Source organism: Virgibacillus ihumii (genome assembly GCF_902726655.1).
In the GTDB taxonomy this organism is placed as follows: domain Bacteria; phylum Bacillota; class Bacilli; order Bacillales; family Amphibacillaceae; genus Lentibacillus; species Lentibacillus ihumii.
Genome location: NZ_CACVAN010000001.1, coordinates 1845486 through 2306858, shown reverse-complemented (window position 1 = coordinate 2306858; position 461373 = coordinate 1845486). Strand labels below are relative to the sequence as shown.

404 protein-coding genes, 6 pseudogenes and 2 riboswitches (2 of these 412 running past the window's edge) are annotated in these 461373 nt (G+C 40.3%); of the genes and pseudogenes, 329 read left to right on the top strand and 81 right to left on the bottom strand.

The features are described from left to right. The 3 genes from HUX68_RS11105 to HUX68_RS11095 all read right to left on the bottom strand — a co-directional run. Positions 1 to 278, bottom strand: the beginning of a protein-coding gene (locus HUX68_RS11105) for a CDP-glycerol glycerophosphotransferase family protein (protein WP_174614888.1). It extends 907 nt beyond the left edge of the window; only the first 278 of its 1185 coding nucleotides appear in the window; the start codon lies at positions 276 to 278; its stop codon lies beyond the left edge, outside the window. Further along, positions 271 to 669, bottom strand: a complete 399-nt coding sequence (gene tagD / locus HUX68_RS11100) for a glycerol-3-phosphate cytidylyltransferase (RefSeq protein WP_174614887.1) — start codon at positions 667 to 669, stop codon at positions 271 to 273. Before tagD ends, HUX68_RS11105 begins: the two co-directional genes overlap by 8 nt. A gap of 222 nt (positions 670 to 891) precedes the next feature. Further along, positions 892 to 1755, bottom strand: a complete 864-nt coding sequence (locus tag HUX68_RS11095) for a sulfotransferase family protein (protein WP_174614886.1) — start codon at positions 1753 to 1755, stop codon at positions 892 to 894. Between the two features lie 274 nt (positions 1756 to 2029). Here HUX68_RS11095 and HUX68_RS11090 point away from each other — a divergent pair, with 274 nt between their 5' ends. The 6 genes and pseudogenes from HUX68_RS11090 to HUX68_RS11065 all read left to right on the top strand — a co-directional run bounded on the left by HUX68_RS11090 (position 2030) and on the right by HUX68_RS11065 (position 12872). Then, positions 2030 to 4561 (top strand): glycosyltransferase, encoded by a 2532-nt coding sequence (locus tag HUX68_RS11090; RefSeq protein ID WP_174614885.1) that lies wholly within the window; start codon positions 2030 to 2032, stop codon positions 4559 to 4561. Positions 4562 to 4603: 42 nt separating this feature from the next. After that, positions 4604 to 5770 (top strand): annotated as a pseudogene (locus tag HUX68_RS11085) (CDP-glycerol glycerophosphotransferase family protein); the annotation flags it as partial. Positions 5771 to 5876: 106 nt separating this feature from the next. Next, on the top strand, positions 5877 to 6704 hold the full coding sequence (locus tag HUX68_RS11080; protein WP_174614883.1) for an ABC transporter permease: 828 nt from the start codon (positions 5877 to 5879) through the stop codon (positions 6702 to 6704). 15 nt (positions 6705 to 6719) lie between these two features. Beyond that, complete coding sequence (tagH, locus tag HUX68_RS11075) at positions 6720 to 7523, top strand: teichoic acids export ABC transporter ATP-binding subunit TagH (protein ID WP_174614882.1); 804 nt, start codon at positions 6720 to 6722, stop codon at positions 7521 to 7523. A gap of 113 nt (positions 7524 to 7636) precedes the next feature. Next, positions 7637 to 11365 carry an N-acetylglucosaminidase gene (locus tag HUX68_RS11070; protein WP_174614881.1) on the top strand — a complete coding sequence of 1243 codons (3729 nt, stop codon included), beginning with the start codon at positions 7637 to 7639 and terminating at the stop codon, positions 11363 to 11365. 130 nt (positions 11366 to 11495) lie between these two features. Beyond that, positions 11496 to 12872: a hypothetical protein gene (locus HUX68_RS11065; protein WP_174614880.1), complete on the top strand. Its 1377-nt coding sequence runs from the start codon at positions 11496 to 11498 to the stop codon at positions 12870 to 12872. 205 nt (positions 12873 to 13077) lie between these two features. On the opposite strand, the gene HUX68_RS11060 is transcribed toward HUX68_RS11065, so the two are convergent. Beyond that, on the bottom strand, positions 13078 to 14520 hold the full coding sequence (locus HUX68_RS11060) for a hypothetical protein (RefSeq protein ID WP_174614879.1): 1443 nt from the start codon (positions 14518 to 14520) through the stop codon (positions 13078 to 13080). A gap of 346 nt (positions 14521 to 14866) precedes the next feature. Between HUX68_RS11060 and galE the strand changes: the two genes are divergently transcribed. Further along, positions 14867 to 15877, top strand: a complete 1011-nt coding sequence (galE, locus tag HUX68_RS11055) for a UDP-glucose 4-epimerase GalE (protein WP_174614878.1) — start codon at positions 14867 to 14869, stop codon at positions 15875 to 15877. A gap of 67 nt (positions 15878 to 15944) precedes the next feature. Beyond that, positions 15945 to 18185, top strand: coding sequence for a C39 family peptidase (locus HUX68_RS11050; RefSeq protein ID WP_174614877.1), 2241 nt, complete (start codon positions 15945 to 15947; stop codon positions 18183 to 18185). Positions 18186 to 18235: 50 nt separating this feature from the next. Here the strand turns inward: HUX68_RS11050 and HUX68_RS11045 are convergent, their stop codons facing one another. The 3 genes from HUX68_RS11045 to HUX68_RS11035 all read right to left on the bottom strand — a co-directional run bounded on the left by HUX68_RS11045 (position 18236) and on the right by HUX68_RS11035 (position 21774). Next, a complete protein-coding gene (locus HUX68_RS11045) occupies positions 18236 to 18952 on the bottom strand; it encodes a glycerophosphodiester phosphodiesterase (RefSeq protein ID WP_174614876.1) in 717 nt (238 codons plus the stop codon). A 79-nt stretch (positions 18953 to 19031) separates the two neighbouring features. After that, on the bottom strand, positions 19032 to 20522 hold the full coding sequence (murJ, locus tag HUX68_RS11040; protein WP_174614875.1) for a murein biosynthesis integral membrane protein MurJ: 1491 nt from the start codon (positions 20520 to 20522) through the stop codon (positions 19032 to 19034). Next, a complete protein-coding gene (locus HUX68_RS11035) occupies positions 20515 to 21774 on the bottom strand; it encodes an O-antigen ligase family protein (protein ID WP_174614874.1) in 1260 nt (419 codons plus the stop codon). The genes murJ and HUX68_RS11035 overlap by 8 nt, the downstream gene beginning before the upstream one ends. A gap of 212 nt (positions 21775 to 21986) precedes the next feature. On the opposite strand from HUX68_RS11035, the gene HUX68_RS11030 reads away from it, so the two are divergent. Continuing rightward, on the top strand, positions 21987 to 23165 hold the full coding sequence (locus tag HUX68_RS11030) for a glycosyltransferase family 4 protein (RefSeq protein ID WP_174614873.1): 1179 nt from the start codon (positions 21987 to 21989) through the stop codon (positions 23163 to 23165). Positions 23166 to 23226: 61 nt separating this feature from the next. Then, positions 23227 to 24282 (top strand): glycosyltransferase family 4 protein, encoded by a 1056-nt coding sequence (locus tag HUX68_RS11025; RefSeq protein WP_343033640.1) that lies wholly within the window; start codon positions 23227 to 23229, stop codon positions 24280 to 24282. Between the two features lie 37 nt (positions 24283 to 24319). Here the strand turns inward: HUX68_RS11025 and lepB are convergent, their stop codons facing one another. The 5 genes from lepB to HUX68_RS11000 all read right to left on the bottom strand — a co-directional run bounded on the left by lepB (position 24320) and on the right by HUX68_RS11000 (position 28297). Further along, on the bottom strand, positions 24320 to 24880 hold the full coding sequence (gene lepB / locus HUX68_RS11020) for a signal peptidase I (protein ID WP_174614872.1): 561 nt from the start codon (positions 24878 to 24880) through the stop codon (positions 24320 to 24322). After that, positions 24877 to 25551 carry a hypothetical protein gene (locus tag HUX68_RS11015; protein ID WP_174614871.1) on the bottom strand — a complete coding sequence of 225 codons (675 nt, stop codon included), beginning with the start codon at positions 25549 to 25551 and terminating at the stop codon, positions 24877 to 24879. The genes lepB and HUX68_RS11015 overlap by 4 nt, the downstream gene beginning before the upstream one ends. A 70-nt stretch (positions 25552 to 25621) precedes the next feature. After that, complete coding sequence (locus HUX68_RS11010) at positions 25622 to 26416, bottom strand: hypothetical protein (protein WP_174614870.1); 795 nt, start codon at positions 26414 to 26416, stop codon at positions 25622 to 25624. Between the two features lie 60 nt (positions 26417 to 26476). Further along, on the bottom strand, positions 26477 to 26899 hold the full coding sequence (locus HUX68_RS11005; RefSeq protein WP_174614869.1) for a hypothetical protein: 423 nt from the start codon (positions 26897 to 26899) through the stop codon (positions 26477 to 26479). Between the two features lie 357 nt (positions 26900 to 27256). Beyond that, positions 27257 to 28297 carry an LCP family protein gene (locus HUX68_RS11000; RefSeq protein ID WP_174614868.1) on the bottom strand — a complete coding sequence of 347 codons (1041 nt, stop codon included), beginning with the start codon at positions 28295 to 28297 and terminating at the stop codon, positions 27257 to 27259. A gap of 212 nt (positions 28298 to 28509) precedes the next feature. Here HUX68_RS11000 and HUX68_RS10995 point away from each other — a divergent pair, with 212 nt between their 5' ends. From HUX68_RS10995 to HUX68_RS10960, 8 genes are all read left to right on the top strand, one after another. Next, positions 28510 to 29244, top strand: coding sequence for a WecB/TagA/CpsF family glycosyltransferase (locus HUX68_RS10995; protein WP_174614867.1), 735 nt, complete (start codon positions 28510 to 28512; stop codon positions 29242 to 29244). Between the two features lie 365 nt (positions 29245 to 29609). After that, entirely contained in the window at positions 29610 to 30809 is a 1200-nt protein-coding gene (locus HUX68_RS10990; protein WP_174614866.1) for a glycerate kinase family protein, read from the top strand. Continuing rightward, a complete protein-coding gene (locus HUX68_RS10985; RefSeq protein WP_174614865.1) occupies positions 30784 to 32241 on the top strand; it encodes an SLC13 family permease in 1458 nt (485 codons plus the stop codon). Before HUX68_RS10990 ends, HUX68_RS10985 begins: the two co-directional genes overlap by 26 nt. A gap of 17 nt (positions 32242 to 32258) precedes the next feature. Beyond that, complete coding sequence (locus HUX68_RS10980) at positions 32259 to 32933, top strand: response regulator transcription factor (protein WP_174614864.1); 675 nt, start codon at positions 32259 to 32261, stop codon at positions 32931 to 32933. Between the two features lie 6 nt (positions 32934 to 32939). Then, on the top strand, positions 32940 to 34292 hold the full coding sequence (locus HUX68_RS10975) for an ATP-binding protein (RefSeq protein ID WP_174614863.1): 1353 nt from the start codon (positions 32940 to 32942) through the stop codon (positions 34290 to 34292). Beyond that, a complete protein-coding gene (locus HUX68_RS10970) occupies positions 34293 to 35090 on the top strand; it encodes a hypothetical protein (protein WP_174614862.1) in 798 nt (265 codons plus the stop codon). A 205-nt stretch (positions 35091 to 35295) separates the two neighbouring features. Then, a complete protein-coding gene (locus HUX68_RS10965) occupies positions 35296 to 35520 on the top strand; it encodes a DUF1659 domain-containing protein (protein WP_174614861.1) in 225 nt (74 codons plus the stop codon). A gap of 44 nt (positions 35521 to 35564) precedes the next feature. Next, the gene (locus HUX68_RS10960) at positions 35565 to 35780 is read left to right on the top strand and encodes a DUF2922 domain-containing protein (protein ID WP_174614860.1); all 216 of its coding nucleotides are present in this window, start codon (positions 35565 to 35567) and stop codon (positions 35778 to 35780) included. Between the two features lie 101 nt (positions 35781 to 35881). Here HUX68_RS10960 and HUX68_RS10955 read toward each other — a convergent pair whose 3' ends face one another. Then, positions 35882 to 36076 carry a twin-arginine translocase TatA/TatE family subunit gene (locus tag HUX68_RS10955; RefSeq protein ID WP_246206667.1) on the bottom strand — a complete coding sequence of 65 codons (195 nt, stop codon included), beginning with the start codon at positions 36074 to 36076 and terminating at the stop codon, positions 35882 to 35884. Positions 36077 to 36272: 196 nt separating this feature from the next. Between HUX68_RS10955 and HUX68_RS10950 the strand changes: the two genes are divergently transcribed. The 5 genes from HUX68_RS10950 (at position 36273) to sipW (ending at position 40002) form a co-directional block, all read left to right on the top strand. Then, positions 36273 to 37709 (top strand): alkaline phosphatase PhoX, encoded by a 1437-nt coding sequence (locus HUX68_RS10950; protein WP_174614858.1) that lies wholly within the window; start codon positions 36273 to 36275, stop codon positions 37707 to 37709. Between the two features lie 108 nt (positions 37710 to 37817). Next, positions 37818 to 38399: a TasA family protein gene (locus tag HUX68_RS10945; protein ID WP_174614857.1), complete on the top strand. Its 582-nt coding sequence runs from the start codon at positions 37818 to 37820 to the stop codon at positions 38397 to 38399. Between the two features lie 61 nt (positions 38400 to 38460). Continuing rightward, complete coding sequence (locus tag HUX68_RS10940; protein ID WP_174614856.1) at positions 38461 to 38994, top strand: TasA family protein; 534 nt, start codon at positions 38461 to 38463, stop codon at positions 38992 to 38994. 127 nt (positions 38995 to 39121) lie between these two features. Continuing rightward, positions 39122 to 39427, top strand: a complete 306-nt coding sequence (locus HUX68_RS10935) for a hypothetical protein (protein WP_174614855.1) — start codon at positions 39122 to 39124, stop codon at positions 39425 to 39427. Continuing rightward, the gene (gene sipW / locus HUX68_RS10930) at positions 39424 to 40002 is read left to right on the top strand and encodes a signal peptidase I SipW (protein WP_246206666.1); all 579 of its coding nucleotides are present in this window, start codon (positions 39424 to 39426) and stop codon (positions 40000 to 40002) included. The genes HUX68_RS10935 and sipW overlap by 4 nt, the downstream gene beginning before the upstream one ends. A 619-nt stretch (positions 40003 to 40621) precedes the next feature. On the opposite strand, the gene HUX68_RS10925 is transcribed toward sipW, so the two are convergent. Then, positions 40622 to 42199, bottom strand: coding sequence for an alkaline phosphatase D family protein (locus HUX68_RS10925; RefSeq protein WP_174614854.1), 1578 nt, complete (start codon positions 42197 to 42199; stop codon positions 40622 to 40624). A gap of 285 nt (positions 42200 to 42484) precedes the next feature. Between HUX68_RS10925 and HUX68_RS10920 the strand changes: the two genes are divergently transcribed. The 9 genes from HUX68_RS10920 (at position 42485) to HUX68_RS10880 (ending at position 49899) form a co-directional block, all read left to right on the top strand. Then, entirely contained in the window at positions 42485 to 43111 is a 627-nt protein-coding gene (locus tag HUX68_RS10920; protein WP_174614853.1) for a sigma-70 family RNA polymerase sigma factor, read from the top strand. Positions 43112 to 43114: 3 nt separating this feature from the next. Continuing rightward, the gene (locus HUX68_RS10915) at positions 43115 to 43291 is read left to right on the top strand and encodes a YvrJ family protein (protein ID WP_246206665.1); all 177 of its coding nucleotides are present in this window, start codon (positions 43115 to 43117) and stop codon (positions 43289 to 43291) included. After that, the gene (locus HUX68_RS10910; RefSeq protein WP_174614852.1) at positions 43284 to 43538 is read left to right on the top strand and encodes a helix-turn-helix domain-containing protein; all 255 of its coding nucleotides are present in this window, start codon (positions 43284 to 43286) and stop codon (positions 43536 to 43538) included. Before HUX68_RS10915 ends, HUX68_RS10910 begins: the two co-directional genes overlap by 8 nt. A 62-nt stretch (positions 43539 to 43600) precedes the next feature. Further along, entirely contained in the window at positions 43601 to 43840 is a 240-nt protein-coding gene (locus HUX68_RS10905) for a phage holin (RefSeq protein ID WP_174616433.1), read from the top strand. 506 nt (positions 43841 to 44346) lie between these two features. Continuing rightward, on the top strand, positions 44347 to 45933 hold the full coding sequence (locus tag HUX68_RS10900; RefSeq protein ID WP_174614851.1) for an L-lactate permease: 1587 nt from the start codon (positions 44347 to 44349) through the stop codon (positions 45931 to 45933). A 90-nt stretch (positions 45934 to 46023) separates the two neighbouring features. Continuing rightward, positions 46024 to 46731, top strand: a complete 708-nt coding sequence (locus HUX68_RS10895) for a FadR/GntR family transcriptional regulator (RefSeq protein WP_174614850.1) — start codon at positions 46024 to 46026, stop codon at positions 46729 to 46731. Positions 46732 to 47005: 274 nt separating this feature from the next. Next, entirely contained in the window at positions 47006 to 47719 is a 714-nt protein-coding gene (locus tag HUX68_RS10890; protein WP_174614849.1) for a (Fe-S)-binding protein, read from the top strand. A 48-nt stretch (positions 47720 to 47767) separates the two neighbouring features. Further along, positions 47768 to 49195, top strand: a complete 1428-nt coding sequence (locus tag HUX68_RS10885; RefSeq protein WP_174614848.1) for a LutB/LldF family L-lactate oxidation iron-sulfur protein — start codon at positions 47768 to 47770, stop codon at positions 49193 to 49195. After that, positions 49192 to 49899 carry a LutC/YkgG family protein gene (locus HUX68_RS10880; RefSeq protein ID WP_174614847.1) on the top strand — a complete coding sequence of 236 codons (708 nt, stop codon included), beginning with the start codon at positions 49192 to 49194 and terminating at the stop codon, positions 49897 to 49899. Before HUX68_RS10885 ends, HUX68_RS10880 begins: the two co-directional genes overlap by 4 nt. A gap of 175 nt (positions 49900 to 50074) precedes the next feature. Here the strand turns inward: HUX68_RS10880 and HUX68_RS10875 are convergent, their stop codons facing one another. Further along, positions 50075 to 51247 (bottom strand): IS256 family transposase, encoded by a 1173-nt coding sequence (locus HUX68_RS10875; protein WP_174616299.1) that lies wholly within the window; start codon positions 51245 to 51247, stop codon positions 50075 to 50077. 839 nt (positions 51248 to 52086) lie between these two features. On the opposite strand from HUX68_RS10875, the gene HUX68_RS10870 reads away from it, so the two are divergent. Continuing rightward, complete coding sequence (locus HUX68_RS10870) at positions 52087 to 52488, top strand: nucleotidyltransferase substrate binding protein (RefSeq protein WP_174614846.1); 402 nt, start codon at positions 52087 to 52089, stop codon at positions 52486 to 52488. A gap of 2 nt (positions 52489 to 52490) precedes the next feature. Next, positions 52491 to 52814, top strand: a complete 324-nt coding sequence (locus HUX68_RS10865) for a nucleotidyltransferase domain-containing protein (protein WP_174614845.1) — start codon at positions 52491 to 52493, stop codon at positions 52812 to 52814. Positions 52815 to 53031: 217 nt separating this feature from the next. Here HUX68_RS10865 and HUX68_RS10860 read toward each other — a convergent pair whose 3' ends face one another. Continuing rightward, positions 53032 to 54318, bottom strand: coding sequence for an MFS transporter (locus tag HUX68_RS10860; RefSeq protein ID WP_174614844.1), 1287 nt, complete (start codon positions 54316 to 54318; stop codon positions 53032 to 53034). Between the two features lie 42 nt (positions 54319 to 54360). Further along, positions 54361 to 55338: an ornithine cyclodeaminase family protein gene (locus HUX68_RS10855; RefSeq protein ID WP_174614843.1), complete on the bottom strand. Its 978-nt coding sequence runs from the start codon at positions 55336 to 55338 to the stop codon at positions 54361 to 54363. Positions 55339 to 55554: 216 nt separating this feature from the next. On the opposite strand from HUX68_RS10855, the gene HUX68_RS10850 reads away from it, so the two are divergent. The 6 genes from HUX68_RS10850 to HUX68_RS10825 all read left to right on the top strand — a co-directional run bounded on the left by HUX68_RS10850 (position 55555) and on the right by HUX68_RS10825 (position 61140). After that, positions 55555 to 56097, top strand: coding sequence for a helix-turn-helix domain-containing protein (locus tag HUX68_RS10850; protein ID WP_174614842.1), 543 nt, complete (start codon positions 55555 to 55557; stop codon positions 56095 to 56097). Positions 56098 to 56602: 505 nt separating this feature from the next. Further along, positions 56603 to 57409 (top strand): C40 family peptidase, encoded by an 807-nt coding sequence (locus HUX68_RS19445; RefSeq protein WP_281355730.1) that lies wholly within the window; start codon positions 56603 to 56605, stop codon positions 57407 to 57409. A 421-nt stretch (positions 57410 to 57830) separates the two neighbouring features. Continuing rightward, positions 57831 to 58508, top strand: coding sequence for a YrrS family protein (locus HUX68_RS10840; protein WP_174614841.1), 678 nt, complete (start codon positions 57831 to 57833; stop codon positions 58506 to 58508). Between the two features lie 252 nt (positions 58509 to 58760). Next, complete coding sequence (locus tag HUX68_RS10835; protein ID WP_174614840.1) at positions 58761 to 59672, top strand: DMT family transporter; 912 nt, start codon at positions 58761 to 58763, stop codon at positions 59670 to 59672. A 22-nt stretch (positions 59673 to 59694) separates the two neighbouring features. Further along, positions 59695 to 60051 carry a hypothetical protein gene (locus HUX68_RS10830; protein ID WP_174614839.1) on the top strand — a complete coding sequence of 119 codons (357 nt, stop codon included), beginning with the start codon at positions 59695 to 59697 and terminating at the stop codon, positions 60049 to 60051. A gap of 30 nt (positions 60052 to 60081) precedes the next feature. Further along, positions 60082 to 61140 carry an LLM class flavin-dependent oxidoreductase gene (locus tag HUX68_RS10825; RefSeq protein WP_174614838.1) on the top strand — a complete coding sequence of 353 codons (1059 nt, stop codon included), beginning with the start codon at positions 60082 to 60084 and terminating at the stop codon, positions 61138 to 61140. A gap of 185 nt (positions 61141 to 61325) precedes the next feature. On the opposite strand, the gene HUX68_RS19605 is transcribed toward HUX68_RS10825, so the two are convergent. Further along, entirely contained in the window at positions 61326 to 61400 is a 75-nt protein-coding gene (locus tag HUX68_RS19605) for a putative holin-like toxin (RefSeq protein ID WP_425509540.1), read from the bottom strand. A gap of 280 nt (positions 61401 to 61680) precedes the next feature. Between HUX68_RS19605 and HUX68_RS10820 the strand changes: the two genes are divergently transcribed. Genes HUX68_RS10820 through HUX68_RS10810 form a run of 3 tightly spaced genes read left to right on the top strand, consistent with a single transcriptional unit; the run spans position 61681 to position 63552 of the window. Continuing rightward, a complete protein-coding gene (locus tag HUX68_RS10820; RefSeq protein WP_174614837.1) occupies positions 61681 to 62061 on the top strand; it encodes a GntR family transcriptional regulator in 381 nt (126 codons plus the stop codon). Continuing rightward, complete coding sequence (gene pmtA, locus HUX68_RS10815; protein WP_174614836.1) at positions 62061 to 62939, top strand: phenol-soluble modulin export ABC transporter ATP-binding protein PmtA; 879 nt, start codon at positions 62061 to 62063, stop codon at positions 62937 to 62939. Before HUX68_RS10820 ends, pmtA begins: the two co-directional genes overlap by 1 nt. Further along, entirely contained in the window at positions 62920 to 63552 is a 633-nt protein-coding gene (locus HUX68_RS10810) for an ABC-2 transporter permease (protein WP_174614835.1), read from the top strand. Before pmtA ends, HUX68_RS10810 begins: the two co-directional genes overlap by 20 nt. Positions 63553 to 63667: 115 nt before the next feature. Here the strand turns inward: HUX68_RS10810 and HUX68_RS10805 are convergent, their stop codons facing one another. Then, positions 63668 to 65749 carry a DUF6270 domain-containing protein gene (locus HUX68_RS10805; protein ID WP_174614834.1) on the bottom strand — a complete coding sequence of 694 codons (2082 nt, stop codon included), beginning with the start codon at positions 65747 to 65749 and terminating at the stop codon, positions 63668 to 63670. A gap of 553 nt (positions 65750 to 66302) precedes the next feature. Between HUX68_RS10805 and HUX68_RS10800 the strand changes: the two genes are divergently transcribed. The 8 genes from HUX68_RS10800 to HUX68_RS10765 all read left to right on the top strand — a co-directional run bounded on the left by HUX68_RS10800 (position 66303) and on the right by HUX68_RS10765 (position 73244). Further along, positions 66303 to 68354 carry a BglG family transcription antiterminator gene (locus HUX68_RS10800; protein ID WP_174614833.1) on the top strand — a complete coding sequence of 684 codons (2052 nt, stop codon included), beginning with the start codon at positions 66303 to 66305 and terminating at the stop codon, positions 68352 to 68354. 18 nt (positions 68355 to 68372) lie between these two features. After that, positions 68373 to 68855, top strand: coding sequence for a PTS sugar transporter subunit IIA (locus HUX68_RS10795; protein WP_174614832.1), 483 nt, complete (start codon positions 68373 to 68375; stop codon positions 68853 to 68855). 1 nt (position 68856) lies between these two features. Beyond that, complete coding sequence (locus HUX68_RS10790; protein WP_174614831.1) at positions 68857 to 69141, top strand: PTS sugar transporter subunit IIB; 285 nt, start codon at positions 68857 to 68859, stop codon at positions 69139 to 69141. A gap of 69 nt (positions 69142 to 69210) precedes the next feature. Beyond that, positions 69211 to 70470, top strand: a complete 1260-nt coding sequence (locus HUX68_RS10785) for a galactitol-specific PTS transporter subunit IIC (RefSeq protein WP_174614830.1) — start codon at positions 69211 to 69213, stop codon at positions 70468 to 70470. A 30-nt stretch (positions 70471 to 70500) separates the two neighbouring features. Then, entirely contained in the window at positions 70501 to 71532 is a 1032-nt protein-coding gene (locus tag HUX68_RS10780; RefSeq protein ID WP_174614829.1) for a zinc-binding dehydrogenase, read from the top strand. Positions 71533 to 71552: 20 nt separating this feature from the next. Beyond that, positions 71553 to 71714 carry a hypothetical protein gene (locus HUX68_RS10775; RefSeq protein ID WP_174614828.1) on the top strand — a complete coding sequence of 54 codons (162 nt, stop codon included), beginning with the start codon at positions 71553 to 71555 and terminating at the stop codon, positions 71712 to 71714. Positions 71715 to 71727: 13 nt separating this feature from the next. Further along, on the top strand, positions 71728 to 72786 hold the full coding sequence (locus HUX68_RS10770; protein ID WP_174614827.1) for a galactitol-1-phosphate 5-dehydrogenase: 1059 nt from the start codon (positions 71728 to 71730) through the stop codon (positions 72784 to 72786). A 185-nt stretch (positions 72787 to 72971) separates the two neighbouring features. Next, on the top strand, positions 72972 to 73244 hold the full coding sequence (locus HUX68_RS10765) for a hypothetical protein (RefSeq protein WP_174614826.1): 273 nt from the start codon (positions 72972 to 72974) through the stop codon (positions 73242 to 73244). 29 nt (positions 73245 to 73273) lie between these two features. Here the strand turns inward: HUX68_RS10765 and HUX68_RS10760 are convergent, their stop codons facing one another. Together HUX68_RS10760 and HUX68_RS10755 are read right to left on the bottom strand one after the other, a co-directional pair. Continuing rightward, positions 73274 to 73639, bottom strand: a complete 366-nt coding sequence (locus HUX68_RS10760) for a hypothetical protein (RefSeq protein ID WP_174614825.1) — start codon at positions 73637 to 73639, stop codon at positions 73274 to 73276. Between the two features lie 105 nt (positions 73640 to 73744). Beyond that, on the bottom strand, positions 73745 to 74221 hold the full coding sequence (locus tag HUX68_RS10755) for an NUDIX hydrolase (protein WP_174614824.1): 477 nt from the start codon (positions 74219 to 74221) through the stop codon (positions 73745 to 73747). A gap of 311 nt (positions 74222 to 74532) precedes the next feature. Between HUX68_RS10755 and HUX68_RS10750 the strand changes: the two genes are divergently transcribed. Further along, on the top strand, positions 74533 to 76149 hold the full coding sequence (locus HUX68_RS10750) for a M14 family metallopeptidase (protein ID WP_174614823.1): 1617 nt from the start codon (positions 74533 to 74535) through the stop codon (positions 76147 to 76149). A 45-nt stretch (positions 76150 to 76194) separates the two neighbouring features. Here the strand turns inward: HUX68_RS10750 and HUX68_RS10745 are convergent, their stop codons facing one another. Then, positions 76195 to 76617, bottom strand: a complete 423-nt coding sequence (locus HUX68_RS10745) for a GNAT family N-acetyltransferase (RefSeq protein ID WP_174614822.1) — start codon at positions 76615 to 76617, stop codon at positions 76195 to 76197. A gap of 172 nt (positions 76618 to 76789) precedes the next feature. Between HUX68_RS10745 and HUX68_RS10740 the strand changes: the two genes are divergently transcribed. The 14 genes from HUX68_RS10740 to HUX68_RS10680 all read left to right on the top strand — a co-directional run bounded on the left by HUX68_RS10740 (position 76790) and on the right by HUX68_RS10680 (position 92642). Then, on the top strand, positions 76790 to 78199 hold the full coding sequence (locus HUX68_RS10740; RefSeq protein ID WP_174614821.1) for a PTS mannitol transporter subunit IIBC: 1410 nt from the start codon (positions 76790 to 76792) through the stop codon (positions 78197 to 78199). 24 nt (positions 78200 to 78223) lie between these two features. After that, a complete protein-coding gene (locus HUX68_RS10735) occupies positions 78224 to 80311 on the top strand; it encodes a BglG family transcription antiterminator (protein ID WP_174614820.1) in 2088 nt (695 codons plus the stop codon). A 14-nt stretch (positions 80312 to 80325) separates the two neighbouring features. Then, the gene (locus tag HUX68_RS10730) at positions 80326 to 80760 is read left to right on the top strand and encodes a PTS mannitol transporter subunit IIA (RefSeq protein WP_174614819.1); all 435 of its coding nucleotides are present in this window, start codon (positions 80326 to 80328) and stop codon (positions 80758 to 80760) included. Then, complete coding sequence (locus tag HUX68_RS10725; protein WP_174614818.1) at positions 80761 to 81918, top strand: mannitol-1-phosphate 5-dehydrogenase; 1158 nt, start codon at positions 80761 to 80763, stop codon at positions 81916 to 81918. Between the two features lie 134 nt (positions 81919 to 82052). Then, positions 82053 to 82316 (top strand): AbrB/MazE/SpoVT family DNA-binding domain-containing protein, encoded by a 264-nt coding sequence (locus HUX68_RS10720; protein WP_174614817.1) that lies wholly within the window; start codon positions 82053 to 82055, stop codon positions 82314 to 82316. Continuing rightward, positions 82317 to 82718: a type II toxin-antitoxin system death-on-curing family toxin gene (locus HUX68_RS10715; protein ID WP_174614816.1), complete on the top strand. Its 402-nt coding sequence runs from the start codon at positions 82317 to 82319 to the stop codon at positions 82716 to 82718. It abuts the gene before it with no gap. A 330-nt stretch (positions 82719 to 83048) separates the two neighbouring features. Beyond that, the gene (locus HUX68_RS19440; protein WP_281355728.1) at positions 83049 to 83174 is read left to right on the top strand and encodes a hypothetical protein; all 126 of its coding nucleotides are present in this window, start codon (positions 83049 to 83051) and stop codon (positions 83172 to 83174) included. A 539-nt stretch (positions 83175 to 83713) separates the two neighbouring features. Beyond that, complete coding sequence (locus HUX68_RS10710; RefSeq protein WP_174614815.1) at positions 83714 to 84256, top strand: helix-turn-helix domain-containing protein; 543 nt, start codon at positions 83714 to 83716, stop codon at positions 84254 to 84256. A 31-nt stretch (positions 84257 to 84287) separates the two neighbouring features. Continuing rightward, positions 84288 to 86333: a hydantoinase/oxoprolinase family protein gene (locus HUX68_RS10705; RefSeq protein ID WP_174614814.1), complete on the top strand. Its 2046-nt coding sequence runs from the start codon at positions 84288 to 84290 to the stop codon at positions 86331 to 86333. Continuing rightward, the gene (locus HUX68_RS10700; protein WP_174614813.1) at positions 86334 to 88061 is read left to right on the top strand and encodes a hydantoinase B/oxoprolinase family protein; all 1728 of its coding nucleotides are present in this window, start codon (positions 86334 to 86336) and stop codon (positions 88059 to 88061) included. It begins immediately after the preceding gene. A gap of 13 nt (positions 88062 to 88074) precedes the next feature. Further along, positions 88075 to 88389, top strand: a complete 315-nt coding sequence (locus tag HUX68_RS10695; protein WP_174614812.1) for a cupin domain-containing protein — start codon at positions 88075 to 88077, stop codon at positions 88387 to 88389. A gap of 110 nt (positions 88390 to 88499) precedes the next feature. After that, positions 88500 to 89840, top strand: a complete 1341-nt coding sequence (locus tag HUX68_RS10690; RefSeq protein ID WP_174614811.1) for a purine-cytosine permease family protein — start codon at positions 88500 to 88502, stop codon at positions 89838 to 89840. A gap of 348 nt (positions 89841 to 90188) precedes the next feature. Then, a complete protein-coding gene (gene tnpA / locus HUX68_RS10685) occupies positions 90189 to 90659 on the top strand; it encodes an IS200/IS605 family transposase (RefSeq protein WP_174613099.1) in 471 nt (156 codons plus the stop codon). Between the two features lie 255 nt (positions 90660 to 90914). Further along, positions 90915 to 92642, top strand: coding sequence for an IS1182 family transposase (locus HUX68_RS10680; protein WP_246206663.1), 1728 nt, complete (start codon positions 90915 to 90917; stop codon positions 92640 to 92642). Between the two features lie 23 nt (positions 92643 to 92665). Here HUX68_RS10680 and HUX68_RS10675 read toward each other — a convergent pair whose 3' ends face one another. The 5 genes from HUX68_RS10675 to HUX68_RS10655 all read right to left on the bottom strand — a co-directional run bounded on the left by HUX68_RS10675 (position 92666) and on the right by HUX68_RS10655 (position 98453). Further along, positions 92666 to 94153, bottom strand: coding sequence for an aldehyde dehydrogenase family protein (locus HUX68_RS10675; RefSeq protein WP_174614810.1), 1488 nt, complete (start codon positions 94151 to 94153; stop codon positions 92666 to 92668). 32 nt (positions 94154 to 94185) lie between these two features. Continuing rightward, entirely contained in the window at positions 94186 to 95079 is an 894-nt protein-coding gene (gene dapA / locus HUX68_RS10670) for a 4-hydroxy-tetrahydrodipicolinate synthase (RefSeq protein ID WP_174614809.1), read from the bottom strand. A 234-nt stretch (positions 95080 to 95313) separates the two neighbouring features. Continuing rightward, the gene (locus HUX68_RS10665) at positions 95314 to 96234 is read right to left on the bottom strand and encodes a proline racemase family protein (protein WP_174614808.1); all 921 of its coding nucleotides are present in this window, start codon (positions 96232 to 96234) and stop codon (positions 95314 to 95316) included. Between the two features lie 15 nt (positions 96235 to 96249). Continuing rightward, the gene (locus HUX68_RS10660; RefSeq protein ID WP_174614807.1) at positions 96250 to 97272 is read right to left on the bottom strand and encodes a proline racemase family protein; all 1023 of its coding nucleotides are present in this window, start codon (positions 97270 to 97272) and stop codon (positions 96250 to 96252) included. Further along, positions 97272 to 98453, bottom strand: a complete 1182-nt coding sequence (locus HUX68_RS10655) for an NAD(P)/FAD-dependent oxidoreductase (protein ID WP_174614806.1) — start codon at positions 98451 to 98453, stop codon at positions 97272 to 97274. The genes HUX68_RS10660 and HUX68_RS10655 overlap by 1 nt, the downstream gene beginning before the upstream one ends. Before the next feature lie 418 nt (positions 98454 to 98871). Between HUX68_RS10655 and nhaC the strand changes: the two genes are divergently transcribed. Further along, the gene (gene nhaC / locus HUX68_RS10650) at positions 98872 to 100263 is read left to right on the top strand and encodes a Na+/H+ antiporter NhaC (protein ID WP_174616431.1); all 1392 of its coding nucleotides are present in this window, start codon (positions 98872 to 98874) and stop codon (positions 100261 to 100263) included. A gap of 215 nt (positions 100264 to 100478) precedes the next feature. On the opposite strand, the gene HUX68_RS10645 is transcribed toward nhaC, so the two are convergent. Further along, positions 100479 to 101540 carry a M24 family metallopeptidase gene (locus tag HUX68_RS10645; protein WP_174614805.1) on the bottom strand — a complete coding sequence of 354 codons (1062 nt, stop codon included), beginning with the start codon at positions 101538 to 101540 and terminating at the stop codon, positions 100479 to 100481. A gap of 46 nt (positions 101541 to 101586) precedes the next feature. Then, on the bottom strand, positions 101587 to 103296 hold the full coding sequence (locus tag HUX68_RS10640; RefSeq protein ID WP_174614804.1) for a peptide ABC transporter substrate-binding protein: 1710 nt from the start codon (positions 103294 to 103296) through the stop codon (positions 101587 to 101589). Positions 103297 to 103567: 271 nt separating this feature from the next. On the opposite strand from HUX68_RS10640, the gene HUX68_RS10635 reads away from it, so the two are divergent. From HUX68_RS10635 to HUX68_RS10590, 10 genes are all read left to right on the top strand, one after another. Further along, positions 103568 to 105286 carry a sigma-54 interaction domain-containing protein gene (locus HUX68_RS10635; protein ID WP_246206662.1) on the top strand — a complete coding sequence of 573 codons (1719 nt, stop codon included), beginning with the start codon at positions 103568 to 103570 and terminating at the stop codon, positions 105284 to 105286. Between the two features lie 95 nt (positions 105287 to 105381). Further along, positions 105382 to 105651 (top strand): (2Fe-2S)-binding protein, encoded by a 270-nt coding sequence (locus HUX68_RS10630; protein ID WP_174614803.1) that lies wholly within the window; start codon positions 105382 to 105384, stop codon positions 105649 to 105651. Beyond that, a complete protein-coding gene (locus HUX68_RS10625; protein ID WP_174614802.1) occupies positions 105648 to 105986 on the top strand; it encodes a (2Fe-2S)-binding protein in 339 nt (112 codons plus the stop codon). Before HUX68_RS10630 ends, HUX68_RS10625 begins: the two co-directional genes overlap by 4 nt. Further along, a complete protein-coding gene (locus HUX68_RS10620) occupies positions 105979 to 107196 on the top strand; it encodes an NAD(P)/FAD-dependent oxidoreductase (protein WP_174614801.1) in 1218 nt (405 codons plus the stop codon). Before HUX68_RS10625 ends, HUX68_RS10620 begins: the two co-directional genes overlap by 8 nt. Positions 107197 to 107563: 367 nt before the next feature. Next, positions 107564 to 108565 carry a proline racemase family protein gene (locus tag HUX68_RS10615; RefSeq protein ID WP_174614800.1) on the top strand — a complete coding sequence of 334 codons (1002 nt, stop codon included), beginning with the start codon at positions 107564 to 107566 and terminating at the stop codon, positions 108563 to 108565. A gap of 476 nt (positions 108566 to 109041) precedes the next feature. Beyond that, on the top strand, positions 109042 to 111084 hold the full coding sequence (locus HUX68_RS10610) for a hydantoinase/oxoprolinase family protein (RefSeq protein ID WP_174614799.1): 2043 nt from the start codon (positions 109042 to 109044) through the stop codon (positions 111082 to 111084). Further along, a complete protein-coding gene (locus HUX68_RS10605) occupies positions 111077 to 112792 on the top strand; it encodes a hydantoinase B/oxoprolinase family protein (protein WP_174614798.1) in 1716 nt (571 codons plus the stop codon). The genes HUX68_RS10610 and HUX68_RS10605 overlap by 8 nt, the downstream gene beginning before the upstream one ends. A gap of 18 nt (positions 112793 to 112810) precedes the next feature. Then, a complete protein-coding gene (locus HUX68_RS10600) occupies positions 112811 to 113245 on the top strand; it encodes a DUF3830 family protein (RefSeq protein WP_174614797.1) in 435 nt (144 codons plus the stop codon). Positions 113246 to 113270: 25 nt separating this feature from the next. Further along, positions 113271 to 114599, top strand: a complete 1329-nt coding sequence (locus HUX68_RS10595; RefSeq protein ID WP_174614796.1) for a purine-cytosine permease family protein — start codon at positions 113271 to 113273, stop codon at positions 114597 to 114599. 970 nt (positions 114600 to 115569) lie between these two features. Then, a complete protein-coding gene (locus HUX68_RS10590) occupies positions 115570 to 116349 on the top strand; it encodes a Cof-type HAD-IIB family hydrolase (protein ID WP_174614795.1) in 780 nt (259 codons plus the stop codon). 584 nt (positions 116350 to 116933) lie between these two features. Here the strand turns inward: HUX68_RS10590 and HUX68_RS10585 are convergent. Beyond that, on the bottom strand, positions 116934 to 118214 hold the full coding sequence (locus HUX68_RS10585; RefSeq protein ID WP_174614794.1) for an acetyl-CoA hydrolase/transferase family protein: 1281 nt from the start codon (positions 118212 to 118214) through the stop codon (positions 116934 to 116936). A gap of 379 nt (positions 118215 to 118593) precedes the next feature. Between HUX68_RS10585 and HUX68_RS10580 the strand changes: the two genes are divergently transcribed. Next, a complete protein-coding gene (locus HUX68_RS10580; protein WP_217424802.1) occupies positions 118594 to 119568 on the top strand; it encodes an ABC transporter substrate-binding protein in 975 nt (324 codons plus the stop codon). Between the two features lie 57 nt (positions 119569 to 119625). On the opposite strand, the gene HUX68_RS10575 is transcribed toward HUX68_RS10580, so the two are convergent. Beyond that, complete coding sequence (locus HUX68_RS10575) at positions 119626 to 120918, bottom strand: glycosyltransferase family 2 protein (RefSeq protein ID WP_217424801.1); 1293 nt, start codon at positions 120916 to 120918, stop codon at positions 119626 to 119628. Between the two features lie 270 nt (positions 120919 to 121188). Between HUX68_RS10575 and HUX68_RS10570 the strand changes: the two genes are divergently transcribed. The 5 genes from HUX68_RS10570 (at position 121189) to HUX68_RS10550 (ending at position 127104) form a co-directional block, all read left to right on the top strand. Further along, the gene (locus HUX68_RS10570) at positions 121189 to 121986 is read left to right on the top strand and encodes an HAD family hydrolase (RefSeq protein WP_174614793.1); all 798 of its coding nucleotides are present in this window, start codon (positions 121189 to 121191) and stop codon (positions 121984 to 121986) included. Between the two features lie 240 nt (positions 121987 to 122226). Beyond that, positions 122227 to 123867 (top strand): M14 family metallopeptidase, encoded by a 1641-nt coding sequence (locus tag HUX68_RS10565; protein WP_174614792.1) that lies wholly within the window; start codon positions 122227 to 122229, stop codon positions 123865 to 123867. 160 nt (positions 123868 to 124027) lie between these two features. Continuing rightward, entirely contained in the window at positions 124028 to 125866 is a 1839-nt protein-coding gene (locus HUX68_RS10560; RefSeq protein WP_246206661.1) for an IS1182 family transposase, read from the top strand. A 28-nt stretch (positions 125867 to 125894) separates the two neighbouring features. Next, positions 125895 to 126842 carry a nuclease-related domain-containing protein gene (locus HUX68_RS10555; RefSeq protein ID WP_174614791.1) on the top strand — a complete coding sequence of 316 codons (948 nt, stop codon included), beginning with the start codon at positions 125895 to 125897 and terminating at the stop codon, positions 126840 to 126842. After that, on the top strand, positions 126811 to 127104 hold the full coding sequence (locus tag HUX68_RS10550; RefSeq protein ID WP_174614790.1) for a hypothetical protein: 294 nt from the start codon (positions 126811 to 126813) through the stop codon (positions 127102 to 127104). The genes HUX68_RS10555 and HUX68_RS10550 overlap by 32 nt, the downstream gene beginning before the upstream one ends. A 186-nt stretch (positions 127105 to 127290) precedes the next feature. Here HUX68_RS10550 and HUX68_RS10545 read toward each other — a convergent pair whose 3' ends face one another. Continuing rightward, on the bottom strand, positions 127291 to 128376 hold the full coding sequence (locus HUX68_RS10545) for a C40 family peptidase (protein WP_174614789.1): 1086 nt from the start codon (positions 128374 to 128376) through the stop codon (positions 127291 to 127293). Positions 128377 to 128685: 309 nt separating this feature from the next. On the opposite strand from HUX68_RS10545, the gene rfbA reads away from it, so the two are divergent. From rfbA to HUX68_RS10340, 41 genes are all read left to right on the top strand, one after another. After that, positions 128686 to 129555: a glucose-1-phosphate thymidylyltransferase RfbA gene (gene rfbA / locus HUX68_RS10540; protein WP_174614788.1), complete on the top strand. Its 870-nt coding sequence runs from the start codon at positions 128686 to 128688 to the stop codon at positions 129553 to 129555. 128 nt (positions 129556 to 129683) lie between these two features. Beyond that, positions 129684 to 130229, top strand: coding sequence for a dTDP-4-dehydrorhamnose 3,5-epimerase (gene rfbC, locus HUX68_RS10535; protein WP_174614787.1), 546 nt, complete (start codon positions 129684 to 129686; stop codon positions 130227 to 130229). 12 nt (positions 130230 to 130241) lie between these two features. Next, positions 130242 to 131249: a dTDP-glucose 4,6-dehydratase gene (gene rfbB, locus HUX68_RS10530; protein WP_174614786.1), complete on the top strand. Its 1008-nt coding sequence runs from the start codon at positions 130242 to 130244 to the stop codon at positions 131247 to 131249. 12 nt (positions 131250 to 131261) lie between these two features. Then, positions 131262 to 132098: a dTDP-4-dehydrorhamnose reductase gene (rfbD, locus tag HUX68_RS10525; protein WP_174614785.1), complete on the top strand. Its 837-nt coding sequence runs from the start codon at positions 131262 to 131264 to the stop codon at positions 132096 to 132098. Positions 132099 to 132465: 367 nt separating this feature from the next. Continuing rightward, entirely contained in the window at positions 132466 to 133260 is a 795-nt protein-coding gene (locus tag HUX68_RS10520; RefSeq protein WP_174614784.1) for an ABC transporter permease, read from the top strand. Positions 133261 to 133271: 11 nt separating this feature from the next. Next, positions 133272 to 134012: an ABC transporter ATP-binding protein gene (locus tag HUX68_RS10515; protein WP_174614783.1), complete on the top strand. Its 741-nt coding sequence runs from the start codon at positions 133272 to 133274 to the stop codon at positions 134010 to 134012. Positions 134013 to 134037: 25 nt separating this feature from the next. Beyond that, on the top strand, positions 134038 to 135882 hold the full coding sequence (locus tag HUX68_RS10510) for a DUF4422 domain-containing protein (RefSeq protein WP_174614782.1): 1845 nt from the start codon (positions 134038 to 134040) through the stop codon (positions 135880 to 135882). A gap of 15 nt (positions 135883 to 135897) precedes the next feature. After that, complete coding sequence (locus HUX68_RS10505; protein ID WP_174614781.1) at positions 135898 to 136905, top strand: hypothetical protein; 1008 nt, start codon at positions 135898 to 135900, stop codon at positions 136903 to 136905. Between the two features lie 24 nt (positions 136906 to 136929). After that, positions 136930 to 137940: a hypothetical protein gene (locus tag HUX68_RS10500; protein ID WP_174614780.1), complete on the top strand. Its 1011-nt coding sequence runs from the start codon at positions 136930 to 136932 to the stop codon at positions 137938 to 137940. A 260-nt stretch (positions 137941 to 138200) separates the two neighbouring features. Next, on the top strand, positions 138201 to 139166 hold the full coding sequence (locus HUX68_RS10495; RefSeq protein ID WP_174614779.1) for a glycosyltransferase family 2 protein: 966 nt from the start codon (positions 138201 to 138203) through the stop codon (positions 139164 to 139166). A gap of 3 nt (positions 139167 to 139169) precedes the next feature. Beyond that, the gene (locus tag HUX68_RS10490; protein WP_174614778.1) at positions 139170 to 140051 is read left to right on the top strand and encodes a glycosyltransferase family 2 protein; all 882 of its coding nucleotides are present in this window, start codon (positions 139170 to 139172) and stop codon (positions 140049 to 140051) included. A gap of 2 nt (positions 140052 to 140053) precedes the next feature. Continuing rightward, a complete protein-coding gene (gene glf / locus HUX68_RS10485; protein ID WP_174614777.1) occupies positions 140054 to 141154 on the top strand; it encodes a UDP-galactopyranose mutase in 1101 nt (366 codons plus the stop codon). A 35-nt stretch (positions 141155 to 141189) separates the two neighbouring features. Continuing rightward, on the top strand, positions 141190 to 142575 hold the full coding sequence (locus HUX68_RS10480; protein ID WP_174614776.1) for an undecaprenyl-phosphate glucose phosphotransferase: 1386 nt from the start codon (positions 141190 to 141192) through the stop codon (positions 142573 to 142575). A 533-nt stretch (positions 142576 to 143108) separates the two neighbouring features. After that, positions 143109 to 143990, top strand: coding sequence for a UTP--glucose-1-phosphate uridylyltransferase GalU (gene galU / locus HUX68_RS10475; RefSeq protein WP_174614775.1), 882 nt, complete (start codon positions 143109 to 143111; stop codon positions 143988 to 143990). A 305-nt stretch (positions 143991 to 144295) separates the two neighbouring features. Further along, positions 144296 to 145255, top strand: coding sequence for an LCP family glycopolymer transferase (locus HUX68_RS10470; RefSeq protein WP_246206660.1), 960 nt, complete (start codon positions 144296 to 144298; stop codon positions 145253 to 145255). Between the two features lie 154 nt (positions 145256 to 145409). Next, positions 145410 to 146177 (top strand): YveK family protein, encoded by a 768-nt coding sequence (locus HUX68_RS10465; protein ID WP_174614774.1) that lies wholly within the window; start codon positions 145410 to 145412, stop codon positions 146175 to 146177. Next, positions 146152 to 146850 (top strand): CpsD/CapB family tyrosine-protein kinase, encoded by a 699-nt coding sequence (locus tag HUX68_RS10460; RefSeq protein ID WP_174614773.1) that lies wholly within the window; start codon positions 146152 to 146154, stop codon positions 146848 to 146850. The genes HUX68_RS10465 and HUX68_RS10460 overlap by 26 nt, the downstream gene beginning before the upstream one ends. 148 nt (positions 146851 to 146998) lie before the next feature. Then, on the top strand, positions 146999 to 147517 hold the full coding sequence (locus tag HUX68_RS10455; RefSeq protein WP_174614772.1) for a CpsB/CapC family capsule biosynthesis tyrosine phosphatase: 519 nt from the start codon (positions 146999 to 147001) through the stop codon (positions 147515 to 147517). A gap of 403 nt (positions 147518 to 147920) precedes the next feature. Continuing rightward, positions 147921 to 148685 carry a tyrosine-protein phosphatase gene (locus HUX68_RS10450; protein WP_174614771.1) on the top strand — a complete coding sequence of 255 codons (765 nt, stop codon included), beginning with the start codon at positions 147921 to 147923 and terminating at the stop codon, positions 148683 to 148685. 224 nt (positions 148686 to 148909) lie between these two features. After that, positions 148910 to 150739, top strand: coding sequence for a polysaccharide biosynthesis protein (locus HUX68_RS10445; RefSeq protein ID WP_174614770.1), 1830 nt, complete (start codon positions 148910 to 148912; stop codon positions 150737 to 150739). 300 nt (positions 150740 to 151039) lie between these two features. Continuing rightward, on the top strand, positions 151040 to 151675 hold the full coding sequence (locus HUX68_RS10440; protein WP_174614769.1) for a sugar transferase: 636 nt from the start codon (positions 151040 to 151042) through the stop codon (positions 151673 to 151675). Beyond that, complete coding sequence (locus HUX68_RS10435) at positions 151672 to 152535, top strand: NAD-dependent epimerase/dehydratase family protein (RefSeq protein WP_174614768.1); 864 nt, start codon at positions 151672 to 151674, stop codon at positions 152533 to 152535. Before HUX68_RS10440 ends, HUX68_RS10435 begins: the two co-directional genes overlap by 4 nt. A gap of 12 nt (positions 152536 to 152547) precedes the next feature. After that, positions 152548 to 153759: a glycosyltransferase family 4 protein gene (locus HUX68_RS10430; RefSeq protein WP_174614767.1), complete on the top strand. Its 1212-nt coding sequence runs from the start codon at positions 152548 to 152550 to the stop codon at positions 153757 to 153759. A 13-nt stretch (positions 153760 to 153772) separates the two neighbouring features. Then, on the top strand, positions 153773 to 154789 hold the full coding sequence (locus HUX68_RS10425; protein ID WP_174614766.1) for a polysaccharide biosynthesis protein: 1017 nt from the start codon (positions 153773 to 153775) through the stop codon (positions 154787 to 154789). A 2-nt stretch (positions 154790 to 154791) separates the two neighbouring features. Next, entirely contained in the window at positions 154792 to 155901 is a 1110-nt protein-coding gene (locus tag HUX68_RS10420) for a capsular polysaccharide biosynthesis protein CapF (RefSeq protein WP_174614765.1), read from the top strand. Between the two features lie 3 nt (positions 155902 to 155904). Then, positions 155905 to 157035, top strand: a complete 1131-nt coding sequence (wecB, locus tag HUX68_RS10415) for a non-hydrolyzing UDP-N-acetylglucosamine 2-epimerase (protein ID WP_174614764.1) — start codon at positions 155905 to 155907, stop codon at positions 157033 to 157035. Further along, positions 157032 to 158231, top strand: a complete 1200-nt coding sequence (locus HUX68_RS10410) for a glycosyltransferase (RefSeq protein WP_174614763.1) — start codon at positions 157032 to 157034, stop codon at positions 158229 to 158231. The genes wecB and HUX68_RS10410 overlap by 4 nt, the downstream gene beginning before the upstream one ends. Before the next feature lie 233 nt (positions 158232 to 158464). Continuing rightward, the gene (gene wzy, locus HUX68_RS10405; RefSeq protein ID WP_425509516.1) at positions 158465 to 159655 is read left to right on the top strand and encodes an O-antigen polysaccharide polymerase Wzy; all 1191 of its coding nucleotides are present in this window, start codon (positions 158465 to 158467) and stop codon (positions 159653 to 159655) included. A 16-nt stretch (positions 159656 to 159671) separates the two neighbouring features. Continuing rightward, complete coding sequence (locus HUX68_RS10400; RefSeq protein WP_174614761.1) at positions 159672 to 160409, top strand: sulfotransferase domain-containing protein; 738 nt, start codon at positions 159672 to 159674, stop codon at positions 160407 to 160409. Position 160410: 1 nt separating this feature from the next. Beyond that, on the top strand, positions 160411 to 161307 hold the full coding sequence (locus HUX68_RS10395) for a sulfotransferase family protein (RefSeq protein WP_174614760.1): 897 nt from the start codon (positions 160411 to 160413) through the stop codon (positions 161305 to 161307). A gap of 65 nt (positions 161308 to 161372) precedes the next feature. Further along, a complete protein-coding gene (locus HUX68_RS10390) occupies positions 161373 to 162137 on the top strand; it encodes a polysaccharide deacetylase family protein (RefSeq protein ID WP_174614759.1) in 765 nt (254 codons plus the stop codon). Positions 162138 to 162192: 55 nt separating this feature from the next. Further along, the gene (locus tag HUX68_RS10385) at positions 162193 to 163095 is read left to right on the top strand and encodes a sulfotransferase family protein (protein ID WP_174614758.1); all 903 of its coding nucleotides are present in this window, start codon (positions 162193 to 162195) and stop codon (positions 163093 to 163095) included. A 56-nt stretch (positions 163096 to 163151) separates the two neighbouring features. Then, a complete protein-coding gene (locus tag HUX68_RS10380) occupies positions 163152 to 164381 on the top strand; it encodes a flippase (RefSeq protein WP_174614757.1) in 1230 nt (409 codons plus the stop codon). 638 nt (positions 164382 to 165019) lie between these two features. Then, complete coding sequence (locus HUX68_RS10375) at positions 165020 to 165949, top strand: LCP family glycopolymer transferase (protein ID WP_174614756.1); 930 nt, start codon at positions 165020 to 165022, stop codon at positions 165947 to 165949. Positions 165950 to 166321: 372 nt separating this feature from the next. After that, positions 166322 to 167296 (top strand): LacI family DNA-binding transcriptional regulator, encoded by a 975-nt coding sequence (locus HUX68_RS10370; RefSeq protein WP_174614755.1) that lies wholly within the window; start codon positions 166322 to 166324, stop codon positions 167294 to 167296. Between the two features lie 134 nt (positions 167297 to 167430). Continuing rightward, entirely contained in the window at positions 167431 to 168714 is a 1284-nt protein-coding gene (locus tag HUX68_RS10365) for an ABC transporter substrate-binding protein (protein ID WP_174614754.1), read from the top strand. Between the two features lie 63 nt (positions 168715 to 168777). Continuing rightward, entirely contained in the window at positions 168778 to 169656 is an 879-nt protein-coding gene (locus HUX68_RS10360; protein WP_174614753.1) for a carbohydrate ABC transporter permease, read from the top strand. Then, complete coding sequence (locus tag HUX68_RS10355; RefSeq protein WP_174614752.1) at positions 169656 to 170504, top strand: carbohydrate ABC transporter permease; 849 nt, start codon at positions 169656 to 169658, stop codon at positions 170502 to 170504. The genes HUX68_RS10360 and HUX68_RS10355 overlap by 1 nt, the downstream gene beginning before the upstream one ends. Positions 170505 to 170561: 57 nt before the next feature. After that, the gene (locus tag HUX68_RS10350; protein ID WP_174614751.1) at positions 170562 to 172025 is read left to right on the top strand and encodes a glycoside hydrolase family 32 protein; all 1464 of its coding nucleotides are present in this window, start codon (positions 170562 to 170564) and stop codon (positions 172023 to 172025) included. Positions 172026 to 172038: 13 nt separating this feature from the next. Beyond that, positions 172039 to 173046, top strand: a complete 1008-nt coding sequence (locus tag HUX68_RS10345) for a carbohydrate kinase family protein (RefSeq protein WP_174616426.1) — start codon at positions 172039 to 172041, stop codon at positions 173044 to 173046. A 582-nt stretch (positions 173047 to 173628) separates the two neighbouring features. Further along, the gene (locus HUX68_RS10340; protein WP_174614750.1) at positions 173629 to 175365 is read left to right on the top strand and encodes a DUF6119 family protein; all 1737 of its coding nucleotides are present in this window, start codon (positions 173629 to 173631) and stop codon (positions 175363 to 175365) included. 680 nt (positions 175366 to 176045) lie between these two features. Here the strand turns inward: HUX68_RS10340 and HUX68_RS10335 are convergent. Both HUX68_RS10335 and HUX68_RS19600 read right to left on the bottom strand, forming a co-directional pair. Beyond that, entirely contained in the window at positions 176046 to 176519 is a 474-nt protein-coding gene (locus tag HUX68_RS10335; protein ID WP_174614749.1) for a MurR/RpiR family transcriptional regulator, read from the bottom strand. A gap of 332 nt (positions 176520 to 176851) precedes the next feature. After that, positions 176852 to 177121, bottom strand: a complete 270-nt coding sequence (locus HUX68_RS19600; protein WP_425509515.1) for a phosphoribosyltransferase-like protein — start codon at positions 177119 to 177121, stop codon at positions 176852 to 176854. 553 nt (positions 177122 to 177674) lie between these two features. Here HUX68_RS19600 and HUX68_RS19305 point away from each other — a divergent pair. The 5 genes from HUX68_RS19305 to HUX68_RS10310 all read left to right on the top strand — a co-directional run bounded on the left by HUX68_RS19305 (position 177675) and on the right by HUX68_RS10310 (position 180810). Beyond that, the gene (locus HUX68_RS19305) at positions 177675 to 178136 is read left to right on the top strand and encodes a hypothetical protein (protein ID WP_246206659.1); all 462 of its coding nucleotides are present in this window, start codon (positions 177675 to 177677) and stop codon (positions 178134 to 178136) included. A gap of 663 nt (positions 178137 to 178799) precedes the next feature. Beyond that, positions 178800 to 179258, top strand: coding sequence for a transposase (locus HUX68_RS10325; RefSeq protein ID WP_174614748.1), 459 nt, complete (start codon positions 178800 to 178802; stop codon positions 179256 to 179258). A gap of 66 nt (positions 179259 to 179324) precedes the next feature. Next, the gene (locus HUX68_RS10320; RefSeq protein WP_174614747.1) at positions 179325 to 179618 is read left to right on the top strand and encodes a hypothetical protein; all 294 of its coding nucleotides are present in this window, start codon (positions 179325 to 179327) and stop codon (positions 179616 to 179618) included. Between the two features lie 55 nt (positions 179619 to 179673). After that, positions 179674 to 179856, top strand: a complete 183-nt coding sequence (locus HUX68_RS10315) for a hypothetical protein (protein WP_174614746.1) — start codon at positions 179674 to 179676, stop codon at positions 179854 to 179856. A 456-nt stretch (positions 179857 to 180312) separates the two neighbouring features. Beyond that, the gene (locus tag HUX68_RS10310; RefSeq protein WP_174614745.1) at positions 180313 to 180810 is read left to right on the top strand and encodes a hypothetical protein; all 498 of its coding nucleotides are present in this window, start codon (positions 180313 to 180315) and stop codon (positions 180808 to 180810) included. A gap of 413 nt (positions 180811 to 181223) precedes the next feature. Here HUX68_RS10310 and HUX68_RS10305 read toward each other — a convergent pair whose 3' ends face one another. Then, a complete protein-coding gene (locus HUX68_RS10305) occupies positions 181224 to 182504 on the bottom strand; it encodes a serine hydrolase (protein WP_217424800.1) in 1281 nt (426 codons plus the stop codon). Between the two features lie 421 nt (positions 182505 to 182925). Between HUX68_RS10305 and yhfZ the strand changes: the two genes are divergently transcribed. Genes yhfZ through HUX68_RS10265 form a run of 8 tightly spaced genes read left to right on the top strand, consistent with a single transcriptional unit; the run spans position 182926 to position 190374 of the window. Next, entirely contained in the window at positions 182926 to 183858 is a 933-nt protein-coding gene (yhfZ, locus tag HUX68_RS10300; protein ID WP_174614744.1) for a GntR family transcriptional regulator YhfZ, read from the top strand. A 19-nt stretch (positions 183859 to 183877) separates the two neighbouring features. Further along, positions 183878 to 184318, top strand: a complete 441-nt coding sequence (locus tag HUX68_RS10295) for a PRD domain-containing protein (protein WP_174614743.1) — start codon at positions 183878 to 183880, stop codon at positions 184316 to 184318. After that, complete coding sequence (locus HUX68_RS10290) at positions 184254 to 184616, top strand: DUF2620 domain-containing protein (protein ID WP_174614742.1); 363 nt, start codon at positions 184254 to 184256, stop codon at positions 184614 to 184616. The genes HUX68_RS10295 and HUX68_RS10290 overlap by 65 nt, the downstream gene beginning before the upstream one ends. 19 nt (positions 184617 to 184635) lie before the next feature. After that, a complete protein-coding gene (locus HUX68_RS10285; RefSeq protein WP_174614741.1) occupies positions 184636 to 185928 on the top strand; it encodes a YhfT family protein in 1293 nt (430 codons plus the stop codon). Positions 185929 to 185943: 15 nt separating this feature from the next. After that, positions 185944 to 186855 (top strand): phosphotriesterase family protein, encoded by a 912-nt coding sequence (locus HUX68_RS10280; RefSeq protein ID WP_174614740.1) that lies wholly within the window; start codon positions 185944 to 185946, stop codon positions 186853 to 186855. Between the two features lie 5 nt (positions 186856 to 186860). After that, a complete protein-coding gene (locus tag HUX68_RS10275) occupies positions 186861 to 187991 on the top strand; it encodes an aminotransferase class V-fold PLP-dependent enzyme (RefSeq protein WP_174614739.1) in 1131 nt (376 codons plus the stop codon). 27 nt (positions 187992 to 188018) lie between these two features. Then, positions 188019 to 189179 (top strand): alanine racemase, encoded by a 1161-nt coding sequence (locus tag HUX68_RS10270; protein WP_174614738.1) that lies wholly within the window; start codon positions 188019 to 188021, stop codon positions 189177 to 189179. A 4-nt stretch (positions 189180 to 189183) separates the two neighbouring features. Then, positions 189184 to 190374, top strand: a complete 1191-nt coding sequence (locus tag HUX68_RS10265) for a phosphopentomutase (protein ID WP_174614737.1) — start codon at positions 189184 to 189186, stop codon at positions 190372 to 190374. A 212-nt stretch (positions 190375 to 190586) separates the two neighbouring features. On the opposite strand, the gene HUX68_RS10260 is transcribed toward HUX68_RS10265, so the two are convergent. Then, positions 190587 to 191213, bottom strand: coding sequence for a class D sortase (locus HUX68_RS10260; RefSeq protein ID WP_246206658.1), 627 nt, complete (start codon positions 191211 to 191213; stop codon positions 190587 to 190589). A gap of 56 nt (positions 191214 to 191269) precedes the next feature. Beyond that, positions 191270 to 191722, bottom strand: a complete 453-nt coding sequence (locus HUX68_RS10255; protein WP_174614736.1) for an excalibur calcium-binding domain-containing protein — start codon at positions 191720 to 191722, stop codon at positions 191270 to 191272. A gap of 356 nt (positions 191723 to 192078) precedes the next feature. Between HUX68_RS10255 and HUX68_RS10250 the strand changes: the two genes are divergently transcribed. The 22 genes and pseudogenes from HUX68_RS10250 to HUX68_RS10145 all read left to right on the top strand — a co-directional run bounded on the left by HUX68_RS10250 (position 192079) and on the right by HUX68_RS10145 (position 216067). After that, positions 192079 to 193998, top strand: a complete 1920-nt coding sequence (locus tag HUX68_RS10250; RefSeq protein WP_174614735.1) for a BglG family transcription antiterminator — start codon at positions 192079 to 192081, stop codon at positions 193996 to 193998. Between the two features lie 143 nt (positions 193999 to 194141). Beyond that, positions 194142 to 195440, top strand: coding sequence for a 6-phospho-beta-glucosidase (locus HUX68_RS10245; protein WP_217424799.1), 1299 nt, complete (start codon positions 194142 to 194144; stop codon positions 195438 to 195440). Positions 195441 to 195482: 42 nt separating this feature from the next. Then, entirely contained in the window at positions 195483 to 195785 is a 303-nt protein-coding gene (locus HUX68_RS10240; protein ID WP_174614734.1) for a PTS sugar transporter subunit IIB, read from the top strand. Positions 195786 to 195811: 26 nt separating this feature from the next. After that, positions 195812 to 197089: a PTS cellobiose transporter subunit IIC gene (gene celB / locus HUX68_RS10235; protein WP_174614733.1), complete on the top strand. Its 1278-nt coding sequence runs from the start codon at positions 195812 to 195814 to the stop codon at positions 197087 to 197089. 11 nt (positions 197090 to 197100) lie between these two features. After that, positions 197101 to 197853, top strand: coding sequence for a carbohydrate deacetylase (locus HUX68_RS10230; RefSeq protein ID WP_174614732.1), 753 nt, complete (start codon positions 197101 to 197103; stop codon positions 197851 to 197853). Next, positions 197843 to 198205: a PTS lactose/cellobiose transporter subunit IIA gene (locus HUX68_RS10225; RefSeq protein WP_174614731.1), complete on the top strand. Its 363-nt coding sequence runs from the start codon at positions 197843 to 197845 to the stop codon at positions 198203 to 198205. Before HUX68_RS10230 ends, HUX68_RS10225 begins: the two co-directional genes overlap by 11 nt. A 33-nt stretch (positions 198206 to 198238) precedes the next feature. Further along, positions 198239 to 199492, top strand: a pseudogene (locus tag HUX68_RS10220) (exo-beta-N-acetylmuramidase NamZ family protein); the annotation flags it as partial. 1456 nt (positions 199493 to 200948) lie between these two features. After that, positions 200949 to 201833 carry a hypothetical protein gene (locus HUX68_RS10215; RefSeq protein WP_174614730.1) on the top strand — a complete coding sequence of 295 codons (885 nt, stop codon included), beginning with the start codon at positions 200949 to 200951 and terminating at the stop codon, positions 201831 to 201833. A gap of 112 nt (positions 201834 to 201945) precedes the next feature. Beyond that, positions 201946 to 204024, top strand: coding sequence for a sigma 54-interacting transcriptional regulator (locus tag HUX68_RS10210; RefSeq protein WP_174614729.1), 2079 nt, complete (start codon positions 201946 to 201948; stop codon positions 204022 to 204024). A gap of 229 nt (positions 204025 to 204253) precedes the next feature. Further along, positions 204254 to 205846, top strand: coding sequence for a glutathione ABC transporter substrate-binding protein (locus HUX68_RS10205; protein WP_174614728.1), 1593 nt, complete (start codon positions 204254 to 204256; stop codon positions 205844 to 205846). 53 nt (positions 205847 to 205899) lie between these two features. Next, positions 205900 to 206823 carry a glutathione ABC transporter permease GsiC gene (gsiC, locus tag HUX68_RS10200; RefSeq protein WP_174614727.1) on the top strand — a complete coding sequence of 308 codons (924 nt, stop codon included), beginning with the start codon at positions 205900 to 205902 and terminating at the stop codon, positions 206821 to 206823. A 31-nt stretch (positions 206824 to 206854) separates the two neighbouring features. Next, on the top strand, positions 206855 to 207742 hold the full coding sequence (locus tag HUX68_RS10195; protein ID WP_174616421.1) for an ABC transporter permease subunit: 888 nt from the start codon (positions 206855 to 206857) through the stop codon (positions 207740 to 207742). 18 nt (positions 207743 to 207760) lie between these two features. Then, positions 207761 to 208774: an ABC transporter ATP-binding protein gene (locus tag HUX68_RS10190; protein ID WP_174614726.1), complete on the top strand. Its 1014-nt coding sequence runs from the start codon at positions 207761 to 207763 to the stop codon at positions 208772 to 208774. Continuing rightward, positions 208755 to 209720 carry an ABC transporter ATP-binding protein gene (locus HUX68_RS10185; RefSeq protein WP_174614725.1) on the top strand — a complete coding sequence of 322 codons (966 nt, stop codon included), beginning with the start codon at positions 208755 to 208757 and terminating at the stop codon, positions 209718 to 209720. The genes HUX68_RS10190 and HUX68_RS10185 overlap by 20 nt, the downstream gene beginning before the upstream one ends. Positions 209721 to 209746: 26 nt before the next feature. Next, complete coding sequence (locus tag HUX68_RS10180; RefSeq protein WP_174614724.1) at positions 209747 to 210775, top strand: asparaginase; 1029 nt, start codon at positions 209747 to 209749, stop codon at positions 210773 to 210775. Between the two features lie 72 nt (positions 210776 to 210847). Continuing rightward, positions 210848 to 211669, top strand: a complete 822-nt coding sequence (locus HUX68_RS10175) for a M55 family metallopeptidase (RefSeq protein WP_174614723.1) — start codon at positions 210848 to 210850, stop codon at positions 211667 to 211669. A 492-nt stretch (positions 211670 to 212161) separates the two neighbouring features. After that, entirely contained in the window at positions 212162 to 212404 is a 243-nt protein-coding gene (locus HUX68_RS10170; protein WP_174614722.1) for a helix-turn-helix domain-containing protein, read from the top strand. A gap of 128 nt (positions 212405 to 212532) precedes the next feature. Further along, positions 212533 to 212784: a sigma-70 family RNA polymerase sigma factor gene (locus HUX68_RS10165; RefSeq protein WP_174614721.1), complete on the top strand. Its 252-nt coding sequence runs from the start codon at positions 212533 to 212535 to the stop codon at positions 212782 to 212784. A gap of 225 nt (positions 212785 to 213009) precedes the next feature. Further along, on the top strand, positions 213010 to 213576 hold the full coding sequence (locus HUX68_RS10160; protein ID WP_174614720.1) for a sigma-70 family RNA polymerase sigma factor: 567 nt from the start codon (positions 213010 to 213012) through the stop codon (positions 213574 to 213576). A 116-nt stretch (positions 213577 to 213692) separates the two neighbouring features. Further along, positions 213693 to 214724 (top strand): DnaD domain-containing protein, encoded by a 1032-nt coding sequence (locus tag HUX68_RS10155; protein ID WP_174614719.1) that lies wholly within the window; start codon positions 213693 to 213695, stop codon positions 214722 to 214724. A gap of 166 nt (positions 214725 to 214890) precedes the next feature. Continuing rightward, the gene (locus HUX68_RS10150; protein WP_174614718.1) at positions 214891 to 215904 is read left to right on the top strand and encodes a TIR domain-containing protein; all 1014 of its coding nucleotides are present in this window, start codon (positions 214891 to 214893) and stop codon (positions 215902 to 215904) included. Next, positions 215897 to 216067 carry a hypothetical protein gene (locus tag HUX68_RS10145; protein WP_174614717.1) on the top strand — a complete coding sequence of 57 codons (171 nt, stop codon included), beginning with the start codon at positions 215897 to 215899 and terminating at the stop codon, positions 216065 to 216067. Before HUX68_RS10150 ends, HUX68_RS10145 begins: the two co-directional genes overlap by 8 nt. Before the next feature lie 1026 nt (positions 216068 to 217093). On the opposite strand, the gene HUX68_RS10140 is transcribed toward HUX68_RS10145, so the two are convergent. Continuing rightward, the gene (locus HUX68_RS10140) at positions 217094 to 217882 is read right to left on the bottom strand and encodes a hypothetical protein (protein ID WP_174614716.1); all 789 of its coding nucleotides are present in this window, start codon (positions 217880 to 217882) and stop codon (positions 217094 to 217096) included. A 225-nt stretch (positions 217883 to 218107) separates the two neighbouring features. Between HUX68_RS10140 and HUX68_RS10135 the strand changes: the two genes are divergently transcribed. From HUX68_RS10135 to HUX68_RS10100, 8 genes are all read left to right on the top strand, one after another. Continuing rightward, positions 218108 to 218245: a hypothetical protein gene (locus HUX68_RS10135; RefSeq protein ID WP_174614715.1), complete on the top strand. Its 138-nt coding sequence runs from the start codon at positions 218108 to 218110 to the stop codon at positions 218243 to 218245. Between the two features lie 181 nt (positions 218246 to 218426). Continuing rightward, entirely contained in the window at positions 218427 to 218876 is a 450-nt protein-coding gene (locus HUX68_RS10130; RefSeq protein WP_174614714.1) for a hypothetical protein, read from the top strand. Continuing rightward, entirely contained in the window at positions 218876 to 219061 is a 186-nt protein-coding gene (locus tag HUX68_RS10125) for a hypothetical protein (protein ID WP_174614713.1), read from the top strand. The genes HUX68_RS10130 and HUX68_RS10125 overlap by 1 nt, the downstream gene beginning before the upstream one ends. Before the next feature lie 53 nt (positions 219062 to 219114). Then, on the top strand, positions 219115 to 219285 hold the full coding sequence (locus HUX68_RS10120) for a hypothetical protein (protein ID WP_174614712.1): 171 nt from the start codon (positions 219115 to 219117) through the stop codon (positions 219283 to 219285). A gap of 428 nt (positions 219286 to 219713) precedes the next feature. Further along, positions 219714 to 221537, top strand: a complete 1824-nt coding sequence (locus HUX68_RS10115) for a sigma-54-dependent Fis family transcriptional regulator (RefSeq protein WP_246206655.1) — start codon at positions 219714 to 219716, stop codon at positions 221535 to 221537. 144 nt (positions 221538 to 221681) lie between these two features. Then, entirely contained in the window at positions 221682 to 222878 is a 1197-nt protein-coding gene (locus HUX68_RS10110; RefSeq protein ID WP_174614711.1) for an iron-containing alcohol dehydrogenase, read from the top strand. A 27-nt stretch (positions 222879 to 222905) separates the two neighbouring features. Further along, complete coding sequence (locus HUX68_RS10105; RefSeq protein WP_174614710.1) at positions 222906 to 224258, top strand: GntP family permease; 1353 nt, start codon at positions 222906 to 222908, stop codon at positions 224256 to 224258. 88 nt (positions 224259 to 224346) lie between these two features. Next, positions 224347 to 225807 carry a CoA-acylating methylmalonate-semialdehyde dehydrogenase gene (locus HUX68_RS10100; protein ID WP_174614709.1) on the top strand — a complete coding sequence of 487 codons (1461 nt, stop codon included), beginning with the start codon at positions 224347 to 224349 and terminating at the stop codon, positions 225805 to 225807. A 253-nt stretch (positions 225808 to 226060) separates the two neighbouring features. On the opposite strand, the gene HUX68_RS10095 is transcribed toward HUX68_RS10100, so the two are convergent. Next, the gene (locus HUX68_RS10095; RefSeq protein ID WP_174614708.1) at positions 226061 to 226504 is read right to left on the bottom strand and encodes a DUF2663 family protein; all 444 of its coding nucleotides are present in this window, start codon (positions 226502 to 226504) and stop codon (positions 226061 to 226063) included. A gap of 338 nt (positions 226505 to 226842) precedes the next feature. On the opposite strand from HUX68_RS10095, the gene HUX68_RS10090 reads away from it, so the two are divergent. Next, positions 226843 to 228282 carry a sodium:solute symporter family protein gene (locus HUX68_RS10090; protein ID WP_174614707.1) on the top strand — a complete coding sequence of 480 codons (1440 nt, stop codon included), beginning with the start codon at positions 226843 to 226845 and terminating at the stop codon, positions 228280 to 228282. Positions 228283 to 228418: 136 nt separating this feature from the next. Here the strand turns inward: HUX68_RS10090 and HUX68_RS10085 are convergent. Further along, positions 228419 to 230079: pseudogene (locus HUX68_RS10085) on the bottom strand (amidohydrolase). Between the two features lie 400 nt (positions 230080 to 230479). On the opposite strand from HUX68_RS10085, the gene HUX68_RS10080 reads away from it, so the two are divergent. From HUX68_RS10080 to HUX68_RS10055, 6 genes are all read left to right on the top strand, one after another. Then, a complete protein-coding gene (locus HUX68_RS10080; protein ID WP_174614706.1) occupies positions 230480 to 231145 on the top strand; it encodes a GntR family transcriptional regulator in 666 nt (221 codons plus the stop codon). 53 nt (positions 231146 to 231198) lie between these two features. After that, positions 231199 to 231870 (top strand): DUF2848 family protein, encoded by a 672-nt coding sequence (locus HUX68_RS10075; RefSeq protein ID WP_174614705.1) that lies wholly within the window; start codon positions 231199 to 231201, stop codon positions 231868 to 231870. A 19-nt stretch (positions 231871 to 231889) separates the two neighbouring features. Continuing rightward, positions 231890 to 232678 (top strand): carbon-nitrogen family hydrolase, encoded by a 789-nt coding sequence (locus tag HUX68_RS10070; protein WP_174614704.1) that lies wholly within the window; start codon positions 231890 to 231892, stop codon positions 232676 to 232678. Positions 232679 to 232692: 14 nt separating this feature from the next. Beyond that, positions 232693 to 233682 (top strand): TRAP transporter substrate-binding protein, encoded by a 990-nt coding sequence (locus HUX68_RS10065; RefSeq protein WP_174614703.1) that lies wholly within the window; start codon positions 232693 to 232695, stop codon positions 233680 to 233682. A 76-nt stretch (positions 233683 to 233758) separates the two neighbouring features. Then, entirely contained in the window at positions 233759 to 234220 is a 462-nt protein-coding gene (locus HUX68_RS10060; RefSeq protein ID WP_174614702.1) for a TRAP transporter small permease, read from the top strand. After that, positions 234208 to 235485 (top strand): TRAP transporter large permease, encoded by a 1278-nt coding sequence (locus tag HUX68_RS10055; protein WP_174614701.1) that lies wholly within the window; start codon positions 234208 to 234210, stop codon positions 235483 to 235485. Before HUX68_RS10060 ends, HUX68_RS10055 begins: the two co-directional genes overlap by 13 nt. 214 nt (positions 235486 to 235699) lie before the next feature. Here HUX68_RS10055 and HUX68_RS10050 read toward each other — a convergent pair whose 3' ends face one another. The 3 genes from HUX68_RS10050 to HUX68_RS10040 all read right to left on the bottom strand — a co-directional run bounded on the left by HUX68_RS10050 (position 235700) and on the right by HUX68_RS10040 (position 238322). Next, entirely contained in the window at positions 235700 to 236020 is a 321-nt protein-coding gene (locus tag HUX68_RS10050) for a DUF4387 domain-containing protein (protein WP_174614700.1), read from the bottom strand. A gap of 21 nt (positions 236021 to 236041) precedes the next feature. Next, positions 236042 to 237421: an acyclic terpene utilization AtuA family protein gene (locus HUX68_RS10045; RefSeq protein ID WP_174614699.1), complete on the bottom strand. Its 1380-nt coding sequence runs from the start codon at positions 237419 to 237421 to the stop codon at positions 236042 to 236044. A 151-nt stretch (positions 237422 to 237572) separates the two neighbouring features. Then, positions 237573 to 238322, bottom strand: a complete 750-nt coding sequence (locus HUX68_RS10040; protein WP_174614698.1) for a GntR family transcriptional regulator — start codon at positions 238320 to 238322, stop codon at positions 237573 to 237575. Positions 238323 to 238535: 213 nt separating this feature from the next. Here HUX68_RS10040 and HUX68_RS10035 point away from each other — a divergent pair, with 213 nt between their 5' ends. The 4 genes from HUX68_RS10035 (at position 238536) to HUX68_RS10020 (ending at position 241935) form a co-directional block, all read left to right on the top strand. Further along, positions 238536 to 239903, top strand: a complete 1368-nt coding sequence (locus HUX68_RS10035) for a TRAP transporter large permease subunit (protein ID WP_174614697.1) — start codon at positions 238536 to 238538, stop codon at positions 239901 to 239903. A gap of 13 nt (positions 239904 to 239916) precedes the next feature. Then, the gene (locus HUX68_RS10030; protein WP_174614696.1) at positions 239917 to 240216 is read left to right on the top strand and encodes a hypothetical protein; all 300 of its coding nucleotides are present in this window, start codon (positions 239917 to 239919) and stop codon (positions 240214 to 240216) included. A gap of 15 nt (positions 240217 to 240231) precedes the next feature. Beyond that, on the top strand, positions 240232 to 240999 hold the full coding sequence (locus tag HUX68_RS10025) for a gamma-glutamyl-gamma-aminobutyrate hydrolase family protein (RefSeq protein WP_174614695.1): 768 nt from the start codon (positions 240232 to 240234) through the stop codon (positions 240997 to 240999). 348 nt (positions 241000 to 241347) lie between these two features. Beyond that, positions 241348 to 241935 (top strand): hypothetical protein, encoded by a 588-nt coding sequence (locus HUX68_RS10020; RefSeq protein ID WP_174614694.1) that lies wholly within the window; start codon positions 241348 to 241350, stop codon positions 241933 to 241935. 133 nt (positions 241936 to 242068) lie between these two features. Here the strand turns inward: HUX68_RS10020 and HUX68_RS10015 are convergent, their stop codons facing one another. Beyond that, entirely contained in the window at positions 242069 to 242656 is a 588-nt protein-coding gene (locus tag HUX68_RS10015) for a helix-turn-helix domain-containing protein (protein WP_174614693.1), read from the bottom strand. A gap of 206 nt (positions 242657 to 242862) precedes the next feature. Between HUX68_RS10015 and HUX68_RS10010 the strand changes: the two genes are divergently transcribed. From HUX68_RS10010 to HUX68_RS10005, 3 genes are all read left to right on the top strand, one after another. Further along, positions 242863 to 244854 carry an oxidoreductase gene (locus tag HUX68_RS10010; RefSeq protein WP_174614692.1) on the top strand — a complete coding sequence of 664 codons (1992 nt, stop codon included), beginning with the start codon at positions 242863 to 242865 and terminating at the stop codon, positions 244852 to 244854. Continuing rightward, positions 244847 to 244978 (top strand): hypothetical protein, encoded by a 132-nt coding sequence (locus HUX68_RS19435; protein WP_281355723.1) that lies wholly within the window; start codon positions 244847 to 244849, stop codon positions 244976 to 244978. The genes HUX68_RS10010 and HUX68_RS19435 overlap by 8 nt, the downstream gene beginning before the upstream one ends. A gap of 77 nt (positions 244979 to 245055) precedes the next feature. After that, on the top strand, positions 245056 to 246648 hold the full coding sequence (locus HUX68_RS10005; protein ID WP_174614691.1) for a sodium:solute symporter family protein: 1593 nt from the start codon (positions 245056 to 245058) through the stop codon (positions 246646 to 246648). 141 nt (positions 246649 to 246789) lie between these two features. On the opposite strand, the gene HUX68_RS10000 is transcribed toward HUX68_RS10005, so the two are convergent. From HUX68_RS10000 to HUX68_RS09990, 3 genes are all read right to left on the bottom strand, one after another. After that, positions 246790 to 248184, bottom strand: coding sequence for a YfcC family protein (locus HUX68_RS10000; protein ID WP_174614690.1), 1395 nt, complete (start codon positions 248182 to 248184; stop codon positions 246790 to 246792). Between the two features lie 92 nt (positions 248185 to 248276). Beyond that, complete coding sequence (locus HUX68_RS09995) at positions 248277 to 249515, bottom strand: Zn-dependent hydrolase (protein ID WP_174614689.1); 1239 nt, start codon at positions 249513 to 249515, stop codon at positions 248277 to 248279. Between the two features lie 30 nt (positions 249516 to 249545). After that, positions 249546 to 250856, bottom strand: a complete 1311-nt coding sequence (locus HUX68_RS09990; protein ID WP_174614688.1) for a helix-turn-helix domain-containing protein — start codon at positions 250854 to 250856, stop codon at positions 249546 to 249548. 218 nt (positions 250857 to 251074) lie between these two features. On the opposite strand from HUX68_RS09990, the gene HUX68_RS09985 reads away from it, so the two are divergent. Continuing rightward, complete coding sequence (locus HUX68_RS09985) at positions 251075 to 252367, top strand: acetamidase/formamidase family protein (protein WP_174614687.1); 1293 nt, start codon at positions 251075 to 251077, stop codon at positions 252365 to 252367. Between the two features lie 180 nt (positions 252368 to 252547). Here HUX68_RS09985 and HUX68_RS09980 read toward each other — a convergent pair whose 3' ends face one another. After that, positions 252548 to 252724, bottom strand: coding sequence for a hypothetical protein (locus HUX68_RS09980; RefSeq protein WP_174614686.1), 177 nt, complete (start codon positions 252722 to 252724; stop codon positions 252548 to 252550). A 275-nt stretch (positions 252725 to 252999) separates the two neighbouring features. Here HUX68_RS09980 and HUX68_RS19430 point away from each other — a divergent pair, with 275 nt between their 5' ends. Further along, positions 253000 to 253131, top strand: a complete 132-nt coding sequence (locus HUX68_RS19430; RefSeq protein ID WP_281355722.1) for a hypothetical protein — start codon at positions 253000 to 253002, stop codon at positions 253129 to 253131. Positions 253132 to 253346: 215 nt separating this feature from the next. On the opposite strand, the gene HUX68_RS09975 is transcribed toward HUX68_RS19430, so the two are convergent. Next, a complete protein-coding gene (locus tag HUX68_RS09975; RefSeq protein ID WP_174614685.1) occupies positions 253347 to 254051 on the bottom strand; it encodes a FadR/GntR family transcriptional regulator in 705 nt (234 codons plus the stop codon). Between the two features lie 378 nt (positions 254052 to 254429). Here HUX68_RS09975 and HUX68_RS09970 point away from each other — a divergent pair, with 378 nt between their 5' ends. From HUX68_RS09970 to HUX68_RS09935, 8 genes and pseudogenes are all read left to right on the top strand, one after another. Next, positions 254430 to 254720 carry a YhdT family protein gene (locus HUX68_RS09970; protein ID WP_174614684.1) on the top strand — a complete coding sequence of 97 codons (291 nt, stop codon included), beginning with the start codon at positions 254430 to 254432 and terminating at the stop codon, positions 254718 to 254720. Continuing rightward, a complete protein-coding gene (gene panF, locus HUX68_RS09965) occupies positions 254717 to 256186 on the top strand; it encodes a sodium/pantothenate symporter (RefSeq protein ID WP_174614683.1) in 1470 nt (489 codons plus the stop codon). The genes HUX68_RS09970 and panF overlap by 4 nt, the downstream gene beginning before the upstream one ends. A 17-nt stretch (positions 256187 to 256203) precedes the next feature. After that, complete coding sequence (locus tag HUX68_RS09960) at positions 256204 to 257442, top strand: M20 family metallopeptidase (protein ID WP_174614682.1); 1239 nt, start codon at positions 256204 to 256206, stop codon at positions 257440 to 257442. After that, complete coding sequence (locus HUX68_RS09955; protein ID WP_174614681.1) at positions 257432 to 258487, top strand: tartrate dehydrogenase; 1056 nt, start codon at positions 257432 to 257434, stop codon at positions 258485 to 258487. The genes HUX68_RS09960 and HUX68_RS09955 overlap by 11 nt, the downstream gene beginning before the upstream one ends. 18 nt (positions 258488 to 258505) lie before the next feature. Further along, entirely contained in the window at positions 258506 to 259255 is a 750-nt protein-coding gene (locus HUX68_RS09950; RefSeq protein ID WP_174614680.1) for an SDR family NAD(P)-dependent oxidoreductase, read from the top strand. Between the two features lie 84 nt (positions 259256 to 259339). Next, on the top strand, positions 259340 to 260782 hold the full coding sequence (locus HUX68_RS09945; RefSeq protein ID WP_174614679.1) for an aldehyde dehydrogenase family protein: 1443 nt from the start codon (positions 259340 to 259342) through the stop codon (positions 260780 to 260782). 328 nt (positions 260783 to 261110) lie between these two features. After that, positions 261111 to 262711: pseudogene (locus HUX68_RS09940) on the top strand (APC family permease). 394 nt (positions 262712 to 263105) lie between these two features. After that, positions 263106 to 264569: a xylulokinase gene (locus tag HUX68_RS09935; RefSeq protein ID WP_174614678.1), complete on the top strand. Its 1464-nt coding sequence runs from the start codon at positions 263106 to 263108 to the stop codon at positions 264567 to 264569. A gap of 69 nt (positions 264570 to 264638) precedes the next feature. On the opposite strand, the gene HUX68_RS09930 is transcribed toward HUX68_RS09935, so the two are convergent. Next, a complete protein-coding gene (locus HUX68_RS09930) occupies positions 264639 to 265424 on the bottom strand; it encodes a DeoR/GlpR family DNA-binding transcription regulator (protein ID WP_174614677.1) in 786 nt (261 codons plus the stop codon). Between the two features lie 248 nt (positions 265425 to 265672). Here HUX68_RS09930 and HUX68_RS09925 point away from each other — a divergent pair, with 248 nt between their 5' ends. The 25 genes from HUX68_RS09925 to HUX68_RS09805 all read left to right on the top strand — a co-directional run bounded on the left by HUX68_RS09925 (position 265673) and on the right by HUX68_RS09805 (position 293592). Further along, positions 265673 to 266782 (top strand): MDR/zinc-dependent alcohol dehydrogenase-like family protein, encoded by a 1110-nt coding sequence (locus tag HUX68_RS09925; RefSeq protein WP_174614676.1) that lies wholly within the window; start codon positions 265673 to 265675, stop codon positions 266780 to 266782. Between the two features lie 31 nt (positions 266783 to 266813). Next, positions 266814 to 268103 (top strand): MFS transporter, encoded by a 1290-nt coding sequence (locus HUX68_RS09920; RefSeq protein ID WP_174614675.1) that lies wholly within the window; start codon positions 266814 to 266816, stop codon positions 268101 to 268103. A gap of 152 nt (positions 268104 to 268255) precedes the next feature. After that, positions 268256 to 269260: a dihydroxyacetone kinase subunit DhaK gene (locus HUX68_RS09915; protein ID WP_174614674.1), complete on the top strand. Its 1005-nt coding sequence runs from the start codon at positions 268256 to 268258 to the stop codon at positions 269258 to 269260. 13 nt (positions 269261 to 269273) lie between these two features. After that, a complete protein-coding gene (gene dhaL, locus HUX68_RS09910; RefSeq protein WP_174614673.1) occupies positions 269274 to 269930 on the top strand; it encodes a dihydroxyacetone kinase subunit DhaL in 657 nt (218 codons plus the stop codon). Positions 269931 to 270113: 183 nt separating this feature from the next. Next, on the top strand, positions 270114 to 270569 hold the full coding sequence (rpiB, locus tag HUX68_RS09905) for a ribose 5-phosphate isomerase B (RefSeq protein WP_174614672.1): 456 nt from the start codon (positions 270114 to 270116) through the stop codon (positions 270567 to 270569). 47 nt (positions 270570 to 270616) lie between these two features. Then, positions 270617 to 271564, top strand: coding sequence for a class II fructose-bisphosphatase (glpX, locus tag HUX68_RS09900; RefSeq protein ID WP_174614671.1), 948 nt, complete (start codon positions 270617 to 270619; stop codon positions 271562 to 271564). 369 nt (positions 271565 to 271933) lie between these two features. Beyond that, complete coding sequence (locus tag HUX68_RS09895) at positions 271934 to 273682, top strand: PrpR N-terminal domain-containing protein (RefSeq protein ID WP_174614670.1); 1749 nt, start codon at positions 271934 to 271936, stop codon at positions 273680 to 273682. A 207-nt stretch (positions 273683 to 273889) separates the two neighbouring features. After that, positions 273890 to 274873, top strand: coding sequence for a 2-keto-3-deoxygluconate permease (locus tag HUX68_RS09890; protein WP_174614669.1), 984 nt, complete (start codon positions 273890 to 273892; stop codon positions 274871 to 274873). A gap of 45 nt (positions 274874 to 274918) precedes the next feature. Further along, positions 274919 to 276211 carry a four-carbon acid sugar kinase family protein gene (locus HUX68_RS09885; protein ID WP_174614668.1) on the top strand — a complete coding sequence of 431 codons (1293 nt, stop codon included), beginning with the start codon at positions 274919 to 274921 and terminating at the stop codon, positions 276209 to 276211. Then, complete coding sequence (gene pdxA / locus HUX68_RS09880) at positions 276204 to 277199, top strand: 4-hydroxythreonine-4-phosphate dehydrogenase PdxA (RefSeq protein WP_174614667.1); 996 nt, start codon at positions 276204 to 276206, stop codon at positions 277197 to 277199. The genes HUX68_RS09885 and pdxA overlap by 8 nt, the downstream gene beginning before the upstream one ends. A gap of 292 nt (positions 277200 to 277491) precedes the next feature. Further along, on the top strand, positions 277492 to 278361 hold the full coding sequence (locus HUX68_RS09875; protein ID WP_174614666.1) for an MBL fold metallo-hydrolase: 870 nt from the start codon (positions 277492 to 277494) through the stop codon (positions 278359 to 278361). 90 nt (positions 278362 to 278451) lie between these two features. Next, positions 278452 to 279678, top strand: a complete 1227-nt coding sequence (locus HUX68_RS09870; protein ID WP_174614665.1) for an ABC transporter substrate-binding protein — start codon at positions 278452 to 278454, stop codon at positions 279676 to 279678. A gap of 90 nt (positions 279679 to 279768) precedes the next feature. After that, on the top strand, positions 279769 to 280716 hold the full coding sequence (locus tag HUX68_RS09865; protein ID WP_246206654.1) for a carbohydrate ABC transporter permease: 948 nt from the start codon (positions 279769 to 279771) through the stop codon (positions 280714 to 280716). Beyond that, positions 280716 to 281537: a carbohydrate ABC transporter permease gene (locus tag HUX68_RS09860; RefSeq protein WP_174614664.1), complete on the top strand. Its 822-nt coding sequence runs from the start codon at positions 280716 to 280718 to the stop codon at positions 281535 to 281537. Before HUX68_RS09865 ends, HUX68_RS09860 begins: the two co-directional genes overlap by 1 nt. 43 nt (positions 281538 to 281580) lie before the next feature. Continuing rightward, a complete protein-coding gene (locus tag HUX68_RS09855; RefSeq protein WP_174614663.1) occupies positions 281581 to 282354 on the top strand; it encodes an IclR family transcriptional regulator in 774 nt (257 codons plus the stop codon). 16 nt (positions 282355 to 282370) lie between these two features. Continuing rightward, positions 282371 to 283660 (top strand): aspartate aminotransferase family protein, encoded by a 1290-nt coding sequence (locus HUX68_RS09850; RefSeq protein ID WP_174614662.1) that lies wholly within the window; start codon positions 282371 to 282373, stop codon positions 283658 to 283660. Between the two features lie 24 nt (positions 283661 to 283684). Further along, complete coding sequence (locus HUX68_RS09845) at positions 283685 to 284836, top strand: mandelate racemase/muconate lactonizing enzyme family protein (protein WP_174614661.1); 1152 nt, start codon at positions 283685 to 283687, stop codon at positions 284834 to 284836. Between the two features lie 28 nt (positions 284837 to 284864). Continuing rightward, complete coding sequence (locus HUX68_RS09840; RefSeq protein WP_174614660.1) at positions 284865 to 285962, top strand: Gfo/Idh/MocA family protein; 1098 nt, start codon at positions 284865 to 284867, stop codon at positions 285960 to 285962. A 23-nt stretch (positions 285963 to 285985) separates the two neighbouring features. Continuing rightward, positions 285986 to 287167 (top strand): M20 family metallopeptidase, encoded by a 1182-nt coding sequence (locus HUX68_RS09835; RefSeq protein ID WP_174614659.1) that lies wholly within the window; start codon positions 285986 to 285988, stop codon positions 287165 to 287167. Between the two features lie 19 nt (positions 287168 to 287186). Next, on the top strand, positions 287187 to 287942 hold the full coding sequence (locus tag HUX68_RS09830; RefSeq protein WP_174614658.1) for an SDR family NAD(P)-dependent oxidoreductase: 756 nt from the start codon (positions 287187 to 287189) through the stop codon (positions 287940 to 287942). 25 nt (positions 287943 to 287967) lie between these two features. Beyond that, positions 287968 to 288831, top strand: a complete 864-nt coding sequence (locus HUX68_RS09825) for a fumarylacetoacetate hydrolase family protein (protein WP_174614657.1) — start codon at positions 287968 to 287970, stop codon at positions 288829 to 288831. Positions 288832 to 288930: 99 nt separating this feature from the next. Next, positions 288931 to 290394 carry a sodium:solute symporter family protein gene (locus HUX68_RS09820; protein WP_174614656.1) on the top strand — a complete coding sequence of 488 codons (1464 nt, stop codon included), beginning with the start codon at positions 288931 to 288933 and terminating at the stop codon, positions 290392 to 290394. 75 nt (positions 290395 to 290469) lie between these two features. Then, positions 290470 to 291381, top strand: coding sequence for a carbohydrate ABC transporter permease (locus HUX68_RS09815; protein WP_343033638.1), 912 nt, complete (start codon positions 290470 to 290472; stop codon positions 291379 to 291381). Further along, entirely contained in the window at positions 291378 to 292187 is an 810-nt protein-coding gene (locus tag HUX68_RS09810) for a carbohydrate ABC transporter permease (protein WP_174614655.1), read from the top strand. The genes HUX68_RS09815 and HUX68_RS09810 overlap by 4 nt, the downstream gene beginning before the upstream one ends. Positions 292188 to 292284: 97 nt before the next feature. Next, positions 292285 to 293592, top strand: a complete 1308-nt coding sequence (locus HUX68_RS09805; RefSeq protein ID WP_246206760.1) for an ABC transporter substrate-binding protein — start codon at positions 292285 to 292287, stop codon at positions 293590 to 293592. 267 nt (positions 293593 to 293859) lie between these two features. Here HUX68_RS09805 and HUX68_RS09800 read toward each other — a convergent pair whose 3' ends face one another. Beyond that, a complete protein-coding gene (locus HUX68_RS09800; RefSeq protein ID WP_174614653.1) occupies positions 293860 to 295215 on the bottom strand; it encodes an FAD-binding oxidoreductase in 1356 nt (451 codons plus the stop codon). Positions 295216 to 295465: 250 nt separating this feature from the next. On the opposite strand from HUX68_RS09800, the gene HUX68_RS09795 reads away from it, so the two are divergent. From HUX68_RS09795 to HUX68_RS09750, 10 genes are all read left to right on the top strand, one after another. Next, on the top strand, positions 295466 to 296833 hold the full coding sequence (locus HUX68_RS09795) for a YjiH family protein (protein ID WP_174614652.1): 1368 nt from the start codon (positions 295466 to 295468) through the stop codon (positions 296831 to 296833). 187 nt (positions 296834 to 297020) lie between these two features. After that, on the top strand, positions 297021 to 297941 hold the full coding sequence (locus HUX68_RS09790) for an ArsR/SmtB family transcription factor (RefSeq protein ID WP_174614651.1): 921 nt from the start codon (positions 297021 to 297023) through the stop codon (positions 297939 to 297941). A 308-nt stretch (positions 297942 to 298249) separates the two neighbouring features. Then, entirely contained in the window at positions 298250 to 299545 is a 1296-nt protein-coding gene (locus tag HUX68_RS09785) for an ABC transporter substrate-binding protein (protein WP_174614650.1), read from the top strand. Positions 299546 to 299569: 24 nt separating this feature from the next. Continuing rightward, positions 299570 to 300451, top strand: coding sequence for a carbohydrate ABC transporter permease (locus HUX68_RS09780; protein ID WP_174614649.1), 882 nt, complete (start codon positions 299570 to 299572; stop codon positions 300449 to 300451). A gap of 2 nt (positions 300452 to 300453) precedes the next feature. Next, positions 300454 to 301374: a carbohydrate ABC transporter permease gene (locus tag HUX68_RS09775; protein ID WP_246206652.1), complete on the top strand. Its 921-nt coding sequence runs from the start codon at positions 300454 to 300456 to the stop codon at positions 301372 to 301374. A 41-nt stretch (positions 301375 to 301415) separates the two neighbouring features. Beyond that, positions 301416 to 303179 carry a glycoside hydrolase family 2 protein gene (locus HUX68_RS09770; RefSeq protein WP_174614648.1) on the top strand — a complete coding sequence of 588 codons (1764 nt, stop codon included), beginning with the start codon at positions 301416 to 301418 and terminating at the stop codon, positions 303177 to 303179. Between the two features lie 273 nt (positions 303180 to 303452). Further along, positions 303453 to 304097, top strand: coding sequence for a YesL family protein (locus HUX68_RS09765; protein WP_174614647.1), 645 nt, complete (start codon positions 303453 to 303455; stop codon positions 304095 to 304097). A 17-nt stretch (positions 304098 to 304114) separates the two neighbouring features. Then, positions 304115 to 306592 (top strand): family 43 glycosylhydrolase, encoded by a 2478-nt coding sequence (locus tag HUX68_RS09760; RefSeq protein WP_174614646.1) that lies wholly within the window; start codon positions 304115 to 304117, stop codon positions 306590 to 306592. A gap of 22 nt (positions 306593 to 306614) precedes the next feature. Further along, a complete protein-coding gene (locus HUX68_RS09755) occupies positions 306615 to 308153 on the top strand; it encodes an arylsulfatase (protein ID WP_174614645.1) in 1539 nt (512 codons plus the stop codon). Between the two features lie 99 nt (positions 308154 to 308252). Next, complete coding sequence (locus HUX68_RS09750) at positions 308253 to 309203, top strand: formylglycine-generating enzyme family protein (RefSeq protein WP_174614644.1); 951 nt, start codon at positions 308253 to 308255, stop codon at positions 309201 to 309203. 643 nt (positions 309204 to 309846) lie between these two features. Here HUX68_RS09750 and HUX68_RS09745 read toward each other — a convergent pair. Together HUX68_RS09745 and putP (HUX68_RS09740) are read right to left on the bottom strand one after the other, a co-directional pair. Then, a complete protein-coding gene (locus tag HUX68_RS09745) occupies positions 309847 to 311301 on the bottom strand; it encodes an NADP-dependent glyceraldehyde-3-phosphate dehydrogenase (protein ID WP_174614643.1) in 1455 nt (484 codons plus the stop codon). Positions 311302 to 311720: 419 nt separating this feature from the next. Continuing rightward, positions 311721 to 313190, bottom strand: a complete 1470-nt coding sequence (gene putP / locus HUX68_RS09740) for a sodium/proline symporter PutP (RefSeq protein ID WP_174614642.1) — start codon at positions 313188 to 313190, stop codon at positions 311721 to 311723. A gap of 451 nt (positions 313191 to 313641) precedes the next feature. Here putP (HUX68_RS09740) and HUX68_RS09735 point away from each other — a divergent pair, with 451 nt between their 5' ends. Beyond that, entirely contained in the window at positions 313642 to 313815 is a 174-nt protein-coding gene (locus HUX68_RS09735; RefSeq protein WP_174614641.1) for a hypothetical protein, read from the top strand. Between the two features lie 297 nt (positions 313816 to 314112). Here the strand turns inward: HUX68_RS09735 and HUX68_RS09730 are convergent, their stop codons facing one another. Beyond that, positions 314113 to 314784 (bottom strand): Crp/Fnr family transcriptional regulator, encoded by a 672-nt coding sequence (locus HUX68_RS09730; protein ID WP_174614640.1) that lies wholly within the window; start codon positions 314782 to 314784, stop codon positions 314113 to 314115. Positions 314785 to 314831: 47 nt separating this feature from the next. Between HUX68_RS09730 and HUX68_RS09725 the strand changes: the two genes are divergently transcribed. From HUX68_RS09725 to HUX68_RS09575, 31 genes and pseudogenes are all read left to right on the top strand, one after another. After that, the gene (locus HUX68_RS09725; protein ID WP_174614639.1) at positions 314832 to 315959 is read left to right on the top strand and encodes an aminotransferase class V-fold PLP-dependent enzyme; all 1128 of its coding nucleotides are present in this window, start codon (positions 314832 to 314834) and stop codon (positions 315957 to 315959) included. A gap of 25 nt (positions 315960 to 315984) precedes the next feature. Beyond that, entirely contained in the window at positions 315985 to 317436 is a 1452-nt protein-coding gene (locus HUX68_RS09720; protein ID WP_174614638.1) for a Na+/H+ antiporter NhaC family protein, read from the top strand. Between the two features lie 13 nt (positions 317437 to 317449). Next, positions 317450 to 318613, top strand: coding sequence for an aminotransferase class V-fold PLP-dependent enzyme (locus tag HUX68_RS09715; protein ID WP_174614637.1), 1164 nt, complete (start codon positions 317450 to 317452; stop codon positions 318611 to 318613). Between the two features lie 558 nt (positions 318614 to 319171). After that, positions 319172 to 319798 (top strand): Crp/Fnr family transcriptional regulator, encoded by a 627-nt coding sequence (locus tag HUX68_RS09710; protein ID WP_174614636.1) that lies wholly within the window; start codon positions 319172 to 319174, stop codon positions 319796 to 319798. A 48-nt stretch (positions 319799 to 319846) separates the two neighbouring features. Further along, complete coding sequence (locus HUX68_RS09705) at positions 319847 to 320449, top strand: Crp/Fnr family transcriptional regulator (protein WP_174614635.1); 603 nt, start codon at positions 319847 to 319849, stop codon at positions 320447 to 320449. 170 nt (positions 320450 to 320619) lie between these two features. Further along, positions 320620 to 322329 carry a thiamine pyrophosphate-requiring protein gene (locus tag HUX68_RS09700; RefSeq protein ID WP_174614634.1) on the top strand — a complete coding sequence of 570 codons (1710 nt, stop codon included), beginning with the start codon at positions 320620 to 320622 and terminating at the stop codon, positions 322327 to 322329. Positions 322330 to 322431: 102 nt separating this feature from the next. Further along, positions 322432 to 323928, top strand: coding sequence for an aldehyde dehydrogenase family protein (locus HUX68_RS09695; protein WP_174614633.1), 1497 nt, complete (start codon positions 322432 to 322434; stop codon positions 323926 to 323928). A 136-nt stretch (positions 323929 to 324064) separates the two neighbouring features. After that, positions 324065 to 324853, top strand: coding sequence for a cyclase family protein (locus tag HUX68_RS09690; protein ID WP_174614632.1), 789 nt, complete (start codon positions 324065 to 324067; stop codon positions 324851 to 324853). A 369-nt stretch (positions 324854 to 325222) separates the two neighbouring features. Continuing rightward, a complete protein-coding gene (locus HUX68_RS09685; RefSeq protein WP_246206757.1) occupies positions 325223 to 326515 on the top strand; it encodes an MFS transporter in 1293 nt (430 codons plus the stop codon). A gap of 205 nt (positions 326516 to 326720) precedes the next feature. After that, positions 326721 to 327070 (top strand): annotated as a pseudogene (locus HUX68_RS09680) (Fur family transcriptional regulator). A 318-nt stretch (positions 327071 to 327388) separates the two neighbouring features. Further along, positions 327389 to 327862, top strand: a complete 474-nt coding sequence (locus tag HUX68_RS09675; RefSeq protein WP_174614630.1) for a flavin reductase family protein — start codon at positions 327389 to 327391, stop codon at positions 327860 to 327862. Between the two features lie 27 nt (positions 327863 to 327889). After that, positions 327890 to 329374, top strand: coding sequence for a 4-hydroxyphenylacetate 3-hydroxylase family protein (locus HUX68_RS09670; protein ID WP_174614629.1), 1485 nt, complete (start codon positions 327890 to 327892; stop codon positions 329372 to 329374). A gap of 102 nt (positions 329375 to 329476) precedes the next feature. Next, entirely contained in the window at positions 329477 to 330025 is a 549-nt protein-coding gene (nbaC, locus tag HUX68_RS09665) for a 3-hydroxyanthranilate 3,4-dioxygenase (protein ID WP_174614628.1), read from the top strand. A 117-nt stretch (positions 330026 to 330142) separates the two neighbouring features. Continuing rightward, positions 330143 to 330904: an arylamine N-acetyltransferase family protein gene (locus tag HUX68_RS09660; RefSeq protein WP_174614627.1), complete on the top strand. Its 762-nt coding sequence runs from the start codon at positions 330143 to 330145 to the stop codon at positions 330902 to 330904. Between the two features lie 105 nt (positions 330905 to 331009). Beyond that, the gene (locus HUX68_RS09655; protein WP_174614626.1) at positions 331010 to 332017 is read left to right on the top strand and encodes an amidohydrolase family protein; all 1008 of its coding nucleotides are present in this window, start codon (positions 331010 to 331012) and stop codon (positions 332015 to 332017) included. Further along, positions 332017 to 332466, top strand: coding sequence for a RidA family protein (locus HUX68_RS09650; RefSeq protein ID WP_425509539.1), 450 nt, complete (start codon positions 332017 to 332019; stop codon positions 332464 to 332466). Before HUX68_RS09655 ends, HUX68_RS09650 begins: the two co-directional genes overlap by 1 nt. A gap of 12 nt (positions 332467 to 332478) precedes the next feature. Continuing rightward, the gene (locus HUX68_RS09645; RefSeq protein ID WP_174614624.1) at positions 332479 to 333948 is read left to right on the top strand and encodes an aldehyde dehydrogenase; all 1470 of its coding nucleotides are present in this window, start codon (positions 332479 to 332481) and stop codon (positions 333946 to 333948) included. A 159-nt stretch (positions 333949 to 334107) separates the two neighbouring features. Beyond that, complete coding sequence (locus HUX68_RS09640; RefSeq protein WP_174616416.1) at positions 334108 to 334821, top strand: 2-keto-4-pentenoate hydratase; 714 nt, start codon at positions 334108 to 334110, stop codon at positions 334819 to 334821. Positions 334822 to 334864: 43 nt separating this feature from the next. Beyond that, positions 334865 to 335656 carry a 2-keto-4-pentenoate hydratase gene (locus HUX68_RS09635; protein WP_174614623.1) on the top strand — a complete coding sequence of 264 codons (792 nt, stop codon included), beginning with the start codon at positions 334865 to 334867 and terminating at the stop codon, positions 335654 to 335656. Between the two features lie 281 nt (positions 335657 to 335937). Continuing rightward, the gene (locus tag HUX68_RS09630) at positions 335938 to 336492 is read left to right on the top strand and encodes an NADPH-dependent FMN reductase (RefSeq protein ID WP_174614622.1); all 555 of its coding nucleotides are present in this window, start codon (positions 335938 to 335940) and stop codon (positions 336490 to 336492) included. Positions 336493 to 336743: 251 nt separating this feature from the next. Then, a complete protein-coding gene (locus HUX68_RS09625) occupies positions 336744 to 337490 on the top strand; it encodes an IclR family transcriptional regulator (protein WP_174614621.1) in 747 nt (248 codons plus the stop codon). Between the two features lie 442 nt (positions 337491 to 337932). Further along, the gene (locus HUX68_RS09620) at positions 337933 to 338946 is read left to right on the top strand and encodes a TRAP transporter substrate-binding protein (RefSeq protein WP_174614620.1); all 1014 of its coding nucleotides are present in this window, start codon (positions 337933 to 337935) and stop codon (positions 338944 to 338946) included. A gap of 14 nt (positions 338947 to 338960) precedes the next feature. Then, positions 338961 to 339440, top strand: coding sequence for a TRAP transporter small permease (locus HUX68_RS09615; RefSeq protein WP_174614619.1), 480 nt, complete (start codon positions 338961 to 338963; stop codon positions 339438 to 339440). Next, positions 339437 to 340717, top strand: coding sequence for a TRAP transporter large permease (locus HUX68_RS09610; RefSeq protein WP_174614618.1), 1281 nt, complete (start codon positions 339437 to 339439; stop codon positions 340715 to 340717). The genes HUX68_RS09615 and HUX68_RS09610 overlap by 4 nt, the downstream gene beginning before the upstream one ends. A gap of 531 nt (positions 340718 to 341248) precedes the next feature. Next, the gene (locus HUX68_RS09605; protein WP_174614617.1) at positions 341249 to 342730 is read left to right on the top strand and encodes a 4-hydroxyphenylacetate 3-hydroxylase family protein; all 1482 of its coding nucleotides are present in this window, start codon (positions 341249 to 341251) and stop codon (positions 342728 to 342730) included. A 108-nt stretch (positions 342731 to 342838) separates the two neighbouring features. Then, positions 342839 to 343384: an FAD synthetase gene (locus HUX68_RS09600; protein WP_425509513.1), complete on the top strand. Its 546-nt coding sequence runs from the start codon at positions 342839 to 342841 to the stop codon at positions 343382 to 343384. A gap of 190 nt (positions 343385 to 343574) precedes the next feature. Beyond that, positions 343575 to 345389, top strand: a complete 1815-nt coding sequence (locus tag HUX68_RS09595; protein ID WP_174614615.1) for a sigma-54-dependent Fis family transcriptional regulator — start codon at positions 343575 to 343577, stop codon at positions 345387 to 345389. A gap of 242 nt (positions 345390 to 345631) precedes the next feature. Then, positions 345632 to 346984, top strand: a complete 1353-nt coding sequence (gene lpdA / locus HUX68_RS09590) for a dihydrolipoyl dehydrogenase (RefSeq protein ID WP_174614614.1) — start codon at positions 345632 to 345634, stop codon at positions 346982 to 346984. 25 nt (positions 346985 to 347009) lie between these two features. Further along, entirely contained in the window at positions 347010 to 347957 is a 948-nt protein-coding gene (locus HUX68_RS09585) for a thiamine pyrophosphate-dependent dehydrogenase E1 component subunit alpha (protein WP_174614613.1), read from the top strand. Between the two features lie 21 nt (positions 347958 to 347978). Beyond that, a complete protein-coding gene (locus HUX68_RS09580) occupies positions 347979 to 349019 on the top strand; it encodes an alpha-ketoacid dehydrogenase subunit beta (RefSeq protein ID WP_174614612.1) in 1041 nt (346 codons plus the stop codon). Positions 349020 to 349032: 13 nt separating this feature from the next. Continuing rightward, on the top strand, positions 349033 to 350304 hold the full coding sequence (locus HUX68_RS09575; RefSeq protein ID WP_174614611.1) for a dihydrolipoamide acetyltransferase family protein: 1272 nt from the start codon (positions 349033 to 349035) through the stop codon (positions 350302 to 350304). Positions 350305 to 350376: 72 nt separating this feature from the next. Here HUX68_RS09575 and HUX68_RS09570 read toward each other — a convergent pair whose 3' ends face one another. After that, positions 350377 to 351540 (bottom strand): M20 metallopeptidase family protein, encoded by a 1164-nt coding sequence (locus HUX68_RS09570; RefSeq protein WP_246206651.1) that lies wholly within the window; start codon positions 351538 to 351540, stop codon positions 350377 to 350379. Between the two features lie 146 nt (positions 351541 to 351686). Here HUX68_RS09570 and HUX68_RS09565 point away from each other — a divergent pair, with 146 nt between their 5' ends. The 12 genes from HUX68_RS09565 to HUX68_RS09510 all read left to right on the top strand — a co-directional run bounded on the left by HUX68_RS09565 (position 351687) and on the right by HUX68_RS09510 (position 364113). Next, positions 351687 to 353039 (top strand): sensor histidine kinase, encoded by a 1353-nt coding sequence (locus HUX68_RS09565; RefSeq protein WP_246206650.1) that lies wholly within the window; start codon positions 351687 to 351689, stop codon positions 353037 to 353039. After that, positions 353020 to 353640 (top strand): response regulator, encoded by a 621-nt coding sequence (locus HUX68_RS09560; protein WP_174614610.1) that lies wholly within the window; start codon positions 353020 to 353022, stop codon positions 353638 to 353640. Before HUX68_RS09565 ends, HUX68_RS09560 begins: the two co-directional genes overlap by 20 nt. A 96-nt stretch (positions 353641 to 353736) precedes the next feature. Continuing rightward, on the top strand, positions 353737 to 355269 hold the full coding sequence (locus tag HUX68_RS09555; protein ID WP_343033701.1) for a Na+/H+ antiporter NhaC family protein: 1533 nt from the start codon (positions 353737 to 353739) through the stop codon (positions 355267 to 355269). A 280-nt stretch (positions 355270 to 355549) separates the two neighbouring features. Beyond that, positions 355550 to 356314 carry a transposase gene (locus HUX68_RS09550; RefSeq protein WP_174614608.1) on the top strand — a complete coding sequence of 255 codons (765 nt, stop codon included), beginning with the start codon at positions 355550 to 355552 and terminating at the stop codon, positions 356312 to 356314. 122 nt (positions 356315 to 356436) lie between these two features. Continuing rightward, entirely contained in the window at positions 356437 to 357381 is a 945-nt protein-coding gene (locus HUX68_RS09545; protein ID WP_174614607.1) for an LCP family glycopolymer transferase, read from the top strand. Between the two features lie 226 nt (positions 357382 to 357607). Beyond that, entirely contained in the window at positions 357608 to 358609 is a 1002-nt protein-coding gene (locus HUX68_RS09540) for a LacI family DNA-binding transcriptional regulator (protein ID WP_174614606.1), read from the top strand. Then, positions 358599 to 359516: a ribokinase gene (rbsK, locus tag HUX68_RS09535; protein WP_174614605.1), complete on the top strand. Its 918-nt coding sequence runs from the start codon at positions 358599 to 358601 to the stop codon at positions 359514 to 359516. The genes HUX68_RS09540 and rbsK overlap by 11 nt, the downstream gene beginning before the upstream one ends. Next, positions 359488 to 359883 (top strand): D-ribose pyranase, encoded by a 396-nt coding sequence (gene rbsD / locus HUX68_RS09530; protein WP_174614604.1) that lies wholly within the window; start codon positions 359488 to 359490, stop codon positions 359881 to 359883. The genes rbsK and rbsD overlap by 29 nt, the downstream gene beginning before the upstream one ends. 18 nt (positions 359884 to 359901) lie before the next feature. Further along, positions 359902 to 361401: a sugar ABC transporter ATP-binding protein gene (locus HUX68_RS09525; protein ID WP_425509512.1), complete on the top strand. Its 1500-nt coding sequence runs from the start codon at positions 359902 to 359904 to the stop codon at positions 361399 to 361401. A 61-nt stretch (positions 361402 to 361462) separates the two neighbouring features. Further along, complete coding sequence (locus HUX68_RS09520) at positions 361463 to 362338, top strand: ABC transporter permease subunit (protein WP_174616413.1); 876 nt, start codon at positions 361463 to 361465, stop codon at positions 362336 to 362338. A 17-nt stretch (positions 362339 to 362355) separates the two neighbouring features. Beyond that, positions 362356 to 363294, top strand: coding sequence for a ribose ABC transporter substrate-binding protein RbsB (gene rbsB / locus HUX68_RS09515; protein ID WP_174614603.1), 939 nt, complete (start codon positions 362356 to 362358; stop codon positions 363292 to 363294). Positions 363295 to 363468: 174 nt separating this feature from the next. Continuing rightward, positions 363469 to 364113: an SDR family oxidoreductase gene (locus HUX68_RS09510; protein ID WP_174614602.1), complete on the top strand. Its 645-nt coding sequence runs from the start codon at positions 363469 to 363471 to the stop codon at positions 364111 to 364113. A 65-nt stretch (positions 364114 to 364178) separates the two neighbouring features. On the opposite strand, the gene HUX68_RS09505 is transcribed toward HUX68_RS09510, so the two are convergent. Then, entirely contained in the window at positions 364179 to 364541 is a 363-nt protein-coding gene (locus HUX68_RS09505) for a SpoIIAA family protein (protein WP_174614601.1), read from the bottom strand. 225 nt (positions 364542 to 364766) lie between these two features. Between HUX68_RS09505 and HUX68_RS09500 the strand changes: the two genes are divergently transcribed. From HUX68_RS09500 to HUX68_RS09470, 7 genes are all read left to right on the top strand, one after another. Then, on the top strand, positions 364767 to 365474 hold the full coding sequence (locus tag HUX68_RS09500; RefSeq protein WP_174614600.1) for an N-acetylmannosamine-6-phosphate 2-epimerase: 708 nt from the start codon (positions 364767 to 364769) through the stop codon (positions 365472 to 365474). A gap of 11 nt (positions 365475 to 365485) precedes the next feature. Further along, positions 365486 to 366355 carry an N-acetylneuraminate lyase gene (locus tag HUX68_RS09495; protein ID WP_174614599.1) on the top strand — a complete coding sequence of 290 codons (870 nt, stop codon included), beginning with the start codon at positions 365486 to 365488 and terminating at the stop codon, positions 366353 to 366355. Positions 366356 to 366396: 41 nt separating this feature from the next. Continuing rightward, positions 366397 to 367701, top strand: a complete 1305-nt coding sequence (locus HUX68_RS09490) for an ABC transporter substrate-binding protein (RefSeq protein WP_174614598.1) — start codon at positions 366397 to 366399, stop codon at positions 367699 to 367701. 171 nt (positions 367702 to 367872) lie between these two features. After that, the gene (locus tag HUX68_RS09485) at positions 367873 to 368640 is read left to right on the top strand and encodes a carbohydrate ABC transporter permease (RefSeq protein ID WP_174614597.1); all 768 of its coding nucleotides are present in this window, start codon (positions 367873 to 367875) and stop codon (positions 368638 to 368640) included. Positions 368641 to 368663: 23 nt separating this feature from the next. Beyond that, positions 368664 to 369491, top strand: a complete 828-nt coding sequence (locus HUX68_RS09480) for a carbohydrate ABC transporter permease (RefSeq protein ID WP_174614596.1) — start codon at positions 368664 to 368666, stop codon at positions 369489 to 369491. Between the two features lie 26 nt (positions 369492 to 369517). Further along, on the top strand, positions 369518 to 370438 hold the full coding sequence (locus HUX68_RS09475) for an ROK family protein (protein ID WP_174614595.1): 921 nt from the start codon (positions 369518 to 369520) through the stop codon (positions 370436 to 370438). After that, a complete protein-coding gene (locus tag HUX68_RS09470) occupies positions 370422 to 371255 on the top strand; it encodes a MurR/RpiR family transcriptional regulator (RefSeq protein ID WP_174614594.1) in 834 nt (277 codons plus the stop codon). Before HUX68_RS09475 ends, HUX68_RS09470 begins: the two co-directional genes overlap by 17 nt. A 303-nt stretch (positions 371256 to 371558) precedes the next feature. On the opposite strand, the gene HUX68_RS09465 is transcribed toward HUX68_RS09470, so the two are convergent. Beyond that, the gene (locus HUX68_RS09465; protein ID WP_174614593.1) at positions 371559 to 372008 is read right to left on the bottom strand and encodes an Lrp/AsnC family transcriptional regulator; all 450 of its coding nucleotides are present in this window, start codon (positions 372006 to 372008) and stop codon (positions 371559 to 371561) included. Positions 372009 to 372302: 294 nt separating this feature from the next. Between HUX68_RS09465 and HUX68_RS09460 the strand changes: the two genes are divergently transcribed. From HUX68_RS09460 to HUX68_RS09415, 10 genes are all read left to right on the top strand, one after another. Further along, on the top strand, positions 372303 to 373859 hold the full coding sequence (locus HUX68_RS09460) for an ABC transporter substrate-binding protein (RefSeq protein WP_174614592.1): 1557 nt from the start codon (positions 372303 to 372305) through the stop codon (positions 373857 to 373859). Positions 373860 to 373933: 74 nt separating this feature from the next. Next, on the top strand, positions 373934 to 374890 hold the full coding sequence (nikB, locus tag HUX68_RS09455) for a nickel ABC transporter permease (RefSeq protein WP_174614591.1): 957 nt from the start codon (positions 373934 to 373936) through the stop codon (positions 374888 to 374890). Beyond that, the gene (locus HUX68_RS09450; RefSeq protein WP_246206648.1) at positions 374890 to 375783 is read left to right on the top strand and encodes an ABC transporter permease; all 894 of its coding nucleotides are present in this window, start codon (positions 374890 to 374892) and stop codon (positions 375781 to 375783) included. Before nikB ends, HUX68_RS09450 begins: the two co-directional genes overlap by 1 nt. Positions 375784 to 375838: 55 nt before the next feature. After that, positions 375839 to 376870 carry an ABC transporter ATP-binding protein gene (locus HUX68_RS09445; protein ID WP_174614589.1) on the top strand — a complete coding sequence of 344 codons (1032 nt, stop codon included), beginning with the start codon at positions 375839 to 375841 and terminating at the stop codon, positions 376868 to 376870. After that, a complete protein-coding gene (locus tag HUX68_RS09440) occupies positions 376830 to 377810 on the top strand; it encodes an ABC transporter ATP-binding protein (RefSeq protein ID WP_281355719.1) in 981 nt (326 codons plus the stop codon). Before HUX68_RS09445 ends, HUX68_RS09440 begins: the two co-directional genes overlap by 41 nt. Before the next feature lie 52 nt (positions 377811 to 377862). Continuing rightward, positions 377863 to 379476, top strand: a complete 1614-nt coding sequence (locus tag HUX68_RS09435; protein WP_174614588.1) for a gamma-glutamyltransferase family protein — start codon at positions 377863 to 377865, stop codon at positions 379474 to 379476. Positions 379477 to 379492: 16 nt separating this feature from the next. Beyond that, complete coding sequence (locus tag HUX68_RS09430; protein WP_174614587.1) at positions 379493 to 380074, top strand: chromate transporter; 582 nt, start codon at positions 379493 to 379495, stop codon at positions 380072 to 380074. Next, entirely contained in the window at positions 380074 to 380601 is a 528-nt protein-coding gene (locus HUX68_RS09425; protein WP_174616410.1) for a chromate transporter, read from the top strand. Before HUX68_RS09430 ends, HUX68_RS09425 begins: the two co-directional genes overlap by 1 nt. Before the next feature lie 316 nt (positions 380602 to 380917). Then, a complete protein-coding gene (locus HUX68_RS09420; RefSeq protein WP_246206646.1) occupies positions 380918 to 382219 on the top strand; it encodes an Nramp family divalent metal transporter in 1302 nt (433 codons plus the stop codon). Positions 382220 to 382257: 38 nt separating this feature from the next. Next, positions 382258 to 383214 (top strand): acetamidase/formamidase family protein, encoded by a 957-nt coding sequence (locus tag HUX68_RS09415; protein ID WP_174614586.1) that lies wholly within the window; start codon positions 382258 to 382260, stop codon positions 383212 to 383214. A 107-nt stretch (positions 383215 to 383321) separates the two neighbouring features. On the opposite strand, the gene HUX68_RS09410 is transcribed toward HUX68_RS09415, so the two are convergent. The 4 genes and pseudogenes from HUX68_RS09410 to putP (HUX68_RS09395) form a co-directional block, all read right to left on the bottom strand. Next, a complete protein-coding gene (locus HUX68_RS09410; protein ID WP_174614585.1) occupies positions 383322 to 384797 on the bottom strand; it encodes a sodium:solute symporter family protein in 1476 nt (491 codons plus the stop codon). Between the two features lie 3 nt (positions 384798 to 384800). Then, complete coding sequence (locus HUX68_RS09405) at positions 384801 to 385019, bottom strand: DUF3311 domain-containing protein (protein WP_174614584.1); 219 nt, start codon at positions 385017 to 385019, stop codon at positions 384801 to 384803. Further along, positions 385016 to 386618: pseudogene (locus tag HUX68_RS09400) on the bottom strand (amidohydrolase). The gene HUX68_RS09405 and the pseudogene HUX68_RS09400 overlap by 4 nt, the downstream one beginning before the upstream one ends. A gap of 470 nt (positions 386619 to 387088) precedes the next feature. Further along, positions 387089 to 388588 carry a sodium/proline symporter PutP gene (gene putP, locus HUX68_RS09395; protein WP_174614583.1) on the bottom strand — a complete coding sequence of 500 codons (1500 nt, stop codon included), beginning with the start codon at positions 388586 to 388588 and terminating at the stop codon, positions 387089 to 387091. A 489-nt stretch (positions 388589 to 389077) separates the two neighbouring features. Here putP (HUX68_RS09395) and HUX68_RS09390 point away from each other — a divergent pair, with 489 nt between their 5' ends. The 3 genes from HUX68_RS09390 (at position 389078) to HUX68_RS09380 (ending at position 390990) form a co-directional block, all read left to right on the top strand. Further along, positions 389078 to 389575 (top strand): SEC-C metal-binding domain-containing protein, encoded by a 498-nt coding sequence (locus HUX68_RS09390; protein WP_217424797.1) that lies wholly within the window; start codon positions 389078 to 389080, stop codon positions 389573 to 389575. A gap of 357 nt (positions 389576 to 389932) precedes the next feature. Next, the gene (locus HUX68_RS09385) at positions 389933 to 390220 is read left to right on the top strand and encodes a hypothetical protein (RefSeq protein ID WP_246206645.1); all 288 of its coding nucleotides are present in this window, start codon (positions 389933 to 389935) and stop codon (positions 390218 to 390220) included. Next, on the top strand, positions 390220 to 390990 hold the full coding sequence (locus HUX68_RS09380; protein ID WP_174614582.1) for an RQC-minor-1 family DNA-binding protein: 771 nt from the start codon (positions 390220 to 390222) through the stop codon (positions 390988 to 390990). Before HUX68_RS09385 ends, HUX68_RS09380 begins: the two co-directional genes overlap by 1 nt. A 230-nt stretch (positions 390991 to 391220) precedes the next feature. On the opposite strand, the gene HUX68_RS09375 is transcribed toward HUX68_RS09380, so the two are convergent. Next, positions 391221 to 392105 carry a LysR family transcriptional regulator gene (locus HUX68_RS09375; RefSeq protein ID WP_174614581.1) on the bottom strand — a complete coding sequence of 295 codons (885 nt, stop codon included), beginning with the start codon at positions 392103 to 392105 and terminating at the stop codon, positions 391221 to 391223. A gap of 172 nt (positions 392106 to 392277) precedes the next feature. On the opposite strand from HUX68_RS09375, the gene hutG reads away from it, so the two are divergent. The 7 genes from hutG (at position 392278) to HUX68_RS09340 (ending at position 400716) form a co-directional block, all read left to right on the top strand. Beyond that, positions 392278 to 393219, top strand: coding sequence for a formimidoylglutamase (gene hutG, locus HUX68_RS09370; RefSeq protein WP_246206644.1), 942 nt, complete (start codon positions 392278 to 392280; stop codon positions 393217 to 393219). Beyond that, the gene (gene hutU, locus HUX68_RS09365) at positions 393213 to 394886 is read left to right on the top strand and encodes a urocanate hydratase (RefSeq protein WP_174614580.1); all 1674 of its coding nucleotides are present in this window, start codon (positions 393213 to 393215) and stop codon (positions 394884 to 394886) included. Before hutG ends, hutU begins: the two co-directional genes overlap by 7 nt. A gap of 3 nt (positions 394887 to 394889) precedes the next feature. Then, positions 394890 to 396149, top strand: coding sequence for an imidazolonepropionase (hutI, locus tag HUX68_RS09360; RefSeq protein ID WP_174614579.1), 1260 nt, complete (start codon positions 394890 to 394892; stop codon positions 396147 to 396149). A 63-nt stretch (positions 396150 to 396212) separates the two neighbouring features. Further along, positions 396213 to 396875, top strand: a complete 663-nt coding sequence (locus HUX68_RS09355) for a flavin reductase family protein (RefSeq protein ID WP_174614578.1) — start codon at positions 396213 to 396215, stop codon at positions 396873 to 396875. Between the two features lie 171 nt (positions 396876 to 397046). Further along, positions 397047 to 398393 carry a YjiH family protein gene (locus tag HUX68_RS09350; RefSeq protein WP_174614577.1) on the top strand — a complete coding sequence of 449 codons (1347 nt, stop codon included), beginning with the start codon at positions 397047 to 397049 and terminating at the stop codon, positions 398391 to 398393. Between the two features lie 195 nt (positions 398394 to 398588). Then, the gene (locus HUX68_RS09345; protein ID WP_174614576.1) at positions 398589 to 399923 is read left to right on the top strand and encodes a YjiH family protein; all 1335 of its coding nucleotides are present in this window, start codon (positions 398589 to 398591) and stop codon (positions 399921 to 399923) included. Between the two features lie 235 nt (positions 399924 to 400158). Then, positions 400159 to 400716 carry a Maf family protein gene (locus tag HUX68_RS09340; protein WP_174614575.1) on the top strand — a complete coding sequence of 186 codons (558 nt, stop codon included), beginning with the start codon at positions 400159 to 400161 and terminating at the stop codon, positions 400714 to 400716. 105 nt (positions 400717 to 400821) lie between these two features. On the opposite strand, the gene HUX68_RS09335 is transcribed toward HUX68_RS09340, so the two are convergent. From HUX68_RS09335 to HUX68_RS09325, 3 genes are read right to left on the bottom strand one after another with little or no spacing between them, the layout of a single operon-like run. Next, entirely contained in the window at positions 400822 to 401862 is a 1041-nt protein-coding gene (locus tag HUX68_RS09335; RefSeq protein ID WP_246206643.1) for a C45 family autoproteolytic acyltransferase/hydrolase, read from the bottom strand. Between the two features lie 27 nt (positions 401863 to 401889). Then, the gene (locus tag HUX68_RS09330; RefSeq protein ID WP_174614574.1) at positions 401890 to 403011 is read right to left on the bottom strand and encodes a M20 peptidase aminoacylase family protein; all 1122 of its coding nucleotides are present in this window, start codon (positions 403009 to 403011) and stop codon (positions 401890 to 401892) included. 18 nt (positions 403012 to 403029) lie between these two features. Beyond that, on the bottom strand, positions 403030 to 403866 hold the full coding sequence (locus HUX68_RS09325; RefSeq protein WP_174614573.1) for a MurR/RpiR family transcriptional regulator: 837 nt from the start codon (positions 403864 to 403866) through the stop codon (positions 403030 to 403032). A 124-nt stretch (positions 403867 to 403990) separates the two neighbouring features. On the opposite strand from HUX68_RS09325, the gene HUX68_RS09320 reads away from it, so the two are divergent. Together HUX68_RS09320 and HUX68_RS09315 are read left to right on the top strand one after the other, a co-directional pair. Beyond that, positions 403991 to 405427, top strand: coding sequence for a YfcC family protein (locus HUX68_RS09320; RefSeq protein WP_174614572.1), 1437 nt, complete (start codon positions 403991 to 403993; stop codon positions 405425 to 405427). 279 nt (positions 405428 to 405706) lie between these two features. Next, complete coding sequence (locus HUX68_RS09315) at positions 405707 to 406651, top strand: sugar-binding transcriptional regulator (RefSeq protein WP_174614571.1); 945 nt, start codon at positions 405707 to 405709, stop codon at positions 406649 to 406651. A 117-nt stretch (positions 406652 to 406768) separates the two neighbouring features. Here the strand turns inward: HUX68_RS09315 and HUX68_RS09310 are convergent, their stop codons facing one another. Further along, positions 406769 to 407809, bottom strand: coding sequence for a zinc-dependent alcohol dehydrogenase (locus HUX68_RS09310; protein WP_174614570.1), 1041 nt, complete (start codon positions 407807 to 407809; stop codon positions 406769 to 406771). Between the two features lie 24 nt (positions 407810 to 407833). Next, a complete protein-coding gene (locus HUX68_RS09305) occupies positions 407834 to 409486 on the bottom strand; it encodes a glycerol-3-phosphate dehydrogenase/oxidase (protein WP_174614569.1) in 1653 nt (550 codons plus the stop codon). 188 nt (positions 409487 to 409674) lie between these two features. Here HUX68_RS09305 and HUX68_RS09300 point away from each other — a divergent pair, with 188 nt between their 5' ends. From HUX68_RS09300 to HUX68_RS09250, 11 genes are all read left to right on the top strand, one after another. After that, positions 409675 to 410649, top strand: coding sequence for a sugar-binding transcriptional regulator (locus tag HUX68_RS09300; RefSeq protein ID WP_174614568.1), 975 nt, complete (start codon positions 409675 to 409677; stop codon positions 410647 to 410649). Positions 410650 to 410742: 93 nt separating this feature from the next. Then, positions 410743 to 411147, top strand: a complete 405-nt coding sequence (locus HUX68_RS09295; protein WP_174614567.1) for a transcriptional regulator GutM — start codon at positions 410743 to 410745, stop codon at positions 411145 to 411147. Continuing rightward, positions 411135 to 411674 carry a PTS glucitol/sorbitol transporter subunit IIC gene (srlA, locus tag HUX68_RS09290; protein WP_174614566.1) on the top strand — a complete coding sequence of 180 codons (540 nt, stop codon included), beginning with the start codon at positions 411135 to 411137 and terminating at the stop codon, positions 411672 to 411674. Before HUX68_RS09295 ends, srlA begins: the two co-directional genes overlap by 13 nt. Before the next feature lie 25 nt (positions 411675 to 411699). Further along, complete coding sequence (srlE, locus tag HUX68_RS09285) at positions 411700 to 412761, top strand: PTS glucitol/sorbitol transporter subunit IIB (protein WP_174614565.1); 1062 nt, start codon at positions 411700 to 411702, stop codon at positions 412759 to 412761. Between the two features lie 109 nt (positions 412762 to 412870). After that, on the top strand, positions 412871 to 413236 hold the full coding sequence (locus tag HUX68_RS09280; protein ID WP_174614564.1) for a PTS glucitol/sorbitol transporter subunit IIA: 366 nt from the start codon (positions 412871 to 412873) through the stop codon (positions 413234 to 413236). 22 nt (positions 413237 to 413258) lie between these two features. Beyond that, on the top strand, positions 413259 to 414545 hold the full coding sequence (locus HUX68_RS09275; protein ID WP_174614563.1) for an NAD(P)H-dependent oxidoreductase: 1287 nt from the start codon (positions 413259 to 413261) through the stop codon (positions 414543 to 414545). A 144-nt stretch (positions 414546 to 414689) separates the two neighbouring features. After that, the gene (locus tag HUX68_RS09270; protein ID WP_425509538.1) at positions 414690 to 415673 is read left to right on the top strand and encodes a thiamine pyrophosphate-dependent dehydrogenase E1 component subunit alpha; all 984 of its coding nucleotides are present in this window, start codon (positions 414690 to 414692) and stop codon (positions 415671 to 415673) included. 12 nt (positions 415674 to 415685) lie between these two features. Beyond that, positions 415686 to 416669, top strand: coding sequence for an alpha-ketoacid dehydrogenase subunit beta (locus tag HUX68_RS09265; protein ID WP_174614561.1), 984 nt, complete (start codon positions 415686 to 415688; stop codon positions 416667 to 416669). A 10-nt stretch (positions 416670 to 416679) separates the two neighbouring features. Beyond that, on the top strand, positions 416680 to 418032 hold the full coding sequence (locus HUX68_RS09260) for a dihydrolipoamide acetyltransferase family protein (RefSeq protein ID WP_174614560.1): 1353 nt from the start codon (positions 416680 to 416682) through the stop codon (positions 418030 to 418032). Positions 418033 to 418045: 13 nt separating this feature from the next. Next, positions 418046 to 419431 carry a dihydrolipoyl dehydrogenase gene (lpdA, locus tag HUX68_RS09255; RefSeq protein ID WP_174614559.1) on the top strand — a complete coding sequence of 462 codons (1386 nt, stop codon included), beginning with the start codon at positions 418046 to 418048 and terminating at the stop codon, positions 419429 to 419431. A 673-nt stretch (positions 419432 to 420104) separates the two neighbouring features. Further along, complete coding sequence (locus tag HUX68_RS09250; RefSeq protein ID WP_174614558.1) at positions 420105 to 422543, top strand: M14 family zinc carboxypeptidase; 2439 nt, start codon at positions 420105 to 420107, stop codon at positions 422541 to 422543. 121 nt (positions 422544 to 422664) lie between these two features. On the opposite strand, the gene HUX68_RS09245 is transcribed toward HUX68_RS09250, so the two are convergent. The 4 genes from HUX68_RS09245 to HUX68_RS09230 all read right to left on the bottom strand — a co-directional run bounded on the left by HUX68_RS09245 (position 422665) and on the right by HUX68_RS09230 (position 427186). Further along, a complete protein-coding gene (locus HUX68_RS09245) occupies positions 422665 to 423960 on the bottom strand; it encodes a pyroglutamyl peptidase (protein ID WP_174614557.1) in 1296 nt (431 codons plus the stop codon). A 419-nt stretch (positions 423961 to 424379) separates the two neighbouring features. Next, a complete protein-coding gene (tatC, locus tag HUX68_RS09240; RefSeq protein ID WP_174614556.1) occupies positions 424380 to 425117 on the bottom strand; it encodes a twin-arginine translocase subunit TatC in 738 nt (245 codons plus the stop codon). Between the two features lie 65 nt (positions 425118 to 425182). Beyond that, positions 425183 to 425413 (bottom strand): twin-arginine translocase TatA/TatE family subunit, encoded by a 231-nt coding sequence (tatA, locus tag HUX68_RS09235; protein WP_174614555.1) that lies wholly within the window; start codon positions 425411 to 425413, stop codon positions 425183 to 425185. Positions 425414 to 425449: 36 nt separating this feature from the next. Continuing rightward, positions 425450 to 427186 carry an alkaline phosphatase D family protein gene (locus HUX68_RS09230; RefSeq protein ID WP_174614554.1) on the bottom strand — a complete coding sequence of 579 codons (1737 nt, stop codon included), beginning with the start codon at positions 427184 to 427186 and terminating at the stop codon, positions 425450 to 425452. Positions 427187 to 427648: 462 nt separating this feature from the next. Here HUX68_RS09230 and HUX68_RS09225 point away from each other — a divergent pair, with 462 nt between their 5' ends. Further along, positions 427649 to 428578 (top strand): 3-hydroxyacyl-CoA dehydrogenase family protein, encoded by a 930-nt coding sequence (locus HUX68_RS09225; RefSeq protein WP_174614553.1) that lies wholly within the window; start codon positions 427649 to 427651, stop codon positions 428576 to 428578. A 67-nt stretch (positions 428579 to 428645) separates the two neighbouring features. On the opposite strand, the gene HUX68_RS09220 is transcribed toward HUX68_RS09225, so the two are convergent. Next, positions 428646 to 429551: a glycine betaine ABC transporter substrate-binding protein gene (locus HUX68_RS09220; RefSeq protein WP_246206642.1), complete on the bottom strand. Its 906-nt coding sequence runs from the start codon at positions 429549 to 429551 to the stop codon at positions 428646 to 428648. A 562-nt stretch (positions 429552 to 430113) separates the two neighbouring features. Between HUX68_RS09220 and HUX68_RS09215 the strand changes: the two genes are divergently transcribed. The 7 genes from HUX68_RS09215 (at position 430114) to HUX68_RS09185 (ending at position 438934) form a co-directional block, all read left to right on the top strand. Then, a complete protein-coding gene (locus HUX68_RS09215; RefSeq protein ID WP_174614551.1) occupies positions 430114 to 431376 on the top strand; it encodes a Zn-dependent hydrolase in 1263 nt (420 codons plus the stop codon). A gap of 30 nt (positions 431377 to 431406) precedes the next feature. After that, positions 431407 to 432834: a dihydropyrimidinase gene (gene hydA, locus HUX68_RS09210; protein ID WP_174614550.1), complete on the top strand. Its 1428-nt coding sequence runs from the start codon at positions 431407 to 431409 to the stop codon at positions 432832 to 432834. A gap of 349 nt (positions 432835 to 433183) precedes the next feature. Continuing rightward, positions 433184 to 434533, top strand: a complete 1350-nt coding sequence (locus HUX68_RS09205; RefSeq protein ID WP_174616405.1) for an NAD(P)-dependent oxidoreductase — start codon at positions 433184 to 433186, stop codon at positions 434531 to 434533. A 23-nt stretch (positions 434534 to 434556) separates the two neighbouring features. Beyond that, positions 434557 to 435825: an NAD-dependent dihydropyrimidine dehydrogenase subunit PreA gene (preA, locus tag HUX68_RS09200; RefSeq protein ID WP_174614549.1), complete on the top strand. Its 1269-nt coding sequence runs from the start codon at positions 434557 to 434559 to the stop codon at positions 435823 to 435825. A 128-nt stretch (positions 435826 to 435953) separates the two neighbouring features. After that, complete coding sequence (locus HUX68_RS09195; protein WP_174614548.1) at positions 435954 to 437423, top strand: NCS1 family transporter; 1470 nt, start codon at positions 435954 to 435956, stop codon at positions 437421 to 437423. Positions 437424 to 437444: 21 nt separating this feature from the next. After that, a complete protein-coding gene (locus tag HUX68_RS09190; RefSeq protein WP_174614547.1) occupies positions 437445 to 437666 on the top strand; it encodes a hypothetical protein in 222 nt (73 codons plus the stop codon). 32 nt (positions 437667 to 437698) lie between these two features. Continuing rightward, entirely contained in the window at positions 437699 to 438934 is a 1236-nt protein-coding gene (locus HUX68_RS09185) for a Zn-dependent hydrolase (RefSeq protein WP_174614546.1), read from the top strand. A gap of 70 nt (positions 438935 to 439004) precedes the next feature. On the opposite strand, the gene HUX68_RS09180 is transcribed toward HUX68_RS09185, so the two are convergent. Next, positions 439005 to 440624, bottom strand: a complete 1620-nt coding sequence (locus HUX68_RS09180) for a PucR family transcriptional regulator (protein ID WP_246206641.1) — start codon at positions 440622 to 440624, stop codon at positions 439005 to 439007. A gap of 211 nt (positions 440625 to 440835) precedes the next feature. On the opposite strand from HUX68_RS09180, the gene HUX68_RS09175 reads away from it, so the two are divergent. From HUX68_RS09175 to HUX68_RS09160, 4 genes are all read left to right on the top strand, one after another. Further along, positions 440836 to 442197 (top strand): aspartate aminotransferase family protein, encoded by a 1362-nt coding sequence (locus HUX68_RS09175; RefSeq protein WP_174614544.1) that lies wholly within the window; start codon positions 440836 to 440838, stop codon positions 442195 to 442197. 42 nt (positions 442198 to 442239) lie between these two features. Beyond that, positions 442240 to 443700: a CoA-acylating methylmalonate-semialdehyde dehydrogenase gene (locus tag HUX68_RS09170; protein WP_174614543.1), complete on the top strand. Its 1461-nt coding sequence runs from the start codon at positions 442240 to 442242 to the stop codon at positions 443698 to 443700. Positions 443701 to 443920: 220 nt separating this feature from the next. Then, positions 443921 to 444721, top strand: a complete 801-nt coding sequence (locus HUX68_RS09165) for an alpha/beta fold hydrolase (RefSeq protein ID WP_174614542.1) — start codon at positions 443921 to 443923, stop codon at positions 444719 to 444721. Positions 444722 to 444855: 134 nt separating this feature from the next. Further along, a complete protein-coding gene (locus tag HUX68_RS09160; protein WP_174614541.1) occupies positions 444856 to 445962 on the top strand; it encodes a M24 family metallopeptidase in 1107 nt (368 codons plus the stop codon). Positions 445963 to 446146: 184 nt separating this feature from the next. On the opposite strand, the gene HUX68_RS09155 is transcribed toward HUX68_RS09160, so the two are convergent. From HUX68_RS09155 to HUX68_RS09135, 5 genes are all read right to left on the bottom strand, one after another. Next, the gene (locus HUX68_RS09155; RefSeq protein WP_174614540.1) at positions 446147 to 447898 is read right to left on the bottom strand and encodes a CocE/NonD family hydrolase; all 1752 of its coding nucleotides are present in this window, start codon (positions 447896 to 447898) and stop codon (positions 446147 to 446149) included. 67 nt (positions 447899 to 447965) lie between these two features. Beyond that, positions 447966 to 448640 (bottom strand): ABC transporter permease, encoded by a 675-nt coding sequence (locus tag HUX68_RS09150; protein WP_174614539.1) that lies wholly within the window; start codon positions 448638 to 448640, stop codon positions 447966 to 447968. A gap of 15 nt (positions 448641 to 448655) precedes the next feature. Next, positions 448656 to 449576 (bottom strand): osmoprotectant ABC transporter substrate-binding protein, encoded by a 921-nt coding sequence (locus tag HUX68_RS09145; protein WP_217424796.1) that lies wholly within the window; start codon positions 449574 to 449576, stop codon positions 448656 to 448658. A 21-nt stretch (positions 449577 to 449597) separates the two neighbouring features. After that, a complete protein-coding gene (locus tag HUX68_RS09140) occupies positions 449598 to 450251 on the bottom strand; it encodes an ABC transporter permease (protein WP_174614538.1) in 654 nt (217 codons plus the stop codon). Between the two features lie 9 nt (positions 450252 to 450260). Next, positions 450261 to 451403 carry a betaine/proline/choline family ABC transporter ATP-binding protein gene (locus HUX68_RS09135; protein ID WP_217424795.1) on the bottom strand — a complete coding sequence of 381 codons (1143 nt, stop codon included), beginning with the start codon at positions 451401 to 451403 and terminating at the stop codon, positions 450261 to 450263. A gap of 308 nt (positions 451404 to 451711) precedes the next feature. Here HUX68_RS09135 and HUX68_RS09130 point away from each other — a divergent pair, with 308 nt between their 5' ends. The 6 genes from HUX68_RS09130 to HUX68_RS09105 all read left to right on the top strand — a co-directional run bounded on the left by HUX68_RS09130 (position 451712) and on the right by HUX68_RS09105 (position 458314). After that, positions 451712 to 452254: a GbsR/MarR family transcriptional regulator gene (locus tag HUX68_RS09130; RefSeq protein ID WP_174614536.1), complete on the top strand. Its 543-nt coding sequence runs from the start codon at positions 451712 to 451714 to the stop codon at positions 452252 to 452254. After that, entirely contained in the window at positions 452251 to 453144 is an 894-nt protein-coding gene (locus HUX68_RS09125; protein WP_174614535.1) for a beta-keto acid cleavage family enzyme, read from the top strand. Before HUX68_RS09130 ends, HUX68_RS09125 begins: the two co-directional genes overlap by 4 nt. A 1-nt stretch (position 453145) precedes the next feature. After that, positions 453146 to 454111, top strand: a complete 966-nt coding sequence (locus tag HUX68_RS09120; RefSeq protein ID WP_246206640.1) for a 3-hydroxyacyl-CoA dehydrogenase NAD-binding domain-containing protein — start codon at positions 453146 to 453148, stop codon at positions 454109 to 454111. A gap of 21 nt (positions 454112 to 454132) precedes the next feature. Further along, a complete protein-coding gene (locus tag HUX68_RS09115; protein ID WP_174614533.1) occupies positions 454133 to 454603 on the top strand; it encodes a thioesterase family protein in 471 nt (156 codons plus the stop codon). Between the two features lie 466 nt (positions 454604 to 455069). Further along, positions 455070 to 455177: riboswitch (SAM riboswitch) on the top strand. 246 nt (positions 455178 to 455423) lie between these two features. Continuing rightward, positions 455424 to 456794, top strand: a complete 1371-nt coding sequence (locus HUX68_RS09110) for an LLM class flavin-dependent oxidoreductase (RefSeq protein ID WP_174614532.1) — start codon at positions 455424 to 455426, stop codon at positions 456792 to 456794. Positions 456795 to 456817: 23 nt separating this feature from the next. After that, entirely contained in the window at positions 456818 to 458314 is a 1497-nt protein-coding gene (locus tag HUX68_RS09105) for a sodium:solute symporter family transporter (RefSeq protein WP_174614531.1), read from the top strand. Positions 458315 to 458524: 210 nt separating this feature from the next. On the opposite strand, the gene HUX68_RS09100 is transcribed toward HUX68_RS09105, so the two are convergent. Both HUX68_RS09100 and HUX68_RS09095 read right to left on the bottom strand, forming a co-directional pair. Next, entirely contained in the window at positions 458525 to 460000 is a 1476-nt protein-coding gene (locus HUX68_RS09100) for a CoA-acylating methylmalonate-semialdehyde dehydrogenase (RefSeq protein ID WP_174614530.1), read from the bottom strand. Positions 460001 to 460064: 64 nt separating this feature from the next. Then, a riboswitch (SAM riboswitch) is annotated at positions 460065 to 460163 on the bottom strand. Positions 460164 to 460246: 83 nt separating this feature from the next. Continuing rightward, positions 460247 to 460450 (bottom strand): hypothetical protein, encoded by a 204-nt coding sequence (locus HUX68_RS09095; protein WP_174614529.1) that lies wholly within the window; start codon positions 460448 to 460450, stop codon positions 460247 to 460249. A gap of 159 nt (positions 460451 to 460609) precedes the next feature. Here HUX68_RS09095 and HUX68_RS09090 point away from each other — a divergent pair, with 159 nt between their 5' ends. Beyond that, positions 460610 to 461050, top strand: a complete 441-nt coding sequence (locus HUX68_RS09090) for a hypothetical protein (protein ID WP_174614528.1) — start codon at positions 460610 to 460612, stop codon at positions 461048 to 461050. A 74-nt stretch (positions 461051 to 461124) separates the two neighbouring features. On the opposite strand, the gene HUX68_RS09085 is transcribed toward HUX68_RS09090, so the two are convergent. Further along, positions 461125 to 461373 carry the 3' portion of a YndM family protein gene (locus HUX68_RS09085; protein WP_174614527.1) on the bottom strand. Its footprint extends 228 nt past the window's final position, so only the last 249 of its 477 coding nucleotides appear in the window; the start codon falls outside the window, past its right edge; it ends in the stop codon at positions 461125 to 461127.

Sequence of the window (461373 nt, the reverse complement as noted above, 5' to 3'; positions counted from 1 at the left end):
GTCGCTATATGATAAACAGACCGAATCCAGTCAAAAATATTGATCGTTTCGAAATCCAGTGTCATTTGTTCCGGACCAAAATCCGTTTTGCATTGGGATGTCTTGAGGACTACAACCTGATCATCCGTCTGTCTTTCCAGTTCCTTCAGTGTAAATAAAATATTATCCCCAAATGAAGCAATAAGAATTGTTTTCTTTTTCTGAGGAAAGGCTTTAAAGATACTAAAGAAAATGTAAAAGACAGAAAGGTACAATGAAATAAAAAATTCCTTAGCCATTGTTCGTCATATTCAAATCTTTTTTGATTTTGGTTGTTGAAATCCCAACGGTCCGCGGTAAATATACAACCTCGCAATAATCTTTCAGGAAGTCAAATTTACCGGTCCAGTCATCCCCCATTACAAATACATCAATATCATGTTTTTGGACGTCTTCCACTTTTTGTGCCCAGTTGCGCTCCGGAATTACCTCGTCAACATAGCGGATAGCTTCCAGAATTGCTTTACGCTGTTCAAAGCTGTAGTATGCTTCTTTTCCTTTGATTGCATTGAATTCGTCGGCAGAAATGGCAACAATGAGATAATCACCAAGTTCTTTTGCACGACGCAGAATATTGATATGGCCCGTATGGAGCAAGTCGAATGTTCCGTACGTTATTACCTTTTTCATGAAATATAACCTCCGTGTATGAGTGCGTATATAACTAATTATACTATATTCCCTTTACAAAAACTTAACAAACATTTATCAATTCTATAATACCATTATTTATTATACAATGAAGTGTCAAAAATAAAAACTTGTATTTTCTGTTAATCTTTTTAACGCAAACAAAAAGCACTATCCCGTCAGCAACAGGGCTGTCCGGGATAGTGCCGATTTCATAAAGCGTTACGAATTTTTTTTCATATACGAGTTGTAAAGTTTGTTTATTTGTTTGGAGAACTTGGCTGATTTAAGAAAGTCCTGATCTTGTGATGCTTTCAAAGCTAGTTTATACAGTTTTTTCTTGTCCTTGTCTATTTCTGTATTATTATCAAGTTCCTTCAGTGTAGTTCTGCTATGTCTGAGTGTTGGATCTATAAAGGAATCCAATTCCTCTTGCAGTTTGTTTTCATCAAATGTCCATGGCAGGCTGAAGGTATCACTAATCCGTTTTAATGTGGCAAAGCTGTCTTCTATAAAGTCATCATAGTCAATAATGATACGGTTTTCCTCAGCAGTATACTTTAAGGAAAGAAGGGTACGAATTTGCCATTGATCTAATGCAGCATCTTCTTTACGATTATATGCTCGTTTAAATGATGCGGCAACATCCACCGGGTTACGGATCATAATCAGAAAGTTGCCTTCTACATTCAACTCTGACATAATTTCCTTCCACATATCCAGACTTTCGGTGGTACGCGGGTCTTTCCAGCCCCATAACGCTGTTCCGGAAAATTCATCGATTAGCAGATTTATCATTTTTTGTTTATGCGGTAGAACTTCTTCGTAATTCGTCCATCCCTTTGGGAAAGGGTAAGCACCCAGTTCTTTTTTGATGTCTTTATGGATATTTACGATTTTTCTGTGTTCCCAAAACCCTTTAGGATTCGTCTTGTTTGGTTTTACAAAACCTTCACCAAGGTCAACGCCAATAAGATTGATGGAGCGGGATGCCATTGATGTCCCGCATCTGCCTGACCCCAGGATTGTTACTGCTTTGCTATACGGAGCTGTTCGCTTATTGTCGCTTTTTTTTAATAATGCCATTAAATATATCCTCCTAAAAATCGTACAGATTATTTTAGTGTTATTACTAAAAATATACGTGGTTCAGTGATAATGTCAACTTTACCACATAAACATTCGATTTCTTTCCACAATTTGTGAGGTTGGAGATCGAATCTTAAAGTATTTGTCCAGTTATAAAAAAGTAATCAAATTTATTTTGACAAAAAAGTTTAAAATACTTACTATCAATATTATAATGAAAGGATGTACTTATCAGCCGGAAATGTAAACATCCGTGTAAGGAGAGACAAAAATGGATTCCAAAACAATGAAAAAAATTGCTAAAAGACGAACCAAAGTTTTATTGAGTCCAATTAAAAATTATTTAATAAACAGAGATTATAACCAACGTGCAAAATATTCCAAGTGGTTTAAAAAGATGCCAATTAAGAATAATTATGTATTTTATGAAACAAGGGACGGAAAATCAATGACAGACAGTCCCTATGCAATTTTTAAGTATCTTAGCCAGCAGCTTAAGTGGAAAGATCTAATACATGTCTGGGCAATTTCGGATAAAGATTATTTGAAAGCCTTAGAAAAAAAGTACCAAAACTGGCCCAACATCAAGTTTGTTCTTAAAAATAGTGATCCATATTTTAAGTATCTTGCAACATGTAAGTATTTATTCAATAACTCAACATTCACAAACATTTATACTGTTAAAGAAGGACAAGTGTATACAAATACATGGCACGGAACCCCGCTGAAACATATGGGATTTGATATTGAAGGTTCGCCTATGGGAACGAGCAATGTTCTCAGGAACTTTTTAGGTGCTGCGTTTATCTTAAGCCCGAACAAATTTACGACAGACATCCTTAAAAACGGATTCAGGCTGAACCATTTATATAATGGAACAATAGTTGAAGAAGGCTATCCAAGAATTGATTTGACGGTTAATGCTGACAAAGATGAACTTGCACAGTTATTGGCGGAAGAACAAATCGATCTGGGTAATAAAAAAACAATTCTATATGCACCAACATGGAAAGGTGATGCAGGCTCAAAACCGAGAAATGATATTGAACAAATATCCAACGACGTTAATAAGCTGGAAGAAAAGTTTGGAAATGAGTACAAAATTTTGATGAAGGTGCATCCATTTTTATATAAGTTCGCTATTGAAGAGCCGCAGCTTAAAGGGAAATTGGTTCCGGATACGTTTGAAACCAATGAACTTTTATCTGTTGTTGATATACTAATCACCGATTATTCCAGTATCTTTTTTGATTACTTGGTCACCGGAAAACCAATTTTATTCTATATGTGGGATTACGATGATTATAATAAAAATCGCGGCATGTATATCGATACGGACAATTTGCCGGGACCAATTTGTACTGATATTGAAGACCTGATTGAAAGCATTGGTGACATTAATAATGTACAGAAAAATTACGAGGAAGTATATCAGTCATTTACAGATCAGTTCTGCTACCATGATTATGGTAATGTGACGGAAAAAGTTGTGCAGCACATTTTTGGATTGGCTAAAAAGAAACAGAGTAAACATGCGATAACACCAGTTTCGGATAAAGAAAAAATACTGATTTATCCGGGTGGACTGCAAAACAACGGAATCACCGGCTCAGTGTTAAACCTGTTGGATAATATCGATTATAATAAATATGATGTAACGGTACTTGTTAATTACAGTAATAAGCAGTATGTGCAGGATAATCTGTTACGAATCAATTCCAATGCCAGAATTGCCTTTAAATCGGGACGAATCAGTCAGACTGTTATGGAGGATTATCGAAATTATATTACAAAAAACAGGGGACTGACTACGGATTATCTGAAAAGGTTATACCCGGAGAATATGTATGAACGGGAATATAAACGGATTGTTGGTATATCTGAATTTGATTATGCAATTGATTTCAGTGGGTATGCTATGTTCTGGCCGAGCGTGCTTCTCGCCGGAAACGCATCAAAGAAAATGGTTATTTTGCATAGTGATATGTTTTCCGATATGTACCGCCATGTTAATGGAAGGAACCCTCATTTCATTAATTTGAGAGGTGTCTTCTCGCTTTATAAATATTTCGATGAACTGGTCAGTGTTTCAGAAGCAACCATGGAAGTAAACAAAGAGAACCTTGAAGATTACATTGGTGATACAAAAATCAGTTATTTGATTAACTCCATCAATACGAAAAAAATAAGAAGCTTGTCAAATGATGATAGTGAAGTATATATGAAACAGAACAAACCAGTACTTGTTAATGTGAAAAGCAATAAAGAAATTTTTGATGTACCTGTTCCGGATCAGGGTGAAGGATATACCAACTTTGTTAATATGGGTCGATTGTCTCCTGAAAAAGGACAGGATCAGCTTATTGAAGCATTTGCCGAAGTGCATAAAAAAAACGATAGAACAAGACTGTATATTATTGGTGAAGGACCTTCCAGAAAAACGCTGGAAGAATTGATTAAACTATATGAACTGGAGGATGCTGTTTATCTGGTTGGTCATAAGTCAAATCCGTTTTATCTGATGGGGCAATGTGATGCATTTGTATTGTCTTCACACTATGAAGGTCATCCACTGGTTCTGCTTGAATCTTTGACACTCGGACTCCAAACGGTTTCAACTGATATCACTGCAAGCAGATATGTACTGGAAGACGGCAAATATGGTAAATTGGTTGAGAATTCCATTGCGGGACTGGCAGGTGGAATGGAGTCGGTCATTGAAGCAGATGAAAAACCAATCAGTTTTGATGTCGAAGCGTTTAACGAACAAGCAATGGAGTCTTTTTACCGCACATTAGACTGAAGAAACTAACTGAGCAGGGATAATATGAAAGAGTTGGCAATACGAATACTATTTAAGTTGTATAAAATCACGTTCGCATTTTTCGGATCAATTTTGCCGAAAAATAATAAATTAATCATTTTTGAAAGCTTTCTTGGCAAACAATACAGTGATAATCCACGAGCAATTTATGAATATATGCAAGAGCATTGTGATGGATTTAAAATGTATTGGAGTGCCGACAGAAGGTACGTGGATGTGTTTGCTGACAGGGATATCAAACAAGTTAAGCGGCTGTCCTTGAAATGGCTTTTCCTGATGACAACTGCAAAATATTGGGTGTATAATAGCCGATTGCCTATTTGGGTTCCAAAGCCGAAACAAACTGTTTATTTGCAGACATGGCATGGCACACCGCTGAAGCGGCTTGCCGCAGATATGGATAAGGTTCACATGGCTGGTTCGGAAACGGCAATATACAAGCAGGCTTTTATAAAATCAGCTGGTAAGTGGGATTACCTTGTTTCGCCGAATAATTATTCGACGGAAATTTTCAAACGTGCATTTCATTTCAACAAGGCAATCATCGAATCCGGATATCCGCGAAATGACTTTCTGCTAAATGCCAACAACCAGCAAACCATTTCTGATATTAAGGAAAGATGCAGCCTGCCAAATGATAAAAAGATTGTCCTTTACTCACCAACATGGCGTGATAATCAGTATTATGCGAAGGGTAAGTATAAATTTGATATTGAGATGGACTTGTTCAAAATGAAGGAAGAATTGGGAGATGATTACATCATCCTCCTGCGTCTGCATTATTTGGTGGCGGAAAACCTGGACATATCGGCGTATGAAGGCTTTGTATATGATATGACCTTCCATGACGATATAAGGGAATTGTACGTAATATCTGATACACTGATAACCGATTATTCCTCCGTATTTTTTGATTATGCTATTTTAAAACGACCAATTATCTTTTATGTTTACGATTTGGAAGAATATCGGGATAAACTGCGTGGTTTTTATTTTGATTTTGAACAGAAAGCACCCGGTCCGTTGGTGAAAACTACCGAGGGTATACTGGATGAAATAAAAGACATCGAGCGGAATGGGTACAATCCGACTGAAGCAGTAAATGCCTTTTATAAAAAATTTTGTTACCTGGAAGACGGGAATGCCAGTGAACGTGTTGTAAATGAGGTTTTTAGTAAACGGGCTTAATCAGATATGGTTAAGCCTTATTCTTTTATTGTCATTTATAGTTGATGGCTGTATAATTTATACGCGTCAAAATTATTAATGCTTGGATCTGAAGGGAAAACTATTTATGAAATCTGCAATTAAAGTATTAAACGAACAAATTGAACATTTTTATCTGATACGAAGATTATCCTTATATGAACTGAAAAGCAAAAACAAAAGTAATTACCTTGGCATGGCCTGGGAATTACTTAATCCAATGGTGCAAATATTGATTTACTGGTTTGTGTTTGGCAGCATCAGACAGCGGAGTGATATTGAAATTGGTCCTGCAGGAGAAGATGTTCCATTCCTTCTTTGGCTGATAGCCGCATTTATACTGTGGACCTTTTTCTTCCAGTCAACCATTCAAGGATCAAAATCGATTTTTTCCAGACTGCGAATGTTGTCTAAAATGAATTTTCCAATGAGTGTAATCCCGAACTTTGTTATTTTTTCACAGTTCTATATTCACCTTTGTCTGATAATAATCACGATGATTATTTTTAATTTCGCAGGGTATTATGTAAATATTTATTACTTGCAGCTTATTTATTTAATTGTTGGTTCATTTTCACTAATATTTTCCATCTCTTTGATTATGTCGACTTTATCGACAATCATCCGGGATGTTCATATGTTTTTAAGCTCAACATTACGAATGCTGTTATACTTGTCCGGAGTTTTATGGCCAATCACCATTCTGAATGACCACCCGATTATCATGTTTATCATGAAGCTTAACCCGCTATATTATTTGATAGAAGGATACAGGGCAGCATTCTTTGGAACAGAATGGTATTTTATTACAAATTGGGAGTATACCCTTTATTTCTGGGGACTCGTAATTGTATTGTTTTTGTTCGGTTCCAAAATCCATGTCAAATTCAGACGGCATTTTATTGATTTCTTGTAAAGGCAAGTGATGAAAATGGAAAAAGCAATTATTGCGGAAAATATTACAAAAAAATATAAATTGTACAGCGGTTCAAAAGAACGGATGCTTGATCTAATCTCGCCGAAAAGCTATGGCGAACCTTTTTATGCGCTGACTGGTGTAAGTTTTGAAGCGTATAAGGGGGATGTTGTTGGATTTGTTGGAGTAAATGGTTCCGGTAAATCGACATTGTCCAACATCATCGCAGGTATTGTTCCGGAAACATCCGGTACCGTTCAGGTAAATGGAAACACATCTCTGATTGCAGTCTCATCGGGACTTAAAGGTGATTTGACCGGACGGGATAATATTGAACTGAAATGTTTAATGCTCGGGTTCAGTAAACACGAAATTGAAGTGATGGAGGATGACATCATCGAGTTTTCGGAACTGGGTAATTTTATTGATCAGCCAGTTAAGTCATACTCCAGCGGGATGAAGTCAAGACTCGGGTTTGCTATTTCAGTCACTGTTGACCCCGATGTACTGATCATTGATGAAGCATTATCGGTTGGGGATAAAGCATTTTCTGAAAAAAGTCTGGAGAAGATGAGTGAATTTAAAGAAAAAGGGAAGACGATGATTTTTGTCAGTCACTCGATTGGCCAGATGAAAAAGTTTTGCCAGAAAATTCTTTGGCTGGAGTATGGTATGGTAAAAGAATTTGGGTCAGTTGAAGAAGTGCTGCCTAAGTATGAGGATTTTCTCAATGACTTTAAGAAAATGTCCAAGAAGGAACGCAGGGCATATAAAGCTGAAGCTTACAAACGACGGGAAAAAATATTAGCAAATAAATAAATAAAACATAAATGCAACCTTTTGAAATAAAATGTAAAAATCCTGTAAAAATATGAGGAAAAATGTGTTATATTAGGATGGTATTACATTCCAATTTCAAAAGGAGGCATGAAATGAAAAAGTCGTTATTCATCATGATGTTTTTGCTGATTTTCAGTGTGTCCATTCCGTTACAGGCAGCAGCTGATTCTAATAAGGATGCCAGTTCTGATGAGGGTACAGTTGTAACAGATGAAACTGTGGAAACTAATAAAAGCACGGAATCCGGCATACCAGAAGCTTCGGCTACTGATGAATCACAAAAAAATTCAGGCGACACAGCAAATGATTCGGAACAAGATAAAGCCGAAAGAACAGACGACAAAGAACAACAAGACAACACAAATAAAGAGCAAAAACAACAGAACGAAACAGATAACACACTAAGCGAAGATGACAAAGTAACTAGTGAAGAAAAACAGTCATCCAAAAAAGCTGAACAAAAGACTGATGAAAGCAATAAAACAATGCAATCCTTCTCAGTTACGACATCTTTTACAAAAACTGCAGTTAGTAAAATGGGGCGCATTCAAGGTTCTGACGCCAGAATCTATGAAACTATTGATGGGGAAAGTTTTAAAGCGGGATCAAAATATACAGAAAGAACTTTTTACATCAGAAAACAGGCCAAAGGTAACGGGGAAACCTATTATCTGATCAGCACGCAAAAAAGTTCGACAGATGGTGTAGTTGGATGGGTGAATGCAGAAAGGATGCGCGTGCAGACGCACTCATCAGTAGACAGCAAGGCCAAAACCCTATATTTGGACGGAACCGGATGGGCATACAAAAAACCATGGGGTGCAACGAAAGACGTACTTATTCATGATTTATCCCCCTATATGTATAATGTATTTAAAGTAAACCTTACTGAGAAAGTCGGGAAATACATATGGTATCGGGGTACCCTAAATGGAAAAACCGTATGGATTCAGGGCTTTAACGCGGAAGCAGCCAAAGAAAGCCCAGTAAGCAAAGCTGGACGTATCCAAAGTGAAAACGCAGTTGTATACAGGACGTTTGGCAATGCAACTTCCAAGATCAAGGCAGGAGAAAAGTACGCTGAAAAACTGTATTATATCCGAAAGCAGATAAAAGTTTTCGGCGAAGTTTTTTATCAGCTGCGTGAGAATCCAGGCAGTGGAGTTGTAGGCTGGGTTAATGCAAAGGATATACGTACTCAGCAGTATACTGTTATAAATCAGGATTCACAAACGCTATATCTTGATGGAACAGGCTGGACTTACTCGGATCCATGGGGCGGTGCACAGGATGTTATTCATACGGATTTAAGTCCCTATAAATATTTGGCGTTCAATGTGACCCGCGAAGTTAAAGTGGGAGATTACACCTGGTATCGCGGCACATTTGATGGAAACACAGTCTGGATACAAGGTAATAACTTTCTGGATAAGCCCGGTTACAGCGAAACCGATACGAGTAAAATTGGTCGAATCAGTAAACCGGACACCATCATCTACAGCAAGCTTAATGCTGCAGCATCGATGAAGAAAGCCGGTTCAAGTAATACGGATTCGATTGTTTATATTAAAAAACAAGCCAAAATCAGCGATCGTCTTTATTATTTGATTAGTGATAAAAGGAGCAGTTCCGCTGGTGTGATTGGCTGGGTTAAAGCAGATGACATCCGAACACAGTCACATCAAGTGGTGGATACTGGAAACAAAACCCTTTATTTGGATGGAACAGGCTGGGCCTATTCAGATCCGTGGGGCGGCTCCAAAGATGTTATGAATACAGACCTTACTTCGTACAAGTATCTGAAGTTCAATGTTAACCGTACTGAAAAGGTTGGCAGATACATTTGGTATCACGGTGATTTGAACGGCGAGAACGTATGGATTCAAGGCTATAATTTTATGAAAGTTGACATTAATGAAAGTTCTGCAAGTAAAATCGGACGCATACAAAACCCTGGCACGAATGTGTATGGTAATATTATGCAAGGAACTGCAATGTCCACGGTGGGAACTGATCTGACAGATAAAATCTTTTACATTAAAAAACAAGCTACTTTTAACGACCAGCTTTTTTATAAGATCAGTAACCAGCGCAGCAGTTCAAAAGGTGTAGTTGGCTGGGTGAAGTCGCAGGATATAAGCGTGCAGTCACACAGCGTTGCCAACTCAAAAAACTTCAATTATTACCTTGATGGTTCAGGCTGGTCTTACTCCGATCCTTGGGGCGGTGCAAAGGATGTTATTTCCACAGAACTCCCTAAAGGTGAATTATTTAAGGTAACCCGTACCGAAAAGGTAGGAAATTACTTCTGGTACAAGGGTACGCTTAACGGAGAAACTGTTTGGATTATGTCATTTAATGTCAAGGCTCCGGAAATTAGTTCTGTCAGCAATGTGTCTCGAATTGACAGTCCAAAAGCGGTAATCTATAAAACTATTGGTGACAACTCAACAAGCTTTACTGCAGATCAAAAATACGTTGACAGACTTTATTATGTAAAAAAACAGGCGAAAATATTTGGTGAAGTATATTATCAATTAAGTATTGATAGAAATGCTTCAGAGGTAGTTGGCTGGATTAAAGGGAATACAGAATATGCAAGAGTTCAATCCCACGAACGTGTGAATTCCAAAAACAAGTCATTCTACCTTGACGGCTCAGGTTGGGCTTATTCTGATCCCTGGGGTGGAAGTAAAGATGTCATTTATGATGATCTTTCCAAATACGAAGAGAATAAAGCGCTATTTGAAGTCAACCTGACAGAGGAAGTCGGGGGTTATATCTGGTATCGCGGCACATTGGATGGAAGGACAGTTTGGATTATGTCCTTTAACGTCCTGGCCAGTGTACAGGAAAAAACAAAATATGACCTGACACTGGAAAGAATGCAGGAAATTCAAACTGCATTGCGTTACCCAGGTCCGCAAACTGATCAAGGAAACTATGCTTGGGTTTATGGAAAATATGTCAGTGGTGGAGAAGTAGATTTAGACGGAGGCGTTCTAAATATCAGAACAGGTCCCGGCACTAAATATACTGATATAGGTGACCTTAATGACAATCAATCGGTTAAGGTCGTTGATAAAGTCGACGGTTGGTATGCAATTGACGTATCAAATTTTGAGATTAACAACCCGCAGTGGGGTGTATTTGCAACACCGGAAAATGTCCATTACTACTTGAATCCAAACAATTTCACCAGCAGCTTCAGAGGCAAATTGCAATTCCTGAATTTGTCATACAGCGCAAATCTAAAAGCTGCTGAAGTAAATAACAAAATTTTAGAGGATAAAGGAATTCTATCCGGACGTGCACAAGCCTTTATTACTGCCGGCAGGGAACAGGGGCTTAATGAAATATATCTGATTTCTCATGCCTTGCTTGAAACAGGTAATGGCACCTCAACGTTGGCAACAGGTGTGCCAGTTGATAAAAATGGTAATATCACCAGAGATTCAGAGGGTGAAATTGCTAAGACCGGCAAGACAGTTGCGACTGTGTACAATATGTATGGGGTTGGTGCGATTGATGGAGATGCACTTGTAAATGGCGCTGAATATGCATTTGAAAGTGGCTGGACTACTCCAAAAAAAGCAATCATTGGCGGTGCCGCATTTGTTTCAAATAACTATGTTGAAGATGGACAGGACACATTGTACAAGATGCGCTGGAATCCACTCTTTGCCGCTAATAACGGATATGCGTCACATCAGTATGCTACTGATATAGCATGGGCTTATAAACAAACAGCAAGAATGTATGATCTCTATAATTTAATAAGTTCATATAGTCTTGTGTTTGACATTCCAATGTACAGATAAACAGGGACACTCTGATTTCCAATTGATGAAATCAGAGTGTTTCTCTGTTTTCTGCTGTTTCTTGTCAGAAATAAGGGGCTTTGGTAATATGAAAATATAGTTTTAATTTCCATAGGAAGGCTGAAATGTAATGTTAACCAATAATAAAATTAAAGAAGTTATTCTGCATGTTGGCTGGAGTAAAACAGGGACATCAAGTATACAGAGTACCCTGTATGATGAAAGTAATAACAGATTATTGTTAAACGAAGGAATATTATATCCAACCTGCTGGCTGTCAAATCACGGGGTTGCCTTATGCAGTGCATTTTCTCCCGATCCAGGGAAGTATGCCATAAATAAATTTCCAAAAGTTCTTTCCAAAGCGGAAATAGAAAAGAAAGATAAATTGAACTTGAAGAAGTTTGAAGAAACTTTAAACAACTGTTCTGCCAAAAAATTGGTCATTTCGGCTGAAGGGATTCTTCCTCTCCCCAGTGAAAGCATCAAAAACTTAAAAAAGTACTTGATGGATATTGGACTCAAAAAAGCAAAATTTAAAGTTCTGATATATACAAGAAATCCTGTGACATGGACAGGGAGTACGCTGCAACAAAGGTTTAAGGATGGTTTTCAATATGCACCGGCTATGGATAAACTAAAAAACCGGACATTGCCAACAATGTTTCAGGATAAAATTGGCAAATTCGTTAATATCTTCGGTAAGAAGGCTGTACATGTTTATTCATTTGAGAAATCCAGAACTCATGATATGGGAATGGTTGGACACTTTCTTGAGCAATTAGATGTTGACAAAAAAACCACCAGAAATATGAACCAGATTCGTAAAAACGACAGCATGTCAATGTTTACTGGAGAGTTTTTGAAATATATTAATAACAGAACACCATTATTCAGAAAGGGGAAACAGAATAAAACTAGACACAGAAGAGATCACCAGGCGCTGCTTACATTACCAGGTGATAAATTTGATCTCTCCCTAAATGAGAAAAAAGAGATTGCGTCTATTATGAAAAATGATCTTAAATGGTTAAAGAAGAAATATCGTATTGATTATTTGCATGAGAATATAAAGGAAAAGGCGAACTATAAGAATGTGGATAAATCATTAGATGCATTAGAAAAAATGTATCCCACCCTTACGAAAACAATCCGTAATGCTCTTGTGGAATTTATGGAAAGCAGGCTGATATCCGACATTCCATCCGGACACAGGAATCAATGTCTCGAATTAATCCGTAGATTTAAAGAACAGGAAAAGGATTTAGAGCAAAGTGACCATATAGAAAATAGATTCCTGAGTACATTGAAAATTAACGATATTGATCGAGGTGTTCTATACAGGGAACTCGCATTGCTCATGGAGGCATACAATCAAATCGAACTTGCAGAATTATTTATGCAAAAAGCAGGTTTATATAAAGCAACAGTTGGACCACTTATAAAGAAAAAGCATGAGCAATATAAAGAAAAATTAGGCAAGAACGGACCGGAATTGGAAATCTAATGAAATGCAACCCCCACTACAGGGGGTTATTTAATTGGATTTTGCTCTTGAGAAGTTGAAGAAACATAGAAATTGAATTTCGCATGTGATGTAATAATAAAGTTATATAATTTTTATATAGAAACGATTATTACAATCCACAAATCAGGTTTGAATTATAAACTTTCAGACAAACAAACAGACTAGCATATGCTAGCCCATTCGGTCATGATTCCTTCTTGAATATTCGCTTCCAAATTGATTTTTTCTTTCCCGCAGCCGCTATCTCATTTCTAGTTTTTATGCTCTCATTTATGGTCTGTTGTTGTAGCAGTTTTTGTTTATATTCTTCGTGCTTTTTTTTGATAAAAGGTCCATTTGGTAAATATAAACCGGCTTTTCCCATGAATAATTTTGCAATTTTAATTTGATCGTATCCTTCCATAAGTAAAGCTAGTTCTCTGTATATAACTCCCTTATTAACACCTTTAGTATTTAATTTACTTTGAAATCTATCTTCTACATGGTCAATCCGTATTAAATCTTGTTCCTGTTCTTTAAATTGCATTATTAATTCAAAACAGTGATCCTTAAGGGGGAATGGTATTTCAGATATCAACTTGTTCTCCATAAATTCTACAAGAGAATCACGAATAGTCTTGGTTAGGTTTGGGTAGATTTTTTCTATATCCTTAAATGATGTATCGATATTTTCATATATTTTCGTTTCCTTTAAATTCTCATATGTATAATCAATTCCATAAGATTCCTTAAGCCATCCTATATCGTGTTGGGTAACTTTAGCAATCTTCTTTTTCTCTTCTAAAGAGATGTCGAATTTATTTCCTCCGATTTTAAGTAAAGGTTGGTGATCACTTATATGCCTGTTTCCATTCTGTTTACCGTCTATAATTAATGGGATCCTGTAATTGATATATGTCAAAAATTCTCCGGTAAACATTGACATGCTTTCGTTTGTGCGAATTTGTTTTATATTATTGATGACTTTTTTATCAATATTTAATTCTTCCAAAAGGTGCCCCACCATTCCCATCTCGTGTGTTCTCGCCTCTTCAAATGGGTAAACATATACGGAATCCTTGCCAAAGATATCAATAAATTTACCAATTTTATCTTGAAATAGAGTGGGTAAATCACGGTTTTTCCGTATCTTTAATACCGTGTCATACTGGTCACCATACTTGAACTGTTGCTGTATCGTACTGACCGCCCATGTTACAGGATTTCTAGTATAAATCATAATTTTGAATTTTACTTTGTTAAAACCTATATCCATCAAATATTTTTTTAGTTTTCCGATGTTTTCCCTGGAAATTGATGAAATTACTTCACCTGATATAATCAACTTATTGGCAGTACATTTACTTAGTGCTGTTTCAAACTTATTAAGGTTTAGCTTATCTTTCTCTTCTATTTCCTCTTTGGAAAGTATTTTTGGGAATTTATTTGGACCAACCGTCTCTGGATTTGTAGAGAATGGGCTCAATAAAATATTACCATGATTTGATTGCTCCCAACATCTTGGATATAAAATTCCTTCTTTTAATAGTAACTTATTATTACCCTCATTATACAGAGTGCTTTGTATACTCGATGTACCCGTTTTACTCAACCCTACATGCAAAATTACTTCTTTAATATGATTCAAAACTACTCTCCTCCTTAACCTATTTATTACAATTTTGTAACATAATTTTACAAAAAGCAAGACTTTCGGCATTGTTTTGTAAAAAAGACAGGTTAGATGGGGAAATAGAAAGAGTCGTCCGTGATTAAAGGATTTTTATAAATGGAATTTTTACATCTATTTTTTTAAAACAACCGCATTTTGTGACGAGGAAATACGGTTTAAGTTCGATAATTTGGCCATGCTTATTTTAATTGAACACTTCGAATTCTGTGTTGTGTTGTGTTTTTAATGGGCAAATTGTATAATTTAATGTGGAATAACTCTGCAATACAAAATATGAATTTAATTATAAAGGGGATGCTGTATGAACATTCTTGTAACAGGCGGCACAGGATATATCGGCAGTCATACAACGATTGAACTGCTTAATGAGGGACACGATGTGATTATTGCCGATAATTTGGCCAACAGCAATAAACTGGTGCTGGAGCGGATTAAAGAAATATCTGGTAGAGGTGTTGCGCCATATTACATCGACCTTTTGAACAAAGAGGAATTGAATCAAATTTTTAAAGAAAACACTATTGATGCTGTTATTCATTTTGCCGGATACAAAGCCGTTGGTGAATCAGTAAAAGAGCCACTAAAGTACTATAAAAATAACTTAATGAGTACGATCAACCTCTGTGAAGTGATGGAGGAAAACAGTGTCTATAATTTGATTTTCAGTTCTTCCGCAACAGTGTACGGGAATCCTGACAAAAATCCGATTCAAGAGTCTTTCCCGACAGCAGCTCATAACCCATACGGACAAACAAAACTGATGATCGAGAAAATACTGATGGATGTTGCGGCTGTTAATGACAATTGGAATATCTCACTGCTCCGATATTTTAACCCTGTCGGTGCCCATTCCAGTGGTAAAATTGGGGAGGATCCAAACGGTACTCCGAACAATCTGATGCCGTTCATCACACAGGTAGCGGTTGGCAAACTGGATGAATTAAAGGTATTTGGCAATGACTATGATACAACGGATGGCACGGGTGTGAGGGATTATATTCATGTCGTTGATCTGGCAAATGGTCATTTGAAAGCTTTGGAACAAATCGAAAAAAATGACGGACTTGAAATTTTTAACCTTGGAACCGGACGCGGTTACAGTGTATTGGAGGTTGTGGATGCATTTGAAAAAGCATCCGGAAAAGACATTCCATATAAAATTGTGGAACGAAGACCCGGGGATATCGCAACATGTTATGCGGATCCATCCAAGGCACTTAAGGAACTTGATTGGAAGGCAGAGAAAGGTATTTATGACATGTGCAAGGATGCATGGAACTGGCAGGAGAATAATCCGAACGGTTACAAGTAGTAACATGACAAGGCTATTCTTTACGTGGAATAGCCTTTTTATAAAATCAAATGGAAGGGAATTTAGAATGGGACAAAAGTGTTTTAATTTAATAATAGTTGGCTTATTTTTTTTATTCATTTTTCCGGTAACTGCCGTGTATGCAGAAGACCAGGATGAGCCGCCGCAGGAGAAAACAGGAGAAGAGAAAAAACAGAACGAAACGACAACTAGCGGACAGGATTCTACGGAAGATGAAGCAGCAAATAAAGAAAAGGACTCATCCGATGGAAATGACGAAAAGAAAAAACCGGAAAATGGTGATGGAGAACATACTGATAAGGAAAAAGACTCTACAAAAACAGAGGAAAAAGAACGGGGTGAAATCCCCGATAAGAATGAACCAAAAGATGAAGACGGTAAAGAGACTTCAGATAATGCTGCATCAACTCCTGACAACGAGAAGGATACTTCCGAAAAAAATGATAAAAACAAGAAAAAATCTGAAAAAGATGGTACAAATAAATCCAAAACAGATCAAACGCCGGAAACTGATACAAAAAGGGCAGATAAGGATGCCGAACCGAAATCAAAAGATCAGAAAAAGAATACATTCCAAAAGAAGTTTAAAAAAGGAATTATTAAAAAAGGAAATATTAAGTACTACATAGATGATAAAGGTATTATTAAATATGCTAAGGTTCTGGAAAATAAGCAAGTGGTTCAAATAAGGGAATATTATCCTGGAACGTCTGTGCAGGATAAAGAAAAAGCGATAAAATTAAAGTTTAATGTGAATACACAGGGATACTTGATAAATGCGTTGAATTTGGATAAATCGACACAAGCCTTAACTGAAGCTTATACATTTTATCCGGAGACCGCTTACCAGCAAAGGAATGGAAATAAAAAGTATGAATTCATTATAGATAATAACGGAAATATTCAGGTTGCAATGAAGTATAAACAGGGAACTAACAGGGAGATAGTTTACTATAAATATTATCCGGGGACAAAATACGGTCAGCAGGGAGATAATATTAAGTATCGCTTTGATATGACTGAGAGTGGCTATATCGATGATGCAGCCAAATACAGGGAAGGCACACAGCGTTCAATAGTTCACTATAAATACTATCCGCAAACACGCTATGGTCAGCAGGGAGACAATATCAAATACCGCTTTGATATGACTGAGAGTGGCTATATTGATGATGCAGCCAAATACAAGGAAAGCACACAGCGTTCAATAGTTTACTATAAATACTATCCGCAAACACGCTATGGTCAGCAGGGGAACAATATCAAATACCGCTTTGATATGACTGAGAGTGGCTATATCTATGATGCGGCTAAATACAAAGAAGGCACGCAGCGTTCAATAGTTTACTATAAATACTATCCGCGCACACAATATGGTCAGCAGGGAGATAATATTAAGTACCGCTTCGATATGACTATCAATGGTTATGTTGATGATGCAGCAAAATACAAGGAAGGTACGCAGCGTTCGATTGTTTATTATAAATACTATCCGCGCACACAATATGGTCAGCAGGGAGATAATATTAAGTACCGCTTCGATATGACTACCAATGGTTATATTGATGATGCAGCAAAATACAAGGAAGGTACGCAGCGTTCAATAGTTTACTATAAATATTATCCGCGCACACAATATGGTGACCAGGGAGACAATATTAAATTTCGTTTTAGTATAAATAGGAATGGTTATATTAAGTATGCTTCTAAAAAAGAAAAAGGCAGTTCACATACACTGGTCTGGTATGAGTACGAGCCGCGAACTGTCTACGGACAAAATCATGGCTCAAGAATTATCGGAAAAACATTAAATGTTACTGTAATTGAACAGCTTCCCGAATTACCAACTGGTTGTGAAATCACAGCAGTTACTATGATGCTGCGCTATTCCGGTTCAGATGCGGGCAAGCTGGAACTCGCCGACCAAATGCCAAGACATCGATGGAATCCGGACAAAGGCTATGTAGGAAATCCTTACACGGTGAATGGATGGACGATCCATCCCCCCGCATTAATGCGGTTAATCGAAATACATGCAGGAAACGCAGTAAATTTAACCGGCACTACAAATCATGGACTTGAAACAAGGCTATCCTACAATAAGCCTGTAGTAGCCTGGGTATCCCCGATGCATGGATTTACTGTTCATGCAATTACGTTGATTGGTTATGATAAAAATAATTTTTATTATAATGACCCGTGGACTGGCCAGCGAAATGTTAAAATCAGTAAAAATGAGTTTTTCAGGCTTTGGAATGACCAGAACAGACGGGCAATTTCCTATTAAATTGAAAAACTGTCCCAAAAGTTCATAGCTTTTGGGACAGTTTTTATGCTTTAAGTTCCAAAGATATCCGGCCAATTTGAAAAGACACCATCCACACCGTAATCCAATAATTTTTCATATTGTTTCTGACCATTCACTGTGTACGGATATACTTTATACCCCAGTTTTTTGCATTCCTCAACAAACGTTTGATCAGTGTAGATTTGATTCGGATGGATACTGTTGATGTTAAGTCCACTATTTTTAGCGTAATCCCAAGGGTTAAGGATGCGATAATAGAATAGCATGCCTAGTGGGATTTCCGGATTGATCTCCTGGACTTTTTTCAATGCAACATGGTCGAAAGAAGAAATAATTACATTGTCCAGCCGATGGTGACGGTCGAGTGTATGGATCAGTATATCTTCAATTCCTTCATAGATGACCGGAATATTTTTGATTTCCACATTTAACATGATTTCGGAAGGACAGAGATTCAGCACTTCCTCAAGAGTGGGCAGTGATATTCCTGCAAACTCTTCACCTTTTTTGGATCCTACATCAATTTGTTTAATTTCCTCAAGGGTGAAACTTCTTATTTTTCCTTTAACGTTCTTATTGTACCGCCTAAAATGATGATCATGGCAAACAACCAGCTCATCATCCTTGGTAAGCTGAACATCCAATTCAATCGCCTGTGCGCCGTGTTCCAGTGCTTTTTGAAAAGCGGGAATCGTATTTTCCGGTGCTTCCGTCATTGACCCGCGGTGGGCAAAATTCAGTGTCATGATTTACCACTCCAATTCTCTACTAGAAAGCATAACATACATTTGGAAAGAAATAGAATCGATGTGCTGTTCGTACCGGTTACTTACCCTTCCTGAATTCCGTAATGTCATCTCTTTTAATAACATCACCCAGCCACAGCAGCAGACCATATATCAGAAATACTATGATACTGGTTGCTATAATTCCTGCAAGCTCCTTCTCAATTGAAAAGTCACATACGTAACCTGCAAACCATGCGACAACGGAAATCAGCACTACTTTAAAAATCCGTAACATAAATCCATCCACTGAAAAGTCGTATAATTTTTTCAAAGTCAAAAATAAAAATATTACGGTCATAACCATGGAGACACTGGTTGCAAGAGCCACACCCCCTATGCCAATTACAGATGCCAGAAGGAAACTTAGTCCAGCGTTAATGATAAGTCCAATCATGCATGCATACATTGCTGCTTGGAATTGACGTACGGCATACAGGGCATTCATTAAAAAGTCCCTTATTGCAAAAAATGGCAGGGCGACTGCGAAAAAGAAGAAGGCACTCCAAGTCAGCTCCAATGCTTCATCCCCAAATACGCCCCGCTGGAAAGCGAATTCCACCACCTGTTTTCCTTCCAGAAGCATGATGATTTCAAATGGGATGGCAATCACAAGAATTAAAAACATTCCACGCTTGACCATCTGAATAAATCCTTCCCCGGACATGGATGTTTTTTCGACCAATGCTGGATAAAAGACTGTAATTAATGGGGTCATAATCAGACTGACAGGAATCCAGACGAGCCTGCTTGCGTAATTTATGGCGGCGACACTTCCTGATGCCAAGGTGGATGTAATGATGCGGTCAACGACGTCATTTAACTGCAGAAAAAGCGCAGCGGCAATGATTGGGATAAACAGCATCAGCCGTCTTCTTAGTTCAGGTGTAAAATGTACCTTCAGACGAAAGCCGGATTTCCGCAGTGACGGGAATTGAATGACAAACTGCACGAACACCCCCGAAAGCACTCCTATCGTCAACCCGATGACACCATAGCGGACTGATAAGAAGACGATCGCCAGGATGACGAAAATGTTCTGTACAGCAGGGGAAAGAGCAGGCAAGAGAAAATGTTTACGCGAGTGCAGCACCCCTGTCGAAATTGCCATGAACGTTAAGAGAATAATGGTTGGGGCGAGTATTTTAGTTAAGACAGCGCCCAGTTCCAGTTGTTCATGTGAAAATCCGGGCGCCATCAACTGTATGATAGAATCTGCAAATATAAACGTAAATAGGCTAAATCCGACAGCTGCCCATATAAAAACGGACCCAATCATATTCAGATTGCTGCTGGCCAATTTTAAATTGCTCTCCCTATCCTTCATATAAAGGGGAATAATTCCGGCCTGGATTGCGGTTCCGATTGCTGTAAACATAATAAGCGGAATAATGTTTGCCATGAAAAAAACATCTGCAACTTTTGATGTTCCAAAATATGCGGCAATCAACGCTTCACGGCCGAACCCGAGTAATTTTCCGATGATGGACAGTATGGTAATGATGCCAAACGAACGCAACATATTACTCATCCCAGCGCCTCAATCCTAAACCAAGAAACACAAACAGATAAAGCACAAACGTCTTGTCCTCCAAAATGTTATAAACGAGACCTGCAACTGTTCCAGCAATAAGAAAAAAGAAATAAACCCCGCCTCCAACGCCAATCGACCGCCAGAAAAACAACAGCACTAACACCACACCGACCACTCCGGTTTCAACCAATATTTGCATGTATTGATTGTCGGTGTACAACTCGTCCCTGACGTTGTATTCATCATATATCGGGGATGCATAAAATAGGGAAGCAGTGTCGCCGTATGTTCCGAATCCGGTTCCGACTAACGGGTGATCTAGGAAAATCTCCATCCCTTTTAAGAAGATATAAATTCGCCCGCTGCCGGCACTTTTTTCAATGGTTTCGCCGGAAAACATCTCCAGAAACCGCTCAACAAACAGGCTGGCATCCATGGTATCCGCATCAGGAAGCTCTGCGGCCGGTCCTGTCATTCCCCCGGAAGTCAGCGTAGACATAGCATTTGCCGGCAGATAGATGAGCATGACCGCTACTGCGAAGGCAAATACTGTCCGTCCGATCATCCGCCAGTTTTTTCGTAACAGACTTATGACGATAAGTCCAATCGCAAATGCCAGTAATGCCCCGCGCGAATAGGTGAGTACCACCGTTCCGGCAATTAAAATCAGACCGGCGTATGTATGCCACGTAAACTGCTTCCGGAAAAAAATCACCAGAAAGAACACGATGCACAGGTACGTTGCCAAAATGTTCGGGTTGCCGAGCGCTCCGTAGATTCTGCCGCTGTTGATGGCAGCCAGATCCCATGCCTCCCAGCTGTCCGGCATCAGCAACGTCCGGTGCGAGATTTTGGCAATCAGGCCGTGCAGGGAAACGATTACGCCCATTACAAATGAAATCGAAACGATCTGGTGCAAAAACTTGGTCTGCGATCCTAACCGCATTTCCCCGACAATATAAATCAGTAAAAAAGGCACGACAAACGTCCGCAACTGAATTGCCACCGCCATTGGTGTGACTCCATTCAACAGGGCTACAATCGCACCAACTGCTGTAAATGCCAAAAAGTATCCGGTAAACCGGTATTTTTTCAGCAAAGCAATCGGATCCCGCAGAAATATATGTAAAAACATCCCGATAATGACGACATCACCAAAGAATCGAAGCAGCGGAATAAGTTCGATCAATAATGTACGTACCGGAAAGTAAATCAGCAGCAAAAAAATACCGTACTTTTGATAAGACATGGGAAACACTCCGATGTAAGAACTAAATTCTTAATGATTACATAACAATTATAGACAACTTCGATGCATATATTCATAGTAGCGGGCCCCGGGACAGAGGGACAGGCTCCTCGTCCCAGTTAAGCTATATTCATGGTGCATATGCTTATAATTCCTGCCTGCTTTGGACATATTGATGATGGAATCATAATGGTGAAAAGGCGGCTGATCGGATGAAAATACTCCATTTAAATGCCGGAAATGAGACAGGCGGCGGCATGCATCATATTCTTGGATTACTTAACGAATTTAATGTCATGTCCAAGCCGGAAACAGGCAATCCCGATGCCTTGAGTTCATTTCAGTCCGGCGAATTCACGCTTGGTGTGCTTGAAAAAGGCGAGCTGCTGGAGCGGGCGCAAAAGGCTGGCATAAACACGGTGCATTTTGCCAACCGGATGAAAATGAGCATTCCGCTGATGCAGAAAATGAAAAATTACATTAAAAGGGAGCAAATTGACATCATCCATACACATGGCCCCCGCGCTAATGTGTATGCGAATCTGTTGAAAAAAATGATGCCATTCACTTGGGTCGCCACGGTGCATAGTGATCCATTCCACGATTTCATGGGAAAAGGGAAATATGGTAATTTTTTGAGCCGGGTGAATGTGCATTCGCTCAAAACTTCCGACCGGATTATCGCTATATCTGAAGCATTCCGGACCAATCTGATTGAGGCTGGGTGTAATGATAAGCGGATTGTCACAGCATTAAACGGAATTGATTTTAAAAAAGATCTGCCACGTCCCGCCAGCAGACAGGACTATGGATTTTCCGGCGATGATTTTATCATTGTTATGGTGGCGCGCCTGGAACTGGTGAAGGGACATGACATCGCATTGGAGGCTTTTTCTGAACTTGCCGCAAAACATCCCGAATGCCAGCTGGTTTTAGTTGGGGAAGGAAGCCAGCTTACCCGGCTGAAGCTGCTTGCAGGTGACTTGAATATCAGCAGCAATGTTCATTTCATTGGTCATCAGCAGCAGGTCGATCCCTTTTACCAAATTGCTGATGTTACAATGCTCACTTCGCACAGTGAAAGTTTTCCGCTTGTTTTGCTGGAATCAGCAAGGGCGAATACACCGGTCATTGCAACGGATGTCGGAGGTGTCGGCCAGCTGATTCAGGGCCGGAATCACGGCTGGAGAGTGGCACCTGGGAACCCTCACGAATTGCACCAGGCGATGAACGACGCTTTGCTTTTGAAGAAAAAGGGTATGTTACAACTGATAGGGGAAGAACTTTTTACACATGCTTCCGGAAAATTTTCCGTGCAGTCTTTCGCTGAAGAGATTTATAATGTATATTTAAATATGGACAGTTATCGATTCAGAGCGAGCGGAAAATAATTGTAACGAATCCTTATACAAAGCGTCTAATACGTCAGGAAAGTAAATTGAGGTGGGCTAAGTGCTAAAAATCGGGATTTTAGCCTTTTTACTGATGCTTGTTTCGTTAATCATCACACCGATGTTTATAAAATTTGCATTAAAGATTAATGCCACAGATAAACCAGATCACCGAAAAGTACATACAGACCCAATTCCAACACTTGGCGGCCTCGTCATTTTTACCAGTTTTCTGGTCGGCCTGGTTCTGCTGCAGCCGTATAATGAATATCATGTATCGATTGTTGTGGCGTCGTTCATTATTATTGGCCACAGTATAGTGGATGACGTGTATAACCTTAAGCCAAAATACAAGTTTGTTTTTCAGCTTGCGGCAGCTCTGCTGGTTATTTTCTGGGGCGGCCTGCAGGTTGATTTTGTAAATGTGCCGTTTGGCGGACAGATTGAGCTTGGCTTTCTCAGCGCTGTTGTTACCCTGGTCTGGATTATCGGGCTCACCAATGCGATGAATTTGATTGATGGTCTGGATGGGCTTGCTGCGGGTGTTTCGGCGATTGCATTGTTTACGATCGCCATGATGGCGATTGCGATGAACCAGGTATATGTTGCAACGATGGCATTGATTCTTTTTTTCAGTACAGTCGGCTTCCTGCGGTACAATTTTTTCCCCGCCAAAATATTTATGGGAGACACCGGCTCACAGTTTCTCGGATTCATGATTGCCGTTCTTGCGCTGCTCGGATTTAAAAATGTAACGATTATTTCATTTATCATACCGATTTTCATTGCAGGGGTCCCGCTCTCGGACATTATCCTGGCAATTGTCAGGCGGAAAATAAACAAACAGCCGTTGACCAAACCGGACAGTTCACATCTGCATCACAGTCTCGTCCGGACAGGCTTCACTCATCGGCAAACTGTTCTGCTGCTGTACGGGCTCAGCATCATGTTTAATCTGGCCGCGGTTCTGTTTTCCATGACGACGCTCTGGGGCGCGGTGCTTATCTTTCTGATTTCGGTCATTGCCATCCAATTTTTAATTGAAAATCTTAATCTTATTAATAGTAATTTCAAGCCATTGACAAAAATGATGAATCTTTTCCGGCGAAAATCATAAGAATATTGAAGTAAAAAAGACTCCGATTGAGTCTTTTTTATTTTGGGATAATCGTCATTAATCCGAAGGGAAGTAATGACAATATCGCTTGACCTTTTATCTTTTCTTTGGAGATGGATCCTATATCGCTATTTCTGCTATCCAGACTTTCTCCAGGTGTCCGATTATCGCCTATTAAAAAATAAGAACCGCTATCGACTGTTCTTTCAGGCATATCATTTGGGATTCCAGTCGTAAATTCACTTTTTATTGGTTCTCCGTCCACAAAAACGACCCCATTTTGTATCGCAATTGTCTCATTTGGCAGACCAATTATCCGCTTGATTACATCATAACCATCTTCATCGCGAAAAATCACAATATCATTTCGTTCTGGCGTATAAAACATGTCACTGGTTAGAAAGACATCCCCGTCACTTATCGTAGGGCTCATTGAATCACCATTGATGATGGTGATGCCGATCACAAAACGGAAAATAAAAAACACAGCAGCAATTGATATAATAAAAAATAACCAGCTGACCCAACCGGATTTTTCTTTCATGTTGTCATTTGTTTGCTTCTTATCCAACTTTAATTCGTGCACATTTTCGGTCATTTTGTACCAGCTTTCTCTTCGTTTTTGTTGTCAGTTGTCTTTTTTGTTTTAGTGGATTCTTCCTTATCTTTTGCATGATCCGATGATTTTTCGTCTGATGAATCGGCAGGTTTTTTTGTATCTGTTTGCTGCATTTTTTCATTGGTCGAAGTGGAATCATCTTGCGTTTCTTTTGGCCTCTCTTTCGATTCATCAGGCTGTTCGGTTTGCTGCAGATTGGTTTTACGATGGACATTATTCATTTTATCAATTGCATTCTGTTGAATAGCGTTTAATTGATTGATTGCTTGTTCTCTCTCTTGAGTGTTATTAATGTCAAAGTTTTTAATCAGCTTATCCGTGTGTTCCTGTATAGCCTTTATTCTTTTTTTCTTTTCCCTTTTTATTTGTTTATGTAATTCCTCTTCGGCATTTTTAATTTCGTTTTTCAGCGTGTGCTTTAATCGTTTTGTCTGTGTTGCTTGTTCAGATGCCACGGCCTCTCTTATTTCATTTATCGCGGCAGCTTCTTTTTGATCAAACCAGTTTGTGATAATGGCTCCGATATCTTTATCTGCAAAAGTGACGTTTAAACTGCTGCCAACGATTACAAAGAATAAGACAGAGCCGATTAGAAGTTTTAATGCTATGGGCTTCTTTTTTCTTTTGTGTGTTTCCGTTAGTTTTCTCATCATAAGACCTCCATATTAAAAAGCAGAGGTCCCCCTTCGTTGAGAGAGGGGGCCCTCCAATAGCTTTTAATTACTTGCCATCTGTTCCATCAATGCCAGCTACTACTTCGTCTAAAGCGTCTATTGCACCATTTTCCAGTTCTTGGGCTTTCGACGCGATGATGGATTGTTGTTCTGCGACAAGATCTTCTAATAAAGATTCAACTTGTTTGCGCAAGTCATTAATTTCAAAATCAATTTGGTTCTTAAGATTATATGTTAGATTTGCTTCTCGATCGTCCAAATCTGCTTGCAACTCACCTTTCGCATTTTCGATTGCTTCTTCAAGTTCCGACACTGCATTTTCTTTTGCAGCATCTAAATCAGTTTTCACCTGTGATACTGCTTTACTTCCTGCGTCACCAGTGTATTTGGTTAGGTCATTTTCCGCATACGCATATCCTTGATCGCCAAGATCCTGTATTTGAAGCCAAGCATCCATATACACATCATAAAACGCTTTTTCCGCCTCAGATAATAGTTCTACTTTTTTAGCTGTTACAGCTTCAATATGATCCTCTTTTGCGGAGTTAATCGCGTTTTCAGCATCCGTTGTTTCACTGTCGGCTGTTTCGTTGATATCCGTTTTTGCATCGGATTTAAGCCCATTGTATTCCTGTGCAAGTCCTGGTAAAAGGGATGCACCATACGCAGCTGCGTCTTCTTTACCATCTTGAACAGCAGAATCAAATTGGCCATTGTACCAATCTTGTAGCGCTTGCCCCGCATCTGTGTTTGCAAAAGCAAATCCCCCGCCAAGAACCAAGCTTCCTGCTGCTGTTCCTGCAATAATTTTCCCTTTTACCGTTTTTAAACCTAATTTCATCTGTAAATCTTCCTCTCAACATTTTTTTATTTTAATGAACTATGTAGTTCCATTAAAACCTTATTCATCCAGCAAATCTTTTAAAAATACTTCGATGTCTTCCTCGATTTCAGTTTGCACTTCCTGTTTTTGTTTTTGATAAATTTCTTTCAGGTCGCTTTTATCCAGGTTTTCTTTCGACTCTGCCAATTGTGAAAGGTAATGTTCTCGATGATTTTTGATTTCTTCTTTGGAGTTTGAAATGGTTAGCAGTTGAAACAGCGTAATCTTTTCTTTGCTTTTATTAAAAAAAGATTCTTTCTCCTCCTTGGATAATCCGACTGAAAATGTTTCCAGTAAATTTGTCTGCATTTCCTTTTTCATTTGTTGCGAAGCTTTGTCAAACCAGTTGGGAGCACCTTCTCCAGTTTTCGCATAGATAAACACACTTGATGATCCGATGAGCAGCAAAGCCATTAAAACGATAAAAAGTACTTTTCTCACTATCACTGATCCTTTCATCTTGAGTCTTATTATTCAGGATTTTTAAATCTTATAACCTCGCAACGTTTGATTTCGTTCTTTTGAAAGGACGAAATTAGCTTAATTCTTTCTTTAAAATGAACACAACTCCATTGTTATGTTCGTTTTAGGTTATTTATTCATTCAGTCTGATACTTAAGTTGCGTAGTGTTAAAAATTCCTTGTTTCATATAAACGTTCAATCGCATTTTGGTAAGTATTTTTTAGAAGAAGGAAAAACGTGAGGAATCCGGTCTATGCAGCTTTTATTTTTATTAAACAAAAAGCCTGAACCTTATGTATTAAAAGGTTCAGGCTGGCATCATACTGCATAGTTTTCTAATAGTTAACTGACTCACCATCACCGGCTGTCGATGCTTCTTCACTAGATCTGTTGGCGGTTGCAGTCGTATTAAGATCAAGGTGCTGTTTCAGCATCTGTTTGGTTTCATTCAATGCAACCTGATCTAGCTGCCAGTAATACGTGTCGCCGGGCTGATAATTGTGTCCTTCCAGCGTATACGTGTCAAAACCAAGGCTGCCTTTACCAGTGCCATAGGAGATCAGGCTTTTCATCTCATCAAACGTCATATTTGTCGTCATATTCGAACCGACTGCTTCAATGATATCGTCAAATTTAAGAACGGAATTAATGGATATAGCTTTCTTGATGACAGTCTTCATGATTTCCTGCTGCCGTTTTCCGCGCTCAATATCACTGTCATATTTTCTGGTCCTTGCCAGGGCGAGAGCTTCTTCACCGTTCAGCTTTTGTTTACCAGGCATTAAGTGAATGGCACGTTCTTTGTCCTTGGAATTTTGTTCATATAATTCGTATGGTACGTCAACGGTAATACCGCCAACTGCATTGACCACTTCGATAAACGCCTCAAAGTTCAGCTTTACATAATAGTCAACCGGAATATCCATGAGCCGTTCGACCGTTTCAATTGTTGCCGGAATCCCGCCGTACGCATGGGCATGGTTGATTTTTGTTTTATAGCCGACTTCCGGAATATACACGTATGAGTCACGTGGAATGCTTACCATCTTGACACTTTTCTTATCCTTGTTCAACGTCGCAAGCATCAGCGTGTCGGTCCTGGAGTTATTTTTATTGTTGCGGACATCACTCGCATCAACGCCGACGATCAGGATGGAAATATTGTCTTCCAATGGATCGACCGCTGATTCACGCAAGTCGGATTTTTCCCGGCCGTGACTTTCATAGGAATCGGACAGTGTCGATTCCGCCTTGGCGTACAAATACCCCGCATAACTTAGTCCGATAAATATGAAAACTAACGGAATCAAAATAATAATAGCTCGTTTCCGCAACTTTCGCTTTTTCGTTCGTTTTACTCGTGTATTTTCATTCATGAAAAAATTTCCCCTCTTTTTGTTCACATTATATTTATTAGGAAAAAATACCGTTTAATGATATTATAAGTCAAAAGTCATTCATTTTTTTACATTATCTTAATAAAAGGCTAACGTTTATTTTACTATGAATCTGCTTTATAGTAAATTTATTTTTTATTAAATTACTATTTCAGTAGTTAGACGAATCGTGAACGGAAAGGTTGCAAAAAATGAACAATCATCTTGATACGGTGCAGATTATGCATCTGGATTTTATAAATACAACAAAGGAAAATTTCCTGAATAATGTGCTGCATACACATCTTCACAACGAGGAAAAATGTTTTATTGTAACGGGCAACCCGGAAATTGCCATGCGTGCGCGGGAAGATAAACAATATCGGGCGGCTGTGGATACCGCTGATTATGTCATCCCGGACGGAGCGGGTATCCTGATTGCGGCAAAATATATGAAGCAGCCGATGCAAGAGCGCGTTGCCGGGTACGACGTCATGCGCGATTTGCTGGCATATGCGAATGACCGGAAATTGAGCTGTTATTTTCTCGGCGCCACCGAAGAAGTGAACCGGAAAGCTGTAATCGAAGTGGAACGGGAATATCTTGATTTGCATGTTGCCGGCCGCCATCATGGTTTTTTTGACCTGGATGATACATCCGTGGTGGAAGAAGTTCGCGCATCCGGTGCTGACATTGTGCTGGTCGCACTAGGGTTGCCCCGCCAGGAATTATGGATTGCCCGCCATTTTGATGCGTTTGACAAAGGGGTGTTCATGGGAGTCGGCGGTTCGATTGATGTTCTTGCCGGTGAGGTCAAACGCGCCCCCGACTTCTGGATCCGACTCAATCTTGAGTGGCTCTACCGCCTGCTAAAACAGCCATTTCGCTACAAACGTATAGTAAAAGTAGCCGAATTCATGCTGCGGGTGTTTTTGAAAAAAAGCTAGCTTAGATGCTGGCTTTTTTTATATGGAAAAAAGGAAGATTTTCAGCCGTTGCCAAAAATCGATCGAACCCGCATCCAAATGGGAGAAAGCCGCATCAAACGGGAGAAATCAGCATCCAAATGGGAGAGAGAAGCTCAAACTCGGGAGAGAACAGCCCAAACTCGGGAGAGAACAGCCTAAACTCGGGAGAGAACAGCACCCAAACGGGAGAGAGCAGCCGATTAGGGGGGCCCCCATTCCATCGACCGCCACACCAACTCAACTCTTTCTCATTTTTAATCATTCTTTAATGATTCACTAACGACACCTTAACTTCCAAACGATATTCTTCCAATATACAACGGCATTTTGAGGAGGAAATATAAATGAAAGTTGCAATCATACCATCAGGTTTTAAAGAGTGTTTGGGAGCGGAGGAAGTTGCTGTGGCAATGAAAAATGGGGCAAGGCGTTTTGACCCTTTCATCAAAACGGATATAGTTCCAATGGTTGATGGCGGGGAGGGATTCGCTAAAGCAATCACTAAGATAAAGCAAGGTCAGCTGTTCCACAAAAAGGTAACGGGACCGGTTGGAGAACAAGTAAAAAGTCATTATGGAATGTTCAGCGAAAACAATAAATGGACGGCAGTGATTGAGATGGCGGCAGTCGCTGGTTTGAAAATGGTTCCGTCCAATCAGCGGAATCCGTTGAAAACGACTACTTATGGAGTGGGAGAATTAATTATAGATGCATTGGATAACGGTGCTGATCAAATAATTATTGGCTGTGGCGATTCGGGAACTTCGGATGGGGGCTCAGGTATGGCACAGGCATTTGGAGTCCGTTTCCTGGATGATAATAATCATGCTGTTCACATCAATGGCGGAGAGGACCTGCATCGTGTGGCTGCGATTGATACGTCGAATCTGGATATTCGGCTTCAGCAAACAAAAATAGAAGTCGCGTGTAATTGGACGAACGTGCTTTGCGGAAATAAAGGCGTTGCAAACGTGTTTGGGCCGCAAAAGGGGGCGACACCGGAACAGGTCAGAACACTCTCGCAGGCATTGGAACATTTTGCTGATTTAATTGAACAACACACGACAATCAATGTACGCCAGATGCCGGGGAGTGGTGCTTCAGGCGGTCTGGGAGCGGGACTGCATGCATTTGCAGGTGCTCAACTGCGCCCGCGGTTTGAATTAATTATGGACTTTATTCAAATTGAAGAAAAGATCGCTCAAGCAGACCTTGTTATTACGGCAGAAGGCAGTCTAGATTTCCAGACGGTCAACGGTAAAATTCCGAGTGAGGTTGCTAGGATTGCTCAAAAATATAATACGCCAGTTGTCGCAATTACAGGTACAGTAGGCCGTGATGCACAACTTAATTACGGTTCAGGCATTCATGCGTATTCAAGTATCATTCAAAAGCCGGTTACTTTGGAGCAAGCCATGTTTCAGGCACCCAAGTGGATTGAAGAAAGTGTAGAAGGTATTTTAAGGCATATCACAATCGGGCTTAAAATGTCCCGGCGAAAAGAAAGGGTTTTCACAGATGGAAACAAGGTTGGCCAGGCGTAACAAAGAAAATAAGCTGATTGGCGCAGTTGAGAAGCTTTCTGTAAAAATGTTGATTATCGTAACCATTCATGTTCTTTTCGCCAGTTTAATAGTGTTGGCAGACGGCCTTGATTATGCGGCAAAAATATCGCTGTTTGCCTTCCTGTCTGCCATGACACTATGGGTTGGAACCAAAATTCCGGCTGGTTATGTGGCTATATCCCTTATTTTAATTATTATATTTTTAAAGGCAGGAGCGCCGGAACTTCTGTATCATTCGTTTGGTGAAGAAGTGGTATGGCTCATGCTGGGGGCTTTTATTATCGGGGAGGCGATTAAGGAGTCGGGGCTCGCCGATCGCATCAGCCAAACATTGATGAATCGGTCAAAAAATAAAAACGTTATGCTCCGGTCACTGACGTATGTTTTATGTATTTCAGCATTTTTTATTCCGTCAACTTCAGGAAGAGCTGCATTGTCGATGCCGATTGTCAGACAGCTTAACGGTTATTTTTCCGAAAAAGAAAGGGAAGTGCTGGCGGTCATTGCTCCGGTGATTATCCTGATGAGTACATCGGCAACAATCATTGCAGCCGGTTCCCATCTGATTGGAGTTGGTTTTCTCGAAACATCCACGGGCGAATCAATTTCCTTTGTGCAGTGGCTGGTATGGGGTGTTCCTTTTGCCTTGACGATTTCATTACTGTCACTTTTCATTATAAAAATGATGCTGTGGCCGAAAAAGGCACTTAATGCAACGAATCAATCAGAAAAAAACACATTCGCAAGAACACACCCGCATCAGCAGCCAATGACAGATAAGGAAAAACGAACTGCTGCCCTAACGATTCTATTAATCATCAGCTGGGTGACTGAACCAATCCACGGATATGATATAGCATTTCTAACCATGCTTGGCGCAGTCTTATTCATGATGCCTGCATATGGAGTGATAAGCTGGAAACAAGGGATCGGTGCCGTTTCCTGGAATTTAATTCTGTTTGTGGCAGCGGCAACTGCGCTGGGCAGAGTCTTGGTCGACACGGGTGTCGTAGATTGGATGGAAACAGAGATGATTGGGGTATTGCAGTTGTTTGCAGATGCATCCGAATGGGTTGTAGTACTGCTTATTATAATCGTGGCGGTTACAAGCCATTTGTATATTACATCGCATACAACCCGGGCAATTGTCTTTATCCCGGCGCTGATCCTGTTTGGTCAAACGATTGGTGCGGATCCTGTTGCTGTTGTATTTATCAGTTTAATCGGGATGAACTATTGTATAACATTTCCGGTCAGTTCCAAAGCGCTGCTGCTTTTTTATGAAGAGGGTGACATTTCGTATGACGTAAAAGCTTTATTAAAACTCAGTTTAGTACTTATGCCTCTTTATATTTTTGTGATGATGATGTATTACTTTACTTACTGGCAGTGGACCGGTTTGTCCTTATAGAAAAAGGGGTGGAAACGATGAGCAATCATATTGTAATTATTGAAGACGACGAAAATATCGCGCGCATCATTCAGCTTGAGCTGGAACATGAAGGGTTCGCAGTGGATGTTGCCCATAGCGGGCGGAAGGGGCTCGAGCTGCTGCAATCAAACCAGACTGATCTGGTCATTCTTGATGTAATGATTCCTGAATTAAACGGAATGGAAGTACTAAGGCGTATTCGTACTGTTGATGAACGAATTATCGTTATTATGCTGACAGCACGGGATACGGTTTATGACAAAGTGAACGGCCTTGACCTGGGTGCCAACGATTACATGACAAAGCCATTTGAAATAGAAGAGCTGCTCGCCAGGATCCGTTCCAATTTGCGATTCAGCAGGAAACAAGCGGACAGTCAGGCCCTGGAAGAACTTTCACTGGGAAAAATCAACATCCATCCCGGATCAAGGGAAGTGTATGACGATGGGACGCTTATCGAACTGACTCCAAAAGAATATGATTTATTACTGTATTTTACCGAAAATAAAAACCAGGCACTCGAACGTGAACAGATTTTAAATTATGTCTGGGGCTATGACTATTTTGGAGACACGAATGTGATTGATGTTTATGTCAGATATTTACGGAAAAAAATACCGGGTGCGCCGATTCAGACAGTACGGGGCGTCGGTTATATGGTAAAGGACTAATCTTAAATGAGTTTACGGACACGTATACAGCTGTCAATTACCGTGTTGCTGGCCATTCTGCTTCTGATTGCAAATATAACGATATATGTGATGTTTAAAAATGCCAGTATCAAATCAGAACAGGAGCTGCTCCAGAGCACAGCCAGACACATTATCGAAGAATTACATAAAGAAGGGAACGGCACTACTGAAGAGGTGCTCCATACATATTTAATCAGTGATGGGATGATTCGATTGATCGACCGGAAAGGGGAGTCGGATTTAAATTTAACAAGGGAAAATAGTTATAAAAAAATCAAAACCTCTTTTCAAAATGATCAATTTGAAGATGTGCTGACATTTAATGGATCAAAATTCATCATGGTTTCAACACCAATCATTCATGATAATGGTTCGATCGTGAATTTGCAGATAATCCAGAATGCCGATGGGATGTTTTCCAATCTCCAGGACTTAAAAGGAGTGCTTATTTTTACCTCCTTCCTGGTAATCGGTATCCTTTGCATCGCTGGATGGCTGCTCGGCCGTGTGATAACCCGCCCGATTCACCGGTTTATAAGTACCATGAAGATGATTGAAGAAGAGGAGTCCTACCAGCAAATTGAAATCACAAAAAGTGAGCGTGATGAACTGAATCAGCTTGGTATGACCTTTAATTCGATGATGCGAAAGCTGGAGGACAGTTATTTGAAACAGGAACAATTTGTATCCGATGCCTCGCATGAATTAAAGACTCCCTTAACCGTCATATCGGGCTATGTCAGTTTATTAAAAAGATGGGGTTCCACACGTCCGGAAGTGTTGAAAGAAGCGATTGATTCAATTGAATCCGAATCAGCCCGTATGAAGTTTATGACCGAACAGCTGATTCAGCTTGCATCAGCTGAAAAACTTGGTGAATTTGCAAAAGAACCTATGGACATTGTACCGATAGTAAGCGGCACGATTGAACGCTTACGCAGGACTTATAAGAACGAGATTGCTTGGACAACTGACCCAAAACGGATCGTTGCGGAAATTCATGAGCAAAGCTTCATCCAGCTGCTTGTCATTCTGCTGGACAATGCCAACAAATACAGCAATGACGTTATTCAGGTGGAACTGCAGGAACATGACGGGAATGTGAGGCTGAGCGTTATCGATAATGGACCCGGCATCCCGGAAGAGGCGCAGCCATACATTTTTGACCGAATGTATCGCGTTGACAAAAACCGGAGCCGGAAGACTGGCGGAACCGGACTTGGCTTGTTCATAGCCAAGCGGATCAGCGAACGGCACGGCGGATCGATTTCACTTATCAGTAAGGAAGGCCACGGTACAACGTTTATCGTAAGTCTGCCGATATCGGAGGTGCAGTAAATGAAAGTAAAATTGATCCTTTTGTCGGTTATTTTTGCAGGGATATCCTTTATCTTATTCCAGGTTTTAGTTGACGACAACACTGCTGCAATTTCACTGGAAGAAGCGGAAGCGATAGCTGTCGGATTATATGACGGAAAAGCATTTAAAAGTGAAAAGAACGAGAAAGGCAACTACATTATAGCCATCGAAAATGAAAAAGGAATTTATCAGCTAACCGTTAACAGCCACACCAAAAAAGTCAGCAATGTTAAACAGCTTAAAGAAAAGACCCGGTCCCTCCTAACAATAAAAGAAGCGAAGAAAAACATCCAACAGCAATTCAAAGGAAATGTATTGACCATCAAAAAGTCCGGTAATACAGCAGCAAAGGCAAAGGTGAAAAAGAAAAACCGCACATATCAAGTTATCTATGACTTAAAAAAAGGAAAAATCACATCGTCTAAGACTGTAAAAGATTCGAAAAAGCATACTAGCGAAAAGCAGGAGGGTACCAGTGACAAGAAAAAGAAGTCGGAAATCTCACGGAATCAGCTGACAAACATCGCTAAAAAACAGTTGGATGGCACTGTTTCCAATATAAAAAGGTTACAAACAGATCACGGTATCGTCTATAAAGTAACGGTCGAGAAACAAACAAAAGGTGCACATGTCTATGTTCAGGAAGCTACGAAAAAAATCACCTCTACATCCTGGTTTTCAAAAAACACCGAAGTTGATGATGACAGTGATGATGCTGATGATAATGAGGGTAGCGATGACGATGATGATTCAGACGACGATTCGGATGATGATTAATGGAATAGTGGGGAAGGCGCTCTGCCTACAACATCCTCACTCTTACAATAAGGTCATTTTCTGCTAAAGCAGAAAATACCTTTTTCTTTTACAATCGTTCCCGCGACCCCAAGAGTGGTATCTTTATAGAAAAAATTATTTTTAACATTTTGCCGCCACCTTTTCCACCTGACATTCGATAGTAGGGTGAAGGGAGGTGAACGACATGGCAGTAGCACAAATGGTAGATTCCCGTTTGAGCCTGATCCTCGATGATGGACTGGATCCGGAGTCCGGCGAGCAGGTGTTCAAGTCTAAAAGTTTCAACAACGTTAAAACGGCTGCTACAGCAGACCAGCTCTTCACAATTGCCAATGCGCTTGCTCCGTTGCAACAGCGCCCGCTTGTCAACATTGAACGTAAAGACAACTCCGAAATTACGGAGGCGTAATTAACGGAAACTAAGCCGAAATAAAAAAGGGAGGAGGAACCACAATGAAGAAGCTTGAACTTAAATTTTTAAATGTCGATGGTAAAACCGTCACATACTCACTGGACAAGCCAATTGAGCCGGTTGATCCTGTTGCAGTAAAAGCAGCAATGGACGAGATCATTAACCAGAATGCATTTTCAACGTCCGGCGGCGACATTGTATCCATCAAAGGCGCGCGTGTTGTTGAGCGCAACGTGGAGGAAATTGAATTAGCATAAATTATTTCAAGGCCAGTGCGGGGACGCGCTGGCCTAATTTATTCAGTTTTTTTGCGGTTATTTAAAGCAATGGAGCAAGAAGGACCTTTCTTTTAGCTTTTTTAGTCCTGTTCGATATGTTTCTTATTTTTTTCTTTATCCTGCTCCTTCTCATCTCCGGCAAAATCACCAGCGGAGTTTTTAAACTCTTTTAATGTTTGTCCGGTAGCCTTTCCGATTTCCGGAAGTTTCTTTGGTCCAAAAATAACCAGTGCGATAATTAAAATTAACCCGGGTATACCGATACTGGATAACACATTACCTTCCCCTTTCCATAATAGTTTTCTATCATTCTTGAGCATTATTTTAACATGGTATTTGTTCCGTTATCGTCAAAATTGACCGAATTAATATTAAATTTACACTATTTATATAGTGAATTAATACTGTACTGATATCCTACTAATAGACCCCATCCAAAGGGTAGCTAAATTTAAAGAGGGGGAATCTTTAATGAATGGTGAGCCAAACATGGACAGACGGAAATTTTTGAAGATGAGTGGAATGGGCACAGCAGCTATCGCGCTGGGAACATCAGGCCTTCTTTCCCTGAGCGGAAATCGTACATTAGCGGCGCCGGGAAGGTCAAAGGGTTCCTTTGGCGGGTATGGACCGCTGGTAAAAGACCCAGGCGGTGTATTGAATCTGCCGAGGGGGTTTCAGTATCGTATCTTGTCTGAAGAGGGCGGAAAACTTTCAGACGGGCGGCCGGTACCGGCGATGCATGATGGGATGGCTGCCTTCCCGGGGAAAGGCAATTCAACCATTCTTGTACGCAATCATGAACTATCCAGGGAGTCCGATTATCCGGTAATTGGGAAAAATCCGTATCATAAGGATAATATTGGCGGAACGACCGCATTGGTTGTGGGTCCCGACCGTAAATTGCAACGTGAATATGTGACATCTGCGGGTACGTTTCGGAACTGTGCAGGCGGAGGAACACCGTGGGGAACATGGATCACCTGTGAAGAAACGCTGGTGGAAGGACATGGCTATGTTTTCGAAGTGGATCCGCTTGATCCGGAAAACAAACTGTCCAAAACACCGATCCGGGAAATGGGGCTTTTCTCACATGAGGCAGTGGACGTGGATCCTGCAACGGGGATTGTATATATGACAGAAGACGCTGATCCAAGCTACTTGTATCGTTATTTGCCAACAGACCGCAGTCAAACGATCGGATCACTGCAAAAAGGTGGAACATTACAGGCTGCTGCGATTGAGGAATTGTCACAGAATGAAGCAAGCAATTATTATTCAAGTAAGAAATATGGCATTGTCTGGAAAGATGTTGACCCGGAAAAACCGAGTATGGAAGCCGGGCAGAAGGGCTGTATCCAATTCAGCAGATTAGAAGGCTGCCATTTTGTAGAGGGTGTATTTTGGTTTTCAGATACGGACGCTGGCAGTAAAAACCTTGGACGAATTTATCGTTACATACCTTCCACCAATACATTGGAACTTTTTTATGAATCAACTGCAGCCAATGATCTGGAGTCTCCGGATAACATTACGGTTACGCCATGGGGAGACTTATGGATTGTTGAAGATGGCGGAGCATCCGATCGCATTATTGGACTGACACCAGAAGGAGATACATATGTTTTTGCAGAAAATGCGCTGAATAATTCAGAAATGGCAGGTCCTACGTTCTCTCCAGATGGAAAAACGTTATTCGTGAATATTCAAACGCCCGGGCTGACTTTTGCAATATGGGGGCCGTTCGCACGCCGAAATCGCGGTCGCGGCCGGATGATGGGGCATGTTGCACCACCAAAAAATTATGGACCGAAAATTGGGGACAAGCTTTCCGTTTTTGCAGAAATGCAGGGAATGTCTGATTTGGAGGCTGCGGCTTTTCAGCGGAATGGAATCCCTATTTTGTAATGCAATCCCTTTTAGCTTTGAAAAGCGATTATGTTTGATGATGAATATTTACCAGACAGACTATCCAGACTCCGACATTGTTAAATAAATATTAGGAGGATTTTTATAATGGGCATAAAGAAAAAACTGGGTCTAGGATTCGCATCCGCAGTATTGGGAGTTTCGTTGGTAAGCGGGGGCACTTTTGCTTATTTCAGTGATACGGCCGAAACGGATAACACGTTTGCTGCAGGTACCCTCGATCTTGCTGTAGACCCTGAAGTTATTGTTAATATGGATAATTTAAGGCCGGGCGATTACGAGCTCCGAACATTTTATTTGGAAAATAACGGTTCACTGGACATATCTGAGGTTTTATTAGAAACAAGTTATGAGGTAATCGATGCAGAAGGGAACAATACAGATGACTTTGGTAAACATATTCGCGTCAATTTCCTTGAAAACGCAGATAAGTCGGAAGGTAACAGATACAATGACATCATTTATTCGAAAACACTGTATGAATTACAAAATATGAGTCCGGATGCGGTAGCAAAAAATGTCCTGGGATTTGAAAATGAACCAAGTGGTTTGCCGACTGGAACGAGTGATACGATGTATGTCCAATTCGAATTTGTGGATAACGGGGAAAAACAAAATCAATTCCAAGGTGATGAGCTGAAACTCAAATGGTCGTTCGAAGCCAGATAAGCGACGCCTTGAAGAAACCGCAATCTTGCATCATAGCCGCCAGCTTCAAGGAGGGACTGAATTGAATATAAAAAACAAGCTCATCACGAGTTTCGTCGCAGCGGTGCTCGGCATATGCCTGATTACCGGCGGAACAAGCGCCTACTTTTCTGACACTGCTTCCACCAATAATACGATTACCACTGGTTCATTGAATCTTGGGTTAAATAAAGAGGCTATTTTTCAAGTTGAGGCGTTCGTACCTGGGGAAACACAGGAGACCCAATTTAAACTTACAAATGAAGGAAGTATGGATATGAAAGACATTACGTTAACTACTTCCTATGAAATCGTTGATAAAGGGGAACCAAATAACGGTGATAACATGGGCGAGTACCTTGTTGTGGAGCTGTTATCCAATCAGGAATTGATATTTGAAAAAACGCTGGCGGAATTAAACGGTAATCCGCAACAGATTGCCAAGGAATTTCCAGCCGGGAGCACGGCAAAACAATTTATGATCCGGATTACATTTAAAGACAATGGAGAAAATCAAAATCATTTTCAGACAGACCAGTTAAAACTGAATTGGGAATTTGAAGCAGTGCAACTGTAATACGAATGCTTTGTAAAGATGGATTATGGGGACCGCGGTGCCCCTGATCCATCTTTATTCCAATAGGTATAACTTGTTGTCGTCTGATGGTGAATGAAAAAAGGTGCAGATGCAAGAGGAGGTAAATATGAAGCACCAGTGTAAGCCTCAAAGCAAATTATGGTTAATTATTTTTAAAAGTTTAATGATCCTGTATGTCCTTCTATTTTCAGCCGGCTATTTAACAGCAAATACCGCTGCATCCTTTAGTGACCACCTTGATGTAAACGGAGAAGTGGCGATTGGAACATGGGATAATGGAAAAACCGATGAAGCTAGAGAAGGCGGCTGCCCGGAAGAATCTGATAAGACTCAGCCAGTAAAAGAAAATGCAAAGGCAGATAACGTATCAAATAAAGACAATAATCTATTGCAAGAAGGTGAAACGTGTTGAAAAAAACGATGGTATTCAAGTGGACAAATCGCGTAGTTACAGGTGTATTAATCACTTTATTAATAAGTGTGGCTGTATTGGTTATTTCCACCAAACTTACCGGGGGACAGCCTGAGGTATTTGGGTATCAATTGAAATCTGTCCTATCGGGGTCCATGGAACCTGGTATTCAGACAGGATCGCTCATTGCTGTAAAATCTGTGGAAGAAGGAGAAAAATCAAATTTTCAGCCAGGTGATGTGATCACGTTTGTTGGTGAAGAAAATAAATTAATTACCCACCGGATTACTAAGGTTTCATCAACAGACAAGGGTGCGGTATACACCACCAAAGGGGATAATAATGATGCCCCGGATTCAGCCCCGGTTTTAGCTGAGAATGTTGTAGGGTTGTATACCGGGTTTACAATTCCATATGCAGGTTACGCCATCAATTTTGTTCAATCCTCGAGTGGAAGCATATTATTTATGATCATACCTGGTGTTCTGTTGCTGGGGTACGCCGGCTTCACTATTTGGAGAACCATAAGGCAACTGGATAAAAGACTTAAAAATAGTGCAGAGCGCGCGGAATAACGATCCAATATTCCCTCAAGTTGTCATGGAATTACGAAATCCTCCGCAGTAATTCAAATTTCTGGTCAATCATACCGTTTTGGGGTGCTCCTCAAGTACTCTTCGCTCGATTCCATCCCATTCTCGCTTGAATTAGCCGTCTCCCGCTCGTTTTGGAGTACTGTTCACTCGATTTTGCCCCTTACTCGCTTGATTTCGATCGCCGCTCGCATTATATACCAAGTAAAAAGAAATGTATGCCGAAACGGGAGAGAGCCTCTTCCAAATGGGAGAGAATGCTCTGAAATGGGAGAGGTACCCGTCCAAATGGGAGAGAGCAGCGCAAAGTCAGGAGAGAGCGGCACAAAGTCGGGAGAGAGAACACAAAGTCGGGAGACAGCAGCACAAAGTCGGGAGGGAGCACAAAATCTGGAGAGAGCAACATATTCTATTCCCGCAATACCGCTCAAAATCAATAAGCGGAACAGATTGATAAGCCAACCTGTTCCGCTCCAGATTATGCTCCTGTATAGCATCCCACCTAGGTTTCTAATTTACCTCCGCAGTATCATCAAAAAAATGAAACAAAAAGCCGGCATTATGAACATCATAATGCCGGCTATAAGTAAGGGAAAAACCATTATTTGCTGACTAATTCTTTTTCCAGCTTTTGCAGACCTGGTTTTCCGTTCTCCACCGTGAAGCTTGCATAGGTTTCGATTGGAGCTCCGGGCGTGGAAATATACGGCAGCACAAGGAAGTCCGTATCCCATTTGTCCGGTGTTACATGACAACGCACATATCCGCGTTGTGCATTGTATAATTTCACATGATCATTCGAGAGCCATTTATCAGCTGAGTCATCATGTACTTCGCCGTCTTTACCTGATGCAATGGATGTTGTGACAAATTCCGTTCCGATTGTTTCGGAAGCTGGATTGGTAAAGTCCTTTTTAAGATTTGCCGCGAGATGGCGGTGGATGTCTCCTGTTAGAACAACCGGATTTTGGACGTTGAATTCGTTAAATGCCTGGAAAATACGCTCTCTGTCTGCAACAAATCCGTCCCACTGATCCATACTGAATTTTTTACCGGCGCCGGGATTCCGGTCGATTTGTGCCATGACAACTTGTTGTGCAAGCACATTCCAGGTTGCTTCCGATTGTTCCAAATTACCAAGAAGCCATTTTTCCTGTTTATCACCTAATATGGTCCGGTCGGAGTCAAGGCGGACTTTGGCGTCTTCTCCGCTTACTATCGCGGAGCCTTCATAGTCGTCACGGTATTGACGTGTATCCAGCACATTAAATTCGGCCAGATTTCCATATGTTAATTTCCGGTACATCCGCATATCAGGTCCTTCTGGTATTGACATGCTCCGGAGCGGCATATTTTCATAGTGTGCCTGATATGCTTCTGCACGCTGTTCGATAAACTGATGTGGAGAGGCATTGTACTGTGTATCCTCATCTGCATAGTTGTTTTCCACTTCATGATCATCCCATGTCACAATCCACGGGAAAGCAGCATGTGCAGCCTGAAGGTCGGAATCGGATTTAAACAGGGAATATCTGAGCCGATATTGGTTCAGTGTGACTATTTTTGTGTTATGGGCATTGGAAAGTCTTACTTCCCGGACCAAATTGGAACTATTAATCGGATATTCATAGATATAGTCTCCATGGAAAAGCACGAAATCCAAATTTTCCATAGCCATATGTCTGTATGCGGTATAGTAGCCATGATACCAGGCCTGACACGATGCCGTCGCAAAGGACAGGGATGAAATGGGTGTCCCGTCTGCCGGAGCTGTTTTGGTTCTGCCAATTGAACTTACCATATCTCCTACTTTAAAACGATAGTAATAGTAGCGCCATGGCGCGAGCCCCTCCAATTCAACATGTACCGAATGTCCCAAATCCGGAAGCGCTGCTGCAAATCCGTGCTGGATGATTTTATTAAAATTTTGGTCTGCGGCAACTTCCCACTCAACCGGCACGCGTATATTTTTCATGCCGCCGGATCCGTCCTCAGCTAATGGTTCAGGTGCCAGTCTTGTCCAAATTACGACACCATCAGGCAAAGGGTCACCGGATGCGACGCCTAATTGAAAAGGATTTTTCTTGAATTCCGGAATTTCAGTACTGATTAATGCGTCATCAGCTGGTTTCAGTCCCTCATTAATTAATGAAGTAATTTTTTGGCTTTTGCTTTCCATGGATAAAATTCCCCTTTCATTAATAGATAAGTTTGTTGAATGTCGGTATCGCGGTTACATCTGTAAGTCCGCAGCATCCCTCCCTTTTACTGTTTAAAGGCAGGAAAATGGGCTGAAAAACAACCATTCGATTGAAGGATTTTTATTAAAGAATTTTTACAAAAACTTACATAAGGTTTATGGAATTTTACATATTTCACGTTTAAAATAAAGAACAAACGTTCTTATTGGTTGTTAAACATTTTATGGAAATGCCTTTATTATTCTACAGGGAGGGTGATAGCAATGAACCTGGATTGTATCCCGAAGATGGAACAGGAACCGTACGAGTACGCAAATAAATTCATCCGGGAAAATGAAACATTGTTCAGCAACTCGTTATTGCAATCATTTATCAGCATCCATGAACACAAACGTCTGCTGGATCAATTCGTCCGATTGCCGAATCCAAAAACGAAAGAGGCGGTGGATCATGCATTTCAGAGACACTACGCGGAAATCAGGTTAATAGGTATGCTCTCGAATAATCTGAAGCGATGTGCTGTTCGTTATGATCAAAGGAGAAGTCGCGATTACAGGCAGCAGCTGTTAATTTTGGATCAGCCCGTAGTAAATGACGAAGGTACGGTAACCACTAATGTCGACCTTATGAAAGATCCGCAAACAATCCCGGTTGATCAGGAAGTAATTGAAAAAGAAAGTCACCTGGAGAACAAAATTGAAAACCCCGGACTTTATCATGCAATTCACTCTCTTACACCACGACAAAAGGCGATTTTAGAATCAGCATATTTGTTTGAAATGACCGATACGGAGATCGCCAAAAGAGATCAGGTTTCACAGCAGTCTATCTCAAAAGCACGCAAACAAGCATTGCAAAAAATGAAAAATCAATTATTGGAGGGAAAGTAACCATTGAGTGAAATCGCTAATCTCTCAAGTATGATGCAGATACTGGCCAATTTTGGGTTTCCTGTACTTATTACCCTAATTCTCTTGTTTCGCTTTGAAGCCAGGGTGCAGCAACTGGAGGAATCACATCAGGAATTAACCGAAACCATTCATGAACTGAGGAGAGATTACCATGATTAAACTGATTGATTTAGCAGAACAGGCAAAACATGGCAATGTGGACGCGGTAGAAGACGTGCTGGAAAGATTTGAACCAAAAATTAAACGCTCACTAAGTCAAACAACGCTACAGAATCAAGCTGATTTATACCAGGAGTTATCCATTAAAACAATGGAAATCATCCACACATATGATGCGGATAAGGTTTATGGTTTTTGGGAATTTTTTAACATGCTGAAAGATGAGCAGACAAAAGGACTGCTGTGATTTTCAGGAATGTATCGGTATGGAAGGACTTTAAATATAATGTTGTATTCAATAAAAAGGAGATGATTACATTGGATAAAGGTACTGTTATTCGTACGATCGTACTTGCGCTTGCACTATTTAATCAGATTCTTGTCATTTTTGGCAAGTCACCGCTGCCGTTCAATGGAGAGGAATTGGAGCAAATAGTCTCCGCCGTGTTTACGGTCATATCGTCGCTTGTTGCCTGGTATAAAAACAATTATATAACAGAAAAAGGAAAAAAACAGAAGATGGCTATAAAGAATGCTGGGCTGCAATAATATGTGTTTTAAATAGGGAAGCAGGTATAAAAACCTTTTTACTGCATAAGTGCAACGAATGTTTTTGCTGTTGAATGCGATAAGTGAAGTTTTCTAATCAAAACAGCCTGATTTAAATGAAAGCAAAATATAAATTGCTTGTGTTAAATACTAAAAATCTATTGCAACTGGTTGATGACTAGTTGCAATAGATTTTTTGCCTTATTAAGCCTTATACCAATACTGCTGTAAAGTAAACCATAAGCACATTAACAAGATCCATTGCCCTCCTATCTCTTTCTTGAACTTTTTTCGACATAGGATTGACAAATTTTTTGAATCATTGTAATGTATTCATATCATCCAGTCATCAGATGACTAGATGACTGGCTGCTGAATTTTTGACAGATATAAATCTATCTGCATACGTACATCGATTTCTCCGCCATGGAGAGTTGGTGAATACTAATCCTACTTTTTAGAATCACTATGAAAGCGATTACCGAGTTTCAGGAGGGTGTTAAACATTGTTATTACTTGTGGCGTTAAGTGCAATAATTGCCCCATTTGTCTTTCTGGTTATTTTCAGACAGCCGGCAGTTAAAGGCATGTTTTTCAGTGCAATTATTGTTATCATGTTAGCTTTACTTGTATGGGGAATGGGCGGAGCAATTGTAACCGCTTCTATTTTGCAGGGTATACATAAGGCATTAACGATTCTATTAATCTTGTTCGGTGCGATTGTGCTGCTTAACACACTGCGTCATACGGGTGCGGTTGACCGGATCAATGAAGGGTTTCGCAATATCTCAAGTGATATGCGGGTCCAGGTCATTATTGTGGCGTTTCTGTTTGGTGCATTGATTGAGGGTGCGGCTGGATTTGGTACCCCTGCAGCAGTGACTGGTCCATTGATGGTAGCACTTGGTTTCAATCCGATGGCCGCTGCTGCGTTGGCGTTAATTGCGGATAGTTCATCTGTTTCATTTGGTGCGGTAGGTACACCGATTCAAATTGGACTGAGTAACATTCCGGGTGCCAATTTGGAATTTTTCAATGAAATTGGTGTGAAGGTAACGTTAATTGACTTATTTGCCGGAACCTTTGTACCACTGGCGTTGGTGATTGTTATAACACTATTTTTTGGTAAGAAGAAAAGCATGGGAAATGTGTTTGAACTGGCACCTTGGGCTCTGCTTATTGGAGCGGTGTATACAGGGTCGGCATTGTTATACGCGGTACTGTTTGGTCAGGAATTTGTCGCAATTTTAGCATCCTTAACCGGGCTGTTGGTGGCGACATTCACTGCCAGAAAAGGATTTCTGATGCCAAAAACGACATGGAAAGATGCATTGCAGGATGATTTTGAAGTTAAAACGGAGAAATCGGAAATGAGTCTGATCAAGGCGTGGTCTCCGTATCTCGTTGTGGTTGGTCTGCTGCTGATTACCAGAATAATAGATCCGATCAAAGAATTTACGTTAACATACGTGGATCTTACCTGGAAAAATATACTCGGATTTGAAGGGATTACATCCGGGTGGGAAGTATTGTATTCACCAGGTACAGTTTTGGTCCTGGCGGCAGTGTTTGCTGTGATCATTCAGCGGAAATCTTTTTCAAATTTTGCCAAAGCATCCAATGAGTCGTTTAAATCGATTCAAACTGCGGGTCTTGCGTTATTTTCCACCTTGGCGTTGGTACAGGTGTTTACCAATTCAGGAATCAATGCAAATGATCTCGTCAGTATGCCGCAGTATATCGCCGAGGCACTGGCGGCGACATTTGGACCCGGCTGGGTGTTTGTAGCGCCATTTTTGGGAGAATTGGGAGCATTTATAACGGGAAGTGCAACGGTTTCGACACTGACCTTTTCACCAATTCAATACAGTGTCGCAAGCCAGGTAGGAATGAATCCACAGATCATCCTCGCATTGCAGGTGATTGGAGCAGCGGCTGGAAATATGATTTGTGTCCATAATGTTGTGGCGGCTTCGACAGTCGTTGGGTTGACAGGTAAAGAAGGCGATATCATTCGGAAAACATTGATACCAGCTATCGGTTATGCACTTCTGGCAGGAGTAGGCGGTTTTATTCTCATGAGTATTATGTAAGTTGCGCCACCTGAAAGAACACTACTTTCATTATTGTTTTCTTTCCAGTAAACTTAGTGTAACGAATAAGTAGTAAGGTGGATTAATACATTGGATATTAAACCGATAAAAACGCGAAAAATATACGAAGAAGTATCCGATTCATTCATAGATATGCTGAAGAAGGGTGAACTTCAGCCTGGTAATAAACTTGATTCAGTGGAGCAGCTGGCAAAAAGCTTTGATGTCAGTCGCTCCGCAATCCGGGAAGCGCTGAGCGGGCTGCGGGCAATGGGAATCGTGGAAATGCGTCAAGGCGAAGGGACCTATATCAAGGAATTTGACGCTTCCAAATTTTCCTTGCCTGTCGCAACAGCGTTAATCATGAAACGGGATGATATTAGAGAATTGTCCGAAGTGCGGAAGATTCTCGAAGTTGGTGCAGTTGAACTGGCGGCGCAAAATCGTTTGCAGCATGAATTGGAACCTATTGAAAAAGCATTGCTGGATATGAAAGGTGCCAAGGGAAGAGGAGACATTGGGGAGAAGGCGGACCTGGATTTTCATCTGGCCATTGCCAAAGCTTCCCACAATAAAATGCTCATCAATTTAATGAGCAGTGTTTCGGATATTATGGTGGAATCCATGCGGGAGACCCGCCGTCTGCTGTTATATTCCGAGGAAAAAAGTCAACAGCTTTATAAGGAGCATGAGCGGATCTTTGCAGCAATAAAATCGCGTAACCCTGATGGGGCGAAAGATGCGATGCTGAATCATCTGGTTGAGGTGGAACAGGTGATTTCGGAATATATTGAATGAAATAAGGGGAGTACGCGCACGTAACGCCTGAATTTTCGATTGGCGGGTTGGAAGTCATTCGGGGAGATGCGTGGGTCGATCGAGGGCGCCTTGTAGTCGATCGGGAAGATGCGTAGGTCGATCGGAAGAGCTCCACGGTCGATCGAGGGAGCCCGGAAACTAATAGATCCCATTTGACCGCAACATAAATCAATCAGACTTTATTCATTTTAAAGTCTTTCTATTTACACAAGTCATATGATGACCTGCTTTCTAAAAAACGGAGGTGTCAACATTGAAAGTTTCGTTGTTTATTACGTGTATGTGCGATATTTTTTCCTCAAACGTTGGGAAAGATACCGTGGAACTGTTGGAGAGGGTTGGCTGTGAGGTTGATTTTCCGGAGGCGCAGACGTGCTGCGGGCAGCCGGCATTCAACAGTGGCTATTTGGAAGATGCCAAGCAATCTATGAAACAAATGATCAAAGCTTTTCAGTTTTCCGATTATGTGGTTGGGCCATCCGGGTCGTGTGTGGGCATGATTCAGGAATACCCGAAAATTTTTAAAGGGGATATTGTTTGGGAGGAAGAGGCGAACAAGCTCGCTGCCAAAACGTATGAACTCACGCAATTTCTGGTTGATGTGCTTGGTGTTACGGATGTTGGCTCGACATTCAGAGGGAAAATTACGTATCATCCATCCTGCCATATGACAAGGATTCTTGGCGTAAAGGAAGCTCCGATGACACTATTAAAACATGTCAAAGGAGCCGAACTGGTAGAGTTGCCGTTAAAAGAAGACTGCTGCGGATTTGGCGGAACGTTTGCTGTGAAAAATTCGGTCATATCCGGTGAAATGGTAAAAGAAAAATCACGTCACGTTTCGGAAACTGGTGCGGAATATTTGGTTGGCGGTGATATGGCTTGTCTGATGAATATCGGCGGCCGGATGAAGCGGGAAGGAAAGGACGTCAAAGTCGTTCATATTTCGGAGATTTTGAATCGGTAATTTTTTGACAGGAAGCTATTAAACTATTTTTATCTGGAGGGAAGCGCTTTGAGTATTAAAATAGGTGAAGCCCCGTACAAAGAACGTGTTGCAGAAGGGGTGGAAAATGACTTCATGCGCCAGGCCGTCTCCTCTGCACAAGGTCGTTTCAGGGACGGCCGGCAAAAGCAGGCCGATGAGCTTGGCAATTGGGAAGACTGGCGTACTTTGGGCGAAGAAATCCGCACCCATACATTGGAAAATATCGATTACTATCTGCAGCTGCTAAGTGATAATGTCTCCAAACGCGGCGGGAATGTGTTTTTTGCTGAAACGCCCGAGGAGGCGAACGAATACATTCAAGACGTCATTAAGAAAAAGAATGCCAAAAAAGTGGTCAAGTCGAAGTCGATGGTAACCGAAGAAATCGGCATGAATGAAGCATTGGAAGAGGTTGGTGCTGATGTGGTCGAATCCGATCTGGGCGAATGGATCCTGCAATTGGACGAGGACCCACCATCACATATCGTGGCACCTGCCATCCATAAAAATAAGGAACAGGTCCGGGAAACGTTTGAAACGAAAAAAGGATACAGCAAAACCGATGATCCGGAAGAACTGGCAGCATTTGCCCGTGAGCAGCTGCGCAAGGAATTCATGTCTGCTGATGTCGGTATTACTGGCTGTAATTTTGCCGTTGCTGAATCCGGTGCGGTCACGACTGTTACGAACGAAGGGAACGCCCGTATGGTAACGAGTGTGCCGGATACACAAATTTCCGTGATGGGGATGGAGCGGGTTGTGCCGACGTGGGAGGATCTTGATGTTCTGGTCAGCCTGTTAACTCGCGCGGCAGTCGGACAAAAACTGACGAGCTATGTGACATCGTTTACGGGTACCCGCCTGGAAGGGGAGACAGATGGCCCCGAAGATTACCATCTTGTCATCGTTGACAACGGCCGCTCGAAAATTTTAGGAACGGAATTTCAGTCAGCACTCCACTGCATCCGTTGTGCGGCGTGCATTAACGTCTGCCCGGTCTATCGTCATGTCGGCGGGCATGCATATGGCTCGGTTTATCCCGGCCCAATTGGCGCAGTGCTGACACCATTATTGGACGGTTATGAAGATCACAAGGAATTGCCGTACGCATCATCATTGTGCGGTGCCTGTACCGAAGTTTGTCCCGTAAAAATTCCGCTGCATGAACAGCTGATCAGGCATCGGCAAATCATCGTCGAAGAAGAAGGCATGGCCCCCGTATCCGAGCAGATTGCGATGAAAGGTTTTGCCAAATGGGGATCGAGTCCGGCTGCGTATAAAATGAGCGCATCGATGGCACGTACAGCGATGAAACCGTGGTCGAGGGACGAAAATATCTCCAAAGGGCCGGGGCCATTAAGCGGCTGGACGGCTAGCCGTGATTTTCCGGCACCAGCCAAGCAGACATTCCGGTCCTGGTACAAAAATCGCAGCAAGGAGGGAAAAGCAAAATGACGATTCAAAACAGAGAGTCTTTCCTTGATAATCTAGCTTCTAAAATGGGACGTCCACGTCGGCGGGATGGGGTGGAGCGTCCGGAATGGAGCGTGCGCCCGCAAGATGAGGTGCTGGCTGGAGCGACTAGTGATGAACTGGTTGATGTGTTACGGGAGCATTGTGAAGTAATCCATACGAATTTTAAACGGACGGATCGTGACGGCCTGCTGACAGTGCTGCGCAAGACCATTGAGGAGTTTGATGGGAAGAAAATTGTCGCATCGAATGACGCGCGGAATAAGGATTTTAATCTGGATGAACTGTATAGTATTTTGGGTGCGGAAGGCAATGAAGTTCATTTGTGGGATGAGGTGACCGGCGAGCAAAATATGCGCGTTGCCGAGCAGGCCGATGTCGGCATTTCGTTCAGTGATATAACGCTCGCCGAGTCCGGTACGGTTACGTTATTTAATAACAAACATAACGGCCGCTCCATCAGCCTGATGCCAAGAAATTATATTGCTATTATCCCGAAAAGTACGATTGTGCCGCGCATGACCCAGGCAGTTCGGCAGATTCACGCCGATCATGCAAAAGGCGAGGAAGTATCATCCTGCGTCAGCTTCGTAACCGGCCCAAGCAACAGCGCCGATATCGAGATGAACCTGATTGTTGGCGTACACGGCCCGGTGGAAGTGACGTATATTGTGGTGGATGATTGATTTGATGGGGCGGCGTGTGGCTTAGAGCGTGCGAGCTCTGGCGGGTGAGTCAAGTCCTTATCTATGTGTAAAAGTCCAATACAAGTTTTCAACCTTATGATGGTATTTATGTGAATTTGATGTGGTGGGAAGGGCCCTTCCCACCACATCAAATTTTCGCGCGCTGGAATCCTCTTCAACTTTTGTTTCGAATAAACCTTTTTTTATTCTTTTGTTGCCCTTCATAATCCATTAGTACTGCGCCAATTAGACGGAAGGCGGATTGTGTATTCGGAAATATACGAATGACTCTTTCCCGCCTTCTAACTTCTTCATTTAGGCGTTCCAATGAATTCGTGCTGCGTATGAATGTATGATATTTCTCTTCTTCATTGAGATACTGAATGGCATCATCGAAGCCTTCTTCCAATGTCTTAAGTGCTTGATTTAGCTTTGGATCTTCTTCGTAACGCGTGACGAACTCCTCCTTGAAGTTTCTTGCGTCATCTGGTGTAACGGCTTTAAAAATCCGTTTTAACCCCGTGATTACCTCTGACATACCCTTCTTTGGCAGTTGATCCACAATATTTCGTTTAAAATGAACGGTGCAGCGTTGCCATGAGGTTCCGAGGAATTCCTCCTGTATTGCTTTTTTGAGCCCTTTATGGGCATCTGAAATCATAAGTCTTGGTGAATGCAGCCCCCGGCCTTTCAGCTCTTTTAAAAAGCTTTTCCAAGCTTCGTAACTTTCGGTATGGTCAACCTTTAATCCGAGCACTTCCCGTTGGTTATCCTCGCTTATCGCTGTCGCAATGTAGACAGCTTTGGATACAACCTTACGATGCTCGCGAACTTTGATATACATGGCATCTACAAAAATGTACGGATAATAGGTGTTTGCCAAATTTCGATTCGCCCATTTATTGACGATAGGGTCTAGTTTCTCTGTAAGCGATGATACAAAGGACTTGGATACGCTCTCTCCACACAATTCTTCTACTACATTTCGAACCTTGCGTGTGGAGACCCCGTTCACCACCATTTCAAGCAGGGCAAGAACGAAAGCCTGGTCACAGCGTTGATACTTTTCAAAAATACTTGGTGAAAACTCACCGCTGCGAGTCCGTGGAACCCGTAACTTGATCTTTCCAATACTCATCAAATATTCTCTTTCATAATAGCCGTTTCGATAATCACGTGAACTACCAGTACGGGCGTATGGCGGAACGTCCAAAAATTCATCCCGTTCCTTTTCCATATACTCATTCAGAATTAATACAGCTGTTGATTTATAGATAGCGTTCATATTGGAGTTCATAATCTCATCTTTTAACTTGTCCATGTTTAGGTTAAAATGTAGTTGGGTCATCATTAATTCCTCCTTATGTTTTTGTGGTTGAAAACATTGTATCATAGGAATTAATATGGCCCTTTCTTATTTCGCTTTTACACAATTATACGGACTTAACCGCGGGTGAGCCGAAACGAGCGAACTGGTACCCCAAATGTGCGAACTCGAGCTGAAACGAGCGAATTAGCTTCCTAACCGTGCGAACTCGAGCTGAAACGAGCGAATTAGCTTCCTAACCGTGCGAACTCGAGCTGAAACATGCGAACTAAGCCCTAAACGTGCGAACTATTACCGGAACGCGTGAACAACAGCTTGGAAATGGCGTGTGAAATCCCGGCAATTCATGCGAATGCATCCGTCGCATCATTTTTTATAATAATCATTAATATGTGTACATTTGTACTTTACGTGGTATAATTAATACAGAAAAACATATCCTATTAAAAACCGCCTCATGCTCCAACATGAGACGGTTTCAATAGACCAACCCCGTCAAGAGGGGTTAGGCACCAAGGAACATGATCCCTCAGAGCCAGGCTAGGTGGATGAGGGGTTATTTTTTATGGTTTGTTTCTGACACAATAAACGCGATGAGCATCCCAAAGGATATCATCAGCGTTAATACAGTCTCTACTGCCATATGCATCACCTCCTCTTTGGGAAGTATCCCAAAAAGAACAGTGTGCCCCAACCCCTCATGCGAAGCCAATTTATTTTAAATAGTATAACATATTTTTAGTTAGGTGGACTCATACAAAATGTTTTCCGGCTTAAAGATTTTTTTTATAGACAATTTCATGAAAAAGTTTGACTTCACGTATAATAAATAACATAAGACATGAATTGGGGGCGGAGAGATGGGGCCATCAAAGGATGTACGGTGGCGGCAACGGTTTGAAAACTTCGAGCGGTCATTCAAGTTGTTGGAAAAGTATGCAAATGTAGGTGCTGATAATGAATTGGAGCGTGCTGGTATTATTAAGTTGTTCGAAATGACATTCGAATTATCCTGGAAGTTGCAAAAGGATTATTTGGAAGCGCAGGGCTATGTGATTAAAAGCCCAAGGGACGCAATTAAACAAGCTTATCAGTCTGATCTGATTGATGATGGTCACGTGTGGATGGATACCCTTTCCAAGTGGAATTTAACTACACATACGTATGATGAGGAAATGGCGAAACAATTCGTTGATGAAATAGCAGGTACATACCTGCCGGCCATGAAGCATTTATATGAAAAATTGTCGGAGGAGAAGTAGTCATGTTTGGCTTAACAGATAAAGATATAAAGTTAATTACTGAAGCATTAGATGGCGTTGATGAGATTGAAAATGCCTTCATTTTTGGAAGTCGGGCATTAGGGAATTATAAAAAGGGTTCGGATGTGGATATCGCAATCGGCGGACGTAATGTTACATGGGGAACAGCAGCAACGTTAAGTGAAACATTAAATGAAGAACTTCCACTGCCATACTATTTTGATATTCTTGATTATAATGCAATATCCAATCATAATCTGACAGCGCACATCGAGCAATACGGCGTACAAATTTATGATAAGGGTCAACATATGCGGAAAATATAAAAAAGCAATCCAATCATGGTCAGAAGGATTGCTTTTTTAGTAATGGTGTTGAAAATATTCATTATTGGTTGAAAAGGTATGCCGAAACGGGAGAGATACCCGTCCAAATGGAGAGAGCAGCGCAAAGCCGGGAGACAGCAACTTATTCCATTCCCCCACCATCACTTAAAAACAATAAGCGAAACAAATTGACTACACAATCTGTTCCGCTTCAAAATCATGCTCCTCTTCGTACGCTTGCATCCTTACTATACCGCTCCGTAAACGCTACTGCGATCAGCGAGATAACAGCTGTGACAACAATAAATATTGCAATAGGTGACCATGCGTTATTGAACTGTCCGAGCAGCCAGGTCGCAATTAACGGAGAAGTTCCGCCGGCCATAGCGGCGCCAATCTGGTAACCGAGTGAAATGCCGGTGTAGCGTACTTTTGTCGAAAATAAATCAGAAAACATGGTGCCGAGAACTGCTGTGATTGGCGGCCAAACGATACCGAGTGCAAGCACGCTCGCTAGAATGACGGCCCAATCCTGCCCGACTGACAGCAGCATGAAGTATGGGAATGCGTACAGTATCATCGCAATACAGCCGATTACATAAATCTTTTTCCGCCCGATTGTATCGGAAAGTTTTCCCATAATCGGAATCATAATGGCTGTGACGATCGTCGCAATCGTAATCGAATTCAGGACGGTAATCTGATCGTAGGCGAGCGTGCTGGTTGCGTAACTTACGACAAACGTTGCGAAAATATAAAATGGCGCGGTTTCAACGACTTTTGCGCCAACAGCAATCAGTACCTCGCGCCAATGGTATTTTAATGTGTCAACAACCGGCAGTTTGGCAACCTGGCCGGATTTTTTCGCTTCTTCAAAATCCGGTGTTTCATTGATGCCGGCACGGATCCACAACCCGAACACGACCAGAAATGCACTTAAAATGAACGGAATTCGCCAGCCCCATGCCATAAATGCTTCATGTGGCAGCAAGCTCATCATTGTCAATGCGAATGTGCCGAGCACCAGCCCGATTGGGACGCCCATTTGCGGGATGCTTCCGAACAGACCTTTTTTGCCTTTCGGAGCGTATTCGACCGCCAACAGCAGTGAGCCGCCCCATTCACCGCCAAGACCAAGTCCTTGTATCAATCGAAGCAAAATCAGCAAAATTGGTGCCGCAACGCCAATTTGCGCATATGTCGGCAGGAGCCCGATCAGCACAGTTCCTCCGCCCATTAACGTTAGTGTAATAACGAGGGTTTTCTTCCGTCCGATCTTATCCCCAATGTGGGCGAATATGACACCACCCAATGGTCGTATAAAAAATGTTAATGAGAACGATAAATATGCGAGCATAAGTCCAACAATCGGGTCGGATGACGGGAAGTACAGTTCATCCAATACAAGCCCGGCAACTGTTCCATATAAAAAGAAATCAAACCACTCAATTGAACTTCCGACTAAGCTTGCGGTCAACACTTTGCGCTTTAATTTTTTGTCCATGTATTTTCCCCCTTGTTCTGAAAAATAAATTGCTAAGCCTTGTCATGTTGTCGTGCCAAAGCCGGTTTCTTTCGCCTTTTGATAGACTCCTTTGGCCACCTCCAAATCAAAATAAGCTGCCCCAACTGATTTGAAAAACGTAATTTGTTCCGGTGTTTCGCGGACGGGTGACTTGTCCGGTGAAAAATCATTCAGTTCACCGTACACGTTGGAAAAACTCCATTCCCCCTCGTTAGCAGCATGAATTAGTTCACCAGCTTCCTCTTTGACACTTGCCAGATCGTCCACCGCGATAACCGATGCTTTTTTAATGGTACTTAAATCCACCTCCTGCATACTTGGTAAAAAAGAGCCGATTCCATTTATATGCGTTCCTTCCTTTAAATCATTACCATCAAAAACCGGAGTTTTCGATCGTGTGCTGCAGTTGATGATATCGGCTTGTTTTACTGCTTCTTTCACGTTAGCGGCAATCAGAATGTCTGCCTTTACTCTAAAATTCTCCAACTTTTCTTTAAAGGTGTAAGCTTTTTCAGCAGTTCGGTTGAAGAGCACAATTGTCTCGATAGTTCGTGCTTCCAAAACGCCCAATACCTGTTCAAAAGCCATCGCACCAGTTCCGATCACACTTAAAGTCCTGGCATCTGCCCGTGCCATCTTGCCGGTTGCAATACTGCTTAACGCCCCGGTGCGGAGTCTTGTTAAAAAAGACGCATCCATCGTGCATAAATGTTTGCCATCTGAGGCATCTGACAGCATCAGCACACCCTGAGTCGTCGGTTTCCCGACATCAGGATTGTTTGGAAAAATATTGACTACTTTCACCGAAGCAACCTGATTTTCCAGATCCGCACTTGGCATATACAGCGCGGATGCTCCTTTGTCGGGAATATCAATAACGGTGCGATGCGGATTTTGAATCATTCCCTTATTTTTCGCCGCGAGACCTTGCTTAATATCATGGACAGCATCCCGCATGAAATAGTTCTCCTGAATTTCCTGATCCGAAATAAACAGCAAACCATCACTCCTTTTATTGGAATCGTTTACAAAATAATTAAATTACTGCTTAAATTTTGTTTCAATTTAGTATATAATTTAATTAGCACTTAAATTATTTAAAATATAATATAATTCAACCTATTTTGTCAAACGGGACAGAGGGACAGGCTCCTCGTCCCAGTTGGAATGGGACGAGGAGCCTGTCCCTCTGTCCCACAGAAAGGGGGCTTGAAATTGACGGACGAATTGGGCGCGAAAATAAAACAGTTACGAAAACAGCAAAAACAAACGTTAAAGCAAATAGCAGAAGAAACAGATTTATCGATCAGTTTCCTGTCACAGCTGGAGCATTCCAAAACATCGGCAACTTTGGAGTCACTGAAAAAGATTTCAGACGCACTTAACGTGAACCCGAGTTATTTTTTTGCCAAACCGGATGCAGTTTCACCGTCAAAAGTTATTCGACATGAGCGTGTGAATGATGAGTTGAAGCAAAATAAATTTATTTACCGGGATTTATCGGGTGCGATGGAAAATCCGTTATTTTCGCCAATCCTGATTATCCTGAATCCCGGCGATAACCGCGGCAGCAATTTTTCACATAAAGGACAGGAATTTCTGTATGTGCTGGAAGGGACGCTGACGATACATATTGAGGGGGAGGAGCATGTGCTGCATCCGCACGATTCAATCTTTCTGCAGTCATCCAAATCCCATTACTGGCTGAATAAAACCGATCGGACGATAAAATTTTTGTGTGTTTCAGCGGTGGAATAAGGGTAATGGCCCCTCTGAACAAACTTAGGTGAATGAGGGGCTATTCCTGGTTGATTTTCGGCTGTTGTTGAAAATCTTTTAGTCTGTTTTAAAGGCTAAAATAGTTGGGCAAAAAATTAAAAGCGATCTGGAAGTGCTCGAACTCGATCGAGAAGCCTTTCTACTCGAGCGGCAAGCTTCGAACTCGATCGAGAAGCTTCTCCACTCGATCGAGGAACCCTTCCACTCAATCGGCATGCTCCCTTACTCGATCGAGAAGCCCTGCAACTCGATCGGCAAACATCGCACTCGTTCGAGCACCACGTAAGTAGATCGACAATCCCCCTTACTCCCCAACTAGGGACAGAACATCTCACCCCCCACGTGTTATATATCATTTTTTATATTGTAAATAGATCTTAAATAAATTGTTCTATCATGTTAATTCTATTGAAATAAAGATTTAGTAGACTAGATGTGTTGGTATGAATTACCTTAGGAACAAAAAATTTTAGGAGGATTACAATTGGGAAAACATTTTGTACGCCGATATGTGCTGACGACGGCACTTGGGGGAGCATTTATATTAAGTCCCGTAATGGCGGGGAGCGGTTTTGCGCCTGGGGCGCCGGGTGAAGAACCATCAAAAAAAGAAAAGACGGGAGCACCTTCTTCCCATCTTATCTTTTCAGGCGAACGCGGGGGAGCGGGCGAAATGGTTCAAACCAAATTAAGTAATATGGGATATGATCTGGCGGTTGATGGTATTTACGGACCTATTACGGAGACACAGGTACGGAAATTTCAGGACAATCAAGGGTTAGTCGTGGACGGTATTGTCGGACCGAAAACAAAAGAAGCACTTAACAATTCCGGCACAAAAAATTCCGGCACAGATGAAGAGCAAACGACTACGGTGAGCGCTCCGGATGAAGAAAAAACAACAACAGAGAACCAAGCATCTACTGATATTGTATCTGCAGCTAAAAGCCTGGTCGGAACTCCATATCAGTTTGGCGGTGAAACCCCAGCAGGTTTTGACAGCAGCGGTTTTGTTAATTATGTAATCGAACAAGAGACGGATGCATCGCTTGAAAGAACGCATGCAGGAATCTGGGCAAATGATGGGGCTTTTGTGGACAACCCTTCACCAGGAGATGTTGTTTTCTTCACAAATACTTATGATGCGGACACGTACGTCACCCACAGCGGAATTTATATCGGCGACGGTAAAATGATTCATGCTGGCACAGAAGAAACAGGCGTTGAGGTAGCGTCATTAAATGTTGACTACTGGGACAACCGCTACATTGGCGCAAAATCTATCAACTAAATAAAACAGACAAAGGCAGTCCTTCATGCTGAGGGGCTGCCTTTGTCATTCAGGAATATTATCTGATACACTTCGCGAGCCCCCATCGATTCTTCACCCCGCTTTTTTGTGAAATGTATGTGTAACCATATATATAACAACGGAGAGAAAGTGTTGGATGCATATTACAATTTAAATAATAAATCTGAATAAAGGCATTGCACCCTCAGTTTCTGCATCCTTATTTCGAATTTTTTATGTAAGTGCAGCGCCTAAGTCCTGGTTAAAAAATTAAGCGCGGTCTTCATCATCATGGGTGGAAGCACCACGCTTATTTTTGCTTTCAGTGATGGCAATTTCAATTGAAGTTTGAAATATCAGGTGCCAGGGTAAAGATTTTTGAATCATCTTTATGCAATGTGCTTTTGGAAAGGGGATAAACATGGACACAAGATCCGGCATGCGTAAAAAGAAAAAAAGTAAAAATATACTTCTTAATTCATCAATCGTAATCGTCATTGCTCTCATATTAATTATTGGGGGCAACATGATTTTCAATAGCAGTAATGAAACAGCTAATAATCAGCAGGATAGCTCCACGGAAGAAACTGAACAGGATACGCAAAATAATGAGGGACAAACTGGTGGAGATGAAAGCACTGATGGAAACGGATCCGAATCGGGAAACAATGGTCAACAGGATGGTGCAGTCCAGCAGAATGAGGATGACGGTGGAGATGAACAATCCCAAAATGATTCTCAAGACAAGCAGGATAAGAACGATCAGTCCCGTCAAAATGATAAGAAACAGCAGAATGCAGGCGAATCCAACTCCGGCAAAGTCGTTGGTAAACCAATTGGTACTTCCCAGTCAGGGCCGCATCAGTCCAGCTATGATAAGGGCACAGTGGACTGGAATGAAAAAATAAAAGCTATTCAATTGGCTACAGGACTGGATGACAGCATGACGCTTTGGCGCCTGGAAAGTGGCGGAGGACCACAGCAATCCATTGGAAAAGTAAGTCCTGAAGGCGTATCAGGCTGGGTGTATGTAGTGAATCTTCAGTGGGTTGATCAAAAGGGCTGGAAAGTGACAAATGTTTCGAAACAAAGCCGATAAAGGATATTAAACTGACGAGAAAAATATGGAAGTTTACAAATAAAATTAAGGTGACGTGAAATCCCCGTCTGGTGCAGGCGGGGATTTTTAGATGTGGCAAGATAGCTGCATGCCTGTTAATATGCTGTTTTTAAAAATGTAGGGGCCACGCATTCAATGGTGGAGAACAAAGCACAATCAGAATAAAAGAAAACAACAGAAATAACTGATAGTATAGGAGAATAATAGTTATAAGGGGCGGTGAATGCATTCATGATAAAAATTTACATGCTTCTATTATTGGTCATGCTGATGTGGGGTCTGAATGTGTCGGCGATTAAAGTACTGGTTGCGGCGATTGACCCGATCTTGCTGACCTCTTTTCGGGTTATGACGGCTGGGGTCATGGTTCTCATCATTTGTAAAGTGATGGGCATTTTCCGTCTCCCGTACAAACATGAATGGCTTACAATTCTGTACATAGCTGTTTTCAATGTCATTCTGCACCATTCGCTGGTGGCGGTCGGATTGGAATTAACATCAGGAATAAACGGTGCGCTCATCTTAGGAATGATGCCGCTGGTGACGGTGATGATGGCGTTCATCGTGCTGCGGCAGCGGATAACGTGGCTGCGGACATCGGGTTTTATCCTCGGTTTCGTGGGCGTAGTGATCACGACGCTTTCCGGTGCCGGCGGGCTGGCGGCGGTTTCGCTGGGTGACGTATTCGTACTGCTCGGTGTAATCGTGCAGGGCTTTAGTTTCATGCTGATCAGCAAGCTGAAGCCGACACTTGATCCGCGCCTGGCGACCGGGTATTTGCTTGTGCTTGGCTCCACCGTTATCTTCCTGGTCAGCCAGATATTAGGGGCACGGGTTCAGGAGATGACAAAATTAATCGACTGGCAGCTTGGTGCGGTCTTCTTGTTCAGCGCCATTTTCGCAACAGCGTTCGGGCACATGACATATAATTATGCCATTAAAAAAGTCGGACCGGCCGAATCGGCCATTTTCATAAATTTGAACACGCTATTTGCAGTGACGGGTGCGGCGTTATTTTTAAATGAAGTGATTAAAATAAATCATGCAGTCGGATTTCTTTTTATTCTGTGCGGGGTGTTCATCGGTACAGGCGCGCTGGAGCATGTGATTCAGAACAGGCGGCAGAGGGATATGAATTCGTGAAAGAGCATTTGTTGTTGAAAAAATGCTTTTACCATCGAGCGGAACATCAACCGTACGAGCGGAACATCAACCGCACGAGGCGAAACATCAACCGTACGAGTGGAACATCAACCGCGCGAGCGGAACATCAACCGCACGGGGAGAACATCAACCGCACGGGGAGAACATCAACCGTATGAGCGGAACATCAACCGCACGGGGAGAACATCAACCATACGAGGTGGAACATCAACCGCACGAGCAGAAAGAGCAAAATACTAAAGCTGTACACTTCAAAAATGCTATCATGGTGGTGGCGCCACAATGGCACCGGCGCTTCATCATACCATTTTTCATGAAAACATGGCTCTTTCAAATGAAGCAGCTGCTGCCGTTATAAATATACCAGCTAGCAGAAAGGTTGATATAAATGGAAAAATACCGCATTAATCCAGGCAGTGGTCTGGAATTTGGACTATATACATTAGGTGATCACCTGCCGAATCCGGCAACCGGGGAGCGCATTTCCGCCCAGCAGCGCATCCATGAAATAATTGAGTTGGCGCAGCTTGCTGAACAGGCGGGGATTGACTTTTTCAGTGTCGGCGAAAGTCATCAGGATTATTTTACAACGCAGGCCCATTCGGTCGTGTTAAGCGCAATTGCCCAGGCGACGGAAAAGATTAAAATTTCCAGTTCCTCCACCATCATCAGCACGCTGGATCCTGTCCGCGCTTACGAGGATTTTGCTACCATCGATCTCATTTCAAAAGGTCGGGCGGAAATGATTGCCGGGCGTGCGTCCCGTGTGGGAAACTTTGAATTGCTTGGGTATGATCTTCGCGATTACGAGGAGTTATATGAGGAAAAATTCGATCTCCTGCGAAAAATTAATGAGGAAGAAGTGGTGAACTGGAGCGGGCAATTCCGTGCGCCACTGCGAAATGCTAAAGTCCTGCCGCGACCGCAAAACGGCTCGATGCCAATCTGGCGGGCTGTCGGCGGACCACCGGCAAGTGCGATCAAAGCTGGGCGCGCAGGCGTTCCGATGTTCCTCGCAACGTTGGGCGGACCTGCGACATCATTTAAGTACTCGATTGATGCGTATCGGGAAGCGGCAGAAAATAACGGACACAATCCTGCTGAACTTCCTGTTGCGACAGCCGGGTTCTTTTACACAGCGGAGACCACCCAGCAGGCGCAGCGGGAAACGTACCCGCATATTAACAAAGGGATGGAGCTGACCAATGGACGGGGGTACCCGAAACAGCATTTCGCGCAGGGTGCTGACCCGAGAGATGTAATGAACATCGGCAGTCCGCAGCAGGTAATTGAAAAAATCCTGTACCAGCACGAAATGTTCGGGCATCAGCGTTACATCGCGCAAATGGATTTTGGCGGGGTGACGTTTGACAAGCTGAAGCGAAATATCGACACCATCGGGACAGAAATTCTTCCGGCAATTAAAAAACATACGGCTAAGAGCTAGATACTGAGATGGACAAGCAATAAATTCGTGGTACAATGAACATAGATAAGTTTTAGCTGAATAAACTAAATAAAGGCCGTGACGCTGGAACGTCAACGGCCGATACAACAGTCGAATCCCTATAAAGGGGTCGGCGCTGATGGGAAATAGACCTCGACCAAATGAGCCGCTAACTCAAGGGAGGTCTATTTTTTTGTGATCATTGTCGCGACAAGCGTGCCAAACGCAAGCATCAGAAAAAGCGTTTCAAACGTTGTCATACGCGCTCACCTCCTGACCACTCCCGGTTGGAGTACGGAGGCAACGCAGACCACCCTTGAGAAATTCAGACTATTGCATTTTCCATTATAACACGCGGAAACTTGTCCAGGCAGGTAATAAATGTCATTTGTACTCGAATCCGGCATAAAATTTTTGGATTATGAAAAGCGCCACCCAGGAAATGGAGGAGATATGAATCCTCCATTTTTTATTGACATGCACAATTGTATATAATAATATATACAATATAAACAAATAATACACTTAAAAGAGGTCTATATGAATATCATCCTATCGAATTCATCCAAGGAACCAATTTATGAACAGGTGAAAAACCAGATTAAGCAAAGCATATTACGAAATGAATTACAGGAAGGGGATGCGCTTCCATCCATGCGCGGGCTCGCTAAGGAACTGCGAATAAGCGTCATTACAACAAAAAGGGCATATGAGGAATTGGAACATGAAGGATTCATCACGTCGTTTGTTGGAAAAGGATCATTTGTTGCCGGGCAAAACAAGGATCTTCTGCGGGAAAAACGGCTGACGATGATGGAGGAAAGCCTTTTGGAAATTGTTGAAGAAGCGAAAATACTGGACATCAGTAGGAAGGAACTAAAGCAAATGCTCGACATTCTTTATGAGGAAGGAGGAGAATAATGGAGGATACCGTGAAGTTAGAACATGTGAATAAGGCGTTTGACGGGTTTGGCTTGAATGACGTGTCATTTTCCGTGAAGAAGGGATTTGTGACAGGCTTCATCGGGCCGAATGGATCCGGGAAAACAACAACCATCAAGTTGCTCATGGACCTGTTGAAACGTGATTCGGGCGAGTTGAACATTTTTGGCTTGGATAATGCCAACCACAGCAAGGATATCAAACAGAGAATCGGTTTTGTATATGCGGATAATCACTTTTATAACCATCTGACCGCCCGGCAAATGAAACGTGTGGTTGCCTCGTTTTACGAAAAATGGGATGATGCGGTTTTTCAGCATTATATGAATCGGTTTGATCTGCCGTGGAAGCGAAAAATCAAGCATTTATCAACCGGCATGCGAATGAAGCTGTCCCTGGCAATCGCATTATCACACCATGCTGATTTAATAATTATGGATGAACCGACATCCGGACTGGATCCGGTTTTTCGCAGCGAAATCCTCGATATTTTATCTGACGTCATCCAGGACGAAACGAAAACCGTATTTTTTTCCACACACATCACAACCGACTTGGAACAGATTGCGGACTTCATTACATTTATCTATAACGGTGAAATCATTTTCAGTGATAATAAGGATCGTATATTGGAAAAATATTATATCGTCAGGGGAGCAGCGGAACTGTTGGATCCGGATATTCGCAGCATGTTTATCCATTTGCGTGAAACCTCAGTCGGGTTCGAGGGCTTGACAAATGAGCCGGAAAAAATCAGCAATTTGATGGGTGAGCATGTCATGATGGAACCTGCAACACTTGAGGAAATCATGGTAAATACGGTAAGGAGCGAGAAAAATGCGCAGTTTACTTTATAAAGAGTGGGTGGTGAATCAGGCGATCATTATCAGCATGGCCGTCCTGCTGATCGCAGGCTCCATGTTCGTCAAAATGTTCAACGACACTGGTCAAAATCCGATTTATTTAGCCGTCATTTTCGGACTCATGTATCCATTTATTGGTGACATGAATGAGAACACGAATAAGAGTGAGAACCTAATCAACAGTCTTCCCGTCAATCGAACAGAAATTGTCACATCTAAATATGTAAGTGCACTGTTGTTTGGTGTGCTTGTGATAGGAATTACCGCATTCCTGAAATTCTTTTCGTTATTTGAGGAAAACCAGTTTATTGAACTGGCTGCAGCACTTTCCTTCATTGGGATCTTTATCGCGGTTTATCTGCCAGTGTTCTATTTGCTAGGTCCGCGGTTTGTGATGATCGGGATGGCTGCCTTAGGTCTGTTGGGTTTTGTTTTTATCCCAATGCTCGTTGAAGCCGGGATGGAAAATGGCTTCTGGGGATTGGCGGATGTTTATCGGGAATATTCAAATGATCTGTTGTCAGCAATCTTGATTGGAATTACGATAGTTGCCCTGCTTGTATCATGGTTCATTTCCGTACGGTTGTATGCGAAAAAGCAGTTTTAACATAATAGCCCAATTTTCCGCTTATTGAAAATGGAAAATCGGGCTATTTGTTCATTATGATAGACCTTAGAAAAAATTCGGCATTCGCTATAAAACGGGCGAATGCCGAGTTTTTCTAAAGTGTTTCTCCCTTTTTCTTCCGTTTCTTCAGGTAAGCTGGATGCTGAATGAAGTAACGCAAAACAAGATCATCCAGCCGGTTCATGTATGCTTTGTAGTAATCACTTTCGAAATGATCCGGTGTTATACTTGAAGGATGTTTATAATGCGACTGAAACCCCTGATCAGACAAATCAATCACCTGTACATTAGGCAACAGGTTCAGAAAGTAATTTTCCATGTATTCAAACAGATAATTGCTGCGCTGAATGTAGGTTTGGTTGTTAAACTCATGGAATTCCCCGTTTTTCGCGTAATATCCTTCCGCTTTTCGTACTTTTTGAAGGATAATCCGTTCTTCCGGAATATATTTTACCAGCTTTTTGCAGAATTTTTGGACTGCCTTATGCCAATGTTCCAGGTAAGCTGCAATATCTTTCTGGCTCAATACCGATACGTACGGTTCGATTTCGTGCATGTAGTTTACACTTTGCGTCAGCATATAATTGGCAGTAATCATGTGCTTTTTATCAAAAAAGAGAACATCCTTTGAACCATCCACGTAAAAATCAAGAATGAAAAAGTCGGGTTTTGTTCGTTTAATATTGGTGAAAAAATCTTTCTCAAAGTCACTCCGGACGCGATCGGCAAGTGTCGGGTGCAGGTCTGTGAATTTTTCCCCGGGAAATTTCACAGGTTTTCCCATCATGCTGATCACGGAAGAATGAAATTGAGTGTAGACCACCTCATATTTATTTTTATAATCCGGGTTAAAATAATCTTTTGAGCCAAATCCGAGTCTGCTGAAACAGGAACCACAGGTCGCAATCCTTAAGGAATGGGCTTCGGGTTCCTGTGTTCGTGTACGGCTTCTGAACTGCAGCTTGTTGGCAGGGCCCCTGAGCAGGCGAATCTGATAGTTGTTCGTTACCCGGATCGGTTTTTTCGAAACGTTGACTGACGTATCAAGATACACAGGTACATTCATGGTGACCTTGGCTTTTTTATCCCTGAATTTCATGTTAATAAAAAATTCGTCTTTATCGTCCAGATGGTAGTTTTGCGCAAGCTCGTCCATCGGCAGTGTTACGTTGAATGTTCCATCTTGTTCCGTGACCGGCAGTTTCATGACCATCGCGGTGAGTTCAGCGTTATTTACTGTGGATTCTTTTTGCAAATCGGCACCGTCTATCTGAAAGTCGTGCACATTACCTTTCAGCATGACACGTTGGTTGTCCACTTTTAAATGATGAACAGTGGCCGGTTCCGTTTCAGTGAAGACTGCTAACGAAGCGGCGTTCTTATCATGTTGAAAGCTTGCACTGAACACTGACGAAAGGTCGAACGTTTGCTTGAAAATATCGTATTCAGGATCAATATCCAAACGTTCGGCCACCGTTTGGCCCGACTTGTTTTTGACAGTCACGAAAAGATCCCATTTTGTTACAGGTGCCAGCGTCTCCCCGGCAACAAACGTATTCAGATCCACTGAGGACGTATACGTTTGCTGATCTGTTTGTGTGACCGGGAAGGTTTTTTCATGCTGATAATCGTTTAAGTCAGCTTGGATACGTTTTTTAAACGTGAGTTTCAGCTCAACAGCTTGTTTTGTATTTGTAATTGTTTTGAAAAACGTTTCCGATATGGAAAATCCAAACGTCACATGTTGTTGATCGATTTGCGTATTCGTTACGGCCGCTGAAAGCTTTTTTGCTTTCACCGATATGGCAAATGACTGCATTTTGGTGATATACGGTTTTGCGGTATAAAATAAATGGGGGCTATGCTTCTTGCCAGGGTGTTCGCTGAAGTCAGCCTGTATTTTCTCCGTTTGCTCCCCGTGTGCAATATAGCAATCCCATATTTGATTTTGTGCTAATTTATTTTTCCAGTTCTGCAATTTCAGTGAAAACGTAAACTCCTGACCGTTCCATTTCACATCTGTATCGATTCGCTGCGGGCTGAAATAGTCCTCTTTGGACACCCGCTCCTGGAAAAAGATAATCGGTTTTTCTGCATCTATTTTTTCGTTGTATGTGCCTTTTAGCACCAACGTTTGCTGTTCTTCCTGGTGTATAGAATCGAAATTAGCCAGCATGTTGACCTCCATTGATTCTTTTGCTTTTGAAAGGGAATATACCTCATTAAATAATAAATTCAAACCTTTTCTGGGGGAATTACATACATTTCACATAAATTACACGCGCTGACTGGGAGTGTTTTTCGCTATTGGAGTGTTCGACATACAGCGGGTTTGGGTCAAAGTACGGCGGCTGCGGCAATTTATACAGCGGATACAGTCCAAAGTACAGCGCGTTTAGCAGTTAATACAGCGGTTTCGGACTAAAGTACAGCGGCACGGGTCATCATACGACGGATCCGGGAACTTTTATCGGCGGGACCAGTAGATTTATCAGCGGCCCGGGGGCATTTATCGGCGGTTTCAGCGTTTTTATCAGCGGCTCCCGGACTTTCATCAGCGCACACATACAAATGTACAACCCGTAAACCCAGGGGGCCCCCTCCCGGCACACCGTGATGTGGGAACACACATCACAACGATGTACAATGATCACCCAACAAACTGTGATGAAAACGTATACATTTTTGCTGCGTTGGTTGATACAATTAATAGTGGAAGGAGGGTTAGCATGCAACTTGATGACAGGAGCAGTCAATTGTTCGGTGATTTGGTGGAAAATCCGGGGATTAAAGGCAAGGAACTAGAATCCAGATATAATATTTCCCGCAGGCAGTTGGGATACAGCATAACCAAAATAAATGATTGGCTCGAGTTCAATAACCTTCCTGAAATAGAAAGAACGAAACAGGGACATTTTCTCATAAACAAATCGGTGATTACGAAATTCAGCAGCAAGCATGAGATGGATATCGATGCGAAAATTCTTTCGGAAGATGAACGTGTTTATATGATTCTTTTAATGATTGTAAGTAATGAGGACTTATCCCTGATTCATTTTACAAGCGAGTTGGAGGTCAGTAAGAACACGATTCTTTCTGATTTAAAAAATGTGCAAACCATTGCGGCTGACGATGATTTGAAAATCCGATATTCCAGGCGGCAGGGTTACGTGATGGAAGGCAATGAATTTAATATCCGAAAGCTTCTCATAAAGGTAATGTACAAAATACTGATGCTTAACCAGGGTAAAGCGAGGATTCGGCATACTGCAGGGATCACCGTGGATGAGGTGGAGGAGCTCGCCAATCGAATTGAAAAAGTGGAAAATAAGTTAAACCTGAAGTTTACCGACGAAAAGCTGGAAATGATGCCTTATCTCTTTGTCATTATTATACGGCGAATTGCCAATGGATCAATAATTGCACCGTTTTATATTCATTACAATGAACTCGCGGACACAAAAGAATTTGCAGCAACAGAGGAGATATTTTCCGGTTTTCAGGATATCCCGGAGGAAGAAAGGCTCTTTATTACACTGCATTTATTAACTTCCAATGTTCACTGGTCCGAATTTTTAACGGAAGAGTCGATTCCGAACTTATTGCATGCATTGGAAAATATGCTCGATTTGTTTGAGCAGATGGCCTGTGTGAAGCTGCAGGATCGGGAGCAGTTACTGCAAAAATTGCTGCTCCATGTAAAACCGGCGTATTACCGGATTAAGTATCAGCTGACGGAAGTAAATGAGGTAAAGGCCGAGGTGAGCAGAGAATTTAAAGCACTTCATCACATTGTGAAGAAATCAACTGGCCCGCTGGAAAAACTGATTGGCAGTGCCATTCCGGAAAGCGAAACGACCTATTTGACGATGCTGATTGGCGGGTGGTTAACACGACAGGGTGACAGCATTCAGAAGAAAGTAAAGGCTGTCGTGGTTTGTCCGCAAGGCGTGTCTGTTTCAAGACTGCTGTACAGTGAACTGCGTGATTTATTTCCGGAATTTATCTTTTTGGATTCGTTATCAGTGCGGGAGTTTAAGGGGTACCAATTGGATTATGATGTGGTGTTTTCACCCGTCCGGATTGAAACGGATAAAAAAATATTTATTGTTAATTCGTTTTTGGAACGGGAGGAAAAGAACACGCTTCGAAAACAGGTGATGCAGGAACTACACGGGTTTACGCCATCCACCATCAGCACCGGTGATTTGATGGAAATTATCCGGAAACATACAGCAGTCAAAAATGAACAGGAACTGATTACAGATTTGGATGCGTATTTAAACCTGGATGAGCAGCCGGTTTATAACCCGAAGCAGGAAGCGGATTATACACCTAACCTGTCGGATTTGATTACACCCGACAAGATTACCTTAAAAAAATCCGTCAACTCCTGGGAGGAAGCGATTCGAGTTGGGGCAAAACCATTACTGCAGCAAGGACTTATTGAAAAAAGCTATGTTGAGGCAATGATTCATGATTATAATCAGGATTCCTATATCGTGATAGCCCCATATGTTGCGATACCACACGCTGCACCTGAAGATGGTGTGAATCACGTGTCGATGAGTTTATTGCATCTGGAAAATGACGTGATGTTTGCAGAAGAACACCCGATTAAACTCGTGTTTGTGATTGCGGCTAAAGATAAACAGCAGCATCTGCAAGCGTTGATGCAATTAATGAAACTGGTGGGTTCCGTACAAGACCGGAATGCTTTAATGGAATCGCACAATACGGAAGCTATTTATCAATTAATGAAATTGTATTCGAAAAATTAGACGATGGGGTGAACAACGATGAGTGAACTGTTTTTTGATGAATCCGTCATATTATTGGATGTGGATTGCACAACAAAGGAAGAAGTACTTTCTGAGATGAGTCAGAATTTATGTGATAAAGGGCTGGTCAAAGAAAGTTTTTGTAATGCTGTGATTGCCAGAGAAGGTGAATTTGCTACCGGCCTGCCAACCAAAACCGCAGCCGTTGCCATACCACATACGGATGTGGAGCATGTGAACCAAAAGGTGATTAGCATCGCGGTCCTGAAGCAGCCGGTTGAGTTCGGTGTTATGGGCGATCCGGATGCAACGGTACCGGTAAAGATTGTCTTCCTGCTGGCGATGAACGAGTCCCATTCACAGTTATCGCTGCTGCAAAACTTAATGCAAATTTTTCAGGATGAAGAAACATTGCCAGCCATTATCAATGCGTCTGATAAAACTGAGATTAAAGCAATGGTTGATCAAAATCTGATTTATTCTTTTGAAGGGGGTGAGTAAGATGGCAAAGAAACAAGTACTGGTAGCCTGTGGTGCCGGAATTGCGACTTCGACGGTTGTTAACGGTGCAATTGAGGACATGGCTAAAGAACATAATCTCAATGTTGACCTGGTTCAAATTAAGATTGCGGAAGTAGGTTCTTATGTTGATACTGCTGATTTATTGGTAACGACCGCAATGACCAAGAAGGAATTTCCATTTCCGGTTATCAATGCGCAATCATTTCTAACTGGAATCGGCACAGAGGATACGAAACAAAAGATTCTGGAGGAACTTAAAAAATAAAGCTATTAATCTCGGTTTTTTTCCTAAAAGAAAGAAACCGAGATTAATAACCATAGGGAGGAAGGAAACATGCAGGGATTTGTTGATTTTATCCAGGCGTTCCTTGATTTAGGGGCAACTGTTATATTGCCTGTCGCAATATTCTTATTAGGGTTGTTTTTTGGTCAAAAACCCGGAAAAGCATTTCGTTCTGGTCTTACGATCGGGGTTGCCTTTGTCGGTATATTCCTCGTCATTGATTTACTCGTGAATAACCTCGGCCCGGCCGCACAGGGAATGGTTGAGCGACTAGGTGTCAGTTTGAATGTAATTGATGTCGGTTGGCCGGCTGCATCATCGATTGCCTGGGCATCCACGGTGGCGGCTTTCATTATTCCGCTCGGTTTGGTTGTGAACGTTGTGATGCTTGTAACAAAAACGACGAAGACAATGAACGTCGATATTTGGAACTTCTGGCATTACACGTTCATGGCTGCGATGGTTTATGCTATTTCAGGCAGTATCATTCAGGGGTTGATCGCTGCTGTCATATTCCAGATTATTTGTCTGAAGATAGCGGATTGGACGGCACCAATGGTTAGAGACTTTTATGAAATGCCGGGTGTATCGATTGCAACCGGAAGCACCATTTCATATGCACCAGGTATTTTTCTGGTCAAAGGCTTGCAGAAAATTCCTGGGGTTAGAAACTGGTCCGCTGATCCGGATACTATTCAAAAGCGGTTCGGTGTATTTGGTGAATCGATCTTTATTGGTCTTTTCCTAGGTGCGGCGATTGGCTTTTTGGCAGGTTACAACGCTGGTGAGATTATTGAAATCGGGATGGCAATGGCTGCCGTTATGGTTTTGATGCCGCGCATGGTAAAAATTTTGATGGAAGGACTAATGCCAGTTTCAGAATCTGCAAGAAAATGGCTGAGCAAACGTTTTGGTGATAAAGAAATCTATATTGGACTGGATGCTGCAGTGTTGTTGGGTCATCCTTCTGTTATTTCCACCGCGTTAATTCTGGTGCCAATAACCGTTGTATTGGCGATTATTTTGCCGGGTAACGCGCTACTTCCGTTTGGTGACTTGGCTACGATTCCATTTATTGTCGCTTTCATTGTTGGGGCTGCACGAGGAAACATCGTTCACTCCGTCATTGTCGGTACCGTCATGATTGCACTGTCGTTATATATGGCAACCGACGTAGCACCGGTCTTCACCGAGATGGCGCTTAACGCTGACTTTGAGATGCCTGAAGGATCGACAAAAATTTCAAGTATTGATCAGGGTGGTAACCTGTTTAACTGGATCATATTTAAGATTTTCGCATTATTTAACTGATTGATGAACGTAACGTAAGGAGATGTTTTTATGAAGGCGCTAGTTAAAACCGAACTCGGATTTGGCAATCTGGAAATTCAGGACAAAAATGAACCGCAGCCCGGCAATGGCCAGGTCAAAATTGAAGTGAAATATGCCGGGATTTGCGGGTCGGATATTCACACGTACGAAGGTCATTACAAAGTAGGTGTACCGGTCACATTGGGCCATGAATTTGCTGGTGTTGTTGTGGAAGTCGGACCGGATGTGACAGCGTTCGAAGTTGGCGACCGTGTCACTTCTGAAACAACCTACTATATATGCGGCGAATGTGAATATTGCCAGGCTGGTGATTATAACTTATGCAATCATCGGAAAGGATTGGGCACGCAGCAGGATGGCGGCTTTACCAACTATCTGATTGCCAGAGCAAAAAGCGTGCACAAGCTTCCAGAGGGAGTCAGCTATAAAGCTGCGGCAATGACGGAGCCATTAGCATGCACGCACCATGCCGTATCCAAAACAGAGATTAACGAGGGTGACATTGCCGTTGTTATTGGGCCCGGTCCAATTGGATTGTTTACTGCACAAGTGGCAAAAAGTTTTGGCGCAAAAGTGATTATAACCGGTTTAACTAATGATCAGGTTCGTTTAGATAAAGCAAAAGAACTGGGGATCGACCATGTTGTAAATACGCAGGAAAAAGATGTGAAAGAATTGGTTGCTTTATTAACGGATGGCTATGGCGCGGATATCGTGTTTGAATGTTCTGGTGCGGTTCCGGCAGCGAAACAAGGGCTTGATCTGCTGCGGAAAAAAGGACAATACTGCCAGGTTGGAATTTTCCCGCAAGCCGACGTTTCATTCGACCTTGAAAAAATTATTCAAAAAGAAATTCGTGTTGTCGGCAGCAGAAGTCAAAAACCAGCTGACTGGGGCCCTTCATTGGAATTGATGAATACAGGAAACGTTGACGCCGAAGCGATGATTACGCATGAATTTGATATTACGGAATGGGATCAAGCATATCAGGCAATTAAAGGCGGCGAGGCAATAAAAGTACTGCTGACGCCTGTTGAGTAATTTGGAAAGGGTGAGTTGTCATGACAGAAATGGTTCTGGATTTTGTTTTGGGTCCATTTTGGCAAGCTGTAGGGGATTTCTATTTTCAACATCAGATGATTCTGAACAGTATTGTCGTCGGCGCAGCATTGTGCAACATTTTTTTCAGAAAAAGAAAATCAGAGGCTGGCAGCCAGAGTTGAAAGGGTGAACAGGATGAGAGCACTGAACCTATATGGCATACAGGATTTACGAAGTGAGGACACCTCGCCGGAACCGGTTATTGAAAATACGGACGATGTAATTGTGAAGGTAAAAGCTGTCGGAATTTGCGGCTCTGATCTTTCCAGATATAAAAAACTCGGCCCGTATGTGAAAGGTATGACATTTGGTCACGAGTTTTCCGGTGTGGTTGTTGAAGCGGGACCGGAAGTTGATGGACTCCAGACAGGAGATCGCGTGGCAGGTTGTCCGACTTTTTACTGCGGGGAATGTGAAAGCTGCCGAAAAGGAGAACTATCGCGTTGTGAAACGTTAACCGTTATCGGCGCGCGGCACCCCGGGGCATATGCCGAATATGTGAAATTGCCGGCTGAAAATATTATACCAATCCCTGATGAGGTAGATTTTGATACGGCGGCTATGGTTGAACCATCCGCCGTTGTTGTACACGGGATGTATCGCACGTCACTGCAGCCCGGGGGAAGTGTGGCTGTAATGGGCTGCGGAAATATTGGGCTGCTTGCTGTTCAATGGGCGAAAATATTTGGTGCAAAAACGGTGTACGCGATTGATATTGATGATGAAAAATTGCGTGTGGCCGAGGAAGTGGGTGCGGATGTCGTGGTGAATTCTTTGGAAGGGTCTTCGGCATACGACCAAATAATGGAATATACAGATGGAAAAGGCGTCGACGTCGTAGTGGAGTCTGCCGGATCGCCCGTCACATCAGCACAGGTATTTGCCCTGGCCAAAAAAGGCGGGGAAGTCGTGTTTATGGGGATCCCATATGCAGATGTGAACATTGAACGCTTTTATTTTGAAAAGATTGTCCGCAGTGAACTGACCGTATTAGGCTCATGGAATGCAATATCAGCGCCATTCCCGGGAAGAGAGTGGGAAGCCACCGTTCATCATATGGCTAATGGACAAATAGATGTGAAGCCGATGATTACCCACCGGCTGAATTTGCGGGAAGGCCCTGATGTGTTTGAGCAGATTGTGAATGGTGATGGGTCGTTTGGGAAGGTGTTGTTTTATCCGGAGCTGGGTTGATGCGGTGGCCCGGCTTTGGCGGTTCAGGACAGGTTGAAAACTTTATGGTGCAACGGTGTGTTACTGTGCCCGGCAGCGAAAATTTGTGATAGCCGCTTTACTGCTGGCCCGGGTGGCGGAGTGGGTTGAAAAGTTTATTGGCGCACCGTTTTATGTTGGGGTTAGTGGTATGCGGGAGTTCTTGGTTGCCGAACTATTCGCGAAAGTCGCTGAACAGAGGAGCCCCGCTGATAAAACAGCTGATTCTGCCGATAAACTGGAGCAAGCCGCCGATAAAACAGCTCGACCCGCCGATAAACCGGGGTGCCCCGTCGAAGAAACGAGGAAAGCCGCCGAACAAACGAGAAAAGCCAGTTGAAAAACTTTATCGGAGCTCCGTTTTTATGTTCGTATCTGGTGCGTGCTGGTCGTATATAAGAGTCTCCGTCGCTGAATATTGTGCGATAGCTGTTGAATAATGAACAATTAGTAACGAAAAAAATGCGAATCACCCATAACGTGCGAACCACTCATCCAAACGTGCGAAGTCTGAGCTGAAACGTGCGAACCACTCATCCAAACGTGCGAAGTCTGAGCTGAAACGTGCGAACCACTCATCCAAACGTGCGAAGTCTGAGCTGAAACGTGCGAACCACTCATCCAAACGTGCGAAGTCTGAGCTGAAACGTGCGAACCACTCATCCAAACGTGCGAAGTCTGAGCTGAAACGTGCGAACCACTCATCCAAACGTGCGAAGTCTGAGCTGAAACGTGCGAACCACTCATCCAAACGTGCGAAGTCTGAGCTGAAACGTGCGAACCATTCATCCAAACGTGCGAAGTCTGAGCTAAAACGTGCGAACCACCCATCCAAACGTGCGAAGTCTGAACTGAAACGTGCGAACTATTCACCAAAACATGGAAACACTCAATCGTTTGTTATGAGAGAAAAGCTAAAACGGCCCTATTGGTAGGTAATCTACAACATATCCACAAAATACCTTAGCGACGGAGCGAAATCGCCGCCCTTGATCAAACGTTTGATTTCATTCGGGGTCGCCCACCTCGCATCAATTACTTCATCCGCCTGGAGCGTAACATCTTCAATCGGGAACGAGGCATGAAACAGCCAGGTATCATGGAAGTTTACCTTTCGGCGTACGCTTCGGAGCACCTTACCTTCATATCCGGACAAGTCAATGCTGATTTCCTCGTGGACCTCGCGCAGCGCTCCCTGATAGCTGTCCTCGCCTGTCAGCACGGATCCGCCTGGGAATTCCCATAAGTAGGGATTCGTCTTGTCGGGATGCCGTTTCGATATTAAAAAATCCCCATCATCATTCACGATCCAAACGCTAACGACCAGGTGGAAATCCCCGATTGCCAATGGTACTCCCCGTTCATGCGTTCTGCCGGTTTTCCGTCTATCCTTATCGTACATGTCCCACAGTTCCATTCAAATCTCTCCTCGCCGCAGACTAATCTACTATTTTCTAAGTATAGCACGCCACCGCTTATCTCAAATCATATTCGTGAATCAATTTTATATACCAAAAGTCCTGCCCGTAAAAACACATCTTTTGTCGCAAGGAATCTCCCTCCATAACAGCGAAACTATCCAGAGAAGACAATATATTTGAAAATTCGACACTGGAGGTGGACTGAACAGAACCTATTTCAATAGGGACGGTTTATGCTAAGACCAATTTTAAGGAGGACGTAATTATTCGAAACGTAAAATTGTTAGCGGTTCTTACGACGATTCTCATGATTGCAACACTATTCGGCACGACGCAGGTGACTCAGGCGTATTCGCAGACACATGAAGACTTCACGCCGTATTTTGGCCAGATATATGAGCAGCCTGAACAGGTGAAGGAGCTGTATCCGGCACCTGATGTTGATTTGGATACTCCTGCATTTCAGGAAGGGAAAAAGAATTTTACGACTCAACGTGAGATGATGTCATTTTTGCAGGAGTTGGATCAGTCGAGTAAGCTGATGCAGATGAAAACTGCAGGTTATTCGCTTGAAGGGCGCAAGCTGCCATTACTTATTTTTTCAAAAGAAGGTGATGTGCAGGACTCCAATAAGACAACGGTGATGCTGGAGGGACAGATTCACGGGAATGAGCCGGCTGGTGGCGAATCGATGCTGGTTGTGGCTCAAAGACTTGCTACAGGTCAATTAGGGGAGCAAGTGCTTGACGATATAAACGTTATCGTGGTTCCCCGTATAAACGTGGATGGTTCCTACTACTTCCAGCGTGAAACAGCGAATGGGCTGGATGCGAACCGTGACCATATTAAGCTGGAAACTCCGGAGGTCCGTACGCTTCACAACGTATTTAACCAATACAAACCGGAAGTTGTCATCAGTGCACATGAGTATAGCACGTATCCGGGTAAATTTCCGGATGTGGGGGAAAAGGGAGCATTGCCCTATCACGATATCTTGCTGGCACCCGGTTTCAACTTAAATATTCCAAAGACGATTCGCAACAAGACATCCAATTGGTTTGTCAAAGAGGCGCACAGGGACCTGGGCAGAAAAGGATTTTCCTCGTATCCGTATTACCTTGTTGACCGTTCGGCTGATGAAACTACCATATCTGAAGGCGGACTGGAAGCACGGATGGATACGAATGCGTATGGTCTTCAGCCAAGTTTTACTATTTTAGTAGAAAGCCGCGGGATCGGCATCGGACGTGAAAATTTCAAACGTCGAGTTGCAGCAACGGCAGCGGCGCATACGAGTCTATTAAAATCCAGTGCTAAACGTGCCAACGCAATTAAACACGTTGTAGACAATGTAAAAGATAAGATTGTCCGCCAAGGGAGCAAAATTGGCAATAGCGATAAAATCGTATTGGACGTTAAGCGTCAGCAGTTACCGGGCAATCATCAATTAAAAGTAGTCGATATAGCTGAGGGATCCATCAAACAGATACCGGTTAACTATTACAGTTCAAAAGAGGCTGTTCCGACAATGGAGCGTATTCGTCCGACTGCATACATTATGCCGCCGGAGTATCAGGAAATTGCGGAGAAACTGAAACTGCAAGGGGTGGAAGTGAAACGGCTCAAAGAAGCAAAAGAAGTAACAGTTGAGCGTTATAAAGTAACGGATAAAGAGGTGGAAGATGAACCTTACCAAGGCCATCAGATCAATCATGTTACAACCGACATTGAGAAGACTACGCATCAATTCCCAGAAGGAAGTTATGTGTTCAGTTCCGCCCAGCCGGCTGCGAACGTGATTTCTGTTGCACTTGAACCGGAATCAATCGACAGCTATGTAACGTTTAACTATCTGCCAGTCGACGTTGGTGATACGATTCCTGTTTACCGGTATATGAAAGAACAGCCGCTGGTAACAGAATAAACGACCTTTTCAAATACGAAGCCCCCGGAATATTCCGGGGGTTTATCATGTCAATCGCTTCTGTAAAAAATACTGATTAAAACCTTTCGGGTGATCCTCCAGAATGCCGAAAGTCTCGAATCCATTTTTCATATAAAACTCCGGTGCCTGAAAGCTGAATGAATCCAGAAAAATCAGCCTGCACCCACTGCTAATGGCATACTTTTCAAGCCGCTCCAGCAGCATCCGGCCGTATCCTTCCAGCCGCAGTGTTTCCTCGACCCACAGAAAATCGATATGTACGTGCTGCCAATACATCGTTCCGGTGATGCCGCCGATCACATGCCCATCGTCATCTTCCATCACGAAGCCAAACTCTTCTTTGTTCGTTTTCAGTTCATCCGGCAGCTGTTTCATGTTGTGTTCGATTACTTTTTTCCGGATAAAATCCCGTGCAGACTGCTCTGTCTGATGTGTGATTTTTACCATAATGCATTCCCCCATTTTTATTGACTGAATTAGTATAGCATAATCTGCACAATTTAATCTTGTCAGTTTCGCCCCTGACAAAATAGCATTTAGATTATATTGTAAACGCTCTATTTGCGGAGTAACCTTGAATTAAGGACTTATAAAATTCATGAAAAAGGAGCGCTTTATTATGGCTGAAAAGAAAGGATTTCGAGCAAAAGTTCAGCGGTTTGGAAGCTTTTTAAGCGGAATGATTATGCCGAATATCGGCGCCTTTATTGCGTGGGGTATTATAACCGCACTATTCATTCCCGATGGCTGGTTTCCGAATGAAGATTTAGCGGTATTGGTCGACCCGATGCTTAAGTATTTGCTTCCGTTGTTAATCGGGTATTCAGGCGGCAGGATTGTATATGACAGGCGCGGAGGTGTCGTCGGTGCCATCGCCACAATGGGGGTTATTGCCGGAACGGATATTCCAATGTTCCTTGGCGCGATGATGATGGGGCCGCTTGGCGGATATCTCATCAAGAAAATTGACGGTCTGTTCCAGGATAAAATCAAATCAGGATTTGAAATGCTGTATAACAATTTTTCAGCAGGGATCCTGGGGGCAATTCTTGCTGGTATTGCGGTTAAATTAATTGGACCGGTTGTGGCAGGGTTGAGTTCCGCATTAGCAACTGGTGTCGAGGCAATTGTTAACGCCGGCTTGTTGCCGCTTGCCAGTATCATTATTGAACCAGCAAAAGTATTATTTTTAAACAATGCCATTAATCATGGGATTCTGACACCAATTGGAATCGAGCAGGCCAATGAAGTTGGGGATTCTATTCTGCTACTGCTCGAGGCAAACCCTGGTCCGGGATTTGGTGTGCTGTTGGCGTTTTCCATTTTTGGGAAAGGAGCATCGAAAAGTTCCGCTCCGGGTGCGGCGTTCATTCAGTTTATCGGTGGAATCCATGAAATTTATTTCCCATATGTATTGATGAAGCCGGCATTGTTGCTTGCCGTTATCGGTGGCGGTATGAGCGGTGTGTTCACATTGTCACTCTTTAATGCAGGTCTGGTCGGACCGGCATCACCGGGCAGTATCATTGCAATTCTAATGATGACACCACAAGGAAACTTCCTTGGCGTTATCGCTGGTGTACTTGTGGCTGCGGCGGTTTCATTTGTCATTTCCGCCCTTATTTTAAAAACGAGCAAAGTAAAAGATGAGGGTTTGTCAGAAGCTACTGGTAAGATGGAAGAAATGAAAGGGAAGAAAAGCTCGGTCGCTGATTCGTTAAAAGAAGAAGAACCAGCGGCAAAAGCAAACGATGAGGTCAATAAGATAATTTTTGCCTGTGACGCCGGAATGGGCTCCAGCGCAATGGGCGCATCCTTGTTGAAAAATAAATTTAAAAAAGCGGACATTGATATTTTTGTAACCAATTCTGCGATCAGTCAAATCCCGGATGACGCGGATCTCGTCATTACGCATCAGGATTTAACGAGCAGTGCTGAGGAGAAAATACCGGATGCGGAACACATTTCGGTGGAAAACTTTTTAAACAGCCCGAAGTATGATGAACTGGTGGAACGATTTAAAAACTAAGCTGGCATAAGAGGGGTGAAAAGGATGTATATTTCCGGACGTGAACGTAAATTCATTCATTTGCTGTTGCACACAGACGCTGCCCTGACCGTGAATCAAATCGCCGATACGCTTGATGTAAGCGAGCGAACCGTTCATCGTGATTTGAAAAATATCGAGGACATTGTTGCGGAATATAATCTGCAATTGATCCGGCAATCAGGCCGCGGGCTGATTATCTCCGGTGACGACGAAGCCAGGAAGAAACTCGATTTGGAAGTTTCCCAGGCGGAGTTTTCGGATTTCACGGCAGAAGAGCGGCAGGCGATGATTTACGCGACACTTTTGGAAATGGATGAACCCATCAAACTTTTCACCCTTGCCAATGAATTAAAAGTAACAATTGCAACGGTCAGCCATGATTTAGATCAGCTTGAAGAGGAACTGAAGACGTATCAGCTCACCTTAATCCGCAAACGAGGTTATGGTGTTCGTCTGGAAGGAAATGAATCAAATAAACGTGCGGCATTAAGCAGCCTGATCACCGCACATATTGAACCGTTTCAATATGTCTCGCTTTTAAAAAATAATATAAAAAAACAGCAGCAAACCAATACGATTTCGGACAGGCTGCTCGGATTGGTGGATCCGGAAAAACTGACGATTATCGAAGAAACGGTTAATAAAGCGATGGATGAATTGCCGCAAAAGCTGGCTGACAGTGCCTATATCGGATTGGTGGTTCATCTGGCGCTTGCATTGGAACGGCTATTAAAAGGGGATTCGATTCATATGGATCCGGATTATTTGGCTCAAATGGAGGAATCCAGGGAATTTGCAGTGGCGCAAAAAATGATTGCGCATTTTGAAGAAGCATTCCAGATGGACATTCCGAAAGATGAAATCGGCTATATTACGATGCATTTGATGGGGGCAAAAATACGGTCCGATTCAAACAGTTTAATGGAAGAATCGGGATTGGATGTTGTTTACAAAGCGAAAGAGCTGATAAACTATGTCAGCAGCATGGTCAGTGACGATCTGCTGCGCGAAAACACTGTATTGCTGAATGATTTGGCCGCCCATCTGAAACCGTCTATTTACCGGATGAAGCAGGGGCTGACTATACGCAATCCGTTAATCGGGGAGATCCAACGTGATTATGAATCGCTGTTTGACCTGGTGCAGGAAGCGGTCGCGGAGATTTTTCCAGATCTGGATTTTCCGGATGACGAAATCGGTTATCTCGTCCTGCACTTTGCAGCTGCGATGATTCGCGATGAGGCAGGCTCGGAAATGCGTGCACTGGTTATTTGCTCGAGCGGAATCGGGACTGCGAAAATACTGGCAACCAAGCTCAAGCAGCAGATTCCGGAAATCAGACACGTGGAAAATAAATCGGTCCTTGATTTGGAACAGGCTGAAATGTCGAGGCACGATATCGTTGTTTCCACGATTGGGCTGGACGGTTTCGAGGATGATTATATCCAAATTTCACCGATGCTGACAGAAGCGGAAGTACACCGCATTAGAAAGGCAATCAAGCAGAAAAAAATTACCCGGCGCTTGTCACGTGATGACAAAGCGGTGCAGCCAAACGAAGACTTCATGCAGCAGTTGAAAAGGACCCAGCATTACACAAAAGCGGTGACGGAGTTATTAGATTCGGTTAACGTCGTGAATATTCCGGAAAAATTACCGATAGCATTGATTTTACAGTTTATCGGCAATGAACTGGAAACACTGGGACTGATCCGCAATAAGGAACTTGTTTTTGAAAAGCTGCAAAAACGGGAACAAAAAGGCGGACTTGGAATACCGGGTACAACATTGGCACTGTATCATGCCCGGTCAAGCGGACTGGATAACCTGAGTTTTACTATTTATCCGCTGAACCATCCGGTAACACTGGAGGGGATGGACAATACCCCGATGAACGTGGATACAATCCTGGTCATGCTTGCCCCGGATGATGCGAATCAGGAGACGCTCGATGTGTTGAGCCATCTGAGCAGTATCATTATTCAGGATGATGAAAAGATTAGTCTGTTTGAATCCGGCGATGAGGCCCGGGTCAAAACGTTGATGACAAACGAAATGCAAAAGTTTTTACATGACAAAAATATTCTGTAGGGAGCGTATCAATCATGGATAACGAAATTTTAAACGAACAAAATATTCAACTCGGTGTGAATTTGAACGGAAAAGAAGAAGCAGTGCGTTATGCCGGCGGAATTTTAGTTGATAATGGCTATGTGGAAAAAGAATATGTCGAAAAAATGCTCGATCGTGAAGAAGTGACGTCCACGTATATGGGAAATAACGTGGCCATCCCGCACGGAACAGAGGATTCAAAAGGTACGGTAACCAAGACCGGTATCTCGATTGTGACCATTCCGGATGGCGTTGATTTCGATGGCAATACAGTTAAAGTATTAATCGGGATTGCCGGAAAAGGGGATGAACATCTCGAAGTACTTTCTAAAATCGCCATCGTATGTGCAGAGGAAGAGAATATCCAAAAAATAATCGATGCTGATTCAAGTGAACAAATTCTCGCCTTATTCAACGAGGTGGAATAAATGTTGGCTGTACATTTTGGCGCCGGGAACATCGGCCGCGGGTTTATCGGGGAACTCCTGTTTAAAGCAGGCTACCATACAACCTTTGTCGATGTGAATGAAGCAGTTATCAACGAACTGAACGCGAAAAAGGAATATAACGTTATTTTGGCCGCAGAAAACAGTGAAACACTGACCGTGAAGGATGTTTCCGGAATCAATAGTGTCTCGGATCCGGACGATGTGGTGGATGCTATTGTGAAAGCCGATGTTGTCACAACAGCTGTGGGGCCGAATATCCTGCCGATTATCGCGGAGCTTATTGCACGTGGACTACGTAAACGGGCGGCGCGTAATCTGGAAGCTTTGAATTTGATTGCGTGCGAAAATATGATTGGCGGCAGTGAATTGCTGAAGGAAAAGGTATATGAACATCTAGCCCCGGCTGAGCGCGGAAAATTTGACGAGCTGTTTGGCTTTCCAAATGCTGCAGTTGACCGGATTGTGCCGAACCAGTCAAATGAAGATTTGCTGACCGTGTCTGTCGAGCCATATTATGAGTGGGTCGTGGAGCGGGCAGGCATTAAAGGTGTAGCCCCTGACGTTGACGGAATCACGTATGTTGATGACCTCCAGCCATATATTGAGCGGAAGCTTTTTACCGTGAACACAGGCCACGCGGTCCCGGCATACATCGGACAATACATGGGTTATGAAACAATCAATGAAGCAATGCAGGATCCACATATCCAGGAAATTATCAACGGTGCATTGCGAGAGTCCGGTGAAGTTCTCATTCAAACGTATGATTTTAACCGCGAGACGCACGAAGAATATATTGACAAAATCATTGCCCGCTTCAAAAATCCGTATATATCAGATGACGTCAAGCGTGTCGGGCGCGGACCGATTCGTAAGCTGGGAGCGATGGATCGGCTGGTCAGGCCTGCCACTGAGTATGTGGAGGTTACCGGCAAAAACCCAGTCTACCTTGCCAAAATCATCGCCGCAGCACTGCATTTTCATGATGAAGAAGATGATGAGGCTGTGAAGCTGCAGGAGATAATTGCGGAAGATGGATATGAGCGGGCGTTGCAGAAAGTATCCGGTTTGGAGTCGGACGATCGGGTGCTGACGGCTGTGTTGGAAGAGTTGGAAAAGCTGAAGAAGTTGAAATAATGGGGGACTGTCACTTGGAGGTGGCAGTCTTTTTAATTTGTGGACTTTAGGTAACATTAGTGTTATTATGTAATTACATAATAATGTATAAACTAAATAAAAATAGAATACAATGGATAGGAGAATGATATGAAATGAGTGTGGGTGCAATGGCAAAAAAAGAAGTTCGTAAAGTCAACCAGACCGGGAACAGTTTAAGTGTTGGTCTGCCAAAATCAATAGTTGATGCTTTGGAAATTAAACGTGGTGATGAAATGGAATTTAAAGTTGAAGATAATCAAATCATTTTAAGTAAAAAAGAAAGTTGGGAAGACCAGGTAGATACAGAAATGGTTGAAATGCTTCGCGAAACGTTTGATGAACATTATGAAGTTTTCAAGAATTTGAAGGACAGATAAATGAAGACGGTTTATTTGAAAACAAAAGACGTAATACTGATTCATTTTATGATCATGAAGAAGTTTGGAGCAGATGAACAGGCTGGGATTAAAGAGCAGGGATTGTTGGAATCGGCAGTTCATCGTCCTCAGCAATCAGCATTCGGTGAAGATGCATATCCAACCATTTTTGAAAAAGCAGCGTCACTATTTGAATCGCTAGCAAGAAATCACTGCTTTTATAATGGAAACAAGCGAACTGCATTTACTTCAGTGGATATATTTTTGAAGAAAAACGGATACAAATTAAAACAGAATGATGCCGGGAATGAAGACTTTACCGTTGATGTTGCTGAAGGTAAGGTAACGACACAGGAAATCACTGCATGGCTGAGAAATAGTACGGATCAATATAAAGGTTAAAGTCACTTGTAGAAGGTGGCTATTTTTTTGCAGCTAATGGAACAGTTGCTATTAGAAGCGCAATGAAAAATGTGCGAAAACGTCGCCAAATATGCGAACTTTGGCTGAAACATGCGAAGTCGATGCCCAAACGTGCGAACTCGGGCTGAAACGAGCGAAGTCGATGCCCGAACGTGCGAACTTTGACTGAAACGAGCGAAATAAGCGCCCGAACGTGCGAACCGGGCCCAAACATGCAACTCTCTCCCAAACGTTTGAACCCCAAACATTGAATACGCTCATCCCCGCATCCCCGACTAACTCCGCATCACATTCCGGCGGGCAAAAATCATGAGTGTAACCGTAACAACAGTTCCTTCTGCGGCTTGGAGTGAAAGCCAGATTCCGGTTGTTCTGAAAAGGTATGGCGGGATAACGAGCATGACGATGAGCATGATGAATCCGTGGAAATCGTGATTCTGAGGGATGGCCGGACATAGCAGGTTGATAAGTGGGTCATCTAATTAAATTTATTCCCATAAATAGATAGCCGATAAAGAACAATCTGATTCCTGTTGCAGCGAGTTCAGTAACCTACTTCTACCGTTTCCTTTATGGCATTATATATTTTGGACCCATAATAAAAACTGATTGTCTGCTACATTAACTGCGTACAACTCCTCCCTCATACCCGGACGGGCAAGGGCGCTTTCCTCGTGTAGCTTACCCAGCACACCTTGATGGTTTTTTTCTCTTATCAGTATTGCCGATCCTCATCATATAAATCCCATAGTTCCATTTGATCCTTTCCCCCAGGTTACTCAATCATTTCTGCAAAAATACGATGAAAACTTTTTGGGTGATTATAACAAAAGATCCCAAAAATATTGAAATTTATAGAAAACATTGAATTAATCTTTCATTTTAAAAATATATATGATAGAATTATTTAAAAATAAAGTATTGGTGTAAATTTTACAATATTACTGTAAATATTTGAAGAGGAAAATTACGATATGGAAAACATTCATAAGAAAATTAAAAGTTTAAGGTTAGAAAAAGGTTTAACGTTAAAAGATTTAAGCGATTTAACAGGACTTTCGGTAAGCTTTTTATCGCAAATTGAACGTGGTACTTCGTCATTGGCTATTACTTCTTTAAAGAAAATTTCTGATGCATTAAATATTAATATCACTTATTTCTTTGAGGAAATTGAAAATCATAATTACGCATTACATGAGGAGGAATATAAACCATTTAAATTGGAGGGATCCGACGTATTTCATATTCGCTTGGCAGGTGAATTCCCTGAAAGAAAACTGGAGCCGATGATGGTTACTTTACCGCCAAACATGGAGTTCAAGGAAAAGTATAGTCATCCTGGAGAGGAGTTTTATCATGTAATGAGAGGTACAGTTATCTTTAAAGTTGAAGAGGTTGAATATGTTCTGAAAGCAGGGGACTCCATTCATTTTCCTTCAGAAAAAGTCCATGAATGGAGGAATCCAACAGATACGGAAACAGTTTTAATTAGTGTGCTCACTCCAGTTATTTTTTAGCGATAAACAAACAATAGAAAGGGTGGATAGTATGAGAGTAGCGACTGATATCGGTGGAACATTTACTGATTTAGTTTATGTTAATGACCAAGGTAGGTTAGATATAGCCAAAGGCCCCACAACACCTCCAAACTTTGAAAAGGGTGTTTTAGATGTCATTGATAAAAGTATAGACAACAAGGAAGAAATTTCAACCTTCATCCATGGAACTACGGTAATAATTAACGCTTTGACTGAAAGAAAAGGAGCAAAAACCGGATTAATTACAACCGAAGGATTCAGGGATATATTAGAAATAGCACGTGGGAATCGTCCAGATTTGTTTAATATTCGCTATAAAAAACCTGAGCCTTTTATTGAACGTCATTTAAGGAAAGAAATTAGTGAACGATTGAATTATCAAGGTGAAGTATTAACCCCTTTGAATAAAGAACAAGTAAAAGAAGTTGTCGATTATTTTAAAAAAGAGCAAGTTGAAGCGATTGCAATTGCATATTTACATTCATATGTAAATCCCGAACATGAAAAGGAAACAGTTCGAATCGTTAAGGAGTTATGGCCAGAAATCGAGGTTTCTGCTTCTCATGAAGTGATACAAGAGTGGAGAGAATATGAAAGAACTAATACTGTTGCATTAAATTCATACGTTAAACCTGCTGCATCAGCGTATGTGAACAAGCTTGATAATGAGTTGGAAGCGTTTAATACTGGAAGTAATAACTTTATCATGCAATCAAATGGGGGTATGACAACATTTGATGAATCAAAGAAGGTGCCCATAAACATGGTTGAATCAGGTCCTGTAGCTGGAATCTATGGGGCTGCAGTGCTTGGAGATTTGATCAATGAGAAAAACATTATTGCTTTTGATATTGGTGGAACAACGGCAAAATGTTCATTAATCGAAAATGGCGAGGTGAAAGTATCAACAGATTATTATATTGAACGGAATGATCGTAATGCAGGATACCCTATTAAAACCCCCGTAGTCGATATAGTTGAGATTGGGAACGGTGGAGGATCCATCGCTTGGTTGGATGATGCCGGCGCATTAAAAGTAGGGCCGGAATCAGCTGGTGCTTATCCGGGACCGGTATCATATGGACAAGGCGGGAAAGAGCCAACGACAACAGATGCCAGTTTAATAACAGGAAGACTTTCCGCTAAAAACTTTGATTATGATGTTAATTTGGATTTAGTTAAAGATGTGATACAAGAAAAAATAGCAAACTATTTTGATATGACAGCTGAGGAAGCAGCGCTTGGTATTATTCGAATTGCCAATTCTAACATGTTGAATGCATTAAAACTCATTTCGATTAGAAAAGGGCATAACCCACAGGACTTTACATTAGTTGCATTTGGCGGAGGCGGTTCAATGCATGCTCCTGCTTTGGCGAAAGAGTTAGGAGTTAAAAAAGTAGTCATTCCAACTGCATCTCCCGTTTTCTCAGCATGGGGCATGCTTATGAGTGATTTACGGCACGATTACATTAAAACATATATTAAACGTTTAAATAATTTAGATCTAAGTGAAATTATGAGTCAATGGAATATGATTGAAAATGAAGCATATCAGCAATTTGACAATGAAGGCGTTCAAAAGAATCAAGTTGTTTTTGACCGGTTTGCGGACATGCGATATTTGGGGCAGGAACATACGGTGAAAGTACCGGTCCCTGAAGGGGATTGGACTGACGCAGAATTAGAAACCATTAAGGAGACATTTCATCAACTACACGAACAAAAATATACATTCAGGTTGGATGATACTGAAACAGAAATTGTTAACTTGCACGTTACCGCTTTTGGGAAGGTGAACAAGCCAGCTATACAAAAAACAGAAAAGAATACAACTTTAGAAGAGGCAAAAATAGAAACACGGGACGTTTATTTTGAGGACTCTGAAGGCTGGATCAAAACTGAGGTGTACCAGCGTGAATTATTGCCGGTTAACCAAATGATTAAAGGCCCGGCGGTTGTTGAGGAAAAAGCAGCTGTGACCGTTATTTATAAAGGTCAATCACTGACAGTGGATGATTATGGAAATCTAATAATTGAAACGGGGGCGAAATAAATGATGCAAACAAAAGTGGACCCATTCACACTTGAAATTGTTAAAGATTCATTGCTTGCTACTGGTGATGAAATGTTTATTGCTTTGGCAAAGACATCGATGAGCCCAATTATTTATGAGGTGTTGGATTATGCGAGTGGGCTGACCGATTCCAAAGGTCAATTGTTGACTCAAGGAAATGGTGTTACAGGATTTATTGGCATGCTTTCGTTTATGGTTAAACAAACACTAAAGAAATACAACGAAGAGGGAAATCTTAAGCCTGGGGATATTATTGTTGTTAATGATCCGTATGGTGGCGGTGGTTCTCATTTATCAGATGTTGGTTTGGTGATGCCAATCTTTTATGAAGATGAATTGATTGCTTTTTCAGCAAATAAAGCCCATTGGACTGAGGTTGGAGGTAAAGACCCGGGTTCATTTACGAATGATTCAAAGGATATTTTTCAGGAAGGCTTACAATTTCCATCTATTAAACTATTTGATAGTGGCCAGTTGAATGAGGGATTGGTTGAAATTATTCGGGCAAATGTTCGGTTCCCGGAGTTATCTTTAGGTGATATGTGGGCACAAGTTGCAGCCCTTAAAACTGGTGAACGTCGAGTTAAAGAAATATGTGAAAAATATGGTAAAGATAATGTGCTCGCAGCAATTGATTACCAATTAGACCACGGTGAAGCAATATCAAGACAAGAGTTGAAAAAGTTGCCAAAAGGAACCTTTACAGCAGAAGGGTTTGTGGAAACTGATGGGATCGGAAATGGTCCTTTTCCGATAAAGGTAGAAGTTACAATTACTAATGATGAATTTGTGTGTGATTTCAGAGGAAGCAGTACCCAGGTGCCCGGACCAGTTAATTGTTCTTTTACAGGACTTGCCTCTGCAGTAAGAACGATTTTTCTCGCAATTACGAATCCAGACCAAAATGTTAATGATGGTGTGTTTCGTCCTTTAAAAATTATCGTTGATGATGGCTCAATAATGTCTGCAGAACGACCGGCACCAACATCCAACTATTTTGAAACAATGCTTGGATGTACAGATTTAATTTGGAAATCCCTTGCACCTTATATACCAGAACGTCTTGCAGCAGCCCACCTTTTATCTGTTTGTTCTGTTACACTTTCTGGTTCGCACCAAGATACGGACGAGCCGTTCCTGATTGTTGAACCTTCTGTTGGCGGCTGGGGAGGCGCTGATGGTCAGGATGGTGCGAGTGGACAATTCTGTATCCTTGATGGTGAGACATATAACGTACCTGTAGAAGTTGCAGAAACACGTTATGGAGTATTGCTAGATGAATATAGTTTACGGATTGATGGATCGGGTGCTGGCGAGTATATCGGCGGAAAAGGAGTTGTTCGATCCTATAGGGCATTGTCGGATAATCAATCTGCTACCATTACATTTGGACGAAATCAGTATAAACTTTGGGGAACAGCTGGTGGAAATGAAGGTTCTGTAAATGAGTTTTATATTCATAAGGCGAATGGAGATACTGATGGACCTTATGGAGTTTATCCGCGGTATTCCCTGCAGAAAAATGATGTACTCAAATTGATGACGGCAACTGGCGGAGGATATGGCGATCCGTTGAAGAGACCGGCTGAACAAGTATGTAAAGATGTTAAAAATGAATACTATTCTGTGGAAGAAGCAAAATCGTTATTTGGTGTAGAAATAAACCCGGAAACATTTGAGTATTTAGAATTGGATGTACGAAAGTAAAAAGGAGCATTTTATGGAAATAAAAAAAGATGGTTTTGACAGGAAAGGTTTAATAACCTTGTATGAAGACAATGAAGCACGAAGCAGTGTACAATTCGGAACAGTAGTTATAGCACCTGGCGAAAGGGTACCGAATGAAGGGTGTTCGCAGCATGCAGAAAATGAATACTCGATTATTATTAAAGGTGAACTGGAAGGGGAGTCAGGCGGTGTACCTTATAAGGTTTCTGCCTCCAATTCAACATTTATTCCTGCTGGTGAAAAACACTGGGCCATTAATACAGGAGAACAGCCATGTGAAATTGTGTGGACATTGGTTCGTAAATAACGCTGGTACAAACAATAGTAGAAAATAAGTTTTCTACTATTGTTTTATCAAAATTTTACTGAATTTTCCGATATGTGGGTGTGAGGCAATACAGAAAAGGAGAGGTTAGAATGGACGAAACAAAAAGAAAAAGTATTGAAAAAGACGAAGCGTTGCAGGCAGTTCCGGAAAATCAAAGACAACACTGGATTACGCCTGCCATGATTTTTGGAGGTTTAGAATTTACTATTCCCGTGCTTATGGTAGGGGCAACCTTAGCAGGCAGTTATGGTATAACTGAAATATTCTTTATTTTAGTTATTGCTTTATTTGGTATTCAATGGGCCGGAAATGCATTACAGGGATATATTGGCGCCAAGACAGGACGTTCTTCTTCGGTTGTTGCAAGAACTAGTTTTGGTTCTACTCAAGCCCGTTTCATAGTTGGACTTACTATTTTTATTGTTTCCCTTGGATGGTGGGCAGTTCAAACCTCTGTAGCGGGTAATGCAATTTCCGCTATGTTTGGAATTGATTATACTACGCAGTGGGGATTGTGGGCAATTATTACAATCGTTGCAGGGCTTCTTTTTGCTATTCCTTCAATAATAGGGTATGCCTCTATGAAATGGACCGATTACATTGCTGTTCCGGCTGGTCTACTTTTAATAGCAGCAGGAATCTTTTATGCATTGAAAAATACCGGTTTTGAAACGATTACCAGTTGGGATCCGGAGCCATCAATAGGAATACTTGGGGCTATCAGTCTGGTAATTGGTGCAAACGTATCACAGTGGGTTATCGCTGCTGATTATACACGATATGCAAAACCTAAGATTAAAGATAATATTCTGATACCGACTGGAATTGTTTTAGTAGGTTTCCCATTGTTTTTAGTTGGTTCTATCATGTCTGTTGGTGTTGGAGATGCCGATATTGTGAATGTCATGCTAGGCTTGGGTTTTCCAATTTGGGGATTTTTAATCTTGTGGTTTGCAACATGGACAAGTCAATTAGTTAATAATTACAGCATGGGATTGGCTCTGTCAAATATGCTAAACGTCAATTCAAACAAAGGAAGGGCACTTCTTACATTAGGTGGAACTTTAGTCGCAATTATTGTAGCATTGGCAGGAATTCTTGATTATTTTATGGACTTTTTGTATTTAACAGCTTTAATATACCCAGCTGTAGCCGGTGTAATGATGGTGGATTTCTTCTTTATACGGAAACGTACCTGGGAAGATAATAATGGTTGGAATTGGATGGCCACAATTGCGTTGGTGTTTGGTACCGTACTAGGTTATATCACACAGTATGTTACACCTTTTGGTCTGCCAGCGGTACAGTCTCTTATTGGATCTGGAATTGTTTATTTGGTTGCAATGAAAATAAAAGGTAAAGTGTCTCCTGACCAATTTACCGAACTTGAATCGGAGGAAACAAATAATACCAAAATTGGAACTAGCTAGTCATGTGTTATTTACAGTGTTTAAGCGATAGTAGTGAAAAGTGACCTGATTAGAAATTGTAATATCTTTTGCTTAACTATAAGTTGATTTCACAAGTGTTGGTGAAAGTCGAAGTGAGTTAGTTATCTTTACTTTAATTTGACACGACCTTTGTCCATAAATGAAATGAAGATACCCACCTTTGAATGTCAGGTGGGTATCTTCGTTTATTGATGTCTTTGAAAACCCCTGGCTATGCCGGGGGTTCCAGAGAGCTTCCAGCGTGGGATCAAAAAAATGCCTCTCTTCATGGTAAGATAAGGTTGGTTTCCCGACCACCAAATCTCGCCATATAGGGAGGCATGTCCAATGAAGGACAAGAATAGTTTAGCACATACCCAGTGGAGATGTAAGTATCATCTTGTTTTTGCACCAAAATATAGAAGGCAAATTATATATGGAAAATATAAAAAAAGTATAGGAGAAATAATAAGGGAGCTTTGCGAAAGAAAAAATGTTGAAATCCATGAAGCAAATGCATGCAAAGATCACATTCATATGTTAGTCAGTATACCACCAAAGTTGGGTGTGTCCCAATTTATGGGATATTTAAAAGGGAAAAGTAGTTTAATGATTTTTGACCGTCACGCCAATTTAAAATATAGATATGGCAACCGCAAATTCTGGTGTCGAGGCTTCTTTGTAGATACGGTGGGAAGGAATAGAAATCAAATTCAAGAATATATACGGAATCAGCTCAGAGAAGACTATATGAGCGATCAGTTAACTTTATTTGAAGAATACGACCCTTTCACGGGGAAGAAAAATAAAAAGAAATAAGGGATTCTTTTAGAATCAGCGAGTGAGTGTGGTGCAAAAGGGAAAACCATTCAGTGGGCCTTTTAGGCCGAGGCCGGTAATAGAGGCTTTCAGCCGCAGAGCAAAGAGGCTGGGACAAAACCCAGTAAAATAGAATAAGCGTGGTCTCCACCATTAAGTGGAAAGACCACGCTTATTTTTTTGCTTTTAATAAACAAAAAGGACACCTTCTGATAAAATTAAAGTAACCACACAATAATCATCGGAGGTGTCCTTATGTTTAAACATTATAACATGAATCAAGTGGTTTTGCCGTTAGATTTAGAAATAAAACTTCAAGAAGATGATATTGCTTACGCTGTGAATGACATAGTGGAAGCTATTCCGGATGATGCATTCATTAACTTTTTACGTGACACTGGTTGTCCAGCTTATCATCCACGCATGATGATGAAAATTATTTTATGTGCTTACACGCAATCTGTTTTCTCTGGCAGAAAGGTGGAAGGATTACTGAACGATAGTGTACGTATGATGTGGTTAGCCCAGGGATATGAGCCGAGTTATCGCACCATCAATCGATTCCGTGTTCATCCAGAGGTCAAAGAACTATTGCGTCAGTGCTTCGTGCAATTTCGTTGTCAGCTTGTACAGGAAGAACAGATAGATGAAGAAGCGATTTTTATGGACGGAACCAAAATCGAAGCGAATGCCAATAAGTATACATTTGTTTGGCGTAAAGCGATTGAAAAATACAGTGCCAATTTGGTGGAGAAGTCCAACCAGATGTATGATGAACTATTGGAAAAAGAAATTATTCCGGAAATCGAACGGGAAAGCGCAGATGAGCTATCTACCGATGAGCTCGAAAAAGTAGTCGAAAAGCTGGATGAGAACGTTGAAGCCTATAATAAAAAAATCGAAGCAAGTGAAGATGGAAGCGAACGGAAACGGCTTCGCTCCGAACGCAAAACACCGAAACAATATCGTAAACAATTTAAGGATTACGTGGCACGCAAACAGAAATACCAGCAGGACATGGAAACCTTCGGAACACGCAACAGTTACTCCAAGACAGATCATGATGCCACGTTTATGCGAATGAAAGATGACCATATGAGAAATGGCCAACTGAAAGCAGGCTATAATGTGCAACTTGCGACAGAAGGACAATATGCGCTCGCTTATGATGTGTTTCCAAACCCGACAGATACACGTACATTCATTCCTTTTCTGGATCATATCGAGGAACGTTTCTTTAAGCTACCGACGTATATTGTCGCTGACGCAGGCTATGGAAGTGAACAAAACTACGAAGACGTCATCGAGAATCGGAAACGCACGCCACTGATTACGTATAACCAATACCGTAAAGAGAAGAAAAAGAAATATAAGGAAAACGCCTTTAATGTAGCCAATTGGGAATATAGCGAGGAAAATGATACCTTTACCTGTCCGAATGGTAAAAGATTAACCTTCCGCTATATGTCCAACCGAACAGACCGATATGGTTATACAAGGACATTTAAAGTTTATGAATGTGAAGACTGTTCCGGTTGTCCGTTACGATCCCAATGCACCAAAGCAAAGGAAGGCCATAACCGAAGAATTTATTATAACCAAAAGTGGGAGCAACAAAAAGCATATACGAGACAACAGCTTTCGGAAAAAGAAACTGGTGAAATTTACGGTAAACGTAAAATTGAGGTGGAACCAGTCTTCGGATTCTTGAAGGCTAATTTGCGTTTCACCCGTTTTTCTGTACGGGGCAAAGAGAAAGTGGAAAATGAATTAGGATTTGCATTCATGGCGGTGAACTTGCGAAAGTACACTGCCATGAACGTAAATCAACCAACAGATCATAAAAATAATCCAAATCAAAATGGTTCCGATCACCAACAATCGATGATCGGAACCATTTTTAAGTTATTTTTGGCTAGTTATGTCCCAGCCTCTTTTGATTTTGCAAAACTTCATTTACCAGGACTCTCATCACTATATTAGCAGCTGTTCAATAATTGGGTGAATCACTTTATTTTAACCAATACACTTTTCACTTCCGTGTAATTAGCTAAACCATATTCGCCGCCCATCTCGCGGCCTACTCCGGATTTCTTGTAGCCGCCAAAAGGCATGGTCTCTAATTCAAGGCCGAAATCGTTAACCCATACAGTACCTGCCTGCAGTTTTCCGGAAAGGCGGTGTCCTTTACGAATATTTTCCGTCCAAACGCTTGCTGCTAAGCCATACTCACTGTCGTTTGCACGCTTCACAACTTCTTCCTCTGAATCAAATGGAAATATGGCGATAACTGGCCCGAATATTTCTTCCCGTGCAATGGTCATATCATCCTCAACATCAGCGAAGACAGTTGGTTCGACGAAATAGCCTTTGTCGAATGCCTTTTTGCCTCCTGCCACGAGGCGCGCTCCTTCAGCTTTACCTTTATCAATATAATCGAGAACAGTTTGCTGCTGCTTAGCTGAAATCAGCGGCCCCATTTCGGTTTCAGCATCCATGCCTGGTCCGAGTTTAATAGCTTTGGCCCGTTCGGCAATCGCATCGACTACCTCGTCATAATGATCACGCTGAACATAGAGACGTGTGCAGGCGCTGCAGTTTTGGCCGTGGTTGTACATGGTGCCGTCGAGTGATCCTTCAATTGCTTCTTCCATGTTTGCGTCGTCAAAAATAATGCTTGGTGATTTTCCGCCGAGTTCCAGCGTAATTCCTTTAATGTCATCAGCAGCCTTTTGCATGACATTTTTTCCAGTACCTGTGGAGCCGGTGAAAGCAACTTTCGCCACATCTTTATGCGTAATAATCGCTTCTCCCGCTACACTGCCAGCACCGGGAACAACATTGACAACACCATCCGGGAATCCTGCCTCCTTGAACAATTGTGCAGCGTAAAGCAGTGATAATGGTGTTTCGGTCGCCGGTTTAATGACTATGGTACATCCTACAGCAAGGGCGGAACCAAGTTTCCATCCGGCCATGGCGAGTGGAAAGTTCCATGGGATGATCTGGCCGACAACACCTACCGGCTCATGTACAATATAATTAAAATAATCAGGGGACACGTTGACCGTTTTTCCTGTTATTTTTGTAGCCCATCCGGAATAATAACGGAAATGCTGGACGGTGCCGTCAACATCGTCCTCGAGTGCCACCTCGTATGGTTTTCCGTTATCCAGGGCTTCAAGTTGTGCAAGTTCTTCACGGTTTTCTTCGAGTAAATCGGCAAATTTATAAATCAGATGTGAACGTTCCGCCGCTTCCATTTTCGTCCATTCACCTTCGTCAAATGCCTTTTTGGCAGCCTCGACAGCAGTATCAATGTCTGTTTCTTGTGCTTCGCTTACTTGGGCAATAACTTCTTCGGTTGCCGGATTCAATACATCGAATGTTTTACCACTCGTGGATTGCACATACTCTCCGTTAACATAAAGTCCTTTAACACCTTGTAAAAATTTTTCCACTTTCGGTTTCAACACCATTTCTTTTGTAGCCATTAACAAAATACCTCCTAAAAGTTTAGTTTTGGTTACTGATTAACAGCCTGTAATTCATTTAAAATTGTTTTCAATGTTTCTTCTTCCTTATTTGTCAGCGGCAGCCGTGGTTTGCGTGAAGGTCCTCCCGCCAGCCCTTGCAGCTCCAGACCACGTTTGACAATTTGTACATATTTTCCGGAATCCTCCAGGAAGTTGCAGAGTGGCAGGATTTGATCATAGATTTCCCAGGCTTTGTTTAAATCGCCTTCTTTAAATGTTGTATAGAGGTCAGTTGCCAGTTCAGGTACAATATTTCCGGCTACTGAAACCCAGCCGGTTGCTCCAACCAGAAAGGATTCAAGTACAAGGTCATCTGATCCGCAAAATGGTATGATAGAATTGCCGCCTTGTCTTGCGATATCCCGAACTTTCCGGATTTCTCCACTTGACTCTTTGACGTGTGTGATATTTTCAACGTCACGTCCTACTTGTAAAATGGTTTCCGTATCAATATCAATCCCGGAAGTGAATGGGTTATTATAAATCATGACTGGTAGTGATACGGATTCAGCAACTGTTTTAAAATGTTCATAGATTTCGTTATCTTTTGGATGTGCATAATATGAGTTGATTAATAGGGCAGCATCTGCTCCAACGGTTTCGGCCTTTTTCGTATATTCCACAGCGTCTGCGGTCGTTTCAGCTGCCGTACCGATAACAAGCGGAATGCGTCCGTTCACCTGTTCAGCAGCTGTCTCCATGAGTTTGAATTTCTCCTCTTTTGTTAGGCTGACGAACTCACCGGTACTTCCGTTAACGATGATGCCTGCTACGTTTAAGTTGATATAATGCTCGATATTTTGCTTTAATCCCTCATAATCAACTGTTTCATCATGGTGCATTGGTGTTGCAAGTACCGGAAATGCTCCTTCTAATAATGCCATTTGTAATTCCTCCTAAATTAAAAAGTTTTGTATGCAAATGAGACTTGTATGAACATTTCACTGCATAAGTTAATCGGCATGTTCACTTATCTCATATTTAGCGTGCTTACCGCTTGATATTCGTTGCGCCTTGCGCGATACCAGGTGGTTGTTGCGCGAAATTAGGGATCACCGCGCGAATTTGGATAATTGTTGCGCGATACCAGGTGATTCTCGCGCAATATTCGGTATTCCTTACTTCAATAAAAATCCATTCTCAAGCGGATCTGTTTGATCATAAATAAATTGATGAATTCCCGTAACAAATGCTTGTGTTTCCATTGAAAAACGATGCTTGGTTCCTTCAGCCAATGATGCGGTCAGCGTACTTTCGAAAATACTTCGGTTCGTAAGCGTTGTTATATCAGGGTACTCATGTAACAATAACTGGAATATCGCAAACGTACTATCTGCCCCTGGAGACCTAAGAATGGTTCCATCCTTCTTAAATGTGACCGAACGAACTTCAGCATGATTTTGTATGGAAATCGGTTCGGTCAGGATAATGCCGTCAAATGCTTGTTTCTCCCGCATTGCCGAAACAGTTTTGTTTCCCCATTTTATAATGGGGGACAGGTTTTCTATGGCAATACCGGGTATGGATGGCGGCAAATTATAAATCAGATAGTTTCGTGACTGATCAATTTGAACAGCTTTACATGTTTCGTTGATTTCCAGAATCTGATTTTCATCGTTTTCGAAACGGGTCATCGTGACTTCCTGCTGTTCAAACGTGGCATCAATTGAATAGGTGCCGTGAACGGTTTCAATGTGATACACGTTATTTTCTTTTTTGTCAATGTTGCCGGTCTCCAGCAACGCTGTCACGGTAGCAGCTAGACCACTGTATGTGAACTGGGTACCGTTATCATGATGAACAAAAAGACACGCATAATCAGCAATCTCAGAAGGCAACACGATACATCCGGTCATCCCCTGATATCCTCGTGGCTCATTTAACAGTAATTCTTTTTCACGCTTAAACTTTTGCTCGATGGCGTCTCGATTTAATTTCATAACGCCGGCATCCAAGGTAATAGGGGAGTAAATAATTATCCGGAAAGCTTCTCCCGCAACGTGTGTATCAATACTGGAAAACATTTTTTCAACTTCCATTTGTATACCTCCTTTCTAGTGACCTGCCATGGGTGGAATGAGTAAATATCCTTCCGCCAACGGGTCCTTTTCATTGTAAAAAAACCGATGCATCCCCATGACCCATGCGGAGCCGGTAACTTCAGGAATAACCGCTTCATAATCCTTTATCGTTGTCGTTTCCAGTATTTTCGCTTTAAAAAGGGTGCCGACAATACTTTCATAGACAAATAGTTCATCCTGTTTAATATCATCATGATGGTACATCGTTGCAAGTTTGGCCGAAGTTCCGGTTCCACAAGGGGAGCGGTCAATCCCGCCGGGCGGCACGACAACTGTGTTTTTCAAGTCAGCATCCGCATGGACTGGATCGGTGTAGAATTCAATATGAGTTAGCCCGTTTATAAAAGGCTGTTCAGGATGCGAAATTTCCACCTGTTTATTAATGGCATTTCGTATCGTAATCGCCTTATCGATAATCGTGGATGCGTTATCGGTAATGAGTTCCAATCCCAGTTTTCGTGCATCGATAATCCCGTAAAAATTGCCGCCGTATGCAATTTCACACGTAATGGGACCGACACTTTTCACATCTATTTCAACAGTTTTCAGTAAGAAAGACGGGACATTTGCAAAGGTAACCTCCACAGCTTTTCTGTTTTCCACTTTAACTTTTACGCGAACGAGTCCAGCCGGTGTATCCAGATTGATGTTGGTGTACGGTTCGGTTATCTCAATCAGACCGGCTTCGACAAGCGCCGTACAGAATCCAATCGTATCGTGACCGCACATGGGCAGATATCCCCCAGTCTCAATGTAAATTACACCGATATCCGCTTCAGGGTGACACGGATTAACCATCAATGCCCCTGACATGACATCATGACCTCTTGGTTCGTTCATTAAAAATTTTCGAATCCAGTCATAGTGCTTTTGCATGTACAGCATTTTTTCCGACATCGTATTTCCTTCTAATTCCGGCAGCCCGCTCAGAACAGTTCTGGTCGGATTCCCGCCTGTGTGTGTATCGATTGTGGTAAATAACCGGTTAAGTTTCATTAACTCAACACCCTTTCTGTAAACCGGCTGTGGCGTAATGCTTCAATTGGAATCGACAGTTCTTTTTCGGATATCATTTCCTCGATTATTTTTCCGGTAATGGCTGCCAGACTGATGCCGTCTCCTTCATGACCAGCTGCTATATAAAAACCTGGTACTTCATCAACATGTGAAACAATCGGCAGATGATCCGCCGTCCATGGCCTAAGTCCGGCATATGTTCTAATTACCGTCATATCGGCCATTTTCGGATAGAATCGCACAGCTCTTTTGGCAATGTAACGTGTCACATCCTGATTTACATTAAGATCAAATCCGTTAAATTCCCGGCTGCTACCAATGAGAAAATTTTGGCTTTCGGTCGGTTCAAATACTAAGGCAACACCATATTTTTCTGTCATGGCATCGACCATTCGTTCTCCGCCGAACTTTGAAATCAGATAGCCGAATTCCATGACTTTCCGAAGTCCCACAGGCCGTTCTCTGGAGGCTACAATTAATTGGCCTTTTCTCGGTTTGATAGGGATATTTACCCCGAGCATTTCACCAATTGCTGGCGCCCAGACACCGCAGGCATTAACCACCTTTTTGGCTGTAAAAGTGTTTTGATTCGTTTCAATCACAAATTGTCCATCGCTGTCTTTGGAGACGTTTTTTACTTCGGTATGTGTATAAATGCTGGTCCCATTTTGTTCTGCACTATGGAACAAGGCATATGTCAGCATATACGGATTAACGGTGGAGTCTGTTTTGCATTCCAGGCCCCCATACAAGTCATCAGCGAAGTATTTTGATTCGTTCCATAAATCTTCCCGGTCCAGCATACTAAAATCCAGACCTGCATCCTGTTGCTGCTGCACCCACTTACTGGCAGCATCCATTTCATTATCGTTTTCACAAACGAGAATACTTCCGGGATTTCGGTACTCAAAGTCAATGTCCAGTTCCTGATGTAATTCATGAACCAATTGCTGGCTTTTAAGCGACATTTGACTGTCGAAACCGGGATCTTTATCAATTGCCAGGATGTTTCCATCACATCGGGAAGAGGTTCCGCTTGCCAGTTCTTTTTTTTCCAGAACAGCTGCGTCGAGGCCTGCTTTTGCACAATAGTGGGCAATCGCCCCTCCCATAATTCCCCCGCCTATGATTACAATGTCTTGATGTATTGCGTTCTTCAAAGGCGTACCTCCTTTATAACGGTTTCATAATCAATACATGCAAATTGCATGCCAACAAAATAGTACAGAAATGCCCACGCAAATGATGAGATCAATAAAATATGTGTAAAAAATATTTTAAAGTGTCAATTATTTTTTACAGTTGAAAGGATGAGCAGATGCATGGATTGCTAAAATAATCGCTGTATTTCATCTCAGTTATAGTGGCATGATTTTTGCAAGCAGGTATAATAGAAAATTTGTTGAAAATTTGAGTGAGATTTAAAATCACAACTTTATGACTTATGAGTTGTATTTAGGTTTATTTAAAATCATAGAGGGGGTGTTCGGGCTTTTTTTGAAAACGTTATCAAGTGGAATCTGAAAGTTATGGGTATTAAAAAAAGGAGGAACTAATTTGAATCCGCAAAAACCAAAAATGTATGAAGTGTTTCTTGTATTGATTGTATTTCTACTAATTATGTCCTTGTCTGTCGCTGTCTTTTCTATACCAATTCAATTGGGTTTGTTTGCAACATGGTTTATTATCATCGGACTGGGGTTGAAATTGAAGCATTCCTACCAGGATTTACAAGATTCGATTATGAAAGGGATCTATAATGGGCTTGAAGCAACACTTATCCTATTTACCGTTGGTGCACTAATTGGAACCTGGATCGCCGGGGGAATTGTCCCTTCATTGATATATTACGGATTACAAATTTTAAATCCGACTATCTTTCTGGTGGCCGCAATGATTATTTGTGCGATTACATCCCTTGCTACCGGTACATCGTTTGGGACTGCGGGTACGGCCGGGATTGCCATGATGGGAATAGGGGCCAGTTTTGGCATTCCATTACCTTTAGTGGCGGGTTCCGTTATATCCGGTGCATATGTTGGCGATAAATTGTCTCCATTGTCAGACACCACCAATTTAACCGCATCACTTTCAAAAGTAAATGTAATTGAACATGTAAAAGGAATGATTCCCGTCAGTATTCCGACATTACTAATCACTGGCATTCTTTTTACACTTGTCGGGTTCTTTTACGTTAATCATGATGGAGATTTATCACAAGCTCAGGCTGTAGAGGCGGCGTTAAGTGAAACGTTTAATATTCATTGGTATATTTTGATTCCGGCTGCTGTTGTTATCGCATTACTCGCAATGGGAAAACCAGCCATTCCGGTCATTTCGCTGGGGGCACTTCTTGGTGCTGTATGGGCAGCATTATTCCAGGGGATGACTGCCGTTGCAGCAATTAAAACTGCTTATAATGGTGTTGTTGATATTTCTTCCGGTGTTGAATTTATTGATTCGCTGCTGAACTCCGGCGGCATTGTGTCCATGCTTGGCGTTATTGCACTTATTTTAATGGCACTTGGTTTAGGTGGACTGCTTGATCAGGTGGGGATACTGCGTGCATTCAGTAATTTATTTGAAGGATGGGTTAAAGAAAGTACTGGTAGACTAACACTTGCAACAATGTTTTCTGGATTCCTAGGTAACCTATTTGGAAGTGCTGCCTATGTATCCAATATTACAGGAACAAAAATGACTGAAGACCTGTATGACGACAGGAATATAGACCGCCGTGTATTGTCACGGAATACAGAAGGCGGCGGAACCGTTACAACTCCAATGGTACCTTGGTCAGATGGCGGGATTTATATGTCGACAGTGCTTGGTGTTTCGACGCTTGCTTACCTGCCATTCCTGTGGTTCGGTTTTGTCGGAATTGCTATTACGATTTTTTATGGATATATGGGCTGGTTCTTTTTTAATTCAGATAAAAAGAAAGGGAAATCAGATCATAAATCTGCATAAAAAGAAGCCGCCTCTACAATAAGTGGAGGCGGCTTTTGTATATGTTTCGGTATGCGATCGTGCAAAGTGCCGCTGAAACATGCGAACTCCTTGCTCAAACGTGCGAAGTCTCGCTGAAACGTGCGAAACTCCACCCAAACGTGCGAACTCCTCGCCCAAACGTGCGAACTCACCTCTAAAACGTGCAAACCCGCGCCCATCGCGCAAGCCGAGAGTTACAGTACGATTAACTCCGTTGTTGATTTGGAGAGTGCCTCATTGCCTTCAGATGTCACGACATAGTCGTTTTCGATTCTCACTCCGCCAAGATCAGGGATATAGATACCGGGTTCGATTGTGACGACCATGCCAGGCCTGGTCACCTTATCAGAACTTTTGGAGAAGAAAGGTTCTTCATGAATGTCCAGCCCAATGCCGTGGCCAGTGCCATGTCCGAAATAGTCACCATATCCTTGTGCAGTAATGTAATCACGGGGCAACGCATCAACTTCAGGCGCAGTTATATTCGGTTTCAACCCTTCCGCTCCACGTGATAAAGCCTCCCGGACAACAGAATAAATCTTTTCCAGCTCACTATCCGGTTTGCCAACAGCTACCGTCCTGGTGATGTCTGAGCGATAGCCCTGATAATAAGACCCGAAATCAAGTGTGACCATGTCTCCCTTTTCAATTTCTTTGTCACTGGCTACACCATGCGGTAAAGAAGAGCGGATTCCGGAAGCAACGATAATGTCAAAAGCAGAGGACGCGGCTCCGAGTTTTCGCATGATGGATTCCAACTCATGATTAACATCCATCTCTGTGACTCCGGGACGAATATAGTCTATAATCCGGGAAAAAGTTTCATCTGCAATGTCAGCGGCTTTTTGGATGGCGTTGATCTCATCTTCGCTTTTTACCATCCGAAATTCTTCAATTACCTCTGTTGTTGGAACTAACTTCGCATGAATATGTTCATTAAACTTTTTGAACATGCCATAGGTTACATGATTTTCCTCAAAGCCGAGTCTTGTAATATTCGAGGAAGCGACCTGTTTATCAATTTCATCAATTGTTCTTTTTTCATGTAAAACAATTTCAAAATCCTTAGCTTGTGTCTTTGCCTGATCTACATAACGAAAGTCGGTGATCAGTTTAGCTTCTGATTTTGAGATAAGTACAATGCCGGCTGTTCCAGTAAAACCGGTCATGTATCGGCGGTTTTGATCGTTGGTAATCAGAATACCGTCGATCCCCAAATCATCAAATTGATCTCTTAGTTTATTAATCTTTTCCATTTATTGTTCCTCCCTAACCATGAAGAGAAATTGGTCTGAAAATGCTTTAATGCTTCAGGACACGGGCATATGTCCAGTCAACTGTCGGACCATAATTCCGGACAATTATATCTTTAACATAAGGCTTCTTGACATAGGCCGATGCAGCTTGATGGGTTGGTACAATTGCTGCATCCTCCAATAGGATTTTTTCTGCTTTTTGCAGCAATTCCCAGCGTTTTTTTGGTTTATTACCGAGGTTTTTGGCTTTCTTAATCAGTGCATCAAACTCCGGATTGGAGTATCCTGTCCGGTTGAAGGGAGCGCCTGTAACCCATAAATCAAGAAATGTCATAGGATCGCGATAATCCGGCAGCCATCCCCATTTTGACATATCATATTTTCTGTTTCCTTCAAGCTCCAAATGTGATTGGTAAGGCTGCCTGTTGATGGTTACCGTCAGTCCTGGTAAGTTTTCTTCCATTTGATTGGCGTAAAATTCGGCTATTGTTGCGTTTGTATCTGTATCACCAATCATCAATCCGATTTCCACTTTTTCTTTGCCGATTTCCTGAAGTCCTTTTTTCCAGGATTGTTGCGCTTCTTCCAATGACATTTTATTAATTGATGGGTTCTTTGCACGAAAATCTTTCCCATCCGGTCCTGTAGCAAAGTTTTTCGGTACCACATATCTGGCAGGCTCTGCACCCGTTTTCACCAAGACGTCCACGAGCCCTTCCCGGTTAATGGAATTATAAATGGCATCACGAATATTTTCATTTGCGAGTGCCTCATGCTGTTGGTTTAATCGAATAAAGTTAATCTCCGCTGTTAGTTCACCTGTATGGAGTTCACCGCTGTCTTCGAAGAGCTGAATATAGTCAGAGCTTAGTTTTAAAAAATCGAGACTGCCGGATTTATATACATTTACTGCGGTGTTTTGCTGTTTTAAAACTTTATAGTTCACTTTTTCCAGTGTGACTTGATCAGCATTCCAATATTTTTCATTTTTGACAAATGTCCAGCCAACGCCATGATTCCATTTTTGTAACTTAAAAGGTCCGTTGAAAAGCATGTTTTCCGGTTCCATGGCGAATTTATCGCCTTGTTTTTCCACAAATTCCTGATTTAACGGATAAAAAGGCGGAAATGTTAATAAGTCTAGGAAGTAAGGAGTTGGTTTTTCAAGTGTAATTTTCAATTTACGATCACTGACAGCCTGAATGCCAACTTTTTCTCTATCGCCGTACATGCTACTGTTTTTATCCCGAATTTCAGCTGCATTTTTGATATTGGCTGATATATAGATGAACGCGTATTCACCTGCTGTTTCCGGATCAACTTCTCTTTGCCACGAATACACGAAGTCCTGTGCTGTTACAGGATCCCCATTTGACCAGACGATATCATCCCTTAACGTAAATGTATAAACGGTCCCATCCTTACTGACCTTTGGTAATGAGGCAGCCATATCAGGAACAACTTCCCCGTTTTTATCCAGCGTGACCAATCCCGATCGAATTTGATACAGAGCATCAAATGATGGCGCATCTGAAGCGTGATGCGGGTCAAGTGAAGTAAAATCAGCCGAAGACGTCAGATTTAAGACTTGATCCTCAGCCAGGGCAGGCTGGCTGTTATTAGCGGGCTTGGATTGATCATTTTCCTGATTGTTGTTTGTGCTGCCCTCTGAATCATTCCCGCTGCATGCGTAAAGGAAAGTGATTAACAAGAGTGTGACGGCCAGAATAAATAGTGACCTTGCTTTCTTTTTCATATCCATCCTCCCAAATAGTTTGTTTGTTATACCGCAGACACTTCGTTGATTCAAACGGGTATGCGTAAAGAAAGTTTATGCTGCGGTAACCCCTGGAATGTTTATATCAATATACAAAGCCTATCCCCCTTTTGCTGGTTTCCTATATACTTGCAAATTTTGTGCCATTTAATATTGCCCTACAATTCAAAATAATGTTGAAAGTAAATCGTGATTGTGTCAAAATAATTTAAAAGTGTTAAAGATTTTATACAGATAGAGGGGGCTGTTTATGTACTTTCCTACTTTTTTAAATCTAAGAAAAATGCTTAATGAAAATTTTGTCCTGCTGGATGACGAGAGTCTGGCAAAACATGAAGTAAAGTCGAATGTAAAAGCGGAATATCCGAAACAGGTTTTTCTAAAAGATAAAGAGGAACATATTCAATGTCTCACATATTCAGAAAACCGAGTACACTATTTACCATGTGCAGTAACTTCGGTTGATAAGGAAATGAGTCATATCATTAATGTGCTGGAGGAGTATCCGTATACGCTTGTAAAGAATAGTGAAGAGCAGCTGCTGGGATATATAACGTCACAGGAACTTTCAAAAAAATTATACACTTCCTATCAATATCTGTATAAATATATTTCCACCATTTTGGAAACCATTGATGAATCCTGCACCGTCATTGACAGTGATAAAAACGTTTTAGCCTGGACAAAAGGGGCGGAACAAGTTTTTTCAATTAAACAGGAAGAAATATTAGGGAACCCGATTACCGATTTTTTCAATCCGGAACATTTAGAGCTGTTGAATACATTGAAGGATGGTACCTCGGTTTATCATAACCAGCATAAAGCGCGGGATAAACAAGTAGTGTTAATTAACTCCAATCCAGTTTATTTTGAGAAGGAAATTATAGGAGCGGTCGTTTCGGAGACAGATATAACAAGCCAAATTAAGTTGAATCAGGAATTGTATGATGCCACTGAACGATTGTTTCACTTGGAAAAAGAGGTAAATAAATTAACTTCTACCGATAATCCGTTTATTCAAATTCGCGGTAACAGCAAGCCTCTGCGTAAAACGATTCAAAAGTTCAAAAAGGCAGCGTCTACCGATGCAAACATTCTGATTTATGGTGAAAGCGGAGTCGGAAAAGAAATGTTTGCAAAAGCAGTTCATGCAATGCGCGAAAATGAAAATGCCCCATTTGTGGCAATTAACTGTGGTGCAATTCCGGAACCGTTGTTTGAGAGTGAAATTTTCGGCTATGAGAAAGGCGCCTTTTCCGGAGCAAGTCAAAAGGGGAAGAAGGGAAAGGTGGAACTGGCCAAAGGAGGGACGCTGCTTCTTGATGAAATTGGCGAAATGCCATTGGATATGCAGGTGAAGATGCTCCGTCTGTTGCAGGAAAACAGGTTTTATTCAGTAGGAGGAACGAAGGAAAAAGAAGGTGACTTCAGGCTGGTAGCTGCAACCAATCAGGATTTAGAGGCATTGGTTAAAGAAGGCAAATTTAGAGAGGATCTGTATTATCGGCTGAATGTCGTAAGTATTGAGGTGCCGCCGCTAAGAAAACGACATGAAGACATAATCGAGTTAACCCATTATTTTTTAAATGAAATTTCGATCAAATATCATCGGCCGATTCACGGCATATCACAAGAAGTTATGCAAGCGCTGCTCCAATATCAGTGGCCGGGCAACATTCGGGAATTAAAAAATGTTGTGGAACGGCTCATTGTTTTTTCGGAGAATGGCGATATAAAATTGGACGACTTACCTTTTGAGCCAAAAACGGGCAATGGAGTGAACGGAAGTCACAAAATTTCTTCTGAAAACAATGGACGTTCATTAAATGAGCGGCTGCAGGAAGTTGAAAAGGAAATACTTGCAAAAGAATTGGACAAGGTGAATGGGAATAAAGCCGTCTGTGCTGAAAATCTGCAAATAACCAGAGCGACGCTTTATAATCGGTTAAAAAAGTTGGGATTAAAATAAATATCATGTACAAATAGTGCCTTAAACGATTTATTTTCGTTTTTGGCACTATTTTTGCATATATAAAAGAGATATACAGAATAGGAGTGGTTAAATTGACAGAAAAAGATGTGGTTGTTTGCAGATGTGAAGAAGTCACCTATCAGGAATTAATCGAAACTGCTTCCAAATATAATTGCTCTGCACGAGAGCTAAAGCTTCGAACAAGGGCATCAATGGGATACTGCGGCGGAAGAACATGCCGGAGTTTAGTTGATAAAGTTGCATCGGAAGCCGAAAGTAAAAAACGTAATCAAATATCTCTGAAGTATCAGCCGCCAGTTCGTCCGATCCATTTTGGCGATTTAGGGAGGGTGGAAGAATGAGTCAGCGAATAGAAGATCACCCGGTACTTGGTGCAATAAAGGAAAAGGATTATGTTTCTTTTACATTTAATGACAAACAATACAAGGGGTTGAAACACGAATCACTTGCCGCTGCACTTCTTGCAAATGGTATACGTACGCTTCGCCATCACGAGGAAAACGGTACACCAAGAGGGATATATTGTAATATTGGGCATTGTTTTGAATGCAGGGTTACGGTTGATGGTAAACAAGGTGTTCGCGCCTGCCTGACACCTTTACAAGAAGGAATGATCGTGAAAAGCGGCGGAAAACTCCCCACGCCTGTAAGAGATTGGAGGACTGATCATGAATGATGTTATTATAATCGGGGCTGGTCCCGCGGGCTTGTCGGCGGCAATTACGTGCGCTAAAAAAGGATTGGCTCCCCTGGTAATAGATGAATATTTTAAACCGGGTGGAAGACTGCTTGGACAATTGTATGAAGAGCCAAATGGATTTTGGTGGAACGGGATAAAGGAGTCTGAAAGTCTATATCAACATGCAATCGACTTAGACGTTGCGATTAATTTAAATACCTCGGTTAATAACATCGAAAAACAGGGTGAGTATTGGGTTGTTTATACCGAAAAAAATACGCTATATGCAGCTCATCTGTTGTTGGCAACAGGCGCCGCCGAATCCCCAATTCCGGTTCCAGGCTGGACACTCCCAGGCGTGATGTCAGTCGGTGCTGCCCAAGTGATGACAAATGTTCATCGGGTGAAACCGGGAAATCGTGGTGTCATCATTGGAGTGAATGTTCTGTCTGCCGCCATTGCGATGGAATTGCAGCTTGCCGGGGTGGAAGTGGCCAGTCTTACATTGCCTAAAATGAATAAAATGACCCAAAGTGCAGCACAGCCCAAGGAGGTAATGGATTCCCTTCTTCATGTTTCGCATATGGCCCCGTCAACTGTTGTTCGTAATGGCAGTAAATTAATGAAAAATGAATTTATGAAAAAGATTGGTGTCGCATTTTATCCGAAGAAAGGATTTAAAATGTGGGATATTCCCATTCAGCTTCGAAAAGCCGTCATTGAGATTTGTGGTGACGAAACCGTTACTGGCGTTAAACTGGCAACGATTGATGCAAATGGAGATGTGGTTGAAGGCAGTGAGGAACATCTAACATGTGATTTTGTTTGCATTGCCGGCGGGTTGTACCCGTTAGCTGAATTAGCTGCGGTTGCCGGGTGTCCGTTTTATTTAGTGGAGGAGTTAGGTGGATATATTCCAATACACAATGAATATATGGAAACACCACTTGAGCAATTATACGTGGCTGGTAATATTACTGGCATTGAAGGTGCTAAGGTAGCCATGAAACAGGGGATAACGGCAGGTCTTTCGATAGCAAAGCAAGCTGGCGTTTCCGGTTTAACTCAAGAACTTAACCATGCCTTACAGTTGACTGAGCAAACGAGAGACAGTGCTTACATTCAGTTTCATCCCGATGTGAAGAAAGGAAGAAAAGTTATTCAGGAACAGTGGGAAGCAATCACTGGTACAGTGTTGAATAAATGAGAGCGGGCTGCTAAATATGGTGCGGGAATGATGTGATGTTCGTGTTCATTAAGGTATAAGTCATAGCATTCCATTCCTGCGTAAAATGTTCATTTTTAAGAAGTTCTTTTCAGATACATATAGGACGATTTAAGATGAAACACTCTAAAATATCCATTGTTAAAAAGAATAGAAACTGTTTTATCATCTATTTTTGTCACTTGTCCGTTTAGTTTAAAAACCCGGTGAATTACTTTTTCTCCAATGGAATACATGGTGTACATTCCTTTCTTTTTAAAAAATTGAATTACTATTATTATATGATAACGCTTTCAAAAAATAAACTGAAATTTTTAAACACGCGATAATATATGGGGAGGTAAAAGATTTGGACTTTAATCGAATTATTTCGACTGTTGATCTACATGTCGCGGGAGAACCGTTACGGATTATCACAAGTGGTATTCCGCCAATCAAAGGCGGGACACAACCGGAGAAAAGATCCTATTGTATAAAACACCTGGATGACCTTCGGAAAACGTTAATGAACGAGCCGAGGGGCCACCATGGAATGTATGGGTGCATCATTACGCCGCCAGCAACAGAGCAAGCCGATTTTGGTGTATTGTTTATACATAATGAGGGTTGGAGTACCATGTGCGGTCACGGTATTATTGCGGTCGTTACGATGGTAATTGAAACCGGACATTTTACAGTGGAGGGGAATCAGCGAAAATTTACTATCGACAGTCCTGCTGGCCAAGTAGTTGCCTATGCACGGTGTGAAGGTCAACGAGTAATAGATGTTTCATTTGAAAATGTAGCTTCTTTTGTTTATGAAAAAGATTTCCCAGTAGATATAGATGGGAAGGCATTTACTGTTGATATTGTATTTGGTGGGGCTTTTTACGCGATTATTGATAGTGCTGAACTAAAATTACAGCTGGATAATGCATCTTTGCCGAACTTGCAGTCACTAGGTATGAAAATAAAACATAATATCGAAGCAAATTTGGATGTTAAGCACCCGCTTCAGGAAGATTTAAATGGAATTTACGGTGTTATTTTTTCGGGAAATCCCACCAATAAAGAAGCTGATTTAAAAAATGTAACCATATTTGCCGATCATCAAATTGATCGTTCCCCGTGTGGCACGGGGACAAGTGCCAGAGTAGCATTATTGTATGCAAACGGTGAATTAAAAAAAGGTGAACCTTTTGTTCATGAAAGTATTACGGGTGGTGTATTTCAAAGTGAAGTGCTGTCTGAAACGGAAGTGGAGTCATTCGAAGCTGTCAAACCGAAGATATCAGGTACAGCGAGCATCACCGCTTTCAATCAATTTGTAGTAGACGAGAGGGACATTATGCCGGAAGGGTTTTTACTATAAAAGGGTTCCTATTTTACCTGAATTTTTATTTATTATCATAATTGGCATAAGATTTGCAAGAGAATAACAGGATGCTAAATAAAAAATGGTCCGAATTTTATTCGTATTATTTTAAGGTTGGTTTAAACCGCAACCGGAGATTATAGCGTTGGTTTTCCCTTGATAGGGACTTTTTAACTAGATATGAGGATGTACAGTACTCAGATGAATTTACACTTACACAATAACCGCCAGGCTCCTTTACCATTTTGTATATATTAGATGGAGTGTATAGACTTTTAAACAATAATTCATGGGTGTTTAACAAATTATACAGTTTAAACAATAAGAGCGGGTTCCAATATATGAAGATATTTTTATTTTTAATAGTAATAATGAAAGCGGTTCCTAATTTAGGGAGGTGATTTTGTTCTGTTAAATTAATTGGAGCAGTTGTACTTTCGCGGAATGAATAATATTAAGGAGGCATTAGCCAAATGACAAAATATCGTTTAGCAGCTGACATAGGCGGCACATTTACTGATGTTGTATTATTCGATAAAGAAACAGGTGAGTATAAGAATGAGAAAGTTCCAACAACAAATGAAAATTTATCAGAAGGCGTTTTAAGTGGAATAGGCAGGATGGTACAGGATTTTAATGATGTGGATTTCTTTGTACACGGGACAACCGTTGGGCTCAACGCCTTTTTAGAGAGAAAAGGTTCAAAAATCGCTTTAATAGTTACATCCGGATTTAAGGATCTATATGAAATTGGACGGGCCAATCGCTCCGAGATTTACAATATACAATATCGCCAACCAGAACCTCTTATTAAACGCCGTGATGTCTATGAAGTAGATGAACGTGTTTTGGTGGATGGACATGTTGACACTCCAATAAATAGTGAAAGCTTGGATAAAGTAATCGATGAAATATCGAATGGTGATTATGATTCCGTATCTGTGTGCTTACTACATTCTTATAAGAATCCAGAGCATGAAAAACGCATTAAACAAAAGATTAACAAAAGTCTTCCTAGAATGTCAGTATCACTTTCACATGACGTAGTACGAGAGTGGCGTGAATATGAAAGGACAAGCACTACTGCAATTAATGCCTACATTGCACCAATTGTAGAGGACTATTTATTAAAATTTGAAGACGAAATAGATAACAGAGGATTGAATAGAGACCTGTATATTATGCAGTCAAATGGCGGGGTTATGACTTCTGAGATTGCTAAGTCTAAGCCGATCCAAACGCTTCTTTCTGGACCTGTTGGTGGCACAATGGGAAGTTTAACTCTTGGTCAACAAACGAAACAAGAAAACCTAATATGTGTAGATATGGGGGGAACTAGTTTCGATGTAAGTATGGTTATTAATGAGGAACCAGACGTCACTTCTGAAGCAAATATCGAAAAGTTTCCTATTCTGTCCCCTATGGTAAATATGCATACTATAGGTTCTGGTGGAGGCTCTATTGCCTGGATTGAGGGAGGTGGATTGCGAGTTGGTCCACATAGTGCTGGTGCTAATCCGGGACCTGCTTGCTACGGGAATGGTGGTACAAAAGCTACTGTGACAGATGCAAACTTAGTATTAGGTCGCATAGATGCTGAAGGTTTCCTTGGCGGAAAAATGAGACTTGATTGGAAAGCTGCGTACAATGCGATTGAAAACCTCGCTGAAAAGTTAGGGTTAACTGTAGTTGAGACTGCTGAAGGAATTTGTGATATTGCAAATGCAAAAATGGCAGATGCCATTAGGACATTAACTGTTTCGAAAGGTATCGACCCCAGAGATTTTTCGCTAGTTGCTTTTGGAGGAGCAGGTCCAATGCATTCTATGTTAATAGCAGATCACTTGGATATTAATAGAATATTGATTCCGACTGCAGCTGGCACTTTTTCAGCATGGGGAATGTTGCAAACGGATATTCGACATGATGACGTTCGTAATTATGTTTCATTATTGGAAAACACTGATTATGAAAAGATAATTAATCTCTATACCACTATGGAAGAAGAAGCGGAAGAAATTCTTAAACAACAAAATATTGGTAAAAAAGATATATATTTTAATCGATTGGTAGACCTGCGTTACGTGGGTCAAGAATATACTGTCACTGTTCCCTTAAAAGAAGGAAATATCAATAGTAAAGCCATCGATAATTTAAAGACAAGGTTCCATGAATCACATCTGGATATTTACGGTCATAATAATCCTGACGGAGCAGTTGAAGTGGTAAACCTACGAATCGTATCTATAGGAAAGCTTGAAAACAAAGAAACTATGCCGAGCACCGAAGAGTCTGTGGGCACACCCGAACCAATTAGAAGAAAACCAGTTATTTGGAATACCAAAGAAATTGAAACACCTGTCTATTCGACTAGTGATTTATCATTTGGACATATTATAAACGGACCAACAATTATTGAGTCCTCTACGTCAACAATTGTCGTTCCAGATAAATTTCTAGTAAAGGTTGATAATGTCGGAAATCTTGAAGTACTTAGGAGGAATATTAATGAGTGAAATTAAAGTTCCGGTTTTTTTGGAAAACCCAGTTACTACAGAGATAATCCGAAATGCATTAACTTCTTCGGCTGAAGAAATGAATGAGAGTTTAGCACGCAGTTCTTTCTCTCCAATCATTTATGAGATGAAAGACTGTAGTGTAGGAATTTATAACGAGGATGCGGAATTACTTGGACAATCTTCTGGTTTACCAATGTTTTTAGGAAACCTGGATGTATGTATAAAAGAAACCACAGAATTTATTGGCGGGAATGACAATTACAATCCTGGTGATATATATATTATGAATGATTCTTATATGGCAGGCTCCCACTTAAATGATATAACTATAATTTCACCGATTTTCTTTGAACAAGAACTAGTTGGTTTTTCAGCAACACGGGCCCACTGGTTAGACATTGGAGCGAAGGACCCCGGCTATCCAATGGACGCAATCGAAATATACCAAGAAGGAGTCAGAATACCACCTACCAAGATTTATGATGCTGGCGTCCCCCGAAGAGATATTATAAAACTTATTATTATGAACAGTAGATTAAGTAGTGATGCATTGGGTGATTTAAATGCACAAATTGCGGCTTGTAAAACCGGTGAGAAAAGAGTTTACGATATCATCAAAAAGCATGGACTTACAACATTCAGACGATCCATACAAGATATCTTTACGCAATCTGAAATCATGGATAAAGAACAGATTGCAAATATCCCCGATGGCGTTTATGAAGAAGAAGGCTTTTTAGACAACGATGGAGTTTCTAAAGCACCAGTTCCAGTAAAAGTTAAGGTAACGATTGAAGGGGAAAGTCTAACCATCGATTTGACTGGTTCAAGTCATCAGAAACAAGGTATGACTAATTGTGGTTTGGCACAAACGGTATCTGCTTGTCGTGTTGCCTTTAAACATATGATTGGACCAGACTCTCCAGTTACAGGTGGTAATTTCAAAACGATGGATATTATTGTTCCTAAGAGATCCATATTTAGCGCGGAAGAGCCTGCGGCTTGTGGATGGTATTTTACATCCCTGGGGTTGTTGATAGATTTGATTGTTAAAGCTTTATCCCCGGTATTAAAAGAGCAATCCGCAGCAGCACATTACGGAGATTCCATGGTTGTTACTATATCCGGACGAGAAGAAGATTCCACTCAACCATTTCTATATGTTGAACCAACAGCTGGCGGTTGGGGAGCATTTTCATCTAATGATGGACAATCCGGATTAATTAATAATTCTAATGGTGATTTTAAAAACATGCCGGTAGAGGTTCTTGAAGGAAAATATCCTATAAAAATTAATTCTTATTCCTTTCGAGAGAATTCGGGAGGGCCAGGAAAAACTAGGGGTGGTTTAGGCGTTATTAGAGAATATGAATTACGAAATAAGGCTAATCTGTCATTATGGTTTGAGAGGTCTCAGGATCCTGCTTGGGGGTTATTCGGTGGGAAATCAGGTGAACCACCTAAAGTTACCGTAAAAAGGGAGAATGAAGAAGAAAGTATGTTGAAGGTAAATGCCAAACCACTCTCTCAGGGAGACCGCGTTATTGTGGAAACTGGAGGGGGCGGTGGATTTGGAAGTCCCCTTGAACGTCCATTAGAGAATGTGTTGGAAGACATAATTGATGGATACATCGATAGTGAGACAGCACTACAGGAGTATGGTGTGATATTTGATGCAGAAACAAAAAATGTCTATCGAAAATAGATTAAGGCGAGGTGAACCATGAAGCATTTAAAAATTCGATTTGAAGGCGGAGAAGAATTATCCGCCACTCTACTTGAGGAATCGGCGCCTCTAACGTGTAAGGCAATTTGGGATTCACTTCCTTTTCAAAGTACCGTAACACAATCAAGATGGTCCGGTCGGGAAATAAATTTACGTTATGACAATGATAGCTATCCAATAAAGGAAAACCAGACGATTTATACAAGTAAAGGTGAAGTTTGCTATTGGCGTGATTGGGGCTGGGAGGGGGATAGCCCCCCTTCCCAAGCCATAGCAATTTATTACGGTGCCGAATTAGCAAGAAGTAACAAAGGAAATGAACTTGTTAACGTATTTGCGCAAATACACTTCAACCATTTCACTATACTTAATAAAATTGGCGAACGTGTATGGTTAAAAGGTGCAGAGAAAGTATGTTTTAAACGTAGTTAAAAATTTAAGAAGGAGGAGTACATTCATGCAGAAAAAGAATGATTCAGCACTATCTGCTGTACCATTATCAGAACGTCAACACTGGATTGTACCGGCCGCCATTTTTGGGGGATTGGAATTTGCAGTGCCCGTTATTATGGTAGGAGCAACACTTGCAGGGAGTTTTAGTTTAACTGAGATATTTTTCATACTGCTAATCGGGTTAGTAATTATACAATGGATTGGAAACGCTATACAAGGTTATTTGGGTGCAAAAACTGGACGTCCTTCATCCGTTATTGCAAGATCTAGTTTTGGGTCTATACAAGCCAGGTTTATCGTTGGTTTAGCACTTGTTATATTAAACGTGGGGTGGTTTGGCCTTAATACTGCTGTGGCGGGAAATGCTTTATCGGCCACACTTGGTATTGACTATAGCAATAATTGGGTAGTGTGGGCTATTATAACCACAATTTCAGGATTGTTATTCGCATTACCTGCTGTGATTGGGTATAGTTCTATGAAGTGGACAGATTATGTTGCAGTTCCCTCAGGGATTCTTCTTATTTCATCTGGTGTGTATTTTGCATTAAAAGATGCAAGTTGGGAAGCTATCTGGTCTTGGAATCCAGAGCCTTCAATGACAATTTTGGCTGCTATAAGTTTAGTATTAGGTGCTAATGTAGCCCAGTGGCTCATTGCATCAGATTATACTCGTTATTCCAAACCAACATTGAAAGATCAAACATTAATACCGTTAGGAATTGTAGTTATTGGATTGATTTTTTTCTTAACGGGATCTGTAATGTCTGTTGGAGTTGGTAACGCAGATATTGTGGCTGTAATGCAAGATTTAGGTTTCCCTTTTTGGGGATTTTTAATATTATGGGTTGCGTTATGGACAAGTCAAATGGTGGCGAGCTACTCAATTGGATTGGCTGCTGCTAATATGTTTAATATTGATACCAATAAAGGAAGAGCATTGCTAACATTTGTTGGCTCAATATTAGGAGTAGTTTTGGCATTAATTGGCATCCTAAGTTACTTCACGGAATTTTTGATTATTTTGGCGGTAATATATCCTGCCATTGCTGCAGTAATGTTCATTGATTTTTTCTTTATTAGGAAACAAGAATGGGAAGACAATAAGGGGTGGAACTGGATTGCTACTTTTGCAGTGCTATTAGGGGCTTTTGTAGGATATCTTACCCAGTACGTTGTAGTATTTGGAATTCCGGCACTTCAATCATTAGTAGTCTCTGGTTTTGTTTATTTAATTGGAATGAATTTAAAAGCCAAAATTAAGCCAGACCATTTTACAGAACGAAATGTATATAAAAATGATGTAGATAATGCTGGAGTAGTTAACAAATAATCAGATTAGACTGACAGTTAAAATCACATAAGTTTCAAAGTAACTTTTCTTAAGCTTTCTAATGGCATCAAGCAAAAAAATTACTGGGGATTTGGTTGTATCGACACGACCTTTATCGTCTGGGGTAGGGGTCGTGTTTTTGAATCTATTCCGGCCATTGGAAAAATTTTTCAATCAATTTTTGTTTATAGGTAATTTCGATCGATTTTTTTTGATATACTTCTTTTTTGGACGCTTATAAATATTAGTTTCGTATTCTTTCAAAACACTCATCTACTGGTTTCACCATTAATTAATGTATTAATAAAAAATGTTTCCTTGCTTACTATTTTATTACTCCCTGTATTACATGATACTGTGTTTTTATCAATTAAAGTTAGAATGAAAAAGAGCAGTGTTATAAACAAAGGGAAGGCTGAAAATGTGCCTGACGGGTTTGTGTTGTTTTCTCCCATTGCGATGAAATATAATGTCCCGCCGCCCATTCCGATTAAAAGGCAATCGAAATGAAAATACAAGCATGATAATATTAACCCCTTTCAAAGTAACGGCAACAATATATACCGACATAAGCATCATGGCTAATATGGTCGGAATAAAATATTGGAAAAGCTGTTAATAGTTGATTGTGACGGTACCGCTCGTTTACTAAACTCATTGTACTCCTCCACAAGGTACTAGTATTCCCACTCTAATTTATGGAATGCGGTATGTCTACGGAATATGGAGATTGTTTTTTCAGTAACGGAAAGTAGTTTTTTTAGATAATACTCAGGTATAATAGTATTAATCAAACGTTCGATGAAATGTGAAATGGATTGATGAAAAAGGTTTCAGTTAATAATGAGGAATTGCTCGAACTGTTGCAGGAAACTTTTTAAGAATATATGGCCATCTAATATGGATGGCTATTCTTTTTTCAAAAAAGGGATTATAATACACTTAGAATAGAAAAAGAAAGGAAGCTTCCATGACTCAAAACATAATATTTTTCGATATTGATAATACACTGCTTGATTCGGACAAAAATTTGCCGAAATCCACTAAAAAAGCAATCCAGGCATTGCAGGATGAAGGGCATATTGTTGCGATAGCCACCGGCCGGACTCCGTTTGCATTTGAAAATTTGCGTAAGGAGCTGGGGATTGAATCCTATGTTTCGCTGAACGGGCAGTATGTTGTTCATCAGGGGGAAGTAATTCATCAGCACCCACTTGATACAGAAGCATTACAGCAGTTAACCGATTATGCGTTGGAGCAGGACCATCCGGTTGTTTATGTTGATCATGAAGACTGGCGTTCTAACAAAGAGAATGATGAATCGGTTACCAATGCGATTGGTTCATTGAAAATTCCGCATGAAGTGAGTTATGATCCGGAGTATTACGTTGGCCGTGATATCTATCAGGGATTGCTTTTTTGCACGGATGGAGAGGAAGCGGAGTATGAAAAACGCTTCAGCCAATTCGATTTCATCCGCTGGCATCCTGCTTCAGTCGATGTTTTGCCGCAGGGTGGTTCGAAAGCACGCGGCATCGAAAAAGCAATCGAAAAAATGGAGGTTGCACCGGAGAATGTCTATGCATTTGGCGATGGCCGGAATGATATCGAAATGCTGCGCGCCGTTCAGAACAGCGTAGCGATGGGAAATGCTGAAGATATTGTGAAAGAAGCGGCGAAATCTGTCACGAAAAGCGTGGACGAAGATGGTATTGAACACGGCTTAAAGCTGGTTGGATTGCTGAAATAAAGTATTGTATGAATGAAAGGAGCGGGCTGGAGCCGTATAGATTCCAGTCCGCTTTCGTATTCCGACAAAAATATTGCCCGGGAAATATTTTGTCAAACGGTGCATTTTTCTAGGCGTAGTTTGGTTTGAATGAGGCTGTCTCTGGGAAATGATGTGGTTTTTCACTATCGTTCTACAGTTCATATTACGTGCTGACCTTTGGTAATATAGGAAATCGTGGATATAACGCTTGAAACCGTGGATAAATGACTCAAAATCGCGAATAAAGCTTTTGAAACCGCGGATAAACGACCTGAAATCGTGGATATAGCACATGAAAATCGCGCATAAATGTCCCGGAATCGCGGATATAGCACGTGAAATCGCGCATAAATGTCCCGAAATCGCGGATATAACACATGAAATCGCGCGTAAATGTTCCGGAATCACGAATATAACAGTTAAAACCGCACATATAAGTCCCGAACCCGCGGATATACCCCATATATTATTTCCCGTTATTAGTTAGAACAGGCCGAAAAGTTGTACCGCCATTCAAAAAACAGCACCTTCCCGCAAGAAGGTGCATTCGCAATATCTCCAGCTTACAAATACCCCATCTCTTTCGCTTCAAAAGTCAATTCGTCCCGGAACGCAGGATGAGCAATCCGAATCAACTCGCTCGTGCGTTCACGGATTGTTTTTCCGCGCAGTCTGGCGATTCCTTGCTCTGTTACGACATAATCAATGTCATTTTTGGATGTCGAAATGGGCGTACCGGGGCCCAGTGTTGGTCGGATTTTGGAAATGGAATCCCCTTTTGTGGTCGAATGCAGACATAATACGCCGCGGCCGCCTTCCGATAAGTGGGAAGCAAGCTGGAAGTCGGACTGGCCGCCGGTTGAGGACCAATACGTGTCGCCAATCTTTTCCGAATTGGCTTGTCCGAGGAAATCAATCTCCACACCGGCGTTTATTGTTACCAGATTTTTAACGCTGGCAAGGTTGGCCGCCGCATTTGTCTGACTGACCGGCATCATGTGCACCTCATCGTTTTCATGGAGGAAGTCATACAGTTTTCTGGAACCGTATGCAAAGGTAGCGGTCATTTTCCCTTTATGGAATGGGTTATTTGCGTTTGTTACGGATCCATTCTGGTATAATTCAATGATTTTTTCCGGAATCATTTCTGTATGCACACTCAGGTTTTGGTGGTTTTTCAGGTTATCGATAATTGCATTCGGTACCGAGCCAAACCCAATCTGCAGCACGTCACCATCGTTAATCAATCCCGCAACATACTCACCAATCACTTTATCTTTTTCTGAAAGGCGTGCTGCTGGAGCTTCCGGAAGCGGTGCGTCATTTTCAACCAATGCCGTTACATCCGAAATATGAATCTGGTTTTCGCCAAACGTTCTTGGCATATTCGGGTTGACCTCAAGCAGTACTGTTTTGGCAAATGGGAGTATTGCAGCTGTATGGTCACAATTCGTTCCAAGTGAAAAATAACCATTTTCGTCCATCGGCGACACAACCGCCATCACCACCTTGTCGGCTGGCTGCAGTTTCATGAGCCGTGGGACATCGGAAAAATGATTCGGCAGCAAATCGATTTTTCCTTCGTTAAATGCCTTCCGTTCAGTACCTCCCATAAACATGCTGATGATTTTCAGCTTGTCCGGTGCGACATCGATAACTTCATTGGACGAAAGCATTTGAAACAGGCGATTCCCCTGTAATCCATCATATGTTTCGAGCTGCTTCATTAATGTATATGGTTCCGCCGCCAGAATTGGTGTAACGATATCTTCACCTGGCTGGATATGTGCTACGGCCTCTTCTGCGGTGCAGCGTTTTTCCTCATAAAGTTTTGAAATATTCAATGGTGTATCCTCCTGCGCTGTTTTTTTACCACGTATAGTGTACTATGATTTGCTGAAAGTGGGAAGAGTATGTTTCAGGAGAGTGTGAATTGTAATTAAGTACATCATCTAATGTTCTAAAAGCCTTCTCAAGACCGAAATTCGTGAATGTATACAATTTATACTGCATAAAAAGTTTATATAATGTAAAGTAATAAAACAGTTTTTATTTGTAAACGATTTATGATATAGTTAAGCAGTGTTATAAAAATCCCCGCCCACGTTTTTTCAAATTTATTATTAGAAGTTGATACGTCGTGTACAGCGATGGTACCGGCCGCAGACCACAATTACATGAAAGACAATTTACAACAAAAATTAAGGGAGTGTTGTTACTGACATGAAAAAGTTTTACAAGCGTATTGCTATCATCATGATGATCATTCCAATGTTAGTGTTGACGGCATGTTCAGGATCAGGTGATAATTCTGACAAGGAAAGCAGCAGTAGTGGGGACACATCTGTTAAAGAACCAATCGTCTTTGCTGATGCAGGATGGGAAAGCATCCGATTTCACAATTGGGTGGCCCGCACCATTATCGAAGAGGGCTACGGATACTCGACCGATGTCACGCAAGGTTCCACCTCGGTAACAGTATTGGCTCTGCAGGACGGTGATATTGATGTTTATATGGAAATTTGGAAACAAAATATCAAAGCTGCCTGGGAAAAGGCTGTAGAGTCGGGGACTGTAAAGAAAGTATCGGTTAACTTTGATGATAATGTACAAGGTTTTTACGTTCCAACATATATGATTGAAGGGGATCCGGAGCGCGGAATCGAACCAATGACACCGGATCTGAAAACGACAGAGGATCTGGCTAAATATGCGGATGTATTCGATGGAAAATTGTATGGTTCGCCACTTGGCTGGAAGGCAGAAGAAATTGCTCAGAAGGAACTGAAGAAATACGGTCTGAAGGAAGAATTTAAATATATTCAACCTGGTTCAGGTGCATCACTCAAACAATCGATGGTGGAACATTACGAAGATGGCGAGCCATGGGTAGGCTATATGTGGGGACCAACCTGGATGCTGGGTATGTATGATATGACGTATCTGGAAGGGACTTTCCCGCAAAACGATGTTCTCGTCGCCATTAATAAAGAATTCGGCGAAACGGCGCCTGATGTTGTTGAGTTTTTGAGCAACTACAAAACAAGTGCCGATATCACGAATGCTGTACTGTCGGACATGCATAAAAATGATGTGAAGGCGAAAGCAAAAGCTAAAGATTGGCTTAAGAACAATCCAGATATATGGACGGAATGGGTTCCTGAAGATGTTGCCAAAAAAGTGCAGGAATCACTTTAAACTAAAAAACATCCAGCTGCGGCTGGATGTTTTTTATATAGCTGGCTAAAGGAACATTCAGTACCGAACATCTTCAACCGATTTCGCCACGGTGTGTGTGATCGGCTTCCACTTAACGTCCTTAAATAGGGCTGTAACAGCGATTGGAATATAAGTGAGCATAAACAATGGAAACGTGGTGGTATATGCTACTTTTTTCCACCTGGAACAATGAATTTCCTTCCATTCAGTCACGGTTGTAATCACACCGAGTATAAAGAGAATCACATAAATCCAGCCTACAGAACTGAGAAACGCTGCAGCCGTCGTACTAATAATGTTTTTCCCCTCTATTATCTCAAGCGTTCCAGCCAGAAAGAAAAACCCATTGACGGTAATACTGAGAAACGAAATGAGCGCGGCCGGCAGAATGGTCATGGCTATATCATAGCAGGAAAAGTTATTGCGCTTTCCCGTGAAAATGCCGCTGATTAATTTTTTGCCGTAATTGCCAAAAACCTGATAAAATCCCTTCGCCCAGCGCAATCGCTGTCTCCAGGACTGTTTAAAGGTCACCGGCTGCTCATCATAAAATACGGCATTTCTGCAGTACCCGATTTTTTCACCTTTTATAATTTGTGAAACGGAAAATTCGATGTCTTCCGTGAGCAAATGGTGAATCCATCCGCCATTTTTCTTGATCAGGCCGGCATGGACGAGAAATCCTGTGCCGGAAATGGCACAACTGGTATGAAGGGACATTCTTGGCAGATTGAGATATTCCGCTTCATGCAGAAACCATAGTGCATAGCCTGATGAAATCCAATTCTGGTCAAAATTCTTAGAGTTACGGTAGCTGGTGACGACTCTGTACCCGTTATTGAAAGTCGCGTTCATTCTTGCTATATAATGCTCATCAAGAAGATTGTCGGCATCAAACACAAAATAACCGGCATAGCCTTTCGATTCATATTCTTTTTCAATGATATTAAACATATAGTTGAGGGCGTAGCCTTTGCCAACCTGGTTTTTATTGAAACGTTTCCTGACCGTAGCTCCCGCTTGCTTTGCAGCTTCGGCCGTATTGTCGGTGCAATTGTCTGCGACGACGAAAATATCAATCAGGTCGTTGGGATACTTCTGATTCTTTATACTTTTTATCAGTTGCCTAATGACGAGTTCTTCATTTCGGGCAGCGATAACCACTGCATATTTATTAAGCTGGGTATTCTGCTGGTTCTGTTCGTATTTCTTGTTCTTTTTTATTTTAAAAGCAACAAACATGTACACGAACTGATAAGCGTAAAGTAATAGAAATATTAGAAATATAATCGTATTAAAGTTATTGATAAACGTTGCAGCTGAGTCCAAACTGATACCTCCACTAATTTGGCGTAATCTATCGGCTACCTGCTTTATTTAACAGATGAATCTATTATTTTTCAGCATCATTTTAACATGTATTCTTTTTGATAGCGTCAAAATTCGCATAAATTAATGTTAATTTAACACTGTTAAATGGATTGATAAGTTTTGTAAAATTTCATCGATCAAAATTTTATTGAATTTACACATGCAATTTACTTGCACTCAATATTCCAGTGTTAGCATGGGGATATAACCGAAAGAGGAGGAATATGATTGAGTGTTCGTGCAATGTTTATCGATATGGATGGCACGCTGTTAACAGCAGCAAACCGTATATCCGACCGAAACAGGACAGCCATTAACAGACTTGTTAACCAGGGAGTTAAGGTTTTTCTGGCCACAGGCCGGCACTATGAAATAACCGCGCCATACCATAAAGAACTTGGATTGCGATCACCGATGATTTGTTTGAATGGTGCTGTCACGCACGATGCGTTGACAGGAAGAGCGATGCAAATGAACACGCTTCGCTTGGATGAAGAACGGTTTTACCATTTAATAGGCAAAACCCCGTGCAATGTAATTATCCATACAGCAAACGGGTTTTATTGCAAAAATACAAATGAAGAAATTGATTATTGGACGCAGGTCGGGCAAATCGGACCGAAATATATTGGCGATTTACGGCATGCCAATTATCAGGATGTTTTAAAATACAGTATTCGAACGGGTGGACCATGCCGGGAATTATCTGCTTTGTTTAAAAAGGAAGCACAAGTAATTGATTGGGAGGATGGATTTGAGATGGTTGCTCCCGATATTTCGAAATGGTCTGCCATCAAAACCTTACTTGACGCATTTGGAATTAACCCGAGTGAGGCAGCAGCAATTGGCGATGGACCAAATGATACGGAGATGCTTCGCCGTGTCGGGATTGGCGCAGCAATGGGGAATGCCGGCAAGGAAGCCAAGGCAGCAGCTGACGTTGTAACAGGTCATCATGAAAAGGATGGTTTGGCGGAGTTTATTGAGCGCTATCTTGAGAAGTCGGTGGAGGCTGCTGTACTGTAGTTCCATTAAATATTTTTCTATAATCTTCGAACCAAAGCATGACCAGCTTGAGTATCAGCTGGTCATGCTTTTTTAAAATAGTCCTTATATCCTTTTCCATCTGTCTCTTTAGTGTATTTTTACTATTTGAAATTTAGACACTATTCCCCATTGTAATAAATTTCCATGATGCTAGACTGATAGTATATCGAAATAAAGGGAAGTTTGTTGACTTCTATCAAAAATAGAAAGGAAGGTTACATGTTGAAAAAACTCTCGTTTGTTCTTGCTTCGCTATTGCTCGCACTCTCTACGATCATGCTGACTCCTGCCGTTGCTGAAGCAGCATTTACATCTTATTTCGGAAAGTATTATTCACAACCGGAGCAGGTACTCGATCTTTACCCCGAACCGGACGTAGATTTTGATACACCGGCATTTGAAATAGAGGGGAAAAGTTTCACCTCCCAGGAAGAGATGATGTCGTTTCTTCACGAGCTTGATAATGAAAGCGATTTAGTTGAAATGACGAACATTGGAGAATCGATTGAGGGAAAAGAAATCCCGATGCTCACTTATCAAAAAGGTCCGAACCCTAAGAAGAAGCCGACTGTCTGGCTGCAGGCACAGATTCACGGAAATGAACCAGCAGCCGGTGAATCAGCTCTGGTAATGGCCAACAAGTTAGCAGGTGAATATGGCGAAAAGATTCTCGATAAAATAAATGTCATTATTGTTCCAAGGGTTAATCCGGATGGTTCGTATCTTTTTCAAAGAAGAACAGCAAATGGCCTGGATGCCAACCGTGACCATGTCAAGCTGGAACTTCCAGAGGTACAAGCTGTTCATAAAGCTTTGAATGATTATGATCCTGAAGTTGTTATTCAGGCCCATGAATACAGTGTGACCGAAAGTGATTGGGAAGGTGTTGGGGAACAAGGCGCATTAAAATACCACGATATTTTGTTGTTAACGGGAAGAAATTTGAATATCCCCAAAAAGATCAGAAACGTTGCCAACGACGTATATATTGAAGGCACCCTTAACACCTTATCCGACAATGGATTTTCAAACAGAACGTATTATTATGGTGCAGGTCTGAATGGTGAAAAACCGGTTATCCAGGAAGGCGGAACAGGTGCCAGAATTGGTCGTAACGCATTCGGTCTGCAGCCTTCTCTGTCTTTTCTTGTAGAAAGCCGCGGCATCGGTATCGGCCGGGAAAATTTTAAACGGCGTGTTGTCGGTCAAATCACTTCACATATGAGTATTATGGATATTACTGCTAAAAACGCCAAACAAATTGAAAAAATGGTAGCAAAGGTTCGAAAAGATGTTGTGAAAAAAGGCAGACAGGCTAACGATGATGATGAAATCGTTGTTGAAAGTGAACGTACGGTGCACCCGAATGAGAATCTGACCGTAGTAGACATTGCGGAAGGAGCAACAAAAGAGATTTCAGTAGCGTACCGAAGCTCGCTGGACAGTGTCCCAACATTGGTAAGAGAACGTCCAACCGCTTATATCATGCCGGCTTCGTTTGAGAAGGTGGCAAAGAAACTCCAAACGCAGGGCGTTGAGGTTAAAAAGCTCCGCAAGTCCGTTACACTGGAAGTGGGAAGCTACACTGTAACCGAGCAAAACATTGCAGATGATCCGTACGAGGGACATTACCTCAATAATGTGGAAACGGACATCACTACGGAAAAAGTTCATTTTCCTGAAGGGAGCTATGTTTACACCATGGCACAGCCAACAGCCAACCTGATTTCAGTTGCATTGGAACCTGAAAATGATAACAGCTATGTAACTTTTAACTATATCCCTGCGGATGAGGGGGATGAGGTGCCGGTGTATCGGTTTATGGGAAATAGGCATTTGAATGCGTATACGGTAGAATAATTGATTAGAAGAGGCTGGGACAAAACCCAGTAAAATAGAATAAGCGTGGTCTCCACCATTAAGTGGAAAGACCACGCTTATTTTTTTGCTTTTAATAAACAAAAAGGACACCTTCTGATAAAATTAAAGTAACCACACAATAATCATCGGAGGTGTCCTTATGTTTAAACATTATAACATGAATCAAGTGGTTTTGCCGTTAGATTTAGAAATAAAACTTCAAGAAGATGATATTGCTTACGCTGTGAATGACATAGTGGAAGCTATTCCGGATGATGCATTCATTAACTTTTTACGTGACACTGGTTGTCCAGCTTATCATCCACGCATGATGATGAAAATTATTTTATGTGCTTACACGCAATCTGTTTTCTCTGGCAGAAAGGTGGAAGGATTACTGAACGATAGTGTACGTATGATGTGGTTAGCCCAGGGATATGAGCCGAGTTATCGCACCATCAATCGATTCCGTGTTCATCCAGAGGTCAAAGAACTATTGCGTCAGTGCTTCGTGCAATTTCGTTGTCAGCTTGTACAGGAAGAACAGATAGATGAAGAAGCGATTTTTATGGACGGAACCAAAATCGAAGCGAATGCCAATAAGTATACATTTGTTTGGCGTAAAGCGATTGAAAAATACAGTGCCAATTTGGTGGAGAAGTCCAACCAGATGTATGATGAACTATTGGAAAAAGAAATTATTCCGGAAATCGAACGGGAAAGCGCAGATGAGCTATCTGCCGATGAGCTCGAAAAAGGAGTCGAAAAGCTGGATGAGAACGGTGAAGCGTATAATAAAAAAATCGAAGCAAGTGAAGATGGAAGCAAACGGAAACGGCTTCGCTCCGAACGCAAAACACCGAAACAATATCGTAAACAATTTAAGGATTACGTGGCACGCAAACAGAAATACCAGCAGGACATGGAATCCTTCGGAACACGCAACAGTTACTCCAAGTCAGATCATGATGCCACGTTTATGCGAATGAAAGATGACCATATGAGAAATGGCCAACTGAAAGCAGGCTATAATGTGCAACTTGCGACAGAAGGACAATATGCGCTCGCTTATGATGTGTTTCCAAACCCGACAGATACACGTACATTCATTCCTTTTCTGGATCATATCGAGGAACGTTTCTTTAAGCTACCGACGTATATTGTCGCTGACGCAGGCTATGGAAGTGAACAAAACTACGAAGACGTCATCGAGAATCGGAAACGCACGCCACTGATTACGTATAACCAATACCGTAAAGAGAAGAAAAAGAAATATAAGGAAAACGCCTTTAATGTAGCCAATTGGGAATATAGCGAGGAAAATGATACCTTTACCTGTCCGAATGGTAAAAGATTAACCTTCCGCTATATGTCCAACCGAACAGACCGATATGGTTATACAAGGACATTTAAAGTTTATGAATGTGAAGACTGTTCCGGTTGTCCGTTACGATCCCAATGCACCAAAGCAAAGGAAGGCCATAACCGAAGAATTTATTATAACCAAAAGTGGGAGCAACAAAAAGCATATACGAGACAACAGCTTTCGGAAAAAGAAACTGGTGAAATTTACGGTAAACGTAAAATTGAGGTGGAACCAGTCTTCGGATTCTTGAAGGCTAATTTGCGTTTCACCCGTTTTTCTGTACGGGGCAAAGAGAAAGTGGAAAATGAATTAGGATTTGCATTCATGGCGGTGAACTTGCGAAAGTACACTGCCATGAACGTAAATCAACCAACAGATCATAAAAATAATCCAAATCAAAATGGTTCCGATCACCAACAATCGATGATCGGAACCATTTTTAAGTTATTTTTGGCTAGTTATGTCCCAGCCTCTTTTTTTTTGAAAAATAAATTTTGCATTCGAAACACGATCCATATTTTGATTAGGTATGAGGTTTTGGTATTTTGGATCGTTTTGGTACTCAAAAATTCCATTTTGCAGGTGATGCAGTCTATTTTGACAAATTTTAATTTGAAAGGAAGTGTTTTATAATAGAATGAAAAACAGGAAGTGAACATGAATGAAAATCAGAACACGTAAAAAGCCACGGCCGCTTGTGAAGCTTGACGCTATCATTCCAAGGCTGGCACCCAATTACCCCAGACTATCCGAAATGAAGCAGGATGCTGCTAAACGTCAGCGCGGCTATATTGGCGAAAAGAAAGTGGACTATTACCTCGACAATCTCGCCTCCAGATACACAATTATCCAGGATGTATGCCTCCAAGTAAATGGAAAAGCTTCCCAATCCGACAATGTTATTTGCGGAAAACACGCCATTTACCTTGTAGAAGCGAAACATTTCAAGGATAAGATCATCTTTAACACTAACCTCCGACAGCTCATCCGTAGCGACGGAACTATTGAATCCGGCTTCGAATACCCGATCACACAAATCGAAAACCAACAATTTCACCTGCAAAATTATTTATTCCAGCATAACATGCCCGACATTCCCATCCATTATTTTGTCGCCATCGCCGATCCCTCCACCATTATTGAAGTGGCAGGGGATGAAAAAGAGCTAGCAAAAGTTGTCGCACATGGTGCCCGCATTCCTTCCATGATACTGGAGAAAGAACAAGTATTGGCAGATGCTGGTCAGAAACAGTTGCCGGATTGGAAAATAGGAAAGCAGATCTTACGCGATTGCATCGAGTATGATCGTGATATTATCAGGCAGTACGGCATTCAACTGCGGGATTTGTCACCTGGAGTGATGTGTCCGGAGTGCAGGTTACTGGGGATGCAGCGGGTGTATAAAGGATGGAAGTGTGTAAAGTGTGGGTTATTTTCAATAGATGCACATAAGACTGCATTAGAAGATTTTTTTATTTTGTTTAGGCCGTATATTAGAAATTCCGAGTGTATGAAATGGTTGCGATTCGATTCAAAAAATATTGCTACTAAGCTGTTAAGAGATTTTGGTCTGAATTATGATGAAAATTATAGGATATGGAGGCTTTGAAAGGATACAGCCCGGACTCGGGAGAGAATGCGTAAAAGTCGGGAGAGAGCAGCCCGAACTCGGGAGAGAATGCGTGAAAGTCGGGAGAGAGCAGCCCGAACTCGGGGGAGAACGCGTAAAAGTCGGGAGAGAGCAGCTTGAACTCGGGAAAGAATGCGTAAAAGTCGGGAGAGAGCAGCCCGAACTCGGGAGAGAATGCGTAAAAGTCGGGAGAGAGCAGCCCGAACTCGGGAGAGAATGCGTAAAAGTCGGGAGAGAGTAGCCCGGACTCGGGAGAGAATACGTAAAAGTCGGGAGAGAGCAGCCCGAACTCGGGAGAGAATGCATAAAAGTCTGGAGAGAATAGCTCAAACTCACGAGTCAGTTGATTTTCGGCCCCTGCCGAAAATCTTCTTATCAAATTAAAAAAGCCATTCGGTCAGAACCGAATGGCTTTCTGCATAATAAATTAATAAAACCGCTTAAAGCTATCAAAATGTTTGCTCCAATACGGGTTGTCCAGGTTGGTGATTTCTACTCCGTCTGCGCTGGCGTGGATGAATTCATTATTGCCGAGATAAACGCCCATGTGGGAGATGCCTGATGTATAGGTGTTTTCGAAAAATACGAGATCTCCGACTTGTGGGTTGTTTACATAGAATGCGCGGTTAAAGTAGCTGGCGCTGGACATGCGGCTGATGTCTTTGCCTGCCTGATTATATACGTAATGAATAAATCCGCTGCAGTCGAATCCGGATGGTGAGCTGCCGCCCCATGCATAGCCGACGCCTGTTAGACTTTTGGCGGTGCTGATCAGCTCGTTTACGTTATAGTCTGTGTCAACGGCAGATCCGCTTGAATTTGAGCCGGAATTGCTGGATGAATCAGAATCCGAACCTGCACCCTCACCTGCATCAGATCCTGCCGCCGATGATCCAATATTCAACTTCTGCCCAACGTAAATCAAGCTGGACGACAATTCATTCCACCGTTTTAGTTCCCTGACTGAAACGCCATACTGTGCGCCGATTTCAGATAGTGTGTCTCCGGATTTAACCGTATATACCGTCGCGGAACCAGTTGCCGGTTCGCTTGTCGAAGTATTAGAGTCGGAGCTGGAATCATTATTAGACTCGCCACCGCCATTTTTCGTCACAACAAACACATCACCAGGATAAATCATCCAGGAATCGAGGTTATTCCACTTCATCAACTGAGATAATGAAATATTATGTTTTGATGCGATACCGCTCAGCGTGTCACCGCTCTTCACTTTATATGTAGACTTACCATTATTATTAGTAGATTGATTGGTAGAATTAGAGTTAGAGTTGGATGATGTTTCCAGTATTTGATTTGGGAAAATTAAGTTGCTGCTTAAGTCGTTCCAGTCCTTTAAGTTTGCGACGCTCGTATTGTGTTTCTGTGCTATGCCCCAAAGTGAATCGCCGCTTTTAACTTTGTATGAAGCAGCTTCGGCATCCTGAACACCAATAAAAGCTGACGCAATGAAAGCACTTGCAGTTACCGACATGAATATTTTCTTATTGGTCAAATCTGTTAATCTCCCTTCATGTAGTTTTGGTAGAAATTACATATAAGTATAGCATGAGTGTGTAAAATATTAATAGAACTTTGTCGTATTTGTAATATGAATGTAATACTGTAATTTTTTCGCAATTTGATAGTTTTGCAGATTTCGACATTGGTGCCAGGAATATAGGGTTTCGCACCTATTTTTTCAGACGGACACAATATTTCGGACTTTTAACAATGTAAAAAAAACTAAACATGAAAGATATTTTATCCGGGGTTCTGCTGGGTTATAATGATAGCAAATCTTACCGGAATTGGAGATATACAGATGAAAGGAATAATTCTTGCGGGGGGAAGCGGCACGAGGCTTTACCCGCTGACGAGGTCCATATCGAAACAATTGCTACCGGTGTACGACAAACCGATGATCTATTATCCGCTTTCCATTCTGATGCTTGCCGGGATCACGGACATTTTGGTTATTTCAACGCCAAAGGATTTGCCGCGTTTTCAGGAATTGCTTGGTGACGGCACCGAGCTTGGTATTTCATTATCTTATCAAGAGCAGCCGTCGCCGGATGGAATCGCGCAGGCATTTGTTTTGGCGGAAGACTTTATCGGGGATGATCATGTTGCGCTCATACTAGGAGATAACATTTTTTACGGGCAGGGCATGACGAACTTACTGGAAAAAGCATCTAACAGACAAAATGGTGCGACCATTTTCGGATACTATGTAAACAACCCGGAGCGGTTCGGGGTTATTGATTTCGATGCGAATGGAACGGTTGAATCGATTGTGGAAAAACCGCAGCAGCCTGCGTCGAATTACGCGGTTACCGGGCTGTATTTTTATGATAATCGGGTTGTTGATTTTGCAAAAAAACTGACACCTTCCGACCGCGGCGAACTCGAAATTACCGACTTGAATCAGATGTATCTCGAGGCAGGGGACTTGCAGGTTGAACAGTTGGGGCGAGGTTTTGCCTGGTTGGATACCGGTACACATGAATCGCTGCTGGAAGCTTCCCAGTTTATTGAAGTAATCGAAAAACGGCAGAGCCTGAAAATTGCCTGTCTGGAGGAAATTGCTTATTTGAAAGGCTACATTTCAAAAGAACAGCTGAAGGAACTTGCCGAAGGGTTGATTAAAAGTTCATATGGGAAGTATTTAATGAAGAGTATTGACCGAAAATGATGGTATGGAGTGGAGATAAACGCACTCGCGCATTATATTAATGGAAAATAAACGCACCAACAAACATTAATCAAATCAACACAAGCATTAATCGAAATAAACAACCAAACAGAAACCGAGGTATACCAATGAACATAACCGAAACCAAACTTCCGGGAGTCCTAATCATTGAGCCGGCGGTATTCGAGGATAACCGGGGCTTCTTTATGGAATCATACAACCAAAAGAAATTTGCTGAAAAGGGGATTCATAACGAATTTGTACAGGACAACCATTCCCTGTCGGCAGCAAAAGGTGTGCTGAGGGGACTGCATTATCAGGCCAATCCGATGGCACAGGCGAAACTGGTCCGGTGTATACGTGGTGAGATCTTTGATGTTGCGGTTGATATCCGGAAAGATTCACCGACATTTGGCGAGTGGACTAGCACTACATTGAGCGCCGACAATAAAAAACAACTGCTCGTGCCGAAAGGGTTTGCCCATGGATTTTGTACATTGACCGAAAATGTGGAAGTTTTGTACAAAGTTGATGAATTTTATGCGCCGGAACACGATAAGGGCATACGCTGGAACGACCCGGAAATCGGCATCAACTGGCCGCTTGCTGATCCGGTGCTTTCTGAAAAAGACCGGCAGCAGCCATTTCTGTCAGAAGCGGGGATCAACTTTTAGGAGGAACATGCGATGAAACTACTTATCACAGGCGGTGCCGGATTTATCGGCAGCAACTTTGTCCAGTATATGCTGAAAAACTATCCGGAGTATGAAGTTGTTAATCTGGACGCGCTGACTTATGCCGGGAATCTGGAAAACTTAAAAAAGCTTGAAAACAGCCAAAACTACACATTCGTAAAAGGCGACATCACCGATCGCGCCACAGTGGATGCGCTGTTTCAAAAAGAAAACTTCGATGCGGTCGTCAATTTTGCTGCCGAGTCACATGTTGACAGAAGCATCAACGAGCCGGATGTATTTGTCAGTACGAATATTATGGGCACGCAGGTTTTGCTGGACGTGGCGAAAAAATACAATACGCAGAAATATGTTCAGGTGTCCACCGATGAAGTATACGGGTCGCTGGATACGGACGGGAGCTTTACGGAAAATTCGCCGATTGCACCGAACAGTCCGTACAGTGCGAGCAAAGCAAGTGCGGATCTGCTTGTCCGCTCCTATTACAAAACGTACAACTTTCCGGTGAACATCACGCGCTGTTCGAATAATTACGGAGCATATCAGTTTCCCGAGAAGCTGATTCCGTTAATGATCAACAATGTTCGGGAAGGCCGGGAAATCCCAATCTACGGCGACGGGCAAAACGTCCGTGACTGGATATACGTTGAGGACCACAGCCGCGCGCTTGACCGCGTGCTTCATGATGGCAAGCCCGGGGAAATTTATAATATCGGATCAAACAATGAGCATTCCAATCTGGACATGGCAAAAATGCTCCTTAACCTGATGGATGCGCCGGAATCGCTGATTACATTTGTACCTGACCGGAAAGGACACGATTTCCGGTATGCGATTGATGCATCAAAAATCAGTACTGAACTGGGGTGGGAGCCCGGGTATTCATTTGAAACGGGACTCCAGGAAACAGTTGACTGGTACAGGAACAATCAGGATTGGCTGAATCACGTCGTATCCGGCGATTATCGGGAATATTACAGTGCATATTACTCCAAGTAAAGAAGGTTTAACATGATTGTTATGGTGACAGGCGCAAGCGGGCAACTGGGTTATGATATAATGAATCAATTAAATTCGACAAAATTCGACATTCACGCACCATCAAGCAACGAATTGGACATCACGAACCAGGATGAGATTTCGGCCTTCGTTGAGCATATCAAGCCGGACGTGATCATCCATGCGGCGGCATATACCAATGTCGAGGAGGCTGAAACGGACCGACGGAAAGCGTATAACGTGAATGTCAATGGCACACGGAACATCGCTTCCGCCGCTGAAAAAATCAATGCGAAAGTGTGTTATATCAGCACAGACTTTGTTTTCGACGGGACGGCTGTTCAGCCATATCAGGAGTTTGATCCGCCGAACCCCGTAAATGAATACGGGAAAACGAAATGGTTAGGTGAAGAGCTTCTCCGGGGGCTCAGCACGAGATGGTTTATTGTCCGGACCTCCTGGATTTTTGGGGAAAACGGAAAAAATTTTGTCTCAACGATGCTCCGGCTGGCGGAAACAAGAGATACATTGCAGGTTGTGTACGATGAAATCGGCTCCCCAACCTATACGCCGGATTTGGCAGAATTTCTGATTGAACTCATTCAGACTGAAAAATATGGAATCTACCATGCGAGCAACAGCGGCATCTGTTCAAGGCATGAATTGGCTGAAGCCATCTTTCAAGAGGCCGGCATCTCGATCAAAGTCGAGCCGATTATCAGCGGTCAGTTTGCCAGCAAAGCAACCCGCCCGAAATATTCGGTGCTGGGAAACGATGCGTTAATCTATAACGGGTTCCAACCGCTCAGGGAGTGGAGACAGGCATTACAAGCGTATCTTGGAAAATAGAAAAAGCTTAATAGTGTATAGGTTGCCGGATAAACGTGCGAATTCTCGCGCAAATGTGTGAACTGCCGGTCGAAACGTGCGAACTCTCTCGCAAATGAGCGAACTACCGGTCGAAACGTGCGAACTCTCTCGCAAATGAGCGAACTGCTGGTTGAAACGTGCGAACTCTCGAGCAAACGTGCGAACTACCAGTCCAAACGAGCGAAGTCCCGCGCGAAACGAGCGAACTAGCGGTCGAAACGTGCGAAGTCTCGCCCAAACGATCGAACTGCCGCTTCAAACGTGCGAATTCTCGAGCAAACGTGCGAACTCTCGCACAAACGCACGAACCGAACGAACTACCGCATAAACGATAGGAGTAAGAAATGTGACATTAACATCGATAATTCGAGATTATATAGATAACATTAAAAAATACAAATATCTCATGTCTATATTAGTAAGAAAAGATTTTAAAAAGAAATATAAAGATTCGGTGCTGGGTGTATTGTGGAGCTTTTTAAACCCGCTCCTGATCATGATTATCATGACGATTATTTTTTCCAACTTGTTTGGCACGCAAATCGCCAATTTCCCGGTATATCTGCTGACGGCAAAACTGCTGCTTGATTTCTTTAAGTCGAGCACCAATCAGGGGATGCGGTCGATGCGGGCGCATGCCGGGCTGATTAAAAAAGTGCCGATGCCGAGGTATATTTTTACGGCAGCAAAAGTCAATTCGAATTTTGTCTTTTTCCTTATATCCCTGACAGTCCTGATATCGGTCATGATTGTCACGACGCATGGCATCACCTGGTATGTGCTGTACGCACCGATATTTCTGATCTTTCTTTATTTCATGTGCTTTGGTGCCAGCTTGATTCTGGCAACGATCATGGTCTTTTTCCGGGATATTGAACACCTGCATGCGGTGGCGATGACGGCGCTCAGCTATGCATCCGTCATCTTCTATCCGGTCGAAATTATTCCGGAAGAATACCGGTTTTTACTCTTGTTTAACCCGGTCTATTATTATATTGAAGGATTCAGGCAGGTGGTCTATTACGGCTTGCCTCCCGACTGGACCAATATTGTGATGTGCATCGTCCTTGGAGTTGGGGCAACAATCCTTGGCATGTATGTGTTTCAGAAACATCAGGATAAATTTATTCTGCACGTATAGGTGGAAAAATAATGGAAAATAGTATTGTGGCACAAAATGTAACGATGCGATATATGCTTTCTACTGAAAAAGTCGAGAGTGTGAAAGAATATATGGTAAGAAAATTTAAAGGAAAGATGAAGTACAATCAATTCACCGCTTTGAATGATGTGAGTTTCACGATTGAAGATGGCGACAGGGTCGGGGTGATCGGCCATAATGGCGCCGGCAAAAGTACTTTGTTGAAAATCGTGTCGGGAGTAATCCGGCCGTCAGAGGGCAAGGTTAAAGTAAACGGCAATATTGCCCCGCTGCTCGAACTCGGTGCAGGTTTCGATCCGGATTTTACCGGTGCCGAGAACATTTACCTGAATGGCGCATTGCTGGGCAAGTCAAAAGAATTCCTGGAAGCGCGTTATCAGGAAATTGTTGATTACTCGGAACTTGGCGATTTCATCGATGTTCCTGTTAAAAATTATTCAACAGGCATGCGGGCGAAGCTGGGTTTTTCCATCGCAACACAGATTGATCCCGATATTTTGATAGTTGATGAAGTGCTGTCAGTCGGGGATCAGAAGTTCAAGAAAAAAAGTTTTCAAACGATGCGGGAGCTTATGGCAAGCGGCAAAACCGTCATCATGGTTTCCCATAATTTAAATCAGATTCAAAATATGATGAGTAAGGTCATTTGGCTGGAAAAAGGCAAGGTGAAGGAGTTCGGCGATGCTAAAACGGTCGTCGACAAATACAAGGCATCCGTGGACAACGCATAAGAAAAAAGCTTCAAGGAGTGAGGGTATGAGCACGAATGTTTATGTCGCACATCATAAAGAAGGATATTTCCTGCAGACTGATGAAATTACACCAATTCATGTCGGCAAGGGAAAAGGGAATAAAGACCTTGGCATTACAGGTGACGATACCGGCGACAATATTTCCGCAAAGAACGACAACTATTGTGAAATGACGGCACTGTACTGGATTTGGAAAAATGGTCAGCATGCCGATAGCACCGGGTTGATGCATTACAGACGTTTTTTTGACTTTGCCGACAAATACAACGACCATCCGCAAACCGAGGTGTTTTTGGATGGGCAGGTGTTTGATTTTGAAAAATACGGTGAAGAGACTTCTGAAAAGATTGAGGCCCTGATGGACGAATATGATATTATCCTGCCTGAACCGCATACGATGCCGTTTTCGGTTGAATCCAATTACAAGGATGTCCATCACTCGGAAGATTTAGATATTTTACGCCAAATCATCAACGAAAAGCATCCGTCATACATCGATGCTTTTGATACGTGTATGAAGCGGGAATCGTTTTACCTGTTCAATATGTTTGTCGCTAAACAGCACATCTTTGAACAATATGCGGAATGGGTATTTGACGTTTTGTTCGAACTGGAAGACCGGATCGATATCCGCTATTACAACGTATATCAGGCACGGATATTCGGATTTCTGACCGAGCGGCTGCTTGGTGTATTTATGGAAAAATATTTGCAGGATCATCCGGAAACGAACGTGAAGCACCTGAAAGTGTTAAATCTGGCCGGGGCCGTAACGCTGCCTTTTCCAGACATCGACTTAAGTGATGTAAAAGATGATGATATCAATATTGTCGTCAGTTCGGACAAAAATTATGTGCCGCACTTGAGCGCACTGTTTGCTTCGATTGAGGAGAATGCCAGTCCGGATCATCGCTATAACATTTTCATCCTGTCATCCAACATTGATGTGAACAGCCTGAACAATGTACGGCAGATTTTAACCGGCGGCAATAAAAATATACAGATGCATGTCATTCCGGTGGATAATTTCTTTGATACAGGATTCCGAAGCAACCAAACATTACCGTCGTCGGCAACGTACAATCGCTTCGTTATTTTCTATCTGCTGAAGGATTTGAAGCGGATATTATATTTGGATTCAGATATGGTTGTATTGGACGACCTTGTCGACTTATTCCATACGGACATGGGTGAGTATCCGCTCGCTGCCGTGCCGGACTATATTATGACAAGATGTTTGAATATTAAGGTGAATCTGCCGGACGGTTATCCGGATTTGTATACGTATTTAAAGACGAGCCTGCAGATGGATAAAGATGATATCGCAAAATACTTCAATGCAGGGCTGATGCTGATTAACTTTGAAAACATGAATCCGGAAATGGTCGGTAGTGAATTGATGGAAGAGACGGAAGGGAAAAAATACTACTTCCAGGATCAGGATATTTTGAATAAATATTTCCGGAAAAATTTCATGCTGCTGCCGTCGGAATACAATGTCTTCAACAGCTCAGACCAGGAGTTTGCTAATATTCCGTGGACAAGCATGAAAAAGGTCCAGCAGGCGAAACAAAACCCGAAAATCATTCACTTTGCCGCATCACATAACAAACCATGGAAGCATGTTGGTGTCCCGTTCGATTATTATTACTGGCGTTATCTCAGGAAAACGCCATATTACGAGCGTGTCATGTTAAGCATGAAAAAGCAGGAACGGTCGATGGTCGATGCGCTTGAAGAAACCCTGACATCAAAGCGAATGCTGAATGCCGTAAAACGGACAGCCAAGAACAAACTGCGGAACACCGTTGTACACCGTGTCTACCATAAGGTGAAAACGAGAGGATAGTCAGGGGGAGTATCAGTGAAAGCGATTCTGCACATCGGTACGGAAAAAACGGGAACGACCACCATTCAAAATGGGTTAAGGCTGAATAAAGAGAAACTGTATAAAAAAGGATATTTCGTCCCTGAAAGTTTAAGCGGCAAGCTCGGTATCTGTAATCATGTCAAGCTGGCATGCTACGCGATGAATGACCGGAAAATGAATAATCTCAGAAAGCTGGAAGGAATCAACCAGCCGAAACAGCTGGCGAATTACCGTCAGAAGGTGCTGGATCATTTTCAGGAGGAATTAGACGGGACGAATGCATCAACAGTGGTCATGTCCAATGAGCATTGTTCGTCACGGCTGATTCAGGAAAAAGAAATACGCCGCCTGAAGGAGTTTTTGGATCGCTTTTTTGAGGAAGTCAAGATCATTGTCTACTTCAGGAGACAGGAAGAACTGCTGATCAGCGGCTATTCAACCGGCATATCCACCGGTTCCGAGCAGAAGCTGATGTCCCCGGAGCAATATTCACAGGAAGTGAACCGGTATGACTACTATCAGATGCTGGAAAAGTGGTCAACTGTCTTCGGGAAGGAAAATATCGATGTCAATGTGTATGAAGGAAATGATGTATTTGCTGATTTCATGAGCAATTTTTCCATTAAACGTGTCAAAAAACCGAAGAAAAAATATAACACATCGCTAAATTTACCGAAGCTGGAATTTTTGCGGCGGATGAATAAATATGTGCCAAGGATTACCGGCAATACAATCAATCCCCGCTGGCATGCCATTGTCCGGGCGCTGGAAGAAATCGAATATCCAGGGCCGAGTGTGAAGGAATTACTGACCGAAGACTATGTCGGCATTTATGACGAGTCCAACCGCAAAGTAGCCGAAGAATATTTGGGCCGGAACGATGGCCGGTTGTTTGAAGAACTGAACAATGTCAATACTCGTAATAAACAGGACTTCGAGCTTTCCGATGAGGAATTTTTGAACATGCTCACACAAATCTACTGGAAGATGGATCGCAACTAATTTGTAATACCAGGAGTGTAACCGATGAAAAAAACACTGTACATCCATATTGGAAGTGCAAAAACGGCAACATCATCGATTCAGGAGTCGTTTTACCAAAACAAGGACTACCTGAAGGAAAGAGGACTTCTGTACCCGGCAAGCCCTACTTTCCCCAAGATGACAGCACAGCACGACATCTCGTTCTCCGCGGTTGGAAAAGTATGCGGCTGGCTGAACAAGAAGGAGATACATTCATCAAAAGAACCAACGGAGAAACTGCTGAACCGGATGGAAAAAACCGACTGTGACAAGATACTGATTTCATCAGAGACGTTCTTTGATGTTTATAAGACAGTCGATGAGTTGAAATTGTTAAAAGATGCCTTCGCTGACTATGATGTGAAAATCGTTATTTATCTGCGCAGGTATGATGATTATTTCATTTCCATGGCCGAACATAATGAACGGGTTGCCAGTCCGCATGCACCGGCACGAATCAATGTGCCGCAGATTATAAAAAGGCTGCACCCGTATGGTCCGAGGCTTGATAAATGGGCGCTTGTCTTCGGTGTTCAAAATATGATTGTCCGCCCGTTCAACCCGGAAGTGTTTGAAAACGGCAATATCGTTGATGATCTGTTGCATGTGGTGGGCATCGAGCGTACGGAGGAGTACAAGGACACGTCCACTGTGAATGAATCGTTAAGTTTTCAGCGGTATGAACTGTTAAGGAGAATGCGGGCGAGGCTGGATAATAACGAAAAACGGAATTATGACCAGACGGCCAGGCACAAGGTGATTGAATCACTGCCGGATGACATGCTGAACAAGGGGAAGGGCAAGGATATCCTCAATTATGACCAGCGCCGGCAGGTTTTGGAACACTTCGCGGAAGATCATGACTATATCAAAGGGAAGTACTGGAATAGTGACCGAGAGTTTTTTGCCGAGCTGGATGAGAATGCTTATAACAACGAGGATGTCAAACTGGATCAGACCGACCTTCTCGAGTTGATAGATTATCTTTGTAGTGAAGTTCAGAAGAAGAAGTAGAGACTTGGCGGGTGCGTCTAACTCGCTTCGGAAATATACTCCGCTTTCCGCGGGCGGCTGATGAGCCTCTTCGTGCTGGCGCACTTCGAGTCTCACCTAGGCCTCTGCTCCCGCAGGAGTCTCCGTATATTTCCTACGCTGGGGTAGTGAGCTACTTGTCTGCACAAATTGGGAGGTTTAGTTTTGTCACAGCCTACTTCTAAGAAATTTGCAACACTTAAATATAAACAAAATCTAAACCCCGGTAAAGGTTGTTACCAATGAAAAAAGTTGCTGTTCATATTGTTACATTTAATAGTGAAGATGATATCAGGGCGTGTTTGGAGGCGGTGTTGGAGCAGTCTTATCCGGTTCACTCCATCATGGTGGTGGACAATGATTCACACGATCAGACATGCCAGGTGGTCAAATCATTCGGTGGTAAGGTGGCCTTAGTCGAAAACAAAGCCAATACCGGGTTTACCGGCGGGCACAACCTTGCTATCCGCATGAACCCTGATGTTGATTATGTGCTGGTGCTGAACCCGGATGTCACACTGCATCCGGACTACATCAAAGCAATTGTCGCAGAAATGGAGCAGGACCTGTCCATCGGGATGGCAACCGGGAAACTGTACAGGGACAGCGAAGCCAAAATACTTGATACGACCGGGATCAACATCAAAAAGAACTTCCGAGCGTATGACCGGGGCTCCGGTGAATCGGATGCCGGGCAGTATGACAGCAGCACATCGATTTTTGGCGTGTCCGGTGCGGCGGCGGTTTACCGCAAAGAAATGATGGACGCGGTCAGCATCGGCAATGAATTTTATGATGACCATTTTTTCGCGTACAAAGAAGATATCGATGTGAGCTGGCGGGCGAACATTACGGGATGGAAAGCAGTTTTCGTGCCGGATGCGACCGCAACACATGAACGAGGATGGGCGGTCAGTAAGAGCCGGGCGGATATCTCGCTTAAAATACGCAAGCACTCATATATCAATCGGTACTATTTCATGGTCAAAAACTGTCCGCGGTCGACGTTTATCCGGTATTTGCCCTGGCTCCTTGTCTTTGAGTTGTCACAGAACATTTACATAATCTTAAAAGAGCCGAAAACCCTTGCCATGTGGCGGGATTTCGGCAGCAATCTGAAGCAGATGCGGACTGCCCGGCGTCATATCCAGAAAAGAAGGTCGGTTTCCGCTGAAAAAATCCGAACATACTTTAAAGGGATTTGGTAGCACATGAAGGATATCAGTATCATTCTCGTCAATTACAATACGAAACTCATTACGGCGGATGCGATTCATTCGATCCGGAAGTCAGCGACCAGTTATTCGTATGAAATCATTCTGGTCGACAATGCATCATCAGACGGGTCCGTTCCATATCTCGATCAAACGTTTGATGAAGTAAAGATTATCCCGAATGATCGAAATCTCGGCTTTGCCAAGGCGAACAACCAGGGCATCCGGGAAGCAGAGGGACGATATATCCTGCTGCTGAATTCCGATACACTCATCCGGGAAGATACGCTGGATGTGATGACGGCCTACATGGATCAGCGTCCTGACATTGGCGCATCCGGCTGCAGGGTCGTTCTAAGCGACGGACAGCTTGATAAAGCATGCAAGCGGGGCTTTCCAACACCATCAGCGTCATTCTTTTATATGACCGGATTGAGCAAAATTTTTCCGAACAGCAGAAAAATAAACCATTACCATATGGGTTATATAGATGAATTTGAGGAAGCACCTGTCGACTGCCTGGTTGGCGCGTTTATGATGGTGCGTAAGGAAACCATTGATCAGGTTGGCCTGCTCGATGAAACGTTCTTCATGTATGGAGAGGATATTGACTGGTGCTACCGGATAAAAGAGGCCGGATGGAAGATTACCTATAATCCGCAAACAACGATTATCCATCTGAAAGGTGCCAGCGACAAGCAGAAGTCGAACAAAGTATTGTACGAATTCCACCGGGCCATGGTTATTTTTTACAAAAAACACATGCTGAACAAGTATTCGAAACCGGTGAATATCGCAGTATACGCATCAATCCTGGCAAAATTTATACTAGCCTATTTGTCCAATTTACGAAAACGGAAAAAAGGGGAGGCTGCTTAACCATGTATGACTATTTAATTGTCGGATCCGGACTGTTTGGTTCCACATTCGCCTATGAGGCACATAAACGGGGGAAAAAGTGCCTTGTCATCGATAAGCGCGATCATCAGGGCGGAAATGTCTATTGTGAAGATGTCGAAGGGGTCAACGTCCATAAATACGGCGCCCATATTTTCCATACGAACAATAAGGAAATCTGGGAATATGTGAATCAGTTTGTGGAATTCAACCGGTACACCAATTCACCAATTGCTAACTACCAGGGTGAAATATACAACATGCCGTTCAACATGAACACGTTCAACAAACTGTGGGGTGTTGTCACACCGGATGAAGCGGCAGCAAAAATTGAAGAACAGAAGCAGACTGCCGGCATCGATAAGCCGAAAAACCTGGAAGAACAGGCGATTTCACTGGTTGGCAGCGATATCTATGAGAAGCTGATCAAAGGCTATACTGAAAAACAATGGGGCCGGTCTTGCACCGATTTGCCGGCGTTCATTATTAAGCGGCTTCCGGTACGGTTTACGTATGACAACAACTACTTCAATGACCGCTATCAGGGAATCCCGATCGGCGGCTACAATAAAATTATTGAAAAAATGCTGGGAAACACCGAAGTACAGCTGAATACGGATTTCTTTGCAAACCGTGAAGAACTCATAAAGAAGGCGGACAAGGTCGTCTTCACCGGCATGATTGATCAGTATTTCAATTATGAACATGGTGTGCTCGAATACCGCAGTCTGGACTTTGAACATGAAATTCACGATTTGCCGAACTATCAGGGCAACGCCGTTGTCAATTATACGGACCGCGAAACACCGTACACCCGAATGATCGAGCATAAACATTTCGAGTTCGGCAAACAGGATAAAACCGTTGTGACAAAAGAGTATCCAAAAGAATGGCAGCATGGTGATGAACCGTACTATCCGGTCAATGACGAACGGAACAATGATCTGTACAAAAAATATAAGGGACTCGCTGATCAGCAGGAGAATGTCATTTTCGGCGGACGCCTTGGAACCTATAAATACTATGATATGCATCAGGTTATCGGAGCAGCATTGCAGACAGTGAAAAAAGAATTGGACAGCTGACGCCGGAACACTAAATATAATCGGGAGCAAAGAAAATGATTAGAGGAAGAGAAAAATTCCTGGCAAATTTATACATGATCGTGGATTTTCTGGTCATCCACCTGGCATTTCTGACAGCCTGGTTCATTCGCTTTGTCATCATTTACAGCGGTGACGCCGGGTTTCTGCCATTCTCGGTATATGCCTTCTGGAGTTCTATGTACAGTATCGTTTTTATTTTGATGGGGATGATGTTTTCGTTATACGTTCCCAAGCGGAAAAAGCGATTCCTGTTTGAAGTGGCCAAAGTGATCCAGCTGCATGTGCTGAGTGCATTTTTCTTCCTGAGTATTTTGTTTTTATTTAAAACAGTCGACTTTTCACGGATTTACCTGTTCCTGTTTTTCCTGTTCGCCCTCGGATTCACCCTGACATACCGGCTGATCGTAAAAGTAACGATGAACCGGATGCGGAATAAAGGGTACAACAAACAGTTTGCACTGGTTCTGGGCGATGGGATGCAAGGGAAGGCATATTGTCAAAAACTACGGGAGCACCCGGAATATGGTGTGGAAATTATCGGCTATTTAATCGATCAGCCGGCTCCCGGAGACAAGGAAAAAGTGATTGGAAAAATTCATGACCTTGACAGGGTACTGGAAGAAAAAATTGTCGATGAGGTTGTGATTGCGCTGCCGCAAATACGGCATGACAATCTGAGGTACATCATTTCGGTTTGTGAGAAAAAAGGGGTGCGCACCACCATTATTCCGGATTATTATAACTTTCTGCCGGCCAAGCCGTATATCGACAGTATTGAGGGAATCCCGATTATAAACGTTCGTGATGTACCGCTGCATGAGGTGAAAAACGTCATTTCCAAACGGGCGTTTGATATGATCTTCTCCCTGTTTGCGTTAATCATCACAATGCCGGTTATGCTGATCATTGCCACTGGAATTAAGATGACATCACGAGGGCCGGTTATTTTTAAGCAGGAGCGCACCGGACAAGACGGTCAGCCGTTTATCATGTATAAGTTCAGGTCGATGAAAGTGAAGGAAGTCGATTCGGAAACAACGTGGACACCGAAAGATACGGATGCGAAGACAAAATTCGGGGATTTTTTACGAAAAACAAGCCTTGATGAGCTGCCGCAGTTCTATAACGTGCTGATCGGCAATATGAGTGTCATCGGGCCCCGGGCAGAGCGGCCATATTTCGTGGAGAAGTTTAAGGAGGAAATACCGAAATACATGGTCAAGCACCAGGTCCGGCCGGGGATTACCGGCTGGGCGCAGGTGAATGGGCTGCGCGGCGATACATCGATTCGCGACCGTATCAATCACGATATTTACTATATTGAAAACTGGAGCTTTTTGCTTGATTTGAAAATCGTGCTGCTGACGATTAAGGGGGGCCTGATAAACAACGGCGAGTGATGGTATAATCTGTTGAGTTTTGTGATACAGTCAGTTTACAATAACATTGAGATTGGGACTAAAGTATTACAGCGGGTATATAAACCCCGCTGCGGAAATATACTCCGCTTTCCGCGGGCGGCTGATGAGCCTCCTCCGCGCTATCGCGCTACGGAGTCTCACCTAGGCCTATGCTCCCGCAGGAGTCTCCGTATATTTCCTCCGCTAGGGTAGGGTATAGCCCATCTTCTGGCAGCGGGGTGGCAAACGTGCGAAGTCATCGCTAAAGCGTGCGAACTCCGGTCGAAACGTGCGAAGTCATCGCTAAAACGTGCGAACTCTGGCTGGAACGTGCGAACTCTGGCTGAAACATGCGAAGTCATCGCTAAAACGTGCGAACTCTGACTGAAACGTGCGAAGTTACCACAAAAACGTGCGAATACCGGTCGACCTGAGCGATGTCACCACGTTCCTAGATATATCCCAATCTCATTGTTCATATAAAATATACAACTACTAAATATAATTAACGATAATTTCAGGAGGGATCCACTATGAGTAAGGTGAAAAAGGCTATTATTCCTGCAGCGGGACTTGGGACAAGATTTCTTCCGGCAACAAAGGCGATGCCTAAGGAAATGCTGCCGATCGTGGACAAACCAACAATTCAATATATTGTAGAAGAAGCAATTGAATCCGGCATCGAGGATATTATCATCGTAACGGGTAAAGGTAAGCGTGCTATTGAGGATCATTTTGATATTAATTTCGAATTGGAAGACAACCTGATGAAAAAAGGCAAGTTTGAAATGCTTGAAAAGGTACAGAAAACGGCCAATGTCGAAATTCACTATATCCGTCAAAAAGAACCTAAAGGATTGGGACATGCGGTATGGAGCGCGCGCAAATTTATTGGCGATGAGCCATTTGCTGTGTTGCTCGGGGATGATATCGTGCAATCGGAAAAGCCTTGTCTGCAGCAGCTGATGGAACAATATGATGAAACAGGATCATCGGTTATCGGTGTTCAGAAAGTCGATCACGATCAGACACACCGCTATGGGATTATTGATCCGTCAACGATTGAAGGCCGCCGCTACCAGGTAAACAACTTTGTGGAGAAGCCTGAAAAAGGTACCGCACCATCCAACCTTGCCATTATGGGAAGATACATTCTCAATCCGGAAATTTTCACCTTCCTGGACAAGCAGGAGACCGGTGCGGGTGGAGAAATTCAATTGACCGACGCGATTCACAAGCTGAATGAGCTCCAGAATGTGTACGCATATGATTTTGAAGGCAGACGGTTTGATGTCGGGGAAAAACTTGGCTTTATTAAGACAACCATTGAAATGGCTGTTGAAAATGATGAAATAAAACATGAGCTGCAAGGATTTCTTGAAGAGCTTTTGGCAAAAGAGAAAGAATTATCGTAACCACCTGAAAAATATAGATTGTCTTGCTCCAATTTTTTGGAGCTTTATTTTTTCTGATTCATACCTGAACAGCGGAAATTTGTCAAGCTATTCAGAAACAATTATAATACTAATGATGGGACTTTTATCTGTGACTATAAATAAAGTTACGGATTTATCCCAGTTGCAAAATTTGTCGTACAGAAATGGAACAAAACGAACGAAAGTACTATATATAATCCGGGTTTTCCGGGTGCAGCAACAACTAAAACGGGTTTAACAGAGAGATAAGCGAATCCTGGGGAGAGGAAGCAGAGGTAATTACTATGAGTGATAATCGCAGGATGGATAAACACAGTAAGCCAAAACGAAAGCTCAAAAGATGGGTGAAAGTGGTTATAGCACTTGCCGCTCTATTATTTATCAGCACAACCGCCTATGCTGCTTCAGTGTACATGGATGCGAAGAGCACAATCAATAACCAAGTGTATCAGTCAGTAGACTCGATTGATGATAAGGTCGGCAGTGGTAAAATCAGTAGAGAGGAACCATTGAATATTCTCCTGCTCGGCGTGGATAAACGCCCGAATGACAGCGGACGTTCCGATGCCATGATGGTCCTATCGCTGCGTCCAGAGAAAAATGCGATGAAAATCGTCAGCATCCCGCGTGATTCACGTGTGGACATCGCCGGGGAAGACTACGGCTATGACAAAATCAATCATGCCTATGCATACGGCGGCGTTGATAAGTCTGTTGCAACGGTCGAGGACTTTTTGAACATTGAACTCGATTACTATGTTTCGATGAACATGCAAGGACTGTCTGACATGGTGGATGCGATTGGCGGAATTACCGTTAACAACCCGATTGAATGGCATGATGCGGGCTATTATAAAAAAGGCTATCATTATGAAAAGGGTAAAATTCACCTGAATGGCCCGAAAACAATGGGCTATGTTCGCATGCGCTATCAGGATCCAAGAGGTGATCTTGGCCGAACATTACGTGAACGTCAGGTAATCCAGGCTGTTATCGACAAAGGCGCCAGTTTCAATTCAGTCGGTAAAATCGGCGACATGCTGGACGTTCTTGGTAATAATATGTCTACCAACCTTGATTTTGAAGATATGAAAGGTCTGTTCCTGAACTACCGCAATGTCCGCAAAAATATGGAAAGTTATCAGATCAAAGGCGAAGGAACCAGAATTGACGGTACGTTCTACTTCCAGGTACCGGAAGAGGAAGTGCAGAAAGTGCATGATATGCTGTCGAAAGACGAATAGGAAAAAATGCTTAAAGAGCCGCACGATCAGAAGTGTGCGGCTCTTTCATTACTAAAAAACTATACAGCTGCCCGACATTATATGATATAATTCTCGTTGTATGTTAGATTGCAATTATACTATAGCAGTAGTTTAGAAAAACGGGGGTACTCAAATGGAAGAAACCATCTCCCTCAAAGAGATCTTTGAGGTAATCAAGAAACGGATATTACTTATTATTACATTAATCGTCGCTGCTGCTTTAATCAGTGCGATTGTTACATTCTATGTCCTTACTCCGAATTACGAGGCAAGTTCGCAGTTTATTGTAAATCAGAGTCAGCAGAAACAGGATACACCATACAGTGTTACCGATATACAAACTAGTCAGCAGCTTATTAATACGTATAATATTATTATTAAAAGTCCGGCAATCCTGGAAGAGGTAGTAAATGAGTTAAACTTGGATATTTCGGCAGCTCAACTGCAGAACAAGTTGACTGTTTCCAGCGCTGAAAAATCACAAGTTGTAACGGTAAAGGTAACAGATCCTAACCCAAATCAGGCGCAAAAAATTGCCAACACAACCGTAAGTGTCTTCCAGAAAAAAATTCCCGACATTATGAACGTGAACAATGTCAGCATTCTATCGAAAGCGGATGTGGGTGAGAACCCTGCACCTATCAGTCCAAAACCGATGCTGAACATCGCCATTGCAATTGTGCTCGGCGGCATGATTGGAGTAGGTTTGGCATTTCTGCTTGCATACCTGGATAATACGATTAAGTCCGAGGAAGATATAGCCGATAAGCTGGATGTGCCAGTACTGGGTATTATTACGCACATCGACGATAAAGATATCCGTCCTGACAACTTTCAGGCGGCAGCATTAAGCAGGCGAAAGCGAGGTGGATTCAGTGGGTCGCAAAAAGAATCAATCTAAAAACAGTAAAATCCGGCACCTGATCACCAAACTTAACCCGAAATCACCAGTGTCAGAGCAGTTTAGGACAGTACGAACCAACATCCAATATGCATCGGTTGATAATGAACTGAAATCCATCGTCATAACATCATCGGCCCCTGAGGAGGGGAAATCATCCAGTGCAGCGAATCTGGCGGTAGTCTATGCACAGCAAGGCAAAAAGGTGCTCCTTGTCGATGCCGATATGCGTAAACCAACTGTACACTACACATTCCGGCTTGATAATCTGACAGGATTAAGCAATCTTCTGGTAGGTGAGGCGTCCATTCAACAGGCAACCAATGAAACCGATGTGGAAAACCTGGATGTCATTTCATGCGGACCGATTCCGCCAAACCCATCCGAACTGCTCGGGTCCAAGAAAATGGAACAATTTATTAATGAGGTAAGTACGGCCTATGATATTATCCTGTTTGACACTCCTCCAGTTCTAGCGGTGGCGGATGCGCAGATTCTCGCTAACCTGTCTGACGGGTCACTGCTTGTTGTTCGCAGCAAGCAAACAGAATACGAAACCGCACAAAAGGCAGTCGAGGTACTGGATTCAGCACAAGCAAAGCTGCTGGGATCCATTCTGAATGATGTCGAAAAGAAAAAAAACAATTACTATTATTATTACGGGGTAAACTAGTACCAGCGAATGTTAGTAAAATATTACCAAAACTTCCTTGCCATTAAGCAAGGAAGTTTGTTATGATATATTATAGGTATTATGTATCAGTATTTAAGTGCTATAATTTGTTTTAAATTGGAAATTGGCTAATGAAAGGGTGTTGAATATGAGTGAAGCAAATGTTGTACAGGGACAGGACACACTCCATGAATCGGCCGGACAAGGAATTCAAATCTATGAAGATATCGTACATGACTTAAAACGGGGGCATATCATACCACTGAAGAAAAATGCGGGGTATGTTCTGATAGAATTGCCATCCAACCACCTGCCGCCATACATAAGTACAGTGATCTATGATATGCAAATGGCCGGGTATACACCGATATTCTCCAACGTGGAACGCAACAAAGACATTATGGATAAACCGAATAATCTTTATCGCATGGTAAAGAGGGGAGCATTGGTACAAGTGAGTGCGGCTGGTGTGATCGGTAAGAACGGCAGGAAAGCAGAGAAACTCATTCAATTACTGCTTGGCGTGAATATGATTCATTTTATTGTATCGGATGTGCAGGATTCCAGAAAAGGTGAATTTCAGTTGCAAAAAGCATACAAACGGCTGGGAAACTATTATGAAAAATATTTTCGTGAAAACAGTAATTTACTGTTTAGCGGCGAATGAATTATTAAAAAAGAACCTGAACCTGTTATTAAAAGTAAAATTATGCGTTTTCTAAAAGGATTGTAAACTACCAATCGAAAATCCAACATCTATGGCTATGCAACTTATTATTCCGATGGTTCAAAAGTGATGGGGAATGATGTAAGTTCATGGTCATTTTTTTATGTTGGATATTGTAAATGATTTCTAACGCAACCCAAAATTACCGTTGTATGTAAACGTTTTGATATGTTTTAATAATATAGTTGTAACATAACTACCCATGCATTTGGTATGTAATAGTTATATTGCTGTTTTAGCGGATTTTTTCGATTTCTAATATAATCTGTAAAACATACCGGATTTTTGTTATACTAAATTATTAGCGTTTTTCTATAAATCTAATGATTTGGACGTGAACAGCATGATTGATATACATTGTCACATATTACCTGGGATTGATGACGGGGCAAAAACAATCGAGGATAGTCTGAAAATGGCAGAAAATGCAGCCGAACAAGGGATTAAAACGATTGTCGCAACCCCGCATCATCGAAATGGCAAATATGATAACTACAAACAAGGCATTATCAGTGGTACAAACGAATTGAACGAGCGCCTGAATCAGGAAGACATTCCATTGACGATCATCCCCGGACAGGAATCAAGGATTCATGGTGACATGATCGACGGACTTCATAAGGGTGAAGTTGCATCACTAAATGACACTAAATATGTATTTGTCGAATTTCCGTCCAATCAGGTTCCGCGCTATACGAAACAGTTGCTGTTTGACATGCAGGTGGCTGGTTACACACCAGTTATCGTCCACCCGGAGCGGAATTCAGTGATTATTGAGCATCCATCCATCCTGTTTGAGTTCGTACAAAAAGGGGCATTGACACAAGTAACTGCTGCATCTCTTGCAGGCAAGTTCAGCAAAAACATCCAGAAATTCTCCAATCAGCTTGTCGAAGCAAATTTAACCCATTTTCTTGCTTCAGATGCGCATAATACGACAACCCGCGGATTTATGCTCGAGGAAGGGTATCGGAAACTGCGTGAAAACCATGGTGATGAAGCATTTTATATGTTTCTCGAAAATGCACAACTGCTCATTGACGGGCAAAATGTGAACCGAATGGAACCGGAAATGATCAAGAAGAAAAAGTTCCTGGGATTATTTTGAAAGTGTCGGGTATGGAAGAAAAAATTTGTCTTTCCGGCGCTTTTTAACGTTATACAAGTTTTTGTACAACGTAAAATGACAAAAGTCACCAAAATAATTAAATATCTAGTATTATAGTATTGTAATGTTCGTATGGTTATATTTAACAAAATCTTAAACTTCACTCTATTAAAAAGATGCTATAATAAAATGTGTCGAAAAAAGTCAGGAAAGGGGTTGGTGGAATGAGCTATAAAACGAGAATGACCTTACTTGTAGTGATGGATTCATTGATTGTCAGTCTGGCGATTTTTGTCGCAGCTTGGGTTGTCTATCCATTCATGCCTGTTTTTGATACGCCGGAACTTGTTATCAGCTCGGTAGCCCTGCTTATTTTTCATCATTTATATGCAATGGTCTATAAACTTTATAACAAAGTTTGGGCTTACGCGAGTGTCGGTGAATTGGTTGCGATTGTCAAAGCAGTAACCCTATCCATTATTTCAGCAGGGGTTGTGCAGTATATCACGAATGATTACAGTGTCTTTAGCCGTGCGCTTGTTGTTACCTGGTTATTACATATTATTCTAATTGGTGGGTCACGTTTTGTTTGGCGTATTTACCGTGATCGCTACATCACGAATTCCAAAGGTAAGAAGCGTACATTAATTGTCGGGGCTGGATCAGCCGGATCGATGATTGTTCGTCAGTTGAAAAATAATTTCGATAATAGTGAACTTCTGCCTGTCGCATTTGTCGATGATGAATTGAGCAAACAGCGTATGCAAGTATACGGTATTCCCGTGCTCGGAAGGGCAATACACATCCCGGAAATTGTTGAAAAACAAAACATTGAACATATCGTCATTGCGATTCCTTCACTAGAAAATGGTGCATTAAATAAACTTGTCATGGAATGCAATAAAACGAAAGCTCAGGTACAGATGATTCCAAAAATAGAAGATCTGATGACCGGGAAAATTTCCGTCAGCCATCTAAAAAATGTTGAAGTAGAAGACTTGCTTGGGCGTGAACCGGTTGAATTGGACATCGATGCTATTTCAGATTATGTTACGAATAGTACGGTGATGGTCACAGGTGCAGGTGGTTCAATTGGATCGGAATTGTGCAGACAGCTAATGCGTTTCACCCCAGGAAAAATTGTATTGGTCGGACACGGCGAATTTAGCATTTATACAATTGAAATGGAATTACGTGAAAAATTCGGCCAAGCTGGTGTAGAAATTGTACCGGTTATCGGTGATGTACAGGATAGGGAGCGGGTGTTTGAGATAGTCGAACAGCATCAACCGGCAATTATTTATCACGCAGCTGCACATAAGCATGTACCATTGATGGAGTACAATCCGCATGAAGCTGTTAAGAATAATATCATAGGGACGAAAAATGTTGCTGAAGCAGCTGATACATTTGGAGTAGCAAAATTTGTCATGGTCTCGACCGACAAAGCGGTCAATCCTACGAATGTTATGGGCGCTACTAAACGTATTGCAGAGATGGTTGTGCAAGATATTTCACGCAGAAGTAATACGAATTTTGTCGCTGTCCGATTCGGAAATGTTCTTGGGAGTCGTGGAAGTGTGATACCGCGGTTTAAGAAGCAAATTGAAGCAGGTGGACCGGTTACGGTTACGGATCCTAAAATGACACGTTACTTTATGACGATTCCGGAAGCATCACGATTGGTTATTCAGGCTGGGACACTTGCGAAAGGTGGAGAAATTTTTGTGCTTGATATGGGTGAGCCGGTGAAAATTGTTGATTTAGCTCGGAATCTTATTAAACTATCAGGATACTCAGAAGATGAAATTAAGGTTGAATTCACTGGTATACGTCCTGGGGAAAAAATGTACGAGGAACTTCTTGGTGATGATGAGGTATTGCCTGGTGAAGTGTTTGAGAAGATTTATGTTGGGAGAACGGTTGAGGTTGACTTTCTTGTAGTGGATGAAGTAATTGATAGATTTGAAGGGTACTCTAGAGAAGACCTTAAGGATGAATTGATGAAGGTTGTTTATACGGAGAAGACGTTGTTAGCTGTGAAAGGATCTTAATAGTATGGGGTTAATAACTTGAGGATAATTAAAAAGCAATCATTCATGCAGTTGATCTTGGTACGCGCTTTTTACCGGTAAAAAAAGCAATGCTACCAATTGTAGGATAACCCTACTATTTAATTATTAATTGTGACGGGCAAACATAAACCTGCATCGATAATCATTTGATAATAATTTTGGGCCGGAAGACAATTTGATGAAAAAAGAGAAGTTCAACTTGCTGAAAAAAACTTATATGGCCAGTAGTTTTTTAAATTATTTTGTTCGAACCAATTAAGTATCAGGGAGCGTCGTAATATGTATTTAAAAATAAAACGTTTTATTGATATTATTCTGTCTTTATTTGGGTTGATTGTGTTATCACCTGTATTCTTGATTCTTGTGATTGGAATCAAACTTGATTCCAGAGGACCGGTGCTGTTCAAACAAAAAAGAATCGGAATCAATAAGACACATTTTAGACTTCTAAAATTCCGAACGATGCGAATTGATACACCAAAGGACACACCGACTCATTTATTAAGAGATCCCGAAATGTACATTACCAAGATGGGTAAATTTCTGAGAAAAACATCCCTTGATGAACTGCCACAAATTTTGAATATTATTTTCGGCAATATGAGCATTATTGGCCCTAGACCTGCGTTATGGAATCAATACGATTTAATTGCTGAAAGAGATAAATATAGCGTAAACGATATTCTCCCAGGTTTGACTGGTTGGGCACAAATAAAAGGACGTGATGAACTTCCAATTGATGTGAAAGCCAGCTTAGATGGTGAGTATGTTCAAAATATCAGTTTTAAACTTGATGTAAAGTGCTTTTTTGGTACATTTATTAGTGTGATCAAAAGTGACGGGGTCGTTGAAGGTGGAACGGGTTCAAAGGGAAAAAAGGAGACAGCAAGTGAGAAGGAGACTGTATCGAAGTGAAACGGTTATTAATTACAGGTGTAAATAGTTATGTCGGTAATAGTTTTGAAGCATGGCTGGCAAAAGGTCCTAACAATTATACAATTGATAAAATTAGTTTGAGAGATTATACATGGAAGGAAAAAGACTTTACAGAATACGATGCAGTTGTTCATGTCGCTGGCATTGCTCATGTTTCCAAGGACCCTAAGATGGAAGAAAAATATTATCAAGTAAATCGTAATCTGACGATTGCAGTGGCCAAAAAAGCTAAAGCAGAGGGTGTTGGACAATTTATATTTATGAGCAGTATTATCGTTTATGGCTCTGCTGGTGGAAATAATGGGGTTATTGGCAAAGCTACAATTCCAACGCCTCTTGACTTCTACGGAAAAAGTAAACTTCAAGCTGAAAAAGGCATTGAACCTTTAAATGATGATACGTTTAAAGTGACCATTCTTAGACCCCCGATGATTTATGGTAAGGGATCAAAAGGTAATTATCCGAAATTAGCAATGGCTGCCAAAAAACTTCCGGTTTTTCCTGATTATGAGAATCAGCGGAGTATGCTGCACATCGACAACCTTTGTGAATTTTTGAGACTTATGGTTGATAATAAAGAGAGTGGTATGTTTTTTCCACAGAACTTGGAATATGTAAAAACAAGTGAAATGGTTAAAACGATATCGGAAGTGCATGGGAAAAATATGAAACTGGTTAAACTGTTTAATCCGATTTTGGATTTGATACGCCAACGGTTCGGAATTATTAATAAGGTATTTGGGAATTTGGTTTATGATAAGAAATTAAGCTTTTATAAATCACATTATCAGGTTAGAGATTTAAAAGATTCGATTATATTAACTGAAACAAATAGATAGGTTGGTATTGAAATGGGCAAACATATTTTAGTCATCTCTCAATATTTTTACCCCGAACAATTTAGAATTAATGATATTTGCACTGAGTGGGTGAAAAAGGGGTACAAGGTGACAGTTTTAACTGGAATTCCTAATTATCCCCATGGTAAATTCTACAAAGGGTATGGATTACGTAAAAAAAGAAGAGAAAAAATTAATGGCATTGATATTTTGAGAATTCCTCTTATTCCTAGGGGTAATAATTCAATTATGTTAGCTTTAAATTACTTTTCCTTTGTGGTAACGGGTTTTTTTTGGCAACTGCTTAGTAAACTAAAAGCGGATTATGTTTTTATTTTTGAAGTTTCTCCTATGACTCAGGCATTGCCGGGAGTTTGGTATGCAAAAAAAAATAAAATACCTTGCTATTTATATGTGCAAGATTTATGGCCTGAAAATGTTGAGGTTGTAACAGGTATTAAGAATAATTATATTATAGGATCGATTGGTAAGATGGTTGATTATATTTATAAGAACTGTGACAAGATATTCACAACTTCTGAAAGCTTTGTTAAAGCTATTGTAAAGCGTGGGGTTAATGAGGCAAGAGTTGAAAATTGGCCGCAATATGCTGAGAGTTTCTACGAACCGATTAAGGAAGCTAATAAAACTGAGATTCCACATGATGGTCGTTTTAATATAGTGTTCACTGGAAATATTGGACAAGCACAGGGGCTAGATTTATTGCCGAGGGTTGCCAGTATTCTAAAATCTGAAGGGTACGGTAACATGATTTGTTTTAATATTATAGGCGATGGTAGGTTTAGGGAGACGCTTAAAGAGATTATATATCAAAACAAAGTGGATGACATGTTCAATTTTATAGATCGACAACCTCCGGAAGAAATACCATATTATATAAGTAGTTGTGATGCAGCTTTTTTAAGTTTTGCGAATAAAGAGCTTTTTAATATGACGATACCTGCTAAACTTCAATCTTACTTGGCATGTGGCATTCCAATAGTTGCTTCAGCGGGTGGCGAGAGTAAAAAGTTAATTAACACATCACAGGCAGGTTTTTGTACAGAAACTGGTAATGAGAATAAACTCGTAAACTCAATTGTAAAATTAATGCATCTGACTGAAAATGAAAGAAACCTGATGGGAGAAAGAGCCCGTTTGTATTACGAAGAAAATTTTGATAAAGACTATTTACTTAACAAAATGGACAAATTTTTTCAATAGATAGAGGGATAAAATGTTCAAGGATAAAACGTTACTCATAACCGGGGGTACCGGTTCATTTGGGAATGCAGTAATGAAAAGATTTTTAGATACGGATATAAAAGAGATTCGCATATTTTCACGTGATGAAAAGAAACAGGATGATATGCGTAAATTTTATAGAAATGAAAAACTTAAATTCTATCTTGGAGATGTACGTGATTTAAGTAGTGTTAAAGACGCGATGTATGATGTAGACTATGTGTTCCACGCCGCAGCACTTAAACAAGTCCCTTCCTGTGAGTTCTTCCCATTGGAAGCTGTAAAAACAAATGTAGAGGGAACTGACAATGTTCTGACCGGTGCAATTTCAAGAGGGGTCAAAAAAGTAATTTGCTTATCTACAGATAAAGCTGCCTATCCAATTAATGCAATGGGAATATCTAAAGCAATGATGGAAAAAGTCTTTGTTGCCAAGTCAAAAACAGTTGACCCGGATAGAACGTTAATTTGTGGCACTCGCTATGGAAATGTAATGGCGTCTAGGGGATCTGTCATTCCATTGTTTATCGAACAAATTAAAAGCGGGAAGCCATTGACAGTAACAGATCCTAATATGACAAGGTTTCTGATGAGCTTAGAGGATGCTGTAGAACTTGTGGTTTTTGCATTCCAAAATGCTGAAGCAGGTGATATTATGGTTCAAAAAGCACCTGCATCAACCATTGGTGATCTTGCACAGGCTGTTAAAGAACTTTTTAATGCAGAAAATGAAATACGCGTTATAGGAACCCGTCATGGTGAAAAGCTATATGAAACATTGCTTACTAAAGAGGAAAATGTAGCTGCTCATGATATGGACTATTTTTACCGGGTGCCAGCTGATAAAAGAGATTTAAACTATGATAAGTATTTTGTTGAAGGGGATGAAAATTTATCCTCAGATCAGGAATATAATTCACACAATACTAAGCGGTTAAATATCGAACAGATTAAGGACAAACTTTTAACACTAGATTTTGTTCAAGATGAACTGAAAGGTTGGAAGTAAGTATGAAAATACTAGTTACCGGGGCGAAGGGATTTATAGGAAAAAACCTTGTGGCCGAACTGAAGAATCGTTCTTATACCGATGTTTTTGAATATGGCAGAGAAACTAATGCTGATCTATTGAGTGAGTATTGTAAACATGCTGATTTTGTATACCATTTGGCAGGGGTTAATCGTCCAGAAAGCCAGAATGAATTTATGCAGGTGAATTATGGGTTCACGGAAACTCTGCTGGCCAATTTAAAAAAGCATCAAAATCATTGTCCTGTTATGATAGCTTCTTCGACCCAAGCGGAATCGGATAATCCGTATGGTAATAGTAAAAAAGCTGGAGAAGACCTGCTTTTTCAGTATAGTCAGGACACAGGAGCAAAAGTATTGATTTATCGTTTTCCAAATGCCTTTGGAAAATGGAGCAGACCAAACTATAATAGTGTAATAGCAACTTTCTGTCATAATATTGCTCATGATATGCCCATCACTGTAAACGATAGAAATGTTGAACTGGATTTAGTTTATATCGATGATATAGTAGAGGAACTGATTAATGCATTGAAAGGGAGTGAAACTAATACTGGAGAGTTCTGCCAGGTACCTGTAACTCATAAAATATCACTCGGGAAAATAGTTGATTTGATTTATTCCTTTAAAAAGAGTCGGGAAGAATGTTCTATACCTGATGTGTCAGATCCATTCACAAAAAAACTTTATAGCACCTATTTAAGTTTTCTACCAGAAGATCAATTCAGCTATGACTTAAAAATGAATGTAGACAATCGTGGTTCATTTACAGAAATCATAAAAACCGAAGATCGTGGGCAGGTTTCCGTCAATGTGTCTAAGGCTGGTATTACGAAAGGAAACCACTGGCATCACACGAAGAATGAAAAGTTTTTGGTTGTTAGCGGTCACGGGGTTATTCGTTTTCGAAAAGTTGACTCTGATGAGGTGATTGAATATTTTGTGAGTGGTGAAAAACTGGAAGTAGTGGATATACCAGTTGGCTACACACATAATATTGAAAATTTAGGTAAAACGGATATGGTGACTATTATGTGGGCAAATGAACTTTTTGATCCCGAAAACCCGGACACATATTATTTGGAGGTTTAGTCAATGAACAGACTCAAAGTTATGACAGTTGTTGGTACAAGACCGGAGATCATCCGACTTTCAGCCGTTATCAATAAATTGGAAGAATCTGATGCGATTGAACATACACTTGTCCACACTGGTCAGAATTATGATTATGAACTAAACGAAGTATTTTTCAATGATTTTAATCTGAAAAAACCTGACTTTTTCCTTAATGCTGCAACCGGAACGGCTGTTGAAACAATTGGAAATATTTTGGTGAAGGCAGACCCAATAATGGAAGAAGTAAATCCGGACGCTTTTTTGGTCCTAGGCGATACGAATAGTTGTCTTTGTGCAATTGCAGCTAAGAGAAGACAGATTCCTGTCTTTCATATGGAAGCTGGTAATAGGTGTTTTGATCAGCGTGTACCTGAAGAAACAAACAGAAAGATTGTAGACCATACAGCAGATATTAATCTTACATACAGTGATATCGCTAGGGAGTATTTGTTGAGAGAGGGATATCCTCCAGACAGGGTTATTAAAACAGGAAGCCCGATGTTTGAAGCGCTGAATTCTAAAAAAGAAGATATTGAACGTTCAGATGTAGTTGAGAGACTGGGTCTTCAAGAAGGAAAATATTTTGTTGTATCTGCCCATAGAGAAGAGAATATTAATTCTGAAGAAAATTTTTATAGTCTAGTAGAAAGTTTAAATGCTATAGCTGAAAAATATAAACTACCTGTAATTGTTAGCACTCATCCTAGAACAAGAAATATGATTAATACTAGGGGAGTACAATTTGATCCTTTAATCAAAACTATGAAACCTTTAGGTTTTAATGACTATATAAAGCTTCAGAAAAAAGCCAAAGCAGTTCTAAGTGACAGTGGTACAATAAGTGAAGAATCATCCATTCTTGGAATCAGGGCATTGAATATCCGTCAAGCTCATGAACGACCTGAAGCAATGGAAGAAGGTTCTGTTATGATGGTTGGCCTAAAAAAGGAACGGATACTACAGGGGTTAAAGGTTTTAGAATCACAAATGAACGATACATTACGACTGGTCGAAGATTATAGTATGCCAAATGTTTCCGACAAAGTTATGAGAATTATATTATCCTATACGGATTATGTAAATCGTGTTGTTTGGGGGAACACCAAGTGAAGGTCTTACAAATAAACTCAGTATGTGGTGTTGGCAGTACAGGAAGGATTGCAACAGACATTCATAACATACTGGTTTCAGAAGGACATGAAAGTTATATTGCATATGGTAGGGGAGAAGCAAAAAACTGCGATAATGCTATAAAAATCGGGACAGATATCGATAATTATGCTCATGTAGGATTAACAAGAGTTTTTGACAGACATGGATTTGGTTCAAAAAAGGCTACAGCTGATTTTATACAAAAAGTTGAAAAACTGAATCCAGATATTATTCATTTACACAATATCCATGGATATTATATAAATATTGAAATATTATTCGATTATCTTAAAAAATCCAACAAGCCAGTGATATGGACACTGCATGATTGCTGGGCTTTTACAGGACACTGCACACATTTTGATTTTGCTGGTTGTGATAAATGGAAAACAGGTTGTTTTAGTTGCCCTGAGAAGAACTCATATCCCAAGAGTAATATACTAGATAATTCAAAATTAAATTATAAACAGAAAAAAAAGATTTTTACAGGATTAGAGAATATGACAATAGTGACTCCTTCAAATTGGCTTGCTGGGTTAGTAAAGGAATCGTTTTTAAGTGAATATCATATTAAAGTGATAAATAATGGAGTAGATTTAGATACATTTAAACCTGTTAAAAATGATTTTAGAAAACAATATAATTTAGAAGACAAATATATTGTTTTAGGCGTTGCTGGTGTTTGGAATGAGAGGAAAGGGTACTATTACTTTCTCGAATTATCAAAGGAACTTAAGTCAGATGAAGTAATAGTTTTGGTCGGAATTACACAAAAGCAAAAAGAAAAATTACCCAGTAATATTGTCGGGATTACACATACAAACAATGTAAATGAACTGGCAGAAATATATACTACATCTGATGTATTTGTGAATTTAACTCTCGAGGATACCTTTCCAACCACGAACCTCGAGGCAATAGCCTGTGGCACGCCAGTGATTACTTTTAATACTGGGGGGAGTGTCGAAAGTATAGATGTTAATACAGGTATCATTGTAGAAAAAGCTAACCTAGAAAACCTGCATAATTCAATAAGAATAATAAAAAGGAATTATGTTAGGGACTACTATCAATCATGTATTAATAAAGCCGCTAGCATGTTTAATAAAATAGATAAATTTTATGATTATGTAAATTTATACGAAAGAATTTAATTAGCATAGTAGACAATATTAATTGGCTCAAATGCTTTATGTTTATTCTTTAAGTATGAAGGTAAAGGAATTGGTTTAATGGAAATAAACAAGGGTAAACTCAACAATTATATTTTTTGTCTATTTATGTTTATTGTTTCCTTATATATTATACTATCGATGGATATTATTCCGAATTTGGAGTTCTTTTAACTAATTTTTTGATTATACTTTTTAGTCTTGTATTTATGTTTGTGGGAGATAGATATAATTACAGTTTAAATAAAATTTTTTATCTTTTTTCTTTTTTCTTTTTTGGAATTGCCCCTATTTTACAGTTTCAATATGGAATTGTTATGTGGGGAGGTACAGGATTTAACGTAGATAGCTTTTATCATTTAAATATTTTAATTTTACTTATACTTTTTCTTTATCAAGGATTTTATTTTATCTTTTCTAAGATAGAAATATTTTCTAGTAAAAAGCTAAAAAATAAAAAGCAAAATATGCAAATTTCCAATAGAGGTTTGCTTTTGATTTCATTTTTAGCATTGTTAGTAACATTACACATTAATAATTACAGTATTGAAAATTTAATTTTCAGGTCAACAAATTTATTGGAAGACACTTCAATAAATCAATCAGTATATCTAATTTTTTCGAAGTTTTTGTTACCAATTCCAGTTATAGCATTGGTGATATTTAAAAAGTTTGAACTGGAAGGAAAATTAATTGAAATCTTTTTAGTTGGAATTGTATTAATTACTAATTTTCCGACCTCAAATGCTAGGTTTTATATAGCCGCAATGTATATCCCTTTGTTAATTGTTTATTTTCAACAATTTAATAAAAAGTACTTGTTATTAAATAAGCTAATAATGATAGGTTTGCTTATTTTATTTCCTTTACTCAATCAGGCAAGGAGAATTAGTAGTTTAAGTGAGGTTAAATTTACCCTTAATTTTGAAATGTTTTTGAAAGGACATTTTGATACATATCAAATGTTTATGAAAGTTGTTGAAAATGATATTGTGACAATGGGAAGTCAATTATTAACTTCATTGTTCTTTTTCATTCCTAGTTCTTTGTGGCCTGAAAAGTCGATAGGAAGTGGAGCGTTTGTTTCTCATTTGCTAGGTCTTTCTTATGATAATGTTTCGATGAATTATTTTGGAGAAGGCTATATTAATTTTGGATATATTGGAATTTTGATGTTTATTATCATCTTGGCATTTATTAATGCTAAAATTGACAGATCCTATTGGCATAATTTAATGAAAAATAAAAAGAACTTACTCTCGGTTATTTATTTATTTTTATTAGGTTTGGAGTTTTTTATTTTAAGGGGGGCGCTGTTAAGTTCTTTTGCTTATACTGTAGGTATAGTTTCTAGTATTCTTTTTGTATTTATTATTTGTAAAAAAAGGATAATTCGATCTAGTTAAAGGACGGTTAATAAATTTGAAAAATATAAATGAATTAAAAAAAGATATGGGTAATAGATGGATGTACGGATTAAAAAAAGTGATTCAAAAAAATGGCTTTTTGTACAGTAGTTACAAATATGTATTTGAAAGAAGTTCATATTACAGAAATATAACAAAAAAAGTTACGGATATTTGTATAGAAGCATATCCTTCAAGTGCGAATACATATTTGATGTTTTTAGTTTTAAATTTAAATAAAGATATATATATTTCTCATCACACACATACAATTGCGAATATGAAGTTAGCAATAAAAATGAATAAGCCGTGTGTAGTAGTTATTAGGAATCCACTCGATGCAATTTCCTCATATATTTTTCGCTTCAATAGTGAAGAAAGTGAAAATAATAAGGTGTTGATTAGAGCAATAGATGAATATTTTGAGTTTTATAAATTTGTTCAAAAGAATATCGAAAATGTGTACTTGGTGACGTTTGAAGATTTAATTGATAACACAAGTGATGTGATGGTCGAGTTACAGAACTATACTAATTTAGAATTAAACATAGAAAATATTGACATGGAAGTGTTAATAAATAAATCGTTAAATGATGTCAAAAATAAAGCTGAAAGAAAAGGTAGGAGCGGGAAGGGCTCTGTTCCAAGTAAAAGCAAAGAAATGGGTAAAAAAGTAGTCAAAAATAAAATTAAAAATTTTTCTACTTATCACGAATCATTAGAATTGTATAATTCATTAATTAAGGAAGGTTAGAATGAAGAAACCAAATTTTTTTATAGCAGGTATTTCCAAAAGTGGAACAACATCGTTACACAATTATTTGGATATGCATCCAGATATATTCATGTCCAAATTCAAAGAACCTCAATTTTTTATTAATGAAATACTTGAATTTCCTCATAATGGCCCCGGAGATCGCACTGAAGAAGATATTGTAAACACTGAAGAAGAGTATGAGAATCTATTTAAGGGTGTAACTGATGAAAAAATAATTGGAGAATCTTCTTCAGATTATCTGTATTATGAAGAGAGTGCTTCAAAAATCAAAGCATATTCAAATGATGCAAAAATTGTATTAATGTTAAGGAACCCAGTTGATAGGGCTTATTCCGCTTATACTCATTTAACAAGAGATGGAAGAGAAACTAAATCCTTTGAATATGCGCTCAATATGGAGGAAGAGAGAATAAGAAATAATTATGGTTGTATGTGGCATTTAAAGGCTATGAGCTTATATTATAAAAAGGTAAAGCATTTTATAGATGAATTTGGAAAGGACAACGTTAAAGTAATCATTTTTGAAGAGTTTAAAAATAATTCCTCTAAAGTGTTGAATGAAATTTGTGATTTCTTAAACATCGAACGTTTTAATTACGATGAAGTAAAACTTGTAAACTATAATACTTCGGGTGTTCCAAAAAATAAAAAGCTGTTATCTTTGTTACAGCAGGGTTTTCTTAAAAGATTGATTAAGGTATTAGTTCCAAAAATTGAATCCCGTGAAAAAATCAAAAAAATGTTATATTCACGAATACTAAAACGAGAGAGTATGAGTGAAAGTACTAGGATGGAATTAATAAATTACTTTAAGAATGACGTTAGAAAATTGGAAGAGTTTTTAGACGTTGATTTAGCCCATTGGTTGAATTGAATCTCACAAGTAGAATGATTATTTATAATAAATAATATGCATATGCAACTAAGAAGGTGTATTTATTGAAAAAATCCACAAAAAAAATTATATCTGGAGTAAGTAAGCTGATTAGCAAGCCGAATCCGGTGAACATTTATTATCATGATATTACTCTCCATTCTGGAGAAAGTTATATGAGAATAAATAAAGAAAAATTTTATTCACAAATGAAATTTCTTTATGAAAATAATTATGAAACCCTATTATTCTCAGATATTAAAAAAGGAAATAACCCTACAAAAAAAAGTATACTTATAAGTTTTGATGATGGTTTTGAATCAAATTATGAGTATGGCATGAGTATTTTAAAAAAGTTTGGTATAAAAGCAAACATTTTTCTAACGTTAGATTACATTGGAAAAGAGGGATATCTAACTTGGGATATGGTTAAAGAAATGCACGATTCGGGATTAATAGAATTTGGGGCTCATACCAAAACTCACTTAGACTCTAGATTAATTAATTCGAATAATTTTAAGGAAGAAATAAGATCCGTAAATGAAAACATAGAAAAGCATTGCGGTTATCAAGTTGAGGATTTTTGTTTTCCGTATGGTATATATAATCGAAAGGTTCTTAAATATTTTAACGACTTTGGAATATATAAAAGAGTTTACACTTCGGATATGTGTAATCCCAAAAAAATGAGTTTTTTAAAGCCAGTGGGAAGAATAGGAATTAGGGATGAAGATGATTTAGAAGATTTTTCAAACAAAGTCAAAGGAAATTATGTCAGTATCTATTATTTGAAAAGACTGCGTAGATTATTTAATTACAATGGTATTTAAATTAAGCTATTGAGTTAATATGTAATTATTTTTGGTGTTAAGGTGGTAATATTTTATGGGAATTAATAAGGTACCAAACTTATTCATAGTAGGTGCTGCAAAAGCTGCAACTACTTCTGTTTACAAATATCTTAGGAATCACGATGAAGTTTTTTTTCCGGACCATAAAGAACCAAACTATCTATCAAGGGATTATAAACAATTCCCTCATCAAGGTCCAGGAGATTTAGTTTCCGACAAAGAATGTATTGATGATGAAGTCGAGTATTTTAATCTCTTTAAAAATAGAAATGAGAAAATTATTGGAGAGGCTTCAGTTGATTATTTGTATTATTATAAAACGGCTGATAAAATCTTTGAGCTTAACAATGAGGCTAAGATTGTTATATGCTTGAGAAATCCCATGGACAGAGCCTTCTCAGCATACTGGCATCTTGTGAGTGACGGAAGAGAAACCCTATCTTTTGAAGAAGCGTTGAATAAAGAGGATGAGAGAATAAATAATAATTTTGAATATATATGGCATTATAAAACAACTGGTTTATATTATGAACAGGTTAAATATTATATAGAAAAATTTGGACAAGAGAATGTATATCTATTAGTATATGAGGATTTTGCACAGGATCCGCACTATTATATAAATGACGTACTAGAATTTCTTAATTTGAATAAATTAGTTGGGGAGGCTAATTATCACAGAAATAATCCGAGTGGTGTGCCAAAAAATAAATTGGTAAATAATGTTGTGCGAAATCAAAATGTATTAAAGTCGCTTCTTAAGCGCGTACTCCCAGTTAATTTCAGACAGGAATTGAAAGCAAAAATTTTAAATAAGAATCTCACAAAACCAGATATGAAATCAGAAACAAGAAAACACTTATTACAATATTATATGGTTGATATTGAAAAGTTAGAGAATTTAACAAGTTTAGACTTAAAAAAATGGTTATTATAACTCCAAAGCAATAAATTTTTGGGTCTATTGGTTACAAAGAAATAGGGATGGTAATAGTGCACATTGGCATAATAAAAAATAAAATTAATAATAGTGGATTCATTTTAAAAATAATCGAGTCATTTTTTGGTAGAGGTTCATTCCTATTATTCACTTTATTATTTTCATTTGTTTGTACGAGACTTTACGGTGCAGAAATTTTTGGGATATTTACATATGCCTTTACCTTAATGCAAGTATTAATGATCGTTGCAACAGCGGGATTTAATAATGGTTTAATGTATTCAATTCCCAAAAATGGTTATAAAGATGTCAGTTTTAGCTTTGTAATTAATTTTCTGCTTTCAATTGTACTTATTGGAATTGTTTGGTTGGTAGTCGATGATATTTATATTAAATTAATGCTTCCCTTAATCTGGCTTTTATCTGCTGAGCAATTATTTTTTGGGATTTATCGTGCAGAAGGACAAATAAAAGAATATTATTATATCAATGGGTTTTTAAGCATGATCTTAAGAGTTACGTTGATTATTGGATTATATTTTATTACCGGTAAAAATGAATATAGTATCGCTATTGGTGTATATGGTTCGTTTTTATTATCAAATGTTGTTTATTTATTTAAGAATAGAAAAAAGTTTAGGAACGTTAGTTTTGATAAAGGTTATTTAAAGTATTCACTAACATTAATATTAGCTTCTATGCTAGGAACATTAATAAATAGGGTTGACATACTAATGCTGGGTAATATGACAAGCAATGCAGATGTTGGTGTTTATCAGATTGCTGTTCAGGTTTCAAATATATTATCCTCTCTCCTCTTAATCTTTAACACTGTATTTGCACCTGAAATATCAAGGTTATTTCATAATGGCAAAAAGGTTGAAATGAGAAAGCTTTATGTTAAAGCGGCGCGCATTTTAACAATTGTTTCGTTAGTTATTACAATCACATTAATAATAAGTAGTCATTACGTTCTTCTATTATTCGGGGATGAGTTTGTTCGAGGCCAAGATGCTTTAATATTAAGAAGTCTAGGGTATTTTGTTAATCTTGCAGTTGGTGGCGTCTGGATTATGCTTGCTATGACTGGAGAACCAAGGTTTCAAATGTATGCAAATATAATTGCTTTTTTTATCAATATTGTTCTAAACCTTATTTTAATACCAATTTACGGAATTACTGGTGCTGCATTTGCTAGTATGGTGACAATAATATTCACCAATATTACGGGATATATAATCGTGTCAAAAAAGTTTAATATAAAAGTTTTTAAGTTTTTTTAATTATCTACAATACTTTTGCTTCAGACAATCTCAATCATTAAATGTTAAAACTGGTGAGAAAATTTAATGTGCGATCTTTGCGAAAGAATGTACCAGTGTTTGCGGAGGGGTTTACCAGTGAAGTTATAAAGGTTGATTGCTCGTTTTTTTGGCTATTTACTCTCCCTCTATTCACCGGAGAATTAGGGGGAGCCATAAATTCCACTTAGCTTTGGAAATACTCTATTATGATCTTTCTGAACCTTTATGGATATCTTGTTTCGTCCAATTATGCGGGAGAGGTTCTTTCCCATAGATCTTCAGAAGCTTTTAATTCTGGGTGCCTAGTCACTTCCCGGAATTTGTCGATCTTATCGAATTAAATTATATATGTAACTTCAAATGAGCAGGTGCAAGGGGATAGTGACTTTAATTTAAGCTTTTGGTGAAATCGATGGTATTGAATTCCAGCCTGAGCTTGAAGATACCAAGGCCAATCGCTGGTTGACCAACATTGATTATCGATCCTAAGTGTTTGCCAAGTGGATCGAATATGAGTATTGAGGAGCAGGACAGGGTTATAGATCTTATTATGTCATTACTGAATAGGTCGAAAACTGCTTTAACAGATTAAGCAATTTTTGGAGGAAGTTGTATAAATGGTTACACGCCAGAAAGAGCATAAACGTGGAAAGAAAAAATGGATTTGGATAAGCTTAATTGTTCTGTTACTTCTAATAGGTAGTGGTTCTGCATATGCCTATTCCATTTACCACAATGTTAAAAGCACAGTTGATGATGAACTTCATAAGCCAGTTGAAGGTATTGACGTAACTGCTTCTCAAAAGAAGGTTAAGGAAAAAGAACCCGTCAATATTCTTTTGCTGGGTGTTGATGAAAGAAAACATGATAAAGGTCGCTCCGATACGATGATTGTCATGACTCTGGATCCTGCTCATAATAAGATGCAACTTTTAAGTATTCCGCGTGATACTCGAACTAAAATCATCGGGAAAGGATTCCAGGACAAAATAAATCATGCATACGCATTTGGTGGAAGTGAAATGTCTGTTGCAACTGCTGAGCACTTTTTAGATATTGATTTAGACTATTACGTTCGAATAAACATGGACGGTCTTGCTCAATTAGTGAATGCTGTTGGTGGCATTACGGTTAATAATGATCTGACATTCACACAGGGTGGATATACTTTTAATACCGGGAAATTGCAATTAAACGGTGATAAGGCCTTAGCCTACGCGCGAATGCGTAAAGAAGACCCAAAAGGAGACATCGGACGCAATCAAAGACAGCGCCAGGTTATTGAAGGGGTTATTAATAAAGGTGCAGGTCTGAATGTGGTAAACCGTATTGATAATATTATGGGAGTCTTTGGCGACAATATGGCAACCAATATGAAGTTTGAAGATATGCGGAATTTGGCAATGAATTATCGCAGTGCACGCAAGAATATAAACACCTATCAAATGGCGGGGAACGGTACCATGATTGATGGAACATACTATATGATGATGTCGGATGAGGAAGTTGCGAAGGCGCATAGGATGATTGCGGAGATTGGTGGGTGACTTCGTGTAAGATCGTAAGATTAATAAAACCTGTATAACGAAACAGGTTTTATTATATGTGTCTGAATATTCAATCGTTAATGTGTTAATGCGTTCATATACAGTAAGAAGTGATTATTAAATGACGAGTAATATTTTAAGGCTTTTTCATCGTATTTCGCTTCCATAATTATGTTAGGGAATTTCTCCGGAATAATGTAATGGCTGTGTCTTAAGAGCTATTACAATTTGTACCTATTCGGAAAAGGTATTAATAGTTGTATTTGCTTTTATATTTAAATATCCTTAAACTATATAAAATGAATTGCCAGAGATATGGTTAATTTTTTTTATTTGAAGATTATAATAAACAGATTGAACAGGAGGCACAACGTGAAGCCAAATATTGCTGATGTAGCAGAAGTTGCCGGTGTATCCCGGACAACTGTATCAAGAGTTATGAATAATCGTGGATACATAAGTGAGAAGACAAGAAAGAAAGTTCATGATGCAATGAAAAAATTAAATTATTTTCCAAATGATGTTGCTAGATCTTTGTATAGTAAGAAAACTTACTTAATAGGATTGATTTTTCCAACGACAAGCAATCCTTTTTATGGTGAACTCATTTTTCATTTGGAGAACCTTGCTGCATCGTTAGGTTATAAAGTTTTATTATGTAATAGTCAAGGACGAGAAGATAAAGAAAAGGCGTATCTGGAAATGCTGCAGCGAAATCAAGTGGATGGAATCATAGCTGGTGCGCATAATGAAGGTATTGAAGAATACGATAGTCCTTATTTGCCTGTTGTTGGTATAGATCGATACTTATCCGAGAAGATACCGGTTGTATCCAGTGATAACTATTCAGGGGGAAAGCTGGCTACTCAATTGTTAATTGAAAAAGGATGTACTAATATTCTACATATCAATGGGCCCATCTCACTGAAAACCCCCGCAAACTTAAGAAGGGAAGCATATGAAGATGTAATGAACAAAGAAGGGTTGGAGTCTTTTACGTATGAAGTTGAAATGGATGATTATTCAGTAATTAAACAATTATTTGATGAAAATCCCGATGTTCATGGCATTTTTGCCAGTGATGATTTAATAGCCTCTTATGTAATGAAAGAAGCAGCTGACAGGGGAATTAATATTCCTAATGACTTAAAGTTGGTGGGATACGATGGAACCGAAACTATTAGACTGGTCAGACCGGAATTAAGTACTGTTGTACAACCGATTAAGGAAATTGCTGAAAAGGCTGTTGAACTCTTAATTACTCAAATGAATAATATGGAAGAAGTGGTACCAACAGAAGTTACTTTGCCTGTAAAGTTATTGGAAAACGAATCAACAAGATCATAGTTTCCAGTTTTTAAAACAAAAAAATTTTAGAAAATTTATGTTAACCGGTTGACATATGAAACCGGTTAACATATTATATTAACTATATTTAAGGCAAATTTAATAGAATTTCATTTTTAGGGAGGTATCATAACATGAAAAAAATTATGGTGTTGTTCGCAGTCATAATGACAGCAATAACGTTGGCGGCTTGTGGCGATGACTCTTCTTCCAGTGATAATAAGGATGGAGTGTCGATTTGGGTGCATGTTTCAAAGGAAACCGAAGAGGGTGAAGCGATGCAAGATATTATTGATCGCTTTAATAAAGAATATAAGGGAAAGTATTCAGCAAATATTGAGTTTATTCCTAGAAGCGGAGCAGGTGGTGGATACGAGGATAAAATTAATGCCGCTTTAACCACAAATACTTTACCAGATGTGTTAACGTTGGATGGACCAAATACTGCTGCATATGCAGAGGCTGGTATGATAGCACCAGTTGGTAAATATATCACCAATAAAGATGATTTATTACCGAGCATCATTCAACAGGGAACATATAAGGATAAATTATATGCGGTTGGATATTCTGAGTCAGGTGTAGGGATTTTCTACAATAAGAAAATGTTGAAAAATGCTGGAGTTGATTTGTCCACATTACCAACAGTTAAGGATCCATGGGATTGGAATCAGTTTATGGAGCTATGTAAGAAGTTGAAAAATAAGTATAATGCCCCAGCAGTTGACATGGGATTAAATGATAAAAGTGAGTGGTTGATGTATGCGTTTACTCCTTTTTTGTGGTCCCAAGGCGGTAGTATTGTTAATGATAAAGGAACGAAAGCTACCGGATATTTTAATAACGAAGATGCAGTGAAAACGATGAATTTTATTCAGGATATGGTGGAGAAAGGATACACTACAAAAACGCCAGTTGAAAAAGGGTTTCAAACCGGTAAGTATCCGATGAAATTCACTGGATCATGGACGATTGCGGAAATGGAGAATAGTTATCCGGATGTGGAATACGGTGTTATGCCATACCCGACATCACCTGAAACCAATAATCTTGTCTCTCCATCAGGTTCCTGGCAATATGCAATGTCGGCAACAACAAAGAAAAAAGAGGCAGCAGGTGCCTTAATAGATTTTATGACTTCAACTGAGTCATTGACCGAAATCACTTTAGCGAATAGTGTACTTCCAGCAGCGAAATCAGTTGTAAAAAAAGTTCAGGATAAAGTTTCGCCACAAATGAAAGTGTTAATTGAACAGAACGCCAAAACAGCGCATGCACGACCAGTATTACCAGCATACCCTCAAGTAAGCAGAACCTTTCAACAAACGATAAGTGCTGTTACTTATCCAGATAAGAATGATGATATACAAAAATTATTGGATGAAAAGGCAGCACAAATCGATGAAACATTACAATAAAAGATTTGCATCTGACTTGGAGAATTTCTCCGAGTCAGATTCTTTTCAAAGGGGTTATCACAAATGAAGCGTTTTAATCTGAAGGGAAACATGGTAGCGTATTCCTTTTTATTACCAGCTTTAATTCTATTAGGTACTTTCTTACTTTTACCAGCATTAATGGCTGTATATTACGCGTTTACTGACTACTACTTGTTAACACCACAGGACAAAAATTTTGTGGGATTTGCAAACTTCATAGAACTCTTTAAAGATCCTATTTTCATACAAAGTTTAAAAAACATAACGTTATTTGTTGTGTGCGTTATTCCTGTGCAAGTTGGGGCAGCACTCGGTTTAGCATTGTTGATAAATAAGAACCGAAGAGGAAATATCTTTTTTAAAGTAGCTTATTTTGCACCAGTTGTCTTGTCTTTGGTTGTAATTTCAGTATTATGGCTGTATTTGCTTAATCCTTCTGAGGGGTTAATTAACGTCGTCTTAGAGAGTGTTGGAATAGATCCCCAACCGTTTTTGACAAGCCCCGACCAGGCCATGTATACGATTGTATTTGTATCTGCATGGCAGGGTGCTGGGTATCAGATGTTAATTTTTCTGGCAGGGCTTCAAAATATACCAAGCAGTGTATATGAGGCCAGTAAAATCGATGGAGCAAACAAATGGCAAAATTTCATTCATATTACGTTACCCTTGTTAAAGCCAACATCAATCTTAATTATGATTACTACGCTTATTGCAGCGTTTAAACTAATTATCCAACCAATGGTCATGACACAAGGTGGTCCAATGAATTCCACAATGACTCCTGTTTATTATATTTATCAAAGCGGTTTTTCAGACCGACTGATTGGTTATGCCAGTGCAATGACAGTAGTCTTTGGAATATTGATTGGGATCGTTACCTTAATCCAGAGCAGGATATCAAAGGAGGATAATAACTAATGAAAAAGTCAAAGTACTTGAAAAAGACTACAGAGTATTTGTTTTTATCCGTATTAGCATGTATTTTCATCTTTCCTATGATCTGGATGATTGTATCTTCCATGAAACCGGAATCGGAAATTTATTTGGACATGACCAGCATTCAGGCTTTGCTTCCATCACTTAATCCTTCTGAATGGTTTAATACATATCAGAAGTTATTTTCCAGGTTTGATATTCTCCAATATATATTTAATAGCGTCTTATATGCGGTAACGGTAACAGTAGGTTCGATTATCGTGAATGCCATGGCAGGATATGCATTCGCTAAGTTTCAGTTCTATGGTAAAAAGATTCTGTTTGCAATGTTAATTGCATTGTTGATTGTGCCGGCCGAAACACTTATTATTACGCAATTCACCATCGCACATGACTTAGGGATACTGAACACAAGAATAGCTGTTGTATTGCCGATGATTGCAAATATGTTTTTCATTTATTTGTTTACCATCTTTTTTAAAGCAGTTCCGGATGAAATCATCGAATCTGTGAAATTGGACGGGGGAAACTATTGGACTATCTTTTGGAGAATTATTTTACCTATGTCTAAACCTGCCGTGGCAACAGTAGGAACATTATCATTTATTGCAAGCTGGAATGATTACCTATGGCCATTGATGGTGCTGACCGATACGGAGAAGTACCCGTTACAAGTAGCTATAACAAATATTAATTCAACGCCACCTGTGTACACGAATCAGGTAATGGCGATTCTCACAATATCCACGATACCGTTAATTATCGTCTATATTGTAGCACAGAAATATATACTGCAAGGACTTGGTGGATCCGGTACAGGCATCAAGTAGTACGACTAGAATTTAATTAAAATATTAACCGAAAATGACGTGGAGGTATATTGCGAAATGACTGTTGAATCGATACAAAAATACAAACCAAAATTACACTTTGCTCCTCAGAAAAACTGGATGAATGATCCAAACGGTTTGGTATATTTCGAAGGGGAATATCATTTGTTTTTCCAGCATAATCCTTATGACAGTGTGTGGGGACCAATGCATTGGGGTCACGCAGTCAGTGAGAATTTGATTGAATGGAGGGAACTAGATATCGCTCTATATCCAGATGAGCATGGAACAATTTTTTCAGGGAGTGCCCTAGTGGATTGGCATAATACTACAGGATTTTTTCCTGAAAAACCAGGGTTGGTTGCAATTTTTACCCATCACTTGGAAGGCGGAAAAGGGAAGGTTCCAAAACAGTCACAAAGTCTTGCCTACAGTCATGATAACGGCAGGGCTTGGAAGAAGTTTAACGGAAACCCTGTTCTAGAACATGAAAGCAAGGGTGACTTTAGAGATCCTAAAGTATTCTGGTATGAAGAAACCAGAAGGTGGGTAATGATGTTGGCGACGGGACAGACGGTTTCTATTTATTCCTCTGTCAATTTAATAGATTGGCAGTCTGAAAGTGAATTTGGAGATAATCTTGGAGTGCATGAAGGTGTATGGGAATGCCCAGATCTATTTCCTTTAAAGGTTGAAGGCAGTGAGGAAATTAAATGGGTGATGTTTGTTAGCATTGGCGATAACCCTGAATATAATGCAGGTTCACGGACTCAATACTTTATTGGAGCATTTGATGGCTCCAAATTCACACCGGAGGATGATTCCGTCAACTGGCTAGACTTTGGAAAAGATAATTATGCAGGTGTAAGTTTTTCTGACATACCTAAAACAGATGGAAGACGGATTTACCTTGGCTGGATGAGTAACTGGCAATACGCGAATCAGACACCAACCGTGGGGTGGCGCAGTCAAATGACCTTGCCGCGGGAAATTTCACTTCAACGTAGTGGTGAAGGTTATAAGGTGATACAGAACCCTGTACATGAACTAGTTGCTCATTTTACCGAACAGGAAAAGATTGACCAAGTTTTAAACAGTACGGGAGAGGGAAGGACAATTTCTGTTCAGGAAGAATATATGAAATTAGAATTAAATATAAAAAAATTAAATGCTGACGGATTCAGGATTTCCCTTCATCATGGGGAAGAACAATTTACTGATATAGTGTTTGATTTTGTGAAAAACACATTGACAGTCGATCGTGCAAATTCAGGTGAAGTGGATTTTTCGGATCGTTTCTTGGATAAACAAGTTTTACCATTCAATAATGTAGAGAATCTACAATTGCAGATAATAGTGGATACTTCATCAGTAGAACTGTTTGTAAATGAAGGTGAGTGCGCATTGACCAGTTTGATTTATCCTGAAAAACCATGTGAAAAAGTTTCATTATTCGCTAGTGATGGAATAATTAACATTATGGATAGTTACATTTATGTTCCTAAAGGTAGACAGAAGTGATATAAGTAAGGGGATGGCTGTATGTTGTCATCTCCTCTTTCTTAAAGTAAAGGAGGAGAGAAGGTTGAAATCTAGTACATCTGTTGTTTGTATTGGTGAATTACTAATAGATTTCTTCTGCACAGATATAGGGGTCGATTTATTAGACGGAATAAATTTTGAAAAACAGGCAGGAGGTGCTCCCGCCAATGTATGTGCAACCGTTGTGAGGCTAGGTGGAGATGCCCTTTTTAGTGGCAAGGTTGGCAATGACCCGTTTGGATACTTTTTAAAAAACACTCTCGAGGAATGGAATATTGACACATCGATGTTGGTACTGGATGATCAGAATCCTACAACATTAGCATTTGTTTCGCTGAAAGAGAACGGGGAAAGGGATTTTGTGTTTAATCGGGGTGCAGATGCCTATTTGACGAAAGATGAAATAGATAAAGCCCAAATAGAACAAGCTGGGGTTCTGCATTTTGGATCTGCTACTGCATTATTGGACGGTCCGTTTCAATCTACATACTTAGAGTTAATGGAAACAGGCAGGGGGAAAAAGAAGTTTGTTTCTTTTGATCCCAATTACAGAAAAGACTTGTGGAAAGGGAACTTGGAAAAGTTTATAAAACTGACTCGTCTTGGGATTGCTAATGCTGATTTTGTTAAAGTAAGTAATGAAGAACTTCAAATTATTTCAGAAACGAACAATTTAGATAAAGGAGTGGATTTTTTCCATCAACTTGGATCACGTTTGGTAGCGGTTACGTTAGGTGAACAAGGCACATTCATTTCAAATGGGAAAGACCAAACAATAGTACCTAGTATTGAGGTGAAAGCAGTTGATTCAACAGGTGCCGGGGACGCATTTGTAGGTGCTATGCTGTTTCAATTGGCGGAAGAGCATAACCCTAAGGAACTGTTAGCAGATTTTGAACAGGTTAAACGAATAACAATCCTAAGTAACAAGGTGGGGGCTAAGGTTTGCACGAAAGTTGGCGCATTTTCAGCTATTCCGGAATATGGAGAGTTGTTTTAGGTGTTTAAGTCACTATCTGAAAATCTTACTCACACAGTTCTTTATTTGGTAGAATAGAAATATCAAATGGGATGAGTGATTTTTGGAGACGAAATTTTTTACCAAAGTATGGGAAAAGACACGTTCGTTAATAAGCTGAAATATAATCCTTAATACCTGTGCTTGAGTGAGTGCAGGTTTTATTCTTTGATCATATGTCTGAATATTCCATTAAGTATGTTGAACTTCAATTGAATATTAGGACTCGTATTGAAAATCATGAGATCTTCATTCATGTATACATGGACTCATTTGCATGAAATAATCAAAGTTGGATAGGAAAAGTAAATCACATTGGATTATCCTGTAAAAAAATCTATATATAGGCAGGAATTACTTTATTTATGTCGAAATAGTTCTAAAGACTTATTTTCTGAGATGGTTATGACTTCATAAAAGTATATCTGTTACAGAATAAGTATCAGATTTGAGCTACTATTAAAATTTGCAGGATTTTGAAATACTGTGTCGAAATTACCTATAGAAGAATTTTATTGGACATTTCTATTACACTTAGTTTTTTAGCATGAAAGGGGGCTAACTATGAGTGCCAGCCATTTTACCATATACAGGTTGCATACCAAAGGAGAATGGCAGCAAATAGTTGATGATTTTAACGAAAATAGAGAAGAAGATAAAAAACTCGTAAAGCATACTAACCGTAAATTCAAATTCACTAACATATCAAAATACAGCTTATATACAAGCGTAGTCAAAACGAATCCGAATTGGGGGAGGACTTTGACGGAGCTAGTTAGTGATCTTGACGAGATCCAAAACATAAGGCAATCGTTTGTCTTATTTTTAAAAGTTGGTGATGAAATCTTTGCTGTTACCGGTGGCAATGGCTATCAAGTGCTCGATGGAGTTAAGGACTATAATTTTGGTTTGGAGTTGTTATCCCGGTTAATCGACCGGAATGATGATGTAATTAAGAGGGTAAATGACAGGTACTTTACGGGGAATATTTTGGGTGGCAATTATCAATATAACCGAAGGGTTACAATAAATACAGAAGCGGATTTCAATAATTTTTTCAATGAGATTTATGTCGCATTACCCAGCAAAAGCATTACCAAAAAACTGGGGATCAAAATCAATACAAAGAAAAAGGATTATAGGCTTCTTGCCAAAGATTCAATAAAACTTGGGAAGGCAATTACACTAAGAGAGCTCGACATCATGCTAGGCTCCGTATTACAGTTATTACAAGAAACAGGCTATGACATCAATCCCTTTTATAGATTGAATGATAAAGATAGTGTGGCAAATGAATTGGATGAATATCTAATTCGAGAATTCACCCAATATCTGAACTCTACTGATTATAACGGGACTTTTAGTATTATTCCTTACTATGAAGTATACGATGCCCATTTTATAACAATAAACAATGATTCCGGGGTCAAAGAGAGCTATGAAACAGAAAGTGACATAGCATCATTGTTCAAGAAATACGTAGAATTAGATAAAAATCATGATGATCTAATGTCAATTATAACTCACACGTATTTAACTGGTGAAATTGAAAATAGTGAAGAAACTAGGCACAATTTGTATGAACATTTTGATGTGAAAGTTACGCTGAATAGTGAAACATATTGGCTTATGGGTGGGAATTGGCATAAAGTTAACAGGTCGTTCATGGAAGAATTAAACAAGCAATTTGTTAATAAAGTAGTAAACGGATTCGACCATGATTTTAGAATTAATAAAATGAATTTTTGGCCACATCAAGAGAGTGAAGGAGACTATAATTATTATCATAATGAAGTTCCATCTTTATATGTTTTAGATAAAATTCTGTACCGCAATATAGAAATATGTGACTTGCTATATGCGGAAAACGATACAATGTACTTTATACATGTTAAAGATGGTTTATCTGGTGACGTTAGAGTTTTAGTAGATCAAATTGAGCATGCCATGACAATCATACGTGATGGATTGTATTATGATAATGGAGAAAGGATTTTTGGAGAATTTTATAAGCGTATTATTGGGAAAATTAAAAAGGACGATGAAACTCAATCGCAGCAATCTGAAGCTGCTAAAAAATTCCGGAATGATTTTCCGGACGTGAAAAGTTTCATCCGTAGATTGCGAAGAACAAAGGATATAATTTTTGTGTTTGCTTATCGACCGCTTCAGAACCATGATCTAAACAGACCAGAAACTATCGAGTCCACTGCAGCAAAATTATCTATGGTTGGATTAACTGAGACGATAAAGGACTATGATTTTAAACTTAGATTTATGGAAATTGAACGGGATAGTTAAATAGAGTAGATGGGGGTAATGTTTAAATTCTGAGTACCTGTCACTCCCTGAATTTTGTCAAATTATATGGAAGAATATTTTAACATAAATATTCTTACTAGCTGTGCTTTTTTTTATCACATTTTGTGGAGGAATGTACCAGTGTTTGTAGAAGAGGTTACCAATGATGAAGAAAGACATAGGGTAGCTTCAGCATAATTTTTGGATACCCAGTCATTTCCCGATATACCCAATGATTGTATTGATTACATTTTTTTGTGGGCTGGGTTTGGAAACTGCGTCTTTAACTGAAGCGAGAGCCGCTTGGACAGTACTGGTGATAACACGCAAAATAAAAACATGTTCAAGTTGGTGGTTGTGACAAAACTCTAGATAAATTGTTTTGAGTGCCTAGTCACTCCCTGAAATTTGTCAGGTTATGTCGAATAAAATTATGTTTTAACTGTTTTTGGTTCTCTTCATTGAGGAAAGACATTTGTCAATAACATCCTTATCATGCATCCAATCAATACTTAGAAGTGCGCCCGACATGGGTTATTACTTAATAGTGAAAATCCAATTCATGATTGGCGGCAGGAGCTGTTAGCCAATGGAAAAGGTGCCCTCCGTGATCATTTTATGGGGATAATGAAGGACAGAATTCTTGTACTCAGCCGTACCACTAAAGGGTGGTACGGCTTTCATAATGTCGTTATATCATTCTCTTGATGCATTTCATTTAATTTCGATATTTTACTCACAGAATGAGGGGATTTTTTTCCGATGTCTATGATTATTGATTCCATTAAAGTGATAGCAGGAATAATACTGTATCTGTTTTTGCTTTGACCTGATATCAGGTGGGCGTCACTATCCTGTATGATTGGACATGTGTGCAAGTCAGTAATCACAACAATATTTATATCAAAATGTTTCCTGCAGTATTTTACGAAATTTATGGCATGTTTTGCATAAGGGGATAAGGCAATAACCACCAAAACATCGCCTTTTTTAAATTTCAGCGCTTCATCGTAAAGAAAATCGGAATTTAAGCTTAACTGATTTAAATTATCCAGTATGTTTCCCAGCATCATTTCAAAGTAGAGAGCCAATGATTTAGAAGTTCTCATCCCAAGAAAATGTACTTTATCCCCATAGTTCTGGGCGCCTGTCACGGAATTTGTCGAATTTTATCGATTTAAATTATATATAAGCTTCAAATGATAACTTGAAGTTTGACTGAGCAGTGTAGCAAGGGAGGGAGTGACTTTATTTTAAGATTTGGGTGAAATCGATGGTTGACAGCATTGACTATCAATCCTAAGTGTCTGCCAAGTGGATCGAATATGCGTATTGAAGAGCAAGAAAGGGTTATAAGTCGTATTATTTCTTTACTAAATAGGTTGAAAACTGCTTAAACAGATTAAGCAATTTTTGGAGGAAGTAGTATACATGGTTACACGCCAATAGTTCGGGGTGCCTGTCACTCCCCGAATAATCTTTATATTCAAGTTATGTTTTTTCCGAAATCGCTGATACGATTCTCAGCCTGTTCTGTACACTCTATTAGCATAATATATATTTTTTTATGCTTTGTAATAAAAGGATATCGATTATGCAAGGAATCTATATATTTGGTAATTGTTTTTCCTGTACCGCTTAAGTCATCCATAATTACAATATTATCAATTAGATTAAAATCCACGCTATTCCTAGCACGACTAAAATTAAAATGAAGATTGATACAATATACTGCGTGCTGGTTTGTGAGGGGCATTTTAAAAATTCTCATAGGATAACCAAATAGGTCTATACATTGGAGATACAGGTGTGTTTTTCAAAAACCTTATTTATAAAAACATCATGATATAAAGAATCGTAAAAGGGTGATAAAATATGAAAAAAGAGGTGAAATAATGAAGTCCTAGACCCTGAATGGATAGAAATCACCCCAGATAGCAATAAAAATCTACGGAAACTAGTTCCTAGATTGTATGGTCCATTCATTGGAGTCATTTTAATAACCATATACTACAGAATTAATTTAGGTCATCGTGAAGTTCTAAAGATATTCTGTGATGTATTATTGAAACAGCAGATGCTACATAGAGGTACAGATTCACTTTTTAATAACGTCATAATAATCAATGCAAAATAGGTTCTTTCTAAGACAATTCTTGTATTTTCAATTATTGTACTTTTGAGAGAAGCTCCATTATAATAATAGAATATAAGTTCTTTTTTATTCTTAATATTGTTTAAAAAATTTGCATATACAATTGGGGAGAACCGAATGCAATATATTATTTACTGCGATGAGTCAGTTAAACGTGGCGATTATTTCAGCAACTTTTATGGTGGAGCTTTGGTTAGGTCAAATGATTTCCATTAAGGTCAAAGATACTTTAGAACTGCAAAAAGAAGCTCTTCATTTGTTTAGTGAAGTTAAATGGCAAAAGGTTACAAAAATTTATTTAGAAAAATATATGATTTTGATGGACGAGTTTTTCAGGTTTATAAAACAGGATAAGGTTAAAGTAAGGATAATGTTTACACATAATCGATACGAACCGACAAACCTTACATTAACTCAACGCAAAAATGAGTATTTCTTGCTCTATTTTCAATTTTTCAAGCATGCATTCGGATTGAATTTTTCGAATCCTTTAAAGGGAAATGTATCTTTATACCCTTTTTTTGATCAGTTACCAGATACAAAAGAAAAAAACGAGGCGTTCATTGATTTCATCTATAGGCTGCAATTTGAGCAAGACTTCTTAAATTCACAGTAAAGACGATATAGCAGAGGCGAGGTCTCATGATCACGTAATCTTACAATGCCTTGATGTGGTATTGGGTGCCATGGAGTTCAGGTTGAACAATAAACATTTAAGCAAACCTGAAGGTTCTAGGATAAGAGGTAGCAGAACAATTGCTAAAGAAAAGTTATATAAACACATAAATCAACATATTGGTGCGATATACCCGAATTTTAATATTGGTGAATCGACCGGCCTTAACGGAGATAAAGCAAACAGATGGAAACATCCGTACAGACATTGGAAGTTTATTCCGAATGATTTTAAGTATAACGATTTCTATAGGCCAAAAAATAAATGAGCCCCTTTTTCTCTACTAAGTAACTCACGTGGCACGTAAGCCTTCGAGAAAAACAAGCTCATCTCTTATTATGTTCATTATAATTATATTTAATTAAAAAGTCAACAATTTTTTTTAGTTAAGTTTACTAATTTTCAACTTGAGTTTGACTTTTGGGTGTGCCTGTCATTCCCGAATGTTATCAACGAAGCACAGGGACGGTTCTTATGCTTCCCTCCATGCTTTCATCATTTTGAATGTTTTTAAGAAGATGATGGATAGCCACTGGGTGGGGAATCCGTAACAATGCGGCGGTCCCAAGGAGACAAAATAAGAAAAGGGATGGTACAGTAACCATGGGTCGTAAAAAGCGGGTTTGGGTACCAAATTCATTCTATCACGTTGTCTGCCGCGGCAATCGTCGGGATGCACTTTTCAAAGACGAAGGTGATTTTAAGACCTTTCTTCATATCCTGCAACAAGTCCATAAGAAAATCCCCTTTGAACTCGCTTCCTATTGTTTGATGACCAACCATTTTCACCTGCAAATACGCTCCAAAGAACAGCCTATTTCCAAGGTTATGTCACTGATAAACAAGCGCTACGCCGATTATTATAACACGAAGAACAGAATCACCGGTCATGTGTTTGAAAAACGGTATTATGATAAACTTATTGGAACAAAACAGGGAATGCTGGAAGTAAGCCGGTATATCCATTTGAATCCGGTCGATGCCGACATGGTGAACCATGCACAAAACTACAATGGAGCAGTTTCCGGTATTATATCCATATTTCCCGCCATCCTCTTGTGAACATGGATATTATTTTGGATTATTTTTCCGGGGATGCGTGGGAGAAGCGCAGGAAGTATCGGGAGTTTGTTCAGAATAAATGATGGTGAGGAATTTGATAATAGACAATTGAATCGGTTTAAAAAAACGTTGAGTAAATCAGAGGATGACAATGACAATTTCTTAATCCGGAACCGAACGATAATGGGCGAAAACGTATTAATGTTGCAGCAAGAGGAGCAGGACGAGGAATTGTTTGTTCTTTTTGGCAGTTCTGAATATGAATTTACGGATTATGATATAAAAATCATACAATCTTTGCTTGAAACAGCGCGAATTATATGTGACAGCATATCAATAATATCGGATGATCAAACGTAGAATTTTACAAACATATGCATATGCAGTAAAATTAAATTAAAGGAAGGTGAATTTTATGGCACAAGATCAAGCTGTAAAAGAACGCCGTGGACATCCAGAGAATAAAAATCCTAGAATGACACGTAAAGCAAGGTTAAAGCAATCTTACCTGGAGGCCTCTAAAAGGAATTTTGATGTAAAAAAAGAGGACTTTGATAATGATTTAATTTTATCGAAACTGAAAAAATATATGCGATAAATCCCTGCATCAGCGGGGTTTTTTTAGTATCCTCAGAATTTCAGGAGATATTTGCTGCAGCGTGTCAATTGGTCCATTAAACTGTACTTTCTTAACCGAAAAAGTCTTTTCACTCCAATTCGTTTTTTTTTATTTTATCGATAAATGATTTGCGCCATTCTTCTTTATTCATTGATGTAACCTCCGACATTTCATAAACAATATATTCTGGTTAGTTTATATTATGATAATTCCTTTATCTGTATACATAATTGTGCGGTGGTTGTGGGGATGCAAGAATTCTTGGTTTCGGTCATTCTCGGAATTAGCACCGTTCTATACTTCTCAAAAATATGGTGCTAGAATAATAGTCAATGGATTTTGTTTTTTATTATTTACTGGGCTATCTTTTTCTCTTTCCAATTTTTAAGGCACACCTCGGTTATTACAAAAACCAATAGTTAGGAGTAGTTATTTATGAGCGATTATTCATCACCAGTGGTACATTCGGTAGCAAAAATTCTTGAGTTAAGTAAAGATATTGAAGATAAACTTCAAGGATATTTAGTAGAAAAACATGAGCGACCCGATATATCCTATGAATTATTACAAGTATTTATAATAGCTGATGACTTAACTCAACTTGCAAATCCGGAAAAAACATCCGGGGAGTTTTTCGGTCTTCCTAAAGATGTTGTTGGAGGGTCTAAGCATCCTGTTTCATTTTCGAACAATCTTGGATGGGATTTTGGCCCTTGGTTCGGTGAGAAAAGCGCCAGTTTAAAAGAGGGTGCTAGAAAGGTGATCATGAATTGGGAACTTGATCCTGATACAGTCAATTTGGTAGAAAATGCTCCAATGTCAAATAACGAATACGTAAGGTATGGGATAGATAGTGGGCTTCATGAGGTTAAGACATATGCTAAAGTTATATTTGATCAGTTGTTTTCTGACCGGGTAAAGGTAGATAAATAAGGTAATCCGTGCAAAGTGAATTTAGATAATGCCTTTAAACGTCCAACTGCTAAAGCAGGTGGATTTGGAAGTAAACGTCGGCCCTTCCATGCTGTAGCCTTCCTTAAATTAAAGAAGGGAACAAAGTTTATCACTTCGCTTAACCTAAGAACTTGAAAATATGGATTAGACATAGGATACGATATATGGTTTACCGAATCAAAAGAACACCCTCATCAATTGTTGTCATATTAGTGTCAGCCAGAGAGACAGGCACTTATTCCACTTCAGCTAAGGACAGAGTATATTACACTCTGTCCTCAGCTATTGTATTGAAACGCACTTAATGCTCTAAATTATCATCACTCTTTTCGCTTATTTTTGGGTAATAAGTAAATATAAAATTTTAGCCATTGTGGATTGGCTTTATGTTTTTATTTGCTTATTGATTCATAAACGGTGTTAACAATTTCTTGTGACAGAGGTCCTGTGCTTGGCAAGTATCCGCTTTCAAGTGGACCATTGTTTTGTTTGTTAGTAAGGACAATGATTTGAAGATTATATTTAGGATCAATGATTATTTGTGTTCCAGTAAATCCTGTATGACCATATGCCTGCTCTGAATGTCTATTGCCCATATACCACTCTTTATTCTTTTCCCAACCGTAACCTTGGCCGAATCGTTGTTCCGAAGTGAATTTCTCAATTACTTCTTTATCATATAAATCTACTTTCCCATAGTTGCCATTATTCAGCATGGTTTGTGCTAGAACTGCCAGGTCACGAGCTGTTGAGAAAAGGCCGGCGTGCCCTGCAACACCATTGTTCGCATAATAACTGTTCCCATCGTTCACCTCTCCCTGAAGCGTATAGTTTCTCCATCCGTTAAACATATCTGGGTCCTCTTCCACATAATAGCCAAAGTTGGGATCATCTATCATTTTGTATTCATAGGCGTTTCCAAAAGAAGTTGCTGCAATTCGCTTATTTGTATTTTCCGCTGCATTGAACATGGTATCTTTCATTTTCAGGGGTTCATAGACATTCATCTGTAAATACTCATCTAGTTTTTTGCCGCTGATTTTTTCAATGACAAAGCCCAAAGTCATGAAACTAAAATCACTGTAGCGTCTATCGGTTCCAGTTTCATATTCAAGGGACAGATTGTTAATATAATCAAGCACTTCTTCGGGGTTATCAGCGTATAAATAAGTTGGTTCCCATGGAGTCAGACCTGATGTATGTGTTAATAAGTCTTCGATTGTTATATGTCCTTTACCGTTTTTAGCAAATTCAAGGATGTATTCGGAAACTTTATCTTCAACAGATAATTTCCCCTCTGAAACAAGTTTCATAATCCCCTGTGTAGTACCCATTACTTTTGTGATTGAAGCCAAATCAAAAATTGTTTTTTTCGTCATCTTTACTGGGTTTTTAAAAAGTGTGCCCATGTCATATTTTTTGGCAAACCCGTAGGCACTCTCTTTTACAATTTTATTTTCCTTGGCAATCAGCACTACTGCTCCTGGAGTTATTTGGTTGGATATTGCTTCCTCTACTATGTCATCGATCTCTTGTAATGTTTTTTTATCCATGTTTACACTTTGCGGCGACCCGTGACTTAGCTTGCTTTGCCCGTTATTAGCGTATGCCGGTGATGTTAGCATAAAAAATACAAGCACTAATATAATCGTACTGAAGCAAAACTTTTTCATTCATAAACCTCCATTCGTTTTTACGGTTGTTTCTCATTCGACTGTATTATCTCAATTATAAGAAATCAGCCTTTGTGGAAATATACTGATAATTTATAAAATATCGTAACACGAGATGAATGTGGTTACAAGTTCTCCATGCGCCTGACGAAGGGGATTGACCATTAAATGGAAGAGAGGATAAACATTTCCCTAAATCGAAGGGAGGTTTTAAGGAATATAGAGACTGCTAGGTTGATGGAGCTTAGTCATATTTTTTCTGGCAGCAGTATTGTTATCAGGATTTTTTAATTTGAGCGCATAAACAATTCAACTAACTCATACAATGTTATTGTTATTTTACAAATTTTCTATTGAATCCTAATAATAAAAGCGTTACACTTTTAATATACAATATCTAGTATACTGGCTGGTGAATACAGTGAATAGAATTTGGGAGAGTTTATATTCAAAAAATGGTTTTGCAGCAAAAGAAATTGCTAAGATGTTAATTTATGTTGATCAAGGAAATCGGATTCCCAGGGTTGATGATTTTGCGGAAAAACTATCTTTAGGTCGCGGAACAGTACAGGGTGGATTAAAAGTTTTGGAAAATCTTCAGGCTGTTGAACTTGAATCCAGGGGACATCAGGGAACTTATCTGATAACCAAAGATGAATTTTTATTAAAAGAAATTGCGGGTGTTGGTTCCTATTTGGGCGCAATGCCGTTACCTTATTCAAAAATGTATGAGGGTTTGGCTACCGGTTTGATTGAAGTATCGGAAATGAAGCTTAATCGCATCAATTTGGCTTACATCCGTGGGGCCAAGAAGCGGGTTGAAGCATTAAAGGCCCGCAGATGTGATTTTGTCATTATGTCACAACTGGCGGCTGAAGAGGCAGTAAAGGATAATGATAACTTACAAATCGTCGCAAATTTTGGTCCACAAACCTACGTCAGTTCGCACCAGGTTTTTTTGGCAAACCCTGATAATGAACACATTAGGGATGGGATGCGCGTTGGTATTGATTATACTTCTATAGACCAGTCGAAAATAACGCTTCTGGAATGTGAAGGTAAAGATGTAGAGCTCGTATCCATAAACTATATGCAGTTATTCGAGCAATTACAGCAAGGTGGTATCGATGCAGCTGTCTGGAACTCAGATGAAGACAGGGCATCAGATACACTAAAGAGGGTCAGTTTCCACTCCGCACAGGCTAATCTGTTGGCTGAAAAGGCTTCAACATCTGTCGTTTTAATCGAAAAGAATCAGGAAGAAATAGCTGAATACTTAACTGAACTGGATAGTCAGGAAATCGTGAGAATTCAAAGAAAAGTAATTGATCGCAAAAAGTTACCGCATTACTAGAATCAAGGGGGGGAAGCTTGTGAATCTACAGGAACTTGAAGGCAGACTTGATATATTACTAGAGCAAGGTGTGATAAGTGAGCGCGCATATTCTGTAACCGTCGAATCGTTTCATGCAACGGTGAGACGGTTGGATAAAAAGAGTTTGGATAATGGTGAAATGCTGTTCACCCATTTGCCTATGGCCCTAACGAGAATAGAAAGGAGTGAAGCGGTGGATAGTCCTGCATCTGTGATGATGGAGGAAGTGGAAGGCTCAGCTAATTATCCGAAAGCGAGGGGGCTTGTGGAGTTTGTTGAAAATAGTTGGGGGAAGTTGTTACCTGAGGAAGAGGTAAATTTTTTGAAATTGCATTTTACAAATATATTCAATACGAATGAAGGGGACGGGTTAAATGAAAATGGTAATCGGCGGACAAGTGGAAAAAAAGGAGATGCAAGCATTAATAGAAACGATTGATCCATCAATTGAAACCGTTATCAAAGCAGATGTGGACGCAGCAATGGCTATTAAAACGGGACAGGCTGATTATTATCTCGGTGCTTGTCATACAGGTGGCGGTGGCGCACTTGCAATGGCAATTGCACTAATCGGAAAGGATCAGTGTGAAACGGTATCAATGCCGGGCAGGAAACCGAATGAAGAGAAAGTGATTCAAGCAGTGGAAGACGGTAAAAAGGCTTTCGGATTTACCGGGGATCATATGGAAAAGGCGGTACCAATGATTATTAATGCTATTAAGAATCATCAGCATTAAAAGCTGAGGGGGATTTATGATGGAGGCAGTATTTGTCATTTTAATTGGTGCAATCGCAGCTGTGTTAGCGAATCATAACATCGCTGTATTTAACGATGGCTTGCGTCCAATTGTTGGGGAACATATTGAAGGAAGGTTAAAACGTAGAGAACTAGGTTTAACAGCATTTGCCATGAGTTTTGGACTTGTAATTGGATTTGGTATTCCCTTTACAATCACAGCCAGTATTATTTTGGTGCATAGTATTTTATTAGGTACGGATATCATCGGCTTGATTGTCCCAAAGAATAAATGGGGTTCGCTGGTCGCGGCTGTTGTAGGGGGATTATACGGCTGGGGATTACTGGCCGGTTTAGATGGATTCGTAAAATTATTTGAATATTTACCGGTAAACTTCCTGGAACCAATGGGCCAAGTTGGAACACCAGTAGTTGTCATGTTCATGGCCTTCCCAGCATTGGCAGTTGCAATGCAGTTCAGCATTAAAAAAGGTGTATTAACCTTTATTGTTGCGGCCATCGTAAGGCAGTTGGCTGTATTTGTAAATGAAAATGAATTTATCAGTATCGGCGGTAATGTTGTTAACTTAAATCAGGAAGGTATGGCGCTAATTGCAGGAATGATTTTTCTTTTTGTCTATGCGATGCGTGAAAAACAGAATGAAGAAGAATCGGTTGATTTGGCATCCATTTTTAGTGAAAAGGTAAGCGCTATCAAACAGAATGTGGCATATTTTATGGTAATTGGTGCCTTAATTGCTGGTGCAACCAATCTATTATTAATGGCTGGTGATCCAATTTCACTTAGCTTATTGGCAGAAGGAAAACAAACGGATTCGGGGATTGCGGCAGCCGCACGTGCTTTCGGCTTTATTCCTCTGGTAGCAAGTACTGCCATTGCAACTGGTGTCTACAGTCCAGTGGGATTCACGTTAATATTCGTTGTCGGGCTATTCTCCCCAAATGTTTGGGTAGCGGTCATTATTGGTGCCATTGTTATCTTCCTGGAGGTCATGCTGTTAGGATCCATTGCTAAATTCCTGGACAATTATCCTGGAGTTCGAAATTCAGGCGAAAACATTCGGAATGCGATGACCAGATTAATAGAAGTGGCATTGTTAATTGGTGGTGCAAATGCAGCCAACGCCATTGCGCCCGGTTTCGGTTTCTTCTTCATAGCAGGCTTTTATTTATTGAATGAAGTGGCCGGTCGTCCAATTGTACGTATGGCAGTTGGTCCTGTCGGTGCAATCGCAGTAGGTATTATCGCAAACATTTTGGTAGCCATGGGAATTATGACAATACCACAATAGCAGGAGTGAATAAGCGTGATACAAACCGTTATAGGTAGGGTAGAGAAAGATAAGTTTGGGGTATGTGCAGCCCACGAGCATTTATCAATCGACCTATCCAGGATTAAAAATGACCGGGATACGATATTGGATGACGTACCGGGAATGGAGGAAGAACTGCATCATTTTTATGAAGCAAGTGGCAGGTCACTGATTGAACTTACGAATGATGGAATGGGAAGAAATGTAAAAAGGTTGAAGCACTTGAGTGAGGTATCGGGTGTTCATATTGTTACATGTACCGGATTTTATAAAGATCCCTTTATTCCTAAGTTTGCGCGAGGGTGGAGTCAGGATCAATTTGCAGCTCATTTTATAAATGAAATTAATGAAGGCATTGATGAAACTGATATTTATCCAGGGGTTATTGGCGAAGTTGGAACAAGTAAAAATGAAATAAAGCCGATTGAACGAGAACTTATTTTGGGCGCTGGCAAGGCAGGTGTGGAAACTGGCTTGACCGTCTCTACACATACAACACTAGGAACATTGGGAAGAGAGCAGGTAGACATGCTTTTCGGTCTTGGTCTATCGGCTGATCAAATTGTAATCGGACACCAGGATCTAAACCCAAATAAGGAAGAAGTGCTTGATGTCCTTCATTCTGGTGTATATATAGGCTTTGACACGATTGGAAAAATTAACTACCGTCCGGATGAAGAGCGAATGGCATTTTTGCTTGATTTTATTGAGAAGGGTTTTCACAAACAAATATTACTTTCGGCAGATTTAACAAGAAAATCCCACTGGAAAAAACATGGTGGACCCGGCTATGATCTTGTATTGAGAGACTTCATTCCCAAATTGCAGGAAGCCGGAGTCTCAAATCAGGTTATAACAGATTTACTGGTAAACAATCCTGCAAATGCATATTCGATAAAGGAGTAATCATAATGGCTTATGATCCATCACAGTTAAAATACGCGGATTCAGTACTTCCCTCCATGTCAGTTCAGGAAGCACAGCAATTACAATTTAAATTAGTTAAAAATATGAGTTGGCAGTTTTCGGGTGAGGAATTTTTGTCGATGGGAGATCTTGGTGTAGCCCAAAGATATAAACAACCTGAACAAACGAAGAAGGTGGAGCAGACGTTAGCTGGCTTTTTTGAAACGGAATCGGCAGCTCTTGTACGTGGTGCCGGGACAGGCGCTATTCGTACCATCTTGAGCACATTGATGGCAGCTGGTGATTCAATGTTTATTCATACTGCACCAGTCTACACTACCACAAAAGATACAATCCGATTGCTGGGTTTGGAATATAAGTCCATTAATTATAATGATCTCGCTGAAGTTGAAAGAACTGTTTTTCAAGATCGAACGTGTAAGGTATTTTATGTTCAGCATGCACGACAACAACCAACCGATACCTACGATTTAAAAAAGGTGATAGAGACGGTGAAAAGTGTACGCCCGGATTTACCGGTAATCGTTGACGATAATTATTGTGCACTGAAGACACCAGGAATTGGCGTTGAATATGGTGCGGATTATTCTACTTTTTCCGGGTTTAAGGTACTAGGTCCGGAAGGCATTGGGGTTATTGCAGGAAAAGAAGACGGGATAAAATCATTACAAAGTAGAAATTACTCTGGTGGGGGCCAGGTGCAGGGGTACGAAGCAATGGAGTTATTACGCATGATGACGTTTGCCCCTGTTTCACTGGCTATTCAAAATGAACAGGTTGAGGAAGTATGCAGACATTTGAATGAGGGCGAAATAAAGGGAATTACAGCTGCTTATATGACTAACTCGCAATCAAAAAACGTTATCGTGGAATTACAGGAGGCAATTGCTCCAGAAGTCATTAAATTGAGTAATAAATATGGGGCGGCAACACATCCTGTAGGAGCAGAATCAAAATATGAAATGATTCCTATGATTTATCGAGTCTCAGGTAGTTTTATAGAAGCACAGCCCAGTTTAAAACAATATGGGCTTCGTATTAATCCGATGAAATCAGGGGCTTCCACTGTACTGAATATACTGGAAAAAGCTATTAACAATGCAGCTAAACAATAAAACAATTCAAACAGGAGGAGGACCGCTATGTTTTTGGATGTAACAAAACGGAGGAATCCACAGCTCATACAAGAAGGGGTTTCTCTTCATCAGGCAGGTGACATTCCCCCTAATACGTATGTTATTGATGTAGATACTTTGAAGGAAAATACCAGTAAACTTGCAACTGCAGCTGCGGAAAACGGTATGGATTTATACTTCATGAGTAAGCAATTAAGACGGATTCCAAAACTTGCTGATATTATTGTCGAAAGTGGGATAAAGAAGGCAGTTGCTGTTGATTTTGACGAAGGAAAGGTGCTGGCTGATCACGGCATTGCAATTGGCAATATTGGGCATTTGGTCCAACCGGGAAAACATCAATGGAAAGAAGTGCTAGGCTGGAATCCAGAAGTCGTTACAGTGTTTTCTTTTGAAAGGGCAAGACAGGTGTCTGAAACTGCTGAGAGCCTAGGGAAATGTCAGGATATTTTGTTAAAGGTTACAAGTTACGAAGATAAATGTTATGAAGGCCAAGAAGGCGGAATCTTGCTAAAGGATTTGCCTGAAACAGTTGATAAAATCAAAAGCTTAACAGGGGTTACCATTGTTGGAGTTACGACGTTTCCTAATTTGGAACTGAATGAACAAAAAACAACTATGATTCCGACAAACAATTTTCATACGTTATTACAAGCAAAAAAAGTGCTAACTGATAAGGGAATTTACATTAAACAGGTAAACGGACCTAGTGGAACAAGCTGTGAGACAATACCATATCTTGCTAAAAACGGCATTACACATAGTGAGCCTGGTCATGGGTTAACCGGAACAACACCATTACATGCATATGCTGATTTGCCTGAAAAACCGGCGACTGTTTACGTAACAGAAGTCTCCCATGAATATAACGGCAACTGTCAAGTAATTGCCGGCGGATATTATGGTCGTTCAAGAATGAAAGGATGTCTGGTAGGCAGTGATAAAGAATCAATCTTAAAACAATTCACTAAAGCCTATCAAAACAATCCGGAAACGATCGATTACTATGGAACAATTGAAAACACAAACAATTTCACGATAAAAACTGGAGATACAGCGGTATTTGCATTCCGTTCACAAATTTTTGTAACACGGGCACATGTTGCACTTGTTGAAGGTGTCCAAACAGGAAACCCTAAGGTTATTCATTTTGAAAGGAATTGGTGATAATATGTCAAAAATGACCCTTCTTGTTATCGACAGTTTCGGTATTGGCGCGATGGATGATTGCAGGGAATTTGCCCCCTCAGATTGTGATGCAAACACATATCGACATATCGAGGAAGAGAAAAAGGATTCTTTGCAAATTCCTTTCATGTATCATTCAGGGTTAGGTTCATTAGTGGACGGTATTCCCGCTCCGAAAAATGCGTATGGATATTCAAAACTTGCCCATCATGGTGCGGATACCTATTTGGGTCATCAGGAAATTGCGGGGAGTTGCCCGGAAAAGTCGACTAAAAGGTTTATGATTGATATTCACCTTGAAATGAAGCAAAACCTCGAAAAAGCGGGATATAATGTGTCTTATCCCTTTGATAAACAACCTGTTTTGTTAGTTAACGGTGCTGCGATAGTGGCCGACAATTTAGAATCAACTGCAGGAAACATTATAAATGTAACTGCAGATTTAAAAAAAATGCCCTTTGACGACGTGAAGAAACTTGGAAGAGTTGTCCGGGATCATGTAGACACAAGCCGAGTTATTGCTTTTGGAGGTCCGTATACATCAATTGAATATATTCTATCGTGTGTTAAAAAAAAGAATGAACAATATGGTGTCGATACACCGCAAGCGGGCGTTTACGGGAAAGGCTATGAAGTCTTCCATATGGGTTACGGAGTTGAAATCGATAGACAGTTTCCGATGATTGCAGCAGAACATGGATTAAAGGTTCACCGGTTCGGTAAGACTGCGGATGTTCTTCATGGAAAAGGACCGTCCAATCCAATTGTGAACACAACCGATTTATTGGAAGAAGTGACCCAAGCTTACCATGAGGAAAATGATGATGCGGCTTTTTTAATAAACATTCAGGAAACAGATCTTGCAGGTCATGCTGAAGATGTTGACTGGTATTGTAATCTATTGAATGAGACCGATAAATGGTTACAGGAATTCATTTCACAAATGGACAAGGAAGACATATTAGTAGTTATGGCCGACCATGGAAATGATCCGACAATTGGCCATTCTAATCATACGAGAGAATACGTGCCCATCATGATTTTTGGAGATCGAGTAAAAAAGGCTAACATTGGGTTGAGGGATACCATGGCAGATGTGGGCGCTACGTTTTGTGATTTCTTTAAACTGCCTAAGACTGCTGAGGGGAGGAGTTTTTTGGGGGAGGTGGTTTAAGGGGAGCTTTCAGTGCCTATCACTCCCTGAAATTTGTCGAATGTTACAGTCACCAAATTGACCCAGTGATGTCATGTTTTAATCCATCTGCGACATGAATTGGACTTGATCAAGACATGATTGCCCCAACCCTGAGCACATAGATGCAAATTTATTTTATAGAGGGTTTTTGTACAATTGATATTCAATTGGAATGGTTTATTTGATGCCTTTCATTCCACCAAAATAGCCTGCACAATATAACGCTTAGGCGCAAAACCAATATAATCAAATGGATAACATGTTGTAAGCGTCAAAGTAGGGTCATCTTTTTTAACAATTACTGTCCGGTCATCCTCATCAGTAATCCATGTAGCCGTGATTTCATATTCGTAGGTTTCACCGTTGTAGTGAACTTTAAGTATATCACCCTGTTCAAGCTTGTCCAGCCCAATGAAGACGGTATCGCGATGACCAGAAAGTACTGTATGACCTGTTTCGTGGTTGGGAACTGTTGTCCACTTACTTACATACATACCAACGCCTTTATTAAGCGTATCTTCACCTGTTCCCCAATAAGTTGTAAAACGTTTGTCAATCTTCGGGATATCCAGTATAGCTATCTTCTTGCCTTTTTTATAATCAAAATTGAGAGTGAGTGGGTTAAAGTCTTTATGACTTGAATCGCTAACATTCTCTTTTTTTGATCTCTTATCTTTTTTATCCATATTAACAACTGCTGCTTCTGTCTCTTCTGGTATTTTTTCGACAGACTGTGTTGCCTGAAAATAATTCCAGCCATTATAGACAAAAACAACGAAACCAATCGCAAACAAAAGTATCGATAATTTACGAATCATATTGGTTTCTCCTCCTACCTATAAAGGCAGACGATTAGATCGCCTGCCCTCAAAGATTACTGCTGTTTACGCATACCCTTACGCATACCCAGGGCACCAAGAACCATTGCAACTAAGCCACCCAGGATACCAAGTGGTAATGTTGATGCGGTATCAGGTAACTCGCCACCTTGTTCCTCAGATGATGTAGTTTCTTCAGATGTAGTAGACTCGTCAGATGAAGTAGATTCTTCTGATGAAGTGTTATCAGAATCATTATCAGTGGATGTATTATCATTGCTGGATGCATCAGAATCACCTGATGGAAGACCCTCGCAAGGAACCCCATCTCCTTCTCCATCTAATCCATCCGGGTCATTTGGATGTGCTTCAAGATGTGCTTGTGCTTCAGCTTGTGTGTCAAAATCATCGCAATTCAGATTGCCTGAGTGATTAGCAAAGACCGACGGGACTGTCGCAAACATGATTAGAACTGAAAACAATACAGCCAAAGTTAGTTTGCCTTTCATTTGTTCACCCCTCCTTTGTTAACTATTCTAGCAATTACGATATAGTGCATATTTCCAAAAATTGACTATATATGTAACTACTAAATTTACTGTAACATATTGGAATTTATGTTACAAATTAATTACAACATATTACAACAATATTTTTGGGAGATAGACAGGACTAAAATCAAGTAATGTGTTCTTTAAATTGAAGTACCGGTTGTTTATGTCTCAACTGCTACAAACAATGCGTTAAATGGTAAAAATTCCACCCACTAATTTGGGTAGGATTATTTAGTCTACTTCTCCTATCTATAAATTCATGCTAATATTTAAAGTAATATAAATCGTTTTCAAAAGAAGGGGTTTCTCAAATGAATTCCCGATGGAAAGAAATACTACAAATACTAAAGACGGCTAAAGAGCCTATTACAAGTTCACAGTTATCAACTGATTTGCAAGTGAGTTCAAAAACGGTACGGAATGATATTCAAGAGTTATATTCATTGTTACGAAATCATAACATGAAAATTAATTCCTATCGGGGTAAAGGATATACGCTTGAGATGGAGGAGGAAGGCTTACTTCAAAATTTTTTACAGGACATAGAAGAAACAAAAGAAATAATACCGGATGAACCTGGTGATCGTGTTACTTTTTTAATCGAGCGGGTATTATTGGATTCAGGTTATGTAAAGATGGAAGAATTGGCAGATGAATTGTACATCAGCCGATCTACATTGCAAAGTGATTTAAAAAAGGTCCGGGGAATTCTTAAGAAATTTGATTTGACCCTTGATCAGAAGCCAAACTATGGAATTAAAGTTAATGGCAGTGAATCGAAAATTAGGTATTGTATTTCGGAGTACATCTTTAACCTGAAACCTGCCGTGCTGGAAGAACATCATGATTGGCTGGCTGCTTTGCCTGAAAATGATTTGCGGATAATACGAAACAGTATCTTATCCCAACTGAGAAAGCACAACATTATTATTTCTGATGTTAGTTTGCAAAATTTAATTACACATTTGGCTATTGCCTGTAAGCGGATTAGGGAAAATAACCAAGTTGAGATTATCCATGAAGAGTTATACGAGATGAAGGATACGAAAGAATTTGCAGTAGCTGAGGAAATCTTGCAGGATATTGAAGCAGCACTCGAGGTAAATTTTCCGGAAAATGAAATGGCATACCTCGCTATTCATTTGCAGGGGACAAAGCTGGTGGGTCCAAATCATGACAAGAAACAGATGAATTCAGTAATTGACGGGGAAACACGTATGCTTGTAAAAGAAATGATAAACAGAATAGATGAGAAATATCAATTCCAGCTCTCGAATGATGAGGAATTGCTGTGGAATTTGTCATTACATTTAAAGCCGGCAATAAACCGGTACAAATTTCAAATGAATATAAGGAACCCAATGCTGGAAGAGATTAAAACGAAATACCCAACTTCTTTTGAGGCAGCGTTAATTGGTTCTGAAGTGTTATATGAAAAACTTGGAATTAATGTTGACGAGCATGAAATCGGGTATTTAGCGCTACATATTGAAGCTGCTCAGGAACGAATGAAAAGAACATCTTCCAATAGAAGAAACTGTCTGATTGTATGTGCATCAGGATTAGGCAGTGCACAGTTATTATTATATAAATTGAAAGACAGATTTGGCGATACGTTAAATATTAAAGGTACGACGGAATTATATAATTTACGTTATCAGTCGTTAGGTGATATTGATTTCATTGTCAGTACAGTTCCGATTGAAGAAGATCTGAGAATACCTGTCGTCCAAGTAAGTACAATACTCGGCGACAGTGATGTGGATCAAATTGAAAAAATTGTGACGAAAGGAACTTCTGTCATTGAACGATATATGCATGAACGTTACACCTTCTTAAATCGAGAATTTGAGTTACCTGAAGAGGTAATTCGCTTTTTGGGAAACAAGCTGATGAAGGACGGAATAGTTGAAGGTGATTATATTGATTCTGTTTTGGAACGGGAAAGGTACTCTCCGACGAGCTTTGGAAACCTTGTTGCCATCCCGCATCCCCTCGAACCAAAAACAGATTCTACATTTTGGTCAATCGTCACATTAAAAAGACCAATAAAATGGGAAGACAAATTGGTACAAATCGTGTTTTTGCTTAATGTTAACAGGAACAAGAAGGATGATTTAAAACCAATGTTTAGTTCGTTGGTTCAACTTGTGGACAACAGAAAGCTTGTACAACAGCTACTCCAGTGCCGGTCGTATAAGCAATTTAAAAATAAAATTATGAACACCTAAAGTACAATATTTATTTATTGTGCTTTTTATATGCACTTAAGTTTTTCCACAGTCAACGGAAAAAGACTGGCTTCATAGGAATGCGCTTTCATATTACAATGAAACCAATTCAAATAAATTCATGTAATGAAGGGGGTGCAACAATGATGAAACCAGTTAAACTGGCTGTGATTGGGGGTGGATCTTCATATACACCGGAACTGTTAGAGGGAATTATTCATAACCAGGATGTCCTGAATGTTTCTGAGGTATGGCTGGTAGATACTGCTGAAGGAAAGGAAAAGCTCTCCATCATTGAAGATCTGGCAAGGCGGATGGTTCAAAAAGCAAACTGCCGGATAAAGATTGTGGCTACACTTGACCGACGAGAAGCTATTAAGGAAGCTGCCTATGTTATCACGCAAATCAGGGTGGGCCAATTGATCATGCGAAGAAACGATGAGTACATCTCAATCAAACATGGTGTGATCGGTCAGGAAACTACCGGTGCGGGAGGGTTTATGAAAGCACTAAGGACCATTCCGGTAATGCTCGATATTTGCAGGGACATTGAAGAGCTTGCACCGGATGCATGGCTATTAAATTTTACTAATCCGGCCGGTGTAATCACGGAGGCTATTTTAAAACACAGCAATGTAAAAGTGGTTGGCTTATGCAACAATCCAATTAATTTCTATAAGAAATTTGCAACAGCATACAACGTTGATATGGAAGATGTAAGTATTAATTTCACAGGAATTAATCATCTTATTTGGATAACTGATTTGTATATTAAAGGTCAGTCAAAGTTAGAGGATGTTTTAACCGGAAAATCCGAAACGTATGAAGCGAAAAACATTCCATCATTTGGATGGGATGCAGCGTTTCTTCAGTCGCTTGGAGCCATACCATGCGGGTATCACAAGTATTATTATCAAACAGATCAAATCCTTGAAAAACAACTGGATCAATTCAAGAACAATGAAACACGGGCGGATCAGGTACAAAAAGTGGAAAAAGAACTGTTTGAAATCTATAAAGATCCCAACGTCCAAGAAAAGCCAGATGCTTTGGAACAGCGTGGGGGAGCTTATTATTCAGAGGCAGCAATCAATTTAATTAAGTCAATTCATTTGAATGCAAAAAATATCCATACGTTAAACGTCCGGAACAATGGAACCATTTCCTGTTTGCCGGATGATGTCAGCATCGAAGTGAATTGTGTTGTTGAAAGTCATCAAATCACACCGCTCCAGGTTGGCAATGTTCCACCTCAAATCCGAGGACTGCTGCAAAATGTTAAGGCATATGAAGAATTAACAGTTGAAGCTGCTGTGAGTGGAGACAGAGGGGTGGCCCTTCAGGCTTTGACGTTACATCCATTGATACCGTCATCCGGGAGGGCGGATCGTATTCTGGACGAAATGCTCGAAGTGAATAGGCAGTACTTGCCTCGGTTCTGACACACAATTCGAAACATGATAATTAAAGGGGGAGGTCATCTAATGAAGGTCACATTATTATGTGCTTTAGGAATGAGCACGAGTTTATTAGTTGAGAAAATGAAAAAGGCAGCAGGCGACAGATCCATTGAAGTGGAAATCGAAGCTCACTCGGTTGATGATATCGAGGAGCAGCTTAAAAATTCAGATGTGATTCTGCTTGGACCGCAAATTCGCTACAAGAAGAATGAATTGTATAAGAAAGCTGAAGCGGCAAAGGTTCCGATCGATATTGTCGATATGAAAGCTTATGGAATGACGAATGGGGAGAAAGTGCTGGATCAAGCACTTAAATTATGTAAATAAATTTTTAAAAAGGGGGAGGAAGATTCATGCATCGTTTTAACGCTTTTATGGAGCGTTATTTCATGCCAGTTGCCGGAAAAATGGCCGAACAGCGTCATTTAAAGGCAATCAGGGATGGGATAATTGCAACCATGCCATTATTGATTATTGGTAGTATTTTTTTAATCATTTCTTCACCACCGGTACCATCATGGTCAGACTTCATGGCACCGTATGCCGAGGCTCTAAGTATTCCGGTAAACGCCACATTTGGGCTTATTGGTCTTGTGGCAGCATTCTCAATTGCATACAGTCTGGCCAGGAATTATGAAATGGATGGACTGTCTGCTGGTGTACTCAGTATAGCTGCATTTTTTGTAGCGACACCACTTACAGAGGAAGGTAATATTCCGCTCAATTTAATGGGTAGTGAAGGGTTATTTATTGCAATTGTCTTGGCGATATTCACTGTTGAAGTTTATCATTTCTTTGAAAAAAGAAATATTGTTATTCGAATGCCCGAGAGTGTTCCACCATCAGTTTGGCGTGCCTTTACCGCCCTCATTCCCGGGGCTGTAATTATTGCAGTCGTTTGGGGCGCGGATCTTATTTTGAAATTCTCATTCGATTTATCCTTGCATGGTGTGGTAAGTGCTGTTCTTCGTGAACCTTTACAAATGTTTGGCAGTAGTTTATGGGGTGCTCTATTAGCCATTTTTCTTATTCACTTGTTGTGGTCATTTGGTATCCATGGGATTTCAGTTGTTGCCAGTGTTATGGCCCCGATTTGGTATAGTTTAACTGAACAAAACGTAGCAGCTCAGCAAGCCGGAGAAGAGTTGCCTTACATTATAGGTCAACCGTTTATGGCAATTTGGTTTGCCGTTGGTGGATCAGGTATGGCACTTGCTCTGACAATATTATTTGTCTGGCGGGCGCGCTCGAAACATCTTAAAAATCTTGGAAGGGGTTCCATTTGGTCAAGTGTATTTAACATCAGTGAACCAGTAATATTTGGAGCTCCTGTTGTATTGAACCCACTTTTGGTGGTTCCATTTATACTTGTTCCGTTAGTTATAGGGGTAATAACGTATTTTTCAATGTCAATAGGGCTGGTTGGTAAGCCATATATTATCGTTCCTTGGACGACGCCCCCGCCATTTTCAGGAGTTTTAACAACAGGTGATTGGCGTGGTGGCGTATTAATGACATTCAACTTAATCGTTGCAATGGCTATATATTATCCATTCTTCCGATTATATGATAAACAGCTTCTTCAAGAAGAGAAATCAGATGAGGAAGTTGCTGCAATGAAGGAAGATTGAGGGGTCTTTTGATGAATTCCACAAGATTAATTGTAAATGCTGATGATTTCGGTTTAACTCCAGGTGTATCTGCGGGGATACTTTATGCTCATCAGCATGGTATATTGACGAGTACAACGGCAATGGTTAATACAGACTTTTCAAAGGAAAGCCTTGAAGAAGTGAAAAGGTATCCTGATCTTGGGGTAGGCTTACATCTTGTTCTGGATGCTGGTCAACCGGTGTCCTCTTTCGTCAGCAGTTTAACAGATAACAGGGGTGAATTCCTAAAAGGTCAGGAGCTGATAGAATCTGCAAAACGACAAGATATAAAAGATGAACTTGAATACCAGCTTGAATTGATTTTTAGGTCGGGGGTAGATGTGACGCACATTGATAGTCATCACCACATGCACCTCCATATCCCTTGTGGAATGGAAGCGGTAGCGGAAGTAGCCGAAAAATACAAACTCCCTGTAAGGTCATTTTCAGATTCCATGCTATCCGGGTCTATTTTAACAAGTGACTACTTTCAATACGATTTTTATGGTGATGATCACGTTTCACTTGAATATTTACTGAATCTATTTTCCGGTTTGCAACCGGGAGTTACAGAAATTATGTGTCACCCTGCATTTTTGGATTCGTGGTTAAGTAATAAGAGCAGCTATAATTTTACTAGAATGAAAGAGTTAGATATTCTTGTAAACAGCAAAATTAAAAACTGGATTGATGAGCACGCTGTCGGTTTAATCCATTATGGAGGGCTAGTAGATGAACCATGAAAATTTTTCAATGAATATTATATTGCATGCGGGGAACGCCAAAGGATATTTACATGAGGCTTTACAGGACGCAAGGAACGATTATTTTGAACAAGTGGATGCAAAAATAAAATTAGCATCAAATGAGCTCTTGGAAGCACATAAGGTACAAACGAAATTCCTGCAGGATGATGCAAAAGAAAAAATAGACAGTGTGTCGGTTATTTTAGTTCATGCTCAGGATCATCTGATGACTGTGATGTCGGAAAGAGATTTAATTCAGGAAATGATTGAAATGTATCGTAAACAACATGAAATGAATAAAAAGTTGAATCAGTTAATAGAGGGGGACAGTAAGAAAAAGCTGGAGTAGGAAACATGGAGTACTTCGGAAGACTAATAATAGATGAGGAGTGTTTTCGTGAAATATATCAAATACATTTTCTCAGCACTTGTTTTAACGTTATTAGTGACATCTTTGTTGGCAACTTCCAGTGCAGAGGGGAACGGTAATAATGGAAACGGGAAGGTTGTTCCAGGCATTGAAGTATTATTGAACAAAAAGTTAGACTGGCTGGAAAATAAAAGAGTTGGGTTAATAACTAATCCGACAGGCGTTGACAGCAATCTGGAAAGCAGTGTTGATTTATTGTATAACCACCCGGATGTTAATTTAACTGCATTATTTGGACCGGAGCATGGTATACGGGGTAACCGTGAAGCGGGGGAATATGTAGAATCATATATTGATGAGAAAACTGGTCTTCCCGTGTATAGTCTATATGGACCAACATGGAAACCAACAGAAGAAATGCTGGCTGATGTGGATGTGTTACTATTTGACATCCAGGATATTGGGTCGAATGTTTATACGTATATATATACACTGGGTTTTGCCATGGAGGCAGCTGCAGAATATGATAAAGAATTGATTGTATTAGATCGCCCGAATCCAATTGGCGGAACTAAGGTGGAAGGGCCGCTTCGATCAGAAGATACGGTCAGTTTCATGGGAAGATTTTTGCTGCCGGTAAGACATGGAATGACAGTTGGTGAATTGGCAACGATGTGGAATCATGAGTATAGTATGGGAGTAGATTTAAAGGTTGTTAAAATGAAAGGCTGGAAACGCACCATGCATTTTGAAGACACCGGTCTTCCATGGGTAATGACATCACCAAACATACCAACTAAAGAAACTGCATATTTGTACGCTGGGACGGAGTTGCTGGATGACACTTCGTTAAGCACGGGTCTAGGGACTACCAAACCTTTTGAATTGGTTGGGGCGCCTTGGATTGATGGTGAAGATTTAGCAAATGAAATGAATAACCGGAATATTTCAGGGGTAACTTTCCGACCAGCATATTTCACACCAATGTTTGGGAAATATGAAGGTGAATTAGTTGGCGGGGTTCAAGTGCATATTGATGATCCATCACAAATCAATTTGGTTAAATTAGGTTTAAACCTGGTGGATGCAATGCGGGATCAAAATCCGGAAAAGTTTGAGATGACTTCCAGTTATGCGAATCTTATTGGGGACCCGGAAGTACCGGAGATGATTATGAATGATGAACCAGTTGATCATATTATAAAGTCCTGGGAAGATGAATTCAATACTTGGGTAAACGAAGTGCGTAACCAATATTTATTATATAATCCATATCCGAGTGGTGCTCAACCTTATAAAGACGAAGGCGTGTTAGGAATATTACCACTTGATTTAACAGCGGTTCCAGGCCAAAGTGTTGAATTAACTGTACAAGGATATGATAAAAACGGTGAAAAGCTGGATATTGAGCCTTCATCGGTTGAATGGTCCACTTCAAATGATATCGGGTATGTTGAAGATGGTGTTTTTCATGCAAAAAGGGAAGGACAGGGTAAAATAGTAGCTTCGTATGGTGATTATACCGCAAGCAGGACTGTCAACGTATCAGCCACACAAGTTGAAAATATCCGATATGGAATACATTCAGCTTATTCGAGGATTGTATTTGATTTGAACAAGACAGTGAATAATTATGAGATAGAAGAAAAGGATGGTAACTTACTGTTGAAAATTCCTTATGGAGAAATTGAAGGGGAATTAGATGAACAAGGGGGAACCATTGATATAAACAACAGCCCAGTTATATCCAGTATAAATTATAGGGTTGAAAATGGTACATTCGTTGCTGCATTTAACTTGAAAACGGATGGAATAGAATATGAAACACCTGAGTTTTCTTCAAGAATTGTTGTGGATTTAATGCATTAAAAAATTATGAAAAGTATGCCCTTTTTATGGTATTGTTTAATCGCCATACCAAACAAACCAAGGAAGAGAGGCATACTTTTTTATGAGGTTTATACTACGGAATTCAAGAGGCTCTTAAAATTCTCAACAGCTATTCCCCGTATGTGCAAAGGGATACGCTTATCCTGTGTAAAGGATTTTATTTTCGATGTACTGCAATTAGTGCTTATGGCAATTTCCTCTATAGATAAACCATGGTCTATTTTTAATCGCATTACATGTTCATTATAAAAGGACCAGCTTAACCCTTTATAACGACATTAAATCGTTTATATTACCACATTATTTCAGGTTTGTACGTTATTCCCGCAGCACTTTTCACGTATTTCAGTCAGTGTTGGAAAAAGGGCGTCCCCCCCTGTTTCACAAAGAGACGCTATATGGTATAAGCATAGGGACGGTTCTTATGTTTCTTCATGCTTTCATTATTTTGCAATGTTCTTAAGAAGATGAGGAATAGCCACTGGGTATACAATTCAATCCATTCTCCTTCTGGTTCGACCCACTGAATTTAAAAGTAAACGTTAACCTTTCATCAACTGACATCAACCATACTACTTACGGATACTATCCATTCAACAAGGTATGTCGTTAAAGAGGCAAGTCTGATGCCTTGTAAACCTAGCTAGAGTGAAAAGAGGAAACGGTAAAACCTCTGCTTTACCGGTACTATGTTTATTTTTAGAATTGCACAGGAAGCAGAAAGGGGTTTCTTTTAATCCTTATTGTTTTAAAATGCATTTAAAGATATAATTTTAAATTAGATAAAATTTGGTAACTTTAAAGTATTCAATATACAGTAAGGAGTGGTTAGATGTATATGGAACACAAACCAATTGAACTCAGTCCTTATGATGATCCTGATATTTATCCAGGACCAAGACCATCCTCTTCTTTCATTTATTTTAAAGGAAGAGCACATAAAATTATTGAGGAAAAAGGAATGCCGGTTGAAAATCTAGTCATTCAATATTCTGAGTCGCAACCTTTGGAAGGCTCGTTTGCAGGGGGATCAATCACTGAAAAAACAGTGCGGTCATTATTAAATGAGCATAATTTCCTTCCTATTTCAAAGCGTGTTCCATTGGTCGCTTATGGTTCAAATGTTTGCTTAGCCCAGTTGAAATATAAATTTAGTCTGAATAAAGAAATAAGTGATTTTGTTATTTGTTTGCGTGGTAGCATTCAAGATACTGATATTGTCTATGGATCCTTTCTTGCTCCGTATGGATCATTACCTGCGATAATCGCGCCTGTTGAGGGGGCTCAAACTGAAATATGGCTTACATTCGTTGATCCCGAACAATTAGAGCATATGAATAGCACCGAGGGACGATATGAACTCCGTGTACATGATGGCCAAAAGCTTTCACTTAAAACAGAGGAAAAGTTTGAGAAGGTATACGCCTACTATTTTCCACACGCCCTATCTATTGACCATAAATGGTTTCGATTTAAGGATATTGGCGGATTTTCCCCAATACAGTCAATATGGCAGGCTGAAATGTTAAATAAGCTAATCGAACTTGTTGGTTTTAAAGGAACGCGGGAGAAATTTATTCACCAGCTGAGGTGGGAGTGGTCATTTTTGATGGAAATAGAAAAATTTTTATTGTCTTTTGATGATGCATTCATTCATCCTGATTGGTTGGTACCCCAAAAATTGCAGACAGTAGATAATCTGAGAAGGTTATTTTAACAAACCTATTTCTGAGGAATTTTCTTGCTTTATTTAAACTTCTAATTAATGCTATAGATGTTAATGATAAATGAAAGTATTTGTAATTAATGGGAAGATTGGAGGTAACCTTATGAGCACTTATGGATCTATTATGGTCGTCTCATATCAAAAGCATACTTTGAAAACCATTATTGAGCAATTACAGGAAATTAAGATAGATGAATACTTCGAGATACAGGCACGTACTGTTGATGAGTTATTTCACTCTATGATAACGAAAGACACCATTGTCCTATTATCCAGTAAAATATTATTGCCAATGGTTAAACCTTACTTTCCGAAAGATACCCCGTATATTCTTGCCAAGAGAATGATTAACTTTGCGAATATAAGAGAGTTGCTTGATATACCTAAAGGAGAAAAGGTACTTCTTGTAAGTAATATGAAAGAAGCGGCGGAGGAAACGATTTCTGTGATTAAAGAAACTGGTATTCTTTTAAAATTCCAATCTTATTATCCTGGGGCAAGGTTTGACTCAGATATTAAAATTGCGGTTACACCGGGGGATGCTCACCTTGTACCTTCATCGGTTGAAAAGATTATAAACATTGGCTCAAGATTTGTAGATATTTCCACAATAATTGAGATCTTTAATCACTTTAAAGTTTCAGATTTTGAATTGAATCGTTTATCCGCGCGCAATATTCAATCCCTGGTTCATTTAACAGGGGAACTAAGTCAGGAAATTTTTACTGCAAAGTCGTTAAGGAACAGTTTAGAGCAGATCGTAAACAATATAGATGATGCAATCCTTCTTTTTTCAAAAGATGGGATTATTAATATGATAAATCAAAAAGCTTTGCATCTCCTAAATCTACAAGGTCAGGATATGATAGGCAAAAAAATTCAAGTTGTTATACCGCCGACATTTTTAAAGGGGGTTCAATCGATAAAGGATGATAAAGATACCTTTAAAGATATAAATGGAATCGCTTACTATATTCGTAAAAAAGATGTATATGTAGACAATGAAATCTTTGGAACTTTATTAATGTTTCGAAGGACTAATGAAATTCGACAAATTGAATACAATTACAGAAATAAGATCAAAGGTAAAAACTTTATTGCCCAATATACATTTGAGGATATGGTTTCTAAAAATCAGACCATTATTGAATCTATAAAAATAGCTAAAAAGTTAGCGAAGAGTGATTCAACCATTTTAATTTTAGGTGAAACTGGGACAGGGAAGGAAATATTGGCACAGGCGATTCATAATGAATCCTTAAGATCGTACCACCCTTTTGTTGGGGTGAATTTTGCCTCGTTATCTGAAAGTTTGCTTGAGAGTGAGTTGTTTGGATATGAAGGAGGCTCATTCACGGGTGCCAAAAAAGATGGACGCAGCGGATTATTTGAGCAAGCACATAAAGGAACTATCTTTTTGGATGAAATTGGCGATGCTTCTCCAACAATTCAAAACAGACTATTAAGAGTTCTGCAGGAAAAACAAATTTTACGGGTAGGTGGTGAGCAGATGATTTCCCTTGATTTAAGGGTTATAGCCGCGACTAACAAAGATTTGGAAAAATTAATAAAGGTCGGTGATTTCCGAAAGGATTTATTTTATCGTTTGAATGTCCTACCTATTCGTCTTCCCGCATTAAGAGAGAGAATTGGTGATATTGGATGGTTAAGTAAACTTTTTGTTAATAAGTTTTCAAGAAAGCTGGGGCGTACACCGTTCATATTCTCTCAAAATGCAATTGATGCACTAAAAAGTTATCATTGGCCGGGAAATATAAGAGAGTTGCAGAACACTATAGAATATCTTGCTCATGTTTGTGATGATACCGTATATAGGGAACAGTTGCCTTTCTTGGCAAACTTCCGTTTTTTAAATATGGAGGAACAAAAAAATCAGGATTACCATAATTTGATAGAATTCTTTTATGAACGAGGATTTGCGGATGAAATAATTTTAATTTTAGAGTTTCTTTCAAAAAATGCTGTATCTTCATCAGGTAGACATCGGATGTTGAACTTTCTTAAAAATAGCGGATATAACCTATCTGATCAACAGATTAGATACAGGCAGAAGTTGTTGCGAAGCAAGGGTTTGATCAATGTTTCCCGTGGCCGCAGAGGAAGTGAGATTACGAGTAAAGGCAGTGGTTTATTAGAATATCTAAATAATAAAGGTGATTGAAAAATTAACAAAGGTTAAAGAAAACAGGAGCATTTATCAATGTTTCTGTTTTTTTATTTATATGGTTACCCAATTTTACTTATTAATTTAGAAATGGTTCACCATATATTGATTATTGTAATTTCAATTTATTGAATTGTTGCGGAATTGTTACATATCTATTAATTGGCATAATATTTGCTAATAAAACAGTAGAAGGAGAATTAAACAATTTATAAGGAGGAATTTGATGTTTAACAGAAGAAAAGTTTTCGCCTTAGCAGCAAGCCTAGTTATTTTGCTTGTGCTGTTCAGTGGTTGTTCAAACAACTCTGAATCAAAAGGTAAAGACTCGACTCAAGTGACTGCTGCAAAAGAAGGTAACGATCTGACCATTGCTGTTGATGCGAATCTTATTAGTATGGATCCGCATGACACAAATGACACATTGTCGGGGTCAGTACAAAGAACTATGTTTCAAGGTCTGTTTGGATTTAGTAAAGGGATGGAAGTTGTTCCTGTTTTAGCGAAGGATTATAAGATTAGTGATGATGGGTTAGTTTACACTTTCCAATTGAAAAAAGGGATTACATTCCATGACAGTGCCCCATTTAACGCTAAAGCGGTCAAGGTTAATATTGATCGTTTGGCCAATCCGGACAATAATCTAAAACGTCACAGTTTGTTTGCAATGGTAGAAAGTACAGAAGTTGTTGATGAATATACCGTGAAAATAAAACTTAAAAAACCTTTCGGAGCTTTCATTAATAATTTGGCTCATCCAGCTGGCAGAATTATTAGCCCGAAAGCGCTTGAGAAATACGGGGAAGAAGTGGCTAGAAATCCAGTTGGTACAGGACCGTTTAAATTTAAAGAGTGGGTCCCGGGAGATCATTTAACCGTTGTAAAGTATGATCAATATTGGCAGGATAGTTATCCCAAAGTTGACAAAATCACATTTGAACCAACCCCTGAAAATGGATCCAGGGTTGCAAAGCTTAAAACAGGTGAAGCAGATTTTATTTTCCCTGTTCCACCAGAACAAGCTAAGCAAATTGATGGTAAAAATGGAATAGAGGTAAAGGCTGAGCCTTCTATAGTAGTACGGTATATGGCTATGAACAATATGAAAGAACCGTTTAACAATGTAAAGGTTCGTAAAGCAATAAACTATGGTATTGACAAAGAGGCATTCATTAAAGTAGTTAAAAGAGGTTTTGGGGAGCCACTTGATTCCGTAATCGCTCCTAAAACATCATTTTATTCGCAACAAAAGGTATATGAGTATAATCCGGAAAAAGCAAAGCAACTATTGAAAGAAGCAGGGTACCCAAATGGTTTTAAGACTACTTTGTGGGGAGGAAACAATTCCACATCCATGAAAGGGATGCAATTTATTCAACAACAGCTAGCAAAAATAGGCGTCGAGGTTGAAATAGTTCCTATGGAAACCGGAACAATGTCGGAAAAAATCTGGTCCACAAAGCCAAAGGAAACCGAACTAGAAATGTATTATGGTGGTTGGTCTCCATCAACAGGTGATGCGGATTGGGGAATCCGTCCTTTATTAGGCGGCAAAGAGGCATTCCCGCCAAAATCATATAATACTGCTTATTATTCAAATGACAAAGTAACTAAATTAATTAATGATGCACTTCTTACAGCTAATCCGGACGAGAGGGAAAAGTTTTATGCGGAAATACAAAAATCAATTTGGAATGATGCACCTTGGGCTTTCCTGACAATTGATTATACGATTAGTGGTAAGAAAAATTATTTGGAAGGTGTTTATTTGTTACCTGATGGGTCATTAAGTACCCATGATGCAAAAATTGTAAAATAACTGAAAGGGGGCTATTGAATAAGCCCCCAACTTCTTAAAAAGGAGGGGAACATTTGTTTTTTCGATATTTTTCAAAAAGAATTCTTGAGCTTATTCCAATTCTTCTTGTTATTTCAGTTCTTGTCTTTCTATTTGTACATTTAATACCGGGTAATCCTGCCCGACTTGTAGCCGGTAAACAGGCAACATTTAAAGAAGTTCAATTAGTAGCGGAAGAACTTGGTCTGAACGAACCGATTTGGAAACAATATTTCTCCTATATGAAAGGTTTGTTTCAAGGGGATTTTGGTACTTCATTAAAAACAGGGAGACCTGTTTCTGAGGTGATTGTATCAAGGTTTATGCCCACTTTCTGGTTAACCATTTCTAGTATGGCATGGTCGTTGGTAATTGGCTTATTAATCGGAGTTGTTTCAGCGACAAATCGAAATAAGTGGCAGGATTTTTCAGGAATGTTCGGGGCTGTATCTGGTATATCCATGCCCTCCTTTTGGCTTGGCTTACTCCTCATTCAATTGTTCTCGGTAAAATTAGGTTGGCTACCAGTAGGCGGGAATGATTCTTGGCAAAGTTACATCCTTCCTTCCTTAACGTTGGGAACTACAGTGGCTGCTGTAATAGCTCGATTCACTCGTTCTTCATTAATGGATACATTAAAAGATGATTTTGTCAGAACAGGACGTGCAAAAGGGCTATCCGAAAACAAGGTAGTTTGGGGACATGCTTTAAGAAATGCAATGGTTCCGATCGTTACAATGACTGGTCTTCAATTTGGTTTTTTATTAGGTGGTTCCATTGTTGTTGAAGTAGTGTTTAGTTGGCCGGGGCTGGGAAGTTTACTTATCGATTCTATTTCGTTCAGGGATTATCCGGTGATACAGGCTGAACTTCTATTATTTGCATTAGAGTTTATGTTAATTAACATGGTTGTCGATCTGCTATATGGTGTCCTCAACCCGAGAATTAATCTTGATTAGCAGGAGGGTGAGTAAAATGTCTGAAACGAAAATGACTGCACAATCAGAATACAAGAATGATGTCGTGGAAAAAAGAAAAGCTACGTTATGGTTGGATTTTTGGAGGAAGTTTCAAAAACAAAAGACTGCTCTGGCATCAGGGTTATTTATCATAATTTTGTTAATCATAGCGATTATTGGACCGTATCTTGCGCCTTATGGACCTGCAGAACCTGATTATGGCAGTATCCTTAAAGGACCTTCCGCTTCTCATTTAGCTGGGACTGATGCCTATGGCAGAGATATTTTTAGCCGAATTATTGTAGGATCCAGAATCTCCTTGCTTATCAGTATCAGTTCAGTTTTTCTGGGGGCTGCTGTTGGATCTATTCTTGGTTTGATCAGTGGTTATTACGGAAGATGGTTGGATAGTTTGATTATGCGAGGGTGTGATGTATTATTTTCTTTCCCTGGAATGTTGCTAGCCATCGGAATTATTGCAATTTTGGGACCTGGACTAACAAACGTGGTTATTGCTATTGCTATTTTTACTGTGCCTACATTTGCAAGAATCGTTCGGAGTGGCACCTTGTCTGCGAAAGAATCGGTTTTTGTGGAAGCTGCCAGATCTATTGGGGCTACGAACAAACGGATGATTTGGAAACACATTTTTCCTGAAACCGTTTCAAGCATCATCGTTTATTTCACAATGAGGATTGGAAATGCAATTTTGGTTGCTGCAAGTCTAGGATTTCTTGGTTTAGGAGCAAAGCCGCCTACCCCAGAGTGGGGAGCAATGCTAAGCATGGGCAGGGATTATATTAGTACACATCCACATATAACTTTCTTCCCTGGTCTAGCAATTTTTCTAACGGTTCTTGCTTTTAATCTACTTGGCGATGGATTGAGAGATGCTTTGGATCCTAAGATTAAAAATTAAAAAGGGGGAGCGTTTCTGATGGATGAGAACATATTAGAAGTAAGTGGGTTAAAAACTCATTTTTTAGGAGACAAGGGTAAAGTTGCTGCAGTTGATGGTGTTGATTTTCACGTTCGTAAAGGAGAAACACTCGGTATTGTGGGTGAATCAGGAAGCGGTAAAAGTGTAACTTCTCTTTCTATCATGCAGCTTCTTCGTGATACTTCCGGGAGAGTAATGGAAGGTTCAGTCAGATTTGACGGAAAAGAATTATTAGATTTCAGTGAGAGACAAATGAGAAAGGTAAGAGGAAATGATATGGCTATGATTTTCCAGGAGCCAATGACTTCACTAAATCCGGTTAAAAAGATTGGTGAACAAATTCAAGAAGCCGTTCTTCTACATCTCAAATTTAACAAAAAAAAGGCTCGGGAACATACTATAAATATGCTTGAATTAGTAGGGATTCCCCGTGCAAATGAAGTGATTTATGAATATCCGCATCAACTTTCCGGAGGTATGAGGCAACGGGTGATGATTGCAATGGCTATGTCATGTACCCCTAAATTTCTAATTGCTGATGAGCCCACTACAGCGTTGGATGTAACAATTCAAGCACAAATACTTGAACTTATGAATGAGTTGCAAAAAGAAGAAAAGACCTCCATTTTACTAATTACACATGATCTGGGGGTTGTGGCTGAAATGTGTTCCAGGGTTGTAGTTATGTATGCGGGGAAGGTAGTTGAAGAAGCAGATGTATACGAATTATTTGCTAACCCGAAACATCCATATACAAAAGGTCTAATTCAATCGGTCCCAAAACTTCGTCAAGGAACTAAACGATTGAATTCAATCCCTGGAAATGTACCCGATCCAGGCAACATGCCAAAGGGCTGTAAGTTTGCCCCCCGTTGTGCCCATGTTATGGATATTTGTAATTCAAAGGATCCGGAATTGAAACTTCTTAAAGATGATCATTCTTGCCGTTGTTTGTTATATCAAGAAGAGTCAGAGACAAGGGAGGAAGAGCATGGGAAAGCCTTTAGTTGAAGTTAGAAATCTAAAAAAACATTTCCCTGTTAAAAAGGGGCTTTTTGAAAAGAATAAAACCGCAATACAGGCAGTTAACGATATTTCTTTTACCATTGCTGAGGGGGAAACTTTTGGCTTGGTGGGGGAGAGCGGATGTGGAAAATCAACCACAGGACGAGTAGTAATGAATTTACTTCCCCCATCAAGCGGTAGTATACACTTTAATGGACAGGAAATAAGTGGTTTAAACGATACACAATTAAGAAGTGTCCGTAAAAACTTTCAAATGGTTTTTCAGGATCCGTATGCTTCTTTAAATCCTAGGATGAGAGTGAAAGAATTAATATCTGAACCTTTAATTATCCATAAATATGATAAAGTTTCTATTGAAAAAAGAGTGAATGAGTTACTGGATATAGTAGGTTTGAATACAAATTATGCGGATCGGTATCCGCATGAATTTAGTGGTGGGCAAAGGCAAAGAATTGGAGTGGCAAGGGCTCTGGCATTAAACCCTAAGCTTATTATTGCAGATGAACCAGTGTCTGCTCTGGATGTTTCAATACAATCACAAATACTTAACCTTTTACAAGATCTTCAAGACGATCTTGGTTTAACATATTTATTTATATCACATGATTTGAGTGTGATGGAGCATATTAGTGACCGACTTGGTGTGATGTATCTCGGTGAAATAGTTGAACTAGCTGACAAAGATATTATATATGACCAACCTAAGCACCCGTACACACAGGCTCTGTTATCATCCATACCAATTCCTGATCCAACTGTTAAAAGGGATCGTATTATTTTAAAAGGTGATATACCAAGTCCTGCGAACCCTCCAAATGGATGTCGATTCCATACACGGTGCCCATATGCTATGGAAAAATGCAAGACTGAAAAACCAAAGTTGAGAGATGTGGATGAGGGCCAACTGGTGGCATGTCATCTGTATGACTAGAAAATTATATATCTGAGGTGATAGAAATGAGTGAACAACAAAGCCCGATCCATGTTTATCGTGGAGGTTATTTAGAGAGTGTACATGAGGTTGATGTTGCAGTGGTAAATAGCGATGGGGAAGTTCTGTTTTCATATGGAGACCCTAATCGTCCAACATTTGCAAGATCCTCTATGAAACCATTTCAAGCAGTTCCAACAGTAGAAACAGGGGCAGCCGAAAATTTTTCATTTGATGCGGCAGATATTGCACTATTTTGTTCTTCGCATAATGGAGAGCCGATACATCGTTCCAGGGTTTTATCTTTGCTGCAAAAGGTAGGAGAAGGTGAAAAATCATTACAATGTGGAACTCATATTCCCAGGGATATTGAAAGCTATAAAAAGTTGATTCGCGATGATAAGGATTTAACGCCGGTATATAGTAACTGTTCCGGGAAGCATACGGGGATGCTGGCAACTTGTGCTTATTTGAATGAGGACACAAGTACTTATAGGGAATTGGATCATCCACATCAACAACGGATTTTGAATGTGATTTCAACCATTTGTGATTTTAATAAAGAGGCTATAGGCATTGGTGTTGATGGTTGTGGTGTACCAGTTCATCAGCTACCACTAAAAAAAATAGCCAAAGGTTTTGCTTGTCTATCTCAACCTGGAAGAATGATAGATCAAACCTATAGTGAATCTCTTAGAACTATAAGAAATTCAATGATGGAATACCCGGAAATGGTTGCCGGTACGAATCGTTTTGATACAGATTTAATGAATGCATTTGATGGTGGAATCGTAGCTAAAGCTGGGGCTGAAGGTGTCCAATGCATAGGGCTGGTTGATTCAGGATTGGGTATTGCGATAAAGGTAGAGGATGGAAATGGGAGAGCAGCTAGTGTGGCCGCAATGAGAGTATTAGAAGAATTGAAGATTGGAGATGAGGAGACTAAATCTAAGCTCAAATTGTATACTGAACCTACTGTTAAGAACATGGCGGGAAATACGGTTGGAAAGATTACAGCTGAATTTCAATTGCAAAATAAGGAGTATGCAAATTGATAAATTATATAGCTTGTTCCTCAAGACTGTGCAGTGTTACGTTCTTTTATTTTCAAAGGGGGGTAATTATTAATGAAGGTATTCATTTCTGCAGATATCGAAGGGGTTTCAGGCGTTGTTGGTAGGGAACATACAGCCAGGGATGGCAAGGAACATGATTTGGCAAGGAAATTGATGACAGATGAGGTGAATGCATGCATCGAAGGTACACTGCAGGAAGGGGCTCGGGAAATAGTAGTTAATGATTCGCATGGAACAATGCGAAACATTCTACAGGATTATTTATTTTCGGAGGCTGAACTAATACTTGGGTCCCCTAAAAAGCTGGCAATGATGGAAGGAATCGATGAGACGTTTGATGCTGCTTTTTTCGTGGGTTATCATACCAGGATGGGTGCGGATGGTATTTTGAATCACACATTTAGTGGTCGTATCATTAAGTCTATACTCATCAATGGAGTTGAATATGGGGAATTCGGTATAAATGCCCTTGTTGCGGGTTATTACGGTGTACCGGTAGTATTTGTTTCGGGGTGTGATCTGCTTGTCAATGAAGTAGTTACATACGTACCAAACATTCAACGAGCGGTTGTCAAAAAGACAATAAATCGAACTAGTGCCCAAAATCTTCACCCAATAAAGGCACGGTCTATTATAAGGGAGAAGTCAGCAGCCGCTTTGTCCACAATGGCTAGTATGTCACCATTTGTAATTGACACTCCATTGAATGTACAAGTGGAATTTTTGAATACAGGATTGGCGGATGCTGCCGAAATTTTACCAGTGGTGGAGAGACTAACACCACTGGCGGTAAATTTTATAAGTAATGATATAATAGAGAGCTATCGATTGATTCGTAGTTTGATTATGATGGCGAATTCGACATTATCCTAAGTAATGTTATAAAGTTGCACACTATTCCAGCCAAAAACGGATGATTTTTGCAAATTAGGACGGATATTTTCACCTTATCTCAGCCGAAATCTGGTGCAAGCCGGGAAGTGGAATATGATGTCAAATTGATAAGTAACGCCATTAATGAAATGAATTGCGAGAATATTGAAGATGTAAAATTAGCTTCAAGTACTACAGATTACAAGCCAAAACCAATAAGAAAGCTGTTGTTGTTTGATATAGAAACAGTTTATTAAAACCTCGAAAAAGTAAAATATCGTTAGTTTAGTAACGAAGGAGATGTCTCCCAATTCCACTATAGATTTAGATAAAATAAAGAGTCATTGGAACAAACTTTGTTCCAATGACTCTTTATTTTGGGGATATGCGGTGCTACTGTGAAAAAATACTCAAAATCACAAATTACAACATATATGTTGTGTACGGATTGCTCTTCAACAAGGATAATATTCTTGGAGAAGGGGGATTGGCGTGGATAAAGAGAAATTGCTTATGCGTTTTGGAGAACTAATACGGCAATATAGAGAGAAAAATGGCTTCACCATGTATGAACTTGCAGAAGAATTGGATATCTCAGAAAATCATCTTGGACGTATTGAAAGAGGGGAAAGTAACACGGTCATTACGAATTTCTATCAAATGGCCACAATATTGAATATCCCTAGTTATTTTCACGATGAGATGAAACAGATCGTACGTGATCTTGAAAAATAGGTTCTCTTTATCCTTTCTGTTCTACTCCCTCTTGAAGTTAAATCCTCAGTGTATATGATCCGTATATCCATCTTGTATTGCTGTACCCAAGCCCTCTCACTTTTATCACCTACAAAGGAGCAAATCACATGGAAAACCGAATAACGTTTAACTCATTGTTTGAGAAAAATGCTTGGAGATTCCGCTGCCAATTACGCAAAATAGACATCAGCAGACCGGACAATGATCTTTTTCAGGAAGGTTTAATGGTAATGTGGAAACCCTTCGAACCTTACCAGCCTGACGATGCCCCTCTGGCGATCTACTTCACTTGTATAACCCGACATTATTTGACTGACTCCCTGACAGGAAAAGTGCCTCTTCATAAACGTTCGGCATAAGAGTCGGTTTTGAATTATTGATGGCATCCACCGCCATTTCGCAATACCCCGTCGCGTGCACAGCCCCTCTTACGGACGGATTTCACACGATGAAACGTATATACTAGATTTATAGTGTTTTTTTAGGCAAAAAAATAGTTCGTTTTTTGCCCCCAAATGAAAGGTTGTAACGATAGTAGTTATGAGAAGGAGTTTTTATCACATTATAGCGAAGGAAGAATGCGAATGGACAACCGAATATCATTTGAGGAAATTTTTGAGCAGAACAAGCGGAGGATCCACTTTCAAATCCATAAGTTGAACATTAATGATCCGCACGAGGAATTTTTTCAGGAAGGCTTAATCGCCATGTGGAACGCGTACGAAAAATACCAGCCGGACAAAGGCCCCATGGCTACATACTTTAACTGCATTATACGGAATCGTCTGATTGACCACTTACGCAAGGAAACAACGCATCAAAATATACAGGAGAAAGCCATTAAAGAAGAGTTAACCCAGATCACAGAAGGCAATCATCACAGTCTTCGGGGTAAGGTGGATCTAAGACTCGTATCCGAGCAATCCCTTCCGCTGACCGATCCTGCACTTTGGAAATCCTTAAAATCACATCTGACGGAAAGGCAATGGAAATGGATTTATTACCATATCATCGAAGACATGTCCTATACAGAAATAGCTGTTACGGAGAATACGACCGTTGAGGCTGTCAAAAGTTGGGGCAAGCAGGTGCGAATGAAGCTGCGTGACCCGGCGTTCCGGGAAAAGCTGCAATGGGAAGAAGGTCTGTAAGAAGGCGGGACAGGCTTCTTGTCGTGGGACAAGGGGACAGGTTCATCGTCCCAAACATCTGGGACAAGGAACCTGTCCCTTTGTCCCAAAAATTCATTTGAAACGGGGAAAGGCATATGAACTATATTAAAGAAATGAACGCATTTTATGATCAGGTTATTTTCAATCCATTGTCAGGATCGGCTGTGGCACTGTGGCACACGTTGATGCATTTCAGCAACAAAAGCGGGTGGCGGGAGACATTTTCTGTCCCTGCTACGTTAATCGAGACAAAATCCGGTGTGAAAGGCTCATCCTTTAAACGGGCACGCACTGAATTGCAGGATAAAGGCTATATCAACGTAATTCCGGGTAATGGAAATCAGTCAGCCACGTATCGCATGATTTCGCAGGTTCGACTGGAAATGTATGGCGGGGAAGGGTTGCCGGTTGCTCAGCAGGTGGTGAATGAGGAAGTGGATCAACTTGAGCAGGGTGTGGCTGCGGCGTTTGACATGGAATCCGGATTGGAACAGCCGGTATTGTCGAGTGGTAATCGGTTAGTGGGTGATTTAGAAAAAGAAAGTGCTGTTGTGGTTCCTGCCTTGAATCAGAAAGCGGACCAGGACATGGCCGACAGTTTGGTCCACAGTTCAGTCCACTCCACGGACTACAATATGGACCACAATCCGGACCACAGTACGGCCCCATTATTTAAACAATACATAAATCAAACCGAAACAAAACAGAAACCAATAGTAACTACTACTTCGGACGCTATCCGATTTTACCAGGAAAACTTCGGCGCTATCAGTTCGTATCTTGCCGATGACATAATTAATTGGATTGCTGACATGGGTGATCCGCTTGTTCTCCATGCCATGAAACGCGCATTGGAGCAAAATAAAGCAAATTTCGGCTATGTGAAAGGTATCTTGAAAGCATGGGTAAAGAAAGGGATTCGAACGGTTGAACAGGCTGAAGCGGATGAAATGGCATTTCGAAAGCAGCGGGCTTATCGGGGTGATTCGGCTGGTGGTGAGGTGATTCCGGATTGGTTTCGGGAGCGGGAGGAGAAGAAGCCGCGTGTGGAGAAGGCGGCTGATGCGGTTTTGGATCATGCGAAACAGGAGGAGTTTGAGCGGTTGTTGGCGGAGTTTGGGGGATGAGACAGTATAGTGAACCTTGCATATGGTGTCAGACCTCCAGTGTGTTCGAAATTCAATTATTCATTTTTATTTTTCATGTAAATCCTCTTAAAAATTACAATTAATCTAACATTTCGACAATAAAATAAGATATAATAGAAAAAAACGAATTTATTTTGGAGGAGAAATGGAGAATCATAAACCAAAAGTATTTATTGGCTCGGCCCGGGAATCTATGGATTATGTTAATGCAATACATGAGCAAATTCATTATTACGCGGAAGTCACGCCTTGGTATGCCGGTGTGTTCCAGGTTAATGATTATAATATGGATAGCCTAGAAAAACAATTAGATAGTAATGACTATGCAGTTTTTATATTTTCGCCTGATGATGTCGTTGAGATGCGAGGGAAGAAAATGCTCAAAACACGTGATAATACTCTGTTTGAAATGGGTCTGTTTTGGGGGAAATTAAGAAAAGGGCGTGTGTTTTTTATTGTTCCGGATAGGGTTGGAAATAAACCTGGAGAAGGTAGACATGAATATATTCTGCCCTCTGATTTAAATGGCTTAACCACTGTAGACTACGAAATAAGGGCTGATGGCGATTATGTTTCAGCTGTTAGTCGGGCTTCTCAACAGATTAATCAAGCAATTCGTAGGTATGGAGTGTTTAAGGATCCGATAAATTTGTTAGAAAAAACAAAAGATCAATTAAATAAAAGTAACATGGTGTTAGGTTTTTATATGCAATTCACAAAATCTTTACTAAGTGACAGTGTTAATAAATATGAACATTTATATGAAGCTTTCCGAAGTTCTTTTATGCCTCCAGATGGTTTTAATGTAGTTGGAGCTGGGATATGGAAAGTAGTTGAGAAAAAAGGCTTAGAGCAAATTGCAGGTAATGAAGGAAGGAATAAGTTTTACCCTTTCAATATAAACAATGAGAGGGAAGAAGGTAATAAAATCTTAGTTGTGGATAGCTTCCTTAATTCTGAAGAGCAAGTTATTTTATTGGAGGATTTTTTGGTAAATACATACCTTTTATGCTATCCTATAGGTAAGGAGTTAGTTTTAACTATACACATTCGAGGTAGAGGGAATCTTACTGAGAGCAATTTTAATCAACTGTTTGTAGTGAACCATGAATTGTTGTCTAGTGTAAACTATCTATTTGGAGGTGTGCTGAATGATTAAAAAAGTCAAAGTTCAATACCCCGATAATTTTTCTTATAAGGTTGGAAAAGCGGTTGATGCGATTAGTGTTGTTGCGCCTTCCGTAAAAGGAATAGAAGAGGTAGGTAAAGTTGTATATAAGCGAAAGGCTGAATATAAAAAACCCAAGTTAGCGCGTCCTTAACAAGCATGGGGCTGCAAAACGTGTTCCAGAATTCGGGAAAATAAAACAAAATGAGCGAACCGGCAAAGATCCAAATCCGCTATGTCAGCGAATTCACATTTACAAACACCCCTGATCAGACGATATGGGGTGTTTTCTTTATGTAATCATTTAACCATCTCATCAAGTATTTCATACGCTTCTTCCAATTGGGCTACAATGGGTAACACAGTCTCCCACACCTCTGAATCCTACGAGCCTAACCATGATCCACTGGCAATTTACTTTACCTGTATGATCCGAAATTATTTGACTGACATGTTGACCGGGAAGCTTCCGGCAAAAAGGAGCGAATCATCATTAGATACGGATGGCAGCCACCGCCATCAAGTAATACTCCATCACGTGCGTACCTCTCTTACGTACGTATTTCACACAACAAGACGTTTATATTGAATGTATAGTGATTGTAGACGAAAAATAATCGTTTTTTGCACTCATAACAGCAAAAGAGAACAACTGTAACGCTTTAAACTATAACTGGATCAGATCCTGATTTGGAGGGGGATATTTCCCAAGATCAAAGAATATTTTAATCTTTATAGGTTATATTAGTAATAATCTGCGAAGTAGGTGATTGAGATGGATGGCGTAAATTCATTTATAACTTTTTGTACGTCTTTATATAAGATAATAAATAATATTTTTAGAAATTATCATGTAACAATTTTAATATTTGGTTTGATTTACTTCATCACTCAGCCTTCATTAAACACATTTTTATTATTCCTGTTCGGACTTATTATATTCTTTTTAAAGAGGAAATTAATGAAAACTACTATGACCATGTATTATGGTTTCCCAACTAATAATGTACAAATAAGTAATAATAATGATGATTCAACTTTTAAGTACTTTAACCAAAAGTAGAATATAACTAGTGTTACCCACACTGCGGGCGACAAGAAGTCTTTCGCAAGTGCGGCTGTTTAAAGTTGAAGCTCCACTTGAATATTAGACGAAAAAGGCATCATCCGCTCATACTAATCACTGAATTACCGGTTGGAAGTGGTCATCCGGGGATGGGGGATAGTCTCCTATAAGTTGATTGCAACGTTTTCTAAAATAATCTGACAGAATGTTCATGTTGGATAATTTTATTTCTTGTAATAGTAAAATTTGATTATCGGGGGATAGTAAGCTGAATGCCAATTTATTGTTTCCAAGGATGAAGGTTATTTTGTCCCAATCGTTTTTTGAAAGGTCAAGTTTGGGAAATAATCCAATAATCCCCTCTAAGAGGCGTTGTTCCGCTTCGTCATGAAATACATTATATTTTTTAATATATTGCACGACGCCCTCCATAGTAGATCTTTTACGTATTTTCATGGCGTATTCTAGGTATGATTTGTATTTGTCGTCAGTGTACAGATGTTTTTTTATTTCGGAAGGCTTTGTTGAGGTTTTTGCAGCAAGTTCGTTGATCGTTAGTGACCCTTTAAGAAAATTGATAATAATGTATTTGTCACAACCGGAAGAGCGTGCCTTACCGTGAAATAATTGTCTGAGAATTTCTAGGTACCTTTCCGTGTCGTCGGAAAACTCTTTCAGTTGACATTCAAATTGGTCGTCGGGGTAGCAATCCCTGTAAAATCTGAAATTTTCATAGTGGGTTATTAATCGATACTGTCCTCCTTCGATTCTTTCAATGACAGGTTTGCCTTCAATATACCCAAAATATTTATAGTGATGTGTAAGTCTGTTTTTCCCTTCAACAAGATTAGTCTCCATTACATAGTCGTTTATTTGTGATGCTTTAATCCAGGTGTTCGTCATAGTTGATCCCTCCTGCAGTATATTTATGATTTAGTCAATTTGTCCTATGACTTCGGATGGGAATATAAAAAGTCTATGGAATTTAACTAACACCTGTTTAAAGGCATCCAAAACCATTGATTATTATTCCGTTCACAGGCAAGTTTTGGAATGAGAAAACATGAAATTCGAGAAAACTTTATTTGTGAAAAGTTATGAGGGAGTACTCAAATAACTGGGAGTAAAGTGGCACAAAGCGGTCTAGCTGCAGATAAGCCTGTACCTAATTCAGTCGATGCCGGGACAACCTATTGGTCGGTTGACATAGACCCGCATGGTAATGAAATAGAAGTATCTGACGGAATGAATTGGACGGTGATATAGATGTACGATGATTTGTCATTTGTGAAAGCACAGAAGGCGTTTAAAGCAACGGACGTTCCTGCTAAAAATTTAATTGGAAAACGGTGATTTTAGCGAGGGATCTTCAGCCTGGTCAGTTGGAGATAACATAACAGATTTTTTAGTATCTAATGGAATTGCTTCGTTCGCAGGAGGTGGTGCTTTGTCGTCAACCGGGAGCAACTGGGTGTCACAGCCTTTCTCCGGTCCTGCAAGGCATATTTACTATAATTCTGTTTTGGCAAAACAGGAAGTACCAGAAGGAAGGTTTTATATAGGTTCGGGTTACTCGTATGCGGAATACACTCTTACTAATGAAATTAAAAGGTATTCATTTGTTGGCAATCACTCTAATAGTGTTGAACCTACGTACGGTTCAGATTCTGGTATTAGCGTTGCAATGGATAGCGCAATATACATTGATTTGACGAGGGTTTTTGGAACAGGTAATGAACCTACTGCTGAACAGATGGACGCACTCCTTGAACAATTTGATAAAAGTTGGTTTGACGGCACAAAAAATCTGTTTGATGCTCAACATTTCATGTACATGTATTTCAGGAAAATAACTGAACTCGAAAATGCTATTACGGCACTTGGGGGAGGAGCGTAATGTTTAACATGGCAGAATTTCTAAAAACAAATCTAATCAATGGGTATAGAGAAGGCTCATTCACTCGTACACAAATTACTATATTTGCTATAAATTATCAATCGAAAGGTTGGCTTACTCAAGAAGATGTGAATGATGTTTTGGAAGCAATTCAACCAAAAGAAGAAGCTCAGATGCAAATTTAAACTAAAGACATCTTTCTGCTATATTATAGTAGTAGTAGAAAGGAATGATTTTAATGCAAAAAGAAACTACGTTTGGTAGAACGAAGGAAGAAGCTTTATCAAGAATGGGGGATTTAATGATACGGAAACACCCCGATGCAATTTATTCTCGTTCCGAAGTGGAAGTATCGGAATATGGGAATGAAGAAAGTGAAGATAAATACGTGGCGGAATATATTTTTTAGAACACCTTATTTGGTGTTCTTTTTGTTTTGCATCGTAATTGTGTTACTCAACTAACGCACGTCTAATGTTTAATAATTTTTGGTGTCATTCTCGGGATTCTGTAAAAATAGGGCTTGGGAGTTTTATAAAAAATGGTTACTTGTATTGAAGGACTCCATCTATGAACATAGTTATAGCACCAGACCCATTTAGAGGCAGTTTAACGGTGACGCAAGCAGCTTCCGCAATGGGAGGACTGTATCAGAAGTGAAAACGTCCCGGGGCAGGTGGTTTATGTTATGCATTGTTGGCAATCGGGGCAGATTGCAAGATATTCCCTCTTGTAGGGCTTGTCTACAGTAAATACTTCCTAAGAATGTGATAAAATAAGCAATAGATAATAATCAAACTTCTGTAAATATTCATTTAAAAAATGGAGGGGTGAACTTTGATTCAGGATTTCATAAGAAATGAAAATAAAATATTTGAAAAGGACAAAATGTTAACAGTAGAAAAGTGGATGGTTCCTAATCCTCATTTTGTACAAATAGATTCATCCTACAGACAAGTTGCAGAAATTTTGAAGGAATTCAATGGTGAATGTATACCAGTGGTTAGCAAAGGTATGGAGCCAGTTGGTATCGTTACATCGAAGCAACTATTGAATTATTTTCTCAATGAGGGAAAAAAAGATGAACCTTTATTAAATAGTGTATTTGAAAATAAATTTGAAATTGTTCATTTAAATGATTCTATTATAGAGATTCGCGATCAATTGTACGATTTTTATATGGTAGTTGATAGCCAAAATAAATTAGTTGGGATGTTAACAAGGAAAGAAGTTTTAAATGGCTTGACTTGGTATATTCAGGAAGTAGATCAAATGGAGTATAGTGCTGAAATATTGAATGTTATTTTGGACAGCGCTTACGAAGGAATTACGGTTGTTGATGAAGAAGGACTTATAGTTGAGTTTAATGATGCTTATAGTCGATTTATGGGGATTGAAAAGCAGGATGTAATAGGTCGTGATGTACAAGAAGTTATAGATAATACTAATCTGCATAACACGGTAAAAACGGGTATGCCCGAACGAGGTGCTTTACAATACATCCAAGGTCAGGCAATGATTGTGCATCGGATACCCATTTGGAAAAATGACCGAGTCGTAGGTGCTATAGGCATGCTTATATTTGAAGGTGTTACGGAATTATTTAAAATTTATGAACGGCTACAACAGAAAACTAATCAACAGTTTCCAAAGAAGAAGTCCACCACTGTTTCAGAGCCTCGTGAGAGTGACTTGGTTACACTAGATCAAATTATTGGTGTTAGTGAAACGACATCGGAATTAAAACATATAGCAAGGAAGGTAGCTAAGACTAATGCAACGGTCTTGATTACAGGTGAAAGTGGTACTGGAAAAGAAATGTACGCCCAAAGCATTCATCATTTAAGTCCTTTTGCCGATGGGCATTTTATTAGCGTTAACTGCGGTGCAATACCGGAACATCTATTTGAGTCGGAGTTATTTGGTTATGAAGAGGGGGCCTTTACTGGAGCCAAAAAAGGAGGTAAGCCAGGGAGGTTTGAATTAGCACAGAATGGGACACTTTTTTTAGATGAAATTGGTGAGATGCCGCTTTTAATGCAAATAAAGTTGTTACGTATTTTACAAGAAAAGAAATTTGAACGTGTTGGTGGTACGCGAAAATATAAAATGAATACGAGAATAATTGCAGCAACAAATCGGGATTTGAAAAAGATGGTTGAAGCGGGGAACTTTCGCGAAGATCTTTTTTATCGAATTAACGTTATTGAACTTCCAATTACCCCTCTTCGCAACCGGGTGAAAGATATTCCACCTCTTGTTTCTCATTATTTAAATGCAATTTGTAATCGCTATCAAATACCAGTGAAGCAGTTTACTTCAGAGGCAATGACAGCGTTTATTCACTACGATTGGTACGGAAACATTAGAGAATTAGCTAATGTGATTGAAAAACTTGTTGTTCTCGTTGAGGAGAGGACGATTAAACTCAAACACTTACCCAAATATATGGTGGAGAATAATGGTACTGGTAATCATCAAGGCAGCGAAAACGCCAACCTAATTCACAATATTAAGAGTGTTGAACAAAATAAAGAGAAAGAGATTATTTTATCTGCCATGCAAAAGAACAAAGGAAATAAATCAACAACAGCAAAAGATTTGGGCATTCACCGAACCACATTGTACCAAAAACTAAAAAAATATAATTTATATCATTAAGAGTCTGTAGACATATCCCTACATTATGAGCAAAAAGTGTAGGGGTATGTCTACATTTTATTTTCAAAATTTACTGTATAGAGGGAATTCAGTAATTGGCATGTTTTTTGCTGTATATAAGTGAATAAGAATGGGGGAATTTGAATGGAAAAATATGCGGCTTTTCGATCACCGCAAACAATTAATTATGGTCGGGATGCATTTAAAGAGGTAGGGAAAGAAGCAGCTTCTAGAGGGAAAAAAGCATTAATTATTAGCGATAAGGTGATGGGTAGTCTCGGTTATATTAGTGAATGTCGAGATATCCTATCACAAGAAGGTGTCGACAGCGTTGTCTATTCAGGAGTTGCATCAGAGCCAACCGATGTTTTTGTTGATGAAGCATTAACATTGTTTAAAAAGGAAAATTGCAAAATTATCATTTCACTGGGCGGAGGAAGCTGTATTGATACAGCAAAGTCAATAGCTGTTGTGGCAACAAATGGCGGTTACGTGGGAGATTATATGGGGCTAAGAAAAATAGCAACAGTAAATCCAATTCCACATATTGCAATACCTACTACCGCGGGAACTGGTTCAGAAGCTACTGATGCAACAGTTATTGCTAATACAACAACTGATGTCAAAATGATGATTAAGCAGCCTGCATTTTTACCGGAAGTTGCAATTGTTGATCCAATACTGACTGTTTCATCTCCAAAACATGTGACAGCAGCAACCGGTGTGGATGCTTTAAGTCATGCGATAGAAGCTTATCTTTCTAAACATTCACATCCGATGACAGATACAATGGCGCTTTCAGCAATGAACTTGATTGTTAATAATCTTCCGAATGCATATGAGGATGGAGAAGATATCGACGCCAGGGAAAATATGTCTCTAGGAGCTTTACAAGCAGGTTTAGCTTTTTCAAATTCATCTGTATGTCTTGTGCATGGAATGTCACGTCCAATTGGAGCACTGTTTCACGTACCACATGGGTATTCTAATGCAATGTTGTTACCAGCAGTATTAGAATTTAGTAAGGAATCCGCTACTGAACGTTTGGCAGATTTAGGAAGAATTTTTGAACCTGAGGCAGAAAACTATTCAAATAAGAAGGCTGCTGATATTGCTGTATCTTCCGTAAAAAGGCTTTGTTTAAATTTAAATATTCCTAATTTAAGTGGATGGGGTATTGATAAACAAGAATTTGAAAGCGTTGTCAGTAAAATGGCAACAGATGCCTTGGCTAGTGGTAGTCCGCAGAATAATCCAAAGGTTCCGGTACAGCATGAAATCGAAGAACTATACAAAGTTTGCTATGTGTATGAGTTTTCTTCAGAAGATAAAGTAAAATGATTAATAGGGGGAGAGGGGAATAAGTCCATGAGTTTAGTTGGAATAATTGGGTTGATAGCATCACTGGCGTTGCTGATTTATCTAACGTTGAAGGGAATCAATATTATTATTGCCGCCATATTAAGTTCTATTTTATTGGCAGTGACAGGTGGGTTAAACCTCCAAAACGCTATGATGGGAAGTTACATGGACGGTTTTACAGATTATTTCGCTTCATGGTTTTTGGTTTTCTTGCTCGGAGCAATTTTTGGAAAGGTTATGCAAGAAACAAAATCAGCTGAAAGTATTGCACAATGGATTAAAAATACGTTAGGAGCTAAAAGGGCTGTGTTCGCTGTTGTAGCCGCAGCAGCAATCATGACCTATGGAGGGGTAAGCTTATTTGTGGTTGGTTTTGCGGTTTATCCAATAGCAGTTTCGTTGTTCCGGGCCGCAAATTTACCACACCGGTTTATTCCAGGTGCTTTAGTATTTGGTTCAATCTCATTCACCATGACTGCACCGGGATCACCAGAGATACAGAATATAATACCAACTAAATTTTTTGATACAGACCCAACCGCTGGCGGATTAATTGGTGTTATCTGTGCACTCGTTATTATGATCGTCGGTGCAATATGGATAGGAAAAATGGTGAAAAAGGCAGTTGATAATGGTGAGGAATTTTCACTCCCTTATAAGCCATCTTCATCGGGTGAAAATGAGTCGGCAGCAGCACTTACAGCTCAAAAAGAAGATGAAGATCAACAACCTAAGAAAAATATACCAAATATTATCGTCTCGGTTATCCCACTAATTTTCGTAATAGCATTGTTAAACATTTTATCGCAATTTCTTAATCCGACAGCTGCGTTATTAGTGGCACTAACAATTGGTATTACCCTAGCATGTACGATGATGATCAGATTTCTGAAAGCCTTTTGGGAATCGCTTGCATCAGGTGCCCACGATGCTTTGGTTGCACTTGCAAATACCTGTGCCGTCGTTGGCTTTGGTAGTGTGGCTGCTCAGGTTCCCATATTTGATAATTTAGTACAAGGACTCGTAAATATACCTGGGCCACCTCTACTTGGATTAGCTATTGGAGTTACTCTTATTTGCGGAATTACAGGGTCAGCTTCCGGTGGATTGGGTATCGCATTACCTGTTTTAGCTCCAATATATATGGCACAGGGATTGGATACAGGTGCAATGCATCGTGTTTCAGCGTTAGCATCCGGTGGTATGGATTCATTACCACATAACGGTTATGTTGTTACAACTATTCGAGTTATTTGTGGTGAGACACATAAGAGAGCCTATAAACCTATCTTCTTCTTAAGTGTAGTTTTACCGTTAGCAGTCGTATTCTTAGCTGTTTTCTTATACTCAATTTTTTAGTCTACTGATGGAATAGATTAAATTTAAAGAATTTAGTAATATGGTGTAAATCGAAAATTAAAAATGCAAAATATATGGAGGTTTTAAAATGACTCAAACAAAAGCAAAAACGTTAAAAAATTATGTTGGTGGAATTTGGATCGAATCTGGATCGGACAAGAATGAAACTGTGTACAACCCAGCAACAGGAGAAGTAATTGCAAATGTGCCAATCTCTTCACAGGAAGATGTGGATCATGCCGTGAGTGTTGCTAAAGAAACATTCCAATCCTGGAAGGAAGTTCCTGTTCAAAAACGTTCCCGCATTTTGTTTAAATATCAACAATTGCTTGTTGAACATTGGGATGAGCTTGCGGAACTAATTACAAAGGAAAATGGTAAGCCTTTAAAAGAGGCAAAAGGTGAAGTGCTACGTGGTATTGAAAATGTTGAATACGCTGCAGGTGCACCATCTTTGATGATGGGTGACCAATTACCCTCAATCGCATCTGGTCTAGAGTCAGGTTCATATCGTTATCCAATCGGGGTAATTGGAGGTATTACCCCCTTTAATTTCCCAATGATGGTACCTTGTTGGATGTTCCCGATGGCTATTGCAACAGGAAATACATTTGTGTTGAAACCTTCAGAACGCACGCCGATACTAGCAAATCGTTTAGCTGAGCTGCTTGAAGAGGCAGGACTTCCTAATGGTGTTTTCAACATTGTTCATGGCGCCCATGATGTTGTAAATGGTTTGCTTGATCACAAGGATGTAGCAGCTATTTCGTTTGTTGGATCTCAGCCTGTAGCAGAGCATGTTTACAAACGTGGTACAGATAATCTTAAGCGTGTTCAAGCGCTCGCCGGTGCTAAAAATCATACAATTGTATTAAAAGATGCTGAACTTGATAATGCATCAACTCAAATTCTCAATGCTGCATTTGGGTCGGCAGGAGAACGGTGTATGGCTGCATCTGTGGTGGCAGTTGAAGACTCAATTGCAGATGAATTTATCGATCAGCTTGTTCAAAAAGCAAATGAAGCAAAAATCGGTAACGGTTTAGATGAGGGTGTATTCCTTGGTCCAGTTATTCGTGAACAACATAAAGAACGCACCTTGAAATATATTGAAACTGGTGAAAAAGAAGGAGCAAAACTTGTCAGGGATGGCCGTGAGGATGTGGCTGCACAACGTGAAGGCTATTTTGTTGGGGCAACTATTTTCGATAATGTCACAACTGAAATGAAAATTTGGCAGGATGAAATATTCGCACCAGTTCTATCCATTGTACGTGTGAAAGGACTAGATGAAGCGATTGGAGTAACAAATAAATCACCATTCGCAAATGGTTCTTGTATTTTTACTAGGGATGGTGGAAATGTTCGTCAGTTCCGCGAAAAGATTGATGCTGGCATGTTAGGTGTAAATATAGGCGTACCAGCACCTATGGCATTTTTCCCATTCTCTGGATGGAAAGATTCTTTTTATGGTGATCTTCATGCGAACGGTAAAGATGGTGTGGAATTTTATACACGTAAGAAGGTTATTACAACGCGTTGGGTGTGATAACTAACGGAATTAAGCATGGGGACGGTTCTTTTATTTCCTTAAGAACCGTCCCCATTTGTCCATTGACACATTTGCACCATATGCTGATACTTTGCAGGATGAATATTGGCAGCTTCTATTAGAAGATATGAAGCAAGAGCTCCGTCCCCGCGCTTCACAATTAATGAGAATAATTGGATTGTAAACCAAGTGTAATGCATGCAGCTGGATAGATATAAAACATAATCGATTACAAATTCAGATTGAATCCTTAATTGCTCTTATACCTCACATTAATTCCATCCTCTCCCAACTCGTCTGATATTTCATCACGAATCCCAGAGTATTCATTTATGTACCATGTGTTTTTTAAATAATCAATGACTTCAAGGCGCAGATTTTCCAATTGTTTTTTCTTCTTGTCAATGAGTGAATGATAATGGAGGTGTTTCGAATAATAGTATCCTGGAATTATTAGCAATACAAGATGATACACATTAGTGAGAAGAGCAGTTACAGCATAGAGTATATTTTCTTCTGATTGAGCCCAAATAAAAAGGGAGGCATAGGCAACCAGCATGGCTGAGGATATCATTGCAATTTTGAAACTCGTGTTTTGAGCTATTTTAAATTCTTTTATATCATTTTTTATGGAAATCAGTTCGTTCAATATTATTATAGTATCATTGGATACATGGTCTCTCCATGTGGACATGTTTATCACCTCTGTTAATTGTATGCATTTATTTTCAAAATTAGGTGCATAGTTTTGAGTTGGAAAATAATGCTGAGTGATTATTCAGTTAATTTATAGGATATATCAATATAATATATTTAATATTATGATAATAGTAAAGTAACAGAATTATTGAAAAGTAATGCTTGTCAGGTTAGTATAAGTAAAAGGAAATGCAGGTATTAAACATAATACTTCGGGGGTGAGAGTATATAAACAAAAATGATTGGCTGCTTAATTGAGGACATGCAGGATCTTACTACATTTGTAGGCCTCATAAATGGATGTAGCACCAGACAATATAGAGGAGTGATAAAATGAATTGGTGGTTATTATGGATAATTGTTTTTTTAGTTGTAATATTCACCGTTAGTATCATTTATTCTCGAAAAATTAAAACTGCCGATGATTATGTGATGGCTGATTTTAGTCTCGGTTTTTTTCCAATTTGCGGTTCTGTTATTGCAACGGTAACAGGCTCTGCAGCACTTATTGGTGGAGCAGGTAAAGGATTCGAGTTGGGGATTGCTTATTTTATTACTATAATAAGCTTCGTATCTTTTACTGTAGTAGCCGTCACCATTCTCGGTCCTACGATACGGAAATTAAAACTATATACGGTTCCTGAATTATTTGTACGCCGCTTTGGGAAGGCATCGGCTCTTATTCCGGCTTTAATTATCGCATTTTTGTACATGACCCCAACTTTCGGCATGCAATTAGTTGGAATGAGTTCAATTCTATCCGCAATTATAAATATTCCGGTTGTATGGGGGATTCTCATTGGCTTTTTTATTGCGGTTGCCTTTACTCTTTTAGGTGGAATGCCCAGTGTTGCTTGGACGGACGCCATACAAACCGTAGTCATACTTGCAGGAGTTGTTTTGGTCTTTGTTTTAGGTTTAAATTATGCTGGCGGAGTTGAGCAGGTAGTAAAAAATACACCAGATGATTTGTTGAATTTCTTCAGTATTGGCGGAAAAGAACTATTGAACTGGTTTCTAGTTTTTGGGCCATTTTATGTTGTATGGCAAACCACCTGGCAGCGAGTAACTGCAGCAAAGTCAGTTAAAACAGGCGTATGGTCTGTAAATATAGGATTTATTATTTCCGGTTTGATTGGTCTACTGGCTATATTTATTGGAATTATGGCCCTTCAAATTTTACCTTCAAATACTGATCCCGATTTAGTTTACATTGATTTTATGATGAATGTTTTCCATCCTTCAATTGGTGGCTTGTTTTTAGTTTCTCTTCTGGCAGCACTTCTTACGGGTGCAACTTCATTTTTGCTAAGTGGTGCCATTAACATTTCAAAGGATATTTATCAAGGCTGGATTAACCCAGATGCAACAGATTTGCAAGTATTGAAAGCAGCTCGTTTATCGGTAGCGGCTATGGCAATTTTAGGATTGCTTGTTGCTCTGTTCATTACCGATATTATTAAAATATATCAAATTGCGCTGTCCTTTACCGCGGTAACTCTGGTATTCCCAGTTCTGGCTGCTATGTTTTGGAAAGGAGCAACCAAAAAAGGAGTTATTACAAGTATATTTGGCAGTATGATAGTTTCGTTTCTCTGGTACTTACTAGGAAAGCCTTTTGGTATCCATGAAATTTTACCCGGGCTTATCACTTCTTTTGTATTACTGATAGGGGTGAGTATTTTTACCAATCATTCACAAGATGAGGAAGTTATATCTTATTATCATGCTTTAAAACAGGATTCAATAGAAGTGGACCAGAAAGAGGCATAAATGGAAGTTTGCTCTATAAATAAAAGGAGGACTTTAATTCGCTGGAATAAAACCTTTGTGAGTATAATAAATTTTATAACAAATCAAAAGACTATCCAATAGTAGGTGAAATTACTAAGGATAGTCTTTTTACGGCTTAACTGGTTATTAACGTTTCCTGTCCATACACGGGCTTTCCACTTATAAACGTAGACTTAATAGAAATATCTTTAATCTCCATTGGATCAACCAATGTAGGGTCTGCTTCCAGAATAGTGAAGTCTGCTGCTTTTCCCACTTCGATACTTCCCAAATTTTTCTCATCGAAAATCAATTTTGCACCGTAAATCGTCATCGACTTAAGGGCTGTTTCAACATCAATTTTTTGATCGGCTCCCAGGATATTACCCTCTCTCGTTATTCGGTTGACAGCGGCCCAGACTGAAAATAGTGGTGATATTGGAGTTATTGGGCAATCAGAGTGAAGGGTGAACAGTAAGTTTTGCTCAACTGCCTCAGCAAGCGGATTAAGTCGTTTTGCCCTCTTCGGACCCAGAAAAATCCGTTCATGCCTATCTCCCCAATAATAAACATGGTTAATGAAAAAAGATCCTGCAACACCCAATTCTCCCATTCTGGCTATATCCCCAGGTGTTGCCGTCTGAACATGCTCAATCCTGTGCTGGTGGTTTTTTCTTGGGTTTTTCCTTATAGCATTGGAATATGCGTCCAGAATAGAACCGATTGCACGATCACCATTTCCGTGAGTGGTTATACGAAAACCACGTTGATGCAAATTCATAATCTCTTCTTGGAACAGTTCTTCGTCATGAATTAGATCACCATAAATATCCGGGTTTTGATAATAAGGTTCTCTTAGTGCTCCGGTAAGCCCCTGGATAGAACCATCCTGAAACATTTTAGCACTGTCCAGTCTGGCTTTTCCATTCGATCGCTCCTGTAATTCATCATTAAGCTGGCTTGGGGAATAATTGCCGAATTTTTCCCCTTGTCGTAGATACTGATGCATTATCATTAATTGTGTCCGCATAGGGTTTACATTACCTGCTGATGCTTTTAAATGAATATCCATTTCCTGTAATCCATTTAACAATCCCACCGCTGCTTCGGTGTTTGTCGTAATCCCGTGTGATAGATATTCATTTGCTGCTTTTCCTAATGCTTGAATCATCTCCTCAGATGTTTGCTTTGGCAATAGGTCAAGGATAGTTTGCATAGCTGCGGGTTCGTACATAACCCCATTGAGCTTACCACGATCATCCCGGCCATAATGCCCACCTTTAGGGTCGGACACGCGATGGTCTAATCCCGCATATTCCAAAGCCAAAGAATTGACTGCTGCCAAATGACCGGAGATATGTCTAATCATGACAGGATTGTTGGGAGAAACTTCATCCAAATCCCATCGTGTCACGTGTCGCTGTTCATATAAAAGCGTATCGTCATAGCCATTCCAACGACCCACTTTCCGTCATCTGTATTCTTTGCTTTTAAACCTATAGCCTCTTTAATGTCTGCAATCGTTTTGTGTGGTGGAGAACTGCAGTCAACCTGACTCTGATTTTGTGAATACATGAGGATATGGTTGTGTGTGTCAATAAATCCGGGCAGTAATGTATTTCCTTGGAGATTAATAACTTCAGTTTGATCGGTAATATTAACCCCATTAATCGAGGGCTCTGGCTCTGGCCAAATACCGACAATTCTCCCACCGGAGACAGAAACAGAACCGGCTCTTCTATTGTTGTTATCTAAAGTCAATACATTGGCATTAGTAAATAGAAGATCAATATTCATTTGAAAACTCCTTTTATTGGTTTTAATGAGTAATTACGGTTGTTTTTTACATATAGAGCTCTCCATGTGAAATAAGCGTAAATAAATCCTTGATTGAAGTCAATATTTTTTGAATAATTTTATAATCAAAAAAATGGATAAAGTTTATTGGGAATATCAATAAGCATATCCTAATTGATAAAGGATATTGGTAGATTTGAATAAATCACTTTGAATCTAGTACATGATTAAACGCATGGTTGTCTGCGCTGTAATCAGCCAACACCCAATAATTCGGAGGTTTTTGGGTTGAGAAAAACATGCCTTCTTGATTTGTTCTACTCAACTTTTACTTGACGTTAGATCGTGTGTGCAGTATTATGTGTAATGTATACAGTGTACATAGAGGAGGTGCCCTTGGTTGAAATTAAATATTCAGTCTATTAATAAAAGAGAGACAACAAGAGAAATAGTATATAAGGAATTGAAAACAGCGATTTTGGATGGAGAAATTGAAAAGGACGAGGTATTTACCGAAACACAACTTTCGAATTTATTTAATACATCTAGAACACCTATAAGAGAAGCTATTTCAGATTTGTTAAATGACGGACTTATTATTTCCATTCCAAGAAAAGGCTTGCAAGTTAGAAAAATTGATGAAGATGAAAAAGAGCAAATTTTTTTCCTTAGATTATTTATTGAGCAGGAAGGTATAAAGAAATTGTCTTCCATCATTACAAAAGATCAAGTAAATTACTTACAAAAGATAGTTGAAAAGCAAAAACAGGCTATGGTTGAAAATAACAAGATTGAGTTTATAGATATGGATCAGGAATTTCATATTGGTATCCTTCAATTTGCTAATCAACATTTATTTAAACAAATCCTGCAAGATTTATACAATTTAACAAGGTTAATCGGTCTTAAGGCACTGGTTAAAAAGGGCAGGATGGAGGAGGTTGTATCTGAACACAATGAAATTTTAATTGCCATGGAAGAGGACAATCCTAGCATGGCCTGTGAGTTAATTATTGAACATTTAAATATTACGAAACAATCGTTAAATATAGTGGAGAATGAGTAATTAAAAAAAGTATAATTTGCAAACGCTTGCAATGCAGAAATGAGGTAGCAAAAATGTCGACAATTTATAAAATGCACTTGAATCAGAAGACTACGGATTTAGCTATTAACTCCTGTTTTTGTGTAGGTTATTCCGGCAGAGATAAACAACAAGCATTAAAGCATGTTGAGGAGTTGGCAGAGTTAGGTGTTCCGAAACCACAGGAAATTCCAGCCTTATTCCCGTTACGAAATAGCAGCGTCACCCATGATTCAATGATAGAGGTCATCGGAGGAGAGTCAACCGGTGAGGCAGAAATAGTATTCATATTCGGTGACTCCGTTGATGAGGTTTATGTGACCGTAGGAAGTGATCACACGGATCGATCATTGGAGACTGTGGATATAAATAAATCAAAACAAGTTTGCGACAAACCGTTTGCTAAAAGAGCTTGGCTATTGGACGATCTATTGAATCATTGGGATGAACTAGAGTTGGCATCATATATTCTTGTCAATCAACAATGGGAGCCATACCAGAGGGAATCAGTGCAAAAAATCTTGCATCCTACAGATGTTATTGAATTTCTAAAGAAGAAACAAATACCTTTAAAACATTCGATTGTTTTTGCAGGAACCGTTCCTTTGCTTAACGGGTTTAAACAGGGTAGTAAGTTTTTAATGAAATTGATTGATCCGGTTAAAAATGATGAAATTAGTACGGAATACGAGATTAAAAATCTATAGTCTAAGAGGGTGTAAAAAGATGAAATATCTGATTTATCAGATGGATGTTATTCCGGGGGATCCGGAAGCTAATCGGAATAAGGTCAAAAATTGGGTTGAAGAAGTTGTAAAAATAGAAAAACCCGATACTGTAGTACTACCGGAAATGTGGACTACAGCCTATACACTTCCGGAATTGCATGAACTGGCTGATGTAGAAGGAGAGCCTACAAAGTCTTTTTTGGAAAGAATTGCAAACGATTACAATATTAATATAATTGCTGGATCTATTGCTAATAAAGTAGAGGGTAAAGTTTATAATTCGGCTTTTGTCGTTAACCGTTCCGGTGAAACTATTTATCAATACGATAAAATTCATCTTGTTCCAATGTTAGACGAACATTCATATTTGAACGGTGGTGAAGAAAGCGTCAAAGTATTTGAGTTAGACGGAATCAAAATGGGAGTCATTATATGTTACGATTTACGTTTTCCTGAATTGGCTCGGTCATTAGCGTTACAAGGTGCGGAGGTTTTGCATGTTGTTGCTGAATGGCCGACTCCACGAAAAAATCATTGGGAAAAATTGCAGATTGCAAGAGCTATTGAAAACCAAATGTATGTGATCTCCAGTAACAGAGTAGGTAGATATATAGGGGTTGGTTTTTGTGGGACTTCCATGACTGTGGATCCAGGGGGGGAGGTGTTGTTAAAGGGTTCAGAAAATGAAGAAAACCATTACAGTGTCAAAGTTGATTTAGATAGTGTTAATAAGTTTAGAGAAGAAGTTCCAGTATTTAGAAGTCGCGTTCCGAATCTTTACAAATAATGGAGGTAAAGCATATGAAAAAAATAATGACGCTATTTATTGTTGGTCTGCTGATAATTGTTGCCGGTTGTTCAGGTGATAGTGCAGATGGATCGGGAGGCGTTACTCTGAAGCTTGCGCATACCGGTTCGGATACTCACCAATACCAAATTGCTTCTGAGAAGTTTAAAGAATTGGTAGAGGAAAAATCAAATGGACAGGTGACTATTGAAATTCATGGTAATGCAACATTGGGAAGTGAAGGCGAAGCTGTTCAACAGGTGATGGACGGAACACTTGATATGACTACGGTGGCTGCGGGCAGTGCATTCGCAAATACCGTTCCAAGTTTTAAAGTGTTTGGTATTCCTTATCTTTTTAAAGATCGTGAACACGTTTACAGTGTTTTAGACGGAAAAATAGGGGATGATTTGCTATCGAAAGTTGATGAACATGGAATGAAAGGATTAGGTTGGTGGGAAGTTGGTTTTCGCCATTTAACCAATAGTAGAGGGCCTATTAAGAAACCTGAAGATGTAGATGGATTGAAAATACGCGTTCAACCTACTGCAGTTTGGGAAGAACACATGAAAGCGTTAGGGGCTACTCCAACACCAATTGCTTTTAATGAATTATACTCAGCGCTTGATCAAGGAGTGGTAGATGGACAGGAAAATCCATTGGCAACTATTAATTCTATGAAATTTTATGAAGTACAGGAATATGTTGCGCTTACTGCTCATGCTTATACTCCCGCTGTCGTTGTGATGGGTAATAACGCTTGGAAGAAGTTAAATGAGGATCAACAAAAAGCTGTTCAAAGTGCTGTTAATGAAACTAGGGATTATATAAGACAAACGTTGAAAGAAAAGGATGAGAAAATTATAAATAAATTAAAAGAGAAAGGGGTTACAGTAACTAGACCGGATCGACAGGCATTCAGGGAAGCAACAAAAAATGTTAAAGAAGCCGTTTCTGAGCAAGTTCCCAGTGAATTGATTAAGAGGATAAAAAACCAAGAGTAATTTCATTGTCCTCATTCCAGAGGGATTTCCCTCTGGAACTATCATTTCTATAATAATTACGAGGGAGGGTGAAATTTTGCAGAAACTTGATGCCCTTATTGAAAAATTACTGGAGATTATTATTGTCTTTTGTTTGTCAATTACTGTAATTATTACCTTTTTACAAGTTTTACTTCGGTATGTATTTGATATTTCGTTCGGATGGTCCCAAGAGGTTTTAATGATTAGTTTTATTTTTAGTGTTTTCTTTGGTGCGGCGCTAGCTGTAAAAAATAATGAACATTTACAAGTTGATATTTTAGATAATGCACCAAAAAAGGTAAAGAACGTGCTAAAGGTTTTAGAAATGATTGTAGTAGGAGTAATGATTGTTGTCTTTATCATTTACGGATGGAGGCTTGTGCAAAATAATTTTAATGCGGGAACAATTATAGGTGTTTTACCAATTAAGGTGGCTTTTGTGAATATGATATTACCCATTAGTGGCATATTCATGTTGTACTTTTATTTGAAACAGGTGATTAAATGGCGGCGCTGATTCTTCTATTATTTATTTTAATCTTAATTAGAGTTCCTATTGCATTTGCACTGGGATTTGTTTCTTTGCTGGGTATTTTCTTAACAGATCCATCATTGCTTGTTAATATTCCGCGAAATGTTATAAGTGGTGTTGATAACTTTACGCTAGTTGCAGTACCGTTATTTATCCTTGCGGGCGAAGTGATGACAAAGGGTGGAATATCAGAAAGACTGATAAAATTTTCTCAAACTGTTGTCGGTCACATGTCCGGCGGTTTAGCAATGGTTGTCGTATTGACTAGTATGTTTTTTTCGGCATTAACGGGGTCAGCGATTGCAACCGCAGCAGCTATAGGTGGCATGATGATTCCAGCCATGAACAAAGAGGGGTATGATACCCGTTTTTCTGCAAGCCTTGTTGCCACTTCCGGTACAATAGGTCCCATTATTCCTCCGAGTATTATCATGATTTTGTACGGAGTAATTGCAAGTGTTTCGATAGGAGACCTGTTCATAGCAGGGATTATTCCCGGGATTTTGATGGGTTTTAGTTTAATGATATATAGTTACTATATTGGTAAGAAAGAGAACTATAAGGCAAGAGAGAAAAGGGCATCTATTAAAGAAGTGCTTAAAGGAGTAAAGGATGCTGTATTGGCTTTAATTATGCCATTAATTATCATCGGCGGTATAATGTCAGGCATATTTACAGCCACAGAATCCGGTGTGATTGCCGTTGTTTACGCAATCATTATTGGAATGTTTGTCTATCGAGAACTGAAAATTAAAGATTTAGTCCCAATTTTATTAAGTACAGCAAAAACCACGGCAACTATTTTATTTTTAATTGGGAATGCTTCGTTGTTTATTTGGTTCCTGTCCTATAATGCAATTCCAAGACAACTGGTGGAAATGATGGGAGGAGTAGCGGAGAGCCCAATGTTACTTTTACTTATCATTATTATCATCTTGTTGATAGTTGGAACATTTATAGACACAATCAGTGCGTTAACGATACTCACACCGCTATTTTTACCATTAATAACACAGGCTGGTATCGATCCAGTTCATTTTGGAATCGTTTTGGCAGTAGGCTTAACTATAGGACAAGCTACACCTCCTTTAGGTGTTTGCCTGTTCGTTACCTCTTCAATAGCTAAAATTAAAGTGCCCGAAATGTTTAAATACTTGTTCCCACAGATTTTAATTTTAGTTTTGGTGTTACTGATAGTCACTTATATGCCAGGATTAGTAATGTTTCCATTAAATTTTCTTGGTGGATAAATATTGGTTAAACTTTTCAATATTAGCTTTTGTAACTTAGTGTGTGAACTACTCCCTTGGTGGTAGTTATATAATAGGCCGTTTCATGTATCGGCATGGCGGTCTATTATTATGTTATGATTTTCTGGAGTATAGATAAATATGCTAATCAGAATACCAAAAGCACCTACTTGATAAAAGAGCAGGTGCTTTGGTAAAAGAAATTGTATTTAATTTAAACCGGAACTTCCACGTCCAACAATGGAGCATACTGCTGACTGCCAAAAATATCCCCATCACCAGGACTTCCACTTGGTCGTTTTCGTCGAATTGTAAACTTAATGGCGTTTGCTGGGTCAAATTGAACAAAATCAGTTATTTTTTCAAGTGGGATATCGTAAAGTTTTGCAATCGTTTCCTTTGTTAATACATTACTCTTACAAACAAGGTCATAATTGCTTTTCTTGTTGAAAATGATATCGAATGTAATTTTATCTGTTCCTGCATTTTTTGAACGAATTGTTTTTGCAAGTTCATTTAACGTTTTCTTTGCCATAAATTTCACCATCCTTCTTAGTTATACGGAAACAGTATGATTGACTTCATCTATATGAATGTTGAAAAGTTCTAGTGGATCTTCAACCGGAACTGCGTTATTTATTGTCCATTCATATGTTGGTCCTGCGTAAATAACATCATCTATTAAATAGGCAGCTGTACCTGCAGTCCCTTTTACCTCAGGAAGGCGGGCATAAAATATTTGTCTTGTAGCAAAAAGTGTTAATTCTTCTGCTGTAACTTTTGATTCAGCAACCCCTTCAACTACAATTCCTAGTTCATGAGACTTGATTTCTTTTACAGGTTCAAGGTCACCCATTACACCATCTTTACCAAAAATACGGAAATTCAGATGATACTCTTCTCCCGCAAATTCCTTTTCAACTTGTTCATTAGCAAATTTTATTACGTCATCAATATTTTCAATTGTATAAGGATCACGGACTCCTGCAATACCGATAAATTTTTCGCCAACCTTTCCTGATCCCTCAATTTTTACCTTTACTTTTCCCTCTACGGGTACATATTTCATTCCGGTAATTTGTGTTGTTTTTTCATCGTATTGTTTATACTCGCAATTTTTCATATCGAGCATGCCACCTGCAAAATATTCATAATACGGGTTGGCGCGTTCGTACATTGCGTGTCCGGCAACTGACGCAATGGTGCAACTCTGTCCAGGGTGCATAGCTGTAACTTTCACATCATCGTGGGTAATTGTCCCAATCACACTTTCCTTTGCTCCAAATGGTTCGGCGCAGAAGGAAGCACATTCTAAAACTTTTCCTAAATAATATGCATTCGATTCTGGGAACCCTTCGCGGATTGCCGGTGCTGCAAAAATGGCACAATCACTGGATCTTCCACCAATAATTACATCGGCACCCATATCAAGTGCTTCAACGAAAGGGTGAATTCCCGCAACAGCAACAGCTTGGTCTGTTTTTTCGAGTGTTTCCATTTGAAGGTTTTCTCGTTCGTCTAATCCTTCAATGGTGATTTCATTATTCAGTTTGTCTTTTAAATAGCTTTTCTCAACTTCTGAATAAAAGTAGGCTAATTTAAAAGGGGGAAGATTGTGTTCTTTGGCAAGGTCTCTAATCATTTGTACGTACATATCAACACGGCTGTTTGCACCTGTATCTCCCGCTGAACCAATTAACATAGGGACCCCTTGTTCTCTAGCTGCCAATAGCATTAGCTCTAAATCGTGTTTTTGCCATTTATACATACTTACTGACCTGTCGGATCCAAGAGCAGAAGCGCCGATGTCATCGCTCCCTGAATCACAGCAATAATAATCCGGTTTGGTTTCTTTAGCAATTTTAAAGCTATCTTCTTTTGTCGGTGCAAACCCTAAATGTCCATTAGGGGATACAATACGGATTTGTTCCTTCATTTGTACCTTCTCCTTTTCAAGCAATTTACATGACGTGTTATAACCAGTTAATCTAAGGGTAAGATAATGAGCTAGTATTGTCAATATGATATTTATAAAAATTCAAAATATTTAAGAGGGCAATGTTCGCTTAAAAGCTGCTGATGTTTATTTACTCCATGGGACGTGTCAGATAAAAATTGAACTTATCTCCTCTGTAGTACGCGACACGATATTCAATTGGTTGCTCAGATGCATAGATTACAGAAGTGGTTTTAAAAATGGCAGTTGTTTCCTCCAATTTTAATAGTTTTGTTAATCTCTCATCTGATAAAATTGACTCAAAAGTTTGCTCTGTATGTGTAGGCAGTATGATATCATTTTCTCTGTATAAATCAAAAATTGAAAATGGTTTCCTCCTTTTTATTGCCTTTTCCGCTGATAAGATCATTTCTTTGCCAATCTCAAGCGGAAAATAACAATCATAGAATACAAGGGGACTTTCGTCTCCAAACCCCATTAATTGAAGGTTGATAATTTGACTTAATACATCAATATCCAGGGTTTTGGACAGTTGAATATCCGTCTCCATTTTTTCCGATTTAATAATTTCTGTTTTTCCTATAATCCCTTGCCGTGACAGTGTAGATTGAAAGCCGCTTACTTTACTAAGTTCTTGCTTAATTGTGGGACCAGTCACAAATGTTCCTTTACCATGTTTTCGACTTAAAAATCCTTCATTTACTGTTAAGTCGATTGCTTGACGCACTGTTATTCTGCTGACATTGTATGTTTCACATAGCTCCCGTTCTGAAGGAATTAATTCTTGTGGTTTTAGTTCTCCGGATTTAATTTGTTGGACAAGTACATTTTTTAACTGTTCGTAAAGGGGCATTGAACTTTTTCTATTTAATTTTTCCACTACAAAAATCACCTACCAGGTTTTTTAAAGTCATAATACATTATAACAACAGTTCATATTGAATCATAGCATTCTCAATTACAACTGGATCAGTCGTTTTCAAAAGAGGTTGACAATTCAAAAATTGATTGATACAATAACTTAAACATGACATGATATAACCAGTTGTAAGTTTTTAGCTTGAAATGAAAACGTTTTCCTGGAGGTGTGTACATGGGAATTCCTATTCCTATTCTTTATTTGGTTAGTTTGATAGTGTTTATTGCTGTTCTATTTATTGTATTTAAAAGACCAATGTATGAAATTATGATTTCAGCATTTTTTTTCACCATCCTTATAACAGGACAGTTTGAATTATTCTGGTCTTCCTTGATATACCCATCAACAAGTAGCTTATTTTATGCTATTTTTGCGTTTATGGTTGTCGCTGTCCTGTTTGATGCTACGAAAGTTGTTGAAAAAATTATCAATTTAATGCTGTCTATCGTTGGTCGATTCCGTGGAGGTGCTGGTTATGTTTCACTTCTTGGAAGTACATTCATGGCATCCCTATCAGGAACGGGACCCGGGAATGTAGCCGCGACCGGCGTTTTTACAATTCCAACAATGAAAAAGGCAGGTTATCCTAACAGACTTGCTGCGACTACTGAAATGTCAGCTAGTATGTTGGGTAACATCATTCCTCCGTCAGGAATAGTTTTTCTGACATATGGAATTCTCGAAGAAATCAACCCTGGTTCTATTTCACTAAGCAGTTGGGTCATAGCAGCGTACGGAATTGGAATTTGGTTCTTTATTCAAAGATGGGTCACTCTATGGGGGTTATGCAAGTTTTATAAAGTAAAGCCAATTGCCAAGGCTGATATGCCTGAGTTTAAAAAAAGCATGAAGGTTGGCTGGCCATCACTCGTCCTACCGGCCTTAATTTTTATTCCGTTGTTTGTCGATGCCCAAATGAAGGATGCTATCATCGGAAGGATTGGTCAAGATGGTGCTGAGGCTTTTTCCTCTTCTGTTTTGATGTTTACGCCAGGACTAGCAGCAGCATATGCAGTGGGAATTGGGAGAAAGGCGATATTTTCATCTAATAATCGATTTAATCAACTGATGAATGTTTTTAAGGATTCTCTCCCAAAAGTAGTTCCTATTGCAGTAACCATTTACATGGCGTATGCCACGGCAACTATATTCAGTGCTATGGAAATGAATGAGTTGATTAAGGATTGGTTTGTTTCCATAGGAATGAGTGTACCCATTATGATTATTGTTCTGCCACTCTTTTTCATGGTATTGGGAATGGTTCTTCCGGGTTCTGCTCAAATCGCCATTCTTGGTGGGGCTGTAATTACCGCATTTGGTGCACTGGGTGGGGATGCAACTTTGTTCGCACTCATGTTACCTGCTATGACAGGAGCACTCGAAGGAATGACTCCTCCTCTTGCACTTGGATTATTTGTAGCTATGGGTATAGCAGGGTCAGGTTTTAAGGAGACGTCTAAACTCACCATTATATGGGTCGTCCTTCATGTGGTTCTTTGTATGATATTGTTAACAGGGATTCTACCTATACTTGGTTTATAAAGGGGGTTATCAAATGAAACTTTTAAAAAACTTATATGGATGGACAGCATTTTTGACAATGTTTCTAGGAATGATTGTCACTGTCTTATTTGTACTATCCTTCCTTATTGGTGGAGAATCAGGGGAGGCAATAGCGGTGTTCGCGGGAAAGACTATGACATGGGGAATTCGCCTGGCAGCGATTGCGATCTTTATCGGGCTAATCTACACTTACATCAAACGTGAACACACTCTTACCATTAAGTCGGAATCTAAAGAGTCTGCTCAAAAGGAAATTGATCATGCCCATCATGATAGAAAAACTGCCTATTAGTTGGAGTGTTGTTTAATGAAACCCTTAATCGGAATCACTGCTCATATTGACAATGGAGATCCTAATGATTTATATCCGGGACACCCCTTAATTTACACGGATCATCAATATGTAAAAGCGCTTGAAAATCATGAAATGATGGTTGTCATCATCCCCGTAATAAAGAATCAAAGTGAAATACCATACTACTTGGATTTTCTAGACGGGATTGTGTTAACGGGTGGAGGATATTTGGATCTAGATATTCCTATCGAACATACCTCTACATTACGGGGAACTGGGGATGAGCGATTTAGCTTTGAGAGTGCTTTGCTGGATAGTGCATTACGGCTAAATATGCCTATACTTGGTATTTGCCGGGGTATGCAAATGATCAATGAAGTCTTAGGAGGTACCCTTAAAACATTAACGAGTGATGATCATCACCAGGAGATTAGAGGTATTGCCGGTTCTATTCCAACCCACGATATAATCATTACACCCGATAGTAAATTGGGTCAGATGTTAGAAAAAAATGAAATAAGTGTTAATTCCTTTCATAGACAAGTGATTGATATACCCGGGAAGGGGATCCAGGTGGTCGGTTGGTCCCAATCTGATGGTCTTATTGAAGCAATAGAGAGTCACCATCATTCATGGGTGCTTGGAATGCAATTTCATCCCGAACAACTTTTGGAAGGTGGTAATCATTGGGGAAAATTATTTAAATCTTTACGAGAAGCTGCAGTAACTTATCAACAAAGTAAAAATTTGAGTAGTTCGGGTACTATTCAGGAAGGTTGAGCTTGGGGGAGGATTTATTTAAAAGAAAATCAAAAACCTTAAAAGGAATGCATTTGGCTAGCATTAGATAGAGGGACTGATTCAGTAAGCTACAATATATGTGGCTTTTGGATCAGTTTTTTTCTTGCTTCAGCTCATAATCTAAACCATAGTATGGATTCTTACTACCTAATAAGCGATCTTGGAACATTAAAAATACACTTCTATAGGGAGTTTGTAAGGATGGAATTTTATCTAGTATTCTGTTGTGCCAGCAGTCCTCCTTATATTTTTCTAATAATTTTCCGTGAAAAGGAATGGGACAATCTCACACGACAATAGACATGGATAAAAAGGAGGGGCTTGGGAATGGCAAACAGAGAATATAGGTTACTGGATAAATCAGGGGATATAGATCTTGAAGATCAGAAGGCTATGGAAGATGCAAAATGTTTTTTTAACAAATATAAAGGTACAGATGTAGAAGCTTTTCATTTTGGTGATTTAATAATCTTGCCAAAAGGAGCACCAGGCATAGATGCTTCTTCCAAAATTTCGATTCAGAAAGTAAACAGGATCAAAATTGATTATATTAGTCATTTAAATAATAAGGAATTAGAGGAAGCATTGGTGGACCTTAAGAAGGGTCATAATCTTAACCAGGGTCAGTTGAAAAATATTACAATGGAAATAAATCGCCTACGTAGGGATCTGAAAAAAGGAGAGGAAAATATTGAACAACTAAAGAAGTTGATGAAAGAAGTTACAATACAAAAAGTGGACGAAAAACAAATTAAAGACTACCTTGCCAAAATCAAGCGCTACTGCAAGCAATTGGAGGACAATCTTTTTTTGGATAACCCTGAACTACTTAATAAAGAAATTAAGGGTGAGGTTTTGAATAGATTAGATGTACTGGAAAGCTTTATAGAAGATTTTAGGAAACAGTATGTATAAAATTTTTGGATTTACTGAAAGGCATATGAACTATGACCTGCTGTATTTGTTAGCCGCCCAGAATTGACTGGGCGGCAATAATTTACTAGGGAGCAAGCCAATAACGATTTTTCTTGGAAAAAATTTATGTATATTAAAAACTTGGTGGTGTCATTACCCACAAGGCTTTTAGTTCCTCAACTCCAGGATTATTCCAACTATGTGATAATCGACTTGAAAATTTGATGGTATCCCCTTCATAAAGATGAAAAGACTCTCTTTCAATTGTAACTTCCAATTCCCCGGATAAAACAATGATGCATTCTTCTTCACTTTCATGACTGTACGGTTCCCCGCTTTTTCCACCAGGTTCTATTGTAGAATAAATGACTTGTAATTTTCCATCTAAATTGGTAAGTAAAAAATCTTGGGTTAACGCCGGTTTAGGAAAAGAAAGTTGACGGCGGTTATTTTTACGTACAATGCTAACATTATCTGTTTCGAATATTTGTGAATCTCCGTTCTCAAATAAAGAGGCTATTGGAATATCTAATACTTGAGCAATCTTCTGCATTGATGCAATTGATGATTTCGTTTTACCTCGCTCGAATTGACTAATGAAGCTGGAGGTAAGTCCCGTCTGGCTAGCAATATAATTTAAAGTTATATTTTTTGATAAACGAATAGAACGTAATTTTTCTCCAACCGTTTTGGAGTAATTCGTATCCTTTTGATTTGTCATTTTAACACCTCTCAACAGGTTGTGTCCCTATTATAGTAATAGATTTATGAAAATAATTAAAGAAAATAAAAATCCATTTTTTCATCCTATTTAAATTTTAAAAAAATTCTGCACTGAATATTGAAACAATAGAAGGAGTTTTGTTAATATATTAACATATACTTAATTAACTAATACTTAATTTTGATATCTAGGAGGTTTTATTTATGACGAAGTATCCTAACCTGTTTTCTGAACTAAAAATTGCTAACACAATGATTAAAAACCGTATTATGACAAGCGGTCACCAAACAACTTTGGTAGAGGAACACTTGCCAACTGATGATTTTATTGCGTATCATACCGAAAGGGCAAAAGGAGGAGTCGGGTTAATTGTTATGGAGGCTCATGGTGTTCATCACACCGGGCTCAATACTCCTTTTGCAATTGATGCGAGTAACCCTAAAATTATCGACATCCATAGGAAAACTGCAGCAAATGTACATCAATATGGTGGAAAGCTATTTGCCCAGTTAATTCATCATGGACGGGAAGCATATGTAAGTGATGAAAATGCTGATGTAGTAGCTCCATCAGCAATTCCTACTGAACGGTTTCATATTATTCCAAGAGAATTGGAAGAGGATGAAATACAGGAAATAATTGACGGATTTGTAAGCAGTGCACTTAATCTAAAAGAAGCAGGGCTTGATGGTGTGGAATTTGTAGGTTCACATACGTATTTGTTCGAACAATTTTGGAGTCCAGCGGTAAATAAACGTACTGACCATTGGGGTGGATCGTTTGAAAACCGAATGCGATTTACAAAAGAAGTGATCCAACGTGTTCGGGATGTAGTGGGAGAAGATTTTGTATTGGGGATGAGGATGTCACTGCATTCGAAGGATGATGTCGGTACTTCAGGGGAGGAATCACTAAAGATAATCCGTTATCTTCATGAACTGGGTGAATTGAATTATTGGAGTCTGGTAATAGGATCCTCTGCAACATACAAAGGAAGTTCTTATATTGTACCTCCAGCTGGGGAATCCGCTTCTCAACTTTTTGAAGGGGTCAAACAAGTAAGAGATATTATTGGAAAACGACCATTAATTCTCACTTCACGAATTTATAAACCGGAAATTGCCGAAAGGATGCTTCAGGATAACAATGCGGATGTAGTTGGAATGACCCGTGCATTAATTGCCGATCCTCATTTGCCGTCAAAAATATCAGCGGGTAACGAGGATCAAATTATACCATGTATTGCCTGTAACCAAGGCTGTATTGGGCGATACCAGGAACATCTTCCAATTCGCTGTACGATTAATCCAGCAACTGGGCGGGAAAAACATTTTGCTGATGTTCCACAAGCTAAACGAATACAAAACTTTTCTGTAATTGGTGGCGGCCCTTCAGGAATTATGTCAGCGCTTACATTGGCAAGGAAAGGTCATCAAGTAACGCTATTTGAAGAAAGCGAGCAATTAGGAGGGCAGTTAAATGTTATAAGAGGGGGGCTAAATAGGGAGCAAGTTGGAAACTGGCAAACCTACCTTATTAATGAATTAAAACGGTTAAATGTAAAAATTGAGACAGGTAAACGCGTTACCGTAGAGGAGGTTAATCAGCAACAGCCTGTTGGAATTATTATTGCCACTGGTTCCAAATCTTTGATACCCGAAGAATTTAGAAAAACCGGCATTACTGCTTATTCGTCGTGGGATGTTCTAAATAAGGGGAGGATTAAAGAAGAGAATATTCTTGTTGTCGATTGGAAAGGAGATTGGCCCGGAATTGAGGCGGCTGAGTTATTGGCATCGCGAAATAAAAATGTTGAAATTGTTTCACGTAGTTACGCTATTGCTGAGGCAGTGCAACAGTACAAACGAAACAAGTTTTTGGAACGATTGGACAATCTAGGTGTCAAGCAAACACCAAACTTTAAGTTAGCTGGGGTGAAAAAGGATAAAGTGATTTTGGAGCATTTATTTAGTGGTCGAAAAGAAGAGCGCGAACCATCGGCTATTGTATTTGCTGTTGGACAGGATGCTTCTGATTCATTGATAGTGTTTCGAAAGTTTAAAAAACATTTCAACAATGTATATCGGATTGGAGATGCAAAGTTCCCGCGTACATTAGATGAAGCAGTTTGGGAAGGTTTTCATGCAGCTCTTAAAATTTCTGAAGAGAAGGAGGAATCAAAAATTTATGGGTGAATTATTCTTCACACTTTTTTATGGAAGCGGTTTAATTTTTATTGGATTATTTGCTAAATTTATGGTCAATAAAATGGACAGTGAATCCAAAACCTCTCGTGAGAAAAAAAATGTTGCAAAGTAGGGGGGAGATCAATGTCTTTAGATGTTGAACAACAGCGACGATCAACACTTCTAAATAAAGTGAAGGGAGATGAATAAATGGTATATGTAATAGGAATCGTTGTAGCACTATTGTTTTTTATAGCAATTGGAGTATTTTTGTCGAAAAAGGTTTCGAATGTAGAAGATTATTATGTATCGGGGAGAAATGCTCCTACCTTGTTGATTACTGGATCATTGGTTGCGTCGTTCCTAAGTTCTGTAACCTTTATGGGTGAGGCAGGTTTTTCCTATTCTGGTTATCCAATTATACAGCTCATTCTTGTTGTTTTTAATGCAAGTGGATATGTTTTGGGAGCTTTTTTCTTTGGAAGATACTTGCGCCGTAGCCGAGCCTTAACTGTTCCAGAATATTTTGGTAAGCGTTTTGACTCACAAAAAATTCGCAAGGTAGCTGGTATAACAACAATTTTCGGCGTTTCTGCATACCTTGTTGCAGTAACACAGGGGGGAGCGTTACTATTCTCTTCTGTTTCCGGGATTTCCTACGGTGTTTCTGTAGCTATAATATGGATAGCTTACACTTCATTTACATTTTTATCCGGCGCAAAAGGTGTTTTGGTGAATGATACAATTATGTTTATAATTTTCTTACTGGCTACTGTAGTTGGGGTGCCCTTTATTCTTCATGCAACAGGTGGTTGGCCGGATGCAATTATAAATACTGCATCACTGCAGACACATCCTGGAATTTTGAGCTGGCATGGTTTGAATGGATCAGAATCCTTTTTTAATAGTCCTGTTGAAGCACTTATGTGGGCAGTTATATTAGGTCTAGTTTGGGGTACTGTGGTTGCTGTAAGCCCATGGCAAACGAGCCGGTATTTAATGGCAAAAAGCGAGCATGTTGTAATTCGGTCAGGTGTCATTGCTACTATCGCTATATTTGTGATTTATCTATTCCTTCACATGGGAATGGCCACTGTGAATTTAGTAAATCCCAATATAAATCCGGTGGAGAACGTATTCATTTGGTCCGCTAAAAATCTTATGCCAACATGGTTTGGAGTTATTGCCCTTGTTGGAATTATGGCTGCAATTCTATCTTCTTGTTCAACATTTTTACAACTAATAGGAAACAGTGTAGCCCATGATATTTTTATTAACAAGGAGAATGAAAGTAAAGTTGTTTTAAGGTTTAGCAGAAATACAATGTTGATTTCCAGTATTGTTATCATGATGATTACACTATGGCAACCCCCTGCTGTAATGTGGATTGGCTATTTTGCTGCAACTTTATTTGCCGCCTCTTGGGGACCCGTGGCTTTTGCGAGTGTTTATTCAAAGACAGTCACCAAAAACGCAGCATTTTGGAGCATCATTGCTGGGTTCGTTGCCGTTGTGGGTGCAGAATTATATGAAATGCTAGTAACGGACTTACCAATTTACTTACATCCTGTAATTATTGGGGTAGTACTGTCAATTTTGACTCTAACTTTAATTTCAAAAACAGAAGGGGTTACACAAATAGAAAAAGAGTTTCGGTTAAAAATATTAGAAGCCCCTGCAACTTTAAAAGATCCAAAGGAAATTAAAATAACCAAAAGGTTTCCAAATGCTTTAATTATAAGCGGTGTATTTCTAATAGTACTCACGTTTGTCTTTTACTATGTTCCATTACATCTTTTATAGGAAAGCATTAAAAAGTTTTGAATAATGGGGCTGACCGAAAGAATTGTTCTTGAGGCCAGCCTTGTTTTTAATGCCGAATTTTCTCCACAGATCACAGATTCGATTGTACTCAGTTGATATCATGCAATTGTTGTTGTCAACTTACGCTCCCCAACTAATCACTACCGCAGTCACCAGTGCAATACAACCTATTAGAATAGCAATCAAAATAAATGGAATGATATACCGTAACCATTTTCCATATGGGACTCTGCATAATCCCAACATCGCCATGAGGCCGCCTGATGTCGGTGCAATGGTGTTGATTAAGCCATCGCCTACCTGGAATGCTAAAATACTGGTTTCACGGGTAAGACCGATCATGCTGCCTACTGGAATCATAATGGGTAAGGTAGCCAATGCTTGTCCACTGCCGCTTGGTATAAATATACTGATTATTGACTGGGAAACAGCCATGAATATGACACCAAGCGACGTTGGAAATGCATCCAGTCCAGATGTGAAATAAAAAGCGATCGTGTCACCGATATTTGCATTTGTCAATACGACTTGAATCGATTGTGCAACACCAATGATAACAGCTGCAAAGGCACTTGGCGCTAATGCTTTTGTGCACGTCTCTGCAATTTGATTCCCATTCATGCCTGAAATCAGGCCAGCTGCAATAGCTACCATTAGAAATATAGCTGATATTTCATTGATAAACCATCCTTTAGCAAAAACCCCTGTCAACATTACTGCCAGTCCTGCTATAAAAACCAGGAGAACAGCAATGTCTTTCTTGTTCATTTTATATTCTTCCAACGGCTTCGTCAGCTGCATTTCTGAAGTGTCTATATCACTTAAACTTTTTTCCCTATCCTTTAGTATCTTTTTAAAATACCAAATATTATAAGCAGCAAGTACCGATAGTACAATGAATACCAAAATGCTTCTAAAAATCCAACCGGAAAATAGCGGCATTTCAGCTATTTTGTGTCCTACCCCAATCGTATATGGGTTGAATGGTGACAAGCCAAATCCAATAACTACGCCACCAATCGCAATTCCTGCCCCGAGCATCTTATCTCCGCCGATTGCACTGCTTAACAACACGGCTATGGGGATGAGGGCAATATTATTTTCAAACCCGACGAAAATTCCTAAAAGTCCATAAACAAAGGTCATGATAACGACAATCATAAATCGTCTTTTTACCCCTAGCCGTTTCACCAACGTTCCGATTGTATTTTCCATCACGCCGGTTTTCTCCAATATTCCAAACATCATTGCTGCTGCAAACACAATAAATACAATGTTGGATGCTTCTTGGAATCCTATAGGAATGGCTGTGAACAAATCCATAAGACCTGCAGGATTTTGCTCTGTATAATCAAAGGTCCCGGGGATTGTTTGTGTCTCACCACCTATTTTTTCTCTTTCATAAGAGCCTGCTGGAACAATATAGGTTAATATCACTGCAATTACGACAATGTAAAACAGCAATGCCAATGGATGTGGAATCCGATCCATTAATTTTTTCTTTTCTTCTGACATTTAACATCACACACCTTCACTGTTATAGTTATGAAGCTTTTCATGCACTTGGTGCTCTGTTTTGGACCGGCAAATTCCGGCATGGATCGCAGCTATTCAGAGGCAAGTTCATTTAATGAATGGAATAATACCTCCGTTCCATTTGCCAGATCCATTTTATCTGTCCATTCATTGGGATTGTGACTAATTCCATCTTTACTGCGAACAAAAATCATTCCCATATCGGTAAGTTCAGACATTATCATTGCATCATGACCGGCACCACTGGGTAAGTGGAAAGTTGGGAGCCCCGCTTTCATACAGGATTCCTCCAATTGTTTCACTACGTCGGGTGAAGCTACAGAAGGGGAGACCCTATGCAATACGTTCACTTCACCCCCTAGACCACGTTTCTCAGTCACTTGTTCAACCAGTTCTCTTACTTCTTTTTCTAAGCGAATTAGTGTTTCTTCAGAAATATCGCGGATATCTACCGTGAATTCGATAGAGTCAGGAATGATGTTTATTCCACCAGGGTGAGACTCGATCTTGCCTGTTGTTGCAACAGCTTGTTTTTCCTTGCTGGCAATCTCTTCAATCTTACTGATAATAATGGATGCTCCGACCATAGGATCCTTTCTCATACCCATTGGTGTTGCGCCGGCATGACCAGATTCGCCCGTGATTCGTACGTTGAACCAAACTGGGCCGGCAATCCCTGTTACTATTCCGACAGATAAATCGTTGTCTTCCAGGACTTTTCCTTGTTCAATATGCAATTCCAAATAATTTTTCAGATTTTCCGGGGATCGTTTAACGGTATCAAGCTTTTCCGGGTCGTAACCAAATTGCCTCATTGCTTCTGCTGCGGATACTTGATTGCTATCTTTCATTTGATATAAGTCTTCTTTCGTTAATGTACCGGCGATTGCCTTGCTTCCTAACATTCCATTGCTGAATCGTGCACCTTCCTCATCCGTAAATGCGATCACTTCAATCGGATAATACGGGGTAATTGCTTTTTCATTCATCGTATGGATTGCTTCAATGGCGGATAAGATGCCGGCAGCGCCATCAAATTTCCCCCCGTTTATAACGGTATCAATATGGGAGCCAACCAAAACAACAGGTGCATCAACATTTTTTCCTTCATATCTGCCAATTAAGTTACCGATTTCATCCGTGTAAACACGCATATCTGCCTCTTCCATCCATTGTGAAACCATTTCCTTTGCCGCTTTTTCTTCTTCTGTAAATGAAAGGCGGGTTAGTCCACCTTCTGTATTCCGGCCGATTTTCCCAAGTGAATGAATATGATCCCATAAACGTTCTTTATTTATATTGATTTCCATCATTTAGCCTCCTGACTTTTATAAACAGCGTTATCTTAAAAAAGATAAATCATAGACTGATTTTGGCCTTCCCCTTGAAGAATAATGTTCATTTCCGACCATTTTTGCCAGTCCTTTTTCCTCCAATTGCTTCAATATTCTTCTGGCATTTCGTGGTGTTTGAGATAACTCATCTCCCAATTCCTCCGCTGTATATGCAGTCTTGTCCAACTTTTGGATAACCTTTAAAATGCGCATTAAAACTACCTGAGAGATGCCGCTTATCTCGGCTAATTCACTTAAATCTTTACTTTCGGAACGGAACCAGTCTTCTGACGAATCTTGCTGCAACACATTTATAATTCTTTCTTCATCTGTGATGATAAAGCAACTTTCTATTTCTTCCGCTTGTTTACAGTATTTTAATGCAATATTTGCACGACGCTGGGCTGTCTGTGCGGTTGTGCCAACACCAAATCCAAGCGCAATTTCACTGTTTAAAACTTTTCTCAGATCCTTTGTAAACGCATAAAATAATGCTTGATCCGCTTTTTTAAGCATCCCCATTGTTGTATAAAAAACGAACTTAAAGTTGCCCAATGAAAATAATGCGGCATGCAGATTATTGGCATACGAGAGTAAAACATGATGGATTTCGAGTTGTTTTTGTGAAATCATGTAATCCTGGTCAAAATCCGCATGAGGAGTTACTGTAATAACCCCCGCAACAATCTGTGATTGGCGAAATCTTTCCGACTGACAAAGAAGAATGGATTGTTGCACTGCTTGTTTTACAGCCGCCTCAGGTGCAATAGCCAGTACGCATGGAATATGATCCTTCAACTTTAAGTAGGTTGATTTAAGGCATGTTACAGCACAACAGCTGCCTTGTTCCTGAATCATGTTATGATGAAATTCGACCAATTTACTGGATTGAAAGGATGAGTTGTAAAGTTGGTATTGCTCACCATCCATGTCCAGATCGCTATAGATTTGTTGAATAGCTGAATCGGGGATCGTATCAAAACTTATATTACTAACAACTCCTCCCATCATCTTAAATACTTTGAGCATTCCATAATATAGTGCTGATCCATCATACGAAATGAATGCAGCGGGTCTCTTAATTGTATGGTTGTGCTGTTTCGTTACCATTTCATAGGGAGTGGGCCCGCCATATAAGATAACGTCATTTTCCTTTTCAGCCTGCAAGGTATATGCAAGCGCTTCACTTTCTAATTCATAAAAATAATAGTTCATCGTTAATTCCGGAAAATCCACCGCAATTTTATCCAAAATCGGTTTCATTTCTTCAATCCCTATAAATGCCAGTTTCAAGATTATCTCAACCTTTTCGGACATTTAAGGAAATGTCCTTTAATTTATGAAATGATTTTATTATATTTTCTGCATATTGTCAATTACGTGTGAATGATTTCTTTTAAGGGTAATCGCTTATTTGATTACTGAATCGTTTGTTCAGCGTTTATCGTTGCGCTATTCATATTATAAGCAATCTATTAATAAAGCGCTTTCTTTCTATGCTAGAATGAATATAATAATAGAAAGGAGTGGCTAAATTGGCTGCCAAGAAAACGGTCTATGTCAATGAATTTACAGATGGTGTCCTCAATCCTGATAAAGAAATGGAATACATTGTTCAAGATGGTGGGTATATTGTAGCGAATACAACACCTGGTTGTTGGGGTCCTATGATTACGCCACAGTTGAAGGGTGGACATGAAGTAACCAGGCCTGTCTATGTCGAAGGTGCGGAAGTAGGCGATGCGATAGCCATCCATATCAAATCTATTGAAGTTACTTCGCTTGCAACCGCTTCAGGGAATGATAAACCTGTAAATGGAAAGTTTAATGGTGATCCATTTGTTGCAGGAAAGTGTCCAAACTGTGGAACGGTTAATCCCGAAACAGTTATTGATGGAATTGGTCAACAAGCAGTTCGTTGTAAAAATTGTCATGAAGATGTTACGCCATTTGTTTTTACAAATGCCTATACGATGACTTTTAATAAGGATAATTCAATTGGAATGACGTTGAACAAACAGGGAGCAGAAGAAGTTGCGCATAATGCCCAGCAGTATATGTGCACTCCGGAACAGTCCATTCAAAATCCAGTAGTAACGTTCGCACCTCATGATATCGTTGGCGCTATCGCAAGGTTTAGGCCGTTTTTAGGTCAGCTTGGTACTACACCGGCGAGGGCGTTGCCGGACTCACATAATGCCGGTGACTTTGGACAAGCTTTGATTAATGCCCCTCACGATTATAGTATTACGGAAGAACAACTTGAAGATCGTACCGATGGCCACATGGATATTAATCGCGTTCGTCAGGGTGCCATCCTAATTTGTTCGGTAAAAGTACCTGGCGGAGGTGTTTACCTGGGTGATATGCATGCGATGCAAGGAGATGGCGAAATCGCCGGTCATACGACCGACGTTGCGGGAATCGTCAATCTTCAGACCAATGTTATAAAAGGACTAACAATTGACGGACCCATTTTGCTTCCGGTTGAAGAAGATTTGCCGCACTTGGCAAAACCATTTAGCGAGGAAGAAAAAAAGCAAGCGCGTGAATTAAGTACTAAATGGGGAGTGGAACTGGAAGAATCATACCCGGTTTCCTTCGTGGGAAGTGGTGCAACATTAAATGATGCCACTACAAATGGAATGGAACGAGCGGCCAAATTATTGAATGTTACTGTTCCTGAAGTGATGAACCGAGCCACGATTAATGGGGCTATCGAAATTGGTAGGAACCCAGGAGTTGTGACGGTAACATTTCTCGTTCCAAAACAGCAGTTAAAGAATGAAGGGCTACTTGATTTGGTTCAGGGGAGATATCCTCTGTAGTTTAGGGAAGAGGCTTTATAAAAAATTGATATGATGGAATATGCAAAGCTGCCGTTTTATTCGATGGCTTTGTTGGGTTTGAAGCATGTGATATGTACCTGTGCTTCTCATCCTTGGCAAAAAAATCCTTGCGTCAGTTGCTAGCAAGGATTTTCATGAATAATATCTTTTTAATGGGGTTTAGAAGTGTATTTCAGTTCTCTTCTTTTGATCGTCCAATAATGCTTCCTTTAAAAGCCGGTTATTCTCATCAAACCTTTTCGCTTTCTTTCGCGTAAACGATTTGCTTGTTTTATCTGATCCAGAGGCAACGTGAACAACTTTACCATTATTATATCTGCCATTCATCCGAGTCATATCACTTAATACCTCCTAATAATTGGATTGCAAAATCTCTATAACGCTGATTCTGTTTCCGTTATATCACGTATAATGTCGTCTTGGTAGTAATGAACAGTATTCGCCAAGTTTAACAACGAGGGGGTGGAGGGATAGAATATTCTTCACATTACGGGCTCATCTAGGGGAAGGAACCTGCATTATATCCTTTGTCTAAGAATTTTATTACAGCTATTGTATACTGCCTTCATTTATGTAAAACATAATGGTAAAACAAATAAGGTGGTTATAGTATGGCACAGCAAAATAAACTTTCCCGTCAGTCACAGTATAAGATTGCCCAACAAATGAAACATGCACAGAATGATATGCAGGTGAAGCAAGCGTACAGAGCGGCTTTCAAGTCGGAACAGAGGAATGACTAAAGTGCAATGCTTGAATCTTAATAAAATGCCCTTCACATAGGTGGATGGGAAGCAAGAGTGCCGTCCCCATGCTTCTACGGCTGCTTCCATTTGGAAATATGGGGCAAAAGCTCTGTCCCACGTTTCCCCGGGGTGAGTGTTTGAGAAAAGGACAGTACCTGGTCACCTTAAACCATTCAGCATGTTCCAAGTGATAAGCACCAACCAATAACTCTCTACTCCCCAATCAACCATTCCCGGTTAAAGCGAATCATTTCTTCTATTTCTGATTCCTCTAATGGTGTATCTTTCTCACTAAGTGTATCCAAATACATTTTATGTGCTTTTAATGTTTTATCGATACTGCCGGATTGTTTGGATTGGATCATTTTCGGCTTATACAGTTCATAAATGGTTTTCCCGATTTCAATGATTAAAGCATTTTCTGTTGCTTCCAGTACAGCATAGTGAAACTCTAAATCGATTTCAGCCAATCGTTCAGGGGGTAAATCGGGGTGTAATGTTTTGACCTGATAGTTGTATACTTTTTCTATTCGGTTAATTTTTTCCCTGGACCAATTGGACTTGATGACATGGATCATCATAACTTCGAAGTGCTGCCTGAACTCAATTAATTTATCCAGGTTTTGGCTGTGCATGATTAAGCTGAATACAAGCGGATTTAAAGAGAAGTGGGACGGGTTGTTGGTGATAAACATGCCTGATCCCCTTTTAATTGTAATGACACCAATAGATTCAAGAACTTTAATAGCTTCTCTTAAGGGGGTTCTGCTTACGCCGAATTGTTCGGTTAGTTCTGCTTCAGTCGGCAGCTTATCTCCTGGTTTTAATGTGCCGTCCAGCAGATTGGATTTTATTTGATTCACTATTTCTGTTGATCGGTTTGTTGTGGTGTTTAATGGATTGAAAATGCGTTCCATATGAGTTCCTCCAAAATAGTAATTCATTTTTCCAACGTATCCTAATTATAAATAAATTTCATATAAAATGGAATTGTTAAAAAACTTGTTTACAGATAACAATGAATATTGTATCATACTATACATAATACATCATACGTACTATAAATCAAAAAATAATTATGTGGACATTTACATCGTTCACTACAAACGATGCTGTAAGCGTTTTCCTGCGTTGATGCGGAAGGAGATTTGGATACGTTAGAGAATTAGTTCATTATAGAAAAGAATTGGCTAGTGGGGAGGTGAGAATTTCAAATACGAGAGGAGGATTCAGGATAAACGAGACGGGTGATGACATAGCAAGTATAATACTCCATTCATAAAGGGGAGATAAAAATGGCGAAAAAGGAAAAGGATTCTCGTTTTGCTATTGCAAATCGTGAGGCATTATTGGGGTGCGCTTTGGCGGCTTTTAATATTATCTGGTGGTATGGTTTTGCCTATGGATTGGGTTCCAAACCGCCGGAGCAGTATAATTATGTACTCGGCTTTCCGGCCTGGTTTTTTTACAGTTGCATCGTTGGTTTTATGGTAATGGTTGTACTCGTTATTCTGGTGGTTAAATTTGTCCTGAAAGAAGTGTCTTTTGAAGATGAAGAGGACGATAAAGGAGTGAATTCTGCATGAACTGGGGAGTAATCATTCCGTTATTAATATTCCTGGTGATTATTTTTCTTGTCGGGATTTGGTCGAACAGGAAAATGGCGAAAGGTGACACATTTTTAAGTGATTATTTTCTTGGGAGCAGGGAATTAGGCGGTCTCGTGTTAGCCATGACCATGGTTGCAACATATGGGAGTGCATCCAGTTTTCTGGGTGGACCGGGCGCAGCTTATTCGATTGGACTTGGTTGGGTATTGCTTGCGATGACCCAGGTTGCAACAGGTTACTTTGTCTTATTAATTTTAGGTAAAAAATTCGCAATAGTTGCACGACGTTATAATGCCGTTACATTGATTGATTTTTTGAAGGAACGGTATCAAAGTGTAACCGTCGTTTTATTAGCTGCCATCAGTATCATCGTGTTCCTGTTTTCTGCCATGGCGGCCCAGTGGGTCGGGGGAGCATATCTCATTCAGTCCTTAACAGGTATATCGTATACATCTGCTTTATTTGTTTTCACCATATCGGTTTTAATCTACGTCATTATTGGCGGATTCCGGGCGGTTGCTGTCACGGATACCATTCAGGGGATTGTGATGTTCATCGGAACGTTGGTGCTTCTGATTGCCGTCATTATTGCAGGTGGCGGCGTTTCGAATATATTTGCGGATTTGATAGCGGAAAACCCGAATTTGGTTACCCCATTTGGGCAAAATCAACAACTTTCATCTTTTTATATCTCGTCCTTCTGGATTCTGGTCGGGGTTGGGGTTATCGGACTGCCGCAAGTATCGGTCAGGGCGATGTCGTATAAAAATTCGAAGTCGATGCACAGGGCCTTAATTATCGGAACAATCGTTGTCGGTTTTATTATGCTTAATATGCATCTAATTGGTATTTTTGCACGACCGATTCTGCCCGGGATTGAGGTGGCGGATAAGGTTATTCCATTCATTGCACTGGATGTATTGCCGGCCTGGGCTGCAGGGATTGTTTTGGCAGCACCACTGGCAGCCATGATGTCAACGGTGGATTCATTACTTTTGCTTGTCAGTTCGTCTGTAGTAAAAGATGTTTATATTAACTATATTAAACCGAATGCGTCCAATCAACATGTGAAACGCGTCAGTATGGGAGTTACCGCTGTAATCGGAATTGTTGCCTTTCTTTTGGCCATTAATCCGCCGGAATTGCTCATTTTTCTGAACCTATTTGCATTTGGTGGACTAGAAGCATCCTTTATCTGGCCATTGGTTTTAGGTTTATATTGGAAATTTGCTAATAAATACGGGGCGATTGCGTCCATGTTTACCGGGATTGGTTCCTATGTTGCGATTCACTTCTACAATGAGGCCTATGGGAATTTGCTTGACGTTCATACTGTAACGGTGCCCGTTTTCTTATCCCTGATTGTATTTGTGTTATTCAGCTATTTGTTTAAACAGCAAGCATATGAGTTTCCGGAAGCAAACATTAAAAAACAAGCATAAGGAGTGGTGATATTTATATGCGTACTACCAAAATTGATCGTGTGAAACGGGATTATGAAAGGGTAGTAACACTGACCCAGCAGCTGGTGCGAATCCCCAGCGTTTACCGGCCGGATGAACCGGGCGGCAACGAGGAAAAAGCGGCTAACTTTGTGGCGGATCATTTGCGGAACATTGATGGAATCGAGGTGCATGTGGAGGAAGTTGCACCTGGAAGGCCGAACGTAATCGGAGTGGTTGATTCGGGAAAACCTGGAAAAACTCTTTTGTTTGAAGGACATACAGATGTTGTGACGGAAGGTGATCCGGCCAGTTGGAAACATGATCCTTTTGGCGCTGACATTATCGATGGAAAAATGTATGGCAGGGGGACAAATGATACAAAGGGAAACTTGTCCTGCATGATTACTGCTGTCCAATCTATTTTGGAGGACAGGGAATCGTTTACCGGGAAAATAATTCTGTGCATCCCAGTGGATGAAGAAAGTCTGATGCTTGGTATTAAACACTTTATCGAACGCGGCTGGGCGGATGATGTTGACGGGGCAATCATTTGTGAACCAGAAGAAAACCAAGTTTGTGTGGCGCAAAGAGGGGCCTTGCGGATCAAAATAACAGTTAAGGGAAAAATGGCTCATGGTGCGATTTCCTGGAGCGGGATTAATCCCAATTGGCGGATGGCAAAAATCATCACCGCTCTGGAAAAACTGGAAAAGAGTGAGCAGGAAATCCATGGTGAGCACCCTTATTTAAAGTGGCCGAGCATTACACCGACCATTTTACGGTCACCTGTAAGCGGGGATGCCCAAATCAATGTCATTCCGGAAAAGTGTATGACCACATTAGATATCCGTACAGTACCAAATCAGGATCATCAGGATCTGATCCGTAAAATCGAGGATATATTTGCCGAATTGAAAAGGGAAGATGCTGATTTTCAGGTTGAATATGACGTGATTGAAGACAGGCCGGCAACGGAAACAGCACAAGATGATCCTGTAGTAAAGGCTGTGTATGATGCTGCCGGAGAGGTCTTGGACAAACAGCCGGCGTACAATGGTGTTCCCGGTGCAACAGATGGCACGTTTTTGCATGTGCACGGGGTTCCGATTGTTACAACAGGTGCAGGAGATAGGGACATTCCGCATCAGATTAATGAATATGTCGAGATTGAGGAACTGGGCACCACTACGCAGCTTTACCGCAGTGCCGCACTGAAATTTTTGAATCAGGACGGTAATGGAAATGAATCATAACATAGCGGTTATTCCCGGCGACGGGATAGGCAAGGAAGTTATGGATGAGGCGATTAAGGTGCTGGAGGCAATCAACCATTATGAGAGCCTTCATATTCACTATGATGTTTTTGATTGGAACTCGGAGTATTATTTGCAGCATAACCGGATGATGCCGCGCGATGGGCTGGACAGACTGAAAGGGTATGATGCGATTTTGTTTGGTGCGATTGGTGATAAACGGGTGCCGGATCATATTTCTGTTTGGGAATTAATTATGCCAATCCGGAAAAATTTTCAGCAGTACGTTAACCTGCGTCCTATTAAACTGTTAAAGGGAATCAATAGTTTAGTACGTACTGGTGAGGACATCGATTTTACGATTGTTCGTGAAAACCTTGAAGGGGAATATTCCGATGCCGGCGGGTCCATGTTTCATCATGAACAGCGGGAACTTGCCATTCAAAATACGGTTATGACTAGGCAGGGAGTAAACCAGATTGCTGAATTTGCGTTCCGGTATGCACGTGAACACGGGTATAACAAAGTAACGAATGCGACCAAATCAAATGCGATTACCCACGTCATGACTTTCTGGGATAAAGTAGTAGAAGAAGTAGCGGAAAACCATTATGATATTCGCTATGAAAAAAATTACATTGATGCGTTGGCAGCATATTTCGTACAGCGCCCGCACGATTTTCAGGTTGTTGTCGCCTCCAATTTATTTGGCGATATTTTATCAGACTTGGGCTCTGCGATTGTGGGCGGATTGGGAATTACACCGTCAGCCAACATTAATCCGGAAAAAAACTTCCCATCGATGTTTGAACCTGTCCATGGCTCATCACCGGATATAGCAGGAAAGGGAATTGCCAATCCAATTGCACAGATATGGTCGCTGGCACTGATGCTGGAGCATTTGGGAAGGAAAGACCTACACGATAAGGTGCTCACAGCCATTCAATCATTACTGGATGACGCTGAAAATCTTACACCTGATCTGGGTGGAGAAGCAACAACCAATCAGGCGGGGGACGCGATAATCAGAAAACTTTATAACTGATGGGGGTGCGAAAGAAAGATGACGTTGGAAAATAAAACCTTTGTTGTTGCAGGAGCAGCCGGGGGCATGGGAAAAGCGATTGTTAGCGAACTATTGGGAGCACAGGCAAATGTAGCCGGCTGTGATCTGCATGTGGAGAATTTAGCTGATTTTAAGGAAAATAACAGATTTAAGGTGATCCAAGGCGATTTATTGGATGAAAAGAAAGTGCGCGATGTCTTTTCGGAAATCGCGGCTGACTTTGGTGAAATTGATGGAATCGTCAATGCGGCCGGCATTGCCCAACGTGCTACCCCTATTGAAGAAGTAACCTTGGAAAAATGGAAAAGTATTATGGATATCAATATGACCATGACCTTTTTGACGTGCCGGGAAGCAACACCGTACCTGAAAAGAAACGGCAAAGGAACCATTGTAAATATCGGTTCTGTTTCGACCACCAGGCCAAGGCCGGGGTTACAATCGTATGTTGCATCAAAAGGGGCGGTTGAATCATTTTCGAAAGCACTGGCACTGGAATTGGCTGAAGACAAAATCAGGGTAAATGTCTTGCACCCGGGTCCGTGTGACACATCCATGCTGGAACAATTTGCCGGAGAGGGTGCAGATGTGGATGAAGTGAAGGAACAGGTATTTAAACAAAGTGTCCCGATGGGAGAGCTCATAACCCCGATGGATATTGCAAAGTCAGCCAAATTCCTGCTTTCGGATGACTCTGAAATGGTTACAGGCAGTGTATTCCATGTTGATGGAGGCAGGAGTGTTTAATTTTGACTAGCCCAGTCTAAAAGAGGGTACCGAAAATCGTCTATCGGGATAAAACACGACAGTAATTTCGCGGAGGAATATCAAATGAAAACAATTGAAATGTATGTAAACGGTGAGTGGTGCAATAGTTCCAATGAAGAATGGATTCCGGTAACAGAACCTTCAACCGGAAGTGAACTGGCAAGGATACCACGTGGTCAATCAAAGGATGTCGATATTGCTGTGAACGCTGCAAAAGATGCCTTTGAAAGCGATGCGTGGCGCAGCGTCAAACCATTCGAAAGAGGTCGGATGCTAACGGAAATTGCTGCGAAGATAAACGAAAACAGGGATGAGCTGGCAGAGTTAGAGTCAACCGATGTGGGCAAGCCGTTATCACAAGGGTATGCAGACATTGATGCGGCCATCCGTTACTTCGAGTTTTACGCGGGGGCCGCAGATAAGGTAATGGGTGACACCATTCCAATAGAAGATGGCCTGCTTGACTATGTTGTACGGGAACCTGTCGGTGTAACGGCACACATTGTCCCATGGAATTATCCCATTCAAATATTATCAAGAAGTGTTGCAGCGGCGATTGCAATGGGAAACACTGTTGTTGTAAAGAGCGCGGAAGACACACCATTGACAGCGGCCAAAATAGCGGAATATTTTGATCAGATTAATATTCCAAAAGGGGTTTTTAACCATGTTACAGGGTATGGTAAGGAAGCAGGTGCCAGTCTTGCCGCACATCCGCTAATTGACCATCTGACTTTTACCGGTTCGGTTGAGACAGGAACAGCTGTAGCAAATCGTGCAACATCGAATGTTACCCCGGTTACATTGGAATTAGGGGGAAAGTCGCCCAATATCGTTTTTGCCGATTGTGACATTGAAAAGGCGCTGACCGGAGTTACGAAAGCAATCATTCAAAATTCCGGTCAGACTTGTTCTGCCGGGTCCAGGTTATTAATTGAGGAATCATTTAAAGATGAATTTTTGGATAAGCTTGTCGCCCGGTTTAAAGAATTATCAATCGGTCCAGCCCTGGAAGATAAGGATATTGGACCGATCTTAAATGAAAAACAGTACAATCGCGTCATGAATTTTTTAGAAATTGCTGAGGAGGAAGGTAACATTTTGGCAGGCGGGGGCCCAGTTGCACCGAAAAACGGTGAAAATGGCTGTTATATTGAACCGACTATTATTGATAATGTTGCTCCAGACAGCAGACTGGCACAAGAAGAAATTTTTGGCCCGGTACTGGCGGTATTTACTTTTAAAAGCGCAGAAGACGCTATCGATCTCGCAAACAGTACCGATTATGGGCTGGTTACAGGGATATGGACGCAGAATATAAACAAGGCTCACCTATTGTCCAGCCGGATTAGATCCGGTCAGGTTTTTGTTAATAATTACGGGGCCGGCGGCGGCATCCAAATGCCGTTTGGCGGATACAAAAAAAGCGGATTCGGCAGGGAAAAGGGATGGATTGCGTTGTATAATTATACGCAGGTGAAAAATGTTGCTGTTAGGTATGATTAGGGATTTGTGGTTATTAAAATTGTTACTTGATGTTAATCAGCTCTCGGGTTTGAGGGCTGATTTTTAGTTTTAGCTATCTTTGAAATGCTGTAATTGCAACGTTTCGAGGGAATGTGGTAGTTCCGGCCCGTTCATGCCCTGAATGCCCTCTTTAAATTATTTTTGGACATAATGTAAAAGAAAACGTTTTCCTATATTTACGGTTTGACAATTGTTAACGATATCCTACTTTTATAAAATTATCTAAATAAGGAGCTCTCTTATCATTACATAAAGTGAATGGGAAATTATTAACACCATTAAACTGTAACTCACGTAAACGAAAGGGATGGATGTTTTGGAACAACAGGGGAAATTCAAAAGAAGTCTTTCATTAATGGATCTCATTTTTCTTGGAGTCGGTTCAACGATTGGCTCCGGTTGGTTATATGGAGCAATGAAAGGGGTTCAGTATGCAGGGTCATTGGCGTGGATGTCTTGGATTATCGGGGCAATTATTTTCATTTTAATTGGTCTAGTCTATGCAGAATTAGCTGCTGCTCTTCCCAGGAGTGGAGGATTTCTCCGCTATCCTGATTTTACGCATGGTTCCGTAACAGGGTTTATGGTAAGTTTCTTTGCCTTTCTCGGTTATACCAGTATGATCGGAGTAGAAGCTGTAGCAGTCCGTCAATACGCAACATATTACTGGGGAGCACTAACAACCGACGCCGGAGACCCTACATTCCTCGGTTTTATTGTTCAGTCGGCAATTGTTGTTTGTTTTTTCTTGTGAATTATTGGAGTGTTAAGTTTTTCGGTAAGACAAATACAATAATTACGATATTTAAATTCATCGTTCCTATCCTGATTGTTATCGTCATGTTTGCGAACATGGATTTCACTAATTTCAATGTTGGCGGGGCTGAGCCAGGTGGCATTCACGGGGTATTCCAAGCTGTAGTTGGAGCAGGAGTTGCGTTTGCCTTTCTGGGTTTTAGGCAAGCAGTAGATTTTGCCGGGGAGGCACGAAATCCGCAAAGGAATCTACCAATAGCAATTCTCCTTTCGATAACTCTATGTTTAGGTTTATATGTTTTATTACAAATTGCATTTATCGGTGCAGTGCCTGCAGAGATGTTAAATCAGGGCTGGGCAACCATCAATTGGGAGTCTCCATGGGCTCAACTTGCTCAAACATTAGGGATTATTTGGCTGGCGAATCTAGTTTTGTTCGATGCAGTTGTATCACCAGCGGCATGTGGTAATGCCTACTTTTCTGGAACAGCACGAATGATGTTTGCATGGGCTAAAAACGGCTATTTTTATTCCATTTTTGCCAAAGTGGACAAGCGGACAGGCTTGCCCCGTGGCGCATTATGGCTCTCCATGATTATGGGTATTGCATGGACACTTCCTGAACAGTTCCAGACATGGGGAGGACTAATCGGTGCAGTTTCCTCTGCTCTTATCTTAACTTATTTAACTGGTCCTGTTTCGGCTGGTGCTCTAAGAAAGCGAAGTCCTAATTTAAAACGGCCCTTTTATCTTAAAGGCATGGGGTTAATTGCACCTTTATCATTTGCTTCAGCTTCTCTTGTCGCCTATTGGAGCGGATTTGATACGTTGATTTTATTGATTGGGCTTACTATCGGATCCTTGGTTCTGTTTTTCGCATTTGCAGACAACGATGAAAAAATCCAAAAAAATCTTAAAGAAGATTTCCGTTCATCGTTATGGCTTTTGGTTTATTTTGTTTTTCTGTTGGTGATCTCTTATGTTGGCTCCTTTGGTCCTGCCAATTCAGAGGGCGAAAAAACACATCAGCTTATCACTGGTCCGTGGGATAGCATTATTCTAGCAATTGGCTCCATTATTATTTATTATTTTGGGGTTAAAACCAGTTTGAAGACACCACGGATTACTAAGGATGAGGAAGAGCAGGAGTAAGAAACCTCATAAGTGAAGGTTAAGCATAATTTTTTTCATTCCAGAGCTCAATAAGGGAAATGATGGAATAACGGTGTCAGATTCTCGTATATAGTTGAAAATATACCCTTATTCTTAGCCGTTAGCCCCATGCAAGGCTAGCGGCTTTTTTTTCGTATACTTTTGATAGATCTATGGGATTTGGTAGTAAGAAACGGACGATGATCCATGTCTGATTAAACCGATAAAATAGTGTGATAGAATAAAGAGGACAATAGACTATACCACAAAATGAAGGGTTATAAAAAAATATTTGAATTTACTTGGAGAAAATACTGAAGTAAGGGGTGGTTCTCTTGCTTCTTTTATAGAAGTAGAGCCATACCTTTGCTTCGATGAGAAAGAAGGTAAAGATATGACAGGATATGCAGCTGTTTTTGATATTGGCACGACTGCTATTAAAGGAGCTCTGGTCAAAAAAGACGCATCATTTTACAGCGAACAAACTGTGCAGCATGAGACACACTATGAATCTGACGGAATAGTGGAGCAGAATCCAAATGACTGGTGGGATGGTGTTAAATATATTGCACAGTATTGGTGGATGGAAGTGGGAATAGAACCTGACCAAGTTGTCATGATCTCTTTTACCGGGCAAATGGAAGATGTTATTCCGGTTTCGCGGGAAAATACAGCAAACCGCGCAATACTGTATTCCGACACGAGAGCTGGGGAGGAAGCGGAATGGCTGCTTGAACAATTTCCTGAAATTGTTCAGTTGACAGGGAATCCGATTAGTGCGGCGACACCTCTGGCAAAACTGGTTCAAATGAAGAAAAGTAAGCGGTACAAATATGATGATACAACGTGTTTTTTGTTTAGTTCAAAGGATTATATTGTTTACCGGCTGACAGGGATTTTAGCAACTGATCCAACGACCGGAGCAACTACAGGTATGATGAATGTCGGGGCAAGGAAATGGGAGACGGATGTTTTTTCATTAACAGGTATCGATGTTGGAAAATTGCCAAATCTCCTTGATGCTGCAAATATTGCCGGATATGTCCATGAACAGGCAGCATTGGAAACCGGCTTTTCCTCAGATACGCCTGTTTTATGTGGATGTGGGGATGCAGTTGCTTCCGCTATCGGGGCAGGTGCTGTAACATCCGGCGAAAGCTACTGCTATATCGGAACCACCGGATGGATTGCAGGGATACAAGATGGTTTGAAGCCGGAATCCGCGGCCGATGGACACTTCAAATTAGCGCATTTACTCCATGAGGCGATCATTTCTGTTGCGCCCCTTCTTAATGCGGGGAATGTTTATCAATGGGGTGCCAATACGTTTGCAGAAGGGGAAGAAGATGATAAGTTCAATGCGTTTGAGGCATTGATCAGTCAGGCTGAACCAGGAAGTAATGGGGTGTTATTTTTGCCTTATTTGCAGGGAGAGCGAAATCCTGTTAATGATCCACAAGCGAAGGGATCCTTTTGGGGAATAAGCCTCGAAACCAAAAAATGTGATTTGGCCCGGGCAATTATTGAGGGGATCTGTTTTTCGTTAAGGCAGGTGATGGAAGTATTAAATCTGGAGTCGGATGACGTATTGACTGCCGTTGGAGGAGGTACAAAAAGCGCTTCCTGGTGTCAGATACTAGCTGATATTTTGGAAAGGCCAGTCCGCATATCGTCGGAAAATGAGTATATGTCAGCAATAGGGGCGGTATCACCCGCGTTTCTTCAGCTTGGGTGGGCAAGTGATTACAGGGATTTTGCAGAGAGGTTTATTGAAATACCTGGTTCGAGAATCTTTGAGCCGAATCAGGATACCTTTGCTATGTATAGAGAAATGTATGGACGGTATTTGAAGATGTAACCGGGGTTGGAGGTGATGGAAGCATAGGGGGCAGGCTTCTCGTCCCGGCTTGGCGGGACAAACCTGTTCCTATGTCCCACTCAAGGCCGGGGTTATTAATTCAATGTTTTTTTGTTTCAATCGGGTCGAGATATCCGAATCGACAGGGTTATCTGTGATTAGTGCGCTTATGTCCTCGGGTGTGGCGAATACAGCGCTGGATGATTTTCCAATTTTTGAACTATCAACAATTGCTATGGTTTTGCTTGCTTTTTTAACCAGCTCTTTTTTTAATGACACTTCATAAAGATTAAAATCGGTTAATCCGCTTTCTACTGAGAAGCCATTACCGGATGTAAACAGGATGTCTACATTTACATGATCCAATATACTTAAGCCAAGTGTTCCTTCAATAGATGTGGAACGGTTTGTCACGACACCGCCGAGCAGAATTACAGTAAGGTCCGGGTTTTCTTTTAGTTCGAGTGCTGTGAGTACCCCGCTGGTAACAACCGTTAATCGGATTGGCTGGTTTTTTATATAACGGGCCAATTCCAATGCTGTAGAGCTGGCATCCAATAAAATACACTGCTTTTCTTCAATAAACGAAAATGCTTTTTTTGCTATTTGTATTTTTTCCTGCTTATTTTTCTTTTCCCTGGCAGAAAAACTGGTCTCGTTTTCTGATTCATCGTTAAGAATAGCCCCGCCATGCGTTCTGATCAGCAGGCCTTCTTCTTCCATTTTATTTAAATCTGTTCTGAGAGTTGCTTCTGATACCCCGATATGCAACGCTAATTCTTTCACTGTAAATCGTTTCTTCTCATATAGGATATTCATAATTTTGTTTCGTCTTTCACTCACAAACATTTTCATAAACGTTCATCCTTATTTTTTTATGTTACCTTCATGGTATTTCATTTGTTATAATTTATCAATATTTTAATGTAATTTTTCATTTATTATCATTTATGTGATTAAAATCATCATTTCAAAAGTATTTAAAAATATTATTGACAAAATAATAAGAAATGATAAAATACAAGAAAGTGAATGAAACCGATTACAAATTTCGTTTTGTAATTACTTGTTCATTTTAAATACGTTAAAAAGGAGAAATTTTCATGGCTGAAACACTTGATAAGCAGCATGATGATCTGAAAGCAGTTCCGGAAACGATGAAGGCGGTAGTAGCATATGGTCCGAAAGATTACAGATATGAAGAAGTGAAGACACCTAAGCTGGAGAATGATAAAGAGATACTCGTTAAAGTTGAAGCATGTGGAATTTGTGCCGGAGATATTAAGGCTTATGACGGGGCACCGAGTTTTTGGGGAGATGAACAGCAGCCCGCCTACATAAAGGCGCCGATGATTCCCGGACATGAATTTATCGCACGTATTGTACAAAAAGGAGACGCTGTAACAGATTTTGAAATTGGCGATCGGGTAATATCTGAGCAGATTGTTCCGTGCTGGGATTGCCGATTCTGTAATAGGGGTCAATATTGGATGTGTGAAAAACACGATTTGTACGGCTTTCAAAACAATGTAAACGGCGGCATGGCTGAATATATGAAGTTTACAAAGGAAGCGATTAATTATAAAGTTCCCGAAGATATGCCAATTGAAAAGGCTATCCTGATCGAACCTTATGCCTGCAGTTTACACGCGGTGCAACGTGCCCAAGTGCAAATCGGTGATGTGGTTGTTTTATCTGGTGCAGGGACGCTTGGCCTTGGAATGCTTGGAGCAATTAAAAAATCCGGTGCCTCTAAAGTAGTTGTCCTTGATTTGAAAGAAGACCGGCTTGCACTGGCAAAGCAATTCGGAGCAGACCTTGTCCTAAATCCACGCAAAGTGGACGTTGTTCAGGAAATTAAAGACATGACGGAAGGATACGGCTGCGACACGTATATTGAAGCTACTGGCCATCCGAAATCTGTGGAGCAAGGACTTCATGCGATCAGAAAGTTGGGTCGTTTCGTTGAGTTTAGTGTATTTGGGGAACCAGTCACAGTGGATTGGAGCATTATTAGTGATCGGAAAGAATTGGATTTATTAGGTTCTCATTTGGGCCCATATTGCTATCCGCTTGTCATTGAAGGTATTTCCAATGGTGATTTGCCAACAGAAAATATTGTTACGCACACACTGGATTTGCAGGACTTTGAAGAAGGCTTTGATCTAATGAAGAAAGGCGAAGATTCAATAAAAATTGTTTTAAAACCATAATTCGTTCCATAAACAAGGGGGAAAGGATAGGATGAAGGATTTAACGCAGAAGAATTCGTCATTTTTAGATAGAATTGGTATTCCTTCCCATTTGGCATGGGGATACTTTGGTGTCTTGATTTTTATGATGGGGGATGGGTTAGAGCTTGCGTGGATAAGCCCATACCTGGTCGATCAGGGATTGACAGTTCAGCAGGCGGCTTTTTTAACAACGTGCTATGGCGTAACCATCGCTCTTTCGGCCTGGTTATCCGGTATGTTGGTTGAAGCAATTGGACCGAGGAAAACAATGTTGTCAGGGTTGATTTTATACCTTATCGGTCATTCACTTTTTGTGGGGTTGGCTATTCCGACGCTAAATTACGGGTTAATGATTCCGACGTACGCCATCAGAGGTTTCGGCTATCCGTTGTTTGCTTATGCTTTTCTAGTGTGGATTACGTATCGTACACCACAGCATCAACTTGGTAAAGCTGTTGGATGGTTCTGGTTTGTTTTTACTGGAGGTTTAAGTGTTTTAGGTGCTTATTATTCAAGTTTCTCGATTAATTTCTTCGGACATATTCCGACGCTTTGGACAGCGGTTTTGTGGGTATTGATTGGAGCATTCTTTGCATTGGTAGTGAATCGGGATAAGTTCGAATTAACCGAAGAAAAATCAGATAATTCACCCAAGTTTAAAGAGTTGATAAATGGAGTTACAATCGTGAAAAGAGAGCCAAAGGTTGGTATTGCCGGGATTGTACGTGTTATCAACCAGGCAGCACAATATGCTTTTCCGTTATTCCTTCCCATTTATCTGGCTGATCAAGGGATAAGTACGACAGTGTGGCTTAATATTTGGGGGACCATATTTATTGCCAATATTGCCTTTAATCTAATCTTCGGATATATCGGGGATTCTTTAGGCTGGAGGAATACCGTGAAGTGGTTTGGAGCATTTGGCTGTGGTGTTTTTACCCTGCTTCTGTTCTATTTGCCGCAAATATTTACCGGAAATGTGTTCGTGGTCGGCGCTATCGGGTTTCTATGGGGAGCCTGTTTAGCAGGGTTTGTACCGCTGTCAGCCCTCACGCCTTCAATGGTTGGTGATGGTGATAAAGGGGCAGCCATGTCGATATTGAACCTGGGAGCCGGTCTTTGTGTGTTCGTTGGTCCTGCTTTGGTAACATTGTTCTATGATTTGGTTGATACACAAGGAATGATGTGGATCCTTGGTGGTCTTTACTTTATCGCTGCAATTATGTCGGGCTTCTTGAAATTGCCGGAAGAAAGCAAAAAAGAAAAATCAGCTGAAGATGGAGCGCATTCTGTGGTATAACCAGTAGCTCTCTTAATTGAGGGCTATTTCTCTGTGTTGTGAAGAAAGGGAAAATAAATGTATAGTAATGAATAAACCAGCCTCGGTATGAAGCTTCCCTTGGATCAAACAATCTGCAGGCTCAAAAACTTATTATACGAGGAGTGTACTGGATGAAGAAATTACTGAATGATCCGAAAAACGTGGTAGAAGAAATGGTGGAAGGTTATGTAAATGCACATCAGGATTACATAAGGCAATTGCCTGAAAATAACCGATCCTTAGTTACAGTGCGCGAGACTAGAAAGGATAAAGTTGGCATCCTTGTTGGTGGAGGTTCCGGGCATGAACCTGCTTTTATGGGATATGTCGGTGAAGGTATGGCAGATGGTGTTGCGGTTGGGAATATATTTGCTTCACCTTCACCACAGCCAATTTTAGAAGTTACCAAAGCAATTGATAAGGGTGCCGGGGTTGTATATTTGTATGGAAATTACGCAGGGGATGTCATGAACTTCGGAATGGCCGCGGAAATGGCAGATATGGAAGAAGACATCGAAGTAGGAGCGGCATTGGCAACAGACGATGTAGCCTCCGCGCCTGCTGGCGAAAAGAAAAAACGCCGCGGAATAGCGGGGGAATTCTTTGTTTATAAAGCGGCTGGTGCTGCAGCCGATTTCGGATACAATTTGGATGATGTTGTGCGAATTGCTAACAAGGCAAATGAAAATACACGTTCGATGGGGGTTGGGCTCACCCCTTGTTATCTTCCGCAAACAAATGAACCAAGTTTTCTAATCGATGAAGACGAAATGGAAATCGGCCTTGGTCACCATGGGGAGCCTGGAATCGAAAAGGGAAAGCTCGAAACGGCTGATCGTGTGGCAGACAGATTAGTAGGCGATATATTAGATGATATTGACCTCACAAAGGGAGATGAGGTGGCAGTCCTTGTTAATGGATTGGGATCCACCCCTAAAATGGATTTATATATTATTTATCGCAGAGTCAATCAAATTTTAAAGGAACGCGGAATCAAAATTTACCGTTCGTATGTGGGAAATTATATTACTTCTTTGGAAATGGGTGGATGTTCCATTACGTTAATGAAACTGGACGATGAGTTGACGAAGACAGTTGATCACGCCGTTGATTGCCCGATGTTTGTTCAAAAATAAGGAGGTACGTCATATGGAATTCACAGCCGAAGACCTTAAAAGTTATTTTGATGATGTTATTGAGATGATTGAAGAGGAGAAGGATTATCTTTGCGAGCTGGATCGTAAAATTGGCGATGGTGATCATGGTGTTACGATGTCGATTGGATGGCAGGCTGCAAAAGAAATGATTGATGGAGATCTTAAAGATGAGGATGATTGTGGCAAGATCAGTATGATCGTCGGAAAGACTTTTTTAAATGCAGTTGGTTCTTCGGTAGGACCGTTATATGCAACCGGATTAATGAGGGGAGCCAAAACAGTTAAAAAGAAAACGGTTCTGAATGATGGTGATTTGGCTGAATATTGGCTTGCCTTCGTAAAAGGTGTTCAGGAACGGGGGCAGGCAAAAGCAGGAGATAAGACAATGATGGACACCCTTGAGCCGTTTGGGAAAGCATTCCAGGTAAAGTTTGAAGGCACCAATGAATTCATTCCATCTTTTGATCATGCGTTAGATTTTGCCAAGAAAGGGATGGAATCAACAAAAGAACTCGTTTCCCAAAAGGGGCGCTCCAGCAGATTAGGTGACCGGTCAGTTGGTTTTCAGGATCCGGGAGCGACTTCCGCGTACCTCATGTTATTGACTTTTTTAGCGTATGTGAAAAGTAATTCAGCACAAGTCAGTTAACATTCGAGCCAAAATGACGTCAAAACTTAAAAAAGGAATCGGATAACAGGTTGTTTCTGGTTCCTTTTTCTTTAATGACAATTAACGAAAATATATGATTATAAATGAAAAAATATAATTGATTAACAATAAATATTGATATAAAATGAAAATATACGAAAGGGATGAAGAGGAGGAGTTTGAATGAAAATCGGTATCGGCAGTGATCATAATGGATTTGAATTTAAAGAGGAGATCAAAAGGTTTGTGGAAGAAACAACCGATCACGAACTTGTAGACTATGGTTGTCATGTTTGTGATACGGTCGACTATCCGGATGTTGCTTTTGATGTTTCTGAAGCAATCAGCAAAGGGGATCTGGATAGAGGCATATTGATATGTGGTACTGGGATTGGCGTTTCGATTGCGGCTAATAAATATCCAGGTATTCGTGCTGCACTTGCCCACGATACGTACGGTGCGGAAAGAGCGCAATTAAGCAATAACGCGCAAATCATTACAATGGGAGCGCAAATTATAGGTGCGAACGTCGGCAAGAAAGTAGTGGAAGCTTATTTAAACGCTGAATGGGCAGAAGGATCCAAACGTAAAGTTGATAAGATTATAAAAAAAGAAAAGGAATTTGTCGCGGGTGAGTAAATTCTGTTATTCTATGTTTTGCTAAATCAGAGAGGGGATAAGCTTCAATGGAATCATTAGTATTGGATTTTTTAAACGTAACCGAATCCGCTGCGCTTGCAGCAAAACGATGGGTTGGCAGAGGGGATAAACATGCTGCAGATGAGATTGCTACGAAAGTAATGCGTGAACAGCTCAATGGTTTAAACATGAAGGGAAGAATCGTCATCGGAGAAGGTGAAATTGACGATGCCCCAATGCTTCATATTGGGGAAGCGGTTGGTAATGGGGTGGGGCCGGAATTAGATATTGCAGTTGACCCGATAGAGGGAACAACCCCGACGGCTAACGGCCAGAATAATGCCATGACCGTAATTGCAGTTGCACCTAAGGGCAGTTTGCTTCACGCACCTGATATGTATATGGAGAAACTTGCTGTCGGCAGCAAGGCAAAAGGGAAAATCAATATTGATGCCCCCATCAGTGAAAATCTGGAAGCTGTGGCAGAAGCAAAAGGCAAAAAAGTCCATGAATTAAATATTCTCGTTCAAGACAGACCCCGTCATCAAGACTATATCGATACGATTCGGCAATCAGGGGCCAAAGTGCATTTATTTAAAGATGGCGATGTTATTTACACCATATCAACATGTATGAACCGTTTGGATATGGATCTGTTTCTTGGAATCGGTGGAGCTCCTGAAGGTGTGCTGGGAGCTGTTGCCGTGAAATCACTTGGCGGTGAAATGCAGGCAAAATTAAGACCAAGAAATGATGTGGAAATGGAACGGTGTAAAAGTATGGGGTTAGAAATTCCGGAAATGACATTGAAACATAACGATCTGGTGAAATCCGAAAATTGTTTTTTAGTTGCGACCGGGATAACAAATTGTTTCTATTTAAAAGGCATTACATCTGATAACACAACGCACTCGATTCTGATTGGAGGAAAAGGGCAGCAAATGCGGTATGTGGAAACCCAGCATTCTGTGAAGGAAGTTTATGCAACGCGTTGAATCGCGGAGTGTTTGTGACCGAATTTTTTGGATAGATTTTTTCATGGAAATGGGTCATTGGTAAGGATTAATAGTGTCTGATACAGCAGGTTCAGGTAAAAACTATAATATCATCTGCATGCCGGAGAATATGTGAAACGTTATAAACTGTGGTAGTGACCTTCTTTTGGGAGGTCACTTTTTAGGGCTTTTTCATTATCAGATGTTAATATTGTTTTTTGTAAAGCGGACTTTCTTAGTCTAGAAGAAAATTATCTGCAGAAAGGGAAGCTGGGAAATGAATTTATCCAGGCTCCTTAATACATGACATGTTTCTCCCTATATGTAATAATGAAAGTGTTGAAATATGCAACAAGCGAGGGAGAAGGAATGATCAAAACACTATTGATTGCACCTTATCAAGGATTGGCAGAGACGGCTAAGAAAATGGATGTACCGGATGAGATTGAATTGGATGTAACCATAGCCAACCTGGAAGAAGGGGTTCGTGTTGCTAAATTAGCCGAAAAGCAAGGGTATGAATTAATTATCAGCCGTGGGGGTACCGCTTCGATGATTCAGGAGGTGGTATCGTTACCAGTTGTACATATCGATATAACAGGGTACGATATGCTGCGTGTTTTCACCCTTATTCGCGGAATCAAACATGGGGTGGCATTGGTTGGTTACGCAAATATTTCTCAAGGCGCAGCTACAATATGTAACATATTGGAATTTGACGTAAAGATGATTACGATTCAATCCAGAAATGAAGTGAGAGGCAACCTGGAGAAGCTGAAACAGCAAGGATATACTGTCGTGATCGGGGACGTGATTACTGTCCAGGTTGCAGAACAGGTAGGGTTGCGTGGTGTGTTAATCACTTCCGGGAGAGAAGCGGTTACGGATGCTTTGGAAGAAGGAAAAAGAGTATATTATTTCTTCCGTCGCGTTAATAATCAATTTTATTATTTTCAGGAAACGTTCCATTTGATGCCATTTCCAGTAGTCTTACTACGTCGGGATGGTGCAATACTTGAGAAGAATTTGCTGTTCGAACAATATAACGGAAGCGATGAAATTTTAAAATCGAGTACTATTTATACTATTATGAAGCGGGTACTGGAAAGCAAAACAAACCAGTGGGCGGAAATAGAAGGTGAAAATAGTATTTATGAATTACAAGCTTTTTTGGTAAATCAGACAGAGGCAATTGTAGGACTAAGCATTCATAGTTCATTCAATAAAAGGGAGACAAAAACGGTTCGTATCATTGGAAATTCAGTACACGTCCCGATTATTGGAGAAACTGATCAGGCCATGAGCTTACGGGAAAACTTCCAGCAGTACACTCATTCAGATGGTGCCGTTTGCATTATTGGAGAGCCTGGGACAGGGAAATATACTGTTGCAAGGGCAATGCATTTTAAACGATTTGGACAGGAAGCCCCGATTGTTGTCATAGAAGGTAGTTATTTAACAGATGCTACTTCTTCTCAGAAAGAGATACAAACGAAAATATCAGCGGTTCAACGTGGTACGATTTTGATCAAAGATATTGATGCTGTTCAGTATGAAATACAAAATACGATTCAACGTTTGCTATGTAATCTGCCGAAAACCATGAAAGTTATTGTTCTTGCTGAAACCTCACTCGAAAAACTTGTTTATGAACGTTCCTTTCATAAAGGGCTTTATAACGAGATATCCAAAAATGTCTTACATCTTCTGCCACTACGCGAGAGGAAGGAAGATATTGGGGCATTTGCTGAGTATTTTTTAGCGAAGTTTCATGAAGAAGATGGCAATGAAACAATTGGAATAAGGCAGGATGCGATTCAATACTTGATGCAATTCCATTGGCAGGGGAACATTTCTCAATTGGAAAAGGTGATCAGGGAATTAAGTATTATGACTCCGGCGAATTATATTGAACTTTCCCATGTAAAAAAACTGCTTCATAATTATGAGCATATGTCCAGCGTGGAAGATCAAAGGTTATCACTCGATGGGACATTGAAAGAAATAGAACGAAAGATAATTGAACTTGTACTTCAAGAAGAAGATTATAATCAATCGAATGCAGCTAAACGACTGGATATCAATCGTTCTACATTATGGCGAAAATTGAAAGAGTAGATAAGTGAATTATTAGGAGAATCCCAATCAAGGGGTTCTCTTTTGTTTAAAAATGCAACGACAATAACGTTTTAAAATCTTATGTAAAATTTTTTGAAATTAATGTGTTGCATTTTATATCAATCTATCATAATATAATATATGAAATCGCTTTAATTTTTGAAGGTGTTTAAATATTGAACGATATAACATATGAGGGGGATATACATGAGGATAAAAGCATCGATAGAAAAAGTTCCTGGAGGCATGATGGTTGTACCATTATTGCTTGCTGCAGTACTAAACACGTTTGCACCCGATTTATTAAGGATAGGTAACTTTACACAGGCATTATTCGTTGATGGGGCAAGTACGCTTATCGCACTATTTCTATTATGTACAGGAGCACAAATCAATTTAAAAAATGTTGGCGTGAGTCTCGGTAAAGGCGCAACGTTGTTAACGACCAAGTGGCTTGTAGGTGCAGCTATCGGTCTGATTGCATATATGTTTGCAGGAGATAATGGGCTTTGGCTTGGTTTGGCACCTATTGCAATTATAGCCGCAATGACCAATAGTAATGGTGGGTTGTATGTGGCACTTGTTGGTCAATATGGTGACAAAACAGACCGTGCAGCATATTCTTTGCTTGCATTGAATGACGGTCCTTTCTTTACGATGGTAGCGTTGTCTATATTCGGTGCGATGGGATTCGTTAACGGGTTCTTTTCATTCGTATCATTTATTGCCGTACTATTACCAATTATTGTTGGAATGGTGTTAGGTAACTTAGATGAAGAAATGAGAGAATTCTTCGATAAAGGAAGTGCCATGTTAATCCCGTTTTTTGCCTTTGCATTAGGTATGGGGATCGATTTTGGAGCAATCATTGAAGGTGGATTATCAGGTGTAATCCTTGGCGTAGCAACAGTATTCCTGACTGGTACAGCAGGCTATTTCATATTCAAAGCATTTAAGTGGAATCCGATTGCTGGGGCGTCAGAAGGTTCAACGGCAGGGAATGCAGTAGCAACACCTGCAGCAATTGCAGCTGCCAGTGCCAGCTTCGCATCACATGTTGATCTGGCTACGGTGCAGGTTGCGGCATCTACTGTTACAACAGCAATACTACTTCCGCTATATATTGGGTTTCTTGTAAAACGACTTGAGAAAAAAGACATTACAGTTCCAGATGACTATGTAACGGAGTAATTTGAATAAACCAGATCTAAAACTATAAATAAATGAGGAATCAACATGAAACAACTTATAGGAATTATTGCTGATGATTTGACTGGAGCGAATGATAGCGGTGTTCAACTTACTGAGAAAGGGATCAACACTTCCGTTCTTTTCGATATTCCAACGAACCAGGATAACCTTGACAGCGGTCTGGTATTCGATACGAATTCACGTGCGCTTTCAAAGCGGGAAGCGGCTTCTGTGACGATGCAGGCCGGCAGTTTTTTAAAGAAATCAGGCTATCAATCTATTTATAAAAAAATGGATTCAACTTTGCGTGGGCATATCGGAACCGAATTGAAAGCTCTAAATGATGTATTTAGCCCGGAGTTTGTTTTTATTGCTCCGGCTTTTCCATCGCTTGGCAGAACAACGAAAGACGGCATTCACTATGTCAACGGAGTAAAAATAACAGGGACAGAACTGTCAAAAGATCCGAAGCATCCCGTAGTGGAATCGTCCATTCCAAAGCTATTGGAAAAAGAAATCGGGCAACCGGTCGGCTTATTGAAAAATGCGGATATCGAAGAAAATTTTTGGGAAACTATTAATGATTTTAAACAAAATCAAGTAAATTATATTGTTTGTGATGCAGAAACACAGCATGATTTAAAACAAGCAGCACAAAAAATGGCTGCTGCCTCTGAGCGGATTATTTGGGCTGGGTCTGCTGGTCTGGCAGAAGTGCTTCCAGAAGTACTTGGAATCAGTCAAAAGTCGGATAAGCGTTCTTTTCAAACATCCAAGCGGGTTATGACAGTTTGTGGAAGCCTATCACAAGTAACCCAGAATCAAGTCCGTTATGCAATCAGACAACCTAATGTAACAGCTGTAGAACTAGATACGTCACAAATTTTTGCAAGTGATTGGGATACCTATAGACAACATATTATTGCCGATTTACTTGAAGGATTAGAAAATGAGAATGATATTATTTTGTATGTTCCTTCCAATCAGGAAGTAAGAGAAAGCGTTTTGCAAGCCGGGAAAAGATTTAATTTAACAGGCTATCAAATAGGAGAGCGGATTTCCGGATCTATTGGAGAAATCGTGGCAACGATAGCCGAAATCAATAAAGATCTGACTGGTTTGGTATTAACAGGTGGGGATACAGCAAAAGATGCCTCCCGTCATTTAGGCGGGATAGGCTTCCGGTTAATCAAGCAAGTTGAAGCTGGCATCCCGTTAGGTTCGTTAATCGGCGCAGATATGGATTATACAGTTGTAACCAAAGCAGGAGCATTCGGAGATGAAAGTTCGATTCATCGCGCCATGCAGGAATTGAAGGGAGTTCTTAGAAATGGATAAAAAACCAATTGTGGGAATTACAATGGGAGATGCATCGGGAGTAGGTCCAGAGGTTATTGTGAAAAGTTTACAAAGCAGGCATTTATATGAACAGTCCCATCCCATTGTAATTGGCGATGCAAAAATGTTAAAGCGTGCTGCTGACATTTTAGGTGTTGAGGTGATTGTTAAGGAAATTGGTGCCGATTCTGATTTTAATACAGAATATGGTGAAATAGCTTGTTATGACTTGAACTTACTTCCTGAAGGTTTACCATTTGGACAGGTATCCTCTGAAGCAGGACATGCTGCCTATGAATATTTAAGGACTGCTATTGAACTTGCTAACCATAACCGGATTGACGCAATTTGTACTGCTCCTTTAAATAAAGAAGCATTGCATAAAGGCGGCCATATTTATCCCGGGCATACAGAAATTTTAGCTGAGTTAACAGGTACGAAAGACTTTTCCATGATGCTTTCTTCTCCTAAATTAAAGGTGATTCATGCTACGACTCATGTGGGATTGATTGATGCGATCAAAATGATTAATCCGGAACGTGTTTATAAAGTGATTCGTTTGGCACATGAAACACTAAGTAACTCAGGCGTTAAAAAGCCGAAAATAGGTGTTTGCGGAATCAACCCACACGCCGGAGAGAATGGGTTATTTGGTTATGGTGAAGAAGAAGAAAAAATTATCCCGGCTGTTAAGCGTGCAACAGAAGAAGGAATTCAAGTTGAAGGACCGCTTCCAGCTGACACATTATTTTTCCGGGCACAACGCGGAGACTTTGATATCGTAGTTGCGATGTATCACGATCAAGGGCATGGACCAATAAAAGTATTAGGACTCGAGGCTGGTGTCAACATAACGGTCGGTCTTCCAATTATACGAACGAGCGTAGATCACGGAACAGCATTTGACATTGCAGGTGCAGGCAAAGCCGATGAAAGAAGCATGCTGGAAGCACTGCGACAAGCGATTGAATTAGCACCTGAGAAGTAGTGTCGAAGGGCAGTGAACTTTGTCATAATGCAAAAGCCAGCCAGATGGGCTGGCTTTCGTTTGTTTTTTCATGATAAAGGCAGTGTAATTATTTTCTTATGTGTAAACAGAGAAATAAATTATCAGCGGTAACGGTATCCCTAATAATGGAGAAACCGTTGTTAATTGATAGTATAAATCGTTCGTAATTTTTTGATTATTTGGTATTGACGAAACTAAGATAATAATTTATAATTCTTCATATAGAATTAAGTTTTACATACAGAACAAACAGGGAACAAAGGAGGTTAAAATGCAAGAACGAGTATATCGATCTGGAAAATCACTCATTGATCAAACCAGTAAAACACATGTACCTGAAAACGCTGTTGCATTATGGCATTTGGGGCAATCTGGAGTTTTAGTAAAAGCAAATAAAACAATCTGTTATTTTGATCCCTACCTATCAAACTACATTGAAGATAACAACTTAGTTGAACCACCGGGTTTATTAAAAAGAAATTTTGATTCGCCCATGCAGCCAAAAGATATAAATAACGCTAATGTTGTATTTATCACCCACGATCATTTAGACCACCTGGATCCTGAAACATTAAAGGGAATTAAGAAGTTTTCTCCACACGCAAATTTTGTATGCCCAGCACCGTCGATTTATAGGTTAACCGGAATTGGAGTTAAAGAAGATAACATTTATGCAGCGAAAGCTAATAAAAAACTAAAGGTAAATGGATTAGACGTTATACCAATACCCGCAAAACATGAAAAGTTCTGCAAAGATAAAAATGGTAATCATTATTACTTGGGTTATGTGGTTTATATAAATGGTATTGTTTTCTTTCATGCAGGGGATACACTTGCTTACACTGACCTAGTAAAATACTTACAACCTTTATCTGTAGATATTGCTTGCTTACCAATTAATGGACAGGATTGGAGGAGAAACGAGCAAGGAGCGATGGGTAATATGGATTTTCGGGATGCCGTCGAGATTTCACAGGCAGCTGGTATCGATTTATTAATCCCTGTACACTACGATTTATTTGAATCCAATACTGAAAATCCAGCATATTTTATAGACTACTTGTACCGTAACTATCCAGGTCAAAAATGTAAGTTGATGGTTCCGGGAGAACGACTGCTTTATCTGTCTGAAAAGGGATAATACAATTATAGAAATTGACAAAATGTAAGCGTTTTATAAGGTGGAACAGGGTTGAAAGGGTAAGAAAGATTAAAAACAGGGGTGTTGAAAATGAAACGAAAACTGATTTTGTTTGTTTCTCTTCTAATAATTTTAAGCACGATACTAATTGGCTGTAATGGACAATCTCAGTCAGAAGGTAAATCTTCGAACGGAAAAGTAACATTAGATTTATGGCACTATTGGACAGATAATCTTGAATCCACTTTGAAAAAGTATGTTGAAGAATTCAACAAAACCCATTCTAAAATTGACATTGAACTTACCTATGTACCTTATAGCGAATTGACTCAACAACTATTAATTGGGGCGACCGGCGGTGATCTCCCTGACTTAATTATTGGAGGTATAAATGAAGTCCAATTTTATGCAAAATCAGGTATTCTTGAGGATATCTCCGAGAAAGTAAAAAATTCAGGGGAAGCTGAAAGCATGTATGAAAATATTATTGAGATTCACAAAGTGGATGGGAAATTCTATGGCTTGCCCCTTCATACAAATGCAGTGGCGCTGTTTTATAACACTGACTTAATTAAGGAGCCGCCAACTAACTGGGGTGAATTAACGCAGATGGCTCAGGAATTAACAACCGAAAACCGCTATGGATTTGCAGCATCTGCTCATAATTCACAACATGGTACTGCTTCATGGATACCATTCTTGTGGTCAACAGGCAGTGATGTTGGAGATCTGGAAAGTTCAGAAGCCATTAGTGCACTTAAATTATGGGAAAACATGTATGAAAAAAACCTTATGTCCAAAGAAGTGGTTAATGAGGAATTACAGGATATTAATGTTGATTTTTATACAGGAAAAGCTGCAATGATGATTGGTGGTTCCTGGATGATCCCGGTAATAAATGCTGAAGCACCAGATTTAAATTGGTCAGTTGCAAAAATACCAAAAGACAAGGAGTATTCCTCGGTAATTGGAGGAGAAAGTATTGCAATAGGTAAGGGACAAAATGTGGAAGAGTCATGGAAATTTATCGAATTCATGCTCGAACCAGAAAGACAAATGGAATGGCTGAAAGCTACAGGGAATTATCCATCAGGCAGTAAGATTGCCAATAAGCCTTATTTTCAAGAGAACAATGTAAGAAAAACCTTTGCAGAAGTGATAAAAACATCACAAGGATATGGCTGGGGTCAAAATCATAATGAAATAAATACAGCCATTTATACCGCTATACAAGATGCTTTGGTAGGGGGCGCGACGGCAAAAGAAGCGTTAAAAAAGGCTAGCAATACAATTACTCCTATTTTGGAAGAAAACTAAATTTGTAAAGTTGTACTCATTAACCCTATAAGAAACCCCTCTATAGGGTTAAGAGTATACGTAATGAATGATTTATGAGGAGTGCTAATTGTGGCAAAAATATTAGATCGACAAAACTCTATTTCAGGTAATAAAAGTTCTGCAAAACGGTTCCGTAACTTTTTAAAAAAAGGAAAAGATTATACCTTTTTGCTTCCAGCTGGTATATTTTTGCTTGTTTTTTTAGTATATCCGATTTTATATAACATTAATTTAAGCTTTCGTGAAATTAATATCAGCAATCTCATTCAGGGGGAGCAACCATTTGTCGGTTTAAGAAATTATATTACTGTTATAAATGACCAATTATTCAACACAGCATTAATAAACTCACTTATATTCACATTTGCCACCATCATTTTTTCAACAGGAATTGGATTTGCATTTGCACTTTTTTTTAACAAAACATTTCCTGGTAGTCGATGGATGAGATCTATATTATTAATTGCTTGGATGACTCCAATTATTATTGTCGGTACTATATTTCAATGGATGTTAAGTGGAGATAATGGAGTTATTAATGAATTGCTAATGAATACAGGTGTCATCTCTGAACCTATTTATTGGTTGACAAATACAGATACTGCTCTTGCAAGTATTATAGTTGCTAATATTTGGATCAGTATTCCTTTTAGTATGGTTATTCTATTATCAGGTTTACAAGGTCTTCCCGAACCAACATATGAAGCGGCAAAAATTGATGGGGCCAATAAAATGCAACAATTTGTATATATCACATTGCCTTTGATGCGGCCAACCCTTTTGGTATTGCTTATGTTGGGAGTTATCTTTACTTTTAAGGTCTTTGATTTAATTTATATTATGACTGCTGGCGGTCCTGCTAATTCAACACAAGTGATTCCTTTCTTGGCGTACGAGTTATCATTCAGTATGTATCGATTTGGAGAAGGCGCTGCACTTTCAAATATATCATTTTTTATAATTGGAGCTATCGCACTAGTGTATTTGTATTTGATTAGGAAGGAGGACACCATGTAGTGGAAAGGAAAAAATGGATTTTATCATGTATAGGCTTGTTAATTGTTTTAACATTTCTGTTTCCTATTTATTGGATGGTTATTTCATCGTTAAAATCGACATCCGAAATATTTGGTGATCCAACTCTTATACCCAAGGATATTACTTTTGATGCTTATAGTCGTTTGTTTGCTCAAAACGATATTAATGTATTTATTTATTTTAAAAATAGCATGATTATCAGCCTGGGAGCTATGATTGGCACGCTGATTTTAGGAACGCCGGCAGCTTATGCTATTGCAAGGAAAAAAATGAAAGGTATTACGTTATTTTTACTATTTGTGTTGGTAACCCAGATGTTCCCAAGTAATATGTTGGCGTTGCCGCTTTATACAATGTTTGCAAAAATGAACCTTCTAAATACTTATCTGGGGGTAATTATTGCCAACATGACATTATCGCTGCCTTTTGTCATTTTGGTATTACGTACTTATTTCCTAACAATACCGAAAGATTTGGAAGATGCTGCAACTATTGATGGTTGTTCCCGCTGGGGGGCGTTTGTTCGAATCATTTTACCACTCGCAAAGCCAGGAGTTCTCACTTGTGCATCATTTAGCTTTTTGTTGGCCTGGGGTGAATTTTTATATTCATTGACAATGCTCAAACAAAGTGAGATGTGGCCGATAACACTTGGAATGAGACAGTTTGTTGGTCAGTTTGGCACAAATTGGGCTGAACTTATGGCGCTGTCAGCAATTTCTACACTTCCAATTATATTAATATTTATCTTTACCCAACGTTATATTGTAAGCGGTATAACAGCTGGATCAACAAAATAAATAAAATACTACTTATTTACTCTTAATGAAGGATGGATAGTTAATGTCAAAATACAATGTCCCGGCTTTGGAAAAATCAATAGCGATATTAAATTTGATAGCAACGCCTCAAAAAAATTATTCAGTTACTGAGGTACACAGAGAATTGGGTATTTCTAAGACAACAGTGTTTTCAATTTTAAAGGTACTTGAAGAATATGACATCGTTAAAAAGAACGATCATGGTGAATACAAAATTGGTGTGAAGCTTTATGAACTGGGAATGGCCTATATTTCAGAAGTAGACATTGTCAAGGTCGCAAGGTCGCATCTAGAAAAATTAATGGAAATTACCGGCTATACGGTTCATTTGGGAGTTTTGGATGAAGGTGAGTTACTGTATGTAGATAAAGTTGAACCGAATACTTTTATTCGGTTTTCCACGTATCCCGGTTTAAGGTCAGAATTCCATATAACAAGTTTAGGTAAGGTGATTGCAGCTTATTTAGATGAAGACGAACTAAATAATATTATTGCCGCAAAGGGCTTGACTAAGCATACACCGAATACCATAACGGATTTAAAAGAATTTAAACAAGTATTATTAAAGATTCGTGAAAGGGGGTACGCAATTGAAGATGAAGAGGGGGAGATAGGGGTGAAATGTTTAGGTGCTCCAGTATTTAACGGAAGAAAAGTTGTAGCTTCGGTAAGCGTAGTAGGACATTCATCGATGCTTGATGTTTGGAATGTTGACCTGATTAATCGTTTACAGAACACCGCAGGAAATATCTCTAAAGAGTTAGGAGCTCAAAAGATTAATCAAGACAAATTTTAAAATGGAGGTTTTTCTTATGATTAAGCAAACGAATGACCAATTATATCAAGAGGCAAATGTATATTCTCCGGGAGGGGTTCATACATCTATTCGAAATGTTGATCCCCATCTAATTTTCACGCACGCAGAAGGAGCATATATAAAAGATGTTGAAGGAAATAAATACATTGATTACCAGGCCGCCTTTGGCCCATTTGTTTTAGGGCATAATCATCCATATGTTAATGACAAGGTAATAGAATCAATATCCCGTACGGATTTATTCGGTGTAGGGACAACCGATTTGGAGATTGAGCTTAGTAAAAAAATATGTGCTCATGTTCCGTCTTCTGAACAGGTTTTGTTCTGTAATTCCGGTTCAGAGGCCACATATCACGCAATTAGGTTGGCCCGGGCAATTACTGAAAAGACAAAGCTAATCAAATTCCAAGGCTGTTACCATGGCTGGCATGATTATGTGGCACGAAATATGCTCAGTGAATGGGATAAAATTGGGAAACGTGATCCTGGTTCCGCCGGGATGTTAGACGAGGCAATTGATAATACATTGGTTTGTACATTTAATGATTTGGAACATGTGGAAGAAACGCTTATAAAAAATCGAGATCAAGTGGCAGCAATGATAATTGAGCCGATTCCCCACAATATCGGGTGTGTACTACCGGAAGATGGTTTTTTAGCAGGCCTAAAAAGGCTCTGCGATGAATACAATGTACTTCTCATTTTTGATGAAGTTATTACGGGTTTTCGGCATAGTATTGGAGGATTTCAAAAGATTAGCGGAGTAACACCTGACCTGACTACGCTAGGGAAAGCAATGGCAAATGGATACCCGATTGCTGCGGTGGCCGGAAAGAAAGAGTATATGTCCCGTTTTAATACTCAGCCTGGGGGAGATGTATGGTTTGCTGGAACTTATAATGGCCATGCGGTTGGAACAGCCGCATCTCTTGCTACAATTGAAATGATGGAAAATGAACCGGTACATGAGCACATTTTTGAATTGGGTAATCGGATGCGTTCAGGAATTGAAGAGATTCACAAGCGTCTGGGCATTAATGCAGTCGTGGCGGGGGTTGGTTCTGTATGGACAACATATTTTATGGATTCCTTGCCAAAAAAATATGGAGATTTACAGAAAAATGATAGTAAACTCTACGTCGTTTATCGAAAAAAGCTGCTGGAAAAAGGTATATTCAAAATGCCTATGAATCTAAAGCGGAATCATATTAGTTACAGCCATACGAATAAAGAAATTGACCAAACACTTGAAGCTATTGAAGAGGTCTTGCTAGAAATTTTGTAGGTGAAAATTATAGAGGAGGATTCTATGAAAATAACAGATGTGAAAACATATATAGTCGGTAATAATTGGAAAAATTGGGTATTTACACAGGTTGAAACTGATGAGGGAATAACTGGTTTGGGGGAAGCAACACTTAATGGTTTCGCAAAAACAACAGAGGCAGCGGTTCATGAATTAAAACGATTAGTTATTGGAATGGATCCGTTTGACGTTGAGCGTATTTCCTTAAGTCTATTTCGTGACTATTATTCCGATGGCGGGCAAATTCAGGGCGCTGCTCTTTCCGGTATTGAATATGGCTGCTGGGATATTATGGGTAAATCATTAGGTGTTCCAGTATATAAATTATTGGGTGGTAAAGCCCAACCAAGGTTACGAGCCTATGCTAATGGATGGTATCGTTCCGCACGTACACCGGAAAACTTTTATGATAATGCAAAAAAAGTAATAAACAAGGGTTATACTGCTTTGAAGTTTGACCCCTTTGGTTCGGCATGGAGAGTGGTGGATCAAAAAGAATTTGGTTATGCAATTGAAATTATTGCAGCTGTTAGGGAAGCGGTAGGAGAAAATGTTGATATTTTAATAGAAGGACATAATCGATTCAGCGTTCATACTGCATTACAATTTGCGGATGAAATGAAAACGTATAGACCTACATGGTTTGAAGCGCCAGTACCTCCACAAAAGATTTCATCTATGGTTGAAGTTGCGAAGAGAAGTCCGGTTCCTATAGCTTGCGGAGAGGATTACTATTGCCGGGAGCAGTTCTCGGAACTGTTGGCCCATAATGCGGTTCATATTATCCAGTTGGAACCTCAGTATTTAGGAATAAGTGCTGCTAAACAAATTTCAGCAATGACTCATGCTAATAATGGTGTAACAGCACCACATAGTGCACAAGGTCCACTTTGTTCACTGGTATGTGCGCATTTAAACACGGCAATCCCTAATTTTTACCTTCATGAGGTATTTGATGATTTCAATGTTGATTGGACACAGCGGATATTGAACCATCCAGTAAAAATTGAAGATGGATATATTACTGTCAGTGAAAGACCTGGATGGGGTGCCGAATTAAATATGGATGTTGTGGAGCAACATCCATATAATCCTAATAACTTTTTACCTCTTTTCTCAGATGGTTGGGAAAAACGTCAATCAGTTGAACATTAACTTTATAGATGATTAAGGAGATAGGTAGATGCGTAAATTACGAATTGGTATAGCAGGAACTAGTAGAGGAAGTCATTTTTATGAAGATTTCAGTAAGGTAAAAAATGCAGAAGTATTAGCAGTAATGGATCCGGATGAAAAATCTTTAGAGTCATTTTGCCAGAAGTATCCTATTAACCATGCAGTAACAGATTATAATGATTTACTGGATACCGGCATTGATGCAGTAGTAATCGCTTCTCCAATACAATTTCACGCCCAACAAGCAATATTGGCACTACAACGGGATATACATGTGTTGTCTGAAGTTACAGCAGCTTCGTCAATTGATGAATGTCATTCATTACTTAATGCTGCAAAAATGAGTAAAGCTCAATATATGTTGGCTGAAAATTACTGCTATATCCGTGAGAATATTGCCATTCAAAATATGGTAAAGGCTGGAGTATTTGGACAGATTTATTTTGCTGAAGGTGAATATTTGCATAATGTTACGTATCTCCATTATGACGATGAAGGGAAACCGACATGGCGCAGAAAGGAAACGATGAGTAAAAGGGGCTGTACATACGGTACACATAGCCTTGGTCCACCTTTAACCTGGTTCGGTGAGCGAGTTAAATATGTTAATTGTATAGGGCCAGGAGCACATACAATGCCCGAATACGAAAACGATGATACAACAATTATGCTATGCAGAACTGAAAGCGGTTTATTAATTAATATTAGATTGGATATGGTTTCAAACAGACCGCATAACATGGGGTATTATTCGTTACAGGGTACTAAGGGGTGTTATGAAGCTCCAAGAATTCCCGGAGAAGAACATAAAATCTGGCTCAAAGATTACGCTGAATCAAGTGAATCCTGGATGAATTTAAAGGATGTATATGATGAGTTCCTGCCTAGGGAATTAATTAACTTTCCGCAAGAAGCGGAAGGATCTCATCACTGGGGTGCAGATTATTTTATGGTAAAGGATTTTGTTGATTGTATCCGTGAAAACCAACCAGTAAAAATAGATATCTATAAAGCACTTGAGTTTACATTGCCAGGGCTTTTATCCGAAGACTCGATTGTTGCTGGAGGAAAACCTGTAGAAGTACCTGATGTTCGCACATGGTAATCCGTATAATGGGAGGTAAAACTGTGAAGAGCTTGTTTGAGCAGATTGATATGGACCATGTCATTAATAATACCCTGGATTTGGTTAAAATTCAAAATACAGCTGGAAATACAATAGAGGTTGCAGAAGTTTATGAAAGATTATTAAAAGAAGCTGGATTTTCAGTTGAAAAGCATGAGTTTATTGAGAATAACCCAACATTGATTGGTCGATATCAAGGAAATACTGAGTCAAAAGGAAAAACTTTAATATTTAATGGGCATATGGATGTTATCACACTTCAACACGATCCTCCTTATGTTGAGAATGGAAAGATTTATGGTAGAGGAACTTGTGATATGAAGGGGTCCCTCGCTAGTATTTTAGAAGTTGCAAGAGTTCTAAGAAACTCCAACATTTCAGTAGATGGTGAAATCATTGTTGTAGCGAATAGTATGCATGAGAGTCCTGGCGGGCGTGGTGAGGACCTGCTTGCCATGAGTGAAACAATTAATTTAGAAGCGGATGCTGCAATTGTAATGGAAGGTGCAACGTATGAATGTACTATTGCACAGTTGGGGTCTGCTACATTTAATATAACTATTGAAAGGAATGGGGAGCCAAGTCATCAGTTGTATACACCAGATAGCATACCACATCCTATAGCGGTCTTGGCGGATGTGGTTCAGGCTTTGGAACAAGCCAATGAAGAGCTTAAAGAGAAAAGAATTGAAGACATTGGTCATGGTTCTTACTTTATCGGTAATGTTCAAAGTGGAAGTTTCTATAATCAAATGCCGAAGTATTCTTTTATAGAAGGTGTACGGCGTTATGGGCCGAATGATTCTTTTGAAGATGTCCAAAAACAAATGATAGAAATATTAAATAAAGTTGGTGATAAGCACGGAGTGAAAATATATTTGGATATAAAAAAAGTAAGGGATGGTTATCGAATTAAGAAAGAAGATGACACAATTAAAGCGCTTTTAGATTCTGTAAGGAAAGTTAGAGGTATTGACCTACCACTTGTAGGTAAAAAGCTGGTCACGGATGCCGGTATTTTTGTAAATGAAATGGATATACCAACTATTTGCTATGGACCTGATCAAAATAGAGCACATGCCGAAGTTGAATATGTAGAAATAAATGAGCTAAAAAAAACGATAAATGTATACTTGCAATTTATTCATAATTATTTAGGAGTGGAAATCGGTATTCAATCTTAAGTAAAGGCAGGTGAACGTATTGGCTGAAATGCGAGTATTGGTTACAGGGGCCGCCAGTGGAATTGGTAAAGGAATTGCTGAGAAATTTTTAGCGAAGGGTTCCAAGGTAATTTTATTGGATAAAGATGAAGAAACATTAACCAATACCATTGAGGAATTAAAGTCCCTGAATCCAAGTGTTCAATCAGTTCTTTGTGATTTAAGGAATGAAGTTAAGATACAAGCAGCAGCTGATGGGGCTTGGAGTTATTGGGACGGGATAGATGTATTAGTCAATAATGCTGGGGTGGCGGTAAGGGAATCATTTATAGATATTCCTCTGTCTAATTGGGATCACATTTTAGACGTCAATCTTCGGGGCACATTTTTACTGAGTCAAATTTTGGCAAAAAAAATGATAGATTCAAAGATTAGTGGTTCTATCATAAATATGTCATCTAAAAATGGTCTTTCAGGAAGCTCGAAACTTACACATTACAATTCCTCAAAGGCGGGTATTAACCTACTAACCCAGTCTATGGCAGTTGAATTGGCCGCAATGAATATCCGTGTGAATGCAGTCGCACCCGGTTTTATTGAAACTCCGTTGGATCGTAATTTAAAACAAAAGGAAAAGAACCTAAACCTCACAGATAAGACCCCTATGAAAAGGTTGGGCACCATACATGAAGTTGCAAACGGAGTGTATTTTCTTGCTTCAAAAGAGGCTTCTTATATAACCGGCACTACATTAGTTATTGATGGGGGTCATCTAGCAAACGGAAGTGAATTTTAAGATAACGTTTCAAGGAGGTAATTTGATGAAATTATTAACAATACGAACCAGTGGAGGGGATCTTCCGGGGATAAAAACGGAAAGAGGAATTTTGGATATAACAAAGCATTTACCCAATGTGTCTGATATGAATTCGCTGATAGAAAATTTTTCACGTCTAGAGTTGGATGGATTGTTTGATAAAGCAATGAAAAGTGGTGAGAGCGAATTTTCACCGGAAGGTTCACTCAACTTTGGGCCTTGCATAGACAACCCGGGGAAAATTGTATGTGTGGGACTAAACTACCGAAAACATGCAGAGGAGTCTAATGCAGAGATCCCTAAGTTCCCCATCCTGTTTAACAAATATAATAATGCGCTTGCAGGTAACGAAGAGGTGATTAACTTGCCACTTGATTCCCAAAAAGTCGATTATGAGGCGGAGTTAGCCATCGTAATTGGAAAGGAAGCGAAAAATGTATCACAGCAGGATGCACTTGATTATGTTTTTGGTTACTGTGCTGCTAATGATTTGAGCGCAAGGGATCTACAGTTCAGGACAAATCAATGGCTTTTGGGAAAAAGTCTGGATGGATTTTGTCCAGTAGGACCATATTTGGTAACTGCCGATGAAATTGAGAACCCGAATACGTTGGAAATCAGCTGTATAGTTAATGGTGAAGTCCGGCAAAAATCAAACACAAGAGACATGATATTTAAATGCGATGAAATTGTCAGCTACGTATCGCATTATATGACGTTAAAACCTGGGGATGTTATTTTAACTGGTACCCCTGAAGGAGTTGTTTTGGGTTACGACCGTTCGGAGCAGGTTTGGCTACAAGACGGGGATAATGTAACAGTCGAAATCGAGGGAATTGGAAAACTCACTAATACTTTTAAAGGTTAACCCGTTAACTCTCATGAGAAAGGCAAGCTTTATTGGGAATCGCTAATATATGGAATTCCTTAAAGTGTCGAACTCCATTTAAACCAAAGGAGTGGTATTATGGTTGAAAATCAATTTGTGTATCTATCAATATTTTCGGTGTTTTTGGTTTTCATGATTTTAATTGGTATTTGGGTTGCTAAAAAAGTGGAAACTGGAGAAGATTTTTTAATGGGGGGAAGAGGGTTAACCTCATTTCTGCTGATTGGTACCACGGTTGCTACAGCTGTAGGGACAGGATCAAGTATGGGAGCAGTTCAAACTGCTTATGAACAAGGTTGGGCTGGAGCGTTCTTTGGAATTGGATTGGGCATAGGACTGATAGCTCTAGTAGTATTGTTTGCAGACTCACGTAATAAAAACTTTATGACGTTTTCTGAAGAGTTAAGTTATTACTTTGGTGCGAGTAAAGCAATAAAGGGATCCATGTCGATTATATTGTTTCTGGCAGAAGTTGGGTGGTTAGGTACACACATATTGGGTGGAAGTATTTATCTAGGATGGATTACTGGTCTTGATCCAACTACCGCAAAGATAGTAACCGCTATTGGATTCGGGTTATATACAATAATTGGAGGTTATTTGGCTGTTGTATATACGGATGTAATACAGGCTATCATTTTATTTGCTGGCTTCACGTTGCTAGCCGTTTTATCATTTGTCAAAGTTGGTGGGTTTACAGGTATCTCAAATAGTTTGCCAAAAGATATGACCACATTTGCAGGTGTACAGGAAACAGGATTAATACCTGGGATATCACTAATTTTGGTGACCGTAGTAGCTGTTTTAGTTATACCGGCTTATCGACATCGTATTTACTCCGGTAAAAACACCAAAGTAGTTAAAAAGAGTTTTATTATTTCTGGGATAGTTGCTGTTCTATTTGCCATTTGTCCAACAATTATAGGTCTTGCTGCAAAAATAGTGAATCCGGATATTTCAGATACTGCTTTTGCCTTTCCCTATATGATCACAGAGGTATTTCCGCTTTGGGTTGGTGCTTTTCTGTTAGTAGCCGGTTTGGCAGCCACGATGTCTTCAGGTGACTCAGATGCCATAGCTGGAACTACTATTCTGATAAGGGACGTATACCAGGTATTCACAGGTAAACTTCCGGATAAAAATAAGACAATACTATACTCCAGGATTGCACTTATCGTCACGATTGGATTAGCGCTGTTGTTTATTCTGGAGTCGACCAACATTATAGGTTATATAACAAATATGAGTTCTACCATAATGACAGGTTTGCTTGTAGCATCTATATTAGGTAAATACTGGCCGCGAGCCACGTGGCAAGGAGGAATAGCCTGTCTTATAGCGGGTTCCGGGACGTCACTAGTAGTAATTTCAAGTGATAGCCTCTCTGTATTTTGGGGTAATCCAGTAATCCCATCTCTGGTAGTTTCATTGTTGGCTGGTGTTGTTATTAGTTATTTAACTCCAAGAAAAAGTATTTCCAAAGAAGAAGCACTGGCGAAGTTGGAAAATGAAAGATCTGTATTTGAAGAAGACATAGGATAGTCGATAAAACAAGCATTATTTACGAATAATTTTTGTAATATTCAGTTAATTATAGTGGTTAATCTGTGGATTGAGGTGAGGATATTGGAAACAACTAAAACTAAAAAAATAGGTAAAGAAATTAAATTATTCGGTACAGGTATGTTGTATTTATTTCCTACCTTTTTAATATTAGGTGTGTTTCTGTTTTATCCAATTTTAAAGACAATCCAATTCAGTTTTTCAAGTGTTTTGGACGGTGGAGTTATTGAGGCATTCGTAGGGTTGGAGCATTATTTTTCGTTATTTAGTTCACCATCATTTTTAAATAGTTTAAAAGTTACCTTTTTGTTTGTTTTGTATACAGTACCGCTTACTATTATTCTTTCACTATTTTTAGCCATAATAGCAAATGAAAAAATGAAGGGTTCAAAGTTTTTTCAAATGATTTTTTCATCCCAGCTAGGAATTTCAGGTGCCGCAAGCTCAGCTATTTTATTGTTTTTCTTTCACCCTACTCTTGGAACGATAAATAATGTTTTGGGTTTCTTCGGTGTACCTAGAATTGGGTGGCTAACATCACCCGAATGGGCCCTTTTTTCAGTATCATTGGCAACTATTTGGATGGGGTTAAGTTTAAATTTCATCCTATTATTAGGGGGACTGCAAAACATCTCCAATGATTTATATGAAAGTGCTACCGTTGATGGAGCGGGTTATTGGACCCGTTTATTTAAAATTACAATACCGCTTCTTTCACCAGTCTTATTTTTTGTTACTTTAATAAATTTTATTAATGCTTTACAATCTTTTGGTCAAATTGACATTTTGACTGAGGGTGGACCGACCGAGGCAACGAATTTAATTGTTTATTCTATATACAGGGAAGCATTTGTTTATGGAAATTATGGTTTTGCCAGCGCTCAGGCAATAGCATTATTTATCATTACTTTAATTGTAACTGTAATTCAATTCAAAGTTGGTGAAAGGAGAGTGCATTATCAATGATTAAAAAGATTATATTATACATTTTACTCTCCATTAGCGCATTTTTAATGTTTGCACCTATTTTATACGCGCTATCGGTAAGCTTTATGTCTGCAAGTGATATTAATAACGCAGCTATATTACCTTCTGAACCAAGCTTTCAGGGATATATCTCTGCTGCAGAGAGGATCCCTATAATACGTTATTTGTATAACAGTTTTATTTTTGCAACAGCAGTAATGATTGGACAAATATTTTTATGCAGTTTAGCAGCTTTTGCATTTGTATTCATCCCTTTCAAGGGAAGAAAACTTTTATTTATTTTGTTATTGAGTACAATGCTGATCCCCTTTGAATCTACAATTATTCCGAACCATTTAACTATGCTGAATCTTGGTTGGTTGAATACTTATCAAGCTTTAATTGTGCCTACATTAGTTACACCATTTGGAGTATTCCTGCTTAGACAACATTTTTTAACAATGCCTCAGGAATTATGGGATGCGGCCCAAATGGACGGATGTTCATACTTTAGATATTATCTATCTTTTGCGTTGCCATTATCCAAAACTATTTTGGGTGCATTAAGTATATTTGCTTTCATTTCGTCATGGAATAGTTATTTATGGCCACTTCTGATGACCAGCACCGACAATGTAAGACCAATACAAATTGGACTTAAGGTATTAGTAAGTTCTCAAGCATCCACTAATTGGCCAATTGTTATGGCAGGCTCTATTATAGCATTGCTCCCGACATTATTAATTCTTTTCTTTGGATTAAAGTATATTCGTAAAGGTCTCATTTCTGGTTCTATTAAAGGCTAAAGGAATTACATTTCAAAAAAGGAGGTGCACTGAACAACTCTTTTCTGTGTTAATTATCGGGAGAACAGGCGAAGTGGAGTAAAAAATTTTGGAAGGGATGATTAAGTTGAAGAAAATAATGCTGGCTTTAATGGTGTTGATTCTGGTGTTGGCAGGTTGCAGCGGAAATTCCGGTAAGACAAAAACGACAGAAGACGGTAAAACAGTTATTTCTTTTTGGCACAATTTGGACGGTGATAATGCTGTGACGCTCAAAGGCATTATAAAAAAATTTAATAAGCAATCTGACAGTGTTAAAATTAATGCATCATTTCAAGGCGATATACAACAACAGATGCGCACGATTGGATCGACTGATGCTGCTCCCGCAGTATTTTTAGCGGGTGATACTGCATATTTTAGTCAAAGTAATTATATTAAACCAGTACAAGAAATGATAGAGAACGATCAGGATTTTGATATATCCCAACTAAATGAAGCGGTTATTTCAAATCATTCACTAAATGGAACTTTAAGTTCTATGCCTTTCAATGTTTTTGTACCTTTATTATTTTATAATGTTGAATTATTTAAAGAAGCGGGAATGGACCCGGAAAACCCGCCACAAACATTTAGTGAAATTCAAAAGGCTGCAGAGAAGCTAACTTCTGGACCAGAAGAAGCACCAAATGTTTATGGCTTTTCAATTCCAATAAATACTTCATTTATATATAATTTGTTTGCGGTACAGAATGAGCTTGTTTTTAATAATGAAAATGGAAGAACAAGTGAAGATTCCACAAAAACGTTCCTTAATTCAGATGTAGGTAAAAAAATATATAACTGGATCGGAGATATGTATAATGATGGAAACTTTGGAAACTTCGGGCGAACATGGTCCAATACCCAACTGGCATTTTCATCTGGAGAACTTGCAATGTATCTGGATTCATCGGCAGTTGCTGGTATATGGCTGGATACACTTGATTTTAAGTTTAAAACTGCTCCATTACCTGTACCTGAGGATAAAGAATGGTCTGGTGTTAATCAAGGTGGATCTCAATTATGGATATCTAATCAGGCTACAGAGAAGGAACAAAAGGCAGGATGGGAGTTTATTAAATTTATGGTGAGCCCCGAAGTTCAATCGACATGGGCCGCAAGTACAGGATATGTGCCTGTAACACCGAAGGCAGCCGAAATTTCTCCCTTAAAAGAAACTTACAGTAAACATAAACAAATGAAAAAAGCGTATGATGCACTTAATAATACCAAACCTTCCCCAGCAACAGCTGGCCCATCTATTGATGAAGTAGAAGTATCTAATGTTATCGCCCAATCTTTCGAAAAACTTGTTCAGGGAGAGGATACAGAAAAGGTATTGAGTGAAGCTGAGAAAAAAATCAATAAGCTGCTGCAAAAGTGATTTAATATTCAAATGGATTTCCATTTGAATATAAAGAGGATGCCATACAATTTGGCAAATAATTCGTCATAAGGGGAAGGTTTTACATTTAATAATTACAATTAATTCCACAGGTTTCTCAGAGTGAAAAGCAAGAGATAATCCCTTATTTCATTTTGCCTTCCACATTAAATAACTGGAATAAATGAAAAACCAAACTTTTCCCCTATCGGGTGTAAGTTTGGTTTTTCGAGTTTAATGAGAATTGAACATTGGGATACAGGGACATCACGAAAATATTTTCCCCGGATTCAGAACATGCTTCGGATCAAGCATTTCTTTTATGCCTTTCATGACTGCCAAGGAGTCCCCGTGCTCCTTTTCCTGGAATTTCATTTTACCCAGGCCGACACCATGCTCACCGGTACAGGTACCGCGTGAATCGATTGCTTTTAGGGCAAGTGCTTCATTGACAGATTCAGCTCTTTTTCGTTCCTCTGTATTATTTTTACCAAACATAACCAGGGTATGAAAGTTCCCATCGCCGACGTGTCCCCATATACCACCGTTCAGTCCGCTTTCTTCAATTAATTTTCTGGCATAGACAATTAATTTGGGTAATTGTGAAATGGGAACACAGACATCAGCGCCTACTTCATCCATTCCGCTTAAATGATTGTACGCGTATGTTATTTCGTGGCGTGCCTTCCACAGTTCTTTTTGTTGGGTCGGATCACTTGCTGTATCCCAATTGTCACAGCCAAGATCTTTCATTAGCTCCTCGGCCAGTTTCACTTCTTCCTGAATAGCTGTTTTTGCACCTGCGAATTCAAAAAATAACGAGTGGCTGCAAGGCAAGTGATAATTGTTGTATTTGTTGACCTGGGCAATGCTTGTCTGATCCACCAGTTCCATTCGCATAATGGGAATGCCGCTGCCTAAAATTGTGTGGGAAGCTTCTGCACATGTTTCCAGGGAATCAAATGTGCAGCGGGCCATCATTGTATATTCCGGTATCCCGTGGAGGCGGAGCGTGATTTCCGTTATGATACCTAAGGTGCCTTCAGATCCAGCGAATAAGCCTGTTAAATGATAGCCTGACGATGACTTTTTAGCGTTGGTTCCAGTATGTATAACAGTTCCGTCTGCTAAAATTACTTCCAAGTCCAACAACTGATCCTTCATTGAACCGAATCGGACCGCTGTCGTGCCACTTGCATTGGTTGCAGTCATTCCGCCAATCGTTGCATCTGCACCGGGATCGATCGGAAACATCAGCCCGTGACGATTCACTTGTTTATTCAGGTTCATTCGTGTTATGCCAGGCTGTACCGTGATTGTCATATCCTCAGGTGAAAATTCAACAACTCTGTTCATATTGTCAAAGTTAATCGATATCCCTTTTTCCACGGGGATAACCTGTCCTTCCAGTCCGGTTCCTGCTCCAAAGGCTGTTACCGGTATGTTGTAAATGCTTGCCACATTCAATATCGTCTGGACATCTTCTCGGCAATCAGGAAAGCAAACCACATCCGGTTCAACTTTTTGGTGGATGGATTCATCATGACTGTGTCGATACAGCTCGGATTCACTTTTACTTATTTTCTGCGTTCCCAGTCGGTTAATTAATTGCTGGATAAACATCTAATCCCCCTCGTATATGAAATTTAAAACCAGGTATTATTTGAATATTATTATAAGTCGTTAAACTCATCTTTTCCAACAAAAATCAGCTTGTACGATGGTACTATTCACGTTATACTTTTATTTAAAATCAAAATAGTTATTCAATTCCGAACAGAATCCAGACGAAGGGAGTCCATTTTTAATAATCAGGAAAAGCAATTTGAACACGTTTTGGCGTTTGATGCTGAATCAAAAGGAGGATACTGTTATGAATCAATCATCTACACGTAACACTAATTATAATAAGAAAATTGATCGAAAAGGGCTGCTGAAGTTTTTGCTTCCTTCTTTATTCGGTGTATTTATCTTTTTGTTCCCTGTATATGACAATAACTCATTTAACATCCCGCTGGGAATTATAACGGAATACCTCATCCATTTATTAACGAGTGTATTGCCTGCGATTTTGACCATTGTTATTTCGCTTTCAACGTTGCTGACAGTAATAACGGTTACGTTAAGGCCTGAAAAAATTGTAAAACACAATATGTTGAATTCTTTTTTCAATGTATCGGTTTTTTGGACGGTCACCAGAGTATTGGGAATGATATTTGCGTTTATGACATTTTATCAAATCGGGTGGAATGCGATAAGTTCTGAAGTAACCGGGCAGGTGATGTTTGGACTGCTTACATCATTAATAGTATGGTTTTTCGTTGCTTCCTACCTGATGCCTTATTTGATAAATTTTGGAGCGATGGAGTTTTTTGGAACACTGTTAAGAAGTGTAACACGTCCACTTTTTACCTTGCCGGGACGTTCGGCAATTGACTTGTTGGCTTCATGGGTTGGAAATGTGAATGTTGGTGTTGTTATTACACGCGAACAGCACGCTGAAGGTTTTTATACAGGAAGGGAAGCAGCGGCGATTGCGACATGCTTTTCATCTGTATCATTGCCTTTTTGCCTTGTTATTGCCGGTATGCTGAAAATTGAACATATGTTTCCGATTTTATATCTGACGATTTGTATTGCCGGTGTGGCAAGTGCCGTCATCGTACCAAGAATCCCACCGCTTTCCAGGATTCCGGATACGTTTCGTAAAGAGAATGCGTATAAAGAGGACATCCCTGAGGGTGAGTCAAAAGTCAAATGGGGACTTCTGAAAGCTGTTGACCGGGCAAAGGCAGCCGGTTCGTTTATGGATCAGCTCAAACAGGGAACGGAGATATTTTTAGGAATCATTTTTGTATTATTGCCGCAAGTGATGGCGATTGGAACGGTTGCCCTTATTATTGCCGAGTTCACACCGATTTTTGATTTTATCTCAAAACCAATGGTCCCAATATTGCAGCTAATGCAAATTCCGGAAGCCGCGGAAGCAGCTCCGGCAACGATTATTGGCTTTATTGACATGTTTATACCCGCTGTATTGGCCAGCGGCATTGAAGCTGAGATTACCAGGTTCGTCATTGCTGCCCTGTCGTTGGTGCAAATTATTTATTTAACGGAAATGGGAACGTTAATCATTATTTCCAAAATTCCATTGGGTGTTGGCCGCCTGTTTCTGATTTTTATGGAGCGCACGATTATTTCCCTGCCGATTATTGTATTGATTGCGCATATGATTTTTTAATGTGTTTGGACGAGGGGGAGGAAGGCTGTTGAAGCCTCTGTCTTCTACGAAAAACGGGAGTGATAATGCAATGCACTCTCGTTTTTTCGTTGTAACGTAACGTCAGAATGTTTATTCTCTCAAATTGTAAGAGGAATCCAAAGGGGGTATAATGGTGTAATAAATCGTTTTCATTGGGGGTTAAGTCATGTTAGAGTTGTCAATCGAAGAATCAGATGTACTAAAAAAGGTTGCACACGCTTTATCATCTGAAGTTAGGATAAATATCCTGAAATTGTTAAACTATAAAAAAATGAACATACATGAATTGTCGGAAAAGCTTGGGTTGCCTGTTTCAACCATTGCTTCCAACATAAAGGTTCTTGAAAAGTCAGGGATTATTTCCACGGAACTGCAGCCTGCAACAAGAGGAACGATGAAGGTTTGCACGAGGAACTTTGATGATATCCATATGCAATTGAATTTGACCACTGGATACAATAATCCGAAGAATTCCTATCAATTAGAAATGCCTGTTGGACATTACATAGATTCTGATATTTATCCGACATGCGGACTGATTAATCCGCATGGTATTATGAAACCCGAAGATGAACCTTCCCTTTTCTATCATCCGGATCGTATGTCTGCACAGTTGGTCTGGTTTAGAAAGGGCTTTGTCGAATATCGATTTCCGTTACTTGTTCCGGCTGGCGCAGAGCCTGAGTCAATTCAATTTTCATTGGAACTCTGTTCGGAAGCTCCTAACTATGACCATAATTGGCCATCCGATATTACTATTTGGATTAATGGGCATGAAGTGTGCACATGGACGTGCCCGGGTGATTTTGGAGACAGACGAGGAAATTTAAATCCGCAGTGGCTTCCTGATAAACATACTCAATACGGGTTGTTAAAGACTTGGAAAGTCAATCACAAGGGAAGCTTTCTTGATGATGTAAAAGTGTCCGATGTTACATTGAATGACATTAATCTAGGAGAAAGCAAGTCAGTTTTTTTCAAAATAGGTGTAACGCCGGATGCCGCTAATATCGGCGGAGTTAATCTGTTTGGCAAAGGTTTTGGGGATTATGATCAGGACATTCTGATGAGATTAATTTATTCATGACCACATACATAAAAATAAAGCCCATTCAATGCAGGAAGCATTGAATGGGCTTTATTTTTGAAACTTTTATTTTTTCAAAAAAATGATTGACTTAGTGAAATGAAAGCGTTATCGTATATTTAATACAGTTTTTATGTTTTGTACAAATATATTGTAATGAATTGTAAACATCTGAGATAACAACAAATTATGGGACACAGGGAGGAGGCGTTTATGAAAACATGAACCGAGTAATTGGATTTTGAAGGTCGATGGATTCTATTTCAAATTTATAGGGGTATTTTCATAGAAAAGGAGGAGTGAAACGGGTGAGGAAAAAAAGTTTTTCCATAGTACTTTTGATTTTGTTACTAGTTTTTATATCCGGATGTTCGAATCCGGCGGTGGGTTCTTCAAATAGTGACAAAGTAGAACTTGACTATTGGACGTTGTTCGGCGGTGGTGACGCCGAGTTCATGAAAGAGATTGTTCAGAAGTTTAACAAATCCCATCCTGATATACACGTGAACTATATTCAATTACCGTTTGACGATTACTATACTAAATTGGTAACAGGAATTGCTGCCGGGAAAGCACCCGATGTCGCAGTTTCACACATTTCCAGGCTGCCACAGTTGGTTGAACTTGGAGTTGTCAGCAGCCTTGATTCTGATGCGCAAAAACAAGGCCTTGACTGGGATAAGTTTAATCAGAATATTTTGGAAGCATCTATCATGAACGGTAAACACTACGCAATTCCGATTGATACCCATCCTATTGCTTTTTACTACAACAAAAAACACCTGAGAAAAGCCGGCTTGTTGAATGAACAGGGTAAACCAATCATTGAGGAGACTCCAGAGGGTTTTGTTAATTTCCTAACTAAGCTGAAAAAGGAACTGCCTAATGACATTGCTCCTTTCTCATTTGCAACAACCGGTATAGATCCATACCGGTTATGGTGGTCGTTTTATCATCAGCTTGGTGCGGACGGTGTTTTGTCTGATGATCTGAGCTCAACAGACTTTGAGATGAAGAAAGCGGTAAAAGCTGCAAATTATATGAAAGATTTGTATTACAAGCATAAGGTCATCCCGTTACACATTACTGACTTTTACCGCATGTTTCAGAACGGGAATGCGGCTACTCTAATTACCGGCGTTTGGTCCACAGGAATATGGGAAGGAACGAAAAACTTGGAATTCGGCGTCACTCCGGTTCCGGCGATTTTTGGGGAAAAGGCTGTCTTTGGTAATTCACATACGTTGTTTTTGCCGAATCACGAAAATGCTGATGAGGAAAAACGGAAGGCAGCATTTAAATTTGCAAGTTTTGTTGCCGAAAATGGACAAATCTGGGCAGGGGCAGGACATATACCTGCAAAACAAACGGTATATGAAAAAGAGGCCTTCAAGGAATTGCCACACAGAAGTCAATATGTTCAAATTGCCGACCATGTTGCCTTTCAGAAGCCCTCAGTAGCCAATGGGACGATTGAGACAATACTTACTCGAAATCTGGATACGATCCTTAACGGCAGTGTATCCGCTGAGGATGCATTTAAGAAAGCGGAACGAGAAATTGATGAATTATTAGAGAACTCGTTGTTGACGCCTGAAAAATAATGTACAGATGGAGGTGGATGGCAGATGAAAGGTAAATCAATGTCAGGGAATATGAAGGCAATCCCCTTTTTACTCCCATTTTTTATCATTTATATGATGTTTACCATTTATCCAATCTTTAAGGGTTTGCAAATGAGCTTCTACGATTGGTCAATTATTCAGAAAATGGAATTTGTAGGGTTTGCAAACTATATCAAGATGTTTCAGGATCCCGATTTTTGGGGTTCACTTTGGAATACAACGTTGTTTACGATTTTATCAACACCAACCATGATTATATTGGCGCTGGTACTTGCGTTGATGGCCAATTCAAAATCGAAATTACGGGGGTTTTATCGAGGCGCATATTTTCTTCCCTCTATATTATCGGTATCGGTGATTTCCTATATTGCAATCTTTTTCCTGCAGCCTTATACAGGATTTTTGAATTCGTTTCTTCATATGGTGGGCATTCAAAAAGAGTTCTTTTGGCTGGCGGAACCGACGCTTGCATGGGTCTCTATTGTTGGTGTGACGTTATGGTGGACAGTAGGATTTAACATGATCCTGTTTTTGGCAGCGTTGCAGGACATTCCGGATTATTTATATGAGTCTGCTGATATTGACGGGGGTACTGCCTGGCAAAAATTCCGGTATATTACGCTCCCTCAGCTGATACCTATTGGCAGAGTAGTTTTGCTATTGCAAATACTTGCTTCCTATAAAGTATTTGCGCAAATTCTGTTAATAACCGGCGGGGGTCCCGGTACGAAAACCAGGCCGCTTATTCAGTATATTTATCAGGCAGGTTTTGAGAAATTTAATCTCGGTTATGCGGCGACAATGTCTTACGCATTATTTTTCATTTTACTAATCCTGTCCTTAATTCAATTGAAAAGCCGGTCTGATGATCAGGGGGTTATATAGGGATGGAAACTAAAACAATGCCGAAACAGGAGAATCAACATAGACAGGAACCACCACGTCAGAATCAACCACGCCAGAATCAGCCGCCCCAACCGAAAAAGCCCAAATGGAAAATGGGGAAGGTTATACGTAATGTGCTTCCGTTTATTACGGCAGTCCTGTTCCTGGTTCCTCTCATATGGATGTTTTTCGTATCACTTAAAGAACAGGGAACAGCTATTAGTGGTGTGGTGGAATGGTTTATACCGCCGTATACGTTTGAAAACTATGTGCATGTAGCGACGGATACAAAGGTTTTCAGATGGTTGATTAATAGTCTGATTGTAGGAGTCATTTCAACTATAATTACGCTGATAGTTACTTCGATGGCTGCTTTCGCTATTTCGCAAATTAAGTTCAGCTACAGGAAGTTTATCTTTGTATTTTTTCTCGCAGGATTAATGGTCCCGGGCGAAGCAACTATTATTCCGTTGTACCAGATTGTAAAAGATTTAAGTTTGCTTGATTCATATATCGCCTTAATTCTTCCAGGAATTGCATCACCCCTTGGCGTCGTTATCCTTAAGAGCTTTTTCGACGGCGTTCCGAGTGAAGTAATTGATAGTGCTAAAATTGACGGTTGTTCCCTGTTCAGGATTTATTATAATATCGTGCTGCCACTGGCCAAACCGGCAATGGCTGCGATTGCGATTTTTACTTTTATCGGTTCGTGGAATGAATTTTTGTGGCCTTATCTGGCTATTTTCTCAGAAGAGTTGTATACACTTCCGATTGGGATTCCAACATTTAATTCGAATTACTCGCAGGATTACATCTTACCAATGACGGTGAATGCGGTAGCTTCAATCCCAGTAATTATTGCATTCTTTTTCTTCGAGAAACAGATTGTTAAAGGGATTAGTTTTACAGGGATTAAAGGATAAGACCTTATCGATCCATAGAAAAATAAATTAATAAAGGAGTTATGATCGTGATAACAGAACAAAACGTACCCACACATTATCCAAGGCCGCAATTTGAAAGAAAAAGATGGATGAATCTCAATGGGAAATGGGATTTTAATTTTGATGATGCTAATGTTGGTGAACAGCAGCAGTGGTATAAAAAACATGATTTTGACAGGAACATTATCGTTCCGTTTACCTATGAAACGAAAGCGAGCGGTATTGGCGAGGAAACGTTTCATCCTTATATATGGTACCGACGATCCTTTGAAATTCCAGAAGAAGAAAGCGGAAAACAGATTCTCCTGCACTTCAATGCATCTGATTATGTGACAAAAGTATGGGTCGATGGACAGTTTGTCGGAGATCATCAAGGTGGGTATACCAAGTTTACTTTCGATGTGACAGATCATTTGAATGGTTCCGATCATCACGAACTCGTCGTAAAAGTCGAAGATAGCAACAGTTGTTATCAGCCCCGGGGGAAACAGCGCTGGATATCGGAGAACTTTGGCTGCTGGTATGTACAAACAACCGGAATATGGCAAACTGTTTGGCTGGAATTTGTAAACGAACATCATCTGGAATCTGTGAAAATGACGCCGGATATCGATACAAGCTCTGTGTTGTTTGAGTATAAATTTGCTGATTCCATAAATCACAGCAACCTTCTCATACAAACAGATATTCAGTTTGATGGGGAACCAGTGAAATCATTCAGTCAAACCGTTGACCGTTCATCAATGGAGATGAAAATGAATATTGCAAGCGGGATCGGTGAATGGAAAGTGAAACTCTGGCATCCGAATCATCCAAATCTATATGATGTTACATTTACCCTCTTTGATGGAGAAATCGTAGTTGACCGGGTTGAATCGTACTTTGGGATGCGAAAAGTATCGATTGAGAATGGACAGGTATTGTTAAATAATTCACCAATCTACCAGAAGTTAATTCTTGACCAAGGGTATTGGCCGGATTCGATGTTAACGCCGCCATCGGATGAGGCGATGATAGATGATATTGATAAAACGATTGAGATGGGTTTTAACGGCGTTCGCAAGCACCAGAAAATTGAAGATCCGCGATTTTTGTACTGGTGTGATAGAAAAGGTTTGCTCGTTTGGTCTGAGGCCGCAGCAACCTACGAATTTTCCCAGGAGGCAGTCGATTATTTTACAAAAGAATGGATTGATATCGTCCAGCAAAATTATAATCATCCGTCAATTATCACGTGGGTGCCTTTCAATGAGTCATGGGGCGTCAAAAATATTTTTACGGATGAAAAGCAGCAACGCTTTACAGAAGGAATTTACTACTTAACGAAATCCTTGGATTCGATGCGACCTGTCATTGTCAATGACGGTTGGGAACATACGGTTTCGGATATTCTTGCCCTTCATGATTATGAAGAGCTGGGAGAAGTTTTTGCGAAGAGATATGCGGACAAAGAAAAGATTGTTCAAAATGAAACAGCGCATAATGGACATAAGTTTGCACTTGCCAATGGGTATAAGTATCAAGGTCAGCCTATTATTATAAGCGAGTATGGTGGGATTGCTTTTCAGGAAGAAGTAGGCTGGGGCTATGGTAATCAAGTCGCCACTGAGGAGGCGTTTCTGCAACGATATCAATCTATCACTCAGGCTATTAAAGATTCTGAATATATCTCGGGTTATTGTTATACGCAAATTGCAGACGTTCAACAGGAAATTAACGGATTGCTGACGGAAAAAAGGGAGCCAAAGGTCAGTCTCGAAAAAATCCGCAAGATTAATCGCTGATTTTAGAGCATGAGGCTGGGACAAAAATAATATGTGTATCGGGAGAAGCACTATATAGCGGAGGAAATATGCGTAGACTCCTGCGGGAGGAAAGGCCTAGATGAGACCCCGCAGTGCGTAAGTACGAGGAGGGCTCAACAGCCGCCCGCGGAAAGCGAAGTATATTTCCGGAGCGGCTGAGTCCACCATTTAATTCGTTTTTTCTTTTGATAAATCACTTTTTGTCCCAGCCTCGGCCTTTTACTTGATTACTGCACAGGGAGGTTTGGAGGTATGGAGTTTGGCGGAGTCATGTCGCGCGTATATCAAGCGTGCGACTGGGTGATGAAACTTGCAATAGCCAACCTGTTATGGATAGGTTTTACATTGCTCGGGCTTGTTGTTCTGGGGGCAGCTCCGGCGACGGCAGCGCTTTTTTCTATCATCAGAAAATGGATCATGGGTAAGACAGATATTCCGATCTTTAAAACTTTCTGGGATCATTACCGGAAAGATTTTATTCAGTCGAATATTCTCAGTCTCCTTTTCTTCGTGATTGGATTTGTTTTATATTTTGACTTTCGGTTCGTATTAAACTATGAAGGAGCATGGAATATCTTCCTGTTAATCTTGGTTGTGGCGGTATGCGCAGCATATTTATTGACGGCTGTTTACCTTTTCCCGGTGTTTGTCCATTTTGAATCGCCTGATCTGAAAGGTTATATCAAAAATGCGTTTTTGATTGGGATTTCTCAATTACCGTCCACGCTTTTGATGATTGGGGGTATCTTCCTGTCATTTTTAATATTTAGGTTTCTGCCGGGAAGCTTGATGTTTTACTGTGCCAGTTTAATCAGTTTTTTCCTTTACTATAGTGCTCACCGGGTATTTTTGAAAATAGATCGTGCACAGAAAACGGAAGAAACAAGTGTGCTGTAAAAAAATAGGAGGTAAAAATGAACTATTATCTAAAAGGATTGTGTTTTGCGTTAATTATCGCTGCATGCACATTGGGTTTTTCAACGGTGGCATCTGCCTACGAAAACCCAATTATTCTGCCAAATGAGTGGAAATGGGATACCGGTGTCTATTATGGTTCCGGGGATCCTTATATCCTGAAACATAACGGTGTTTATTATATGTATGTCAGCACTGTGGATGACAAGAGCGGTATTAAAGTATGGAGTTCGAACAATCTGGTGGATTGGACTTACGAAGGACTCAGTACCACCGACCCCGTTACAAAAGCTGCATACGCACCCGAAGTTGTATATTGGAACGGCTACTTTTACATGTATACGTCACCCGGAGGAAATGGCCACTATGTACTAAGAAGTACCAGCCCAACTGGCCCGTTTAAGGTGAAAACAGGGAATATTGGTCATACAATTGATGGACATGTATTTATTGATGATGATGGTCAGTGGTATTTTTACAATGCAAGTGATGCCGGTATTGTTTCCCATCCAATGACCGATCCCTATACGATCGGGAAAGGTACTATCACCGGAAGTTATATGGGTGGCTGGACTGAGGGGGCTACATTACTTAAACGGAATGGATTATATTATATGACCTATACCGGAAACCACGTCTGGAACAGGGGATACAGGGTGAATTATGCAACAAGCGGGAGTCCGCTTACAAATTTTCTCCCGTCAACTGACAATCCGGTTTTGATTAATACGGAAGGGCCAATACATGGTACAGGACATAACAGCATGATTATCGGACCCGATCTTGACACGTATTATATGGTTTATCATAGCCAGGCAGATCCCGGAAGACACTTTAACCTGGACAAGGTGGTCTGGAACGGTAAAAAAATGGAGGTGCTCGGCCCGACATCCAGCGAACAGCCGGATCCGGCCATGCCGGCTTTCAGTGATGACTTTTCCAACCCGGATGAGAAAAAATGGTCAACTATAGAAATATCCAATCTTACATCCAAAGAAAAACAAAACAAAAATCCGCATAACAGATGGGAAGGCATGGTATCCGAAGCTTCTACGGAGAACAATTTCAGTGCGGAATTTAATTTATTGCAGCTTACAACCGATGAAAAAGGACATCCGCCTGATAAAGTACGAAATCCCGGTTATGGTGTTGTTTTTGCATACCAGGATAACGAAAATTACGGAGTAGCTTTAATCAACAAGAATCATCATCTTTTGCAAACGCAATTTGTTGTTAATGGTGAAAAACAAGGTTGGGAGTATTCGTCCTTGCCTGATGATTATGATTACAATGTCCTTCATAATATTCGTGTCAAAAAAGACGACGATCAATTCAAAATTTTTATTGACGGCATGTTAAAACAAACCCGAAACGCAGACTTGAATGGGGGTAAAATCGGTTATATTGACCGGAACACTGATGCATTATTTGGATATACCGCATTCAGTAATAAATTCAATGGCAGCGGTGCCTGGGACACGCCAAAACCTGTTCCGGGTACGATAGAAGCAGTCCATTATATGTCAGGCGGTGAAGGTACCGGATATCATGACAAGACCAATGAAAATATTGGCGGAATGTACCGTAATGGTGCTGTTGACATTCGCCTGAACCCTGAAGGTGGTTATAACGTTGGCTGGAATCAAACGGGCGAATGGCTAAAATACAAGGTCAATGTGGCAGAAACTGGAACATATGATGTTGATCTGAGAGTGGCGACAACATTTAAAGATGCCAAAATTAGAATTTGGAGCGGTTCGCAGGATTTAACAGGCGTTGTGGATGTTCCAAATACAGGGGGCTGGAATGATTGGGACACCTTCACCATTAAAAACCTTCCACTTGAGGCAGGGGTGCAGCAGCTTAAAGTTGAAATTGTGAAAGGCGAATACGATTTTCAATCGATTGCATTTAAAAAGAGTGAATCCGTGCCGACGATCACGTACGATTTTAATGACGGTAATGATGACGGCTGGAAGCGCTACGAAGGTGATATATCAGTAGAAAATGGGAAATATCTTCTTGGCGGTAACTATGCAAAGGCGTTGACCGGTGATGATGGCTGGTCCAATTATACAATAGAGACCGACATTGTTATGAAAGATTCCGGTATTAAAAGCGGAATACTTGTCCGATCGACTAATCCGGCGGACGGAAGCCACCTCGGTAATTTTAAACATTTTAATCAGGGATATTTCGCCTATATTACAACAAATGGCGTGTATCTTGGTAAAGAAAATTATGGCTGGACTTACCTTAAAGGGGTTGCTACCAGTGAACCGCTTGAGTTAAACAAGACATACCATATGAAAGTGGTTGTAAATGGTACGAATATTAAAGTGTACCTGGATGATATGGATCGCCCATTAATTAATTATGATGACAATAGCTCCATTCCGTTTACACACGGGAAAGCGGGGGTCCGCACCAGTAACGGAACAGCTGTATTTGATAATTTTGAGATTTATTCTGATTAGAATATGAAAGGAGATTATAAACTTGGCCCAAAACAATAAAAAAGCTGACAAGCCGAATATTATTTTGATTTTAGCGGATGATCTTGGATTTTCCGACCTTGGTTGTTATGGAAGTGAAATCAATACCCCGAATCTTGATAAACTCGGGGGAGAAGGGCTTCGGTTTACACAATTTTATAACTCTGCCCGTTGCTGTCCGAGCCGCGCTTCACTTTTGACGGGCGTTTATCCGCATCAATCCGGAGTCGGGGAAATGACGGAGGATAAGGAACATCCCGGTTACCGCGGTTACTTGAAAGATGAATCCGTCACATTGGCAGAAGTGCTGGGCAATGGGGGATACCATACTTATTTAGCAGGCAAGTGGCACGTGGGAAAACGCGGACCGATTGAACGAGGGTTTGATGATTTTTATGGAATGCTCGGTGGTTTTGGGAGTTTTTGGGATAAGAAAAATTATGTTCGCCTGCCGGAAGATCGTCCTAAAAGAAACTATTCAGATGGCGAATTTTACGCAACAGATGCAATTACAGATCATGCGCTGGACTTTATTGAGGAATCACGCGGCGATGACAATCCATATTTTCTCTATCTTTCCTATAATGCCCCGCATTTTCCTTTGCAGGCACCGAAAGAGGAAATTGCCAAATATGAAAAGTACTATGAAAGAGGATGGGACCAAATTCGTGAAGAACGTTTGGCTCGAATGAAAGAACTGCAGTTGGTGGATGAACATATGCCGCTTAATCCACGGGCAGAATACTGGGATCGCGACCGCAACATTCAGGGGACTAATCCCGCATGGGAAACCATCGACCCTGACCGTAAAAAAGATCTGGTTCGACGTATGGCGATTTATGCTGCGATGGTGGACCGAATGGACCAAAACATCGGTCGTGTACTTGAAAATCTTCGGGGACATGATGAATTGGAGGATACCCTTATTCTGTTTTGCTCTGACAATGGTGCCTGTGCGGAATGGGATCCATGGGGATTTGATGACTGGATTACAACCTCGAATTTTTTACATCGTAAAGAAGACCTTGATCGCATGGGAGGACCGGATTCTTACCATAGTTATGGTTCAGGATGGGCGAATGCTTGCAGCACGCCGCTCCGATTATATAAACACTACAGTCATGAAGGAGGAATCAGTACACCTCTAATTGTACATTGGCCGGAAAGGGTGAAAAGGAACGGACAGATTGATCACCGCCCCGGGCACTTCATTGATTTTATGGCGACCTTCGTTGATATAGCCGGTGTTTCCTACCCGGAAGAATTTCAAGGAAACGGAATTCTGCCTATGGAAGGGCAAAGCTTAAGAAGTGCATTTCAAGGGGAACCACCGGAATCACGGACTTTATGCTTCGAACATGAAGGACATTGTGCCATACGTCGGGATAACTGGAAACTCGTTAAAATAAAGGAGAGGGGTTGGGAGCTTTACAATATTGACACGGATCGGGCAGAGATGTTTAATGTTGCTGCTGATTTTCCCGAATTGGTTAATGAATTGAGAAACCACTGGGAAGAGTGGGCGAAGCGGACGAATGTTTAATAAAGGTTAAAGCAAGGTGACGGTTCTCACGTATTCGGTACAGAACACGACCACCTAAAAAATGAGTACCACTAAACATTTATAGGGAGTTATAAACCTATGAACCGACATACACCTGAAAATTCATGCTGTTCAGTAAGCAGAGGCAGCATTTCCAACGTGAACATGAAAGGTCATCAAAGTCCAGTAACCGAAAATGGAGGTCTTAAATTCAAGGAAAAAATGGTTTATTTATCAGGCGGGGTATTTTTGATGGGAACAGAAGATAGAGATGGTTTTTCATCTGATAAGGAAGGCCCCGTACGAAAAGTTGAGGTGAAACCATTTTATATAGATCGAACAACCGTGAGTAACGAGGAATTCAAGCGATTTATTGATGAAACTGGTTATGTTACGGATGCTGAAAAATATGGTTGGTCATTTGTTTTTTATAAATTTTTATCTGACGAACAGCTGAAGAAGTCACAGCAACTGCCGGGAACACCATGGTGGTTCGCTGTCAAAAATGCATTCTGGTACCAGCCGGAAGGTAGTGGTTCCAGTATCAAAAGTCATATGGATCATCCTGTTACACATGTATCCTGGAACGATGCTGAAGCATTTAGCAAATGGGCTGGCAAACGACTTCCGACAGAGAAAGAATGGGAGTTTGCGGCACGGGGTGGGCTGGAACAGAAAAAATATGCATGGGGCGATGAATTACACCCAGACGGTGAACATTATTGCAACATATGGCAAGGGGATTTCCCGCGAACAAACACGAGGGAAGATGGTTATTTAGGAACGGCCCCAGTAGAATCATTCCCTCCAAACGGATATGGATTATATAACATGGCAGGGAATGTATGGGAATGGTGTTCCGATTGGTTTGATCAATCTATGAATCTATTATCTAGGATAGACCCGCAAACAGCATCTAAAAGCATGCGTGGCGGATCCTACTTGTGCCACTATTCGTATTGTAATCGTTATCGGGTGGCTGCCAGAAGTTCCAATACAATGGACAGTTCAACCGGAAATTTGGGTTTTCGTTGTGTTCGGGATGGGTAATAAAGAGAGAATTAATATAAATGGGAAGGCGGCTTTGAGGAAAATCTATGGGTGAATCTTCTATATTATATAATTTGACAAATCAAACTTGGAACCAGGAAATATTTAATTTAGGGTTAACGTCCTTAAATGAATTGCAAATTGTCGAAGCGACAGAAAATGATAACATGAGAATTTTAAGTGGTTGCTTCCGATTACACTAAAAGGTTCGTGGATTCATCAGTAACTGCACCTATCCCTCTACTCAGGATCGTGGATTGGAGAGTATTAGTAGGTGAATAGATGACAAAAAGCCGGCTGCGAGGCCGGCTTTTCTATCTGTAAATCTACTATTATTTTACTGATTTCTCTTTTATTCTGCTTTTTTTTCCAAATTTCCCGGGAAATATCACTGCTTGCAGGTGGAAATAGTGATGTTTTTTTAAAGGGTGAAGCAGAATGAGCCATGTCCAGCTCCAGCGCCCGGCAAATGGCAAACTTCACACTCCTGGATATTAAGGATTATTCTTTAAAATCGCAGCTTTGCGAATCAATATCGGTCTTCGGCGGGATAAAGTTTATAGGCAAGGGACGCTTTTGTCCCGTAAAAGGATATAAAATGTGCTATCTTTTTTAGATAACATCCATGGCTTTGCTATGTTTTTTATACTTGGGTCATGTTCAGAACGGTAACTTTTTCGCGGGTCATCGATTCGATGCTTCTGCGTATCCCTTGCACGCCAACGCCTGAACTTTTGACACCGAGGAATGGAAAATGATCAGGACCTCGCTCAGTTTTGCCGTTAATTTGGACGGAACCGACTTCCAATTCATTGCCGATCTGGATCGCCTGCTCCATATTTTTTGTGAAAATGCTTGCTTGCAATCCGTATTCTGATTCGTTGGCAATTTGAATTGCTTCGTCCACGTTTTTTACACGAATTACCGGAATGACCGGTCCGAATGGTTCTTCCCAGGCGATATCCATATCTTTTGTCACACCATCAAGCAATGTTGGATGAATCAGGTTGCCGCTACGTTTGTTTCCTTTTACAATTGTGGCTCCTTTTTCAGTAGCATCTTCAATTAATCCTGTTACATAATCGGCTGCTTTACTGTTAATCAGCGGTGTAACATCGGCACTGTCCTCAGGTGCACCGACTTTCAATCCTTCCATCTTTTCTGCTATTTTTGCAACAAGTGCATCTGCTGTTTTATCCTGAGCAAGAATGCGTTTAATTGCTGTGCAGCGCTGGCCGGAATACGAGAATCCGCCGCTGACGATATCAGCTGCAGCTTTGTCAAGGTCTGCATCGTTGAGGACGATGGCTGGATCTTTGCCGCCGAGCTCAAGAATGACGGGAATCATGGACGCTTTTTGGGAAATCGATTTGCCGGTATTGGAGCCGCCTGTAAAATTAATGAGGTCAATCAGCGGGTGTGTAATTAAGTGGTCACCAATTTCTGATCCTTTCCCTGTTACAAGATTGACGAGTCCTGACGGAAGTCCCGCCTTGTCGAGCGCTTTAATCATAAGCGTTCCACTGATTGCTCCTTGTGTCGCAGGCTTGAAAACGACTGCATTTCCTCCAATCAGTGCCGGTGCAATTTTAGCCGCAGACAGATTGACCGGATAATTAAACGGTGAAATAGCAAGTACAACGCCAATAGGATTCCGGTTTACCAAGGCGAACTTATTGGCACTCCCTGCGTTGAAGCTGCCACCATTAATCAGTTCACCATGCAGCCGTTTCCCTTCTTCGGCGGTATATTTGATGAAATCGGCTGTTCGGACGACTTCTTTTTCTGCTGAAGCCAGGCCTTTTCCTACTTCCTTCATAATTGTTTCTGCAAGCTCATCCTTCATCTGAAGCAGCTGCTCCGCCCAGGAATACAACAATTGTGCACGCTCATCAAAAGATTTTCGCGCCCAATGCTGTTGAGCCTCTTTTGCCCCTGTTACAGCTGTATTCACTTCATGCTCCGTCATCGCCTGCACTTCTCCCACGCGATCCTCGCTGGATGGGGATTCAATTTCAATCTTCTTTTCCGAAGAACTGTTTTTCCACTCTCCGTTTACTAGAAACGAGTATGACTTGATTGTTTTTACCTCGTTCATTCCATCAATCCTTTCCATTTATTTTCCCATTGAAGAGGGTTGTAAATCATCATACGTTAGAAAGCGTTAACAAATCAACAGAAAAATTTAAAATCAGTGAATTTTTTAAAAATAAAGAAGGCAAGGAGCTGTCATTTTTTTAATGGCTTTACCCTGCCTGACCTTGAAATAAAGGGATATGAGTCTATCGTTGAATTGTGGTGTTATAAATGTAAAATTGGTAAATCGTTTTGTATGATTCTTATAGGGGAGATAAATGATATTTGATAAGTTGTATGTAACTAATCATGAAAAAACGACCCAACTTGAAGCGGTACTGGCTGCATTAGAGTTTTGTCCGGGTGTAGGAGACCTATATAAAAAAGTTGATGATTTATATATGAGGGAAAAATGGGACGGAGGAGCCTGTCCCTCCGTCCCTACTCTTCCATTTTACGTTCCATTTCTTCAAATTGATCCTGAACTTGTTTCCCGGGCTTTTCAGTCATTAACGTGACAACAATGATTGCAATCAGACTCAGAAAGAACCCGGGAATTAACTCATATAGTTCGGAGTTTGCGAGGCTTGGAATGAGCAGCCATATAACAATGGTCAGGCCACCGACGACCATACCTGCAAGTGCTCCCCAGATTGTCATGCGTTTCCAGTATAAGCTCAGCAGAATAGTTGGACCAAATGCAGCACCGAATCCTGCCCATGCGTTTCCAACGAGACCCAGTATCGTATCATTTGGTGAATAGGCAAGTAACAGGGCAATAATCGCTACAGCCAAGACTGCCAATCTTCCGACAAGGACGAGTTCTTTGTCAGATGCATCCCGTCTAATGAAGGTTCGATAAAAGTCTTCTGTAACCGCACTGGATGTAACAAGCAGCTGTGAAGACACCGTACTCATGATTGCTGCCAGAATTGCCGCTAAAATGAATCCTGTGATATACGGATTAAATAATACTTCGGCGAAATGAATTAGTACCGTTTCCGGATCATTAACGATCCCGGATCCATTGAAGTAAGCAACACCGACAAGGCCAACCAGCATGGCACCAACGATCGAGATAGCCATCCAGCCAATCCCAATTCGGCGTGCTGCCTTTAAATCCTTCATCGACTTGATTGCCATAAACCGGACAATGATGTGAGGTTGTCCAAAATACCCGAGACCCCATGCTAAGAAAGATATAATCGTTACAAATGAAGCTCCTTTAAAAAAGTCCAATAGTGAAGGATCAATCCGCTGTAATTCATCCAGTAATGTCTGCGTTCCACCGATATCCGTAATCGCAACGATAGGTACCAATACCAGCGCTGTGAACATAATAATACCTTGCACAAAGTCCGTCATACTTACAGCAAGGAACCCACCAAACAGCGTATAAGCGACGATAACACCAACTGTCAGAAACAGTCCGATATGATAGTCCAATCCAAATGCACTTTCAAATAATTTACCACCTGCAACCATCCCGGCAGATGCATATAAAATAAAGAAAATTAATATAAAGATACCGGAAAACAGCCGTAATATATTTGACGAATCAAAAAAACGATTTTCCAGGTAGTCAGGAATCGTAATGGAGTCCTTGGCGATTTCCGTGTACGTCCTTAACCTGGGCGCCAATATTAAATAGTTTACATAAGCGCCTATTGTAAGACCAATTGCAAGCCAAGCACTCGCAACCCCCGTCACGTACATCGCGCCAGGCAGTCCCATAACCATCCAACCGCTCATGTCAGATGCTCCCGCCGACAACGCGGTGACCGCCGGACCCAGATCACGTCCACCCAACATATAATCTGATAAGTTTTTTGTCCTTCGATAAGACCAATAACCAATTAACAACATCCCGAGCATATAAACGCCCAGCGATATAAAAATTCCAACTTGCACCAAATTCCTCCTCGTATAGGCTGTAGTTTGCTTTCATTAATAATTTTATGCATCGTTGTACTACTGCTCGATTCGGTTGAAAGATACATAATGAAAAAGCAAATCTTCTAGAACAGCAACGGTTATATAATCTAACACTCTGCCACTACTCATTCAAGCAGGCGGGAATGGCGGTTTATCGGGCTGAGACACTAACAGAATGGGGAGGAGAGCGGTTTTGTGTTGTATTGAAGAAGTAAAATTGCGAATAGTTTGTTGGGGTGGTGGGGAGATTTTAATTAAAAGGTGGAACCACTTCGATCCTATCAAACTGATTATGATTCTCTGGCAATCTACTTAACCTGTGTATCATAACAGAATATTAAATCACTGACGGCGACCATCACCGCCGTCAGTACACGCAGCACATAATCGTTAGCGAAGAACTCCTTCTACTGACAGATCCGATGCTTTGGAAAACGTAATACCAACTGACGGAAAGGCAATGGAAACCTATCAAGAAATCGCTATCATGGAGAATACGACTGTAGAGGCTGTTTGGGGAAAGCAGGTGCGAATGAAGTTGCGTGTTCCAGAGTTCCGGAATAAAGCTGCAATGGGACGATTGAAGGGGGACATGCTTTGAAAATAGCTGCTATGGCCGGGATTGGTGGCAGTAGTTTTGATGAATAATCTTACAAAATTTCAACTGAGGAAAGGAAACGGATATGAACTATAAAGGAAATGAACGCATTTTATAATAGGATTGATCTCAGGGTCGGCGGTTGCAGTTTAAATGGATTTCTCGGATCATAACCACTCAATGCAATGCTTTAATCTAAATAGAAACATAGCTTCTTACGAGTTTTGTAATTCAATATGATTAAAAAAATAAAAAATTATAAATTGTAAAGTACTTTACAGATAAAATTGCAATTTAAATTTATACTCCAGGTAACAATTTATCAATATCAGGGATGTGATAATACTTACCATCTTTAGTGATTATCCGATTCTTTAGCATTTCATTAACAGTTTTTGCAACGGTTACCCTGCTTGTTCCGACCAGGTTAGCAAGTTCTTGATGTGTAAATTTAAGTAGTATTGTGATCCCACTGTCCATTTGTCGTCCGTAATTTAAAGCCAAATGATAAAAAGCATCATAAATGCGATATACAGAACTGCCATATGATAATTCAAGGTTGTAAACGGATGCGAGTCTAATCTTTCGGTTCAAGAGATCAATGTACTGTTTAATGAGATTAGGGAAGTTGTACAAAATACTTTCAAATTTATTATACGAAAGTGACGCAGCCTTAACTTTGGATACTGCAACAGCACTTTCGAAGTACACATCACTATCAACTGTTTTATTTTCTCCAATTAAACAGTTTGTTCCTGCAATGGCCAGTGCTTTTTCTTGCCCATCGGCGGATATAAGATATTGTCTTACACGTCCGGAAATCACAAGAAAAACAGTATCGATTTTATCACTTTGATGATAAAGGTGCTGGTTAATGCCGTATTCATAAATGTCAGATTCCTTGATGATAGGAGTCCAATCATAACTAGGGTATTCCATCCATGGTGAAATCGATTCGGGTAACTGATTCAAGTTTAACTACCTCCAGAAATTCTTACTTGAAAGGAAGAGTAATAGCAATGAAAGATATATTTAATCAGACAAGACAAAAGTTTCCTATTCTAAAAAATAAAATACAGGCCTCCAGCTGTTCTCAAAGTGCATTGCATACTGATGTGAAACAGTCCATTGAAAATTATGTGAAGTCCTGGGAGACATATGGAATGGACTGGGGAAGCTGGATGCAGGCTTGCGAGGATGCCCGTTCCGAATTTGCTAAAATGATCAACGCTGACATAAGCGAAGTGGCAATTGTATCAAGTGTTTCGCACGGTATATCAAGTATAGCAACAAGTTTCCAAAATACAAACAAAAAGAGTATTGCAGTGACCGATTTTGATTTTCCAACAGTCGGACATATTTGGCTTTCCCAAAGTGATAAATATAATATTAATTTTATTGAATCAAACGAAGAAGGTCTAGTTTCTATTGATGCTTATAACAAATCGGTTGATAACGATACATTTATTGTTAGCACTTCACATGTTTCGTTCTACAATGGATTTAAACAGGATTTAAAGAAGGTTGGGGAGGCAGTGCATGATAAGGGAGCATACCTTTTCGTGGATGCATATCAGTCACTGGGGCAATGTAAGATCGATGTCAAGGAAATGGATATTGATATGCTTACTGCCGGCTTACAAAAATATGCTCTGGGAACACCAGGGATTGCTTTTTTATATGTAAAGGGAGACTTAACGAAAAATCTTACTCCAAAAGTCACTGGATGGTTTGGACAAAATAATCCATTTGCGTTTGATATAAAAAACATTGATTATGCCAAAAAAACTAAACGTTTTGATACAGGGACATATCCAATGATCAATGGTTTCTCGGCAGCTACAGCATTGAAAATTATTAACTCTTTGGAAGTGTCAGCAATTGAGAGTTATTTGCAAGAGTTGTCAAGTGTTGCAATAGAGGAAGCGGAAAAGCATGGTTTGACAGTCAAAAGTCCGAAAAGCACAAAAGAAAAGGGTTCCAATACAGCTATTTACGTCCAAAATGCGTCTGAAGTGGAACAACAACTTGCCGAAAAAGGCATAATTGTGTCTGCTCGTAATGATGTTATTCGCATTGCACCGCATTTTTATAACACTGAATACGAAATTAAGTTGATTGTTAAGGCGTTGGCGGACCTAATATAACCTAACCATAAGGGAGGAAAAATCAATGAGTAATGAAAAGCTGGAGTTTTATGGAGGGACTCCGATTTTACTGGTTCCTTTTGCAGTTATGTTTATTGGCATTCTATGGCTTGGCTTTACAGGAGCAGCTTTACCGTCGGCGTTTTGGCCGATGGTATTATTGGGCCTCTTTGTGGGACTGCTCCTAGCGAAAAATAAAAAGATTTATATTGATGCGTTAATTGAAGGAATTGCTTCAAAAATGCTGGCAATTATGCTGTTAGCCTGGTTTCTTGCCGGGGTAATGGCTGAATTGCTGCAAAGCACTGGTTTGGTGGATGGCCTGGTGTGGGCATTTTTGGAGCTGGGTATCTCAATAGCCTGGTTCCCGTTAATAACATTTGCCATTACATCGTTTATGTCAATGGCAACCGGAACTGCAGTTGGTACGCTTATTGCAGTCAGCCCGATTTTGTTCCCTGTTGGATATACACTTGGTGGAGATCCACTCTTGATTATAGGTGCCATTATCGGAGGATCCTATGTGGGAGATAACCTGGCACCGATTTCTGATACAACAATTGTATCCGCTTACTCACAAGGGACAGAGATTAATAAGGTAGTAAGAAGCCGGCTTCGTTATGCGTTTACTGCTGCATCAATTACTGTTGCTTTATATATTGTTTTTGCCTTGATAGAGTCGGGTGGTTCAACTGTACAACCACCGGAGGAGGTTAAGCCATTAGGGTTAATCATGTTGGTTGTACCAGTGTTACTTTTATTTTTAATGATTAAAGGCCGTCACCTTGTGGAGGGGTTACTGTATGCGATAATGCTTGGAATTGTGCTTGGATTAGGCACAGGTCTTATCGGTTTTGGAGATATTTTAAGTGTTAACCGGGATGAGTTCACTGCTGGCGGTATTGTATTGGATGGTATAAACAGTATGATGGGTGTGGCTGTTTTTACCATATTTTTAATGGGAATGATTGGAACGTTACAACGCGGAGGATTCTTGACTTGGTTAATTGGAAAAGCTGAACTTGTTGCTACCACACCCAAACGGGCTGAAGTTGTAATTGTCTTTTCAACTTTATTCCTCAATGCTTTGACAACAGCAGGAACACCCTCAATGGTTATGCTTGGCGATTTTGTCAGACGTTTGGGAAACAAGTTTAAAATTCAACCTTGGCGCAGAGGGAATTTAATGGACGCTTGTTCCACATCCATAATTGGTTTTTTACCATATAGTGTAGGGTTACTGATTCCGTTTGCATTCATTGGCGGTATGGTGGATACAAACCAGTATCCTAGCTTTAATCCTGTCGGGGTGGTTCCTTATGTGTTTTATTGTATAGCTATGGTAGCAGTAATATTATTCGCGGCTTTCAGTGGTTGGGGCCGTGAGTTTATGAGCAAACAAGAATATGAGCTGGAATACAAAGAAATATATGGGAGCTTGGATGATAAGCCGGATACTGCGAAAAAATTAAGCTAAAGGATAGATTATTATGACCTATTTTGATTATGCATCAATGGGTATTCCAGATAAGGAAAATATCCAGGAGTTACAGAAGCATCTCGGGAATTTAACATCAGATATTAAATCAAACGCAGGCGGGTATACAGTTGATTTACTCGTGAAAATGAAAGATATTCGAAAATTTATAGCACATGTATATGATGTATTACCGCAAAATATTGCTTTTATTGCGAACACTACAGAAGGACTCGGCAGAATTGCATCTGGATTAAATAAATCAGAATTAACAATAAACGTGGCAGTTCCTGATATTGAGTTTATGTCAGCAGCGTTGGTATGGCAAGGAAATTCTGAAAATATCCATTTTTTTAATACAGCAAATGGGAAAGTGAATTTAGATGAAGTGAATCAAAGTTTAGCTACTAACAATATTCTTTGTATGAGTTCTGTTCAAGAAGTAAGCGGATACAGGTTTTCCTTTGCCAATCTGGCAAAAGAACGAAATAAAAGATCTGACGAGTATTGGATTGTTGATGGGATACAGGAATCAGGGATATTAAAAAGAGATTTGCATGCTCAACAGATTGATGCGTATATAGCTGGAGGGCATAAATGGTTGAACAGTCCGTTTGGATTAGGATTCATGTATGTAAGTGATCGTTTATTGGAAAAGATTTTTCCTACATTTGATGGATACCTTAATTTGCAGGAACCTCATGCAGGATGGATAAATTATCTTGAATCAAGAGAAAGAACTCTTTACGACCTGCATGGAATATCCAGAGTTAACGAAGCAAAGTCTATTGAATCAGGAGGGATGATTAACTTTTGGGGAGCAGAAATGCTGAAAAAAGCATTTGAGAGATGGGAAAAGTTCGGACATGTTAAGGCCGAAAAGCATATTTTTAATTTACAGGAATTGTTCAGAAAAAACCTCCAGCTTAAAGGAGCAAGAATTCTTGGGGGGGATGATCGTTGCAATTGGTCATCAATTATTACGCTGACGTGTGATAATCTTGATTTAGAAAAGAAGCTTCTGAATCACTTAACAGAAAATAATATTAAAGTAAGCCTTCGTTCTATTAATGGAATTGGTGGAATCCGGATTGGTTTTCATTACTATACAACATTTGAAGAAGTAAAATATCTTATCAATGTGCTTAATGAATGGGGTATAAGAATGCAAGTATAATAAATAAGATGAAAATAAGAATCCTGCACGTAGTTGATACGTGTAGTTTTTTTGTTTACTTAGTCAAGGGGAAAATAAAAAATTAATATTCACTCAATTTCACAATCTGAAATTATAAGGTTGTTGATCGACTGAATTTAAAACATATTGAGGTTAAAAATTAAAAGAGTCGGGAGGAGGAGAACCTGTGGATGTTAGGGTTAAAAAACTGATATGAAAATTTTGCGACTGGTTTCGATCATAAATGACTTATTTCTTGGTTTAGGGAGTTATTTTTTTACGTAGATATTATTCTAATGCAGGAATTTGGTGTTTCATGACGGAAATATAGTATAAATTATCTATTTAGTAATCGATAACGATCTAAAAGAAGTTAATGAGTTGGAGGATAGACCCTGTGTTACTCACAATCAGTATGGGAGATAAGTAACACCCTACTGATTAAAGCTCCATAATAACCTATTTTAGATTGTAATGAAAATAGTAAAAACCATGAAATTGTAACTAACGCTGAGTTTAGTATTATTGAGATTTACTACTTTACGGAGGGGACGTAAAATGTCTAATTTGTTTATGCAAACTAGCAGTTGGATTCCTTATCTTAAATATGGAGAAAGAAATTATTACAAACGAAAATCAGTAATCTATCAAGAAAAAGAAGACGGTTGCAACGGGTTTTATTATTTGAAACAAGGCTTGGTCAAGGTATCATCGACAATCCACACTGGAGAAGAGAATATCATTGATATTGTTTGTAATGAAAAGTCTTTTGGTGAACAGTCAGTAGATGGCGAACTTTACTTTTCAACTGCAACGGCCATCGAGGACAGCGTTGTATATTTTTTTCCTTATAAAAATATTGAGCCAGTTCTGGAAAGAGACGCTCAGTTTAAAATGCTAATCTATACTAATCTAACAGAAAAGTTGAAAACTCTATCAAATAATGTTCTATTCCATACGTTACACTCCGAAAAATTACTGGCCAGAACGATATTAACTTTAAGGGAAAAGTTTGTAAGCAAGCAGATTCCATTTACTCAACAGGAACTTTGTTGTTATACAAATCTGAACCGAACAACAATATATAATATATTTAAAAAATGGGATAATGATGTGGTGTATTTGACAAATCGTAATATTATCATTAATAACACTGAAGCACTTATAGAAATAGCTGCCATTTGACTCCATTGCTCAAGAGGTAAATTTAAAGTTTTCGAGGTGAACATCAGATTGTTTAACTGGTCTCAATACTCCCATTATGCGGAAGTTAAAAAGTTGAGAAAAAACATTGTATTATTCAGACAGGGTGATGTATCAAGCGGTTTTTATTACTTACTGGAAGGAAAAATTATGATAAGTGTGTTACGTGAGGATGGATATGAACGCATTATAGACTTCGTCTTTCCAGGCTCGCTCACAGGAGAACAAATGATTTACGGCACTGCCTCCTTCACTACCGCAACATTGATGATGGATTCGACGCTTTATTATTTTTCAAAAGGCCAGTTTGAACGTTTGACAGGCAAACATCCTGAGACGTCCAGGCAATTTAGCTATTCACTTATCCAGAAAATTCGTATGCTGGCAACTATAAACACAATCTTAAACGCACCTATTGAAGTACAACTATCATATTTTCTAATGAATCTGTATGAGAAAAAAGGAGATAAAACGATTAATGTAACACAAACATCCATGGCAAATTATATTGGAAAATCGAGGGTTGCTGTTTGGAAAGTTTTGAAGGAGTGGCGCAGTGAAGGTATTATCGAAATTTCGAATCAAACATTTATATTGAAAGATATTGAAAAGCTTAGAGAAAAGCAAAGGTAATGAAATGACTGTTTTGCAGTTAGGTATTTCTTGGATTCCTAAGCAAAAGACAAATAGCAGTTTGGAAGGAACATTAGGATAAATTAAGAAAATGTTTATTACTTAACACCTCGTCCCTCTTTTTCTGTTTTACAATAAATATTAAATCGTAGCAGAAAGGAGAGTCTTATATGTATACAACTGGGACAGCATTTTTGGAAGCGCTTCAGGAGGCAGGTGTTTCTTATATTTTCGCAAACTTCGGAAGCGATCATCCAACAATAATTGAAAGTTTGACGGATGCTGCGCAAAAAAATAAAGATTTGCCAAAAGTTATTATTAGCCCCCATGAGTTTGTAGCAATGAGTGCTGCCCATGGATATGTACAAGCGACCGGAGAACCTCAAGCAGTTATTGTTCATGTGGAATGTGGCACTCAAAACTTGGGCGGAGCGATACATAACGCTTTTAAGGCTAAAGTACCGGTCCTTGTTTTTGCTGGAGCATCTCCCTACACTCAAGAAGGGGAAATGCTAGGAAGTAGAAATGAATTTATCCATTGGTATCAAGATGTTAATGATCAGCGCGGAATTATGCGGGGGTATTCCAAATATGACAATGAAATCCGCACGGGGAAAAATGTGAAACAGTTGGTTCATCGTGCGTTGCAAATATCAAAAAGCGAACCACAAGGGCCGGTTTATTTAATGGGGCCAAGAGAGGCAATGGAAGAGGAAACGGAGTCGGTGGAGATTGATACATCGCTTTGGGAGCCGATCTCGCCCAGTGCAATTCCAGAACAAGATGTAAATGATTTAGTTTCTGATCTATTAACGGCAGACAATCCAATCGTTGTAACTTCTTATTTAGGAAAAAAAGAAGAGTCTGTTGATGAACTTATAAAGCTATGTGAAAATTTAGCAATACCAGTTTTGGAGTCGGTACCTCAAACGATGAACTTTCCCGCAAATCATCCAATGCACTGCGGCTTTCAATGGAATGAGGATAAGCAGCATCCCATCTTGGAAGATGCCGATTTCATCCTGGCGATTGACAGTGATGTACCATGGATCCCGACTAAAAACAAACCGTCCACAAATGCAATTATTTATTATATTGACGCAGATCCATTGAAAGAAGATATGCCCCTGTGGTATATCCCGTCTAAACGTTTTTACAGAGCAGATTCACAAGTTGCTTTGAACCAGATTAATAAGGTAATAGATGAAGAAACTATTGATGAATCTTCGGTTTCTGCACGCCGGAAAAAAATTGAAACTTTCCATATGAAATTAAAAAAAGAAATAGAAAAAGCTGAGCAGCTAAAAGGAGGTATTATCACACCTGAATATCTTACCGCATGTGTAAGGGAAATTGTTGATGAAAATACAATCGTCCTTAATGAAGGAATAACCAATTACGGGGTTGTCAACACTCATATTGGTGCAAGTGAACCCGGGTCTTATTTCAGCAGCGGGGCGGGATCCCTGGGGTGGAATGGCGGAGCCGCGATTGGGGCTAAATTAGCTCATCCAGACAAGACCATTATCAGCTTAACTGGAGATGGGAGTTATTTATTCAGCGTTCCTTCTGTTGTGCATACGATGGCTGAACAATATGATACACCATATTTGACAGTCATTTACAATAATTTTGGATGGAATGCCCCGAAACATTCGACTTTAGGAGTTCATCCGGAAGGAATAGCTAAAAATGCGAATAAATTTTGGGTAAATTTCAATCCCAATAGTGAATTAGCAAAAATTGCCGAAGCAGCGGGCAACGCTCATGCTGAAACAGTCGAAGATCCTGACAAGTTGAAAACAGCACTAAAAATAGCGATCGAACAGGTGAAAAACGGTCGTTCTGCGGTATTGGATGTCAGAATTTCAAAGGTGTAGAAAGTTCCATTATAAAGAAGGCGGTGATGCTCTCAATTAATTTAGGCTGTCTTGTGAATGTGATGATTGGGTCTACTAATATTATGAGAGGAGGGATTTAAGATGGAAGCTACAGGTCAAATGAGCCCATCTGATGTAAAGTTTGATACGAAATATGGTCCACTTATCAACGGTGAGATTGTAGAGGCAGCTGATGGTTATATCGATGCTGTGAATGCGGCAACGGGAAAGGTGCTTTCTCAAATTGGTCGTGGAGGGAAAGAAGATGTGGACAGGGCGGTAAAAGCAGCAGGAGAAGCGTTTCCAAAATGGGCAGATACCTCAATTGAAGAACGATCAATATTAATGAATAAAATTGCTGATGTGTTGGAAGAAAATCAAGATCGTTTAAAATTGATCGAATGCATGGATACAGGTAGAGCACTTCATGAATTTGATTTAGATTACCAGCTTGCCATTAATCAGTTCCGTTATTTTGCGGGTGCAATTCTCACGCATTATGAAGGTGAATCACGACCAGTTGAAAATGGTTATCTGATTACAAAGAAAGAACCACTTGGAGTTTGCGCTCAAATTATCCCTTGGAACGTACCGATGATCATGACTGCATTTAAACTTGCCCCGGCACTCGCAGCTGGAAACACGATTGTGTTGAAGCCAGCAGAAGATGCATGTTTATCGGTGATAGAGTTTGGCAAACTTATATCCGATATTCTTCCAAATGGTGTTGTCAATATGGTCCCAGGTTATGGTCCAGAAGCAGGACAGGCTCTGATTGATCATCCTGATATAGATAAGCTAGCGTTTACAGGAAGTGTAGGAGTAGGTCGACTTGTCGGAAGGACTGCAGGAGATAGAATTCTTCCTGTAACGTTGGAATTGGGCGGTAAAGCGCCACACATCGTATTTCCAGACGTGGATATCGATTCGGCAGTGGAAAACGCAACGCTAGGATATACATTTTTTAATGGGGAAAGTTGCATCCTTGGTACAAGATTGCTTGTACACGATGATATTTATGATGAATATGTTGAAAAATTAATCGAACGGGCAAAGCAGGTAAAAATTGGTCCACCAACCAATCGTTCTACAAGATTAGCGTCCATTATTAATGAGAAGCAAGGAGAACGCGTATTGAATTATTTTGACATCGCAAGGGAGGAAGGTGCCAAAATTTTATACGGAGGTAACCGCGTAACGGTTCCCGGGCATGAACATGGGTACTTTATTGAACCGACTATTATTGAAGCAGAGCCGCATATGAGAATCGCACAGGAAGAAATCTTTGGACCAGCTGCTACAGTAACTTGCTGGAGTGATATAGAAGAAGTAGTTAAAGTTGCTAATGATGTTGAATACGGTCTGGCAGCTGGAATTATGACAGATGATTTAGAGAAGGGATTAACTTTGGCTAACAGAATCGATGCTGGTAGCGTATGGATCAATTCCTACTTTAATTTCCAGACTGGTGCTCCGTTTGGCGGATATAAAAACAGCGGGGTAGGAAGGGAGTATAGTAAAGAAGCTCTCGATGCGTACAGTCAGTCGAAAACGATAGCAGCTGCATATAAAAGGCCTCCGTTCGGTACTTTCATGTAAATACAACGGAAATTTAACATTAACTAACCAATAGCTAGTACTTTCCAATTCAGTAATTGAAATATAATAGTTTTATTTCATTTTGAATTAAATGGAAGGTCCTAGCTATTAATTTAAAATGAAAGGGGATATAAACATGGAAACTCTAAAGTCAACCACATTGGTAAATTTAATGGATAAAATCATTGATCATTCGATTGAGGTAATTGATTTAACACAAGTGCTTAATGAAGATACGCCCATAATCTCATTGCCGGATCCATTTGTGGATACAAATGGTTTTGAGATGGATCAGATATCCAAATATGACAACAACGGGCTTTTCTTCTACTGGAATAATATTTCAATGGGAGAGCATTGCGGGACACATTTTGATGCTCCTGTTCATTGGGTATCCGGAAAGAACCATCAACATGTCGATGAAATTCCTGTTAAAAAGCTGATTGGGGAAGCTTGTGTCATTGATATAAAGGAAAAGTGCGAAAAAGATCCGGATTATTGCCTCACCATTACAGATATTGAAGTGTTCGAAGAGAAGCATGGCGAAATTTCCAGACACTCTTGGGTTCTTATTTATACTGGATGGGCTGAATATAACGATGATCATAAGAAGTTTTTCAATGTTGGAGAAGATGGCCAGCCACACACACCGGGAATAACAGTAGAAGCTACTAAATTTTTAGCAAACAAGAATATCCTTGGAGTGGGAGTAGAAACAGTTGGTACGGATGCGGGTATTGCCGCAACATTTGAAACGCCGTTCCCATGTCACCATTTTATGCATGGGGCAAATAAATATGGTCTTGCTTCATTGACGAATTTGGATAAGCTTCCGCCCAAGGGTTCCATATTAATAGCAAATCCTCTAAAAATAGAAAAAGGTAGCGGGAGCCCAGTACGGGTGGTTGCTCTGGTTGAGAAGTAGTTTCTGTTACTCTCTGAAATGAGTTTTGGTTAATTTCATTCAGTTACTTTTTGCTGTGATGGTAAGTTGCATAAGAGAAACTATTTCCACCTTAAATAAAGGATGATGTTGTAAAGAGAAAAGATTGAATATTTAATCTTTTTGTGAGGTAGAATTATACGATTATGACTTGAAATGTAAAATCCAGGAATGACCATAGTCCATAAATGTAAAAAGTTAAGAAAATATACGGAAAATTTGCGACTGGTGCAATGGTCATATCTAGGAATGACAGACTTAATTATCAAAGGGGATGTTATCTTGAGTCAAAATTCTGATTTAACGGATTCACATCGTTCAAAGAGTCTAACAAATCGTCATAAAAAATCTATAAATGATACTAAAAAAATTCCAGGTATTACTTATTTTGTTGTAGCTATGTGTTGGTTTGGCATGTTTGCCGAAGGATATGACCTAGCAATTTATGGTGCTGTCCTCCCAGCATTATTGGAATATCCAGAATGGTCATTATCTGCAGCGATGGCAGGTTCTATTGGAAGTATGGCCCTTATTGGGATGTTAATCGGAGCAATATGTGTAGGGACTATTACCGATATTTTTGGCCGGAAAAAGATCATGATAGCTTGTCTAACCCTTTTTTCTATAATGATGGCTTTTTCTGCAATGGCACCATCTCCTGAATGGTTCAGTTTATTCCGTTTTATTGGAGGGATCGGATGCGGTGGTATCATTCCCACGGCCTCTGCCCTAACTATTGAATATTCCCCTAATAAGCGAAGATCACTGATTTATGCAATGATGTATTCAGGATATGCATTTGGGGGTGTATTCTCTGCCTTAATTTCAATCTTTTTTCTTGATGAATATGGTTGGCGTTTAATGTTTTTTGTTGGTGCAACACCTATCCTTGTTGTGCCTTTCATGATTAAATTTTTGCCCGAATCAATTGATTTTCTAACAGCTAAAGGTAGATACTCGGAGGCTGAGCAAATTGCGAACCGTTATAATATTTCCATTAAATCTGTAGAGGAAAATCAATTGAATAAAAAGCAGCAAGGGGAAAATAAATCAAGTACAGTAGCTACACTTTTTTCAAAACATAATTTTCGTGCAACTGTATTTTTCTGGATTACTTTCTTTCTAGGATTATTTATGATTTATGGATTGACAACATGGTTGCCCGAAATAATGAGGGAAGCAGGTTATGCACTTGGTTCAAGTCTCGGGTTTCTTTTAATGCTTAATTTTTCAGCGGTTGTGGGATCTATTTTAGCTGGTGTGGCAGCGGATCGATGGGGATCAAAAAAAGTAATCTTTATTTCATATTTGTTGGCGGGTATTTCAATTGCTTTACTAAGCGTAAAAGTACCAATGCTGATTATTTATGGTCTAGTTGGAATTGCAGGATTTGGAACAATCGGCACAACGTTGATCTTAAATGCATATATTTCAAAATACTTTGATGCAGAAATTCGAGCAACAGCTATAGGATGGGCGCTTGGATTTGGTAGGATAGGAGCTATTTTAGGTCCTATTCTCATTGGATTATTTATGTCATGGAATTTTGATCTCTCAACAAACTTCTTTGTGTTTGCTTTTGCGGGAATTGTTGCTGCGTTGTCAATTTTATGTATTCCAAAAAATAAAAAAGGAGGAATTTAGATTTAAAGAGCTGGTCTAAAAAATAAATCTTTCTAAATTATGACAAGTTGATTGGTAGGGTGGATGTAATAAAGATTTCTAGATCCGCATCCACCTTTATTTGTCCCACTAGCACTTACATTAATCTGTTTATAAGAAAAATAATATTTTGAATCAGAAAAATGAGGGGGATAGTGACAATGTCCAAGAAGCGTTTAAGACAAGCATTAGATATAATGTATTAATCGGGAGTAAACTTCACCCAACAGCTGAGGAAATATACGAAGCAATTGCGAATAAATTCCCTAATATGAGTTTGGCAACGGTATATAACAATTTGCACTCTTTAAAAGACATTGGTCTTGTTCGTAAATTAACATAAGTAAATATACCTAGTAGATTGGATGGGGTACTACGGATCATTATCATATTATATGCAGTGAATGTGGCATAATAGTAGATTTTAATTATCCTACCTTAAGGGAGGTGGAATCATTGGCTGAACAAATGACAGGTTATAAAATAAGTAATCACAGAACGGAAATTTACGGGAAGTGTGGGGAATGCAAAGCTTAGCGGATATTCCAAGTAATTCTGATTAGGATTAGGTATCATATTTGGGTTTCACCAACATTTTAATGTAAATAACGCTAATATACAATCCTCTATACTAATTTGGTGCTGGTTCCAAACGATTTAAACCCTATTTAGAATCAGGAGAGAAGTGTAATCGAAAACAGTCAATTTTCAATGTTTACTACTATATTCTATTATAATTAGGTTGTTTATCAAAAAAACTTTGCATTATTTCATAATATGAAATAATGCAATAGAATGGAGCTGCTATTTACTGTAGTATAACTCAATAAATAACAAGGGGGTGACATTATCGAAATGACCGCACGTGATTTACGTAATTGTTTAGGTCAATTTGCAACAGGGGTAACTGTTGTGACATGGATGGGCGAAGATCACCTTCATTATGGTGTTACTGTAAACGCCTTCACATCAGTTTCTATGGATCCTGCGCTCGTGCTGATCTCAATTGACCGCAATGCTAATGCTTGTAAGGCTTTAAAAAACAGGTCGTTTGTCATTAATATCTTATCGGCAAAACAAGAGCCATTGGCCCGTCAATTTGCGGGAAAACCTCAACAAAATTTGCAAATTGAATGGGAATATTCAAATGGTGTTCCCAAATTAAGGAATTCTTTGGCAACCATTCAGTGTACCCCCTGGAAAGAATACGACGGTGGAGATCACGTCTTGTATATAGGTAAAGTCGAGGACTTTATCCATACAGACAAGGAAGGTTTAGTATTCTTCCAAGGGAAATTTATGCAAACAAAGGCACTTGAAAAGATTTGAATTAGATTATACGAGGAGGGATTAATAATGGGAATTCGAACAGGTGAACAATATATTAGAGCCTTAAAATCCAGACAGCCAGAAGTGTGGATGAATGGTAGGAAGGTTACGGATATAGTTAATGAAGATAATTTTAAACAGCCGATTCGTGAAATTGCAAAGCTGTATGATATGCAACATGACCCCAAGTATAAAGAAAAAATTACGAGTGTTTGTGAGGAAACCGGTGAAAGGGTATCCAATGCGTTTATCGTTCCAAAAAATTATGATGATCTAATGGCTCGTAGAGATTTATATGATACCTGGGCAGAGGCAACTTTTGGATTAATGGGAAGGACACCAGATTTCTTAAATGTCACCGTAACCTCTATGGCAAGCAGCCCGGATTTTTATAACCAATATAATCCGCAATGGGCGGAAAATATTCAAAACTATCATAGGTATATTCGTGATAATGATTTATTTTTAACCCATGCTTTAATTAATCCACAGACGGATCGGAGCAAGTCTTCTCATGAACAAAAAGACACTTTCACACATTTAGGTGCTGTTGAAGAAACTTCTGAGGGTCTTATTGTGCGTGGAGCAAAAATGCTCGCAACCCTTGCACCGGTTACGGATGAGGTTATTATCTATTCCTTTCCTGGTTTTAAACCTGGAGATGAAAGATATGCGTTATCTTTTGCAATTCCAATTGATACTCCAGGGTTGCGTTTAATGTGTCGGGAACCAATGCAAGACGGAAAGCGTCCAGTATTTGATCATCCTTTAGCATCAAGATTCGAGGAAAATGATGCAGTTCTTATCTTCAACGATGTTCTGGTACCTTGGGATCGCATCTTTCTCTATAATAACGTGGATGCAGCAAATCAGCTTTATTCCAAAACTGGTTTAAGTCAAAATACTCATCAAAATGCTGCGAGAGGATTAGTTAAACTAAAGTTTGCTCAAGAGGTCGCTTCGAGAGTAGCTGATGCAATCGGTGTAGACGGGTTTCTAAATGTGCAAACGCAATTGGGTGAGCTGGTTCAGTCTGTGGAAACGATTAGGGCACTATTACGCACAGCAGAAATGGAATATCATATAAGACCAAATGGTGAGGCAGTACCAAATCCAATACCATTGGAGACAATCCGTGGTATTTTGCCAAAGGCATATCCCCGAGCTATTGAGGTCATCCAAACAATTGGAGCCAGTGGATTAATTTTACCCCCGACAGGTGCGGATTTAGATAACCCAGAATTATCAGAGGATATTGACCGTTATTATGGAGGACGTTCAGGTATATCCGGTGAGGAACGAGTACGTCTATTTAAATTAGCTTGGGATTTAAGTGGTGAAGCATTTGGCCAAAGATTAGTGCAATATGAGCGTTATTATTCAGGCGATCCTGTTCGGAAATTGGGAATGTTCTATAGTAACCACAAACGTAAAAATTCTTTCAATATGGTGGATAGGGCGCTAGAAGGGGCAATTAATTTTAAAGATCAATCTACGGAGAATCCAGTATGAATCAAAAATTGATTACTAGACCACAAGTTCGGGTTGTATTGAGCTTTACAGATTGTATGCTTCACTGAAAATAATTAACAAATTTAAGGAGGAATCTTACAAATGAGTATAAAATCCGAAAAAACTAATTTGAATTCAAGAGCTTTTAACTTACTATATGCAATTGAGGAAAACAAGGACAAGTTACAACCGCCTGTTAATAACATGCAGCTATGGGATGATTCACAATTTATTCCGATGCTAGTGGGTGGTCCTAACAAGCGACGCGACTTCCATATTAGCCCTTCTGATGAATTCTTTCACCAAATCAAGGGAAACTGTTATGTGGAATGTATAAATGAACAAGGGGAACGTGAAATTGTAACTGTTGGCGAGGGAGAAATGTTCATGCTTCCAGCAATGGTTCCGCATTCTCCGCATCGTACTGCAGGTTCCTATGGAATCGTTATCGAACAAAAAAGAGAGGGAAAACCCGAAAGTGTCGTGTGGTATTGTGATAATTGCAACCATGAATTATATAAAAAAACCATGGAAATCACGGATATTGTAAGTCAATTGAAGGCAGTTATCGAAGAATTTAATTCAAATGAAGAACTTCAAACTTGTGATAAATGCGGTCATAAATTACCTGAAGCGGAAGAGTGGAAATAAGGGTGGGATTTTCACCCTTATTTCCCTGTATCCCTCTGGAATTAACTTTTCAAAAGCATCTGTTTTTGAAATAAGATCAAAAAGTTTAATAATAACTATCATGGTAGGTGATCTAATATGGATGCAGATGCTTATTTAGATCGCTTTCATGCGGAAAAACGTGTCGATGCAGACTTGCCATATCTGGCCTACCTGCAAATGCAGCATATGCTTCATGTGCCTTTTGAAAATTTAGATGTCATTAATCAGGTACCGATTACCTTAAATAGAGAGAAGTTTTTTGATAAAATCGTGAACCATTACCGTGGAGGCTTTTGTTATGAATTAAACGGCTTGTTCATATGGTTGCTACAACAATTGGGGTACCAAGCCCATTTGATTAGCGGGACTGTACATCAGAAAAACGGAATATGGGCACTAGCAAACAGTCACGCAGCGATATTGGTTGAATTGGATCAGTCTTATTTAGTTGATGTTGGTTTTGGTGATTCAGTTCGACATCCTTTACCGATTACAGGAAAATCAATAAACGACGTTAGTGGCAAGTACCGCGTGATATATAATGAACAAAACGAATTGGGTCCTTACCTTTTACAAAAGAATAGAGAAGGACTATGGACTAATCTTTATTGTTTTGACATAGAGGAAAATAAATTAATAGATTTTACATCTATGTGTAACTATAACCAAACTTCACCTGATTCACCGTTCACCCAAAATCTTATTACAACTATTGCTACCGAAAATGGCCGAATTACGCTTTCAGATAATATATTAACGACTACAAAAGGGTCATTCAAATCAAGAAAAGAAGCGAATAACAAGGAAGATATTTTAGAAAAATTTTTTAACATATCACTTAACACAGATGCGAAATAATGAAGGTAAGATAAATGGCTGTATTGTAAAAATTGATAGTAGTGAAGATTTACGAAAAATTAATAACTGTACCCATGCAGTGCTTGAAAATGGAGGTTTATCAAAATGAGGGTAGATTTTCATACTCATATTGTTCCAGAAAACATAACAGATATAGCGGAGAAATTTGGAAATGGACATTTTCCAAAATTAGAAAAAACATGTTCTTGTGGTGCCAACATTATGATTGACGGGAACGTATTCCGAGAAGTAACTGATCAAGTGTGGAGCCCTGAAAAACGAATTCAAGATATGGATGCTGAGGGTGTAGACATACAGGTGTTATCACCCATACCGGTGACGTTTTCCTATTGGGCAGCAGTAGACGAGGCTGAAGAAATGTCAAAACTTCAAAATGATTTTATCGCGAATACTGTTAATCAATCCCCTGACCGATTTATAGGACTGGGGACTGTACCATTACAAAATGTAAAGGCATCCATTGAAGAGATGGATCGTTGTATCCATGAACTTGGGTTAAAGGGAATTGAAATTGGTACGAATATTAACGGTAAAAATTTAGATGAACCAGAATTTGCATCCTTTTATGAAGCGGCTGAGAAGTGGAATGTTCCATTATTTATCCACCCTTGGGAAACATTAGGTAGAGAACGTATGCCAAGACATAATTTTATGTATACGGTTGGAATGCCTAGCGAAACAGCTTTAGCAGCAGCAAGCTTAATAAATAGTGGTATTATGGAAAAACATCCAAATTTGAAAGTGTGTTTCGCACATGGGGGTGGATCATTCCCATATATACTTCCCAGGTTGGATCAAGGGTGGAATGTATGGCCAAGTCTTCGATTAACAAGCAAGCCACCAAGCCATTATACAAAAAACTTTTATTTTGACTCATTAAATTATGATCCGTTAAATATACAGTATTTGGCAGACCGCTTTGGTTACAATAGAATCGTTTTGGGATCTGATTATCCGTTTCTTTTAAGGGAAGTTCCACCTGGTAAAATAGTAGAGGGAACCAATCAATTATCAAAAGAAAAACGAGAAGCTATATTAGGAAATAATGCTCTTGAGTTACTAAATATTGAAGTAAAGGAAGAGGCAAAATGATGAAATCGCCGGAAGAAAATATAACAGAGCTTGGAATTGAATTGCCATCAATTAGACCAGCGGCTGGCAATTACATTAGTTGTGTTAGAACAGGCAATCTACTGTTCACTGCCGGTCAAGGGGTTGATCAATACCACGGTAAGCTAGGAAAAGAGCTAACAACTGAGGATGGTTATCAGGCGGCTCGACTATCCATGCTCAATTTACTAAGCATAGTGAAAAACGAATTAGGTGAATTAAGTAAAATAAAGCAATTTGTTAAGTTATTAGGAATGGTAAATTCTACAGAAGATTTTACAGAGCAACCAAAGGTTATGAATGGTGCCTCGGATTTGCTTGGAGAAGTTTTTGGAGACATCGGTAAGCACGGCCGTTCAGCTGTTGGCATGCAACAGCTGCCTAATAATACAGCGATTGAAATTGAAATGATATTAGAAATTAAGGAATAGGAGGAATGGAATGTGACGAATGAAGTTTTAACTGAAAATAAAATTGTACAAGATTCAAAGTTGTTTATCGACGGTAAATATATTGATGCACTTTCTGGTCAAACATTTGATGCGTTAAATCCGGCAACGAATAAGAAGTTAGCTAGTGTGGCCAAGGGCGGAAAGGAAGATGCGAAACGGGCTGTTGACGTTGCACAAAATGCGTTTGCTAGTGGTGTTTGGAGTGAAATGCCTGTAAATGATCGATCACGTATATTGTGTAAAATGGCAGATTTAATAATGAAAAATGTTGAAAGACTCGCCTATGTTGAAACTTTAGATGTAGGTAAACCAATTAGTGAAAGTCGTGGATTTGATATCCCGCGTGCGGCTTCCAATTTTCGATTTTTTGCAGAAATGGCTAAATATACAGTAAATGAACATTATGATATGCATAACTTTACGTCGTATGCACAATATGCACCTGCTGGAGTAACAAGTCTAATTATTCCTTGGAATTTGCCTTTTATGCAATTGACATGGAAGGCTTCTGCTGCATTGGCTGCAGGCAATACAGTTGTTGTTAAACCAGCATCATACACGCCATTAAGTGCTGTTCTGTTGGGTGAAATCGCTAATGAGGCTGGGCTGCCTCCTGGTGTTCTAAATATATTGACTGGACCAGGAGGAACAATAGGAACGGCATTGACTACCCATCCTTCTGTCCAACGAATTTCCTTTGTTGGTGAATCAAACACAGGTAAAACTGTGATGCGTAATGCTTCGGAAAATTTAATACCTGTTTCATTAGAGCTAGGAGGTAAATCAGCAAACATTGTATTTGATGATGCTGATTTAGATGAAGCAGTTGCAGGTTCAATTGACGCAATTTTCCGTAATCAAGGTGAAATTTGTCTATCTGGTTCAAGAATTTTAGTACAAGAAAACGTTTATGATTTGTTTTTAGATAAGTTCCTTGCAGCTGTAAGGAAAATAAAAGTAGGTGATCCACTGGATGAGACTACAGATATGGGTGCACTAGTATCACGTAGTCATATGAAATCGGTCGATGAATATGTACAGATTGGATTGGCCGAGGGTGCCAAACTTGCACATGGCGGTAAGGTAGTTGCAGGCATGGAAGAAGGGAATTTCTATGAACCGACTGTCTTATATGATGTGGATAATAAAATGCGGGTTGCACAAGAGGAGATTTTTGGACCTGTCCCTGTTATTATTCCATTTAAAAATGAGGAAGATGCTATTAGAATAGCAAATGATTCAATTTATGGATTAGCGGGAGTTGTCTGGACGAATGATATGCGGCGCGGTCAACGTGTAACCTCACAAGTTCATGCTGGTTTATTATGGGTTAACTGTTGGTATATACGCGATTTACGTACACCATTTGGAGGAGCGAAAGCAAGTGGTATTGGACGGGAAGGCGGCAGGCATAGCTTCGATTTTTATACAGAGGCAAAAACAATTACGTTGAAAAAATAAAGAAAATGTTGAAGGAGTTTATTCAGCGACATGATTTTAACTGAGGGGACAAAAAGAGGAATAAGCGGTCAAAATTGTGAGGAGGTTTGAAACTTGTCGGTACATCATGGCCAATTTGCATCAGAACTGTTAGAAGCTGAAAAAACACGCCTGGGAATTATGCCGCTAACAGACCGTGATGATTCTTTAACAGTGGAAGATGCCTATCAAATACAACTTAAAATAGTAAAGGAAAAACTTGCTAAAGGTAAAAAGATAATCGGGAAAAAGGTTGGTTTAACAAGTAAAGCAATGCAAGAAATGTTAAAAGTAGATGAACCGGATTATGGTCACTTGTTTGATAATATGCAAGTTTTAAATGGTGGTGTTGTTAACTTAGATACATTGTTACTTCCGAAAGTTGAAGCAGAAATTGGATTTGTTCTGACGAATGATTTGGAAGGGCCAAATGTTACTTATTTAGACGTGTTAATGGCGACAAAATATGTAGTGCCAACGATTGAGATTATCGATAGTCGTATAGCTGATTGGAAAATTAAACTAGCCGACACTATTGCTGATAATGGTTCATCTTCAAAAGTAGTTATTGGGGATAATGTAACGCAAATCGATCAAGTCGATTTACGTACAAACAGTATGACCTTATTCAAAAACAATGCGCTTACAGCAACTGGTGCTGGTGCTGCAGTGCTTGGTCACCCAGCCGAGGCAATTGCTTGGCTAGCAAATAAATTGCATACTTTTGGAATCACCTTAAAAAAGGGTGAATTGATTTTGCCCGGAGCTTTAGCTGGTGCGGTAACTGTATCTGCAGGAGACGAAGTTAAGGCAATATTTGGTTCGCTTGGTTCTGTCAGCGTTACATTTAAATAAGTATCTCATTGGAATACTACTAGCATAGTTGGAGGTTTAAGTCATGCCTTTAATGAAAAATAAGGAAAAGGATATTATTAAATTTCTATATAATGCAGAATGCAATGCACAAGAAATTGTTAAAATAACCGATCAATACCCAAAATTAACTGTAAAAGAGGCGTATAGCTTACAACATGGATTGCTCGCCCATAAAATATACGAAAACGGTACTAAAAGGATTGGTATCAAGTTAGGTTTAACGAGTAAAGAGAAACAAAAAATGATGGGTGTTAATGAAGCTATCTACGGTTATTTGCATAGTGACATGATTGCGTATGAATGGGAACCAATTGAATATTCTCCTCTTATTCATCCTAAGGCAGAACCTGAAATAGCGTTTTTATTAGGTGAAGATCTGCAAGGAGAAGATGTCACAGCTCGGGATGTGATTAGCGCAACAAAATACGTGGCTCCGGCTTTAGAGATTATTGATAGTCGGTTTAAAGATTTCCGTTTTACGTTAGCTGATGTTATTGCTGATAATTGTTCATCAGCTAAATTTATTGTAGGGAGTCGATGGGTTTCGCCAGGTGCTATTGATTTGGGGAATATTGGTATGGTGCTATCTAAAAATGGCAAAGTTATCGCCACTGGTTCCAGTGCTGCTGTGTTAGGTAATCCCGTTACGGCAATTACCTGGGCTGTTCATCAATTAGCATCAAAAGGAGAAGGGCTTAAAAAAGGAGACGTTGTCTTAAGTGGAGCTATGTCCAAGGCTATTGCGTTTAATTCTAATGACTCCATTGTAGCTCAATTTAATAATTTGGGAAGTGTTTCATTATATTGTGAATAAGCGAATATGAACGGGATTTGTACTTTATAGAAGTCTCCTTTGCTAAATCCGTATGAAAAAAAAGTTATCATGGAATTGATTATAAATTTATTTTTGAATTTATAATCAATTTTTTTGGAATCAAAAACACAAATTTCATATTATGAAATTTGCTAGTTGTTCCATTTTATAACGTTAAGTACAATGATGCTATAATAATAATTTGAATTTTAAATAAACGATAATAAATATTAGAATTTAACGTATATAAAAATAAATTTACCTTTACGAGGAGGATAAAGATGAAAGTATTGGGAATTTCAGGAACTATTGTAGGGGAGAAAACTTCCATATTGGTAAATTCCGTTATTGATGAAATAAAAGAAATTGATACAAATATTGAAACAAAAATTTTAGATTTACGAGATTATGATATGGAATTTAGCGATGGAAGAGAGTTTGACTTATATAATGAAGATACTAAAAAGATTATAGTTGAAGTATCAAACGCTGATGCTTATTTAATAGGCAGCCCTATATTCAACGGATCAATACCTGCCCCACTAAAAAATGTATTTGATTTAATAGATCCGTCGATTTTTCGTCAAAAACTTATGGGATTTGTGGCAAATGGGGGAACTTATCAGCATTATCTTATGATTGAAAATCAATTAAAGCCCATAGCTGGTTATTTTCGTTCCCACGTATCTCCATGCTATATATACGCACATGATAGCCATTTTAATCCAAATAATAAAATTATCGACGATGACTTATTAAATCGGATTCATAACCTTGCACAAGAGATGGTATTTTTTCAAAAGGTATTAAGATCAAGGATAGACAACTTAATTTAATAACCATACTATTGATCTAGTCCAATATTTCCTATGCAGTCAAAAATTAACTTATTGACACGAACATATAAATTTTGCAGTTAAGGTTACTTTGAATCTGGTAAAAAGTAACTACTTAAATCTATCTATACCAATGAATGAAAGCGATTTCCTTTAATGTAAAAGGGGGTATGAAAAGAATGTAATCTAAATTTTATGTACGCAGCGTAAGTACATGGGTTTTATCAATATTTATTGGAGGGCAATATTCGATGATAGAATCTGTAAAAAGAGCTAGCCAAATTTTAAATTGTTTTACAAATGAGGATTATATATTGGGTAATGCCGAGATTGCAGAAAAGATTGGGTTAAGTCCAAGTACGACGCATCATTTAGTGAGCACACTATGGAAGGAAGGTCTATTAATACGCGTTGATCGTAGAAAATATCGGCTTGGTTGGAAATTACTTGAACTGAATAATTATGTTATGTATCAGCAAGATATCTATGACAGGGCTATTCCGATAGTAAGAGGATTAACCCAAAAATATAAAGGAACAGTTCATATTGGCATGTTCGATAAAGGTGAGGTTATTTTTGTTTTAAAGGTTTCATCTCAGGAATCGTTCGCTTTAGATACACATGTTGGAACAAGGAAACCGGCTTATTGTACAAGCTCTGGTAAGGTGCTGCTAGCTTATAATTCACAATATTTAAAGGAAACTATAAATAGAGGGTTACAACGTCATACCCCAAATACAATAATAAATGATCATAAACTTAAACAGGAATTGGCTATGGTGCGCAAAAATGGTTATTCGATTAGTAATGATGAAAATGATACACGCACTTATGCAATTGCTGCCCCAATTTTTTCATACTCAGGTAAAACTATTGCATCCGTAAATGTAGTCGGTCCAATTTCATATATGCAAGGAAATAACAAAAAGCTGATGATAAAAAGTATTGTAAACACAGCTAAATCAATTTCTCGTGAGCTGGGATATATAGAAATATAACTGAAATCCCCTATAGGATATACTTCTAAGGATTTTCAGGCACCTTTGATTACACAACATTGATAAACATACACTATCGCTCTATAGTAATCTATTCACTTTTTTTGAAGATTTAATATAGTGAAATTTCTGCATTGGGAGAATGCTTTATTTTAGTATACTACATTAATAGCATATTCTAGAGGTTTCAAGGGGGCATTCTAATGAGCAAGTAAAAAGAGTCTTTATAAGGGACAACAAAGCGGATATGTAATTACTGCACCATCATGTAAATAAAACCTGCCTGTATCTAAACAAAGATATCTAAAATGCTTAAAAGTTTTCTCATAATTTGAATACGCTTTCAATGATGATTGAGAAACAATTTCTTAAGAGAACCCTGTTAGTTATTCATACAAAAAAGATAGATTTTTTTATTAACAAATGAAGGGAGAACGTTGATATGAAGATTAATAGAAAACACTGGTTGATTATTACAATTATTTGTCTCTCTGTTATTATTCTGGGAGCTTGTGGAGGAGATGAAGAAGCCGATGCTAATTCTGGGGCTGCAAAAAAGACTTTTAAAATTGGTTTAATTACAGATCCTTCACACATGTGGACTAAAGCAGCGGAAAAATTTAAAGAGGAAATAGAAAAACGTTCCGAAGGTGAGATGACTTTAGAAGTTTTTCCATCCGGACAACTTGGTAATGAAAGTGCTATGCTCCAACAAATTGAGTCCGGCAGTTTGGATTTTGGGTTTATTACAGCAGTTGAATTAAGCTCACGTGAAAAGGCCTTTTCAGCATGGTTTGCTCCATATCTATTTGAAACAATTATGGATGCCCAAGAGGCTAGTGATACAGATGTAGCAAAAGAGATGCTTGGAACGCTTGATAAATATGGGTTACTTGGTTTAGATTACTTATTTGCTGGCCAACGTGTAATGCTTTTTAAAGACAAGAAAGTACAAGGTCCTGAAGATATGGAAGGTATGGTTCTTCGAGTTACACCGGGTCCACCAATGTTGGAATTTTATGAATTCACTGGTGCCTCTACTGAGGGTATGCCACTTACAGAGGTATATTCTGCAGCCCAAATGGGGGTTATTGACGGAATGGATATGGATTTAGATGCGACTATTACAAATAAATATTTTGAAGTTGTTAATTATGCTGCTGTTACGAATCATATGGTTTGGCCTTCGGTTGCCGTGGTTAATAAAGATACTTTTGAGTCACTTTCCGAGGAAGAACAAAAAATTATAAAAAAGTCATTGGAAATTGCATCTGATTATGCTGTCAAAACAAGATCTTCTAAGGAAGAGGAATTTAGGCAAACGTTAAAAGACAAGGGAATGACTGTCTATGAGCTGGATAAAAACGTGTTCACAAAGCAAATCCAGAAATTTGATGAAAAGTATAAACAACAAGGTGAGCTGATTAAAAAATTTATTACTAAGTTTCGAAACTAGCGGGGGGAATAATCGTGACTTCTTTAAGTAACGGTATAGCTAAAATGGAAAAATGGATTTCTATTGTGTTGGTTTTTGGTTTAACAGCAGTTTTAGCCCTATCAGTGCTATTTCGTTATTTTCTAAATAACCCTTTCTCATGGGCAGGAGAAATATCCATCTTTCTTTTTGCCTGGATTAGCTTTTTGGGAGGAAGCCTTGGGATTAAATATAAATCCCAAGCTTCTCTTACCTTCGTGTTGGATAAGCTGACAGAAAAGTATCGGAGAATTGTATTGATTGTTGCACACATCCTAATGTGTATATTTATGGTGATATTAATTAATTATAGTTTCCAATGGGCCTTTTCAGAAAGTGTTTTTTCACAGAAATCAAATAACTTACAAATACCAATGTGGATACCATATAGTTCAATTCCAATTGGACTGAGTTTTGCTACAATTCACATTTTGTCCAGCTTAATTCAGCAATTTAGAAAGGTGGATACCACGTGACAATCGTTGTAATTCTTTTGTTCTTTCTTTTATTGGTTATAGGAATTCCTATTTCTCTGGTGATTGGTATGATAACAGTATTGTATTTCTTTACGTTAGGAAATACTGAGTTATTACATTCTATGCCCACACAATTGTTTTCCGGGTTAAATAACTATGGTTTACTAGCTATCCCCCTTTTTATGCTTACAGGTGAATTGATGAACAGTGGAGGTATTACTACGAAGCTAGTAAAGTTTTCTAAAGTTCTATTAGGTCATTTTAGGGGGGGATTAGCATATGTAACAGTTGTGGCTAATATGTTTTTGGCCTCTATATTAGGTTCTGCGAATGCTCAATCCGCAATGATGAGTAAAACAATGGTTCCTGAAATGGAAAAAGAGGGTTATGATAGGGGATTCTCTGCTGCACTTACCCTTTCCTCCTCCATTGTGGCTCCAATAATTCCTCCAAGTATGATTTTTATTATCTATGGGACATTATCAGGTTCGTCTATTAGCAGCCTTTTTATGGCTGGGATTATACCTGGGATTATTTATGGCATTGCTTTTATTGCTTTGATATCTATTATGGGGTACAAATACAATTTTCCCAAAAGTGAAAGGCCATCGTGGACAGAGGTTTGGAAAAGCACATTAAATGTTTTGCCAGCCTTGCTCGTGCCGGTCATAATCATAGTAGGGATATTAACTGGCGTATTCACGGTTACTGAATCTGCCGCAGTAGCCTGCGTGGTAGCTTTTGTAGTAGGTTACTTTTTTTATAAAGAACTGAAGCTGGGTAAACTTCCTGATGTTTTTTCAAATACCGCCATTAGTACTGCAACGGTTACATTCTTAATTGCTATGGCAAATGCATTTGGATGGATGATTGCATTTGAACAAATTCCACAGGCGATTGCTAATGGAATGGTGTCTATTTCTGAAAACCCACTTGTATTTCTTATGTTAGTTAACATCTTTCTTCTCATACTTGGGGCGTTTTTGGATGGGATTGCTGCTCTAATTATATTGGTTCCGGTTTTCACGCCATTATTAATTACGTATGGGATTGATCCGGTTCATTTTGGAGTAGTTATTTGTATTAACTTAACAATAGGTTTACTAACTCCACCTGTTGGAACAGGACTTTTTATAGTTTCGTCAATTGCTGAAGTAAAGTTTGAAAAAATGGTAACATCCGTATTCCCTTTTTTAGTGGTTGGTGTGTTTTGCCTTATTATAATTACATACTGGGAAAGTGCAGTTATGTTTATTCCAAGGCTTATAGGGTTATAACCGGATGTGAATATTCAAAAGATATCGTAAAAGTAAACTTGGTGAAAGGGATAAAGAGGGGGAACACCCCCTCTCCCTCAACAGTTCAACGCTCATTTGAGATGAAGAGTATTTAGCCCGTGGATTCACCGTATCACCTCGTAATCTCCGCTTTATCCAAATGCCAGTCCCTTGATATAAAGGCGTTTCAGCGAAATGGAAGTAACTAAGCCATCAATATTTTTACAACCTTTGCTAAAATAAAAATTCTTATCCAAAGAGAGTCAATGACGAAAGTTTTTATTTATTTCATAGTGTTAAATCCAGCCGTTGTTACAAAAAGTATTACTCATTATAGTATATTTACACTCCAATAAAAAAAGGTGTTTAAATTATTTATCCACTGTCGTATGAACTTAGTATGAAGGTGGATATCATGTTCTATATTTAGGTAATGTAAACGTTCCCCTGTAAATCCTTTTTTAGGGAAATATCTAAAAATGAACATTGATATATGGATTGAAAATATTAAATTATTGAGGGAGAAAATTAATGGGAATAAGAACAGGAGAAGATTATATTAATTGTTTGAAATCGAAGCAGGCAGAAATCTGGATGGGTGGTAAAAGAATAACTGATGTCGTGAATGAACCTGTTTTTAAACAGCCAATTAAAGAACTTGCCAGCTTATATGACATGCAGCACGATCCTGATATTCAAGAAGAAATAACACATATTTGTAAAGAGACTGGCGAGCGTGTCAATAATGCATTTTTGATTCCTCGGAATGGTGAAGATTTACAAAAGCGCAGAAGGTTATATGAAGTTTGGGCGGAAGCAACATTTGGTTTAATGGGCAGGACTCCGGATTTTTTATCAACAGTGGTTACATCGATGGCAACCAATGACTGGTTTTTCAGACAATACGAAGAACAGTGGGGAGAAAATATTGTAAATTATTATCGCTATATCAGAGACAATGATTTATTTTTAACAAACGCCATTACAAATCCGCAAAACGATCGAAGTAAATCTTCTCACGAACACGGAGATATATATACTCATTTGGGCGTAGTAAAAGAAACGGATGATGGATTGATTGTTCGTGGCTCTAAAATGATTGCAACACTGGCACCAATGACCGATGAGGTAATTATTTATTCATATCAAAGTTTTAAGCCGGGTGATGAAAAATATGCAATTTCATTTGCTCTCCCAATTGATACTCCTGGCTTACGAATTCTATGTCGTGAGCAAACCCAGAATGGTACACTTTCGATATGGGATCATCCATTAGCTTCGAGATATGAAGAAATGGATGCAGTATTAGTCTTTAATAATGTTTTAGTCCCTTGGGAACGCATGTTTATTAATCAAAATGTTGAAGCAGGAAATTTATTATGTCAAAAAACAGGCATTAATTTACAAGCCACACATCAGTCAGGAATAAGAGGGCTTGTAAAATTTTCATTCGTTACTGAAGTTGCAAGGAATATAGCTGATGCAACAGGTTCCGACGGTTCATTAAATATACAAAACCTTTTAGCTAAATTAATACAAACAGTTGAAACCATAAGGGCGTTGCTACGGATTGCAGAATATGAATATGAAATAACCTCAAATGGTGAAGCCGTTCTTAATGACATACCACTTGAAACAATTCGAGGAATATTACCTAATATGTATCCAAAAGCAATTGAGGCATTACAAACTGTTGGTGCCAGAGAGTTATTAATGATGCCATCTGAAAGGGATTTCTTAAATCCTGAGTTTTCCGAGGATATGAATAAATATTTTTCCGGACATACAGGTGTATCCGCTGAGAAACGAATACGTTTATTTAAATTAGCGTGGGACCTTTGTGGTGAGGCTTTTGGACAAAGACTAGTACAATATGAGAGGTATTATTCCGGTGATCCGATTCGTGAGATGACAACGTTTTATAATATGTATAAAAAGAATAGGCCAACCTATCCAATGGTTGAAAAGTCACTAGAAGGAACATTAGAGTTAACAAAATCAAACACATTTTAACTATTTAATGAAGTGAACATTACTACAACAAAGTATATATTGTAGATATCCAGGAAATAAAGGTACATTTTTAATTTAGTTTGTAACAAAATAAACTAATTAAAGGACGTGGTCGTAATGGAAATTTATAAAGCGGAAAAACTTAATTTATCTGAGTCAATTATTGCAATAGGTGCTTTTGATGGTGTACATCGCGGTCATCAAGCAGTTATTCAGGAAGCTGTCAGGGAAAGTAAAAAAAGGAGAATCCCAAGTGTAGTATATACTTTTGATCCTCCACCACGAACTTATTTTCAAGGTGCGTACATTTTAACTTCTATTGAAGAAAAGATACAAAAGTTTAAAAAGCTGGGTGTCGATTATGTTATTGTTGCGCAATTTAATGAATCATATATAAAGCGCACTCCAAATAGTTTCATAAATGAATTAAAGCATTTGTCCCCAAAAAATATAAGAGTAGGAGAAGACTTCCGATTTGGTAAAAACCGAAAAGGAGATGTTGCTCTACTGAAAAATCACTTTTTTGTTCAAACTGTTAGTGAAGTTTGTTGTAATCAAGGTTTGCGTATTTCTTCAACAAGAATTCGTAATATGGTATTTGAAGGAGATTTAAAGAAAACAGAATCCCTTATGGGTTTGGACAGTTCTTTATGATGAGTCAGTTATAATAAGAATTTAAAATGGAGTGCAAGGTGAGGAGAAAACTCCCCTCCTTTCAAATACCAGCTCCTTGTATCAGTGTATTTTTTATTGTATAGTTTATAGTATAATTAGATTATTCTGCAAACTATTCCGGATGGTCAATCTAATTGTTTATGAAAAACCTTTAGGGGGAGATAAGGTAATGTCAAAAGCTCTTGTCTCAAAACAAACGTGGAACCACTTTCTTGAAAATGAAGCATTGCCACTACAAGAAACAGGATTATCCAGTGACATTATTGAATCTTGGCATTATTGCAGAAGGCATCAGGTGAACCCTTATGACGGTATAGCAGATCGGATTTTAGACCCCAAGTTACTTGAACAGAAAATGAAGAAAAATAAACTGTTGCTGGATTTGGCAAAACCTCATATCAGGCAATTACAGAATTTCTTAAAGGGTTGGAAGTATATTACAACATTAACCGACCGGGATGGGTACATTCTGCAACAAGATGGGGAGAAGACCGTCAAGAATGCAGCGTATAAAATCTATTTTAAAGAAGGTGCGAAATGGGATGAGATAGAGGTTGGCACCAATGCAATCGGTCTTGCGCTCCGGTTAAAAAAGCCGATAACTGTTAAAGGGTATGAACATTTTTCTATTGCTTCCCAGGAATGGAATTGTACTGCTGCCCCTATTTTTGATCAGTATGATGAGGTTATTGGTGCGCTTAACATTTCCAGTTTATACCACTCCATTAATTACGACTATGTACTGGCTTCCGTCAAATTAGCGGCCGATTCTATTTCGTTGGAATGGAAAAACCAAAAGCAAGAAGATATGGAAGTTCTGATGCGAACAAGATTTGGATCCGAGCAAAATTGTATTGTAAGTTCCATAAACGATGAAATTTGTTCATTGCCAATGGAATTGTTACCTGGTTACCAGGAATATGTCGGTGCCACTCTTACAACATTAAGCGAAGAAACAGACATTCAACTATCCAATTTCCGTACCCCTATTTTAAATGAAAATCGTATTATTGGATACCGTACTCCTGTTACAATACCCGGTCATGATGATGATTCAGTTGTGTTTAAAGGTCTAAAAGGGACAAGTGAGAAGTTTCATAGTGTATTGTCTCAGGTCGAAAAGGTGGCTGTAAAAGACACTCCCGTTTATATTTACGGGGAAACCGGTACTGGTAAAGATTTGGTTGCCCAGGCCATCCATGATAACAGCAAACGTTCCAATGGTCCTTTTTTGACAGTAAATTGTGGTGCCGTACCAGAAGGGTTATTGGAGAGTGAATTGTTTGGTTATGAATCTGGTTCATTTACAGGGGCAAATAATAAGGGGCATAGAGGGAAATTTCAACAGGCAGATGGCGGCACATTATTCCTTGATGAAATTGAAGAAATGTCCTCCTCGATGCAGGTTGCACTGTTAAGAGCGCTGCAGCAGAAAGAAATAACCCGGATTGGCGGAAGTAATTTAATCCGTGTCAATATAAGAATTATTACAGCATCCAATAGGGATATCAGACAATTAGTGAAACAGGGCAAATTTAGGGAGGATTTATTTTACCGGATTTATGTTTTCCCGATTCAAATCCCGCCATTAAAAGAACGAAAAGAAGATATTATACACTTTATAAGAGATTACCTTCAGCGGAAAAAATGGATGCCATCCTGGCACAAGCGATTGGAAAAGATCTTCATGCAGGGCGAGTGGCGTGGAAACGTCCGTGAATTATATAATGCGCTGGAACGATGTGAAATACTTTATGCTGATAAAGAACCAAATGATAGGGATTTATTTCAACTTGTATCATCATTGGAACCTGTTCAAGTGGAAAATAGTAATACGGAAGTTAGTACCTATAAAGAACAATTGGAGATTAACAGAATTAAAAAAGCTCTGGCAAAATGTAATGGGAAAGTATCTGATGCTACAGAAGAACTAAGTATGTCTAAGGCTACTTTGTATAGGAAGTTAAAGAAATATAATATTTAATCAATAAGATTAATAGGTCATGAGAAAAAATGAGACGATTTAATAAAGTTGTCTCATTTTTTTGTCTGTATAAATCGAAATTATTGAAAACGCTGTCATTTTAAGGGAGTTATTTTTTGGCATAATTTTTGCATTGTAAATTATGAAACGGAGAAAAAGGAGGCTTCTAATTTGAACGGCTAATAAGGTAAATCGAGCACATAAGAATTACAAATGCCTTTTGTCAGAAAGGGGATGATTAATTGAAAAATTTTGATGTCGTAGTAATTGGTTCAGGCCCCGGCGGTTATGCTTCCGCAATTCGGGCAGCGCAATTGGGAAAAAAGACAGCCATTGTGGAGAAGTCCAAGGTTGGCGGAACATGTCTTAACGTTGGTTGTATTCCATCCAAGACATTGTTGAAACATGGTGAAATGGTTCAAACCATTAAGCAGGCGAATGACTGGGGGATTGAAACCGGAAAGACACAAATCGATTACCCAAAGCTTACGGAACGGAAGAATGAAGTAGTGCAAACGTTGACAAACGGGGTAAGCTATCTATTAAAGAAGAATGATGTTTCGATTTACGAAGGGGAAGCCGTTGTCCAAAAAGATAGGACAGTGTTAGTGGGAAATGAAAAGATTAAAGGAGACCATATTTTATTGGCGACAGGAAGTAAACCATTTGTACCGCCTATTACAGGGATTGAAGAAATAGACTACGAGACTACCGATACGTTTTTTGACAGAGCCGAGCTTCCAAAGAAATTGGCGGTTATTGGAGGTGGAGTAATCGCATCAGAACTGGCTTCAGCTGTTGCGATGCTGGGAACTGAAGTGACGATTATTGAAATAGCTTCTGATGTATTAATGACCGAAGAAGCTGAGTTACGGCATGCTTTGAAAAATCAATTAGAAAAGCAGGGCATTGATATCATTACACAGGCAGATATCAAAGAAGTGCAAAACGGGAAGATCGTTTTAGGCAGTGAGGAAATTCCATTCGACACCCTGCTGGTAGCCGCCGGGAGAAAGCCGAACCTGCAGATTGCTGAGGAATTAGGGTTGGAAATGGATCAAAACAAGCAATTTGTAGCTGTTGATAAATTCTATGAAACAAGTGAAAAACATATTTATGCGGTGGGTGATTTGGCAGGTAGTTATCAATTGGCCCATGCAGCTAGTGCGGAAGGATTGGTTGCAGTCCATGCTATGGCTGGTGAAAGGAATAAGCAATTAAATCAGAACGAAATTCCGCGTTGTATTTATACACATCCGGAAGCGGCATCTATCGGACTAACCGAAGAAGAAGCGATAGAAGCAGGTTATGATGTTACGGTTACGAGATCGTCTTTGAATGGAAACAGTAAAGCAATTGTGGCTGGAGAAGCAGAGGGATTTGTCAAAATCGTAACCGAGAAAAAATATCAGGAAATACTGGGTGTATTTATTGTTGGGTCGCGTGCGACGGAAATGATCGGTGAATTGATGGGCGTAAAGGTCTCTGAAGGAACGATTAATGAGTTAGCTGAGGTAATTCAGCCTCACCCGGCTTTGTCCGAAGCTATTGGGGAAACAGCCGATGCGTTGTTCGGACAAGCCATTCATATGTAATCAAATTTAAAGGGAGGAATTTGCAATGAATAAGAAAGAGGCACGCTGGATTTATCAAAAGATGAATGAAATCCGTTCTTTTGAAGATGAGGTTCATCGGACTTTTGGAAAAGGTGAGATTCCCGGTTTTGTTCATTTGTATGCTGGCGAAGAAGCCATTGCCACGGGGGTAATGGTTCAATTGGATGACGATGACTATATTACAAGTACCCACCGCGGACACGGCCATGCTGTTGCGAAGGGGTGTGATGTTAATCGAATGATGGCGGAAATTATGGGGAAAAAGGATGGTCTTGGTCGTGGAAAAGGCGGTTCAATGCATGTGGCCGATGTTGAAAAAGGTATGCTTGGTGCCAACGGTATTGTTGGTGGCGGTTTTGGCTTGGCAAACGGTGCCGGATTATCGATCCGCAATTTAGGTAAGGAGAACGTGGCTGTATGTTTCTTTGGTGATGGGGCTTCAAATGAGGGTACATTTCATGAAGGGCTGAATCTTGCCTCCATTTTGGATCTTCCTGTCATTTTTGTATGCGAGAACAATCAATATGGCGAAGGTACTGCCCATAAATATGCGAGTGCATCTGAAACGATTGCCGAGCGAGCTTCCGCCTATAACATGCCGGGTGAATTAGTAGATGGTGCTGATGTGGAAGCTGTTTACGGTACGGTACAAAAAGCAATTAAACGGGCGAAAAAAGGTGAAGGGCCAACTTTGATTGAATGCAATACGTATCGCCATTATGGCCATTTTGAAGGTGACGAACAGAAGTATAAATCTCCGGAAGATTTAAATGCGGATAGAGATCCTATTACAGAATTCCGCGAAAAAGCGATCGACAACAAATGGTTGACGAATAAGGAAGCTGACAAAATTGAAAAGGAAGCAAAACAGAAAATAGCGGACGCAGTAGAATTTGCTGAGAATAGTCCATTGCCTGATGAGAAATCATTGCTCGAAGATGTGTTTGCTTAAATTAAAAAGGAGGGCTTAATTATGGGTGAAAATCGGAAAATGTCGTATATGGGCGCAATTAACGAAGGAATGGATATGTCATTGGAAAATGATGAACGGGTAATTTTGATTGGTACAGATGTTGCTGGTGGAGCCGAAGTGGATCATTTGGCCAATGACGAATCATTTGGCGGTGTTTTTGGTGTATCAAAAGGATTTGCTGCTAAATATGGCCGCCAACGCATTATTGATACACCGATTGCGGAACATGGCTATTTTAGTGCAGCGGTTGGTGCTGCGGCAACTGGGCTTCGACCAATTTCGGAACTAATGTTTAATGACTTTGTTGGTTTTGCGCTTGATCCGATCTTGAATCAGGGTGCAAAAATGCGGTATATGTTTGGGGGAAAAGCCAAGATTCCTTTAACCGTCAGAACGGTACATGGGGCGGGAGTAGGTGCAGCTGCACAACATTCTCAAACACTTTATGGAATGTTTGGCGCGATCCCGGGAGTGAAAGTAGTAGTGCCTTCCAATCCGTATGATGCGAAGGGATTGTTTTTAGCCGCTATGGAGGATGATAATCTGGTTGTTTTTTCTGAAGATAAGACACTATACGGTACTGAGGGAGAAGTTCCAGAAGAATATTACACAGTAGAAATTGGCAAAGCGAGAGTTGCAAAAGAAGGATCTGATTTGACGATTGTCGCCATTGGTAAAATGGTTCAGGTTGCCGAACAGGTTGCAAATCAGTTGGATGAATATGGTGTATCGGTGGAAGTGGTTGACTTACGTACTATTTCGCCATGGGATGAAGAAACTGTTCTTGAATCTGTTAAAAAAACAGGACGCCTTATCGTTGTAGACGAATCGAATCCGCACAATAATACTGCCACAGATGTTGCTTCTGTGATCAGTGATATAGGTTTCGACTATTTGGATGGACCAATTAAGACTGTATGTGCTCCGGATACTCCGGTGCCATTTGCTACAAATCTGGAACAGGCGTATATTCCCGACGCCCAAAAAGTGTTAAATGTGGCGGAAGAATTGATTGAAGATTTGAAAGCTGTCAAAGCATAGGGAGGTGACGGTAATGAGTGAGAATATTGTGATGCCGAAATTGGGAATGACCATGAAAGAAGGAACAATTGAAGAATGGCACAAACAAGTAGGCGACACCGTCGAATCAGGTGAGGGTATCGTAACGATTAGTTCGGAAAAATTAACTCAGGAGATTGAGTCGCCCGTTGGTGGAGAACTGCTGGAAATCAACATGGATACTGAAAAAGTTGCTAAAGTCGGGGATGTATTGGGAGTAGTAGGGCAAGCCGGTGAATCTGTTGGATCAGGGGGGCCTTCTGTGCAGGAAACTAGGGCTCCATCGTCCAACGAAAAGGAACAAGGTAGCAGAGAGGACACTAAAAAGGAAGTTCGCGCTACGATCCAAAAGGGTAATGATGAACAACAGTCCGGGGAGAGGATATTCATTTCTCCGTTGGCAAGAAAGCTAGCCAAAGAACACGATTTGCCAATGGAACGGATAAATGGTACAGGAGGAAATGGACGAATTACCAGGCTAGATATTAATCGGGTATTGGAACATGGACTGGACAAGGCGGAGGAAAAGAAAGAGGAACCAGCAAAGGCTTATACCGCAGCAACACTTGAAGCACAACCAATTGGCGAAGGACTAAATCCGATGCGAAAAGCCATTGCCCAAAATATGCGGGAAAGCGTAGAACAAACCGCACAATTAACGTTACACCGTAAAGCTGGTGCAGATAAGCTAATCGCTTTACAAAAGAAACTACGAGAGGAAGCCGAATCTGCCGAAGTTGACGTAAAGCTTAGCTTAACTGTATTGATTGCCCGGGCTACTGTGCTTGCTCTTCAGGACTTTCAGAAAATGAATACCCGTTATGAAAACGGAGAATTATCTCAGTTTGATGAAGTCCACCTCGGTATTGCGACGTCATTGGAAGATGGTTTGGTTGTACCGGTAGTTAAAAATGCGGAGCAAAAACCAATTGGTATATTGGCAAAGGAAATTAAAGAAGTTTCCACAAAAGCACGCGATGGGGAAGCGAATGAAGATGCATTGTCAGGATCCACATTCACCATCACGAATATGGGGGCCAGTGGAGTAGAATACTTTACACCGATTCTTAACCTGCATGAAACCGGAATTCTTGGGGTTGGGTCATTGCAAGATGAACTAGCTTTGGAAGATGGAGAAGTAACGCAAATCAAGAAAGTTCCATTCAGTTTAACATTTGATCATCAAATTTTGGATGGGGCCGCAGCGGGGGAGTTTCTATCAATATTGGTGAAGTATATTGAAAATCCGTATTTACTGATCCTTTGAAAGGGACAAAGGGACAGGTTCATCGTCCCAGTTAAGCCTATAGTGGGACAGAGAGCCTGTCCCTCTGTCCCGCTATAAATGGTCCAGTGCCCATTGTGCTAAAATGGCTGATCCATTTGGTAGTGCGTTTTCGTCCAGGTCGAATTTCGGATGATGGAGCGGGTAGACGGCTTGCTTCTGTTCATTTCGGACACCGAGCCTGAAAAAGACGCCGGGGATTTCATTCGCATAGAAAGAAAAATCTTCACCGCCCATCGAAGGTTTGGCGATGTGAAAACGTTCTTCGCCCAAGGTTTTGCTAACGGCTTTTTTAACTGTTGGAACAAGTGCAGTCTCGTTCAATAATGCAGGATAAAAATAGTTGTATTCAAGGGAGTATTGAACACCAAATGCCTCGGTTATTCCTTTTACAAGCCGGTTCATTTTTTCTTCTATCATATAGCGGACTTCATTATCCAATGTGCGTACTGTACCACCCATCTTCACACGTGGTGCGATCGCATTGTCCGCTGTTCCACCGTGGATCTGTCCTATTGTCATTACAGTTGGTGCCAGGGGATCAATTTCACGGCTGACTAACTGTTGTAATGCACTGATCACCTCAGCTGTAATGGTAATCGAATCTTTGGCACGGTGCGGATGGGCTGCATGACCACCTTCTCCAATAATTTCAAGGTTGAAAAAATCAGCTGCGGCACACACTTCCCGCTCAGAACAGGTAACTTGGCCAGTCGGTACATCAGGATTTACATGAAGCCCGGCAATCGCGGAAACGTCCGGATTCGTAAGTACCCCGTGCTTAATCAGAGTTTCTGCACCAAACAGACCTTCTTCGGCGGGTTGAAAAATTAATTTAACGGAACCGTATTGAGGCGGATGCTTCATCAGTAATTTAGCAGCACCAAGCAGTATCGCTGTATGACCGTCATGGCCGCACAAATGAGCAATTCCATCCTTCATTGATTTATAATCGACATCTTTTTCATCTAAAATTGGCAATGCATCCATATCAGCCCGTAATGCAACCGTTTTGCCGGGCTTATCCCCATGCAGCATTGCAATGACGCCAGTTTTTGCTACTCTTTTTACATCGGTACAGCCGATTTCATGGAGTTTTTCGATAACAAACGCAGATGTTTGTTGTTCTTCAAATCCAAGTTCCGGATTCCGGTGCATATGCCTTCTCCACGCAGTCAAGTCTTTACCAAATTGTTTTGCTTCCTCCAGTAGTTGCACGAAAATCACCTCTTTGTTAATAGCGAAAGTGCAAAAATGCACAAACTATACTACAATCGAATAAATAAAGTATTTCATAATCGATTGGTATGGACAATTTCTTTTCTTTTTTTTCTCTAATTTTTCATTTTGATAAGGGGGCAGTCATGACATCAAAAAAGCGATCCAACATGAGAATCATCATCCATATCATTCTTATCATAATCGGTATTACTATGCCGTTATGGCTTGGGATTGACGAGGTCGGGCTTGCTCACTTATTACATCAGCTGCGAAACGATCCGAGCGGAAACACATTGATGCTGACAGCGTTTGTGCTGGTTATGCTGAATACTGTTCGTGCTATCCCACATTATATTGGTGCCCTTTTGCTCGGTGATGAACTGGGACATCGGTTCAACCTTCCAATTTTAAAGGTAATTGTTCCAGTTGTTACCGTTCCGTTCGTATATGTCATCATTAATTCGTATAATCCGCTTAATTACCATTTTGGCGGGCCGGCTCTCATTTTGCTCATCTCGATAACACTGTTGCATGTATTGGGGAAAGGCAGACTTAGACCAGTTCTGAAATCCTTCGTCCTGACACAGATTTTATTTGGGATTCAATGGCTAGACACTGTTACGTTTCTTTCAGGTTACGATTTCGGCGGAGGTCCGATTTCAAGCGAGGTTAAGGCTATTGCGTTGACCATTGATTATGGATATACACTTTCCATATACAGCATTGTGCTTTGTTCAATTTTTGTTGTTAATGCCATTGTCTTAGCGGTTTACTTGACCGTATCCGAACAAAAATGGCGAATGAGCCGTGATCTGGACATTGCCCGCGGAGAGATGATCGAATCACGCAGCGGCAGAGAGGCCCTGCATCTGGTTCATGACCTAAAAACCCCTTTATCCCTGATGGATGGGTTGAACTCATTGATCCGACTGAAAAGCGACGACAAGGAGATAAGGGAATACTCCGATAAAATCTCCACCGCTATTCAATCAACCAGTGACATGGTCTCGGAAATTTTATACGTTGAAAAAAAGAACTGGTGTGCACTGGGGGATTTGATTGAGTATGTGAGGGCAAATAAACTGGCTGATCAATCCATCACCTATACGTTTGAGCTCGAAACAGATGACAGCCTCGAACTGTACGTCAATAAAATCCGCATGACAAGGGCTATTGTTAATTTAATTGATAATGCAGGTGACGCCATCCGGAATCAGGAACATGGTAAAGTTGTTATGAAAACAAGGTTTATAGAACGTGAATTATGGCTTGGGGTGGAAGATAACGGAAATGGGATACCACCAAAACAGTTGAAAAAAATCCATCAGCCGGGATACAGCACCAAATCTCATCCCGGCGTCGGTCTAACCTTTGTACAGGCTGTTGTTGAAGACCATCAGGCGACACTTGATATTGAAACAACGCCAGGTAAAGGCACCATTTTTTGGATTAAACTGCCGGAGGAGATATTACGCTATGAAGATACTGATTATTGATGATGAGAAATCACTGAGGTATATGCTTGGAGAAATCTGCAAGTATGCCGGATGGGATTTTGTACCTGCCGAAAATGGAAAAGTAGGACTGGATATTTTTCAGCGGGAAAACCCTGATGTAGTGGTGATCGATTACCATATGCCGGAAATGGACGGATTCCAGACACTGATGGAAATTCGTAAGTTGAACTACCATGTTCCGATTATTATTTTGACAGTTGATGAGCGCCAGGAAATTGCCGATCAATTTATAAACGAGGGTGCGACAGATTTCGCTCTGAAACCGGTGAAAGCACCGGACATCATTGCGCGGATACAACTCCATATCCGCCTCACCAATATGCAGGAAACGAAAGAAAAGCATGAGGAAGTTTTTGCGACAAAAGGAATCAGCAAAAAAACACTGCAGCATATCGCTAATTACATGCAGTCACTTGATCAACCGGCATCTGTCGATAAAATTGCCAAAGATATCGGGCTTGCGTATCCAACTGTTTACCGCTATATTATGCATCTGTTGGAAAACGGGCAGGCGAGACAGGTTACAAGCTATCAGAAAATAGGCCGCCCCAAAATGCTCTATCAATGGTACACAAACTGATTGCGCCCAAGCGGTGCAATTTTTTTATCTTTTTTTTCTGTACTTCTTGATCCAATTTCCCCTTATACTGTAATCAACAGATTTTAGACAAATCAAATTATTTATCACAAGGAGGAGGAAATCATGGAGCACTTTGGAATTTGGTCATTACTGCCCTCAGTGGTGGCATTGACACTCGCCATTGTTTCAAAGCGGGTAGTACCGTCGCTTTTGGCTGGTATTCTAATCGGAAGCATGATGGTGGATGCCAGGTTAAACGGTATTTTCCATTCCATTTTATTTTCAATCGTTAATTTATTCGGTACTATCGCAGGTCATCCGGCAAACTCGGATGAAGGAATATATGGAATGGGGCTCGTAAAAGAAGCTGGGAGAGCTGAACTCGTTATTATCGTATTTTTACTTGGAGCATTTATTGGAGTTCTTAACAAATCAGGGGGAGCGTATGCGTTTGGTGAGTGGCTCGCGAGCAAGGTAAAATCAAAGGAAGGGGCCCAGGTAAGTACTGCTTTAATGGGGAGTTCCCTATTTACAAGTGCTTATTTCAGTTCATTGGCAACCGGTACCGTCTTTCGCCCGATTTATGACAAAATGCGGGTTTCCCGGGCAAAACTGGCCTTCTTTCTGGATTCAACCGCATCCCCAATCAATGTAATCGTGCCCATATCCGGATGGGTAGCTTTCATGGGTGCATTAATGGTCGATAACATTAAAAGTGTTGAGGATCCTATCGCGGGACTGGTGCAAACAATTCCGTACAACTTTTATAATATTGTCATTCTGATTATGGTATTTTTATTCGCATCAGGAAAAATAAAAGACTTTGGACCAATGAAAAAGTCAGAGCTGCAGGCACAGAAGATGCAGGAGACATATCGCGAAGAATTGGCAGCTGCAGGAGAAACACAGGAACCGGTTGAACCGACGGAGAAGGTGAAAAACGGTACCGCATCTGATATGGTTCTGCCACTCGGAATATCCGTGTTGGTACTCGTTATTCTTGGATTGTGGAGTTATACACTGCCAATGTTCACATCCGTTCCGGCGCTTCCGTTTGGTGGGAACATGATGCTCATTATCAGTTTCTCGATTGGAATTATCATCGCATTTTTCAAATATACGAGTAAAAAATTGATGTCAGCCAAAGAATTTTCCAATGAATTGTTTGAAGGAAGCAAAAGTGTCATCTTGGGTGCCGTTATTATTATTCTCGCCGTAACGCTTGGAGATGTTATGCGTGCAGCGGCACCTGAAGGAACAGGTGCGGCGATCTATATTGGTGAGGTGGCTGGTGATGTCATCCCATCCGCAATCATTCCAGTTGCTGTATTTATTATTTCCGCATTTGTATCCTTTTCGATGGGGACATCGTTCGGAACATGGGCTATCATGATGCCTATCGCGGTATCACTAATGACAGCAACAGGCGGCGATCCAATTGTCGCAGCGGCAGCCGTGTTATCCGGCGGAGCATTCGGTGACCACACTTCACCAATTTCCGACACCAGCCTCATGTCATCTATTGGCGCTGGAAGTGACCACATGGAACACATTAACACACAACTGCCATATGCACTCATCGCAGCCGGAATTGCTGCCATCCTGTTTTTGGTTGCAGGATTTATGTGAAATTGTGGGACAAGGGGACAGGCTCCTTGTCCCGTTACAACTGTTCTATTAAAAAAAGCAGGACTTTTAAATATTATGTCGAATATATATACATATTTCTACTTCAAAACTGCCCCAATACTGTTGTATAACTTCAAAGTTCATCAAATACATTTGCTCCTGCCTTTAAGAATTTTCATTATAAACTTTGTTGAAATTGCGCAATGACTCCATTTGCTATCCTTTTTGCGGGACAGAGGAACCTGTCCCTTCGTCCCAATAAAATCCGAGGTGATTCAAAATGCCAAGAGTTTCAAGAAGAAAGAGCAGAAATGGAATTTACCATATTATGCTGCGGGGAATAAACAGACAAACAATTTTTGAGGATGATGAAGATAGGCTTAAAATGCTTGATACGTTGAAGAGATTTAAAAAGGTAAGTGGAATCGAGGTGTATAGTTATTGCCTGATGGATAATCATATTCATTTGTTAATGAGAGAAGTGGATGAAACCATATCAAAATTTATTCAACGGTTGAGTTCGAGTTACGTTTATTGGTATAACAATAAATATGAACGATTTGGTCATTTGTTTCAGGATCGATTCAAGAGCGAAAATGTCGATACGCTTGTATATTTTTTAAAAGTAATCAGATATATTCATCAAAATCCCGTCAAAGCAGGTTTGGCCAATAATGTGTTTGACTGCTCATGGACAAGCATTAATGAGTATTTGGGATCCTCTTCAATCGTCGATATTGATTTGCCTCTTCACTATTTTTCCCCGGAAAGAAAAAAAGCATTACAGTTGTTCTCAGAATTTATGCAGGCACCTATTGATGATGAATGTGGATTGAATGACGAAGTAAAAATAAAAGTATCTGATAACGAATTGCGTATCATGATGGATCATCTGGGAATACCAAATGCCAGCGAACTTCAGCAAATGGACAAAGGAAAAAGAAATGCATTTATTAGACATTTGAAGCAGTTGGAAGGCGTATCTATTAGACAAATTTCAAGAGTAACCGGCATTTCAAAAAGCGTTATCGGCCGCATTGGTTAGTGGGACGGGGAGCCTGTCCCTCTGTCCCATCCCTCTGTCCCAATCTTACTATTGCTGAATGACTATTAAAATGCTTTAATAGAATGGTAGGTATTTAATTTTATTAATGAAGGAAGTTTTACATGGTTACACGCCAGGAAAAACACAAACCAAAAAAGAAAAAATGGCTATGGATTACGTTATCTATCCTGCTAATTTTAATTATCGGTGGATGTGCATATGCGTATTCCATCTACCAAAATGTTAAGAGTACCGTGGATACCGAACTACATAAGCCAGTTGAAGGTATTGATGTGAATGTTTCTAAAAAGAAAGTGGAAGAAAAGGAACCAATTAATATCCTGCTGTTGGGCGTAGATGAGCGTAAAAATGATACAGGCCGCTCTGATACGATGATAGTCATGACCCTGGATCCCGATAACAATCAAATGCAGCTTGTAAGTATTCCGCGTGATACACGTACGTTAATTGTAGGGAAAGGATTCCAGGATAAAATCAATCATTCCTATGCATTTGGCGGCAGTGACATGTCCGTTGCGACGGTTGAACACTTTTTGGATATCGATTTGGATTATTATGTTCGGATGAATATGGAAGGTCTTGCGCAATTGGTGAATGCTGTTGGTGGCATTACGGTTAATAATGACCAGCAGTTCTCACAAGGCGGCTATACATTCGACACCGGACAGATTCACTTGAACGGTGATAAGGCACTGGCGTATGTGCGGATGCGTAAGGGCGATCCACAAGGTGACATTGGCCGTAATCAGCGACAACGTCAGGTTATCGAAGGGATTATTGATAAAGGTGCCGGTCTGAATGTTGTCGGGCAAATTAATGATATCCTGAATGTCCTCGGCGACAATATGGTAACCAACATGAAATTTGAAGATATGCGTAATTTGGCTATGAACTACCGCAGTGCACGCAAGAACATCAGCACGTATCAGATGGTCGGAAACGGTACGAGGATTGATGGTATCTATTATATGATCATGCCGGAAGAAGAGGTTGCGAAGGCACATCGAATGATTACGGAGTTTGGTACTAACGGTGCGAAAAATTAAATAATGAAAATAAGCCTGTACTTGGTGAAGTGCAGGTTTTGTTTTTATGTGAATAATGGTTATTACCGTTTAATGGAAAAGGTAATTTAATAAATAATATTGACACCCACATGTAAACGATTTATCATTATATGTAACGGGTTACATGTAAGCGTTTTATTATTTTTTGATAAACATGTAACGGGTTACACATTTATGAATATAATTTGAAAGTGGTTATGTGGACATGGCAACGATAAAAGATGTGGCAAAACTGGCAAATGTTTCAACTGCTACAGTATCTAGGGTTCTTAATAAGAATGGATATGTAAATAAAGAAACGGAAACTCGGGTTAAGGAAGCCATTAAGCAATTAAACTATTTGCCGAATGATGTGGCTCGGAGTCTTTTTAAGGGGAAGTCGAAGATAATTGCATTGTTTGTCCCTGACATTACGAATCCCTTTTTTCCTGAACTGGCCAGGGCTGTGGAAGATTACTCGAATTACCGCAATTACAATTTTGTTTTATGTAATACAGATAATGATTCAGAGAAAGAAATTGTTTATCTGAATGCGTTGCAACAGAAGTCGGTTGACGGATTTATCATTGTTTCCAGCTCAATTACAGAGGATGATTTAAAGCGAATTAAGGTTCCTGTTGTTGCGCTTGACCGGATAATCAGTTCCAACGTTTCTTCGGTTACCGTCAATAATCGGGAAGGTGCAGGAAAAGCAGTTCAATATTTAAAATCAATCGGATGTGAACGAATTGCGCATATCGCCGGCCCTGAAAATATAAGCAGTGCCAGGGAACGTTTCCAGGGATATTTGGATGAAGTGGAAAATGAGACGTGGTATACACCGAAGTATGTTGCGCAAGGTAAATATAATTTTGATAAAGCAAAGGAAGCTGCTATAGACTTATTAACTAATCATCCTGAAATTGACGGTTTATTTGTAGGAAATGATTTGATGGGTGCCGGTGTATTAAATGCTGCAGCGAGTCTTGGAATTTCCATACCAGAAGATTTAGCTGTAATTGGGTTTGATGGAATTTCCTTAAGCAAGATTATTACACCTTCTCTTACGACAATGGCACAGCCGGTTTATGAAATTGGCAGAAGGGCAGCTGAAATGCTTATTTTTCAAATCACAAGTGAACATCCGGAAATAATGAGCGAGGAATTTGACGTTCAATTAATGGAACGGCAATCAACTGACGTTAGGGAGGGATCATATGACAGATAAACCAACCGTTTGTATTGTGGGCAGCATTAATATGGATTTAACAGTTTCTGCCAAGAATATGCCCGTAAAAGGTGAAACCATTTTAGGGGATGACTTTTTTACCAATCCGGGCGGGAAAGGCGCAAATCAGGCTGTAGCTGCTGCAAGAATGGGAGCTTCCGTAAATTTTATTGGCGCTGTGGGAGATGACACGTTCGGTAAAACAGTGACTGATAATCTGAAACGCGAAGGTGTCCATACAGAAGGAATTACGACTGTTCCTGATACACCTACAGGAATTGCCAATATCATTTTAAGTGAACGTGATAATCGTATAATCGTAGTTTCCGGGGCAAACAATCAGGTAACACCTCAGCTTGTGGAGGAAAAGCGAAAGCTGATTGAACAAAGCGATATAGTGCTGCTCCAGCTGGAAATTCCAATCAGTACGATTGAATTTACTGTCCGGATCGCAGGGGAGGCGGGAGTTCCGGTTATGTTGAACCCGGCACCGTTCCAGCAGTTGAAGAAAAGTGTGCTTTGTAATGTTTCCTATCTGACACCAAATGAACTGGAGGATGATGAATTACAAAAGAGCCCTTTTTATAAACAGATCGAGACGGGGATTATTACCACGAAAGGAGAACAGGGAGCAGCGTTCACCGAAGATGGTAACCGTCAACTCATTGCCGGTCATCACGTTGATGTGGTCGATACAACCGGTGCGGGAGATACATTTAATGGGGCATTGGCAACAGAAATCGCCCGTGGTAAAAAACTGCATCAGGCAATCCATACCGCAAATGCAGCAGCAGCACTTTCCGTAACGAAAATTGGTGCACAGAACGGGATGCCAACCCGGAAGCAAGTTGAAGAATTTCTACAGGAGGATGAACATCATGAAAAAATCAGGCATTCTGAATCGTGATATTGCCTCGGTATTAAGCAAAATGGGGCACACCGATACACTGATCATTGCAGACTGTGGATTACCGGTCCCGGAAGATACGTTATGTATTGATGTTTCGGTGAAATATAATTTCCCCGATTTTCTAACCGTACTGGATGCAGTTACAGAAGATATGGTAATAGAAGAAATGGTTCTGGCGAAACAAATGAAGCAATCAAACTTGAAACTTCATAACAGCATAAAATCGACGTACAGTGATCTGCCGATACAGTATATTTCACACGAGGAATTAAAAAGCAATATCAAGAACGCCCGGGCAGTTATTCGCACAGGGGAAGCAACTCCGTTTGCAAATGCTATTCTGAAGTCGGGTGTCCCATTTTAAGGAAATGAGGTGAAACAGTTGATTAGTCAACCTTTTATCGAAATGGAAGGAATCGATAAATCCTTTTCCGGAAATCAGGTACTGAAAAACGTAAATTTTACGGTTCATAAAGGTGAAGTTCATGCATTAATGGGAGAAAATGGTGCAGGTAAATCGACATTAATAAAAATTCTCACCGGTATCCATAAACGTGATCAGGGAGTTGTGAAATTAAACGGTAAAGAGGTTCATTTTACCCACCCGAAACAAGCTGAGGAGAAAGGAATAACGATTATCCATCAGGAGTTAAATATCATTCCGCACCTGACCGTCATGGAAAATATGTTCCTCGGAAAAGACATAACGTACGGAAAATCAGGGGTTCTGAATACGAAGGAAATGCGGAAACAATGCTTGGCTAACTTGGATAAATTAGGGGTAACCAACATTAACCCCAATGATACAGCAGGAGATCTGTCCGTAGGTAAACAGCAAATGATCGAAATTGCCAAGGCACTATCTGCGAATGCTGAACTGATTGTCATGGATGAACCTACTGCAGCGTTAACAGATCACGAGATTGAGAGTTTATTTAATATCGTTAATTCCTTACGGGAACGGGGAGTTTCCATTATTTATATTTCCCATCGGATGGAGGAGATTTTTCATATTTGTGACAGAATTACTGTGCTGCGGGATGGTCAGTATATTGGCACGGAAAGCATCGGTGATACTAGTTTCGAACAGATTGTCAAAATGATGGTGGGACGTGAACTTGGTCAACGTTTTCCTGAAAAATTAAATACACCAGGTGATGCGGTACTTGAAATAAAGGATTTTCAACGAAAAGGTCTCTTCAGCAATGTCAGTTTTTCTGTTAAAAAAGGTGAAATATTAGGTGTCGCAGGTTTAATGGGTGCAGGACGTTCAGAAATTATGGAAACGATTTTCGGTTATGCAAAGAAGACAAAAGGTTCGGTTCTGCTGAATGGCAAAAAGGTTTCCATTAAACACCCAAGTGATGCAATTAAGGCTGGTATCGGTTTTATTACGGAAGATCGTAAAGCAAAAGGCCTTATCGTAGATTTTTCCATAAGGGATAATATTTCGTTGCCAAATATGAATGAAGTTTCACGTAACGGTGTTATCTCCAGCAAAAAAGAGCAAGATTTAATTACCAGGTTGGTAAGCCGGTTGAATGTTAAAACAACCGGATCCTCGCAGCAGGCGAAGTCACTTAGCGGAGGAAATCAGCAAAAAGTTGTTATTGCCAAATGGCTTGGTATCGCTCCTAAAGTACTTATACTTGATGAACCGACACGGGGAGTCGATATTGGTGCCAAAAAAGAAATATATTCCATCATGAACGAACTGGCGCAAAATGGTGTGGCAATTATTATGGTGTCGTCGGAACTGCCTGAAGTTCTTGGGGTTAGTGATCGTATTATGGTTATTCGTGAAGGCAATATCGAAAAAATATTCAATCGAAATGAGGCGGATCAAGAGAAAATAATGACTGCCGCTACAGGGGGTGAGTAAAGTGAAGGAAAAACTTTTTAATGACTTTTCAAAATTCGGGCCGTTAATCGGATTAATTATAATGATGATTGCACTTAGTTTCCTGAGTGATGCTTTCTTAACATTAGACAATATGCTCAACTTACTCAGGCAAATTTCAGTTAATGCGTTAATTGCTTTTGGTATGACGTTCGTTATCCTGACAGCGGGAATTGATTTGTCTGTCGGGTCATTATTGGCCTTGGGAAGTGTACTTACCGCAGGAATGCTTACAAGTGGAATGGATCCTATCCTGGCAGTGTTTTTGGGGCTGTTGATTGGACTGGCACTTGGAGCATTTAATGGACTTATTATTACGAAGGGAAAAGTGGCACCATTTATTGCGACATTAGCCACGATGACTATCTTTCGCGGTGCAACACTGGTTTATACTGATGGACGGCCAATAACAGGTTTGTCTGACAGCTTTGCATTTCAAATGATTGGAGGTGGATATGTTTTCGGCATCCCGTTTCCGGTAATTCTGATGGTTGTTATTTTCCTGATCCTGATGTTTATTCTTCAGAAAACAGTCTTTGGCCGCCAAGTGTATGCAATCGGCGGCAATGAGGAAGCCTCCATTCTATCAGGGATTAAAGCGGACCGGGTAAAAATTTGGGTGTATGCATTAACAGGAATGCTGTCTGTTTTGGCAGGAATCATTTTGACAAGCCGGTTAAACTCTGCACAGCCGACTGCCGGAATGATGTACGAATTGGACGCTATTGCGGCTGTCGTAATCGGTGGTACAAGCTTAATGGGTGGTCGCGGAAGAATTTTTGGAACACTTGTTGGTGCGTTAATAATAGGAGTTATTGATAATGGATTGAATTTGATGAATGTATCATCTTTTTACCAGCAAATAGTTAAAGGCGGCGTTATTTTACTTGCTGTGTTATTAGACAGGAAATCCAACTAATTTAAGGAGGAATTGCAATGGCTGCGTGGTTAAAACGAATTGGTATTTTGGCAGTTTTAGTGATATTGGTAAGCGCATGTTCTACACAAAAACCTGGTTCATCTGATGGAGAGGAATCAGCATCCGGGGGAAGTTCTGATGATAAAGTTAAAATTGGTTTTTCCATTTCGACATTGAACAACCCGTTTTTTGTAACATTACGGGATGGAGCACAAAAAGCTGCTGAAGAAGCAGGCGTTGAGTTAATTGTGACAAACGCACAAAATGATGCATCCAAACAATTAAGTGGTGTTGAAGATTTAATGCAGCAGGATATTGATGTATTATTAATCAATCCGACAGATTCGGAAGCGGTTGTCTCGACAATCGAGATTGCCAACAGTAATGATGTACCGGTAATTACAGTTGACCGGAGTGCTGATGGTGGAGAAGTCGTATCACACATTGCTTCCGACAACGTTGCCGGCGGTGAAATGGCTGGCGAATTCATCGCGAAGAAGCTTGAAAACAGTGGTAAAGTTGTTGAACTGCAAGGGGTCCCTGGCGCATCCGCGACAAGAGAACGCGGAAAAGGATTCCATAATGTTGTTGACAATATGAAAGGTTTGAAAGTAGTGGCAAGCCAGTCAGCAAACTTTAACCGAACGGAAGGACTTAATGTTATGGAAAACATTATCCAAAGCACAAATCAGATTGATGCGGTTTTCGCACATAATGATGAAATGGCATTGGGTGCAGTCCAAGCTCTGGAAGCCAACGGCATGAAGGATGTTATCGTGGTTGGCTTTGATGGAACCGATGATGCGAGGAAAGCAATAAAAGAAGGCCGAATGGATGCAACAATTGCCCAGCAGCCTACATTAATTGGTGAAAAAGCGATTAATACTGCTAAGAAGGTAGTAAACGGCAAGTCGGTTGAAGACTTTATTCCTGTAGAACTTAAAATGATTAAATAGATGTAAGAAAGGGATCATCCCGATTAATTGGGGGTGGTTCTTTTTTCATTATGTTTCGTATCGTTGTTCCAATTTTATACGTTCTAAGAGGCTTTCTTGTCATCAATGTTTACACACTCCCATTTACGGCAACAGCATTATTACACGAGTTTTTAATAAAGGAGTCGATACAGAATGAAAGTATTAGTAGCAGGAGCAAACGGACATACCGGTCAATCACTGATAGAGTTTTTGCATGAAGCTGGATACGAGCCGTATGGAATGGTTCGTAAGGAAGAACAAAAACAGCACATCACGGATCTTGGCGGTACTCCGGTATTAGCTGATCTGGAAGGTGACGTTGGTCATACCGTAAAAGGAATGGATGCGGTTATCTTTGCTGCTGGTTCCGGAAGCAGTACGGGACCTGACAAAACGACTGATGTTGATCGTGATGGCTCCATCAATTTAGTGAAAGCAACTGAAAATTTTGGTATTAAAAAATTCGTCATGTTAAGCAGCATTGGCGCTGGACGTGATATTGATCAGATGGTACAGGATAATGAGAACATGAAGCACTATCTGCAAATGAAAAAAGAAGCCGACGAATATCTGATGAGCACCGAGTTGGATTATACTATCGTACGTCCCGGCGGTCTTACCCATGAACCGAGCACAAGTAAAATTAAGGTGGCAGAGGAAGTGGAATTTGGTAATGTGCCACGTTCTGATGTCGCCAAAACAATGATTGCGGCTATTGAGCAGCCAAATGCATTTCATAAAGCGTTTGAAATGATATCCGGGGATACGCAGATTGAGGAAGCATTGAAGAGTTTATAAGGTTTTTGTTTGAAACAAATCAATAATAAAAAGGGAGCGAACGGTGGTTCGCTCCCTTTTCTTTGCTATGAATAATCTTCACGAAGCCATTCTTTTGCAACTTCCATTTCCTCCATTGGATACTGGTTTATTTCTACACCTGGTATGAGATTTTCAATATTTTTGTTAAGACCAACAAACGTTTCATCCGCCACAATAGCGCTCTTTTTTATGCTTTTCAGATGGGTGGCAATTTTCCAGCCTTCCAGCATTGCTTTTGGGGTGTTGCCATCAATGTTCTTGAAAATAAACAGGATATTAACGGGTTGTTCCTGAAGCTTTTTAGCTTTTAACGCCTTTTCGAACCTTTGCAAGTCATCCCGTGTCGCTGTTTCCTCGGTGGTTACTTCCAGAATTTCGCCCTTTGCTTCTCCGGTTATTTCAAGCATATTTTCATCCTTTCTTTTTCATCTTTGTTTACAGTATTTCACTCTTCATATGAAATGAAACATAGAAGATGAAATGACGGTGTTTAAGGTGCTATTCTTCCCTCGCAATGATTTAAAAATTTAAAAATATGAAAATAAAATCCATAATAAGTATTGATAAGTACTTATTAATGTGCTATATTGATGAAAATTGAAAATATTTTTCAAAAAGAGAGGCTTGCATGCATGCAGAAGGAAAATTTGTTGAAAAGACTAAAATCCGGCTTAATTGTTTCCTGCCAGGCTTTATCTGATGAGCCGCTCCATAGTTCTTATATTATGTCCAGAATGGCGGTGGCAGCGCAGGAGGGTGGGGCAGTCGGAATCAGAGCCAATAGTGGAGCGGATATTCAAAAGATCAAAGGCGAAGTGAATTTGCCAGTGATCGGGATTGTGAAACGAGTTTATGAAGACAGTCCCGTATTTATAACACCTAGTATGGATGAGGTTGACGAGATTGTTCATGCGGGAGCAGATATCATTGCTCTGGACGCGACAAACCGGATGCGGCCAGGTAATATGAATCTGAAGCAATTTTACTCAAGAATTAGGAAATGTTATCCGGATGTCCTGTTAATGGCGGATATTTCAACATTTGAGGAGGCAGTTGCAGCATATCAACTCGGGTTTGATATAGTGGCAACTACTTTATCAGGTAATACGCCGGAAACAAAAGTCCATCCATTACCGGATTTATTGCTAGTAAAGAAAATGGTACAGAACCTTGATATTCCGGTTTTTGCGGAAGGAGGTATCTGGGAGCCTGCAGATATGCAAACGGCTTTTGACTATGGAGCCCATACCTGTATTATCGGTTCCGCTATTACCCGTCCGCAATTGATTACAAGAAGGTTTGTGAATCACATTCAGATGAAAAAGGCTGAAAAACATTAAGGGGTGATAAGATGCAGGGAATTTTTTCCGCATTAATGTGTGCGTTTACTGAAGAGGGAGACATACATGAAGCTGGATTACGGCAAATAGTCCGTTATAATATTGATCAGTGCCAAATAGATGGTCTCTATGTAAACGGCAGTACAGGTGAGAATTTTATGCTTTCCACTGATGAAAAGAAACGGATTTTTAAAGTTGTGAAAGAGGAAGTTGGTAGTGAGGTCAAGTTGATTGCCCAGATTGGATCCATCAACATACGGGAGGCAATTGAACTGGCACAATATGCTACCACTCTTGGTTATGATGCCATCTCTGCCGTAACACCATACTATTATAAGTTTGACTTTGATGAAATAAAAGAGTATTACAACACGATAACTTCTCACACAGATAATAAATTAATCGTTTATTCGATTCCCGGCTTAACGGGGGTGGATTTGAGTCTTGATCAATTTGAAGAATTATTCCGGAATGAACAAATCATTGGGGTTAAATTTACAGCTCCGGATTTCTTTTTACTGGAGCGGCTAAGACACCGGTTCCCTGATAAATTCATATATTCCGGTTTTGATGAAATGCTGTTGTCTGCAGCTGTACTGAATGTGGATGGTGCAATAGGAAGCACTTATAACATCAATGGAGAGAAAGCGAAACAGATTCTTACCCTAGCCAAAGAAGGCAATATTGAGGAAGCTCGATTATTACAGAAAGAAACCAATAATTTAATTTCAGGAATACTTGAAAACGGGTTATACCCGACTATTAAAGAAATGTTGAAATATAAAGGAGTTGATGCTGGATTTTGCAGACCACCAACTAAAACGCTTACAAGGAATGGGGAGGAGCAAGCCAGGGTATTGGCGAAGAGATTTTTACAGTAAAGTAAGTGATTGTTTAATTCTACAATGGAGGGGTGTTTCAAGTGAGAAAGCGTATCATGTATTGTGTAATTTGTTTTATGTCAGTAGTACTGATTATGTCAGGTTGTTCTTCAAGTGGTTCCGCTGACTCGGATAAAATTACGATAACATACTGGGGTGCCGGGCATGTAACGCAGGAAAATCAGGTGATGGGTGAATGGGATAAGAAGATGGCTAAAAAGTTTGAGGAGAAGCATCCAAACGTCGACATTAAATTCCAGCGTGTAGGCGGTGCTGATTTTACCAAAAAGGTTAATACCGCAATTGCTGCTGATAATCCACCAAATATTATTGGCACCAATGCTCCATTAAGAATCATGCAATATGCGAGAAATGGATTGCTTGAGCCGCTTGGAGAAAAAGTGTTAGGCGACCGTTCAGACTGGAAAGAGGACATATTAAAAAATGGTATGTATAACGATGAACTGTATGCAGTAACCACTGTTGTCGGCCCACAAGTGCTGGTGGTAAACAAAAAGATTTTCAAGGATGCAGGTAAATTGAACCTGCTGCCGGACGATCATAATTGGACATGGAAAGAATTTGAGAAAGCAAGTAAACAGGTGATCGGTGACGGTATTTATGCTACGGCATTCTGGGCTAAAAATGAGCAGGTTAACCAAAATAATCTGAATTATTTGATGAGTTTTGGTGCTGAATGGGCAAATGATGACTTTTCAGAGTACCTAATCAACAGCAAAGAAGGTGCAAAAGCATTATCGAATATGGTGAGGTTGGTTGATGAGGGAATTGTTGCTCCTGGACCAGCCAATTCAGATTATGAGTCAGGGTTTAAATTATGGAAACAGGGTAAGCTGGTGGCATTTTGGGCAGCACCTGGTGAAATGTTTAATGTGGATAATCCTAATTTTGAACCATACCCAATTGTACCGCTGCATGCGGAAGGTGTTAAACCGGGGGTTCCAGTTACAGGTGAACAGGGAATTGCGATTTTCAAAAATGATGATCCTGAAGTAACCAAATGGGCCAAAAAATATGTAAAGTTTGTCACATCAACTGAAGCAATTAAGGAAACGGCAAAGGGATGGCTGTATTTACCTGCCAGAAAATCATCAGAGTACTCGATGGATAAGGAAAAATTCAAAGCCTTTAATAAGTACCTTGAATTATATGGCTCGCTTGAAAAAGAGCAGACCGGAAAGTTTGTGCCTTGGTTCCCAGAATTGCGTATGTCAATCTTCCCGAACCTGCAGGCTGCATATCTTCATGAAAAAACACCGCAAGAAGCACTTGATACCATTGTTGAAAAAGGAAATAAACTGGCTGCAGAGCAAAAGGAAAAATAATGCACTTGTGACAATGGAACATGCATTCGTTCCATTGTCACAGATTTAATTCAATCACTATGAGGTGTGAGTATGGAAAAAAGGAGACGAATTTGGGGCTATTTGTTTGTATTGCCTTTCATTTGTTTTTTATCGATATTTTTAATTTATCCTTTACTCAGGACGTTTTATTTGAGCCTGTTTGAAAAGACGCTTTTCAAGACAGAATTTATTGGACTTGACCATTTTAAAAATCTTTTTACTGATTCGTTTTTTCTGATGGCATTGGAGAACACCATTTATTTTGCTGTGATCATCGTGCCTATTTCAGTGATCGTTCCATTGGTCTTTGCTGCAATGCTCCGGAATCTGCACAAGCATTCTAAAAGTTTTTTTCGGCTGGTTTTTTATTTACCGGTCGTTACAACGTCCATAGTATTGGTGTTTGTATGGATATGGATGTACGACATGAACTTCGGTATCATTAATTACTTTTTGGGTCTGTTTGGTATAGAGCCAATCAATTTCTTTGGAACTCAATTTACTGCATTATTGTCCACATCCAATGTAGTGATTACCTGGATGATTGGTCAGCCGCTGATTCTGTATATGGCAGGGGTTGATAATGTACCTGAGGAATTGTATGAATCTGCAAAGATTGACGGAGCAAATTTTCTTCAGATCTTTTTCAAAATTACGGTTCCAATGGTTATTAATACGACATTATTGATTGTAGTTACATCGACCATTGCAGTTTTCCAGATATTTGTGGTTATATATTTAATGACACACGGTGGGCCTTACCATGGAACTGATACACTTGTCTTCTCGATTTATAATACGGCGTTTGAAACAGGTCCATATTTTGGCCAGGCAGCGGCTGAAAGTGTTGTACTTTTCGTATTGATTGCCATTGTTGCCCTGATTGAATTTAGGCTGTTGAAATCCAAATTAGATTAGTACGGAATGAGGTTGAAACTACAATGAAATTTAATGTGTTGTTACGTTATGTCATTTTGGGTCTGGCATCGATTATTTTTATTTTTCCACTATACTGGATGATAACCGGTGCCTTTAAAACCGAAGAATCTCTTTACTCGATGCCCCCGGATTGGATTCCTACTGACTGGTATTTTGGAAATTTTATCGCGATATTCGAACATTATCCGATTCTGATGTGGTTATGGAACAGTTTGTTGATTGGAATAGTGTCTGTAGCATTGATCTTAATCCTTTCTGCAACTGCTGGATATGCATTGGCTAAAATAAAATTTCCTGGTGATACATTCATTTTTATTTTGGTCATTGCAACGATGATGCTACCGCATGAAACCATTTTAGTTACATTATATGAGTTGACCAGCAACATTGGGTTGATTGACTCTGCATGGGGTGTTATCTTGCCAACGGTTGCTTTTCCATTTGGCGTATTCCTCGTTCGTCAATTTGCTAGAACCATTCCAGATGAGTTGCTGAACGCAGCGCGAATCGATGGGGCAAGTGAATTGCGGATATTCTTTTCCGTCGTGATACCGATGCTTAGACCTGCCCTGGGAGCGTTAGCGATTTTTGCATTTATGTATACGTGGAATAACTATGCCTGGCAGTTGGTTGTGTTAAGCAGCCATGATAAATTAACATTTCCCTTAGGATTGACTTTAATGGCAAATCAGGATCCAAGCGGTGCTACTTTGAATTATTCCTTTTTGATGGCTGGTGCATCGATTGCTGCAGTTCCGTTAATCATCTTTTTTCTGTTACTGCAACGAAGCTTTATTAAAGGTGTAGCACTCGGGTCTGTAAAAGGATAAATGTTAAATAAGAAAGAGGTCGAATGATGCGTTATTTTATTGCGCTTGATATCGGTGGAACGAATATAAAGTATGGAATTGTTAATGAATACGGGGCAATGAAGTATCAATCGAGCATTCCAACTGAAATTGAGTATGGGATTGGCCATTTGTATGGAAATGTTGAGCAGGTTGTTCAGTTGCTTTTGAATAAAAGTTACCCAGTTACCGGTATTGGTATCAGTACAACGGGGGTTGTTAATACGGATACCGGAGAAATTATTCATTCAGGCGAAACAATGCCCGGGTATGTAGGGGTTAATTGGAAGTCCCGCCTTGAAAAAAAGTTTCAAAAGGACGTGATTGTTGAAAATGACGTGAATGCAGCGGCGCTAGGGGAATCCTGGACTGGTGCGGGAAATGACAGTGAAACATTTTATTGTATGACGTTAGGAACAGGAATCGGCGGGGCTTTTGTCATGAATAAGAGATTGTACAGAGGAAGCAATTTTCGAACGGGTGAAATTGGCTATACGGGTAAACAGTTTGCAGAGGATTTAAATTATGAACAAAAGGCTGCTGTATCTGTTTTAAGTAACAAATCTGTCCATGGGTCGGAAAATAGAGCGCTGAATGGTAAACTTATTTTTAAACATGCAAAGGAAGGTGATGAGTATTGTCTGTCGCTTGTGGAAGAATGGATGAATGAAGCAGCAAAAGGAGTTGCCAGCATTATTTGTATTCTTGATCCGGGACTGATTATTATTGGCGGGGCAATTTCCGAACAGAAGAAATTCTTCATTGAACGGCTGCAAAAAGCTCTCCGAATTTATTTACCTGATGTGTTTGTTGATGGAGTCACAATCCGAACTGCCGAATGTGGTAACGCCGCTGGTATGATCGGGGCCGTTTATCCATTTGTTGAACGGTTACCTAATGGGAGTGATGGCAATGAAATCTATGATTGAAAAAGATTTGAAATTAACAAAATCTGAAAAAGTCCTGGTGCGTTATATCGAGGATCATTATGACGAAGTGATGTATGATTCGATAATGGAATTATCGGATCGTTCTGGTATAGGCAATGCAACCATCGTACGATTCTGTAAAAAACTGGGGTATAAAGGTTATTCTGAATTTAAAGTGGCATTAGCACACGAACAATCAGCTCAAAATCGTAAAAATGTGTTTAGCGGGCCAATTGAACAAGACGATACGATCGAGATGATCGCAAGTAAATTTTATAATGTAAATATGGAAGCCTTGGATGCAACGATGAGCAATTTGGATTATAATGCTATTCAACAAGCAGCACTTTCCATGAAAAACGCAAAACGGGTTCATTTTGCCGGTATCGGTCACTCTGGCATGACTGCCCAGGAGACGAAGTATAAATTTATGCGAATCGGATTGCATTCTGATATCTATATGGATGAACACACCATGTTAATGATGGCGTCTATTATGAACGAAGAGGATTTTGTGTTTGGGATATCGCATTCAGGAAATACGAAGGAAATTATCAATATGTTTGAAGTTGCAAAGCGTAATAATGCAACAACGATTTGTGTGACAGGTAATAAAGACTCTGAGGTATCGCGCAATGCGGATTTTGCTATTCATTATTCATCCGCTGAAAGTCTTTTTCAAACTGGTGCTATTTCAACAAAAATTGCACAGCTGTTTGTAATTGATTTGATTTATACCGAATTTGCACGTCTCTCAGCAGACTCTGCAGTGGAAAAGAAAATAAAAACGACGGAAATTCTGAAATCAAGCACATAAGCTGGACAAGAGGCATGTGCTTTTTTGAGGAGTGGTCCCTTGCACTTTTGTAATAGCTGTGGGGCATGAAGTCAGTATACGCTCAGCAGCAATATTGGCAGTAACGATGATGGACCATGAAAAATAGAGCTTTACTCGTTGTAATGATAATGATCAGAAAGAAACCTCACCAGAATTGACAGACTGGTGAGGTGAATTATTGGTTTAGTCAATCTACGTTGAAGATGAAGTATAACTCGAGATAGTGCAAAAGAAATAGAAACAAACCCATGGTACAAGTTTTATTTTTCGTCTCTCTTCCTCCTACAACTTATACCCAGTCCTACTCTTAAACCGTTTTAAAAGAACAGAACTTTCCACCCTTGTAATGCCCTGCACAGAATAAAGCTCATTATTTATAAAGATTTCCAGCTTTTTAAAATCTTCTACGAGAACATGCATATGAAGCGTGCTGGGTCCAGTCATTTGATAAATGCTTGCAACTTGCGGGTTGTCCGCGAGGTTTTGTGCCACTTCCTGCAATTGTTTCGGTTCCACGTCCACTTCAAAAAAAGCGGATACCTTCTTTCCAATCTTTTCCGAATTAATGGCTACAGTAAATTTTTCAATTATTCCCTTGTCCATAAGGCTTTTAATTCGATCCTTAACGGCAACCCGGGATAATCCTACTTTTTCGGCAAGTTCCACGTAGGAAATTCTGCCGTCTTCAACTAACTCTTCTATAATTTTTTTATCTGTATTATCGTAACCCATCTCAACTCTCCTTATCTAAGGTCTAGTATATATTAACTATTTTGAAACTAAAAGCCTAAAATCAGATTTACTTTCAATAATAAAGTAAAATTACCTTTTCTGGATTAAAATGTAACTGTTTTTTCTAATCTATCATACTTTTTGTAAGAAAACTATTGACAGTCCCTACTTAATATTATATTATAATTGCTAACTTAAACAATTATTTGAAAATTTAAAAGGAGGGTATCTGGATTAACTTGGATTGATGGGTGTTTATAGGCATTCAAAAATATGTGAGGAGGTAGATTGAACTTGAAGAAAGTATGGCAACATTCATTTTTTTATATTCTTGTCCTAATAATTGTACTAGCTGGATGCAGCCCAAGTAACAGTGAATCTGGAAATAATGCTGATGGGAAAGAGCCGGTAACGACAAAAGAAGATAAGGATACGTTGATTATTGGCCTGGATGATGATCCACCGCAGCTTGATCCGCACCGTTCATCTGCTGCTGTTGACAGGCAAGTGTTTCAAAGTCTTTATAATACACTTGTTGATTTGAATGAAGATTTGGAGATTGTGCCGGAGCTGGCGAAGGAATGGAAAATTTCAGAAGACGGTAAAACGTATACGTTTCAATTACAGGAAGGTGTTGTATTTCATGATGGGACACCGTTTAATGCCAAAGCTGTTAAATTTAACTTTGATCGTATGTTGAACCCGGACCTTGCATCGCCCCGAAAGTCGGAAATCAATCTGGTTACGGATGTTATTGCAGTTGATGAGTATACCGTAAAGATAAAATTAAAAAAGCCGTATTCTCCATTCTTATCAGTCCTGACCGACCGAGCCGGTATGATGGTCTCACCATCCGCGGTTAAAGAAAAAGGAAAAGACTTCTCCAATAATCCTGTTGGAACCGGACCATATAAATTTGCTGAACGTGTACAGCAGGATCATATTAAATTAACTCAATTTGGAGATTATTGGAGGGAAAAACCGGCTGTTAAAAATGTTGTGTACAGACCTTATCCTGATGGAAACACTCGTGTAACGAACCTGATTTCCGGAAGTCTTGATATCGTTAATCAGATTCCCTTCAAGGATCTGGATAAAGTCAAAAATGCTTCCAACCTTAAAGTATCTGTCAAAGATGGGCTTGGCTTTCAGGGTCTGATGCTGAATACAGACAAAGAGCCATTCAGTAATAAGAAGGTTCGGCAGGCTGTAAATATTGCCATTGATCGAAAGGCAATTGCTGAGGTTGTCTACAAAAACGGCGTTACACCAGCTGTCAGTCCTTTTCCGCCATCAAGCTGGGCACATCCGGAAGACATGGAAGTTCCCGAGGCTGATGTGGAAGAAGCTAAAAAATTGATTGCAGAATCCGGGTTGAAAAATATCAATTTTACGTTGAAGATTACGCCGAAGCCTGAAGAAAAGCAAATCGGACAGATGCTGCAGTCGATGCTGGGTCAAATTGGTATAAAAGTTGAAATTGAAATGGTCGAGTTCGGAACACTGCTTGAACAAATGCGGAACCATGAGTATGATGCGCTCAGAATAGGATGGAGCGGCCGTGTGGATCCGGATGGGAATACGTTCACCTGGTTCTCATCGGAAGGATCACTAAATGAAATGAGCTATTCAAACTCCAAAGTTGATCAATTATTGACTGAAGCACGGAGAACTTCTGACCGTGAGGAGCGTAAGGAGTTGTATGCACAGGTTTCCCAGATTCTTTGGGAAGACGTCCCATATATATTCATATTCCATGAAAAGAATATTAAACCGATGAAAAATTATGTAGAAGGTTACAATCACGTACCGGATGGAATGATTCGTACAGAATCAATCAGTTTTAAATAAAGTAAAGTAAACAGGGTGTCGCGTATCAGCGATGCCCTGGTATTTAATTCAGCTGTGAGGGGGAGGGAAGTTTATTGTTATTCTTCTTGCTTAGAAGGTTAAGTTTAATGGTAATCGTTTTATTTTTGGTCAGTATTATCGTGTTTAGCTTAGTAAATATTTTGCCTGGTGACCCGGCAATGTTAATGCTGGGAGTTGAAGCTACACCGGAATCGTTAGAGGCATTACGCGAAGAGATGGGGTTAAATGATCCATTATATGTACGGTATTTTGACTGGGTAGCTGGTGTCCTCCAAGGAGATCTTGGGTATTCCATTCAGGACAATTCACCAGTAATGGAAATTTTACTGAATAAAATTCCCGTTACGCTTGAGCTGACTGCTTTTGCTTTCATCATTGCGTTAGTTATTGCATTGCCGATAGGTATTATAAGTGCAATCAGAAAAGGTACTGCACTGGATTATACTACCACAACATTTGCTTTGACAGGGGTGTCAGTTCCTTCATTTTGGTTAGGTATCCTTCTTATTTACGTATTTGCAATTATGTTGGGATGGTTTCCTCCGTCGGGATATGTGCCTTTAAGTGAAAATTTCTGGAGAAGTTTAATGCTTATGCTGCTGCCCGCAATTACGTTAGGAACAAGAATGGCGGCAGAATTGATGCGAATGGTACGATCAAGTCTCCTAGAGGTAATGGAGTCAGATTATATTCGGACAGGCTATTCAAAGGGGTTAATGGAGAAATCGGTTGTGTTTGGTCACGCACTGAAAAACGCTTTGATTCCTGTGATAACTGTCAGCGGATTGCAATTAACTACCTTGTTCGGAGGTACAGTAATTGTTGAAACTATTTTTGCTGTCCCCGGTTTAGGCCGCCTTATTTTGGATTCGATTTTAACCAGGGATTATCCGGTTGTACAGGGTGTTGTATTGTTCATGGCGTTTTCTGTTGTAATCATCAATTTTCTCATTGATATTTTGTATTCAATACTTGACCCTAGAATCAAATTAACTGGGGGGACTAAATGATGAAAGAGGCACAAGAAATAAACAGGCAAGTGCTGCCTGATAAAAATCCCAAAATACAGTTATTGCAGGATATGGCCGGACGACTTTGGCAGAACAAATTATCCGTGGCTGGCGGTTTGTTTATGGTTCTATTGATTATTATGGCGGTATTTGCCGAATTTCTGGCACCGTATGATCCTGCCGGGCAAAATTACAGTAAGGTGCTGCAGTCTCCAAGCGGGTCCCATTGGTTTGGCACAGACAATTTGGGAAGAGATATTTTCAGCAGAATTATTTTTGGAGCACAAGTTTCCTTAAAGGCAGGGTTAATTTCTGTTGGAATTGCATTGGCAATTGGGCTGCCCATCGGTTTATTTTCGGGGTATTACCGCGGCCTTTGGGATGATTTACTAATCATGCGGTTTACGGATGCTATGCTGGCTTTTCCGCCCCTGGTGTTAGCACTGACACTTGCCGCCATCCTTGGAGCTGGGCTGGAAAATGCTATGATTGCTATCGGTTTGGTTTTTACACCAAATTATATTCGTCTGATGCGAGGAGAAGTCTTGGCAAAGCGGGAACATGAATATGTCGAGGCTGCTAAATCTTCAGGGATTAAAGATTGGCGAATTATGTTATTTCATATTTTGCCAAATTCATTGGGGCCGATTATTGTACTTGCTACTTTAAATATTGCGGGAGCGATTATAGCAGAGGCTTCACTCAGTTTCCTGGGATTAGGAACGCAACCGCCAACACCAAGCTGGGGGGCTATGCTGGCAGAGGGACAAGGATATTTGAATGAAGCGCCATGGCTTGTTTTCTTTCCAGGACTATTTATCTTTTTGGCAGTAATGTCGATTAATCTCTTTGGTGATGGTTTACAAGATATGCTCAATCCAAAAGGGAAATAGTCTCAGTTCATACAATAAATCATGCTGCATCAGCATTCCGGAAGAGGTGAATGAAATGAGTGAAATTCAACTGGAGGTTAAGAATCTTTCCGCTGGTTTTAGAAATAAGAAAAAATTTGTCCCTATATTGGACAAAGTCAGCTTTTCTGTAAAAAAAGGCGAAACGCTTTGTATTGTGGGTGAGTCGGGTTGCGGTAAAAGCTTAACTTCTCTATCCGTTATGGGCCTTCTTCCCAAAAATGGCGAAATTACTGAGGGGGAGGTATTGCTTGAGAATGAAAATCTGGTTCATAAAAATATGAAGGAAATGAGTAAAATCCGTGGTAATAACCTATCAATGATTTTCCAGGAACCCATGACCTCGCTTAATCCTGTTCATACAGTGGGGAAACAGGTTGCAGAGGCAATGCGTATACACCAAAAAGTAGATAAAAAGGAAGCTCTTGAGCGGGCCGTGAAAATGTTTAAACTTGTTGGAATTCCGTCACCGGAAAAGCGGGTTGATGATTATCCCCATCAACTAAGTGGAGGGATGAGGCAAAGGGTTATGATTGCTATGGCTCTCGCTTGCAACCCGAAACTTTTAATTGCGGATGAACCGACAACTGCTTTGGACGTAACCATTCAGGCACAGATTCTTGATCTGATGAATGAGTTAAAAAATGAAATGCAAATGGCTATCATGATGATTACCCACGATTTGGGAGTCGTTTCGGAAATGGCTGATAATGTTTTGGTCATGTACGCCGGGAAAGTCGTTGAAAAAAGTCCCGCAGAAGAATTATTTATAAACCCGAAGCATCCTTATACACAGGGGTTAATAAAAGCAATTCCCAATCTGGAAGAGGAACAGGAAGAACTCCCTATTATTCAAGGAACGGTTCCAAATCCGGATGAACTTTTGAACGGTTGCCGTTTCGCTGATAGATGCCCTTTTGCCAGAGGACTCTGTCATGACGAGTCACCTGCTCTGACGGGTGATGACGATCACCAGGTAAGCTGCTGGATGTACACTGAAAAATGGGCGGAAACGGAGGAGGATGGGAATGCCGGTACAAGAACAAATGCCAAAAAAGAAGTTACTTGAAGTCAAGGGACTTAAAAAATACTTTCCTATGGGTGGTTCCTTTAATCAAAAAGAATTTGTCAAAGCGGTGGATGATGTCTCCCTATTTATCAACCATGGGGAAACAGTAGGAGTCGTAGGAGAATCAGGCTGCGGGAAATCTACTATGGGAAGGAATATACTTCGCTTGCAGGACCCGACTGAAGGTGAAACCATTTTTGATGGGGAAAATATAACGCGTTTAAAAAAAAGACAGCTAAGAAAAGTCCGGAAAGATATGCAAATGATATTTCAGGACCCGTACGGTTCATTAAATCAGCGAATGACAGTTGGGGCAATGTTAAGTGAAGTAATTCGTACCCATAAAATTGTTCCGAAAGCAGATACAAAGGATTATATTCAGCGGCTGCTGATTGATGTTGGTTTAAAACCGGAACATTATTGGAAGTATCCGCACGAATTCAGCGGCGGTCAACGGCAAAGGATCAGTATTGCCCGTGCTTTAGCGGTGAGGCCTAAACTTATCATATGTGATGAAGCTGTATCAGCGCTTGATGTCTCGGTACAGGCCCAAGTATTAAATCTTCTGCAAAAACTTAAAAAGGATTATCAGTTAACCTATTTATTTATTTCACATGATCTGTCCGTCGTAAAACATATCAGTGATAAGGTAGCAGTTATGTATTTGGGTAAAATCGTTGAAATGGCTGATAAAAATGAACTTTACCGAAATCCGTTGCATCCATATACACAGGCCTTATTATCAGCTATCCCTACAATAAATAATAATGCAAGCAGAGAACGCATCATTTTAAAAGGGGATGTCCCGAGCCCATTAAATATTCCGCAGGGCTGCAGATTTCATACACGTTGTCCATTGGCTACAGAGCACTGTAAAGAAGTAGCCCCTGAATGGAGAGAGATCGAATCCGGGCATTTCGTAGCTTGTCACGAGGTATAGGTATTAAATAATAAACGGGAATCTATCAAACTATTTATAAGGAGATGCTTTTATGAACTCATTTACAAATCAAGCACACCCATATCCAGTTAACCGAAATGTTTCATATGCAAGCAATGGCATGGTTGCAACATCCCAGCCATTAGCGTCTCAAGCTGGCCTTGATATTTTGAAAAAAGGCGGGAATGCGATTGATGCTGCAATCGCCACTGCGGCATGCCTTACGGTCGTTGAGCCAACTTCCAATGGGATAGGTGGTGATGCGTTTGCGCTTGTCTGGACCAAAGGGAAACTGCATGGTCTTAATGGCAGTGGCCGCTCACCGGCAAACATTTCGATTGATGACGTTAAAAATGCCGGTTATGGTGAAATGCCGAAGTATGGCTGGATGCCTGTAACCGTGCCTGGTGCACCCGGGGCATGGGCAGAACTGTCCGAACGGTTTGGTAAACTGCCATTATCTGAAGTATTACAACCTGCCATTACGTATGCGGAAGAAGGGTTTCCGATATCACCGACTTTAGGCAAGTTCTGGAAGAAAGCTTATCAGAATTTCAGCAGTTGCTTAACGGAGGAGTCCTTTAACTATTGGTTCGAAACGTTTGCACCTAAAGGAAGAGCACCGAAAACAGGGGAGATTTGGTCATCGCTGGATCACGCGGAAACATTAAGGTCTATTGCTGAAACAAACGCCGAGTCTTTTTATCGTGGTGAACTAGCTGACAGAATTGTAAATTTTTCAAAAGAAACCGGCGGCTATTTAACTTCGGAGGACCTTTCTGAATATAAACCGGAATGGGTTGATCCGATTAAGGTGAATTACCGTGGATATGATGTATGGGAAATACCGCCAAACGGGCAGGGGATTATTGCTTTGCAGGCACTTAATATTCTCAAAGGCTTTACCTTTACCGAAAAAGAATCAGTGGATACATACCACAAACAAATGGAAGCTGTAAAACTCGCGTTCGCTGATGGTCAAAAACACGTAACAGAGGAATCCCATATGAGATATTCAGCGAATGATATATTGTCTGATGAATACGGGGATATACGAAGGAATCAGATTGGGGAAGCAGCCTTACAGCCGGAAGCAGGTGAACCTTCCATGAGCGGGACCGTTTACTTGGCTGCTGCAGACAATGAAGGGAACATGGTGTCTTTTATTCAAAGCAATTATATGGGATTTGGATCCGGTTTAGTTGTTCCGGGAACAGGGATTGCCCTGCAGAACCGTGGTCATGGATTCTCATTAGACTCCAGTCATGTCAATGCCTTAAAGGGAGGAAAAAGGACTTATCATACTATTATTCCCGGTTTTATGACTAAAGGTAAAGACCCCGTTGGCCCATTTGGTGTAATGGGAGGATTTATGCAGCCACAGGGCCATGTGCAGGTAGTCATGAATATGCTTGATTTTGATTTGAATCCGCAGGCAGCGCTGGATGCACCTCGCTGGCAATGGATGAAAGACAAAAAGATTGAGGTGGAAAATCGTTTCCCTCATCATATTGCGCAAAGTTTAGCTGAAAAAGGGCACGAAATTCAGATTCAGCTGGAGCCCAATACATTCGGTCGAGGACAGATCATACTGAGGGATCCGGACTCGGGTGTTCTTATTGGCGGTACGGAATCCAGAACGGATGGAGCAGTTGCGTGCTGGTAAGAAGGAGGTGCCCGGTATGAGAGTTCAATGGAATCTATTTCTGGCATTTTTCAGAGTGGGAATGCTTGGTTATGGGGGCGGTCCCGGATCAATACCATTAATTCACATTGAAACGGTTGAAAAATATAAGTGGGTAACAGATGAAGAATTTGGCGATATCCTTGCCTTGTGTAATACGCTTCCCGGACCTATCATTACGAAAATGGCTGGGTATATTGGTCATCGCGAATCCGGATTTCTCGGGATGATCAATGCAGTAATTGCATCCATCCTGCCAACTATTTTTCTAATGATTATCCTGCTTGCTTCCTTATCATCCATAAGCAACTTTGATTGGGTGAGTGGTATGACGACTGCTGTCATCCCAGTTGTCGGAGTCATGCTGGCGGTCCTCACATGGCAGTTTTTAGAGAAAGCGGGAAAAGGCTTAGGATGGAAAAAGACGATTATCATGTCTGCTATTATTTTAGTTATTTTGAAACTTGGCGTACATCCGGGCATTGTGATTGGGGCTTTATTGGTGCTTGCCCTTGTTCAAAAGGATAAAAGCAGCTCAGAGGATGAAAAACAAAAGGCAAGGGAGGGTGCTGGACAATGATTCTGTATTGGCATATCTTTTTGGCATTTTTCATACCTGGCATCCTGGGGTACGGAGGCGGCCCTGCTTCCATCCCATTGGTTGAAAATGAAGTTGTGCAGCGATATGAATGGATGACCATTCAGGAATTCAGTGAAGTGCTTGCTTTAGGTAATGCACTCCCTGGTCCGATATCTACTAAAATGGCAGGATATATAGGCTATGAGATAGGTGGGATACCGGGTGCGCTAGTTGCTGTGTTTGGAACAGTGGCCCCTTCGCTCATTCTGATGATTGTCCTGTTGGGTGTTTTATATAAGTATAAAGATTCCCCTAAGGTTAAGCGGCTTACCCTCTATGTCCGGCCGGTTATTGCCTTGCTGCTCGGCTTAATGGCTTGGGACTTTTTCGTGGAATCCTATGAGGGAGCAGGTATTTGGCAAACGGCATTTTTGATTGTTGTGAGTTATGTATTGATGGAACAAGTCAAGGTACACCCTGCTTTTGTTATTGTAGGCGCACTGGTTTATGGCGGATTTTTTCTTTGATTATAACTATATAAAAAAGAATGAGGTTGGGGAAAACGAAAAAGTGTATCGAAAAAGACGAACAATCCACTACTATAGCGAAGTATATTTCCGGAGCGGCTATATGCACCATTTCTAATTAATTCGTATTTTTCTTTTGATAAAACACTTTTGTCCCAGCCTCATTGTTTAAATGGTTTTCATATATCTAAATGAAGGAAGCTCTGTGCACTAGATTAAGTAGTTTTACCTCTTAATGTAAGCGTTACCATTGATGTGCAATTTTATGTTCACATAGCAAAAGGATGTAAAACTTATTATTTTAGGAGGAATGAAATTGGAAACCAGGAAATTTGAAATGCCAGAACTAAAAGGACAATCTAACACATCGCCGCCCAAAAGTTTAAAAGGAAAACTGAAATTTGTAGGTCCTGGATTTGTTGTTGCGGCTACCGGTGTGGGAGCAGGTGACTTCATCATGGCTTCTATTGCCGGAACAGGTTTTGGATTGACTTTACTCTGGGTTATTATTGTAGGGGCTTTTATAAAGTTCGTTTTAACCGAGGGAATAGGTCGCTGGTATCTTGCCTCAGGGAGAACAATTTTGGAAGGATGGCATATGGCAGGGTGGTGGGCAACCATCTATTTTGGCGTATACCTAGTATTGATGGGTTTAATATATGGATCAGCAATAACAGGGACGTCAGCAATGATACTGGTTGCTATGTTTCCGGGTACTTCTTTTGCTTTTTGGGCAATTGGCTCAGGAGTGGCTGGTTTTCTACTAGTTTGGTTTGGTAGATATCAGGTACTGGAAGGTTTGATGAAAGTCTTAATCGGTATAATGTTTGTTAGCATAATTGGCTCTGCAGTAATTATCGCAGTAAATGCCGGAACCGTTGATTACGGGGTAGTTCCTTCCATACCGGAAGGCTCATTTTTTAAGATATTGGGCATATTGGGAGGGGTTGGTGCTTCCATAACCCTTACTTCCTATTCATATTGGATCTATGCAAAAGGTTGGAGAGACAGACGTTGGATGTCAATTATGAAACTTGATGTATCAGTGGCTTACATTGTAACAGGAATGTTTGCAATAAGCGTAATGATAATTGCGGCGGAATTATTGTTTGGTTCAGGGGTAACAATTAGCGGAAATGATGGACTCGTCGGCCTGGCCGATGCTTATGGGGAGAGGTTTGGAAATATAGCACGTTGGGTTTTCCTAATTGGTGTATGGGGTGCTATTTTCACTTCTATTGTTGGCCCTTGGCATGGCATGTCCTATTTATTTGCAGACTTTGTTCGTATTGTTAAGAAAAAAGGTAAGAAAGCTTCAGGGGAAGAAAAGCCAATAACTGAAAAAGATCCGTCATTTCGATTCTATCTCTTTTGGATAACATTTCCGCCAATGCTGCTTCTGTTATTTAAACAGCCAGTGGTGATTGTACTTATATATGGTGCACTTGGAGCGGCGTTTATGCCGATTCTGGCAGCAGTTCTTCTGTATTTATTAAATTCCAAACAGATTGCTGAAGTTGATCGAAATGGGAAGGTTAAAAATACGATTTTCGGACTTATTATCCTGCTGTATCTGTATCTTGGAGGCAGTGAGCTGTTTCAATTGATTTTTGGGTAGTTATAAAGAAATTAAGTTAGTGTAGGAGGGAATTTGTTATGTCAATTCATCATCACCACCATATGCACAAAACGATCCATGATTTTAAATCACACATGCACCATGGATGGGATAATAGTATAAAACCTATTGCGGAAGTAGATTCGGGTCAAACTATCTCATATGAAATCACGGAATCCTCCGGTGGGCAATTTTCAAAGAATTCTACTGCTGACGATGTGGGAAGTCTCGATTTTGAAAAAGTAAATCCTGTTGCAGGGCCAATTTATGTAAAAGATGCTCAACCGGGGGATACGCTGGAAATTGAAATGCTGGATTTCAGACAATTGGACTGGGGATGGACAGCGATTATCCCCGGATTTGGCCTATTGGCTGATCAATTTCCAAAACCGGCCATTAAGACATTTGATTTAACACAACGAAACAAAACGGAATTTTTACACGGAATTGATTTGTTTATGAAGCCCTTCCCCGGAACCATTGGTGTTGCATTACCTGAAGAAGGGAACTTTAGTGTGGTACCGCCAAGAAAGAATGGCGGCAATATGGATATCAGGCATTTAACCAAAGGAACAAAGCTATACTTACCGGTGTGGGTTGAAGGAGCCTTGTTCTCGATTGGCGATACACACGCTGCTCAGGGCGATGGTGAAGTTTGTGGCACGGCTATTGAGGCATCGATGGAAACAACTGTCCGATTTAAACTTCATAAAGGTAAATCAATTGCAGAACCACGATATGAAATCCCGGGGCCGCCAATGCCCGAAGCGGATAGCCAGGGGTATTATGTAACAACTGGTAATGGACCGGATTTAGTGGAAGCATCGAAAAAGGCGATAAGTTACATGATTGAACATTTAGTGGGTACTTATGGTCTAAGTGATCAGGAAGCATATATGCTGTGCAGTGTTGCCGTTGATCTGAAAATAAGTGAAATTGTGGATGCACCAAACTGGTTGGTGTCCGCGTTTTTGCCGAATTCGATTTTTAGGTGAGTTCCAAAATGGTTCCTGATTTATAGGACATTGTGGTTTGGTAGGATAATTCAATCCATAAAGGGCTGTCTCAATTTACTGAGACAGCCCTTTGTTAACGCAGTATTTTATGAAATTTTCTTCGCGTCCACATAGGTGGAGACAGCCTGTTTATTTTGAGATTTTGTTACATAGCTGATTGTGATAAACAGAATAAGGTTTGCTATCAAACCTAAAATACCTGGATGGATATCGAATGGTGTGCTTGTTGCCACAAGCTGAAAATAATAGTTTACCAATGTTCCCGTAATCATCCCTATTATAACAGCTGGTGCTGTTGCCCGTTTCCAATAAAGTGCTCCATAAACACCAGGAGCAAATTGAACGATGGCTCCATACGCGCCAAGCAATAACGCAATTAACCCCTGTCCGCCAAAAATGGTAATATAGTATGCAAATCCACCAATTATAATGACTCCCAAACGCATGGTTAATAGTGTTTTCTTATCGTTTAGATTTGGCCAAATGTTTTTAATCACCCCGTCTGTAAATTCCAGGGAAGCACTATGGGTGATGGCATCTGCCGAAGACATTGCTGCGGCGAGTGCCCCGGCCCCTACTAACCCGTAAATCCAACCGGGCATTTCAATGACAGCGGTAATTAAATACGGTAAAATTTGATCCGGACTGCTTACGGCATCAGGATCAACAACTCCTACTGCAGCAAATCCAATTAGAAGCAGAGGAACCAGGAATAACGCGAAAATTGGATAAGCAAGAACGGTTTGTTTAATTGTTTTAGGTTTCGAGACATAGGACTTTGAAAACAAGTGCGGCCACATTAAGAAACCGAAAATTGACACCAAAATTGTTGTCGTATACCCAATCGGTGACATATTTGAGCCCGAATGGCCGATTTCCAGAAAGCCTGGTTTCGTTTCAGCAATGGATGAGAACATGCCGCCAATACTGTCATGGAGCTGAATGACAACAAATATGCCTACAATCCAGGAAATTAAAATCATGAGGATTCCCTGGAATACATCTGACCACGCTGCAGCACGGAGTCCCCCTGTAGCAACGTAAATAACTACAATACCATATGCAAGTAGGGCCCCCAGCCAAAAATCGATTCTGCCGCCTGTCATAATATTAAAAATGAAGGCCATACCTTTCATCTGTGTAGCAAGGTATTGGACAAAGGCAAACAAAGCCAGCAGCCCAATCAAAATAGGTAATGTCTTGCCACCATATCTCCCTTTAAAGAAACCTGCCAGTGTATAAAGGTTAAGTTTAACGCCTATTTTTCGAATTTTTGGTCCAACAATGTACCATGGTAAAATCGCAAAGGCAGTATAAATAATAATGTAAAAGGCCGGAGCGCCCATGGAGTAGGCCCAGCCCGGGGCACCTAAGAAAGAAAAGGCACTGAAAACGGCACCGCCCATGAGAAACCACATTACAAATAAGCCTAAACCCCCGCCTGCAACAGCAAATTCATTTAAAGAGCTCTTATCCTGACCACGCCCGGATAGGATTCCAATGACGAGCGCAATAACCAGATATATAATCATCATTGATAACGCAATTAGCCAATCAGCCATCATCTATTCCTCCTGTTCATCTTTATTGGGATCGAAAGCGTAAAGAATTGTGACGGTAATAAATGCTATCACAATCCAAAGAATGACCCAGAAGAATCCAAACGGCAAACCCAGGATAATTGGCTCTGCCCGATTTGCAATTTCAAATACCGGGAAGATTACAGGTAATAATGTCAAGGTAACGGCTACAAAGTAAATGATTTCAAATTTTCTCCGGCTCATTTATTAATCTCCTCCTTCTTATATTGATTTTCATACACGAGATTCCCATCGATGAAAGTCATGTCGACCTTCATTGTATGAATAGAATCTTCGGAGGTATTTAAAATGGATCCATCAAGTACAGTGAGATCAGCCAGCTTACCAATTTCCAGACTTCCTTTAATGTCTTCTTCAAAACTTGCAAAGGCTCCATTTCGAGTATAAAGCTGCAGAGCCTCTTGAATCGCCTACAGCTGTTCCTGCCTTGCTTTCACGGGTAACTGCAGCTTGAATACCGATTAGCGGGTTGAATGTTGTAATTGGACTGTCTGAACCAATAGCAGCTGTTAACCCTTCATCAATAAGCTGACGTATAGGAAACATAGTTTCTACCCGTTCCCCATAGTCGTTGATGTAACCGTCACCAAACTCTCGGATAAATGCCGGATTAGGAATCGGAACAATGTTCAATGCGTTCATCTTTTTTGCTAAATCTGGTGGCGTCATACCCGCATGTTCAATCCGATGACGATGGTTTGACCTACCCTTTTTGTCTAAAGCTTGTTCAATACAATTTACCATCATTTCGACAGCCTGGTCTCCAATTGCATGTGCTGTAAGCTGCCACCCTAAATCATGGGCTTTACCTAATAATTTGTTTAACTCCACTTCGTTTAAGTATAAAATTCCGTTATCATTTGGATTACTTGTATAAGGTGCCCTCGTCCTTGCTGTAGGTCCACTGCTGCTGCCATCAATAAAGACTTTTGCCGGACCAATTTTAAACCATTCATCCCCAAGTCCGGTTACCATACCGGCATCCAATGCTTTGTTTAGCACACCGGGTGAATCATGAAGGGAGCCTATTAACGCATACACCCGTTGTTTAATCTTTCCATCGTGAACTGCCTTTTGAAGATAACGGAAATGATCATTGTTGTAACCACCCGCATCATGAACACTTGTTATGCCTTTGCTTGCATAATCTGCGGATGCCAGTTCCAATCCATTTAAAATTTCCTCTTCGGAATACATCGCATTCATAAACATATTCATATGCGCTGATTCCAATAAAACCCCCGTTGGTAAATTATCATCCCGTACGTATTTTCCTCCTGCAGGATTTGGAGTTTTTTCATCAATGCCTGCCAGTTCCAATGCTTTACTGTTTACACAGGAAATATGGCCGCATGTTCTGACAATTATGATTGGGTGATCTGTTGACACCTTATCTAAATCCCACCGGTTTGGGTGTCTGCCTTCCGAAAGAGTATTTTGATTGTATCCCCATCCTCGAATCCATTCACCTTCAAGGGTATTCTCCGCTGTTTCTCGTAATCTATGTTGGATATCTTCTATGCTATCAACATCTTTACAATTTTCCCCCAGCTTATTCGTTCCATATAATTCTAGATGGGCATGGGAATCGATAAACCCGGGAATAAGACTTTTACCCTTCAAATCAATGACTTGAGTGTGGTTTCCTTGTAAAGTAAGAATGTCCCGGTTTGTACCGACAGCTATAATCTTATTGTCCTTGACAGCCAATGCCTCACAAATGGAAAAATTCTCATCGACTGTAATGACTTCACCATTTTTTAAAATAAGGTCAGCATCCATTGTTTCTCATCCTTCCTCAATGAGTTGTCCATTCTTTCCCTGCAACAATAAACCAGCCGGTTAACAAGGATAATCATCGGTTCTTCTTGCAGGTGCTGCTTGTCCATACTTCAAAGTAAGTATACTCTTAATTATGAATATTTCGATTATACATGCGAGTTAATATGGTTACATTATACAAAATGTTTGGGAAATATATGTTTCTTTTTACATTTTGTCTTATTTTATTCAGGATAAAGAAATTAACAGTAATTTACTGCAGTGTTTAGTGTAGGAATCATATGTGAAGGAGCTTTGTTGAATCCGGAGATACCAGACAAAGTGATGCTATTGTGAAAGAGTTTGGGGACAAATAAAGCTGGAAAACCAAACTTTTACCCTGATGGGTGCAAGTATGGTTTTCGACAGTTGATTACTGGAACTTTTTTCAAGCAACAAGGGGACAGGATGAGCCTGCCCCCTATGTCCCTTTATGATTTTATTCGTTGTTCCATCTCATCAAATTTTACTTTTATTTTCTCATCTGGTTGTGTTGTGGCTTTACTTACAACATAAATTGCAAGAAGACTTAACAGGAAACCAGGAATGATTTCGTATATGCCCTCATTCAGTCCGGGGAACTTTGCGTCCCATCCAAGTGACAGCCATAGGATAACTGTTAGTCCGCCCGTGACCACACCAGCAATTGCACCTTTTTGTGTCATTTGCTTCCAATGGAGACTTACCAGAATTACGGCACCAAACGTCGCACCAAACCCGGCCCAGGCATGACTGACAATACCGAGAACAGTCTGGTTATTTCCAAATGCAATCCAGGCGGCGATTAGTCCGACTGCTAAAACAGCCAACCGTCCAATTAGCACAAGCTCTTTATCAGACGCATCTCTTCTGAAAAACTTACGGTAAAAGTCTTCGGTAATCGCACTGGAAGTAACAAGTAATTGGGACGAAACCGTACTCATAATCGCAGCCAGTATCGCAGCAAGGATAAAACCGGTAATAATCGGATGAAACAGTACAGCCGCGAAATCGATTAGAACCGTCTCCGGATCCGGCAGTGCACCACCATGGTTTGCGAAATACACAGCACCCAAGATACCAGTCGCACCAGCACCGGCCAGCCCGACAACCATCCAGCCAATATTAATGCGGCGGGCAATTTTCATTTCTTTCACATCACGAATCGCCATAAAACGAACAATAATGTGCGGCTGACCAAAATAGCCGAGCCCCCAGGCAAGGAGTCCGAGTATACTTAGAAATGTCCCCCCAGTAAAGATATTCAGCATGTTAACATCGGTTGCTTCGCCAATCTTCCTGAGCTCCTCTGCCAAACTAATATCCCCGCCAATATTCGTAAATACAACAATTGGAACAAGAACAAGTGCAACAAACATAATACATCCCTGCACAAAGTCTGTTGTACTTACAGCAAGAAACCCGCCGAATAAGGTATAAGCAACAATAACCGCCAACGTGACGAATAATCCGGTATGGTAGCTTGCTCCAAATGCACTTTCAAATAACTTACCGCCGGCAACAAGCCCTGAAGCCGCATAAACCGCGAAAAATATCAAGATAAAAAGACCGGAAATAACACGCAATATACGAGATTTATCGGCAAAACGATTTTCCAGATAATCCGGCACCGTAATCGCATTATCCGCAATTTCGGTATACACACGTAACCGGGAAGCAACTACAAGGTAATTGATATAAGCACCGATTGATAATCCAACAGGAAGCCAGACCTGCGACATTCCCAAGGCATAGAATGCGCCCGGGAGCCCCATAACCATCCAGCCGCTCATATCGGATGCCCCGGCTGATAACGCTGTAACAGCAGGCCCAAGGTCACGATCACCAAGCATATAACCATCCAGAGTTTTTGTCTTCCGATAGGACCAGTAACCAATAGCCAGCATCCCTGCCATATAAATTCCCAACGTTATAATTGTTAATGCATCCATTTCTTTTCCCTCCTCTTTCCGAAGATTTAATTTTTCGAGCTGAAATCTTAAATTAAAACCTGTATTGGCGATTATTTAATCAGTGGGTCATATAAACACCTCCTCCTATTTAAATGTGATATGTCTATTTTATCACAATTATTTCTCAATTTTCGAAAAAATGAGAAATAATACTTAGTAGTACATATATTCATCCCATCGCACTGTTTTGATTGAATTGAGGGAAAGTTTAGTTAATTGCTTATGATTCTGACGTGGGACACGTGGGAAACAGTGCTGGAATCGAGATAAAAGCGCCTGTCTAATTAATGCATGGTTTTTCGCCGAAAAGATGGAAGATGTTATGCATTAGAGATTCACGGAAATATTTATAAATTATCCTCAAAATTGTTTTTTGACTGTTCTTTTTTATGAATAATGCACTGTTCGGTAAGTGAATGAACATTAACGTATCAGACTTACAAATAATTTTTGATAGGGGCGTTAGAAATGAGAACAGTTAATTCGGATGCTATTTTACAAGGAGAAGCATTAAGCTTTATTGAGGTCTTTGGAGACACTCAAGGTCTTGCTATTGCAGATAATCAGTATTCAGCTGTGAAATATTATGTTGTTGATATGTATTGCATGAATCCCGGCTGTAAATGTGATGATGTTTACATTCAGTTTATAAAAAATGAAGAACGGGTCAATTATGTTCGTGCCGATTTCACTGTTCTGTTTTCCTTAAGAACGAAAAAATATGAGATTAAGGAAATAGCAGGAGTTGCCGAACAAGAAGTAAATGATGTTGTGATGAAAGAAGTGAGAAAAGATAACGAGATGGTCAAACTGTTGAAACAACGTTATAAAAAAATGAAAGAAGCTGGAAGGTATGTGGTGCAAGGTGATAACAACATGGTGGATAGGGAAGAAGACAAGCCTAATCGGAATGTCCCTTGTATATGCGGAAGTGGGAAAAAATACAAAAAATGCTGTGGTGCTTAGAATAAGGGACTCTAATTGCATGCTGTATATGCTCACCTCGTTTAAAATAATGTATCAACCAAGTTTTGCTGTTTGTTTTGCAGCATGGACTCCGATTTGGCCAAGTCTGCTTCCACCTCCTCTTTTTTTCAACGTTGACCCAGGCTGTTTATTTTGCCATAGAAGTTTCTTCCTTCTTTTAAAACAATCTAACTTTATAGTACATGAATATCAGGGTTTATATGGATTGATTATTTATCCGATTCGTAGCCACAGCAAATGCCATTCCATCAAATAAACCCCATACGCTTCTTCCATTTACAATATGTTATGATAGTGTTAGTAAACTATTAAGAATTCTTGAAAGGTTTGAGATTGTTGGGAAAAAGTAAAAAGTATGCTACCTGGGCCGAAGCTAAAAAACGTTGCCGCCTTAATCAGGCTGATATTCAAATGGCGAAGGAGCTTGGCATGAAGCCAAAAAGCCTGCTGAAAAACATTCCTTCGTCCAACCAGAAATGGAAAGCACCCGTCAAAGTGTGGGTTCGGGATTTATATGAAAAGAAGTTTGGCAAAATACTTACGACAGAAAATAAGCCCCCGGTGAAAAAGAATAAACCTACCAAAATGGATCCTAACATTTCGGATGAGGAGTTGCCTTTTTAATGTCAAAACATACCAGTAAACAATTAGCGGAAGCGGATATTCGAGCTATTTTGCGGGCAGCAGATGAGATCATTGCGGAAGGTGGAAGGACACTGCTTGCCAAGATTTTAAAGGGATCACGTGAGAAAAAGGTGCTGCTATTGGGTTTAAATGATTGTCCAACTTATGGGTGGTTTCGCGCAGAAAAGCTGGAAGGTGTCATGCATAAGATTGATTGGATGATTGCGCATGATTTTTTGGATATTCAATACAGCGGCAAATTGCCTATGATTATTTTTACGGACCGTGGATGGGAAATTGAAGCTGATCAGCGTGCGGATGAATTTTTAAGTGAATGGGATCAATGGCTGGAAGATGGTGAGCCGTCGCCGGATATGTATTATTTAAAAGACCGCAACCGTCATATAATATTATTGTTCCTCGAAAAGATTGGTGAAACAGGCGACAGTAAGTATATTCCATATTTGAAAGAATGGGAAATAGTTGATTATAAGAAAGTAAGAGCCAAGATCCGATCAACCATCGACAAGTTGGAGGCAAAATCGCCTATTGATCTGAGCGCCGTCAACGAAAGAACCGAATCTATTCATGAAGCGCTTAAAGGGGAAGCACCCCAGGATCTATTGCTGAAATGCTGGGAGTGCGGTGATCGTTTTACTTTTTCAGTGGGGGAGCAGCAGTTTTATAAACAAAAGGGGTTTGTCTATCCCAAAAGATGCCCTAAGTGCCGTGAAAAAAGGGAAATGGAAAGGTTTGGGCTTTTTGAGTGATTTTTTAATTATTGTTCAAACGAGAGTTACGGTGGACTCTCGTTTTTTAGTGCTGGTTCTGATGGGTCGTTCACTCGATTTGGAGGGGTTCGCACGTTTCACCGAGAGTTCGCACGAATGGGCAGGTAGTTCGCACGTTTTACCGAGATTTCGCACGTTTCATATTCTGTTTCCGTTCTTATTTATTGGAAACTGGATTTGTCCCTCCCCATTAATTTTGAAACCACTCCCTAACCAAAAAACTCCTCCACCAACGTAATAAACCGTTTTACGACAGGTGGCAGGTACCGGTTTTTGTCATATGCCAGATATACGGTTCTGGCAATGCTGGGATCGTGGAACGGTTTGATCATGGTTTGGAGCGACCTTTTGGAGAAGCGTACATAGTTTTCCGGTATGACGGTGATTCCGAGGCCGCTTTCGACCAGGCTGCAGCCTGTTTCGAAACGTTCGATTTCAAATTGGATGTTTAAATAGACACCTGCTTTGTGGAATGCATCGACAATGTCTTTCCTTGTCTGGAACCCCTCTTTACATACGATAAAATCCTGTCCTTCCAAATCAGGTATGCGAAGCTTTGTTTGGTTTTCCAATTCATGGCCGGGTGGGATTAATGCGACCAGCCGTTCGTTATAAATAGGTATGGTTTCAATTTCCTCATTTTGAATGAACTGATTGGTTATGGCCATGTGAATCTCAAAATTGCTGAGTGCTTTTGTTACATCGGAAAGGCCTAAGGTTTCCAATAGACTTACCTTTACATCAGGCTGCTCCTGCTTGAAATTCTCCAAAACTTCGGGAATAAAAAACATTGATGATTCAATCAGTCCAATGGATAGATTTGGCGGCCCCACTTCCTTTAATCGGGTCATTTCATGTGATACATGTTCATAATGGTTCAGCAGTTTTTTTGCCTCATGATACAGGATTTGTCCCTCATTCGTTAATCGGAACTCCCGGTATTGTTTATCAATAAGGGAAAAATTCAGTTCTTTTTCAAGTTTTTTCATGGATGCGGTCAGTGAAGGCTGGGTAAGATGGAGTTTTTCTGCCGCGCGTGTATATGTGGTTTCCTCAACTAAAGTCGCGAAATATTTCAACTGCCGTATTTCCATTCAATCTCCTCCATTATAAATAAAATCTATAGAATTATAGAAAAGAAGTATTGGTATTTATAGCATAAGCCTATTATAATTTTATGTAAAGTTATAGTATTCAGAAATATACGGGATGCAGAGGTGATTCAAAATTTACAAACCATCGGAAAAACAGCTTTGGAGTGGGAGGGTGGATACTGATCATGACGTGTCCGGTTTTCGTTTCCATCAGGTTGTAAAAGTTGAGGATATCCATAAATTCCGCCAAAATGACAACGCTTTCGCTATTATTGGTTTTGCTAGTGATGAAGGTGTAAGGCGCAATAAAGGTCGTCAGGGGGCGAGTGAAGCTCCGGATGCTGTCCGTCAAGCCCTCGCAAAACTGCCATATCATTTGGATAGCGACATAATCGATGCCGGAAATGTTATCTGTGAAGGCAGCGATTTGGAAAAAGCACAGGTGGAGCTCGGCGAACAAGTCGAACGCATTTTACAATCATCGGCTACTCCGGTCATTATCGGCGGCGGCCATGAAACATTATATGGGCATTATTTGGGTGTAAGGAAGTTTTTAGGTAAGGATTCCAAGCTTGGCATTATCAATATTGACGCACATTTTGATTTGCGCGATGACGAACTTCCATCATCCGGCACCATGTTCAGACAAATTATGGAAAAGGATGAAAAGGCCGGTTATTTGTGTCTTGGGGTGCAGGAGTTTGGAAATACAAAAGCGTTGTTTAAAACAGCGGATGAATTGGGTTGTCACTATATGCTGCAGCAGGAAGTGGAGTCAGGAAATTTTCAGAAAGTGCAGCGGGAGATTGATGCTTTCTCAAAAGACCATGACTACATTATGCTGACGCTCTGCACGGATTCCATGATGGCTTCTGCGGCACCAGGGGTCAGCGCGCCAACACCATTAGGCCTGGATCCTAAAACAGTCAAGAAAATCATGACATATACAGCTGCACATGAAAAGACCATCAGCTTTGATATCTCGGAAGTGAATCCGCGTGTTGATGAGAATGGTAAGACGGTCAAACTTGCGGCTTATCTGGCAGCGGAAACGATGAAAAGTTTTCGTCACACAGCTCAAAATTACAATGAAGCGGAGGAGATCAAATGGTAACGGATGCCAAGAAGCACATTGAACAGTATCGGGGAACGAAACTTCATACAAAAGGGTGGCTGCAGGAAGCTGCATTACGCATGCTGAACAATAACCTCAATCCGGAGGTTGCGGAAAACCCGGATGAACTGGTCGTGTACGGTGGTATCGGTAAAGCAGCGCGGAACTGGGATTGTTATCACGCTATTGTGAAGGAATTGAAGCGGCTTGAAGATGATGAAACATTGCTGGTTCAGTCAGGCAAGCCTGCTGTTGTTTTTAAAACACATAAGGATGCGCCAAAAGTGCTGATTGCCAATTCAAACCTTGTTCCGGCGTGGGCCAACTGGGACCATTTTAATGAATTGGATCAGAAGGGTTTGATGATGTACGGTCAGATGACAGCCGGCAGTTGGATTTACATCGGGAGCCAGGGAATTGTCCAGGGCACATACGAAACGTTCGCTGAATGTGGGCGCCAGCATTTTAATGGAAGTTTGAAAGGAACCATTTCGCTTACTGCGGGGCTTGGAGGCATGGGTGGTGCGCAGCCATTGGCGGTTACGTTGAATGAGGGGGTATGTATCGCGATAGAGGTTGATCAGCACCGGATTGACCGCCGTTTGGAAACGAAATATCTGGATACACAGGCGAAAAATTTAAGTGAAGCAGTCCGGATGGCACAAGAGGCCCAGGATGCAGGGACACCTCTTTCAATTGGCCTGCTTGGCAACGCTGCGGAAATTTTACCGCAAATGATTGCGGAAGGATTTATTCCGGATGTGCTGACCGATCAAACGTCAGCACATGACCCGAAAAATGGCTATGTGCCGGTTGATATGACACTGGATGAAGCGGCTGATTTACGGGAAAAAGATCCACAGCACTATACACAACTTTCCAGAAAAGGTATTGCAAAACATGTCGAAGCAATGCTGGAAATGCAGCAAAAAGGCGCCATTACGTTTGATTATGGCAACAATATCAGACAGGTGGCAAAGGATGAAGGGGTTGAGAATGCCTTTGATTTTCCTGGATTTGTTCCCGCCTACATCCGCCCGCAGTTTTGTGAAGGAAAAGGACCATTCCGCTGGGTAGCTTTGTCAGGTGATCCGGAAGATATTTATAAAACAGATGAAGTAATATTAAAGGAGTTCAGCTATAATGAATCGCTTTGCAAGTGGATTCGCATGGCACGGGAAAAAATCAGTTTTCAGGGACTTCCGTCACGCATTTGCTGGCTGGGCTACGGGGAACGTGCCCGCTTTGGCAAAATCATCAATGATATGGTGGCAAGCGGTGAAATAAAGGCACCGATTGTCATCGGGCGTGATCATTTGGATTCCGGGTCCGTCGCTTCACCCAACCGTGAAACTGAAGGAATGAAAGATGGCAGTGATGCCGTCGCTGACTGGCCGATTTTAAACGCGCTTGTTAACAGTGTCGGTGGAGCAAGCTGGGTCAGTGTTCATCATGGCGGCGGTGTCGGCATGGGGTATTCCTTGCATGCAGGCATGGTTATTGTTGCGGATGGAACGAAGGAAGCCGAAGCAAGGCTGGAACGCGTATTGACAACAGACCCTGGAATGGGTGTCGCTCGTCATGTTGATGCGGGCTATGAACTGGCAGAAGAAACCGCTCGAGAAAAAGATGTACAGATACCAATGTTGGACAGCAAAGGAGAATAAATCATGGCAAAAGTTTTATATATTGAAAATGCGTCACAGGTTATCACGATGAAGGGTCATTCAGAAAAACCAGCTAAAAAAGAGGCAATGAATGATATAAACATTATTGAAAATGGCAGTGTACTTATCCAGGATGGCAAGATTTTGGCTGTTGGCCAAGATTCTGAACTAAAAAAAGAATATGCAGATAGTATTGCTGAGGCAGAGAAAATGGATGCCCGCGGCAAGACAGTGACACCGGGGCTGATTGATCCGCATACCCATCTTGTTCATGCGGGTACAAGGGAAAACGAATATGCCATGCGGCTCCAAGGCAAAACATATATGGAAATTATGAATGCCGGGGGCGGAATTCATGCCACAACCCGGGCAACGCAGGAGGCTGATTTTGACCAGCTTTATGCCGAATCGAAACAACGTCTGGACACCTTTTTCACGTATGGTGTGACAACCGTTGAGGCAAAGAGCGGCTATGGATTAACGCTTGAACATGAACTGAAACAGCTTGAAGTTACCAAAAAACTGAATGAGGACCATCAGATGGACGTTGTGTCCACGTTTATGGGTGCTCATGCTGTACCGATGGATGAAAAGGATAATCCGGAGCCGTTTGTGGACCGGGTGATCCATGAAATGATTCCGGAAGTCGCTGAAAAGGATTTGGCAACATTCAATGATGTTTTTTGTGAACGCGGGGTGTTTACACCAGAGCAATCACGGCGGATTCTGGAAGCAGGGAAGAAACACGGCCTGATTCCCAAAATACATGCGGATGAAATTGAGCCCTATGCCGGTGCGGAACTGGCAGCTGAGGTTGGGGCGATTTCGGCAGATCATCTGCTGAAAGCCTCCGATGAAGGTATTCGTCAGATGGCTGAGAAGAATGTTATGGGTGTCCTGTTGCCGGGAACAGCATTTTTCCTGATGGCAGAGTTTGCCCGGGCAAGGAGAATGATCGATGCAGGAGTTCCGGTTGCTCTGTCCACCGATGCTAACCCAGGATCATCCCCGACATTATCCCTGCAGTTCATCATGAACCTGGGCTGCCTCAAAATGGGAATGACGCCGGAAGAGGTTTTAACCGCAGTAACGATTAATGCAGCCCATGCAATTGGTCGTGCAGATCGGATTGGAAGCCTGGAGCCGGGAAAACAGGCTGACATTGCGATTTTCGATGTGCCGAACCATTTGATGTTGTCGTATAAGTATGGGATGAATCATGTTTGTGCGGTGATAAAGAAGGGTGAGCTAGTAACAGGGTAACTGCATTAATTTAAAAACATTTAAGTCGCCAGATATAAACTAAACACATTAGGAGGAATATACATGCATTATTCAACAAAACAAGGTACAAGAAGTCATGGATTACCGTATGATCCTTTTAAAAGTAGTACAATACCGCGTCCTATTGGTTGGCTTTCAACCCAGTCAAAAGATGGGGTAGATAACCTAGCACCGTATAGCCAATGGCAGAATCTTACATGGGATCCACCTATGGTAATGTTTGCGGCAAATCAATCGGTTTTAGGCGGAAGAAAGGATACAGTTCGAAACGCCGAGGAAACTGGTTGGTTTGTTTGGAACATGGCTACTTGGGATCTACGTGAGGCGGTGAACATTTCTTCAAAGGCTCATACTTCAGATGTGGATGAATTTGAATCCGCTGGTGTAAACAAGGATAGTTCCATAGAGGCTCCCGGACCACGTGTTGCGGAATCGCCAGTTCATTTCGAATGTGAGTATGTTCAAACAGTCAGAATTCCCACTGGTAATGAGGTATCTACAGTCGATTTGGTTATCGGCCGAGTAGCACATGTGCATATCTCAGATGATATTATTCTACCTAGTGGAAAACTTGATGTGTTAAAAATAAAACCGATTGCCCGACTTGGGTATTATGACTATACAGTTATTAACGAGATATTTGAGATGGTTGCACCAGCTGCTTCAAAAGAAGAGTTGGCTGGTTTGGAAGGACGAAATGTTTAAATAACAACTGGTTTAATATTAGCATGTGGCTGGTGAGATTGTGTTCGGCTTTAAATAAAGCCGAACATACCTATCAGTTTTTGCTTTTAATTACTTTTGTCGAGTATAGCTATAGGTAAAAGTATATACAGTTTACAAAATGTTTAAAAATGTTAAAAAGGAGGATTTTCCATGAGTGAAAAACAAATTTCATATGAAACACCGAGCTCCGAAATTAACAATAATATTTATCGTGTATCGAATGTTTTAAAGTTTTTGGTTTATAGTTTAATTGGTATCTTTATGTTTTTTATACCAGTAAAGATCAACGGCACATCTTCTATTCCTTTAGACCATATAGTTACATGGCTCAACAGTACGTTTCCTAGTATTACACCATTATTTGCTCTGTTGGTAATTTTAGGTGGTGCCATATATCCATTTGCTACAAAAACCTGGAATACTAGCAAATTCAATGTTGTTTTTTCTATTCTTAAAGTATTAGGGCTTATTATTGGTTTGGCTCTTTATTTTAATGTTGGTCCTTCATGGCTGCTAACTCCAAACATGGGTCCTTATTTGTTTGATAATTTAGTTGTACCAGTGGGAATTACAGTTCCATTAGGAGGGGTATTATTAGCCTTATTAGTGGGTTACGGATTACTTGAATTTGTTGGTGTCCTTGGTGAGCGTATTATGCAACCTATATGGAAAACACCTGGACGTTCAGCAATTAATGCCCTTGCCTCATTCGTAGCTAGTTTTGCTGTTGGCTTATTAATAACTAATCGTGAGTATAAGGAAGGCAAATTTACTGTTAAGCAATCTGTTATTATAGCCACGGGTTTTTCAACGGTAACGGTTGCGTTTATGATTGTAGTTGCTAAAACATTAGAATTGATGCATATTTGGAATCTATATTTTTGGACAACATTGTTTGTTACATTCGCAGTGACGGCTGTTACAGTACGAATTTGGCCTATCAGTAAAATGAGTGATAAATATTATAATAAAGGACAAGGCGAACCTGATGAAAAGATTCAGGGTGAGTACCTAAAAAACGCTTGGAAAAATGCAATGGTAGCAGCTAACAATGCTCCAAGTTTAGCTAGAAATATCTGGGATAATTTACGGGACGGTATGGTTATGACAATGAGTATTCTACCAACAATATTATCAATTGGCTTGATATGTTTGGCTTTGGCCGAATATACACCATTATTCGGTTATTTAGGTTATATATTTTATCCGATTACAGCTCTACTACAAATTCCAGAGCCATTTCTTGCTGCAAAAGCTGCTGCAATCGGTATTACCGAGATGTTTCTACCTGCACTGTTAGTAGTTGGAGCACCGTTAATAACAAAATTTATTATTTCTGTAGTTTGTGTTTCCTCAATAATCTTTTTTTCCGCAAGTGTACCTAGTATTCTGTCTACGGAGATCCCAATAAGTATTCCAAAGCTTATAATTATTTGGTTTGAAAGAACTATAATAAGTTTAATAATTGTAACACCAATAGCTTTTCTTTTACTTTAATGGCTGAAGAAATATATGTTTTTTGTTTTGAAGAGAAATCGATTCAATAGCAGTAATAAAGTTCCTGTTGGTTATTTCTAGAAATATGAAATCTCTTTGTAAGGTCAATCAATCGCAAATGGATAAAAGAGGAAGCCAATCGTTGTTGGAAGGCAGTTAATTAAAGAATAATTTCCATTATCAGGAGGGTTTAAAATGGAGAATCCTTTACATGACGTTGAAGCAAAAGAAGCGAATCCCACAAACGGAAAAAATGTTTTGAAATTCGTAATTTACAGCTTTATAGGGGCATTTACTTTTTTTATCCCGGTTACCATTAATGGGAATTCCACGATTCCGCTGGATCATATGGTCACGTTTGTAGAGGAAAATTTTACGGCAGTTGTGCCTTACTACATTTTGCTTGTCATTATATTTGGTGCTGTGCATCCCTTTGTAAACAAAACTTGGAATAAGGATGCTGTTTATATCGGGTTGTCTTTCCTTAAAATCATTGGGATGATCGTCGCGTTTATGCTCGTCTTTGATTTTGGCCCAAAATGGTTGTTTGATCCGGACTTAGGTCCATTTTTATTTAATAGTTTAGTAACGTCAGTCGGTATTCTGGTGCCAATTGGGGCAGTGTTCTTAGCACTTTTAGTCGGTTATGGTTTGTTGGAGTTTATTGGTGTGCTAGTGCAGCCAATCATGAAACCTATCTGGAAAACTCCGGGACGCTCTGCAATTGATGCGGTTGCTTCGTTCGTAGGCAGTTACTCGATCGGACTGTTAATAACTAATAAGGTGTTTAAAGAAGGAAAATATACAATAAAAGAAGCAACCATTATTGCAACAGGGTTTTCAACTGTATCCGCTACATTCATGATCGTTGTCGCAAAAACACTTGGAATTATGGATATTTGGAACATATATTTTTGGGTGACGTTAGTGGTAACTTTTCTTGTAACCGCTATCACTGTGCGAATTTGGCCATTAAGTAAATTAAGCGACTCCTATTATAATGGTCAGGAAGGACACCCTGAGAAAAAGATTGAAAAAAATCGTTTAAGGGAAGCATGGAGTCAAGGAATGGAAACATCTGAACATTCGTTACCATTATTGAAAAATATTTGGGTGAATTTAAAAGATGGCTTCATTATGGCAGCAGCAATTCTTCCTTCCATATTGTCTGTAGGTTTACTTGGCTTAATTCTGGCAACATATACGCCGGTTTTTGATATTCTGGGATATATTTTCTACCCATTTACCTGGTTGGTTCAACTACCTGAACCGCTGCTTGCAGCAAAGGCGGCTTCAATTGAAATAGCGGAAATGTTTTTACCTGCCTTATTGGTAGTTGAAGCATCATTGGTTACTAAATTCGTGATTGCTGTGCTGTCTGTTTCCGCGATTATCTTCTTTTCCGCATTAGTTCCTTGTATTTTATCAACTGAAATTCCGATCAGCATTCCGAAACTGTTGGTAATCTGGTTTGAACGGACGGTTTTGACAATTATTATCACAACCCCGATAGCATTTTTGTTGTTGTGAGTTAATAAGTTTAATAGAGTTTGTAAATGCAGAATTGTTAAATCAAGAGGCAAATTTCTTCTCGAGCTAGGGTAGAAGTTTGTCTTTTTTGTTATTGAAAGTAATTGTTGAAATAGTAATCAGTAATCACAATTCGTGTTGTTTGGTATTATAATTATAAGTTCAGAAGGTAAGGCTGTAATGTGAAATATTTCCGGTTATAGAAACTGTTAAGTCAAAAATAGTGGAGGTTTTTATGTCATCCAACCTAATATTGGCATCTTCGTCCCCGAGAAGACAGGAATTGCTACAACAGATCAATATCCCATTTACAATTCGAAAGCAAAATGCAGATGAATCGGTTATACAAACAGGTGATCCTTACGAAAAGGTCAAGCAGCTTGCATTGCTGAAGGGCCGGAATGTACAGATAGTTTCTGAGAAGGAAATTATACTGTCAGCTGATACAGTTGTTTCTTTTCAGAATAGGATTTTCGAAAAGCCTGCTGATGAGGAAGAAGCCTTTAAAATGCTTTCAACGATGAGCGGGGAAATGCATGAAGTATACACCGGTGTAATGTTTCGTACACAAAAAACGGAACGGGTATTTGTAGAAAAAACATCAGTCGAATTTTGGCCATTGTCTGATGAGGAAATCAAACAGTATATCGCAACCGGCGATCCATTTGATAAGGCTGGTGCGTATGGTATCCAGAGTGAGGGAGCGGTATTAGTGAAAGGGATAACAGGTGATTATTATAATGTTGTTGGTTTGCCGGTGTCACGGGTTGTGAGGGAGTTGGAACAAATTTGATATCAACCTTTAGCAACCTTATGTGTACTGATCCTTTAACGGGATGAATCATTCAAACCTAAACTGTCAAAAAGGTCTCTTTCCACAGTTTAGGTTTATAATTATTTATAGTTGCTCACACGGATGCCCTTTCATCCATACCAATCTATCATCAGTCAAGTTCATAACAATACTAAAAATAGTTTCACTTATCCTTGTTCCTGTTTGTTCATCTTCAGGCGACGTGTGCCGGCATATGGAGTGAGGATAATTTGTATGATCAGCAAGAACTTCAAATAACATGGAATCATTTATTTTTGTCTTATCCATTCCCCTTAGCAAATTATTTACAACATCATATCGCGTGAAAGAGTCAGGTTTAGGATCTTCTACAACTGCGTGCTTTAATTTCTCCGATAAAATATGATTGGTATGTGTGACAAAATTTTCCTCTGATTTTATTCCGGCGGTGTGAACCGGTGATACTTCCAGTCCAATCATTTTGCCGGATTTCGCTGCAATCAGGAAATGCGCTGGTGAAGCCATTTGATTTTGGTCAACTTTTGATAATGCTTCATCCATTGAAGATGATTCCAGCACAGCGCGTAATCCTAAGTGAATGGGCACTTTTGGTTTTACCGTATTGGTAACTAATGCATTCAAACCGACCCCTATCCCAGCACTATTACTGCCGATTTTTCCAATGATTCCTGCCTCTGTAACCATATTAACGGCAGGCAGATTAGTTTTTTCAATTTGCAATTGTACTAAAGCATCTGCTTGTGTAGATGTCCAATCCCAGTTTTGTGCCAGCCACGTGCTTTCGTTTTGATCTGTTATTGCAAATGCAGTACATCCATCGGGTACATTGGTTAGAGCGATTTCGCTTCTTGCGTTGATTGCCAATATATCTTCAAAGGTTACCCCCGCACCTTTTGCCAGGCCTTCCATCTCATACAAGTAATCAACGTTGTACTGCTCAATTGCATCGTGATGAAGTAATGCCCTATTGCATGCATCCTTCCATGACAGATTGGAGTGTACGTGGAACATCCTTTCATATGTTTCGAGTGTAAAATGGACTTGTTTTTTTACTCGATGGCCATGTGCATAGCCAATTTCATGTGGTGATCCTGATAACGCTAAGATAGGAGTTTTATTTGACATAAAAATTAACCACCTCTTCTCTTTATGTTATTCAAATGACTTTAGTGTTTTTAATACTGTTTTCGTTATTATCTCTGCACCGGGGATAATCATGTCGTGGTTAAATGTCATGTTTGGATGATGCAAACCCGGTTTTAAATCACAGCCTAGCCCCAGCATCGTTGCTTTTAAATCCTTTTTCTTAAAAGTGTAAAAATGAAAATCTTCGCTCCCGCTGGTTACAACGGGTGGTGCAACATTTTCTTCTCCTAAAACTTCGCCAATGGATTCAGTCATTAATGCTTGTGCATGCTTATCGGCAATTGCTGATGCTGTGGCAGACATTGTTTCTAGCTCAATAGGTATGTCATAGGATGCCGATACGGACTCAACAGCTTTCTTAACCTTCTCTGCCAATTCGGCAATACAATCATTTGTCTGTGCGCGTAAATCAATACTGAAAGCTGCGTGTCCGGGTATGACATTGGAACTCTCGCCGCCGGCCTGGAATTTGGTGAATTTGACAGAGTGTGGTACTTGCGGATCCATATGAATATGATTTATTTTCTGTAACAATTCTGCTCCAACTTCGATTGCATTTACACCTAAATGCGGACGCGCTCCGTGGGTATCATCACCTTTTATTTCTCCGCTGATATGCTGACCCGCTCCATGCAAAATTGCTGGAGCTGCCATTCCATCTTGCACTTCCTGCACCGGTCTTACATGAACACCATACATATAGTTGACGTCATCAATTACGCCTTTTTCCAGCATTTTCAGTGCGCCGGTACCTTTCTCCTCAGCAGGCTGAAAGATGAAACGAATGGTTCCTTTAGGCAGTGAACTCATCCCAGTTAATTTTAAAAGCACGCCAATCGCCATGGACATGTGTGAATCATGTCCACAGGAATGATTTGCACAAAATTCCCCGTTAACTTCCTGCCATAAAGCATCCAAATCGGCTCTGACTGCTACAACCGGTTCGCCGCTGCCAATTTCACCGATTACCCCTGTACAATCATCGAATGTGGTAACCTTGCAACCTCGATCTTCTAGTATTTGTTTTATATAAGCTGTTGTTTCCGTTTCTTTCCAGCTGATTTCAGGATTCTGGTGTAAATGTTCAAAAATATTCATGATTTTGGTATCAATTGCATTTGTTGTCATAACGCTTATCTCCTGTCTCTATAATTTAAAATTACCTTTGATACGGTTTTCCTCAACTTGTTTTTTACCCTTCATAGTTTTTTCTGGTTCCAGTTGACTTATTCCGGACACAATCGCGTGCAATAGAGAAAACACTACCGGTGCAGTTTCCGAATTTTTTAAGTCTGGAAAATGAATGGTATATAATATGTCAGCGTATTCGGAAATTGGTGCAATACGGGAATCGGTAAAGCCAATAATCAGCCATCCACGCTTTTTTGCTTCTTCAGCAAGTAACAAGGTCTCTACAGAATAAGCATGAAAAGAAAAAACCACCAGTACGTTCGCTTTAGTGCCTTGTTCCATATGTGTATCCAAATCCGGCCTGAATAAATCCGCGTTTAATCCGATAGACCGAAGTGCGTATGTAAGCCAGTGCGCCATGGAAAAAGTATACCGCAGCCCCGAAACAATAATACGCTCTGAATATGCTAGAGCACGTATTGTTTTTTGAAAATCCTCTTCATGTACGTCAGATGACGCTTTTTGAATATTGACTTGATCATAGTGCATAACTAGTTGATGCAGGGAATTTCCGGGATTATTATCATTTAATTTGTAGTTATTAAAGATCCGTTTTTGTTCAAAAACATATTCCCTGACTTCCTGCTGTAATTCACTGTACCCGCTGTATCCGAGTGCAATACAAAGCCTGACTACCATTGTTTCACTAACACCAATGGATTCGCCGATTTTTTTAGCAGAATTAGCTGCAAATGCGGTTGGTTCTTCCAGAAGGTAAGAAGCTACCTTTTTAAGACCACTTGTTAGCTGTGAATAATGTCTATCTATTTTTTCCTGAAATGATATTGGCATCCAATGCCCCCTAAAATAAATGAAGGAAAATATTTAAATTACTGTTGATTTAAAGGAAATACTTTATTATAATCTATCACAACGTTTTATTTTTTTCAACAATTCAAAAAAGGAGGAAACCGTAATGTCAGCAAACAGGGATAACTCTACTTCAACAAAAAAGAAGAAGTTTGCAATGCCTGATGCATACATTATCATGCTGTTTATTATGTTACTGGCAGCATTGGCAACATATTTTTTGCCTTCAGGCGAATTTGAGCGGGAAAAACAAGGAGACATTAATGTCGTCGTCCCAAACAGTTTTCATTTCGCTGAAGGAAGTCCAACAGGTGTTTTAGACTTCTTCTTAGCGATACAAACCGGCTTGGTTGAGACAGCAGGCATCATATTTCTCGTTTTAATTATAGGTGGTACATTTGCCGTTATTGAATCAACAGGAGCCATTAATGCCTCCATTATGAAGGCGGTAAACAAAACAAAAAATAAAGAATACTTGCTCATTCTTTTCGTTGGCTTATTGCTCATGATTGGTGGTTTGACTGGTGCAATTGCCAATGCGGTTATTGCGTTTATCCCGATTGGGATCGTCCTCGCAAAAGCATTAGATCTAGATGCAATCGCCGGTGTCGCAATGATCAAACTGACAGCTTATGTAGGATTTAACACATCTTTCATGAGTCCATTCACAGTGCTTATTGCACAGGATATTGCCGGTTTGCCATTATATTCTGGTATTGTGTTTCGTTGTATTATGACGGTAATTGTGTTTGCTGTCACAATTGGTTATATCATCTGGTATATCAACAGGGTGAAGAATGATCCGGAAAAAAGCTTAATGGCGGGAAATCGCTTTCCAACTGGTGACGATGTTGACGAAAAAGCTGAAAAAAGTGATGTTCACCTGGACTTTACCGGTCAACATAAATTGATATTATTATTTGTAGCTGCAGCAATTATTTTCTATATTGTTGGTGCCTTACAATTTGGATGGTCATTAAATCATATGGCGGCTATCTTTATCATCATTGCGGCAGGGACAGGCCTAATTGCCAGAATATCCCCGAATGATGTTGTAAAGCATTTTATGGCGGGTGCTAAAAACCTTGTATATGGAGCATTAATTATCGGACTTGCTCGCGCAATTGTAATTGTTATGGAAAATGGAAAAATTTTAGACACTATTGTACATTGGCTCGCAGTAGCAATGGAACCATTCTCGTCTGTATTAGGTGCAATTGCGATGTTTATCGGGAACTCTCTTTTTGCACTGGTGGTATCTTCCGGAAGTGGAAATGCGGTCGTTATGATGCCGATACTAACGCCACTAGCCGATTTAATGGAAATACCGAGACAGGTTGCAGTTACGGCATACCAACTTTCTGACGGGTTCATGAACAGTATTACTCCAGCATCGGGTGTACTGCTTGCTTGTCTGGCAATAGGTAAAGTGCCTTGGACAAAATGGGTTAAGTTCATGTTACCGCTTATCGGAGCCTGGTATGCACTATCCATTATATTTCTTGTGATTGGAGTGCTTATTGGGTGGGGGCCGAATTATTGAATATAATGAAGGACTAAAATAAGAAAAAGAATTAAAAGGACGTATTCAGAAGGTTGCTTCTGAGTACGTTCTTTTTATGATTCATTGAGATAGTGTGAGAAAATGATATTAAGTTATTATTTTTTTGCTGCACAATGTAATAGCAATACATCCAGAGCATTTTTCGGCCTTAAATACTGTCATTGACATTACCCGCTCTTTACCTTATGATTTTTACAAAAGTAATTTTACAAAACAAATGTAACTAACCAATAAATACCATAGAAAAGAGCGATATTAATGTTAAGTTGGGAAGAACGCAGGTTAATGGTCAAGGTGGCTAAACTATATTATTTCGAGGGCTGGACACAGGCACAAATCGCCAAGAAGAATAATGTCTCGCGCCCCGTAATCTCAAAGCTGTTGAACAATGCTAAAAAAGAGGGTTTAGTTGAGATTTATATTAAAGATGAAACTGTTCATACGGTTGATCTCGAGCAAAAATTAGAGAAGATGTACAACCTTGATGAAGTGATTGTTGTTTCAACTGCCGGGTATGAACCAGTGATGGCGAAACGGCAGCTTGGTAAAACGGCGGCCGCATATGTAAGCAACCATCTGCAGGATATAAAAAATCTGGGAATTTCCTGGGGAACGACACTTTTATCATTGATTCAGGAATATCCATATGAACGAAGGGACGATATCCATATCGTTCCTATCGTTGGAGGGATGGGGACAAAAGATGTTCATATTCATTCCAACCAGCTGGCCTTTCACTTAGCACAAAAAATGAATACATCTTGTTCCTATCTATATGCTCCTGCAATGGTGGAAACGGATGAGTTGAAGGAAAGGCTTGTGAATTCCAAGGATATCGCACATGTTCTGGAAAAAGGCCGTAATGTCGATATGGTGCTGGCAAGCATAGGTAATCCGTACAAAAGTTCCACCATGAAGGAAATCGGTTATTTGCAGGAGAGTGACCTGGCATCACTGCATAAGGCAGGAGCAGTTGGAGATATTAGCTCGCGATTCTTTGATGCAGCGGGGGAAGAAATCGATCATCCATTAAATAATCAGGTTATTGGTTTGGATTTAAAAGAAATAAAAAATATCCCGCATGTTGTTGGAATAGTGGAAGGCTCGTATAAGCTGGATAGCATTGAAGCAGCATTGCGGGGCGGTTATTTGGATGTTTTGCTGATTGATGATCAAACTGCTCAGGCATTGGTCCAGGAATAATTTGTTTCGCTTATTCTGTGCTTATGTATTTTATGTTAAAGGCGATAAACCGTTATTGGTTTATCGCCTTCGTATTATCAGTAGAATGTTTTTCTTTTGCATTACAATTTATATCACTCATTCAGCAGGCTTCACTACACATTTCAAACCTTCTTTAGCAAGGGCAGTTTGAAACGCATCATCGGTCTGATCCAGAGAAAATGTATGGGTTATGAAAGCGGAAAAATCAAGCAGTCCTTCATCAATCCATTTCACGGCTTCCATATGGAGGTGGCGTGGTGCACCGTGTGTTCCAACAATTTTTAATTGCTTATAAATAATATGATTCGTATTAATGGGATTTTCAGTTACCGGTTTAATCCCTGCAAAATACAGGATTTTTCCGGTTGTTTTGGCGATTTCAAGTGATTCCCGCTGAACCTCGGCAGAAGGGGCTGTCACAATGACCGTATCAGCGCCCAGTCCTCCGGTTACCTCACTGATTTTTTCTCCAGTATTTGAAACGGTAGGGTCAATTACCATATCAGCTCCGCATTCGATTGCTTTTTGCTGCCTTGCCTTTGAGCGCTGGACAGCAATGACCTTAGTTGCTCCCATTCGCTTTAGGGCGGCAATGTACATACATCCGATGGCCCCCGCTCCATATATAACAACGGTTTCTCCCGCCTTTGCGCCAACTTCCTCGATACCGCTCAATACACAGGAAAATGGCTCTGACAAACTGGCGAGTTCATAAGACGTTGTGTTAGCAATTTTTTGAATGGATCCATTTTGAACGAATTGTTTCGGCAGGATAACGTATTCGGCAAAACCGCCATCAACCTGGTAACCCATTGATTTTCCTTCAATACAATGATGTCCTTCGTTTTGCTGGCAGTATATGCAGTCGCCGCATGGGATATGAGCACCGAGAGTTACCCGATCTCCAGGGACGAAACGGGATACATTGTTTCCATTTTCTACTACTTCACCAGCAATTTCATGTCCGATTACTCGCGGAAAATTAATCCTGCTATCACCATGGTTATAAATACGGAGATCAGATCCGCATACACCAATTGCATGGACTTTTAACAAAATTTCATCCTGGTTAATCACAGGATGGGCACGCTGTTGTATTTTGAGTTGTCGTTTTCCCGTAAGAACGGTTGCTTGCATAAGCTTATCCTCCTTGAAAATCAATTAATCTTCCTTAAATGTCAACGCTTTTTCGATTAAGTAGTGCATTTCGGCAACTTGTCTTTTTGTCGTGTTATCGTCCCACTGTAATGCGGTTTGCATTTCTTCGGTTGCGGTATTTAAGGTCCGTTTAACCTTTTCCAAATCGAACAGGAGATAGCTCGTCCGGCGATCATAGAAATCGGTAAGCGCTGCAACCATTTCATGCTCCACTGTATACCGTGCTTCGGCGGCAATATTGCGCTGTTCATCATCATCGAACCGCCCGTCATAATCGGTTATTTGCTTTAGTAGGTTTTCAGTGTTTGTCCCGTATTGTAAAACAAATTGTCTAATGGCATCTTTAGTTAAGCGTAAATGACTGTAATGTTCATGCAACTGGTCAATTAGTGCTGTCAGATCGTTTTTTGAAGTAAAATCACCACCCGATAATTTTACGTGAACCGTATTTGAATCGGTTGGTTTTTTGTTATCCTTTTTTTCAATATACTGCATCACACGCTCGGCCATTTTCCGGTAGCCGGTTAGTTTTCCACCTGCAATCGTTATGAGACCACTGTCTGATTCAAAAATTTCGTCGTGCCGTGAAAGCTCAGACGGTGCATCTCCTTCCTTTCCAATAAGCGGGCGGATACCTGCCCAGCTGGATGTAACGTCATTGACAGATAAACCAAGCGTTGGAAATATTTCGTTCAGGCAACCAAGCAAGTAGTCAACTTCGGATTTATTAACGTGAATATCTTCCATATTCTCCGTATAGATGGTCTCCGTTGATCCGACATATGTTTTGTCATCTTTCGGAATGACCGCAATCATACGTCCTTGGTGTTGGAAGTAGATGGATGAAGCAACAGGCAGGGTTCGATAATCAAATACGATATGGATTCCCTTTGCATGTACCATATGTTTTCCGGTAATCGGACGGTCTTTTATGCGGACCTTATCTACCCAGGGGCCAGCTGCATTGACAATATGTGTCGCCTTGACGGTAAATGTTTTTTCGTCAATATGATCCTTTGCGACGATGCCTTTTACCTGGTTATTTTCATCTTTTAGAATGTCGGTCATTTCCGCATAGTTCAGGACAGAAGCCCCTTTTTCGGTGGCTGTTTTGGCTGCTTCCAGTGTGAGCCGGCTGTCATCTGTACGATATTCCACATAAATGCCGCTGCCTTTCACAGTTTTCGGGTTAAATAATGGTTCATGCTGTAAAGTTTTTTGTTTGGTATAAATGTTATGGCGCTCTTCTTTTTTTACTTCGGCCAATCGGTCATATAATGAGAGTCCGACTTTCAATGTGGCGAGATTATATGATTCCTTTTTGATAATCGGAAAGTTCATATTGATCGGATAAACAAGATGACGTGCGTTGTTGTAAACAATCGCTCGTTCACGCCCTGTTTCTTTTACAACCGGCAAGTCGAACTTCTGCAGATATTTCAGCCCGCCATGAATTAATTTTCCAGAGCGGCTGCTTGTACCGGATGCAAAATCTTTCTTTTCAATCAGTGCAACTTTAAGCCCCCGCGTAGCAGCATCCAGTGCGATTCCGCTTCCAGTTATCCCTCCTCCGATTACCAATACGTCAAAGTAATTGTTTTCCATTTGATTTATGATTGATACGCGATTCAAAGTTGAAAACGTATTGTTCATCATCGTATCCCCTCCGTTCATGCTGGTTATTTACAAAAGTAATCGGATAAATCATTTGTAAACTATTGTAATTCGAGTATATTCCATATAAAATAGTAAGTCAATAAATCGCTTACATCAAATAGTTTGAAAAATGTGCTTTTTAAAGAGATTAATAGCTGTTTTTTTACAAAATTTAGGGGGAAATAATATTGGTATACAGTACAAACGGGAGAAGCTTGATGGAGAAAGTTTCCAAACTTTATTATCTTGATGGTTGGACGCAAAGCCAAATTTGTAAAAAAGTAGGTTTATCAAGACCGATAATATCCAAATTACTCAAACAGGCCAAGGAGAAAAACATTGTAGAAATTTATATGAAAGATGAAACGGTTCATACGGTGGAATTGGAGCGTCTTTTGGAAAAGCAGTACGGGCTGAGCGAAGTAATTGTTGTTGCCAGGGAAAATAGGGGAGCGGATATGGTACGCCGTAATATGGGGCAAGCAGCGTCTTCATTTATAATTAAAAAGTTAAATCGAATTGAAACTCTGGGAATCTCTTGGGGAAAATCGATTTATACGTTCGTTGAGGAGTTTGAGAGTTCAGATCATCCGCACATTCATCTTGTTCCGCTAGTTGGCGGAATGGGGCAGAAATTTGTCGAATATCACTCCAATCAGTTGTCGTTTAAACTTGCCCAAAAGCTTAATGCAAGCTCTTCTTATCTATACGCACCTGCGTTTTCGGATAATGTTGACCTGCAAAAAAGCATGGTCAAATCCAAAGATGTAGCCTCTGTGATGGAAGAAGGCAAAGAAGTGGATTTCGCGATTGTCGGGATTGGTGGTATGACCAGTCAGACAACCGCGATTGAAATGGGTTACCTTCAGGAAGAGGATATTGATTCATTGAAGACATCTGGAGCTGCAGGTGATCTTAATTCATTTTTCTATGATGTTGAAGGTCAGACAGTAAAACACCCTATTAATGATCGTATTATTGGTGTCAGTCTTAATGATATAAAAAAGATTCCTGAAGTAATGGCAATTGCTGAAGGAGAGCATAAAGTGAACAGCTTGCAGACTGCTTTGAGCAACAACATGATCAACATCCTCGTTACAGATGACCAGACTGCGGAAGGTCTGTTGGAAAATGTTCAAGATGTGAACAAAATTAAAAAATAAAGAAAATACTGTTGACAATTTGTTGAAAGCGTTTTATTATTAATTTACAAAAATAATAACCCTAAACAATTGTAAAGGGAGGGCAATGATACGATGTGGGGCACATTTATATTTATCTTTGCTGCTATTTGGGCGCTGCAGTTTTTATTAACGCATTTTCAGGTGAAACACTATCAATCTGAAATCAAAAAACTCAGCAGAAAAAATTCTGGTTTTTTAGGGACAGGCTATTACAAGAAGCGCCTGGGTATGGGTGCAATTGTTGTACTCGTATGTGACGAGGATTCCCGTATTACAGATGCAAAGCTGATGAAGGGAATTACTGTTTTTGCCAGATTCAAAAGTATGCAGCGCCTGATTGGAATGAAACTGGAGGAAGTTAGAAATGTGGATTTTCTTCCGCAAAAAGAATATTTTGCCCTTGGCAATGCGATAGAAATGATAAAGAAGGAAATGAATAAAAATAAAGGAGAGGAGAATGAAGCATGGATTTCCTGATTAAACTGGCTGAAGGTTTTATTGGTATGTTCCAGGAGGGCGGCGATACCTTCATGGGCATGGTAACTGATATTATTCCTTTACTGATTGCGTTGATTACTGCTGTAAACGCTTTAATTAAGTTCATTGGGGAGGAAAAAGTTTTTAAGTTTGCTCAAAAATGTACGAAGTATTTTTTCCTAAGGTATACAATTTTTCCATTTTTGGCCGTATTCTTCCTGACAAACCCAATGTGTTATACATTTGGCCGTTTCCTGAATGAAGACAAAAAACCGGCGTTTTATGATGCAACGGTGTCGTTCGTACACCCGATTACAGGTCTTTTTCCACATGCGAATCCGGCTGAATTATTCATATATACGGGGGTAGCAGCTGGTATAACTCAACTTGGATTGTCAACTGGACCACTGGCATTACGGTATTTGTTAGTGGGTGTAGCAGTTATGTTGTTAAGGGGAGTTGTGACAGAATTTATCACAGCCCGGATGATTAAAAACAGACAAAAAACGGAAGACATTGCAGCATAAGACCAAATGGTAAGGAGGGTTTAACATGAGTGATTATCGTGCAATTAAAGTAACAAAAGGTTCCTCAGGCTGGGGAGGACCGCTTGTTATTGAACCAAGTGATGAAAAAAAATATATCGTTTCAGTAACTGGCGGCGGAATTCATTCGGTTGCGCAGGAAATAGCAGATAAGACTGGCGGCATTGCCATTGACGGGTTTGAGAAATCTGTTGAAAAAGAAGAAATGGTCTGTGCTGTCATTAATTGCGGAGGTACAGCCAGGAGTGGTGTTTATCCAAAAATGGGTGTCCTGACTGTAAACGTATTCAGCAATTCACCATCAGGCCCGCTGGCGAAGTTTATTAATGAAGAAAACTTTGTATCCGGTGTTTCGACTGATAATATTGAGCAAACGGATGATGCTTCGTCTGATACTCAACAGTCCGCGGCAACTGGTGATCCGGAACAGGAGAGTTATTCTTCATTACTTGATAAAGATGTTGCTAGACAAACAAAGGAAGAGGCTAAACAAAAAGTTGCTGCCAAGGAAGCAGGAAACAAGAAGAAAAAGAATCTGATTTTTCGTATTATTGAAGTGCTTGGCGATAAAGTTGGGCAAGTCGTCAGTACGCTTTTCCAAGCTGGTCGTGATGCGATTGAAACAGTTATTAAAAATATCCTGCCATTTATGGCATTTGTCAGTGTGCTAATGGGAATTATCAGTTATACGGGGATTGGTGACTGGATTGCGAATACGGTAACACCACTCGCAAGTACACTGGTGGGGATGCTGATTCTATCTCTGATTTGTTCAATCCCGGTTATTTCCCCATTGCTTGCACCAGGAGCGGTTATTGCGCAGGTTGTTGGTGTTCTGATCGGTGTAGAAGTTGGAAAGGGAAATATTCCGCCACAAATGACACTTCCGGCATTGTTCGCGATTAACCCGCAAGTGGGTACAGACTTTGTTCCGGTTGGATTGACACTGGGCGAGGCAAAACCAGAAACAATCGAGGTTGGTGTACCGGCTGTTCTTTTCTCCAGATTAATCACTGGACCTGCAGCGGTTGTCATTGCTTACTTTGCAAGTTTCGGTCTTTACAGTTAATCAATTCGATACCCTCTTAAAGAGAGGGTATCAAATTGCAAAACGTTTTACCTATGTTACAATGTTGAACAAACGTAAATATTTATAAATGTTACTGGAGGAGAATATGATGGCAAATTCGTACTATAACATTAACATTGTTGAAGTTGGTTCTGATGCACCGTTAATGCTTGAAGAAAAAATGATTATCCTATTTAATAACACCGTCCCGGCGGATTTAAAAAGTATTGCCTTCGTTCATGATGGCGGTGAGTTTGTCGATGAAATCAAAGCCGGTGATCAGATGATTATTGCTGGGGAGGCTTTTGACATTTTATTTGTTGGTAATAAAGCTAATGAAACAATGAAAGATTTAGGTCATGCAACATTTCATTTTAATGGGGAATCCAATTCAGAATTGCCCGGAACGATTTGTCTAGAAGATAAAGTAATTCCAACGATTAATGAAAATACAATTATTTCGTTTAACAGATAAAGATAAAGAGGAGTGAGTCATCATGTTAGGAATTAATCGAAAGCTAGCGAACCTTGAGAAGACAGGTTCTTATATCAAGGTTGGTCTTGTCGGTGCAGGGCAAATGGGAAGAGGTATGATTTCCCAGATTGAAAGTATGAAAGGAATGCGCGTTGTGATCACGGCTGATTTAGCGATTGAAAATGTGGAAAATGCCTATAAGCATGCCGGCATCGAAGAAGCTAATATTAAAGTGACAGATGATTTGGAAATGGCTCGTGAGGCAGTCAATCAAGATAAAGTAGTTGCAGCGAAAGACAGCAAATTGGTAACATCACTGCCCGAAGTCGATGTTGTTGTTGATGCAACAGGGGTTCCAAACATCGGTGCTGAAATTGCCTGGGATACTATTTTAAATAATAAACACATTGTCATGCTTAATGTGGAAGCGGACGTTACGGTTGGACCGCTATTGAAGAAATTGGCTGATTCCAGCGGTGTTGTGTATACGGGTTCCGCTGGTGATGAACCAGGTGCGATTATGGAATTATATGACTTTGCCGACGCCATGGGCTTTGAGATAGTTGCATTAGGTAAAGGGAAAAATAATCCGCTGAATCTTGAATCGAATCCTGATGTTACGGCGGAAGAAGCGAAGGAAAAAGGGTCAAGTCCGAAGATGCTGGCTTCATTCCAGGACGGAACGAAAACCATGGTGGAAATGAATGCTGTTGCAAATGCAACTGGCTTCGCACCGGATCAGCCTGGAATGCATGGCTTTGAAGGTGAGGTAGCAAATTTGCCTGGTATTTTCATAGAGAAAGAAAAAGGCGGAAAGCTGAATGGCAGAAAGGTTGTTGATTTTGTGAACGGGGTTGCTCCCGGCGTGTTCGCGATTATTGCTTCTGATAAAGAAGAGGTCAATGCGGAAATGAAGTATTTGAAAATGGGAGATGGGCCAAATTATGTGCTGTATCGCCCATATCACCTGACAAGTCTGGAGACACCGTTATCTATTGCCAAGGCGTATTTTGACAATGAACCAACAATCGCTCCACATTACGGTTTACAAGGTGAAACTGTCACAGTAGCAAAAAAAGATATTGCAGAAGGTGACTATCTTGATGGAATAGGTGGGTATTCTGTTTACGGCAAACTGTTGAAAGCTGATGAGGCAAAGGCGGAAAATGCGATGCCAGTTGGTTTGGTTGATCGGAATGTTAAATTAACCAGGGCTGTCAAAAAAGGTGAAGTTATTAGGTATTCCGATGTAGAACAGACACAAGAATCTACTATTTGGAAACTGCGTGCATTGCAAGATAAACAATAAGAAACAAGTTAGGTCTCTGGTTAACGTCAGAGGCCTTTTATAAATAGAGTTTAAATTAACTTGACCCAATTTAGGTTAAAGTTTATAATTAAATTACAAATGTTATATACTTGAACAAATGTAAAAGGAGTGAGCATGATGGAATTGACAAAAGATGTGACGCTCGTCCCTGATGTTCGTCAGGACAATTTAGTAGATTTATATAAACAAATGTGGACAATCCGGTTTTTTGATGAAAAGGTGGATGAATTTTTTGCAAAAGGAATGATTCATGGTACAACGCACTTAGCAGTCGGCCAGGAAGCAAGTGCAGCCGGAGCATGTGCTTTACTTACCAATGAAGATAAGATTACTAGTACACACCGAGGGCATGGTCACTGTATTGCCAAAGGTGCAACTGCGGACAAAATGATGGCAGAGTTATTTGGCAGAACAACTGGCTACTGCAAGGGTAAAGGCGGATCTATGCATATTGCCGATATTGACATCGGTAACTTGGGTGCAAATGGTATCGTTGCTGGCGGCATCCCACTGGCAGTCGGTTCAGCGTTAACAGCTCATATGAAAAAGAAAAACTATGTAACGGTATGCTTCTTCGGTGATGGTGCCACAAACGAAGGAAGTTTCCATGAAGCGGTTAACTTGGCTTCTGTCTGGAATCTGCCAGTTATTTTTGTTTGTGAAAACAACCTGTACGGTATGTCTGGCAACGTGAACGAGATGACCAACGTTAAGAATATTGCTGATCGTGCACAGGCATATGGCATTCCTGGAGTTGTAGCTGACGGTAATGACATTGTTGACATGATGAACAAATCAAACGAAGCGATTGAACGTGCCCGTGGCGGTGAAGGTCCAACATTGATTGAAGCCAAAACCTACCGTTGGAAAGGTCATTCAAAAAGTGATGCGAAAAAATATCGTACACGTGAAGAAGAAAAAGAATGGAAAGCAAAAGATCCAATCAAACGATTCAAAAATGTACTTGTAGAAGCAGGCATCTTAACAGAAGAACAAGCTGAAGAAATTCGAAAAGATGCGAAACAGGAAATTGAAGAAGCAGTCGAATTTGCTCAAAACAGTCCGATGCCGACAGAAGATGACTTACTGACAGATGTTTACGCATAGGAGGGAAACATAATGAGAGAAATTACCTATTCAGAAGCAGTTCGTGAAGCGATGAGCCAGGAGATGCGCAAAAATGACGATGTGTATATTTTAGGTGAAGATATTGGTGTATATGGCGGCGCGTTTGGTGTAACACGTGGCATGATCGAAGAATTCGGCCCTGAGCGTGTCCGTAATACACCAATCAGTGAATCCGGAATAGCCGGGGCTGCGGTTGGTTCAGCACTGACAGGAATGCGTCCGATTGCTGAGCTGCAGTTTTCCGATTTTATTACAATTGCTCTTGATCAGATGGCCAACCAAGCAGCTAAGATCCGTTACATGTATGGCGGTAAAGGGAAGGTTCCGATGGTATTACGGACGCCGAGCGGATCAGGTACAGGTGCCGCTGCACAGCATTCACAAAGTTTGGAAGCGTGGGTAGCGCATGTACCAGGTCTAAAAGTTGTCCAGCCGTCCACAGGATATGATGCTAAAGGACTACTGAAAGCAGCGATTGATGATGACAACCCGGTTATTTTTTACGAACATAAAACCCTTTATGGTACCAAATCTGACGTACCGGAAGAGCAGTATAGCATTCCACTAGGACAAGCTGACGTGAAACGTGAAGGAACGGATGTAACGATTGTAGCAACCGCTGTTATGGTTCACCGCGCGCTTGAAGCTGCAGCGGAACTAGAAGAAGAGGGAATCAGTGTTGAGGTGATTGATCCTCGGACATTGGTACCACTTGATGAAGAAACAATTGTAAAATCCGTAGCCAAAACCGGCCGTGTCATTGTTGTTCATGAGGCAGTAAAACGTGGTGGATACGGTGGCGAGATCGCAAGCATGATTGTTGAAAGTGATGCCTTTGACTTTCTGGATGCACCAATTAAGCGTTTAGGTGGGGCGTCTTCACCAGTTCCATACAATCCGGAATTGGAAAAATCGCATGTGCCTCAAGTACCGAATATTATTCAAGCGGTAAAAGAAACGCTAAATAAGGCATAGGGGGGTTAAAATGGCTAAGGAAGTATTTATGCCGAAACTCAGTAGTACGATGGAAGTCGGAACACTGCTGGAATGGTTCAAAGAAGAAGGTGACCCTGTAGAAGTTGGTGAGCCGTTATTTGAGATAATGACTGATAAAATAAATATCGAAGTAGAGTCCTATGAAGAAGGGATTCTGCTGAAACGGTATTATGAAATCAATGCTGAGATCCCGGTAAATGCCGTGATCGGTTATATTGGTGAAGAAAATGAGGAAGTACCTGAAGAAGCACCTGCAGGAGAAGGAGCTGGCGAAGAGAATTCACAGAATGTAGCTGATGGGGAATCCACTCAGTCCGAAACGCCCGCAACTGCAGAAGCGCCATCTGGAGAAGATAAATCACAGGATGACACGGATGGTAAAGTCAGAGCGACACCTGCTGCCAGACGTATAGCACGTGAGCAAAATGTTGAGCTGACATCTATCAAAGGGTCCGGACCAAAAGGCCGTATTCATGAGCAGGATGTTAAGGATGCACTGGATAATGCAAAAGCAACACCACTTGCTGAAAAAGTTGCTAAGGATAAGGGTGTTGATCTCGCACAAGTGGACGGATCGGGTGCAAATGGAAAAGTCCGTAAAGATGATGTGCTTAAGAATACCACGGCCGCCTTACAGAACGAACCCGTTGAGGAAGCTGAACGCATCAAGCTGAAAGGAATTCGAAAAGCGGTTGCGGATAAAATGGTTGAGAGTACAAACAACATCCCACATGTTACCTTGACAAGCGAAATCGACATGACACATGTCATCGATGTTCGGAAGTCATTACTGCCAATCATCGAAAAACAAACAGGCTACAGACTGTCTTATACAGAAATTTTGATGAAGGCAACATCACAAGTTCTGGAAGCTCATCCACGGGTGAATGCGTCACTGATCGATAATGAGATTATTCTTAATAAAGCAGTGAACATTGGCTTGGCTGTTGCAATAGAAGATGGTTTGATTGTTCCATCTGTTAAAGATGCGAATAAAAAAGGTCTGGCTGAATTGACTAAAGTCAGTAAAGGATTAGGTCAAAAAGCTCGCGATAACAAATTGACACCGGATGAAATGACTGGCAGCACGTTCTCAATCAGTAATTTGGGTATGTATGCGATCGATGGCTTCACACCAATCATTAATCCACCGGAAACGGCCATTTTAGGTGTTGGACGAATTGTGGAAAAACCGGTTGTTGTGGATGGGTCAGTTGAAGTAAGATCAATGATGGTGCTAAGCCTGTCATTTGACCACCGCGTAATAGACGGTGCACCGGCAGCAGCATTCCTGACCGAATTGAAGGAACGGCTGGAAAATCCGTATGGTCTGTTGATATAGGGGAGTGAACATAATGAAAACTTACAATCTCGCAATTATCGGCGGTGGCCCCGGCGGTTATGTGGCAGCAATCCGGGCGGCAAAGGATGGCCTAAGTGTTGCCCTTGTCGAAGGCCGCGACCTTGGTGGAACCTGTCTGAACCGTGGGTGTATCCCTTCCAAAACGATGCTGAAGCATGCCGAAGTAATCGAGCAAATAAAAGGCTCCAAGACATATGGTATAACCGTGAATGACTTTTCCTTTTCGATAGGGGATATGGTTACTCGCAAAAACAAGGTTGTTAACACCTTGAAAAATGGCATTAACAGCTTGATGAAGCAAAATAAAATAAATGTTTATCAGGGCTATGGGCATGTAAAAGAAGATAAAAGCGTGACCATAGAATCTGATAGCGGAACGGAGTCAATTCAGGCTGAAAATGTCATTCTCGCAAATGGATCAGAGCCACTTGTTCCAAATCTTCCAGGAATTGATAACATTGACTACTATACGAGTGACACCATTTTTGATATCGATGAAATCCCGGAACATCTCGTTATTATGGGGGGTGGTGTTATCGGATTGGAAATCGCTTGTATTTTCAACAGTATGGATACGAAAGTGGAAATCGTCGAAATGGCCGATCGAATTTTGCCTGCAGAAGACCCGGATGCATCGGATTATTTGGCAAAAGCGTTAAGTAAAAAAGGGAATACATTGCATACGAGTGCTAAAATCACTGGTTTCCGCTCTGCCGGAGATAAAAAATCTGTGGAATTAGAGACTGCAGATGGCAACAAGAAAGTAATTGAAACAGATAGTGTTTTGATTGCAGTAGGACGTAAACCAAATCTGACCGGTATCGAAACGTTGAACGTCAATTTTGATGGCAGGTTCGTGAAAGTCAATCAAAATCTTGAGACATCGATTGCCGGCATCTATGCAGTTGGTGACCTGATTGGAGGATACCAGCTGGCACACGCTGCAAGCAACGAAGGTATCAGGGCGGTCACGCATATTGCTGGAAAAGCTTCGCTGCCGGGTGAAACAAATATACCGCGTTGTGTTTATACTTTCCCTGAAGTTGCCAGCGTGGGGATGACTGAATCCGAGGCGAAAGAAAAAGGTTACAGCTTAAAAACGAAAAAAGTGGATATCGCTGCAAACGGAAAAGCAATCGCGGCTGGTGAAACAAGCGGATTCATGAAATTGATTGCGGATGAGAAATACGGTGAAGTACTGGGTGTTGTCATGGTAGGTTCCCACGTCACTGAGATGATTAGCCAGGCAACAGCCTTTATGCATCTGGAAGGAACGGTTGAAGAAATTGATAGTATGGTGTTCCCGCATCCAACAATTTCGGAGTCATTGGGTGAAGCAGGAAGTGCTTGGCTGGAAAAAGGGATACATTTTAGTTGATTGAATTGGTGCTGGCTCTAGGGGTCATTTGATTGATGACTTCTAGTGTCAGTATCTTTTTATAACATCAGAAAGTATTAGTTAAGATAGACCTTATAGGATAATTTCTGCACTCGCTATAGTACAAGACGAATGCAATGCTGAGTGTTTCCAAGATTGACATTTACATCTTATTGTACGAAGGGTACACTTAAAGATTAATACGGATTGGTTAGCATCGTAAAGAATTAATACTTCTACCTGTGTTTTTTGACTTATCCTGACAATCATTCCCCGCACAATTCTATCATCATCTTCTTTTCCCAACTTTTTAAGACATATTTCCCAGGAAATAATTTAAGCTTAATAAAAGCAGGACTATAGGTTAGTTTCTTTAATACTGATTTTAGAAATTTTCGTAACTTCTATTGAAGTAGGTTATCATCGTTTCTATAATGAATGTAAATTATTTCAAATGAACATTACTTCAGCGGGAAAATCTTCGGCATTTTTTGGCAAGTATTTTAATATAAATCTTTCAATCTTCTTTTAATAATTCCTTCCAGCTCAGATTATTCATTTTCAAAAGAAAATAGACAGGCAGTGTTAGTACACGGGACAGTAAACGGTTAAATACGGTCATCCCAAGGGTACCCCTTGTTGATATATAAAACTATTAAAGGAGGAGATCTTGATGCGAACGGTAGTACGTGCTGGTGTGTTTTTTCTGCTTGTTGTTTTTATTACCTTTTTTAATCTCGGAAACATGGATAAGGAGGTTTTTGCCAAAGGAGAAACATTTAGCTCGAATACGCAAAACTATGATCGAATTCCGTTTAACAAGTTTCAGCTGCTGCTTAAATCGGATGCTAAATTATTCAATGATTACCAGTATGAATATACACCATATAGTGAAATCCCTGGAATTTTGCACCGAATAGAGAAAAACAGCAATCGGGTAAAGGTGGAGGTTATTGGCCAATCGGCCGGAGGACACAACCTCTATTCTGTGACGATTACAGATCCGAGTTTAGGTAAAGGCAGGTATGGTAATTGGAAAATGATTAAGAAGAAAATGACCGAAAACCCTGCCGAAGCACAGGAATGGATTGAAAAACATCCGAATTATAAAGTTCCCATTCTCGTGAACGGTTCTATCCATGGCGATGAGTATGTTGGAACGGATGCCGTTTTACAATTAGTGGAGCATTTTGCCTTTGCAAATGACCAGGAGACGAAAAAGGTTTTGAGCAATACGATATTGGTTTTTAATGTCGTGATGAATCCGGACGGCCGGATTAATGGAACGAGGTCTAACAGTAATGGAATAGATTTAAATCGGGATTTTCTCGTTCAGACACAACCGGAAACAAAAGCTTTAGTAGATCTAATGACAAAATGGAATCCGATGGTTTTTCTTGATTTGCATGGATATGTCAATTTGATTGAACCGACTACGCACCCGTATAACCCGAATTATGAATTCGATTTATTTATCAAATGGGCACTTGATCATGCGATTGCTATGGAAGATGAAGTAGTTTCCAATAAAGAAGACTATGAATCTGAACGCTATAAAAACCTGGATTCGGTTATCATTCCGTACCGTGATATGGAATCGGGCTGGGATGGATATCCGCCTATTTTTACAACACAATATGGAATGTATCACGGGACGTACAGTTATACGCTTGAAGCACCCAATAATACAAGGGACGGTGTAGCATGGCACGTGAATGCAGTTATGGGGGCGTTGCAGTTTGCTGTAGAAAATAAAGCTGGAATGATCCATGATCAAATTGAAATTTTCAAACGTGGGGTAAACGCTAATCATCCAGGAGACGATGAAGACTTGTATCCGGAATCGTATGTATTGCCGGTCGATGGAGAGGATCCGACTGTAACGTTAAAAGCTGTGGAGCATCTGCTGAATAATGGTGTGGAAGTGGAGCGTGCGAAGAAAGCCTTTACCGTTAATGGGAAAAAATATGATGCCGGAACCTTTGTTGTCGATATGAATCAGCCTAAAGCAGGGATGGCGAATATGATGCTTTGGGAGGGTGAAGATGTAAGCGACATAACGGATTCCATGTATGATATTGCTGTTTCAGGACTGCCGGATCTATGGGGATTTGAGGCAATAGGTGTTGAAGAGGAAATCAGCAATACTAAGCAGGTCAAGCATATCTCACATCAGGGTGAACTGTCCGGAAAAGGTCCATATCTGATCCCGAACAGTTCCGTGCAGGCAGTAGCGCTTGTGAATGATCTGCTGCAAAAGGATATACCGGTTTACAGAGGCGATGATGGGAATTTTTTTGTTAGGGATCAAAAAGGGAGTGTTTTGCGCAAAGCAGTTAAGGAATCGGGCTTGAACATTAAAACAAGTGAATTTCCTGAAAATGCCCGGAAATTGTCTAATTTGAATGTTGCAGTGTTGGAAGAAGGTGGTACAAAACTGGCGCTCGAAAGGTTAGGTTTCGATGTTAAGAAAATCACCCCTGCTGAGGTGGCTGAGGAAGGGCTTTCCAATATTGATGTTTTAGTTTACAGCGGCTCAAAAAGGTTAATTTCCTCACTAATGATCGAAGGGGAGTATGATCGTTTTAAACAAACGATAAATCAATTCGTCACAAACGGTGGTAAATTTATTGCGGTTGGGAAAGGAGCTTCTGAAGCAGCTAAGAAATTGGAGTTAACAGATGTCGGTATTCAAGGATCTGACAGCAGTTACAGCAATGCAATTGTCCATGTTAAGTACGATGAAGATAATCTGCTCACAGCAGGTTATGCTGGAAGTGGTACAGGATTTGTGTATAATCCGGTCTGGTATACGGGAATTGACAACGAGACTGTTATTGCTACTTTCGCGGATGAGAACTTTTTCAAGGCTGGTTTCTGGAAAGACAGTGCAGAAGCTCAGGGGCAAGCCGTTATCGTAAAAGAAAATGAAAAGAATGTTCTTCTCATAGGGTTGCGGGCAGGTTTCCGGAATTATCCGGATCATTTGTACAGGCTGTTTTCGAATGCTGTGTTTGGAGAGGCGTTCGGTACAGCAAAAGATAAGAAATTGATTAGTTCCAGCAATGGTAATTTTAAAAAGATACAGTTGGAGAGACAAGCTGCAAGGTAAGAAGAGCTAGCAGGTACTTTCCTATATTATATTGAAGACACGACCTTTACCGTTTGAAATGTAAAGGTCGTGTTTATTGCTATCTTTTTATTACATTATCAGTAATAGGCTTTTCCTTTCCCTACTTTGCAGCAGCCTTCACCAGTTCAACCCCTTGATTAACGATGATGGTGCGCTGGTACTTAAAGGCGGGATTGATATATTTCTCAGGATCCTCCGGGTAATCTAATGAAGGAATATGGACATGTCCACCAGGGATTTCAAATGCTCCTAGACCTAGTCTTACACGGTTGGATCGATAGCCCACTTCATTAGAAAGATAGCTTCCTCCTCCTCCGCTGCGAGCCTTGGAGCCTGGAGTCGGCCCGTTATCATGACAAACCATTTCAGAAAAGTTAGGCGGAAGCCATTCGCAAACATGATTATCACGCCTAACTGGTAATGGTCCTGTATCTGCATTAATCATCGCACTTGCCGGTAAAGTGGTTTCGATAAACTCTGGAAGAGGATTAGGCATAGGCCAGCTTGATACAGTTGGTATTACGCCTTCACGCCATTTCCCATTGTTATCAGTGCCGACATGCCAACGACCGTGATATCCTTCAATATCAAACTTTCCTGGGCCACCTTGGCTTAATGTCATCATTAAATCAATCTGTTGAGGACCTTCTTTAAGGTAAGGTGCAAAAGTGTTCTCAACAATCCCTTCTTCAAAAGGTTTCCAGAGGACAGGGAAATTCACGGATTGGATAACGGCGGGCTGTCCATCGTTCGTTTTAAAATGTAATCCATCAAGCTGCAGTGCAATAGCCCCGGAAGGATTACTATGTCGGGCGCCATACTCTGTTCCAAAACCATATGGATCAAAACCGCTGACGAGGATTAATTTTACTCCCTTGCCTTTTGGAAAATTAATGGAAGCAATGCCCCGGGATGTATATTTTAGCGATTTTAAAAGTTTTTGCCGATTTTTATTACTGACATTGAAATCAGGGTCCCATTGGCGCAGTGCCTTGGTCATCGATAATCTTGCCCAATAAAGAGGTCTGTCATCATACGAATCAAGGTCTCCGTCAACGTTTTTCCCCTGTGCACGGGCAACTGCTTTATTCCATAGCGAAGTTCCGAGTCGTTTTACCATTTTTTGAGTATGTTTTAAATTGGGTGAAGAACATAACCTTTGTTCGAACTTCTTAACAAATCGGTCAAAACCGCTGTGCTGAAGAATTTGCTCTGCATATGGATACGGTGAATCGGTGATCCGCTGCTCCTCAAGGGTTAACTGAACACTATAGTCAAAGCAGTCAACCTTTGATTTTGCGGACACAGATGAAGGTGAAAAAACAAGTGCAGATAGTGCAATAACTACGATGATGGCAAGCACAAAATTAAGATAACGTTTTCTTTTGTACATCATTATGAATACATCTCCTTTACTCTAAATCTAACAATCTCTGGCGATAAATCTCTAAAATTATCAAAAGAGGCAGGTGTAAGATGAATTTTGAATGATAATGTCACCTCCCTGTACGCGAAATTACTTATAAGGATAAACATGGCAAACTTATAACACAATAAGTATTTAAAATATTACAAAAGATGGAGAAAATGAACTAACTCGAAAGGACGGTCTACCTTACTGAAATATTTGTTGAATAGGTGATTTTACTTAAAAAAATTGTTTGGATTAAGTTCCATGAAGGCGGTTGCTTACCCTGTTTGAATCTTTAATTTGATGAATTGCGACAAAAAAATAGACCTCCCTCGAGTTAACAGTCTAGTGAGGTCTATTTTTCCAGGCTGAATACTGTGTAATGATGTAATGCTAAGAACAAATCACGAAACAGAATACTCCACGGCATTTTCCCGATTCAACTTTTTCTTATATACCATACCAGACAGGCTGATACTGATTTCATACAGCACAAGCAGTGGTATTGTCACCAGAAAATCCGATATAAAATCAGGTGGGGTGATGATTACAGATACAATGACCAGCACTAAATAGGAAACTTTTCTGGCTTTCTTGAGCCTGGCTGGGTTTAATATGCCTAATCTTGTTAAAAACAGGACAACGAGTGGCATCTCAAACAATATGCCAAAAGGCAGTGTCAGGTTCAGCATAAAGCGGAAGTACTTATCTGCTGTGAACATCACAAAGAATTGCCCTTCTGAAAGGGACATTAAAAAGTTAAGTACAATCGGAAATAAAAGAAAATAACCAAAGGTAATCCCGGCTACGAATAACATGAACAGGGCAGGGATGAAGCGTAATGTTACTTTTCGTTCTTCATGGCTTAACGCAGGCGCAACAAACCTCCATATTTGAAATGCCGCTACCGGAATGGTTGCTGCCAGTGCAATGACTGCGGCAATCATGAAATAAACCCAAAGAATATCACTGGGTCCAAGTACAGCAAGTTTCGTATCAAGATCTCTTATAAGCCAATCGTATATCGGGTTAACAAATACAAAGCTACCAATCAAAAAAACAATAAATGCTGAGATCGTAATGATCAACCTGTTACGGAATTCCTCTAAATGACCAACAATCTGTATGTTTTTATCTCCCATTTTATCAAACCCTCCTTCTCCTTAAAAAGAAGCAGACGGGTTGTTCCCCGCCCGCTTCATTTTTTCTATCCTGCTGATTTGTTCGTTTCCTGCTCTGTCAAATCCGATGTATTTTTGCCCTTTTCGTCTTTTTCATCCTTACTATCTCCGGACATTAAATCATGCGAGGCGTTTTTGAATTCGGTCAATGTTTTGCCGAACGCTTTGCCGACCTCCGGAAGCTTTGACGGACCAAAAATAATCAGCGCAATGACAAGGATTAAAATCAGTCCCGGGATGCCAATGTTTGAGATCATATGCGTAGCTCCTTTCCATCTGAAAAAATAGGCTTTTTAATTCGGTTGTTTTTGTTGTTTGGTATGCGCGCGGTCATGGGCACGGTATCGATCAACTTCCACTTCATTGGATTTCGTTTTCCCTTGTGGAACGATTGTTGCAGAGAGTTCTTTTAAGCCTTCCTGATCTTTTTTATAAATAAAAGATGCTCGTGTGGAAATATCCGCTCCCGGTTTGGTTACAAATGGCAGAACACGGTAATCCGTCTTCCATTGTGTAGGTGTAACCTGACAGCGAACGTAGCCCCGATAGTCATTGAAAAATTTAATGTGCTCATTTTGTTCGAGTATCCGGTCGGTATCCGCACGCTCATCAGCTCCGTTACCGCCTGATGTGATCGACGTTCCGACAAATTCAGCGCCAAGGATGCGGGAGTTCAGATCCTTAAAGTCGGCCATCAGATTGGATGCCCAGCTTGCATGGACATCACCGGTCAAGACAATCAAGTTATTCATATCTTTAGTTGCTGCAAAATCGGTAATCCGCTGTCGGGCAGGCGTATAACCGTCCCATGCATCCATGCTGTATAACGGCTCATCAGGACTCGGGCCATAGTTCCGTTCAGAGAAAAAGATTTGTTGTGCCAATACATTCCAGTTGGACTGAGACTGGTCAAGATTTTCAAGTAGCCACCCTTCTTGTTTTTCTCCCAGCAGAGTACGGGACGGATTCAACGATTCCGGGGTTTGCGGTGAACTATTGTCTCCGTTTGCTTGATCATCACGGTATTGACGTGTATCAAGCACAAAGAAATTTGCCAGATCACCATAGGAAAAATTACGGTATAACTGCATATCAGGTCCATGAGGCATGGAAGATTTCCGCAGCGGCATATGTTCATAATACGCCTGATAAGCAGCAATCCGCCGCTGGATAAATTCTTCAACCGATTGGCCTTTTTCCGGAATGGTATCCGCGTAGTTATTCTCCACTTCATGGTCATCCCACGTTACTACCCAAGGGAAAGCAGCGTGGGCGGCCTGCAGATCTTTATCCGTTCGATATTGGGCATGCCTGTTTCGGTAATCATCCAATGTTATAATTTCAGGTCCGCTGTGCGTTCTTACATTTCCACTGCCGGATACATATTCATTTGGACCGTATTCGTATATATAGTCTCCAAGATGGAAGACAAGGTCTAGATCTTCTTTAGCCATATGTTTGTAAGCTGTATAATAGCCGTGTTCATACTGCTGACAGGATGCAAAGGCAAATGCCAGACTGGACACGCTCGAATCGTGTGCCGGAACTGTTTTCGTCCGTCCAACTTGACTGTATTCATGTCCGGCTTTAAAACGATAGAAATAGACTGTGTCAGCTTGCAGGCGCTCAACTTCCACATGTACGGAGTGACCTAATTCCGGTCTTGCTATTGCGGTTCCACGCTGCACGATGTTGCGAAAATGTTCATCGCTTGCCAACTCCCAATGCACCGGAATATTTCGCGCGGGTGCTCCCCCGCCTTCAAGAGGTTTAGGCGCCAATCTTGTCCATAGAACGATACTGTCAGGAAGCGGGTCACCTGAAGCAACCCCAAGTGAAAATGGATAGTCACTGAACTTTGCTTCCGCAACAACCTTGACCCCGGTCATCGATTGCGCAATTACCATACCCAGTGAGACACCGGCAATTTTTCCGGCACCTTCAATAAAACCGCGCCGGTCGACATTTTTTTGCATTGTTTCCTCATTCAATTTTTGAATCATTTCATCCAGCGATCTTTCATCAGACATATTACCTTACCCCTTTCTTTGTGTATCGTATTCAAATTCCAGTATAAAAGGTGATTATTAATTCATTGTTAAAAAATGTAAAGCGGGAGAATATGGGTTGGTGGAATTGGGGGTAATATTTAGCAGGAGAATAGTACAGGTTAAGCAAAATTTGTCATTTTAAGGCGGAAAAAGTCCGGAAATTCATCCTTTAATCCTGCTCATTTGTTCCCTCATTTTTTTACATGCCTTTTACGAAAAATTTAATTAATACATTATTTACATTTTGTGATAAAAATTTTCTTGGATTTCATATTACTACCAAAATATTTTCAATTAGAACCGAGGACATTCGACAATTATAATTAGTAGATAGAATATTTTAATTTCTATTGGGTTTTAAATTAAACGCTTTCATTTTTTGATATGAAATGGATAGAACTTCGCTGAGCCAGATTATTAATGTGTGAGAGGGGAATTAAAATGAAAAATATAACAGTACTTGGAGCAGGTGTGATGGGGCATGGTGCCGCTCAATTATTTGCTCAAGCCGGAAAAAATGTACGTATGCGGGCAAGACGCGAATCATCATTGGAAAAAGCAAGAGAGCTGATGACGAACAGCTTAAAAATTATGGTTGAGAAGGAAATACTGACGGAAGAGGACATGAAGCAGGCGTTAAGTCGCATCACATACACAACCGATTTGCATGAAGCGATACAGGATGCTGATTTTGTTTTTGAATCAATCCCGGAAGATCTTGATAAAAAACTGGAAACGTATGAAATTATCGAAAGTAATGTTTCCGACAAAACGGTTATTTCGTCCAATACTTCGACGTTCCCACTAAACGAATTAACGCAACAAGCGAAGCATCCTGAACGATTTATTATTACGCACTTTTTTAATCCGCCGCAACTTGTACCAATCGTGGAAATTGTTAAAGTTGGGGGCACAAATGAAAACGTCGTAAATACAACATATGACTTAATGAAGGAAATCGGGAAATCTCCGGTCGTTTTAAAAAAAGAGATTACAGGTTTTATCGTCAACCGTGTTCAGGTGGCAATGCTTCGTGAAGCATTTCACCTGATGGAAGAGGGAGTTGCAACTGCAGAAGACATTGATATCGCTATGAAAGGAAGCCTGGGCTTTAAATGGGGTTTTTGCGGACCAATGGAAAGTCAGGATCTGGCTGGCCTGCAAACAACAAAAGCGATGGTTGGAAACATTATGCAAGAGTTATCCAATACAAGAGAAGTGCCTTCCTTTTTGAAGGAAATGGTGGAAAACGATCAGCATGGTATTCGAACCAATAAAGGTTTTTATGAATATGACGATAACGGTGAAAAAGCAATCCATACACGGGATGATCATTTCCTGGATTTGCTTAAATTGTTACAGCAGAAGTAAGTGTAAACTACCCCCCTATCTGATACAGACGGGGGGTTTAGTTTTGGCTGCTTTACCGTACATGGATCTACTCTTCAACCGTAACCCATTTTTTCACCAATTTTTGGTGATTTTCAATCCATTTGGCAGCGCCTTTTTTCGGTTGATTGTCCGTTTGTCGTATAACATTCATGAGCGAGGAAAGTTGCTCATGAGACATGTCCCATTGGTTCAAGTATTTCGTTACCTCAGGAAACTCCCCTTCAAATCCTTTTCGGGAGAACCAGTAGACATTATCCGCTTCCCCATATACGTTTTTAGGGTCATCCAGGTATTTCAGGTCCCATACCGCAAATGCCCAATGCGGGTTCCAAAGTGTAACAACAATCGGTTCTTTTTCGTCATATTTCTTTTTTAATTGTGCTGTCATGGATGGTCCTGAACTTTCAATCAGATCGTAATCCAGATTGTATTCGTTCACAACATTTTCACTTAGTTTCATGAGACTTGCACCTGGTTCAATTCCGATAATTTTACCGTTGAACATTTCTTTATTTGCGTTTAATTCGGCTATACTATCAATTTCCACATATTCTGGGACAGCCAATCCCAGTCTGGTGTTCTTGTACCACCGATCATGCTTGACGATCTCATCTTTATACCTGTCTACATATGGTTTATCTGTGTGCGGCAGCCAAACTTCCAGATTGACATCAATGCTTCCGTCTGCCAGGCCGGAATACAAGGCGCCTTTCGTTACAGAAGTCAGCTTCACATCGTACCCTTTGTCTTCAAGGACTATTTTCCACATATTAGCAATGGCAATTGTTTCGGCCCAATTTTGCAGGCCAATATGTATGGTTCCCTTATCTTTCTCTTCCTGATTACTTTCGGTACTATTCTTTTTTGATTCACCACTGCTGCAACCTGCTGAAATCAAAAGTAACAGTGTAATAATTAATACAAAAAATGTCCGGCGTTGTACTTCTTTCACAACCATTCCTCCTTGTTTCCTGAATTTTAAAATACAACAGTTGAAAATTATACTATTACTTTATGGTATAAGCAAATGTTGGTTGGTTATACCTATGGCTGATTTAACAATGTGTAAAAGCAGAAAAACTATTTTTTTACAGTGTGCAAAGTGAAATTGGTTCCCGGTTTATATATAGTTAATTTATCAATGGGAGTAATTAGTTAATTGGCAATAGTCTGATGTAACTTATTTTGAATGCGATTTCATTTTAGATTGCCGAATTCCTGGATAAAACATCAACCGCACGAGGGAAACATCAACCGCACCAGCAAAACATCAACCGTACGATCGGAACATCGACCGTACAAGTAAAACATCGACCGCACCAGCAAAACATCAACCGTACGATCGAAACATCGACCGTAAGATCAAAACATCAACCGCACGAGCAGAACATCAACCGTACGATCGGAACATCGACCGCACCAGCAAAACATCAACCCTACCTTATTAAATATAAAACCGATAATAAATAATGGTATTAGAAATATGCGTTTTCATTATAATGGGGGATCCGAAAATGGGGATTAATCTCGAGCGAATGTTAAAAGATTTTGAAGCAATTATAGGCTATACGAAAACACCAGGTAATGGCTGTACCCGATTTTCATATAGTGAAGAGGACAAAAAGACAAGAGAATATCTTTTTTCGCAAATGAAGGTGCTCGGTCTTTCGGTAAAAGTGGATGGCGTTGGAAATATTAGGGCGACGTACGGAAAAGAAATTGACAGGCCCCCCATCATGATTGGCTCTCATATCGATACCGTGGAAAATGGGGGCAAGTTCGATGGTTTGACAGGTGTTCTGACAGCTTTAGAGATTATTAGAGTCTTAAAAGAGGAGCAAGTAAGTTTGCTTCATCCGGTTGAACTGGTGATTTTTGCTGAGGAGGAAGGGTCTAATTTCGGCAGTACCATGCTGGGGAGCAAGGTATTGACAGGGAAGTATGGAATCAAGGAGCTCCAAACAATTAAAAATGGAGAAGGTGATTCTGTTTATGATGTTGCAAAGAAATTCGGCCTTAATCCAGACCGAATTGAAAAAGACGTTCTCAGAAAAGAAGAAGTTCATGCGATGATTGAACTACATATTGAACAGGGAGCAGTACTGGAGATGCAGCAAAAATCTGTTGGCATCGTTCAGGCTATTGCAGGAATGAAAACGCTTAAAGTAACGTTAGAGGGAGATTCCAATCACGCTGGAACAACACCGATGAATCTAAGACAAGATCCGTTGGCTGGAGCTGCACACATCATTTCACATATACAGCAAACCGCGAAAAATGAAGCCCCGCAAACAACAGTTGCCACTGTTGGTAAAATTTCCTGTCAGCCTAATATGCCGAACGTTATTCCGCAGCGCGTCGAATTCTTTGTGGATGTAAGGGATGTTGAGAAAAAGGGAATTGACTTCATTGTTAATGCATTGACCGATGAAGTGAATGCTATAGCATCTGAGAATAATCTTCAAAGCAAGGTTGAATTGGTCGGGGCGTCTGATCCTGTGAAAATGTCATCCGAAATTGTTGATACGATTGAAGAAGCAGCAGTTAAACAGGCTTATAACTATATGAAAATGAATAGTGGTGCCGTCCATGATGCTGCGATGATGACAGATGTAACTGATGTGGGGATGATTTTTATTCCAAGTGTAGGAGGGAAAAGTCATTGCCCTGAAGAATATACAAGGGAGGAAGATATCAAAACGGGAGGTGATTTACTGCTTCAAGTGGTCACACAGTTAACTTCAAAATCAAAAAAAATAAACCAGACACCACGTTAAATGCTTACAAATTTTCGAAGGAGGATATACATGCGTACATTAATTAAAAACGGAACAATTGTAACCGCTATCGATGAATTTATTGGAGATGTATTGGTTGAGGGTGAAAAAATCGTTGCGGTTGGAGAACAATTAAATGAATCGGCTGATAAGGAAGTTGATGCCAAAGGGAAATATGTCCTCCCGGGTGGAGTGGATCAACACGTACATTACTCGTTCGAGTTTAAGGGGGAGCGGGTACGGGGGTTTGAAACTTCAAATGCTGCTGTTGCCGGCGGAACGACTACGGTTGTCGAATTTGTTAATCAGGAACAGGGAAAGGGTATGGCCGACACCGTTTTTGATGTGGATAAAAAGGAAGTTGCCCATCAAGCCATGGCGGATTATTCATACCATGCGGTCGTATGTGACCCGGTGGATTCGACATTTGAAGAGATCGCTGATTTGCCAAACAGGGGTATTTCCACCGTTAAATTGTTTATGGCATATAAAGGGATGCCATTTCACAGTGATGATGAGGCTCTGTATAAAGCGTTAATAGCGGCGAAAGAAGCCGGAGTTACAGTTATGGTTCATTGTGAAAATGCGGATGTGATTGATTATCTCCAAAAGAAACTGGTTTCTGAAGGTAAGACGGATCCATATTATCATGCCGTATCAAGACCTGCCAGGGTGGAACTGGAAGCGACTCAACGTGTGATCAATCTGGCTGCTATGGTGGGAGCCCCTGTCTATATTGTTCATGTCACCGCTAAAAGTGTTATGGAAGCCATACGATCTGCTAAAAATGAAGGACTGCCGGTTTATGGTGAAACGTGTGTCCAGTATTTGATGCTTGATAAAGATGATTTGGCTAAACCAAATTTCGAAGGAGCTAAATATGTAATGTCACCGGCATTACGGACCAATGCGGATCAGGAGGCTTTATGGGAAGCCGTTAATAATGGCTGGTTAAATGCTGTCAGTACTGACCATTGCGGATTTGACTGGGAATCACAAAAACATATGGGAATTGAGGATTTTACCGATATTCCTAATGGCGCACCAGGTGTAGAAAATCGTTTAGGTGTGCTCTGGACCTATGGTGTGAACACTGGAAAGATATCCAGACAACGATTTGTTGACTTATTTGCAACAACACCGGCTAAAAATATGGGGCTGCACCATCAAAAGGGTCATATTGGGGTCGGTATGGATGCGGATATTGTCTTATACGATCCTAATGGCTCGTCTGTTATTTCAAATGAAACTAGTTTACATGGTGTGGACTATAGCACATTTGAGGGATACAAACAGGAAGGAAAAGTCGATAAAGTGTTCCTTCGCGGAAAACTGGTGGTTGATGAAGGCGAATACACCGGTAAGAAGGGTGATGGAAAGTTTATCCCCGGAAAACCATTTGCGCTTGGTTTTGATGATGTAAAAACAATCAAAGACGAAGAAATAAAACACATATGAAATCGAGCTTTATTTTGCCCGATTTTAAAAAACTCCGGGTAATCCTGAATGAATTTCGGGGTTATCCGGTGCACCTCAGTATATGCAATGACATACCTCACCAAGATCTCACGCACTTAAATCATTAAATTTAATCTCTACCAAAATTAACCTGTTGTTTTCTTACACCCTGCTGATTGTGGCTGGGTATCAAAACAAAGTGCCTCACAATAATTTGTGAGCGTTTATAATCATGTGGGTTTTATACAGGGGGTGATGTTGAATTCACTTGTCCTTTTAAGAACTGATTATTTTCAGGAGATAAACTTCTGAAAAAGGAGGCTTTTCATTGGATCATTTACTGCAAAGTATGCTTTCGGAAGCAGATCTGGCAAAGAATTTTGACGAATCAAAGCCTAGTTATAATGCGCAGGAGGCATTAGATGAGGCTAACCGATGCTTGTATTGTTATGATGCGCCTTGCATTAAAGCCTGTCCGACTGGAATCGATATTCCGGGCTTTATTAAAAAGATTGCATCCGGAAATTTAAAAGGTTCAGCAAAAACGATCATGGAAGCAAACCCAATCGGAGCTAGCTGCGCACGTGTTTGTCCGACAGAGGAGTTGTGTGAGGGTGCTTGTGTACTTAATGATTCCACGAAACCAATAATGATTGGTGACTTGCAGCGGTTTGCAACAGACTGGTCGATAAAAAATGAACAAGTTTTGTTTAAAGCAGGTGAGAAAAACGGCAGGAAAATAGCGATAATTGGAAGTGGTCCGGCCGGATTATCAGCAGCCCGTGAACTTGGAAGGATGGGCTATGAGGTAACGATTTTTGAAGCTAAAGGTGAGGCTGGTGGTCTGGACACGCATGGAATTGTTCCATTCCGGCTTCCAAAGGATATTTCCTTATGGGAAGTGGAACAGGTGGAGAACCTGGGTGTTGACATACGTACAAATATCGAAGTTGGCAAGGACATTACTGAGGAGGATCTTGCACATGATTTTGATGCGGTAATCCTTGCTTCAGGAATGGCGGAGGTACCGATGCTGGGAGTCGAAGGAGAGGAATTAACAGGTATTTATGATGCCATTGATTTAGTTGAGCAAACAAAGAATAAAGATTACCCAACTGAATTTGCCGGAAAGCGTGTAGCTGTTATAGGTGCAGGAAATACAGCGGTTGATGGTGCGACAACATCAGTAAGACTTGGAGCGGATAATGTTAAAATTCTCTACCGCCGGACCGAAGCGGAAATGTCGGCATATGAATTTGAATATGACTTTGCCAAGCAGGATGGGGTCGAATTCAGATGGCTGGTTACACCGAAGCGTCTGATTGGTGATGAAAATGGCCATGTTAAGCAGATGGAATGCGTTCGGATGGAGTTAAAAGAAGCGGAATCAGATGGGCGCAAACGACCAGTGGAAATGGAAGGGTCCGAGTTTTTAATAGACGTTGATATTGTCATCAAGGCAATTGGTCAAACACGGCATCATCAATTAATCGAAAGGTTGGGATTGGAACATAGGGGTGGTGTTGTCGAGGTGGATCCCGGAACCTTCAAAACTTCCAACCCAAAAATCTATGCGGCAGGTGATGTCGTCTTTGCAAAAGGTGTTGGTGAAGCAATGGCGGTATCCGCCGCACAGCAGGGAAAAGAGACAGCATATGCGATACACCAGCAATTAGAAGGCGCTAAACAACAGGTTTGAAATGAAAAGATGGGAGGATAAAAATGGCTGATATCAGTATCAATTTTGCAGGAATTAAGTCACCTAACCCTTATTGGCTTGCTTCTGCACCGCCAACGAATACGGGTTATCAGGTGCAACGCGCGTTTGAAGCTGGATGGGGCGGTGCTGTATGGAAAACACTCTGTGAGCCGGTGTTGAATGTGACTTCCCGTTTTGGTGCACACCACTTTAATGGGCAACGGGTTGCGGGTTTTAACAATATTGAATTAGTCTCTGACCGGCCGATTGAGGAAAACTTAAAGGAAATCTATGAAACAAAGAAACGTTTTCCGGACCGGGCCATTATAGCCTCTTTAATGGTGGAACCAGAACGAGAAAAGTGGCATGAAATTGTCAAGCGGGTTCAAGCTGTAGGGGTAGATGGAATTGAGTTAAATCTCGGATGTCCCCATGGAATGTCTGAACGAGGAATGGGGGCGGCAGTTGGCCAGCATCCTGACTTAGTGGAAAAATCCACAATGTATGCAAAAGAAGTTTCCGAAGTGCCGGTAATAACGAAATTAACACCAAATATTACGGACATAACCGCAACAGCAAAAGCTGCAGAGCGGGGGGGAGCTGATGCGGTAAGTATGATTAATACAATCAATAGTTTAATAGGGGTGGACATTGATACATGGAATCCAATGCCTAATGTTAATGGAAAGGCGGCGCACGGAGGGTATTGCGGACCAGCAGTTAAACCAATTGCTCTAAATATGATAGGGGAATGTGCGCGACAGCCCGATATTAATATTCCCATTTCAGGTATCGGTGGTGTTTCCACCTGGCAGGATACGATTGAATTTATGCTGATGGGTGCTGGTGGAGTACAGATATGTACAGCTGCCATGCATCATGGTTTCAGTATTATTGATGATTTGACTGAGGGATTGAGCAATTATTTGGATGACAAAGGGATTGCTTCTGTAAATGAACTTGTTGGTAAATCAGTTGAAAAATATACTGACTGGAGTAATCTTGATTTAAATCATCGTATGGTTGCCCGTATTAATAATGATGTTTGCATTAATTGCAACAAATGTCATATCGCCTGTGAAGATACCTCCCATCAGTGTATCGATATGCTCGTAGATGAAAATGGAAATGATTATTTGAAAGTAAGGGAGGACGATTGTGTTGGCTGTAACCTTTGTTCCATCGTATGTCCGGTCGATGGAGCAATTGACATGGTAGACCTAGAGCCAACTGAACCGCCGATGTCCTGGAATGACCGGCAGAGTGCTTTGCAAATGCTAAACAGTAAATAAAACGCTGATGAAGTGAGAAGTCTGGGGGATTTGGCTATCAGTAATTTGGTTAAAAAGGGGATCAAAGTTGCTGCTGCATGTAAAAATAGGGCACCATAACGTGCCCTAAAACCAAAAGGGGATGGACAATGGGAAAGACAAATAAGGACAACTCGTACCTTAAGTCACCGGATTTACTTCCAATCAATCATCATCAGCGGAAGATTGGAATCATGGGGTTTTTTGCGATGTGGATTGGGATGGCCATACTGTTAGCAACCTTTGATATCGGCGCCTCCGGAGTTGAAAGTATTTCCTTGCCCTGGGTAGTCCTGGCAACATTAATAGGATGTGTTGCGGTTGGAACATTAATTTCAATAGTAGGCGACATTGGGGTGGAACATGGCTTATCTTTTCCGGTTTATATGCGGGCACCATTTGGTATCGTCGGAACTCATATACCCTCGATAGCACGGGCAGTTACGGCATCGTTTTGGTTTGGGTTAAATACCTATTTTGGTTCAACTGCAATAAACTCGATCATCCATGTTATCAACCCGGCATTCGATAATTGGCTGCTATGTTTTGTTATCTTTTCGCTTGTACAGTTGATCAATACTGCTTCAGGTATTAAATGGGTGGAGCGGTTTGCTGATTTTGCTGCGCCGGTTATTGTTATACTATCTTTAATCATCTATCAAACTCTGACAGCGGATATTATCGAGCAGGGAGGAAATGTTTGGGCCTGGGCACAAAGTCCAGTTACTGGCGGTGCTGCGGTTACAGCGTTTCTTATCGTCATTTTTGCCAATATGGGTTTCTGGGCAACATTAGGGTGTGATATACCAACCATATCACGGTTTTTTAAAGCGCCGAGATTTGAACGAAACTGGTTTAAACGAAACAGGACGAATTTGATCGGCAGCCTGATTGCCATGCCATTGACAGAAGCATTTATGATCATGATCGGTGCGGCGGCCTTTATGGTTGCAGGCAGTTCCAACCCGGTTATCGCCCTGCAGGAAACTGCTTCTGGCTGGATGCTCGCGATGCTGCTTTTGATGATTGTACTTACACAGTGGTCCACAAATACGGCCGCAAATATTGTGCCTGCTGCTGCGATTTTTTCAAATGCACTGGGACCAAAGGTGTCAAACGCGATTGCGGTGTTTGTGGTCGGAATCGTGGGGACAGTTATTCAGCCTTGGAGTGTATACGAAATATTGACACAAGCACTGTTATTCTTTGGAGCAGTTTTGTCGGCGATAAGCGGGATTCTTGTTGTTGATTATTATGTATTACGAAAGCGAAGGGTAAATGTACAGGAACTCTATCAGCATCGGGGGCAGTTCAGGTTTCACGGTGGTGTAAACATTGCTGGTTTCATAGCCTGGGTTATTGGCGGTTCTGTGGCCATTCTTCTGATGACGTATTCGTTTATCGTAGGATTTGTTTTAGCAGGAGCCATTTACTATGTGCTGGCTAAATATTGGTACTTCAAACGATTTCCACAGGCAGAAATTGAAGATCCGGATGACGATAAATACCTCGGGATTACGGTTGGACGTGATTGGGTGATTGATGAAGATGAAGAGGGTACGGAAGAAGTGACAGGTTAGTCTAAAAGGAGGGATAGTTCATTGGCAAGCTATGATGCGTATCTATCAGAAAAAAATCAAATAGATGATTTCATGGAAAAAGGATACATCATGACAAGTTCAACAGGCACACTTGATGGAGATGTGGTTGAATTTCAGCATAAAACGACGGCTGATAAGAAAAAAGTGCGTTTAACCAGCCCGGATAGCCGAAAGTATTTTGCCACATTATTCATTAAACAACAAGAGAAAATAACGAAGTAAATACAGAGAGATGGAATGGGAGGGGAAGAATCTTGGAAAAACAAAAAGTACTGATCAATGGGGAAAGGCTTAAAAACACCATAGAGGAGTTTGCCGATTTTGGCAGAACTGAAAACAATGGTGTTACACGACTAGCATTATCCGATATGGATCTGAAAGTCAGAAAGCATTTCCAATCTGAATGTGAAAAGCTCGGGATGACCGTTGTTTACGATGATATGGCCAATATGTACGCAACTTTACCGGGAGTAAATAATGATCAGTCCCCGGTGGTTGTCGGGTCCCATCTGGATTCTGTTTATAAAGGCGGCAGATTTGATGGAGTACTTGGGGTATTAACAGGGTTCGAAGTTGTTCGAACAATTGTTGAAAATGACATTAAACCCCAAGTTCCTCTTGTAGTGGCTAATATTACCAATGAAGAGGGTGCGCGATTTGAACCTGCCATGATGTCTTCAGGAGTGCTTTCCGGCCGGTTTGATAAAGCTACCATGCTTCAGTCAACGGATACGGAAGGAGTTACATTCGGTGAGGCTCTTGATAACAGTGGTTTTAAAGGAAAAGAAGAAAATCGGTTAACAGATGCCGCAGCATTTTTGGAGCTGCACATTGAACAAGGGCCTGTTTTGGAAAGTGAGTCATTGCAGATTGGTATAGTTGAAGGTGTGGTAGGTATGGTCAATTATGAAATCGAGGTTAGCGGCGACTCTGATCATGCTGGTACAACACCAATGCCGATGCGCAAAGATGCTCTGTTTGCCACCAATAATTTAATTACAGAAATCCGTGAGAAAATGAATAAACTGGATGATGAACTAGTTTACACGATTGGCAGAATGGATGTCAGCCCAAACATTCATACCATCATTCCCAATAAGGTTGTGTTTACTCTTGAGGCAAGACACCAGGACCCCAACACGATCAGACAAGTAGAGGAAATTGTTGAAGGGCTGCATGATTCTTCAGGCAAGGAAAAATGTGATGTAAAAACAACTAAACAATGGGATCGGAATACAGTATGGTTTGATGAGGGGATCGTAAATGCAGTGGAGCGTTCAACGAAAAATATTGGATATTCCTACAAGCGTATGGTGAGTGGGGCCGGACATGATGCGCAGTTCATTGCAACCTATATTCCTTCTGCCATGATTTTTGTACCAAGTGTTAATGGCAAGAGTCATGCTGAGGACGAACTGACATATTGGGAAGACTGTGAGAATGGAGTTAATGTCATTCTGCAGACAGTTTTGGAATTAACCGTGAAATGAGAAACTATTGATCACTCAAAAATAAAAGTTCCCAAACGGTTATAAAATTGTTTGGGAACTTTTTAAGGAATTATGCCTTTACTTTGTTCAAGTAATACGCCTTAATAGCTGTTTCAACAGCCAGGCGGTCAGACGATTCCAGCAGATTATACCCGAGCAGCTCGTCAATTTTTGCAAGCCGGTAATACAATGTTTGCCTGACAATAAAGAGTTTTTCAGAGGCTTTCTTTTTGGAAAAACCACACTCCAGGAAAACAGCAAGTGTTTCAAGAAGGCTGCTGTTGTTTTTTTGGTCATACGCTATTATGGGTCCCAGATAGTCATTAATGTAGGCATCCAGTTTTTCTTCCTTATCCTGCCAAAGAAGAATCCGGTAAATCCCGATTTTTTCATAGAAGTATGTTTGCAATATACCTGATTTATGTAAGCGAAGTACTTCCATGGCTTGCTTATATCCCTGAGGTACCCGGGATATGTCTTCCAGTTTTCTGCTGACGCCAATTGTATATTTCGCTCCATCCCAAATATCTTTCTCATTTATATCGAGAATGTTGTGGATTACTTTTGAGTATGCTTCTGTATCTTTAATTTGTTGGGATGAGGCAGTGCAGGAACAGATAATCGCAATTTCATTTTTTTTGATTGAAACAACTGGGAAAAAGCCGGCTTTTTTGAACTCACGTTTGATGATTAGGGATTGCTGTATCTTTATCTCACTCCAATCATCATCGTTTTGGGATTCTGGTTTTATTTCCTGTATTAAAATAACACGGTAACTTGTACTTTCTTTGGTATCGGGGAAGAACAGCTGAAAGCTATCTGTGTCGATGTTTTCACCCTGTAACAGACTTCGAACGTTTTTGTCCTCCTGATTAAGTCTTCTTTCTTCAAGGGTCCGGTTGCGCAGCGTAATTTGAGCAATGGCTAATGCTGCAGTATCAAGGACGGAGTAGGTGAACTCATCTTTCAAACGTTCACTGGTTTCTAAACATAAGTAGCCCCATACCTGTCCAAGACCTCTGACCGGATAAAAAGTAAAATTGGTATTCCACATATTAATATGGGTGTACTTCTTTTTATTCAGGTTCATACTCTTTAAATTTCTCTGTATGGAGTCAGCTAATTGTTTTGTTTCAGGTGGATAGTAATATGATTTTTTCTCCTCACTGATGAACATAACGTCCTGATCAAAATAAAAATACATTTCTTTTAATATTTTCAGGGCTCCATTTGGGGAAAGTGACAGCTCCGTGAAAGTTTTGGTCAGTTCATTTAATTTGGTGATCTTGTGGTGGTGCTGGTTGATGATTAATGTATGCAAATCATGTGTGATGTCTACAAATTTTACAATTGATTCAAAAACAATAATAGGAAAATGGTGTTTGTCAGCGAGTTGTTTTACCTCGGATGATATGTCCTTAAAATGTTCGCCTTTCTCGATGCAAATGCCGGCAACATTTTTATGAATTAACCTTTCGTAAAAATTAACAGGCTTTTCTTTGTTAAAGCCAATACCGGTAGTAAGAATTAACTCGCCGCCATTAATCAACGATTCAAATTCCTTTGTTTCTAAAATATGTGTCCATTTGATTCTTCTATCTATACCGCCGGCACCAGCTAATATTTTGGCTCGTTGGAATGTCTCTCTTTCCAGTACGTCTTTAACAGTTATTTCAAAGTTATTATCCAATAACATTCCCTCCAAAATGTAAAAGTAAGAACAAAATAATTTGACACGATGTAAAATGCTAATTTTTATAATTATTTGTAAAATAAATTATGAATTAGTGATGCGTAATCGTCAACCTGGGGAATTTTCTACAGGGAGGTGTAATTTGGTAAGCGCCTTCATAAAAATAGTGTTATCTATGTGAACTAACTTTTAGAAAGGGGAAGTGAAGATGGATATTTTAAAGGACGAAAAAAAACAGTCACTGGTCGAAAAAGATCAACAAAATGTTTGGCATCACATGTCCCGGCATGAAAAAAACAAGTCTCCGATAATTGGAACGGACGGTAAGGGTTCCTGGATAACAGACCATAATGGGAACAGATATTTAGATGGTATGTCTGGTCTTTGGTGTGTAAATGTCGGGTATGGGCGGGAGGAGCTGGCACAGGCCGCGTATGATCAGCTGAAACAGCTTGCATACATGCCATTATCACAAAGTCATGTACCGGCAATCGAACTTGCTGAAAAACTGAATGATATGCTGCAAGATGATTATATGATTTTTTATTCCAATAGTGGATCGGACGCAAATGAAGTCGCTTTTAAAATGGTGCGGCAATATCACCAACAAAACGACAATCCATCAAAACGCAAAATTATATCACGTTATCGGGCGTATCATGGTAATTCGGCGGGAGCTCTTTCAGCTACCGGCCAGGCACAGCGTAAAATTAAGTATGAACCATTGTCGGATGGCTTCCTGCATGTATCCCCTCCCGATAATTATCGCAGACCTTCGGGACAGTCCGTGGAGCAACATAACCTTCAGTGCGCTGAGGAATTGGAGAAGAAAATAATTTGGGAGCATCCGGATACCATTGCTGCAGTTATTATGGAACCGACCATTACAGGCGGCGGCGTATTAATTCCTCATCGAGTGTATGTGGAAAAGGTTCAGGAAATATGCAGGCGCCATGGTGTTCTGTTAATAATCGATGAAGTTATTTGCGGCTTTGGACGTACAGGCAAATTGTTCGGTCATATGCACTACGATATAAATCCGGACATTATTACGATGGCTAAAGGACTTACGAGTGCCTATCTTCCTCTGTCTGTAACAGCAGTTCGGAAAGATATTTATGAAGCGTTTAAAAAAGATGGCGATGTTAATCATTTCCGGCATGTGAATACGTTTGGCGGGAATCCGGCCGCATGTGCTGTTGCACTAAAGAATATTGAAATAATGGAAAATGAAAATCTGGTCAGCCGATCTTCGGTGCTTGGTGAACGTTTGTACAATGGGTTACAAGAATTAATGGAACACAAAAATGTGGGAGACGTACGGAGCCAGGGTCTTCTATTTGCCATCGAGATAGTGAACGACAAAAAAACGAAAGAGCCTGCTTCGTCTGCGTTATTAAGTAAAGTTATCGGAGAATGTAAAGCAAACGGATTAATCATTGCCAAGAATGGCGATACAGTTGCCGGCTTTGATAATATCCTGACACTTTGCCCACCGCTTGCAAGCACGGATGAGGATATTGATTTCATTATTTCTGTTGTGAAGAAAGCCTTTAAAACGGTTAATTGAGATATAATAGGTTATATAGAATTTTAATGGGAGGTAACTTTTATGGCACAGACTAAAACGAAGAATCTTAAAAACTATGTAAATGGAAAATGGATTGAAGCAAATTCGGAAAAAACGGAAGACGTATATAATCCGGCTACAGGTGAGGTTATAGCTCAAGTTCCCTTATCGAACAAGGAAGACCTGGATGACGCTGTGCAAGTGGCTAAGGAATCTTTTAAATCCTGGAAGGAAGTCCCGGTTCCGAAGCGCGCGCGTATTCTATTTAAATTTCAGCAACTGCTTGCGGATAAACATGATGAACTTGCTGAATTAATAACGATTGAAAATGGTAAAAGTTTCAAAGAAGCATTTGGTGAAGTACAACGCGGTATCGAGAATGTTGAGTTTGCAGCGGGTGCACCTTCTCTCATGATGGGTGAACAACTCCCCTCAATTGCCGCCGGACTTGAGTCAGGTGTTTACCGTTATCCGATAGGCGTTGTCGGAGGGATAACCCCGTTTAATTTTCCGATGATGGTGCCCGCCTGGATGTTTCCGATGGCGATTGTAACCGGCAATACATTTGTTTTAAAACCTTCCGAACGGACACCGCTGCTGGCAAATCGTATCGCAGAATTACTGGAGGAAGCGGGCTTGCCTGAAGGTGTATTTAACATCGTACACGGCGCACATGATGTTGTTAATGGGTTGCTTGATCATGAAGATGTGAGTGCTATTTCGTTTGTCGGGTCACAACCGGTAGCGGAATACGTATATAAACGTGGAACAGACAATCTTAAACGTGTTCAAGCTTTGTCCGGCGCTAAAAACCACACAATCGTTTTACAAGATGCGGATTTGGATAATGCATCAACTCAAATACTCAATGCGGCATTTGGTTCGGCAGGAGAACGTTGTATGGCAGCGTCTGTGGTTGCGGTTGAAAATTCCGTTGCAGACGAATTCATTGAGCAACTGGTACAAAAAGCTAATGAAGTTAAAATTGGTAACGGGTTGGATGAAGGTGTTTTCCTCGGTCCGGTAATCCGGGATAATCATAAAGACAGAACTTATCAATATATTGAAACGGGTGAAAAAGAAGGAGCCAGCTTAATTCGCGATGGCCGGAATGACAAGGATATTCAACGGGAAGGCTATTTCGTCGGCCCAACTATTTTTGACCATGTAACAACGGAAATGAAAATTTGGCAGGATGAAATATTTGCACCGGTTTTATCCATTGTGCGTGTTCATGATCTGGATGAAGCAATTGACGTGACAAATAAGTCGCGCTTCGCAAACGGTTCATGCTTATTCACCAATAGCGGCGGCGCTGTCCGACAATTCAGAGAAACGATAGATGCAGGTATGCTGGGTGTGAACATTGGAGTGCCGGCGCCAATGGCATTTTTCCCATTCTCCGGCTGGAAGGATTCTTTCTATGGGGATCTCCATACGAACGGCAAGGATGGCGTTGAATTTTATACGAGGAAGAAGGTTATTACAACGCGTTGGGTGTGAGATATAAGGAGTGATAAAAAGAGGGAAATCCTTTCAATTGGGATTTCCTTCTTTTTATGCAAAGGTACGTTTTATTTCATTATACTTTTAAGAAAGGGGCTCATTTGCTAAAATTTTTAGAAAGAATAGGAGTTTCAAAAAGGTATAATCAAAGTGAATTCCGGTCGCTACAAATAAATATATATAGAAAGTAAATTCATTTTAGAAAGGAAGCGATCCAATGCCATACATTGACCTTGATTCACAAACAAAACTTCACTATCAGGAAAGTGGAAAAGGGCGGCCGGTCATTTTCATACACGGTGTGATGATGAGCAGCAAGTTTTTTCATAAACAGGTACCATATTTTAGTGGAAAGTACCGCACGATAACGCTCGATCTGCGGGGACATGGGCAGTCGTCAAAAGTAGAGCATGGGCATACGGTAGCCCAGTACGCCCGGGACGTGAAAAAATTTATCGAACTCCTGGATTTGGAGGATGTTATTTTAGTCGGCTGGTCAATGGGGGCTTTTGTGTTGTGGGACTATGTGAACCAGTTTGGAACGGAAAATATTAAGGCATTGACGATTGTTGATCAATCCCCATCTGACTATGTTTGGCCGGAATGGGAATTCGGAGCCTTTGATTTTGAGGCGATTAAAGGTGTGATGCAGGCGATTCAGGAGGATCAAAATGGCTTTAACAGTGATTTCATCCATGGCATGTTTAAAGAAAAGCCTGATCCGAAAGACCATGAATGGATTTTGGAAGAAATGAATAAGCTTCCGGCATCGATTGAAAGTGCGATTGTATTTAACCAGACGGCGGTTGATTATCGGGAGACATTGTCCAATGTTGATGTGCCGACGTTGATTTGCTTTGGTACGGTTGGGTTCTTTCCGATCGAAGCAGGGGAGTATATTCAGAAGCGGATTCCCGGGTCAAAACTGGTAGCTTTTGAGAACAGCAGTCATCTTTTGTTTTTGGAAGAGACGGAGAAGTTTAATCGAGAGTTGGATGAATTTTTTAGCGGGCTGTAGAGAGGCAACATAAAAGGGTCTGGTTCGTAATCAGGCTCTTTTCATTGTGCGATTCCATATACTGTCTGGTTGGCATTTTGTAAGGTTCAGACTGAATTGCTTCATGTTATACTATAGGCAAAGGAGGAATTTATATGGTATTAGATTATCAAAATAGATTAGAACAATTAGAGCAATATTTTAAGGAGCAAAATTTCTCCATTGCTATGATTGCGGCGCCGGCCAATGTCTTTTATTTCACCGGGTTTAATTCGGATCCGCATGAACGGTTTATGGCATTAGTATGGGATGGACAAACAGAGGGATTCACATTGTTTGTACCAGCACTGGATAAGGAAATCGCTAAAAATGACTCATTTGTTGAACGGATTGTTTCGATAGCTGATGAGGAGGATCCTTATTCCATATTAAAAAACAATGTCGGTGCAGATATAAAAAAGATTGGCCTCGAAATGAAAGAGACAAGTATGTTTAAACACCGAAATTTGAGCAGCGCTTTTCCGGAGGCAAGCTATGACGATATTCAACCTTTCATTAATAAACTGCGATTAAAAAAATCCAGACCGGAAGTTACATATTTGCAAGAGGCAGTGGATATTATTGAAAAGGTGTTGGGCGAAGGAATTAAAAAGGTAAAGCCCGGCATGACGGAGGTGGAATTGGCCGCTGAACTGGAATACCTGATGAAAAAGTTTGGAGCGGAGGGTCCTTCATTTTCGACGATTGTGCTTTCCGGTGAGAAAGCAGCATTGCCGCATGGAGTTCCAGGGGATCGTGAGTTTCGGAATGGTGACTTTCTTCTAATTGATTTTGGTGTGAAAACCAAAAATGGTTACTGCTCAGATACAACAAGAACTTTTGTGATAGGTGAGGCAACTGAAAAACAAAAAGAAATTTACAATACTGTGCTGGAATCCAATCAAGCAGGAATTAATGCAGTCCAAGCCGGCAAGCCCCTGAAATCGTTTGATCTGGCTGCGAGGAATGTCATCGACAAAAGCGGATATGGTGAATATTTTAATAACCGTGTCGGTCATGGACTGGGGATTGACGTGCATGAAGAACCCTCAATTCACGGTAAGAATGAACAATTGGCGGTAGAAGGGTTGTTCTTCACCATCGAGCCTGGAATTTATATACCTGGGTATGGCGGTGTGCGTATTGAGGATGAGGTTTTTATTAACGAAAAAGGTGAGGTTGAGGTATTAACGTCGTTTCCTAGGGAATTGCGGGTTTTATAACGGACAGCAGCCGTTCTTCTTTTACTTGAAAAGCGTGAGGGCCCCAGGTCGATCGGGAGAGGTGCTAACTCGATCGAGGAAACCTCCAGGTCGATCGGGAAAGGTTCTCACTCGATCGAGGAAACCTCCAGGTCGATCGGGAAAGGTTCTCACTCGATCGACAATGCCTGTTTAGCCCTAATCTTTACTCTTTGGAGTCAGCACCACTACCCGGTATCACCGGCAACACAACATGCGACGGATATTCCGCACTATGATAAATCGTCTGTTGTGCCGGCCTCGTTTCCGTGCTGTTCAGCATCGTTCTTCCGGTATTCGGATTCACATCAAATCGCGGGAAATTACTGGATGCGATTTCGATTCTGATTTGGTGATCCGGCAGAAATACGTTGCTTGTAGCCCATAAATCAATTTCATACTTAACAACCTCACCATTTAGATCCGGTTCTGGTGTGTACCCGTTACGGTAGCGGGCACGGACAATGCCGTCAGTTAAATTAAATGCGGTTCCGTCCGGGAAAACGTCTACTAATTTAGCAGTAAAATCAGTGTCTGGTGCATCGGTTGCAGCCCATAACCTTACTTTTACCGGACCAGTCACTTCCAGCTGCTTGTCTAATTTTTCTGATGTGTAGACAAGGACATCATCGCGATTTTCAATTGCTTTCTGATCCTGTGGTCCGGTTGTTTGAACGCCATCGTACAGTGTTCCGCCTCCATTTGTCGGGACAGGGTGTTCCGGGTTATGAATAAACGAATCGGCCGCTTCCTCTCCGGGTTTTGCAAATGATAATGTTCCGTTCCCGGAGCGGGAGTTTGCCTGACCGCGGCTGTGTAAATAGAATGGGGTGTACTGCGTTCGGGCAAGCGGCCATTCTTGTTCATTCCGCCACTGATTGGTCCCCATCACAAAAAGTTTTACAGTCGGCTCCTCAATAATTTTGGATGATTCATTTTTAAGCCAGTGATCGAACCAGTCAAGATGCAGACCAGTCAAGTCATTTTCTAAATCAATCCAATCTTCAGAAGCGTGAACCCCAAAATTGCGTTCGCCAATAACTGACTTGAAATCGCCGTGCGCCCATGGTCCAATGATCAGCTTTTGCTGATGGTTTCCCTGCTTGTCCATTTCCACATAATTTTCCAGTGTGGACTGCAGCAATGAATCATACCATCCAGCAACATGGTAGGCTGGAACGTCCATTTCTTTATAACGATGAAAAACACTTGCTTTGTCCCAGTGGCTGTCATTTAAATCCAGTTCCAACTGCTCAAAGAAATAATCGGTGACTTTCAGTTCTTTCAATGGCGTCCATTCATTGATCGGTTTGTAGCTGTACCATTCGCTGATATGATTCATAAAGTCTGCAGTTTTCCGTATCATTTTCTGATAGTTTTCCGTGCCGGACCCATACTTTCGTTTCAGCTTGTCCGGAACAATTGATTCCAATGCCCATGTTTCTGCTGTTCCAAGTCCATATGCTCCGTTATGATACATATTGCCGCGCCGCGGGTCGTTCAGACTCTGGGCGGGAAAAATAGCTTCTAAATGTGGCGGGCGTTCAGCGGCTGCAGCAAGCTGGGTAAAGCCGTAGTAGGATAATCCGAACATGCCGACTTTTCCGGTTGAATACGGTAATGCAGCTGCCCATTCGACTGCATCATAACCATCTTTTGCTTCATTGATGAACGGTACAAATTCTCCTTCCGATTCAAAACGGCCGCGAACATCCTGAATAATCACGACGTACCCGTTTTGCACCAGCCGGTTTGTATCCAGGTAGCGGTGGGAATAAAACGGCAGATCTTTTCCGTACGGCAGCCGTGTCAGCAGAACCGGAAATTCGCCTTCCTCTCCAGGTCGGTAAATATCAGCATAAAGTATAGTCCCATCACGCAATGTGCAGGCGACATTTTTGTCAAGAATGATTTGCATAAAACTTCTCCTCCTAAACAGGATTCCCGGCCATTATTTGGGTCCGGGAATGTTATCTTGAGCGTAGTTACGCAGCTTCCTGCTTGTTTTTTAAACTTTTTCCTTTGACAGGGGAAAGGACCTTCTCAAGCCAGCCCATCCCTATGTCGGCAATAATTGCCATGACAGCGGTTGGAATTGCACCGGCTAAAATAATTGGTGCACCGTTCGTGGCGTTTGTCCCGCGAATGATAATGTCACCAAGACCACCGGCACCGATAAATGTACCGATCGTGGCAATCCCGATTGCGATGACGAGTGCTGTCCGAAGTCCAGCCATAATAACGGATAATGCAAGGGGTAGTTCGACCATCCGCAGTACCTGGAATTTATTCATGCCCATTCCACGTCCTGATTCCAACAATGCACTATCGATATTTTGCATGCCGGTATAGGTGTTTTTCAGAATAGGCAGGATGGAATATAAAAACAGCGCAAATACAACTGTTGTCGCACCAAGCCCCATTACAAGCATCAAGACAGCCAGCATTGCCAAGGCAGGTATCGTTTGAATGATGTTTGTCAGTGAAATTACAAATGTGCTGAGTTTGGCGTGCCGCGAAATGAAAATGCCTGCTGGAATCGCAATGATAGCAGCAAACAGCACCCCGTATGCCGACATCAGAAAATGTCGGATGAATTCTTCCCATACATACCCGAAGTTCTGAGCGTAATACGTCCATAAATCCTGAATTAGTTCCAAATGTGTCACCTCCTGTTATTTATCTTCAAAGTAGTTATTTTTCTCAAGAAAATCTTTTGCAACAACTTGTGGTTCCTTCATTTTTACGTTGGCAAGATAGTTCAGCCGGCGCATCTTTTCCGTGCTGATGGTGCCGCTGAGCTTCTGCAAAATATCCCGGAGTTCCGGGTGTTTGTTCAGTACTTCATTCCTGGCAACCGGTGACGCGTCGTACGGTGGAAATAGATGTTTATTATCTTTTAATGTGACAAGATCAAAAGCTTCCAGTCGTCCATCTGTTGTGTAGGCAAGCACGACATCCATTTCACCGCTTTCCACTGCTTTATAGACAAGCCCGATTGACATCGGAAAAATGCGGTTAAATGCAAATCCGTATGTTTTTTTAAAGGATTCATACCCGACACCCGGCCTTCTGATCCAGGCACTGTCGACACCAAGTCGAAGCTCGTCCGCAATAGCTTTTAAATCTGATACGGTTTTAAGGTTTTCCTTTTTTGCCAATTCAGCCTTTACAGTAAACGCATAGGAATTGGCAAAACCGTACGAATCAAACCATGTCTGATTAAATCGCTGTTTAAATTCCCGTTTCACAATTTTCATCGCTTTGTCCGGATCTTTAATTGGTTCCATACCGAGTGCACCGACAAGGTCTGTACCGGTGTACCTCGTAGCCGTAATGTCAACTTCCCCGTTGGTCATGGCTTTATGCTGTACGGTAGATGAACCCATGTTGGTGATTAATTCGGTCTGAAGGTCTGTATAGTGTTCAATCATCAAACTGACCATATTCCCCATAATTGCTGATTCTGCTGTACCCAGCGTACCGACTGTTACCGTTTTATCCTTTGGCCCGCTTAAGCCCGGAAGTGAACAGCCGCTTAGCAATACGAGTGAAATCAGCAGTATGACAAATGATTTAATAGTTGTAGATTTCACGGTATCGTTTTCTCTCCTTTCCTATGCTGCATCCTGTTGATCTTTTATCCCGTTCGGTGTCAGACGACCTTCCAGGTATCCAAAGAGTAAATCGGTTAACAATGCCATTAATGTAACCGGGATGGCACCTGCAAGGATCAAATCAGTCCGGTATAAATTAAGTCCGTTAAAAATGTAGTCACCGAGACCGCCGGCTCCGATAAACGAAGCAAGTGTTGCCCAGCCGATTAAATAGACAGTGGAAACCCGAATGCCAGCCATTATTACTGGTGTTGCAAGCGGCAGTTCGACATGCATAACCCGCTGCCAGCTGCTCATGCCCATACCGCTCCCGGCTTCCAGCAGACTTTTATTGACGTCTTTCACGCCGGTAAAGGTGTTGCGGAGAATTGGCAGCATCGAATAGAAGAACAGAGCTGCAATCGCCGGTATTTTACCAACACCTAGAATTGGAATGAAAAACGCAAGAATTGCAAGGCTTGGAAAGGTCTGGACGACTCCGACAGTTCCAATTACAAAACCGGCAACTTTAGGTGTGCGCGTCAGTAAAATTCCAAGTGGCACTGCCACAAGAATGCCTAATACCACGGCGCTAAGTGAAATATAAAAATGTTCCCATGTTTTCATTAAAAGCTGTGTACCATTATTGGCTAAGAAATCAAGCAATCGTGTCATCTCCTTTCATTAACCTGCTGATTGTGCAGTTTCCGTTTCGCCCCAGATTGTATCGTAGACAATATCAGCCAGGCTGGCACGTGTAACAATACCAAGCAGTGTTTGTTTGTTGTCGACAACCGGGATGTTTTTAATCCCTTTACGCAAAATCCGGTGAATGGAATCACGCAGTAACGTTCCTTCTTCAACCGTATAGATCTCCGAGTTAACGACTTCTTTGACGAGTGTATTTTTCGTATGGTTCTGGTCGATTATTTCAATATCAATATATCCTTTTAGTTTTTCCTTTTCATCAACTGCAAGCAGTGTGTCGACCCGTTTATCTTTCATAATTTGGATGGCTTCGGCAAGTGTCTGCTCCATCTTGATGGTGATTGGGTCATGATTCATGATTTGCTCGACTGTCTGGATATTTGGCTGTGCTTGAATAAGACGATCTTTTCCGATGAATTGTTCCACAAATTCGTTGACCGGGTTCCGCATAATTTCATCCGGTGATCCTACCTGAACAAGCTCACCGTCGCGCATGATGACAATTCGGTCAGCCAGTTCGAGTGCTTCATCCATATCATGGGTAACAAAGACAATCGTTTTGCCGAGGGACTGCTGCAGTTTTTTAAATTCCTCCTGCAGTGAATCCCGTGTGATTGGGTCAAGTGCGCCAAATGGTTCGTCCATTAAAATAAGGGGAGGATCCGCAGCCAGTGCCCGCAGTACGCCAATTCGCTGTTGCTGTCCGCCGCTTAGTTCATGCGGGAATCGATCAAGGAATTGAGCATCCATGTTAACCAGTTCGAGCAATTCTTCAGCTCGTTTTCGGCGCTTGTCCTCAGGCCATTTTAAAAGTTTAGGGACGAGTGAAATATTTTCCTGGATGGTCATATGCGGGAAAAGTCCAATCTGCTGGATCACATAGCCGATTTCCCGTCTTAGTTCCACGGGATCTTTATCCAGAATATTTTCACCTTCAATGGAGATTGTTCCATCGGTCGGCTCAATTAATCGGTTAATCATTTTCATTGTTGTCGTTTTTCCACAGCCACTTGGGCCGATAAAGACGATAAATTCTCCTTTTTCCACTTCCAATGTCATATTTTCAACTGCTTTTTTTGTTCCGTTGTATACTTTTGAAACATCTTGAAATGTCAGCAAGTAAATGCCACCTCCGTAATTTTGATGATCCATTTAGGGATTGAATGAAATAACAATGTAACAGACTGTTTGTTTTGGACGTACTATTTGGGTGTGAGCCGTTCCTCACCTCTGAGAACTTTTACAGCGTATCTAATATAATGTGTTTTGTAAAACTCGTAAAATATATAAACTTTTTTGTTTATAAAGTTTATAATCGATATGCTCAAATTTGCTCGTATATTCTTTAAAATTCATGCCAAAACGATTTTTTGAAGAATTTTTATCCTGTGATATAGTACGAAAAGACGTTTGGAAAGGGGATTGTGATGGACGAACAAGTTTATGGTGTGAAGCAGCAATTTATTGAAAAATTGATCGATAATATGCATGCTTTTGGCGTATCCCCAACCGTTGGGCGTGTTCTTGGCACGATTTATATGAATCGCGAGCCAATGATGCTGGATGAACTGTCTGCTGAGACCGGTATGAGTAAAATGCGCATGAGTCAGGTTGTCCGGGAAATGATGGAGTTGAATATTGCCGAACGTGTATTTAAACCGGGGATTCGCAAAGACTTATACCAGGTGGAACAGGATTATTATGAAACATTTATTTCGTTATTTACTTCGACCTGGAAAAAGGCGATTAAGCGGAACAAACAGTTTGAGCAGAAATTGATGCACAGCCTGAAGCAGATACAGGAAAAACAATCGGAATTATCGGCTGCGGATGAGCAGTTGGTTAATGAATATTTGGAAGAAGCGTATGAGTGGATGAATTATTATGACTGGATTCGCCGGTTAATCGTACACTTTGAAAGCGGCGAAATCTTTAAATACGTACCAAAAAAACAGGAGGAATTCAAATGAATAAAAAAGTGATTTTATCATGTGCGGTAACAGGTGCCGGAGAAACGACTGAAAAAAGTCCACATGTGCCGGTTACCCCGAAAGAAATAGCGGACTCAGCGATTAAAGCTGCAAAAGCGGGTGCAACGATTGCCCATATCCATGTCCGTGATCCAAAGACAGGAAAATTAAGCCATGACGTCAATCTTTATCAGGAAACGGTGGAACGAATTCGTGAAGCGGATACTGATGTGATTATCAATATTACGTCCGGTGGCGGCGGTGATTGGATTCCGAGCGAGGAAGATCCGACCCGTGGCGGTGCCGGAACCGACATTCAAACACCGGAAGAACGTCATGAACCGGTTGGAAAACTACTTCCGGAAATGTGTACGCTCGATTGCGGCAGTGTTAACTTTGGAAACATGCTGTATGTCAGCCCGACTGACTGGCTGCGCAAACAGGCTAAGCTCGTACAGGACAGCGGCGTTAAGCCGGAGCTGGAGTGCTTTGATACCGGACAAATTCGGTTTGCCAATCAGTTGGTGCAGGAAGGTCTGATTGACGGTGATCCGCTGTTTCAATTTTGTCTTGGCATTCCATGGGGAGCGGCAGCTGATGCAGAGACGTTGTCGTATATGAAGAGCAGAATCCCTGAAAATGGACGTTGGGCCGCATTCGGGATTGGCCGCATGCAAATGCCGATCGTCGCCGAATCTGTATTGCAGGGCGGAAGCGTTCGTGTTGGGCTTGAAGACAATCTGTATTTGAAAAAAGGGCAGTTGGCAACGAATGAACAGCTGGTTGATAAAGCGCTCGGGATCGTACAAAGCCTTGGGTCCGACATCATGTCACCAGCCGAGGCACGTGATTTATTAAATTTACGGAACCCAAATGGAAAGGAAGACTAGCATGATGAATAATACAATAATGAAGGTTACGGTTGTTGGAACTGGCGTAATCGGCAACGGCTGGATTACCCGGTTTCTGGCAAACGGTTATCAGGTAACAGCAACAGATCCAGCCCCGGGTGCAGAAGAAAGGATGCGGGAGGCTGTGCGACATGCCTGGCCGGCGATGGAGCAGATGGGACTGTCTGACGCGGCATCCGTGGATAACCTGTTTTTTAAAGAAGATCTCGCAGAAGCTGTTGGGAATGCTGATTTTATTCAGGAATGTGTTCCGGAGCGTGAAGGATTGAAACGAGGCGTGATTGCCGATATCGATCAGCATGCACCAGCGGAAGCAGTTATTGCCTCAAGCACATCGGGTATTTTGCCAAGTACGCTTCAGGCTGATGCGGAACATCATCCGGAGCGGGTTATTGTCGCACATCCATTCAATCCAGTTTATTTGATGCCGTTGGTTGAACTGGTCGGCGGTGAGAAAACGGATGCTGCATTTGTTGAAAACGCAAGAGAGTTTTACAGCGGACTTGACATGAAGCCTCTTATCGTCAATAAAGAAATTGAAGGACACATCGCTGACCGGCTGATGGAGGCTATCTGGCGCGAGTCGCTGCACATTGTAAATGACGGTGTCGCAACCACTGAGGAAGTTGATGCATCGATCGTATATGGCCCGGGATTGCGTTGGGCTCTGATGGGGCCTTTCATGACGTTGCATATGGGTGGCGGAAAAGCAGGCATGCGCCATCTATTGGAACAATTTGGACCCGCGCTGAAATTGCCATGGACAAAATTGGAAGCACCGGAGTTAACGGATGAGCTTGCCGAAAAAGTAATTGAAGGCTGTGAACAGCAAACAGCAGGCGTTGAAATGGAAAAGCTGGAAGAACGTCGTAATGAATTTTTAATTGAACTGCAACAGCTGCTGGAAAAATACTGGCCAAGCGCTAATTTGACAGGTAAACTTTAAACGAACGGGAGGGACGGTACGATGAGCAAAGTAATCTTGAGTGATGTTGTCCGCGAAGACTGGATTGATTACAACGGCCACATGAATGATGCCGAATATGTGCGTGCATTCAGCTGGGGTGTTGATGCATTTATGAATCTGATCGGCTTGACCGGAGATTTCCGTGATTCTCAACACTACACAATGTTTACGCTGGAAAATCACGTGTGTTATTTAGATGAAATGAAGCTGGATGAGCCTTTTGAGGTTCGTTTGAGCCTGCTTGATTATGATGCCAAACGAGCGCACGTCTTTTTTGAATTGTATGGCGAAAAAGGAAAACGTGCTGCAACCAGTGAGCAGATGCTGATGGGAATTGATCAGACATCCGGCAGTCCGGCACCGTTTCCTGAAGAAGTTTTTGCGAAGGTGGAAGAGCTGGCTGCTGAGCATACGCCGGAAGAAAAGCCAAAAGAAGCGGGCCGTGTGATCGGGATTCGGAAGAAAAAGTAAGAGAGTATGGAACGTAAGATTTCCGGCTGGGGATGAAATCGCACATATCTGGTCCGGAATCGCACATATATGTGTCAAAACCGCACATATCGATGTTGAAACCGCACATAAGCGGTTCAAAATCGCACATATATGATGGGGTCATCATATATTCGAATCGTAGGTCGAATTAATCAAAATTATGGGATTATCTAAAAACGCGAATATCTGATTCGAAATCGCGAATAATGGTTGCAAAAACGTGGATATCCGGTTCAAAACCGCGAATATCCATTCCGAAATCGCGCATATCCAGTTCGAAATTGTGCGCATATATGATTATGCATGATGGCTGATATAATGCAGTCAATTCAAGGATGAACAACTGCATAATGAGTGGATAATTGAAATTGTACTGATCTAAAATTCATGTTGACAAATTAAATATCTGTGATAACATAAACAAAAATTAAATAATTATGATTACTTCTTATCAAGAGAGAGGGAGGGACTGACCCTGTGAACTCTCGGCAACCAGCTTTTATTAAGCATGGTGCCAAATTCAGAGGAATGGATAGCATTCCGAAGATGAGAAGGTGCGGCAAAATTAATTCATTGTTTTGTGAACCCTTCTCTATTTCGGAGAAGGGTTTTTTGCATTTGATTGGAAAGGGGAGCGTATAAAAAATGGAAGTGTAAACAAGTACATACAGGATTTCCGGCAAAAGGCGTGATGATTAAAGGTTTTGTAAGGAAAACGCCTAATTTGCAGTCACCTATACGCTTAAATTCTAGTTTTCTTATTGGTTTAGTGTATTTAACTTTCAAGGAGTGATATTTTATGAAAAAGCAAATTCATTTAAACGGTTTTATCCAAAACTCACCTTCTCCGCACTCAACAGGGTTGTGGAAATATGAAAAAGATCAAGGTACCAATCATAACCGATTGTCTTACTGGACAGAAACAGCAAAAGTGTTGGAACGTGGGAAATTCGATGCACTTTTTATCGCTGATGTATTAGGGACCTACAGTGTTTATAAAAACAGCCATCGACCGGCGGCACAGCATGCTGTACAGCTGCCCGCACATGATCCGTTGATTCCGATTTCGGCAATGGCGGCGGTAACGGAAAACTTAGGTTTTGCACCGACCATATCCGCAACATACGCACAGCCTTATGCGTTGGCACGGCAGTTATCCACGCTGGATCACCTGACAGAAGGGCGTGTGGCCTGGAATGTGGTGACATCGTATTTGGAAAGTGAAGCGGTGAACCTTGGTCTTTCCGGACGCCTTCAGCATGATCTCCGCTATGACCGGGCGGATGAGTTTTTGGAAGTGGTTTATAAGTTATGGGAACACAGCTGGGATGACAATGCCGTTATTTATGATAAAGAAAATGACAATTTTGCAGATCCGGATAAGGTCGACTTGATTAATCATCAAGGGGAATTTTTCGATGTACCCGGACCGCATTTAGTCGAACCATCGCCACAGCGTACGCCGGTTCTCTTCCAGGCAGGGGCTTCACCAAGGGGAAGAAATTTTGCGGCAAAACACGCAGAAGCTGTTTTTACAAAAAATCATTCACTGGATGCTTTGCAGCAATATTCCGAGGACATTCGGAATCGCACGAAGGAACAGGGCAGACAACCTGGTAATGTGCTTATTTTCCCAATGATTTTGCCGATTATCGGTTCGACAGAAGAAGAGGCTTATGCCAAATATGAGGAACTTACGGAGCAGGTCAGCTATGAAGGAACGCTTTCGCTGTTATCCGGGCATACAGGGATTGATTTCTCCACATACGATCCTGACCAGTATATCGAGGATATGAAAACGGAAGCTGTTCAGGGGAATCTGGATATGTATGCCAAAGATCCAAATAAAAAATGGACATTGCGTGAGGCTGTTAAAAATCATGGGCTTGGCAATGGAACGGTCCGGTTTATCGGGACACCGGAACAGATCGCCAACAAAATAGAAGAGTGGGCAATCGAGGGCGATGCTGATGGATTTAATATTGCCCAAACGTATTCACCGGGGACATTTGAGGAATTTGTGGATTATGTTGTGCCTGAGTTGCAGAAACGCGGGATCTATCGGAAAGAATATGAGGCAAAAACATTGCGGGAGAACATGTTTGGTAAAGGACAGCCCCACTTGCCGGAAAATCATCCTGCTAAAAAATTAGGAGTATTAAGCAAATAACAACACGTTAAAAGGAGGAGAAAATGGACGCACTAACAATCTATTTGTGGATCGGATTATCGTTGTTTTTGGTCATTATGTTGGCTTTAGGATTTGTTGGCTCGAAGAAAACGAAAAATATGAGTGATTTTGCGATTGGTGGTGAAAAGCTGGGTCCGGTAGTGCTTGGGCTGTCCTTTGCATCAACCTATTTGAGTGCTGCTACATTTTTAGGTTACCCGGGCTGGTCGTATGAATGGGGATATTCGAATCTGTGGCTGTTTTTGGCCATGATTGGTGGCGGGCCTATCGGTGTTTTAATGGTGGCAAAAAAAGCACGAAAACTGAACACGAAGCAGAAGTCCTTGTCGTTGCCGGACTGGCTGGGTGATTTTTACAACAGTGATATTTTACGGGTCGGCACGGGGTTAATCTTGCTTTTCAACATATTCTACATCGCCGGGCAATTTGTCGCAGGTGCGAGAATATTCGAGTACATGCTTGGAATGTCTTATACGAGCGGATTAATCCTGATTGCAGTTGTTGTTGTCGTGTATGTGCTGGCCGGTGGTGCATTTGCTGACGTTTATACGGATGCGGTACAGGCGATATTAATGGCTGCTGCCGGTTTGTTTATTTTTATTTCCGGATTAGTTGTTTTTTGGAAAGGGGATATTTCTTCAACAGTATCCGGTATCACCAATAATTTGGCCGGCCAGGATTCGAGTCTGGTAGGCGTGTTTAATTCGAATTCCATCTATTTTGATTCATTTACTGCCATCATGGGTGCCATTATAATCCAATGGGCATTTGCATCGGCTCCTCATTTATTCAATAAGGTACTTGGGTTAAAGAGTGAAAAAGATGTCGGAAAAATGATCTTGGTTTATGTGATTACCACTTCTTGCTGTTTACTGATCCTTTTTGGAGGAATATTCAGCAGAGTAGGGCTCGGTAATAGCGTTCAAACCAGCGATCTTGCCCTGATTGAATATGTGGTATGGGTCTTTCCCGCATTTGTCGTAGCGTTAATGGGTGTCGTTATTTTAGCTGCGGCAATGTCAACCACAGACGGTCTGTTCGTTTCCATTTCGACTGTCTTTGCCAATGATATTTTCCTGAAAGTGCTTGTGAAACGGGGAATTGTTAAAGCAGATAACAAAAAAGCTGAGAAAATAGCGTTACGAATCAGCCGCTTATCAGTTCTGCTTGTTGGGGTCGCTGCGTTTCTGATTGTGTTACAGCCACCTAAGTATATGGCGGATGTTATGTGGATTGGTATTTCCGGGGTTGCCGCGGGAACATTGGGTCCTATCTTATATGCCGTATTTGCTAAGAAAAAAGCATCGCCTAGAGCAGCCGAATCATCGATGTTTATTGGGCTGCTATCTTATCTCATTATCTATTTCGGCGGCATCGAGGAGAGTACGATGGCGGCAGGTGCGTGGTCCACACTTATCGGGATTGGATCGATGATTATCCTTGCGAAAGTGTTGAAAACGCGGCATGCGACTAATGTTAATGTAAGTCAGGCTCAGTAGAAAGGGGAAGATATATGAATACAATGCTTGCTATATGGCTCTTTGGATTTATACTTAGTCTATTGATTACCGGATTTTCTTTGTGGAAGTGGTATTTTAATAGTTAATAGTGCTGCAAAAAGTGGGCTCACGCGATTTTCGCGAGCCCACTTTTTGCAGCCGCCGATAGAAAGCAAAAAACCGCCGTATTCAGGCGGTTTTGTTTATCTATTATTTAAATTCAGGTGCTTTATAACGCGCAGTCACTACTTTTTTGCGCGTGTAAAAATCGACGCTGTCTTTACCGTTTGCATGCAATGTGCCGAAGAATGATGATTTCCATCCCGAGAATGGGAAAAATGCCATTGGGGCCGGAACACCAAGGTTAACCCCAATCATACCTGCATCGATATTCTCCCGGAAATAACGTACCGAGGAAGTATTTGAAGTGAAGAGGCATGCACCATTGGCAAATTCAGACTGGTTTGCTGTTTCAACTGCTTCTTTCAAGTTCTTAACGCGAATTACAGATAACACAGGTGCAAATAGTTCCTCTTTCCAAATGGTCATGTCTGTTGTTACGCCTTCAAAAATGGTTGGGCCAACAAAGTAACCGCCATCCAAGTCATCTTTACGACCGTCTCTTAGCAGCGTAGCTCCTTCAGTGACACCCTTTTCAATGTAATCTACTGTTTTCTTTTGGTTTTCTTCCCGGATTACCGGTCCTAAAAAGACGCCATCATCCAGGCCGTTCCCCATTTTTACATGATCAGCAGCTTCCTTTAGTTTTGCGATGAATTCATCGGCAACATCATCTTCAACGGTTACTGCTGCACACGCCATGCAGCGCTCTCCAGCTGATCCGAAAGCTGCAGAAACGATGTCTGCTACCGCATCATCCAGATTGGTATCTTTTAAAACAACGGTATGATTTTTTGCGCCAGTCAGAGCCTGGACACGTTTCAGGTTTTCGCTTCCCCGTTTGTAAACATATTCCCCAACTGGTTTCGAACCGACAAAGGAAATCGCCTTAATACCAGGGTGGTCAAGAATGCCGTTTACAACGTCGTGTGCACCATATACAATGTTAAATACGCCTTTAGGGAGACCAGCTTCTTCCAGCAGTTCAGCTAGTTTTTCTGTTAATAATGGAGTTTTTTCCGATGGTTTCAAGATGAATGTGTTACCGACAGCTATTGCCATAGGGAACATCCAGCAAGGTACCATCATCGGAAAGTTAAATGGTGTAATTCCGCCAATAACACCAATTGGATAGCGATAGTTTGCTGCTTCAATGTCTGTTGCGACATTTGCCAGCGAATCTCCCATTATAAGCGTCGGAGCACCGGCTGCAAATTCCACATTTTCAATCCCGCGTCCGACTTCACCGAGTGCTTCGGTTGTGTTTTTGCCGTTCTCGATTGTAATTATGCGGGCTAATTCTTCCTTGTTTTGTTGCAGTAATTGCTGATAGTTAAATAGAATTCGTGCGCGTTTTTGGACCGGCACATCTTTCCACTGTTCAAATGCCTGCTGTGCAATGTCTTGTGCATAGTCAACTTCTCCCTTAGTTGACAGGGGCACTTTCGCGATAACTTCTTTGGTTGCAGGATTGTAGACATCTTCGTATTGAGTAGTTTTACTATCAACCCACTCACCGTTTATGTAATTCTTTAGTTTTCGTACTTCAGTTGCTGCTTTCGTCATATGCTATTCCTCCTTAAAAAATAAAAAAGCCTTCCGGGAAAATAAGGAAGGTTTGGCTAATTAATTCTTATTTTCCATAAACATGCTGGATGTAGCACCTTTCTATTTACAGAAGGTTGCTGAAGTATCATCGGGCCAGATCCCTCACTTCTCTTAATAAGAAAATTTATTAAATTGTATATTCCATCTTAAACATCATTAAACCTATTAGTCAAGTAGGAGTTGTGGCGTAAGGGGATAGAGACATTAACTGGTATGTTTTTTCGCCTTATAAAGTCGCCATATCCGAGTGAACAGAATAACTATTCCCAGCACCAGGTAAAAGGGTGCACGTTTCATTTCATCCCAGCCATCGATAGCCGAAGCAATTACACCAACAGCCAACACTGCTATGATTATATTAAAGGTTACCCCGACTTTCGTGTTGTTGATGTTTATGTTTTGCCTCATTTTTTACTCCTTTAAAAGACTTCAATTATAACTAATTATAAGCGATTTAATCCTACTATGTCCACGACTCGAAATTCATGTTATGGCATTCTTGCCTTGGATAATATTCCCTCGCTAATACGAATAAAATGATACGACAAGCAAATGTGGGGGAGTTATATGAAAAAATTAGTGCTGGCGGTAATCTTGCTTGGGATAGGTGTAACAATATATTTCATCGCAGATAAATCCCCTGAGGAAATTGCAGTTGAGACAGTGGATATGTTTTATGCATTTGAGCAAACTGGGGATTTTTCAGATTCCTGGGAAATGTTCCATCCGCTCATGAAAGAGAAATTTGCTAAGGGACATTATTTGCAGGACCGTGCCCATGTGTTTATGAATCATTTTGGTGTGACGACATTTTCGTATTCGATTGGGGAAGCGACTAAAATTGAAAATTGGAAAATGGAAGATGAAGCAGCTCCAATTGATGTTGTATACAAAGTAACCGTGTCACAGGTGTTTAAAGGGAAATATGGTAACTTCACACTCGTCCAGGATGTTTACGCAGTGCAGGCAGATGGCGAGTGGAAGGTGATGTGGGATTACAAGAAGTAATTGTTGTGTGGTGCCTGTTATCCCGAACTATTTAGAATTGCATGGATTGAATCAAGTGACAGGCACCACAAAAACTATTCCTTCTCATTGTTTCCTTTATCTGATGTTTCCCTTTTAATATCAGCCTCTGGATCCACATCCGAACCAAATTCGGTTTGCATCTTATCTTGTGGGGAAACCCCCATTGTGTCCATCACTTCAGTTTGATCTTTTAAATCATGATTCTCCATATAATTATGAAGAAAATACTCTCCAACAGCAATAATAGCTGCTGAAATTAATGCAGCGGATCCGAGAGAAAAGTTCCCTTCAAACAGAAAAAT

Bases quoted from the DNA above. Each gene is read 5' to 3' on its own strand.
- HUX68_RS10950 (WP_174614858.1), top strand. From the start codon at position 36,273: ATGAATGGTGAGCCAAACATGGACAGACGGAAATTTTTGAAGATGAGT.
- HUX68_RS09745 (WP_174614643.1), bottom strand. From the start codon at position 311,301: ATGAACGAGGTAAAAACAATCAAGTCATACTCGTTTCTAGTAAACGGA.
- tagH (WP_174614882.1), top strand. From the start codon at position 6,720: ATGGAAAAAGCAATTATTGCGGAAAATATTACAAAAAAATATAAATTG.
- HUX68_RS09980 (WP_174614686.1), bottom strand. From the start codon at position 252,724: ATGACTCGGATGAATGGCAGATATAATAATGGTAAAGTTGTTCACGTT.
- HUX68_RS09650 (WP_425509539.1), top strand. From the start codon at position 332,017: ATGAAATCGCCGGAAGAAAATATAACAGAGCTTGGAATTGAATTGCCA.
- HUX68_RS09775 (WP_246206652.1), top strand. From the start codon at position 300,454: ATGGAAACTAAAACAATGCCGAAACAGGAGAATCAACATAGACAGGAA.
- HUX68_RS10425 (WP_174614766.1), top strand. From the start codon at position 153,773: ATGTTCAAGGATAAAACGTTACTCATAACCGGGGGTACCGGTTCATTT.
- HUX68_RS09335 (WP_246206643.1), bottom strand. From the start codon at position 401,862: ATGTCAAATAAAACTCCTATCTTAGCGTTATCAGGATCACCACATGAA.
- HUX68_RS09115 (WP_174614533.1), top strand. From the start codon at position 454,133: ATGAGCAAAGTAATCTTGAGTGATGTTGTCCGCGAAGACTGGATTGAT.
- HUX68_RS10160 (WP_174614720.1), top strand. From the start codon at position 213,010: ATGGACAACCGAATATCATTTGAGGAAATTTTTGAGCAGAACAAGCGG.
- HUX68_RS09780 (WP_174614649.1), top strand. From the start codon at position 299,570: ATGAAAGGTAAATCAATGTCAGGGAATATGAAGGCAATCCCCTTTTTA.
- HUX68_RS10275 (WP_174614739.1), top strand. From the start codon at position 186,861: ATGGCTTATGATCCATCACAGTTAAAATACGCGGATTCAGTACTTCCC.
- HUX68_RS10205 (WP_174614728.1), top strand. From the start codon at position 204,254: ATGTTTAACAGAAGAAAAGTTTTCGCCTTAGCAGCAAGCCTAGTTATT.
- HUX68_RS09885 (WP_174614668.1), top strand. From the start codon at position 274,919: ATGAAACAACTTATAGGAATTATTGCTGATGATTTGACTGGAGCGAAT.
- HUX68_RS10600 (WP_174614797.1), top strand. From the start codon at position 112,811: ATGAAGCATTTAAAAATTCGATTTGAAGGCGGAGAAGAATTATCCGCC.
- srlA (WP_174614566.1), top strand. From the start codon at position 411,135: ATGGATTTCCTGATTAAACTGGCTGAAGGTTTTATTGGTATGTTCCAG.
- HUX68_RS09990 (WP_174614688.1), bottom strand. From the start codon at position 250,856: ATGTCCGAAAAGGTTGAGATAATCTTGAAACTGGCATTTATAGGGATT.
- putP (WP_174614583.1), bottom strand. From the start codon at position 388,588: ATGGATGCATTAACAATTATAACGTTGGGAATTTATATGGCAGGGATG.
- HUX68_RS10125 (WP_174614713.1), top strand. From the start codon at position 218,876: ATGTTTAACATGGCAGAATTTCTAAAAACAAATCTAATCAATGGGTAT.
- HUX68_RS10000 (WP_174614690.1), bottom strand. From the start codon at position 248,184: ATGTCAGAAGAAAAGAAAAAATTAATGGATCGGATTCCACATCCATTG.
- HUX68_RS09655 (WP_174614626.1), top strand. From the start codon at position 331,010: ATGAGGGTAGATTTTCATACTCATATTGTTCCAGAAAACATAACAGAT.
- murJ (WP_174614875.1), bottom strand. From the start codon at position 20,522: ATGAGTAATATGTTGCGTTCGTTTGGCATCATTACCATACTGTCCATC.
- HUX68_RS10550 (WP_174614790.1), top strand. From the start codon at position 126,811: ATGATGAAAATTATAGGATATGGAGGCTTTGAAAGGATACAGCCCGGA.
- HUX68_RS09850 (WP_174614662.1), top strand. From the start codon at position 282,371: ATGATTAAGCAAACGAATGACCAATTATATCAAGAGGCAAATGTATAT.
- HUX68_RS09170 (WP_174614543.1), top strand. From the start codon at position 442,240: ATGGCACAGACTAAAACGAAGAATCTTAAAAACTATGTAAATGGAAAA.
- HUX68_RS09090 (WP_174614528.1), top strand. From the start codon at position 460,610: ATGAAAAAATTAGTGCTGGCGGTAATCTTGCTTGGGATAGGTGTAACA.
- HUX68_RS09710 (WP_174614636.1), top strand. From the start codon at position 319,172: ATGTCTAATTTGTTTATGCAAACTAGCAGTTGGATTCCTTATCTTAAA.
- HUX68_RS09660 (WP_174614627.1), top strand. From the start codon at position 330,143: ATGGATGCAGATGCTTATTTAGATCGCTTTCATGCGGAAAAACGTGTC.
- pdxA (WP_174614667.1), top strand. From the start codon at position 276,204: ATGGATAAAAAACCAATTGTGGGAATTACAATGGGAGATGCATCGGGA.
- HUX68_RS09390 (WP_217424797.1), top strand. From the start codon at position 389,078: ATGAGAACAGTTAATTCGGATGCTATTTTACAAGGAGAAGCATTAAGC.
- HUX68_RS09505 (WP_174614601.1), bottom strand. From the start codon at position 364,541: ATGCTTGAAATAACCGGAGAAGCAAAGGGCGAAATTCTGGAAGTAACC.
- HUX68_RS10980 (WP_174614864.1), top strand. From the start codon at position 32,259: ATGAGCAATCATATTGTAATTATTGAAGACGACGAAAATATCGCGCGC.
- HUX68_RS09765 (WP_174614647.1), top strand. From the start codon at position 303,453: ATGGAGTTTGGCGGAGTCATGTCGCGCGTATATCAAGCGTGCGACTGG.
- HUX68_RS09810 (WP_174614655.1), top strand. From the start codon at position 291,378: ATGATTAAAAAGATTATATTATACATTTTACTCTCCATTAGCGCATTT.
- HUX68_RS10910 (WP_174614852.1), top strand. From the start codon at position 43,284: ATGATTAAACTGATTGATTTAGCAGAACAGGCAAAACATGGCAATGTG.
- HUX68_RS09970 (WP_174614684.1), top strand. From the start codon at position 254,430: ATGGCGAAAAAGGAAAAGGATTCTCGTTTTGCTATTGCAAATCGTGAG.
- HUX68_RS10365 (WP_174614754.1), top strand. From the start codon at position 167,431: ATGAAAAAAATTATGGTGTTGTTCGCAGTCATAATGACAGCAATAACG.
- HUX68_RS10190 (WP_174614726.1), top strand. From the start codon at position 207,761: ATGGATGAGAACATATTAGAAGTAAGTGGGTTAAAAACTCATTTTTTA.
- HUX68_RS09175 (WP_174614544.1), top strand. From the start codon at position 440,836: ATGGATATTTTAAAGGACGAAAAAAAACAGTCACTGGTCGAAAAAGAT.
- HUX68_RS10090 (WP_174614707.1), top strand. From the start codon at position 226,843: ATGAATTGGTGGTTATTATGGATAATTGTTTTTTTAGTTGTAATATTC.
- HUX68_RS09545 (WP_174614607.1), top strand. From the start codon at position 356,437: ATGGTTACACGCCAGGAAAAACACAAACCAAAAAAGAAAAAATGGCTA.
- HUX68_RS09155 (WP_174614540.1), bottom strand. From the start codon at position 447,898: ATGCAAATCATTCTTGACAAAAATGTCGCCTGCACATTGCGTGATGGG.
- HUX68_RS09935 (WP_174614678.1), top strand. From the start codon at position 263,106: ATGACAGGATATGCAGCTGTTTTTGATATTGGCACGACTGCTATTAAA.
- HUX68_RS10465 (WP_174614774.1), top strand. From the start codon at position 145,410: ATGGAAGAAACCATCTCCCTCAAAGAGATCTTTGAGGTAATCAAGAAA.
- HUX68_RS09920 (WP_174614675.1), top strand. From the start codon at position 266,814: ATGAAGGATTTAACGCAGAAGAATTCGTCATTTTTAGATAGAATTGGT.
- HUX68_RS11050 (WP_174614877.1), top strand. From the start codon at position 15,945: ATGGGACAAAAGTGTTTTAATTTAATAATAGTTGGCTTATTTTTTTTA.
- HUX68_RS10445 (WP_174614770.1), top strand. From the start codon at position 148,910: ATGAGCTATAAAACGAGAATGACCTTACTTGTAGTGATGGATTCATTG.
- HUX68_RS09380 (WP_174614582.1), top strand. From the start codon at position 390,220: ATGTCAAAACATACCAGTAAACAATTAGCGGAAGCGGATATTCGAGCT.
- HUX68_RS10515 (WP_174614783.1), top strand. From the start codon at position 133,272: ATGGAAAATAGTATTGTGGCACAAAATGTAACGATGCGATATATGCTT.
- HUX68_RS09095 (WP_174614529.1), bottom strand. From the start codon at position 460,450: ATGAGGCAAAACATAAACATCAACAACACGAAAGTCGGGGTAACCTTT.
- HUX68_RS09725 (WP_174614639.1), top strand. From the start codon at position 314,832: ATGAAAGATATATTTAATCAGACAAGACAAAAGTTTCCTATTCTAAAA.
- HUX68_RS09405 (WP_174614584.1), bottom strand. From the start codon at position 385,019: ATGAGCCGGAGAAAATTTGAAATCATTTACTTTGTAGCCGTTACCTTG.
- HUX68_RS11070 (WP_174614881.1), top strand. From the start codon at position 7,637: ATGAAAAAGTCGTTATTCATCATGATGTTTTTGCTGATTTTCAGTGTG.
- HUX68_RS09690 (WP_174614632.1), top strand. From the start codon at position 324,065: ATGGAAACTCTAAAGTCAACCACATTGGTAAATTTAATGGATAAAATC.
- HUX68_RS10015 (WP_174614693.1), bottom strand. From the start codon at position 242,656: ATGACAAATCAAAAGGATACGAATTACTCCAAAACGGTTGGAGAAAAA.
- HUX68_RS09595 (WP_174614615.1), top strand. From the start codon at position 343,575: ATGTCAAAAGCTCTTGTCTCAAAACAAACGTGGAACCACTTTCTTGAA.
- glpX (WP_174614671.1), top strand. From the start codon at position 270,617: ATGGAATCATTAGTATTGGATTTTTTAAACGTAACCGAATCCGCTGCG.
- HUX68_RS09215 (WP_174614551.1), top strand. From the start codon at position 430,114: ATGGGGATTAATCTCGAGCGAATGTTAAAAGATTTTGAAGCAATTATA.
- HUX68_RS10185 (WP_174614725.1), top strand. From the start codon at position 208,755: ATGGGAAAGCCTTTAGTTGAAGTTAGAAATCTAAAAAAACATTTCCCT.
- HUX68_RS09565 (WP_246206650.1), top strand. From the start codon at position 351,687: ATGACATCAAAAAAGCGATCCAACATGAGAATCATCATCCATATCATT.
- HUX68_RS11015 (WP_174614871.1), bottom strand. From the start codon at position 25,551: ATGAGAAAACTAACGGAAACACACAAAAGAAAAAAGAAGCCCATAGCA.
- HUX68_RS10140 (WP_174614716.1), bottom strand. From the start codon at position 217,882: ATGACGAACACCTGGATTAAAGCATCACAAATAAACGACTATGTAATG.
- HUX68_RS09640 (WP_174616416.1), top strand. From the start codon at position 334,108: ATGCCGCTAACAGACCGTGATGATTCTTTAACAGTGGAAGATGCCTAT.
- HUX68_RS10770 (WP_174614827.1), top strand. From the start codon at position 71,728: ATGAGAGCACTGAACCTATATGGCATACAGGATTTACGAAGTGAGGAC.
- HUX68_RS09800 (WP_174614653.1), bottom strand. From the start codon at position 295,215: ATGTTTATCCAGCAATTAATTAACCGACTGGGAACGCAGAAAATAAGT.
- HUX68_RS10775 (WP_174614828.1), top strand. From the start codon at position 71,553: ATGACAGAAATGGTTCTGGATTTTGTTTTGGGTCCATTTTGGCAAGCT.
- HUX68_RS10750 (WP_174614823.1), top strand. From the start codon at position 74,533: ATGATTGCAACACTATTCGGCACGACGCAGGTGACTCAGGCGTATTCG.
- HUX68_RS10065 (WP_174614703.1), top strand. From the start codon at position 232,693: ATGAAAAAAATAATGACGCTATTTATTGTTGGTCTGCTGATAATTGTT.
- HUX68_RS10440 (WP_174614769.1), top strand. From the start codon at position 151,040: ATGTATTTAAAAATAAAACGTTTTATTGATATTATTCTGTCTTTATTT.
- HUX68_RS10690 (WP_174614811.1), top strand. From the start codon at position 88,500: ATGGACGAAACAAAAAGAAAAAGTATTGAAAAAGACGAAGCGTTGCAG.
- HUX68_RS10430 (WP_174614767.1), top strand. From the start codon at position 152,548: ATGGGCAAACATATTTTAGTCATCTCTCAATATTTTTACCCCGAACAA.
- HUX68_RS10905 (WP_174616433.1), top strand. From the start codon at position 43,601: ATGATTACATTGGATAAAGGTACTGTTATTCGTACGATCGTACTTGCG.
- HUX68_RS11065 (WP_174614880.1), top strand. From the start codon at position 11,496: ATGTTAACCAATAATAAAATTAAAGAAGTTATTCTGCATGTTGGCTGG.
- rfbD (WP_174614785.1), top strand. From the start codon at position 131,262: ATGATTGTTATGGTGACAGGCGCAAGCGGGCAACTGGGTTATGATATA.
- HUX68_RS10735 (WP_174614820.1), top strand. From the start codon at position 78,224: ATGTATATTTCCGGACGTGAACGTAAATTCATTCATTTGCTGTTGCAC.
- HUX68_RS10975 (WP_174614863.1), top strand. From the start codon at position 32,940: ATGAGTTTACGGACACGTATACAGCTGTCAATTACCGTGTTGCTGGCC.
- HUX68_RS10225 (WP_174614731.1), top strand. From the start codon at position 197,843: ATGAACCATGAAAATTTTTCAATGAATATTATATTGCATGCGGGGAAC.
- HUX68_RS10145 (WP_174614717.1), top strand. From the start codon at position 215,897: ATGATTAAAAAAGTCAAAGTTCAATACCCCGATAATTTTTCTTATAAG.
- HUX68_RS09520 (WP_174616413.1), top strand. From the start codon at position 361,463: ATGATGATTGCACTTAGTTTCCTGAGTGATGCTTTCTTAACATTAGAC.
- HUX68_RS10555 (WP_174614791.1), top strand. From the start codon at position 125,895: ATGAAAATCAGAACACGTAAAAAGCCACGGCCGCTTGTGAAGCTTGAC.
- HUX68_RS19430 (WP_281355722.1), top strand. From the start codon at position 253,000: ATGGCACAGCAAAATAAACTTTCCCGTCAGTCACAGTATAAGATTGCC.
- HUX68_RS10180 (WP_174614724.1), top strand. From the start codon at position 209,747: ATGAGTGAACAACAAAGCCCGATCCATGTTTATCGTGGAGGTTATTTA.
- HUX68_RS09480 (WP_174614596.1), top strand. From the start codon at position 368,664: ATGAAATTTAATGTGTTGTTACGTTATGTCATTTTGGGTCTGGCATCG.
- tatC (WP_174614556.1), bottom strand. From the start codon at position 425,117: ATGGGAGATAAAAACATACAGATTGTTGGTCATTTAGAGGAATTCCGT.
- HUX68_RS10660 (WP_174614807.1), bottom strand. From the start codon at position 97,272: ATGAAACTTAACCGGTTATTTACCACAATCGATACACACACAGGCGGG.
- HUX68_RS10675 (WP_174614810.1), bottom strand. From the start codon at position 94,153: ATGGCTACAAAAGAAATGGTGTTGAAACCGAAAGTGGAAAAATTTTTA.
- HUX68_RS10070 (WP_174614704.1), top strand. From the start codon at position 231,890: ATGAAATATCTGATTTATCAGATGGATGTTATTCCGGGGGATCCGGAA.
- lepB (WP_174614872.1), bottom strand. From the start codon at position 24,880: ATGACCGAAAATGTGCACGAATTAAAGTTGGATAAGAAGCAAACAAAT.
- HUX68_RS09845 (WP_174614661.1), top strand. From the start codon at position 283,685: ATGAAAATAACAGATGTGAAAACATATATAGTCGGTAATAATTGGAAA.
- HUX68_RS10645 (WP_174614805.1), bottom strand. From the start codon at position 101,540: ATGGAAAAGATTAATAAACTAAGAGATCAATTTGATGATTTGGGGATC.
- HUX68_RS09205 (WP_174616405.1), top strand. From the start codon at position 433,184: ATGCTTTCGGAAGCAGATCTGGCAAAGAATTTTGACGAATCAAAGCCT.
- wecB (WP_174614764.1), top strand. From the start codon at position 155,905: ATGAACAGACTCAAAGTTATGACAGTTGTTGGTACAAGACCGGAGATC.
- tnpA (WP_174613099.1), top strand. From the start codon at position 90,189: ATGAAGGACAAGAATAGTTTAGCACATACCCAGTGGAGATGTAAGTAT.
- HUX68_RS09890 (WP_174614669.1), top strand. From the start codon at position 273,890: ATGAGGATAAAAGCATCGATAGAAAAAGTTCCTGGAGGCATGATGGTT.
- HUX68_RS10560 (WP_246206661.1), top strand. From the start codon at position 124,028: ATGTTTAAACATTATAACATGAATCAAGTGGTTTTGCCGTTAGATTTA.
- HUX68_RS10625 (WP_174614802.1), top strand. From the start codon at position 105,648: ATGAGTCAGCGAATAGAAGATCACCCGGTACTTGGTGCAATAAAGGAA.
- HUX68_RS10830 (WP_174614839.1), top strand. From the start codon at position 59,695: ATGCTTTTACCATCGAGCGGAACATCAACCGTACGAGCGGAACATCAA.
- HUX68_RS09230 (WP_174614554.1), bottom strand. From the start codon at position 427,186: ATGTCTGATGAAAGATCGCTGGATGAAATGATTCAAAAATTGAATGAG.
- HUX68_RS09320 (WP_174614572.1), top strand. From the start codon at position 403,991: ATGTCAGCAAACAGGGATAACTCTACTTCAACAAAAAAGAAGAAGTTT.
- HUX68_RS09770 (WP_174614648.1), top strand. From the start codon at position 301,416: ATGATCGTGATAACAGAACAAAACGTACCCACACATTATCCAAGGCCG.
- galU (WP_174614775.1), top strand. From the start codon at position 143,109: ATGAGTAAGGTGAAAAAGGCTATTATTCCTGCAGCGGGACTTGGGACA.
- HUX68_RS10345 (WP_174616426.1), top strand. From the start codon at position 172,039: ATGGCTGTATGTTGTCATCTCCTCTTTCTTAAAGTAAAGGAGGAGAGA.
- HUX68_RS10450 (WP_174614771.1), top strand. From the start codon at position 147,921: ATGATTGATATACATTGTCACATATTACCTGGGATTGATGACGGGGCA.
- HUX68_RS09340 (WP_174614575.1), top strand. From the start codon at position 400,159: ATGTCATCCAACCTAATATTGGCATCTTCGTCCCCGAGAAGACAGGAA.
- HUX68_RS10240 (WP_174614734.1), top strand. From the start codon at position 195,483: ATGAAGGTCACATTATTATGTGCTTTAGGAATGAGCACGAGTTTATTA.
- HUX68_RS09415 (WP_174614586.1), top strand. From the start codon at position 382,258: ATGTCAATTCATCATCACCACCATATGCACAAAACGATCCATGATTTT.
- HUX68_RS09250 (WP_174614558.1), top strand. From the start codon at position 420,105: ATGCGAACGGTAGTACGTGCTGGTGTGTTTTTTCTGCTTGTTGTTTTT.
- HUX68_RS09760 (WP_174614646.1), top strand. From the start codon at position 304,115: ATGAACTATTATCTAAAAGGATTGTGTTTTGCGTTAATTATCGCTGCA.
- HUX68_RS09100 (WP_174614530.1), bottom strand. From the start codon at position 460,000: ATGACGAAAGCAGCAACTGAAGTACGAAAACTAAAGAATTACATAAAC.
- HUX68_RS10640 (WP_174614804.1), bottom strand. From the start codon at position 103,296: ATGAAAAAGAAAGCAAGGTCACTATTTATTCTGGCCGTCACACTCTTG.
- HUX68_RS10725 (WP_174614818.1), top strand. From the start codon at position 80,761: ATGTTGGCTGTACATTTTGGCGCCGGGAACATCGGCCGCGGGTTTATC.
- HUX68_RS10780 (WP_174614829.1), top strand. From the start codon at position 70,501: ATGAAGGCGCTAGTTAAAACCGAACTCGGATTTGGCAATCTGGAAATT.
- HUX68_RS10785 (WP_174614830.1), top strand. From the start codon at position 69,211: ATGCAGGGATTTGTTGATTTTATCCAGGCGTTCCTTGATTTAGGGGCA.
- HUX68_RS10020 (WP_174614694.1), top strand. From the start codon at position 241,348: ATGGCAAACAGAGAATATAGGTTACTGGATAAATCAGGGGATATAGAT.
- HUX68_RS10835 (WP_174614840.1), top strand. From the start codon at position 58,761: ATGATAAAAATTTACATGCTTCTATTATTGGTCATGCTGATGTGGGGT.
- HUX68_RS09930 (WP_174614677.1), bottom strand. From the start codon at position 265,424: ATGAAAATGTTTGTGAGTGAAAGACGAAACAAAATTATGAATATCCTA.
- HUX68_RS09475 (WP_174614595.1), top strand. From the start codon at position 369,518: ATGCGTTATTTTATTGCGCTTGATATCGGTGGAACGAATATAAAGTAT.
- HUX68_RS10945 (WP_174614857.1), top strand. From the start codon at position 37,818: ATGGGCATAAAGAAAAAACTGGGTCTAGGATTCGCATCCGCAGTATTG.
- HUX68_RS09410 (WP_174614585.1), bottom strand. From the start codon at position 384,797: ATGGCTGATTGGCTAATTGCGTTATCAATGATGATTATATATCTGGTT.
- HUX68_RS10970 (WP_174614862.1), top strand. From the start codon at position 34,293: ATGAAAGTAAAATTGATCCTTTTGTCGGTTATTTTTGCAGGGATATCC.
- HUX68_RS09605 (WP_174614617.1), top strand. From the start codon at position 341,249: ATGGGAATAAGAACAGGAGAAGATTATATTAATTGTTTGAAATCGAAG.
- HUX68_RS11095 (WP_174614886.1), bottom strand. From the start codon at position 1,755: ATGGCATTATTAAAAAAAAGCGACAATAAGCGAACAGCTCCGTATAGC.
- HUX68_RS10210 (WP_174614729.1), top strand. From the start codon at position 201,946: ATGAGCACTTATGGATCTATTATGGTCGTCTCATATCAAAAGCATACT.
- HUX68_RS09870 (WP_174614665.1), top strand. From the start codon at position 278,452: ATGAAACGAAAACTGATTTTGTTTGTTTCTCTTCTAATAATTTTAAGC.
- HUX68_RS09620 (WP_174614620.1), top strand. From the start codon at position 337,933: ATGAAGATTAATAGAAAACACTGGTTGATTATTACAATTATTTGTCTC.
- HUX68_RS09895 (WP_174614670.1), top strand. From the start codon at position 271,934: ATGATCAAAACACTATTGATTGCACCTTATCAAGGATTGGCAGAGACG.
- rfbB (WP_174614786.1), top strand. From the start codon at position 130,242: ATGAAACTACTTATCACAGGCGGTGCCGGATTTATCGGCAGCAACTTT.
- HUX68_RS10375 (WP_174614756.1), top strand. From the start codon at position 165,020: ATGGTTACACGCCAGAAAGAGCATAAACGTGGAAAGAAAAAATGGATT.
- HUX68_RS11010 (WP_174614870.1), bottom strand. From the start codon at position 26,416: ATGAAATTAGGTTTAAAAACGGTAAAAGGGAAAATTATTGCAGGAACA.
- HUX68_RS10710 (WP_174614815.1), top strand. From the start codon at position 83,714: ATGGAAAACATTCATAAGAAAATTAAAAGTTTAAGGTTAGAAAAAGGT.
- HUX68_RS10110 (WP_174614711.1), top strand. From the start codon at position 221,682: ATGGAAAAATATGCGGCTTTTCGATCACCGCAAACAATTAATTATGGT.
- HUX68_RS10565 (WP_174614792.1), top strand. From the start codon at position 122,227: ATGTTGAAAAAACTCTCGTTTGTTCTTGCTTCGCTATTGCTCGCACTC.
- HUX68_RS09715 (WP_174614637.1), top strand. From the start codon at position 317,450: ATGACCTATTTTGATTATGCATCAATGGGTATTCCAGATAAGGAAAAT.
- HUX68_RS11030 (WP_174614873.1), top strand. From the start codon at position 21,987: ATGAAAATACTCCATTTAAATGCCGGAAATGAGACAGGCGGCGGCATG.
- HUX68_RS10700 (WP_174614813.1), top strand. From the start codon at position 86,334: ATGATGCAAACAAAAGTGGACCCATTCACACTTGAAATTGTTAAAGAT.
- HUX68_RS10590 (WP_174614795.1), top strand. From the start codon at position 115,570: ATGACTCAAAACATAATATTTTTCGATATTGATAATACACTGCTTGAT.
- HUX68_RS10820 (WP_174614837.1), top strand. From the start codon at position 61,681: ATGAATATCATCCTATCGAATTCATCCAAGGAACCAATTTATGAACAG.
- HUX68_RS10050 (WP_174614700.1), bottom strand. From the start codon at position 236,020: ATGGCAAAGAAAACGTTAAATGAACTTGCAAAAACAATTCGTTCAAAA.
- HUX68_RS10260 (WP_246206658.1), bottom strand. From the start codon at position 191,213: ATGATTCGTAAATTATCGATACTTTTGTTTGCGATTGGTTTCGTTGTT.
- HUX68_RS09140 (WP_174614538.1), bottom strand. From the start codon at position 450,251: ATGACACGATTGCTTGATTTCTTAGCCAATAATGGTACACAGCTTTTA.
- HUX68_RS10310 (WP_174614745.1), top strand. From the start codon at position 180,313: ATGAGCGATTATTCATCACCAGTGGTACATTCGGTAGCAAAAATTCTT.
- HUX68_RS09805 (WP_246206760.1), top strand. From the start codon at position 292,285: ATGATTAAGTTGAAGAAAATAATGCTGGCTTTAATGGTGTTGATTCTG.
- HUX68_RS10005 (WP_174614691.1), top strand. From the start codon at position 245,056: ATGGTATATGTAATAGGAATCGTTGTAGCACTATTGTTTTTTATAGCA.
- HUX68_RS09950 (WP_174614680.1), top strand. From the start codon at position 258,506: ATGACGTTGGAAAATAAAACCTTTGTTGTTGCAGGAGCAGCCGGGGGC.
- tagD (WP_174614887.1), bottom strand. From the start codon at position 669: ATGAAAAAGGTAATAACGTACGGAACATTCGACTTGCTCCATACGGGC.
- HUX68_RS10270 (WP_174614738.1), top strand. From the start codon at position 188,019: ATGTTTTTGGATGTAACAAAACGGAGGAATCCACAGCTCATACAAGAA.
- HUX68_RS10795 (WP_174614832.1), top strand. From the start codon at position 68,373: ATGAGTGAACTGTTTTTTGATGAATCCGTCATATTATTGGATGTGGAT.
- galE (WP_174614878.1), top strand. From the start codon at position 14,867: ATGAACATTCTTGTAACAGGCGGCACAGGATATATCGGCAGTCATACA.
- HUX68_RS10680 (WP_246206663.1), top strand. From the start codon at position 90,915: ATGTTTAAACATTATAACATGAATCAAGTGGTTTTGCCGTTAGATTTA.
- HUX68_RS10105 (WP_174614710.1), top strand. From the start codon at position 222,906: ATGAGTTTAGTTGGAATAATTGGGTTGATAGCATCACTGGCGTTGCTG.
- HUX68_RS10395 (WP_174614760.1), top strand. From the start codon at position 160,411: ATGAAGAAACCAAATTTTTTTATAGCAGGTATTTCCAAAAGTGGAACA.
- HUX68_RS10175 (WP_174614723.1), top strand. From the start codon at position 210,848: ATGAAGGTATTCATTTCTGCAGATATCGAAGGGGTTTCAGGCGTTGTT.
- HUX68_RS10695 (WP_174614812.1), top strand. From the start codon at position 88,075: ATGGAAATAAAAAAAGATGGTTTTGACAGGAAAGGTTTAATAACCTTG.
- HUX68_RS09510 (WP_174614602.1), top strand. From the start codon at position 363,469: ATGAAAGTATTAGTAGCAGGAGCAAACGGACATACCGGTCAATCACTG.
- HUX68_RS10495 (WP_174614779.1), top strand. From the start codon at position 138,201: ATGAAAAAAGTTGCTGTTCATATTGTTACATTTAATAGTGAAGATGAT.
- HUX68_RS10510 (WP_174614782.1), top strand. From the start codon at position 134,038: ATGAGCACGAATGTTTATGTCGCACATCATAAAGAAGGATATTTCCTG.
- HUX68_RS09345 (WP_174614576.1), top strand. From the start codon at position 398,589: ATGGAGAATCCTTTACATGACGTTGAAGCAAAAGAAGCGAATCCCACA.
- HUX68_RS10350 (WP_174614751.1), top strand. From the start codon at position 170,562: ATGACTGTTGAATCGATACAAAAATACAAACCAAAATTACACTTTGCT.
- glf (WP_174614777.1), top strand. From the start codon at position 140,054: ATGTATGACTATTTAATTGTCGGATCCGGACTGTTTGGTTCCACATTC.
- dhaL (WP_174614673.1), top strand. From the start codon at position 269,274: ATGGAATTCACAGCCGAAGACCTTAAAAGTTATTTTGATGATGTTATT.
- HUX68_RS09130 (WP_174614536.1), top strand. From the start codon at position 451,712: ATGGACGAACAAGTTTATGGTGTGAAGCAGCAATTTATTGAAAAATTG.
- HUX68_RS10360 (WP_174614753.1), top strand. From the start codon at position 168,778: ATGAAGCGTTTTAATCTGAAGGGAAACATGGTAGCGTATTCCTTTTTA.
- dapA (WP_174614809.1), bottom strand. From the start codon at position 95,079: ATGGCATTATTAGAAGGAGCATTTCCGGTACTTGCAACACCAATGCAC.
- HUX68_RS10865 (WP_174614845.1), top strand. From the start codon at position 52,491: ATGTTTGGCTTAACAGATAAAGATATAAAGTTAATTACTGAAGCATTA.
- HUX68_RS09125 (WP_174614535.1), top strand. From the start codon at position 452,251: ATGAATAAAAAAGTGATTTTATCATGTGCGGTAACAGGTGCCGGAGAA.
- HUX68_RS10740 (WP_174614821.1), top strand. From the start codon at position 76,790: ATGGCTGAAAAGAAAGGATTTCGAGCAAAAGTTCAGCGGTTTGGAAGC.
- HUX68_RS09675 (WP_174614630.1), top strand. From the start codon at position 327,389: ATGACCGCACGTGATTTACGTAATTGTTTAGGTCAATTTGCAACAGGG.
- HUX68_RS09575 (WP_174614611.1), top strand. From the start codon at position 349,033: ATGAGTGAGAATATTGTGATGCCGAAATTGGGAATGACCATGAAAGAA.
- HUX68_RS09120 (WP_246206640.1), top strand. From the start codon at position 453,146: ATGATGAATAATACAATAATGAAGGTTACGGTTGTTGGAACTGGCGTA.
- HUX68_RS09225 (WP_174614553.1), top strand. From the start codon at position 427,649: ATGAAAAATATAACAGTACTTGGAGCAGGTGTGATGGGGCATGGTGCC.
- HUX68_RS09430 (WP_174614587.1), top strand. From the start codon at position 379,493: ATGAGAGTTCAATGGAATCTATTTCTGGCATTTTTCAGAGTGGGAATG.
- HUX68_RS10610 (WP_174614799.1), top strand. From the start codon at position 109,042: ATGACAAAATATCGTTTAGCAGCTGACATAGGCGGCACATTTACTGAT.
- HUX68_RS09440 (WP_281355719.1), top strand. From the start codon at position 376,830: ATGCCGGTACAAGAACAAATGCCAAAAAAGAAGTTACTTGAAGTCAAG.
- rfbA (WP_174614788.1), top strand. From the start codon at position 128,686: ATGAAAGGAATAATTCTTGCGGGGGGAAGCGGCACGAGGCTTTACCCG.
- HUX68_RS09995 (WP_174614689.1), bottom strand. From the start codon at position 249,515: ATGGAAATCAATATAAATAAAGAACGTTTATGGGATCATATTCATTCA.
- HUX68_RS09495 (WP_174614599.1), top strand. From the start codon at position 365,486: ATGCAGGGAATTTTTTCCGCATTAATGTGTGCGTTTACTGAAGAGGGA.
- hydA (WP_174614550.1), top strand. From the start codon at position 431,407: ATGCGTACATTAATTAAAAACGGAACAATTGTAACCGCTATCGATGAA.
- HUX68_RS10800 (WP_174614833.1), top strand. From the start codon at position 66,303: ATGCAACTTGATGACAGGAGCAGTCAATTGTTCGGTGATTTGGTGGAA.
- HUX68_RS09465 (WP_174614593.1), bottom strand. From the start codon at position 372,008: ATGGGTTACGATAATACAGATAAAAAAATTATAGAAGAGTTAGTTGAA.
- HUX68_RS10880 (WP_174614847.1), top strand. From the start codon at position 49,192: ATGACGATTCAAAACAGAGAGTCTTTCCTTGATAATCTAGCTTCTAAA.
- HUX68_RS09355 (WP_174614578.1), top strand. From the start codon at position 396,213: ATGCATTATTCAACAAAACAAGGTACAAGAAGTCATGGATTACCGTAT.
- HUX68_RS10245 (WP_217424799.1), top strand. From the start codon at position 194,142: ATGATGAAACCAGTTAAACTGGCTGTGATTGGGGGTGGATCTTCATAT.
- HUX68_RS10255 (WP_174614736.1), bottom strand. From the start codon at position 191,722: ATGAAAGGCAAACTAACTTTGGCTGTATTGTTTTCAGTTCTAATCATG.
- HUX68_RS09630 (WP_174614622.1), top strand. From the start codon at position 335,938: ATGAAAGTATTGGGAATTTCAGGAACTATTGTAGGGGAGAAAACTTCC.
- HUX68_RS09275 (WP_174614563.1), top strand. From the start codon at position 413,259: ATGTTAGGAATTAATCGAAAGCTAGCGAACCTTGAGAAGACAGGTTCT.
- HUX68_RS10055 (WP_174614701.1), top strand. From the start codon at position 234,208: ATGGCGGCGCTGATTCTTCTATTATTTATTTTAATCTTAATTAGAGTT.
- HUX68_RS10455 (WP_174614772.1), top strand. From the start codon at position 146,999: ATGAGTGAAGCAAATGTTGTACAGGGACAGGACACACTCCATGAATCG.
- HUX68_RS10935 (WP_174614855.1), top strand. From the start codon at position 39,122: ATGAAGCACCAGTGTAAGCCTCAAAGCAAATTATGGTTAATTATTTTT.
- HUX68_RS09915 (WP_174614674.1), top strand. From the start codon at position 268,256: ATGAAGAAATTACTGAATGATCCGAAAAACGTGGTAGAAGAAATGGTG.
- HUX68_RS10920 (WP_174614853.1), top strand. From the start codon at position 42,485: ATGAACCTGGATTGTATCCCGAAGATGGAACAGGAACCGTACGAGTAC.
- HUX68_RS10580 (WP_217424802.1), top strand. From the start codon at position 118,594: ATGAAAAAGTTTTACAAGCGTATTGCTATCATCATGATGATCATTCCA.
- HUX68_RS09310 (WP_174614570.1), bottom strand. From the start codon at position 407,809: ATGCAAGCAACCGTTCTTACGGGAAAACGACAACTCAAAATACAACAG.
- rbsB (WP_174614603.1), top strand. From the start codon at position 362,356: ATGGCTGCGTGGTTAAAACGAATTGGTATTTTGGCAGTTTTAGTGATA.
- rfbC (WP_174614787.1), top strand. From the start codon at position 129,684: ATGAACATAACCGAAACCAAACTTCCGGGAGTCCTAATCATTGAGCCG.
- HUX68_RS09720 (WP_174614638.1), top strand. From the start codon at position 315,985: ATGAGTAATGAAAAGCTGGAGTTTTATGGAGGGACTCCGATTTTACTG.
- HUX68_RS09450 (WP_246206648.1), top strand. From the start codon at position 374,890: ATGAAAGAGGCACAAGAAATAAACAGGCAAGTGCTGCCTGATAAAAAT.
- tatA (WP_174614555.1), bottom strand. From the start codon at position 425,413: ATGATCTCAAACATTGGCATCCCGGGACTGATTTTAATCCTTGTCATT.
- HUX68_RS10385 (WP_174614758.1), top strand. From the start codon at position 162,193: ATGGGAATTAATAAGGTACCAAACTTATTCATAGTAGGTGCTGCAAAA.
- HUX68_RS09260 (WP_174614560.1), top strand. From the start codon at position 416,680: ATGGCTAAGGAAGTATTTATGCCGAAACTCAGTAGTACGATGGAAGTC.
- HUX68_RS09295 (WP_174614567.1), top strand. From the start codon at position 410,743: ATGTGGGGCACATTTATATTTATCTTTGCTGCTATTTGGGCGCTGCAG.
- HUX68_RS10665 (WP_174614808.1), bottom strand. From the start codon at position 96,234: ATGGAAGTTGAAAAAATGTTTTCCAGTATTGATACACACGTTGCGGGA.
- HUX68_RS11080 (WP_174614883.1), top strand. From the start codon at position 5,877: ATGAAATCTGCAATTAAAGTATTAAACGAACAAATTGAACATTTTTAT.
- HUX68_RS10790 (WP_174614831.1), top strand. From the start codon at position 68,857: ATGGCAAAGAAACAAGTACTGGTAGCCTGTGGTGCCGGAATTGCGACT.
- panF (WP_174614683.1), top strand. From the start codon at position 254,717: ATGAACTGGGGAGTAATCATTCCGTTATTAATATTCCTGGTGATTATT.
- lpdA (WP_174614559.1), top strand. From the start codon at position 418,046: ATGAAAACTTACAATCTCGCAATTATCGGCGGTGGCCCCGGCGGTTAT.
- HUX68_RS10305 (WP_217424800.1), bottom strand. From the start codon at position 182,504: ATGAAAAAGTTTTGCTTCAGTACGATTATATTAGTGCTTGTATTTTTT.
- HUX68_RS10720 (WP_174614817.1), top strand. From the start codon at position 82,053: ATGAGTGTGGGTGCAATGGCAAAAAAAGAAGTTCGTAAAGTCAACCAG.
- HUX68_RS11035 (WP_174614874.1), bottom strand. From the start codon at position 21,774: ATGTCTTATCAAAAGTACGGTATTTTTTTGCTGCTGATTTACTTTCCG.
- HUX68_RS09700 (WP_174614634.1), top strand. From the start codon at position 320,620: ATGTATACAACTGGGACAGCATTTTTGGAAGCGCTTCAGGAGGCAGGT.
- HUX68_RS09500 (WP_174614600.1), top strand. From the start codon at position 364,767: ATGCAGAAGGAAAATTTGTTGAAAAGACTAAAATCCGGCTTAATTGTT.
- HUX68_RS09585 (WP_174614613.1), top strand. From the start codon at position 347,010: ATGAATAAGAAAGAGGCACGCTGGATTTATCAAAAGATGAATGAAATC.
- HUX68_RS10860 (WP_174614844.1), bottom strand. From the start codon at position 54,318: ATGGACAAAAAATTAAAGCGCAAAGTGTTGACCGCAAGCTTAGTCGGA.
- HUX68_RS09110 (WP_174614532.1), top strand. From the start codon at position 455,424: ATGAAAAAGCAAATTCATTTAAACGGTTTTATCCAAAACTCACCTTCT.
- HUX68_RS09580 (WP_174614612.1), top strand. From the start codon at position 347,979: ATGGGTGAAAATCGGAAAATGTCGTATATGGGCGCAATTAACGAAGGA.
- HUX68_RS10030 (WP_174614696.1), top strand. From the start codon at position 239,917: ATGAAACTTTTAAAAAACTTATATGGATGGACAGCATTTTTGACAATG.
- HUX68_RS09670 (WP_174614629.1), top strand. From the start codon at position 327,890: ATGGGAATTCGAACAGGTGAACAATATATTAGAGCCTTAAAATCCAGA.
- HUX68_RS09280 (WP_174614564.1), top strand. From the start codon at position 412,871: ATGGCAAATTCGTACTATAACATTAACATTGTTGAAGTTGGTTCTGAT.
- HUX68_RS10035 (WP_174614697.1), top strand. From the start codon at position 238,536: ATGGGAATTCCTATTCCTATTCTTTATTTGGTTAGTTTGATAGTGTTT.
- hutU (WP_174614580.1), top strand. From the start codon at position 393,213: ATGGTAACGGATGCCAAGAAGCACATTGAACAGTATCGGGGAACGAAA.
- HUX68_RS10500 (WP_174614780.1), top strand. From the start codon at position 136,930: ATGAAAAAAACACTGTACATCCATATTGGAAGTGCAAAAACGGCAACA.
- HUX68_RS09315 (WP_174614571.1), top strand. From the start codon at position 405,707: ATGTTAAGTTGGGAAGAACGCAGGTTAATGGTCAAGGTGGCTAAACTA.
- HUX68_RS09325 (WP_174614573.1), bottom strand. From the start codon at position 403,866: ATGCCAATATCATTTCAGGAAAAAATAGATAGACATTATTCACAGCTA.
- HUX68_RS10325 (WP_174614748.1), top strand. From the start codon at position 178,800: ATGGGTCGTAAAAAGCGGGTTTGGGTACCAAATTCATTCTATCACGTT.
- HUX68_RS10810 (WP_174614835.1), top strand. From the start codon at position 62,920: ATGCGCAGTTTACTTTATAAAGAGTGGGTGGTGAATCAGGCGATCATT.
- HUX68_RS09245 (WP_174614557.1), bottom strand. From the start codon at position 423,960: ATGATGTACAAAAGAAAACGTTATCTTAATTTTGTGCTTGCCATCATC.
- HUX68_RS19435 (WP_281355723.1), top strand. From the start codon at position 244,847: ATGGGTGAATTATTCTTCACACTTTTTTATGGAAGCGGTTTAATTTTT.
- HUX68_RS10490 (WP_174614778.1), top strand. From the start codon at position 139,170: ATGAAGGATATCAGTATCATTCTCGTCAATTACAATACGAAACTCATT.
- HUX68_RS10285 (WP_174614741.1), top strand. From the start codon at position 184,636: ATGGAGGCAGTATTTGTCATTTTAATTGGTGCAATCGCAGCTGTGTTA.
- HUX68_RS10340 (WP_174614750.1), top strand. From the start codon at position 173,629: ATGAGTGCCAGCCATTTTACCATATACAGGTTGCATACCAAAGGAGAA.
- HUX68_RS10840 (WP_174614841.1), top strand. From the start codon at position 57,831: ATGGACACAAGATCCGGCATGCGTAAAAAGAAAAAAAGTAAAAATATA.
- HUX68_RS09160 (WP_174614541.1), top strand. From the start codon at position 444,856: ATGGTATTAGATTATCAAAATAGATTAGAACAATTAGAGCAATATTTT.
- rpiB (WP_174614672.1), top strand. From the start codon at position 270,114: ATGAAAATCGGTATCGGCAGTGATCATAATGGATTTGAATTTAAAGAG.
- HUX68_RS10420 (WP_174614765.1), top strand. From the start codon at position 154,792: ATGAAAATACTAGTTACCGGGGCGAAGGGATTTATAGGAAAAAACCTT.
- HUX68_RS09955 (WP_174614681.1), top strand. From the start codon at position 257,432: ATGAATCATAACATAGCGGTTATTCCCGGCGACGGGATAGGCAAGGAA.
- HUX68_RS09855 (WP_174614663.1), top strand. From the start codon at position 281,581: ATGTCAAAATACAATGTCCCGGCTTTGGAAAAATCAATAGCGATATTA.
- HUX68_RS09790 (WP_174614651.1), top strand. From the start codon at position 297,021: ATGTTAGAGTTGTCAATCGAAGAATCAGATGTACTAAAAAAGGTTGCA.
- HUX68_RS09265 (WP_174614561.1), top strand. From the start codon at position 415,686: ATGAGAGAAATTACCTATTCAGAAGCAGTTCGTGAAGCGATGAGCCAG.
- HUX68_RS10315 (WP_174614746.1), top strand. From the start codon at position 179,674: ATGGCACAAGATCAAGCTGTAAAAGAACGCCGTGGACATCCAGAGAAT.
- HUX68_RS09695 (WP_174614633.1), top strand. From the start codon at position 322,432: ATGGAAGCTACAGGTCAAATGAGCCCATCTGATGTAAAGTTTGATACG.
- HUX68_RS09625 (WP_174614621.1), top strand. From the start codon at position 336,744: ATGATAGAATCTGTAAAAAGAGCTAGCCAAATTTTAAATTGTTTTACA.
- HUX68_RS10805 (WP_174614834.1), bottom strand. From the start codon at position 65,749: ATGCTGGCTAATTTCGATTCTATACACCAGGAAGAACAGCAAACGTTG.
- HUX68_RS10730 (WP_174614819.1), top strand. From the start codon at position 80,326: ATGGATAACGAAATTTTAAACGAACAAAATATTCAACTCGGTGTGAAT.
- HUX68_RS10195 (WP_174616421.1), top strand. From the start codon at position 206,855: ATGACTGCACAATCAGAATACAAGAATGATGTCGTGGAAAAAAGAAAA.
- HUX68_RS09350 (WP_174614577.1), top strand. From the start codon at position 397,047: ATGAGTGAAAAACAAATTTCATATGAAACACCGAGCTCCGAAATTAAC.
- HUX68_RS10870 (WP_174614846.1), top strand. From the start codon at position 52,087: ATGGGGCCATCAAAGGATGTACGGTGGCGGCAACGGTTTGAAAACTTC.
- HUX68_RS11045 (WP_174614876.1), bottom strand. From the start codon at position 18,952: ATGACACTGAATTTTGCCCACCGCGGGTCAATGACGGAAGCACCGGAA.
- pmtA (WP_174614836.1), top strand. From the start codon at position 62,061: ATGGAGGATACCGTGAAGTTAGAACATGTGAATAAGGCGTTTGACGGG.
- hutI (WP_174614579.1), top strand. From the start codon at position 394,890: ATGGCAAAAGTTTTATATATTGAAAATGCGTCACAGGTTATCACGATG.
- HUX68_RS11090 (WP_174614885.1), top strand. From the start codon at position 2,030: ATGGATTCCAAAACAATGAAAAAAATTGCTAAAAGACGAACCAAAGTT.
- HUX68_RS10875 (WP_174616299.1), bottom strand. From the start codon at position 51,247: ATGACCCAACTACATTTTAACCTAAACATGGACAAGTTAAAAGATGAG.
- HUX68_RS09435 (WP_174614588.1), top strand. From the start codon at position 377,863: ATGAACTCATTTACAAATCAAGCACACCCATATCCAGTTAACCGAAAT.
- HUX68_RS09875 (WP_174614666.1), top strand. From the start codon at position 277,492: ATGCAAGAACGAGTATATCGATCTGGAAAATCACTCATTGATCAAACC.
- HUX68_RS10290 (WP_174614742.1), top strand. From the start codon at position 184,254: ATGAAAATGGTAATCGGCGGACAAGTGGAAAAAAAGGAGATGCAAGCA.
- HUX68_RS10470 (WP_246206660.1), top strand. From the start codon at position 144,296: ATGAGTGATAATCGCAGGATGGATAAACACAGTAAGCCAAAACGAAAG.
- HUX68_RS09945 (WP_174614679.1), top strand. From the start codon at position 259,340: ATGAAAACAATTGAAATGTATGTAAACGGTGAGTGGTGCAATAGTTCC.
- HUX68_RS09195 (WP_174614548.1), top strand. From the start codon at position 435,954: ATGGGAAAGACAAATAAGGACAACTCGTACCTTAAGTCACCGGATTTA.
- HUX68_RS09975 (WP_174614685.1), bottom strand. From the start codon at position 254,051: ATGGAACGCATTTTCAATCCATTAAACACCACAACAAACCGATCAACA.
- HUX68_RS09445 (WP_174614589.1), top strand. From the start codon at position 375,839: ATGAGTGAAATTCAACTGGAGGTTAAGAATCTTTCCGCTGGTTTTAGA.
- HUX68_RS10045 (WP_174614699.1), bottom strand. From the start codon at position 237,421: ATGAAGGAACAAATCCGTATTGTATCCCCTAATGGACATTTAGGGTTT.
- HUX68_RS10960 (WP_174614860.1), top strand. From the start codon at position 35,565: ATGAAGAAGCTTGAACTTAAATTTTTAAATGTCGATGGTAAAACCGTC.
- HUX68_RS10100 (WP_174614709.1), top strand. From the start codon at position 224,347: ATGACTCAAACAAAAGCAAAAACGTTAAAAAATTATGTTGGTGGAATT.
- HUX68_RS09750 (WP_174614644.1), top strand. From the start codon at position 308,253: ATGAACCGACATACACCTGAAAATTCATGCTGTTCAGTAAGCAGAGGC.
- HUX68_RS11000 (WP_174614868.1), bottom strand. From the start codon at position 28,297: ATGAATGAAAATACACGAGTAAAACGAACGAAAAAGCGAAAGTTGCGG.
- HUX68_RS09165 (WP_174614542.1), top strand. From the start codon at position 443,921: ATGCCATACATTGACCTTGATTCACAAACAAAACTTCACTATCAGGAA.
- HUX68_RS10025 (WP_174614695.1), top strand. From the start codon at position 240,232: ATGAAACCCTTAATCGGAATCACTGCTCATATTGACAATGGAGATCCT.
- HUX68_RS19440 (WP_281355728.1), top strand. From the start codon at position 83,049: ATGAGTGTAACCGTAACAACAGTTCCTTCTGCGGCTTGGAGTGAAAGC.
- HUX68_RS09840 (WP_174614660.1), top strand. From the start codon at position 284,865: ATGCGTAAATTACGAATTGGTATAGCAGGAACTAGTAGAGGAAGTCAT.
- HUX68_RS10230 (WP_174614732.1), top strand. From the start codon at position 197,101: ATGAATTCCACAAGATTAATTGTAAATGCTGATGATTTCGGTTTAACT.
- nbaC (WP_174614628.1), top strand. From the start codon at position 329,477: ATGAGTATAAAATCCGAAAAAACTAATTTGAATTCAAGAGCTTTTAAC.
- HUX68_RS10995 (WP_174614867.1), top strand. From the start codon at position 28,510: ATGAACAATCATCTTGATACGGTGCAGATTATGCATCTGGATTTTATA.
- HUX68_RS09550 (WP_174614608.1), top strand. From the start codon at position 355,550: ATGCCAAGAGTTTCAAGAAGAAAGAGCAGAAATGGAATTTACCATATT.
- HUX68_RS09925 (WP_174614676.1), top strand. From the start codon at position 265,673: ATGGCTGAAACACTTGATAAGCAGCATGATGATCTGAAAGCAGTTCCG.
- HUX68_RS10120 (WP_174614712.1), top strand. From the start codon at position 219,115: ATGCAAAAAGAAACTACGTTTGGTAGAACGAAGGAAGAAGCTTTATCA.
- HUX68_RS10155 (WP_174614719.1), top strand. From the start codon at position 213,693: ATGAACTATATTAAAGAAATGAACGCATTTTATGATCAGGTTATTTTC.
- HUX68_RS10595 (WP_174614796.1), top strand. From the start codon at position 113,271: ATGCAGAAAAAGAATGATTCAGCACTATCTGCTGTACCATTATCAGAA.
- HUX68_RS10755 (WP_174614824.1), bottom strand. From the start codon at position 74,221: ATGGAACTGTGGGACATGTACGATAAGGATAGACGGAAAACCGGCAGA.
- HUX68_RS10215 (WP_174614730.1), top strand. From the start codon at position 200,949: ATGTATATGGAACACAAACCAATTGAACTCAGTCCTTATGATGATCCT.
- HUX68_RS09825 (WP_174614657.1), top strand. From the start codon at position 287,968: ATGAAATTATTAACAATACGAACCAGTGGAGGGGATCTTCCGGGGATA.
- HUX68_RS10265 (WP_174614737.1), top strand. From the start codon at position 189,184: ATGTCAAAAATGACCCTTCTTGTTATCGACAGTTTCGGTATTGGCGCG.
- HUX68_RS09820 (WP_174614656.1), top strand. From the start codon at position 288,931: ATGGTTGAAAATCAATTTGTGTATCTATCAATATTTTCGGTGTTTTTG.
- HUX68_RS09305 (WP_174614569.1), bottom strand. From the start codon at position 409,486: ATGATGAACAATACGTTTTCAACTTTGAATCGCGTATCAATCATAAAT.
- HUX68_RS10075 (WP_174614705.1), top strand. From the start codon at position 231,199: ATGTCGACAATTTATAAAATGCACTTGAATCAGAAGACTACGGATTTA.
- rbsK (WP_174614605.1), top strand. From the start codon at position 358,599: ATGACAGATAAACCAACCGTTTGTATTGTGGGCAGCATTAATATGGAT.
- HUX68_RS10825 (WP_174614838.1), top strand. From the start codon at position 60,082: ATGGAAAAATACCGCATTAATCCAGGCAGTGGTCTGGAATTTGGACTA.
- HUX68_RS09540 (WP_174614606.1), top strand. From the start codon at position 357,608: ATGGCAACGATAAAAGATGTGGCAAAACTGGCAAATGTTTCAACTGCT.
- HUX68_RS09375 (WP_174614581.1), bottom strand. From the start codon at position 392,105: ATGGAAATACGGCAGTTGAAATATTTCGCGACTTTAGTTGAGGAAACC.
- HUX68_RS10150 (WP_174614718.1), top strand. From the start codon at position 214,891: ATGGAGAATCATAAACCAAAAGTATTTATTGGCTCGGCCCGGGAATCT.
- HUX68_RS10355 (WP_174614752.1), top strand. From the start codon at position 169,656: ATGAAAAAGTCAAAGTACTTGAAAAAGACTACAGAGTATTTGTTTTTA.
- HUX68_RS10925 (WP_174614854.1), bottom strand. From the start codon at position 42,199: ATGGAAAGCAAAAGCCAAAAAATTACTTCATTAATTAATGAGGGACTG.
- HUX68_RS19600 (WP_425509515.1), bottom strand. From the start codon at position 177,121: ATGCCCCTCACAAACCAGCACGCAGTATATTGTATCAATCTTCATTTT.
- HUX68_RS10705 (WP_174614814.1), top strand. From the start codon at position 84,288: ATGAGAGTAGCGACTGATATCGGTGGAACATTTACTGATTTAGTTTAT.
- HUX68_RS09960 (WP_174614682.1), top strand. From the start codon at position 256,204: ATGCGTACTACCAAAATTGATCGTGTGAAACGGGATTATGAAAGGGTA.
- preA (WP_174614549.1), top strand. From the start codon at position 434,557: ATGGCTGATATCAGTATCAATTTTGCAGGAATTAAGTCACCTAACCCT.
- HUX68_RS10165 (WP_174614721.1), top strand. From the start codon at position 212,533: ATGGAAAACCGAATAACGTTTAACTCATTGTTTGAGAAAAATGCTTGG.
- HUX68_RS09635 (WP_174614623.1), top strand. From the start codon at position 334,865: ATGCCTTTAATGAAAAATAAGGAAAAGGATATTATTAAATTTCTATAT.
- HUX68_RS10965 (WP_174614861.1), top strand. From the start codon at position 35,296: ATGGCAGTAGCACAAATGGTAGATTCCCGTTTGAGCCTGATCCTCGAT.
- celB (WP_174614733.1), top strand. From the start codon at position 195,812: ATGCATCGTTTTAACGCTTTTATGGAGCGTTATTTCATGCCAGTTGCC.
- srlE (WP_174614565.1), top strand. From the start codon at position 411,700: ATGAGTGATTATCGTGCAATTAAAGTAACAAAAGGTTCCTCAGGCTGG.
- HUX68_RS10480 (WP_174614776.1), top strand. From the start codon at position 141,190: ATGATTAGAGGAAGAGAAAAATTCCTGGCAAATTTATACATGATCGTG.
- HUX68_RS10635 (WP_246206662.1), top strand. From the start codon at position 103,568: ATGTACTTTCCTACTTTTTTAAATCTAAGAAAAATGCTTAATGAAAAT.
- HUX68_RS09105 (WP_174614531.1), top strand. From the start codon at position 456,818: ATGGACGCACTAACAATCTATTTGTGGATCGGATTATCGTTGTTTTTG.
- HUX68_RS10985 (WP_174614865.1), top strand. From the start codon at position 30,784: ATGGAAACAAGGTTGGCCAGGCGTAACAAAGAAAATAAGCTGATTGGC.
- HUX68_RS10745 (WP_174614822.1), bottom strand. From the start codon at position 76,617: ATGGTAAAAATCACACATCAGACAGAGCAGTCTGCACGGGATTTTATC.
- HUX68_RS10250 (WP_174614735.1), top strand. From the start codon at position 192,079: ATGAATTCCCGATGGAAAGAAATACTACAAATACTAAAGACGGCTAAA.
- HUX68_RS09330 (WP_174614574.1), bottom strand. From the start codon at position 403,011: ATGACAACAAATGCAATTGATACCAAAATCATGAATATTTTTGAACAT.
- HUX68_RS09795 (WP_174614652.1), top strand. From the start codon at position 295,466: ATGAATCAATCATCTACACGTAACACTAATTATAATAAGAAAATTGAT.
- HUX68_RS09560 (WP_174614610.1), top strand. From the start codon at position 353,020: ATGAAGATACTGATTATTGATGATGAGAAATCACTGAGGTATATGCTT.
- nhaC (WP_174616431.1), top strand. From the start codon at position 98,872: ATGTATGAAGTGTTTCTTGTATTGATTGTATTTCTACTAATTATGTCC.
- HUX68_RS10010 (WP_174614692.1), top strand. From the start codon at position 242,863: ATGACGAAGTATCCTAACCTGTTTTCTGAACTAAAAATTGCTAACACA.
- HUX68_RS10715 (WP_174614816.1), top strand. From the start codon at position 82,317: ATGAAGACGGTTTATTTGAAAACAAAAGACGTAATACTGATTCATTTT.
- HUX68_RS10605 (WP_174614798.1), top strand. From the start codon at position 111,077: ATGAGTGAAATTAAAGTTCCGGTTTTTTTGGAAAACCCAGTTACTACA.
- HUX68_RS10620 (WP_174614801.1), top strand. From the start codon at position 105,979: ATGAATGATGTTATTATAATCGGGGCTGGTCCCGCGGGCTTGTCGGCG.
- HUX68_RS10095 (WP_174614708.1), bottom strand. From the start codon at position 226,504: ATGTCCACATGGAGAGACCATGTATCCAATGATACTATAATAATATTG.
- HUX68_RS09470 (WP_174614594.1), top strand. From the start codon at position 370,422: ATGAAATCTATGATTGAAAAAGATTTGAAATTAACAAAATCTGAAAAA.
- HUX68_RS10990 (WP_174614866.1), top strand. From the start codon at position 29,610: ATGAAAGTTGCAATCATACCATCAGGTTTTAAAGAGTGTTTGGGAGCG.
- rbsD (WP_174614604.1), top strand. From the start codon at position 359,488: ATGAAAAAATCAGGCATTCTGAATCGTGATATTGCCTCGGTATTAAGC.